This window comes from Sphaerospermopsis torques-reginae ITEP-024, from assembly GCF_019598945.1.
GTDB lineage: Bacteria > Cyanobacteriota > Cyanobacteriia > Cyanobacteriales > Nostocaceae > Sphaerospermopsis.
This window is the reverse complement of sequence record NZ_CP080598.1, coordinates 4,553,505-5,014,877: the sequence shown is the minus strand read 5'-3', so window position 1 is coordinate 5,014,877 and position 461,373 is coordinate 4,553,505. Positions and strand designations below refer to the sequence as shown.

410 protein-coding genes, 2 tRNA genes, 1 other RNA gene, 10 pseudogenes and 1 riboswitch (1 of these 424 cut by a window edge) are annotated in these 461,373 nt (G+C 37.2%); of the genes and pseudogenes, 207 read left to right on the top strand and 216 right to left on the bottom strand.

Translation table 11 applies throughout. The annotated features are described in order from the left end of the window. The 3 genes from K2F26_RS23285 to lepA form a co-directional block, all read right to left on the bottom strand. Window positions 1–88: the start of a cyanophycinase gene (locus K2F26_RS23285; RefSeq protein ID WP_220612004.1), read on the bottom strand. 971 nt of this gene lie to the left of the window's left edge; 88 of the gene's 1,059 nt are visible here — the first part of the coding sequence; the start codon lies at window positions 86–88; its stop codon lies beyond the left edge, outside the window. A gap of 164 nt (window positions 89–252) precedes the next feature. Then, window positions 253–1,440 carry a glycosyltransferase family 4 protein gene (locus tag K2F26_RS23280; protein ID WP_220609681.1) on the bottom strand — a complete coding sequence of 396 codons (1,188 nt, stop codon included), beginning with the start codon at window positions 1,438–1,440 and terminating at the stop codon, window positions 253–255. Between the two features lie 430 nt (window positions 1,441–1,870). Beyond that, a complete protein-coding gene (gene lepA / locus K2F26_RS23275; protein WP_220609680.1) occupies window positions 1,871–3,682 on the bottom strand; it encodes a translation elongation factor 4 in 1,812 nt (603 codons plus the stop codon). A 292-nt stretch (window positions 3,683–3,974) separates the two neighbouring features. On the opposite strand from lepA, the gene K2F26_RS23270 reads away from it, so the two are divergent. From K2F26_RS23270 to K2F26_RS23260, 3 genes are all read left to right on the top strand, one after another. Further along, the gene (locus tag K2F26_RS23270; RefSeq protein ID WP_220609679.1) at window positions 3,975–4,211 is read left to right on the top strand and encodes a hypothetical protein; all 237 of its coding nucleotides are present in this window, start codon (window positions 3,975–3,977) and stop codon (window positions 4,209–4,211) included. Window positions 4,212–4,420: 209 nt separating this feature from the next. After that, window positions 4,421–4,651 carry a NifU family protein gene (locus tag K2F26_RS23265; RefSeq protein ID WP_220609678.1) on the top strand — a complete coding sequence of 77 codons (231 nt, stop codon included), beginning with the start codon at window positions 4,421–4,423 and terminating at the stop codon, window positions 4,649–4,651. 171 nt (window positions 4,652–4,822) lie between these two features. Next, window positions 4,823–7,036, top strand: coding sequence for a glycoside hydrolase family 57 protein (locus K2F26_RS23260; RefSeq protein ID WP_220609677.1), 2,214 nt, complete (start codon window positions 4,823–4,825; stop codon window positions 7,034–7,036). Between the two features lie 154 nt (window positions 7,037–7,190). On the opposite strand, the gene K2F26_RS23255 is transcribed toward K2F26_RS23260, so the two are convergent. After that, complete coding sequence (locus K2F26_RS23255) at window positions 7,191–7,766, bottom strand: Uma2 family endonuclease (protein ID WP_220609676.1); 576 nt, start codon at window positions 7,764–7,766, stop codon at window positions 7,191–7,193. Window positions 7,767–7,949: 183 nt separating this feature from the next. Here K2F26_RS23255 and K2F26_RS23250 point away from each other — a divergent pair, with 183 nt between their 5' ends. Then, on the top strand, window positions 7,950–8,090 hold the full coding sequence (locus K2F26_RS23250) for a hypothetical protein (protein ID WP_220609675.1): 141 nt from the start codon (window positions 7,950–7,952) through the stop codon (window positions 8,088–8,090). A 53-nt stretch (window positions 8,091–8,143) separates the two neighbouring features. Here K2F26_RS23250 and K2F26_RS23245 read toward each other — a convergent pair whose 3' ends face one another. The 5 genes from K2F26_RS23245 to K2F26_RS23225 form a co-directional block, all read right to left on the bottom strand. Beyond that, on the bottom strand, window positions 8,144–9,664 hold the full coding sequence (locus K2F26_RS23245) for a dihydrolipoyl dehydrogenase family protein (protein ID WP_220609674.1): 1,521 nt from the start codon (window positions 9,662–9,664) through the stop codon (window positions 8,144–8,146). 97 nt (window positions 9,665–9,761) lie between these two features. Further along, on the bottom strand, window positions 9,762–10,838 hold the full coding sequence (cobD, locus tag K2F26_RS23240) for a threonine-phosphate decarboxylase CobD (RefSeq protein WP_194053832.1): 1,077 nt from the start codon (window positions 10,836–10,838) through the stop codon (window positions 9,762–9,764). A 26-nt stretch (window positions 10,839–10,864) separates the two neighbouring features. Then, the gene (locus tag K2F26_RS23235; protein ID WP_096572272.1) at window positions 10,865–11,149 is read right to left on the bottom strand and encodes an HU family DNA-binding protein; all 285 of its coding nucleotides are present in this window, start codon (window positions 11,147–11,149) and stop codon (window positions 10,865–10,867) included. A gap of 592 nt (window positions 11,150–11,741) precedes the next feature. Then, a complete protein-coding gene (locus K2F26_RS23230; RefSeq protein ID WP_246605467.1) occupies window positions 11,742–12,242 on the bottom strand; it encodes a GNAT family N-acetyltransferase in 501 nt (166 codons plus the stop codon). 2 nt (window positions 12,243–12,244) lie between these two features. Further along, on the bottom strand, window positions 12,245–12,535 hold the full coding sequence (locus K2F26_RS23225; protein WP_220609672.1) for a type II toxin-antitoxin system TacA family antitoxin: 291 nt from the start codon (window positions 12,533–12,535) through the stop codon (window positions 12,245–12,247). Window positions 12,536–12,675: 140 nt separating this feature from the next. Between K2F26_RS23225 and K2F26_RS23220 the strand changes: the two genes are divergently transcribed. Further along, a complete protein-coding gene (locus tag K2F26_RS23220) occupies window positions 12,676–13,083 on the top strand; it encodes a XisH family protein (RefSeq protein WP_220609671.1) in 408 nt (135 codons plus the stop codon). Beyond that, entirely contained in the window at window positions 13,074–13,406 is a 333-nt protein-coding gene (locus tag K2F26_RS23215; protein WP_220609670.1) for a XisI protein, read from the top strand. The genes K2F26_RS23220 and K2F26_RS23215 overlap by 10 nt, the downstream gene beginning before the upstream one ends. Before the next feature lie 111 nt (window positions 13,407–13,517). Here the strand turns inward: K2F26_RS23215 and K2F26_RS23210 are convergent, their stop codons facing one another. The 4 genes from K2F26_RS23210 to pilM form a co-directional block, all read right to left on the bottom strand. Continuing rightward, the gene (locus K2F26_RS23210) at window positions 13,518–15,848 is read right to left on the bottom strand and encodes a type IV pilus secretin family protein (protein ID WP_220609669.1); all 2,331 of its coding nucleotides are present in this window, start codon (window positions 15,846–15,848) and stop codon (window positions 13,518–13,520) included. A gap of 126 nt (window positions 15,849–15,974) precedes the next feature. After that, window positions 15,975–16,748 carry a pilus assembly protein PilO gene (locus tag K2F26_RS23205; protein WP_220609668.1) on the bottom strand — a complete coding sequence of 258 codons (774 nt, stop codon included), beginning with the start codon at window positions 16,746–16,748 and terminating at the stop codon, window positions 15,975–15,977. Beyond that, window positions 16,745–17,524 (bottom strand): PilN domain-containing protein, encoded by a 780-nt coding sequence (locus tag K2F26_RS23200; RefSeq protein WP_220609667.1) that lies wholly within the window; start codon window positions 17,522–17,524, stop codon window positions 16,745–16,747. Before K2F26_RS23200 ends, K2F26_RS23205 begins: the two co-directional genes overlap by 4 nt. Window positions 17,525–17,528: 4 nt before the next feature. Further along, window positions 17,529–18,635, bottom strand: coding sequence for a type IV pilus assembly protein PilM (pilM, locus tag K2F26_RS23195; RefSeq protein WP_220612003.1), 1,107 nt, complete (start codon window positions 18,633–18,635; stop codon window positions 17,529–17,531). A gap of 241 nt (window positions 18,636–18,876) precedes the next feature. Between pilM and K2F26_RS23190 the strand changes: the two genes are divergently transcribed. Next, window positions 18,877–20,175, top strand: coding sequence for an ABC transporter substrate-binding protein (locus K2F26_RS23190; protein ID WP_220609666.1), 1,299 nt, complete (start codon window positions 18,877–18,879; stop codon window positions 20,173–20,175). Between the two features lie 21 nt (window positions 20,176–20,196). Here the strand turns inward: K2F26_RS23190 and K2F26_RS23185 are convergent, their stop codons facing one another. From K2F26_RS23185 to K2F26_RS23175, 3 genes are all read right to left on the bottom strand, one after another. Further along, entirely contained in the window at window positions 20,197–21,555 is a 1,359-nt protein-coding gene (locus tag K2F26_RS23185) for a bifunctional folylpolyglutamate synthase/dihydrofolate synthase (protein ID WP_220609665.1), read from the bottom strand. A 97-nt stretch (window positions 21,556–21,652) separates the two neighbouring features. Then, on the bottom strand, window positions 21,653–21,778 hold the full coding sequence (locus K2F26_RS23180) for a photosystem II protein Y (protein WP_096572282.1): 126 nt from the start codon (window positions 21,776–21,778) through the stop codon (window positions 21,653–21,655). Between the two features lie 204 nt (window positions 21,779–21,982). Continuing rightward, window positions 21,983–22,504, bottom strand: coding sequence for a gamma carbonic anhydrase family protein (locus K2F26_RS23175; protein WP_220609664.1), 522 nt, complete (start codon window positions 22,502–22,504; stop codon window positions 21,983–21,985). A gap of 214 nt (window positions 22,505–22,718) precedes the next feature. On the opposite strand from K2F26_RS23175, the gene K2F26_RS23170 reads away from it, so the two are divergent. The 7 genes from K2F26_RS23170 to K2F26_RS23140 all read left to right on the top strand — a co-directional run bounded on the left by K2F26_RS23170 (window position 22,719) and on the right by K2F26_RS23140 (window position 31,099). Beyond that, the gene (locus K2F26_RS23170) at window positions 22,719–23,231 is read left to right on the top strand and encodes a TIGR02652 family protein (RefSeq protein ID WP_194053810.1); all 513 of its coding nucleotides are present in this window, start codon (window positions 22,719–22,721) and stop codon (window positions 23,229–23,231) included. Between the two features lie 176 nt (window positions 23,232–23,407). Then, window positions 23,408–23,827, top strand: a complete 420-nt coding sequence (locus tag K2F26_RS23165; protein WP_220609663.1) for a VOC family protein — start codon at window positions 23,408–23,410, stop codon at window positions 23,825–23,827. A gap of 204 nt (window positions 23,828–24,031) precedes the next feature. Then, window positions 24,032–26,842, top strand: a complete 2,811-nt coding sequence (locus K2F26_RS23160; protein WP_220609662.1) for a M16 family metallopeptidase — start codon at window positions 24,032–24,034, stop codon at window positions 26,840–26,842. A 226-nt stretch (window positions 26,843–27,068) separates the two neighbouring features. Further along, window positions 27,069–27,569, top strand: coding sequence for a cupredoxin domain-containing protein (locus tag K2F26_RS23155; RefSeq protein ID WP_220609661.1), 501 nt, complete (start codon window positions 27,069–27,071; stop codon window positions 27,567–27,569). 512 nt (window positions 27,570–28,081) lie between these two features. Beyond that, window positions 28,082–28,912, top strand: a complete 831-nt coding sequence (gene map, locus K2F26_RS23150) for a type I methionyl aminopeptidase (RefSeq protein ID WP_220612002.1) — start codon at window positions 28,082–28,084, stop codon at window positions 28,910–28,912. Window positions 28,913–29,017: 105 nt separating this feature from the next. Next, a complete protein-coding gene (locus tag K2F26_RS23145; protein WP_220609660.1) occupies window positions 29,018–30,265 on the top strand; it encodes a RuBisCO small subunit-like domain-containing protein in 1,248 nt (415 codons plus the stop codon). Between the two features lie 153 nt (window positions 30,266–30,418). Beyond that, the gene (locus K2F26_RS23140; RefSeq protein ID WP_220609659.1) at window positions 30,419–31,099 is read left to right on the top strand and encodes a Uma2 family endonuclease; all 681 of its coding nucleotides are present in this window, start codon (window positions 30,419–30,421) and stop codon (window positions 31,097–31,099) included. Window positions 31,100–31,292: 193 nt separating this feature from the next. On the opposite strand, the gene K2F26_RS23135 is transcribed toward K2F26_RS23140, so the two are convergent. From K2F26_RS23135 to K2F26_RS23115, 5 genes are all read right to left on the bottom strand, one after another. Next, the gene (locus K2F26_RS23135) at window positions 31,293–32,441 is read right to left on the bottom strand and encodes a glycosyltransferase family 4 protein (protein WP_220609658.1); all 1,149 of its coding nucleotides are present in this window, start codon (window positions 32,439–32,441) and stop codon (window positions 31,293–31,295) included. Between the two features lie 341 nt (window positions 32,442–32,782). Further along, window positions 32,783–34,444, bottom strand: coding sequence for an MFS transporter (locus tag K2F26_RS23130; RefSeq protein WP_220609657.1), 1,662 nt, complete (start codon window positions 34,442–34,444; stop codon window positions 32,783–32,785). After that, window positions 34,428–35,366, bottom strand: coding sequence for a DNA repair protein RecO (gene recO, locus K2F26_RS23125; RefSeq protein WP_220609656.1), 939 nt, complete (start codon window positions 35,364–35,366; stop codon window positions 34,428–34,430). Before recO ends, K2F26_RS23130 begins: the two co-directional genes overlap by 17 nt. Before the next feature lie 95 nt (window positions 35,367–35,461). Further along, complete coding sequence (deoC, locus tag K2F26_RS23120) at window positions 35,462–36,151, bottom strand: deoxyribose-phosphate aldolase (RefSeq protein WP_220609655.1); 690 nt, start codon at window positions 36,149–36,151, stop codon at window positions 35,462–35,464. 302 nt (window positions 36,152–36,453) lie between these two features. After that, window positions 36,454–37,575 (bottom strand): DNA cytosine methyltransferase, encoded by a 1,122-nt coding sequence (locus K2F26_RS23115; RefSeq protein ID WP_220609654.1) that lies wholly within the window; start codon window positions 37,573–37,575, stop codon window positions 36,454–36,456. A 298-nt stretch (window positions 37,576–37,873) separates the two neighbouring features. Here K2F26_RS23115 and K2F26_RS23110 point away from each other — a divergent pair, with 298 nt between their 5' ends. Further along, window positions 37,874–38,128, top strand: a complete 255-nt coding sequence (locus tag K2F26_RS23110; RefSeq protein ID WP_220609653.1) for a hypothetical protein — start codon at window positions 37,874–37,876, stop codon at window positions 38,126–38,128. Between the two features lie 158 nt (window positions 38,129–38,286). On the opposite strand, the gene K2F26_RS23105 is transcribed toward K2F26_RS23110, so the two are convergent. Further along, entirely contained in the window at window positions 38,287–38,472 is a 186-nt protein-coding gene (locus tag K2F26_RS23105) for a type IV toxin-antitoxin system AbiEi family antitoxin (RefSeq protein WP_220609652.1), read from the bottom strand. Continuing rightward, window positions 38,456–38,665 carry a hypothetical protein gene (locus tag K2F26_RS23100; protein ID WP_220609651.1) on the bottom strand — a complete coding sequence of 70 codons (210 nt, stop codon included), beginning with the start codon at window positions 38,663–38,665 and terminating at the stop codon, window positions 38,456–38,458. The genes K2F26_RS23105 and K2F26_RS23100 overlap by 17 nt, the downstream gene beginning before the upstream one ends. A 92-nt stretch (window positions 38,666–38,757) precedes the next feature. Here K2F26_RS23100 and K2F26_RS23095 point away from each other — a divergent pair, with 92 nt between their 5' ends. Beyond that, window positions 38,758–39,237 carry a hypothetical protein gene (locus K2F26_RS23095; RefSeq protein WP_246605466.1) on the top strand — a complete coding sequence of 160 codons (480 nt, stop codon included), beginning with the start codon at window positions 38,758–38,760 and terminating at the stop codon, window positions 39,235–39,237. A 106-nt stretch (window positions 39,238–39,343) separates the two neighbouring features. On the opposite strand, the gene K2F26_RS23090 is transcribed toward K2F26_RS23095, so the two are convergent. Continuing rightward, window positions 39,344–39,550, bottom strand: a complete 207-nt coding sequence (locus K2F26_RS23090) for a hypothetical protein (protein ID WP_096572883.1) — start codon at window positions 39,548–39,550, stop codon at window positions 39,344–39,346. A gap of 211 nt (window positions 39,551–39,761) precedes the next feature. Then, a complete protein-coding gene (locus K2F26_RS23085; protein WP_246605465.1) occupies window positions 39,762–41,228 on the bottom strand; it encodes a YcjF family protein in 1,467 nt (488 codons plus the stop codon). Window positions 41,229–41,348: 120 nt separating this feature from the next. Between K2F26_RS23085 and K2F26_RS23080 the strand changes: the two genes are divergently transcribed. Further along, the gene (locus tag K2F26_RS23080) at window positions 41,349–41,861 is read left to right on the top strand and encodes a DUF29 family protein (protein ID WP_220609649.1); all 513 of its coding nucleotides are present in this window, start codon (window positions 41,349–41,351) and stop codon (window positions 41,859–41,861) included. Between the two features lie 64 nt (window positions 41,862–41,925). Here K2F26_RS23080 and lpxD read toward each other — a convergent pair whose 3' ends face one another. The 4 genes from lpxD to K2F26_RS23060 all read right to left on the bottom strand — a co-directional run bounded on the left by lpxD (window position 41,926) and on the right by K2F26_RS23060 (window position 44,809). Continuing rightward, window positions 41,926–42,978, bottom strand: a complete 1,053-nt coding sequence (lpxD, locus tag K2F26_RS23075) for a UDP-3-O-(3-hydroxymyristoyl)glucosamine N-acyltransferase (protein ID WP_220609648.1) — start codon at window positions 42,976–42,978, stop codon at window positions 41,926–41,928. Between the two features lie 69 nt (window positions 42,979–43,047). Further along, window positions 43,048–44,310: a BaiN/RdsA family NAD(P)/FAD-dependent oxidoreductase gene (locus K2F26_RS23070; RefSeq protein WP_220609647.1), complete on the bottom strand. Its 1,263-nt coding sequence runs from the start codon at window positions 44,308–44,310 to the stop codon at window positions 43,048–43,050. A 27-nt stretch (window positions 44,311–44,337) separates the two neighbouring features. After that, entirely contained in the window at window positions 44,338–44,502 is a 165-nt protein-coding gene (rd, locus tag K2F26_RS23065; RefSeq protein ID WP_194053785.1) for a rubredoxin, read from the bottom strand. Window positions 44,503–44,614: 112 nt separating this feature from the next. Next, entirely contained in the window at window positions 44,615–44,809 is a 195-nt protein-coding gene (locus tag K2F26_RS23060; RefSeq protein ID WP_096572303.1) for a hypothetical protein, read from the bottom strand. 365 nt (window positions 44,810–45,174) lie between these two features. On the opposite strand from K2F26_RS23060, the gene K2F26_RS23055 reads away from it, so the two are divergent. Next, complete coding sequence (locus K2F26_RS23055; RefSeq protein WP_220609646.1) at window positions 45,175–45,738, top strand: SRPBCC family protein; 564 nt, start codon at window positions 45,175–45,177, stop codon at window positions 45,736–45,738. Window positions 45,739–46,163: 425 nt separating this feature from the next. On the opposite strand, the gene K2F26_RS23050 is transcribed toward K2F26_RS23055, so the two are convergent. Beyond that, on the bottom strand, window positions 46,164–46,382 hold the full coding sequence (locus tag K2F26_RS23050) for a hypothetical protein (RefSeq protein WP_194053783.1): 219 nt from the start codon (window positions 46,380–46,382) through the stop codon (window positions 46,164–46,166). A gap of 298 nt (window positions 46,383–46,680) precedes the next feature. Continuing rightward, window positions 46,681–49,299 (bottom strand): ATP-dependent chaperone ClpB, encoded by a 2,619-nt coding sequence (clpB, locus tag K2F26_RS23045; protein ID WP_220609645.1) that lies wholly within the window; start codon window positions 49,297–49,299, stop codon window positions 46,681–46,683. A 600-nt stretch (window positions 49,300–49,899) separates the two neighbouring features. Here clpB and K2F26_RS23040 point away from each other — a divergent pair. From K2F26_RS23040 to K2F26_RS23005, 8 genes are all read left to right on the top strand, one after another. After that, entirely contained in the window at window positions 49,900–50,160 is a 261-nt protein-coding gene (locus tag K2F26_RS23040; protein ID WP_220609644.1) for a TIGR02450 family Trp-rich protein, read from the top strand. A 587-nt stretch (window positions 50,161–50,747) separates the two neighbouring features. Next, complete coding sequence (gene bchL, locus K2F26_RS23035) at window positions 50,748–51,614, top strand: ferredoxin:protochlorophyllide reductase (ATP-dependent) iron-sulfur ATP-binding protein (protein ID WP_220609643.1); 867 nt, start codon at window positions 50,748–50,750, stop codon at window positions 51,612–51,614. A gap of 31 nt (window positions 51,615–51,645) precedes the next feature. After that, the gene (locus K2F26_RS23030; RefSeq protein WP_220609642.1) at window positions 51,646–52,428 is read left to right on the top strand and encodes a DUF5331 domain-containing protein; all 783 of its coding nucleotides are present in this window, start codon (window positions 51,646–51,648) and stop codon (window positions 52,426–52,428) included. A 182-nt stretch (window positions 52,429–52,610) separates the two neighbouring features. Beyond that, window positions 52,611–54,014: a ferredoxin:protochlorophyllide reductase (ATP-dependent) subunit N gene (locus tag K2F26_RS23025; protein ID WP_220609641.1), complete on the top strand. Its 1,404-nt coding sequence runs from the start codon at window positions 52,611–52,613 to the stop codon at window positions 54,012–54,014. Between the two features lie 150 nt (window positions 54,015–54,164). Further along, window positions 54,165–54,425 (top strand): DUF4160 domain-containing protein, encoded by a 261-nt coding sequence (locus K2F26_RS23020; protein ID WP_220609640.1) that lies wholly within the window; start codon window positions 54,165–54,167, stop codon window positions 54,423–54,425. 3 nt (window positions 54,426–54,428) lie between these two features. Beyond that, window positions 54,429–54,719, top strand: a complete 291-nt coding sequence (locus K2F26_RS23015; RefSeq protein WP_220609639.1) for a DUF2442 domain-containing protein — start codon at window positions 54,429–54,431, stop codon at window positions 54,717–54,719. Between the two features lie 143 nt (window positions 54,720–54,862). Then, window positions 54,863–55,336 carry a DUF29 domain-containing protein gene (locus tag K2F26_RS23010; RefSeq protein ID WP_220609638.1) on the top strand — a complete coding sequence of 158 codons (474 nt, stop codon included), beginning with the start codon at window positions 54,863–54,865 and terminating at the stop codon, window positions 55,334–55,336. A gap of 44 nt (window positions 55,337–55,380) precedes the next feature. After that, window positions 55,381–57,051, top strand: coding sequence for a DNA methyltransferase (locus tag K2F26_RS23005; RefSeq protein ID WP_220609637.1), 1,671 nt, complete (start codon window positions 55,381–55,383; stop codon window positions 57,049–57,051). Between the two features lie 82 nt (window positions 57,052–57,133). Here the strand turns inward: K2F26_RS23005 and K2F26_RS23000 are convergent, their stop codons facing one another. Beyond that, complete coding sequence (locus K2F26_RS23000; protein ID WP_220609636.1) at window positions 57,134–57,277, bottom strand: hypothetical protein; 144 nt, start codon at window positions 57,275–57,277, stop codon at window positions 57,134–57,136. A gap of 122 nt (window positions 57,278–57,399) precedes the next feature. Between K2F26_RS23000 and K2F26_RS22995 the strand changes: the two genes are divergently transcribed. From K2F26_RS22995 to K2F26_RS22980, 4 genes are all read left to right on the top strand, one after another. Beyond that, complete coding sequence (locus tag K2F26_RS22995) at window positions 57,400–59,043, top strand: serine/threonine protein kinase (protein ID WP_220609635.1); 1,644 nt, start codon at window positions 57,400–57,402, stop codon at window positions 59,041–59,043. A 228-nt stretch (window positions 59,044–59,271) separates the two neighbouring features. Continuing rightward, the gene (locus tag K2F26_RS22990; RefSeq protein ID WP_194053765.1) at window positions 59,272–59,715 is read left to right on the top strand and encodes a DUF2267 domain-containing protein; all 444 of its coding nucleotides are present in this window, start codon (window positions 59,272–59,274) and stop codon (window positions 59,713–59,715) included. A 262-nt stretch (window positions 59,716–59,977) separates the two neighbouring features. Then, window positions 59,978–60,859: an ATP adenylyltransferase family protein gene (locus K2F26_RS22985; protein WP_220609634.1), complete on the top strand. Its 882-nt coding sequence runs from the start codon at window positions 59,978–59,980 to the stop codon at window positions 60,857–60,859. Between the two features lie 151 nt (window positions 60,860–61,010). Continuing rightward, entirely contained in the window at window positions 61,011–62,363 is a 1,353-nt protein-coding gene (locus K2F26_RS22980) for a cysteine desulfurase-like protein (protein WP_194053762.1), read from the top strand. A 40-nt stretch (window positions 62,364–62,403) separates the two neighbouring features. Here K2F26_RS22980 and recN read toward each other — a convergent pair whose 3' ends face one another. From recN to K2F26_RS22945, 7 genes are all read right to left on the bottom strand, one after another. Then, a complete protein-coding gene (gene recN / locus K2F26_RS22975) occupies window positions 62,404–64,134 on the bottom strand; it encodes a DNA repair protein RecN (RefSeq protein WP_220609633.1) in 1,731 nt (576 codons plus the stop codon). Window positions 64,135–64,297: 163 nt separating this feature from the next. Next, entirely contained in the window at window positions 64,298–64,498 is a 201-nt protein-coding gene (locus K2F26_RS22970; RefSeq protein WP_190647462.1) for a DUF2283 domain-containing protein, read from the bottom strand. Beyond that, entirely contained in the window at window positions 64,495–64,755 is a 261-nt protein-coding gene (locus K2F26_RS22965) for a DUF4258 domain-containing protein (RefSeq protein WP_220609632.1), read from the bottom strand. The genes K2F26_RS22970 and K2F26_RS22965 overlap by 4 nt, the downstream gene beginning before the upstream one ends. Window positions 64,756–64,906: 151 nt before the next feature. Continuing rightward, window positions 64,907–66,763: an alkaline phosphatase family protein gene (locus K2F26_RS22960; RefSeq protein WP_246605463.1), complete on the bottom strand. Its 1,857-nt coding sequence runs from the start codon at window positions 66,761–66,763 to the stop codon at window positions 64,907–64,909. Between the two features lie 303 nt (window positions 66,764–67,066). Then, window positions 67,067–68,143, bottom strand: a complete 1,077-nt coding sequence (gene acsF / locus K2F26_RS22955) for a magnesium-protoporphyrin IX monomethyl ester (oxidative) cyclase (RefSeq protein WP_220609631.1) — start codon at window positions 68,141–68,143, stop codon at window positions 67,067–67,069. Window positions 68,144–68,294: 151 nt separating this feature from the next. Then, a complete protein-coding gene (locus K2F26_RS22950; RefSeq protein WP_220609630.1) occupies window positions 68,295–68,735 on the bottom strand; it encodes an HNH endonuclease in 441 nt (146 codons plus the stop codon). Between the two features lies 1 nt (window position 68,736). Beyond that, window positions 68,737–68,997: a hypothetical protein gene (locus tag K2F26_RS22945; RefSeq protein ID WP_220609629.1), complete on the bottom strand. Its 261-nt coding sequence runs from the start codon at window positions 68,995–68,997 to the stop codon at window positions 68,737–68,739. A gap of 389 nt (window positions 68,998–69,386) precedes the next feature. Here K2F26_RS22945 and K2F26_RS22940 point away from each other — a divergent pair, with 389 nt between their 5' ends. The 4 genes from K2F26_RS22940 (at window position 69,387) to K2F26_RS22925 (ending at window position 73,153) form a co-directional block, all read left to right on the top strand. After that, window positions 69,387–70,061, top strand: coding sequence for a biliverdin-producing heme oxygenase (locus K2F26_RS22940; protein WP_194053756.1), 675 nt, complete (start codon window positions 69,387–69,389; stop codon window positions 70,059–70,061). Window positions 70,062–70,425: 364 nt separating this feature from the next. Next, window positions 70,426–71,808 carry an oxygen-independent coproporphyrinogen III oxidase gene (gene hemN, locus K2F26_RS22935; RefSeq protein WP_220609628.1) on the top strand — a complete coding sequence of 461 codons (1,383 nt, stop codon included), beginning with the start codon at window positions 70,426–70,428 and terminating at the stop codon, window positions 71,806–71,808. A gap of 269 nt (window positions 71,809–72,077) precedes the next feature. Beyond that, window positions 72,078–72,350, top strand: coding sequence for a GlsB/YeaQ/YmgE family stress response membrane protein (locus tag K2F26_RS22930; protein ID WP_220611999.1), 273 nt, complete (start codon window positions 72,078–72,080; stop codon window positions 72,348–72,350). 110 nt (window positions 72,351–72,460) lie between these two features. Beyond that, window positions 72,461–73,153 (top strand): manganese catalase family protein, encoded by a 693-nt coding sequence (locus K2F26_RS22925; RefSeq protein ID WP_220609627.1) that lies wholly within the window; start codon window positions 72,461–72,463, stop codon window positions 73,151–73,153. A 149-nt stretch (window positions 73,154–73,302) separates the two neighbouring features. On the opposite strand, the gene K2F26_RS22920 is transcribed toward K2F26_RS22925, so the two are convergent. Together K2F26_RS22920 and psaK are read right to left on the bottom strand one after the other, a co-directional pair. Further along, the gene (locus tag K2F26_RS22920) at window positions 73,303–74,520 is read right to left on the bottom strand and encodes a site-2 protease family protein (protein WP_220609626.1); all 1,218 of its coding nucleotides are present in this window, start codon (window positions 74,518–74,520) and stop codon (window positions 73,303–73,305) included. A gap of 336 nt (window positions 74,521–74,856) precedes the next feature. After that, on the bottom strand, window positions 74,857–75,108 hold the full coding sequence (gene psaK / locus K2F26_RS22915; protein WP_096572347.1) for a photosystem I reaction center subunit PsaK: 252 nt from the start codon (window positions 75,106–75,108) through the stop codon (window positions 74,857–74,859). Between the two features lie 149 nt (window positions 75,109–75,257). On the opposite strand from psaK, the gene K2F26_RS22910 reads away from it, so the two are divergent. The 3 genes from K2F26_RS22910 to K2F26_RS22900 all read left to right on the top strand — a co-directional run bounded on the left by K2F26_RS22910 (window position 75,258) and on the right by K2F26_RS22900 (window position 76,782). Continuing rightward, a complete protein-coding gene (locus K2F26_RS22910) occupies window positions 75,258–75,887 on the top strand; it encodes a phosphoribosylanthranilate isomerase (RefSeq protein WP_220609625.1) in 630 nt (209 codons plus the stop codon). A 254-nt stretch (window positions 75,888–76,141) separates the two neighbouring features. After that, window positions 76,142–76,369: a hypothetical protein gene (locus tag K2F26_RS22905; RefSeq protein WP_220609624.1), complete on the top strand. Its 228-nt coding sequence runs from the start codon at window positions 76,142–76,144 to the stop codon at window positions 76,367–76,369. Beyond that, entirely contained in the window at window positions 76,369–76,782 is a 414-nt protein-coding gene (locus tag K2F26_RS22900; RefSeq protein ID WP_220609623.1) for a putative toxin-antitoxin system toxin component, PIN family, read from the top strand. Before K2F26_RS22905 ends, K2F26_RS22900 begins: the two co-directional genes overlap by 1 nt. A gap of 265 nt (window positions 76,783–77,047) precedes the next feature. On the opposite strand, the gene K2F26_RS22895 is transcribed toward K2F26_RS22900, so the two are convergent. The 10 genes from K2F26_RS22895 to K2F26_RS22845 all read right to left on the bottom strand — a co-directional run bounded on the left by K2F26_RS22895 (window position 77,048) and on the right by K2F26_RS22845 (window position 88,325). Further along, entirely contained in the window at window positions 77,048–78,028 is a 981-nt protein-coding gene (locus K2F26_RS22895) for a restriction endonuclease subunit S (RefSeq protein WP_220609622.1), read from the bottom strand. Continuing rightward, the gene (locus tag K2F26_RS22890) at window positions 78,021–79,475 is read right to left on the bottom strand and encodes an HsdM family class I SAM-dependent methyltransferase (RefSeq protein ID WP_220609621.1); all 1,455 of its coding nucleotides are present in this window, start codon (window positions 79,473–79,475) and stop codon (window positions 78,021–78,023) included. The genes K2F26_RS22895 and K2F26_RS22890 overlap by 8 nt, the downstream gene beginning before the upstream one ends. A gap of 55 nt (window positions 79,476–79,530) precedes the next feature. Beyond that, complete coding sequence (locus K2F26_RS22885) at window positions 79,531–79,923, bottom strand: type II toxin-antitoxin system VapC family toxin (RefSeq protein ID WP_220609620.1); 393 nt, start codon at window positions 79,921–79,923, stop codon at window positions 79,531–79,533. Further along, on the bottom strand, window positions 79,923–80,183 hold the full coding sequence (locus K2F26_RS22880; protein ID WP_220609619.1) for a hypothetical protein: 261 nt from the start codon (window positions 80,181–80,183) through the stop codon (window positions 79,923–79,925). The genes K2F26_RS22885 and K2F26_RS22880 overlap by 1 nt, the downstream gene beginning before the upstream one ends. Before the next feature lie 300 nt (window positions 80,184–80,483). After that, entirely contained in the window at window positions 80,484–82,895 is a 2,412-nt protein-coding gene (gene hsdR / locus K2F26_RS22875) for an EcoAI/FtnUII family type I restriction enzme subunit R (protein WP_220611998.1), read from the bottom strand. A 341-nt stretch (window positions 82,896–83,236) separates the two neighbouring features. Beyond that, complete coding sequence (gene folE / locus K2F26_RS22870) at window positions 83,237–83,944, bottom strand: GTP cyclohydrolase I FolE (RefSeq protein ID WP_220611997.1); 708 nt, start codon at window positions 83,942–83,944, stop codon at window positions 83,237–83,239. A gap of 193 nt (window positions 83,945–84,137) precedes the next feature. Further along, complete coding sequence (locus K2F26_RS22860; protein WP_220611996.1) at window positions 84,138–84,863, bottom strand: SDR family oxidoreductase; 726 nt, start codon at window positions 84,861–84,863, stop codon at window positions 84,138–84,140. Between the two features lie 301 nt (window positions 84,864–85,164). Continuing rightward, the gene (locus K2F26_RS22855) at window positions 85,165–86,145 is read right to left on the bottom strand and encodes an acetyl-CoA carboxylase carboxyltransferase subunit alpha (protein WP_220609618.1); all 981 of its coding nucleotides are present in this window, start codon (window positions 86,143–86,145) and stop codon (window positions 85,165–85,167) included. Between the two features lie 123 nt (window positions 86,146–86,268). Continuing rightward, window positions 86,269–87,288, bottom strand: a complete 1,020-nt coding sequence (locus K2F26_RS22850; protein WP_220609617.1) for a long-chain acyl-[acyl-carrier-protein] reductase — start codon at window positions 87,286–87,288, stop codon at window positions 86,269–86,271. Between the two features lie 338 nt (window positions 87,289–87,626). Next, window positions 87,627–88,325 carry an aldehyde oxygenase (deformylating) gene (locus tag K2F26_RS22845; RefSeq protein WP_220609616.1) on the bottom strand — a complete coding sequence of 233 codons (699 nt, stop codon included), beginning with the start codon at window positions 88,323–88,325 and terminating at the stop codon, window positions 87,627–87,629. A gap of 226 nt (window positions 88,326–88,551) precedes the next feature. Here K2F26_RS22845 and K2F26_RS22840 point away from each other — a divergent pair, with 226 nt between their 5' ends. The 3 genes from K2F26_RS22840 (at window position 88,552) to K2F26_RS22830 (ending at window position 90,405) form a co-directional block, all read left to right on the top strand. After that, window positions 88,552–89,379: a carbohydrate ABC transporter permease gene (locus tag K2F26_RS22840; RefSeq protein ID WP_220609615.1), complete on the top strand. Its 828-nt coding sequence runs from the start codon at window positions 88,552–88,554 to the stop codon at window positions 89,377–89,379. Window positions 89,380–89,531: 152 nt separating this feature from the next. Continuing rightward, window positions 89,532–89,792, top strand: coding sequence for a transporter suffix domain-containing protein (locus tag K2F26_RS22835; RefSeq protein ID WP_220609614.1), 261 nt, complete (start codon window positions 89,532–89,534; stop codon window positions 89,790–89,792). A gap of 322 nt (window positions 89,793–90,114) precedes the next feature. Continuing rightward, window positions 90,115–90,405 (top strand): 4a-hydroxytetrahydrobiopterin dehydratase, encoded by a 291-nt coding sequence (locus K2F26_RS22830; RefSeq protein ID WP_220609613.1) that lies wholly within the window; start codon window positions 90,115–90,117, stop codon window positions 90,403–90,405. 113 nt (window positions 90,406–90,518) lie between these two features. On the opposite strand, the gene K2F26_RS22825 is transcribed toward K2F26_RS22830, so the two are convergent. Further along, window positions 90,519–91,532, bottom strand: a complete 1,014-nt coding sequence (locus K2F26_RS22825) for a hypothetical protein (RefSeq protein WP_437441063.1) — start codon at window positions 91,530–91,532, stop codon at window positions 90,519–90,521. 502 nt (window positions 91,533–92,034) lie between these two features. Between K2F26_RS22825 and moaA the strand changes: the two genes are divergently transcribed. Beyond that, the gene (gene moaA / locus K2F26_RS22820) at window positions 92,035–93,021 is read left to right on the top strand and encodes a GTP 3',8-cyclase MoaA (protein ID WP_220609611.1); all 987 of its coding nucleotides are present in this window, start codon (window positions 92,035–92,037) and stop codon (window positions 93,019–93,021) included. An 87-nt stretch (window positions 93,022–93,108) separates the two neighbouring features. On the opposite strand, the gene rpsD is transcribed toward moaA, so the two are convergent. After that, entirely contained in the window at window positions 93,109–93,717 is a 609-nt protein-coding gene (gene rpsD, locus K2F26_RS22815) for a 30S ribosomal protein S4 (protein WP_194056297.1), read from the bottom strand. A 370-nt stretch (window positions 93,718–94,087) separates the two neighbouring features. Here rpsD and K2F26_RS22810 point away from each other — a divergent pair, with 370 nt between their 5' ends. Further along, the gene (locus K2F26_RS22810) at window positions 94,088–94,699 is read left to right on the top strand and encodes a hypothetical protein (RefSeq protein WP_220609610.1); all 612 of its coding nucleotides are present in this window, start codon (window positions 94,088–94,090) and stop codon (window positions 94,697–94,699) included. Between the two features lie 201 nt (window positions 94,700–94,900). Here the strand turns inward: K2F26_RS22810 and hetR are convergent, their stop codons facing one another. From hetR to K2F26_RS22755, 11 genes are all read right to left on the bottom strand, one after another. Then, the gene (gene hetR, locus K2F26_RS22805) at window positions 94,901–95,800 is read right to left on the bottom strand and encodes a heterocyst differentiation master regulator HetR (protein WP_220609609.1); all 900 of its coding nucleotides are present in this window, start codon (window positions 95,798–95,800) and stop codon (window positions 94,901–94,903) included. A gap of 511 nt (window positions 95,801–96,311) precedes the next feature. Beyond that, entirely contained in the window at window positions 96,312–98,615 is a 2,304-nt protein-coding gene (locus K2F26_RS22800) for an EamA family transporter (RefSeq protein ID WP_220609608.1), read from the bottom strand. Between the two features lie 456 nt (window positions 98,616–99,071). Next, on the bottom strand, window positions 99,072–100,319 hold the full coding sequence (locus tag K2F26_RS22795; RefSeq protein ID WP_220609607.1) for an inorganic phosphate transporter: 1,248 nt from the start codon (window positions 100,317–100,319) through the stop codon (window positions 99,072–99,074). A 348-nt stretch (window positions 100,320–100,667) separates the two neighbouring features. Then, window positions 100,668–100,877 (bottom strand): hypothetical protein, encoded by a 210-nt coding sequence (locus K2F26_RS22790; protein WP_220609606.1) that lies wholly within the window; start codon window positions 100,875–100,877, stop codon window positions 100,668–100,670. A gap of 339 nt (window positions 100,878–101,216) precedes the next feature. Then, window positions 101,217–101,438 carry a hypothetical protein gene (locus K2F26_RS22785; protein ID WP_220609605.1) on the bottom strand — a complete coding sequence of 74 codons (222 nt, stop codon included), beginning with the start codon at window positions 101,436–101,438 and terminating at the stop codon, window positions 101,217–101,219. Further along, window positions 101,419–101,706: a BrnT family toxin gene (locus K2F26_RS22780; RefSeq protein WP_220609604.1), complete on the bottom strand. Its 288-nt coding sequence runs from the start codon at window positions 101,704–101,706 to the stop codon at window positions 101,419–101,421. The genes K2F26_RS22785 and K2F26_RS22780 overlap by 20 nt, the downstream gene beginning before the upstream one ends. A gap of 210 nt (window positions 101,707–101,916) precedes the next feature. Then, entirely contained in the window at window positions 101,917–102,297 is a 381-nt protein-coding gene (locus tag K2F26_RS25260) for a tetratricopeptide repeat protein (RefSeq protein WP_367890353.1), read from the bottom strand. 74 nt (window positions 102,298–102,371) lie between these two features. Further along, a complete protein-coding gene (locus K2F26_RS22770; RefSeq protein ID WP_220609603.1) occupies window positions 102,372–103,199 on the bottom strand; it encodes a DUF2887 domain-containing protein in 828 nt (275 codons plus the stop codon). A gap of 19 nt (window positions 103,200–103,218) precedes the next feature. After that, on the bottom strand, window positions 103,219–103,752 hold the full coding sequence (locus K2F26_RS22765; protein WP_220609602.1) for a COP23 domain-containing protein: 534 nt from the start codon (window positions 103,750–103,752) through the stop codon (window positions 103,219–103,221). A 287-nt stretch (window positions 103,753–104,039) separates the two neighbouring features. Continuing rightward, window positions 104,040–104,183 carry a hypothetical protein gene (locus K2F26_RS22760; RefSeq protein ID WP_220609601.1) on the bottom strand — a complete coding sequence of 48 codons (144 nt, stop codon included), beginning with the start codon at window positions 104,181–104,183 and terminating at the stop codon, window positions 104,040–104,042. A 127-nt stretch (window positions 104,184–104,310) separates the two neighbouring features. Further along, window positions 104,311–105,558: a serine/threonine-protein kinase gene (locus K2F26_RS22755; protein WP_220609600.1), complete on the bottom strand. Its 1,248-nt coding sequence runs from the start codon at window positions 105,556–105,558 to the stop codon at window positions 104,311–104,313. A gap of 169 nt (window positions 105,559–105,727) precedes the next feature. Between K2F26_RS22755 and K2F26_RS22750 the strand changes: the two genes are divergently transcribed. Together K2F26_RS22750 and patX are read left to right on the top strand one after the other, a co-directional pair. After that, window positions 105,728–107,476: an FAD-dependent oxidoreductase gene (locus tag K2F26_RS22750; RefSeq protein WP_246605461.1), complete on the top strand. Its 1,749-nt coding sequence runs from the start codon at window positions 105,728–105,730 to the stop codon at window positions 107,474–107,476. Window positions 107,477–107,577: 101 nt separating this feature from the next. Then, entirely contained in the window at window positions 107,578–107,814 is a 237-nt protein-coding gene (patX, locus tag K2F26_RS22745) for a heterocyst-inhibiting protein PatX (RefSeq protein WP_194056276.1), read from the top strand. 696 nt (window positions 107,815–108,510) lie between these two features. On the opposite strand, the pseudogene K2F26_RS22740 reads toward patX, so the two are convergent. Further along, a pseudogene (locus K2F26_RS22740) lies at window positions 108,511–108,933 on the bottom strand (class I SAM-dependent methyltransferase); the annotation flags it as partial. Window positions 108,934–109,136: 203 nt separating this feature from the next. Here K2F26_RS22740 and K2F26_RS22735 point away from each other — a divergent pair. Next, a complete protein-coding gene (locus tag K2F26_RS22735) occupies window positions 109,137–110,744 on the top strand; it encodes an IS1634 family transposase (protein ID WP_220608157.1) in 1,608 nt (535 codons plus the stop codon). 177 nt (window positions 110,745–110,921) lie between these two features. On the opposite strand, the gene K2F26_RS22730 is transcribed toward K2F26_RS22735, so the two are convergent. After that, complete coding sequence (locus K2F26_RS22730) at window positions 110,922–111,206, bottom strand: hypothetical protein (RefSeq protein WP_220609599.1); 285 nt, start codon at window positions 111,204–111,206, stop codon at window positions 110,922–110,924. Between the two features lie 424 nt (window positions 111,207–111,630). On the opposite strand from K2F26_RS22730, the gene gifA reads away from it, so the two are divergent. Beyond that, a complete protein-coding gene (gene gifA / locus K2F26_RS22725; protein WP_194056272.1) occupies window positions 111,631–111,831 on the top strand; it encodes a glutamine synthetase inactivation factor IF7A in 201 nt (66 codons plus the stop codon). 318 nt (window positions 111,832–112,149) lie between these two features. Here gifA and glnA read toward each other — a convergent pair whose 3' ends face one another. Further along, entirely contained in the window at window positions 112,150–113,568 is a 1,419-nt protein-coding gene (gene glnA / locus K2F26_RS22720) for a type I glutamate--ammonia ligase (RefSeq protein WP_220609598.1), read from the bottom strand. 629 nt (window positions 113,569–114,197) lie between these two features. Here glnA and apcB point away from each other — a divergent pair. The 9 genes from apcB (at window position 114,198) to K2F26_RS25380 (ending at window position 121,768) form a co-directional block, all read left to right on the top strand. Then, complete coding sequence (apcB, locus tag K2F26_RS22715; protein WP_220609597.1) at window positions 114,198–114,707, top strand: allophycocyanin subunit beta; 510 nt, start codon at window positions 114,198–114,200, stop codon at window positions 114,705–114,707. 458 nt (window positions 114,708–115,165) lie between these two features. Further along, window positions 115,166–116,011: an Rpn family recombination-promoting nuclease/putative transposase gene (locus K2F26_RS22710; RefSeq protein WP_220609596.1), complete on the top strand. Its 846-nt coding sequence runs from the start codon at window positions 115,166–115,168 to the stop codon at window positions 116,009–116,011. 3 nt (window positions 116,012–116,014) lie between these two features. Further along, window positions 116,015–116,143, top strand: coding sequence for a hypothetical protein (locus K2F26_RS25255; RefSeq protein WP_302850033.1), 129 nt, complete (start codon window positions 116,015–116,017; stop codon window positions 116,141–116,143). Window positions 116,144–116,294: 151 nt separating this feature from the next. After that, window positions 116,295–116,447: a hypothetical protein gene (locus tag K2F26_RS22705; protein WP_367890316.1), complete on the top strand. Its 153-nt coding sequence runs from the start codon at window positions 116,295–116,297 to the stop codon at window positions 116,445–116,447. A 95-nt stretch (window positions 116,448–116,542) separates the two neighbouring features. Beyond that, window positions 116,543–117,004, top strand: coding sequence for an RNA-guided endonuclease InsQ/TnpB family protein (locus K2F26_RS22700; RefSeq protein ID WP_246605460.1), 462 nt, complete (start codon window positions 116,543–116,545; stop codon window positions 117,002–117,004). A gap of 167 nt (window positions 117,005–117,171) precedes the next feature. Beyond that, window positions 117,172–117,930: a TIGR00297 family protein gene (locus K2F26_RS22695; RefSeq protein WP_220609595.1), complete on the top strand. Its 759-nt coding sequence runs from the start codon at window positions 117,172–117,174 to the stop codon at window positions 117,928–117,930. 270 nt (window positions 117,931–118,200) lie between these two features. After that, the gene (locus tag K2F26_RS22690) at window positions 118,201–118,959 is read left to right on the top strand and encodes a foldase protein PrsA (protein ID WP_220609594.1); all 759 of its coding nucleotides are present in this window, start codon (window positions 118,201–118,203) and stop codon (window positions 118,957–118,959) included. Then, window positions 118,908–121,595: a type I secretion system permease/ATPase gene (locus K2F26_RS22685; protein WP_220609593.1), complete on the top strand. Its 2,688-nt coding sequence runs from the start codon at window positions 118,908–118,910 to the stop codon at window positions 121,593–121,595. The genes K2F26_RS22690 and K2F26_RS22685 overlap by 52 nt, the downstream gene beginning before the upstream one ends. An 80-nt stretch (window positions 121,596–121,675) precedes the next feature. Then, window positions 121,676–121,768, top strand: coding sequence for a hypothetical protein (locus tag K2F26_RS25380; protein ID WP_367890352.1), 93 nt, complete (start codon window positions 121,676–121,678; stop codon window positions 121,766–121,768). A 437-nt stretch (window positions 121,769–122,205) separates the two neighbouring features. Here K2F26_RS25380 and K2F26_RS22680 read toward each other — a convergent pair whose 3' ends face one another. Beyond that, entirely contained in the window at window positions 122,206–122,637 is a 432-nt protein-coding gene (locus K2F26_RS22680) for a Tery_1686 family protein (RefSeq protein WP_220609592.1), read from the bottom strand. 443 nt (window positions 122,638–123,080) lie between these two features. Here K2F26_RS22680 and psbQ point away from each other — a divergent pair, with 443 nt between their 5' ends. Together psbQ and K2F26_RS22670 are read left to right on the top strand one after the other, a co-directional pair. Further along, on the top strand, window positions 123,081–123,524 hold the full coding sequence (gene psbQ, locus K2F26_RS22675; RefSeq protein ID WP_220609591.1) for a photosystem II protein PsbQ: 444 nt from the start codon (window positions 123,081–123,083) through the stop codon (window positions 123,522–123,524). 296 nt (window positions 123,525–123,820) lie between these two features. After that, complete coding sequence (locus K2F26_RS22670) at window positions 123,821–124,969, top strand: NAD(P)/FAD-dependent oxidoreductase (protein WP_220609590.1); 1,149 nt, start codon at window positions 123,821–123,823, stop codon at window positions 124,967–124,969. Window positions 124,970–125,111: 142 nt separating this feature from the next. On the opposite strand, the gene K2F26_RS22665 is transcribed toward K2F26_RS22670, so the two are convergent. Both K2F26_RS22665 and K2F26_RS22660 read right to left on the bottom strand, forming a co-directional pair. Further along, window positions 125,112–125,972, bottom strand: coding sequence for a Uma2 family endonuclease (locus K2F26_RS22665; RefSeq protein WP_220609589.1), 861 nt, complete (start codon window positions 125,970–125,972; stop codon window positions 125,112–125,114). Between the two features lie 631 nt (window positions 125,973–126,603). Further along, on the bottom strand, window positions 126,604–126,858 hold the full coding sequence (locus K2F26_RS22660) for a TRADD-N-associated membrane domain-containing protein (protein WP_220609588.1): 255 nt from the start codon (window positions 126,856–126,858) through the stop codon (window positions 126,604–126,606). A gap of 136 nt (window positions 126,859–126,994) precedes the next feature. On the opposite strand from K2F26_RS22660, the gene K2F26_RS22655 reads away from it, so the two are divergent. The 6 genes from K2F26_RS22655 (at window position 126,995) to K2F26_RS22630 (ending at window position 134,370) form a co-directional block, all read left to right on the top strand. Further along, the gene (locus K2F26_RS22655; protein WP_220609587.1) at window positions 126,995–128,185 is read left to right on the top strand and encodes a hypothetical protein; all 1,191 of its coding nucleotides are present in this window, start codon (window positions 126,995–126,997) and stop codon (window positions 128,183–128,185) included. After that, window positions 128,176–129,162: an AAA family ATPase gene (locus K2F26_RS22650; protein WP_220609586.1), complete on the top strand. Its 987-nt coding sequence runs from the start codon at window positions 128,176–128,178 to the stop codon at window positions 129,160–129,162. Before K2F26_RS22655 ends, K2F26_RS22650 begins: the two co-directional genes overlap by 10 nt. Window positions 129,163–129,422: 260 nt before the next feature. Further along, on the top strand, window positions 129,423–132,158 hold the full coding sequence (locus K2F26_RS25015) for an SUMF1/EgtB/PvdO family nonheme iron enzyme (RefSeq protein WP_246605459.1): 2,736 nt from the start codon (window positions 129,423–129,425) through the stop codon (window positions 132,156–132,158). 610 nt (window positions 132,159–132,768) lie between these two features. Continuing rightward, entirely contained in the window at window positions 132,769–133,116 is a 348-nt protein-coding gene (gene avd, locus K2F26_RS22640; RefSeq protein WP_220609585.1) for a diversity-generating retroelement protein Avd, read from the top strand. Continuing rightward, window positions 133,117–134,175: an RNA-directed DNA polymerase gene (locus tag K2F26_RS22635; protein ID WP_220609584.1), complete on the top strand. Its 1,059-nt coding sequence runs from the start codon at window positions 133,117–133,119 to the stop codon at window positions 134,173–134,175. 21 nt (window positions 134,176–134,196) lie between these two features. After that, entirely contained in the window at window positions 134,197–134,370 is a 174-nt protein-coding gene (locus K2F26_RS22630; RefSeq protein ID WP_220609583.1) for an SUMF1/EgtB/PvdO family nonheme iron enzyme, read from the top strand. 439 nt (window positions 134,371–134,809) lie between these two features. Here the strand turns inward: K2F26_RS22630 and K2F26_RS22625 are convergent, their stop codons facing one another. From K2F26_RS22625 to fraI, 3 genes are all read right to left on the bottom strand, one after another. Beyond that, window positions 134,810–135,628: a Uma2 family endonuclease gene (locus K2F26_RS22625; RefSeq protein ID WP_220609582.1), complete on the bottom strand. Its 819-nt coding sequence runs from the start codon at window positions 135,626–135,628 to the stop codon at window positions 134,810–134,812. 152 nt (window positions 135,629–135,780) lie between these two features. After that, window positions 135,781–137,532, bottom strand: coding sequence for an ABC transporter ATP-binding protein (locus K2F26_RS22620; RefSeq protein WP_220609581.1), 1,752 nt, complete (start codon window positions 137,530–137,532; stop codon window positions 135,781–135,783). A 105-nt stretch (window positions 137,533–137,637) separates the two neighbouring features. After that, window positions 137,638–138,279 carry a septal nanopore formation protein FraI gene (gene fraI, locus K2F26_RS22615; RefSeq protein ID WP_220609580.1) on the bottom strand — a complete coding sequence of 214 codons (642 nt, stop codon included), beginning with the start codon at window positions 138,277–138,279 and terminating at the stop codon, window positions 137,638–137,640. A gap of 253 nt (window positions 138,280–138,532) precedes the next feature. Between fraI and galE the strand changes: the two genes are divergently transcribed. Continuing rightward, complete coding sequence (gene galE / locus K2F26_RS22610) at window positions 138,533–139,531, top strand: UDP-glucose 4-epimerase GalE (protein WP_220609579.1); 999 nt, start codon at window positions 138,533–138,535, stop codon at window positions 139,529–139,531. A gap of 153 nt (window positions 139,532–139,684) precedes the next feature. Here galE and K2F26_RS22605 read toward each other — a convergent pair whose 3' ends face one another. The 3 genes from K2F26_RS22605 to K2F26_RS22595 all read right to left on the bottom strand — a co-directional run bounded on the left by K2F26_RS22605 (window position 139,685) and on the right by K2F26_RS22595 (window position 142,296). Next, the gene (locus K2F26_RS22605; protein WP_220609578.1) at window positions 139,685–140,296 is read right to left on the bottom strand and encodes a FixH family protein; all 612 of its coding nucleotides are present in this window, start codon (window positions 140,294–140,296) and stop codon (window positions 139,685–139,687) included. Between the two features lie 32 nt (window positions 140,297–140,328). Further along, window positions 140,329–141,570 (bottom strand): urease accessory protein UreH domain-containing protein, encoded by a 1,242-nt coding sequence (locus tag K2F26_RS22600; protein ID WP_220611992.1) that lies wholly within the window; start codon window positions 141,568–141,570, stop codon window positions 140,329–140,331. A gap of 294 nt (window positions 141,571–141,864) precedes the next feature. Then, entirely contained in the window at window positions 141,865–142,296 is a 432-nt protein-coding gene (locus K2F26_RS22595) for a hypothetical protein (RefSeq protein ID WP_220609577.1), read from the bottom strand. A gap of 258 nt (window positions 142,297–142,554) precedes the next feature. On the opposite strand from K2F26_RS22595, the gene K2F26_RS22590 reads away from it, so the two are divergent. Beyond that, window positions 142,555–144,186 (top strand): alpha/beta hydrolase, encoded by a 1,632-nt coding sequence (locus tag K2F26_RS22590; RefSeq protein WP_220611991.1) that lies wholly within the window; start codon window positions 142,555–142,557, stop codon window positions 144,184–144,186. Between the two features lie 297 nt (window positions 144,187–144,483). Here the strand turns inward: K2F26_RS22590 and K2F26_RS22585 are convergent, their stop codons facing one another. The 3 genes from K2F26_RS22585 to der form a co-directional block, all read right to left on the bottom strand. After that, on the bottom strand, window positions 144,484–145,269 hold the full coding sequence (locus tag K2F26_RS22585) for a DUF4058 family protein (RefSeq protein ID WP_220609576.1): 786 nt from the start codon (window positions 145,267–145,269) through the stop codon (window positions 144,484–144,486). A 120-nt stretch (window positions 145,270–145,389) separates the two neighbouring features. Next, a complete protein-coding gene (locus tag K2F26_RS22580; protein WP_220609575.1) occupies window positions 145,390–146,319 on the bottom strand; it encodes an energy-coupling factor transporter transmembrane component T family protein in 930 nt (309 codons plus the stop codon). Between the two features lie 284 nt (window positions 146,320–146,603). Next, window positions 146,604–147,965, bottom strand: a complete 1,362-nt coding sequence (der, locus tag K2F26_RS22575) for a ribosome biogenesis GTPase Der (protein WP_194056237.1) — start codon at window positions 147,963–147,965, stop codon at window positions 146,604–146,606. A 282-nt stretch (window positions 147,966–148,247) separates the two neighbouring features. Here der and K2F26_RS25010 point away from each other — a divergent pair, with 282 nt between their 5' ends. Together K2F26_RS25010 and K2F26_RS25000 are read left to right on the top strand one after the other, a co-directional pair. After that, entirely contained in the window at window positions 148,248–149,177 is a 930-nt protein-coding gene (locus tag K2F26_RS25010) for a hypothetical protein (RefSeq protein ID WP_246605458.1), read from the top strand. A gap of 36 nt (window positions 149,178–149,213) precedes the next feature. Further along, a complete protein-coding gene (locus tag K2F26_RS25000; protein ID WP_367890351.1) occupies window positions 149,214–150,179 on the top strand; it encodes a WD40 repeat domain-containing protein in 966 nt (321 codons plus the stop codon). A 219-nt stretch (window positions 150,180–150,398) separates the two neighbouring features. On the opposite strand, the gene K2F26_RS22565 is transcribed toward K2F26_RS25000, so the two are convergent. From K2F26_RS22565 to groL, 7 genes are all read right to left on the bottom strand, one after another. After that, complete coding sequence (locus K2F26_RS22565; RefSeq protein ID WP_220609574.1) at window positions 150,399–151,178, bottom strand: D-Ala-D-Ala carboxypeptidase family metallohydrolase; 780 nt, start codon at window positions 151,176–151,178, stop codon at window positions 150,399–150,401. 251 nt (window positions 151,179–151,429) lie between these two features. After that, window positions 151,430–152,155 carry a ribonuclease III gene (rnc, locus tag K2F26_RS22560; RefSeq protein ID WP_220609573.1) on the bottom strand — a complete coding sequence of 242 codons (726 nt, stop codon included), beginning with the start codon at window positions 152,153–152,155 and terminating at the stop codon, window positions 151,430–151,432. Window positions 152,156–152,346: 191 nt separating this feature from the next. Then, window positions 152,347–152,773: RNase P RNA component class A (rnpB, locus tag K2F26_RS22555), an RNA gene on the bottom strand. Window positions 152,774–153,079: 306 nt separating this feature from the next. Further along, the gene (locus K2F26_RS22550; RefSeq protein ID WP_220609572.1) at window positions 153,080–153,796 is read right to left on the bottom strand and encodes a hypothetical protein; all 717 of its coding nucleotides are present in this window, start codon (window positions 153,794–153,796) and stop codon (window positions 153,080–153,082) included. 36 nt (window positions 153,797–153,832) lie between these two features. Continuing rightward, a complete protein-coding gene (gene corA / locus K2F26_RS22545; protein ID WP_220609571.1) occupies window positions 153,833–155,002 on the bottom strand; it encodes a magnesium/cobalt transporter CorA in 1,170 nt (389 codons plus the stop codon). A 43-nt stretch (window positions 155,003–155,045) separates the two neighbouring features. After that, window positions 155,046–155,300 (bottom strand): hypothetical protein, encoded by a 255-nt coding sequence (locus K2F26_RS22540; RefSeq protein ID WP_220609570.1) that lies wholly within the window; start codon window positions 155,298–155,300, stop codon window positions 155,046–155,048. A 104-nt stretch (window positions 155,301–155,404) separates the two neighbouring features. Beyond that, entirely contained in the window at window positions 155,405–157,075 is a 1,671-nt protein-coding gene (groL, locus tag K2F26_RS22535; RefSeq protein ID WP_220609569.1) for a chaperonin GroEL, read from the bottom strand. A gap of 158 nt (window positions 157,076–157,233) precedes the next feature. On the opposite strand from groL, the gene K2F26_RS22530 reads away from it, so the two are divergent. Then, window positions 157,234–158,316: an MraY family glycosyltransferase gene (locus K2F26_RS22530; protein WP_220609568.1), complete on the top strand. Its 1,083-nt coding sequence runs from the start codon at window positions 157,234–157,236 to the stop codon at window positions 158,314–158,316. A 157-nt stretch (window positions 158,317–158,473) separates the two neighbouring features. Here K2F26_RS22530 and fabG read toward each other — a convergent pair whose 3' ends face one another. The 6 genes from fabG to K2F26_RS22500 all read right to left on the bottom strand — a co-directional run bounded on the left by fabG (window position 158,474) and on the right by K2F26_RS22500 (window position 168,932). Next, the gene (gene fabG / locus K2F26_RS22525; protein WP_194056221.1) at window positions 158,474–159,214 is read right to left on the bottom strand and encodes a 3-oxoacyl-[acyl-carrier-protein] reductase; all 741 of its coding nucleotides are present in this window, start codon (window positions 159,212–159,214) and stop codon (window positions 158,474–158,476) included. 230 nt (window positions 159,215–159,444) lie between these two features. Continuing rightward, window positions 159,445–161,628: a hypothetical protein gene (locus tag K2F26_RS22520; RefSeq protein ID WP_220609567.1), complete on the bottom strand. Its 2,184-nt coding sequence runs from the start codon at window positions 161,626–161,628 to the stop codon at window positions 159,445–159,447. Then, on the bottom strand, window positions 161,625–165,158 hold the full coding sequence (locus tag K2F26_RS22515; RefSeq protein WP_220609566.1) for a preprotein translocase subunit SecA: 3,534 nt from the start codon (window positions 165,156–165,158) through the stop codon (window positions 161,625–161,627). The genes K2F26_RS22520 and K2F26_RS22515 overlap by 4 nt, the downstream gene beginning before the upstream one ends. Window positions 165,159–166,254: 1,096 nt before the next feature. Next, entirely contained in the window at window positions 166,255–167,127 is an 873-nt protein-coding gene (locus tag K2F26_RS22510) for a DUF6671 family protein (protein ID WP_194056216.1), read from the bottom strand. A 174-nt stretch (window positions 167,128–167,301) separates the two neighbouring features. After that, window positions 167,302–167,904, bottom strand: a complete 603-nt coding sequence (gene hemJ, locus K2F26_RS22505; protein ID WP_194056214.1) for a protoporphyrinogen oxidase HemJ — start codon at window positions 167,902–167,904, stop codon at window positions 167,302–167,304. Between the two features lie 179 nt (window positions 167,905–168,083). Further along, the gene (locus K2F26_RS22500) at window positions 168,084–168,932 is read right to left on the bottom strand and encodes an alpha/beta fold hydrolase (protein ID WP_220609565.1); all 849 of its coding nucleotides are present in this window, start codon (window positions 168,930–168,932) and stop codon (window positions 168,084–168,086) included. 745 nt (window positions 168,933–169,677) lie between these two features. Here K2F26_RS22500 and trpB point away from each other — a divergent pair. From trpB to K2F26_RS22480, 4 genes are all read left to right on the top strand, one after another. Continuing rightward, complete coding sequence (trpB, locus tag K2F26_RS22495) at window positions 169,678–170,919, top strand: tryptophan synthase subunit beta (protein WP_220611990.1); 1,242 nt, start codon at window positions 169,678–169,680, stop codon at window positions 170,917–170,919. 9 nt (window positions 170,920–170,928) lie between these two features. Then, the gene (locus K2F26_RS22490; RefSeq protein ID WP_220609564.1) at window positions 170,929–171,444 is read left to right on the top strand and encodes a CAP domain-containing protein; all 516 of its coding nucleotides are present in this window, start codon (window positions 170,929–170,931) and stop codon (window positions 171,442–171,444) included. A 341-nt stretch (window positions 171,445–171,785) separates the two neighbouring features. After that, on the top strand, window positions 171,786–172,331 hold the full coding sequence (locus K2F26_RS22485) for a CAP domain-containing protein (RefSeq protein WP_220609563.1): 546 nt from the start codon (window positions 171,786–171,788) through the stop codon (window positions 172,329–172,331). Window positions 172,332–172,430: 99 nt separating this feature from the next. Further along, entirely contained in the window at window positions 172,431–173,060 is a 630-nt protein-coding gene (locus K2F26_RS22480) for a ribonuclease H-like domain-containing protein (protein ID WP_220609562.1), read from the top strand. 80 nt (window positions 173,061–173,140) lie between these two features. Here K2F26_RS22480 and K2F26_RS22475 read toward each other — a convergent pair whose 3' ends face one another. Further along, window positions 173,141–173,590: a rhodanese-like domain-containing protein gene (locus tag K2F26_RS22475; RefSeq protein ID WP_194056204.1), complete on the bottom strand. Its 450-nt coding sequence runs from the start codon at window positions 173,588–173,590 to the stop codon at window positions 173,141–173,143. A 474-nt stretch (window positions 173,591–174,064) separates the two neighbouring features. Here K2F26_RS22475 and K2F26_RS22470 point away from each other — a divergent pair, with 474 nt between their 5' ends. Further along, window positions 174,065–174,781, top strand: a complete 717-nt coding sequence (locus tag K2F26_RS22470) for a response regulator transcription factor (RefSeq protein ID WP_220609561.1) — start codon at window positions 174,065–174,067, stop codon at window positions 174,779–174,781. A 499-nt stretch (window positions 174,782–175,280) separates the two neighbouring features. Here K2F26_RS22470 and K2F26_RS22465 read toward each other — a convergent pair whose 3' ends face one another. Beyond that, a complete protein-coding gene (locus K2F26_RS22465) occupies window positions 175,281–175,955 on the bottom strand; it encodes an ATP-dependent Zn protease (RefSeq protein WP_220609560.1) in 675 nt (224 codons plus the stop codon). Window positions 175,956–176,335: 380 nt separating this feature from the next. Here K2F26_RS22465 and K2F26_RS22460 point away from each other — a divergent pair, with 380 nt between their 5' ends. Beyond that, complete coding sequence (locus K2F26_RS22460) at window positions 176,336–177,991, top strand: lipoxygenase family protein (protein WP_220609559.1); 1,656 nt, start codon at window positions 176,336–176,338, stop codon at window positions 177,989–177,991. Between the two features lie 147 nt (window positions 177,992–178,138). Here K2F26_RS22460 and cbiE read toward each other — a convergent pair whose 3' ends face one another. Next, on the bottom strand, window positions 178,139–179,353 hold the full coding sequence (cbiE, locus tag K2F26_RS22455; protein WP_220609558.1) for a precorrin-6y C5,15-methyltransferase (decarboxylating) subunit CbiE: 1,215 nt from the start codon (window positions 179,351–179,353) through the stop codon (window positions 178,139–178,141). Window positions 179,354–179,658: 305 nt separating this feature from the next. On the opposite strand from cbiE, the gene cynS reads away from it, so the two are divergent. Continuing rightward, a complete protein-coding gene (cynS, locus tag K2F26_RS22450) occupies window positions 179,659–180,099 on the top strand; it encodes a cyanase (RefSeq protein WP_220609557.1) in 441 nt (146 codons plus the stop codon). Between the two features lie 761 nt (window positions 180,100–180,860). On the opposite strand, the gene K2F26_RS22445 is transcribed toward cynS, so the two are convergent. Together K2F26_RS22445 and K2F26_RS22440 are read right to left on the bottom strand one after the other, a co-directional pair. Next, on the bottom strand, window positions 180,861–183,731 hold the full coding sequence (locus K2F26_RS22445; protein WP_220609556.1) for a glycerol-3-phosphate acyltransferase: 2,871 nt from the start codon (window positions 183,729–183,731) through the stop codon (window positions 180,861–180,863). A 183-nt stretch (window positions 183,732–183,914) separates the two neighbouring features. Continuing rightward, complete coding sequence (locus K2F26_RS22440) at window positions 183,915–184,139, bottom strand: hypothetical protein (RefSeq protein WP_096568137.1); 225 nt, start codon at window positions 184,137–184,139, stop codon at window positions 183,915–183,917. Between the two features lie 164 nt (window positions 184,140–184,303). Between K2F26_RS22440 and K2F26_RS22435 the strand changes: the two are divergent. Both K2F26_RS22435 and K2F26_RS22430 read left to right on the top strand, forming a co-directional pair. Further along, window positions 184,304–185,284, top strand: a pseudogene (locus K2F26_RS22435) (SGNH/GDSL hydrolase family protein). A gap of 492 nt (window positions 185,285–185,776) precedes the next feature. Then, window positions 185,777–186,325 carry a pentapeptide repeat-containing protein gene (locus tag K2F26_RS22430; protein ID WP_220609555.1) on the top strand — a complete coding sequence of 183 codons (549 nt, stop codon included), beginning with the start codon at window positions 185,777–185,779 and terminating at the stop codon, window positions 186,323–186,325. A 133-nt stretch (window positions 186,326–186,458) separates the two neighbouring features. On the opposite strand, the gene K2F26_RS22425 is transcribed toward K2F26_RS22430, so the two are convergent. From K2F26_RS22425 to K2F26_RS22395, 7 genes are all read right to left on the bottom strand, one after another. Next, window positions 186,459–186,839 carry a hypothetical protein gene (locus K2F26_RS22425; protein ID WP_220611989.1) on the bottom strand — a complete coding sequence of 127 codons (381 nt, stop codon included), beginning with the start codon at window positions 186,837–186,839 and terminating at the stop codon, window positions 186,459–186,461. A gap of 1,070 nt (window positions 186,840–187,909) precedes the next feature. Continuing rightward, window positions 187,910–189,658 (bottom strand): precorrin-3B C(17)-methyltransferase, encoded by a 1,749-nt coding sequence (gene cobJ, locus K2F26_RS22420; protein ID WP_220609554.1) that lies wholly within the window; start codon window positions 189,656–189,658, stop codon window positions 187,910–187,912. A 332-nt stretch (window positions 189,659–189,990) separates the two neighbouring features. Continuing rightward, entirely contained in the window at window positions 189,991–190,695 is a 705-nt protein-coding gene (locus K2F26_RS22415; RefSeq protein ID WP_220609553.1) for a precorrin-2 C(20)-methyltransferase, read from the bottom strand. Continuing rightward, window positions 190,692–191,321: a precorrin-8X methylmutase gene (locus K2F26_RS22410; RefSeq protein WP_194052286.1), complete on the bottom strand. Its 630-nt coding sequence runs from the start codon at window positions 191,319–191,321 to the stop codon at window positions 190,692–190,694. Before K2F26_RS22410 ends, K2F26_RS22415 begins: the two co-directional genes overlap by 4 nt. A gap of 25 nt (window positions 191,322–191,346) precedes the next feature. Continuing rightward, window positions 191,347–192,900: a precorrin-3B synthase gene (cobG, locus tag K2F26_RS22405; protein WP_220609552.1), complete on the bottom strand. Its 1,554-nt coding sequence runs from the start codon at window positions 192,898–192,900 to the stop codon at window positions 191,347–191,349. A gap of 38 nt (window positions 192,901–192,938) precedes the next feature. Beyond that, window positions 192,939–193,172, bottom strand: a riboswitch (cobalamin riboswitch). A gap of 82 nt (window positions 193,173–193,254) precedes the next feature. Further along, window positions 193,255–194,094 (bottom strand): metallophosphoesterase, encoded by an 840-nt coding sequence (locus tag K2F26_RS22400; protein ID WP_220609551.1) that lies wholly within the window; start codon window positions 194,092–194,094, stop codon window positions 193,255–193,257. A 152-nt stretch (window positions 194,095–194,246) separates the two neighbouring features. Next, window positions 194,247–195,455, bottom strand: coding sequence for a phospholipase D-like domain-containing protein (locus tag K2F26_RS22395; protein WP_220609550.1), 1,209 nt, complete (start codon window positions 195,453–195,455; stop codon window positions 194,247–194,249). Between the two features lie 453 nt (window positions 195,456–195,908). On the opposite strand from K2F26_RS22395, the gene K2F26_RS22390 reads away from it, so the two are divergent. After that, window positions 195,909–196,532 carry an HPF/RaiA family ribosome-associated protein gene (locus tag K2F26_RS22390; RefSeq protein ID WP_194052276.1) on the top strand — a complete coding sequence of 208 codons (624 nt, stop codon included), beginning with the start codon at window positions 195,909–195,911 and terminating at the stop codon, window positions 196,530–196,532. A gap of 189 nt (window positions 196,533–196,721) precedes the next feature. After that, entirely contained in the window at window positions 196,722–196,916 is a 195-nt protein-coding gene (locus K2F26_RS22385) for a hypothetical protein (RefSeq protein ID WP_187040056.1), read from the top strand. Between the two features lie 95 nt (window positions 196,917–197,011). Here K2F26_RS22385 and K2F26_RS22380 read toward each other — a convergent pair whose 3' ends face one another. After that, window positions 197,012–197,473 (bottom strand): pyridoxamine 5'-phosphate oxidase family protein, encoded by a 462-nt coding sequence (locus tag K2F26_RS22380; RefSeq protein WP_220609549.1) that lies wholly within the window; start codon window positions 197,471–197,473, stop codon window positions 197,012–197,014. Window positions 197,474–197,767: 294 nt separating this feature from the next. On the opposite strand from K2F26_RS22380, the gene K2F26_RS22375 reads away from it, so the two are divergent. From K2F26_RS22375 to K2F26_RS22355, 5 genes are all read left to right on the top strand, one after another. After that, window positions 197,768–198,376: a DUF5132 domain-containing protein gene (locus K2F26_RS22375; protein ID WP_220609548.1), complete on the top strand. Its 609-nt coding sequence runs from the start codon at window positions 197,768–197,770 to the stop codon at window positions 198,374–198,376. Then, complete coding sequence (locus K2F26_RS22370; RefSeq protein ID WP_220609547.1) at window positions 198,336–201,320, top strand: cation-translocating P-type ATPase; 2,985 nt, start codon at window positions 198,336–198,338, stop codon at window positions 201,318–201,320. The genes K2F26_RS22375 and K2F26_RS22370 overlap by 41 nt, the downstream gene beginning before the upstream one ends. A gap of 115 nt (window positions 201,321–201,435) precedes the next feature. Continuing rightward, window positions 201,436–202,620: a methionine adenosyltransferase gene (metK, locus tag K2F26_RS22365; RefSeq protein ID WP_220609546.1), complete on the top strand. Its 1,185-nt coding sequence runs from the start codon at window positions 201,436–201,438 to the stop codon at window positions 202,618–202,620. Between the two features lie 162 nt (window positions 202,621–202,782). Beyond that, window positions 202,783–203,049, top strand: coding sequence for a hypothetical protein (locus K2F26_RS22360; RefSeq protein ID WP_220609545.1), 267 nt, complete (start codon window positions 202,783–202,785; stop codon window positions 203,047–203,049). Then, complete coding sequence (locus K2F26_RS22355; protein ID WP_220609544.1) at window positions 203,036–203,737, top strand: DUF6334 family protein; 702 nt, start codon at window positions 203,036–203,038, stop codon at window positions 203,735–203,737. Before K2F26_RS22360 ends, K2F26_RS22355 begins: the two co-directional genes overlap by 14 nt. 300 nt (window positions 203,738–204,037) lie before the next feature. Here the strand turns inward: K2F26_RS22355 and K2F26_RS22350 are convergent, their stop codons facing one another. Continuing rightward, window positions 204,038–204,643: a hypothetical protein gene (locus tag K2F26_RS22350; protein ID WP_246605626.1), complete on the bottom strand. Its 606-nt coding sequence runs from the start codon at window positions 204,641–204,643 to the stop codon at window positions 204,038–204,040. 1,061 nt (window positions 204,644–205,704) lie between these two features. Here K2F26_RS22350 and K2F26_RS22345 point away from each other — a divergent pair. From K2F26_RS22345 to K2F26_RS22310, 8 genes are all read left to right on the top strand, one after another. Next, entirely contained in the window at window positions 205,705–206,862 is a 1,158-nt protein-coding gene (locus tag K2F26_RS22345; RefSeq protein WP_220609542.1) for a serine/threonine-protein kinase, read from the top strand. A gap of 223 nt (window positions 206,863–207,085) precedes the next feature. Beyond that, window positions 207,086–208,777 (top strand): RluA family pseudouridine synthase, encoded by a 1,692-nt coding sequence (locus tag K2F26_RS22340; RefSeq protein ID WP_220609541.1) that lies wholly within the window; start codon window positions 207,086–207,088, stop codon window positions 208,775–208,777. A 342-nt stretch (window positions 208,778–209,119) separates the two neighbouring features. Beyond that, window positions 209,120–209,758: a beta-carboxysome protein CcmP gene (gene ccmP / locus K2F26_RS22335; protein ID WP_096570820.1), complete on the top strand. Its 639-nt coding sequence runs from the start codon at window positions 209,120–209,122 to the stop codon at window positions 209,756–209,758. 14 nt (window positions 209,759–209,772) lie between these two features. Continuing rightward, the gene (locus tag K2F26_RS22330; RefSeq protein ID WP_220609540.1) at window positions 209,773–210,579 is read left to right on the top strand and encodes a pentapeptide repeat-containing protein; all 807 of its coding nucleotides are present in this window, start codon (window positions 209,773–209,775) and stop codon (window positions 210,577–210,579) included. 393 nt (window positions 210,580–210,972) lie between these two features. Beyond that, window positions 210,973–211,572, top strand: coding sequence for a DUF305 domain-containing protein (locus tag K2F26_RS22325; RefSeq protein WP_220609539.1), 600 nt, complete (start codon window positions 210,973–210,975; stop codon window positions 211,570–211,572). A gap of 188 nt (window positions 211,573–211,760) precedes the next feature. After that, window positions 211,761–211,955: a heavy-metal-associated domain-containing protein gene (locus K2F26_RS22320; RefSeq protein ID WP_096570826.1), complete on the top strand. Its 195-nt coding sequence runs from the start codon at window positions 211,761–211,763 to the stop codon at window positions 211,953–211,955. Between the two features lie 121 nt (window positions 211,956–212,076). Beyond that, the gene (locus K2F26_RS22315; RefSeq protein WP_220609538.1) at window positions 212,077–214,341 is read left to right on the top strand and encodes a heavy metal translocating P-type ATPase; all 2,265 of its coding nucleotides are present in this window, start codon (window positions 212,077–212,079) and stop codon (window positions 214,339–214,341) included. Next, window positions 214,342–214,608, top strand: a complete 267-nt coding sequence (locus K2F26_RS22310; RefSeq protein ID WP_246605455.1) for a hypothetical protein — start codon at window positions 214,342–214,344, stop codon at window positions 214,606–214,608. A gap of 55 nt (window positions 214,609–214,663) precedes the next feature. Here the strand turns inward: K2F26_RS22310 and K2F26_RS22305 are convergent. Beyond that, window positions 214,664–215,111 (bottom strand): annotated as a pseudogene (locus K2F26_RS22305) (heavy metal-responsive transcriptional regulator). Between the two features lie 179 nt (window positions 215,112–215,290). Between K2F26_RS22305 and K2F26_RS22300 the strand changes: the two are divergent. After that, a complete protein-coding gene (locus tag K2F26_RS22300) occupies window positions 215,291–216,394 on the top strand; it encodes an aromatic ring-hydroxylating dioxygenase subunit alpha (protein ID WP_220609537.1) in 1,104 nt (367 codons plus the stop codon). Window positions 216,395–216,577: 183 nt separating this feature from the next. Here the strand turns inward: K2F26_RS22300 and K2F26_RS22295 are convergent, their stop codons facing one another. Both K2F26_RS22295 and K2F26_RS22290 read right to left on the bottom strand, forming a co-directional pair. Beyond that, window positions 216,578–217,765: a CBS domain-containing protein gene (locus K2F26_RS22295; RefSeq protein WP_220609536.1), complete on the bottom strand. Its 1,188-nt coding sequence runs from the start codon at window positions 217,763–217,765 to the stop codon at window positions 216,578–216,580. Between the two features lie 276 nt (window positions 217,766–218,041). Beyond that, the gene (locus K2F26_RS22290) at window positions 218,042–218,383 is read right to left on the bottom strand and encodes a recombinase family protein (RefSeq protein WP_220609535.1); all 342 of its coding nucleotides are present in this window, start codon (window positions 218,381–218,383) and stop codon (window positions 218,042–218,044) included. Between the two features lie 105 nt (window positions 218,384–218,488). On the opposite strand from K2F26_RS22290, the gene K2F26_RS22285 reads away from it, so the two are divergent. The 4 genes from K2F26_RS22285 to K2F26_RS22270 all read left to right on the top strand — a co-directional run bounded on the left by K2F26_RS22285 (window position 218,489) and on the right by K2F26_RS22270 (window position 221,054). Then, window positions 218,489–219,118 (top strand): adenylate kinase, encoded by a 630-nt coding sequence (locus K2F26_RS22285; protein WP_220609534.1) that lies wholly within the window; start codon window positions 218,489–218,491, stop codon window positions 219,116–219,118. 211 nt (window positions 219,119–219,329) lie between these two features. Continuing rightward, a complete protein-coding gene (gene trxA / locus K2F26_RS22280; RefSeq protein WP_220609533.1) occupies window positions 219,330–219,677 on the top strand; it encodes a thioredoxin in 348 nt (115 codons plus the stop codon). Between the two features lie 183 nt (window positions 219,678–219,860). After that, a complete protein-coding gene (locus K2F26_RS22275; RefSeq protein ID WP_220609532.1) occupies window positions 219,861–220,316 on the top strand; it encodes a CBS domain-containing protein in 456 nt (151 codons plus the stop codon). A gap of 180 nt (window positions 220,317–220,496) precedes the next feature. Further along, window positions 220,497–221,054, top strand: a complete 558-nt coding sequence (locus K2F26_RS22270; protein ID WP_220609531.1) for a CBS domain-containing protein — start codon at window positions 220,497–220,499, stop codon at window positions 221,052–221,054. 189 nt (window positions 221,055–221,243) lie between these two features. On the opposite strand, the gene K2F26_RS22265 is transcribed toward K2F26_RS22270, so the two are convergent. After that, window positions 221,244–222,392: an alanine--glyoxylate aminotransferase family protein gene (locus K2F26_RS22265; RefSeq protein ID WP_220609530.1), complete on the bottom strand. Its 1,149-nt coding sequence runs from the start codon at window positions 222,390–222,392 to the stop codon at window positions 221,244–221,246. 206 nt (window positions 222,393–222,598) lie between these two features. Further along, window positions 222,599–223,672: a glycosyltransferase family 4 protein gene (locus K2F26_RS22260; protein ID WP_220609529.1), complete on the bottom strand. Its 1,074-nt coding sequence runs from the start codon at window positions 223,670–223,672 to the stop codon at window positions 222,599–222,601. A gap of 505 nt (window positions 223,673–224,177) precedes the next feature. On the opposite strand from K2F26_RS22260, the gene K2F26_RS22255 reads away from it, so the two are divergent. Beyond that, window positions 224,178–224,912, top strand: coding sequence for an ABC transporter permease (locus K2F26_RS22255; protein ID WP_246605454.1), 735 nt, complete (start codon window positions 224,178–224,180; stop codon window positions 224,910–224,912). Window positions 224,913–225,022: 110 nt separating this feature from the next. Here K2F26_RS22255 and lnt read toward each other — a convergent pair whose 3' ends face one another. Together lnt and gyrA are read right to left on the bottom strand one after the other, a co-directional pair. Then, on the bottom strand, window positions 225,023–226,624 hold the full coding sequence (lnt, locus tag K2F26_RS22250) for an apolipoprotein N-acyltransferase (RefSeq protein WP_246605453.1): 1,602 nt from the start codon (window positions 226,622–226,624) through the stop codon (window positions 225,023–225,025). 4 nt (window positions 226,625–226,628) lie between these two features. Continuing rightward, complete coding sequence (gene gyrA, locus K2F26_RS22245) at window positions 226,629–229,217, bottom strand: DNA topoisomerase (ATP-hydrolyzing) subunit A (RefSeq protein WP_220609527.1); 2,589 nt, start codon at window positions 229,215–229,217, stop codon at window positions 226,629–226,631. A gap of 726 nt (window positions 229,218–229,943) precedes the next feature. On the opposite strand from gyrA, the gene K2F26_RS22240 reads away from it, so the two are divergent. From K2F26_RS22240 to K2F26_RS22230, 3 genes are all read left to right on the top strand, one after another. Continuing rightward, the gene (locus K2F26_RS22240) at window positions 229,944–230,102 is read left to right on the top strand and encodes a hypothetical protein (RefSeq protein WP_220609526.1); all 159 of its coding nucleotides are present in this window, start codon (window positions 229,944–229,946) and stop codon (window positions 230,100–230,102) included. A gap of 79 nt (window positions 230,103–230,181) precedes the next feature. After that, entirely contained in the window at window positions 230,182–231,093 is a 912-nt protein-coding gene (locus K2F26_RS22235) for a histone deacetylase family protein (protein WP_220609525.1), read from the top strand. 286 nt (window positions 231,094–231,379) lie between these two features. Then, window positions 231,380–231,517, top strand: a complete 138-nt coding sequence (locus K2F26_RS22230; RefSeq protein ID WP_187039622.1) for a hypothetical protein — start codon at window positions 231,380–231,382, stop codon at window positions 231,515–231,517. Between the two features lie 519 nt (window positions 231,518–232,036). On the opposite strand, the gene K2F26_RS22225 is transcribed toward K2F26_RS22230, so the two are convergent. Further along, complete coding sequence (locus K2F26_RS22225) at window positions 232,037–233,707, bottom strand: tetratricopeptide repeat protein (RefSeq protein ID WP_220609524.1); 1,671 nt, start codon at window positions 233,705–233,707, stop codon at window positions 232,037–232,039. 293 nt (window positions 233,708–234,000) lie between these two features. After that, window positions 234,001–235,335: an ATP-binding protein gene (locus tag K2F26_RS22220; RefSeq protein ID WP_220611986.1), complete on the bottom strand. Its 1,335-nt coding sequence runs from the start codon at window positions 235,333–235,335 to the stop codon at window positions 234,001–234,003. A 410-nt stretch (window positions 235,336–235,745) separates the two neighbouring features. On the opposite strand from K2F26_RS22220, the gene K2F26_RS22215 reads away from it, so the two are divergent. The 3 genes from K2F26_RS22215 (at window position 235,746) to K2F26_RS22205 (ending at window position 240,807) form a co-directional block, all read left to right on the top strand. Continuing rightward, window positions 235,746–237,101: a UDP-N-acetylmuramoyl-tripeptide--D-alanyl-D-alanine ligase gene (locus K2F26_RS22215; RefSeq protein ID WP_220609523.1), complete on the top strand. Its 1,356-nt coding sequence runs from the start codon at window positions 235,746–235,748 to the stop codon at window positions 237,099–237,101. Between the two features lie 361 nt (window positions 237,102–237,462). Continuing rightward, window positions 237,463–239,505, top strand: coding sequence for an S-layer homology domain-containing protein (locus K2F26_RS22210; RefSeq protein ID WP_220609522.1), 2,043 nt, complete (start codon window positions 237,463–237,465; stop codon window positions 239,503–239,505). Window positions 239,506–239,610: 105 nt separating this feature from the next. Beyond that, window positions 239,611–240,807, top strand: coding sequence for an ATP-binding protein (locus tag K2F26_RS22205; RefSeq protein WP_220609521.1), 1,197 nt, complete (start codon window positions 239,611–239,613; stop codon window positions 240,805–240,807). On the opposite strand, the gene K2F26_RS22200 is transcribed toward K2F26_RS22205, so the two are convergent. From K2F26_RS22200 to K2F26_RS22180, 5 genes and pseudogenes are all read right to left on the bottom strand, one after another. Then, complete coding sequence (locus K2F26_RS22200) at window positions 240,797–241,150, bottom strand: hypothetical protein (protein WP_220609520.1); 354 nt, start codon at window positions 241,148–241,150, stop codon at window positions 240,797–240,799. The two genes, K2F26_RS22205 and K2F26_RS22200, sit on opposite strands and share 11 nt — an antisense overlap. Window positions 241,151–241,292: 142 nt before the next feature. Then, a complete protein-coding gene (locus K2F26_RS22195; RefSeq protein WP_220609519.1) occupies window positions 241,293–243,038 on the bottom strand; it encodes a VWA domain-containing protein in 1,746 nt (581 codons plus the stop codon). Window positions 243,039–243,086: 48 nt separating this feature from the next. After that, window positions 243,087–243,728, bottom strand: coding sequence for a hypothetical protein (locus K2F26_RS22190; RefSeq protein WP_220609518.1), 642 nt, complete (start codon window positions 243,726–243,728; stop codon window positions 243,087–243,089). A gap of 92 nt (window positions 243,729–243,820) precedes the next feature. Continuing rightward, window positions 243,821–243,976, bottom strand: a pseudogene (locus K2F26_RS22185) (cation:dicarboxylate symporter family transporter); the annotation flags it as partial. Window positions 243,977–244,116: 140 nt separating this feature from the next. Beyond that, window positions 244,117–244,569 carry a tetratricopeptide repeat protein gene (locus K2F26_RS22180; protein WP_137666480.1) on the bottom strand — a complete coding sequence of 151 codons (453 nt, stop codon included), beginning with the start codon at window positions 244,567–244,569 and terminating at the stop codon, window positions 244,117–244,119. 256 nt (window positions 244,570–244,825) lie between these two features. Between K2F26_RS22180 and K2F26_RS22175 the strand changes: the two genes are divergently transcribed. Then, complete coding sequence (locus K2F26_RS22175) at window positions 244,826–247,201, top strand: bifunctional serine/threonine-protein kinase/ABC transporter substrate-binding protein (protein ID WP_220609517.1); 2,376 nt, start codon at window positions 244,826–244,828, stop codon at window positions 247,199–247,201. Here K2F26_RS22175 and K2F26_RS22170 read toward each other — a convergent pair. Together K2F26_RS22170 and K2F26_RS22165 are read right to left on the bottom strand one after the other, a co-directional pair. Further along, the gene (locus K2F26_RS22170) at window positions 247,185–247,637 is read right to left on the bottom strand and encodes an IS200/IS605 family accessory protein TnpB-related protein (protein ID WP_302850031.1); all 453 of its coding nucleotides are present in this window, start codon (window positions 247,635–247,637) and stop codon (window positions 247,185–247,187) included. The genes K2F26_RS22175 and K2F26_RS22170 overlap by 17 nt on opposite strands. A gap of 15 nt (window positions 247,638–247,652) precedes the next feature. Further along, window positions 247,653–248,837 carry an RNA-guided endonuclease InsQ/TnpB family protein gene (locus K2F26_RS22165; RefSeq protein WP_220609516.1) on the bottom strand — a complete coding sequence of 395 codons (1,185 nt, stop codon included), beginning with the start codon at window positions 248,835–248,837 and terminating at the stop codon, window positions 247,653–247,655. 326 nt (window positions 248,838–249,163) lie between these two features. Here K2F26_RS22165 and K2F26_RS22160 point away from each other — a divergent pair, with 326 nt between their 5' ends. Further along, a complete protein-coding gene (locus K2F26_RS22160) occupies window positions 249,164–249,853 on the top strand; it encodes a hypothetical protein (RefSeq protein WP_220609515.1) in 690 nt (229 codons plus the stop codon). An 84-nt stretch (window positions 249,854–249,937) separates the two neighbouring features. On the opposite strand, the gene K2F26_RS22155 is transcribed toward K2F26_RS22160, so the two are convergent. Next, entirely contained in the window at window positions 249,938–251,620 is a 1,683-nt protein-coding gene (locus K2F26_RS22155) for a DUF1565 domain-containing protein (RefSeq protein WP_220609514.1), read from the bottom strand. A 200-nt stretch (window positions 251,621–251,820) separates the two neighbouring features. On the opposite strand from K2F26_RS22155, the gene K2F26_RS22150 reads away from it, so the two are divergent. After that, complete coding sequence (locus K2F26_RS22150) at window positions 251,821–252,864, top strand: thiamine phosphate synthase (RefSeq protein ID WP_220609513.1); 1,044 nt, start codon at window positions 251,821–251,823, stop codon at window positions 252,862–252,864. A gap of 179 nt (window positions 252,865–253,043) precedes the next feature. Beyond that, window positions 253,044–253,256 carry a sulfur carrier protein ThiS gene (gene thiS, locus K2F26_RS22145; RefSeq protein ID WP_220611985.1) on the top strand — a complete coding sequence of 71 codons (213 nt, stop codon included), beginning with the start codon at window positions 253,044–253,046 and terminating at the stop codon, window positions 253,254–253,256. A gap of 128 nt (window positions 253,257–253,384) precedes the next feature. On the opposite strand, the gene K2F26_RS22140 is transcribed toward thiS, so the two are convergent. Continuing rightward, the gene (locus K2F26_RS22140; protein WP_220609512.1) at window positions 253,385–254,650 is read right to left on the bottom strand and encodes a glycosyltransferase family 4 protein; all 1,266 of its coding nucleotides are present in this window, start codon (window positions 254,648–254,650) and stop codon (window positions 253,385–253,387) included. Window positions 254,651–256,014: 1,364 nt separating this feature from the next. Here K2F26_RS22140 and K2F26_RS22135 point away from each other — a divergent pair. After that, the gene (locus tag K2F26_RS22135) at window positions 256,015–256,974 is read left to right on the top strand and encodes a DUF1517 domain-containing protein (RefSeq protein WP_220609511.1); all 960 of its coding nucleotides are present in this window, start codon (window positions 256,015–256,017) and stop codon (window positions 256,972–256,974) included. Between the two features lie 447 nt (window positions 256,975–257,421). Here K2F26_RS22135 and K2F26_RS22130 read toward each other — a convergent pair whose 3' ends face one another. The 4 genes from K2F26_RS22130 to K2F26_RS22115 form a co-directional block, all read right to left on the bottom strand. Further along, window positions 257,422–259,317 carry a bifunctional serine/threonine-protein kinase/formylglycine-generating enzyme family protein gene (locus K2F26_RS22130; RefSeq protein WP_220609510.1) on the bottom strand — a complete coding sequence of 632 codons (1,896 nt, stop codon included), beginning with the start codon at window positions 259,315–259,317 and terminating at the stop codon, window positions 257,422–257,424. 395 nt (window positions 259,318–259,712) lie between these two features. Next, entirely contained in the window at window positions 259,713–260,444 is a 732-nt protein-coding gene (locus K2F26_RS22125) for a DUF1995 family protein (RefSeq protein WP_220609509.1), read from the bottom strand. Between the two features lie 300 nt (window positions 260,445–260,744). Next, window positions 260,745–260,897 carry a hypothetical protein gene (locus K2F26_RS22120; protein WP_220609508.1) on the bottom strand — a complete coding sequence of 51 codons (153 nt, stop codon included), beginning with the start codon at window positions 260,895–260,897 and terminating at the stop codon, window positions 260,745–260,747. Between the two features lie 146 nt (window positions 260,898–261,043). Further along, entirely contained in the window at window positions 261,044–261,415 is a 372-nt protein-coding gene (locus tag K2F26_RS22115) for a DUF2237 family protein (protein ID WP_220609507.1), read from the bottom strand. 303 nt (window positions 261,416–261,718) lie between these two features. Here K2F26_RS22115 and K2F26_RS22110 point away from each other — a divergent pair, with 303 nt between their 5' ends. From K2F26_RS22110 to K2F26_RS22100, 3 genes are all read left to right on the top strand, one after another. Then, a complete protein-coding gene (locus K2F26_RS22110) occupies window positions 261,719–261,931 on the top strand; it encodes a hypothetical protein (RefSeq protein WP_220609506.1) in 213 nt (70 codons plus the stop codon). Further along, on the top strand, window positions 261,921–262,415 hold the full coding sequence (locus K2F26_RS22105; RefSeq protein WP_220609505.1) for an ASCH domain-containing protein: 495 nt from the start codon (window positions 261,921–261,923) through the stop codon (window positions 262,413–262,415). The genes K2F26_RS22110 and K2F26_RS22105 overlap by 11 nt, the downstream gene beginning before the upstream one ends. Window positions 262,416–262,509: 94 nt before the next feature. Continuing rightward, the gene (locus K2F26_RS22100; RefSeq protein WP_220609504.1) at window positions 262,510–263,061 is read left to right on the top strand and encodes an ATP-binding protein; all 552 of its coding nucleotides are present in this window, start codon (window positions 262,510–262,512) and stop codon (window positions 263,059–263,061) included. 155 nt (window positions 263,062–263,216) lie between these two features. Here the strand turns inward: K2F26_RS22100 and hpnH are convergent, their stop codons facing one another. From hpnH to K2F26_RS22075, 5 genes are all read right to left on the bottom strand, one after another. Beyond that, window positions 263,217–264,233: an adenosyl-hopene transferase HpnH gene (hpnH, locus tag K2F26_RS22095; RefSeq protein ID WP_220609503.1), complete on the bottom strand. Its 1,017-nt coding sequence runs from the start codon at window positions 264,231–264,233 to the stop codon at window positions 263,217–263,219. A 67-nt stretch (window positions 264,234–264,300) separates the two neighbouring features. Then, window positions 264,301–265,284, bottom strand: coding sequence for a hopanoid-associated sugar epimerase (gene hpnA, locus K2F26_RS22090; protein ID WP_220609502.1), 984 nt, complete (start codon window positions 265,282–265,284; stop codon window positions 264,301–264,303). Between the two features lie 717 nt (window positions 265,285–266,001). Beyond that, window positions 266,002–269,448 carry a class I SAM-dependent DNA methyltransferase gene (locus K2F26_RS24995; protein WP_246605450.1) on the bottom strand — a complete coding sequence of 1,149 codons (3,447 nt, stop codon included), beginning with the start codon at window positions 269,446–269,448 and terminating at the stop codon, window positions 266,002–266,004. Window positions 269,449–270,035: 587 nt separating this feature from the next. Then, window positions 270,036–272,834, bottom strand: coding sequence for an efflux RND transporter permease subunit (locus K2F26_RS22080; protein WP_220609501.1), 2,799 nt, complete (start codon window positions 272,832–272,834; stop codon window positions 270,036–270,038). 500 nt (window positions 272,835–273,334) lie between these two features. Beyond that, window positions 273,335–273,529, bottom strand: coding sequence for a hypothetical protein (locus tag K2F26_RS22075; protein WP_220609500.1), 195 nt, complete (start codon window positions 273,527–273,529; stop codon window positions 273,335–273,337). A gap of 877 nt (window positions 273,530–274,406) precedes the next feature. Between K2F26_RS22075 and K2F26_RS22070 the strand changes: the two genes are divergently transcribed. The 10 genes and pseudogenes from K2F26_RS22070 to K2F26_RS22025 all read left to right on the top strand — a co-directional run. Continuing rightward, entirely contained in the window at window positions 274,407–276,761 is a 2,355-nt protein-coding gene (locus K2F26_RS22070) for a ribonuclease R family protein (RefSeq protein ID WP_220609499.1), read from the top strand. A gap of 207 nt (window positions 276,762–276,968) precedes the next feature. Next, on the top strand, window positions 276,969–277,589 hold the full coding sequence (locus K2F26_RS22065; RefSeq protein ID WP_194056665.1) for a flavin prenyltransferase UbiX: 621 nt from the start codon (window positions 276,969–276,971) through the stop codon (window positions 277,587–277,589). 115 nt (window positions 277,590–277,704) lie between these two features. Further along, window positions 277,705–278,364 (top strand): LapA family protein, encoded by a 660-nt coding sequence (locus tag K2F26_RS22060; RefSeq protein WP_220609498.1) that lies wholly within the window; start codon window positions 277,705–277,707, stop codon window positions 278,362–278,364. 437 nt (window positions 278,365–278,801) lie between these two features. Further along, window positions 278,802–279,356 (top strand): shikimate kinase, encoded by a 555-nt coding sequence (locus tag K2F26_RS22055; protein WP_194056669.1) that lies wholly within the window; start codon window positions 278,802–278,804, stop codon window positions 279,354–279,356. A 92-nt stretch (window positions 279,357–279,448) separates the two neighbouring features. After that, the gene (argB, locus tag K2F26_RS22050) at window positions 279,449–280,339 is read left to right on the top strand and encodes an acetylglutamate kinase (protein WP_220609497.1); all 891 of its coding nucleotides are present in this window, start codon (window positions 279,449–279,451) and stop codon (window positions 280,337–280,339) included. Window positions 280,340–280,513: 174 nt separating this feature from the next. Beyond that, the gene (locus K2F26_RS22045) at window positions 280,514–281,032 is read left to right on the top strand and encodes a tetratricopeptide repeat protein (protein WP_220609496.1); all 519 of its coding nucleotides are present in this window, start codon (window positions 280,514–280,516) and stop codon (window positions 281,030–281,032) included. Window positions 281,033–281,147: 115 nt separating this feature from the next. Beyond that, a complete protein-coding gene (locus tag K2F26_RS22040; RefSeq protein ID WP_246605625.1) occupies window positions 281,148–281,978 on the top strand; it encodes a DUF3153 domain-containing protein in 831 nt (276 codons plus the stop codon). An 838-nt stretch (window positions 281,979–282,816) separates the two neighbouring features. Next, window positions 282,817–284,085, top strand: coding sequence for a serine/threonine-protein kinase (locus tag K2F26_RS22035; RefSeq protein WP_220609494.1), 1,269 nt, complete (start codon window positions 282,817–282,819; stop codon window positions 284,083–284,085). Window positions 284,086–284,549: 464 nt separating this feature from the next. Next, entirely contained in the window at window positions 284,550–285,113 is a 564-nt protein-coding gene (locus tag K2F26_RS22030) for a Uma2 family endonuclease (protein WP_220609493.1), read from the top strand. Between the two features lie 76 nt (window positions 285,114–285,189). Further along, window positions 285,190–285,501: pseudogene (locus tag K2F26_RS22025) on the top strand (hypothetical protein); the annotation flags it as partial. Between the two features lie 126 nt (window positions 285,502–285,627). Here K2F26_RS22025 and pdxH read toward each other — a convergent pair. Next, window positions 285,628–286,272 (bottom strand): pyridoxamine 5'-phosphate oxidase, encoded by a 645-nt coding sequence (gene pdxH, locus K2F26_RS22020; protein WP_220609491.1) that lies wholly within the window; start codon window positions 286,270–286,272, stop codon window positions 285,628–285,630. A gap of 154 nt (window positions 286,273–286,426) precedes the next feature. Here pdxH and K2F26_RS22015 point away from each other — a divergent pair, with 154 nt between their 5' ends. From K2F26_RS22015 to K2F26_RS22005, 3 genes are all read left to right on the top strand, one after another. Next, window positions 286,427–287,503, top strand: a complete 1,077-nt coding sequence (locus K2F26_RS22015) for an AI-2E family transporter (RefSeq protein ID WP_220609490.1) — start codon at window positions 286,427–286,429, stop codon at window positions 287,501–287,503. 139 nt (window positions 287,504–287,642) lie between these two features. Next, the gene (locus K2F26_RS22010) at window positions 287,643–288,467 is read left to right on the top strand and encodes a segregation/condensation protein A (RefSeq protein WP_220609489.1); all 825 of its coding nucleotides are present in this window, start codon (window positions 287,643–287,645) and stop codon (window positions 288,465–288,467) included. A gap of 171 nt (window positions 288,468–288,638) precedes the next feature. Next, window positions 288,639–289,808: a nucleotidyltransferase family protein gene (locus tag K2F26_RS22005; protein ID WP_220609488.1), complete on the top strand. Its 1,170-nt coding sequence runs from the start codon at window positions 288,639–288,641 to the stop codon at window positions 289,806–289,808. An 85-nt stretch (window positions 289,809–289,893) separates the two neighbouring features. Here K2F26_RS22005 and speA read toward each other — a convergent pair whose 3' ends face one another. Beyond that, entirely contained in the window at window positions 289,894–291,936 is a 2,043-nt protein-coding gene (speA, locus tag K2F26_RS22000; RefSeq protein WP_220609487.1) for a biosynthetic arginine decarboxylase, read from the bottom strand. 392 nt (window positions 291,937–292,328) lie between these two features. Here speA and ndk point away from each other — a divergent pair, with 392 nt between their 5' ends. Further along, window positions 292,329–292,778: a nucleoside-diphosphate kinase gene (gene ndk, locus K2F26_RS21995; RefSeq protein ID WP_220611983.1), complete on the top strand. Its 450-nt coding sequence runs from the start codon at window positions 292,329–292,331 to the stop codon at window positions 292,776–292,778. 122 nt (window positions 292,779–292,900) lie between these two features. On the opposite strand, the gene K2F26_RS21990 is transcribed toward ndk, so the two are convergent. The 9 genes from K2F26_RS21990 to K2F26_RS21950 form a co-directional block, all read right to left on the bottom strand. Next, complete coding sequence (locus tag K2F26_RS21990; protein ID WP_220609486.1) at window positions 292,901–293,620, bottom strand: TerC family protein; 720 nt, start codon at window positions 293,618–293,620, stop codon at window positions 292,901–292,903. Between the two features lie 263 nt (window positions 293,621–293,883). Continuing rightward, complete coding sequence (locus K2F26_RS21985; protein ID WP_220609485.1) at window positions 293,884–294,309, bottom strand: HNH endonuclease; 426 nt, start codon at window positions 294,307–294,309, stop codon at window positions 293,884–293,886. Then, on the bottom strand, window positions 294,306–294,647 hold the full coding sequence (locus K2F26_RS21980; RefSeq protein ID WP_194056689.1) for a hypothetical protein: 342 nt from the start codon (window positions 294,645–294,647) through the stop codon (window positions 294,306–294,308). Before K2F26_RS21980 ends, K2F26_RS21985 begins: the two co-directional genes overlap by 4 nt. Before the next feature lie 111 nt (window positions 294,648–294,758). Then, entirely contained in the window at window positions 294,759–295,019 is a 261-nt protein-coding gene (locus K2F26_RS21975) for a type II toxin-antitoxin system RelE family toxin (protein WP_220609484.1), read from the bottom strand. Beyond that, window positions 295,016–295,264, bottom strand: coding sequence for a hypothetical protein (locus tag K2F26_RS21970; protein ID WP_194056693.1), 249 nt, complete (start codon window positions 295,262–295,264; stop codon window positions 295,016–295,018). Before K2F26_RS21970 ends, K2F26_RS21975 begins: the two co-directional genes overlap by 4 nt. 232 nt (window positions 295,265–295,496) lie before the next feature. After that, window positions 295,497–298,595, bottom strand: a complete 3,099-nt coding sequence (locus tag K2F26_RS21965) for a type ISP restriction/modification enzyme (RefSeq protein WP_220609483.1) — start codon at window positions 298,593–298,595, stop codon at window positions 295,497–295,499. 168 nt (window positions 298,596–298,763) lie between these two features. Next, a complete protein-coding gene (locus K2F26_RS21960) occupies window positions 298,764–299,354 on the bottom strand; it encodes a Uma2 family endonuclease (RefSeq protein WP_220609482.1) in 591 nt (196 codons plus the stop codon). A gap of 246 nt (window positions 299,355–299,600) precedes the next feature. After that, the gene (locus K2F26_RS21955) at window positions 299,601–300,023 is read right to left on the bottom strand and encodes a hypothetical protein (protein WP_220609481.1); all 423 of its coding nucleotides are present in this window, start codon (window positions 300,021–300,023) and stop codon (window positions 299,601–299,603) included. 76 nt (window positions 300,024–300,099) lie between these two features. Further along, entirely contained in the window at window positions 300,100–300,792 is a 693-nt protein-coding gene (locus K2F26_RS21950; protein ID WP_220609480.1) for a hypothetical protein, read from the bottom strand. A 761-nt stretch (window positions 300,793–301,553) separates the two neighbouring features. Here K2F26_RS21950 and acs point away from each other — a divergent pair. The 4 genes from acs (at window position 301,554) to K2F26_RS21930 (ending at window position 304,957) form a co-directional block, all read left to right on the top strand. Beyond that, window positions 301,554–303,524 (top strand): acetate--CoA ligase, encoded by a 1,971-nt coding sequence (gene acs, locus K2F26_RS21945; protein WP_220609479.1) that lies wholly within the window; start codon window positions 301,554–301,556, stop codon window positions 303,522–303,524. 122 nt (window positions 303,525–303,646) lie between these two features. Then, window positions 303,647–304,132, top strand: a complete 486-nt coding sequence (locus K2F26_RS21940; protein ID WP_194056705.1) for a DUF4365 domain-containing protein — start codon at window positions 303,647–303,649, stop codon at window positions 304,130–304,132. A 4-nt stretch (window positions 304,133–304,136) separates the two neighbouring features. Then, window positions 304,137–304,628, top strand: a complete 492-nt coding sequence (locus K2F26_RS21935) for a DUF4365 domain-containing protein (protein WP_194056707.1) — start codon at window positions 304,137–304,139, stop codon at window positions 304,626–304,628. Window positions 304,629–304,633: 5 nt separating this feature from the next. Further along, a complete protein-coding gene (locus K2F26_RS21930) occupies window positions 304,634–304,957 on the top strand; it encodes a helix-turn-helix domain-containing transcriptional regulator (protein WP_220609478.1) in 324 nt (107 codons plus the stop codon). A 407-nt stretch (window positions 304,958–305,364) separates the two neighbouring features. On the opposite strand, the gene K2F26_RS21925 is transcribed toward K2F26_RS21930, so the two are convergent. The 3 genes from K2F26_RS21925 to K2F26_RS21915 form a co-directional block, all read right to left on the bottom strand. Then, entirely contained in the window at window positions 305,365–305,598 is a 234-nt protein-coding gene (locus K2F26_RS21925) for a hypothetical protein (protein ID WP_220609477.1), read from the bottom strand. 4 nt (window positions 305,599–305,602) lie between these two features. Next, window positions 305,603–305,839, bottom strand: coding sequence for an RNA-binding protein (locus K2F26_RS21920; protein ID WP_194056712.1), 237 nt, complete (start codon window positions 305,837–305,839; stop codon window positions 305,603–305,605). Between the two features lie 392 nt (window positions 305,840–306,231). Continuing rightward, on the bottom strand, window positions 306,232–307,839 hold the full coding sequence (locus tag K2F26_RS21915; RefSeq protein ID WP_220608157.1) for an IS1634 family transposase: 1,608 nt from the start codon (window positions 307,837–307,839) through the stop codon (window positions 306,232–306,234). Between the two features lie 259 nt (window positions 307,840–308,098). Between K2F26_RS21915 and K2F26_RS21910 the strand changes: the two genes are divergently transcribed. Continuing rightward, a complete protein-coding gene (locus K2F26_RS21910; protein ID WP_220611982.1) occupies window positions 308,099–308,857 on the top strand; it encodes a Uma2 family endonuclease in 759 nt (252 codons plus the stop codon). A 67-nt stretch (window positions 308,858–308,924) separates the two neighbouring features. Here the strand turns inward: K2F26_RS21910 and K2F26_RS21905 are convergent, their stop codons facing one another. The 3 genes from K2F26_RS21905 to K2F26_RS21895 form a co-directional block, all read right to left on the bottom strand. Further along, a complete protein-coding gene (locus K2F26_RS21905) occupies window positions 308,925–309,122 on the bottom strand; it encodes a hypothetical protein (protein WP_220609476.1) in 198 nt (65 codons plus the stop codon). Between the two features lie 315 nt (window positions 309,123–309,437). Then, entirely contained in the window at window positions 309,438–309,677 is a 240-nt protein-coding gene (locus K2F26_RS21900; protein ID WP_220609475.1) for a type II toxin-antitoxin system HicA family toxin, read from the bottom strand. Beyond that, on the bottom strand, window positions 309,677–309,901 hold the full coding sequence (locus tag K2F26_RS21895) for a type II toxin-antitoxin system HicB family antitoxin (protein WP_194056720.1): 225 nt from the start codon (window positions 309,899–309,901) through the stop codon (window positions 309,677–309,679). The genes K2F26_RS21900 and K2F26_RS21895 overlap by 1 nt, the downstream gene beginning before the upstream one ends. A 519-nt stretch (window positions 309,902–310,420) precedes the next feature. Here K2F26_RS21895 and K2F26_RS21890 point away from each other — a divergent pair. Next, a complete protein-coding gene (locus K2F26_RS21890; RefSeq protein WP_220609474.1) occupies window positions 310,421–313,228 on the top strand; it encodes a cation-translocating P-type ATPase in 2,808 nt (935 codons plus the stop codon). Between the two features lie 27 nt (window positions 313,229–313,255). On the opposite strand, the gene hrmK is transcribed toward K2F26_RS21890, so the two are convergent. Continuing rightward, the gene (gene hrmK, locus K2F26_RS21885) at window positions 313,256–315,091 is read right to left on the bottom strand and encodes a hybrid histidine kinase/response regulator HrmK (protein WP_220609473.1); all 1,836 of its coding nucleotides are present in this window, start codon (window positions 315,089–315,091) and stop codon (window positions 313,256–313,258) included. 313 nt (window positions 315,092–315,404) lie between these two features. Between hrmK and K2F26_RS21880 the strand changes: the two genes are divergently transcribed. Beyond that, window positions 315,405–316,271, top strand: a complete 867-nt coding sequence (locus tag K2F26_RS21880; RefSeq protein ID WP_220609472.1) for a branched-chain amino acid ABC transporter permease — start codon at window positions 315,405–315,407, stop codon at window positions 316,269–316,271. A gap of 199 nt (window positions 316,272–316,470) precedes the next feature. Here K2F26_RS21880 and K2F26_RS21875 read toward each other — a convergent pair whose 3' ends face one another. Further along, window positions 316,471–316,587: a photosystem I protein PsaX gene (locus K2F26_RS21875; protein WP_220609471.1), complete on the bottom strand. Its 117-nt coding sequence runs from the start codon at window positions 316,585–316,587 to the stop codon at window positions 316,471–316,473. Between the two features lie 139 nt (window positions 316,588–316,726). Continuing rightward, complete coding sequence (lipA, locus tag K2F26_RS21870) at window positions 316,727–317,632, bottom strand: lipoyl synthase (RefSeq protein WP_220609470.1); 906 nt, start codon at window positions 317,630–317,632, stop codon at window positions 316,727–316,729. Between the two features lie 218 nt (window positions 317,633–317,850). Here lipA and K2F26_RS21865 point away from each other — a divergent pair, with 218 nt between their 5' ends. The 3 genes from K2F26_RS21865 to K2F26_RS21855 all read left to right on the top strand — a co-directional run bounded on the left by K2F26_RS21865 (window position 317,851) and on the right by K2F26_RS21855 (window position 319,521). Next, window positions 317,851–318,423 (top strand): response regulator, encoded by a 573-nt coding sequence (locus K2F26_RS21865; RefSeq protein ID WP_220609469.1) that lies wholly within the window; start codon window positions 317,851–317,853, stop codon window positions 318,421–318,423. Between the two features lie 427 nt (window positions 318,424–318,850). After that, entirely contained in the window at window positions 318,851–319,105 is a 255-nt protein-coding gene (locus K2F26_RS21860; protein WP_220609468.1) for a hypothetical protein, read from the top strand. Then, window positions 319,099–319,521, top strand: a complete 423-nt coding sequence (locus K2F26_RS21855; RefSeq protein WP_220609467.1) for a type II toxin-antitoxin system VapC family toxin — start codon at window positions 319,099–319,101, stop codon at window positions 319,519–319,521. Before K2F26_RS21860 ends, K2F26_RS21855 begins: the two co-directional genes overlap by 7 nt. A gap of 165 nt (window positions 319,522–319,686) precedes the next feature. Here the strand turns inward: K2F26_RS21855 and K2F26_RS21850 are convergent, their stop codons facing one another. Next, entirely contained in the window at window positions 319,687–321,249 is a 1,563-nt protein-coding gene (locus K2F26_RS21850) for an NAD(P)H-quinone oxidoreductase subunit N (RefSeq protein ID WP_220609466.1), read from the bottom strand. Window positions 321,250–321,839: 590 nt separating this feature from the next. Continuing rightward, window positions 321,840–322,097: an RNA-binding regulator gene (rbp, locus tag K2F26_RS21845; protein ID WP_220609465.1), complete on the bottom strand. Its 258-nt coding sequence runs from the start codon at window positions 322,095–322,097 to the stop codon at window positions 321,840–321,842. A gap of 505 nt (window positions 322,098–322,602) precedes the next feature. Here rbp and topA point away from each other — a divergent pair. From topA to K2F26_RS21810, 7 genes are all read left to right on the top strand, one after another. Continuing rightward, entirely contained in the window at window positions 322,603–325,290 is a 2,688-nt protein-coding gene (topA, locus tag K2F26_RS21840) for a type I DNA topoisomerase (protein WP_220609464.1), read from the top strand. A 225-nt stretch (window positions 325,291–325,515) separates the two neighbouring features. Then, complete coding sequence (locus tag K2F26_RS21835; RefSeq protein WP_187040763.1) at window positions 325,516–325,653, top strand: hypothetical protein; 138 nt, start codon at window positions 325,516–325,518, stop codon at window positions 325,651–325,653. Beyond that, the gene (gene aroQ, locus K2F26_RS21830) at window positions 325,631–326,128 is read left to right on the top strand and encodes a type II 3-dehydroquinate dehydratase (protein WP_220609463.1); all 498 of its coding nucleotides are present in this window, start codon (window positions 325,631–325,633) and stop codon (window positions 326,126–326,128) included. The genes K2F26_RS21835 and aroQ overlap by 23 nt, the downstream gene beginning before the upstream one ends. Window positions 326,129–326,196: 68 nt before the next feature. Next, entirely contained in the window at window positions 326,197–327,135 is a 939-nt protein-coding gene (locus K2F26_RS21825; protein WP_220609462.1) for an ADP-ribosylglycohydrolase family protein, read from the top strand. 41 nt (window positions 327,136–327,176) lie between these two features. Further along, window positions 327,177–329,828: an HD family phosphohydrolase gene (locus K2F26_RS21820; protein WP_220609461.1), complete on the top strand. Its 2,652-nt coding sequence runs from the start codon at window positions 327,177–327,179 to the stop codon at window positions 329,826–329,828. 434 nt (window positions 329,829–330,262) lie between these two features. After that, the gene (locus K2F26_RS21815) at window positions 330,263–331,429 is read left to right on the top strand and encodes a baeRF7 domain-containing protein (RefSeq protein WP_194054953.1); all 1,167 of its coding nucleotides are present in this window, start codon (window positions 330,263–330,265) and stop codon (window positions 331,427–331,429) included. A 321-nt stretch (window positions 331,430–331,750) separates the two neighbouring features. Continuing rightward, window positions 331,751–333,133: an aldehyde dehydrogenase gene (locus tag K2F26_RS21810; protein WP_220609460.1), complete on the top strand. Its 1,383-nt coding sequence runs from the start codon at window positions 331,751–331,753 to the stop codon at window positions 333,131–333,133. 111 nt (window positions 333,134–333,244) lie between these two features. Here the strand turns inward: K2F26_RS21810 and K2F26_RS21805 are convergent, their stop codons facing one another. From K2F26_RS21805 to K2F26_RS21795, 3 genes are all read right to left on the bottom strand, one after another. After that, on the bottom strand, window positions 333,245–333,832 hold the full coding sequence (locus K2F26_RS21805; RefSeq protein ID WP_096570096.1) for a sulfite oxidase-like oxidoreductase: 588 nt from the start codon (window positions 333,830–333,832) through the stop codon (window positions 333,245–333,247). A gap of 240 nt (window positions 333,833–334,072) precedes the next feature. Next, a complete protein-coding gene (gene rpmF, locus K2F26_RS21800) occupies window positions 334,073–334,243 on the bottom strand; it encodes a 50S ribosomal protein L32 (RefSeq protein WP_194054905.1) in 171 nt (56 codons plus the stop codon). A 229-nt stretch (window positions 334,244–334,472) separates the two neighbouring features. After that, entirely contained in the window at window positions 334,473–334,952 is a 480-nt protein-coding gene (locus tag K2F26_RS21795; RefSeq protein WP_220609459.1) for a hypothetical protein, read from the bottom strand. 123 nt (window positions 334,953–335,075) lie between these two features. On the opposite strand from K2F26_RS21795, the gene K2F26_RS21790 reads away from it, so the two are divergent. After that, on the top strand, window positions 335,076–336,956 hold the full coding sequence (locus K2F26_RS21790) for a caspase family protein (RefSeq protein WP_220609458.1): 1,881 nt from the start codon (window positions 335,076–335,078) through the stop codon (window positions 336,954–336,956). Between the two features lie 177 nt (window positions 336,957–337,133). Here the strand turns inward: K2F26_RS21790 and K2F26_RS21785 are convergent, their stop codons facing one another. Continuing rightward, window positions 337,134–337,514, bottom strand: coding sequence for a Mo-dependent nitrogenase C-terminal domain-containing protein (locus K2F26_RS21785; RefSeq protein ID WP_220609457.1), 381 nt, complete (start codon window positions 337,512–337,514; stop codon window positions 337,134–337,136). A 326-nt stretch (window positions 337,515–337,840) separates the two neighbouring features. Between K2F26_RS21785 and K2F26_RS21780 the strand changes: the two genes are divergently transcribed. The 3 genes from K2F26_RS21780 to K2F26_RS21770 are packed head-to-tail and all read left to right on the top strand — an operon-like array spanning window position 337,841 to window position 338,648. Next, the gene (locus K2F26_RS21780) at window positions 337,841–338,158 is read left to right on the top strand and encodes a DnaB-like helicase C-terminal domain-containing protein (protein ID WP_246605449.1); all 318 of its coding nucleotides are present in this window, start codon (window positions 337,841–337,843) and stop codon (window positions 338,156–338,158) included. Window positions 338,159–338,191: 33 nt separating this feature from the next. Continuing rightward, a complete protein-coding gene (locus K2F26_RS21775; RefSeq protein WP_220609456.1) occupies window positions 338,192–338,413 on the top strand; it encodes a hypothetical protein in 222 nt (73 codons plus the stop codon). Further along, entirely contained in the window at window positions 338,391–338,648 is a 258-nt protein-coding gene (locus K2F26_RS21770) for a type II toxin-antitoxin system RelE family toxin (protein ID WP_220609455.1), read from the top strand. The genes K2F26_RS21775 and K2F26_RS21770 overlap by 23 nt, the downstream gene beginning before the upstream one ends. 64 nt (window positions 338,649–338,712) lie before the next feature. Here the strand turns inward: K2F26_RS21770 and K2F26_RS21765 are convergent, their stop codons facing one another. The 3 genes from K2F26_RS21765 to K2F26_RS21755 form a co-directional block, all read right to left on the bottom strand. Next, entirely contained in the window at window positions 338,713–340,485 is a 1,773-nt protein-coding gene (locus tag K2F26_RS21765) for a ribonuclease J (protein ID WP_220609454.1), read from the bottom strand. 304 nt (window positions 340,486–340,789) lie between these two features. Beyond that, window positions 340,790–341,674 (bottom strand): 4-hydroxy-tetrahydrodipicolinate synthase, encoded by an 885-nt coding sequence (gene dapA / locus K2F26_RS21760; RefSeq protein ID WP_220609453.1) that lies wholly within the window; start codon window positions 341,672–341,674, stop codon window positions 340,790–340,792. A 232-nt stretch (window positions 341,675–341,906) separates the two neighbouring features. Further along, window positions 341,907–342,932: an aspartate-semialdehyde dehydrogenase gene (locus K2F26_RS21755; protein ID WP_220609452.1), complete on the bottom strand. Its 1,026-nt coding sequence runs from the start codon at window positions 342,930–342,932 to the stop codon at window positions 341,907–341,909. A gap of 958 nt (window positions 342,933–343,890) precedes the next feature. Here K2F26_RS21755 and tig point away from each other — a divergent pair. The 12 genes and pseudogenes from tig to K2F26_RS21695 all read left to right on the top strand — a co-directional run bounded on the left by tig (window position 343,891) and on the right by K2F26_RS21695 (window position 352,650). Continuing rightward, window positions 343,891–345,291: a trigger factor gene (tig, locus tag K2F26_RS21750; protein WP_220609451.1), complete on the top strand. Its 1,401-nt coding sequence runs from the start codon at window positions 343,891–343,893 to the stop codon at window positions 345,289–345,291. 277 nt (window positions 345,292–345,568) lie between these two features. After that, window positions 345,569–346,267, top strand: coding sequence for an ATP-dependent Clp endopeptidase proteolytic subunit ClpP (gene clpP / locus K2F26_RS21745; protein ID WP_137668143.1), 699 nt, complete (start codon window positions 345,569–345,571; stop codon window positions 346,265–346,267). A 10-nt stretch (window positions 346,268–346,277) separates the two neighbouring features. Further along, window positions 346,278–347,618 carry an ATP-dependent protease ATP-binding subunit ClpX gene (clpX, locus tag K2F26_RS21740; RefSeq protein WP_220609450.1) on the top strand — a complete coding sequence of 447 codons (1,341 nt, stop codon included), beginning with the start codon at window positions 346,278–346,280 and terminating at the stop codon, window positions 347,616–347,618. 197 nt (window positions 347,619–347,815) lie between these two features. Beyond that, window positions 347,816–348,655 (top strand): alpha/beta fold hydrolase, encoded by an 840-nt coding sequence (locus K2F26_RS21735; protein ID WP_220611981.1) that lies wholly within the window; start codon window positions 347,816–347,818, stop codon window positions 348,653–348,655. A 57-nt stretch (window positions 348,656–348,712) separates the two neighbouring features. Beyond that, window positions 348,713–349,174: a DUF29 domain-containing protein gene (locus K2F26_RS21730; RefSeq protein ID WP_220609449.1), complete on the top strand. Its 462-nt coding sequence runs from the start codon at window positions 348,713–348,715 to the stop codon at window positions 349,172–349,174. A 48-nt stretch (window positions 349,175–349,222) separates the two neighbouring features. Continuing rightward, window positions 349,223–349,678, top strand: coding sequence for a DUF29 domain-containing protein (locus tag K2F26_RS21725; protein WP_220609448.1), 456 nt, complete (start codon window positions 349,223–349,225; stop codon window positions 349,676–349,678). A gap of 57 nt (window positions 349,679–349,735) precedes the next feature. Further along, a pseudogene (locus K2F26_RS21720) lies at window positions 349,736–349,948 on the top strand (DUF29 family protein); the annotation flags it as partial. Between the two features lie 70 nt (window positions 349,949–350,018). Beyond that, a pseudogene (locus K2F26_RS21715) lies at window positions 350,019–350,866 on the top strand (IS630 family transposase). A 19-nt stretch (window positions 350,867–350,885) separates the two neighbouring features. After that, a complete protein-coding gene (locus K2F26_RS21710) occupies window positions 350,886–351,143 on the top strand; it encodes a DUF29 domain-containing protein (protein WP_220609446.1) in 258 nt (85 codons plus the stop codon). A 34-nt stretch (window positions 351,144–351,177) separates the two neighbouring features. Next, window positions 351,178–351,642: a DUF29 domain-containing protein gene (locus tag K2F26_RS21705; protein ID WP_220609445.1), complete on the top strand. Its 465-nt coding sequence runs from the start codon at window positions 351,178–351,180 to the stop codon at window positions 351,640–351,642. A 237-nt stretch (window positions 351,643–351,879) separates the two neighbouring features. Next, complete coding sequence (locus K2F26_RS21700; RefSeq protein ID WP_220609444.1) at window positions 351,880–352,230, top strand: Eco57I restriction-modification methylase domain-containing protein; 351 nt, start codon at window positions 351,880–351,882, stop codon at window positions 352,228–352,230. Between the two features lie 51 nt (window positions 352,231–352,281). Then, the gene (locus tag K2F26_RS21695; protein WP_220611980.1) at window positions 352,282–352,650 is read left to right on the top strand and encodes an Eco57I restriction-modification methylase domain-containing protein; all 369 of its coding nucleotides are present in this window, start codon (window positions 352,282–352,284) and stop codon (window positions 352,648–352,650) included. A gap of 227 nt (window positions 352,651–352,877) precedes the next feature. On the opposite strand, the gene K2F26_RS21690 is transcribed toward K2F26_RS21695, so the two are convergent. Next, window positions 352,878–353,642, bottom strand: coding sequence for a Uma2 family endonuclease (locus K2F26_RS21690; protein ID WP_220609443.1), 765 nt, complete (start codon window positions 353,640–353,642; stop codon window positions 352,878–352,880). A gap of 114 nt (window positions 353,643–353,756) precedes the next feature. Here K2F26_RS21690 and K2F26_RS21685 point away from each other — a divergent pair, with 114 nt between their 5' ends. The 3 genes from K2F26_RS21685 (at window position 353,757) to K2F26_RS21675 (ending at window position 355,595) form a co-directional block, all read left to right on the top strand. After that, a complete protein-coding gene (locus K2F26_RS21685; RefSeq protein ID WP_220609442.1) occupies window positions 353,757–354,773 on the top strand; it encodes an Rpn family recombination-promoting nuclease/putative transposase in 1,017 nt (338 codons plus the stop codon). A 14-nt stretch (window positions 354,774–354,787) separates the two neighbouring features. Beyond that, window positions 354,788–355,285 carry a C-terminal helicase domain-containing protein gene (locus tag K2F26_RS21680; protein WP_220609441.1) on the top strand — a complete coding sequence of 166 codons (498 nt, stop codon included), beginning with the start codon at window positions 354,788–354,790 and terminating at the stop codon, window positions 355,283–355,285. A 133-nt stretch (window positions 355,286–355,418) separates the two neighbouring features. Further along, entirely contained in the window at window positions 355,419–355,595 is a 177-nt protein-coding gene (locus K2F26_RS21675; protein WP_220609440.1) for a hypothetical protein, read from the top strand. A 108-nt stretch (window positions 355,596–355,703) separates the two neighbouring features. Here K2F26_RS21675 and K2F26_RS21670 read toward each other — a convergent pair whose 3' ends face one another. Then, window positions 355,704–356,690 (bottom strand): GntR family transcriptional regulator, encoded by a 987-nt coding sequence (locus K2F26_RS21670; protein ID WP_220609439.1) that lies wholly within the window; start codon window positions 356,688–356,690, stop codon window positions 355,704–355,706. Between the two features lie 231 nt (window positions 356,691–356,921). On the opposite strand from K2F26_RS21670, the gene K2F26_RS21665 reads away from it, so the two are divergent. Together K2F26_RS21665 and K2F26_RS21660 are read left to right on the top strand one after the other, a co-directional pair. Further along, window positions 356,922–357,668 (top strand): dienelactone hydrolase family protein, encoded by a 747-nt coding sequence (locus tag K2F26_RS21665; RefSeq protein WP_220609438.1) that lies wholly within the window; start codon window positions 356,922–356,924, stop codon window positions 357,666–357,668. A 116-nt stretch (window positions 357,669–357,784) separates the two neighbouring features. Beyond that, window positions 357,785–358,684 (top strand): S1 RNA-binding domain-containing protein, encoded by a 900-nt coding sequence (locus K2F26_RS21660; RefSeq protein WP_220609437.1) that lies wholly within the window; start codon window positions 357,785–357,787, stop codon window positions 358,682–358,684. Window positions 358,685–358,816: 132 nt separating this feature from the next. On the opposite strand, the gene K2F26_RS21655 is transcribed toward K2F26_RS21660, so the two are convergent. After that, window positions 358,817–359,293, bottom strand: coding sequence for a hypothetical protein (locus K2F26_RS21655; RefSeq protein WP_220609436.1), 477 nt, complete (start codon window positions 359,291–359,293; stop codon window positions 358,817–358,819). A gap of 165 nt (window positions 359,294–359,458) precedes the next feature. Between K2F26_RS21655 and K2F26_RS21650 the strand changes: the two genes are divergently transcribed. The 5 genes from K2F26_RS21650 (at window position 359,459) to K2F26_RS21630 (ending at window position 363,886) form a co-directional block, all read left to right on the top strand. Next, window positions 359,459–359,671, top strand: coding sequence for a helix-turn-helix domain-containing protein (locus K2F26_RS21650; protein ID WP_220609435.1), 213 nt, complete (start codon window positions 359,459–359,461; stop codon window positions 359,669–359,671). A 221-nt stretch (window positions 359,672–359,892) separates the two neighbouring features. After that, complete coding sequence (locus K2F26_RS21645; RefSeq protein ID WP_220609434.1) at window positions 359,893–362,136, top strand: FdhF/YdeP family oxidoreductase; 2,244 nt, start codon at window positions 359,893–359,895, stop codon at window positions 362,134–362,136. A 175-nt stretch (window positions 362,137–362,311) separates the two neighbouring features. Beyond that, window positions 362,312–362,536 carry a FitA-like ribbon-helix-helix domain-containing protein gene (locus tag K2F26_RS21640; protein WP_193942297.1) on the top strand — a complete coding sequence of 75 codons (225 nt, stop codon included), beginning with the start codon at window positions 362,312–362,314 and terminating at the stop codon, window positions 362,534–362,536. Then, a complete protein-coding gene (locus K2F26_RS21635) occupies window positions 362,536–362,928 on the top strand; it encodes a type II toxin-antitoxin system VapC family toxin (protein ID WP_220609433.1) in 393 nt (130 codons plus the stop codon). The genes K2F26_RS21640 and K2F26_RS21635 overlap by 1 nt, the downstream gene beginning before the upstream one ends. A gap of 379 nt (window positions 362,929–363,307) precedes the next feature. After that, complete coding sequence (locus K2F26_RS21630) at window positions 363,308–363,886, top strand: Uma2 family endonuclease (RefSeq protein ID WP_220609432.1); 579 nt, start codon at window positions 363,308–363,310, stop codon at window positions 363,884–363,886. A 296-nt stretch (window positions 363,887–364,182) separates the two neighbouring features. Here the strand turns inward: K2F26_RS21630 and K2F26_RS21625 are convergent, their stop codons facing one another. Further along, window positions 364,183–366,357: a DEAD/DEAH box helicase gene (locus tag K2F26_RS21625; protein WP_220609431.1), complete on the bottom strand. Its 2,175-nt coding sequence runs from the start codon at window positions 366,355–366,357 to the stop codon at window positions 364,183–364,185. A gap of 221 nt (window positions 366,358–366,578) precedes the next feature. Then, complete coding sequence (locus K2F26_RS21620; RefSeq protein WP_220609430.1) at window positions 366,579–366,845, bottom strand: hypothetical protein; 267 nt, start codon at window positions 366,843–366,845, stop codon at window positions 366,579–366,581. 157 nt (window positions 366,846–367,002) lie between these two features. Between K2F26_RS21620 and K2F26_RS21615 the strand changes: the two genes are divergently transcribed. Continuing rightward, complete coding sequence (locus tag K2F26_RS21615) at window positions 367,003–367,710, top strand: Uma2 family endonuclease (RefSeq protein WP_220609429.1); 708 nt, start codon at window positions 367,003–367,005, stop codon at window positions 367,708–367,710. A 61-nt stretch (window positions 367,711–367,771) separates the two neighbouring features. Here K2F26_RS21615 and K2F26_RS21610 read toward each other — a convergent pair whose 3' ends face one another. After that, window positions 367,772–368,776 (bottom strand): serine/threonine-protein kinase, encoded by a 1,005-nt coding sequence (locus K2F26_RS21610; protein WP_220609428.1) that lies wholly within the window; start codon window positions 368,774–368,776, stop codon window positions 367,772–367,774. A 348-nt stretch (window positions 368,777–369,124) separates the two neighbouring features. On the opposite strand from K2F26_RS21610, the gene K2F26_RS21605 reads away from it, so the two are divergent. Continuing rightward, complete coding sequence (locus K2F26_RS21605) at window positions 369,125–370,573, top strand: hypothetical protein (protein WP_220609427.1); 1,449 nt, start codon at window positions 369,125–369,127, stop codon at window positions 370,571–370,573. A 94-nt stretch (window positions 370,574–370,667) separates the two neighbouring features. After that, entirely contained in the window at window positions 370,668–371,399 is a 732-nt protein-coding gene (locus tag K2F26_RS21600; protein WP_220609426.1) for a flagellar motor protein, read from the top strand. Between the two features lie 52 nt (window positions 371,400–371,451). On the opposite strand, the gene K2F26_RS21595 is transcribed toward K2F26_RS21600, so the two are convergent. Continuing rightward, complete coding sequence (locus tag K2F26_RS21595) at window positions 371,452–371,952, bottom strand: DUF29 family protein (protein WP_220609425.1); 501 nt, start codon at window positions 371,950–371,952, stop codon at window positions 371,452–371,454. 314 nt (window positions 371,953–372,266) lie between these two features. On the opposite strand from K2F26_RS21595, the gene leuB reads away from it, so the two are divergent. The 4 genes from leuB (at window position 372,267) to accD (ending at window position 375,921) form a co-directional block, all read left to right on the top strand. After that, complete coding sequence (leuB, locus tag K2F26_RS21590) at window positions 372,267–373,364, top strand: 3-isopropylmalate dehydrogenase (RefSeq protein WP_220609424.1); 1,098 nt, start codon at window positions 372,267–372,269, stop codon at window positions 373,362–373,364. Window positions 373,365–373,454: 90 nt separating this feature from the next. Beyond that, window positions 373,455–373,715 carry a hypothetical protein gene (locus K2F26_RS21585; RefSeq protein ID WP_220609423.1) on the top strand — a complete coding sequence of 87 codons (261 nt, stop codon included), beginning with the start codon at window positions 373,455–373,457 and terminating at the stop codon, window positions 373,713–373,715. A gap of 116 nt (window positions 373,716–373,831) precedes the next feature. Then, entirely contained in the window at window positions 373,832–374,653 is an 822-nt protein-coding gene (locus tag K2F26_RS21580; RefSeq protein WP_220609422.1) for a prepilin peptidase, read from the top strand. 317 nt (window positions 374,654–374,970) lie between these two features. After that, entirely contained in the window at window positions 374,971–375,921 is a 951-nt protein-coding gene (gene accD, locus K2F26_RS21575; protein WP_220609421.1) for an acetyl-CoA carboxylase, carboxyltransferase subunit beta, read from the top strand. Between the two features lie 98 nt (window positions 375,922–376,019). On the opposite strand, the gene K2F26_RS21570 is transcribed toward accD, so the two are convergent. Continuing rightward, window positions 376,020–377,420 (bottom strand): MFS transporter, encoded by a 1,401-nt coding sequence (locus K2F26_RS21570; RefSeq protein WP_220609420.1) that lies wholly within the window; start codon window positions 377,418–377,420, stop codon window positions 376,020–376,022. A 328-nt stretch (window positions 377,421–377,748) separates the two neighbouring features. Here K2F26_RS21570 and K2F26_RS21565 point away from each other — a divergent pair, with 328 nt between their 5' ends. The 6 genes from K2F26_RS21565 (at window position 377,749) to petJ (ending at window position 383,178) form a co-directional block, all read left to right on the top strand. Next, window positions 377,749–379,131 carry an ABC transporter substrate-binding protein gene (locus K2F26_RS21565; RefSeq protein WP_220609419.1) on the top strand — a complete coding sequence of 461 codons (1,383 nt, stop codon included), beginning with the start codon at window positions 377,749–377,751 and terminating at the stop codon, window positions 379,129–379,131. Window positions 379,132–379,237: 106 nt separating this feature from the next. Further along, window positions 379,238–380,074, top strand: coding sequence for a carbohydrate ABC transporter permease (locus K2F26_RS21560; RefSeq protein WP_220609418.1), 837 nt, complete (start codon window positions 379,238–379,240; stop codon window positions 380,072–380,074). Then, the gene (locus tag K2F26_RS21555) at window positions 380,071–380,907 is read left to right on the top strand and encodes a carbohydrate ABC transporter permease (protein WP_220609417.1); all 837 of its coding nucleotides are present in this window, start codon (window positions 380,071–380,073) and stop codon (window positions 380,905–380,907) included. The genes K2F26_RS21560 and K2F26_RS21555 overlap by 4 nt, the downstream gene beginning before the upstream one ends. Before the next feature lie 413 nt (window positions 380,908–381,320). Continuing rightward, a complete protein-coding gene (gene psbV / locus K2F26_RS21550; protein ID WP_220609416.1) occupies window positions 381,321–381,812 on the top strand; it encodes a photosystem II cytochrome c-550 in 492 nt (163 codons plus the stop codon). Between the two features lie 316 nt (window positions 381,813–382,128). Further along, entirely contained in the window at window positions 382,129–382,548 is a 420-nt protein-coding gene (gene petE / locus K2F26_RS21545) for a plastocyanin (RefSeq protein WP_194052053.1), read from the top strand. Between the two features lie 282 nt (window positions 382,549–382,830). Further along, window positions 382,831–383,178, top strand: coding sequence for a cytochrome c6 PetJ (petJ, locus tag K2F26_RS21540; RefSeq protein WP_096568360.1), 348 nt, complete (start codon window positions 382,831–382,833; stop codon window positions 383,176–383,178). A gap of 152 nt (window positions 383,179–383,330) precedes the next feature. Here the strand turns inward: petJ and K2F26_RS21535 are convergent, their stop codons facing one another. Together K2F26_RS21535 and K2F26_RS21530 are read right to left on the bottom strand one after the other, a co-directional pair. Beyond that, window positions 383,331–384,749 (bottom strand): energy transducer TonB, encoded by a 1,419-nt coding sequence (locus K2F26_RS21535; protein ID WP_220609415.1) that lies wholly within the window; start codon window positions 384,747–384,749, stop codon window positions 383,331–383,333. 779 nt (window positions 384,750–385,528) lie between these two features. Then, window positions 385,529–387,457: a cation:proton antiporter gene (locus K2F26_RS21530; protein WP_220609414.1), complete on the bottom strand. Its 1,929-nt coding sequence runs from the start codon at window positions 387,455–387,457 to the stop codon at window positions 385,529–385,531. A gap of 380 nt (window positions 387,458–387,837) precedes the next feature. Here K2F26_RS21530 and K2F26_RS21525 point away from each other — a divergent pair. Further along, window positions 387,838–387,910: transfer RNA gene (locus K2F26_RS21525), tRNA-Glu, on the top strand. A gap of 357 nt (window positions 387,911–388,267) precedes the next feature. Here the strand turns inward: K2F26_RS21525 and K2F26_RS21520 are convergent. The 4 genes and pseudogenes from K2F26_RS21520 to K2F26_RS21505 form a co-directional block, all read right to left on the bottom strand. Beyond that, entirely contained in the window at window positions 388,268–388,855 is a 588-nt protein-coding gene (locus K2F26_RS21520) for an SRPBCC family protein (RefSeq protein WP_220609413.1), read from the bottom strand. A 174-nt stretch (window positions 388,856–389,029) separates the two neighbouring features. Further along, window positions 389,030–390,109 carry an RNA-guided endonuclease InsQ/TnpB family protein gene (locus K2F26_RS21515; protein WP_220611979.1) on the bottom strand — a complete coding sequence of 360 codons (1,080 nt, stop codon included), beginning with the start codon at window positions 390,107–390,109 and terminating at the stop codon, window positions 389,030–389,032. 170 nt (window positions 390,110–390,279) lie between these two features. Then, window positions 390,280–390,516, bottom strand: a pseudogene (locus K2F26_RS21510) (sensor histidine kinase); the annotation flags it as partial. Between the two features lie 452 nt (window positions 390,517–390,968). After that, window positions 390,969–391,304 carry a hypothetical protein gene (locus K2F26_RS21505; protein WP_220609412.1) on the bottom strand — a complete coding sequence of 112 codons (336 nt, stop codon included), beginning with the start codon at window positions 391,302–391,304 and terminating at the stop codon, window positions 390,969–390,971. Between the two features lie 101 nt (window positions 391,305–391,405). On the opposite strand from K2F26_RS21505, the gene K2F26_RS21500 reads away from it, so the two are divergent. Next, window positions 391,406–391,615, top strand: a complete 210-nt coding sequence (locus K2F26_RS21500; RefSeq protein ID WP_246605447.1) for a hypothetical protein — start codon at window positions 391,406–391,408, stop codon at window positions 391,613–391,615. Window positions 391,616–392,077: 462 nt separating this feature from the next. Beyond that, window positions 392,078–392,467, top strand: a complete 390-nt coding sequence (locus K2F26_RS21495) for an alr0857 family protein (RefSeq protein ID WP_220609410.1) — start codon at window positions 392,078–392,080, stop codon at window positions 392,465–392,467. A 121-nt stretch (window positions 392,468–392,588) separates the two neighbouring features. Here K2F26_RS21495 and K2F26_RS21490 read toward each other — a convergent pair whose 3' ends face one another. Continuing rightward, window positions 392,589–393,440, bottom strand: a complete 852-nt coding sequence (locus K2F26_RS21490; protein ID WP_220609409.1) for a polysaccharide deacetylase family protein — start codon at window positions 393,438–393,440, stop codon at window positions 392,589–392,591. Between the two features lie 304 nt (window positions 393,441–393,744). Here K2F26_RS21490 and K2F26_RS21485 point away from each other — a divergent pair, with 304 nt between their 5' ends. From K2F26_RS21485 to K2F26_RS21475, 3 genes are all read left to right on the top strand, one after another. Further along, window positions 393,745–394,113, top strand: coding sequence for a hypothetical protein (locus tag K2F26_RS21485; protein ID WP_220609408.1), 369 nt, complete (start codon window positions 393,745–393,747; stop codon window positions 394,111–394,113). 321 nt (window positions 394,114–394,434) lie between these two features. Then, the gene (locus K2F26_RS21480; RefSeq protein WP_194052237.1) at window positions 394,435–394,974 is read left to right on the top strand and encodes a Dps family protein; all 540 of its coding nucleotides are present in this window, start codon (window positions 394,435–394,437) and stop codon (window positions 394,972–394,974) included. A gap of 60 nt (window positions 394,975–395,034) precedes the next feature. After that, entirely contained in the window at window positions 395,035–395,802 is a 768-nt protein-coding gene (locus K2F26_RS21475; RefSeq protein WP_220609407.1) for a ChaB family protein, read from the top strand. Window positions 395,803–395,932: 130 nt separating this feature from the next. On the opposite strand, the gene K2F26_RS21470 is transcribed toward K2F26_RS21475, so the two are convergent. From K2F26_RS21470 to K2F26_RS21460, 3 genes are all read right to left on the bottom strand, one after another. Further along, window positions 395,933–396,205, bottom strand: coding sequence for a GlsB/YeaQ/YmgE family stress response membrane protein (locus K2F26_RS21470; RefSeq protein ID WP_220609406.1), 273 nt, complete (start codon window positions 396,203–396,205; stop codon window positions 395,933–395,935). Between the two features lie 314 nt (window positions 396,206–396,519). Next, on the bottom strand, window positions 396,520–397,830 hold the full coding sequence (locus K2F26_RS21465) for an amino acid permease (protein ID WP_220609405.1): 1,311 nt from the start codon (window positions 397,828–397,830) through the stop codon (window positions 396,520–396,522). A gap of 309 nt (window positions 397,831–398,139) precedes the next feature. Beyond that, on the bottom strand, window positions 398,140–399,342 hold the full coding sequence (locus tag K2F26_RS21460) for an AAA family ATPase (protein ID WP_220609404.1): 1,203 nt from the start codon (window positions 399,340–399,342) through the stop codon (window positions 398,140–398,142). Between the two features lie 699 nt (window positions 399,343–400,041). On the opposite strand from K2F26_RS21460, the gene K2F26_RS21455 reads away from it, so the two are divergent. After that, window positions 400,042–400,494, top strand: a complete 453-nt coding sequence (locus tag K2F26_RS21455; RefSeq protein WP_096568395.1) for a response regulator — start codon at window positions 400,042–400,044, stop codon at window positions 400,492–400,494. A 103-nt stretch (window positions 400,495–400,597) separates the two neighbouring features. Here the strand turns inward: K2F26_RS21455 and K2F26_RS21450 are convergent, their stop codons facing one another. After that, a complete protein-coding gene (locus tag K2F26_RS21450; RefSeq protein WP_096568399.1) occupies window positions 400,598–401,722 on the bottom strand; it encodes a hybrid sensor histidine kinase/response regulator in 1,125 nt (374 codons plus the stop codon). 152 nt (window positions 401,723–401,874) lie between these two features. Next, window positions 401,875–402,909, bottom strand: a pseudogene (locus K2F26_RS21445) (ATP-binding response regulator); the annotation flags it as partial. Between the two features lie 2,032 nt (window positions 402,910–404,941). On the opposite strand from K2F26_RS21445, the gene K2F26_RS21440 reads away from it, so the two are divergent. Then, the gene (locus K2F26_RS21440; RefSeq protein WP_096568407.1) at window positions 404,942–405,664 is read left to right on the top strand and encodes a response regulator transcription factor; all 723 of its coding nucleotides are present in this window, start codon (window positions 404,942–404,944) and stop codon (window positions 405,662–405,664) included. A 237-nt stretch (window positions 405,665–405,901) separates the two neighbouring features. Here K2F26_RS21440 and K2F26_RS21435 read toward each other — a convergent pair whose 3' ends face one another. Next, window positions 405,902–407,242 (bottom strand): lipid-A-disaccharide synthase-related protein, encoded by a 1,341-nt coding sequence (locus K2F26_RS21435; RefSeq protein WP_220609403.1) that lies wholly within the window; start codon window positions 407,240–407,242, stop codon window positions 405,902–405,904. A 456-nt stretch (window positions 407,243–407,698) separates the two neighbouring features. Here K2F26_RS21435 and K2F26_RS21430 point away from each other — a divergent pair, with 456 nt between their 5' ends. From K2F26_RS21430 to K2F26_RS21410, 5 genes are all read left to right on the top strand, one after another. Further along, the gene (locus K2F26_RS21430; RefSeq protein ID WP_220609402.1) at window positions 407,699–409,726 is read left to right on the top strand and encodes a BamA/TamA family outer membrane protein; all 2,028 of its coding nucleotides are present in this window, start codon (window positions 407,699–407,701) and stop codon (window positions 409,724–409,726) included. Between the two features lie 322 nt (window positions 409,727–410,048). Continuing rightward, window positions 410,049–411,452, top strand: coding sequence for a serine/threonine-protein kinase (locus tag K2F26_RS21425; RefSeq protein ID WP_220609401.1), 1,404 nt, complete (start codon window positions 410,049–410,051; stop codon window positions 411,450–411,452). Between the two features lie 348 nt (window positions 411,453–411,800). After that, window positions 411,801–412,133, top strand: coding sequence for a type II toxin-antitoxin system PrlF family antitoxin (locus tag K2F26_RS21420; protein ID WP_220609400.1), 333 nt, complete (start codon window positions 411,801–411,803; stop codon window positions 412,131–412,133). Window positions 412,134–412,135: 2 nt separating this feature from the next. After that, complete coding sequence (locus K2F26_RS21415) at window positions 412,136–412,615, top strand: type II toxin-antitoxin system YhaV family toxin (protein WP_246605446.1); 480 nt, start codon at window positions 412,136–412,138, stop codon at window positions 412,613–412,615. Window positions 412,616–413,190: 575 nt separating this feature from the next. After that, a tRNA-Gln gene (locus K2F26_RS21410) sits at window positions 413,191–413,262 on the top strand. A gap of 277 nt (window positions 413,263–413,539) precedes the next feature. Here K2F26_RS21410 and K2F26_RS21405 read toward each other — a convergent pair. Next, window positions 413,540–414,019, bottom strand: a complete 480-nt coding sequence (locus K2F26_RS21405) for a hypothetical protein (RefSeq protein WP_194052006.1) — start codon at window positions 414,017–414,019, stop codon at window positions 413,540–413,542. A 204-nt stretch (window positions 414,020–414,223) separates the two neighbouring features. Here K2F26_RS21405 and K2F26_RS21400 point away from each other — a divergent pair, with 204 nt between their 5' ends. Both K2F26_RS21400 and K2F26_RS21395 read left to right on the top strand, forming a co-directional pair. Continuing rightward, window positions 414,224–415,492: a hypothetical protein gene (locus tag K2F26_RS21400; RefSeq protein ID WP_220609399.1), complete on the top strand. Its 1,269-nt coding sequence runs from the start codon at window positions 414,224–414,226 to the stop codon at window positions 415,490–415,492. Window positions 415,493–415,509: 17 nt separating this feature from the next. Next, window positions 415,510–415,671: a hypothetical protein gene (locus tag K2F26_RS21395; protein WP_220609398.1), complete on the top strand. Its 162-nt coding sequence runs from the start codon at window positions 415,510–415,512 to the stop codon at window positions 415,669–415,671. Window positions 415,672–415,699: 28 nt separating this feature from the next. On the opposite strand, the gene K2F26_RS21390 is transcribed toward K2F26_RS21395, so the two are convergent. From K2F26_RS21390 to K2F26_RS21380, 3 genes are all read right to left on the bottom strand, one after another. After that, on the bottom strand, window positions 415,700–416,845 hold the full coding sequence (locus K2F26_RS21390; protein ID WP_220609397.1) for a SpoIID/LytB domain-containing protein: 1,146 nt from the start codon (window positions 416,843–416,845) through the stop codon (window positions 415,700–415,702). A 163-nt stretch (window positions 416,846–417,008) separates the two neighbouring features. Continuing rightward, window positions 417,009–419,240, bottom strand: coding sequence for a GumC family protein (locus K2F26_RS21385; RefSeq protein WP_220609396.1), 2,232 nt, complete (start codon window positions 419,238–419,240; stop codon window positions 417,009–417,011). A 1,231-nt stretch (window positions 419,241–420,471) separates the two neighbouring features. Next, window positions 420,472–421,485, bottom strand: coding sequence for an NB-ARC domain-containing protein (locus tag K2F26_RS21380; RefSeq protein WP_220609395.1), 1,014 nt, complete (start codon window positions 421,483–421,485; stop codon window positions 420,472–420,474). A gap of 131 nt (window positions 421,486–421,616) precedes the next feature. On the opposite strand from K2F26_RS21380, the pseudogene K2F26_RS24985 reads away from it, so the two are divergent. The 5 genes and pseudogenes from K2F26_RS24985 to K2F26_RS21345 form a co-directional block, all read left to right on the top strand. After that, a pseudogene (locus tag K2F26_RS24985) lies at window positions 421,617–425,234 on the top strand (beta strand repeat-containing protein); the annotation flags it as partial. Window positions 425,235–425,869: 635 nt separating this feature from the next. Next, window positions 425,870–427,651 carry a 4Fe-4S binding protein gene (locus K2F26_RS21360; RefSeq protein ID WP_220609394.1) on the top strand — a complete coding sequence of 594 codons (1,782 nt, stop codon included), beginning with the start codon at window positions 425,870–425,872 and terminating at the stop codon, window positions 427,649–427,651. Between the two features lie 133 nt (window positions 427,652–427,784). Then, window positions 427,785–428,489, top strand: coding sequence for an SDR family oxidoreductase (locus K2F26_RS21355; RefSeq protein ID WP_220609393.1), 705 nt, complete (start codon window positions 427,785–427,787; stop codon window positions 428,487–428,489). A 327-nt stretch (window positions 428,490–428,816) separates the two neighbouring features. Continuing rightward, window positions 428,817–429,878, top strand: a complete 1,062-nt coding sequence (gene hppD / locus K2F26_RS21350) for a 4-hydroxyphenylpyruvate dioxygenase (RefSeq protein WP_220609392.1) — start codon at window positions 428,817–428,819, stop codon at window positions 429,876–429,878. A gap of 175 nt (window positions 429,879–430,053) precedes the next feature. Beyond that, the gene (locus K2F26_RS21345) at window positions 430,054–430,749 is read left to right on the top strand and encodes an HAD family hydrolase (RefSeq protein WP_220609391.1); all 696 of its coding nucleotides are present in this window, start codon (window positions 430,054–430,056) and stop codon (window positions 430,747–430,749) included. Window positions 430,750–430,835: 86 nt separating this feature from the next. Here K2F26_RS21345 and K2F26_RS21340 read toward each other — a convergent pair whose 3' ends face one another. The 3 genes from K2F26_RS21340 to K2F26_RS21330 form a co-directional block, all read right to left on the bottom strand. Further along, window positions 430,836–431,288: a DUF29 domain-containing protein gene (locus K2F26_RS21340; protein ID WP_220609390.1), complete on the bottom strand. Its 453-nt coding sequence runs from the start codon at window positions 431,286–431,288 to the stop codon at window positions 430,836–430,838. Window positions 431,289–431,471: 183 nt separating this feature from the next. After that, a complete protein-coding gene (locus K2F26_RS21335) occupies window positions 431,472–431,813 on the bottom strand; it encodes a hypothetical protein (protein WP_194051990.1) in 342 nt (113 codons plus the stop codon). A 326-nt stretch (window positions 431,814–432,139) separates the two neighbouring features. Next, window positions 432,140–432,541: a fasciclin domain-containing protein gene (locus tag K2F26_RS21330; protein WP_194051988.1), complete on the bottom strand. Its 402-nt coding sequence runs from the start codon at window positions 432,539–432,541 to the stop codon at window positions 432,140–432,142. A 121-nt stretch (window positions 432,542–432,662) separates the two neighbouring features. Here K2F26_RS21330 and K2F26_RS21325 point away from each other — a divergent pair, with 121 nt between their 5' ends. Further along, on the top strand, window positions 432,663–433,607 hold the full coding sequence (locus tag K2F26_RS21325; RefSeq protein WP_220609389.1) for a putative 2-dehydropantoate 2-reductase: 945 nt from the start codon (window positions 432,663–432,665) through the stop codon (window positions 433,605–433,607). A gap of 131 nt (window positions 433,608–433,738) precedes the next feature. Here K2F26_RS21325 and K2F26_RS21320 read toward each other — a convergent pair whose 3' ends face one another. After that, window positions 433,739–435,280 carry an NAD(P)/FAD-dependent oxidoreductase gene (locus K2F26_RS21320; RefSeq protein WP_220609388.1) on the bottom strand — a complete coding sequence of 514 codons (1,542 nt, stop codon included), beginning with the start codon at window positions 435,278–435,280 and terminating at the stop codon, window positions 433,739–433,741. Window positions 435,281–435,615: 335 nt separating this feature from the next. Next, on the bottom strand, window positions 435,616–436,785 hold the full coding sequence (gene nagA, locus K2F26_RS21315; protein ID WP_220609387.1) for an N-acetylglucosamine-6-phosphate deacetylase: 1,170 nt from the start codon (window positions 436,783–436,785) through the stop codon (window positions 435,616–435,618). Between the two features lie 105 nt (window positions 436,786–436,890). On the opposite strand from nagA, the gene purE reads away from it, so the two are divergent. Further along, window positions 436,891–437,409, top strand: coding sequence for a 5-(carboxyamino)imidazole ribonucleotide mutase (gene purE, locus K2F26_RS21310; protein WP_220609386.1), 519 nt, complete (start codon window positions 436,891–436,893; stop codon window positions 437,407–437,409). Between the two features lie 205 nt (window positions 437,410–437,614). On the opposite strand, the gene K2F26_RS21305 is transcribed toward purE, so the two are convergent. From K2F26_RS21305 to K2F26_RS21295, 3 genes are read right to left on the bottom strand one after another with little or no spacing between them, the layout of a single operon-like run. Continuing rightward, complete coding sequence (locus tag K2F26_RS21305) at window positions 437,615–438,307, bottom strand: zinc-dependent metalloprotease family protein (protein ID WP_220609385.1); 693 nt, start codon at window positions 438,305–438,307, stop codon at window positions 437,615–437,617. A 12-nt stretch (window positions 438,308–438,319) separates the two neighbouring features. Continuing rightward, window positions 438,320–438,922: a TerD family protein gene (locus K2F26_RS21300; protein WP_220609384.1), complete on the bottom strand. Its 603-nt coding sequence runs from the start codon at window positions 438,920–438,922 to the stop codon at window positions 438,320–438,322. 24 nt (window positions 438,923–438,946) lie between these two features. Further along, window positions 438,947–439,522 carry a TerD family protein gene (locus K2F26_RS21295; RefSeq protein WP_220609383.1) on the bottom strand — a complete coding sequence of 192 codons (576 nt, stop codon included), beginning with the start codon at window positions 439,520–439,522 and terminating at the stop codon, window positions 438,947–438,949. 1,388 nt (window positions 439,523–440,910) lie between these two features. Here K2F26_RS21295 and K2F26_RS21290 point away from each other — a divergent pair. Beyond that, a complete protein-coding gene (locus K2F26_RS21290; RefSeq protein WP_220609382.1) occupies window positions 440,911–442,374 on the top strand; it encodes an ammonium transporter in 1,464 nt (487 codons plus the stop codon). Between the two features lie 300 nt (window positions 442,375–442,674). On the opposite strand, the gene K2F26_RS21285 is transcribed toward K2F26_RS21290, so the two are convergent. The 3 genes from K2F26_RS21285 to K2F26_RS21275 form a co-directional block, all read right to left on the bottom strand. Further along, complete coding sequence (locus K2F26_RS21285; protein ID WP_220609381.1) at window positions 442,675–443,409, bottom strand: MAE_28990/MAE_18760 family HEPN-like nuclease; 735 nt, start codon at window positions 443,407–443,409, stop codon at window positions 442,675–442,677. 65 nt (window positions 443,410–443,474) lie between these two features. Then, window positions 443,475–444,011 (bottom strand): DUF262 domain-containing protein, encoded by a 537-nt coding sequence (locus K2F26_RS21280; RefSeq protein ID WP_220609380.1) that lies wholly within the window; start codon window positions 444,009–444,011, stop codon window positions 443,475–443,477. Between the two features lie 159 nt (window positions 444,012–444,170). After that, window positions 444,171–444,539: an SET domain-containing protein gene (locus tag K2F26_RS21275; RefSeq protein WP_220609379.1), complete on the bottom strand. Its 369-nt coding sequence runs from the start codon at window positions 444,537–444,539 to the stop codon at window positions 444,171–444,173. A 224-nt stretch (window positions 444,540–444,763) separates the two neighbouring features. Between K2F26_RS21275 and K2F26_RS21270 the strand changes: the two genes are divergently transcribed. Then, window positions 444,764–445,237 (top strand): hydrogenase maturation protease, encoded by a 474-nt coding sequence (locus K2F26_RS21270; RefSeq protein ID WP_220609378.1) that lies wholly within the window; start codon window positions 444,764–444,766, stop codon window positions 445,235–445,237. A gap of 182 nt (window positions 445,238–445,419) precedes the next feature. Here K2F26_RS21270 and K2F26_RS21265 read toward each other — a convergent pair whose 3' ends face one another. From K2F26_RS21265 to K2F26_RS21250, 4 genes are all read right to left on the bottom strand, one after another. Further along, on the bottom strand, window positions 445,420–445,794 hold the full coding sequence (locus K2F26_RS21265) for a hypothetical protein (protein WP_220609377.1): 375 nt from the start codon (window positions 445,792–445,794) through the stop codon (window positions 445,420–445,422). A gap of 19 nt (window positions 445,795–445,813) precedes the next feature. Next, the gene (locus K2F26_RS21260; RefSeq protein ID WP_220609376.1) at window positions 445,814–447,100 is read right to left on the bottom strand and encodes a SagB/ThcOx family dehydrogenase; all 1,287 of its coding nucleotides are present in this window, start codon (window positions 447,098–447,100) and stop codon (window positions 445,814–445,816) included. Beyond that, window positions 447,087–447,551: an ankyrin repeat domain-containing protein gene (locus tag K2F26_RS21255; protein ID WP_220609375.1), complete on the bottom strand. Its 465-nt coding sequence runs from the start codon at window positions 447,549–447,551 to the stop codon at window positions 447,087–447,089. Before K2F26_RS21255 ends, K2F26_RS21260 begins: the two co-directional genes overlap by 14 nt. Before the next feature lie 525 nt (window positions 447,552–448,076). Continuing rightward, window positions 448,077–448,673: a CBS domain-containing protein gene (locus K2F26_RS21250; RefSeq protein WP_194051937.1), complete on the bottom strand. Its 597-nt coding sequence runs from the start codon at window positions 448,671–448,673 to the stop codon at window positions 448,077–448,079. 801 nt (window positions 448,674–449,474) lie between these two features. Between K2F26_RS21250 and K2F26_RS21245 the strand changes: the two genes are divergently transcribed. Beyond that, a complete protein-coding gene (locus tag K2F26_RS21245; RefSeq protein WP_220609374.1) occupies window positions 449,475–449,939 on the top strand; it encodes a DUF29 domain-containing protein in 465 nt (154 codons plus the stop codon). Between the two features lie 150 nt (window positions 449,940–450,089). Here the strand turns inward: K2F26_RS21245 and K2F26_RS21240 are convergent, their stop codons facing one another. From K2F26_RS21240 to nifK, 14 genes are all read right to left on the bottom strand, one after another. Next, window positions 450,090–451,118, bottom strand: coding sequence for a DNA methyltransferase (locus tag K2F26_RS21240; RefSeq protein ID WP_220609373.1), 1,029 nt, complete (start codon window positions 451,116–451,118; stop codon window positions 450,090–450,092). Continuing rightward, the gene (locus K2F26_RS21235; RefSeq protein ID WP_220609372.1) at window positions 451,115–452,149 is read right to left on the bottom strand and encodes a DNA-methyltransferase; all 1,035 of its coding nucleotides are present in this window, start codon (window positions 452,147–452,149) and stop codon (window positions 451,115–451,117) included. Before K2F26_RS21235 ends, K2F26_RS21240 begins: the two co-directional genes overlap by 4 nt. A 113-nt stretch (window positions 452,150–452,262) precedes the next feature. Next, a complete protein-coding gene (locus K2F26_RS21230; RefSeq protein ID WP_194051927.1) occupies window positions 452,263–452,514 on the bottom strand; it encodes a FeoA family protein in 252 nt (83 codons plus the stop codon). Window positions 452,515–452,636: 122 nt separating this feature from the next. Next, complete coding sequence (locus tag K2F26_RS21225; RefSeq protein WP_220609371.1) at window positions 452,637–452,936, bottom strand: 2Fe-2S iron-sulfur cluster-binding protein; 300 nt, start codon at window positions 452,934–452,936, stop codon at window positions 452,637–452,639. 194 nt (window positions 452,937–453,130) lie between these two features. Beyond that, complete coding sequence (locus tag K2F26_RS21220; RefSeq protein WP_194051923.1) at window positions 453,131–453,502, bottom strand: HesB/IscA family protein; 372 nt, start codon at window positions 453,500–453,502, stop codon at window positions 453,131–453,133. A gap of 66 nt (window positions 453,503–453,568) precedes the next feature. Continuing rightward, window positions 453,569–454,351 (bottom strand): HesA/MoeB/ThiF family protein, encoded by a 783-nt coding sequence (locus tag K2F26_RS21215; RefSeq protein WP_220609370.1) that lies wholly within the window; start codon window positions 454,349–454,351, stop codon window positions 453,569–453,571. A gap of 10 nt (window positions 454,352–454,361) precedes the next feature. Beyond that, entirely contained in the window at window positions 454,362–454,679 is a 318-nt protein-coding gene (gene nifW, locus K2F26_RS21210; RefSeq protein ID WP_220609369.1) for a nitrogenase-stabilizing/protective protein NifW, read from the bottom strand. Next, on the bottom strand, window positions 454,676–454,876 hold the full coding sequence (locus tag K2F26_RS21205; RefSeq protein WP_194051919.1) for a CCE_0567 family metalloprotein: 201 nt from the start codon (window positions 454,874–454,876) through the stop codon (window positions 454,676–454,678). Before K2F26_RS21205 ends, nifW begins: the two co-directional genes overlap by 4 nt. Before the next feature lie 117 nt (window positions 454,877–454,993). Further along, window positions 454,994–455,470, bottom strand: coding sequence for a NifX-associated nitrogen fixation protein (locus K2F26_RS21200; RefSeq protein WP_220609368.1), 477 nt, complete (start codon window positions 455,468–455,470; stop codon window positions 454,994–454,996). After that, window positions 455,467–455,886 (bottom strand): nitrogen fixation protein NifX, encoded by a 420-nt coding sequence (gene nifX, locus K2F26_RS21195; protein ID WP_194051915.1) that lies wholly within the window; start codon window positions 455,884–455,886, stop codon window positions 455,467–455,469. The genes K2F26_RS21200 and nifX overlap by 4 nt, the downstream gene beginning before the upstream one ends. A gap of 153 nt (window positions 455,887–456,039) precedes the next feature. Beyond that, window positions 456,040–457,368 carry a nitrogenase iron-molybdenum cofactor biosynthesis protein NifN gene (gene nifN, locus K2F26_RS21190; protein WP_220609367.1) on the bottom strand — a complete coding sequence of 443 codons (1,329 nt, stop codon included), beginning with the start codon at window positions 457,366–457,368 and terminating at the stop codon, window positions 456,040–456,042. 88 nt (window positions 457,369–457,456) lie between these two features. After that, window positions 457,457–458,824: a nitrogenase iron-molybdenum cofactor biosynthesis protein NifE gene (gene nifE, locus K2F26_RS21185; protein WP_220609366.1), complete on the bottom strand. Its 1,368-nt coding sequence runs from the start codon at window positions 458,822–458,824 to the stop codon at window positions 457,457–457,459. Between the two features lie 251 nt (window positions 458,825–459,075). After that, a complete protein-coding gene (locus tag K2F26_RS21180) occupies window positions 459,076–459,402 on the bottom strand; it encodes a Mo-dependent nitrogenase C-terminal domain-containing protein (RefSeq protein ID WP_194051909.1) in 327 nt (108 codons plus the stop codon). A 344-nt stretch (window positions 459,403–459,746) separates the two neighbouring features. Continuing rightward, window positions 459,747–461,282: a nitrogenase molybdenum-iron protein subunit beta gene (nifK, locus tag K2F26_RS21175; RefSeq protein ID WP_220609365.1), complete on the bottom strand. Its 1,536-nt coding sequence runs from the start codon at window positions 461,280–461,282 to the stop codon at window positions 459,747–459,749. Window positions 461,283–461,373 lie beyond the last annotated feature (91 nt).

Here is a 461,373-nt window from a genome sequence, read left to right as displayed (position 1 = left end):
AGTGGGATATGAGGAAGGTTCCCATCTTCAACAACATAGTTTTTGCTTTTCTCAAGCACTTGGCTATATTTGGGAATGCCTTGGTCATATTCAGAAATGTGAAGCAAACAGCCATCATTTCTAACTCTCGCACTCCCAAGGGGTAAATTCCCAGCGTACAACCTTTGTACTGTTTTTTCACGCCAAAAAACGCAGAGTAATTAATATTATCTCCACTACCCTGCGAAAACCTCAGTTTTACTTTGTGTTTAATTACCAATCAACTTGCGATCGCTCTTTCACCACTTTCTCATATACAGCTTCCGTTTCTTTTGCTAATTGTGGCCAGCGAAATCTTCGTTCTAAATCTTCATAAGCGTTATCTATCAACCATTGTCGATAACCTGGATTTTTCAAAACTTCTAAAATTCCCCATGCTAAAGAATCTGGATTATTTACTTTAGTTACAATTCCAGTTTTCGTATGTTGTACTACTTCCGGAAAACCACCCGTATCTGAAACCACAACCGGAACTCTAGAAGCAAAACTTTCTAAAGCTACAATACCAAAAGGTTCATAAAGACTAGGAAAAACTGCACAGTCAGCTAAGGTTTGAAATTTATCCAAGTAGTCATCAGAAAGAAAACCAGTAAAATAACATTTATCCCAAATTCCTAAATCCCAAGCTTGCCTTTTTAAATGGTCAGTATTACCACCACCAACTATCACAAATTTAACGTAACCGCCCATTTCCCAAAGTACCTTGGGAGCAGCATTCAGCAATACAGGTATACCTTTTTCATAAGTCATCCTGCCCAAGTAATAAACAATTTTTTCATGATCTGCGGCAAATTGACGACGAAAATCTTGAGCATGAAAATCTCGGTGATGCTGCTTTTTTTCAGGACGAATCCCATTAAAAATCACGTCGATTTTATCACCATGACTATTTAATGCTCTGACTACTTCTCCTCGCATATATTCAGTACAAACAATGATGCGCCAAGCGTTATAAGCCAACGAATTTTCTTTATTACAAATGTAGCTTTGGATATCATTATGAATCCCGTTACATCGTCCATATTCTGTGGCGTGAATGGTAGCAATGAGAGGAACTTTAAAGGTATGCTTGAGAGCGATCGCTGCATCTCCAACTAACCAATCATGGGCATGAATAATATCAAATGGTCCTTCCTCTAACATCAATTTACCACCGTGATGTCCCATACTCTCATTTAAATTTACTACCCAGTGAAAAAAATCATGACTATGGGCTACTGGTACTCGATGTACATAAATACCCTCAACTACTTCATACAGTGATGCTTGTTTTACTTCTGGCGTAATCAGGTGAATCTCATGCCCTAACTTGACCAATTCCGGGTATAATTCTGCTACATGACGGGCAATTCCTCCCACTAACCTTGGTGGAAATTCCCAACTTAGTACCAGTATCTTCATTGATTCTACTCCCCGAACATTTACAAAAATTTAAAAAACTAAAAAAAACTACATTTATGTCAAAATACAAAGTGTGACAATAGCTGCGACTATTACCAGTGCAAGGAAGCAGAAAGTTTTACCAGCTTTTTAAACTTTTTTTGACTAGATACTGATTTTCGCCATCCTAGACCAGTAAAATTTTTCGTTTTTTTTTAATAAATAGTTTTTTGATAAAGCTTATCACATAAATTTGCGATTTATAAATACAAAAAAAACCCGATTTCATCAGAAAACCAGGTTGATAAAGCTTTTAAATTTGCAAATATCTGGGTGAGAGGGAACAGGGAACAGGGAACAGGGAACAGGGAACAGGGAGTAGGTAAAGAAATTTCTCCCCATCTCTGCTGTCACCTGTCACCTGTCACCTGTCACCTGTCACCTCATAACATTAACTTTGGTCTAACTTCAACACCGCCATAAACGCTTCCTGGGGTACATCCACCGTACCCACAGCTTTCATCCGTTTTTTACCCTTGGCTTGTTTCTGCAAAAGTTTCTTCTTCCGGCTGATGTCACCACCGTAGCACTTAGCTAAAACGTCTTTCCGCATAGCCGGGATATGTTCACTGGCAATAACTTTACTACCAATAGCTGCCTGAATGGGAACTTTAAATTGATGACGTGGGATCAGTTCTTTGAGCTTTTCAGCCATTGCTCTGCCAACATTGTAGGCTTTATCTCTATGCACAATCATCGCTAAAGAATCTACCGGATCACCATTAATCATGATATCCAACTTCACCAAATGATTCTCACGGTAGCCAATCATATGATATTCCATACTGGCATAACCACGCGATCGCGATTTCATTTGGTCAAAAAAGTCTGTCACAACTTCTGCCAAAGGTAACTCATAAGTCAGTGTAGTCCGTCCTTGGGTCAGATATTTCATATCTTTGAAAATACCCCGACGGTTTTGTGATAACTCCATTAAAGTACCAACATAAGTTTCAGGAGTAATCATTTCTACCTGTACATAAGGTTCTTCAATTCTTTCCCGGTCATTAGGTGCAGGTAAATGGCTAGGATTATCAATATACAGTTCCTCACCCTTGATCGTTATCACCTTATAAACCACAGATGGGGCTGTAATAATTAAATCCAGGTTATACTCTCGCTCTAACCGTTCTTGGACAATTTCCATGTGTAGCAAACCCAAGAACCCACAACGGAAACCAAACCCCATTGCGCTAGAAGTTTCCGGTTCATATTGCAAAGCTGCATCATTCAATCTCAGTTTTTCCAAAGCTTCCCGCAAATCTTCAAATTGATCTGCATCTATGGGAAACATCCCACAAAATACCATTGGGTTAGCTTCAGTGTAACCGGGTAAAGGTTCTGTGGCTTTAGCCTTAGACAAGGTGATAGTGTCACCTACCCGTGCATCAGCCACAGCTTTAATAGAGGCGGCTAAATAACCTACTTCTCCTGCATGGAGTTCTTCAACTTGTTTTTGGGTGGGAGAAAGGACACCTAACTCATCAATTTCATATTCCTTACCCGATGCCATCAAATAGATGCGATCGCCCTTTTTCACCGTCCCATCCATCACCCGGAAATAAACAATTACACCCCGGTAGCTATCGTAGTAACTATCAAAAATCAGCGCCCTTAAAGGCTCATCAACCGTATTAGCTGCTGGGGGTACACGCTCCACAATCGCCTCTAAAATCTCAGGAATACCGATTCCCTCCTTAGCAGAAGCTAAAATTGCCCCACTACAATCTAAACCGATAATTTCTTCAATTTCGCTGATTACCCGATCTGGTTCTGCTCCTGGTAAATCAATTTTATTTAAAACCGGGATAATTTCTAAATTATGCTCCAGTGCTAAATACACATTTGCTAAAGTTTGCGCTTCTACCCCTTGGGAGGCATCCACAACCAATAAAGCACCCTCACAAGCAGCCAGAGAACGGGAAACCTCATAGGAAAAGTCAACGTGACCAGGAGTATCAATTAAGTTTAAAACGTACTGCTGACCATCCTTAGCTGTGTAATTCATCCGGGCAGCTTGCAGCTTAATTGTAATGCCGCGCTCCCGTTCCAGATCCATGTTATCGAGGAACTGCTCCTTCATTTGTCGGTCTTCTACAGTGCCAGTTGCTTGGAGTAAGCGATCGGCTAAAGTAGATTTACCGTGATCAATATGAGCAATAATACAGAAATTGCGAATGCGAACTGCGGGAACGTCAGTCATATACCATCTTTGCTTTAGCAGCAATCAAAAGTTAAATCTATTTACTTCATGTATTTTAATGCTTTATTGGGTAATGGGTAATGGGTAATGGGTAATTGGGGAAGAAGGGAACAGGGAACAGGTAACAGGTAACAGGTAACAGGTAAAGAATTTTATCCCCAGTCCCCAGTCCCCAGTCCCCAGTCCCCAGACAGGTGAATTATTTTTCAGGATATGATGACACTGTATATTAAAACTGCCACTGACAAACTGGCCATCTGAGTTTGGTAATTTTTTTGGAAAGTATAAACCTATGAATATGCAAGATAAACCTAACGATGCGGAAAATATACACGCTGATAAGGTAGAAATAGCGGTACGCCTAGACTCTGAATTAATAGCTCAAATTCAGCATCTTACCAATGATCCCAGTAAGGTGATAGAAGTCGCCATCCGCCAATGGTTACGCGGCGACATACCTAGAGATGATGAACTAACTCGCACACCAATACGCACACCTATTCCCCCTAGAGGAGAATGGAATGATTGAAATTTGGGGACTGGGGATAAAATTTTGGATTTTGGATTTTGGATTGTATTTCATGAATCCAATCTAAAATCTAAAATCTAAAATCTAAAATTCTCCTGACTCCTGACTCCTGACTCCTGACTCCTGACTCCTGTTATATTTTGGGAAATGGGTGGATAATCTTCAAATCCCATTTTCAAAGCCGTCCTTAACTGAACAGGTCTAAAACTATGGAATTGACACTTGAAAACGTTGAAACTGTATTAGATGAAATGCGCCCTTATCTGATGTCTGATGGGGGTAATGTGGAACTGGTAGAACTCGATGGACCAGTGGTGAGACTACGGTTACAAGGTGCTTGCGGTTCTTGTCCTAGTTCACAAATGACTTTGAGAATGGGTATTGAACGCCGTCTCAAAGAAATGATTCCCGAAATTGCAGAAATTGAACAAGTTATCTAGGGATAGGTGATTGGTGACTGGTGATTGGTGATTGGTGATTGGTGACTGGGTAATCAATTTTATGTTTCCCTATCAACTATCAACTATCAACTATCAACTATCACCAATTACCCATTACCATTATTGATAATTGAAAATTATTAGTAAATCCTGAAAAGCATATTATTGATCATGTCTCATCCCCTTTACGTCGCGTTTATTTGGCACCAACATCAACCGCTGTACAAGTCTCCTGTGAGTCAGCAGTATCGCTTACCTTGGGTGAGGTTGCATGGTACTAAGGATTATCTAGATTTAATATTATTGCTGGAAAAATATCCGAAATTACACCAAACGGTAAATTTAGTACCGTCTTTAATTTTACAACTGGAAGATTATATTGCGGGAAATGCTTTTGACCCTTATTTAACTGCCAGTTTAACACCTGTGGAACAGTTAACCACAGAACAAAAAGAGTTTATAGTTCAACATTTTTTTGATGCTAACCATCATACTTTAATCGATCCCCATCCCCGTTATGCCGAGTTGTATTATCAAAGACAGGAAAAGGGTCAATCTTGGTGTTTAGCAAATTGGCAAGCTGTAGATTATAGTGATTTATTAGCTTGGCATAATTTAGCGTGGATTGATCCTTTATTTTGGGATGATCCAGAAATTGCAGCTTGGTTAAAACAAGGACGTAATTTTACTTTAGGCGATCGCCAACGTATCTATTCTAAACAAAAACAAATCCTCAGTCGCATTATTCCCCAACACCGGAAAATGCAGGAAACTGGACAGCTAGAAGTTACCACCACCCCCTACACTCACCCCATTTTACCCCTGTTAGCTGATACCAACTCTGGACGGGTGGCAGTGCCACAAATGACATTGCCTAACCAGCGTTTCCACTGGGCGGAAGATATTCCCCGCCATTTACAAAAAGCCTGGGATTTATATAAAGATAGGTTTGGACAAGTTCCCAGGGGTTTATGGCCTTCGGAACAATCTGTCAGTCCAGAAATTTTACCGTATATTATCAAACAAGGGTTTAAATGGATTTGCTCAGATGAAGCGGTTTTAGGTTGGACATTGCAACATTTCTTTCATCGGGATGGGGCGGGAAATGTACAACAATCAGAATTATTATACCGTCCCTATCGTTTGCAAACTCCCGCAGGTGAGGTTTCCATTGTATTCCGGGATCATAGATTATCAGATTTAGTTGGTTTTACTTATGGTGCAATGCAGCCAAAACAAGCGGTCGCAGACTTAGTAGGACATTTACAGGCGATCGCCAGAAAACAAAGAGAAAACCCAACTTCACAACCTTGGTTAGTTACCATTGCTTTAGACGGGGAAAATTGCTGGGAATTTTATCCCCAAGACGGTAAAATTTTCCTAGAAACATTGTATGAAAACCTGAGTAATCAAGAAAATATCAAACTGGTTACTGTTTCCGAATTTCTAGAAAAATACCCCGCTACAGCAACTATAAATGGTGAAAAATTACATAGCGGTTCATGGGTAGATGGCAGTTTTACAACTTGGATCGGTGATCCTGTAAAAAACCGCGCTTGGGACTATTTAACCCATGCTAGAGAAACCTTAGCAAAACATCCCGAAGCAACCGAAGAAAATAACCCTGCTGCGTGGGAAGCATTATATGCTGCTGAAGGTTCTGATTGGTTTTGGTGGTTTGGAGAAGGACATTCATCAAATCAAGATGCCATATTTGATCAACTATTTAGAGAACATTTATATGGCATTTATAAAGCATTAAATGAACCCATACCAGCCTATTTAACCCAACCTTTAGAAGTGCATGAAGCAAAATTAGATCATCGTCCAGAAAGTTTTATTCATCCCATACTTGACGGTAAAGGAGATGAACAAGACTGGGATAAAGCCGGCAGAATAGAAGTAGGTGGTTCACGGGGAACAATGCACCAAAGTAGTTTAGTCCAGCGTATTTTTTACGGAGTAGATCACCTAAATTTCTATGTGCGAGTAGACTTTAAAAGCGGTGTCACACCAGGAAAAGAACTACCCAAAGAATTAAATTTATTGTGGTATTATCCCGATAGACCAATGATCAATAGTCCTGCACCTTTAGCAGAAGTTCCTGATCTTGCACCCGTTAATTATTTCTTTCACCATCACTTAGAAATTAACCTACTTTCCCAAACAATTAATTTTCGAGAAGCAGGAGAACATTATCAATGGCATCCCCGCGCAACTCGCGCCCAAGTGGCGTTAAATAATTGTTTAGAAATAGCAGTACCTTGGGCAGATTTGCAAGTTCCTCCTGACTATCCTGTAAGGTTGGTTTTGGTTTTAGCTGATGATGGTTGTTATCACAGTTATTTACCGGAAAATTCTTTGATTCCCATTGAAGTACCATAGAAAGGAGATCAAGGAGTAGGTTGGGTTGACAAAAGGAAACCCAACATCTTTTTTATCTCACGCAAAGACGCAAAGACGCAAAGGTAGATGAAGTTCCGTAGTGAGGACTTCAGTCCTTAAGTAAGGAATAAATTCCTGACTACGAACCTTGCGTTTAAAAAATAGGTGTTAAATCTAAAATAAAACCTGGTAAAACATCTTCTCCTGATAAACTTTGCGGATTTTCTAATATTTCTACTTCTTGATTTTGACGATATATTTCTACTTGTTGATCTTTGGGATTTAATAACCAACCTAAACGCAAACCATTATCAATATATTCGCGCATTTTGGCTTGGGTATCTGCTAAATCATCACTTTCGGAAACTAATTCTATTACAAAATCAGGAGATAAAGGTAAAAACTTTTTTCTTTGTTCTGGTGTCAGTTCATTCCATCTTTCTATTTTTATCCAAGAGACATCTGGGGAACGAGTACCACCAAGAGGTAATTTAAACCCAGTGGAAGAATCAAAAGCTTTTCCTAATTTATTTTTTCTGTTCCAAAACCAAACTTGTCCGCTTAATTCTAAGTTTCTTTCTCCTGTTTCTCCTCCGGTTGGTGACATAACAATTAATTCCCCTTGATGAGATAATTCTAAGCGTATATCTTTGTTAGCTGCAACTATTTCTACAAATTCATCATCTGTGAATTTTAATGATTTTGGGATTTGTAAGGTTACAGAAGTCATGATTCTTACCTGTTGAATATTAGATATTATATCTCAGTAGGTTGGCTTGACGAAAGGAAACCCAACAATCAGATCATCTGCATTTACAGCAGTTTCGAGGTAAATGAGGTACAAGGTTAACAGGCAGGATGCCTGTTCCACAAGGATTTTATGATTTGAGTTTATACCTCACTGGTATGAAATATGCTGTATCTGTTTGCTTCTGGGTTTAATTTTTGTATAAAACAATTATCAATTATCAATTATCAATTATCAATTGATAAAATCATCCGCGTTTATTTGCGTTTATCTGCGTTTGCAAAATGGGTATTAAATCTCAAATAAAACCTTTTGAAAGGGAATTTTGAATTTTCTATTGTTGAATATTTTGTTGAATATTATAAATTCCAATCTCTGCGAAAATGCAAGAAACTTTGCAAAAACTCTTGCAAAATATGGTTCTTATTTAACTTTTGTTTATTCCATTCTCTTGCGGTTTGTTGTAATATTTCTGAAAAGCTAGGATCAACAACAGCTAAATTTTCTAAGTTCTCAATTTTCAGATTTTTTGACATTGCTAAAGCTACTAAGTTTATTAATTCTTCCGCTTCTGCACCAAATATAGAACATCCTAATATTTGACCATTTTCTAAAACAATTAGTTTACAAATACCTGTAATTTCATTTTTAATTTGTGCTGCTGTTAAGGTTTTGAAATAGTTTTTAAAAACTAAAACTTGATTTTTACCATATCTTCTTTTGGCTTGTAATTCTGTTAACCCTATTTGCGCTACCATTGGTTGAGAAGATATTATCCAAGGAATACAACGATAATTAACTTCAAGTCTGGGAAAAAATAGAGCATTTTTCACAGCAATTTTAGCTTCATAATTGGCAATGTTGGCAATATCATAACCACCCAGAATATCACCACAAGCGTAAATGCGATGATTTGTAGTTTGGAGTTTTTTGTTCACAACTAAACGCCTTGGATGCCATTTGACTCCTGCTGCTGCTAAATTTAAATTTTCTATGTTTGGTTGTTGTCCGGTTGCAATTAAAATTTCATCAGTTTCAATGGCTTGATCTCCAGCTTGCACCCATTTTTTATCTTCAATTTTTCGTATTTGGGTGACTCTTGTTTGGTTAAAAATACGCACACCATCAGCTTCTAATTGTGCTATCAATAATTGTCTTATTTCTGGTTCAAGATAGGAAAAAACACTGGAGTGATTTAATATTAAATTGATGTTGCAACCCCAATTAGCTAAAGTTTGGGCAATTTCAATACTTTGGGGTAAACCACCAATAATTACCCAATTTTTTGGAGGGTTTGGTGTTTCTAAATATTGCCAAATATTCGCTAAGGTGAGATAATCTGTAGTGTTTAAACCTTCAATATCGGGAATTTTTGGATGTGAACCGCAAGCGAGTAAATAGGTACGGGCGCTTAAAATTCTGTCATTCACTGCAAAACTCAGCTTGGGAGAAGTTTGAAATTTCCCATTACCAATAATTACATCAACACCTTGGGCAGACAAATTAGCAAGAGAATTAATTTGGTTTATATGTGCTGCAATACTTTGATGATACAACATCGCTTGCTGGTAAGAATAGCTGCAAGTCGGTTGCAAGATGGAAATTTGCGATTTTTCTGATACTCCAGTATTGCTAATTGGTTTGTTCAGGTGAAAATCTGATTTGATGTTTTTACTCTCGGTAATAATGCCAAGAGTTGCCATATCAACGCACTGCTGAGAGATTTTACTTAGTTCGCTGAGTGGGTAATGATAATTTAATTCATAGTGGACTTGAGGCTGTACCAAGGCAACTTTCGCTTGTAGTTGGGTTGCAGTTAAGGCAGCTTGGTATCCGGTAATACTACCACCAATAATTACAATATCGTAGTCAATTTTCATTAGTCATAGGGAACAGGGAACAGGGAACGGGGAACAGGGAACAGGGAACGGGGAACAGGGGCAATAAATAACCGAGTCTCCAGTCTCCAGTCCCCAGTCACCTGATAACTGATTTAAGGGCTGTTAATAAGCGTTGGTTATCAGATTGGAAACGGACAGCGACACGGAAAAAGCGATCGCCCAACTCTTTAAAACTCCGACAGTCACGAATTAAAATTTGGTGCTGTCGCAGTAATTTTTCTTGTAACTCAGAGGTGGAATATTGAGACTCTACCAAGAGGTAGTTAACAGTGCCTTCTAGGGGTGTTAATCCGTTAATTGCCGATAAACCCTGAAAAAGTTGATTTCGTGCCTGTGGCAGCCATTTCCAGGTCTGTTGTTGAAAGTCTGTATCTTGGAGTGCAGCGATCGCAGCAGCAGCAGCTAGGGTATTCACAGGCCAGGGATCTCGCCATGATTGCCATTTTTTCAGCAAGTCCGGGTGAGCGATCGCATATCCTAACCTTAACCCAGGTAGACTGTAAAACTTGGTGAGCGATCGCAATATTACCAAATTCTCATATTCCTGTACCCATCCAATCAAACTTTGTTCCTGATCAGGAGGCAGAAAATCCATAAACGCCTCATCCACCACCACCAAAGCAAAATCTTTCAAGTAGGGCAAAATCTCATCCCGTAAAAATAGCTTACCCGTTGGGTTGTGGGGATTATTTAGCAATAAACCACAATTTTTAGACGGGGTATCTGAGGAAAATGCGGAATAAATCTTTCCCAGTCCCCAATCCCCAGTCCCCAAAATAGGAAACTCTAGCACTTTAGCATTATCAGCCGCTAGGGTGCGGTAATAATCGCCAAAGGCTGGAGTTATTAATATTGTAGCCGCTAATTGTCCTAATTCCCTACCTAACAAAGTCAGTAATTCTGCCGAACCATTGCCTGGCAAAATCCACTCCGGTGGTAGTTGATGGAAATGACCCAGAGCGTGTTTGAGTTCGCTGTAATCTGGGTCTGGGTAGTGTCTTAGATTACCAAATTGGGAGGCGATCGCAGCAATAACGCTGTCTGGTGGTCCCAACGGGCTGATGCTGGCAGAAAAATCGACAATAGCATCCGGGGAACAGCCGGCTAACGCCGCTGCCCAAGCTAAATTTCCCCCGTGTGCCTGTTGTCGCATCAAAAATAGACTTCCTAGAACAGAACCTACTCTTTTGGGGGTGCTACTCTTTCTCTAAAGAGCTTCCCAGCAGAGAAAGCAGGAACTTTGGTAGCTGGGATTTCCATTTTTTCATTGGTTTTGGGGTTGCGGCCTTCGCGGGCTTTGCGTTCCCGTGATTCAAAAGAACCAAATCCTACCAGGGTGACTTTATCGCCAGAAGCCACAGCCTCAATAATTGTCTCAATAGCAGCAGTTAACACCGCATCCGCTTGTTTCTTTGTCACACTGGCTTTTTCTGCCACTGCATCAACTAATTCGCCTTTGTTCATATCAAACTCCTTGAGGTTTACTTGAGATTTAGTCAAGATGTACTTTGTCGGATCTTTACGGAAATCTCTGTTGGCCGCATTACAAAAATCGTCCTTTGAGAGTATTTACACTCAAAACCCCTGTAAATCAGATTGGCTCGACTTTTCAATGAATCATTCTAAGGTGTTGTAGCCAGAAGTGCATAGGTGAAAGCATTAATTTATATAGATTTCAGAATTTATTGTGTTTTTTGCTGCATAGTTGCCCTGGAAACAGGTTATTTTTAGGAATAAATGCTTACTGGGGATTGGGGACTGGGGATTGGGGACTGGGGAAGAGGTGATTGGTGATTGGTGATTGGGTACAGCAATTTTCGGGAGCATCCAAATTTTGAAAAAATCAACTCAGCAATACCAAAAACCCTCTTAAACCCTCTTAACTTTGTGTCCTTTGCGTTCTTTGCGGTTCATTCATATTAGGACTTTGTAGCAATTCAAAGATTCCCAAAAAATCAAATTACACATTTGGGATGCTCCCCAATTGTCAGGTAAATGAACCACAAAACAAAGTTTAAAAGCCTTTTAGAGACGTTGAATGAAACGTTTATACTTTTTAAAGGTTCGCCACAATATCTTTTAAAGGCAACATTAATGTTAAAGGTTCTATCGGTGAGGGCTTAAACTTATGTTTTAGATAAAATTGTTTAGCTTCTTCATCTTTAGCATGAACTAAAATACATCGTATTCCGACAATTTTTGATGCTTGTAAAACCCGAAAAATTGCATCTCTTAATAAACCAGATCCGATACCTTGCCCTTCCCATTGTTCATCAACAGCTAACCTACCAATGATCATACAAGGCACTGGATCTGGTGCATTTTGCTTGACTTTTCTAATAGCCACTGAGTGATATACACCAGAACTGGCCAAACAGTAATAACCGATTACTTTGTTTTCACAAATTACTACATAAGTTCTAGCAGTATCACCCTCATTTTTAAATGCTTTTTCCCTCAACCAATTATTTAAAGTTTCTGACCTTGAATTGAATTGTGATATATCATGGCTAGAATTAATTGGTTGAGGAGCTTCTATGATTTTCCTTTGCACCATTCTTAATCCCAAGGTGATTTAGCAGCTAAAAACTTACGTAGTTCCTCATCTGCTTTAGGTGGTGCATCTAAAATATCAATAAATTCTTGATATTTTTTTTCATCTAAAGCAAAAAAAGTTTGATCACAAATTACTTTTTCTGCTTCTCTACAAGCGACATCTAGCATGAAATCAGAACGAGTTTTACCCAGAATTGATGCAGCATAATCAATTAAATTACGCTGTTTTTCTTGAACTCTAATATTAATAACCTGATTGCGTCCAGGATTATCCATTTCAAAGGAAGCTACCATTTTAGTTTCCTGAATTCTAATTACTCCATTACTCCTACTATAAATACTCGTGTACACAATGTCAATACATTGTTGTGTGGGTACTAAGTTACATTAAAATGGTACTAATGTTTTGAGGTTACAAATCAGGATAATGTTACATGGCAAAGGATCGTTTTCACTATGCAGTGAGAAATGCTTTAGAGAAGGATGGATGGATAATAACTGCTGATCCTTATGAGGTAAGCGTGGGAGATGTGGACTTTGAAATTGACCTAGCTGCACAGATGTTAGCAGCTGAACGAGCAGAAGAAAAGATTGCCGTTGAAATCAAAAGCTTTATAAGCGGATCAAACGTTTCTGAATTTCATACCGCCCTTGGGCAGTTTCTTAACTACCAGTTTGCTCTTGAAGAATTTGATCCACAAAGAAAACTATATCTGGCAATACCCGATTCAATTTACAAATCATTTTTTCAGCGACGTTTTACCCGTTCTGTAATTGCTAGAAACCAAATCAACTTACTCATTTATGAGCCAAAACAGGAGATAATTGTCAAATGGCAGTAGAAGAGTATCGTGAAATAGTTAAGAATCTAATTTTAGAAAAAGCTCAAAGAAGATTTACACCGGAAGAAATCGAAGCACAAGCGGTTATAGATACCCAGAACGACCACTATCTTCTCTTACACACTGGTTGGCGTGGGAATAATCGCACTCATGGTTGTAGTATCCATATTGACATTAAAAACGGCAAAATTTGGATACAACATGATGGAACTGAAGTCGGAATTGCTACACTTCTACTCGAAAAAGGCGTACCAAAAGACGATATAGTATTAGCTTTTCATTCTCCTGAAATGCGCGAATTTACAGAATTTGCTACCCATTAGACATCGCCGAAAATTACATAAGCGTAACCTGAAACTTTTGGTAGGGACAATTCATGAATTGTCCCTACATCTTTTTCACCAGAGGTCTAATGATTCGGGTATTTGCTCAGTCTACCGACTACCAGGAACTCTCAACCCCCGACGCTCAAGCATCTCCCGCACCTGTGGACTAGGATTGTAGTTATAACCATAACTAGAACGTTCAGAGTCATCCATTACCTGTGGCGTGAGTAATACAACTACTTCTCTGCGTTCATTCTCTCTATTTGTTCTTCTAAACAGTGAACCCAGCAGGGGAATATCACCCAAAATAGGAACTTTGGTGACAGTTGCACGATCTTGGTCCTGAATAATACCCGATAAAATCAGGGTTTGACCATCTCGCAAACGAATTGTTCCAGAATTTAGGGAGCGTTCAGAAACCAAAAAGATTCTTTGAGAACCTGTGCCAAAGTTAATGTCTGCGGGTGATTGAGGCGCTTTAACTATAGGGGCAACAGACAGGGAAACAAAGCCATTATCATCAATGCGATCTACTTTCACAGCCAGAGTCAAACCCACATCGGTTTTTTCTGCTGTTATAGTTTGTGTAGTAGAACCTTCACCACGAGTGATTACGTTTTTGATGTTTCCTATTACTTCTTGAGTTAGTTTAACATTAGCTGTTTGACCTTCCTGCACAATTAAAGTGGGGTCAGTCAAAATTTTAGCATTGCCACTTGTAACTTGTGCTTGCAAGCTTGCTAGAAGTCGTCTGGGAAATTGGAAAAATGTAGGTAAACTAAATCCGCCAGAGTCCGTTAACCCTGTTGCTAGTGGGTTAGAACTTACACCAGGAATTGGATTACCTGTAGCTGGATCTATTTGATCTATGAACACATTTGCCGAAGACAGTGGATTGGTAGTGGTAGGTGTACTCAGTACACTATTTCTAGCTTCAGCACTAGTAGGAGGTCTAGATCCGCCAAAGTTTAGGCTGGCAGCACCACCATCGACTGAAAAGTAATTATTACCAATTCCAAAGGCAAAGCTAGTATTATAAAGCTGATCTCCTGTGAGGTTAACATCAATAATTTTGACATTAACTACCACTTGACGACGAAGGATATCAAGCTGAGTCAGTTGAGATATTGCCATATCAACTGTTTTGGGAGAACCAATCAAAGTCACAGAATTTGTGCGCTCGTCTCCCAAAGCCTGTAAACCTCTGAGCATAGGAGTTGAGTCTTTATAATCAACTCTTTGCGTCTCAATTTGTGTTTCAGTAGTTGTTTGAGTTTGGGTAATGGGAGCAACTCCCTCTCCCACAGGTACAGCATTGACACTTGTAACTTGTCTTTCACGACTCACTGCACTTTCCGCACCTAAACCTACCAAAAAGTTTAAAGCCACACCCACCGTTACCTGATTGAGTCGTAAACTCCGCATCACTGTATCACGGGTAGAATTAGGCAGTTTAGCCCCAACAAAAATTGTCCTACCACTGCGGTTAGCTTCTAAACCACTCAAGCGCAAAACGTAGTTAAATACATCCTGCACCGGTTCATTTTCAATATCTAAAGAAATTTTTTGACTAATGGTTTGTCCTTCGGTGGGTGCTGCTCCTTCTGCTCCCACATAAGCCAGGTTAAGTCCAGCAGCACGAGCCAATAGTGATAAAACTTCCCTCACAGGTGCATCTCGCAACACCAAACGCGGTACTCGTTCCTGAGTTCCTAAATCAATCACAGTAGGAGATGTATCAATATTAGATACTGTAATATCTCCTACTGGTGGGGCAACTGCTCTAGGTAAAAAAGGAGGCTCTAGGTTATAAGGTTGATTTGGTCCTGCTGGTTGTGCCTTTTTACCATCTATTGTTATTTCTGGGTTGGGTACTAACACATCTGGTTGTTTACCAGGTTCGGACGGAGTTCCAGAGGGAGTTGGGGGTGTTGATGCTATGGTATCTGTATTCGGTGTGGTTGGGGTTGTGTTTGTTGTGTTTGTTGTTTTTGGTGTGTTTGTTGTCGTGGGTGCTGCTGCTGTTGTTTCTCCTGTCGTAGTAAAACCAAGAGTCAGATTGTTATTTTCACGGATTACAGGTTTACCAGCAGGAGCGTTATCAATACCCATCACGGTAACACGCACACTGTTAGCTTCTAACTGATTAACTTCTACAAATGCTATACCCGGTGCGGGTTTTTCTTGACGGAAACTCTTACCTTGGGGTAAACGCAATTGAGTATTAATAATATCTGCAACTAAGGCTTTATCTCTTTTTGTCGTGAAAATCTGGGGTTTATTTCCAGAAGATGTCTTTAAAATTACACTAATTCCCCCATCAACGGGATTTAGTTTCACTTCTGTAATTTGAGTTGTCTGTGCCAAAACGGGCTGTGCTGCTAAAAGTACACAAGCTGCCGCACTAGAAACTAAAACATTACTATGAACTTGTTTCACAGTTCATTCCTCACATTCAATAGAAACCAGTCTGTATATCTACTTATTAAGCCAAAATCTAATAGTCATCCATTGTACATGGAATTGCCATGGAAGTGACAAATCAGCACTCAGGATTTTTGCAGGTTATTTCGGCGGTGGTGCAGCTTTTGCTGCTGCTTCTGCCTGTTCTTCAGCAGTTAATGGCATTAATGCTACTAAGTCAAAGGAAGTAGAAATTTTGCCCACTCCTGTACGCGCTCCTTTTTGCTTATCATCTGTATCTTCTTTTTCTGGTGGCATTAATTTTGAATCATAATTTTGCACAAGTAATAAAGGCTGCAATCGCTCAATATTACGCATAATTGCCTGAGTTTGTTCAAAATTGCCTTCTATTTCTACTTTGATAACTTGGCGTTTGAGTTTGTTGTTAACTTTTTCTCCCAAACTGTTATCAATAATTATTTCTGGTTTTTCTCCTGCTGGTGCAAACTTTTTGAGTTTGGCTCTAATGGCATTACTGCCCATAGCTGTAGCATTACTGTATGATACCAAACGACTGGTATCAATCAGTAATGTTTCCAAACTCTTTTCATTAGCAAGTAAAGCTAAAACTTGGCTTTGTTGTTGCTGAGATTGAGCTAATTCTGCTAGTAATTTATCTGCTTGTTTAGCTTGGAGATTTGTTTGCTCAATTTTTCCTTGTAAATCCTTACTTTTGGTTTGCAAGTCCTGGAACTTAGTAAACTCTGGCATGACAATGTTTAGTATCATATAAACAGCACCCAGAACACCTAAACCACCAACCACCAAACCAATTACTTTAGGTGTAAAAGTTATACCAAAGGCTACAGGATAGGAAGATGTACCCTCATCAAAATTGGTGTTTTGAGAAAAATTTAAATCATCACTGACTGTCATTTGGCAATAGCTCCTGTTTCTTGCAAGTTACGGATTCTTGCTACTAATCCAACTGTACCTTTTTGTTCTAAATCACGGATTAATTGTGATGCAGGTACAGCACTTAAACTAGCTTTAATAGTATATTTAACCACTTGAGGAGGTTTAAATTTCATTTCTGTTTTGGTCTCAGGTGGAACTGCACCAGTGATGGGAGGTGCATCAACTAATTCTGCTGTAATAATTCTGCTTTCTGCGGGGTTAAATAACTTGGATTTGCCCATGCTCAACACAAAGTCATTGACATCAGCAAAAGAACGGGCATAACCAGTAATTTCTAATTGTCCGGCATTGGTAGGTTTTTTGTCTGTGTTGGCGGTCTGGATGACAGGAGGCATTTGTTTAATGGTTTCCACCTGTACATTTACGGGAATGCGATCGCGCAAATCCTGTAACATTGCTGACCAAGGACGAATTTGATCAAACACTGTGACTAAAGCTTGTGTTTGCTCTTTAATGCCGGTGGTTTCATCCTTAATTTTCTTAATATCGGCTAATTTGACATCTAGGTTTTTGTTTTCCTCCTCTAGTTTGGCAATTTGTTGTCCTAATCCTGCATTTTGGGCTTGTAAAAACAACAAAACACCAAACACCAAAGCTGGAATAGACAAACCCACACCGACTCCCAATAAAGCTGGTGTATATTCGGTGATATCAGCTTTTGGTCTAACAGGTTTATTCTCATTCAACTCAGCAGGTGATCGATCTTTGAGAAAATTAATATCTAGACTGTACATTTTGTTATGCCTCCCGCATTCCTAAACCAAGAACTATCCCCAAACCAGGGCGTTGCACTGGGGGATATTTATCTTCTTCTACTTGCAAAGACAAATCTCTGATCGGATCTATTTGAGTAGTAGGAAAACCTAATCTTTGAGTAAAAAACTCATCCAACTGTTGCAATCCTCCTCCCATACCAGCTAGTAAAATCTGTGCAACTTCTAAACCCTCACTCTGATTGATATAAAAATCTATAGAACGCCGCAGTTCATCCGACAATTCTTCTAATACTTTCAACATTGGACCCATACCAGGATTAGCACCAGTCAGCCCGGTTCTAGCTGCATACAAAGTATTTGCTGGAATAGTCATATCCATCAACATATCCATCTCTCGTGAGATGGGCAAATTCATGGCCTTAGATAAAGCTGCTTGCAGTTGATATGTACCTATAGGCACAGTACGAGAAAATTGTGGCACTCCATTGATAATGATGGCAATTTCCGTACTATCAAATTCAATATCAACCAAAACTGCTGCTTCTTGTGGTCCGAATAGTCGCAACTGATCACGAATAGTTCTAATCAGAGCAAAACTGTTGATTTCTAAAATATCAACTGCTAATCCAGCTTCAGCAAAAGTATTAATATAGGTATCTGTCACTTCCTTACGAGTGGCAACTAAAAGCAATTGTACTTTTTCAATGCCATCCTCATCTACAAAATACCCCAATTTTTGATAATCTACATCAGCTTCTTCTCGTGCATAGGGTAAATACAATGCGGCTTCATGGTTTAGCACCATGTCCCGCAATTCTCTATCATCCAACTCGGCTGGTACAGGAATCACACGGACAATAGCATCTCTTCCGGGAATACAAGTGGCAACACGGGAAGCTTTAATCTTGCTTTCAGCTATTGCCTGTTGGATAATTTCTGCCATCCGGGGAGAATCGTTAATCTTACCATCTATAATTATTCCCTCTGGCACTGGGAATGTTGTCAAAGATTCTATTTTTAAACCTTGGCGCTGCTTACGCAGTTGAACTATGTTCATTCGATTTGGTGCTAGTTCAATACCAACACCTTTGTTGGATTTACCAAGGAGATTACCAAGATTACTCAAGATGCTAACCACAGTTTTACCTGCTAGATTGCTAGATGGAAAATTTATAAGAAGGAGTTCAAGGAGTCAGGATTTCAAGGAGTCAGGAGTCAGGAGTTATTTATTTTGGATTTTGGATTTTGGATTTTGGATTGTTTTTGTCAACTCCAATCTACAATCTAAAATCTAAAATCTAAAATTTTCTTCCCCAATCCCCAATCCCCAATCACCAATCACCCCCGTTAATCGTAAAAATATTACCACGATGATCAGATTGCAAAAATTACAAAAACTAACTGTTTGGGTTTTGTTTGGCTTATTGGCCAGTTGGGTGGTCAGTTGCAGCACGGGTAATGTGAGTACAAATACACAACCTACTGCTTCAGGAGTCACCACCATTGAGTTTTGGACTATGCAACTCCAACCCCTATTTACCAACTACTTCCAAAGTCTGATTTCGACTTTTGAATCTCAAAACCCCAGTATCAAAGTCAAATGGGTGGATGTGCCTTGGGCAGCTATGGAGAATAAGATTTTAACATCTGTCTCCGCAAAAACGCCCCCAGATGTTGTTAACCTTAACCCAGATTTTGCTTCCCAACTAGCAGGAAGAAATGCCTGGTTAGATTTGGATGCAAAGGTCCCTAGTGAAGTCCGTTCTTCCTATTTGCCCAATATTTGGCAAGCTAGTACCCTCAATGGTAAGAGTTTTGGGATTCCCTGGTATCTTACTACGAGGCTAACTATTTATAACACTGATTTGCTCAAACAAGCAGGTATCACAAAACCACCTGCAACTTATACAGAATTAGCACAAGCGGCGCAACAAATTAAAGATAAAACTGGTAAATACGCCTTTTTTGCTACTTTTGTACCTCAAGATTCTGGTGAGGTTCTGGAATCTTTTGTGCAAATGGGTGTTACTTTGGTAAATGCTGAGGGTAAGGCGGCTTTTAACACTCCACAAGGAAAAGCAGCTTTTCAGTATTGGGTAGATTTATATCAGAAAGGATTACTACCTAAAGAATCCTTGACTCAAGGCCATCGTCATGCTATTGATTTATACCAATCTGGAGAAACAGCGTTTTTGGCTTCTGGTCCTGAGTTTTTGAAGACTATTTCTAATAATGCCCCAGAAATTGCTAAAGTTTCAGCGATCGCACCCCAAATAACCGGTGATACGGGTAAGAAAAATGTGGCTGTAATGAATATTGTCATCCCCCGTGCTACTAAAAATCCTGATGCTGCTGTTAAGTTTGCTTTATTTGTCACCAATGACGAAAATCAATTAGCTTTTGCTAAAGCTGCAAATGTTTTACCATCAACAGTGAAAGCTTTATCAGATAGTTATTTTAAAGAAGTTCCTGCTAATGCTTCTACTGTGGAAAAAGGCAGAATTATCAGTGCTGAACAAATGCAAAAAGCAGAAGTTTTAACTCCCAAAATGAAGGATTTTAAATTGTTGCAAAGGGCAATTTATGAAAATCTGCAAGCGGCAATGTTAAAACAAAAAACAGTAGATCAAGCTGTAAATGATGCAGCACAACAATGGGATAACAGGTAATTGACAATTGACAATTGACAATTATGAATTACCTAGAAAATAGCCGATGAGATAAAGAGAACCGCATAAAACTACTAGGTTATCTTTATTTTCTGCATTTTCAGAAATAGTGAAAGCAGCATCTAAAGCAGGAAATACATCTTCATAGATGCTGCAAAAACCTAAATCTGGACAAATTTCAAAAGCCAATTTTTTTAAATCTGCCAAATTTGCATAATTACTATCAGGCACAGGTACTAAATATAATTTATCTCCTGTTTTTAACAGTTCTTGAAAAATATCACCGTGATCTTTAGTGGCTAACATTCCCATTACCCAAGTTATAGAATTATACTCCCCTCCCTGCTTTCGGGGAGGGGTAAGACTATCTATATAATTTCTCAAAACTGCTGCTGATGCTGGGTTATGTGCGCCATCTATTAATAATTGATAATCGTGATTATTTTGTTTATTCTTCCAGTTAAACCATTGCATTCTTCCCGGCCATTTGGTTTTTTCTATTCCTTTAATAATCGCTTGTTCAGAAATCTCCCATCCTTGTTGTTGTAAGATTTCTAAAGTGGCTAATGCTAAGGCAGAATTTGTTAATTGAATTTGCCCTTTTAATGGTAATGGATATTTTATTGTTTCTGAATTAATTTTTGGTGAATTTTGAATATCATTTTTAATTTCTAATTTTTCATTTTTAATTGTTTGATATTCCGCCCATTCAGGACTAATTTCTTTCGCAGGTTGGGGGGTAAAAAGCGGACTTTGTAATTCTAAACTTTTGAATATTATTACTTTTTCGGCATCTTCTGGTAATGGTCCCATAATTACAGGACATCCAGCTTTAATTATACCCGCTTTCTCTTTGGCAATATCGCTGATTGTGGGTCCTAATTGTTGCCAATGTTCTCTACTAATAGAAGTTATTACTGTTACTAAAGGCTTTTCGCAAACATTAGTCGCATCTAAACGACCACCTAAACCCACCTCAACCACGGCTATATCAACTTTTTGCTGTGCAAAATATAACCAAGCAGATGCGGTAATTACTTCAAATTGGGTCGGTGATTCTTCGTTTTCGTCTATTGCTGCTTTAACTTTATGTATTAATTGAGACAGGTTTTCTGAATTTATCGGCTGTTCATTCACACAAATGCGCTCATGCCAATCTATTAAATGAGGTGATGTATATCTTCCTGTACGATAACCAGCTTCAGTGAGAACAGATGATAGGTAAGCGCATACAGAACCTTTACCATTAGTTCCAGCAACATGAATCACTGGTACTTTTTGATGGGGATTGTCAAGATTTGCCAATAATTTGACAATGCGGGAGAGTTCCAGGTTAACGCCAAAGTGTTGAAAGGGTTGCAGTAAGGAGTCGATGTTCATGGGTATTGGTAATTGGTGATTGGTAATTGGTAATTGGTGATTGGTAATTGGATAAAAATATTACCCATTACCTATTACCCATTACCCATTACCTAAATTATGCTTCTTTATTTAAAAAGTTTTGCACTTGTCTGATTGCAGCAGCACCGATATTAAAAGCAGCCCAACCTGCTGCAATGGCTAATGGTGCTAAAACGATGACTACACGGGTATCAATGTCCATATTTAGAAACCTCTGTTATCTAGAAATTAAAGTTTTGTCAACAGATATCAATTTTTATTTTTATCTGAAGTCGGGTATTTTTCCAAGGGGTAGTGTAAAGAATAATGAAGTTGGTGATTGGTGATTGGTGATTGGTGATTGGGAAAAATAACTAATTACCCATTACCCATCACCCATTACCCATTACCCATTACCCATTACCCATTACCTAAAACCAATATCTGTCCCCTTGCCGGCGTGGACGAGGGCTAATTTGTGGTATTTTTGAGCGTGTTCAATAAGTTCGGTGGCTTCGGTTTCTGCGAGTTGACGGACAACTTTGGCGGGGATGCCAACTACTAGGGAAAATGGGGGTATGTCTTTGGTAACAACTGCACCTGCGCCAATGATGCTACTATGACCTATTCGGACTCCATTTAAAATTATTGCGCCGATGCCTATTAAACTCCCCCGTTCAATATGAGCAGAATGTACCACGGCACGATGTCCTATAGTAACATGATCTTCTAAGATGGTGGGCAGACCAGGATCACCATGTAAAATGGCTCCATCCTGTATGTTTGTGCATTCGCCGATTTCAATGCGTTCTACATCCCCCCTCACTACTGCACTATACCAGATGCTTGCCCCTGCTGCGATCTTGACTGATCCGACAACAACGGCGTTGGTTGCGATAAAGGCAGCTTGAGAAAAATCGGGAGATGTCCAATAGGAAACAGTAGACACGATAGAATATTGATATGGTACCCAGGAACACTGGAAAAACTCCAACCTTTGAGGCTGGTTGCACAACCAGGATACCACAGCCGTTTGGTCTGTACGCTAAGGAAAAAACTGCTGAGATTTGCTTTTGCGGCAACTCACTCAAAGTAGTAGAGCCGAAGTGTTAAATCCAACCTATTGGTGCTGGTAAAAAGAAAACTATGCTTGTACACACTTCATGATGAATCCAGGCTTACAGTACCCAATATTTGGACCTGAAATACAGTGTCCACACTGTCGCCAGACTATTCCGGCGCTTACGTTGACTGATACTTATTTATGTACGCGACATGGCGCTTTTGAAGCGAACCCGAAAACGGAAGAGTTGGTACATCTCCAGTCGGGTCGTCATTGGCGGAGGTGGAATAATGAATGGTATCGTCAACATACTCATCCTGATGGCATTCGCTTTGAAATTCACGAAGCTCTGGATAAGTTGTATACTCAAGGTTATCGGGCTACAAGGGTAATTATTGCCCGTCGCTATCAAGAGTTAATGAGCGGTTATTTAGAACGCAGTAGTCCTTGGCGTTCTGGACAACCGGAAGCTGGTGCTGCTCGTTTATATGGTTTACCAGTGGAGTTTGGACCTGATCCCGCTGAAGATCCATCTTGGGATGTGATTAATTTTGATCTGGATAAAGAACCTGGTGTACCTGTGCGCTATCCTTATTTCCGGTTGTTTGAGTAGATATTAGTGGTAATTGGTAATTGGTAATTGGTAATTGGTAATTGGTAAGCATATTTATCTTCTTATTATCTCTTGCCTTTTGCCTTTTGCCCTTTGCTTTGCTACTAAGCTGTTACCAGCAGATTTATTTATTTTTATATAAAATCTAAAATCTAAAATCTAAAATCTAAAATTCTATGCACCATGCTTCTATTAGAACTGCGAATATTCACCGGGCGATCGCATTTTATGAAAAGTTAGGATTTACGGTTGTCGATCGCTTTACTACCGGTTATACTTTAGCTTGCTGGATGGAAGGATTAGATAGCCGCATCGAACTAATCCAGATCCCTCAGCCGAAACCCGCACCTGATGCTTTTGCAGATGAGCATTATGTGGGTTATTATCATCTTTCTTTTGATTTAACCCAAACCGTACCAGATTTATATATTTGGTTGTCAGACTTAAAAGCGAAAATCTCTGGTGTATCTGAGTTGTCACCTCTCCAAGTTCTTTTAGAACCAACTCAGCAGCAAATAGGCGATCGCATTTTAGAAGTCACTTTCATCGCAGACGCTGACGGTTTACCCTTGGAGTTTATTCGTTTTTTAGTGTAGGGAATAGGGAATAGGGAATAGGGAATAGGCAAGAAATTTATTCTTATTATCCTGACTCCTGAACTCCTGTAACTCCTGAACTCCTGTAACTCCTGAACTCCTGACTCCTGACTCCTGACTCCTTCCCAAAATTTTCCAGAAAAGTAAAACTACAGATGTATAGGTAAAAAGATGTAGTCTTATTTACTTATATTCAAGAAATTTATGTTTGTAATTTCTAGCTTCCATCGTTATCGTGTACCTCTACTATTATTCCTTTTATCGTTGATATCAGCCTTTTTCCTAAGATACTTATTTTCTGGACATCTCAATTTTCTTCAACTCAACTGGGAACATGATCAGCAAATATCCGTAGACGCAAACAAAAATAATCTTACAGTGACAAACAATGTTCAAAAGACTGTTCTGGATAATGGTTTAACTGTCTTAACTAAAGAAGTTCATAATGCACCAGTTATAACGGTGCAAATGTGGTATAATATTGGTTCGGCTCAGGAAACTCCAGGCATTAATGGTATTGCTCACCAGTTAGAACATATAATGTTTAAAGGCACAAAAAACCGTCCGGTGCAGTTTGCACAGTTGTTTGGTGCTTTGGGTAGTGACTCTAATGCTTTTACCAGTTTTGAGCAAACCGCATATTACCATACTGCGGAACGAGATAAGCTCAAAGCACTGCTGGAACTGGAAGCAGACAGAATGCAAAATTTACTCATTGATAACCAACACCTGGAAAGTGAAAAGCGGGTTGTTATTTCTGAGTTACAAGGTTATGGAAATAGTCCAAAGTACCGCCTCAAGCGTGCTGTGATGCAGTCGGTGTTTCCTGAACATGGTTATGGTTTACCTCCTGCGGGTACTGTGGCTGATGTGGAAAAGTTGACAGTTGAGCAGGTTAGGGATTATTATAATAAATACTATCATCCAAATAATGCTATCTTGGTGATTGTGGGTGATTTCCCAACTGCGACGGTTTTGGAAACAGTCAAGGAAGTATTTGGAAAAATTCCCAAAAGTCAACAACTTCCCAAAGTTCCCAACTCCCCAACCACCCAAATACCAACTTCACCTATAGTTTTACAAGAACCTGGTGCGGGAAAGTTTTTACAGTTAATTTATCCACTTCCCAGTTTAAATCATCCCGATATTCCAGTTTTGGGAGTGACGGATTATATTTTGACAGGGGGAAAAAATTCCTATTTGTATCAGGCTTTGGTAAAATCTGGTTTAGCAACTAATGTTTCTGCTCATGTTGCCAGTTTGCGAGCAATTGGCTGGTATGATTTATCTGTTACTGCTGCACCTAATCAAGATTTACAGAGAATAGATGTAGTTGCTAAGAACGCAATAACGAAACTTGTCAAAACTGGTGTTACATTAAAGGAAGTTGAACGCTCTAAAAATCAACTCATAGCTAATGTAATTTTAAACAGGCGTGATATTACCAGTCAAGGAATGCAACTGGCTAATGATCAGCTAGTTGCTAATGATGATAGATATACAGAACGATATTTAGAAAATGTCCGCAAAGTCAAACCAGCGGATGTGATAGCTGTAATTAATAAGTATCTCAAACCAGAAGCAGCAGCGGTTGGTTTTTTTGCACCTGTGCAAAATGCCCAAGATGAAAATTATCAAACTTCTGAATTTTCCACCGCAGAAAATTTAACTGCTGGTGTGAAAATGACTGCATCTGAGGTGATGAAGTATTTACCAGCTACAGATGACAAGATTGATGATTTTAATTATTCAACTCCACAAATACCACAACGCTTAACTTTTGTCAATGGGTTGCGGGTGTTGTTATTACCAGACAAGAGTAGTCCGACGGTGACGTTAGGTGGATATATTAAAGCAGGGAAGGAATTTGACAAAGCTGATCAAGCTGGTTTAGCGTCTTTGGTAGCGGATAATTTGTTAAATGGGACGAAAACCAAAGATACATTAACTATTGCAGATACTTTAGATCGTAGGGGAGCGAGTTTAGATTTTACCGCATTGCGGGAAGGTGTGCGGATTCAGGGTAAAAGTTTACAGGAAGACTTACCAGTTTTGCTGGAAACTTTAGCTGATGTCGTTAAAAATAGCACTTTTCCTGAGAAAGAGTTAGAAATTAGTCGTCAACAAGCTGTAAATGACTTAAAGTTAGAACTGGATGATGCTGATGAAGTAGCAAACCGGAAATTTATGCAAGCGTTATATCCGCAAAATCATCCATTACACATTTTTCCAACTTTAGGAAGTATACAGAAAATTTCCCGGAAAGATGTGATTGCGTTTCGACAAAAACATTATCGCCCAGATACGATGATTTTAGTATTGGTGGGTGATTTTGAAATTGAAAAAGTGCGATCGCTCTTAGAAACTCAATTTGGTAATTGGCGAGTTCAGGGAAAACCAGCGATGGTAGAATATCCCCAGGTGGTAAAAACGGAACGTGGTTTACAGATTAATTCGGTGTTACCCGGAAAGTCGCAAACTATCACCTATATGGGTGATCTGGGTGTCAAACGTCAAGATCCGAGATTTTATTCAGCTTTGGTTTTGAATGAAATTTTGGCAGGAGACAGCGTATCTGGTAGACTTGGTTCAGAAGTGCGCGATCGCTTAGGTTTGACTTATGGAATTTATAGCAACTTCCAAGGTGGAAAGAATGCTGGCACATTTTTAATTGAAATGCAAACCAGTCCTGAAGATGCAAATAAGGCGATCGCAACTACCCGCAAAATCTTACAACAAATACATCAACAAGGTGTCACCCCAGAGGAAGTAGAAACCGCAAAACGCACTTTAATTAGTAACTATAATATTTCTTTGTCTAAACCAGAGGAATTAACAGCTAGAATTTTAATGAACGAAGTTTTTGGAGTTTATGAACTAGAATTGCAAGGTTTTGCTGAAAAAATCGAGAAAGTCACGAAAAACGAAGTTAATCAACTTGCACGTCAGCAACTCGATCCTGATAAATTGGTAGTAGTTACCGCTGGACCTGCTATCATGGCAGAATCTAGGTGATTGGGGAAAAGGTGATCAAAAATAGACTCAGATCATAGATAATGGTTTGAGGACTCAGATAAAAATGGAACATCCCAATGAACAAAAGCAACATAGCCACTCCAAAAACTCTCTGAAACTCTCTTCCCTTTGTGTCCTTTGCGTCCTTTGCGGTTCAATCATATCAATCCCTGGGATAATTTTCTGATAAAAATAAACTTACACATTTGGGATGCTCCCGATAAAAATGTACAGTCATCTAATCAACATTTCCCAATATCTATATAAATGTCATAAATGTCTGTTTCTGCTGATATTTCTGGTTTGTCTTGGTTTCATAGATGGAACTTGTGCGATCGCAGAAAACTTAAACAATTCCTCTGGTGATATAATCAAACAACCACCAACAGAAATTACCGTCATTTTGGGAACTGCTGCGGGTGAATTGAAATTTGAACCTAATTTTTTAGAATTTCAATCAGGGAAACGGTACAAGCTAGTTTTAACTAATCCCAGTCCTGTAAAGCATTATTTTACCAGTAAAGATTTCGCTGATGCTATTTGGACCCAAAAGGTAGAAGCGGGAAATGTGGAAATTAAAGGAATGATTCACGAATTAGAACTCAAACCCGGTGCAGAAGCAGAATGGGTGTTTGTTCCTCTCAAAACAGGAAAATATAATTTACGTTGTACCATCCCCGGACATTCTGAAGCAGGTATGAAAGGAGAAATAGTAATTCAATCCTAATCTATCTTTGTCAAAATCAGGATTTAAGGATGTACAGGATTTTTGGTTGTGAATTTTTACCAGAAAAATTTGCCAAATAGAGGGGTTAGACTGTTGACAACGACGATAGAACCTGATATAATAGATTTTGATGAGGAAGAACTATTTTGTAATAATTATAGAATTATCTATTAATACCCTGTATTTTACTATATAGTACCAGAAAAAAGTGAGTAAGTAAATATCAATCGCTGAAAAAACCAAAACTCGTAAAATTATTGATAATATTCGCAATAATCTTGAGAATAGAGGGTAGTTATTGCGAAAAAAAGTAAGTTGAACAAATTTGGCAAAATTGAGATTGAAAAAACTTATGAAACATAGACGCAAAATTACCCATTACCAATTACCCGTTACCAATTTTCTAAATAACGCAAAATAAGTTAACGTAAGTAAGGATAGATATTTTTTGCAATAAATCTCAACAACCTCAAATCTAAGCCGTAAAATCGCGGAAATTACTAAATTACATGATGAACATTCTCAGCCACCTAATTTCTGAACCAGTTAAAACCAAACCCGCAGCACCCAGACAACGCAGGGGTATAGAAATTAAATCTCCCCGCGAAATCGAAATCATGCGACAATCGGCTAAGATTGTAGCCACGGTTCTCAAAGAAATTTCTGAGTTAGTAGAACCAGGAATGACAACTGCTGACTTAGATGCACACGCAGAAAAACGTATCCGGGAAATGGGTGCAACTCCCAGTTTTAAAGGATATCACGGTTTTCCGGCTTCGATTTGTTCTAGTATAAATAATGAAGTTGTACATGGTATTCCTAGTCCGAAAAAGGTTATTCGCTCCGGTGATGTATTAAAAGTTGATACAGGTGCTTATTATCAGGGATTTCATGGTGATTCTTGTATAACAATTGCTGTAGGAAATGTCACCCCAGAAGCAGCTAGATTAATAAAAATAGCGGAAGAAGCTTTATATAAAGGAATTGAACAAGTTAAAGCCGGCGCTCACCTTGCGGATATCGCTGGTGCGATTGAAGACCATGTAAAAACGAATAAATTTAGTGTAGTGGAACAATTTACAGGTCATGGAGTTGGTAGAAATTTACACGAAGAACCTGCGGTTTTTAACTATAGAACTCGTGAGATTCCCAATGTGAAATTACGTGCTGGTATGACTTTAGCCATTGAACCGATTTTAAATGCAGGTTCAAAAAATACCAGAATTTTAGCTGATAGATGGACTGCGGTTACAGTTGATAATGCTTTATCTGCTCAGTTTGAACATACTGTGTTAGTGACAGAAGATGGTTATGAGATTTTAACTGATAGATCATTGGTTTAATAAGTTAAAATTACTGGGGGAAAAATCCCCCAAATAGTTTGTAGATTTTAATTTTGGTTTTCAGTCAAAAGTCAAAACTTTGATAATAACTTTTATAACAAAATTATGGGTTACTACATCTCCTCTCGGTTTCTGGATAAAATTGCTGTTCACATCACCAAAAACTTTTTAAATATTCCCGGTGTACGAGTTCCCTTAATTTTAGGTATTCATGGGAAAAAAGGTGAAGGTAAATCTTTTCAATGTGAATTAGCATTTGAAAAAATGGGCATAGAAGTCACCCTCATTTCTGGAGGAGAATTAGAAAGTCCAGATGCAGGAGATCCAGCACGGTTAATTCGTTTGCGTTATCGAGAAACCGCAGAATTAGTTAAAGTTCGCGGTAAAATGTGCGTTTTGATGATTAATGATTTAGATGCTGGTGCAGGAAGATTTGACGAAGGAACGCAATACACAGTTAATACTCAGTTGGTAAATGCAACATTAATGAATATTGCAGATAATCCCACTGATGTACAATTACCAGGAAGTTATGATGCTAACCCTATTCGTCGTGTTCCCATTATTGTCACAGGAAATGATTTTTCAACCCTCTATGCACCATTAATTAGAGATGGAAGAATGGAGAAGTTTTACTGGGAACCCAACCGTGATGATAAGGTAGGAATTGTGGGGGGAATTTTTGGGGAAGATGGACTTTCACAAAGAGAAATTGAACAGTTAGTAGATACTTTCTCTCATCAGTCTATTGACTTTTTTAGTGCGTTGCGTTCTCGCATTTATGATGAACAAATTCGTGATTTTATTCATCAGATAGGTTATGAAAAAATCTCGATGCGAGTGGTTAATAGTGTAGAACCACCACCAGAATTTAAGAAACCTGATTTTAGTTTATCCCATTTAATTGAATCTGGTAATTTAATGGTAGGTGAACAAAAATGGGTGGAAACTTCCCATTTGGTTGATGAATATAATAGACTAAATCGGGGTAGACTTTATAAATCTCAAGTTGGTGTGAAAGAAACACCTATTAGTCAACCTGTAACTAATGGAAATGGAAATAATAGCAGTAAAAATCAAAGTCATTTAAGTTTAGAAACACAGGAACAAGTCCGACAAATTTTATCCCAAGGTTATAAAATTGGTGTTGAACACATTGATGAAAGACGTTTTCGCACAGGTTCATGGCAAAGTTGTGGTACTTTACAGATAGATGGTGAATCTGATGCAATTTCAACTTTAGAATCTTGTTTAGCTGAATATAGTGGTGAATATGTGCGGTTGGTAGGTGTTGATCCGAAAGTAAAACGTCGGGTGATGGAAACAATTATTCAACGTCCAAACGGGAGATAGAAAGTAGGTTGGGTTAAGCGACAGCACAACCCAACAATTTTTTTATTGTCAGAATCAGGATATCCAGGATTTAAGGATTTACAGGATATTTTTTAGCATTTAATTGTTAAATGTTATAATTATAGAATTACAACTTGATGCTATATCAAATTTATGATCATTGCACAAGAATTAGAAGTACAAGAAAACATCTCCCAAGATGTAATTTTTCCCCCTGGTGATTTATATAGTGATGAACCTTCTTTAGAATCTGAATTACATCTAAGACAAATAATTTTATTGATTAGTTCTCTCCAATGGTTATGGAGAGTAAGAAATGATTTTTATGCTACTGGAAACCTTAGTATTTATTATAAATATCCTCCCACAAAATCAGAATATTTCCGGGGTCCAGATTTCTTTGTGGTATTGGGAACTGAACGTAAAACTCGTAAAAGTTGGGTAGTGTGGGATGAAGATGGTAAATATCCCAATTTCATTTTAGAAATTCTTTCACCAACTACAGCTAATACAGATAGAGAATTTAAAAAAGAACTTTATCAAAATACATTCCGCACACCGGATTATTTTTGGTTTGATCCTTATACCTTAGAATTTACAGGTTTTCATTTAGTAGATGGAGAATATCAACCTTTAATAGCAAATGAGAAAGGACATTTGTGGAGTCAACAGTTAGGTTTATATTTGGGTATTCATGAGGGTTTATTGCGGTATTTTACACCCGCAGGAATTTTAGTTCCTACACCTGAAGAAAGCGCGGAAGCAGAAGCTAAAAGAGCAGCGCGTTTAGCGGCCAAGTTGCGAGAATTAAATATTGATCCTGAGACTATTTAAGACTATTTAAAGTTTATTAATAATAGACAATTAACAATTACCTCTCCCTTAAAATCAGAGGATTGAAAAAGCAGAATTTTCTGCTTTTTTCCCCTTGAAGGGGGAGGTTTTAAACCCTGAATGAAACAATTATCAAGTGTCAATTATCAATTGTCAATTGTCAATTGTCAATTATCAATTATCAATTGATAACTTAAACTCCCCAACCTGATGTTACAGGACGCTTTGCTAAAACTTGTTTATAAAGTTCTGCTAAGGAACTGATATTATCACTCAGGGTATAGCGTTCTAAAACTCGCTTCCTTGCTTTTTGCCCCAACATGGTTGTTAACTCTGGATGATCTTGGAATAGTGGTAAAAGGGTTTTGAGTTGCGATCGCACAGTTTTGGAATTAATTACTACCCCAGCACCTTTTTCCAATACCTCCCCATCTGCACCGACATCAGTAGCTAAACAAGCTAAACCACAAGACATTGCTTCTAATAAAGACAGGGATAAACCCTCTACCAAAGAAGGTAAAATAAATACATCTGATCCCCGTAAAATTTCTATACGGCGTTCTTCATTAGCGACAAAACCTAACCAGATAATGCCATATTCTGAGCCATAAAATGGTTCTAAAGATGATTTCAATGGACCATCACCCACTATTAAAAGCTTGCTACCAGCAGCCATATCTGACTGTTTCCAAGCTCGTAATAAGGATTCTACATTTTTTTCCGGTGCAAGACGGCCTTGATAAACAAACAAACGTTCAGCATTAAATTCTTGTTTGATATGGGAAACCCCAGGAGAATATTTAACAGTATCAACACCGTTAGGAATAACAGCAATTTTTTCTTCCCTGACTCCCATTTTCGCTAATAATTCTCTTTGAATTTGGGAAAATACAATTACCCGATCATAATTATCTAAAAAAGGTGCGTATAGCTGATAAGCTAAAAGTTGCGTACCAGAAATTAATTTTGCTCCTTTACCAGCAAAGGGAGTGTGAAAAGTAGCAATCAGGGGTAAATTTAATTCTTTGCAAATTTCTGGTAAAACAAAGTCCAGAGTGGATAAAGTTAAGGAAGCATGAACTATTTCTGGTTTTATTTCCCGCAATGCGTCTTTTAAGACCTTAGTGGCATTAAAAGCGGGAAGGGTGTAAACCTGGGATCTATAAATAAAAGGTAGGGGAACTTCTTTAAAATTTGGCCAGTTATCTGGTTCAGAGTCTTCTTGAGCAAAGTGAAGAAAACTTACTTCATGTCCCCTATCTAATAATCCATTTGTAATTTCCCGACTGTAGGTGACATTACCGCAAAAGGGTGATTTTTTTCCAATCCAGGCTATACGCATTCTTTAATTAGCTGTTGATAAAATCGGTTTGAAATAATTGGGGTTTTATACTTAGCTGTTTTTATCCCGTGATACTTGCTGCTTTTTGTGCATCAATACATTAATGCCATATATTTATTAAATATCCCAGCTATCAGCCAAGTCAAATAGCAAATTTATGGCTTTATTTGTATGGCTTTATTTGTGGTGTTTTTAAGGTGGGAATTAATCAAATTGATCACCAATTAATTAGGATCAGGTTTCATTAATCCTCAGCAAGTATGTCCTGAATTTTCGCTGGATTAAGTTTAGCACGAAAACCAGTGATTTTATTAACTTTTTGATGATTGACTAACTGATAACTAGGTACGGGAATTATACCAGGTGAAGATACCTCCGAAAAAGACGATCACAGCCAAGGACAAAAAGACTGCTTTTAAGCCAATGAAAGTTTCCGCTACACCTGCTAAGGCTAAAGGTAGAGTCAGGGCAATATTAACCACATTATTTTGCAGTCCAAACACTTTACCGCGCATTTCTGGGGGTGTTTCGGTTTGGATAGCGGTTTGCATGGGAATACCGACCAAAGCGCCAAACACACCTAATAAAGTTATGAAAAGCAGCACTAGCCATAGCTGGGTTGTGAAGAGTGAAAGACCAACTAAAGATACAGCCATACCCAGACAACCCCAGAGGCTAAGTTGTCGATAGGAAAAACGTTGACCAAATTGGCCGAGAATTGTCGCGCCTCCTGCAATACCAACACCACCCGCTGCAAGTAAAAAACCGAATTGGGAAGCTTTTAAATTAGGGATAATTTCTGCCATGCGAACAGCGAGAACGGTTAAAGCTGCAAACACAGAAAATAGGATAGTTAATTGCAAAAGAGCATTGCGGACACGGTGATTTTCTTTGAGGTAACGTAAACCGTCGCGCAGGTCTTCAAAAACGTGAGGAAATTCTGTTTCTGGGGGGTGAGGTTTTTCGTGAGTTTTCAGGAGTAATAAAATCATGCCAGCGATCGCATAACTACCACCAACTAAAATTTCTTTACCTAGTCCCCCACTACCGCCAAATTTTGCCCAAATACTATCAGCTAAAACTAACACTGGTTCGCCCACAGCAAAACCAACAATTACCGATGCCATCATCGTTGTTGTGTACAGGGAATTAGCAGAAAGTAAATGTTGTTCTTCCACCACTAAAGGAATAGCTGCTTGTTCTGCTGGTGCGAAAAACTGTGTTAATGTGGAAACCAAAAAAGTCACCAGTAAGATCATTAAAAAACCCACTGGCAAAACTCCCACTGGTTGCCAATCATGGGTTAACCACAGTAAAAAAGGAATTACTAAAACAAGGATACCGCGCCAAATATTTGATGCTACCAATACAGCTTTTTTTGACCAGCGATCCACAAACACACCAGCTACTGAACCAAACAAAACTGCGGGAATGGTAAAGATCATCATTAACGCTGACACCCAAGCACTGATACTTTGACCACCTTGTTGAAACTCACTGTTAATCAAAGCAATCATCAATACTAGATATACTTTATCAGCCAGTTGACAAAAAACTTGTCCTCCCCACAGTGCTAGGAAATTCGGGTTTTTTAATACAGGAAAAAATCCCTTTTCTTCCACATCACTTGATGCTGAATTTCCACCTGAACCAGAACCGTTTAATGGTAATGTTTCTGTTTCTAGGGGTGATGTTACTTGTAAACTTTTTTCCGTAGTATTAATCTTAGTATTAACCTTACCATTTTCACCATTACTTGTTACTGAAATTGGTGAATCTATATCTGATGGTTGAGGTATATTCACATTAAGTTCTGATGTCAAATTTTTCTCATCAGCAACTTCTTTGAGAGACATTTCTGGGCTATGAATTTTGCCAGAATTTAGGGGTGAAACAGAACTTAAATGATTAGGTCTTGAAGATTCTGATACCCTATTCTTGTTGTTAGCTTGGCTAGGTGATAAAGGCTGAATTTTTCGATCCAAATCAGACGATTGCATCATGGTTGGCGGCAAAATAAGAATCTATCAATGTGGCAGAGCGAATAGGGCGACCAAGGTGATACTGGGTGTATTGGCGCAAAATCTGCTCAACAGATAACCAGCCATCATCTGCGGCTGCATCTATTTGCATTATCCCTGGTTCGGACAAATATTGGAGCATACCCAATTCTTTTGCACCCAGACGACGGGAAATTTTTGGTAGGTCTTGGTGATGGAAAACTGTTTGATAACCAGGTTTGGGGGCATTATTGGCCGATGGAGAAATTTCTTGTTCCTGTTTTTTTTCTTCCTGTTTTTGCCATTCCCTTTGTTTTCTTAACTGTTCCCACGCTTGTAAGCAAACTGTTCCCCCCGCAGCAATGCTAAAACCTGCTTGCCAGTTGGGGTTGGTCAGGTCTGGAATTAGGGGACGCTGTGTTAAACAACAAAATTGCACTTGTGGGGTTAATCCTGCTAAAGCCAAGAGGTGAAATACTCCTTGTGCCAAATGTGCTACTACATCTAGTCCTTGACTTTTGGGTAAAGCTTCTAAACGCTGGAGATGTTCGTTAAGTACCTCATAAAGTTCTTCTTGGGGATGTTCGCTTAAAGCTTGACACAGAACTATTTCCGCTAAATATTGACTAGCAGCTAATTTTCCCAAGTCTTTGGTTAGACCTGGATAAGTTTTGATAGTTTCGGCTTGAGTAATTCTATTGAGGGTTGATGTAGCTGGTTGTGATGATTGCCCTTGGGAAATGAGCAGTTGATTAACTACAAACATTCCACTTCTCCCACCCAGACTGGAATTATGTTTTCGGGAACCAGGAGCGATCGCCCGAATCAAACCAAATTCCTTGGTTAAAATTGTCACTATTTTATCTGACTCTCCTAATGCCTGGGTTTTCAGATTAATACCAGTTGCTTGATATGTTTTAGTCATTGGTAATTGGTAATTGGTAATTGGTAATTGGTAATTGGGTTATTAACCTACCCATCACCACCTCACCACCCTTGCTTTCTGTCACCTGTCACCTGTCACCTCTCATCTGTCACCTCTTCTTGGCGATCGCGTTGACGCAGTAACTCTATACCGCGAGATGTACCTAATCTGGTAGCACCAGCCATAATTAAATCTAAAGCGTCGTTATGGGTGCGAATCCCTCCTGATGCTTTAATTCCCACCCTGTCCCGTGCTATTTCTTTTAATAGGCGTACATCGGCTACAGTTGCTCCTCCATTCCAACCTGTACTGGTTTTTAAGAATGCTGCACCCGCATCCATCGCTATATCGGCTGCAAGTTTTTTTTCTGCATCCGTGAGTAAACTGGTTTCTAAAATTACCTTTACAGGTTTTCCAGTTTCTTCACAAATTGTAGCAATTTCCCGGTGTACTTCCTCGCTTTTACCAGCTTTCAACCAACCTAAGTTAATCACCAAATCTAACTCTGTTGCACCATTTTCCACTGCTTCTTGCGCTTCATATAACTTCACGGCTGAAGTCGTGCTACCAGTAGGAAAACCAATCACAGTACAAACTTGGGGGTTTTTGTTGTGCAGCAGTTGGGCAGCTTGTTTGACATAACAGGGATGGATACAAACCGCTGCAAAATTAAATCTATATGCTTCTTCACACCATTTTTCAACCTGCTCTGGGGTAGTAGTTGGTAATAGCAGGGAGTGATCGATAAATGGCGCAATATCAATGTTGGGGTAGTCTGCTGCCATTGTTAAGTCTGCCAGTTAGGGATTATTAATCTTTATGAAAATTTAAGATGTTTCTTCTCTATTAAATCATATTTGGAGAATTCAGGAGTCAGGAGAGTAAGAATTTTTGTGTTTCACGCAAAGGCGCAAAGATGCAAAGGAAGCAAAGGAAGAAAAGAATAATTTTCAGGGAATAGTTTTCTCAGATTATTTATCTTCAAAAAGATAGTCGGTTTTAACCGACTTTTGCTATTAGACAGGGAATTTATTCCCTGGCTATTTTTTTGCTATCAGACAGGGAATTTATTCCCTGAATATTTGTTTTAATACTTTTTAATACAAAAAAAATCAAGTATACTTTGAGCTAATGCTTTTGCTGCTAAATAAGGAACACCATTACCCACGGTTTTAAACATATTCGTAAGTGACATATTTTCTGGAAGTGAAAAATTAGCGGGTAAAGATTGAATAGCTAAAGCTTCAGCTACAGAAATACGTCGCACTTTGTAAGGATGTAAATGTACTTCATTATTTCCATAACAAGCTGTAGGAGAATAACGCCATCGGTGCAAACGTTTAAATGACTTTTTTGAATCATCCCCTTCAGCAATAGTTAAAAATTTAGTGATACCTGCTCGTGGTTGAAAATAATGTTTTGAATTAGGATGATTAAGCACATTATTTTTTAAAAACCAATATTCAACAGTTAATTCTTGAGGAATATTATCAGGACAATAGGTGATAGAATTTTCTTTAAAGGGTTCATTGTTAATCCAAGGATATGCAAACACTTGATTTTGAGGATATAAAATATATTCTTCCCAAGGAAAGGTAAAATTATCAATTTCCATATAATTGAGCAGATTATTTTTAAAACCTATTAAAATAATTCTGTCTCTATCTTGAGGTACACCATATTCAATCGCATTAATTAACCGTTCTGTTAAAATATAACCTGCTTCTTGTAATTTAATTTTCAAAGATTCATAAAATAAACGATGTTTTTTAGTTCTCCATAAACCCTTAACATTTTCAAATAAAAAGAAATCAGGTAAGTTTTGACAAATCAACTCAATATAAGATTCCGATAATTTCCCATTATCTCCCAAATGTCCTTTATTTTTACCACCGACAGAAAAATCAGGACAAGGTGGACCACCAATAAAGCCTATTATATGATTTGATTTACGGGAATCTTTGACTAATTCATTTAATTTTTGTGCTTGTGTTCCTTCTGTTAATTTACTTACGTCTGCTGTTTCACCTTCATGATATCCATATTCAGGAGATGGGAGTTTAAGCATTTCCCTTGAATAGCGATAAGCAGACATGAAAGGGGGGAAGATTTCGTTAACATAGGCGATTTTATAACCTGTATTTTCAAATCCTAAATCGAGGAAACCTGAACCGGAGAAGAAGGAGAAGATAGTGGGAATTTTACTCATGAAAACAACCCTAAGTTTTTTTGATAAGCGTAAATAAAAACATAAATAGTTTTTTATTCACATCTTCTAATTATCCCACAATCTGCCAGGGAATGAATTAAGAGTCTCATAGATCAAGTCTACTAAAGTAGACTACAGATTGCTTTTCAGTCCACTTTAGTGGATTTTGGCTATTAGCCTACGATTTCAATCGTAGGCGGGTTAGTTGGAAAATGCAAAATTTAACTCTTTGCGTCTTTGCGCCTTTGCGTGAGATGATTCAACTATACTAAAATTGGTGGATTACTAAAATATAATCATGTACGAAGAATTTATAGATTTTGAAGGTATTTTCAATCTCGCACTGCAACATACCGAAGAATTAGTAAATCTGGGGATTGATATTAGTGATCCTTCTGGTGTGACAGAACTTGAATGGATAGCAAATAAATATCCAGAAATTGCGGAACGTTGTAATGAAGCTTTGCTAGAACTCATTAAAAAGCAAGCTAATACTACTCCTCCTGCTTTAGTTAGTGCTGGATATTCAGATCAGGATTTACCTAGTTTTTGATTAATTAGCGCCTTAAAAAAGTTTTACTCACAACAATAAATCATTCAGAAAAATTAGTGAACCCATATTGCAATGCTGCAAAACGTTTCACTATTTTATCAAAAGTTTCATCCCATTCTTGATCATCTAAAGTTTTAGGTATACATTCAGAAATATATTTATCTTGAAATTTCTGCAATTTCTTGTCTGACAATAATATATTTTTCGTACAAACGTTTAGCTGTTTCTTTGAGTCTTGTATCTGGATTTAAAGACAATTCTGCATGAATAAGTAACGGATCTGCTACAGGTTCAGATGAGTTATATTTAGGTTGATTTTTATTACCATTAATTAATATTTGCATCAACTGTATCTAAAGTGATGGATGCTTTAATTTCAACTAAATATTTAACTTGGTTATGAGGCGTATATATTGTTAACAACCCATCCGCTAAAGTGTTTTCTAAGAAAGGTTCTATAGTTGTTGTTGTCTCTATTTGAGGTAATTCTTCCAACTTTTGTATACATTTTTGTAACCAAGGATGTTTAGGTTGCATAGGATATTACAAGTATTCTTGAATTAAAATGTTTTATAATCTCAATTATAACAACCAGGGGTAAAAAAATGCTGAAAATCCAAAGAATATTCATGACTTTGATATTAATCGCACTACAACTAATATACCCAATCACTAAATTATTCACCGAAGTCAAATATTTTTTCCAAAAACGTAAAACATTAAAAAAACATCAAGAAATTATCACTTGGGTAAAGACTCAAAACCTCCCCTTAGATACCAGCGCAGATTTTAAATTACCTACTCGTTTACTTGGTATTACTCATAATGACTTAGTTCAAGTGCTGCATTCTGCTGATGATAAATACTATGTAGCAATCATAATTAATCATAGCTTAAATATCATAGGTACAACATACACAGCTAGAGGTTTATTTGTTTGTGATTCACCTTTAAACAACAAATATTTAACCAAAATTCCTGGTGTTTGTCACAAGATAAATATTTTAGGAGAATATCAAAACCCTTATCCAGTCGCTTGGGCGTTTGCCAATCTTGAGGTTGAACACAAATATAATGATTATTTATTTGCTGTTTATCGTCAGCTTTAAGGAATTTGTGAATTGATAAATCAGGTATTTAGGAGAGTTTAACCAAAAAATATAATTACTTGATAGGTACAAAAAAATCATACCTATTAAGTATTATTTTCAATCATTAATTTGCTTTTTCAGCTAATGCTTCTAAATGAAAAGCAAGGTTATTGAGTGCAAATTGAATTTCCATACTGTAAGCTAAACTTTTCCATCTGGGGGTGGTTGCATGATCTAATGCTGTTGTGTCTAGGTATCTTGCAAAAACAACGAGTTTTTCTGAGTCTGTTTTTGCTGTAGCTAAATTATCCAAAAATTCTTGAGGTGTCATAAATTTACTAATAGTGTCAACATCTGAGAAAATCACAGATATTATCATAAACCGTAAAAAAAAATAAATATGTTCAAAATCGCATGAAATTTGAGTGCTTTAAAAAATATTTTGACTTCTGACTTCTGACTGCTAAATTCTGACAATAAAACCCGCTTTTTATTTGGGAATAACTCCACTGCAAGCGGGTTTGTAATTTCTGTGTACAAAATTATCCCAATACTTCAACTGGTTTTGTTTCTGGTAATAACCGTTTCACACCTTGTTTCACAAATGCTTCCAAAACAGCAATTTTTTGATTTTGCTGGAATACATTTTGCAAAACTTGGCGTAATTTTTCCAGGTTTAAACCAGTTCCTGTTTCTAATGCTATTTCTTGCTGTTCAAAATATTCAACCAAACTTAAACCAGCAACTTTGGTTAAATAAGCAGCACTCACACCTTCAACTACTCCCCCTGCAACGAAGGTGACAGCATTAGTTTTAAGAATACCTGTTACTGCTCTAGTAGATAATTCTACTAATCCTAATTTCAACATTAAGCTTCCCATAGTGACAGCTACTTGTTGCGCCTGTTCTAAGGAAATTTTTTGTTGATAAATATTACCTAAGTCCATTACCATTTGCGCGTTAATGGCCGCAGTTGCTAATATGTCTAATGCGGGAACTGGGTTAGCAAAAGCAGCAGCAGCAGCTATCCACTGATTTTGTTCTATGATGGGTGTTGAGCGATCGCGTCTGATGCTATTTAAACAATTTTTCGCTTCCGCTTTGAGTAACAGCACTTTCCGCATTGTTGTTGTACAAACTAACTGCTGTTTTTGTTGTGTTAAAACTTCAACTAATTTTTCTGTTAATTCTTGAATGTTTGGTGTTGGTTGTTCCATCCATTCTTGCACAGAACCATCAGTTTCATGTTTTCTCACTTTTACAGGTAAGGGTGAAGCGGAAGTTGCAACTACATTACCAGAAACTCTTTGTTTCAAGGATTGCAAAATTGTCGGGCGTTCATCTACTATATACTGGTCTTGTTTATTAAAAACCAGCAATACTGATTGTTTTACAGCTTTTAATTGTTGCAAAACTTGAAATTCTGAATCTGTTAAATCTCCATTGGTAAGAAATAAAACAAAATCAGATTTTTGCAGTTCTGATAATGTAACTGCATCAGAAGTTTCATTCATTCCTGTAAATAAAGGTGCTGTTTCTACAAAATGTAGAGAGTTTGTAGATAAAGTTTCTACATTTTTGAGAGTTTGAATAATTGTACTTTTACCTACAGACTTACCACCTGTCACAGCAATTTGAATTTCTCGTCTATCCAACTCTAAAAGTAATTGTTCCAGTTGTTCACGTAAAGTTGTTAAGCTGGGATGGTTGACTGCTTCTTGTGCGAGTTGGTTGATGATAGCTTGGGTTTTATTGACTGCATTTTCTACAGATGACCTATCTATAACCATATTATCTAGCTGTTCACCAATCTGAGGGCGGTTTTTCTGCAACAACCACAAACCCCCACCAACTGCTAAAGCACTCAACAGGCCAAACTCTCCTACCTGTACTATTGAATCATGCCAGGTGTCTAACATCCACAGGGAAAAGGACAAACCTAGTCCTCCCACTAATATTGGTTTATGTAACTTCACAATTCTGGTTCTCCGCGCTTTTGATGGTGTCATCTCCAGAATATATCAAAACCTGCTGATTCAAGTTAGACAAATGAACAAATTTAACTATAAAATACAATTAAGGATTGTCTGAATCAATATTCTCTTATTTATAGTTTGAGGTGAATACAGATGACACAGGAATTAATTGACCTCAGAAATAGCATTTTAGCAGGACGTTACACAGATGCTCTGGCAATTGTTGATGAATTAGAGGGAATGAGTAAACAAGCAATTATACGTAATATCCAGGCTTTTTTAAAAATTCTGTTGATTCATTTAATTAAAAATCAAATTGAGCAGAGATTAACAAATTCTTGGGCTGCTTCTATTCGTAATTCATTGATAGAAATCAAAAAAATCAATCTAAAAGATAATAAAAAATCTCATTATATCAATGAAGATGAATGGCAAAGTTACCTCGAAGATGAACTGACACCAGCAATAGCGGATGCTAGTTTAGAGGTTTTGAACGGTACTTTAAAACGAAAACAAATTTCCCAAATGTTAAATAAACCACAGTTGATATTAAATGCAACTGAGTTATTAGGAATGACATATAGGTATACCAATAGGGAATTACCTGATGTTGTGGATGATTATTTTGCTCAGTTACCAGGGGGCGAAGATTGGTTCAATAGCTAAAATTATCAAAAATAGTAAAATATTATCAATTCAAAACAGGCAAGATGCCTGTTCCACAAAAAAATTAATCTGACTTTTTCCCTATTTGACGTTGCAATTGTTTGAAAGTTTGATATATCTCTGGAAGACGGTTATAAATAGCAGATACTTTCAGGTATAATTTGTGTGGTACGGCAGGAGTACCAGAGACGATTTCTCCTGGTGCAACATTGTTATGAATACCTGTTTGAGCAGAGGCGATCGCCCCATCTCCAATTGTTACTTGGTTTGCTATTCCGCTTTGTCCGGCTAAAATGACTCGGTTTCCTACTTTTACACCTCCGGCCATCCCCGCTTGTCCAGCTATAGCACAACCTGAGCCGATTTGGCAACCGTGACCGATTTGTACTAAGTTGTCAATTTTAGTATTTTTGCCAATGCGGGTTTCACCGACTGCGGGACGATCAACTGCACTGTTACAACCTATTTCTACCCCATCTTCTAAAACTGTATAACCAGATTGTTCCATTTTTAACCAACCTGTGCGAGTGGGAACAAAACCAAAACCTTCTGCACCGATGACAGCACCGCTATGAATTACGCATTCTGCACCGATTTGGGTACGTTCATGGATGGTACAGTTAGCGTGTAAGGTGGTGCGATCGCCAATTTTGGCATCAGGATAAATCACGACGTTGGGGTGAATAATTACACCATTGCCAATTTCTGCACCTGGAGAAATGACAACATGAGCGCCAATATAAACATCATTACCGATTTTGGCGGTAGGGTCAATAACGGCACTGGGATGAATTTCTGGGGTAGGTTGATAAGGTTGATAAAAAAGAGCGATCGCTTGAGCAAACAATAACCGGGGTTCGGGAGTTGCTAACCAAGCAATACCCCTTTCTGTAGCTTGAGTGTGTAATTTTTCATCCAGGGGTAAAATTAAGGCACTAGCATCAGTAGAATTAACTAAAGAGGCAAATTTAGCCCCTTCCACATAAGTAATAGTACCGTTTGTCGCTTCATCTATAGCTGCAACTCCGGTAATTTCTGGGTTTACTTCCGGGTTAGGGGTGAGACTGTGAGCTTGAATAGTGTCGTTTAATTTACTAACAATTTCGCTGAATAACATGATTTAATTTTGAGTATCTGAGGTTTCTGATCATCATCATGCCTTAATTCTGATCTTGTTTGGTGACAGTTAGGAATTACTCGTTTGAGTCATTGACTGTCCAGCTAAATATGCAGTTGTCCAAGCACTTTGGAAGTTAAAACCGCCAGTTATACCATCAATATCCAATATTTCCCCAGCAAAGTATAAACCCGGAACTAGCTTACTTTCCATTGTTTTAAAGTTAACCTCCTTGATGTTGACACCCCCACAGGTGACAAATTCTTCTTTGAAAACTCCTTTACCACTAATTAAGTATTCTCCCTGAGATATTTCTTGAACTAACTGATTTAAGGTTTTGTTAGATATTTCTGCCCAGCGGTCTTCAGTAGTAATACTTATACGGCTAATTAGATATTGCCACAGTCGATGGGGTAAGTCAACACCACGATGGAGAGCGATCGCTTTTTTGCCCCATTCCTGTTTTACCGCTAAAAGCCTTTGTCTCACTTCCTCTTGTGGCAAGTTGGGCAACCAATTAATGTATAATTTGCATTGATAGCGGTTTTCATGGAGTATTCTTGCACCCCAAGCGGAAAGTTTCAGTACCGCAGGTCCACTGACACCCCAATGAGTGATTAATAAAGGTCCTGTTTGTTGTAAAGGTTTTTGATCTGCAATTGATAAACGCAAACTTACAGGATTAACGCTAATTCCTGCCAATGCTCGTAATTTTGGATCAGCAATGTTAAAAGTAAATAAAGAGGGAACAGGGGTTTCGATGTGATGACCTAACTCTCTAGCGATTTTATAACCTATTAAACTGCTACCTGTAGCTAAAATTAGGCGATCTGCTTGCAGCAGCGCTTCGCTATCGCAATATTTCGTTTCTCCCGACTTGAAAATAACTTCAAAACCCTCATTTTGGCGTTTTACAGAAATTACAGGCTTACCAATACTCAGTTTTAGCCCAGCATTAAAAGCAGCTTTAATCAAACATTCTACAATGGTTTCCGAACGATCTGTAATGGGAAACATCCGTCCATCAGCTTCAGTTTTCAAATTTACACCATGAGCCGCAAACCAAGCTACGGTGTCAAGAGGTTGGAAACGAGTAAAAGCACCCCGCAAAGCTTTACCACCTCTAGGGTAATTTTGCACCAACTCTTCAGGAGAAAAACAAGCGTGAGTGACGTTGCACCTTCCCCCACCAGAAATGAGAACTTTAGCCAGGGGTTTACGACTGGCTTCAATTAAAGTAACTTGGGCTTGGGGGTTAGCTTCAGCACAGGCGATCGCACCAAAAAAACCCGCCGCCCCACCACCAATAACTACAATTTGCAAGGGTAACAACTTTAAAAATCTTTCAATAATCTTACTTTACTCTTCAAAAAGTGTAAAATCCTCTTTTGCAGCACCGCAAACAGGACAAAACCAGTCTTCTGGGATATCTTCAAAAACTGTTCCTGGTTCTATCCCACCATCAGGATCACCAACTTCAGGATCATAGATATAGCCACAGACAGTACATATATATTTTTGCATGGATTTTGCGCCCTAAAACTAATTAGTTCAGCTTTCCACTATTCCATAGTATTCCATATATTTATATTTTGATATCAATCTATATGTACTTGCTTATTGCCGAGGACGGATCTTAAAAACGCCATAATCTGCGTTGAAAATAACTGAAAATGCCTAACCCCAACGCCCCAAACAACAATAACCAAATCACACCACCAGGAATAAAAGTGAGAATACCCAAACCTCTGAGTATCCATAAGGCTATTCCCATACCAAGAAGGATACCTAAAATTTGAGTTAATTTGCGATTTAATGAAGATTGATTCACTGGATTTTCCTTGCAATTTCAGCAAAACTTACAGTTTAACTTAAAATTATATCATGTCCACTTGTTGCAGGTTCATATCTATTTGGGCAGGAAATAGAAAATGGGAAAGACGGAAAAAATGATACTGTCAGTCATTTCTGCCAAACAGGTAGATTTAAATACAGGGTGTAAGAGTTTGTAGATAGAATCAACTTCCATAAAATTATATCCAGAAAATCAACAAAATGAACTGTAATTAAAATTGAGTGGGTTTAAATCCTGAAATTTCTTGGTTGAAACTTTCAAACTCTGGTTTTTTAGAAGATTTAAATTTTTGATTCAGTTTTTGGTTAATAAATATTGTTTGAGGGGTAGAGAAAAACACTATGTCTGTATCTGATATCTCATCAACTATTCAAAGTTCTAAAGGGTTAGATATGTTGTGGAGTCAAGACAAACAAAAGTCACTGATCCAAGGTGAAATTTTGCTACAAACAAGATCGCATACTCTCTGGGGTGGTGCTGTCACAGCTTGGATGTACTTACCCTTAGTTCGCTCCGACGTTTGGCAGCAGATTACAGATTATCCCCGTTGGGTGCAATATTTCCCTGATGTCACAAAAAGCGAGATCATAACCAAAGGTGATGTCAAGCGCCTATATCAAACAGCACAAAAAGCATTTTTATTTTTCAATGCCCAAGTAGAAATTTATCTCAGCGTTGTTGAAGTCTTAGGACAGCAAATACAATTTCGCATGGAAAAAGGGACATTTGAAGATTTCCATGCCAACTTAGAACTTAAAGACATGGGAAATGGAACTTTGTTAGCCTATACAGTGCAAGCAACGCCGAATATTCCCATCCCCTCAATTTTTATTCAACAAGCAATGAACTTGGAATTACCAGAAAATATGCGGAAAATGCGACAAGTGCTGATGTTAAGTCAATAACAGTAATGTCACAGGCAAAAGCTATTTTGGAATTTTGGTTGTTGGGGACTGGTGACTAGGGACTGGGGAAGAAACTGGGGAGCAGAGGAAATTATTTGTATTTTCCCAATCACCAATCACCAATCACCTATTTACGACTTACTCTGCAATATAAAACCTAGACAAAGCTAGACTTTACTTTCTACTTCAACGGGAGCATGGGAGCGGTTATCCCTCTGTAGACTTTCACGCTGTAGCCCAACGCGATTGTGTTCCAATTAAGTTTCTGAAAAAGACTACCACCATCATTGCTTGGTTTTCGCGTCGGCAATAGTCTCAATTCAATACTTGATATCACCGTATTATATATCAAGTAGTTGATTTTTTCCGGAAAATATATTGATTTTTGTCAATATAAGTAGGGTTTTGTCTATGAAATTGTCAACTTAGGACAAGCTCACAGGTTCAGTTGCAAACCAAAAGTCCTCTAATTCTTCTTCGGTAAAAATATAGCCAAAAGTAGCAGCGAAATTAACTATTTTTTTTGTTTCCCAGTGAGAATTATCAAAAACTCCGGGTTGACGGCAATTTTTATAATATAATTCATATACACCAGGTTCTAAATTCAACATTTCATAAAAACTTTCAACCTGTTCTAAAGACATAGATTACACTCCTAGTATATGGTTTATTTTGATGATTTATAACTCAAAACCCCAACTTTTTGAAAAGTCGGGGAACTAATTTCTAGCCTTTAAAAGTTTTTAAAAACTAGGTTTTTCAATTTTTCTCCACAGTTTAATTATCAGTATTTAGTATTCAGAAGTCAGTAGGTTTTTAGCAGTGCTAAACCCGTACAAGAGTCAGAATATTTGATAACTTCGTATCTTATCAATTGGTGATTTTCGCATAACCTGTAAATCACGGACTGCTGAATACTGATAGCTAAATACTAACATTAAACTAACTGCTAAACACTTCCACTGGTAAACGACTAAAAGCTAGACGTTCATTTTGCACATCAACAAAAATTGTATCACCGTCATTAAATTCACCCCGCAAAATAGCTTTAGCAATTTGGGTTTCTAACTCTCTTTGAATGGCACGTTTTAATGGTCTCGCACCAAATACAGGATCATAACCAACTTCTGCTAAAAAGTCTAGTGCAGATCCAGCAAGTCGCAGGGACATTTTTTTATCAGTTAATCTTTGTCTGAGTCTATCTACTTGCAGTTGCACAATTTCCCGCAGTTCTGATTTTTGTAAACCGTGGAAGATGATAATTTCATCAATGCGGTTCAAGAACTCAGGACGGAAACTATTCCGCATTGTTTCCATAACTCGATGACGCATTTCATCATACCGTGAATCATCCCCAGCAACATCCAGAATATATTGAGAACCGATGTTACTAGTCATGATGATAATGGTATTTTTGAAGTCTACCGTTCTTCCTTGGGAGTCGGTAACGCGACCATCATCTAAAATTTGCAGGAAAATGTTAAATACATCGGGGTGCGCTTTTTCAATTTCGTCGAATAAAATTACTGCGTAAGGACGACGACGAATAGCTTCTGTTAATTGTCCACCTTCTTCATAACCAACATAACCTGGAGGCGCACCAATTAACCGAGAAACGGCGTGTTTCTCCATGTATTCTGACATATCAATTCTGACTAAAGCTTCTTCTGTATCAAACATATAAGCAGCTAAAGCTTTAGCTAATTCTGTTTTACCAACTCCCGTTGGTCCAAGGAAAATAAAACTAGCAATGGGGCGGTTAGGATCAGCAAGTCCAGCGCGAGAACGTTGAATAGCGTCAGCTACAGCAGTGACAGCTTCACTTTGTCCAATTACTCGCTGATGTAATTCATCTTCTAAATGCAGTAATTTTTCTTTTTCTGATTCCACTAATTTACTAATAGGAATACCTGTCCATTTAGAAATAATTTCGGCAATGTCCGCTTCGGTGACTTCTTCTCTTAATAATGATTTTCCTGTTCCTTGGGCGTTAGCTAGTTCCCTTTCTACGGTTTCTAATTGTCGGTGTAATTCTGTGAGTTTACCATATTTCAATTCAGCAGCACGGTTAAGATCATAGTTTCTTTCTGCTTGTTGAATTTCTAAGTTAACTCGATCAATTTCTTCTTTGATAGATTGAATTTTGGTGATAATATCTTTTTCTGATTGCCATTGGGCGCTGAGTGCGCGTTGTTCTTCTTTAAAGTCGGCAAGTTCTTTTTCTAGTCTTTCCAAACGTTCACGGGAAGCTAAATCACTTTCTTTTTGTAAGGACAATTTCTCCATTTCTAATTGGAGAATTTTCCGATCAATTTCGTCTAGTTCTTCTGGTTTGGATGTAATTTCCATCTTCAACCTAGCAGCAGCTTCATCTACCAAGTCAATAGCTTTATCTGGCAGGAAGCGATCGCTAATATATCTACTCGATAAAGTCGCAGCAGCAACTAAGGAACTATCGGAAATTTTTACCCCGTGATGCACTTCATACCGTTCTTTTAAACCCCGTAAAATTGAAATCGTATCTGCCACATCTGGCTGATCTACATAAACTTGTTGGAAGCGTCTTTCTAAAGCAGCATCTTTTTCTATATATTTACGATATTCATCTAAAGTTGTCGCCCCAATACAACGCAGTTCACCCCGTGCTAACATGGGTTTTAATAAGTTACCTGCATCCATCGCCCCTTGGGTTGCACCTGCACCGACAACGGTATGAATTTCATCTATAAATAATACAATATTTCCACCAGATTCGGTAACCTCTTTTAATACTGCTTTCAGTCTTTCTTCAAATTCACCTCTAAATTTTGCCCCGGCAATTAACGCCCCCATATCTAAAGCAATTAGTTTTCTATCTTTCAAAGATTGGGGAACGTCACCCGCAACTATTCGCTGTGCTAAACCTTCCGCAATGGCGGTTTTTCCAACTCCAGGTTCACCAATTAATACAGGATTATTTTTTGTTCTCCGAGAAAGAATTTGAATGGTTCTTCTAATTTCATCATCCCGACCAATTACCGGATCTAATTTTCCTTGACGTGCTGCTTCTGTTAAGTCACGTCCGTATTTTTCTAAAGATTGATATTTTCCTTCTGGACTTTGATCTGTCACTTTCTGACTCCCACGAATTTGTTTAATAGTATTCTTTAATTTGCCTTCGTCTAAACCAATTTCTTGCAGTAGACTTTTACCAAGTCTGTCATCTTTAGCATATCCTAATAATATATGTTCTACGGAAATATATTCATCTTTAAATTCTTGGCGATATTTTTCCGATCTGTCTAATAATGTATCTAAACTTTTACCCAAATATACAGATGTGCTACTTCCTGATACTTTGGGTTGACGGGAAATAAATTGTTCTGTGTAATCTCTGATTTTGGGGATGTTTGCACCGGCTTTAGTAAAAATAGCGTTAGCAAGTCCATCCTGCTCCAGCAGTGCTTTCATTAAATGTTCGCTTTCTAGTTGCTGCTGCTGGTATTGTTTAGCAATCTCTGGTGTTTGCGCGATCGCTTCCCAGGCTTTTTCTGTAAATTTGTTCGGATCAGTCGGTTGCATAGTTTTTTTGAAAATTCACTCTCATATCGTCATTGTAAAAATACCCTAGCCTTTTTCTGGATCGGTCTTCTCATCCTCATTATGTAGTATTATCCCAAGTCATCAGTTATTTAGTTTAAGCTGGTCATGAGTAATTGATAATTAATTAATTATTTACTGTCACCTGTCACCTATCACCTGTCACCTCAATAATATATAAGTTTTTTAAATCTCTGATCTGGAAAAAAAGTGTGCGATGTGGTTTATTGACAATAATCCCCCTTTATTCTCAATAATCTTGAGAATATATGTCAATTACTAACGAGTTTCCGTCGTTTCAGGATTGATATTGACACACAAGATTTTTGTGGTATGATATGTGTAAAATCCAAGGGTAAATTATAAGTTAAAAAATAAGTAAAACCTTGGTGAAAGTTTTTCTTTTTTGTCTAATTTTGCTTAATGCTTTTTGTTTCACGCAGAGGCGCAGAGTAGCAGAGAAGAGCGTCTATAAATACAAGTATGTGTTTACCATATTATTGGTATGATGTTTGGGTGTTCAATAAATTATATTAATTTTTTAATTTTTACCAATCACCAGTCCCCAATCACCAATTACCAATGCCCAAAAAACAAAAGTTTCCTCATTTACTGGGTTCTAAGTGGACAGCACAGCAAAAAGTTGATGGTTGGCGACATTTTCAGGTTGTTAACCGTAAAAATCAGGGTAAATGGGTCTATGCGGAAATGGTAGCTGCTTGTGATCCTAATGTGCGTTTTTGGATCAATGCCAAGTTATTACAGGATAACTCTCAATGGCACGCAGGCTGGCAATCTTTACAGGAAATTAATGATCTGGAAAAAATTAATAATTACACATGATTATACATAAAATTTAACTATGTCATGATTTGATTAACTTTTCTCAGATATTTGAATATTTAATATTAATTAACAACAATAATCGCAGATACTCAGAGATCAAAGATAGATGCAGATTACTTTTGTTTTCTTCCCGCCCCAAAAACCCTAAATTTATATCCTTTTATCTCCTCTCTCAAATCTCAAGTCTATTCTCCTGGTATGCACTGACGATAGTTATGCTCATCAGCAATAACATCTTATTTGCTGCTTAATAAACTTGAGCCATGATTGAATAATTCTATGGAAACCATTAATAAAATAGTATTTTATCTAATTTGTCTTTTGTAACTTTTTTTATATAAAAAGTTTAAAAATATGAATAAATGAGGTTTTTAAGATTTTTTCGAGATTTTAAAGTTTATTTAAGCTTTATATATAAAAATATCGTTGTAAGAAATCAATTATCTTTGATTTTCTGATTTTTAGACCCTTTGCTTTTCTAGGAATTTGCACAATAATGGCACTCACAGACCTCACACATCTAACTGGTTGAGTGCTGGGTAAAGGTACGAGCTAAGAAAAGAAACTATAAGAGGTAAGGAAAAATGAAATTAGCAGTGTATGGAAAAGGCGGTATCGGTAAATCTACAACCAGCTGTAATATATCCGTAGCCCTAGCTAAACGGGGTAAAAAAGTGCTGCAAATTGGTTGTGACCCCAAACACGACAGCACCTTTACCCTAACCGGGTTTTTGATTCCTACCATCATCGACACCCTGCAAGAGAAAGACTATCACTACGAAGATGTTTGGCCAGAGGATGTGATTTATAAAGGCTATGGTGGAGTTGACTGCGTGGAAGCCGGTGGACCGCCAGCAGGTGCGGGATGTGGCGGTTATGTGGTAGGTGAAACAGTCAAACTCTTAAAAGAACTTAACGCTTTTGATGAATATGACGTAATTTTATTTGACGTTCTCGGTGATGTGGTTTGTGGTGGTTTTGCAGCACCTTTGAACTATGCCGACTACTGTATGATCGTTACAGACAACGGTTTTGATGCCTTATTTGCTGCTAACCGCATCGCTGCTTCCGTCCGTGAAAAAGCCAGAACTCACCCCCTGAGACTAGCGGGGTTAATCGGTAATCGTACTGCTAAACGTGACTTAATTGATAAGTACGTAGAAGCCGTACCAATGCCAGTTTTAGAAGTATTACCTTTAATAGAAGATATTCGTGTTTCCCGTGTTAAAGGAAAAACACTTTTTGAAATGGCAGAATCAGATCCTTCCCTGAGATACGTTTGTGACTATTACCTTAGTGTAGCTGATCAGATATTAGCGCTTCCTGAAGGTGTTGTTCCTAACGATGCCCCTGATCGTGAACTTTTTTCACTTTTGTCAGATTTTTATTTAAATCCGGGTAAACCACAGGTAACAAATCCGGAAGAGGAATTAGACTTGATGATTGTATAAAACAATTTACCTCTTCAGGATGGGGGAGACTATGGCCTTCTTTGATAGTTTGACGGATTCAATCAAACAAAAGTGGTTACAGTTCTTTCAGGTCAACCGTGACTGGATTATTCTCCAAATGGCAGTGGAATCGGTTTATACACCCGATGGTGGGAAGCGCCCTTCCTCTTACCTGATTCTGGGGGTAGTCAATGCCCTGGAACCTAGATTAGCCCAGTTGATGTTTCCTTTTGCCAAATTAAATCCCGATGCTGATACTTTGATTGACCTGCTTGGGTTACATTTTGACCCAGATATTGTTCTTGGTAATCGTTTGAGTCCTACAAAAGAACCAGAAATGTACTCTCGTGCTTCCGAAACAGCTACAGAATACATTTCTGAACCCCAACCATCAGCAATTGCTGATTTTAGTGTTATTGATTTACATAATCATCAGTGGGAAGAAAAAGATTCACTAAAAACTGAGGATGGGTTTAATGCAGGTTATGTATCTGCTCAAAGTTTATCAGCGGAGTTTGAACCAGCATCGATTGTAGAAGGAGTGAGTGAATTTACTGAAATGTCCTTTGATTCAATCAGTTTGACAGAGGATAAAGAAGATCAGGATTTAGATAATTTCAATCTATCTAATGACAATGGATTTGATAATTTAAATCAAGAAAATGAAAGTGCATTTAGTGATGTGATTTCTGATGTCTGGGGAGATGATTCATCTCTAGAAAAGGGTGAAGAAAATAATAACCTTTTAGGTGAAGAATTACCATCTGAGGTTTTTGATGAGTCAGAAATGGCTCGTCTCTTCCCCAACAATTAAATCAGTGAATAGGTGACTGGGGACTGGGGACTGGGGACTGGGGAAGAAAATTTTAGATTTTAGATTTTAGATTGGAGATAACAAAAACAATCCAAAATCCAAAATCCAAAATCCAAAATAAAAAACTCCTGTCACCTGACTCCTGACTTGTAAGCATTAAAAATTAAGGGGAGAAGATTACAATGACTATCGTTACAGAAAATACCGCTTTAAATTTTGAATGTGAAACTGGTAATTATCATACTTTTTGCCCGATTAGTTGTGTGGCTTGGTTATATCAAAAAATTGAAGATAGTTTCTTTTTAGTAATTGGTACAAAAACTTGCGGTTATTTTCTGCAAAATGCGATGGGGGTGATGATTTTTGCTGAACCCCGTTATGCGATGGCTGAGTTAGAAGAAGGTGATATTTCGGCTCAGTTAAATGATTATCAAGAATTGAAAAGATTGTGTGAGCAAATTAAACGCGATCGCAATCCTAGTGTTATCGTTTGGATTGGTACTTGTACCACGGAAATTATTAAAATGGACTTGGAAGGTTTAGCCCCCAAGTTAGAAGCGGAAATTGGTATTCCTATTGTTGTTGCTCGCGCTAATGGTTTGGATTATGCTTTTACTCAGGGAGAAGATACGGTTTTAGCTGCAATGGCTAATCGTTGTCCTGATCAAGCACCGATTACAGAAACAGAAAAAAATGAACGGAATGCAATTCAAAAGTTATTACATTTTGGCAAGAAAAAGGAAGATGTTGTACAGGAAGAATCAGAATATGTAGATCATCCACCTTTGGTTTTATTCGGTTCTTTACCTGATCCAGTTGTTACTCAATTAACTTTAGAATTGAAGAAACAAGGAATTAAAGTTTCTGGTTGGCTACCTGCAAAAAGATTTACAGAATTACCTGTTTTAGAAGAAGGTTATTATGTTGCTGGTGTGAATCCTTTTTTAAGTCGTACTGCAACAACTTTAATGAGACGCAGAAAATGTAAATTAATAGGCGCACCATTTCCCATTGGTCCAGATGGAACTCGTGCATGGGTAGAAAAAATCTGTTCTGTTTTTGGCATTACACCCAAAGGTTTAGATGAAAGAGAAGCGCAGATTTGGGAAAATTTAGAAGATTACGTGAAATTAATTCGCGGTAAATCTGTGTTTTTCATGGGTGATAATTTGTTGGAAATTTCTTTAGCTCGGTTTTTGGTTCGTTGTGGAATGACTGTTCCAGAAATCGGTATTCCTTACATGGATAAACGCTATCAAGCTGCGGAGTTAGCTTTGTTAGAAAAGACTTGTCAGGAAATGAATGTTCCTTTACCAAGGATTGTGGAAAAACCGGATAATTATAATCAGGTGCAAAGAATTTATGAGTTAAAACCTGATTTGGTAATTACTGGTATGTCTCATGCAAATCCTTTAGAAGCGCGGGGTATTAATACTAAGTGGTCTGTGGAGTTTACGTTTGCACAGATTCATGGTTTTGGTAATGCGCGGGATATTTTGGAGTTGGTAACTCGTCCTTTAAGAAGGAATAATAATTTGAAGGATTTGGGTTGGGATAAGTTGGTAAGGGAGGAAGCTAAGGTTTAAAGTTTTGCGTGTTCTTTGGCAATTTTGGGGCGAATCTTTTGGGGTTTGTCCTTTTTTTTATTGAACCACGAAGGGACGAAGGGACGAAAGAAGAGAATATGCTATAATGTGATAATTCAAATTACAAGAAATACATGATCAGGTGATGTCATGCCGGAAATCTGCCGTTTTTTAGGAATTATTATTACTATGTATTATAATGATCATCCTCTACCACATTTTCATGTTCGTTATAATCAACAAAAGGCAATTATTGATATAGAAACATTATCAATTTTAGAAGGTAAACTGAGTCCTAGAGTTTTAGGTTTAGTAATTGAATGGGCAGCAATGCACAAATCAGAACTTTTAAAAAACTGGAACTTGGCTAGACAAAATAATTCTTTAGAAAAAATAGAACCATTGGAATAAATTATGCTGCAAGATATTATAGAAGTCATTCCTCAAGATAACTATCAACTCTATCTGAAATTTGAAGATGGAAAAGAAGGTATTATTGATGTTAGTCAATTAATTGAATTTACTGGTGTTTTTCAACCTTTACGGGATATAGAATATTTTAAAACTGTGAAAGTTAACCCTGAATGGGGAACAATTTATTGGGATAATGGCGCAGATTTAGATCCTGATGTTCTTTATTCCGTAATTACTGGTGAAGCTATTTCTAGCTATCATGGAAATAAATTTGATTCAGTCAAAGTTTAAATTTTTGGATTTTATTCGGCATTTTGGGGCGGATCTTTTGGGGTTCGTCCTTTTTTTGTTTTCTCACGCAGAGGCGCAGAGGACGCAGAGGAAGAGAGGTGTTATAATTGGTGTTATGGTTTTAATTTAGTGGATAGAGGTATATGAATCATCAACTCTATGAACAAGATTTTAATTTGTGGCGAGAAACTCTCGTTACACAAATCAAAGAAAAGCATTTTCATGATATTGATTGGGAGCATTTGCTGTTAGAATTAGAAGATATGGGTAAATCAGAAAAACGGTCTTTCTTGAGTAATTTAACAATTTTAATTGCTCATTTACTCAAGTTAATTGTTCAATCTGATGCACCGGAAATGATGAAAGGTAGTTGGTACAGTTCTATTACTGAACATCGTTTTAGAATTAAAAAAGATTTACAAGAAAATCCTTCATTTAAAAATTATCTCGATGAGGTAATTTCTGTAGCTTATACTGATGCTCGAAAACTGGCAATTAAAGAAGGTAAAAATGCTAAGTTTGGCGTGAGAAAACCAGATGAATCTGATTATCCTCTTGATTTACCTTTTACTTTAGAACAGTTATTAGATGATGATTTTTATGGAGATATGTTATAATATTCCATGTTTAAAATATTTATCAATTAGCTATTTCAAGATCCATGAAACGTCTTTACTACGGTGATAATCTCCAAGTTCTCAGAGAAAATATCCCCAATGAATCTATTGATTTAATTTATCTTGATCCGCCTTTTAATTCTAAAGCTAATTATAATATTCTCTTTAGAAATGCTACGGGTGAAAAATCAGAAGCGCAAATTACAGCATTTGAAGATACCTGGACATGGGGCATAGAGTCAGAAAGATTTTTAGATGAAATTAAAGATAAAAAAGGTGAATTATATCAATTTTTGGATTTATTAGTAAGAACATTAGGTAAAAATTCATTATCAGCTTATTTGGTAATGATGGCAATTAGATTAATAGAATTACATCGAGTTCTGAAATCTACAGGTAGTTTATATTTACATTGTGATACTACTGCCAGTCATTATTTAAAAATGATTCTAGATTTAATATTTGATGCCAGAAATTATCGTAATCAAATTACTTGGAGACGTACTAGCAGTCATAGCGATGCTAAAAAATATGCGAGAATTACAGATATTATTTTCTACTATGTCAAATCTAACAAATTTACTTGGAATCCTCAACGGTTGAGTTATTCTGAAGAATATATCAAACAATATTATTGTAATATTGATAGCGACGGTAGAAGATTTCAATTCGATAATTTAACCAACCCAAAAACAAGCAAAGGTTATTTCTATAAACTATTAGATTGTGATCCTCCTGAGAATGGTTGGAGAATGCCAGAATCTCGCGCCCAAGAGTGGTTAAGTCAAGGTAAAATTGCTATACCGCCAACAGGGAAAACACCACGTTATAAACGTTATTTAGATGAGGTGCAAGGTAAAGTCATTCCTGATATTTGGGATGATATACCACCTATTAATTCTCAAGCTAAGGAAGCTTTAGGATATCCTACCCAAAAACCTTTAACATTATTAGAAAGAATCATTCAAGCTAGTAGTAATCAAGATGATATCATTCTTGATCCATTTTGTGGATGTGGAACAGCAATACACGCAGCCGAAAATTTAGGCAGAAATTGGATCGGTATTGATATTACTCATTTAGCCATTTCTTTAATAGAAAAAAGATTAAGAGATGCTTTTCCTAGCAAATTTATTGAAGATGAAAATAAAAATCAAAAATTAGTACCAGGGATAGAATTTGAAGTTGAAGGTACACCAAAAGATTTAGCCGCAGCTATAGATTTATTTAACAGAGACGCTTATCAATTTCAATGGTGGGCGTGTTCTTTGGTAAATGCACAACCTTATAAAGATAAAAAGAAAGGTGCAGATGGGGGAATAGATGGTTTAATCTTTTTTGAAGATGTCATAGATATCAAAAAATCAAATAAAACCGCAGTCAAAAAAATCATTGTGAGTGTGAAAGGTGGAAAGAATATTAACGCTTCTATGATTAGAGATTTACGGGGTACAATGGAAACCAATAAAGCAGAAATTGGCTTATTTGTTACTCTCACACCTCCCACTCAACCCATGATTAAAGAAGCTGCATCTTCCGGTTTTTATAAAGCAGGAAATAGCAGGAATTACGCGAAAATTCAGATTTTAACTATTGAAGAACTATTAACAGGACAGAAGCGCCCAGAATTTTTTGATATGAAGCAGGGAGAGTTGACATTTAAAAAAGCACAAAGGGAAAATCAAGATATAGGAGAACAGGGGGAATTGTTTTAGATGATTTTTATGGAGATATTAACTAACAACAAAATCTGTATATCTATGCAGGTATATTTATCTAGATACAGCATATTTCAGATCAATCAGTTACAGAATCTAATTTGAAACCTATACAGAAAGAGAGTTTTACTTCTGACTCCTGACTCCTGCTGTATTTAGATGAAGCACGAGGTACATCTTGAGCTTCCTTGTCAGTTCCTAAAATTCCAGTTATCCTGTTCACACACTCCCCCTTTAGTATCCAGAAACAACTTCTCAACTCTAACCCCACAAAAAGTTTTAGACTGATAAAGACAAAACCGTTGATGGGAGTGTCAGCTGCTCAATTAGGAATCAAGAATCCCTATGTTAACAGGTACAATTTTGCAGAGTGGAAAATATACCATTATCCAAGAAATAGGGAGAGGTGGATTTGGTATTACTTTCAAAGCTACGCATCATTACTTAGGTCAAGAAGTAGTGATGAAAACTATTAACGAACGGCTCAGGCAACATCCTGATTTTCCTAAATTCGAGCGTCAATTTCAAGATGAAGCTAGAAGATTAGCCGCTTGCGTTCATCCCAATATAGTCCGAGTTAGTGACTTTTTTGAGGAAAATGGTTTACCTTACATGGTGATGGAATATATTCCGGGGGAAAATTTAGGACAAGCTTTTGTGTCACCAGGAATACCTTTATCAGAAGAAACCGCAATTCATTATATTCGCCAAATTGGGGCAGCATTACAGGTGGTACATAATAACGGTTTGCTGCACCGAGATATTAAACCTGATAATATTATTCTCCGCCAAGGCACTCAGGAAGTTATACTGATTGATTTTGGCATAGCCAGAGAATTTAATAGCGGTATTAAACAAACTCATACTGGTTTAGTGAGTGAAGGTTATGCACCTATTGAACAGTATTTAACCCAAGCACCACGCACCCCAGCTACCGATGTTTATGGTTTAGCAGCAACTTTGTATGCACTGTTAACCGGACAAGTTCCCACACCAGCATTATTACGAGATAGACAACCAATGCCTTCTCCTCGTGAACTGCAACCCCATCTGAGTGCAGCTATGAATCAAGCAGTTATGCGCGGTATGGCTGTGGAGTCTCGGTTTCGTCCGGCGACAGTAGCAGAATGGTTACAATTATTACCGATAAGCCGTTTGGAGATGACACCGCAATTACTCACTCAACCCGCACCAACAATTGATTTATCAGCCCTAAAAGCAGAAAATCGGCAAAAACAACCAGCACCTATTCCTGCTCCTACACCATCACCTGTACAAAAAGTTACAGCAATATCAAAGAAAAGCGGCTCATCTAAGGCATATATTGGCGTGGGTGTAGCTTTGGTAGCTATGACAGCAGGGTTTACCCTGACAAGAATGCCACCGAAATCTCAATCACAAGCCCCCAAGCCACTTTTTGAACAACCTCTTCAAGAACCTACTACACCACAACCTGTAGTTGAAACTACACCTTCACCGGAAAATCAAGATCATCAAACTAATTCTCCTGGTGAGTCGGCATCATTTTCTACTTCAGAACGACGCAAGCGCAGACGTAATTTTTCCCCAGAACTAATTCCCACTAACGAGAGTGTTTCTCCAGAAACTGCGCCTGAACAAGAAAACTCTTCAGAACTTACACCCGGCACAAATCCACAAACTACATCTGCACCTGTGGTTACTCCCACACCTTCATTAGTGGAGAAGCTACGGGAAGCTAAATCATCTCCTCAACCTACCTCATCTCCAGAAAAAGAAAAAGAAAATATCTCACCCCCTGCTATTGAAAATAACGACTCTGCTCAACCGGAAAAACCAGAAGAACCTGTAGTTATACCAACAGCACCACCACAACCGAAAAATTCTGTGGTTGTACCCACAACACCACCTAAGCAATCTGAGAGTACAGATTCTTCTGCTGTGGTTGTACCAACACAAGAAACAAATTCAAAAGAAAAAAATGCAAATGCACCTGCTAATAATAATTAGGGAATGCTATTGAAAGTCTTCTCGTGGAGGCAGGTAAGAGTTTGGTTGATCTGTTGGTAACAAAATTTTTTCATCTTTCCTAATCTCCTAGCAGATAGAGGAGTATATAAAAAATTATGCTCCATTAGCTAGAAGTTAGAAAATATTCAGGTTTTTATAATTTGAAGTCATTACGTAGTCTGCTTAAAAAACGTCATACACTCATCCTCTTAAATAGGAGAAATAATTATGACAATGACAGGATTAGATACTTTTGATGCTACTGTACAGAAAACAATTCCTTGGATTAATGAGTTAGGAAAAGAGTTAGGTTGGGAAAATAAACACCAAGTTTTTCAAGGTTTGCGAGCTACATTACACGCATTGCGCGATCGCTTGACTGTGGAAGAAGCTGCCCATTTAGGAGCGCAATTACCCATTCTTTTAGGTGGATTTTATTACGAAAATTGGCGACCAGGTGCAAAACAAACTAAAGATAGAACAAAGGAAGAATTTTTACAGCATATTCGGGATTATTTCCGCAATGTTAATGCTGATATTGATCCAGAAACTTTGGTGCGTGCAGTTTTTAAGGTTATGGCTCAAAGAGTTTCCCAAGGAGAAATTGAAGATGTTATTCACATGATGCCCCCTGCTTTGCGAGAACTTTGGCCGGAAGCTGTGCGTACTTAATTCTTTAATTAAAATGGGGCATTTTCATCTTTGTTGAGTTGCCCCAAAATACATTTCAATTGTGACAAATAAATAATTCTATACTGAGCTAGTTTCTACTTTTCTTATGAATTAACCGCAAAGTACGCAAAGGAAGATCAGGAAGATAATTAGTAATATTTTGGGGGAAAGGGAGTAAAATAAATATTTTCAGGGTATTTTGTTATTTACGAGTGACTGAGAATTAATATATAATATTTTCGCACCTTTATCATAAAAACAGATGACACAGGGGAAAATATTACTCGAACCAGGGACTTTATGGAAGAGGGTAAAACAAACTACAGCACACGCTTTAGAATGTGAAGCTTTAAAATCTATTCCCACAGAATTTGAATTTGTGGAACAAGATGGGGTTAAATTCTTAGTGAGAATTTTAGCAAATCTCAACCGTAAAAAAGCCGCTAAGGAACAACAAGAAAAACAAACTGCTAAGACAGGTAAAGAATTTAATCCCTTTTTACCTTATGAACAAGATTTATTTGTAACTGACATTTCAGAAACTCATGTTTGTATTTTAAATAAGTTCAATGTTGTTGATTATCACCTATTAATTATTACCCGTGCTTTTGAGGAACAGGAAAGTTTATTAACTCTCGAAGATTTTACGGCAATGTCGGCTTGTTTGGCTGATTTTGATGGGTTAGTATTTTATAATGGTGGTAAAATTGCTGGTGCAAGTCAGCGACATAGACATTTACAAATAGTACCAATTTCTGGAAAAGAAATACCCATTGCACCATTAATAGAAACAGTTAAATTTACAGAAGGTATCATAACTATACCCGGACTGCCTTTTTTACACGCTTTTACAACTTTTGCACCTAATGAAACAGCAGGGGTGACGTTAGCGAAATATTATGCTTTACTAGATATGGTAGGTATTCAGGCAGTTAATAATAATCAACAATCGGGAGCATATAATTTTTTGGCAACGAGAGAATGGATGTTAATTATACCACGTTTGCAGGAGGAATTTGAGTCAATTTCTATTAATTCTTTGGGCTTTGCTGGTGCTTTATTGGTGAGAAATACTGAACAAATGCAGCTAGTTAAAGATATTGGTCCAATGAATATTTTGAAAAACGTTGCTTTGAGAATTTAGATCCCCGACTTCTGAGAGCAATTGATAATTTTATACAGAAGACAAAAAAGAAGTCGGGGATCTGGTATTACAAATCAATAAAAATTATCTGCATTTATCTGCGTTTATCTGCGTTAAAAAATCTGTTTTCTTTCCATGAGGAAATTAATTTATGGAATCTCTAGATATAAAATGGATTAGATCGCAATTTCCCGCATTAAACCAAACCATTAACGGAAAACCGGCGATATTTTTTGATGGACCTGGGGGAACTCAAGTTCCCGGTGCAGTTTTGGATAATATCAGTGATTATTTAGTCAGGTCTAATGCTAACGCTCATGGTTATTTTACCACCAGTGCGCGAACAGATGCGGTAATTAATTCTGCCAGAGCAGCGATCGCTGATTTTTTAGGATGCGATCATGATGAAGTTGTATTTGGTGCAAATATGACTTCTCTCGCTTTTAGTGTCAGTCGTGCGATCGCTAGAGAATTACAACCAGGTGATGAAATTCTTGTCACTAAATTAGATCATGCAGCTAATATTTCTCCTTGGTTTGCTTTAGAAGAAAAAGGTGTAAATGTTCAATTTGTTGATATCAACATCTCAGATTGTACCCTAGATTTAAATGATTTAGAAACCAAAATTAATGAAAAAACAAAATTAGTTGCTGTCACCTATGCTTCTAATGCTGTGGGAACAATTAATGATATTGCAAAAATAGTCAAATTAGCCCATAGTTTTGGGGCTTTAGTTTTCGTTGATGCTGTGCATTATGCGCCCCATGCACCTATTAATGTCCATCATTTAGATTGTGATTTTCTCGCTTGTTCAGCTTATAAATTCTTTGCTCCCCATCTTGGTATTTTATACGCAAAAAGAGAACATTTAACCAGATTTTCTCCTTATAAAGTTAGACCTGCATCTAATGAAGTTCCATCAAGATGGGAAACAGGAACATTAAATCATGAAGGTTTAGCGGGATTAGTAGCAACAATTAATTATTTAGCAAAATTAGGTTGTCACGTTTCTCCAACTTTAGATAATGAATTACTGGAATCTTTAATAGCAGCAGATAGAGAAGGTTTAACTAGTTTTCATTGTCCCCGGTTTTTAACTTCGGAAACACAAGAAAACCATGAATTAACATCTGCTTATCATAGTCGTCGTGCAGCTTTATTAGCAGCAATGACAGCGATTCAACAATATGAAAGAGAGTTAAGTAAAAAATTGATTTCTGGGTTGTTAAAAATTCCTGGAATTAAGGTTTATGGAATTACAGAACCGGAAAAATTTAATTGGAGAACTCCCACAGTTTCAATCACAATTGAGGGGAAAACATCAGCAGAAATAGCGAAGTTTTTAGGAGAACAGGGAATATTTACTTGGCATGGAAATTTCTATGCTATTGAACTTACAGAAAAGTTAGGTGTAGAAACATCAGGAGGGTTATTAAGAATTGGATTAGCACATTATAATACTGTAGATGAAATTGGGGAATTTTTGCAGATTTTAAAACTGTAATTGGTAATGGGTGAGGGATACTATTTTACGGAAAAGTTTCTTATCCTTCCCCATTATTTTGACGGTGGTTTGCAGCTTGCAATAACAAAGATTCAGCAAAAGCGATCGCCTGATTTGCAGATTTTCCCCCTGCTAATTGTGCTAATTCATCTCGACGGGTTTTTAAATTATCTAAACTGGTAACTCTCACGACGGTTCTTTGTTCAGTGTTACCATTTTTATTAATTACTTGTTTATCAACTCGAAAATGTCTATCTGCCATTGCAGCAACTAAAGGTTGATGAGTCACACATAAAACTTGTTGATTTTGACTTAATTGATGTAATTTTTCGGCAATAGCTTGGGCAACTCTACCAGATACACCCACATCAATTTCATCAAATATCATTGTTTCCGCCCCATCTTGTTGATTAAAACAAGCTTTTAAAGCTAATAAAAATCGGCTCATTTCCCCACCAGAAGCAATTTCTGTTAACGGTTGAATAGGTTCACCAGGGTTAGGACTAAACATAAAAGTAATTTTATCTGCACCCGTTGATGTGGGAGAAGTTGGTGTAATTTCTACTTGAAATTTTACCTTTTCCATTGCTAAAGGTTTCAGTTCAGCTAATAAATGAGATGCTAAATTGGCCGCAGTTTGCTGACGTAGTTGGGTTAATTGTTGACTCATTTGTACAAGATATTGTAAACAAACTTGTTCTTGTTGTTCTAAAGATTCTATAGATTGTTCTTGGTTATTAAGTTCAGCTAATTCTATCTGAATCCGTTGATAATATTCAATAGCTTCTGTGAGAGTTGGTCCATATTTTCGACAAATTTGTTTTAATTCCCGGATGCGTTCTTCTACTTCTTCTAATCTTTGCGGATCAGCTTCTAAACTTTCCCCATAAATGCTAATTTGTCTCCCCACTTCCATCACTGTAGCGACTGCATCCCGCACTAATTCTAAAATCGGTTGCAGTTGAGAATCAAACTCAACAATATGATTTAATATAGTTTCACTATCACCTAATAAATCAGCAGCAGTAGGACTTTCTGCATCATTTTGATATAAAGATTGATAAATTTTATAACTCATTTGTTGCAAGTCAACAACATGATTTAGCCTTTCCCTTTCCTGGTTTAATAGTTCCATTTCTTGCGGATCATCGAGATTTGCTGCACTCAATTCCTGAACTTGATAGGTGAGTAAATCGAGTTGTTGTAAACGTTCTCTTTCCGAAGTGCGGCGTTTTTCTAAAGTTTGGTATGCTTGTTGATAAGCACTATAAGCAACAGCTACTTGTTGACGTTTTTGAATTAAATTATCACCACCATATAAATCTAACCAATCTCGCACCTGTGCAGATTGTCCCACTTGTACAGTTTGACCTTGGGCAGTAATTTCTACTAGGCGATCGCGCAAATTTACCATCATTTGCCGATTTACTAACACCCCATTTACCCGTGATCTACTGCGGATATTATTGTTATTTGCGGTAATTTCTCGACTAATAATTATTGAATTATCATCAATTAAATCAATTTCTTGTTCACTTAACCAAGCCGATAAAATTGCATTAATACTAAAAGTTCCTTCTACTAAAGCGCGACTTGTTCCAGTGCGAATCACACGACTAGAAATTTTACCACCTAAAATCGCATCAATCGCATCTAAAATGATTGACTTTCCCGCGCCGGTTTCACCGGTTAAAACATTCAAACCAGCACCAAATTCTAATTCTAACTGGTCAATGAGGGCAAAATTTTCAATTCTGAGGCACAGCAACATCAGGCCACAATCTCCGTGAAGTAAATGCCGGATTTTTAGAATACTTCTTAATTTTATCCCGATCCAGTCGGTAATGTATAGATGTTTATTCTTTGAATTGCAGGGTAAGTAACTAATGTTACTAAGTTGGGCTGAATAGGATTTACAGGATTAAAGAATCAACCTAAGAATTACTCACAGAATACTCCACTGAACAAGGGTTATCAATACGTTTGGAAGCATCTAATATTTCAATGCCAATAATATTTCCAGATTCGTCATAATCTAAAATAACTCCTGGTTTTTCTTCATCACTTTCTTCAACTTGTACATCACTGAATATAATTCTTAAAACATCAACTTCTGCGTTGTATGTGATTTTCATAATTCTCTCCAGTATTTCTCAATTTTGCTAGTGCGATAAACAGTAATTACAACTTTAGGATCAACATCATCTGCCACAATAACACGCAGTAAGAAAAGTTTACCAGTACCAAAATCAATTTTGGATTGATATACTTTACGTCCTTCTCTTTCAAGGAGAATTTGTTGAGGATGGTCTAAAACCGATTCAACTAAAGAAACAGAAATTTGTCGACGTTCCATTTCTGTTTGTGCGTGACGAGAAATCTGGTATCTCATTTCATATCTATATTAATCTTATCAACCAACTTTTTCCTGATTCAAGAATAAACATAATTGAATATATAGGTTAGATTTTAGTAATGTTCCTAAAATCAATTATAGCCTCATCCTGTTCATCCTTAAATCCTGAAAATCCTAATTCTGACAACTACAAACCCAAAGTACTACCCATAAAACCCGCAACATCAAAGTAACGAGTATCACCCACAGTCTGATATTTTAACACCGTCTTCAAGCCATTTTCTGCTGGTGCAGATTCTAAAACATGAGATTTAAAATTTACCTCATTTACACCACCACGTAAAGCTTCATTTAACACCCTTCCCACCAGTTTACCCTGTGCCGGAACTTGTAAATTTAGCACTTTTGCCAGAGTTACAGCCACATCTGCATTACTCACAGGTGCTTTATCTACATATTGCTTTTTAAAGTCAGGTCCGATGGCAGTCATGATATTAAAAGTATCCGCACGGCTAAAACTTCCGTGCATTCCTTGACCTTGTTGTAAAGTAGTATCAGCTACAACCACACCGCAAGCTGTGGGTACACCACAACCCGTATCAAAAGAACGGAAATTAACAACAATGGATGGTGTAGGAGTGCGTGATTTTCCTTGTAATTTGATTGCACTTAAAGGTAATGTACCAGGAATTTCACCTAAAGCATCATTAACAAACAAACCACTTACATAATCTTGTTGGAGGAGAGAATTAACAATTTTTTGGGCGTAATCTTTTTGATTTTCATTATTTGGTAAATTAGGTAAATAAATTAAATCAGAACCACCATTCCCAGCAATAATTATCTCTGGATTTTGCGGATTTTTGCCTAAAATACTATTAGTAGAAAATTGTCCTTTTGTTGGTTCAACTATTGCATTTTCCTGATCTGGATTAAATAAATCAAGTTCTAAATCATGGGCTAAATCAATTCCTAAAAAACCAGGAGGTAAAAAACCAGCAGGGACATTTTCATAAGTGAGACTTGCTGCATAACTGGTTTTACTTTCTTTACTAATGGTAGAAAAACCATGATCCGCAGTCACAAATATATTTGTGGTTTTTGCCAAATCTAATTTTTTTAGAGTAGCGATAATCTGCGCTAAATTATTATCAACATTGCGCTTTGCCGCTTGCACAGTAGGACCATTGATACCAGGAACAAGTTGATTTAAACTATCACCATGATTGTGTTGTGTTCCATCTGGATCACGGGACCAATAAACCAAAACAAAAGGTTTTTTTCGTTGTTTAAAAAGCGGTAAAATCACCTTAGTTGTCGCATCTACAAAATATTGCTGTTGTTTAATATTGGCAACTTTTGCACCGGGATTTTTACTATCACCAGCTTTACCATTTTCACCCCGTGATGGTGTAATTAAAGGTAGGGAATTTTGGGTTAATAATTTGCTAATTTCCTCACTCAAAGGTATTCCTGTTGATGTACCAGTAGCGTCATCAATAATAATTGTTGGTTTACCCGTTTCTTGAGTGACATCTTGAATTAAAACTGGTCCTAATTTCCCCACAGCAGCAGTGCTAAAACCTGATTTTTTTGCTATCGCTAAAAGACTAACTTCGTTAAGAAAATTATTACCAAATTGTTGGTTAACTTCTCTGAGAACTGCGTCATTTTCTAAAAATGGAACTATGGTATTTTTTGCACTTTTAAGTGGTTTATTAACTTTAATATTATTGCTAAAATCTCCTGTATCACCTAAATAATGACCTGTCGCAATCACAGAAGCATTAGCTGTGGTAAAAGTAGGAAATAGAGAATGGGAGTTAACAAAATTTACACCCTGTTCTTTAATTGACTGTAAAGTGGGTGTGTCAGTAGCATTTACAGTCATAGGACGTAAACCATCAGTCACAAAAATAACTGCATTATGTGGTTTATTTTCTCCAGCAAAAACCTGAAAACAGGCTAAAATAGCTATTAAAGAAAATAATAAGCTAACTGATAAAATAACCCAGCGATAACCTTGTGTGAAAATCGTCATCATCTTCGTGATTTTTAGGACATGAAGATTTTACAATTTATAGCATCAAATAATACTTAAATTTCTGTAAAGAATCATCAGATTAAGATCCCCCTTAGTCCCCCTGAAAAAGGGGGAAACAATAGGCATTTTTAGCCCCCGCTTTTCAAGGGGGGTTGGGGGGATTGCCTACGGCACGCTACGCGAACAAAACCTTAAAATAAAAGTATTGATCCTCGACTTCTCAACAAAAGTCGGGGATCTGAGGAATTACGCAAGATTAAAAATTAATAATAAGAAAAAACCGCAAATCACAAGTTTAAAAAATTAACAAACAGTTTGGCGAGTCTTTTCCGCATTGATGGGTTTAACGAGGTAAAGCTTCAACATATACCATACGATATTTATAATCAATGGTATCTTGTGGAAGAACTTCTCAATCACAGATTTGTTACTGTTTTTGAGATCAATTAATTTCTGATTATTGATTGCACATTGTTCCAAATTCCAGAAGAAATAGGGATGATTTGTATCCAGAATCACAGGAAAAGCCCTAGCTGCGGTTTTGTTGGTTTCTGTGATGACTTGAGTATTGTATTTACGGGGATGAATTCCTAAAATTTCATAAAAATTCGCCCGTTCAAAAACTGTCATTGTATGGGTGACAAACACAGTTAATAGGAAAAAACGCACCCATAAGCGTGCTTTCCAATTATTCCATAACTGGGGTTGAGAACGTAACAACGCCTTGAAAAAGTCACCATGTCTATTCTCATCTTGACACCAACTTTCAAACTTCCTAAATAAAGGATAAAATTGAAATTCTGGATTTTGTGCGATATGGCGATATACCAAAATATAACGCCAATAACCGATTTTTTCCGATAGGTAAACTGTATAAATTACCCATTCTGGAGGAAAGAAAGTATAAGTCCGGTTTTTAGTAAGATAACTCAAGTCAAGGGATAAATTAAAATCCGCCATTGACTTGTTTAAAAAACCTGCATGACGGGCTTCATCCCGTGCTAAATATTCAAATGCTTCAGAGAGTAAAGGATTACTGTTTTTGAGACGACGAGATAATTCTTTAAACAGTAAAAACCCGGAAAATTCAGAAGTACAAGACCTTTCTAAAAAGTCAATAAAGGCAAGTCTTTTTTCTCCCTGAATGTGATCCCAAGACTGTTTAAATTCATCATCTCTGATAAAATGATGGCGGTTATAATCTGCCTTGAGTTCATCAACTATAGCTCTGATTTCTTCTTCATGACCAGAGATATCCATTTTCGCCACAGCATCAAAATCTGTGGTATAAAATCGGGGTGTTAATAATGTTTCTTGAACAGGTGCTTTGACACCTGGTTTCAACAACTCAACTGGGGGAGTTTCTAAAGACTTAACCATGATACTCCTTTTGCTATTTTATCCTTGTAGAATTATCTAAGCATAAATAGTAATGAGTAGTCATCAGTTAAATTATTGAAAGTATTTTGTACAAAATCATCTGAGATAATTTAGCAATTACAGAAAAATTTTTAGGGCATTTTTCCTAGATTTACTTACTCATTTTTGCTTTTGCTGCTAGTGATGGATACTTACCAACTTCTATTAAAAATATTCTTTCTTGAATCCGATCATCATTGTTAAAATCAAGAATACGCGCTGTTACTTCACCGATATCTGTTAATGGTTGAATCACAGCTTCATCAAGTCGAAAATGATCACCCCAGAAGTCTCGACGGGGATTAAAAAATCTCACCAGTTCACCATTTCGCCAATTTATTGAACCTAAATCTGTGCCTTTTTGCAAATTACAAAAAACACACGCATAACAAAGATTATCCTCTGTGCTTGTTCCACCGTGTTTAACGCTAATTATATGGTCAACTTGACAAGATAAGGTATCTTCTTCTGAAATTAGACAATATTCACAGATATTTCCAGCACGTTCCACAACTAACCGCCTTGTTTCTAAATTAATGTAAGTACGAGACATTTTATTTACTCTCAGTGTTGATATACTTATGAGCCTTAGCTTTAGCTAATCTGATAATATGTTCTAGATTCAGAAAAATATCTAACTCCCGTTTTTCTTCTTTAGTGATTTCATTATTTTTAGCTTTATCAATTAAATCTTCTAAACGGTTTTGTGCTGTTTCCGAAAGGTGGAAATTAATTAAACTTTCGGGAGTAGTACCAGCAGCAATAAAATCTATAAATTCATCGTAGACTGTAATGGTTTTTACAGATGTATTCATAGCAGTATCCTTTTTTATTATTTTAACTGTTATTTACAAGTATATACATAAAATTCAGTAATTATTTTCAATCCAAGTAAATTTATTTATCAATACAAAAAATAGAGTAATTTTACTCAATAAAATATCATCAAATCCTGAATATCTTTATATTTAAAAGTCTAAAGAAATATGAATATCTTTATATTAATAAGAAGATTGATAGTTAAATATTTTGTAAGAGATAAAAATTGCCTTGTTCTTTATCAGCGGTGGTATTTGCTGGATAGATCGGCGCAAAACCCATATCTCTAAAATAACAATTTTTTCATGTTGACATCGACTGTGAACTGGTAAACGAGTCGGTGACTATTGAGCAAATTAGGCGCTTGAAAATGAAGGAAGCAACAATGAGTAATAATTTCGCCCTCAAACTGCGTTCTGGTACTCAACAAGCTCATACAGATGCAGAAAATGTCGGTTTTATGAAATGTTTTGTCCAAGGAGTTGTAGACCGAGAATGTTTTAGTAAATTTCTGAGTAATCTGTATTTTGTTTACAGTGAACTAGAAGCAGCAATTGAGAAGCATAAACAACATCCTGTAATTAGTGTAATGTATTTTCCTGAACTAAATCGCCAAGCATCTCTAGAACAAGATATGTTATTTTATCATGGTAATCTCTGGCGAAATTTCATTACACCATCCACAGCAACTCAAAAATACCTGGCGCGTATTCACCAACTTTCTACCCATGAACCTGCTTTATTATTAGGTCATGCTTATACTCGTTATATGGGTGATCTTTCCGGTGGACAAATGCTACAAAAAATCGCTCAGTCAGCTTTGAAATTGTCTGGTTATGAAGGAACTGAGTTTTATAACTTTGCCCAAATTCCCGATAAACAGGCATTCAAAAACAAGTATCGTCAAGCATTGGATAATGTGCCTGTTGATGATGTGATGGCTGATAAAATTGTAGCAGAAGCTAACCATGCTTTCTACTTAAATATGGAGATAATTAAAGAGTTAGAACCAATTTTAATGCAAGCATTAGGTCGAGCTACATACAACGACCTAGTTTGATATTTTCACTCTGTAAATTACCTGCAAACTAAAAAAAACCGCTCCTACTCTTCTTCCTTCGCGTACTTTGCGTACTTTGCGGTTTATTTCCAACAATAGTATTCACCACCCAACAAATTTGTGTAGTCGTGAATTCTATACCCCACAAAAGCAGATAGTATTTTAAATCAAAACCGGGTTTCTTGCAGTAATTCCTAGCTATTTAGTTTCATTATTTGAAGCTAAAAATACAAATGTTTTGGCAATTGGTAACAAAAGATAAATATCAACCTATTGCCAATCTACAAATTCAAACCCAACTCAAACCCAATTCCAAATTAGTACAACTACTAGGCATTCAATTAACAGTAACTCGGAGGTTTTGATGGTCTTTCTATTACCTGGTGTCAAATTCGATTTGGATCTGATCAAAAAGTATGACACCCGCGCACCCAGATATACTAGCTACCCACCAGCTACAGAATTAACTGAAACATTTACCGCGCCAGACTTTGAAAGAGCCATCATTAATTCTAATCAACGTCAAACGCCCCTATCTTTATATTTCCACATTCCTTTTTGTCAGAGTGCTTGTTATTTTTGTGGCTGTAATACAGTTATTTCTAATAACAAGAATATCGCTAAACCTTATCTCCAAAATTTAGCGCGGGAAATCCAAAATACCAGCGAATTAATAGATACAAGTCGCAAAGTTTTGCAAATTCACTGGGGTGGTGGAACACCAAATTATTTGGAACTAAGTCAAGTTGAATTTTTGTGGAATAAGATTAATCGTTATTTCACTATTGATGAAAATGCAGAAGTTTCTATTGAAATTAACCCTCGCTATGTCAATAGAGAATATATCCGATTTCTTAGAGATATTGGCTTTAATCGCATTAGTTTTGGTATCCAAGACTTTAACCCAGAAGTACAACAAGCAGTCAACCGTATCCAACCAGAAAAAATGCTGTTTGAAGCAATGGGTTGGATTAGAGAGGCTAATTTTGCTAGTGTAAATGTAGATTTAATTTATGGTTTACCCTACCAAAATCTACATACTTTTAGAGAAACTGTCAAAAAGACAATTGCTCTAGATCCTGATCGAGTTGTGGTGTTTAATTTTGCCTATGTTCCTTGGATGAAACCTGTACAAAAAAGAATTGATCCGGCTACATTACCGGGCGCTCAGGAAAAGTTAGATATCCTGAAAATGACCATTGAGGAATTAACAAATAATGAGTATTTGTTTATCGGTATGGATCATTTTGCCAAAACTAATAATGAATTGGCGATCGCTCAACAAAATGGTACTCTTAAACGCAACTTCCAAGGTTATACAACTCACGCAGAAACCGAACTTTTTGGTTTTGGTTCTACATCTATTAGTATGTTAGAAGATGCTTATGCTCAAAACCATAAAGGGTTAAAGGACTATTATCAAGCTGTAACAGCAGGTATTCTTCCCACCAGTAAAGGCATTAAATTAACCCAAGATGATATCATCAGACGGGATGTAATTATGTCTATTATGTCTCACTTCCAGTTACATAAATCAGACATTGAAAAGAAATATCACATCAATTTTGATGGATATTTTGCCCAGGAACTAGAAGAATTAAAACCCCTGGAAGATGATGGACTTGTAAATTTATTAGCCGACGAAATCCAAATTACTGATACTGGTAGATTATTGGTGAGAAATATCGCCGTTAACTTCGATACTCATAGCAGAATTAAAGAAACTAAATTCTCTCGTGCTATTTGAGTATGGTAATTGGTAATTGGTAATTGGTAATTGGTAATTGGTAATTGGTAATTGGTGATTGGTAATTGGTGATTGGTTAAATACCCTAATTATCTAATAATTGGGGTATATTTTTATGTTGATGGAATTAACAGGAATTAACAATTATGATAGCCTGAATCCTTTATCTACAACTTTTGATTTAAATAAATATATCATCAGGTAGAAAAATTTATCTTTCAATACTAATAAATTTGATACAGTATAAATTATAGAGGTAATCGGCAATGATTAATATTATTGCTTGGATAATTTTAGGACTATTAGCTGGTGCGCTTGCCAAAGCTGTTTATCCTGGTCATCAAGGCGGTGGCATTGTCTCAACAATAATTTTAGGTATTGTAGGTGCTTTTATCGGTGGAACTTTATTTACACTTCTCCGCACAGGAACTCTACAACTTTCGGCTGCTACTTTAAGTATTCCCGGTCTTTTGGTGGCAATAATTGGTGCGATACTTGCGATTTATTTATGGACGCTATTCCAAAGAAGTAGCCGAGCATAAGTTCAATTTTAGATTTTAGATTTTAGATTTTAGATTTTGGATTTTGGATTTTAGATTCGGGATTTTAGATTTTGGGTTTTGAAGTTGGAAATTTGAATTAATTGTATTGTATGTTTTTTCACAAAAAAGAACCGATTCATTTTGTCAAAGTTGATGAACCTAACCCCCGCTTTGCTCAATTACTTCTAGAGCAATTTGGCGGTGCAACTGGAGAACTCACAGCCGCTTTGCAATATTGGGTGCAATCTTTTCATGTTGAAAATCCTGGTATTCGGGATATGCTCCAAGATATTGCTATTGAAGAATTTGGTCATTTAGAAATGGTTGGTAAACTCATAGAATCTCATACAAAAAATACCGACCAAACCGAAGCTTACAGAAGCACTCTTTTTGCTCTTCGCGGAATCGGACCTCATTTTCTTGATAGTCAAGGTCATGCTTGGACTGCAAATTATTTGAATGAAGGTGGTGATGTAGTTCGAGATTTACGGGCGAATATTGGCGCAGAAGCTGGCGCAAGGCAAACTTATGAGGAGTTAATTAAACTATCCACAGATCAAGGAACTAAAAATACTTTAGTTCATTTATTAACAAGAGAAATTTCTCATACCCAAATGTTTATGAAAGCTTTGGATTCTTTGGGTAAGTTGACTGATCCTATTTTTGGCAATGTTCAACCAGATGAAACTGTCTCTCTTTATTACAACTTATCAAAAAACGGAACTGAGCCAGATCAACGAGGTCCTTGGAATTCTGAACCAACATTTAATTACATTGCCAATCCTTTAGAATCTCGAACTTAATAATTAGTAATAATTAGGGGTTGCTGAGAAAGTCTTTCTGTCAGGGGATAGGAGTCAGGAGTTTTTTATTTTGGATTTTGGATTTTGGATTTTGGATTGTTTTTGTTATCTCCAATCTAAAATCTAAAATCTAAAATTTTCTTCCCCTGTCACCTCTCACCTACTGACTTTGCTATTAACCCTAACTGCAAACCAGGGGGAAAAGTCCCTTCTTCTTTAATCCGCTTTATTTCCCCTTCGCTGATTTGCAAATTTAACTTTTGTGCTAAACACTTGACAGTATCTCCCCGATCAATCACACCAGCTACCGCACCTGCGGGAGAAAGTACGGTGATTTGGGGTAGCTGTTCGTTTTCTAGTTTGTTGATAACGTCTGCTAAAGAAGTTGATTCGCTGACAGTGGGTATTGTGTTCAGGGGATGAACAATAGTTTGCAAAGTTTCAGTTTCCCACTGACTTCTTTCGGTTGTCCGCAAATCATCAATTTTCACCAAACCCCGATAACGTCCATCGGATGCAGCAAAATAAGTATGTGCAATGTGTGATGTATGGGGAAAAGATGTATCTAAAAGATATAAGTCCGCAAACTCCCGTAATGTTTTATTTGCATCAACTACGCGAAAATCACGAGTCATTGCGTCAGATGCTTGGAGTTTAATCAGAGTTTCTTGCAGGGTGGTAACATTGTCATAGGTATTGGCGTTACGAATTGCAAACCAACCTAATAATACAATCCACAAACCTGTTACCAATTCCTGGGTAAAGAAATCTAGAGCAAATCCGAAAGCGATCGCACAATAACCTAAAATTTGTCCAGACTTAGCCGCCCAATGTACCGCTTGAAAGCGATCGCCTGTAATTTTCCACAGTGCTGCTTTTAATACCTGTCCCCCATCCAAAGGTAAACCGGGAATCAAGTTAAATAAAGCCACAACCAAGTTAATTCTTGCTAAATCCCTGACCATAACATTTAATAATGTAGTATCAGGAATCACTTGATAACCTAGAGTTAACAACAAAAACAGGATAATACTTACCACAGGACCAGCGATCGCCACTTGAAAAGCTTTACCTGGAGTTTTTGACTCTTCCTCTATCGCCGCAATACCACCAAAGAAAAACAGCGTAATGGAATTAACTTTAATTCCTTGGGACTGCGCCACTAAACTATGCCCCAACTCATGCAACAGCACAGAAGTAAATAACAGCAGTGCCATTACCAGTCCCGCACTCCAAGCTGTGACAGTTCCCCATCCTTGGTAAGCAACCCCAAAATTTAAAGTTGCCAACCCAACAATTACAAACCATAGGGAGTCCAAAAACAGAGGAATGCCAAATAAAGATCCAATTTGCCAATTTTTTTGCATTACATCAATTTATTTATATATTTCTTATATTTCTCACCATAGCAGAAGGCAGGGGAAGTAGGAGAGGTAGGGGAGGTAGAAGTTATTAATTACAGCAGCTATCAGCTTGAAAATCCTTTTGGTGTAAGGTTTTGTGATCTAAATTTGTACCTCATTCACGTCGAAACTGCTGTATCAATTATCAATTATCAATTATCAATTATCAATTTTCAATTTTCAATTTTCAATTTTCCATTAGTTCCCAGTCCCCAGACATAAAAAAGCGGTAAGTAAGTTAATGTTTACCTACCGCCGAATTTTTAAGTTACTCTCTAGTAAAAGAGCATTAAATTAAACTTATAAACGACCGATGTTAGTCAGTCCTAAAACAATACCAATACCAATTACATGACCGAAAGCCATTGCACCGATAAAACCTGCTACACTTACGGGAAGTAAAGGCATTTGGGGTCCTACTTTGGGTGCTTTACTTGCCAAACTGAGTAAAAGTACCACCAAACAACTGGCACTGATAATAATACCAACTGTAGGACTCCACTCAGGTGTAGCGGGTACGGATGCTGCTGCTAATAAAATAGATGATAACAAGATGTATTCTCCTATGATGAAAAATGAATCCAAACCTACAAAATTATAGAATTAGCTAGGACAAAGCAAAAGTTTTTCCTTTAAATTAATGTACTTTTGTAATTATTTTTAATTTCCCCCGTCATTTATTACACTTATCTTACACTTAAATGCGAGTTAAAATTTGCGGAATTACTCAACCACAGCAGTCTTTAGCTATAGCTAATTTAGGTGCAACCGCACTAGGTTTTATCTGTGTACAAACTTCACCACGCTACGTTACTATAGAGCAAATACGAGCAGCAGTATCACCATTGCCAGATAATATTGATAAAATTGGTGTTTTTGCCAATAGCAGCATTTTACAAATTAGTGAAGTTGTACAAGCATCTAATTTAACGGGTGTACAGTTGCACGGAGATGAAACACCAGAATTTTGTTATCAATTACGTCAGATTTTACCAAACATAGAAATTATTAAAGCTTTGCGAGTGAGAAATTTACAACAACTAGAAACCACAGCTAATTATATTGATTATGTAGATAGTTTACTATTAGATGCTTACCATCCCCAACAATTAGGAGGAACAGGAAAAACATTAGATTGGGAAATGTTACAAGCTTATAAACCTAGTCGTCCTTGGTTTTTAGCAGGAGGACTAACACCAGATAATATTTTAACAGCTTTAAATCAAATTCATCCCAATGGAATTGATTTATCTAGTGGTGTAGAACGTTCACCAGGAGATAAAGATTTAGATAAGGTGGCGTTGTTGTTTGCTAAGTTAAAATCTTTGTGAGTATTCAGCTATCAGTAATCAGTAATCAGTTTACTGAAAGCTGATAAATGAATGATTTTGTCTGAATCAGGATATCCAGGATTTAAGGATAGATTACATCAGGTTTTATGCTAGTTGTTTTTTGTGTTTGATTTGTCGTATATTGAGAATAAGCGATCGCTCAAATCTTTAGGTAGTGATAAAATAGAAAAATCAGGACAAAAAATAAGGATGAAAATAAAGACAACGGTGTTTAATTTTTAGCTTAGGAGTTAATGATGGAAACAATTACTATTAATGTTGAGCATGAAGTAGCGAAAGCTTATCGAGAAGCAGAAGTTAACAAACAACAAAAACTCAGTCTCATAGTTAAGTTATTCTTTCAACCTGATTTTGCTAATAAAACTTTAAGTCAAGTGATGGAAGAAATTGCTGATAAAGCCGAAAAGAGAGGTTTAACACCAGAGATATTACAAGAAATTCTAGATGATGAAGATGAATAATGATGAATAAGCGTTTTGTCTTGGATAATAATATTTTAGTTAGTGCATTGCTAATTAAAAATTCTCCTCCTTTTCAGATCATAAAACTAATAGAATCACAGGGATTAATTTTATATTCTGAAGCAACATTATTAGAACTTAATCGAGTTTTAAGTCGCAAGAAATTTGAGAGATATTTTACCCTAGAGGAAAAGCAAGAATTTATTCTTAAACTAATCGAGATGTCTGAATTGGTAGAAATAAAAGAACTTATTACTATTTGTCGTGATCCTAAAGATGATAAATTCTTGGAATTAGCAATTAGCGGTAAAGCTGATTTTATTATTACTGGTGATCAAGATTTATTAATTTTAAATCCTTTTAGAGATATTGAAATTATTACTGCAAATGAATTTTTGACTAGGTTTAATTAATTTTATTTGTCTGAATCAGGATAACCAGGATTTGAGGATGTACGGGATGTTATTTACTAATTATCTATTGTTGAATGATATTATGTTTATTATTTTATTTGTCTGAATCAGGATAACCAGGATTTGAGGATGTACGGGATGTTATTTACTAATTATCCATTGTTGAATGATATTATGTTTATCATCTTCTGAATTGAGATGATCAAAATCATTTTACATTCTATCCTGTAAATCCTTTAATCCTGGACATCCTGATTCTGACATTTTAATTAAACGCAGATGAACGCAGATAAACGCGGATATCAGGTAAAGAAAAGGGAACTTCATCACTAGAAATAGGAGGTAAAGGTTTTTCTTTTTTGAGTTTACCCTCAGTAATTAATTGTTCTTTTTCCGCTTTGATTTTAGCCAGAAGTGCAACAGCATCCGTATCAGGATCACCTTTTTGAATCGGGTTTCGTTTACGCCATTCTGCTGTTAATTTACCAGATATCGCTTCTTGTAAAATCGCTTGTTTTAACAGAAGTAATGTTTTTTGTTGAAAAATACTTTTATGTTTTAGATTGTCAATATAATGTATAGAATCTAGAAAAATTTTTGCTTTCTGAAAGAAATCTTTATAAAAGGGGTCTAAGGAATATAAACACAATTCAATATCTTTTTTCTCTATTAGAAATTTATCAATTTTCTCAAGTATTTCAACAATTTTGAATTGATATTCATACTTTAAAACAACTACATCAAATCTAGCTAAGTCATTTTTATTAAATCCGCCTTGTGCGCTACGACTAATACTTCTTAACTGGTTTTGAAACTTGGAATTATGCAGCCAATAAAATAAAAATTTGTTGTTAATTTTGATTAGTGGTTCTATTTTTGCACAGGCAACATTATATGCACCACTTTTACCAGTTAATATTTTTCCAACTGACGCACCATAACGGCCAAGTATTATATCATCTTCTGAACAGATTTTATTATTTTTAGAAATTGGAATGAATGTTGGGGTTGACTCGGAGGAAAAATCCCTTATTTGCAAAAATCTGACATAACCTTCTTCCGGGTGATCAATGAAATGTTTTTTAGGAGGTTGTGTTCCACCTAATGTATTAAAAAAGTCAGTAAACTTACCTGAAATAAAATAATCAGGATATTGATTAACTAAATCAAGCAAAGCATTAACACTTGATTGAATACTAATATCTCTTAATGGTTGCTTTTGATAAATTGAAGTTAGATCAGACATTTTTAATCTCTTTAGTTAATAAATCCAAAATTCTATCACTTTCCTTTAAAGAATCATGCAACATCCCCAACAACTCCACAGAACTATAACCCCTTTCCACTTCCTGAACATGAGGATTTTTCACATCCAAATTAAAACCATTCTTCTCTAACTCCTCAAAACTTACCCGCCATGCTTGCTCATTTTCCTCTCTTTTATGCCACCATTTCTTTAAATCCTGAAACTCATTTTTATTAATCGGTTTTGTCTTAGAATACGCCTTCACACCTTCCGGTAATTGATGTTCCCAATACCAAATTTCCTTAGTCGGTTCACCCTTAGTAAAAAATAACAAATTAGTCGCCACCGAAGCATAAGGTTGAAACACAGAATTAGGTAAACGGATAATAGTATGCAAATTACAAGACTCTAATAAATGCTGACGAATACGCGCTTTTACCCCATCCCCTGTTAACGAACCATCAGGTAAAATAATACCAGCCCGTCCCCCATCATGTAAATACCTAACTATTAATAATAAAAACAAATCTGCACTTTCTGTAGTGCGATAATTCATGGGAAAATTATCTTCTACTCCATCTGTTACCGAAGCACCAAAAGGAGGGTTAGCTAAAATCACATCAACCCGATCTTTACTATTAATAGAAGTATATTCTCGATTTAAACTATCTGTATATTCAATATTGGGAACTTCAATTTCATGTAAAAATAAATTTGTTACCGCTAACATAAAGGGTAAAGGTTTAAATTCCATACCCTTAATCGTTTTTTCTAAAGTTTGCAAATCTCGGACATTATCAACACCTTGCAAACGTAAATGATTAATTGCACAAGTTAAAAAACCACCCGTACCACAAGCAGGATCGAGAACAATTTCCCCCAACATCGGGTTAACCATTTCCGTCATAAATTCAGTTAAAGCGCGGGGTGTGTAAAATTCCCCATAAGCGCCCGCAGTTTGTAATTCTCGCAAAATCGTTTCATAAATATCACCGAACAAATGACGATCTTCCGAACTTTCAAAATCAATTTCATTGAGACTATTTAACACCTGACGGATAATAGTCCCATTTTTCATATAATTATTAGTACCTTGAAAAATCTCTTTAATAATTACTGCGCGTTGATTCCCGGTGCTAGTATCTAAATTTCGCAAAGCGGGGAATAATTCTTTATCAATAAAATCCCGTAACTCATCACCAGTTAATGATTTTTTCCCATTAGTCATTCCCTGTTGAGAAACCGCCCAGTTACACCAGCGTAAATGTTCAGGAATAGGAGAAATAAAATCATCTTTGATTAATTCTAACTCATGATCACTTGCATCTAAAATTTTCAGAAACAATAACCAACCTAACTGTTCAATTCTTTGTCCATCACCAGAAACACCTGGATCTTTCCGCATGAAATTACGTAAACTTTTAATACTACCGCCGAGATTTTTCATTTATTTCTAACCAGTAATTTGAGTAAATTAATATCTAATAATTAATATTTGATAATTAATATTTCACCTGTTCAACATCAGTGTGAATAAAATCATTTCCTTTAAATAATAAAGGTTGGTTTGTGAATTTTGCTAAAGCATAAGAAAAACAATCTCCCATATTTAATTTTGCTGGATGACGACCTTTTCCAAATTTCAAAAATCCTTCGCTGGCTAATTGTGCTTGTTCTATAGTAAAAGGTACAATAGTTATAGACAGTGTTTCAATTAGTAATTTCAAATTCTCTACACCTTTTTCACCATGTTTAGTACCTAAAACTATGGATGCTTCCACAGAGCTTGGAGAAGATAATAGACATTCTTCACTTTCGTTAATCAATTCAATAAATATCAATTCTTCAGGTTCACCATAAATAATTGCTAGGATAGCAGAAGTATCAATCACCATTATTCTAATAATCCCAATTCATTATAACCAATAATTTCATCAGCACTTCTATCATCAAGAACAGGTAAATTTTTAATTTGATTGCAGATATTACGAACAGCAGCAATATCTACTTTACGCTTTTTTGTAGATGGTAAAGTATGAGCATAAACTTGATATAAAAGTTTTCCCTTTATTTCCATTCCCGCAAAATCATCTGGCATTTTCAGACATAACAAACCATTTTCGTCTACACGAGCTTCAATGTTAATTTGTGGCATTTTTCTGTCCTTTAGCGAAATACATAATCTGTGAATTAGTCAGTTACATCTATTCTTAGTTTAACATATTTTGGTAATTTTTCTGAATTAGGATATCTAGAACACCCTTTGGAAAGTCAAAAATTAAAAATCCGCGTTTATCCGCGTTCATCTGCGTTTAAATTTTGTCTGAATTAGGATATCCAGGATTTAAGGATTTACAGGATGTATAATTGAAATACACCCAAAAGCTAATAAATTATCTCTAATTATCCGCGTTTATCTACATTTAGCTGCGTTCAACTTTGATTCAATTACTAATCATGCTGCTATTTTATACAACTCAGAAGTTAACTCTCGTAAAGCAGAAATATATTGAGACTTACCACCAAAAATTTTCACAATTTCTGGAGGAGAACCAAATTGTTTTAAAGGTTCTAATTTCAGTACAGATAAATCTTCAATATTTTCAATTCCCTCATTCGCGTATTTTTCCAAAAGTGCATTTAAAACGTCCCTTGCTTTTTCACCATATTTAGTAAAATAATCTCGTTTTTTTACATTTTCCGCTCTTTGTTTACGAGTTAAAGGTGGACGATTCCAAGCAACATAACATATTAAATCAAACAAATCTAAATCTTTTTTAATTTCCTGTTCTAACTCCTCAGCAATAATATCATGGTTTCGTAATTCTGCAATCAAAGCAGCTTTTTTATCAGCTTCATTCCAGCGGGTTAAAAAATCATCCAAACTGCTAAACTCTTGCAATAAATTTTGTTTGGTATAATCGCGTAAACTGGTAGTAACTAATTCTCCTGCTTCATTCAAATATTGAACTCTTTCATTAAGAATCGCAATCGAAACACCTGTAATATAAATCTTATCACGTTTTTCCGAAACAATATTACCACCTTGAATAATTTTCGGTTTAGTATCAATAAAATTCTCAGGACTTTGACTAAAATCAATCATTTCCCCAGTATCTTGATCAATAATAGATTCGCTTAAATTGCCATTAATATCTTCTATAGTTAACGGTTGATTTTTACCGAGTTCTTTAATCATAATTGGATGATGATTAAAATTCGGAGCAGCAAATTGATCTGTAACATTTCTAAAATCCATGATTGTGAAAAACTGCTTATCAAATTGTTCATTAATTCTCGTACCTCTACCAATAATTTGTTTAAATTCCGTGGGGGATTCAATATTAGTATCAAGAACAATTAATTTACAAGTTTGTGCATCAACTCCCGTCGTCATTAATTTAGAAGTTGTCGCAATCACGGGATAACGTTCTTCGGGATTAATAAAATTATCAAGTTCCCGTTTTCCTTCCTTATCTTCTCCAGTAATACGCATCACATATTTATGATTTTTTAAAGCTAAATTACCCGCTTCATTGATAATCGCTTGACGCATTCTTTCCGCGTGTTCTGTATCTGTACAGAAAATAATTGTCTTTGCATAAACATCGGTTTTTCTTAAATATTCCATTACCCTTTTAGCGACTGTTTTGGTTCTTTCATCAATTACTAAATGTCTATCAAAATCTTTAAGATTGTAGATTTTATCTTCCACAAAATAACCTGATTTATCTCGTTTTCCCCTTTCAGGACGATAACCTTCTAAATCTACATTTAAACCTATCCGAATCACTTTATAAGGTGCAAGAAAACCATCATCAATTCCCTGTTTCAGAGAATAAATATAAATCGGTTCACCGAAATATTCAGTATTAGAAATTTCCTTTGTTTCCTTGGGAGTTGCAGTTAAACCGATTTGGGTAGCACAACTAAAATATTCTAAAATTTCTCGCCATTTACTGTCATCCGCAGCACTACCCCGATGACATTCATCAACTATAATTAAATCAAAATAATCAGGGTCAAATTCTTTATAGGCATCCAAAATATCATCATCATAATTAACCAACCCTTGATATAATGCTAAATATATTTCAAAAGCAGTATCAATGACTTTGTTTTTAATAACTGTCATTTTGTCTTTAAAATGCCTAAAATCACCACGTTTTGTTTGACTAATTAAAGCAGTTCTATCAGCTAAAAATAATACCTTTTTCTTAATACCATTTTTCCACAAACGATAAATAATTTGAAAAGCGGTGTAAGTTTTACCCGCACCAGTGGCCATGACTAAAAGTAACCGATTTTGACCTTTAGCAATTGCTTCTACTGTACGATTAATAGCAATTTGTTGATAATATCGTGGTTGACGACCTTGAGTATCAAAAAAGTAATCAAAACTAGCTATTTTTTCCGCTTCTGGTGTTTCTATTCCTTTATATTTTTTATATTTCTGCCAAAGTTGCTCAGGAGTGGGGAAATTATCAAGACTTAATTCTTGTTCAATTAAATTAGAAAAACCCGATCTATCATGTTCTAAAAAACCATCACCATTGGAACTGAAAGCTACAGGTAAATCTAATATTTCTGCATAATTTAAAGCTTGTTGCATTCCTGCACCAAGAGGGTAAATATTTTTTTTAGCTTCAATTACAGCAATGGGAATATTCGGTTTATAGTAAAGAATATAATCAGCTTTTTTAGCTTTTCCACGTTTAGCTTGATTACCTTTAACATAAATTCGACCATCGGTAAAATATACCTGTTCTCGTACTTGTTTGGTAATATCCCAACCGGCACGAACCAAGGCAGGTAAAATATACTTTGTACAAATATCCTGTTCTGACAGTTCCCGTTTATCAGTCATATGTACAATCACTTATATGATTAAGGGTTTATTAGATAATTATATAATAGGTGACAGGTGCTACGCCACGGTGACAGGTGAAAGTAGAGATTGGGAGAAAATTTTTAGATTTGAGACTTGATATTTTAGACTGGAAGTGAAACAAACAATCCAAAATCCAAAATCCAAAATCCAAAATTGAATCACCAATTACCAAAAAAATATCACTCACCCCCTAACACATTTTGAGAATGAGCGATATTGCTAATAATTGAAAAGAGACGGAGTTAATAAAAGGAATTTACAGCCTATTTATTGATGGTTTTCAGATTTTTTCTGATAGCTGACGACTGAATACTTACCTAAAAGAAAGCAGCTTGATGACGAATCAAATTCAAAAATTCTTCACGGGTTTTTTGCTCATCTTGGAAAACACCAACCATAGAACTGGTAACAGTCCAAGAACCAGGTTTTTGTACACCACGCATCACCATACACATATGGGTAGCTTCCATCACCACAGCTACACCTTTAGGTTCAAGAATGGTTTGCACTGCTTCGGCAATTTGGCGAGTTAGTCTTTCTTGAACTTGTAAACGACGAGCATACATTTCCACAATTCTCGCCAATTTACTTAAACCGACAACTTTTTGATTAGGGATATAAGCAACGTGCGCTCTACCCATAAATGGCAACATATGATGTTCACAAAGACTGAAGAAATTAATATCTCGCACTAACACCATTTCTTCATGGCCTTCATCAAAAATTGCCCCATTCACCAGTTCTTCTAAAGATTGGTTATAGCCACTGGTGAGAAATTTCATCGCCTCAGCTACGCGCTTGGGTGTTTTCAATAATCCTTCTCGTTCTGGATCTTCTCCAACACCGACGAGCATTGTCCGCACGGCTTCCATCATTTGCTCCATGCTTTCCTCTGAGGGTGGGTGCAAATCTGCCTGTTTACCATTATGGGTGTTGCGGTCAGGTCTGGTGCTGATAGCTTGCGCCAAGTCAGAAATCAAAGGAGATTGTGAGCGATTAGAACCGTTAGAACTAGCAATAGTCATGGTATTAGTCTTGGTAATTGGTAATTGATAATTGACAATTGGTAATTGGTAATTGGTAATTGGTAATTGGTAATTGGTAATTGGTGATTGGTAATTGGGAAGAATAAACTCTTGCATGAATGCCTTTTGCCTCTTGCCTTTTTACTGTCACCTGTCACCTGTCACCTGTCACCTGTCACCTGTCACCTAACAATTAAAGAACACCAGCATTAGACATTAGGGTTAATTCTTCAATCACTGCTTCTTGTGGTAATAAGGCAGTGTGCAGAATTGTCTGAGCTACTATTTCTGGAGTTAACATTTTGGTACGGTCAAAGTTAACATTAACTGTTTCCGTATCCCAAATTTCAGTATTGACAGCACCTGGACAAATTGCTGTTACACGAATGCCGTGGACTCGTTCTTCTTGTGCCAATGTTTGAGAAAGGGCTAATAACCCAGCTTTGCTGACGCAGTAAGCTCCCCAACCAGGAAAGGTTTGTTTGGCAGCGATGGAGGCAATGTTAATAATTGTCCCTTTACCTCGTTGTCTCATTCCCGGCACAATTGCCATCATGCACTGAAAGACGCTGGTAATATTTAAATCAATTACCCGCTGCCAGTCTTCTAAGGGAGTATCGCTTAAATTGGCAGTGTATCCTATACCGGCATTATTTACCAAAATGTCTATGTCGCCAAATTCATCGGCGATCGCCTGAATTTTGGTTTTTACTTGGGCAACACTACCCAGATCAACGGTGAAAGCTTTTGCTTCTACTCCTATTTCTTTGGCTGCTACTGCTACCCCTTCTAATTTCTCCTGAGAACGGCTGACTAAAGCAACGTCTATTCCCGCCTTGGCAAAGGCTAAAGCTGTTGCTTTGCCTATTCCACTACTTGCACCAGTAATTAAAGCGCGTCTTTTATGCTCAAAACTCATGGTATCTCCAATTTTTTTGGCAGTTTTGCTATTCACTACCTACCCAATCAGTTAAATAATTCTTAAAATCAGTTGATTTTATGCTCAATATTGCTAGAACCGTTTATCAATATGGGTATATTGCCTGTTATCAGCCTTACCTGTCAGATCCGAAAGTCTTGACGTGAATAATTAGGCTTTTATATCAAGCTGTTTCATGAATACACAACAAAATGCCTATAGCTGTTCAGATTGTTAAGAATCTTTAAGCTATAGGCAATTATAGCATTGTTGATGTAAGAATCAGATATGGTTATTATTTTTAGTGGGCAATTTCGGTAAACACACCAATTTTTCTAAATTTCTCATAGCGTAGTTGACGGCGCTCGGCTGGTGTTAAACGGTTGAGTTCGTCCAAGTTATCTAACAAAGCTTGTTTGAGGGTGGTAGCTGTGGTTAAGGGGTCAGAATGAGCGCCACCGATAGGTTCTGGTAAAATCTGATCAATAATGCCTAAGTTTTTCAAGTCGTGGGAAACGATTTTTAATGCTACTGCGGCTTGGGGTGCTTTAGCTGCATCTTTCCACAAAATAGCAGCGCAAGCTTCTGGGGTAGCAACGGTATAAACAGAGTGTTCAAACATCAGGAGGCGATCGCCCACACCAATACCCAAAGCACCACCAGAACCACCTTCACCAATGACGGTACAGAGAATTGGCACATCAAAACAAAACATTTGCCTTAAATTATAGGCGATCGCTTCACCTTGTCCTTGATGTTCTGCTTCTATACCTGCCCAAGCACCGGGGGTATCAATAAAGGTAATAATGGGCATCCCAAATTTATTGGCGTGTTCCATTAACCGTAGTGCTTTACGGTAGCCTCCAGGTGCAGCCATGCCAAAATTCCGGGCGACATTATCTTTAGTATCCCGGCCTTTTTGATGACCCAACATGACCACAGGTTGTCCACCTAAACGACCCACACCGCCGACTAAAGCTGGATCATCACCACCACAGCGATCGCCATGTAACTCCATCCATTCATCACTAATCGCCTGGATGTAATCTAATGTACTAGGGCGGCGCGGATGTCTTGCCACTTGCAGTCTTTGAGATGGTGTCAAACTGCTAAAAATTTCCTCCCGCAGTTGCATCGCTCTAGTTTCCAGTTGGCGAATTTGCCCGGAAACATCCACACCATTTTCATCTGCCAGTTGCCGAATTTGATCAATGCGGGTAGCCAGTTCTGCTAAAGGCTTTTCAAAATCCAATAGTAGGGGTTTGCGTTCAGTAGTTGCCATAGTTAAAAATTAGGTGACAGGTGACAGGTGACAGGTGACAGAGAAGAAGCAGGGGAGCAGAGAGCAGGGTGAAATTATTTGTATTTTCCCAGTCCCCAATCCCCAGTCCCCAATCACCAGCCCCTAAACTAATAATGGTCTAAAACCATGTTTAAGCGATAGTTGACCAATATATTCCATTTTGTCTACGGTAATCTGATTGCGCCCCCAAGAAAAGTTAGTGTATAACTTCTCAAATTCCAATAACATTGATTCCGCAAAACAAGCAAACAATTGCCGTTCTGGAACTTCCATATTGACGATTTTCATAATTTTCCAGTCAATATCCAGGGAATGCTCCACAATTCCACCATTTAACACATATACACCTGGATGCTGAATTTTTGTTCCTAAGTTTTTAGGATAGCCCCCATCAATCAATAAGCATGGTTGCTTTAACACTGTGGGATCTATTTCTACACCTTTGGGCATACTCGCCACCCAAACTACAATATCTGCTTGGGGTAGTGCCTCTTCTAAACCCATAATCTTACCACGTCCCAATTCTGCTTGTAGTGCTTGTAGACGTTCTTGGTTACGGGCGATCAATAGTAGTTCTTGGACATCTGTTTTTTTATCCAGCCAGCGAGTAACTGCACTGCCAATATCACCAGTCGCCCCACACACTGCTACAGTTGATTTTGAAAGTTCTATTCCTAATTGCTGGGAAGCTGCTTCTACCTGACGGCAGATAATATAAGCTGTATGGGTATTGCCTGTAGTGAAACGTTCAAACTCTAATGTGACATTACGGACTTGTTGAAACTGCTCTAAATTAAAGTTCTCAAAAATAATTGAAGAAAACCCACCCAAAGCCGTGATATTGATATCATGCTTTTGAGCATGAGCCATAGCGTTAAGTATTTTGCGGGTTGCCGCCTTAATCCGCCGATTTGCCAACATTTCTGGCAAAAAGCACGACTCTACATATTTTCCTTCAATTTTTTGACCTGTTACGCTGGTAACGGTGATGTGATCAACAATTTGCGGTGGGGCGCTACACCAAAAGTCTAGCCCTTGATCGGCATATTCTGGGTATCCCAATTCTTGAGCTACAGATTGAGCGTGTTCTAAACTTGTCAGATGTCCAATTAGACCAAACATTAGTGATATTTTAGGCGTGTGCTATGAAAAGCGTGGGAATAATAATCTCTATTTCTTAAAAATACTACATTAAGTGTCAATATTGGTGACTGGGGACTGAGTACCTCACAGGGGTAGGTTTTTAATATTAACTGTGAAGGCAGGACCTGGAAGACAAGGAGGTATTGTAGACAAAGAAGATTTGATACGCACAGCAGTATTTTTACGGAGTTTTTTGGTTACCAAGAGCATCTGATTTTGTACGGTTTTCCTCCCTTGTCCACTGTCCTTCCAAGTCATCCAAGTCTTGCCCTCACGACAATGTAAAAAACCTACCCTTGTGAGGCCTCCCCTGCTCTCTAGACGGTTGCCAGTCCGTAAGCAGAAAGACGCATGATGTCACGGGTGGTAAAGCCAATGTTACTTAATGCTTCTCCGTATTGAATCATGAAGTCTTCTACCAAGGCATCTTTTTCCATGCCCAAGATTTTAGCGTCATCAGCTACTTTGTTGAGCATTTGCCAGACAATAGGCAGGTTTTGACGGTTGGCTTCTTCTAATTCGGCTTTGGAACTTTCAAAGTTTGCTTCCAGCCAAACTTCACCAAAGTTTAGATGACTGTATTCATCTTTAACCACCCCTTCAGTAATTTTGCGGGCAAAATCATCAGCTACAGGAATGTAGATGTTATAAGCTGCGATCGCAAAACATTCAATAATCAAAGATTGAATTAACAGACAAGTCACAACTTTACCTTCTGCTGCTGCTTTTTGAAAGTTTTCATGCAGTCCTGAGAAAAACTTCTTAGCAAACTGTATATCAGGAGTAACTGATAAATTGCGTCCACAAGCTTCAAAGCCTTTCTTGTGTCTGTTTTCCATCTTTGAAAGCTTGATCAGTTCATCTTTACTATTTGGCAACAGTTCAGCTAATCTGATGTAATTATCATGGGCTTCTTCTTCCCCTTCAATTACAATCGCATTAATTCGGCTATAAGCATCTTTGTATTTTTCGCTCTGAAAATCAATTTCTTGAGTTTGTTCAACAAGTTGCTGCATAGTAGGTTGACTCCGTACCCCTAAATTATTTTGCTACTGAAATTTAATTCACCCTCTCAATTGTGGGCAATCATCACTATTGTTTAATTTAACTTAACAAGAAGTTATGGTAATTAGATTAATTTTTACCAATTAGCACCCCACCAACAGTCAAGTATTTCCATCCTTTATTCCCCGTTTTCTATAGTCTGACTAGGAAAAACCAATGATTTTGGAGTTATAAACCATGTCTAAACTCAACTGGAATTGGCAAAACACGAACTTATGGAGCTTTTTACTGTTACTGCTAGGAGCATTTATAGTTTTACTACCATTATTCGTGGTTTTTCTCACTTCCTTTGCTCCTGCGGGTGCAACACCGGGAGTTGGGGGACAGAATAACTGGACTTTAGCCAATTACCAGGAAGCGTGGGAACGAGGCAAGTTTTTACTGGCTTTTGCTAATTCTACCTTAGTAGCGATCGCAGTTACAGCTTTTCAGATTATCACATCCGCGCTGGCGGGTTACGCCCTGGCTAGGCTGAAATTTTGGGGTAAACAAGCAATATTACTAGTTATACTGGCCACTTTAGTCATTCCCTTTCAGTTATTGGTGATTCCCATTTTCCTGGTTTTGAAGTGGGGAAATTTGATTAACACCTACTGGGCTTTAATTTTACCCACTGCGGTTAATGGTTTTGGGATTTTTTTGTTACGTCAATATTTCCAGACAATTCCCGTAGAATTGGAAGAAGCAGCAGCTATTGATGGAGCGAACCGACTCCAAATTTTATGGCAGGTAATGTTACCTTTAGCACGTCCCGCTTTAGTAACTCTATTTTTGTTCACTTTTATCGGTGAGTGGAATGATTTATTTAAACCTTTGGTATTTACAACCAGACCAGAATTAAGAACTGTACAACTGGCTTTAGCAGAATTTCAAGAACAGTTTACTAATAATTGGCCGTTGATGATGGCGGCGGTGACAATTGCTACTGTTCCTGTCATGGTGTTATTTTTGATTGGACAAAAGCAGTTTATTCGCGGTATTGCAGCAACGGGGATAAAGAATTAATTTGTTATTCAGAATTAGGATGTTTAGGATTTTAGGATTTACAGGATTAACAATTTGGTGATGATGAAAATTAATGTAAGTTAATGTAAATTCAGCCACTCCAACCAACCACATAAAAACACTAAACTCAAATTCTGTCATTCACAGAAAAGATGCAAAAGCTGGGTTTAGTTTTAATCATTGTCTCGTTTTTACCCTGGTTGGCGATCGCCCTCATTCTACCATTTCTCCCGCTTGCAGTTGCCCAAAAAGCCCTATTAGTACCAGCTTTATTGGTTTTGGCTGAAGTTATATTTTGGTTAGGTGCGCTACTTGTTGGCAAGGAAGTAATACAGCGATATCGGCGTTATTTGAATTTTCGTTATCTGCGAATTTTGCTAAAAAGATGGAAACGGAAAAACACAAAAAGATAGTACAGCAGGAGTCAGGAGTCAGGAGTCAGAATAAAAATCAAGTATCCTTTATTTATCTCCCAAACAAATCATCCCTATACCATTTCTCTGTAACATTGCACTAAATCTTTAACGTCTTAATTTACTGTCTTCCTTTGTGTACTTTGCGTACTTTGCGGTTAGTAAAAAAAAATTAACTGCAACTTCATAGAGAATTGGTATTAATCTAACATCCTGTAAATCCTTAAATCCTGGATATCCTGATTCAGACAATCAAAATTATCATACCCCATTTGTTAAAATAGGTCTTTAGAAATCTCTGTATAAAGTATAAATTCATAACATGGCAGCACAAAAACTTAACGAAACCGAACTACAACAAGCCCTAAATAGTTTACCAGGATGGCAAATTAAAGATGGCAAATTATGCAAAGAATACAAATTTAAAGACTTTGCTACCGCTTTAGGTTGGATGGTGACAGCAGGTGTTTACGCAGAAACAATGGGACATCACCCCGAATGGTCTAATGTTTACAGCACTGTAAAGGTGAATCTTATCACCCACGACATCGGTAATGCTATCAGTAATTTAGATGTCGAATTGGCGAAAAAAATGGAAGAAATATATAAATAGGGAATAGGGAATAGGGAATAGGGAATAGGGAATAGGGAATAGGGAATAGGGAATAGGGAATAGGGAATAGTTTTTTACCAATTACCAATTACCAATTACCAATTACCCATTACCTAATTTGTCTCTTGAATTTGTAACCTAATAGTATGATCGGTTGCACCACTGAGTTTAATTTCCATAACTTCCCCTCCCAGTGGTTCAACGCAACCAAGGAGCGATCGCAAATTTGGTGTACTCGCTCCTGTATCAACATACAATCTATCAGCTAAGTTACTGATTTTCTTCCAAGTCATGTATAACTTGGCTATACCTTGTTCCATCTGGGATGCTTGGTTTACTAAGTCGGCTGCTACACTCAAACACCCAATACGTTGCGCTTCTTCTAATGCTGTTTCAATATCCACATTTTCCTCTGTTAGTGCTTGCACCTGGACAGCAGATTTGAGATATTTTGCTAATTGTCTAGCTTCTGTAGTGGCTTGTTTTAAAGTATCTACATCAGGATTTTCCGCTATTTCTCTCTGTAACGCTTTCTGGTGTGATTCTGGCAGTTTTTCCATTTCCTTCACCAGAGGGGCAATGTAGCGAGCAGGAAGGCTATTATCTGCGGCTTTTTCCTTGACTGGTTCAGGTAACAATTCTGAGGACATGGCTGTCCATTCATCCGTGAGTTGACGGACTTCTCTGCGGGTGATGCGATCGCCTTTTTGCGCTGCTTCACTCACCATCTGTTGTACTTCTGGTGCAGCTTTGGCAGTTTCTACAAATGCCCGTTTACTAAAATTATTAACTGTACTGGGGTCTAATTTACCATCTTCAATTAAGGTATCAGCACTGTTAGCTAATTGAATCCAAGAATAAGCTTGAGTTTTACTAATTTCCCGTTCCTTCAACCATTTGAGGAAACCAGTACCACGCCCATCTCCGCCTTTTTTCTCTCTGTCACGGATAGCGCGTAAAATGCGACCCCGCCAAATTTCCGTTTGCAAATCAAAGCGATCGCATACTTGCCAAGCTACATCTAACTGCTGTAAAAAGTCAGACTCAGCAATTTCTTCATCTTCTGGATCTGGTAATTCAAAATCCAAGTCTACAGGCTGTTGCAGTGCAGCCGCAAGGTCATTCATAGAGTCGGTATCTTGCACGGTAGATAGCTGGTTGGTGGATGCGATCAACTCACTGTTACAAATTCTGAGTAATTACACAGGATCAGCAACAATAAGCAGGTAAATATTATAGAGGAAAAATTTAAACTTGGATAAATTTGGATAAATTTTAAATGCCTTCAAGCTACTAAAGGCATAAATTCAAAATATTTGAGGACTTACTTATAGTACCAAAAATTTCCTGTAGGTTGCGTAAGATATCAAAAAATGGTTACATTTGTATATACAAAATTTATTTTTCCAAATACTCATTAGACCAATCAGATACTTAGGAGAGGTTTTCAACAACTCTCCTTTTTAATATCGAAAAACACCTTATTATTCCGTAGGGGTAATTCATGAATTACCCCTACTTTCGTTACCTTTTGCGTAAGTCCTGCTTGTATCTAACTTACGCGATGGTTAGGCAGTTTCCAAATGTTTTCGATAGTCTAGAAAGAAATTAGACTTCAGCTAAACAACAATGAACCAGGTAGACTATCTTCGTATTAGTTTAATTGATCGCTGTAATTTCCGTTGTCTGTATTGTATGCCGGAAGGTGCAGAATTAGACTATATCCTGAAACAACAATTATTAACTGATGAGGAACTACTCACTCTTATTCAAGAAGTATTTATCCCTGTTGGTTTTACTCGCTTCCGCTTGACTGGTGGTGAACCTCTACTCCGTCCTGGTGTGGTGGAGTTGGTAAAAAAAGTTGCCCATCTTCCCCAAACTCAAGATTTGGCAATGACTACTAATGGGTTTTTATTAGCTCCTATAGCTCAAAAACTTTATGATGCAGGTTTAAGAAGAATTAATATTAGTTTAGATTCTCTCGATCCAGATACTTTTGAGCAAATTATTGGTAATCAAGGCCGTAAACGTTGGCAGCAAGTCTGGGACGGGATTCAAGCTGCTTATAATGTGGGTTTTGATCCGTTAAAGTTAAATGTGGTGGTAATACCAGGTGTCAATGACCATGAAGTTTTGGATTTAGCTGCTTTAACGATTGATAAAAATTGGCACGTCCGATTTATTGAGTTTATGCCTATTGGTAATGGTGATTTGTTTGGCGATCGCGGTTGGGTATCTTCTGCTGAGTTACGCGATCGCATTCGTCAACGTTGGGGCTTGACAGAATCTCAAGTTCGTGGTAACGGTCCAGCAGATGTATTTCAAATTCCCGGAGCAAAGGGAACGCTGGGTTTTATTAGTCAAATGTCAGAGTGTTTTTGCGATCGCTGTAACCGAGTGCGTCTTTCTGCTGATGGTTGGTTACGTCCCTGCTTACTCAATGAAACTGGGCAAATTGATTTAAAATCTTCTTTACGTGCTGGTTGTAGCACTACTCAATTACAATCACAAGTCAGAGAACTATTAGCAATCAAATCAGAAATTAACTTTAAACAACGCGACTCCGGTACAGTCGGCGCGTACACCCGTACCATGTCGCAAATTGGAGGTTAACCTAATTTTAGATTTTAGATTTTGGATTGTGGATTCAAAGAACAACTATTCCAATCCAAAATCGTAAATCCAAAATCCAAAATTGAATTACGCTTGACGTGAGTAGTATTCCACAACCAGCAGTTCATTAACTTGGAGTGCTACCCATTCTCTTTCAATCACACTATTGACTTTACCAGTCAATTTGTTTTTATCAAATTCCAAGTGATTGGGAAGGTTAGCTAAACCGGGATACTGTAAGTTAGCTTCTACCAATTTTTTGGATGCTTCTTTATTTCTCACACCAATTTCTTCACCAGGACGGCACTGATAGCTGGCTATATTCACTACACGACCATTAACGGTAACGTGACCGTGGTTTACCAGTTGACGTGCTGCGGGAATAGTGGGAGCCATACCCATGCGAAAAACTGTATTATCTAAACGCATTTCCAGCAATTGCAGCAATACTTGTCCGGTAGAACCAGTCACTCTTCTGGCTTTACGAACATAGCGGAGCATTTGCTTTTCTGTTAAACCGTAGTTTAAGCGAAGTTTTTGCTTTTCTTCTAGACGGATAGCATACTCAGACCGTTTTTTGCGGTTTTGACCATGTTGGCCTGGTGCATAGGCACGTCTAGCACTTTTGCGAGTTAATCCTGGTAATTCGCCCAAGCGGCGGACAATTCTGAGGCGCGGACCTCTGTATCGGGACATGAGTTTCCTTATCTAATCCTGTTTAAACTTTACCCAAATATTTTATTATCACATAACTCTTAGCAATTAGCTAGAGGATTCTTGCTTTAATGATAAATACAGCCAATTGCAGATCAATGAGGTACAGAATCAAAATTGAAACCTAGACACAAAGAGATTTTTACTCCTGACTCCTGTACGGGCGAAGCATTCGGAAAATAGCTTTGAACAAAAATTGATCATTGGTCGCCCGAATGCTTCGCCCCTACTCCTGACTCCTGCTGTATCAGACTTTTGGAAGTATTTGGGTACTGACAATGAAATTCCTTGATGATAGAGGAGTTTCAGCAAATTCTAAGTTAGCATAACTTTGGGTGTTTGGAGAATAGCAATGTTAAAACGCAAAAAAGAAATTAGCAGTTTTCATAACTACAAAAGTAGTCATGTCTGGAAAATGTTTACAATTCCAGTGATGGCGATCGCCGGACTATGGACAAATATCTTGCCAAGTCAAGCTGTGATAAGTTCCTATAGAAATGATTACCGTGCTTGTGCGGCTCAATTATTAAGTGCGGGAGTTACAGCACAAGCAGCATCTCAAAGTTGTGCTACAGCCATGCGACCAAGAGAATTATCTAGTTGTGTAGCTCAAATTACTAAACAAACAAAAATTACACCAGCGGATGCCCTTTATTCCTGTAGTCTATCCCGTCGTAGTGAAGATTTTGCTACCTGTGTAGTTGGCATTAGCAAGAGTACCCAACAAGCAATTAACCAAGCTGTTTTAAGCTACTGTGGACGCAGTTTATTACCTGTTACCTTTGCTGAGTGTGTGGTTGGTTTACGCAAAGAAATTAATTTAACCCCGATTGAGTCTTTAGATCGGTGTATTGATGCCAGTTACCGTTCTATTAGTATTGGGGCTGGATCTACAACACGGCCGGGATTAATACCACCTTTTCAGACACTGCCTATCCCATCAACTCCTGAAGGTAGCATTTAGGTAGCATTTAAAATTATCTACAATTAGCTACAATTAGTTACATTTGCTGAAAATTTTCTGTCATCTGCTCTCGGTGACAGAATTACCGTAAAATCGTTGTCTTCTATGACGATTCAAAACCCAAATCAAAGTCAACAGGTAAATAGTTGGCTCAAGGTAATATCAGCAAAAATTAGAAGATAACTTCTAACTTTTGTTGATTTAGTCGTCTTGATTACCAAAAGCCATTTGTAAAATCATGGGTGTACCGCCAACGCAGTGATATTTATCTGCCCAAGCGCGAATAATTTCATCCAATTCTTCCATTGCTTCCTGCATTTTTTCCAGAGGAATATCCAGTTCTTCTACAGCACGCATAGAATTGGCTTTTCTTTCTGCCCAGTCTTTCATCATCCGAAAATAACGCGCAGTATCTTCGACCATTGTATAAGTACGTTCTTGGTCGTCTGCTGGGGCGTAAAATGGACGAGTTAATGCGTAAAAAGGCATTCCCCAAGGTGAATCAATGCGTGTTACTGTACCTGAGTAGAGTAGACGGCGCTTGATATGTTCTGCCAAAGCTTCGCTCAAAGGCATTTGGTGATGCTGGGGTAACTCTTCTTGCGATCGCTTGTGTAGAAATTCAATTAGCTCTAAAAATTCAAAGGAAGTAACTAACTGAGCGTCAGGCAGATTTTTAGGCAGCTTGCGCTCGATTTGTTTTTTCTCTTCACTGGTGAGGCTTGTACCAGGAACACGGGACCTTCCTGGTTGCCAAGGATATTTTTCCATCCACACATAAGGCAATTGAATCAAATAGCGAGGTTCTTGGGAACCCAGCATTTTTAGCAATTTACCCTCAGTCAGAGCTTGTCTTACTTCCTCGACAATAATTTTGACTCGCTTCGGCTCCAGGTGGTGCAAATGCCCTGTCATTCGCAGGTTTTGTCCCTGTTCTAGATAGGTCATATAAATTGCACACTTAGCTGCTGTTGCGGCTGCATCTAAAAATGCTCCATGCCTATGGCCACTTGTACGCATGGCACTAAAAGCTAGATAAAGCATGATCTGATCCATCGCACTTGGACCAAGACGTTTGATCAGATCTATGTCGTTAGTCATATTCACAGACAGATGAATGGCACGTTTACGAAAAAATAGTAGTCAAATTTAAACTACCTATTGTACACCAAATTGTAATTTTTGTCTTCACTCTCAATGAAGATTTGTTATGGTTTCACCATAACATGGCTCTGGTGCTAAATTACCTTGGGTGTAATCATTAATTTTGAGCAGCAAAACAAAGGCTCACCACTGATGAGATCATGAGATCAGGTTAACAAAATTGATGCAGCTATTGAGGTTTAAGCTGTCGCCCATTGAATTTGCTTTTTTGTCAACTGCAATCTTTGCGGCTAGGCTGTTGACTTAATCAAACCAACCCTTAGTCTAGCATCAACTTGATCTAAATTGAAGAATATGCACATTACTGGAGGTTTAACTCATACCAATTATTAATTTTATATTAAGAAGGTCAGATTTGATTGGGTATTCCCTGGTTAAATCTGTTGACATATAAAATTATGGTAGAACTTTTCAAGCATTTGTACATAGTTTAATTGTTTTTAATCATTTAATTTTTGGCAATGGAAGATTTAACGTTTTGCATTTTTTCCCAAGTGATACCAACTGCGCCACCAGTTACCAATAAAACTCCCAGAATTTGCAGAATATCTAATTTTTCCTGAATCATTAATCCAGCGAAAATTACAGTCAAAACTGGGACAACAGCACCAATGAGAGCGGAGCGTTGTCCTCCTAATTTGCGAATGCCAAAATTGTTGAATAAATAGCCGCAAAGAGTGAGGACACCTAACATAAAAGCACTTAAAATCACTTCCAGTAAATTGGCTGATCTCAGGGCTAAACTCCAATCACTTGGTAAAGGTACTAATAAGCAAACAAAGCTGAATAACAACATGGTTGCGAAATTAATTAAAGCAAAAGAAACTGGATGCAGTTTCGGAGCGGATAACCTAGTAAGAATTACGTATGCAGAAAAAGCTATTCCGGACATAATTCCAGAAATAATTCCTAAAGAGGTATTATTAATACCAGTTGAATAACTACCCAAGATTAATAATTGACCACAAAAAATGCTAGAAATTGCACTAAAACTTAATAAACCAGGACGCTCACGAAAGAGAAACCAAGCTAAGAGTGAAGTGATCATGGGATAAATAAAAAACAGGGCGATCGCTACTCCAGTTGTTACTTGACCAATAGCAATGTAAATCAAAACTTGGGACAAAAACAACAAGCCACCACTCACAACCGACAACAGTAATACCTGTTTTGTGTTTGTTTTCTTGGCAGCAGCATTTCTGCTAACTGAATCAAATAGACTTTGTAAGTCTTGCCAAACTGGAGGGTGCAAAATAGGAGCCAAAAGCAACATCAAAGGTACAACTACCAATAATCTCAGCATCAAGATTAAGAAAATATTTCCCAATGTTGGTGAGATTAACTGTTGTGTCTGGAAGTTTCCTAACAGATCCGAACCTTGATAGAAAAGCGCCTTGACAACAACGTTGTAAAGGGATGACATCACTGTTGACAACACAACCAACAGGAAACCTATCTGCACTGAAGACTTGTTTGGGGAACTGGGAGGTTTTTGTTGTCGGGGTGTTACTTCCTGCTGTATTTGTTGGGGAGAGTATGGGTTTAATTTTGCTGGGGAAGACTCAGGAACAATGACAGAAACTGGTTCTGGTGGATGTTCTGGAGTTGGATTTTCTGGAGTTAAAGTTTCTGATGTTTCGGAAGTGAAAGACTCAGGAACAAGCACAGAAATTGGTTCTGCTGGATGTTCTGGAGTTGGATTTTTTGAAGTTAAAGTTTCTGATGTTTCGGAAGTGAAAGACTCAGGAACAAGCACAGAAATTGGTTCTGCTGGATGTTCTGGAGTTGGATTTTTTGAAGTTAAAGTTTCTGATGTTTCGGAAGTGAAAGACTCAGGAACAAGCACAGAAATTGGTTCTGCTGGATGTTCTGGAGTTGGATTTTCTGGAGTTAAAGTTTCTGATGTTTCGGAAGTGAAAGACTCAGGAACAAGCACAGAAATTGGTTCTGGTGGATGTTCTGGAGGTAGTGGTAATACAACCACAGCATCTGAGGATAAATTTCCACTTTTTGGCAACTCCTGAGTCAGTAAAGAAACTGGTTCAGCAACTATTCTCTGTGAAGAATTTTCCGAGAAACCGTTTTTGTGGGTTTCGCCCAGTTGTAATACTGTTGGCGCACCTCCTGTTAACATTTTCAGAGAATTTGTATCTTTGGTTTTCTCCAGTTCTGATCGTAAACGCTTGACAAATTCTGCTAAAATTTCTTCCCCTTGCTGCTGTTGATCGTACATTCGTAACAACTGCTGGGAAAGATGACTTTGATAATTTGTTAATTCTTGTTGGATAGAGCTAAAGGCAATTGTGACTGTATCATCCAGATTGTTCAACATCTGGCTGACATTTTCACTAATTTCACTAGCTACTGTAGAATTGACTTCAGCCGATCTGAGGGTGGACTGATCGGAAGATTCTCCGGTTATTGATTGTTCAGCTAAACTTTTGAGTGAAGATTGCAGTTGGGAAGATATATGTTTTGCTAAAACTTCCGCCAACTGACGAATCAAAACTTGCTGTTCAGTAATTTGTCGAGCTTGCTGTAATTTTTCTTTTTCTTCTATTAATCGTTGAATGTCATTGGCTAAACGGTTTTTTTCAGTTTCGAGCCGCTTTACATCGTCTTGTAAAGTTCTAATAACATTCTGTTGGAGTTGTTCTAAATCTTCAACTACATCCCAAAGGGCATTTTCTGCGGCTCTGGATAAGTCGCTTCTGTTTCGTGAGTTTTCTGGTCGCTTTTCAAATCGCCCCATTAGTTTCTAACCTCTAACACCTTGACGATAAATCAGTTATCAGTTATCAGTTATCAGTTGTCAGTCTCTTCACGGTTTACTGTTCACTGATAACTGTTTCACAGCCTTGCAGATTGGTAGGTTGTTAAAAACCAAAATTTATGCGAAGTGTAAATTGCGTGACAGTTTCCGTTACTTTGAGAATTTAAAATATTGTTTTGAGAAAAGTAGAAGATTTTTATCTCCTATTCAATATTTTAATAAATTGCCCACAATTATGCAAAAATATACTATTTATAGATAATTGCATAAGATGGCAGTTTTCAATTGTCCATGATTTGCATTTGCTGTGGGAGTACATCACCGAAAGTTTTTTGCAAAAAAAACAGTAATCTTACTTAATTTTTTTAGTCGAGAATGTATTGCATTCAAATAATAAGCATTAAGCAAGAATCTTCACAGATTTCATTTGCATTTTCAGATGATCCGGATAATACTGAAGATTATGGCGCTGATTACAGCACTGATGGGGACTGTAATTACCCAGGCTGCGGCTATCCCTTGGAGGGTTTGAAATTTAATTGATTTGAGGTTTTGTACCATTGCAATACCCACTACACCACCCACAAGGGCGTGGGAAGTAGATACAGGTAAACCTAACCGAGAAGCTAGTAAGATGGTGGCGGCGGTGGCGAGTTCGGCACAAAATCCGCTACTGGGTTGTAGGGAAATGATATTTTCGCCAATGGTAGCGATGACTTTTTTACCCCAGATGGCTAAACCTGCAACAATACCTGTACCTCCAAGGATCATAATCCAGATAGGGATAATTATCCCATTGTTGGGGACGGTATTTGTCTGGTTGATGTAGGAAATTACTGCTAAAGGTGCGATCGCATTTCCGACATCGTTTGCACCATGTGCGAAAGCGACGAAGCAAGCACTTAATAGCTGGAAGCGTGCAAATAGTTGCTCTATGGGATTTTGGATTTTAGATTTTGGATTTTGGATTGTGGTTAAATCTAATTTTCTCCAGTTATAGATTGTAAGTCCTATTGCGGCTATTGCACCAGTAAATATGGGGATGTCGTGGGAGGGGATGTTTAAACCGATTTTCTCACTTAAAAACTTTGTCAGTGGTTGGGTTAAGGTGGGCAGAACTATTACACCAAATATACTTAGTAAAATTGCACTTAACCAGGGAATCCATTCTTGTAGTTGTAAGCGGGGATGAGGTTGGGATAATATCCATTTTTGAATAAGGCTGTAAAAAAAAGCGGCGATGGTGGCGCTGATGACTGGTGTTAATATCCAACCAATGGTAATTAAACCTATTGATGACCAATCTATGGCGTTTTTTCCTAATGCTACCCAGGTAAAACCAGCGATCGCACCGACGACTGCATGAGATGAGGAAACGGGTAAACCGAGTGAGGTGGCTATTTGTAGCCATACCCCTGCTGATATGAGGACTGTTATCATCCCTAATGCTAGGGTTTGGGGTGTGGTGATGAATAAGTCGGGGTTAGCTATTTTTGTTCCTAGTGTTTCTGTTACACCATGTCCGAATAATACTGCACCTGTAAATTCTAAGATGCCGGCGATGATGATGGCTTGTGTCAGGGTGACAGCTTTTGATCCTACGGATGTTCCCATTGCGTTTGCTACGTCGTTTGCACCCAGGTTAAAGGCGACGTATAAGGATAAAAAAGCGATTATAATCATTAAACTCTTGATTATGGTACTTTATGTATTTTATGCTCATGTACCATAAAATCTATACTGATAGTATTATTAAATAATGCGATCGCTCTTTTTTATTATTTCGATAAATCAATATTTTTACTATCTTCATTCAACCCTAAATGTAGGGTTTTAGGCTGAACTTGCCAACTAATTGAATATTGATTTGGTAAAAAAATCTCTGTTTTTATCCTGTAAATCCTTTAATCCTGGACATCCTGATTCAGACAGTTTACCTAACTAGCAACTTACATTAATATTTTTATTATAATTTATTTGTGTTTGCAATTTTAGGAGTTTAGTATTTCTAAACCCCTAATATTCATATAATTAATCTTGCCAATTTTGTTTTGCTCTAGCGAAAATTTCATCAATACTTTGATCTTGATATATTGTTTTTGATATTTCTACATAATCAGTAGGGGTTTTATGTAGCAATGTCAAAAAACGCATAGCTGCTGCTGAACCAAGAGATTCATATAGTGCTTTGATACCTTTGATTTTTATTTCTGTATCATCCATGATATTATTTATTTCCATAGGTTTCGTTATTCCTAATATAGTCAATTGGGTTCATGATGGCGATCGCTAATTCTAATTTCTGAGCTTGTTTTCTGAGACTATCATCACAAGTTAAGAAAAAATCGGCTTGAATAGAAACCGCACAAGCTAAGTGTGGAGCATCTTTGATCGATAGATTAGCTAACTGCTGAAATAAAAGAGCTTGTTCTGCTATTTCAGTTTTTGGAGGTACTTTTAATGAATTATCAATAAACCCGATAACCCGCCTGGGAATGAATTCCCAGTCTCATAGCAAAAGTCATCTAAAGATGACTAAATAAACGCAAAATTTAGTAGGGGTTTAGCATTGCTAAACCTTTATTTTTCAGGAATGGCAGATAATAAACAACGTAAAGCACGATTCACCGCTTCTGATGTTTGAAAAACTTGAGCGACATCAGGATCAAGAATTACGGTAATTCTCTTTTCTGAGGGAGTGGCAAAACGATTAGGACGAGCTTTTGTATAATCAAAATTATACTCTGGTAATAAATCATCTGATTCAAAATCATCTTGTTGATTAATTGGTGTTTTGTTCATAGTCTTGTCTCTCTTTTTTAGTAGCGAAACGACAGCTAAAAATACGGATTAAATTACTTTCTCTTTCGGTAAAACAAACTAAAAGTAAGTGATTTTGATTTGAATAACCAATAATAATCTCTCTTTTTTCTCCGAAAGAATGAGCTAAATCATCAAATATCAAGGCAAATGGATCATCAAATACTGTTTTTGCTTCCTCAAAACTAACGCCATGTTTGTTGATGTTTATTTGCGCTTTATTTTCATCCCATTCAAATTCTACCCTCATATAAATCTATCATTCAAATTTTTATCATTAAAATTATACTTGATGTTGAGGTGTTATTTGTTAGCTGCTATAGAGATTTATACATGATTAACAATTCTTGATTCTCGGTTAGCAGAAGCAGCTAGTGGTTGTGGTGTTAGTTTGGTTGTTTTTGATTAGTTTAACGCATTGATGGAGAATAGAAGGTAAATTCAGGGATGAGAATATAAGTTATAATTTATTCAAAAATTCCTGTACTATTTGATATCCTTTAGTGTCATTTTGTTGTTGAAAAAGTTGTTTAGCAGTTTCTAAATCTTTAATTGCTTCCAATTTATTACCGTTTTTCATATTAGCTAATGCTCTAGCCAAGTATGCTTTTCCATATTTATTATTAATCTTAATGGCTTGATTATAATCAGTAATAGCTTGAACTATTTTATTCCTATCATCATATCTATTTCCACGATGAAGATAAGCATCTGCATATAGAGGATTGATTTTAATTGCTTGAGAAAAATCAGCAATAGCTAAATCTGTTTTTCCTTGCTGACCATAAGCAACACCACGATAAAAATAAGATTTTGGTTCATTTTTAGCAACATTTAATATAGATTCAGATAAGTGCCATACACCTTCCTGGTGATTAGATAAAAAAGTTGGAATAGATAAACCTAAACTACATCCTAAAACTTCCGTTTCTCCAAATCTGACACAACAGAAAAATCTAACAAATCTTCAGCTAAGGTTTCTATTTGCTCTCTAGTTAACCCTTGAACTTTAGTTAATAACTCCTGAGAAACTGTACCAAAACGACGGTTTAATAGTCGCATCACAATATTTCTCTCTCCAGTTTCTAATCCTATTTCCTTCCATTCTCTAACTGCTCTAGGTTCTTCGGTTGGTATTAACATAGCTTCTATTTCCTCTCGACTGAATTTGAATTTGTAAGCAATGATTTTCGTTACTAAATCTATTATCGCTTCTTGCTCAAAAATGTCCACCTCTGTATTTTTTGTCTTTCTCAGTAAAAATTGAGCCGCTTCTATTGCTTTATCTTCAGGAGTAGTAGTTAACAACATTAACCCTATTCCTAAAGGTTGGTTTTCTAAATCTCCTAACTCATCCAAATAGATTCTTTTGACTTTGTAACTATCTACCAATACATCATGAATTAGGTAATTAGATGGTTCTAAACTCCGGGATGGAAAAATTATCACACCATACCAGTTATCATACCTCACTTGATGACGATAGAGAAATGTAAAAATTTCCGTAAAGAACCGATGATATAAGTCATCATCTTTCTGAAATTGAATTTCACTAAAAAATGCTATTTTCGGATTAGCATGATCTGGAGGTAAAAATACTCCATCAATTCTAAATGCTGTTTCTTTGACTTCGATAGAGTCAAATTGATATTCTGCTGCTGTGGGTGGTTTTTCGTCTACCAGTTCAAATATTAAACTGGGAAATTGTTTGAATAATTGATAAAAAATTGTATCCCGTCTCATGGTAGATGCTATTTCCTCTCTATTTATTAAACACCTTGAAAATATCAACAGTACAAGTTAAATTAGCACCTGTTTGTTGTGGTGGTTTACAGTCGGAAGAATTTTGATATGCGCTGGAAGCATCACCATTTAACACCGCAGTAAATTTTTTCAATTCATTATCAGCATCATCTGATTCTAATAATGTCAAAATCAAAGTATGACATTCTTTTTCTGTAGTCGTGCATAAAGACTTAAATCTTTTATTAACATTATTTTGAGCTTCCGTATAACCCCAAGTTAAAGTTGGCAAAGTTCCATTATCATAAGCATCTTGTAATTTTGGTGTGACTTCTTCACATCTCCGTTGTGGAGGAAACCCAGCTTTTACAAAGTCGGTGCGTTTCCACACTATTAAATCTCTTGTTTGGTTTTGATATTTAACTTTGGTTGTGTGTTCTCCGTTGTTGTCTGTTTCACAGGAGAAAACCACTTTTTCCGGTTCTTTACATCCTGTTAATATAAGATTGACAATAAACAAACTGATAAATAACAACCACTGAGAACTTTTCATAATAGCAATTTTGGGTATATTGAATTATTACTTGTATTATAGTATATTTTAATGATGTTATTGTATAAATTTTTTGTAAATAATTGTTTAATTGAGTTCTCCCATTTCTTTCGTTCCCATACTCTCTATGGGAATGAATACAGGAAGTCTCTGACTTCCGTTTGTATCGAGTCAGAGACTCTATCAAAGCATTCCCAGTCTGGAGACTGGGAACGAGATAAAAAAAGGTAGGGGCAAACCCCCCGTGGTTGCCCCAAAAAATAGGGGTAGGCACGGGGGCGCTACCCCTACATATCTGTCACCCAAGCTTTAATTACATAATCTCCTAAACTGTCATTTTTTGGTTTAATTTTCAATTCATAATCACCCTTTTCTACCATAATAGAAGCGGTGAAATTATTATCTTTATTCTCCACATATTCCACTTTCATCAAAGTATCATTATCTAATTTCCCCCGGATTTCTCACCAAGATCCTCAAACCCTTATAACATCTGGATTCTGGGTTTTCACACTGTGTCAAAAATTAGCCCTATGAAAAATGCCCGAAACCGCTTCTCTATAAGGATTCTATAGATTGCGATCGCATTGTTTGTGAGAAATGCGGGTTCCGCATTGTAAAAATAGGACGGAAATTATTACTAACTACTTCCACTGTTAAATACTGTCTTTTCTCACTTTTAAAAGTATAAACATCAATATTTTTACCACTTCCTAATTCCTTATTATCTGTTGTTGTTAATTGTCCTGATTTTCCTTTACCATCTGCTATTAATTGACTATCAGATTTCGGTAAAATAGCAATTACACCGATAACTACACCAATTATTAACATAATTCCTGAAATTCCCATCATCATTAATTTAATCAATTTCCAGGGAATAGAAGGTGTTGGTGGTGGTGTTGGTTGAGGAGTGGGTATAGGTGGTTTATTTGTTTTCAATGCTGTTAACGCTTCCTGTGCATTTTGAAACCGATCTTTGTAATCTTCACAAATCATTTTATTTAAAAAATCAGTAAATTCAGCACTAACATTTACTTTTGTTTGCCAATTTTTAGCTAAGTTAGGTGTAAAAGAAGGATCTTCTCCCGTGATTGCAAAAACTCCAATCATTCCTATAGAATAAATATCACTTGCAAAAGATATTAATCCTAATGCAATTTCCGGTGCAATATATCCCCGTGTTCCTCCCAAAATTGAGCCGATTTTTGTTCCTGGAACTGTTACTTCTTTAACTAAAACAAAATCAATGATCACTAATTTATGATCTGCTTTTCTGCGAATAATATTTTCTGGTTTTATATCTCGATGAATGACTGTATAACTTTTGTTATTAGTTATGTCTTGGATATATTCAACAACTTCTAAAATCTCAATCAACAAAGATTTAACTTGTTCTTCTGATAATTTCTGACCCTGTTTAATTTCTGCCGATAAAGCATTTCCTTCTATATATTCCTGGACATAAAATTCTTCTCCTAATTCTGTAAACCGTTCATGAATGGTAGGAGTTTGATTATATGTTTCCCCCAGGTTTGCTAATGCTTGGGTTTCTTTTCTAAAAAGTCGTAAATAATTAGCCCAAACTTGATCAATTTTCTCTTGTTGTTCTGCTTTTGGTAAATGTTTAATCTTTAAACTTTCAGGTGTCGGTTTTTTAAGTTGTTTGATAACTAAAATTCTTTGATAGGGATGATTTCGATCTCTAACTTTATAGGTAATACCAAATCCGGTTTTAGTAGATAAAATTTCTAGGATTTGATAACGATCTCGGAGAATAGCACCAATGGGTAAAATGTTATTCATATTGATGTGTAATTTTGTAAATTTTTATGCCAATCCAGAATTTTTAAAACAAGAGCAATTTTGCTGTAAAATAAACCTGTCAAATAAATGTTACATCACAAATACTCAGATCCCCGACTTCTTAAAGAAGTCGGGGATCTATAACTAACTGGTAAAAACTAAAATCATAATGAATGAAATTTATACAACTGATGTCTTAGTCGTCGGTGGGGGAACCGGTGGAACTGCGGCCGCTATTCAAGCAGCACGCAGAGGTGCTAAAACTATTCTTGTCAGTGAGTTTTCTTGGTTGGGTGGAATGTTAACTTCTGCTGGCGTATCTGCTCCTGATGGCAACGAATTAAAATCTTTTAAAATTGGTTTATGGGGTTCATTTCTTAATGAATTACGCAAAAAACAACCCGGAGGTTTAGATAATAGTTGGGTGAGTTTTTTTAGTTATCAACCCCATATAGGTGCAGAAATTTTTGCAGACTGGGTGAGAGAATTACTGAATCTGCAATGGATTTCCGGGAAAGTACCATTAGAAGTTTTACGCAACGCAGATTGTATTGCAGGTGTCCGCTTTGCAGATTTCACAGTTTACGCCAAAGTGATTCTTGATGGTACAGAATTAGGCGATGTATTAGCTTTAGGAGATGTTCCTTACCGTTGGGGATGGGAACTCCAGTCAGAGTATGGAGAACCCAGCGCCCCAGAAAGTTTTAATGATCTGACGGAAAAATACTCTGTACAATCACCGACTCATGTAGTAGTCATGCAGGATTTTGGGGAATGTAGCGCACCAGAAATTCCCAGAGCGCCTAATTATGATCCATCTTTGTTTGCAGGGGCTTGGGATAATTATGGACCAGAAAAATTTTTAAACTATGGACGATTGCCCGCCAATTGGTTTATGATCAATTGGCCGATTTGTGGCAATGACTACGGCCAAAAAGCCAACCGTTTGCTAGAGTCAAAGATAGCAAGACGTGAGTTTTATCAAGAATGTTTCTGGCATAGTCAAAACTTTGCCCATTATATTCAAACTCACCTTGGTAGACGCTACGGTTTAGCCGAAGGAGTTTTTCCTAGTCTCTCTCCAGCTTTTGCACTTCATCCCTATTTTCGGGAAAGTCGCCGCTTAGAGGGACTTGTTACTGTCTCTGAGCAAGATATTCTGCCCATTGCAGACGGTCGAGTTGCAGCTAAGTTTGATGATGCGGTTGCTATTGGAAACTACGCCAATGATCACCATTATCCGGGTGTTAAGTTCTCACTACAACCTAAATCTATTCGCTGGGGTGGACGTTGGACAGGAACGCCCTTTACTATTCCTTATCGTTGTTTGATTCCCAAATCTACGGATGGTTTGCTGGTGTGTGAGAAGAATATTTCTGTCTCTCACATTGCTAATGGAGCAACTAGACTGCAACCTGTAGTTATGGGTATTGGTCAAGCCGCAGGGATGGCCGCTGCTCTTTGTTGTGAGTTAAATTGTCAGCCCAGAAATTTACCAGTCAGGATGCTGCAAACAGCTTTATTGACAGATGAGCGATCTCCCACAGCTATTGTTCCCTTGTTCAATTTATCAATCTATCATCCGGAATGGTTAAACTGGCAAATTCATTATTTGAATCAACCAGAAACTTATCCTATAGATGGTAATTGTCCTGCTTTATCGGTTGATCAGTGTGATTTCTTAAATCTTGATTGTTTCATAGGAATTTTTAATTGCTTAGGGCAACAAGATTACAGATTTACTATCACAAACCCAACAGAATTATTACCTAAGACTTGGCAGATTGTAACTTTGGAATCATCTGTAGATGAGCAATTGCAAGTCTTGAGCCAAAATCAAAAGCTCAAAGTTTGGGGTCGTGCAAATTCATCTGGAAACTGGCTACTTGTCGAATATATCGACGAAGTATCAAATTGATTTTTTTGCAGTTAAATACAATACTTTTTTTCAAATTGTCCGGATCTTTAGATCAAAGCTAAGTATCAGTGAAGTAGAGAGTTCTAAAATAGACATCTACTATGCGTGCTGCCATTTCACTTTTAGTATCGAGTCTGGTATTCGGCTCCTTAGCTTTTAACCACGAAGCAGATTTCACTAGCCTTTCTCATATGCTGATTGCTAATTTTGGTTCAGGAAAGCTACTTGCGGACAATTCTAAACCCGGTCCCAACCAACCAGAACAGCCAGCACCTCATCGCGGTAGTGGACGCAAAGAGTCAATGGAATTTTTTAGCAATATCCATTCCTTTGTTTAACCCTCATAGCTTCAGACTGCTTTTAGGAGAATTCGTTATCAGCAAAGCAATCAAGTTAGGGAATGACTGGGTGTTTATCGTTCTTGACACAAGTGAGAGAACAAAGACATAGACAGTTAAAGCACTACATCGCTCATCCAAAGTTCCAGATTTTATTTTCTTTGACAGAGATATACACAGTTACAGCACTACATAACTCGGTCATAGTTCCAGATTTGATCTTCTCTGGCAGAGACTTAAACAGTTACAGCACTACACAAATGCACAAATAATCAACAGTTGAGTATTTCCTAAAAACATCCGGTAATTGTGGTAAACCTGGCGTAGATTCGGACTTAGTGCATCATATAGGTACTAATCCGCCTTTCTTCAACCGCTTTTGTGTTCCTTATAGTATCTACAAGTTGAAGAAGTAAGGGAGAAAACCACGGTGAAAATAGGATTGTTCTTGCTGTGATGAACCCGTCAAATTTGGTGTGATACAAAGCCAGTTGGAATATTGAGTATTGTTGGAAATTCATGGAACAGCCGATTAGTTTAGAGGCAGGTTCACACATCTATTAAGAGTAGTGAATAGGATTTGTGACTCTGCTTCTACTATTAATTCAAAATCTCAAATCCCAAATTGGTGTGATGGACTGTTAGCAGTTATTTTCCTGATATTATCCTGAACACAATGAGTATTTCGGCTTTGGTTTAAGCTGGTTTATAAGCAATAAAATATTTGCTCAAAAAGTGAATTTGTGTATCTATATTCTCAAAACCGGCTTTCTCTAACCGTTCTACTAAATCATCAGTAGTGTAATGTTTGTAGTATGGTTCATGGAACATTTTGGGGAAACCATTCATCATATTAGCTAATTCTGGTGAATCACTCATTTGAATTGAATCACAGATAATAAAAACTCCTCCTGGTTTGGTGACTCGAAAGCATTGCTCAATAACTGTTTGACGCACTGCTGCTGGTAACTCATGGAAGAAGAAAACAGAAGTTACAGCATGGAAATAATTATCTAGATAAGGTAATTCTTCGGCATTTGCTTGCAAAAGTTGAGGTAATTCACCGGGATTTTGAGATAATATTTGATTAGCTTTCCGCAAATAAGCTGGTGATAAATCCCACATTCCGCACTTCAAAATGTAGTACATATACAAGTATCATAAGCAGCATAGAGTGTTAAACATAAATACGCAATCAAGAAAGTAAAAATATAGACTTTAATTCCCATTTGACTACTAAAGAGAAACTCATAAGGCATTGAGAATAAATTCAGGAAAAAATGAGAGAATGAGACTGAAGTACCTAAAAATGCCTTCATAATATGAATTACCAAACAGAAGAAATTGAGAGTAAAAACATAGATCACTTAGGAATAATCGCAGGAATAATAGATGAAATAGGAATAGTAGAAAAAATCAACGAGATATTTTCAATAGATATCAGAGAGAAAGTAAACACAGGAGAAGTAGTCAAAGCAATCATTCTCAATGGACTAGGCTTTGTATCAAGACCACTATATTTGTTCCCAGATTTCTTTAAAGACAAAGCCGTAGAACATCTAATAGGAACAGGAATAAAAGCAGAAGATTTAAACGACGATAAAATAGGTAGAGTCATGGATAAACTCTATAAATATGGATTAACTAAACTATTCTTAATCATTGCCTTAGAAGTAGTAAAGAAATATGGAATAGACACAAAATATTCCCATTTAGACTCAAGCTCATTACATTTACACGGGGAATATAAGAATTGCGTAAATAATCTAGAGAAAGAACTAGGAATAAATCGAGAACATCCAATAATGATTACACAAGGATATTCTCGTGACCATCGCCCAGACCTAAAACAATGTATATTAGATTTAATAGTAAGTAGTGATGGGGATATACCATTATTTTTTAGAGGGGCATCAGGAAACGAATCAGATAAAGCAGTATTTGCTCATATCTTAGTAGAATATTCTAAACAAATAGATTTTGAAAGTATCATGGTGGCTGACAGTGCATTATATAGCGAAAGTAATTTAAAATTAATGTCAAACATGAAATGGATAAGTCGAGTACCATTATCCATTAAAAAAGCAAAAAATTTAGTGAAAGCCTCCATAAATAATGAAATGAAAGCCTGTAAAATCAAAGGTTATAGCTATATCGAAGAGAAAGTATCTTATGGAGGAATAGAGCAAAGATGGTTATTAGTAGAAAGCGTAGAGAGAAAAAAAGCAGACTTAAATAAACTAGACAAAAAAATCCAAGAAGAGTTATTAAAAGCTAACAAACAAGTAGATAAATTAGAACAGGAAGAATTTGCTGATAAATCTTTAGCCGAGTTGAAAATCAAAGAAATAACAGCTAAATTAAAATATCATCAAATATCAGACTATCGAATTACCGAGACATTAAATCAAGGGAAAACAGCAGTTTATAGAGTGAAATGTAAATTAAGAGAAAATCAGGAGTTAATTACACAACAGCAAAACTCTTGTGGCAGATTTATTTTAGCCACCAATATTTTGGATGCTCAGGAGTTAGAGTCAGAAGAAATCCTCAAAATATATAAAGAACAACAATCTACAGAAAGAGGATTTAGATTTATCAAAGACCCGTTATTTTTCGCGGATAGTCTGTTTGTGAAAAATCCCCAAAGAGTAGAGACAATGATGATGTTAATGGCATTATGTCTTTTGGTTTATAATTTAGGACAAAGACAATTAAGAATGTCATTGAAGGCACAAAAAGCCACAGTTAAAAACCAACTGAATAAACCTACAGAATCTCCCACATTAAGATGGATATTTCAGTGCTTTCAAGGTATTCATCTTTTGATGGCACAAGGATTTCAACGAATTCTTAATTTAACGGAGTCGCATTGTCATATCTTGCAATTCCTACCTACTACTTGTCAAAAATATTATTTATTATCTTAGTTTTCTCTCTATTTTTACTATTTCATCGGTTATCTTTTTGATAACTGATTCCACACCTTGAATTAAATATTGTTATTGCAATAGCTTTTAAACACCTTCTAAAGCTCAACTTTGTGTGTCCATAATTTTGTTTTACATTGATACGTAATTGTTCAAACCATAAGTTTTAATTTACCGTCAATGTAGTTTGTTTATGCTACTTTTTGAAGTGCGGAATGTGGGATCAAATAAGACACTTTCAGGGTATATCCCTTTTTGGCTATCTTGCCAATCTGCTTCTAGTAGCTGGTTTAACCTGTTTTGTAATTTGGCGATCGCCTCTGGAGATGCTGGTTTCATCTGGCCTACTGTGGGGTAAAGCAGGTTTTTCAACTGTGTACTCAGGAGTTTGTGACCGACACTAAAGTAGCTTTTGCTTTGTTGAAAGCTTTGATAAGTTAACTTTGTTAAGTTATTAAACATAAATAATCCATTAATTTTTGTGGACTTTAATTATTTTATGTAACGAAATGTCAAAAATAAAGTCTTTTTTCTCATGGAGGTAGGTTGATGGCAACAAGTAGACAGAATTGAAACAGAACCTAAATTGTCTGTTCTCAATTGCCAGTTTTCCACCTGAACCCAGCATAAATACTCATTTTCTGCTGATCAAAATGTTCAGAGACATCTATCAAGTTAAAGGCTTAAACATCTTGCTAGGGAATGATTACAGCCTTTGGTTTTATTAATTTTTCGCAACAGCGATCGCCTCATTTGTAAATTTTTGTAACAAAAACTTGATTCAGTATTGTAAGTTACAGAATTTTTGGTACTATAAATATGTGAGGCGAAAAAAAAAGTTAATCATCTAAAACATCTATTACTAAAAACTAGAGAGGACAAAAATATGTCTATTCAAGAAAAATCCCGCGCGTTAATGGTACGTCAACATCAGCAAGTTAAGAACCGTCAACAATCCATGCTGATGCGTGCTACACAAGAACTCGGTCTTCCCCAAGAACTATGTCATTATTGGAATCCCATTCAAGGGAAGGTAGATCCCACTACACAAACACTTTATAGCCGGAGTAATGCAGCGATGAGCTAACAGTCTTGATTTGAGTAGATAGGTGTTAAAAATTGTCGTGATGGCAAGGTTAGAGGCAAAAAGCAAGAGTTTTGAGGCAATGTTATTTTTATCTAAATACTTCTGTTTTTTGTTTATTTCCACCCATATCTACCCATAGACTGCCGGGGAATCTCTAAAAATAGTAAATATCCTGACTTGTTCTAATTCTATTTTTTGAGTCAAATTGAAGAATAAAAAAGCCACCCTCTGAGGTGGCTAAAAATTGATAAGGGGTACAAGTAGGTTGTACTCCTTTTGCGTTTGATATCACAACGAAAACCGCTATACAGCTTGCAATTAGCAATCGTAATATAAGAAGAATTCGTAAGGATGAGGACGCAACTGCATTTGCTTAACTTCGTTAGCAAGCTTGTAGTCAATCCAGTTTTGGATGAAGTCTTCTGAGAATACACCAGTTTCAGTTAAGAAAGCGTGGTCATTTTCCAATGCTTCCAAAGCTAATTCCAAAGAACCAGGAGTAGAAGGAATCTTAGCTAGTTCTTCAGGAGACAGTTCATAGATATTTCTGTCTAAAGGTTCACCGGGATGGATTTTGTTCTTAATACCATCAATACCAGCGCAAAGCATAGCCGCAAAAGCTAAGTAGGGGTTAGAAGTAGCATCAGGACAGCGGAACTCTAAGCGTTTAGCTTTGGGGTTGTCACCAGTTAAAGGAATACGTACAGAAGCAGAACGGTTACCTTGAGAGTAAGCCAAGTTAACAGGTGCTTCGTAACCAGGTACAAGACGTTTGTAAGAGTTTGTAGTGGGGTTGGTGATAGCCAATAAAGCTGGAGCGTGTTTGAGGATACCACCGATGTAGTAAAGACCCATTTCGCTCATGCCAGCATATTTGTCACCTGCAAACAAAGGTTGACCATTGTTCCAAATGGACTGGTGACAGTGCATACCAGAACCATTATCACCAAAAATAGGTTTAGGCATGAAAGTAACGGTTTTACCGTATTTTCTAGCCACGTTTTTGATGACGTATTTGTAAGTCATTAACCAGTCAGCAGCTTCGATCAGCTTACCGAAGCGGAAACCAAGTTCACACTGACCACCGGTAGCTACTTCATGGTGTTGTTTTTCAATGGGTACGCCACATTTCGCCATTGTCAACAACATTTCGGTTCTGATGTCTTGGAAGGTGTCTGTGGGGGGAACTGGGAAATAACCTTCTTTGAAGCGTGTTTTATAACCCAGGTTGCCTTTTTCTTCCTTTCTACCTGTGTTCCAACGACCTTCGATGGAATCTACATGATAGTAACCTTCGTTGGCAGTTTGGTCATAGCGAACATCATCAAACATGAAAAATTCCGCTTCAGGACCAAAGAAAGCTGTATCACCAAGACCAGTAGAGGCTAAATAGTCTACTGCTTTTTGGGCAATCACACGGGGACAACGGTTATACCATTCGCCTGTGCGTGGTTCTTTAATGCTACAAATAATACTTAGAGTTGGTTCTGCCATGAAAGGGTCGATCCAAGCTGTGTTGGGATCTAACACCATTGTCATGTCAGATTCTTCGATACCCTTCCAACCCCGGATACTAGAACCGTCGAAAGGTACACCGTCGGTAAATGAACTTTCGTCAATTTGGTTATGGTAAACCGTGAGATGCTGCCAAGTTCCTGGTGTATCAATAAACTTCAGATCGATCATCTGAATGTTTTGGTCCCGAATCATTTTCAAGACTTCTTGTGGCGTTGTCATTGTTACTCCTTCTGTAGCCAATTCCTAAAATAAACCCAATTTCTGCCAAAGCATCTTAACTGATATAAAAAAGCTAACTATTGCTAACAAAAGCCAGCTTTTTCTTCCTGTTTCATCCTAAAAGTATAGGTACTATTTAGTCCACAGGCGAACACGGTCAATCTAACCGCTTTTTCCTGAAATTAGTTGTAGCCAGACCATGACAGTCATAATTTTTGCTTACTACAACTAGATGTAGAGACGTTATGTATAACGTCTCTACTGGGATAAAATATATCCATAGTCACCAATTTACTACCATAATTGGCTAGTAGACCGGGTGAATTAACCCAAGTTTTGACACACCACCTTAAATATCGTAAAGAGTAGAGATAAGATAATTTTGTATTGTTTGTTACAGATTGTCTGGTTTATAGGTTATGTTAACCTTTCTTGCTAAATCTGCACAAAACAAGAAACTTCATCTTATCGGGGTCAACTTTGGCTTAGAATCCTTATGTAATGGATGAATACTTTTGTGCCGCAACTATTTTATGGCTATGGCACAAAATTTTACAGGTGCAAGAGCATTGTCCTGTGCAACCAAATTAATATCAAACCATAGATAGTAACAATTGGGAGAAACAAGAATGCGCGATGCAGTTACAACTTTAATTAAGAATTATGACGTAGCTGGCAAATATTTTGACCGGAATGCGATTGATAGTCTTGCGTCTTATTTTGCAACTGGTACAGCTAGAGTGCAAGCTGCGGCGGCTATTAATGCTAATGCGGCTGCTATTGTTAAGCAAGCTGGTTCTAAGTTGTTTGAGGAATTACCTGAATTAATTCGTCCTGGTGGTAATGCTTATACAACTCGCCGTTATGCTGCTTGCTTGCGTGATATGGATTACTACTTACGCTATGCTACTTATGCGCTGGTTGCAGCTAATATGAATGTATTGGATGAGCGTGTGTTGCAAGGGTTACGGGAAACTTACAATTCTTTGGGTGTTCCCATTAGTTCTACTGTGCGTGGTATCCAAATTATGAAGGATATTGCTAAGGAACAAGCTGCTGCTGCGGGTGTCGCTAATACTGCTTTTGTGGATGAGCCTTTTGATTATATGACTCGTGAGTTGAGTGAGCAGGATGTTTAATAAAGGAATGTAGGGGTTTAGCTATTGGTGTGGACTTAACGTGAAAGCGATAACCTAACGTAAAACCAATAACCCGACTGGGAATGAATTCCCAGTCTAATAGCAAAAGTCATCTCAAGATGATTAGAAATACATAAGAGTTTATAGTTTACTTTAGTAAACTTTGACTATTAGCCATAATTCATTTCATGGCGGGTGTGGAAGCTAAACAAATCAGCCCTCTGCAACCTAAGTTGATGCCATTAAGCATCGCTAAACCCTGATTATTCATGGATAAAATTTGCGATCGCACTTTGGCTATTTTGGCAAGGTGCGTTTATTTTTGTTAATGATTGTCAGCATCACGAAGTACAGGATTTAAGGATGTACAGGATGTTTATTCAGGATAGTAATCTGGTAATGATAAAATAAAAAAAAGGACAGTAAAAATACCGCCCAGTAAGATTAATATAAAATTAATGAAAACAGACACTATATTCTATCGTTTATTTCAAGAAATACCAAGTATTTTTTTTGAACTTATAGGTCAATCTCCCGAATTAGCCGAAAATTATGAGTTTTCATCCATTGAAGTTAAACAAACAGCTTTTAGAATAGATGGGGTTTTCTTACCTCACGAAACCACAGACAACCCCATCTACTTCCTAGAAGTGCAATTTCAGCCTGATGAAGACCTGTACAATAGATTTTTTGCAGAATTATTTATTTATATCCGTCAAAATAAACCTAGCAGTAATTGGAAAGGAGTAATTATATACCCGACTCGTAGTACAGACACAAGTGATATCAAGCACTATGAGGAATTTTTCCTCAGTCAAAGAGTCAGAGTGATTTATTTAGATGAGATTGAAGAGACGACATCATTACCCATTGGGATTGCTACAATTAAACTAATCATTACCAATCAAGAAAAAGCTATTACTCAAGCTAGGGGATTAATTAATCGTACCAAACAAGAGGTAAAGTCTCAAGCAAAACAACAACAAATATTAGACATCATCGAGACAATTCTAATTTACAAACTACCAAGAATGAATAGGGAGGAAATAGAATCAATGTTTGGACTAAGTGATTTAAAACAAACCAGATTTTATCAAGAAGCACGTGAGGAAGGTTTAGAAGAAGGTTTAGAACAAGGTTTAGAACAAGGTTTAGAACAAGGTTTAGAACAAGGAAAACTCGAAGCTAAATTAGAAGCTGTTCCTGGGTTGGTAGGATTGGGTTTAAGTCAGGAACAAATTGCTCAGGTTTTGAATTTAAGTATTGATGAAGTGAGGAAGATTGTGGAGAAAATGTCAATGTAATAGATGATAGTTGATCGATGGAATTTGTCAGAATCAGGATATCCAGGATTTGAGGATTTTCAGGATTTTGATTTTTCTGGTAATGGCGATCGCACTTTGGCTATTTTGGCAAGGTGCGTTTACTTTTTTTGATAATTGTCAGAATCATAATTGTCAGAATCAGGATGTCCAGGATTTGAGGATTTTCAGGATGTTGATAAACTATTACAATTACAATTACAAGCTTGTTGCTAATATTCTTTAAAATAAAACTATAATTATTTACTGATGTATAAGTTAAGTTATGTTTGCTCTGATATCACCAGAAAAAACCCAAATTCCTCCCGGTGCTGTGGTGCGGATACCTGGAACATGGGAAGAGTATCAAACTTTATGTCAACAACGGGGCGATCGCACAATTCCAAGACTAAAATATCGAAATGGGGTTAGTAGCTAGTTACTGTTTTATTAACTAATACTAACAAATACTAACATTTGCTTAAAATTTCCACTCATCTGCTCTTGATGACAGAATTACAGTAAAATACTTGTATGTTACTAGGATTCAAGACCCAACTCAAGGTTAACAAGCAACAACGACTACTACTAGCACAACACGCAGGAGTAGCTAGACACGCTTGGAATCAAGGATTAGCACTTGGTCAGCAGGTATTATTACATAACAAACTTAATCCTCAAGAAAAGATTAAATTTCCCACAGCCATAGATTTACATAAATGGTTAGTAGCAGCCATTAAATCTACCCATCCTTGGTATTATGACGTATCCAAATGCGCCCCTCAATACGCATTAAGATATCTCTCAGATGCCTTGAAAGCCTTCTTGAAAAAAAGTCAAGGATTTCCTAAGTTTAAGAAAAAAGGGAGACATGATTCTTTTACCTTAGATGGGTCAATAAAAATTGACTACAGAAAGGTAAAAGTTCCTGTCATTGGTTGGCTGAAAACTTATGAAATTCTCCCGACAGGATATAAACCTAAATCTGAGCTATAAGAGAATTGAGAAAATTTCTGAACTCTGGTGAGATGTAAAAAAAAATCGTTTGTTGACAGACAAATGTAGTTAGTAGAATCAACCCACATTCTGCACCCCTAACTGTCACATATCAAAAAAGTAGTTCCATATCATAAAAAACTGAAAATACTCATCATTAATTACCAATGTTATCATTACTTAATGACATCAATCCCTGGTTATTTGGAATGGGATTAAACGCTATTTTATTAGGGATAGTGGCAATTATTCCTAAAAAATTACTCACCCCGGCGGGAATATTCCATGCTTGGTTATTGGGTGTAATAGTTTGGGGAACACTGGGTTGGCCAGGATATTTAGTGGTAGGGTTTTATTTTATCGTCGGTTCGGGAGTTACCCGCATCGGTATGAAAGAAAAAGAAGCCCAAGGAATTGCAGAAAAACGCTCTGGTGCAAGGGGTCCTGAAAATGTTTGGGGTTCGGCGTTAATTGCGGCTTTATGCGCCCTGGGAGTGTGGCTTATACCTGATTGGAAGTTTTTGCTATGTTTGGGCTATGTAGCGAGTTTTAGCACCAAATTATCAGATACAACTGCCAGCGAAGTGGGTAAAGCCTACGGTAAACGTACCTTTTTAATTACCACATTGCAACCTGTAGCGAGAGGTACAGAAGGGGCGGTGAGTTTAGAAGGGACTTTAGCGGGTATTATCGCATCCGTGGCGATCGCCCTTATAGGTTGGGGTGTAAATTTAATTGATATCATAGGAATTGTTTGGTGTGTAATTGCAGCATTTATCGCTACAAATATAGAAAGTGTCATTGGTGCAACATTGCAATCTAAATATACTTGGCTTACCAACGAAGTTGTCAATATCTTAAATACCCTAATTGGGGCAGTTGCAGCAATTATCCTGGCTGTTATTTGGCAAATGATATTTGTTTGAAAATTTACTAATAACTCAACTTTTTAAACAGCAAATTTGCTGTTTTTTTTTCATTACTATTACTGCACCACAACCATAATAAATGTGTAAAAAGTTGCACTTACTATTTATAGATTGTAGGTAAATTTTATAATTATTTATTAATTATTTATTTTTTCACTAACTAATTCATAAAATCTTTATCATTTTGAACCTTATTTTCCTACGGTTTTATCTATTATTTAATGGAAAAGTTATATAGATTTTTAGGATTTTCCTCATATTTATTTCATGGAATCTTCATCATTTTTTACAATTAACGACGAGCAAATCGACCTCTATCAAGTAGTCAAGTATTTACAGGTTTCTGGTAAACTAAATCAGTTTATCAGCGATGTTCTGCGTCAATATGTCTTAGAAAAAGAACTAAAAAACAGAGATGATATAGATATCAGTACAGCATTAATTGAACAGGCAATTATTGATTTTCGGTTAAAAAATCAACTTACAGATCCTGAACAATTCCAAGCATGGTTACAAAATAATGGTAGTGATTACGCTACATTTTATGAATCTGTCACCTTTAGTTTTAAATTAGAAAAACTGAAAGCGGTAATTACAGATCCAAAATTACCAGAATACTTTATTGAAAGGAAGATTTATTTAGATCGAGTGGTACTTTCTCGGATTATGGTTGATAACCGAGAACTAGCAGAAGAATTACACACTCAAATTGAAGAAGGAAGTAGTTTTGAGCAACTAGCAAAAGAGTATTCCTTAGCAGATGAAAAAACCTTTAACGGTATGATGGGTCCCATTAGTAGGGGTAGTTTACCAGATATTTTGCGTGCGTCTGTAGATGCAGCTAACCTTGGACAATTGATAGGACCGATAGAAATCGAAGGCAATTTCAACTTGTTTAGATTAGAGAACATTCTACCAGCAACTTTAGAAAATACTCAACTAAAACAATCACTACAACATGAGTTATTTGAGAAATGGCTAGGGGAAAAAATTCAAAACCTGACAGTAAAATTACAAGTGAGTTAAATATTCTGAACTATCAAACTTTACCAATAAATTCGCTAGATACTTTACCTTGGAAAAAACCGCCATTGTGCTGGTTGACTCCTGAACAACAAACAGAAGTAACCAATGAATTAGAAATTCGTCAATATCAACTTGGCGAAAAAATTTGGTTACAGGAAACAGGAGGATATCAGTTTTTTATTGTCACTGGTAAAGTCCGTTTACGGGATGAAGAAAGTAAACCTGTAGCCACCTTAAATGATGGAGATTGGTTTGGTGATTTGCAACAGTTATTTACTAATTGTAAAGCTGTAGCTGCTAGTAAAGAAGTTGTAGTTGTGTGTTGGAACTCATCACTGTGGGAAAAATTTTCTCATCCTCAAATTGATGAATTTTGGCATGGGAAAGGTGAAAGGGAACAGGTGACAGGTGACAGTGAAAACAGGGAAAAAGAAGAAATATCTACTTCACTGACGACATCTTATTTATCTTTACCTTCATCATCAAAAACTGCAATTTCTAATTATCATTCTAACTATCCTTCTAACTATCCTTTTGTCACAAATGGAAATACTGCGGCTGCTTGTTTAACAATGGTGGCACAATATTTAAATAATAGTGTGCAACTAGAATGGGTACAACGTCAACTGCGGGGACAACGCCCCAAAAATGTCATAGAAACCGCAGAAAAATTAGGGTTAGTTTTGCGGAAATTGCAGGTAAATTGGGGTGAATTACGACATTTATCTTTTCCGGCTTTACTATTATGGAAATCGGAAAAAGTTAGCAGTTGGGTTGTAACTTATGGGATGAAAGGTAATTGTTTAATTATTGCCAATCCTCTCAATTATCAATGTGAATATTTCACCCAATCAGTAGTAGAATCTTGTTGGGATGGGAAATTATGGCAAGTAGAATTAATTTCCAAACAAGAGAAATTTAATCTTTCTTGGTTTACTCCCGCAGTTTGGAAATACCGCAAATTATTAGGTGAGGTATTATTAGCTTCCTTCACTTTGCAACTATTGGGTTTAGCTTCACCATTAATTACCCAAGTTATCATTGATAAAGTGATGGTGCAGGAGAGTTTAGCTACTCTCGATGTCATGGCGATCGCCCTGTTATTAGTCGCCATATTTGAAGCTCTCCTGGGTACTCTTCGACTCTTCATTTTTACCCACACCGCACGGCGTTTAGATTTGAGTTTATCAGCCCAACTTTTTCGCCATTTAATGCGTTTACCTTTGGCTTATTTTGAATCTCGCCGAGTAGGTGATACAGTCGCTAGAGTTCAAGAATTAGAACAAATTCGCCAATTTTTAACAAGTACAGCTTTAACAGTAATTCTCGATAGTATCTTTGCTGTCGTGTATTTGGGATTGATGTTTTATTACAACATTCCCCTCACTTTTGTCGCTTTAGCTGTTCTGCCATTATTTGCCACTTTAACAATTATCGCCACCCCAATTTTAAGAAATTGGCTAAACGAAACTTTTAACCGCAGTGCAGACAGTCAATCATTTTTAGTAGAGACGGTTACAGGTATTCATTCTGTTAAAGCCCATGCAGCAGAACCAGTAGCTAGAGAACGCTGGGAAGGTTTATTTGCTAAGTTTATTAGAACTGGTTTTAAAGCTTCCACAACTTCCAATATTAGCAGTAACATTGGTGATTTTCTCACTAATTTTTCTACATTGTTAATACTGTGGTTTGGGGCAAGATTAGTCATTGATCAGCAACTTACAGTAGGTCAATTAATCGCTTTTCAAATGTTATCAGGAAGAGTGACAGGACCATTATTGCGGTTAGTACAATTATGGCAAAATCTCCAACAAGTGCTATTATCAGTAGATAGAATTGGCGATATTCTTAACGCTGCACCAGAAGCAGAAGCAGGAACAGGTTTAGTATTACCAACCCTCAAAGGTGAAATTAATTTTGAGCAGGTTTTCTTCCGTTATAGTCCTAACACCGAACCTGTATTAAAAGGAATTTCCTTTGATATCAAACCAGGACAATTTGTGGGTATTGTCGGGCGCAGTGGTTCTGGTAAAAGTACCCTTTCCAAACTTTTGCAAAGACTTTATCAAATAGAATCAGGACGGATTTTAATTGATGGTTTTGATCTGAAAAGTTGTGATTTAGCTTCTTTAAGACAACAAATTGCTGTAGTTCTCCAAGAAGACTTTTTATTTAACGGTTCTATCTTGGAAAACATCAGTTTAGGAAATCCAGATATTACCGCCGAACAAGTTGTAGAAGCTGCCAGATTAGCAGTAGCACACGATTTTATCAGTCAATTACCTTACGGTTATGAAACTAATGTAGGTGAAAGAGGCACAGCTTTATCAGGTGGACAAAGACAACGTATTGCATTAGCAAGAATGTTTCTTTCTACCGCCCCAATTTTGATTTTAGATGAAGCTACAAGTGCATTAGATAGTGAAACAGAACAGCAAGTATTACAAAATTTGCAAAAGGTTTCTGCTAACCGCACCGTGTTTTTAATTGCCCATCGTTTTGCACCTTTAAAACGTGCAGATTTAATATTAGTCATGGAAAAAGGTATCATTGCAGAACGGGGAACACACACAGGTTTATTACAACAAAAGGGTTTGTACTGGTCACTTTATCAACGACAACAGATGAATATTTAAGGGTAAGGTGACTGGTGACTGGTGACTGGTGACTGGTGACTGGTGACTGGTGACTGGTGACTGGTGACAGTAAATAATTAATTACCAATTACCAATTACCAATTACCAATTACCAATTACCCATTACCAATTACCCATTACCAATTACCAATTACCAATTACCAATTTATTAATCATTAATACCAGATATTGAGGTAGGGTGAATAGTGTTTGAGTTGGACATAACATAGGAGATCATGGAAGAACCGATATAAAAACCACAAAATATTAAAGTTCCAAAAAAAAACGTAAAGCTAACACATTTAACAGCAAACGGAAAAGAAAATCTACCTGATTTACCAAATGTGGAAAAGCGCATATATTTCCTCGGTGTGGTGTTAATGGTAGATAACACCTCGGGAATGTTGACACGCTGATTAATTCAACTTGCGGAATTATAGAATCATAGAATTATATTTATGACAGAAAATCAGAGATATTTCTGTTGAATATTTATCATATTTGTTAAAGTAGGGAATAGGGAATAAATCAAGTCAAAAGTCAAAAGTCAAAATTAAAAACAGGGAAGATTTATCTTTCTGCTACCTCCTGACTCCTGACTCCTGACTCCTTATAAATCAGAATTTATGTTAAAGACTTCTAATATTTGTCGGCAAATTTGTTTGAGTTTGTCACCAATAACAGGAGAAGGTAAAGACTCACCAACAAAACTCCATTGATCTACCGTTGACAGTCGCCATGCTTGCCCACGATGATCAAATCCTGATACTTCAATACCAATAGCTCGCCGAGATTTATTGATAGGATCTTGATAAAAACGGATTTGAAATAAAACGCTACGACAGCGCCAAGATTTGCTGATTCCCGGAAAGTGAAAACCGATGTCGATGGAATCAGGATCTACGAGTTCCCTGGTTTCTTGGTCATTATGCCAAGGTTTAAGATCGCTTTTGGCATCAGGAAACTCTAATTTAAACAAGTTTACTACTGTAGCAATCTTGCTGGCTAGTTCAAGGTTTGTTGCCTGTTCAGCTGCATTCACGTTAAAACTCTCCTAATATCGCATCGGTCTGTGGGGGATGTGAAAACAGAAAAACCGCCAGAAGGTTTGTCTTATTAGTGTTTCAGCTTATCAAGAAGATTGGAAGTTTTGCAACTGTGAATGAAGATTTCCTCACATTTAGAATAGGTGACAGGTGACAGGTGACAGGTGACAGGTGACAGTGCTAAATGCCTTTCAGTATCTAAGTTTTAGTTTTAGTTCATGTCCTAACTGCCTTGTCTACGGCTGTACTGGAGTAATTATACTTAAAAAATGACCCTAATTACCAGAAACTAAGCCTTTTGACTGGGTGGGCAAGAATTTCCTCCCGATGAAGTGAGAGAATTTTTGACAAAACTTTCACTGGTAAGAACGAAAAATTACAGTAGCGATCTAAAATGACACTGTAAATTGGTAAACAAATAGCAAATTAATTTCCGTTTATGGTGCGTCAACGCTCTATTTTGTCACTGATTCTTGTACTCTTGACTACATTCCTGATCAGCTGTGGCAGTCCTAGTGTTGCTACTGCACCTCCAACTTACACACCGACTCAACTGGTGAAAATTCAGGAATATGTGCCTGATATTCAGGTGGTGCGCGATCGCTCACAAGAACTGCAAACCCTGATTCAAAGCGGTGAATGGATCAAGGTGGGTAATTTTATTCATGGACCAATGACGGAAGCTAGGTTAAATATGACCTATGTTATCCCGAACCTATTACCCCAAGACCAACCCAAAGGCAGACAGATAACAAAGGATTTATTAAGTCACTTGGTAAAAATTGACCAAGCTGCTAGTGGGGGTAATACCAGTCAAGCTTTAAGTGCTTACAAAGATGCCTTTGCAGATGTTGACAAGTTCCTACAACTGATTCCAGAGTAAGGTGACTGGGGACTGGGGACTGGTGACTGGGAACTGGGACAAGATTTTAGATTTTAGATTTTAGATTGGAGTTCATGAAATATAATCCAAAATCCAAAATCCAAAATCCAAAATCCAAAATCCAAAATTGTATTACCAATTACCTATTACCAATTACCTATTACCAGCTTTAACCAGATAACTGATCACTGACAACTAAATAACTCTGAGTCTTGAGTCACAAAACGCTAGGTTAATGAAGTGATAGGGTGAAGAGGATAGTCTTAACTCTTCACCCCTCACTGTTTACAAAGATTATGAATATAGTAATTATCGGTTGTGGTGTAGTTGGGGCGGCGATCGCCTATCAACTGAGCCAAGTTAAAGGTTTAAATATCACTGTTTTTGAGAAAAACCAACCAGCACAAGGTTCTACTGCTGCGGCTTTGGGTGTTTTAATGGGCATTATTAGCCATAAAACCAAGGGTAAAGCTTGGCAGATCCGGGAGGAAAGTATTAAACGTTATCAAACTTTAATTCCTGAACTGGAAGCTATCACAGGGCGGAAAATTCCTTGTAACCGTCAAGGTCTTGTCATGTTACTCTCAGAAGACCCAGAACACCCTTTAGAAAGTGGTGTGGAAGTGATGACAGAATGGGAACAATTACGGGAAATTCGTAAATCTCAAGGATGGCAGTTAGCTGTGTGGGACAAGGAAAAACTAGAAAAATTCTGTCCACAAGTTAATAATCCTACTGTGATTGGTGCTGTTTATTCTCCCCAAGACCTGCAACTCAACCCCACGGCTTTAACCTTAGCTTTGGTAGATGCAGCGCAACGCAATGGGGTAAAATTTAAATTTGGTGTGGCTGTACGCAATCATCAAGCACCTTCTACTGACATAGTTCAGATCACACCCCATGTTACTGAAAAACTTAAATTTATGGAAACTTCAGAAGGTAAAGTTGAGGCAGATTGGTTTATTGTGACTGCTGGCTTAGGTTCAACTTTACTGACTAGACAATTAAATCATAAGGTAAATATTCGCCCAGTTTTAGGACAAGCTTTATATTTAAGTTTAGGACGGGTGTTAGGCAATCCTGACTTTCAACCAGTGATTACTGGCAATGATGTTCATCTTGTACCTATGGGTAATGGTGACTATTGGGTGGGTGCTACGGTAGAATTTCCCAATGATGAAGATGAGATTTTAGCTAAAAAAGAATTGTTAGAATCTGTCAAACAACAAGCGATCGCCTTTTGTCCAGATTTATCCGAGGCGAAAATTCTCCGCACTTGGTCCGGTTTGCGTCCCCGTCCTGAAGGTAGACCAGCACCCGTGATTGAGAAATTAGCTAATTATAGTAATGTGATTTTAGCCACTGGTCATTATCGCAACGGTGTTTTACTCGCACCTGCTACAGCTTCAATTGTGCAGAATATGATTATGGATCAAGGTTCTTAATATTAGGTGACAGGTGACAGGTGACAGGTGACAGGTGACAGATTAATTAATCAATTTTTCCATCCTGATTTAATCCTGTAAATCCTAAAATCCTGGACATCCTGATTCTGACAAATAATATTTAATTAATTATTTACTGACGTTAATCATCAAGTTCATCAGGATTAACGCCTAATTGACGCAACCTTTGGGCTAGTATTTCCGCTTTTCTTTTTGCTTGAGTTGCTTCTTGTTCAGCAACAATAGCTCTTTCTTTTGCAGCAGCAGCTTCTTCTTTAGCATTAGCAGCTTCTTCCGCAGCAACAGTAGCTTCTTCTGTAGGTTCAGGAATTAATTCTCCATCAAGAGTAAACCACCTTAACCACAACTTAGAAATACCACGAAATGAACCTGACCATAATCCTAAACTTAAACCTAACTCTGGCATTGGTAAAAGTCCATCAATTAAATTCATTGGTTCATAATGACCACCCACTAAATGAAATGCGTGGAGTTCATTGGTATAACGACTAAAAACAATATAATAAGGAATCCGCAAAATACGTTCATAAACTTCCCATTTTGTAGGAGGTTTATTTGTAGACGGTTTATCTTTTTGACTTTGCTTGTTACCTAAATCTTCATCTTCTGTTCCAGGAGATAATAATTCCACTACCACAAAAGGATTTGCTGTTTCTTGCCAAGTCACATAACTTAAACGTAAATCTTCACCTTTATATAACCTAGAAACACCAACTACACCAAACCAATCTGGCCGTTTATACCATAAAGGATGCTCTAAATCATAATAAAGATTCAGGTCAGCAGCACTATAAACAAGTTCTGGAAGCCAGTTTATAGGTTGAAAAGTTAGATATAAAAGTAACGGTTGTAAAAAATGAAAATCGTCTGGCAAACCGGGTTCCTCTGGGTTCTCACTAGGTAAATCATACATCGTGGGTAGACTCTCCCAAGGGGGAAGGGGTGGATCTGATTGAGAAGTTAGGGGAGGGGATAAAGTCATAAATAGATTAATAGATAGCTTAAAAACACAACTTCTTTATTTAATCCTGTAAATCCTCAAATCCTGGACATCCTGATTCTGACAAATAATATTTAATTATCTTGTTTAAATATTTTGTGATGGTTCTTCCTTATCAAAATCCAGCATATCAGGTTTTCGGATGGAAGTCAATAGATAAATCTCCTCAATTGCGAGCTTGTCCTAAGTTGACAATTTCATAGACAAAACTATACTTATATTGACAAAAATCAATATATTTTCCGGAAAAAATCAACTACTTGATATATAATACGGTGATATCAAGTATTGAATTGAGACTATTGCCGACGCGAAAACCAAGCAATGATGGTGGTAGTCTTTTTCAGAAACTTAATTGGAACACAATCGCGTTGGGCTACAGCGTGAAAGTCTACAGAGGGATAACCGCTCCCATGCTCCCGTTGAAGTAGAAAGTAAAGTCTAGCTTTGTCTAGGTTTTATATAGCAGATTTTGTGTTTGATGTCAGAAGTATTTAAGATTCCCGATTGTCAGCTTGTCAATAAATGATCAATTAATGTCAGAAGTCGGGGATCTAGGTGTTGGTTGGTAGGGGTTCAGCAGTGCTAAACCCCTAATTTTATGTATTTTAAGCTACATCAAGCCCTTAATTTGCTTTTCCAACCGAGATAAATTGTACTTAGCAAAACCACCAACAGACATCTGAGACAGAACACCAGCGACAGTTGTTAAGGACCCGTCGTGAATTTTTCCTTGAAATAACAATGCTATACCAAAGCAGATCATAACAACATGAATCACTACAGCACCAGACCAGATATAGAAAACAATCTGTTGCTGGCTGTATAATCCATTACGCAGTTTATTTTTGAAGTTGTCGTCATTCATGAGGGTATCCTCCCAATCAACAACTTCATTAAAGAAGTTGCGCCAAGATATGTAAAAATCTGATCATGATCAGAACATGATCAGATCATGATGGAATTTAAATGAGAGATGGAAAAAAAGTTAAAGGTTTTGAGAGATGGAGAAAAAGTTACAGGCTTCTAAGGGAGGGAAAGTTAAAATTGAGACAAAAATTGGGAGGGGAACAGATTTTTCTACAACAGAGGATAGTAAAGCTATATCTGAAGCTAATAAAATTGCATTTAAATGGTATGCACAAAAAATTTTAAAGAAGAATGATATCACCGAAGAAACTACTCTGACTCTTGAAGAATTAAATAGTTTAAAAAAAGAAATTTATCCTCAATCCTCAACAGGTAACAGTTCATATACCCAAATTAACAATTTTATTAATACTCTCAAAAGAAAACAAATTAAAGAATGTACAGTTCAAGAAGTTTATGCTCAAGAGATTAATGTTAAAGGCATTAATTATGCAAATTGGCAAAAGTTTTATAACGGCAACCCCATACCAGAAGTTGCATTTAAAGCTTTTTGTCAAGTATTACATTTAGATCCAAATGATATTGCTGATAAGTCTGAATCTGGTGTTAGTAAATCTGACTCTGCTACTGAGTTAGAAGAACAGCTAAAATTATTTAATCATGAACCACAAATTGATACACTAGCTAACAATGTTAGTGAGGGTCGAGTGTTTTTAATTTCCAATGATTGTTTATATGGTCGCAGTTGGATGTTGCACCGATTAGAGAAAGCAATTAAAACTTGTTTTGATGAAACCAAAATTAATAAATGTTCTGTGATAACGTTAAATGAATTTAGTCAAAATACTCATACACCAGTAGAAAAAACAATCAACGATTGGAAAAGTAATTTTCACAAGCATAAAATTTACGATAAACTTAAAAAAGAACATATTATTATTGTTGTTAATGTTGATTATTATTGCTATGACTTGAGTAGTTTTCAAAAAATATGTAACTTTTATAAAACAATGTATGAGGCAAGATCACCTGACAATCCTGGGCATTTGTTAATGTTCTTATTAGCTACAGATAAAAATTTGCAAAACCAATTACAAAATGGCAGTTATATTCATGAAAATATCATTGAATTACCAAAAGCTGATTATCATTCATCTCATTTAATGAATCTGAAGCTACCAGATATGCAAGAATCTATTGCAAAGGAAATAATTAATAAATGTCAAAATAATGCTCAACAATTGCTTTGTGAACTATATCAAAGATTGAACATTCCCAGAGATCCCACAACTTTAAAAATATGGAGTAATTACCCGTGGACTTAGAATACACCGGACAAAAACAACCTGCCTCTGGAGGTGAATGGAACGAACAAGTAAACCGCAAACTGTATCCCTACTATCCTGACGAGGGACTAAAAGAAGCGGTAAATTTAGCCATTCAATTAAACAGACCATTGCTATTAGAGGGTGAACCAGGATGTGGAAAAAGTGAACTTGCAAGGGCGGTTTTTTATGAATTTAGTCAGAGAAGCGAGGAAAATTGGCATTTTCGACTGTGGAATATTCAATCAACCAGCAAAGCACAAGATGGCTTTTACACCTATGATTATATTGGCAGATTACAAGCTGCACAATTAGCACAAATCAACGTTAAAGATAACCAATCAGAACCTTCTCATCCTGATGATTATTTAGAGTATGGTTCATTAGGTCATGCTTTTTTAGAACATGGAGAAAATGATAATATCAAAGCTAGAAATATTGTCTTAATTGATGAAATTGATAAAGCAGATACCGATTTTCCGAATGATTTGTTATTAGCGATAGAAGACCAATGTTATGAAATTAAAGATGTACGTCCTCGACGTTGGTTAAAAGCGAATAAAGATCAGCCACCAATTATTTTTATCACATCCAACCAAGAAAAAGAATTACCTAACGCTTTTCTCCGACGTTGTTTATATCATTATGTGGAATTTCCCAAACCAGAGGATTTAATCAATATTATTAATGGCAGATTTCCACAACCTCCTGAAGAATTGGTAAATGCTGCAATTAAGAGATTTTCAAATTTGCGGGATGATATGAACAATAATAAAGAAGAAAGCGAGAAAAAAGTGAGTACGAGTGAATTAATTGATTGGTTTCAAGTCTTAAATCTTCATGTGAGAAATGAAAATAAAGAGATTGATGAAAAGAACTTAAAAACATTGCTCACAGAACTTAATAAAAATGCACTTCCCTACAGTAGCACGTTGTTAAAAACCCAAAAGGACAAGCAAGAATATGGAGATGTCTGAATCAGGATTTCCAGGATTTAAGGATTTACAGGATGATATTTTGGGTTAAATCTCGTTATTCTCATTACTCTCGTTCCCAGTTTGCAGTTTGTAGGGTGTGTTGTCGCGTAGCGCAACGCACCATTATCAATAGTCGGTGTATGAGGATGAAATTCATAACACACTATGATTAAGTTTTTGGTGCGTTACGCTGTCGCTAACGCACCCTACTTTTTACTTTCTACTTTTTATTTTCCAGAATATGGTAAAATAGAGATACTATGAAGAACCCATCCCTGCTAAATCTATTTCTGCAACTGCGAGAAGCTGGTTTACCCCTGACTATAGACCAGTATGATTTGGCATTGACCGCTTTATCTAAAAATGTTGACATAGTATTAAATGAGGATAACCCAGCAATTAAACGGGTTTTACAAACAGTTTGGGTAAAATCTCGCAAACAACAAAGTTTATTTAATCAATGTTGGCAAGAATGGATATGGGAAATTAAACAAGAAGATATTGAAAAAGACAAACCTAAACCAGTCATAGAAACAATCCCCCAACCTGCTAAATTTACAGATGAAATTCAACCACCAGAAACACCTCAACCTGATGGGAAGCCAGAATTAAAACCACCGATAGAAGCAGATATAGAACAAATTAATCCTGATGCAATTAGCAGTAATGAAGAAGTTGCTACTGCTGTAAAAACTAAACTCAAGCAACAAAATTATTTTCCTGTTATTAGACAACAATTAAAAAGAAGTCAGCAACAGTTAACCAGAAAATTATCCAGTAATATTCAAAAAATTGATGTTCTTGGTACAGTGATAGATGTTAGCAAACGGGGATTTTTTGTTAAACCGATTTTTAACTATCCAAAAAATAAATATCGGGAAGTTGTGCTATTAATTGATCAAGGTGGTTCAATGACTCCATTTCACCCACTTTGTCGTCAATTAGAGCAAGTTTACAAGACCGCTAAAGTCTATTATTTTCATAATAGTCCTACGGATGAACTTTACCATGATCGGCAATGTTGGCAAGGTGAATTTTTAACATCTGTATTATCTAAATTTTCCCGACATCATACATTAGTAATTATTGTTAGTGATGCTGGTGCTGCGCGTGGACGCACTGTTGCAGAAAGATGGGAAGAAACTTATGATTTTCTAGAAAACCTCATTTCTAAGGTAAAGAGAATAGCATGGTTGAATCCTCTACCGCGTCAACGTTGGTTAAATACCACTGCGGAAGAAATAGGGAAAATAAATTCTTTAGTTCCCATGTTTGCTTTCGATGCTAACGAGTTTCCAGAGATGGTGAAATGGTTATTGGGTAATAAACTAACTTCTCTCAGATCAAATGTAGAGACGTTTCATGAAACTTCTCTACAACAAGATAATGAAGACAATCATGAAGATTTATGGGATTATGGTTTTGATGCAAAAGGTAGAGTAGCAGTATTTGAGAAATTACTAGGAAACTCACATTTAAAATTTGCTGCTTATGCTGCTTTTCCTTTGCTGTTAACGCCAGATTTATTGTATAGTTTATGGTATAAGTTCTTTTCTCAATCATCAAATCCAAAATCTGATCTTCCTTGGTATGCTGTTGCTGATTTATTATTATCAGATTTATGTCAACAGGTAGATTTTGAGTTATATGAAATGGAACGGGAAGTGAGAAATGAATTATTGAAAAAGCTTCCTATAAGAAATCGTCAAGCGGTATTAAAAGAACTTTCAGAGTTTCTCATTGCATATATTAACCGTCAAGTTACTAATCAAAATCAGAATGATGAATTATATCAAGTTCAAGAATGGGCAGCTTTGAGTTATGTTGATAAAGGTAGTCAAGCAGCGAAAGCATTAGCGCAGAAATTACAACAGGCTTATTTTAATAATAATAAAGCTGAGTTGGTGCGGTTGTCTTCGGTGATTGAAACTTTAGCTGAACCGTTAAAAGCAGAGTATGAACCTTTACTGAAAATAGCACAAGGTTATCGTGCTGCTGTACGGGGTGATGAAGCGGGAATAATAGCAAGTCAGAAAGCATTAAATTTAGCATTAAATTTAAATACTGGGGAAAATATTGATGTTGCAGGAGTTAAATTAAAACGTCCAGAAATTAATTTTGGGAAAGTGCGGTTACAAAGTTTTGATTTTCCTGTCATCACTGTTAACCGTCGCGGTGAGGAAACCAAACGAGAAACCAAACAAAATTATTACTTCACCGAAAAACTATCCAACAATGTCACCCTAGACATGGTGTATATCCCTGGTGGTACATTCCTGATGGGTTCACCAAAAGACGAACTAGGACGCTATAATAGTGAAAGTCCCCAGCATCAGGTAACTGTACAACCTTTTTGGATGGGTATATATCCTGTGACTCAAGCGCAGTGGAAAGCAGTTGTAACACAATGTCCAAAAGCAAAACGGGACCTCAACCCCGATCCTTCAAGATTTAAAGGAAATAATTTGCCAGTTGAGTCAATATCGTGGTATGATGCAGTAGAGTTCTGTGAAAGGCTCTCTAGACTCACTCGTAAAAAATATCGTTTACCGAGTGAAGCTGAATGGGAATACGCTTGCAGGGCTGGCACGACGACACCGTTTCACTTTGGGGGAACAATCACGGGTGAGTTAGCAAATTATCATTCTACCACTGTCTATGCTGAAGAACCTAAAAGTGAATGGAGGCAAAAAAAAACTCCGGTAGGTAGCTTTACAGCTAACGCCTTTGGGTTGTATGATATGCACGGTAATGTTTGGGAATGGTGTTATGATGATTGGCACGAAGATTATAGCGACTCTCCCAATAATGGCAGTGCTTGGCTAAAAAGAAATAATGATGAGGATGATACTAGTAATTATCGCGTGCTGCGCGGTGGTTCTTGGCTCAGCCTCCCCAGACATTGCCGTTCTGCGTATCGTACCTACTACTACCCAGACTACAGGGACGACTACGGCGGGTTTCGGTTGGTAGTTTCCGGCGCAAGGAATCTTTAGTTCTTTACCCTCTTGCGCTTTTGCACTTTACCCTTTTTCTTTTTCCCTTCCCCGATGTCGCCTTTGGCGACTCGAATTATTTTTTATAAATCTGGCACGATAATTATATTATGGATGAGGTATGGGATTTTGTCAAGTGTCAAAACTGGGATTTAAGAATTTTGGGGATTTTGTCAGAATCAGGATTTCCAGGATTTGAGGATTTTCAGGATTTTCTTAGTTTACAAGTTGGTGTAAAATACATATATTTTGTATATTTTGTAGGGGTTGAGCAGTGCTAAAACCCTACGGTTAGGGTATTCAATAATGGACAATTAAGAATGAACAATTGACAATGACTGAAATAATTAGGGCTTGCTGAATAAATGTAAAACCTAGATAAATCAAAGGGTTGAGAGTGATAAAGAGGAAAAAAAGTGCAAGAATTTTGAAGGGTATACCTGAAAAACCGTGCATTTTGGGGATCGCAAACCCAAAAATTTGGGGATGACAGATAGCTGAAACTGTTCCCTGTTCCCTGTTAAGAGTTCCCTGTCTTCACGGAAAGACTTTCTCAGCAACCCCTAATTATCAATTGTCAATTATCAATTAATAACATCATTTACAGAAAATGTCAGATTTACCAATTATCCAAAAAACCTACGATTTAATCAAGTGGTATGTGCCAATTTTAGACCGTTTACCCAAAAAGCATAAATTTGGTTTGGGTAATAGAATTGTCTCTGGACTTTATGATTTGCTGGAAGGTTTAATTTTAGCACGTTACGCTAAACAAAAACTAGCTCAGTTAGAATTGTTGAATGCTAAATTAGATATTATCCGTCATCAAACCCGCTTGTTATTTGATTTTCAGTTATTTGATGAACGCCGCTATCAATATGTGGGACAATTGCTGAATGGAATTGGTAATGAATTGGGTGGTTGGATCAAACAACAACGACAAGCTAGGTATTCATAAATGAAACGTTATGGTAATCTTTATCCCGAAATTACAGACTTTGCTAATTTAATCTTAGCATCACGTAAGGCGCAAAAAGGTAAGCGGTTCAGAGAAAATGTTTTAGAATTTAATTACAACCTAGAATTAGAATTAGAAAAAATCCAAACGGAGTTAACATCAAAAACCTATCAACCAGGTGCTTATAAAACTTTCAGCATTCTTGAACCTAAACCTCGGATCATTTCCGCTGCACCCTATCGAGATAGAGTAGTTCATCATGCCTTGTGTAATGTAATTGTACCAATTATTGAGAAAACATTTATCAATGATTCCTATGCTAACCGGGTAGGGTTTGGAACTCATCGCGCTTTACGTCGCTTTACTAAATTTGCTCGCTCTAGTAGCTATATTTTGCAGTGTGATATTAAAAAATATTTTCCTAGTATTGATCACAATATTCTGAAAATATTAATCCGGCGGAAAATTAAATGTCAAGATACTCTTTGGTTAATAGACACTATTATTAATAGTAGTAATCCCCAAATATCTGCCATTGAATATTTCCCTGGTGATGATTTACTTGCACCTTTACAATATCATATAGGTTTACCCATTGGTAATCTCACCAGTCAGTTTTTTTCTAATGTTTATCTTAACGGTTTAGACCATTTTATTCAAGAGGAATTACACATTAATAAATATGTGCGTTATGTAGATGATTTTGCGTTATTTGCCGATGATAAAAATGTTTTAACTGAAGCCAAATTAGCAATAGAATCATATTTAGCTAATCTACGCTTAAAATTGCATCCTGTAAAAACCCAAATCTTTGAAACTCGACACGGTGCAAATTTTCTCGGCTTTCGCATTTTACCAGATAGAATTAGGCTCAGATCAGAAAACCTAATTCGCGGAAAACGCAGACTAAAAAAATTGCAAAAACATTATCAAAATGGTATAATTTCTGCTCAAGACGTTAATCGCTCTGTGCAAAGTTGGAACGCCCATCTAGAACACGGAGACACCTGGCGGTTACGTCAAAAGATATTCGCATCTCTTGTAGCTACAAGACTGTGAAGATGGAACAGGCACATCCGGATGCTGCGCGGTGGTTCTTGGAACAACAACCCCAGAAATTGCCGTTCTGCGTATCGTAACAACAACAACCCAGACAACAGGAACAACAACAACGGGTTTCGGTTGGTAGTTTCCGGCGCAAGCACTCTTCAACTGTCAGAACTGGTAAATGGGAATTTATCGGGCGTACAATAGAAGAGTCCAGACCTGTCCCAGTGATGTTGGTGACAATATCCAAACATAAACCAGGGTTGGGTAGGTTGGTAGGTGTAATAGCCGAAAGTTTACCCAATTCTACCACCAATATAACACCAATAGACCTCTCCGAAAATGAATGTAGAGACGTTGCATGCAACGTCTCTACAAGGGTTATGGAAACCGCATATTTAATTTCTGGAGATGTCTAAGAGGGTGTTTGAAAAGTTTTGGATCGTGATTTTAGGCACCCCCCTGATCCCCCCTAACTCCCCTTAAAAAGGGGGGAACTAGAGTCAAAGTCCCCCTTTTCAATGGGGATTTAGAAGGATCTATAAATATTTGATAAACCATCAGCGACTTTTAAAACATCCTCTAATATACTAATTTAATCCTGTAAATCCTAAAATCCTGGACATCCTGATTCTGACAAAAAGATTTAATCATCAAGTTCATCAGGATTAACACCTAACTGACGCAATTTTTCTGCTAGTATTTCCGCTGTTCTTTTTGCTTGAGTTGCTTCTTGTTCAGCAACAATAGCTCTTTCTTGAGCAACAGCAGCTTCTTCTGTAGGTTCAGGAATTAATTCTCCATCAAGAGTAAACCACCTTAACCACAACTTAGAAATACCACGAAATGAACCTGACCATAATCCTAAACTTAAACCTAACTCTGGCATTGGTAAAAGTCCATCAATTAAATTCATTGGTTCATAATGACCACCCACTAAATGAAATGCGTGGAATTCATTGGTATAACGACTAAAAACAATATAATAAGGAATCCGCAAAATGCGTTCATAAACTTCCCATTTTGTAGGAGGTTTATTTGTAGACGGTTTATCTTTTTGACTTTGCTTGTTACCTAAATCTTCATCTTCTGTTCCAGGAGATAATAATTCCACTACCACAAAAGGATTTGCTGTTTCTTGCCAAGTCACATAACTTAAACGTAAATCTTCACCTTTATATAACCTAGAAACACCAACTACACCAAACCAATCTGGACGTTTATACCATAAAGGATGCTCTAAATCATAATAAAGATTTAGATCAGCAGCACTATACACCAATTCTGGAAGCCAGTTTATAGGTTGAAAAGTCAGGTATAAAAGTAATGGTTGTAAAAAATGAAATTCGTCTGGCAAACCTTTTTCCTCTGGGTTCTCACTAGGTAAATCATACATTGTGGGTAGGTTTTCCCCAGGGGGAAGAGGAGGATCTGATTGAGAAGTAAGGTAAGGGGATAAAGTCATAAATAAATTAAATAACCCAAGTTGCTAGTTAGGAATAGGAGTCAGGAGTCGTAGGGGCGAAGCACTGGGAAAATAACCTGTTCATAAAATTGATAATTGGTCGCCCGAATGCTTCGCCCTTACAGGAAAATTTGCTACTTTAATGTAGTCACTCAATGTAGTAACTCCTCTACTTGATGCTGACTCCACAATTTTTGATATAATCCTGACTGTTCCACAAGTTCTGAATGTTTACCAATTTGCACAATTTTACCATGATCCATGACCATAATTCTATCAGCAGTCGCCGCTGCTGAAAGTTGATGAGTAATGAAAATCACGGTTTTTCGTTGTGTACCGCTAGAGAGATTTTTTAAAATTTGGGTAGCAGTTTGATTATCTACACTAGAAAGGGCATCATCTAAAATTAAAACCGGAGCATCAATTAACATGGCTCTAGCTAAAGATGTACGTTGTCGCTGACCACCGGAAAGGGTAATTCCTCTTTCACCGACAATTGTTTCATATTCCTGGGGAAAATTCTTAATTTCGGCAGCTATTTGAGCGAGATTAGCAACAGCTTCTACCCTTTCTTGTTCACTAATGGGGTCGCCATAACGGATATTATTTTTAATGGTGGTACTAAACAAAAAACTATCTTGAGGAACGTAGGCGATCGCACCTCGTAAATCATTTAATGCTATTTTTGTAATATCCAAACCATCTAAAAATAACTGTCCTTCCTGAATATCCAACAACCGGGGTAAAGCATTAGCCAAAGTAGATTTTCCGCAACCGATAGCCCCGACAATTGCCACCACTTCCCCTGGTTTAATAGTAAAGTTAATATCATCTAAAGCCGGGATATTAGCACCAGGGTAGGTGTAACTAAAATTTTTGGCTGTAACTTCACCTTTAACTGTATTTGTGGGTAGAGAAATAGCATCAGGTGGATCTTGAATTTTGGGAGTGATGCTAAAAATTGATTCTAAGCGATCAATACTCACCTCACCTCTTTGGTAAGCAGTAATGGTAAAACCTAATAAAGCCGTGGGGAAAACTAAACGCTCTACATAAATCAATAAAGCCAAAAAATCACCCACAGCCAGATTACCAGAAGATATCCGCATAGTTCCCAACCAAATAATAATTAAGGAACTAATATTAGCTAAACCACCAACGAGGGGAAATAGAGTATTTCGAGTTTTAGCTAATGTCAAATTAGCTGTTAATAAAGCCTGATTTTTCTTTTGAAAAGCTCGACGCTCATTTTCTTCTTGAGCGTAAATTTTAATCAAAGAAATACCACTGATATCTTCTTGGATCAGTTCGCTAATATCCGAAAGTTGTTCTTGGACAGCAGCTTGTTGTGTGCGTAGGCGATCGCTAAAAAAATGCACCAACAAAAACATAAACGGATAAACTGCCAGAGAAGCTAAAGTCAGATCCACACTAATTGATAGCATTACTGGCAGCGTCAGAGTATAAGCAAAAAAAGTATTTGCTAAACTCAATACCGCAAAACCCAACAACCGCCTGATATTGTCCACATCGCTAGTAGCCCGACTAATAAGATCACCAGGAGTATTACTGGCAAAATAAGCCGGTTCTAGTTTCAGTAAATGTTCAAAAATGCGCTGTTTCAGTTCAAATTCTACCTGACGACCCACACCAAAAATCCAGATGCGGGAAGCCATCCGCATCATCCACATTGCGGAACTGAGGGCGATAATGATCACTACATAACGTAGTACCTGATCCAAGCTAAAAGTTGTGGAAAGCGTATCCACCCCAGAGCGAATCAGCAAAGGAATATAAACGCCTAACCCATTGACAGACAATAAAGCAATAATGCCTAAAGCAGTCTCTCGCCAATGGGGACGTAAGTAACTACCGAGTTTAGCAAGCCGTCGAGATTGTGCCATTTAAGCAATTGTACACTTTGTCATCCTAACTGGCAAAAGTCAAGAGGCAAGAAGCAAGAGGTTAATTTCTTCTGACTCCTGACTCCTGACTCCTTGCTCTCCTGATTACGAGCGCCCACGTAAGAAAACGTAAATTTGATTAAGATAACTTTCCCAAACTTGGGTTGTGAGTTGCAGAGTTTCCGCATTAGGTACAAAGTCTTCTACACGCAACCCCCTTGTACTGATAGCTTGAGGATTTTGTAGTAGATAAGATGGGATTTTCACATCACCCACAGGTAAAATGCCAGCAGTCATCACATCGGAGATGGTATTGGCACTGTTAATAGCTGGTTTAATAGCTGGTACTGTTGCTACGAATGTAGGAGGAGGCAATATAGCTGCAACCGGTGTTCTAACTAAAAAGTAAGCAATAGCGGGTGTACTCGACAATAACAAAATTGTCAGCGCCCAAGCCAACAAGTATCCCCCTGGTTTTTCTATGCCACCGCCTTTAATTTTTTGGGCAGCAAGCATCAACATTAAAGCGGCTGCGCCCAGAGGTTTGAGAGGAAAAGAGATAAACCGCCACAGGGAAGCCACCGCAGGTTCACCAGGATTAAAAAATGCCAAAGCTAAAACAACCAGTACAATCCCTAACACAAATCGGCCAACAAAGCTTACTGTTGGGTAGAATCTTTGGAACAAAGAATAGGCAACAACGCCAATTAATAGCCACAGTAAGACCCGGCTGAGTAATTGAAACATAGATTAACTCTCTAATTTTCTTGTGCGGCTAGTCTATGAGAATAAGATAAGTGGGTTTATTTTATCGTCAAACTGCAATTTATCACTGACTTAAAAATAACTCTCACCTCACGCACACAGACTACCGTCGTAGTGATTTTAGAGCAAATTTTTGACACTGAGTGTATTATTTGGAATTTTTCAAAAGACTAACCTAACACCAGTGGCATAAATTAATTGAGTAGTCGTCGTCAACTCGTTAAAAGGAAAAATTATGTCAACGCAAAACCCCACCATCCTAGTCACAGGGGGAGCAGGATACATCGGTTCTCATGCTGTGAAAGCCTTACTGCAAGCGGGTTATCAGGTCGTAATCCTGGATAATCTGGTCTATGGCCATCGAGATTTGGTAGAACAGGTTTTGCAGGTAAAACTCATTGTCGGAGATATAGAAGATCGTTCCCTGTTGGATCATCTGTTTCAAACTCACAACATTGAAGCAGTTATGCACTTTTCTGCTTATGCCTATGTAGGTGAATCCGTAACTGACCCGGACAAATACTACCGTAATAATGTTGTGGCAACTTTGACGTTATTGGAAGCGATGCTGGCAGCGTCTATTAAAAAATTTGTCTTTTCTTCTACCTGTGCTACTTACGGAGTCCCAAAATTTATCCCTATTACTGAAAATCATCCCCAAAATCCCATTAACCCCTATGGTGCTACTAAGTTAATGGTAGAAAGGATACTCTCGGATTTTGATGTCGCTTATGGTTTAAAATCTGTATGTTTCCGTTATTTTAATGCTGCTGGTGCTGATCCTAGTGGTTTATTAGGAGAGGATCATAATCCCGAAACTCATTTAATTCCTTTGGTATTACAGACAGCTTTAGGTAAACGCCAATCAATTTCTATTTTTGGTACTGATTATTCCACTCCTGATGGTACTTGTATTCGTGATTATATTCACGTTTCTGATTTAGCTGATGCCCATATTTTAGGTTTGGAATATTTGCTGAAAGGTGGTGAAAGTAATGTTTTCAATTTAGGTAATGGTAATGGTTTTTCTGTGAAAGAAGTTATTGCTGCTGCCCAGGAAGTAACAGGAATAAATATATCAGTTCAAGAATGCGATCGTCGTCCTGGTGATCCTCCTTCTCTCATTGGTAGCAGTGAAAAAGCCAGAAAAATCTTAGGTTGGCAACCTATATATCCTGATATCAAAGATATTGTCACTCACGCCTGGAACTGGCATCAAAAAAGGCATAAGTAGGTGATTGGTGATTGGTGATTGGTGATTGGTGACAGAAAAAGGCAAAAGGCAAAAGGCAAGAGTTTATTCTTACCAATTATCAATTATCAATTATCAATTATCAATTATCAATTATCAATTATCAATTATCAATTATCAATTATCAATTACCCATTACCCTCTTTTCAGTGTTTTTACTACAAAAACTACAATCCCTATAGATAAAAGTAAAATTGCTACGATAATTATAGGTTGTACAAAACCTATAACCGCATTTTGTTGTTGATTATTTTGTTGATTATTCTGTTGATTATCTTCAATTACATTTTCTACTACTTGTGGTGTTGCTATTGCTTTACCTGCGGCCACAGTAACTTGAAAATTTAACTCAAAAGGTCGAAAACTCTCTGCTGTTGCTGGTTTTCCACTCAGTTGCAGTTCATAAACTCCTGGTTTGGGAAAAGTTATTTCTGCTCCTGGTATGCCTTGATAACGTTCAGCATCAACGGGTTTTAAAGGAGGTTCAAGCAGCGCCGGTTCTCCTGGTGTATGTGGTTCTGCATAAATAGTCAACTGACAATCACACTCTTTTAAAGGTAGAACTTGACCACCTTTACGAGTCAAAGCAAACCAAGTTGCCGCAGGTTCACCAGCACGGGGATTATCATTAGGTTCAATGTGGATAGTACCACCAATATCACCGGATATTTTTACAGTATGAGCAGAAGCAACAGGAAGAGATGTAAATGTTATAAATAACAAAAGTAGGAATAATTTGTAATTCATAATTGAAGGCAGGAGTTTTCAATTTTCAATTTTCAATTTTCAATTGATTTATCACCTTTCTTTGGAGGAACATAGAATTTTTCTAGTTTTAAAATTGACCAAAAAAAGTGCGATCGCACTAACAAAACACCCAAAGTAATTATTACCAATAACAACGCTGCTAATCTATTACCCCAAGTTAATTTTAAAGCCCCCAAATAATGAGAACCAATTAATACTACATGAATAGTAGCCAACAGCAAAGCCGGAACACTCAAAAGATGGATTTGTCGCCAACGCTTACCTAATGACTTTTGCAGAAAATCAAAACTTGTGCAAGCTGCTGGACTCATCAATACTAAAGCTACAGCACCCGTACCCATCGCCCATTGAAATTCTAGCGGTAAGAACCAAACAGCAGCAAAATTCCATTCTAAAGAGTGTTCTATATTATGAATGGTATGTACCACCGATAGCACAAACGCCCCTACTCCTAAAGCACGACGGTAGCGCATGGGTGATGGACACAAACTACTGAGAGGACGAGCAACTAACGCCAAAATTAAGCAAATTAGGGCAGCGTGTCCACTGTAGTCTACCATTGTATCACCCGTTCGCAATAGGGTAATGATGCCAATGATTAATGTCACCCAACCACCCAAGCGAAATAACTGACTGCGCCGATCTTTACTCATTAAGGAAGTGGAAACACCTACTCCTAACATCGTCGGCAAAGTTCCCAAACCAAAAGCTAACATGGTAATTGCACCTTGCCATAAATTACCCGTAGCAGCAGCTTTGATTTGAGCAGCATATAAAAAGCCACAAGGCATTAAACCCCAGGTCATACCCAAAAGTGCTGGTGTCCACCATTTTGTATGTAAAGATAGTTTCACCATTCCCGCACTTAAACGGTTATGTAAATTACCTTTTAACAAAGGGTGTAATAAGGGAATATGCGGTATTAAGTCTGGTCTAACTTGTCCTAAACCAAACCAAATTAACATAATACCAGTAATTATAGCTATCCAGCGGCGTAAATCACTACCCACACCTGCTAATTGTCCACTTTCAACCAATGCCGAACCAAGAGCGCCAATACCTGCACCTACTAGGGTATAGCTTAACAGTCTTCCTAAATTTAACAGAGTATGAAATTTTACTTGCTGTTGCCAATTTTGGGTTTCTTGTTGATGGGAAAGGGAAAAAGCAACTGCTAAAGGTCCACACATCCCAAAGCAATGTCCAAAACTTCCCAAAAAACCCAGGAGCGATATAAGTAGTAAATCTAACATCATCTAATGATATATTATACGTTTTCAAAAATCAAATATGAGTCCTATATATTAATTAAGAGTTATTAATTCATAATTCATAATTGTAAAGGTTTGATTCCCCTACCTTGGTAGACAGATCGGTTTCATCTGGGTTTGAAATCCTCATTTGAAACCTAATTATCAATTATCAATTATCAATTATCATTGATGTTGTTTACTGGAAAAACTTAATGTATATTGACAAATTTGTCAAAAGACAAGCTGTCAAACTTGCCTTTATTGGCTATTGGCTGATTACCGATAACTGAATAATTACTTTTTAGGAAAAGTTAAAGTCCAGTTTTGGGGATTATTTAGTTGAAAATATAAACCTTGAAAGATCATTTTCACAGCAATGCGAGTTCTGATATATCTTCTAATTAAATGTGTTCCTGGTTCGGCAAAAACATCATCATAATTTTGGCGGTGTCCAAAAGGACGAGAACAGTATTTGCGATCGACTGGAATTGATAACATAAAAAATTGGCTTTCTTTGTATTCATCAGGAACTTGAAATATACCATATACATGATGTTCACCCAGCCAAGGTTTAACCATCACCTGTTTAGCTTGCACTTGGAAATTTTGTTTTTTTAATCTGAGTAAAGTTACAGGACTGCAATTAGAATCATTAACAGGCCACCAAATAATAATCATGATCAATGAAAACAAAAAAAGTAAACTATAGATCAAGGGAGGACGCATAAATTAACTACATCATTCAAGAAAAACAAAAGCCACCTATTTACCAGAAATTTGGTTATAATTACTATTAATCTATTCAACTTAAATTATTATTCACCCGGCTATTTTAAGTAACAACAGTAATTTGACTCCTGTACAGCTATTCCGCCCTCACGTCTCTACTGACTCCTCAATGCTTACGTTTGTTTACCTAATTTTAGTAGTCAAACACACCAATACCAGCTACAATCAATTGAGTTAATGTGCAGTATAAAGATGATGTTAACAAAGAAAAGCTGGAAAAATTTCAAGATAGTTGCAGGTGTATTTAGTGCCATCGCATTTACTCAATTTTTGGGAGTCAATACTTCTGCACAAGCAGCAGATAAATTAGTTGTGCGCTATGGACCATTAGAAGAGTCAGCTTCTCTTGCAGATTTAAAAAAAACTGCGGAAACTGGAGAATTACCAGATAGTTTAGGGACATATACCAAAAGATTAAACGAAAAACAACGCAGTTTTCTAGTGCAGGGATTAAAAGCTAGAATACCCGTGAATGTTGTCACTCTCAATCGGTTACTAAATACTCAACTTGGGCAAACCATTCTCCATGATATCTCCACAGCTTTGGATCGCAAAGATGAAGCAGGAGTACAAGCAGTCAGATCAGGTTTAATTTTAGGTGCTAATTCACCACAAGGTTTATCTATACTCAGTTTTATGGCTGCCTATCCCAGTCAAGAGCTAAAAATAAATGTACCACAAGCTTTGACAGTGGCGCAAACTTTGAATATGGCTTTTTGGCGGACTCAGCAATTTATGCTGGCTATGACTGGGCGAATTAATCCTAACACAATACAGGCTGTTCGTGCTTTTGATCCTACACAACCAGGAAGCGCCCAATTACAAATACTAAACTTGAATTTAAATGATGAAAAGCGTCAACGCAATATTCCTGTTGATGTTTATTGGTCAAATTCTGCTAACACTGAAAAACCTGTAATTGTCTTTTCTCATGGTTACAAGTCAGTTCGCACAGACTTACGCTATTTAGCGGAACATCTTGCTTCTCATGGTTATGTAGTTGCAGCTTTAGAACATCCTGGTAGTAATTTTACAGCTAACAAAGATGGAGATTCTTTAAAACCCCAAGAATTTTTAGCACGTCCTCAAGATGTGAGTTTTGTGCTTGATGAATTAGAAAAACTCAACCAAACTACTGATAACCCATTACAAGGTAAACTAGCAACTAATAAGGTGATGGTTGTCGGTTATTCTTTTGGTGGTACTACAGCTTTAGCATTAGCTGGTGGTGAATTTCAAATTGCTAGTCTAAAACAAAGCTGTGAGAAAAATTCCCCTGAATTAACTCCGGTACAAGAGTTTATTTGTGTAGCTAAAGAATTACCAGAAAATAGCTATCAATTGCGAGATGAAAGAATTAAACAAATAGTAGCTTTGAAACCTGCTACATCTCTATTATTTGGGGAAACTGGTTTATCAAAAGTACAAGTACCGACTCTTATATTAACAGGTTCTGCTGATAATATTACCCCAACTTTAAGCGAACAAATTACCAGTTTTGCAACAATTCCCTCTCCTAAATGGTTAGCTGCTGCGGTTGGTGCTACCCATCTGAGTGTGATAGATCCTAACTTAATTAGTGAACAACAAAGAACAAAAAACCTATCTATTTCTAGTCGGGAAGTGGTGGGTGAAAAAGCAGCGGATGTTCACAAATATGTTAAAGCTATCACTTTAGCAATGGCAGCACAATTAACTCCAGAAGCTAGTAAATATAGTGTTTTTCTGACTCCAGAATATGCTCAAGTTGCTTCAACTCCACTTTTCCCATTTCGTCTAATGACTGAAATTCCTCCCGCTGCTATGGGTTTAATACCAAGAAATTAAGGAACAGGGAATAGGGAATAGGGAATAGGGAATAGAAGGCAAAAGGCACTCATGCAAAAGATAAATATTCTCCCCCTGCTTACCCTACCTCCTGACTCCTGACTCCTGACTCCTGACTAATAACTAATAACTAATAACTAATGACTAAATAAATACAAAAAAGGCTTGGAAGGGAACCCAAGCCCAGACTTCACTCAGGGTAAAATATGTAATTAATATATAGACTTTCAGTAATTTAAACATCCATCTAAAGGAATAAAATTGAGCGCAGCCAGTATTTTTACATTTGAAAACAAGTTACCTCAAACCCTGATCCCGCAATAACTTATCTGCCCAAGCTGCATCTGCTTTTGCAAGTGCTGGTAGTGGTTCTTGACTATAGTCTATGACTAAATCATAATCATAAATCTCATATACCTGATTTAACAAGGCTTTCAAATCTATTACTGGTTCACTATCATCTGCACGCAAAGGTAAAGAAAAAGCTGGAATTATATCTTGTATATTAAAAGCATATAAATCTGCTTGAGGACGGCGATTTCCACGACACACTAAAATTCGATAATCACTTTCAATATGATCACCAAACATGGGCATGGGTTCGCCTTTGCGTAGTAAATCAATTTCTACTAAATTACTACGACTACCTAATACTTGTTGCCGTTTTTCTTGATATCCTTCTCTTCCTTTACCTGAACGTTTATTAGTAGGAGAAAGAATTTCAATTGTGGTAATTAATTTCTCTGTTCCAACTTCTTTAACTTCTAAATATCCTTCTTTAATATTAATTGGCATTGGTACGGTAACTGTTACAGATTTTGGTGCAGGTGCAGCAACAGCAACCTTTGTATTTTTGGTTTCACTGACATTTTGTCGACTTTTCACGATCACATCAGGAATACCTACTAATAATGAACTATCATCTATGGTTTCATAGGTTCTCACTTCTACAGCAAATCGATATTTAGGACGCAGTTGAGGTGATAAAAATCTGGCAATTTCGCTAATTAATAAGTGATGTAGTCCAGGAAATAAGTCTGGGTGTTCTAAATATGGGTTCATTCCGGGAAAGATAGAAGTCATTTCTTGAACTCCTTTGACAATTTTAGATTTTGGATTTTAGATTTTGGATTTTAGATTTTAGATTGGGAAATTATTTCTCTATCAGCTTGTGCTTTTCATCTACATTAAGAACCTTCTGTATTAAGAACCTTCTGTTCCAAAGGCTATCCTCAATCCCCAAAATACAATTAAAATTCCTATAGCTACCCAATCACCTGTTTTTAATTTTAATTCTTGCCATTTGACTCGATGTTCGTTAGGACTGGTAAAACCTCTTACCATCATAGCATTTGCCATTTGTTCGGCTCTTAATAACAAATTTTCTAATAGTCTTTCTATCACTATTAACCAAACTTTTGCACCTCCTTTTAATCCTAGCTTTTTCCAGTTAATTGCTCTTGTCATTACAGAACGTACTAGGTTTTGAATCTCTTCTAAAACTAAGGGAATAAACCGCAAAGATAAAGTTAAAGTGAGGGTTATTTCTGTAACTGGAATTTTGAATTTTATCAGCGGTTGCATTAAGCTTTCCATCCCAGATGTAATTTCTTCTGGTGCGGTTGTCAGTAAATATAAATTAGTGCTGTAAATTAAACTAAATACTATTGTACTCAAGCTAATTGCTAAATCCAAAGAACGACGATTTACTTTTATTGGTCCTTGATGAAATAGCACATAACTATATTCTTTGTTACTATCTACTATTTCTGAACTCGCTTTGTTTTCTTTAGCAGTTGGTGGTTGAGTGAAAATTTGTTCATTTGCTGGTAGGCGTGGTTGATAATTTATACTGTATCTGTCAGGGCTGATCGAACCGATCGCCAATATCATAAATGATAGCACTAGCAACCAGCCCATTTGTTGCCGCCATACTCTTAGGGGAATTTTGGCAAATAGGGTAAAAATAATTAACATTATTACCAGTAGTACCCGCCAATAGTTGTTAGCAACTACATAGCTGGTGAGAAAGCTTAACAACCAAACTAACTTGACTCGTGGGTCTAATTTATGTAGCCAAGTTTGCGGTTCTTCTAAATATAATCCGAGTGGGAGCGATCGCAATAAGTCCATATTTCAATTTTAGATTTTAGATTTTAGATTTTAGATTTTAGATTTTAGAGGATGTTTGAAAAGTCTAAATTGGGCGATTAGAAATCACACCTACACAGACAAAACTTGCCTACGCAGGTTTGAAAGCTTTGATTTTTCGTTAGTCCACTGGTGGACTTTGCTTGTGTAGTAGCGAATTATATTCGCCGAGGACTTTTAAGACTTTTGTAACTATGAAAATTTTGGATTGTTAGCTAATTTATCCTAATTCAAAATCTAAAATCCAAAATCCAAAATCCCAAATTTTAAACGCGAGTTGCGCGGTTGACACTACCAACTTCCATTTCCCGGACTTTTTTACTCCGCCATAATACGCGAATTGGTGTACCTTCAAAACCCAATTGTTTGCGAAACTGTCTTTCTATGTACCGTCGATAATTGTCATTGAAGCGTTTTGCATCGTTGACAAATAAGGCAAATGTGGGCGGTTGGGTACTCACTTGCGTACCATAATAGATTTTACCTTGTTTACCGCTGCGTGATGCTGGTGGGGAATGCCAACTCACTGCATCTGTAAGCACTTCATTCACTACTGAGGTGCTAACACGGCGTTTGTGTGACTCAGCAGCTTTATTCACCAATTCTAAAATCTTTTCTACCCTTTGACCTGTCATGGCACTAACAAAAATTGTATCTGCCCATTCAGTAAAGTGTAAACGTGCTTCTAAACTCTTTTCATAATCATAGATAGTGTAAGAGTCTTTTTCTACCGCATCCCACTTGTTAACGACGATGATGCAAGCGCGTCCATCTTCAATAATGCGCCCAGCTAGTTTTTGATCTTGTTCTGTTACTCCATCTAAAGCATCTAAAACCAATAAAACCACATCGGAGCGACGAATGGCTTTAAAAGCGCGGTTAATACTGAAAAATTCAGTACCGTAATCTATGTGTTTCTTTTTACGGATTCCCGCAGTATCAATTAAGCGGTAAGTTTGTCCATCCCGTTCGACTAAAGTATCAATTGTGTCGCGGGTAGTTCCTGAAATGGGGCTAACTATTGCCCGTTCTTCACCAACGAAAGCATTTAATAAACTCGATTTTCCAACGTTGGGACGGCCAATAATGGCAACTTTAATTTCTGTATTTTCCTCTAGGTCTTGAACTTGGGGAATGTATTTGATTAACTCATCAAGAATATCACCAGTACCACTACCATGAATGGCAGAAATCGGGTAAGGTTCTCCTAATCCTAATTCCCAAAATTCACTGGCTTGAATCATACCTTGTTCTGGTGATTCACATTTATTCACTGCCAGTAATACGGGTACTTTTTGTTGCCGTAACCATAGCGCAATTTCCTCATCTGCTGGTGTTAAACCTGTTTGCCCATCAACTACAAATATTGCTGCACAAGCTTCTGAAAGCGCCGTCATTGCTTGTTGTCGAATCAAAGGCAGAAATTCGGTATCATCGTTAAATACTAAACCGCCTGTATCAACTACGACAAATTCCCGATCTTGCCAAAATGCTGGTCGATAAGTGCGATCGCGTGTTACACCAGGTTCATCATGAACTATTGCCGTTTGATCTCCGGCTAAACGATTTACAAAAGTGGATTTGCCCACATTGGGGCGACCGATAATTGCTACAATTGGCAATGCCATAAACTAAACTTTGTTGTGCTGAGTGTGTAGATGTGCTGAGTTTTCTATCTACGTTCTTCACCCAGCACGGTTTTCGAGAACTACTTATCGTATCATATTTATTAGATTATAGCAAATTTGGGACTGGGGACTGGGGACTGGGAAGAGAGCAAAAAATGATTTATGAAAACTGCGAATATTCTTTTTTTTTCAATTTGTCTTAAATTAATTTAACCAATTTAACTCTTGACAATAACCTTTTTGCATAAATATACTGAATGAATAGTATTATTATTCAGAATAATGAGCAAACGTCAATGGCTAGAAATTAGCGCGTATGTTTATTTGGGTTTAGTAGTGTTGGGAACTATCGCTGCAACTTTCACTCAACAAGTGGTTTATGCAGTTATTCCCTTGATTTTAAGTATAGCAAATATAGCAACTCGTTCCCAGTTTAATTATTCTCAATCGCAACAACAAATTGCAGAATTACAAACAAGTCTGGAAAATATCACAGATAAAACAGATCAATTTTACAAACTAAATGAAACTATGAATACATCCATAAACTCATCCAATGACCGGTTACAAAAAATTGAAGCTTGGAAACAACAGTTAAACCAACTTATTGACCAAAAAATTGAAGCATCAATCCAAAAATTACTCACAGAAATTAACAATTTTCCTCAACAAATTCAAAATCTTAATCATCGTTTAAATGAATTAGATAATTCTCTGCAAAATTTACATGAACAGATTCAGCAACAAGGTGTAAAATTAGAGATTGTCCAAGAAATCCAATCGGAAGTTTTGCAGATTCATGAAAAAATGCAAAACATTGAGGTTGTTAATTCTCAATTAACCCAGATTGAACAAATTGAGACATCTTTGAAAAATTGGAGTGAAATTAATCAACAAGAATTAGCAGAATTAAGAGAAAATCAAAAACATCAAAGTTTAGAATTTACCCAACTTAGTCACCAACTTACTGATATTAATTCTCGCTGTGAAAATATGGCTAATTCCATTCAGCAATTAAATCAAGCTTTTGCTACACAAGTTGAAGATTTTGATCAAGTTAAACAAAATCAAAACAGTGAAAATTCTAGATTCAATGATATTTTTGATTCTGTACATGAATCCTTAAAAGTATTAGATACTTCATTTGATGCTTTAATCACATTTGATTCTTTAATCAGACCGCAGGAGAAACCAAATCAATCAAATGTTTAATCAGATGTTCAAACAGGACAAAATTCTCCCGTCAACATCGAATTTAATCAAGCAATTACTACTACATCTGCATCATCAGAAAACACCGACAAATTATTATTTGTAGGAACTTTAAAAGGTCATGAATATAAAGTTTCTTCAGTTGCTTTTAGTCCTGATGGTAAGAGTTTAGCTAGTGGAAGTGATGACAAAACTATCAAAATTTGGGATTTAACAACTCAACAACATCGTACTTTTGCAGGACATAAAGATTCTGCTTGGACTGGAGGTATTAACTCAGTTGCTTTTAGTCCCGATGGTAAAATATTAGCAAGTGGAAGTAATGATAAAACTATTAAATTGTGGGATGTAAATACAGGAATAGAACTTTTCACTTTTACAGGACATGAAGAGAAGGTTAACTCAGTTGTATTTAGTCCCTTGGGCAAAATTTTAGCTAGTGGTAGTAGAGATAAAACAGTCAAACTTTGGTCTTTAGAACAAGGAAAAGAAATTTACTCTTTTAAAGGTCATACAGATGATGTTTTGTGTGTAGCTTTTAGTCCAGATGGAAAAATTTTAGCGAGTGGTGGAAGTAATAATGATAGAACAATTAGGATTGTACAATTAGCTGAAAACAAAGTGAAAACTTTAACGGTAAGTTCTGATTGGTTTACTGGTGCGATTAATGCTTTAGCTTTTAGTTGTGATGGTAAGATTTTAGCAAGTGCTGGTAATGATAAAACTGTGAAGTTGTGGAATGTAGAAACTGGTGAGGAACTTAAAACTTTAACAGGACATTCTGAAGCTGTTTATTCTGTTGCTTTTAGTCCCAATGGTCAGATTTTAGCTAGTTCCAGTCAAGATAAAACTGTGAAGTTATGGGTTGTAGATAGTGGGGTGGAAATTTCCAGTGTCAAATGTGCTGATGATGCGGTTTATGCTGTTGCTTTTAGCCCCGATGGTAAACTTTTAGCTGCTGGAAGTGGAGATAAAACCATTACTCTGTTTCCTTGTAAGTAGATCAACATAATTAAATGTAAAATAGAAAGTGGGCAGAATATTAGGAGATAAGTAGGGGTGTAGCAATGCTTATTAGTGTCAACTTAACGTAAAACCCATAGCCCGACTGGGAACGTAAGTTTCGGGCGGGTTGGGAAGCTAAACAAAGAAGCTATTTGTAGCCTAAGTTGACACCAATGAGGAATGCTAAACCCCTACAGGATTCAACTGAAAACGATATTAATAAGGAAAAATAACTCTGCCACCTGGTCTGATGTCAGCATGGAAAAATCCCTTATTTCTACCCATAAAAACAGCATCTCCCAAACCGGAAAATTGAGAAGCTTTTAGCACATCCCAAAGTTTTCTAAAATCTCCGTTCATTGGGATCATATCTATGGCTCGGAAATAGAGATGCTGACTATTACGAGCGCCTCCAACTGCTCTATTGACAGCGGGTGGACGATAACCAGATGTAATACTAATTGGTGAGCCAAATTTTTCTCTCACTGGTCCCCAAGTTCTTGCGACTTTAATTGCATTTGCTACATATTCAGAACTGGTAGGAACACGAGTACAATTTTTGGTAACTTCACCCCAGGTTAAAGGAACACCCTCAACAATATATTGGTTGGCATAGACTATTTCACCTCCAGGAAGTTTCATAGTTGCGCCTGTACGTGATCCGGCATTGGTATTAACTTTGATTTCTGAGGTATTAGTTTCTTCTTTGTCTCCTGCTGTTTCTTCTTTATCTTTTAGTTCCAGTAATTCTTTGGCGGTGCTGACTCCTAAACCCAAGGGATATTCTAATTGTTGTAGTGCTTTAAATTCAGAAAATGCTTGTTTGGTGATTGGTCCGACTTTTCCATCTGCTTCTATTTTCAGGAGTTGCTGTATTTCTTTCACCAAGTCTGGATGAGCATCAGTGATAAATATAGCTGGAGAGTTGAGTTTTACAAACTCAGTGAGAGATGTGATATTTGCGGAGGCGTTTGGGTTTGGGGAGTTGGATGTCATAAGTTTTTGTTAATAAATTCAGGTAGTTTTCCACATTATTCCTAACCAACTTTAATCTACACATAAAACCAGCGTGATTACTGTGGTCAATTGTTAATTTTGAATTAAAATTTACTAAATTTTACTAAATTTTACAGATTGCTGATAGCTTCACTGATTTTGATAGATTTACCACCTTGGTTAAGGAATGTAGTTAACGCACTCAGAATTTCTACTAACTCTCTTTACTGTCACCAGTCACCAGTCACCTGTCACCTGTCACCTGTCACCTCTTCAGTAATTGCTAAATAAGCTACTTTAGCCGCAGCTTGTTCAGCAGCTTTAATAGAGCGTCCCTTACCTTGTCCTAACATTTTCTCATGTAACCAAACTTCAGCTACAAAACGTTCATGATTACGGTGGGGTTGATTAACTTCTACAACTCGGTACTCTGGTAAAACTTTAAATTGTGCCTGTGTCCATTCTTGTAGAGCCGCTTTATAGTTTAATCTAGCCGGATCAAGGCGAATTTCTCTTGCTAGGTCTTGAAAGTGAGGATCTAACCAAGGACGAATGAGGTCTAAATTATGAGTGCTGAGGTAAAGCGCCCCCAGAACAGCTTCAAAAGCATCTGCTAGACGTGACTCTTGACCAACAAGATCAGCAGTAGCACTACCAGCAACTAATAAGTATAATTCTAAACCATATTCTCTGGCTAATTTGGCGAGAATGCGATCGCTCACCAAGACGGAACGAATAGCCGCAAAATCTCCCACAGCACAGTCGGGATAATTTTCCCATAACACCACAGCGGCCACCAGGCGCACAACTGCATCACCGACAAATTCCAACTGTTCATAATTTGCCGACTCGGAAACAGTGGCGTGAGTTAGCGCCAAGTCCAGTAACGGCCACTTGATGGGGCTATCTGGTGATAAACCTAACTTTTGGACTAAACTTTCAAGTTGCCGTTGACGGCGAGGATAAACGCGGGACATTAAAAAAAAGATAGTAAATATGTGTAACTAAGTAGATCGGCGTTAAAAATTGTCGTTATGACAGGCAAGAGGCAAGAGGCAAGAGGGTTTGGGCGAATTTACTTTTTTGTACTTGGGTTGGTTTTTTCTCACCCATGTACTTAAATCATTAATAACTAATGACTAATAACCAATACTTAATGACTAAAAAAAGAGAGAGTAGGACATAAGCCGGATTCTGTTCTCTTGCGAGGGTGGTTATCTATCTGGGATGTTTGTTACCAAACACCTCTAGCGGCGCTCATTTCCCGGAACTGGTAAAAGACCAACCGTAGTTCCTCCGGCCTTGCTCCCAACCGGGGTTTACCGAGCCAACGCCTCTCGACGTTGCTGGTGCGCTCTTACCGCACCTTTGCACCCTTACCAACTAATTTTGGATTTTGGACTTTGGATTTTAGATTTTCAATTCAATCCAAAATCTAAAATCTACAATCTAAAATTGGTTGGCGGTATCTTTCTGTGGCACTATCCTCACGATCGCTCGCACTGGACGTTATCCAGCAAGTTTGGTCTTTCGGGAGTCCGGACTTTCCTCAAACCAATCTTAATGACTGATCCGCAACCACCTGCGCCTACTCTCTCCCATATCTAGTTTAAGCTTTAATCGCCCGTTCTGTGTTATTCAGTTATCAAGGAATAGGGAACAGGGAACAGGGAACAGGGAGTAGGTAAAGAAGTAAGTATTCGGCTATCAGTAATCAGTAATCACTAATCAGCTTTCAGATGTAAGTAGACTAGCTGCTAATAAAATCAGAATTTTACTAGATTACATAGGCTTTAAGCAGAGAAATTTACAGGCTGAGATTTGTGTTTTTTGTGAGTTTTGCCGATAGCTGACGGCTGAATGCCTACGTAAAGAATTTTTTCCCCATTTCCTCATCTTCATCACCGTGTCTTGTTCCAAGGTAGAGCATAGGTCCAAGGAAGTTTCTCGATAGTGAAAGGACAATTGATAATGGAGATAGGAGGAACATTCACACCCGGAGCTAACCCCACACGCAACTCAGATATTCTTAATACCAGTTGAAAAGAAAATTCTACTTTCTTTTTACCATCCATAAAATCTTTATACAAACCCTTAAAAGGCTTTTGATCTTTCATGGCAACTATATCAATTAAAGGTTCTCCAGGTTGATATGTTCCTGTTTCTTTGTCCCTTTTTAAAATATCTTCTGCTGTTACACTTTCAGAAATTGTTTTCTTAGGAGCAATAATCGTAGGAACTTGTGGTATTGCTAAGTCGCGGCTGAGGTCTGGAGATTTGCGAATCACACGGCGAGATTTTTTACTATGTTCAATTACCCAAGAACTATTATCCCAGTCAACATATACAGCTAAACCTTCTGATTTATTATCAATGTTAATTGATAATTCTTTCAAATTATCTTTTAATTTCTCCAAAGAATATGTTCCTGAACCAAAAGAAATCCCAATTTTATCATCCAGATTTTGTTCTTTCAATTGTTCTTCAACAGCACTCTTTTGGAAATTTAACACCACCATATCGTCGATAGATTCAATCATGCGATTGAATGTGTAATATATCCCCAGGATATAAACCATCAAAACAAGAAGATTTTGATCGCCACTTTGTACTGCCATAAACCTAAGAATAACTCCTTGAAAAATTATGAAACTTTATTTTCGGTTGATTTTAAATGAATTGTCAAGCCAACCCCGTCTCCAAAAAAAGAAAATTAACCCACCAGCAATTACTGCCATTAATCCCAAGCATAGCGGATAACCCCAATACCAATTTAATTCCGGCATATTATATGGTGATTTTTCGGTATTGAAATTCATTCCATATATTCCCGCCACAAAAGTTAAAGGGATAAAAATTGATGAAACAACAGTGAGTAATTTCATGATTTCATTCATTTTATTACTAACCGCTGACAGATAGACATCCATTAATCCCGATGCCAATTCTCGGTAAGTTTCCACCATATCCATAACTTGTACCGCATGATCATAACAATCTCTCAAATAAATTCTCACCTCCTCACTAATTAATTTACTACTATCACGAATCAAAGAATTAATCGCATCTCTTTGTGGCCAAATAGCTCTTCGTAGTTGTAATAATTCTCGCCTAATTTGATATATTTGTTTTAGTGTTTGGGGATTTGGACTAACTATTACCTCTTCTTCTAATTCGGCAATGCGTTCTCCATACAATTCTAAAACAGGAAAAAATCCATCAATAATTGCATCTAACAAAGAATAGGCTAAATAATCACTTCCTTGTCGGCGAATAATTCCTTTACCTCTGTCAATTCTCATCCTCACACTATCAAAACAATCATGCTCAGGTTCTTCTTGAATTGTCAATAAATAATGTCTACCTAAAACTAAGCTGACTTGTTCACTATAAAAACTACCATGATTGGGATTAGGCACAACCATACGAGCAATAATCACTAATTGGTCTTCATAATCCTCGATTTTTGGGCGTTCCCCCATATTGAAAACATCTTCTAAAATCAGAGGATGTAAATCAAAAGTTTGCCCCAAACGGTGAATAATCTCTTTGTTGCCTAAACCTTGTACATCTACCCAAGAAACAGATTCTGTATCCAAGTAATTGCTGCATTCTTCTGGATATTTTATTTGTTTTTGAGTGAGGCTAGTTTGGTTATAGTCAACTAAGAAAATATTTGGTTGTTCAGCATTTTCATCAATGATGATTGTACCTGGAACAGTTCCTGGTTCATGATAGTATGTTTGGTCAAATGGCTTGTTTACTTTTTCTTGGTTGATGACTTTATTTATGAGTTTGGGTAGCCGAAGATGTTTTTTAGGCATTAAATCTCACCTTAATATTTATCTTGCTGAAAAAGTTTTTTTGTCAAGGGCTAGGAGTCAGGAGTCGTAGGTGCGAAGTAGGGGCGAAGTAGGGGCGAAGTAGGGGCGAAGCATTCGGAAAATAACCTGTGATAAAAATTGATAATTTATCGCCCGAATGCTTCGCCCTTACAGGAAAATAACCTGCTCTTGCTGATGGAAACCGATGGAAACCGACGGCTGAATGCTGACGATAATTTACATAATTTACTAATTTATAGCAGATTGCTGGTAAATAAGACATAGGATCTAAATTCACAGCCAAATTCCTAAATTTTGACAAAAAAAGTTTGTCTTTTGGTAAAGACAAACTGTAAAAAAAATTAAAATTTACTGATGGCGATTGATTTGAGAAAGTGGTAATTAGAACATACCCATACCACCCATACCACCCATACCACCCATACCGCCCATGCCGCCCATGCCGCCCATGCCAGCATCAGGAGCGGCAGCTTTCTTTTCAGGCTTTTCTACTACTATCGCTTCGGTAGTTAAAACCATACCCGCAATAGAAGCGGCATTTTGCAATGCAGAACGAACAACTTTAGCAGGATCAATAATACCTGCGGCGATTAAATCTTCAAATTCTCCGGTAGCAGCGTTGTAACCGATGTTAAAGTCGGTTTCTCTGACTTTAGAAACAATTACAGAACCTTCTGCACCAGCGTTATCTGCGATTTGGCGTAAAGGTGCTTCTAGGGACCTTTGTACAATGTCAGCCCCAATTTTTTCTTCAGCATCAAGGCTGTTTTTAATAGCATCTACTTTTGTAGACAGGTGAATTAAGGTTGTACCACCACCAGGAACGATACCTTCTTCTACTGCGGCTTTGGTAGCATTTAAAGCGTCTTCAATTCGCAGTTTACGGTCTTTGAGTTCGGTTTCTGTGGCTGCTCCCACTTTAATTACTGCCACGCCACCAGCAAGTTTGGCAATACGTTCTTGCAGTTTTTCGGAATCGTAGTCAGAATCAGTTTCTTCTAACTGTTTGCGAATTTGGGCAATGCGCTTTTGTACTTCTGGTTTGTTGTCAGTACCAGAGACAATGGTGGTATTTTCCTTGTCAATGGTGATTTTCCGGGCTGTACCCAGCATTTCTAAGGTAGCTGTATCCAAGCTCAAACCAATTTCTTCAGAAATCATCTGTCCATCGGTGAGAATGGCAATATCTTGTAATAAGGCTTTGCGACGTTCGCCAAAACCAGGGGATTTAATGGCAGCAACGGCTAAAACTCCCCGTGCTTTGTTGACTACCAAGGTTGCTAAAGCGTCACCTTCGATATCTTCAGCAATGATTAATAAAGGTTGACCTAAACGGGCTACTTTTTCCAGTACAGGTACTAAATCTTGAATGGCGTTGATTTTTTTGTCGGCGATGAGGATGCGGGCGTTTTCAAATTCTACTGTCATCCGGTCGTTGTTGGTGATGAAGTAGGGAGAAATATAACCACGATCAATTTGCATCCCTTCTACTACTTCTAGTTCGGTAGTTAAGGATTTGGATTCTTCAACGGTGATCACACCATCTTTGGTGACTTTTTCCATTGCTTCGGCCAGCATATTGCCGACTTCTTCATCGTTACCTGCGGAAACTGTGGCAACTTGAGCGATCGCACTTCCTTCTACTGGTTTGGCTATTTTGGCAATTTCTGCTACCAATGCTTCTACGGTTTTATCAATACCCCGTTTTAAGGCAATGGGGTTTGTACCAGCAGCGACGTTCTTGAGTCCTTCTTTAACTAATGCCTGTGCTAAAACTGTGGCTGTGGTAGTTCCATCACCTGCTGTATCTTTGGTTTTGGATGCCACTTCTTGGATCAGTCTTGCGCCAGTGTTTTCTAAAGGATCTTCTAGTTCAATTTCTTTGGCAACGGTGATACCATCGTTGACAATTTGGGGAATACCAAATTTTTTTTCTAACAGGACGTTGCGGCCTTTGGGTCCCAAGGTGATTTTAACTGCATCCGCTAAGGCGTTAATGCCTTTTTCTAGCGATCGCCGTGATTCCTCATCAAATGAAATAATCTTAGCCATGTTTGTTTTCTCTATCTCTTCCATTAGACAATTTAGCACTCACAAGACAGGAGTGCTAACTATTCCAACTATTGAATTTAACAAATAACAATAAAAAATTGATTAAGATTACAGGTGATACTTATTTTGGACATTAGCACTAATGATTGTATCGGGAGATGAATTTAGACAACTCCCTTAAATCCCTTGGCATTGCTAACCCTAGCGGCTCCGGCTGGTTGGCGGTAGTATTTACTTTTATTTTGGCTTGGCTGGTTACATGGCGTTTAATTCCGACTATCCGTCAATTTGCTTTGCGGGTAGGTTGGGCTGATCAACCAAACGCCCGACGACTTAACCGAGAACCTTTACCTAATGCGGGAGGTTTGGCTATCTATGCTGGCGTTATTGCGGCTGTGGTCGTTGCTAGTCTGCTACGACCCATTGAACTTCAAGGCGTATTGGCTCAGGTACTCACAATTTTGTTAGGAGGTTCTATTCTCGTCTTGGTTGGCTTTATTGATGATCAATTTTGCTTACCTCCTTCTGTGCGTTTGTGGGCGCAAATGATCACAGCCCTTTTGTTAGTGGCTAATGGTATCAGTGTGAAAGTTACTTTTGGTACTCCTATTGACTCTTTGCTATCAATGGCTTTAACAGTTTTATGGGTAGTGGGTATTACCAATGCTATTAACTTGATGGATGGGATGGATGGTTTAGCCGGTGGCATCAGTTTTATTACAGCAATGAGTTTGTTGGGAGTTTCTGCTCAGTTTGATAATCGAGCAGCAGCAACCCTGGTATTAGCTGCTTTGGGTGGTGCTGCACTGGGCTTTTTACGCCACAATTTTCATCCTTCACGGATCATTATGGGTGATGCGGGGGCGTATTTTTTCGGTTATGTTTTAGCTGCCACTAGCATTTTAGGCAAGTTGCAACAAAGTACAGTTTTTGCCCTGATACCAACGGTTTTATTTTTGATGTTGCCAGTTTTAGATACTACTCAGGTTTTTATTAGGCGACTTTTAGCCGGCAAAAACCCTTTGAGTACACCCGGTAAGGATCACCTACATCACCGCTTGCTGGCCTGGGGTTTTTCCCAACGTCGGGCGGCTTTTACTTTGTGGTCTGTCACCTTGTTTTTTAATGTACTGGCTATGACGGTACAAGGTATGACTTTACCCGTGATCCTGGCTTCTGCTGCTAGTATTGTTCTGCTGTTGGGTGCTACGGTTTTACAAAGAATACATGGTAATTCGTAATTACAACAGGAGTCAGGAGTCATGAGTCAGGATATCAAGGAGTCAGGATATCAAGGAGTCAGGAGTCAGGAGTCAGGAGTCAGGAGTCAGAATGAAGATTTTTCTATTTCCTATTCCCTATTCCCTCTTAACTGTCACCTGTCACCTGTCACCTTCTTTACATAACCATCCCACCATCGACGTTAAAGACTTGACCTGTAATGTAAGCTGCGGCGGGATCAGCTGCTAAAAACCTCACCATACCAGCAATTTCTTCTGGTTCACCAAACCGCCCCAAGGGAATAAATTGTAATATGTTATCAGCTTTGATATCGCTGGTCATGTCAGTTTTGATAAAGCCTGGTGCTACGGCGTTAACGGTGATACCACGGGTAGCTAGTTCTTTGGCGACGGTTTTGGTAAAACCAATCACACCTGCTTTGGCGGCGCTGTAGTTTGCCTGTCCTGGATTGCCCATTTGTCCGGATACAGACGCAATGTTGATAATTCTGCCAGAACGTTGTTTGAGCATGATTTTACTGACGGTTTTTGTACATAAAAATACACCTGTTAAGTTGAGGTCTATAACAGCTTGCCAGTCTTCTAGTTTCATTCTTAATAACAATGTATCGCGGGTAATACCTGCATTGTTGACTAAGATATCAATGCGGTTAAATTTTTCTATGGTTGTGTTGATCAGTGTATCTACTTGATCTGCTTGGGAAACATCTGCTTGGAGGGCGATCGCTTCTCCTCCTGCTGCTGTAATTTCTGCTACTACTTGTTCTGCTGCGGTGCTGGAACTGGCGTAGTTGACTACAACTTTTGCGCCTTGGGATGCTAGTTGGAGAGCGATCGCACGTCCAATACCTCTGGATGCTCCTGTAACAATGGCGACTTGGTTTTGTAATAATGTCATTGAATTTTTCTCTGGAAAATACCGCGTTAATTATTTTATGGTGATTTGGGGATGATTTAAGTATTTAGTTTCCGATTCTCAGCCGTTGAGGTTAATAGGTCAAAAAGTAATTTAATGCAGATAAACGCAGATAAAGTTGTCTGAATCAGGATGTCCAGGATTATAGGATTTTCAGGATAGCATTAGATATTTAATCTTCTATCAACTAACCATTATCCTAGTTATTTACCTTACCTAAGATTGAGATCTTCCCGAATATACTTAAATGGGAAAGGAATAACTGTACTTTGTCCAGTACGAACAAAGTCAACATCCATAGTTGGTAGTAGTTCTTTGAATATTAACTTTGATCCATTTACTGCTACTATTTGGCGCAGATGACAAGCATCTTTAAAGGAAAATTGTAACTGTTCTTTTCTGCTACCAACACAATAATAAGCCAGGTTTTCAGTTTGTTCAAAATATTTAATATTAAAATAAGGATCAAATAAATCATCTTTAGTTTGATTATCTTGGGGAAACTTTAACCTAATTTGATGCTTTTCTAAAAGGTAATCCCTAAAACTAATAGCTTCTTTGGTGATACTAACATTAATTTCTTTATCTTTCTGTTTCCTTTTTGTTCCTAAATATTGGCCAATTAAAGAATATAAATATGCTTTTGATATAGTTTCACTTCCTCTTTCCCTGAGTTCTTCTGAAAATAGATTAAACTTTTCCTGATCAAGTTCAGATGATACTTGTAAAAACTCCTCCACTATATCAGCTAAATCATTTGCAGTACGTTGATTTTCAAGAAGTTCACTTTCCAATTCATCCAGAATTTGTGCAATTTCAGGAAGATTAGGAAGAGAAATTTCATCAGTTCTAAATATCTGATTGATTTCACCAGTATCAGAGATAACTAATCCTTCCAAATTCCTAATTTTCTTGTTCTCTGCAGAATTGCTATCTATCATAAATTGTTTATATTTTTCAAATTCCTGCCAGTTCCATAGACTAATCTTTTCTTTTGTATGAAATGTAAACTCTCCATTTGGTTTAATTTTCATAAACACAACATGACTTTGTGCCTCATTTTCTTCTTGATCCCAAGCCGCAAAAGTCCAATCTCCTGTGGTGTTGAGTTTACACCAATCAAACAAAGTTATTTTTTCAGCACGAAGATCACGTTTGATAAGTAATTCTTTAATACTTGTTTTGACAATATTTTTCCATCCTTTTTCATCTGATTGTCTATAGGATTCTAGGGTAATATTTTGACGTTGTATTTGATGATCAGATTTTTTATATTGATCTGTGAGTTTATTTTCTTGGTAATAAGACTCATCATGAATAATTCTCAAATTTAAAGCGGGTTTTTTCTCTATTTTCCGAGAATCTGTAATCAACTTTTCATCAGTGATATAACAAGGATATAAAAACTGTTTTAACTGAGCTACTAATTCATGAGATTCTTCACTATCAACTTTATCTATTATATGTATTCTCTCCCCATCAAGTAATTCCTTAATTTTTTCAGAATCATTCATTAATCTTGTATCGAGTGGGATATCAATATCTATTTCACGACTACAAAATTCAACAGTCATGTATTTCGATAGGTTCTTTTCAATGTTATTCATTACATTGTGTAAAATACCCGCAGGGCTACCGTCAAAATCTCTACGACTACGAAAACTCAGAAAATCAACATGACGTTTCGTGCCTTTTTCACGACATTGGATATAAGATTTGTTCGGATCTGATTTTTCTTTAGGAGAAGAAGGAAGCCACCTTTTTAGAGACGGTGGGTTTGTACCATCATAAATAATATATTCTGGTCTTTTCAAAATTTTTGCTAGTTCCTCACCTTTATATTCGTTTAAAATTACTCCTTTTTTTCTATAGTTAGCAAAACTAACATTTAATAAAAACTCATCTTGTTCCGCAGGAATACGATCAATACTAATTTCAGCTACTGCAATTGATTTCAAAAGTCTCTCTGTAAATAAGGGAACTCTAAGTAATGATCCAGTAAGATTAGAGAAATGAAGATGCTTATGTTTTGAACGTGATGAACCTAAAGAATTAATTAATAAGCGTGCCAGACTCACTTCACATATACATTCATTATTTCCGCTATAAATTGCTTCTGGTTGTACCTCAATTGCTACTACTTTGGTAAATTTAGAATTATTATTTAGTCTATTTTCCAACTGATAAATATTGTTTGATTTTCTTTCAAACATAGCATAAGCAAATGTAGCATAGCCAACGGACATGGCTTGATAATCATCACCAATAATACGATCTATTTCTTCTGCACCCCACCACTTTCCATCGTAGTCTCGTTTGAATCTAATAAATGCAAAATCTTGTTTGATAGCATCAATATGAAAAGTGATTTTTACACGATTTGTAAGAATATTCATTTTGAAAGCTCCTTGAAACTGTTGGATATAAATTCAATTGCTTGATTATCAACTTGATTATTTTTGCACAGATACGGTACTTCAATTATTTTTCCGTGATCTGAAATAATTGGTTTAAACTCTCTATCTGAACTACCAAGTATATTAATTATATAAACTCTTGCTGCTTTCACCTCCTGCATTTTTTTACGAATCTTATCAATTTGGGGATCAGATTCTACTATAACTGTATCTTTCCATAGTTTAAAGTCTATATAAATATTTGGCTTTATTTTAAAATCAAAACGTTCAAACTCCTTAGCATCCAATTCTGATAAAGAAATATTTAACCAGGTTTTCAAAATATGTTCACCACATACTTCCCCTAATGCACCTTTATAAATATTATTAAAAATTGGAGGTGTGATAATGAGTTCAGATTCAGGAAATTGCATTGCATAACCACAATTAATAAATAATTCCCTAAGAATATCTATTCTCATTAATTCTGTAAGACGAGCATCGTTTTTACCTACTGTTCTAACTTTTTTCTTGCCGTATTCATTATTAAAGAAAACCTCTATTTTTTTATAATCATTTTCCTGTGAAAAATAATAGGAATTACCAGGTTGAGGTAATTTAACATAAATATTATGCCATTTGTGATCACATTCAAATTCTTGAATAAGAGTAGGATGGTAAAGAACTTGCTGTCTTAACTCTTTCCATTCTTTTACACTTTGAGCATTCCATGTTTTCTCAAGTGTACTGATAATGTAAGCAGCACTGACTTCACTTCTATTGACAGCATCAATTTCTGCTGCTTTAATCTCTTGAGATTTTTCACTTGATGTAGCAGCTTTTTTCAAAAGAGCAGTATATTCACGCACTGGAATTACACCTTGAGGTAAAGAAAATTCTGCTAAATGTTTACGAATACCATCATCAGCCAAAATATGAATCGTGGGAAATTTCATATTAGTTCTACATATTCTCCCTATTGCTTGCATAATTACTTTATTCAGAAAATATGAATATCCTCGTGTATCATATAAGCTGATATCGCCCGGTTTTTTCTCATACTTACCTATTCCCACATATCTTTTAAAAGCCTCATTTAACTTAATATTGAATGTCATTCCTGAAAAGTCTCTATTTGCTCTTAGAAACTCTAATTGAAAAATGTATTTGATAAAATCAGAATCATTATTCTTGAATTGTTCGTTGTAAATATTAATAAGTAAATTCGTAGGGTTATCTAAATAAATACCATTAATATCTATATTTTCACTTTTTTCTCTGTTATTATTAATAGGTATTATTTTTGAAGCTAAATTAGCAGGAATAGGAAATTGTAAATTTTGCCCTACTCCTATAGTTTGGTATGCAGAGATAATAAAACGGCGTTTGTTATCTTTTAAATCCTTAGCAATTTTTTCTTTAGTCTCCTCAAAATTGTTGCTAGTTAGAGGAACTATAGTTTTTTCTATATAACTATCTTTTTGTTTTTCATCAAGTTCAGGATCTAGTATATATTTCGCGTACTTTTTCAGTGTCTTAATATTAAAAGTTGGATCATTATCCTTGGGAAGTTTATTGAAAAAGCAAAGAAAACTATGACATTCAGGATGTTCTATAAAATATTTCCATACAGTCAACGCTTTTACATAACGACAAAATGCAAATTCAATTTGCTTATTATTATCCTCTGTATCATTACCATTATTAGTGTTATCTTGAATCTCACGCAATAAGCCATTAACTACAGAATTAGCTAAGTCTTCATCGTCCAAAATTTCTTGAAGCTGTTTTATTGCATCCTTATGTGACTCTGTACGAATAAAGTGAGGTATTATCTCAACTTGATCATATCCCTGAGTTGTTTGATAATACTTGTTTCTTAGCTCCTCCATTTCATATGGTTCTAGTTGTTTAAATGAATCAGATAAGCGAGATTTTAAATACTTAATATCATAATTGCCAATATTAGTATCAAGTCCAGCAGTGGCAGAAATTCCTACTACCATCGCTTTAGAACAAACTTCCGCTAATAATGATTCTGGTGTATGATTAAAATTGAACATATATATCTTCGATAAGGTATCATGTTCATCACTATCAACTATGTCATAATAACGAAATCCCCGATCATAAAAACATTGAAGTTTGCTAATAGGTTTTTCTGATGCAAATTTGTATGGTAATTCGTCATTTAAAATATTATTGGTTAATAAATCTACGTCTTTCTCATCTTGGCAAAAATGATTAAGCACACTTTTTATAGCAAATTCAAAATCAAACTCAATACCTTTATTTTCCTTCTTTAACCACCGATAATTATCAGCTAAATTACTAACTCCTTTCTGAAAATATGTCAAGAAACCAGCTATTTCAGCCAGTAATGAATAAATATTGTAAATATTATCAGATTGTACTTCTGATGAATTTTCTTTAAAATCAACTGCTTTAATCCAATTCGTTCTTTTTCTTGAATCTTGATGAATTTCAATCCTTTTATTAAGGTCTATAACATTATGGAATTTGTAATCATAAAACAGAAAATTCCTTTTTCTAGTAAAAGATTTTGGATCAGATTTACAGATGTATTGTAATTTATATTTTTTGAATATTTCCTGAGCTTTTGTCTTTAAATCTTTTATTTGTTCTTTTGGTGATAACCAATTTTTACCTTGTGCTTGTTTTTTCTCCCAATGTTTTGAAGGTTTAGTTAAATCTTCAGAATCTGTGAGTTTTGCCAAATGATTATGAATACTTAAAAATAAATCAATAAAATCTATTTTTCTCTGTAACCCTGATTCAATAATCTTATCGAGAATACGTTCTTTAGTAGAATCAAATTCATCAATAAAAATAAGTGAATTTTTGAATTGACCTTGACTCAATCTTTCATAAAAGTAATAAGAAGGCTCAATTAATGTGGAATTTTTGACTATAAACTTATCCATACTCAAAAATAAAACAGTTTTCTCATCTGTAAACACTGCTGGATAAAGTTTACCAATCCATTGATAGTCTGTATTATTTTTGATAGCTTGTAATTTTGCTTCCTTGCTGGGGAATTTTTCTTTTAGTATTTTTTGTATATCTCCTCTAAATGCTCGTTCAATGTCTTTGCGAATTTTATCTTTAAAATTATCTTGAGCTTTTTTAGGAAGTTTGGGAATATTATATAATTCTATATAGTTCTTTAAATTTTTGTAGCTGTCTTTATTTTTAAACTCATCAGGAATTTCATCATCAATCTCAACTAAGTTCTTAATTACAGTCTCAGAATTAGAGTCTATAAACAGAACATATTGATCATAATCATCTTCATTACCATTTTTGATAAACATTTCCTTCAGCGTCTTAACTTCCAGATTTTTCTTGAGGTTGGTAAGAAAGATAATTTTTCTGTTGTTCTCAGCAAATTCTTGATAATTCTCATATATGAAATTAAACACATTGTAAGTTTTACCAAACCCTGTTGGCATACTTAACAGCAATAGTCCGTGATGGTTTTGACAGTATTTTTTTAAAATTTCTTGCATATCCCTGAGCAATGTGAGTATATTTTTAAACTTTATTTTGCTTTTAGGGATATTATCATAACTTTAGCTAAAATACAAACAGCATACATAATTTGTTACAAAGTTTGTTTACCCATTATCACTAAAATTTTATTTAGTATTATTAATGGGAAAGGAAAAACGTTCACAACAACGTTTAAAAAATTCCCAAGTGCAAATAATAAATGGCTTGTTAGGTACAATGTACACATTAGCTATACTCAATTTTATCCTGGGTAGCCTCTACATCATACAGAAAGAATTGAAAATAAATTCTTTTGCATACAGCAGTTTTCCGTATTCTGAGGTACAGATGTTAATGATAAAACCCTTGTGGAACAGGCATCCTGCCTGTTAACCTTGTACCTCATTTACCTCGAAACTGCTGTATCACCAAATTGAAAAAGTTAGAGAGTCTTTAAAATAGAATTGTCAAATTTAAAATACAGCAAATTGGCAGGAAATAGCTTCCAGACTTCTCAAAAAAGTTGCATATCTGGATATGACATTGTTGAGAGTCTGAGCAAGACTCCTGTACTAATAAAGCTTACCAAAAGTAACATTTAGTATTTTAATAGACGAATTTAAACAGATATTGCAAAATTTCTCTATCTAATGGAGGAATAAAGATACAGACAATAAATACTAAATAATTAAATATTCCGATCACCTGACGAACTTTAATACAATATTCCCCCGTTGATATCTGACAGCGGGGGCTTTTTTTATCAATTTTTTATCTAATGATACCAACAGATAATTTTCTCTAAAAATTTATCTGTCTAAAGGAGGACTTGATAAATAGCTAATAATTATTAAATATTAAATAGCCCGATTACCCTACCGGACTTTAGCTCCAAACCCCTTCTTGTTATTAACCGTTCAAGAGGGGGCTTTATTCAGATATCAATTGATAATTGATAATTGATAATTGATAATTGATAATTGTTTGATTGCAGTTTAAAACCTATCCTTTCCAAGATAAGCAAGAAAAAACATATTTATAATTCTTTTCCTCCCAGGAAAAGGTAATTGTTGATTTTCCATTTTTTAACAGTTATAATTTATTAGTTGTAATTCAAGGATTACAATATTCACATAATCCCGGATCTGCAAACTTGTTCCCATCAGGATATAATTTTTTCTCGATGAAATTACATTTTCGACATTGATAAATTACAGCCTTAGTTAATAAAGTTGGTTGATGGCAACTTTCACAAGGTAAACCTTTGATTTTTTCTGTTATACTAAATCCAGGTGTAGAACATTGTGGACAACAACTATTAATTTTATTCAGCAAATCTTGGGTAGCTTTTTCGATATTTTTCATCCGCATTGGATTATAAAGCGCCCGCATATCAGTTTCTATATGTAAATTACCATCGGGGGAATTATTTAACGCGAAATTCACCGCTTTATGTAATTTTTCTCTTGTGGTTATACCTTTAATAATTTCAGGATTTTCAGGATTTGATTTTTCAAACCAAACCACTAAACCATGTTCAGGGAAACCGACTTTTTCAGCAAATTCTTCTGCTTGGGCTAAATTCTTAATAACTCGATGATTAAAGTTAGTTTCAGTAGAAAAAACCTCGCCAACAATTTCTAATTCTTTTTCTTGATCTAAAAAAACAATGATTTCTCTGTTAGCATAAATATAAGGAAAACTGGGATGAGGTGCAAAACTTCCTTCACTAGCAATAGCTATAGTTTCCCCTGTCATCTCAAGAGCTTTTTGGGCTTTTAATTTCGCGGTGGCAATTTGTGTATCTGGGCGTTTTATTTCTCTGGTAAATGTGCCAAAAACATCGGTGTTAAAATCCTGTGGTACAATAACTTTAATTCCTAATTCTTGTTGTAATAATGGGGCAATTACTTTTTCTTTATGGTGCATTGTTGCGATCACAGCCACACGGTTATTAAAGAGATTTTTCAATAATTGCGTTGTCATTACTGTTGAGACTCCCTGATACATAATATTACAGAAGATTGCAGATTAATCAGTTACAGAATCAAAGGTGAAACATAGACATAAAGAGAGAGGGCAACCACAGGGGGTTTGCCCCTACTGACTCCTGACTCTTGAATCTTACATTTTTATGGTGGGCATTGCCCACCTCAAAACTTAACTTTGCGCTTGGGGAACTTGATTATTTTGATTAACTTGATTCATTTCTGCCAACATTTTTTCTTTATTGCGTCTGCGAATTTTGGCATACATCTGAATACTAGCAGCCATGAAAATCACTAAACCAAAAATCAGCCAAGCAGTAATATCTGTGGGTAGATTATTCTTGAAAATAGCCAACATGACAATGACAACTAATAACAAAGTCGGTGCTTCATTTAAAGCCCTTAATTGTTGTCCACTCCACTTACATTCATCGGCGGCTAACTGTTTCATTAATCTACCACAATAATGATGATAGATTAATAAAATACCCACAAAGCCTAATTTAAAATGTAACCAAGTTTCTTTTAACAAGTCTGGGTTAGTGGAAAGAATACCAATGGCCATCGCTACGGTGACGATCATTCCGGGGATGGTGATAATATGGTAAAGACGTTTTTCCATCAGTTGATACTGATTTTTCAGTATCGTTTTTGCGGGTTCTGGTTCTTGGTTTGCTTCTACATGATAAATAAACAAACGCACCAGGTAAAATAACCCTGCAAACCAAACGACAAAACCAATAATGTGAAAGGCTTTAAACCACGAATAAGCCATGAATTGTCACCTACCTTAGTCAATTTACAGATGATTGTATTTACTCTTATTATCAGGTTACGGCAATAGTTGACAAGGTTGCAAATTATCGAAGTAATTAGTAATTGATAATTGGTAATCAATTATTTCTGTCACCTATCACTGTCACCTATCACCTGTCACCTGTCACCTGTCACCTGTCACCTGTTGTTACAACGCACAAAGGGTAATAGGTCTTGTAAAATCACTTCATGATAATGTTCTTGGGGATAATGTCCCACATTATTTAACTTAATTATGTCCCCATCAGGAACATTTTTCACAAAACTTTCGGCTATATCTACAGATAACCAAGGGTCCATCATTCCCCATTGTACTAAAATTGGTTTTTGCCATTCTTTAAAACCTGGTTCTATTTCTTTCATTGCTGTTTCTAGTTGCAAATTTCTGATTGTTGATAGTAAAGCGCGACCAGATGCAGAAGTTTTCAAGAACGGTTTTCTATAAACATCTAAATCTTGATCTTCGATGCGGTAACGACATCCACCTTCTAAGGTTCTATCCACTAATAATGGATCTTGTGTCATCATTTCCCCTGCCAATGGTAAACCCATTTGTTGAATTTTCCAAGGTAATTTAGCAGATGTAGAAATGGGAGCATTTAAAATGACAATGTTGGCGATTTTTTCAGGATTTCTCAAAGCGTATTGTAAACCAACTGAGCCTAAAAATCCTTGCACAACTAAGGAAAATTTTTCTAATTCTATAGCTTGAATAAAGTCATCTAAAGCTTTGATAAATGCATCGGGAGTGTAAGCAAAATCGCGTTTTTCTGGTTTTCCAGAAAATCCGTATCCTATCCAATCTGGTGCGATCGCTCTTGTTCCCTGTGCTGCCAAAGCTGGTAAAATATTGCGAAAGCTATAACTTTGGGAAACTATGCCGTGTAGTAATACTACTGGCAATAAATCACTTCTTCCAATGGGTTGGGCTTCCCGATAATACCATTCTAAGGAATTTACTGTTATTTTATGTTCTTGAATTGACACTTTATTTTCCGATCCTGAAAATGCAATGATATAGATCCCCGACTTCTAACATCAATTTATCATTTATTGTCAAGACTAAAAAAGAAGTAGGGGATGATTGACTTTTATTTGACAACCTGATAAAATAAGCAATCGAAAAATATCATAAAACAGTTAAATATTTTTTGTCTGAATCAGGATATCCAGGATTATAGGATTTTCAGGATGGGGTATTTTGTCTGAATCAGGATGTCCAGGATTATAGGATTTTCAGGATGAAAATAGATAATAATAATTTAAAATCAAGTACCAGAGAATAGCTAATTTTTATTAATTGAACGCAGATAAACGCAGATAAACGCAGATGAAATACAGATGATTTGGTTAATTTTATGATTATGTGCAGTTTAATATAAAATAGGTTGATTTTGCGAAAATATCCTATTTTTAATTTCTTCTATCCTGAAAATCCTTAAATCCTGGATATCCTGATTCAGACAATCTGCGTTTATCCGCGTTTATCTGCGTTCTTATCCTGAAAATCCTTAAATCCTGGATATTATCTCAACTTACTTCGACTTCGCTCAGTACAAGTCGCTCGATAACCACCTGATTCTGACATGGGAACGAGAAAAGCTAGTTTTACTCCTTGAACTCCTGACTCAAGAGGGCAACCACAGGGGGTTGCCCCTACGACTGACTCCTGCTGTAAAAGAAGATTGTTCTAGAATTACAATTAACTGTGTTCTCTAATTTAACCGAATCTGTGACTACTACTCCCCTTTCCCCCAACTTCTCTCAAACCGCTGCTGTTCCCGATAGCTTAGGACGTTTTGGCCGCTTTGGTGGTAAATATGTTCCTGAAACTTTAATGCCGGCTTTAGCTGAACTAGAAACAGCTTATTACCAATACCGTAATGATCCTGATTTTCAAACCGAATTACAAGGTTTACTGCGAGATTACGTAGGACGCGCTACCCCTTTATACTTTGCTGAAAGACTCACCGCCCATTATGCCCGTCCCGATGGCACTGGAGCGCAAATTTACTTAAAACGTGAAGACTTAAATCATACAGGCGCTCATAAAATTAACAATGCCCTTGGTCAAGTTTTATTAGCCAAGCGCATGGGTAAACAGCGCATTATTGCTGAAACCGGTGCAGGACAACATGGAGTAGCTACAGCTACCGTTTGCGCTCGTTTTGGTTTGCAATGTATTATTTACATGGGTGTTCACGACATGGAACGCCAATCCTTAAATGTGTTTAGAATGCGCTTGATGGGGGCGGAAGTTCGTGGTGTGGCTGCCGGTACGGGAACTCTCAAAGATGCCACTTCTGAAGCCATCCGCGACTGGGTAACGAATGTAGAAACTACTCATTATATCCTGGGTTCTGTGGCTGGTCCCCATCCTTACCCGATGATAGTCCGGGATTTTCACGCGGTTATCGGCCAGGAAACTCGCGCTCAAACAATGGAAAAATGGGGTGGTTTACCTGATATTCTCATGGCTTGTGTGGGTGGTGGTTCTAATGCAATGGGACTTTTTCACGAGTTTGTTAAAGAACCATCGGTGCGGTTAATAGGTGTAGAAGCTGCTGGTGAAGGTGTGAACACTGGCAAACACGCCGCGACCTTGACAAAAGGACAAGTTGGTGTATTGCATGGGGCAATGAGTTATCTGTTACAAGATAATGATGGACAGGTGATTGAACCCCATTCTATTAGTGCTGGTTTGGATTATCCTGGTGTTGGTCCAGAACACAGCTATATGAAGGATATTGGTAGGGCTGAATATTATAGTGTTACCGATGCTGAAGCTTTAGAGGCATTTCAACGCCTATCGAGATTAGAAGGAATTATACCTGCTTTAGAAACTTCTCATGCGATCGCCTATTTAGAAACTTTATGTCCACAACTTACAGGCAGTCCCCGGATTGTGATTAACTGCTCTGGTAGAGGTGATAAGGATGTGCAAACAGCAGCCAAGTTCTTAATTCAGGGTTGATAATTAATCATGTTGAGAAATACTATTTCAGCTATTGGTGCAGGTTTCTTAGTTTTAGTCAATGGAGGGATGGCTAGTTCTACTCCCAGTCAATCTTTTGTATTCAATGACAACTACAAAGTAGCACAAACTAATGTTAATAATGCTGCCATAGAAGCTGCGGTTTTCCAACAAATAAACCAGTACCGATCCTCCCAAAATTTACCCCTATTGACTCGTGATTCTCGTATTGATGAGCAAGCAAAAATTCACAGTCAAAACATGGCTAGTGGTAAAGTTCTCTTTAGTCATGATGGATTTCAAGCACGAGTCAGAGCGATTGGTATTCCTTTCAGTCGAGTTGCGGAAAATGTAGCTTACAATCAAGGTTCTAGAGATGCTGCAACTACCGCTGTACAAGGCTGGTTAAAGAGTTCAGGACATCTAGCTAACATTAGAGGTAATTATAACCTCACAGGAATTGGTGTGGCGAGTAATAGCAAAGGACAAATTTTTTTCACCCAAATTTTCCTCACATCAAGATAAATTTTAGTGACTGATTGGTGATTGGTGATTGGTGATTGGTGATTGGTGATTATTTGGTTTCGTAATACCAATAATTTCAATTATCAATTATCAATTATCAATTATTTTTGCATCTGTCAATGGATACTACTTTTTATATATTTTTTTTACTAAAAATGTAGTGACAATAACACTTTATGAGGTGAACCATCTACCATAGGCATATACTGGATACTGGATTTTTTAAAGTTATCAAACTGTAATTCTTCAGTTCACGAATACTTGACAGTATCCTGGTACTTATTCTGTACATCAGAAGATAGAGTATATGTCTGATAAATCCATACACTACCTAATTCTCTATGTTCCGACAAACTGCTTTTGGCATGGCTTTAAGTACGCTTGTCCTTGCTAGTGGATTGATGACTGATTCTGTTACCGATAAAAATGCTGCTCAAAAAATCGTTCACACTCAGTCATTTAATACTTCTAGTCAGGCCGCTATTTTGAATCTTGGTTCTGAAAATGCTACTTTAGAAAAATTAGTTTTTGAGCAAATTAATCAATATCGTGTTTCTCAAGGATTATCAAAGCTCACCTTAAATGCAAGTATCACTCAGCAAGCAAGAATTCACAGTCAGAACATGGCTAATGGTATAGTGAAATTTAGTCATCATGGATTGGAACAACGAGTTAAAGCTATCCCTCTTAAATATGACAATGCAGCCGAAAATGTGGCTTTCAACGTGGGATATAGTGATCCAGCACAGCAAGCTGTGATTGGTTGGCTCAACAGTCCTGGACATTTGAAGAATATTCAAGGAAATTTTAAATTGACAGGGGTGGGAGTGGCTACTAATGCCAAAGGTGAAGTTTATCTCACACAAATATTTATCAATACCAAATAGATTCTCTTACTGATTTTTTGCACAATTTGCATAATAATAAATTAGTGTCTGATCCAGTAATTTAACTGATAGACACTATCATTCATTTGGGAACGATTGATGAGATTAGATGATTTTCGGGTTAGTGACGGTGATATAGATGCTGCTACCCTCTCGGAGTATTTAAAATCTGAAGCTCTGGCTGTGGACACGGAAACAATGGGATTATTACCACAACGCGATCGCTTGTGTCTCGTTCAGTTGTGCAACCCAGAAGGAAAAGTCACCGCTATCCGCATTGCTAAAGCACAAACAGAAGCTCCCAACTTAAAACAACTGTTGGAAGCAACTCATATCCTCAAAGTATTTCACTTTGCGCGGTTTGACATTGCTACTTTACGTTACAATCTCAACATTCAGGTTCAGCCTGTTTTTTGTACTAAAATTGCTAGTAAGTTAGCCCGCACCTACACTAACCGTCATGGTTTAAAAGATGTAGTACAGGAATTAGAACAAGTAGAACTAGACAAAAGCTCTCAAAGTTCTGATTGGGGGAATGCTGCTAATTTATCTGAGGATCAATTAAGTTACGCTGCTAATGATGTCCGCTACTTATTGAGCATTCAACAAAAACTAACGCAAATGCTACAACGAGAAGAACGTTGGCAACTAGCACAAGAATGTTTCCAAGTTCTACCAACATTGGTTTCTTTGGATTTATTACAATTCAAAGATTTATTTGAACATTAAGAGTAATTCGTAATTCGTAATTCGTAATTACCAATTACTACCCAATCACCAATCACCAATCACCAGTCACCAGTCACCAATCACTTCTGTTGATTTTTCAAATGATTTTGAATGCGAGAGACAATATTGTAATCATCTGCACCTGCGGGAGTTCTTGATTCAATGATACCTTCTGTTGGTCCACCAATTGCTTTCCATGCTCCCAAACCACCTTTTAATTCTGATACCTGTAAAAATCCCGCAGCACGCAATTTTTGGGCAGCTTGAGCAGTTTGTCCCTCATCAGTGCCGTAAACGTAAATATCACGGCTTTTTTGCAAAGAAATTTCTGCACGATCTGTTAGTTCATCTATAGGCATAGGCATTGCCCCCATAATATGACCTTGGTTATAGGTTGAGCGATCGCGGACATCCAAAATTGTAAATGCTGGTTCGCCCCATTCTAAACGAGACTTAACTACATGAACATCCGATTCTACTTCTATGGGTGGCTGTTGAGGAATAATCCCACCCATCAAATTATTAGTCATAAGTTTTATCCGTTTTAACCTATTCAATTTCAATCAACTTAGTCAACAATAAATTAACAAACAAAGTCTAGTTAATTTGTCTGGCTTGAGTGTGAAAATATAAAAATTTTCCTGAATAAATCCTGAATAAATCTTGTAAAAATCTATCTTTAGATATATTCAATTCCTCATATTGTCATCAGTAATATTTCAGTACAGATACTTCGGTATAACACCACAATTGATTTATATTTTATACAATTTTTTTTTCAAAAAATACCAAAATCATACATTACCGATACATTTTATAAGGATTATTATAAAGTTTGCATAAACTTCAGGAAAAATTCAGTGTATACAAGGACTAAAGCATTTTTCCTACTTATTTCCTACTTATTTATTTAGCCAGGAGCTAAGATATTCCTTAAACACAACATCTGAAAGCATCTGTCGCCACAGAAAATCGCCAAATCAATCAATAAACTGCATTGGACTATGGATAAGCTTGACACGAATATTCCCAAGATTATGATTGTAGATGACGATTTCAGTGTGAGAAATCTCGTCTACCGTTTTTTGAGTCGAAAATACCAAATAGAATCGGCCTCAGATGGTAAAAGTGCTATGGCATTATTTGATCAATTCAATCCAGCCTTGGTAATTCTGGATTGGAATTTGCCAGATGCCAATGGCTATAAACTTTGTCAAGAAATGCAAAGCCGCACCAATGTTTTAGTTTTGATACTCACTAGCCGGAATGATGAAGCTGATAAAATTAAAATTCTGGCCGCAGGTGCAGATGATTTCATGACTAAGCCATTTAGCCTAGCAGAAGTGGAAGTCAGAGTTGAAGCACTTTTAAGACGCATCCGTTATATTCAACCGCATCAATCACAGCGTCTTGTTTTTCAACAATTAGCAATTAACCCAGAAGGTAGAGAGGTAAAATTGAATGATAAACCTTTAGCTTTAACGGCTTTAGAGTTTAATATTTTACATTTTTTAGCCAGCCATCCAGGACAAGCTTGGAGTCGTCCCCAACTGATTCAAAAAATTTGGGGTTGTGACTATGTAGGAGATGGACGAGTTGTAGATGTGCATATTGGTCAATTACGTAAAAAAATGGAAGTTGATTCAAGTACACCAGAGTTTATCAAAACGGTACGCGGCTATGGTTATAAGTTTGAACCACCAGAAGGTAGCAAAGCTTAAACTCTCCGTAAGTATTCAGCTATCAGTAATCAGTAATCAGCCAATAGCCAGGATTCAGACGTTTTAATTTTAGGAATGTTATTTGCATCTGCTTTTTTTTCATTCTTTGTATTTCAATCTTTCAGGTACTGACGGAAACCGATGACTTAATGGTGAATGCTTACACTCCAGAGCAAAAACAAATCATTAAAATATTGGTGCGTTTATCAATTAACAATCTGGTTGTATATCTGAATTTACTAAGGATTTTTATTGGGGCTTGATCATCCAACTATTTCACTAATTAGGGCTTGCTGAATAAACATGAAAAAATTACAGGTAAAGGGTCTTAGCCTGCTGGAAGTTAAAAAAGTGCAAGCTTTTACGGGGTGGAAACTGAAAAACCTTGCACTTAATTCCTACTTAAAGAAAAAATCGTTCCTATCCAACTCTTGAAACTGTCACCGTGGCGTAGCACCGTCGCGTAGCACCTGTCACTGGTCCTTCACAGATAAATTTTTCAGCAAACCCTAATTACCTTTTTACATTCTTCAACATCAACCCCTTTTCTCATCGCATCCACTAAACTTTGATAACTCTCCCAATTTTCCTGAATCAAATTTTTCGCTTGCAGTAAATGAAATCTTTGTTTCTGCTCAAAAATCCTCTCCTCAAAACCCAAAACTGTTAAAAATTGATTTAACTTAGCTTTATCATCACCACCACCCTCAGCAGATTTAAAAACTAACATTTCTGCTGCTATTCCTGCCATCCAAATATTACAATATCTTTCTACCATTGAAACGCCAATTTTTCCCCGTTCTAACTGTTGAGCAATTTCACTATCTTCTAATATTACTCCACCTTGTCCTGGTTGTCCTTTTCTCCATGCTTCCCACGCACTCAGGGTATAACCAGTAACGCTAATTCCTAATAAATGAGCTACTAAAAAATGTCCCGCTTCATGATGAATAATTCTCTCTTTATAAGTGGGAGAAAGTCGCGCTAACCAATCTAAAACTATTGTACCTCCCTTTCCTTGAAAACTGAAATTATCTAAAGTCGCAATTCCTAAAAATCCAATTATAGTTAAAGCTGGGATAGTTGGGGAAAGGTTGATTAATGGTCCCAACAAAGTAGAAATGGTCATCAGGAAAACAGAGATAGCAATAAGATTGATAGCGGTTTGACTCATGGTAGGTTTTTCAATAAGTTGTTTAAAATTTCAGATTTAAACAGATATTTATAAAGTAATTATACCCTAAATTCTAAATAATATTATCAAAATTATGCAATGTCTATGAAGTAATTTCAAGACATCTTCTTCATTATGAATTGATAAGCTGTTGGACATTTAATCTGTATATTACCTATAACTAGAACTATTGTGGATCTGGCAGGATGCCCACCCTAATTATGCAAATTAAAGGTTTATTAGCTGATCACAGGTGATAGGTAAAGAAGTTTAAACTCTTTGTTAAGTATTTATTAAAATATGCAGTATAACAAACCATAATAGCAGATAATTTGCTAGAGTCTACTGCATTGTAAATTACATCATAGGTATAAAAAGTTATGAAGCCATTTCTACCTCAAAATGATCCCAACCCTGAAAAACGCCAAGCTTCCCTACAAAAAGGACGCAAAGAATATGAATTTATGTATGATTTTTTGCCTCCTCTAGCGATGTTAAAAAGCGTACCTCCCACAGAAAATTTTTCTACCAAATATATTGCAGAACGCGCATTACAAGCAGCAGAACTGCCGATAAATATGATGGCTGTCAAAGCCCATACTGCTTGGGACCCATTAGATGAATTGCAAGACTATGAAGACTTTTTTCCAGTTTTGCCTAAACCTAATGTAATGAAAACTTATGAAACTGATGATTCATTTGCTGAACAAAGGCTTTGTGGAGTAAATCCTTTAGTTTTGCGTCAGCTAAAAGAAATGCCAGCTAACTTTGCATTTACTATCGAAGAATTTCAAGCAACTCTAAAACCTAAATTTGGCGACTCTATCAACTTCATCAACAGTCTGAATACTGGCAATTTATATGTAGCTGATTATAGACCATTAGCCTTTGTTCAAGGAGGCACTTTCGCCAAAGGTAAAAAGTATCTACCAGCGCCAGTAGCCTTTTTCTGTTGGCGTAGTTTAGGCTTTAAAGATCGTGGTCAACTCGTACCTGTAGCGATCCAAATTAATCCAAAAGAAGGTAAAGCAAGCCCATTAATCACATCTTTTGATGACCCTTCTATCTGGTCTTATGCTAAGTGCTGCGTTCAAATTGCTGATGCTAATCATCATGAAATGAACAGCCATTTATGCCGGACTCATTTTGTCATGGAACCCTTTGCAGTTGTCACCCCCCGTCAACTAGCAGAAAACCATCCTTTAAGAATACTTTTAAAACCGCATTTTCGGTTTATGTTAGCTAACAATGATTTGGGTCGCCAACGTTTAGTTAATAGAGGCGGTCCTGTGGATGAATTGTTAGGAGGAACTCTGCAAGAGTCACTACAAATTGTTGTTGATGCTTATAAAGATTGGAGTTTGGATCAGTTTGCTCTACCTACAGAACTGAAAAATCGAGGTGTGGATGATGTAGAAAACTTGCCACACTATCCTTATCGGGATGATGGGCTGTTATTGTGGGAAGTAATTAACAAATTTGTGTTTAACTATTTGGAGCTTTATTACAAGACTTCCGAAGACTTGCAAGGTGATGCAGAACTGCAAGCTTGGGCGCGGGAATTAGTTGCTCAAGATGGTGGTCGGGTCAAAGGTATGAGCGATCGCATTGATACTTTGGAACAATTAGTTAAGATTGTTACGACTATCATCTACATTTGTGGACCCCTACATTCTGCTATTAATTTCCCGCAATATGAATATATGGCTTTCATTCCCAATATGCCCCTAGCCGCCTATCAACCAATTAAAAAAGAAGGCATTTCCAGCCGCCAAGAACTGATAGATTTTTTACCACCAGCGAAACCAACAAGTACCCAATTATCAACTTTATTCATCCTCTCAGACTATCGTTATGACAGATTGGGATATTATGAAGACGAAGAATTTACAGACCCAAATGCTGACGATGTAATCAAGCAATTCCAGCAAGATTTGAATGTAGTGCAGAGAAAAATTGAGTTGCACAACAAGGGACGCTTAGTAAATTATGAATATCTCCAACCCCGCCTTGTTATCAACAGCATCAGCATATAAAAAACGTAACTTCCATATTTAGATCCCCTTGATCTCGTTCCTAGCCTCTGGCTAGGAATGCTATCCTTGAGGCTCCGCCTCACATAAGAAACACAACAATTTTTGTTCCCCGTCAGTGATAAATCTCTCACTTTTCATAAGTTCTTTTCATGATTTATATGCTACCCACTGCGTTACTTGAGACATTCCTTTCCAACCTAAAAATTTACCAATTGGTTCTGCACGCTGAATAGAAATTCTGGTAAAATTTCCCCCGACTTTTTCATACCATTCAAATAATGTTTTTTCCCCTTCTAAGGTGACAACATTAGCTACCATTCTTCCCCCTATTTTTAAAGCATTCCAACAAATATCAAATAATCCTGGTGCGGTGACTCCTCCACCGATAAAAATAGCGTCAGGTGTGGGTAAATTTTGGATAACTTCTGGTGATTTGCCGGCAATAATTTGTAAATTAGGTGTACCTAAAGCTGCTGCATTATCAGCGATATAATTTAATCTATTGGTATTTTGTTCAATGGCGATCGCCCCACATCTCATATTACTTCGCATCCATTCTATAGAAATAGAACCACAACCTGCCCCAATATCCCAAAGTAATTCGCCCGGTAAAGGTGCTAATGTTGATAATGTCACCGCCCTGACTTCTCGTTTTGTTAACTGTCCATCATGGTGAAAAGCACTATCAGGTAAACCAGGAAATCTTGATAAACCAGTTATTCCTAAATCTGCAATACATTCTACTGCAATTGTATTTAAAGATGCAATATCTCTTTCTTTCCAACTATTAGCAACACCTGTGAAAACTCGTTCATTCATACCGCCCATTCTTTCTAAAACGGTAATTTTACTATTACCATAACCGCGTTTTGTTAATATTTCAGCAACATTTTTCGGTGTGTTTTTACCTGCACTTAAAATTAATAATTTCGCACCAGAATAAATATAAGATTGCAGTAAAGAAACAGGACGACCGCATAAACTTAAAGTTTCTGTTTCTGTAAAGTTCCAACCTAACCGAGAACAAGCTAAACTAAAAGCCGAAGGTGAGGGAATAATAGTAATTTCATCAATAGGAATATGTTTAATAATAGTAGCACCCACACCATAACACATTGGATCGCCACTAGCTAAAATACATATTGATTTCCCTTCACCACGACGGTTTATAATTTCTGTAATGGAACTATGAAAAGGAGATTTCCACTTAATTTTTTCCCTATAATCTTCAGGGGGTAACATAGCTAGATGACGTTCCCCACCGATGATAATTTTAGCTTGGTTAAGAATAGAAAGAGCGATCGCACTTAATCCCTGAATTCCATCTTCACCGATGCCGATAATTGATAACCACTTTTGCATAATTCGTCATTATTATTTGAATTTCATTTAATCAATACTCCAGAGACTTTTTTTATGCTTCGAGTATGCCTTCACCTTAAGAGCCTTAATCGACAACACCACTGGCATCATGCCATACCAGTGAGTATGAATCAGGGGTATGGCAACGATTCAAGAAAAATTCCGCCATATTGCTTGAAACACTTATCCAGAGGTAATTGCAGTGATTCCAGAAGTCCTCTTATTTAACATCTAAAACTTTGCCTAGTTTACGTTATCATGGTAAGATTTATTAGTGCAAAATTATTTACTTTTAAATTTACCAGATGTCTATTCCTGAAATTACGCAAACTTTATTAGAGGCAAAGAAAGAGAAAGGTTTAAGCTTTGCTGATTTAGAAAAAATTCTGAGACTGGATGAAGTATACATTGCGGCTATATTCTACCGTCAAGCTAGTGCATCACCTGAAGAAGCTAAGTTATTAGTAGAAGCATTGGATTTAGCCCCCATCTATATCCAAGAATTGACCAAATATCCAGTCAAGGGATTGGGGCCTGTTGTGCCAACAGACCCACTGATTTACCGCTTATATGAAATTATGCAGGTCTATGGCTTCCCGATCAAGGAAGTAATTCAAGAAAAGTTTGGTGATGGGATTATGAGTGCAATTGACTTTACCTTAGATGTAGAAAAAGAGGTAGACCCCAAAGGCGATCGCGTGAAAATTACCATGTCTGGTAAATTCCTACCGTACAAAAAGTGGTAGAGCTTGTCCTAAGTTGACAATTTCATAGACAAAACTATACTTATATTGACAAAAATCAATATATTTTCAGGAAAAAATCAACTACTTGATATATAATACGGTAATATCAAGTATTGAATTGAGACTATTGCCGACGCGAAAACCAAGCAATGATGGTGGTAGTCTTTTTCAGAAACTTAATTGGAACACAATCGCGTTGGGCTACAGCGTGAAAGTCTACAGAGGGATAACCGCTCCCATGCTCCCGTTGAAGTAGAAAGTAAAGTCTAGCTTTGTCTAGGTTTTATATAGCAGATTTACATAAATGGTTAGTAGCAGCCATCAAATCTACTCATCCTTGGTATTATCAAGTATCGAGGGCTTGCTGAATAAACATGAAAAGATTACAGGTAAAGGGTCTTAGCCTGCTGGAAGTTAAAAAAGTGCAAGCTTTTACGGGGTGGAAACTTAAAAACCTTGCATTTAATTCCTACTTAAAGAAAAAATCGTTCCTATCCAACTCTTGAAACTGTCACCGTGGCGTAGCACCTGTCACCTGTCACTGGTCCTTCACAGATAACTTTTTCAGCAAACCCTATCGAAATGCGCTCCCCAACACGCATTAAGATACCTACTCCTTGGAAACACATTTTTTAACCATTACCTGGTGACGATTTGAGGTTAAGGCAGAGCCTTCTTATTTCATTCCCATGCAGAGCATGGGAACGAGTCAGTAACTCTTCTCCCCTGCCCCCCCTGCTTCTTCTGTCACCTGTCACCTGTCACGCTAAAAATTCCTCCAGTTCAACAATACCTTTAGAACCATCAATGCGTACTTGTTGACCATCCTGAAGAAGATAGGTAGCACCGCGTACATCCATAACTGCGGGAATCCCGTATTCACGAGCAACAATCGCCCCATGAGAAAGTTTACCACCAGCTTCGGCTATGACTCCCCCGGCTCTAACTAAAATAGTCGCCCAACCAGAATCGGTATAAGGTACAACCAGAATTGTCTGTTTATTAATTTCCCCTGCTTCCTGTAAATTTCTCACTACCTTAACTTGTCCTGCGGCCTGTCCTTGACTGGCGGGAATACCTAGTAAAATATGGTCAGAGGTATCAATGGGTGCAGCGATAGGATGGGGGGGATTGTTGCCGTAAACGAGAGGCGGAATTTGAGTAATTTGGCTATCTTCGAGAAATTGCGATCGCCGCTTTTGCAATAACTCAGCAACTTTATCTCTCAGTTCTGGATCAGCGTTTGCTGCTAAACGTCGCACTTCTCCCAATTTCAAAAAGAAGATATCCCCTGTTTGCTTTAATAAACCATCTTTGAGCCAAAGCTTTTCTAAAGCTAAAAACGTCCAGCGTAATTCCGCCAATAAGCGAGAATAAACTTCTGTGACTCTTCCTTTAAGATCCACACGGCTTTGTACAAAACCTTGTTGACGTTGTTTGGACTCATCCGCATTTGCAGTTTCATGTGCTTGGATGAACTGGACAAAGATTTGTCTGACTAGGTGAGGGTGTTCTTTCCATCTGGGGACGGAAATATCAGTTCCCACTTCACTCAAATAACCATAATCTTCCAATATTTCGGCAAAATCGTCTAAAATTCGCTGCCCTTCGGGAATTTGTTCCAATTGCTCAAAAAATCTTTCTGGCTCAATCTCCGGTAAGATTTCTTGGGCATCTGCGGCTAAAAGTTTCAGCGATCGCAATGATGCTACTTCAGGAGTAATACTGTGATCAATTTGCTCCTCTTTCACCCCAGACACCGCTTGCCGGATAGCAGCACTCAAGGGAGATAAAATACTGTAGTAAGTACCCTGGTTGAGCAGATCAAGAATCATGTCAACTCTGGTTAACAACTGCGGTGCTGATAATTCCTCAATTATTTCATGTGATAATTTTGTCAACCCCGGAATAAACCTTTGACGATAATCTCGCTTAAATTCCTTTTCTAAGCTGATTTCCCGCTGTAACAACTTTGTCAATCCTGGTAAGTTCTCCAAGGTGGAAGCTAGAGGCGGTTTACTCATTTTCGCGCCTCTGGTTAAAAAATCCAAACTTTCTGGCGGTAAACCCATCTCCAGAAACACTTCACCTAAAAAGGAAGCATTAAAGTAAGCTCTAGAATAATGCAGCGTTGCCATTTTGGTGAAATCTAACTCGCGGGTTTTGTCACCTAAGACTATCGTGAACAGTTCTCCCCACATCCCACAAGTCAAGGGTAAATTAATTGACCACGTTAAGGGATGAATCACACCGGGAATGACTTCAGCGGCGATTTTCCTTGTCCAGATTGGTAGTAAGGTGGTAATTGGTCGTGCTTGCAATACCCAGAGAGTTTGTCCGTCATAACTCCACTCTACATCTTGGGGAACGCCATGATAACGTTTTTCTAATCTTCGGGCTAAATATGCTACTTGTTTAATTAATGGTTGGGGAATTTTTCCTTCTCCCTCAAATTTCACTGTAGATAATTTATCTTCACCTGCAACAAACACCCGATATTGTTCTGGTGTAATTTTCCCAGAAACAACTTGAGTAGGACTACCTGATACTGCTTCAATGATGACTGCATCACCTTGTTGGGCTATGGGATCACGACTAAAGGCCACACCAGAATATACACTTTGGACTTGGGGCTGAATCAATACGGCCATGGCCGCATCCTTAGCACCAAGATTGCGGCGATACTCTACAGCCGTAGGATGATTATAGGAGGCTTGAACTTGGGCGATCGCAAGTTCTAACTCTTGTTTATTAGTAACATTCAATACTGTTTCGTATTGTCCAGCCGCAGACGCTTGTTGAGAATCTTCCCCAATCGCAGAAGAACGCACTACTAAGGGTGACAGGGATGATGGTTGCAGAAAATCAATCAACAGGGCAGGATCATCAAAGGGCGCTAAAATCCAGCCTTTTGGCACGGGATAACCCCAGCGTTTGATTTGTGATAATGTAGCTGCCTTAGCTCCAAATACCTCTGGTTCTAGGTCATCATCTAAAGTGATAATCGTTTGCTCACCACCGCTTAAATATTGCATCATCGGTTGTGATTCTGTGTCTGCTGCTGCCACTGGCAGATCCATGTCATCAGGCATTTGTTGATAAATCCAACCGACTAATCCCGCTAATGCAAAGGCAGCAAGAATTTTTGGCAAATCATTAAAATGTAAGACTGCTACAAATACGGGAAATAAAATCAAAACCCCATATTTGATCGCTTGTTTAGAGCGCAAAATGATAAAACCAATAGCTGCTACTAAACTCACAAATCCGGCGATCAGGGGGTCGTGCATCAAAAATCCCCAAACTACGTTTGTTGTTCCTGCTCCTCTCCCTAAAGAATATCTACCTATTACTAAGGCGATCAAAGCTATCAATTCCCAAAATGAACCTTCAGGAAAAAAAATACGGGCAATTGATACTGCTGCAATTCCTTTAAAAGCTTCCGACAGCACTGCTAAAATACCCACCAGTTTACCACCGTGGTAGAAAGCAGCGGAGACGCTAATATTTCCTGTACCCATTTGTGCTAATCGCTGACGCTTAATAGCGTAAGTAATCCAAGCAATTAGCGGCATTGCCCCTAAGAGTGGGCAAGTAATTAAAATAACTAATAAACCCCAAAGCTGAAACATTTATTGTTGTTTTTGTATTTTAGATTTATCTTCCATCTAAAATTGCAAATCGCAAATCTAAATTTGAATTATTTCTAATTATTTTTTTTGACTGTTTGTTTGACTGTTTGATTTATGTGTTTGTGGACACTGAGCAGCTAGGTTAACCTTCGTTGTCAGTGTCCTTTAAGCCTATCAATGATCCTAGTTTAACGCATAGGCAGATTGCAACGCCCACAGGATGAGTGCTGCTATAGATCCCAAAACTAGCACAGTAGAGATTGTGACTACTTTTGGTGAATCTGCACCTTCAAATTTCATAATTCCGCGATTTAAGTCGGACATACTTTTGTAAGCCTCCTTTGTTACATTCCCAGTCTGTCCGATTTGATTGTAGTCCTTCTGTTCACCTAATGATGTTAAATTCACATTATTATTTTGGGAATAGGGAATAGAGAATAGGGAATAGGGAATAGGGAATGGGGAATAGGGAATAGGTGATAGGTGATAGGGAATAGGGAACAGGGAACAGGGAACAGGTGATAGGGGAATTTATAGTATAATTAAATACTATTCAATGAAAGGTATTGCAGGTGAAAACAGTGTTGATGGTTATTTTGGCGGTAGTTGTGGGGTTGTTGGCGGTGATCGAGTTGGGTTTGCGTTAGCGAAGCTTACCGAAGGTATCGCTGTTTGGTTTTGGTAATCCTCTCATTTACATTGGTGATGAACAAATTGGTTATTTATTATCACCTAATCAAAGCACCCTTCGTATGGGCAACCGCATTGAAATTAATGAATATTCTATGCGAAGTGCGCCAATACAAGAAACACCTCAACCATTGACACTGCGAATTTTGCTTTTAGGTGATTCTATTGCTAATGGCGGTTGATGGACAGATCAACAAAATACTATTTCTAGTTTAATTGAAACTTCTTTAAAATCTCAAAAATATCAGAATAATTACCAACAAGTGGAAGTTTTAAATGCTTCTGCTAACTCCTGGGGACTAAGAAACGAATTAGCTTATTTACAGCGTTTCGGCAATTTTCAAGCTCAGGTGATAGTGTTATTAATTAACACTGATGATTTATTTGCTCCTGCTCCCACTTCCTTACCTGTAGGACGCGATCGCAACTACCCAGATCATAAACCGCCTTTAGCAATTATAGAATTTTTGCAGCGTTATTTAATCAAACAAAAACCCATACCCGAACTAGAAGCAGTGCAAAAAGAACCAGGCGATCGCGTGGGAATTAATTTAGAAACTATTGCTAAAATTCAAAATTTCGCTCAAGAAAATAACAGTAAATTTATCTTAGCCATGACTCCCTTATTCAGAGAAATTGGTGAACCAGGACCCCGTGATTATGAAATTGTTGGTCGTAAACGTTTATCTGATTTTACCAAAGAACAGCCAATTAATTATATAGATTTTTTACCACAATTCAACTCAATTGATAACCCCGAAAGCTTATATCACGATAGTATTCATCTTAACCTTAAAGGTAATCACTTTGTGAGTGAAGTGATAGAATTATCAGTTTCCAAACTTTTAGAAATTATGAAATAATTCAATTAACAGTGAACCGTTAATACTGACAATCTGTGATGGTTGATTTCAACATAATTTAAAATCAAATAGAAAGAAAATAGGGGTTTAGCAATGCTAAAACCCTACATGATTTAGGAGTAAAAGCTGATTTGAGCGGGAGTCTAATTATCAATAGATGTCCTATATACTTTGTTTACAGCTATAATATTTAATTGTTTGAATTGTCTCGAATCCAAATAGCCAAACCCCCACCTCTACCGCGAGCAGCAATAAAATCTTCCGTGACCACAATAAGGGCGAAGCATTCGGACGACCAATTATCAATTTTTGTCCCAGGTTATTTTCCGAATGCTTCGCCCCTACGACTCCTGACTCCTGACTTCTGCTATCTTTCTACTCAGGAAAGATTCCAAATCTAAAAATCTTTAGCACAATAGAATAGAATAACCTAATCGTATTTTCTGTGGTTTGAGGAGTTGAACTTATCTAAAGACACAGAGAGGTAAAATTATGGACGCTAATAGCTTCCTGAGTCAATATACATCAGGAAAACGGAATTTTCAGGGAGCAATTCTGCATCAGGCACAGCTAACTCAAGCTGAATTAACTGGTGTTAATTTATCTGAAGCTGACTTGAGTGGTGCTGATTTAAGTGAAGCAAACTTGAGTAAATCTAATCTATCTAGAGCAAATTTGACCAATGCCGATCTCAATGGTGCAAATTTGCAAGGTGCAAACTTGAGTGAAGTAAATTTGATTGGTGCTGACTTAACAAGAGTTAATTTCCAGGAAACTAACCTCAGTCGTGCAGACTTGCGAGCCGCAAATTTAACGTCAGCTAATCTACTGGGTGCAAACCTCAGTGAAGCAGATATCAGTGGTGCTGATTTCAGCAGTGCTAATCTTCAAAAAGCCAATTTGATTGGTAGCAATATTGAAGAATCAGAACTCTATGATGCAGATTTAACTGGTGCAATCATTTCTGAACCAGAGATGACTGAGGAAGTTCTGCATATAGGTTTATCCCATACATGGATCACATGGGCTGGAAGTTATTGATTTTTCAAGGGGAAAGGGGAAATGGGAAATGGGGAATAGGAGTCATGGATTTTGGATTGTTTTTGTCATCTCCAATCTAAAATCTAAAATCTAAAATCTAAAATTTTCTTCCCCACTCACCAGTCACCACTCCTTAATAAACTAAAGGTGTTACACCACGCATTGCTCGTAAAGAATTTATACAAGCTGGGCAGTCACAGCCAAATAAATCAACGGCCATATTGCTTTCTTCAACATTGAACTCTAGCATCTTAATATCATCAGGAGTATCAAAATCTTCTGCTTGGGCTTGATAAGCTGGAATTTGAGCTAATACAGAAGCTCTAGCACATACTAAACCAACTTTATGTTTATTGCGAATACAGGATAAATTATCTCTATTTTGGGCTGTTTTTTGGGATGTAGTGCTAGGTGTTGGTTCTATGGCTTGAGCTTGCTTTAGCATCACTCCCATAGTTAAAAAAGAGCTAATCAATACAGGAGAAGAAAACAAGCTTAGTATAAATTTGTTCATCATTTTTCTTGATAAATGTTCTTGACTGCTAAGGATACACGATTAAATCTTTCAATTCAAGAGAACAGCTATCAGGAATAATAATAGTTGATTCCGGTGCTATATAGCTTCAGTATTAGTCACTGACCAGTTATTTAATTTTTTGGACATAATTTTGGACATAATTGTAGTAGTTATGTCTTTTTACTTTGACAATCTCACCTCACCAGGAAACTGCGTAATTATTTTGCATCATCAAAAATAATATAGTAAATATAGTAATTCGGTTTGATTTGTGTATCCCTGACGGAAGTCATAGCCCTATTTATTTGTGTAGGCAGGAAACAGCAAGGATAAGGAAACAGGAAAGACGGGTTTTAGTTATTCAATCAATTTAGATATTGACTGAAAATTAACTATTAAAAAATGAATAATAAAATGTCCGCAAGAGCGGACATATATCAGGGCTTCTGTCACTTTTATTGGCTACAATCATGTATGAAACATGATGCTTTTATTGTTGATGATAAAAACCAAAAAATCAAGAGGTTACAAGCATTAGACTAGACATAACTACTTGAATTTTATCTTTTTATATAAGCCTTGATTAGTGATTAAAGACCTTTACCGGAATGTTTGTACGGAATTTTTGTCAAATTTGTAATTACAGAGAAACAATTTTGTAGATAAATTATCAAGTCTGACTTTAACACCGATGATGATTTTGACTTTTGTTAGCACAACTTGGGTTAAGGATATTCTATCTTCTGAATCTTGACGATTTTCTAGGAAATATCAACAGAAAAATCACCTGATAAATATTTTGGTTGTTTATATAAAACAATTTGTCTAATAGCATAGCAAAAATTACTAAAATCAGTCACTTATTTTTAGGACATAATTCCGATATTTATGTCTTTAATTTCTTAATATTTATGCTCTTTATAAATTAAATTAAATTAAAAAGGTAAAGGTGGTCAGGTATGACAAGCCCTGAGAATAATCTGTTATTCTTGGGGCTTTATTTAGGATCACGAATTTGCAATAATGGACAATTAACAATGAACCTGGAATGAAACAATTGTCAATTATCAATTGTCAATTATCAATTGATAACGACGTGGTGTATAAACCCGTATATCTTTATCACTATCACTGTTTTCAATTTTCCGAGTTTGGGAAGAACCAACAATAATCAAGGTTCGCATATCAGCATCTGTTGGTTCTAATTGTTCCAAAGTAATGACTTTTACCGTTTGTCCTGGTCTGCCAATATTCCACCCTAATATTACTGGAGTATCTGGTTTTCTATATTTGAGCAAGATATTTTTCGCTTCTTCTAATTGCCAAGTTCTTTCTTTGGAAATAGGATTATAAAATGCAATTACAAAATCACCTTGGGCTGCGTTTGTAATACGTTGGGCGATAATTTCCCAAGGTTTTAAAATGTCAGAAAGAGAAATTACACAAAAGTCATGTCCTAAAGGTGCGCCAATAGCTGCTGCGGTGGCTTGCATGGCGGAAATACCAGGGGATACTTGAATATCAATTGTTTGCCATTCTGGTTGTTGATATTTATCTATGACTTCAAAAACTGCGGTGGCCATTGCATAAATACCGGGATCTCCTGAAGAAACTACTGCTACATATTTACCTGTTGCTGCTAAGTCTAAGGCCATTTTTGCCCGTGCTTCTTCTTCTCTATTATCAGATTCATGAATTTTTTTACCGTCAGCTAATGTACCAATTAAATTGATATAAGTTTTATAACCTACTAAGTCAGTAGCATGATTGAGAATTTCTTTAACTTCGGGTGACATCCATTTTGATGCACCAGGTCCAGTACCAATAATGGCTAATTTTCCCTGTGGTTGTCCGATGGTTTCGGGGTTGATAATTTCTGGAGAAATACTCAGAGTAATCTGGGAAAATGCAGAACACAAAAATTTGTTATTTGGTTCTGTACCTGCACAAACAACTGCTTCATGAAAACAGTATCCTTGGGTGGTAAATTTTGTCAGTTGACTGACTGCAAAAAACCGAATAGGTACTTGAAAAATGTGGGCGATGTTTTCAACTATGGGATCAGCAGCGAGGTAAAGAGGTGCAAGAATAACTGCGACTGCTTTGGGTGAAACCTGCGCTTCTTCTAGTAGTTCGTAAATGTGGCTAAGTGTTCCTGAGTTGGGGGAAGTAATGGCGATCGCTACTTTTTGGGGATGATAAACTAAACAGTCAGGTTGAGGAATTATGTTTTTTTCTGTCACCTCAATAGTTAACTCCCCATTTTCATCTATCGGTAAGTTACTTTCACTTAACCAAGGTGCTGTTCCTGCTAATTTAACTTTTGCGCCTGCTAATAAGTCAGATATAAATTTTTTGGCATTTTCTGGGTTAGCTAAATGATATCCAAAAGGAGGAGATAACAACGCTGTCCGAAAACGCAAATCTCCTGTAGTGGTAATGGCAGGTTGTACTTTTAAAGCTACTGCTATTTGTCGTGCTAAGTCGTTTACTCCACTTAGTCCACCCAAAAGCGGCACAACTGCACTCCCATCTTCAGCTACAGCTAATACTGGTGGTTCTTGACTTTTATCTGTAATCAGTGGTGCTAAAGTTCTAATTATAATCCCAGCCGCACATATACCAATTATCGGTGTGCCAGCGGCGAACAACTCGCGCAGTGTATCGCCAAAGTTTGTAAAACTTACATCCACATCACAGGTACGACTTGCTAAACCGTATAATTTCGATCCTGGTAAAATACTTATAATTTGCCTTGCTACTGTGATACTATTTTGACACAGTATGACAACGGCAGGTGTCAACCTTGTTTTCATTTAATATTTAAACTTATTTACTTATTTTTTACTTATTTTAAGATAGTTCTTCCTTATCAAGATATACAATATCAGGTTTTCAGGCTGAAGTCAAGACTCTTAACTTACTATTGCGCGGTGACTGGTGACTGCTTAAAGATTTTTGTAGGTTGGGTTGAGGAACGAAACCCAACATTTACAAGGGTTTGTTGGGTTTCTCTTCGTTCAACCCAACCTACGTTATTTCGTTGTTTTGGGCTTAACCAAAAAGTATTGACTGGTGACTGGGTTAACCTCCCTTTCTTCCCCAGCCTCCTGACTCCTGACTCCTGACTCCTGACTCATTGAACTCATTAAAGTCTTTGCTTCGTCGGTATAACTATCATAGAAAAATAGGGGACTTTTGCGGGATCTACTTCATGTAAAGGTACAATTCTTTGCTGTGTGGTTGTTGCCCGTTCAATATATTTGGCGCGTGTATGCAATCCTAATTGATGGAGGATATCACGCACTTTGACAAAATGACGGCCAAGTTTCATTATTGCCGCTGCATCTGTGGCCAGCAGTTGGGCAGTTAGCATTTCTGTGGGCAGCGTGGCAGGTAGAACTGTGAGAATATCGTTGTAGTAGGTGAAGGGTACACCCAAGGATACTGGACAGGCCATTAAGGAAGAAATGCCAGGGACAACTTCCGTCTGATATTTCTCAGATAAACGAGTGAAGATATACATGAAAGAACCGTAAAAAAACGGATCGCCTTCACACAATACAACGACATCCCGACCGGCTGCTAGATGTGCGGCAATGGGTTCAACTTCTGTTTCATAAATATCTTTGGCTTTTTCTGGTTCTAGGGCGCGGGGAAGATGATATAAAACTTCTATTTGATTACCGGGTAAGTATGGCGACACGATTTTTCTGGCGATACTTTCCCGGTCTATTGCTGATTGATAGGCAATAACAGAGGCCGAACGTATTAAGCGTAATGCTTTTAATGTCAATAGTTCTGGATCTCCAGGACCAACACCAACTCCATACAGACGACCTTTTGAGTTCATATTTCTTCCTCGGTTGCTATGGCGTTAATGGCAGCAGAGGCGATCGCACTGCCACCCCGTCGCCCATGTAAAGTCATAAATGGCACACCACGACTATCTTCTGCTAAAGCGACTTTTGATTCGGCCGCACCGACAAACCCCACGGGAAAACCTAAAATTAATGCCGGACGTGGTACTCCCTCATCTAGCATTTCCAATAATCTAAATAAGGCTGTGGGTGCATTACCAATAGCCACAACTGCCCCATCTAAATGAAACCGCCACAGTTCTAAAGCTGCTGCTGATCGGGTATTTCCCAAGCGTTTGGCTATTGTTGGTACTTCTGGATCATTCAAAGAACAAATAATTGCATTATTGGTGGGTAATCTTTTTCTGGTAATGCCTTGTGCAACCATGTGACAGTCGCATAAAATTGGTGCGCCAGATGCTAAGGCTTTTCTACCTGCATCCACGGCATTAAGTGAATATGCTAACTCTGGAACTATATCCGGCATTCCACAGGCATGAATTAAACGAACAGCAATTTGCGCTACATCATCCGGTAAGGTATCTAATTTAGCTTCTGAGCGAATAATGGCAAAAGATTTTCTGTATATTTCTTCGGCATCGCGTATATAATTATACATAGCTTCGATATTTGGAATTTGAGACTTAAATGGATTGAACAGTGAACAATTGTTTGAGTTCAGATATATCATAACGATTGGCAAATTCTCTAAATGATTCTTGAGAACTAACCCGTTTCATTTGATACACTTTTAACATTCGTTCCATGAGTTGAGGTAATTCGGCAAAAGTCACATTTTCATAAATTGGACGACCAAATTGTTGTAAGGTATCGTCACCAAGATACACTTGATATCCTTCCCTGGATTCATTTTCTGCCTCAATTTTCACTCCTAGCAATGTAATATCACTTTGATGATGTTGAGCGCAAGATTTAACACACCCACTAAAATGAATATTAATAGCAGAATCTAAGGTGATGTGAGTTTCTAAATATTCTCCTAATGTTAAAGCGTGAGTTTTGGTGTCTGTCGCAGCAGCAGCACAACCCCGCTTTCCTGAACAGGAAACTAACCCGCTTTTAATGTTGGTAGCTGAATAACTCAGTTCTAGATGGGCAATTTCTCTTTGCACTTGTGCAATGTGTTCTTGGGCAATATTTGTGATTAGTAAATTCTGCCAAGGTGTGAGTCTGAGATTACTATTACCATATTTGGCGGCTAAATCAGCTAAACCCCGCATTTGCCAAGTTTGCAACCGTCCCAAGGGTAAAACAACACCGATATAATATAATCCTGATTGTTTTTGTTCATGTATGCCAATATGGTAGATTTTATGATTATTATGTTTAGCTTCATCATGTAAATTTGCGAGTTTGCTTATTTGTGTGAGATTTTGAGATGCTATTTCTTTGGCTACCTGGAAACTATTTGCAGTTAAATACTCTGTAGCTTGTTGTAAATAATTTTCCCAGCCCAAATTATCAATAACCTCCCGCAAGCGTGGTTTACGTCGGCTACTAGGATCTGTATGCTGTAAGTAAACCTCTGCTAAAGCACCTAAAAATGGTATACATTGTGCGGGTGTTAATAAAATTTCTGTATTTATAAAAAATTTTTCTTTTTCACCACCACAAAAATGCAAAATGAGATATACTAATTCATGTCCCCATTTCCCCGTAGGAAAGAACTTCGGTTCTTTCCTACCCCCCTGATAAACCTGAACAGCAGTAAAAGTGATATCATTGGGGAAATGTTGCAGAGAAAGTTTACCACCACCATCAAAGCCAACGCTAAATTTTGCCGAAAGTCCACCTAAATGGGAATTTTTTGTGATGTATTCATCCCAAGCTTTCACTAGAGGATGAGTATCTATTAATTCTTGAGAGTCTATACCCGCAATGGGACTCGTCATAATATTGCGAATATGGTCTACAGCAGGATTAATAGAACCTAATCCCATTTTTTGTAATTGCTGGAGAATATCAATATTTATTTCTTGTTTAATTTCTCTGATTTGTAAATTAGCGCGATTGGTAACATCAACATAGCTGCCTCCATAATTATCCGCTATATTGGCGATCGCGTGTAGCTGTTCACTATTCAAAATGCCACCAGGTATTCTTAGGCGAGATAAGATCCCATCTTGGGCTGGTGTGGTGTAAAATAAACCTGGACAAGCTGTAAATGGACTTAACAAAATGGTCACTCCTTCCCCGTGCGACGCGGAGACAGAACAGGGATAAATTTCCTAGAGTTGGCATTCTGACTTGTTCAATTTGGGATTTTAGATTTTGGATTTTGGATTTTCTGATTACCCTTATTTTGTTACAAGGTTTTTCTCAGTATCAATCATCTAAAATCAGCAATCTAAAATCTGACATTGCTTTACAGCTGCGGCACAGTCCCGGAATTTAACCGGAGTTTCCCAAATCTAAGATTTTGAACTATACCATAAGAAAGAATTTTTGGAAAGGTAATTGGGAATTGGGAATAGGGAATTGGGAACAGAAAATTATTTGTTCATCCTCCTGACTCCTGACTCCTGACTCCTTTAAACCAGTGTAATAGCTGTTACTTCGGGTGGACAATACCAACGTCCGGGGGGGAAAGTTCCTAAACCACGATTGACATACAATTGATTTGTACCTAGATTTGTCGTTATTTGATGTAGTCCTTGACTCCATTGCCAATTTTCTACGACTTTTGGCCATTTACCCTCCATAAAAGGTATCCAAGGCCAAAACAATTCAGGTATTTTGTGACGGGAAGAAGAAATCCAATTTGGTAAAGAACCTACACCGGGAATCACAATTTGACCACCGTGAGTATGTCCTGATAATTGTAAATCTACGCGCCAATTTTGCAAAACTACTGCACTATCAGGATTATGTGATAAAACAATACGGGGAATATGAATATCTAAGGAATTCATTACAGGTGCTGGATGAAATTCTGGAGACCAGAAATCAGCGAGTCCTACTAATGCTAAATGTGAACCTAAAGGATAGGCGATTTGATTCCAAAGTACCTCAATTTCTACACCTGTTAAAGCTTTAGTAATTTCTGTTTGGGAGTGAGTATAATAAAGGTCATGATTGCCCAAAATAGCATAAACACCAGCGCGACTTTGCAGATGTTTTAACTGTTTGGCTAGTTGATAAATTGGTTGGGGATTATGAGTAACAAAATCGCCTGTTAATACTATTAAATCTGGTTTGAGTTGATTGGTGAAATCTATTGCTTGTGCGAGTAAATCTTCTGCTAGTAATAAACCATCATAATGAAAATCTGAAAGTTGTACAATTTTAGTGTTTTGTAGATATTTAGGTAATCCGTTGATTTTTACATTTAAGGATTCTATGCTTAATGGTTCTGAAAGTATTTTGATCATATTTATGTACTCAAATTTTATTTTCTAAATATCGGCGAGAGAATGTCTTGATGGTAAAAGCCAACGGATTTGGATTTAACCGTAGCACCAATCCAAAATCTAAAATCTAAAATCTAAAATCCAAAATTGAATGACTCCTGAATTATTACCTTTTATAATTGCCAACGCAAAAATAACATTAATCTACCTAACAACTTTTGTTTAATACTTCTTTTTCTCCATTCTGATATATTAATCTGATGACTGCGAGAGAAACCATTCATAAAAAACTGTTCCACAAATTGAGCTAATTTAGACTCAGATAAAGAAATATTCAATTCATCATTATGAAACATACTGCGGGGATCTAAGTTGGTGCTACCTGTACTGACAAAATTATCATCAATAAGTAAAACTTTGGCGTGCATCATGCTGGGTTGATATTCATAGATTTCTATTCCTGCTTTTAATAAATCTCCATAACCTTGACGTACTGCATAATAGACTAAGGGTTTATCATTTCTTGATCCCATTGTGAGAATACGAAGATCAACGCCTCTTTTTTTTGCTTGTAATAAAGCTCGCCAAGAGTTACTATCAGGTAAAAAGTAGGGACTAGCTATCCAAATGCGTTTTTTTGCGGCTAGGAAAGCTGTATAAAAAAGGGCGCAGATAGAAGAACTTGGAGATGGTGAACTACTAGGGGTTACTAGCATAGTTAAACTATTATTTAAACTATTATTTAAACTATTATTTAAACCACCGACATCTGGAGTTTTAAATAGTTCTGCTCTGAGACTGGCTACACCACCTTCATACAACCAATGTTGCATGAAAATTCCTTCTAGGATAACAACAATTTGCCCGGTAAAACAAATTTCCAAATCTAACCAAGGGGGGATAATTTTTTTAGGCATGATGCCATCCCAATGATCAGAAACTCCCATACCACCAACAAAGGCAATTTCTCCATCAATTAATAATAATTTGCGGTGGGTGCGGATGTTATAAGTAAAGGGTGCTTGCCAATTAAATTGATGAAAAAATCTGACTGCAACACCTCCAGCTTTTAAACGTTGCCAATATTGCGGAGAAATTGAGTTTACCCCCATACAATCTGCTATAAATAGCACTTCTATTCCAGCTTGCGATCGCTCAATTAATGCTGTAGCAAATTCATCAGTCCGCTGGCCAGGAGTCATGAAAAATGTTTCAAAATGAATTGTTTTTTGAGCGCGTTTTACTGCCTCTAGTCTAGCTTTATAAATAGCATCTATATCAAACCAAAATTGTTGTAAATAACCAGATGTAAGGAGTGAATTTGACACACTCATCATTGCTGGCAGAAAATGAGGTTCATCCAAACTGGGAACATCTACCATTCTGTACTTAACTTTTTTATGCCAAGCAATTCTTAAATACAGGATGAATAAAACCAGTACCAATAAAACCAGGATAAATCCGCCAATGAGCCAGATTATGTACCAAATTAAGTTGGAATTAAAATGCAATGTTTGACCTATTTTAACAACAAATTTTAGTATAAAGTATAATTTTATTATAAATAAAATTCTTGCCTATTGACCAGTCAAATCATACTTTTGGTATATACTTAGTTGAAAAATATCTAGCCTTGGGTTGAAGAAAAATAATTATTTTTTTGTTTAGAATTGATTAATGTACAATAAATATAAAAAGATAAGTAACTCAAGCTTAAAGAACTTAATATCCAGATCCCCGACTTCTTAAATAAATAAGTCGAGGATCTATCCAGTAAGTTGCGACATTTTTGTATTTTGTTTGTATTTGGATGAGAGTATTTGGATTAGAAAGGTATGAAAATTCAACCAGAAATTACCTATCGTAATTTAGATAAATCAGAGGCAATTGATAATTTAGTTCATGAAAAAATTGCCAAACTAGAGAATATTTGTAATTACATCAATAGCTGTCATATTGCTATTGAAAAAATCCATGATCGTCCCCGTAGTGGTTCTCCTTATCGAGTGAGAATTGATTTGACTGTTCCGCCTGGCCATGAACTAGCAGCGGAAAAAAATCCTGGTGAGGGTGTTCAATATCAACCGTTAGATGCAGTAGTGAGAGAAACTTTTGATGCTATGCGTCAGCAGTTAGTTAAACTGACTCAACTGCAACGTGCAAGTGAACAATCTGGCAGATATGAGGAAGCTCAAGAAAGTACAGGTTTGGTAACAAAATTATTTCGAGAAGATGGCTATGGTTTTCTGAAAACTTTAGATGGACGGGAAATATATTTTCACCAAAATAGTGTTTTACATCACGAATTTGACCGTTTAGAAATTGGTACTGGTGTGCATTTTTCCTTAGAAGATGGGGAAGAAGGACCGCAAGCAAGCACTGTAAAAATAGTTGATAAACCTGGTGTGCGTGCTGGTAAATCTTCAGAAAAATTGGTGGAAACTCCTTTAGATTGGTAGGATTTAATAATGGACAATTGACAATGAACAATTGATAATTAATTATTGCCTCTCCCTGTAAAAGAATAAAAACAGCAGATTTTTTGATTTTTTCACCTTCAAAGGAGAGGTTTTCAAGTTTGAATACAATAGTAAATTATCAACTGTTAATATCAATTATCAATTGATCACTTATTGGCTGGAAAGGATATGAATACACAAATTGATGAATTGAAAAAAACAGCATCTCAATTACTGGCAGCAATGCTATCTAATCCTCACATTTACCCCCAAGTTAGTGATGAGGGAGGTTATGGAAATTTGGAACAAAAATTAATTATTGCATCTGTAGAAATGGCAGAAAAATTAATTGAGCAGATTGACAAAAATAGTTCAAAAAAATGATCAATATCAATTTTTTTCCAAGGGCGAAGCATTCGGGCGAACAATGATCAATTTTTCTCCCAGGCTATTTTTTGAATGCTTCGCTAGATTCTACCTTAACGGTGTGATAGTTCTAAAAAACTAATTGTTTGTGGTCTAAAACTTGATGGACTTTCCCAATAATCTGCTTTGTTAATATTGACTTTTAGCAAAGCAATATTCGGTTCATCTATTCCTTTGTGAAACCAAGTTTGTAATTCGGGTTTCCATTTTTCTTGTAATTTATTTCTATCTCTCACCAGTTCTGCTGTACCGGAAATAGAAATATATCGCTGTTGATCAGGTGAAGAAAAACTCACATTTACTTGTTGACGACGTTGAATTTCTAAGACTTTATGAGAATCAGCAAAGGTAAAAAACCAAAGTTTACCATCTGCATCAATGTCGCTAAAAATTGACATAGGACGACTATGCAAACTACCATCATCATCGACTGTAGTTAACATGGCATTGTCAATGTCTTTAATCAGTGTACGCAACTGATGAGTTTTTTGATTGTGTTCTTGTGAATTTGCCATTTAGGTATTTTTTTATTTAGTAATGGTTAGCTCATATCTTTTTTAGTATTAATGTTTTTAGGTTGCTATTACATTAGTCTATAGGTGTAATTCTCACCTTAGTAATTAAGTTGCTTAGTGTATAACTAAAGGAATATTTTTAGAAAAAAATTAGAGAAAAATGATAATTTTGTTTAGGAATTACAAATAATTATGTAACTTGAGGATGATGGCAATAGCTAGTAATTTTTATACTATTTTTTTATACTATTTTAGTGATTGACTGGATAAATTAATAATAGGAGAGATGTAAAAATGGCATCTACATTAGACACAATTATTGAAGGTTTGACAGCAATTGTCTTTTCACCTGTGATTTTACCGATTGCATCAGCAATGAAACAACCTGTAGTCCAAAATACTATTAAAGATAGTATTTTGTTTTCTGAAAAAGTTAAGGATGCAGTTGCCGAAATGGGTGAAACGGTGGAAAAAGTAACCGCAGATGCAAGAAAGGAGAAACCAGAAAGTTTTCCATCTAGAACTCAATCTAGAAGTCAATCTAGAACTTATGGAAATTATTTCACAAATGGTAAATCAGAAGCAGCAAAAGATTTTATAAATGTCATCTCTGATATTAATGCAGATGTGGCAAGAATGACTAATGGTGTTGCTGATTTACGAGTAATATTACCTTTAGGAATTGGTTTACTTTCGCTGCAACAATTGTTAAGAAAAGGATTTCAATTAGAAGAAATACCTTGGTATATATTGGCTTGGTATGCTTTTGATATTTTTACCAGACTAAATTTTGAGGATGAAACTCAATTAACAAATTTATCAATTAATACTGTTTCAATGGAATTTCAGGAGCAACAAAGTAGTGATTCAAATAATACACAGCAGTGTCACAGGGAGAGCTAGATATAAAATTGATGAACTTTATCGTTCGCAGTCATTAAAGATATATTTGGAGCGATCGCTTGCTAATTACCCAGAAATTATTTCTGTTGCTGCTAATGTGTTAACTAGCAATATTTTGGTTATTTTTCAACCAGATGTTAGCTATAGAAAAATTGCATATTTTATTGATAAAGCTTTATCGGCATATAAAGATAAGGCTGGAGTTACTGATGTTAATATATTAGCAAAACCTACCAAAAAAGATAAGTTAACTGTATCCAAGCAAGAGCAAAAAACCGAAAATTGGCATTTAATGACAGCGGATAATGTTCTGCAATCATTAAATACTTCCCATTGCTCAGGATTATCTAATGAAACTGCCAATAAACACCTGAATAAATATGGTAAAAATCTGTTATCAGCAACAGTAACACGCTCAGAAATCAGGATGTTAATTGAGCAGTTTAAATCATTACCAGTTGCTTTATTAGGTGTGGCTGCGGGAATTTCTATTTTCACTGGGGGAATTATTGATGCTGTAGTAATTTTGGGTGTAGTGGGTTTAAATGCTGCTATTGGTTATGTTACAGAAAGTCAGTCAGAACGCATTATTAATTCTCTAAAAAATCGCTCAGAAAAATCAACTTGGGTAATTAGAGATAATAAACTACAAGAAATACCTACAGAAAATGTAGTTTTAGGAGATATTTTAGTTCTTCAACCTGGTAGTTATATTGCCGCAGATGCGAGAATTATTGAAGTTGATAATTTAACTATTGATGAATCTGCTTTAACAGGGGAAAGTGTTCCCGTTACTAAAAATACCACATTATTACATGGTGAAGATGTACCTTTAGCTGATCGTTTGAATATGATTTATAAAGGTACATTAGTTATTAATGGACAGGGTTTAGCAGCGGTAGTTGCTACAGGCAGATTTACCGAAATGGGTAAAATTCAGCAATTAGTTACTGAAGCAAAAACAACCCAAACTCCCCTTGCTAAACAATTAGATCAAGTGGGTAGTCAACTGGTTTTTATTAGTATAGGATTATGTGGTTTAGTGTTTGGAATGGGAGTTTTACGGGGATATAATTTATTAGCAATTTTGCAATCTTCTATATCTTTAGCAGTTGCAGCAGTACCCGAAGGTTTACCAACAATTGCTACCACAACCCTTGCTTTAGGCATTCGTGATATGCGAAAAAATAAAGTTATTGTTCGCAGTTTAAATGCAGTAGAAGCTTTGGGTTCTGTGCAAACTATTTGTTTAGATAAAACCGGAACTCTCACAGAAAATAAAATGTCAGTGGTAGAAATAGTCACCGAAAGTAAACATATTCAAGTCAGGGATGGTGAATTTATTACTGGGGAAAAAATTATTAATCCCTACAACTATAATGAATTATTAAAATTAATTCATGTGGCAATTCTTTGTAATGAAAGTGAAGTTATTCAAAATCATGATGGTGAATATCTGGTTACAGGTTCAGCTACAGAAAATGCTTTGATTTACACAGCCATTAGTGCGGGTGTAGATGTAATGGCATTGAAAGAAAAATATCCTTTGCTGCAAACTAATTTGCGTTCAGAAAATCGCAACCTCATGAGTACAATTCATGCCACTCATAATTGTCAGCAAATGGTGGCAGTTAAAGGAAATCCTGCGGAAGTTTTACAACTTTGTCATCGGTGGATGAAAAATGGTGAAGTTGTACCTTTGACAGTAGAAGAACGTCAGAAAATAGAAATAGAAAATGATCGTTTAGCAGGAAAAGCTTTAAGAGTTTTGGGTGTAGCTTATGGTTATATTGAGGAAGTAGATAATAATAATAATCAAAATAATCATGAATCAGATTTAATTTGGTTGGGTTTGGTGGGGATGGCTGATCCAATTAGAAAAGGTGCAAAAGAATTAATTGCAGACTTCCATCAAGCGGGAATTAATACGGTAATGATTACTGGTGATCAAAGTCCTACAGCTTATGCGATCGCCAAAGAATTAGAATTAAATCGACATCCTCAATTAGAAATTCTTGACTCTAACAACCTCAATAATCTCACTCCCGAAGCATTAGCAGCACTCAGCGACAAAGTAGACGTTTTTGCCCGCATTAGTCCTAGTAATAAACTGCAAATTGTTCAAGCATTGCAGACATCGGGCAAAGTTGTTTCTATGACCGGTGATGGTATTAACGACGCACCCGCATTAAAAGCTGCTCAAGTCGGTGTAGCAATGGGTAAAGAAGGTACAGATGTTGCCCGTGAAGTTGCTGATATTGTCTTAGAAGATGACAGATTAGAAACAATGATGATTGCGGTTAGTAGAGGCAGAACAATTTACAACAACATTAGAAAATCTGTACATTTTCTCTTAGCTACAAATCTCAGCGAAATTATGGTCATGACAACCGCTACCGCAGTGGGTATTGGTGAACCTTTAAACGCAATTCAACTGCTATGGTTGAACTTAGTAACTGATATTTTCCCTGGACTTTCTTTAGCTATGGAAGCACCAGAACCAGATGTATTAAATCAACCTCCTCGTAACCCGAATGAACCTATTATTAAAAATACCGATTTTGGGAGAATTGCGTTTGAATCTGCTGTCATTTCTATTAGTACCTTAGCTGCTTATGGTTACGGTATTTTTAAATATGGAATTAGTCCTCAAGCTAGTACCTTGGCTTTTATGACTTTGACTTCTGGGCAGTTATTACATACTATTAGCAGTCGTTCTGAAAAACACAGTATTTTTAGTCAGGAAAAATTACCGCCTAATCCTTATTTAACGACTGCTGTTGTTGGTTCTTTTGGTATTCAAATTTTGGCTTTAGCTGTGCCACAGTTACGGAGTTTGTTGAAGATTTCGCCTTTGAATATGGTTGATACTGCTGTAATTTCTGGTGGTGCTTTGTTGCCGCTATTAGTGAATGAAGGGACTAAAAATATTCCCATGCGATAATATCCCTGACTTCTTTATTTATCTTGTCAATAAATTATAAGTTTATTTCAGAATTCGGGGATCTGTTTTGGTGCTATCTACAAACATTTATCAAAATATTTCTCAGGTAAAAATTATGAAAAAGGATTTTATGTTTACGTCGGAATCTGTAACAGAAGGGCATCCTGATAAACTTTGCGATCAAATTAGTGATGCTATTGTAGATAGGTTTTTACAACAAGATCCTTATGGGAGAATTATTACAGAATGTGCTGTGTCAACGGGTATTGTTTTTATTGCTGCCAGATTTGAACCTAGTGCCAATGTGGATTTTACTAATATTGCTAGGCAGGTAATTGAACAAGTTGGTTATCAACAAACGGAATTTAATGGTAAGAATTGCAGTATTTTAACCAGCTTAACAGAATTGCCTCCTGAAGAACATCATTTATTTGATGAGAAAATTTTATCTGATACGGAAATAGAGAAAATTACTGTCAAGAATCAAGCTACAGTTTTTGGTTTTGCTTGCAATCAAACTTATAATTTTATGCCTTTACCGATTTGGTTAGCACATAAATTAGCTAGACAAATTAGTGAAGTGAGAAAGCAAAAAATCCTCCCTTATCTTACCCCAGATGGTAAAACTCAGGTAGGTGTTGAATATAAAAATCGTCAACCTTATAGGATTCACAGTATTACAGTTATCGCTAGTCAAAATCAATCTGCCAAACCAAATTTACAACAATTACAAGATGATATTAGAGAAACTGTAATTGCTCCTGTGTTTGCAAATGAAGCAATTAAACCTGATGCTAAAACTAGAATATTTATTAATCCTGATGGACCATTTATTATTGGTGGTCCTACTACTCATGCAGGTTTAACAGGTAGAAAAAACGCCATTGATACCTATGGGGAATATTCTAAACATAGCGGTTCGGCGTTAAGTGGTAAAGACCCCATTAGAATAGATAGAATTGGGGCTTATGTTGCTAGATATGCAGCTAAAAATGTTGTTGCTGCTAAATTAGCTGATGAGTGCGAAGTACAATTAAGTTATTCTATCGGACTTTCTCGACCTGTGAGTGTACAGGTAGAAACTTTTGGCACTGGGAAGATTTATGATGAGGAAATAACGGCAATTTTAGAGAAGCATTTTGATTTTCGGTTAGCAGGAATTATTAAACAATTTAATTTAAGGTTTTTACCTTCTTTAACTAAAGGTGGTTTTTATCGCAAGCTTGCTGCTTATGGTCATGTGGGTAGAAGTGATATAGAATTACCTTGGGAAAAGTTGGATAAGGTGGGTGTATTTTGAATTTGGGGTTAATAATTATCAGAGAAATCTTTTATCAATTCCCTGTTCATTAAATAATATTAAGTAAGTGAGATAACTTAGTAGTATAAATGCTATGTTTTAGTTGTATAAAATCTACTCAAATCATATAACTCAATTAGTAACTCAATTAGCATTTACGCAATGGATGAACAGGAGGGTATTAAACTCACACCTGGTAGCATGAAGAAACTTGGCAATCTTGTTAATATTAAAGATGACATCATTGCTGATGCTATTCGTGAACGTGGTGGAGGACAAGGACAGGTTAATCAGTTACGCAGCAATTACCAAAATCTCAGGGTGGGAGAGTTAGCTAATTTAGCTGCTACGGGAGATCCAGACGCGGAAACTGCTATCAAAATTCTGAAGCAAGCAAGGAAAAAGCGTGATAAATATGGCAATCAATGAATTTCCTATTGGGCAAACTTTACTAGGAGTATCAACCATTGCAGATCAAGAATTTGGTGGTGATGAACTTTGTCTTGATGAAGTAAAACTTTATTTTGAAGATCCAGAACATAAAATTACCCTGGTCACTTTATCACCTATTGTTGATACTGATGAAATTGAAGTAACAATAGAAAAAACTACAAATCTTCATGCTGCTGATAGTGTTGGTAATAATCAATTAGTATGTTCACTTCCTCTAGGTACAAAATTGATGAATGTCTGGGTATGTGAGAATGCTCAAGGTTATCAAGATCAGGTAATTTTGGCTTTTGATTCTCTACATCCTCTTATTACATTTATGGCAGAAGGTTCAGTTATTAAAGTATTTTTGAATGAGAAAATATTGAAAGATAAAAAACTTAAAAGCTTCAATCAAAGGCTGATTGAATCACAAATAGAAATGATTGTCAAACTGCCTATTATCAAGGATGATCCTGAAATGTTAAAAATTTTTACAGATATGATTAAAGATGAAAATAGTGTTGAAGGGGAAAAAGTTGATACATTTATGAAACATCAGCAATCACATCAAATTATGGATAACCCTGATAGTAATGTTGTTATGTCAGCCCAGAGTTACCAAAAATTAATTGATCGTATTAAAGAATTAGAGGATATGGTCAGTATTCAAACGGATATGAGATGACATCATTATTGTAGATGCAATGCTAGAACCAGTAATTAAAGATATAGCAGAAAATCCATTAAATACACAATTTGGATAATGTAAAATTTGGATAATGTAAGCATTCCAATATAAACTTATAAACTGAATGCTTACCTATCCCAAATAAGTTGCTGAAGCGACTGGAAGTCACTGCTATACATACAAAACCCACCTGCGTGGGTTTGAAACCCTTGAGTTTCTGTGAGTCCGCGTAGGCGAACTTAGCTTGTATAGCCGTGATTTATAATCACCAGGAATTGGTGCAAGATATGAATCAACTTATTTTTTCTTAGCATAAACCAAAAGACTCTTGTATTTTTCAACTAGGTAAATTTTACCTTGGGCTGTAAATGATTCAATAATTTCTTCAGCTTTACCATAACCTACAGACTGTGTATAGAACAGAATTTTGCCATCAGGATTCAATTTACTGAGAAATAAATCAACCAGTGATTCATCATTATGATGGACAAAAGGAGCTTCTTCAGCCATATAAAATTCACCAATATGAAAGAGTGCAACCACATCTAACATCGGTAAAGAACGAGCCGTAAGAGTGTAAATGTCTGTACAAAGTACCTTATAAAATTTAGCCAAATGACGATTTTTACGGCACATTTGCACATAAGCTTCATGTTCAGGAATAGAAGCAGTAATACCAATAATTTCATTAGGTTTTGCTAACTTCTGATTTTCTAATCCTAAAATATGATGAGCGCCTGTACCAAAATGAAATACTGTCCGATCTTGAATATTATATTTTTGCAAATATTCTATTAATTCAATATCACATGGACACAGGTGCGGTTGTAATTCCCATGAGGATTTTGTGCGATAGTAATCATTACCAACCCAGTGTGGTAACACGGGTTGAGTCAAGCTCACTGAATAGTACAATTTTGCTAATTGGCGATTGCTGAATACAAGATCACGTATTGTTTTTCTAACAGTAAGAACCATCTTTTAATCCTCAATAGTTTGGAAAAAGTGAATTAGTTTTTGATATTTCGGCTACTAAATCAGTCCAGATATAATGCTAAATTTATTTTGTCTATGATTATTATTGATAATTAGCTATCTGGACTGCTCACCAACTAATAAAATGCCCCTGTATGAGTACCAAAAACCTGGATTAGATGCGTTTTGATTGTTAATTCAGCAGGGACAATTATCTTTTATTTCAAGTTATCTACCCTTTGCATGAATTAACGTTTATACCTTGAAGATATCACTTTAAAAAGTTTTGGTACTTTATTTACCGTAATGGTGGTTAGCTTAACATATAAAATTTTGAAGAAAATAAAGATTCTATCAATTTAATATAAAAAATTGTGCAAATTAAACTTTAAACTTTTAAGAAATTCTGATTTTTACACAATATAATTACTAGGGTAAGATATATAATCATGTATTAATCTTACCCTGAGATATGATTCTATTTAATTATCCAATTTTTACTGTATTTTCATACAGTTGCACTCCAGGTATACCTCTTGTGGGAACGCTACTGAAAAAACTATGTCTCAAATGATATAATAAATCAAAATACCAAATAACTAAAAACAGCAATAATTGTTGATATTACTGCCAATTGTACAAGTAATTTTACCAGCAAGCTAATGATAATTAACATACTGGTGCTTCAAACATAAACCAGTCGCTTGCATTAATATCCAGTTCTGTTTCGGGAATGGTAGCTGGTTGTTTGGATGTGCAATCTGTAAATGCTGTTAAACTATGATCAGTCCAGACCCAAAGTAAATTTTGTGCTACTTGGGTGGGACTAATAGGATATCATTGTTGAGTCTAAGAAAATTGATTTTCCATGATGATCAAAGTCCAATTTGTTTATCTTTTTTGTTAAACTATGCTTTTCTTGAATAATCTTAACAATTAACATTTAACAAAGCACAAGGCACAATATAGACAAGTGAGCGATCGCCTTTATGAGTTACTGTCTTAACCCCCATTGTCCGAAACCAGAAAACCCTGATCATGTCAAGTTTTGCCTAACTTGCGGTACTAAGTTACTTTTAAAAGAACGTTACCGCCCTATCAAACCCATCGGACAAGGTGGTTTTGGTAGGACTTTTTTAGCGGTGGATGAGGATAAACCCTCAAAACCTCCCTGTGTAATTAAACAATTTTTTCCCCAAGCTCAAGGTACAAATACCGTACAAAAAGCAATAGAGTTATTTAATCAGGAAGCTATTCAGTTAGATGAATTGGGAACACATCCCCAAATTCCCGCACTGCTGGCTTATTGTACTCAAGATGACAGACAGTATTTAGTCCAAGAATTTATTGATGGGCAAAATTTAGCTCATGAATTAATAAACAAAGGTGCTTTTAATGAAAATCAAATTCGCCAATTGTTGAATGATTTATTAAATGTATTGCAATTTTGTCATAGTAAACAAGTCATTCACCGCGATATTAAACCAGAAAATATTATTCGTCGTATTAGTGATAATAAGTTAGTAATTGTTGATTTTGGGGCTGCAAAATCTTTTACAAGTACAGCTTTAAATCATACAGGAACAAGTATAGGTAGTCCTGAATATGTCGCACCAGAACAAATGCGGGGAAGGGCAATTTTTGCCAGTGATATTTATAGTTTGGGAGTAACTTGTATTAATTTATTAACAGGGCGATCGCCTTTTGATAGCTATAATACTCATAACGCTGCTTGGGTGTGGAGACAAAATTTACCAACTGCTGTTAGTGATGAATTAGGGAGAATAATTGATAAAATGGTAGAAACTATTCCTAGTCGGCGTTATCAAACAACTCAGGAAGTTCTGCAAGATGTAAATAACATCAATAACAATTTAAATATTCAAACTTCCGCAGTTATCCCACCGACAATAATTACTCAACCAGTTAAACAAAAACCTTCAACTTCTCAACCTACAGTTTCTTCTCAAACTCCTAGTCAAATTGAGCAAGAATTATTAGAAATCAAAACACAGTTTACAGGTGGTAAAGTGCAACCTCAGAATGTGACACCACAACCATCTGTTACTACTAATAATTCTACTAATAACGATGCTATAGATAAAGACTTGGAAGAAATGAAAGCTAAATTTTTAGGAAATGGATGATTTAAGCATTTAGTAAACAATTAAGGAAACTTTGGTAATTGTTTTGTAAAATCATGTCCGTTTGCTTATGATTGAACCGCAAAGGGCGCAAAGTACACAAAGGTAAGAGAGTTTGAAAGAGACAGTATTGCATCAATAATAAGCTAAGTTAAATCTTCAATAAATGTTCAATAGTCATTAAAATTACTATAAAAAACACTAGAAAATAGATGGTAATTTTCAGATGGTAATTTTACATCATTTATCAGATTTTATTAACCCAGATATGGAGATTGAACTTGCACCACCTAACTATTACTATGAGGGAAAATGTCCCCAAACAGGGGAACTTCTGAAATTACCACGCACAGCGTTAAGTGAAGCTATTGCTAAAGGTTTAATGCAGCAACTTCGGGAAAATAAAATTTATCAAAATGAAGGAAAAATGTATGGTATTCTATTAGTTGAATTACCCAATGGTGAACAAAGAGTTATTAAAGCTTTTTCTGGTCTTTTAAATGGTTTAAGTGTAGTTGCAGGTTGGGTTTCACCTATTCCCGGAAGACAAGAAATAGCTTTAGCAGAAAAGCAAACTTTAACAGAATTGGAAAAAATTAAACAGGAAATTATTCAACTTCAACAAATTCCAGAACGACAACAATATGAAACCTTAGCTGCTGAATTTAAACAGCAGTTAGAAATCATGAATTTACAATATAATTATAGTAAAAAACAACGACAAGAAAAACGCCAACAATATCAACAAAACCTCACAGGAGAAAAGTTAGAACTTGCTTTAGCAGAACTAGAAGCAGAAAGCCGTCAGCAGAGAATTGAAAGAAAATACCTTAAACGTCGTCAAAATGAAATTTTGCACCCCTTAAAGGAAATAATAACAGCGGCAGATAGCAGAATTAGAGAACTTAAACAACAGAGAAAAGAGCTATCCAGGGAATTACAAAAGCAAATGCACGCAGCTTATAAATTAACTCATTTTTCGGGAAAATCTTTATCTATCCAACAATTACTACCAACAGGAACACCGACGGGAACAGGTGAATGTTGCGCTCCCAAGTTGTTACATTATGCTGCAACTCATCAATTAAAACCCCTAGCAATGGCGGAATTTTGGTGTGGTGAATCTTCAGAATATGATAAAATTCAGGATACAATTCATGATACAAGTCAGGATACAATTCAAGATAAGATTCCAGGAGAATTTTATGGTGCTTGTGTTGAAAGATGTCAACCGTTGATGGGGTTTTTGCTATCTGGTTTAAAAATTGCAACTTCTGATTTTTACAACTTAGAAATTATTTATCAAGATGAATGGTTAATTGCAGTAAATAAACCACCGGGATTATTATCAGTACCGGGGCGGTATGTAGAAAACCAAGATAGTGTTCTCAGTCGTTTACGAAATTTGTATGATTGGGAGTTAATGTCAGTGCATCGTTTAGATCAAGAAACATCTGGGATTTTAATCTTAGCACGGAATAAAAACACTTATGCACAGCTAAATCAGCAATTTGCCAACCGACAAATACATAAAATATATGAAGCGATTATTGCAGGTTCACTGACCACAGAACAAGGAGAAAAAGGTATTATTAATTTACCATTGTGGGGAAATCCTGAAAACCGACCTTATCAAAAAGTAGATTGGGAAAAAGGTAAACCCAGCGTTACGGAATATCGAGTTATTGAAAAAAAAGGAAATTACACCCGTGTAGAATTTAAACCCCTAACAGGAAGAACTCATCAGTTACGGGTTCATGCTGCGGATGTGGCAGGATTGGGAGTTAATATATTAGGCGATCGCCTATATGGTTGCAATGCTAACGCTACTCGATTACATCTACACGCCAGAGAAATCACATTTAAACATCCCCACACAGGGGAAAATCTGCATTTACAAACAGTAACACCGTTTTAAGGGAATAGGGAATAGGGAACAGGGAACAGGGAACAGGGAACAGGGAACAGGGAGCAGGGAGCAGGGGGAAGTGATCTCGTTGATCTCGTTCCCAGTCTCAGACTGGGAATGCCACCAAGAGGCTATGCCTCGACTTTTACCTCCTGACTCCTGCCTCTGGTTGGTGAGCGACTTGTACTGAGCGCAGTCGAAGTAAGTCGAACCACTGACTCCTGACTCCTGAACTCCTGACTCCTGAACTCCTGACTCCTAGAACTCCTGACTCCTTGATCTCCTTCTTCTCAGATGTAGCCTTTATCGGTAAACTCATATATTGCATACTCATAACTGGAGAAAAACACTTTGGGCATAGAATTACGCAGTTTCGTATTTCTAGACAACCTGCAACCGCAACACGCAGCATATATGGGAACAGTAGCCCAAGGTTTTTTACCATTACCAGGGGATACATCCCTGTGGATTGAAATCTCACCCGGTATTGAAATCAATAAAGTTACAGACGTAGCCTTAAAATCTGCTTCTGTCCGTCCGGGAGTGCAGATAGTAGAACGACTCTATGGACTTTTAGAAATACATTCCGGTTCTCAAGGAGAAACACGAGCCGCAGGACAAGCGATTTTAGACTTGTTAGGAGTCAGAAAAGAAGACTGTCTCAAACCCCGTGTGGTTTCTAGCCAGATCATCCGCAACATTGACGCTTACCAAACCCAACTCATCAACCGTACCCGTCGCGGACAACTGTTATTAGCAGGACAAACCCTCTACGTTTTAGAAGTTGAACCCGCTGCTTACGCTGCACTGGCAGCTAATGAAGCGGAAAAAGCAGCCGCAATTAATATTCTGGAAGTCCAAGCTGTCGGCAGTTTTGGGCGACTTTATTTAGGAGGAACGGAACGAGATATTTTAGCCGGTGCAGCAGGAGCTTTAACCGCAATTGAAAATGTACCAGGCCGCACTCCTCAAAGTCAGCGTCAAGAATAAAAGGATTAATAAAAATGGCACATCAACAACATCTAACTTTATTAAAATCAGGTGCAGTCACTTGGACAGGATGGAGAAAAGAAAACCCGGAAATTGAAATTGATTTGAGTACCGCTAACTTAGTAGGAGAAAACCTCCGGGGTGCAAATCTCCAAGGTGTGAATTTAAATAAGGTAAATTTAAGTCATGCTCTGCTGGTGCGAACAAATTTTCAAGGTGCAAATTTAAGTAATGCTAATCTCTCTCACGCTAAGTTAATTGAAGCTAACTTTTATCAAGCTAACTTGAGTATCGCTAATTTCCAAGATGCCATTTTGACCCAGGCAAATTTATCTCAGGTAACTTTAATTGGTGCTGATTTAAAAGCTGCTAATCTCATCTGTGCAATTATCACAGACGCTAATTTAATTGGTACTGATTTTCATAACGCTAATTTAAAAGATGCTGATTTGGCTGCTAGTAAACTCATCCGCAGTAATCTGAGTTTTGCTAATTTGATGGGTGCTAATTTAATTAATGCTGACTTTTCAGAAGCTAATTTATATGAAGCAGAACTTATGCAAAGTTATCTTTATCAAGCTAATTTTTATAAGGCTAATTTAACTAGAGTACATTTAGGTAGTTCTTATCTATTTCGAGCTAATTTGAGTGAAGCTAATTTAACGAATGCTGATTTAACTGGGGCTAATTTGAAATATGCCAATTTAGCAGGTGCAAATCTTCAAGGTGCTAATCTCAGAGGTGCAATTTTAACAGGTGCTAACTTCAAAGGTGCAAATTTACAAGATGCAATTATACCAGTTACTTTTAGCTATGATTAGAATCGGCAAACTAATCAGCGTAAATATATAAATTATTTAAATAGCATTTTGCCAAAAAAGTTACACAAGTCATTTTTCCCGCTAAATGTCTGAGAATTACTGTCAATAAGTTTTTTTCAGATAACGATTTTCCAAGGGTCTTGACTTCTTGAGTGGTTATGGTAATATGTGTATTTGAATAATCCAAGGGATATTAATGTCTTAGTTAAGATTTACCAAAATTTAAAGATTTGTAAAATAAATCTAGACTCTCTAGTGGACTAGAGGGTTTAGGATAAATTTAACAACACAACAGGACTCTCAGCCAAAAATTGGTAACATAAGCAAAACAAATTGCTGATTTTTGGCAGAAATGCCCTAAACCTTCCTTGAGAAGCGAAAGGAGCAAAAGCTATGCTTAACAAATCAGTCAATTTTGGTCTTTTAGGTTTACTTGTTGCTATATCCCTAACTCCTAGCGTACAAGCACAACAACAGCAAAACTCGCCTTCTACCCCTGCGGGTGAGACAAACACCATGCCCCAACAACAGGGAGATCAGCGTTTTCTAAACATGATGGTTCACCATGACCAAAAAACCTTGCAAATGGCAGATTTAGCCATACAAAAAGCAAAAAATCCGCAAATAAGAGCATTAGCTACTGAGATAAAAACCGAGCAAACTAAAGAAATTGCCCAGTTAAAAGCTTTGCACAAACAGTTATATAGCGCAGAACTTCCTGCCGGTACAATGAATTGTATGGGTATGAGTATGGGTATGGGTGGTATGGGCGGAATGATGAGTTTAGAATCTTTAGAAAATGCCCCCAACTTTGACCAGGAATTTTTGCGGCGGATGATAGATCATCAACAAATGTCAGTGAAGATGGCAAAGAAAGCTGCTGAAAATGCTAATGAGCCACAAATTCGCAATTTAGCTCAAGCTATCATCAAAACGCAAACTGCCCAACTGGAGAAATTGCAGCAGTTAGAAAAGGTGACAGGTGACAGGTGACAGGTGACAGTTATCAGTTATCAGTTACAGCATATTTCATACCAGTGAGGTACAAATTCAAATCATAAAACCCTTGTGGAACAGGCATCCTGCTTGTTAACCTTGTACCTCATTTACCTCGAAACTGCTGTATCAGTTGAATCTTAATTTTTTGTTCACTTGATTTTTTCACTTTCTTGTTTAAAGTTATGACAATCAAACTTACAGTACCGGGAATGGCTTGTTCTGCTTGTGCCAACAATATTACCAATGCAGTTAAAGCCGTAGATGCTAACGCTAACGTGGAAGCTGATCCCAAAACCAAACTTGTCAATGTCGATACTCAAGCTTCAGAAACTGCTATTAAAGAAGCTTTAACTGCTGCTGGTTATCCTCCTGCTTAATAGTTAGGGAGATGGGGAAGCAGGGGAAGCAGGGGGAGAATATTTATCTTTTGCCTTTTGCCTTTTGCCTTTTGCCTTTTCCTGTTCCCTATTCCCTATTCCCTATTCCCTACTCTAAATTATGAATAATATTACTCTCAAACTCAAAGGAATGAGTTGTGCTTCCTGTGCTAATAATGTGGAACAAGCTATACTTGCAGTTCCTGGTGTGATTGATTGCAATGTTAATTTTGGTGCAGAACAAGCAACTATTAATTATGAACCACAACAGACTAATTTAACAGAAATTCAAGCTGCTATTGAAGATGCTGGTTATTCATCTTTTGCTATGGCAGAAGCACAGGGTGAAGATAATATGGAACAAGTCCAGAAAATAGCAGAAGAACAAGAATTAAAGCTTAAATTATGGACAGGGGGGATAATTAGCATTTTTCTGTTTGTCGGTTCTTTACCGATGATGACGGGATTAAAATTACCTTTTATTCCTGATTTTTTACATCATCCTTGGTTGCAGTTAATATTAACAACTCCGGTGCAGTTTTGGTGTGGAGGTGCGTTTTTTAGAAATGGTTGGAAGTCTTTAAAACACCACACCGCCACGATGGATACTTTAATTGCTTTGGGTACTGGTGCTGCTTATTTTTATTCTTTATTTGTGACGCTGTTTCCAGGTTTTTTTATTGCCCAAGGTTTAGAAACTCATGTTTATTATGAAGTTGCAGCAATGGTTGTAACTTTAATTTTGTTGGGGCGGTTTTTGGAACATCGTGCTAGGGGACAAACTTCAGAAGCTATTAGACAATTGATAGGTTTGCAAGCAAAAACAGCTAGAGTTGTGCGGGATGGAAAAGAAATTGATGTTCCTATTCAAAATGTAATTATTAATGATATAATTTTGGTGCGTCCTGGGGAAAAAATTCCCGTTGATGGGGAAGTAATTGATGGTAATTCAATGGTTGATGAAGCGATGGTAACGGGTGAAAGTTTACCTGTGAAAAAGCAAGCTGGTGATGAAGTTATTGGGGCGACAATTAATAAAACTGGTAGTTTTAAATTTAGAGCAACTAGGGTAGGTAAGGATACTTTTTTAGCACAAATTGTTAAATTAGTCCAAGAAGCTCAAGGTTCTAAAGCTCCTATTCAAAGATTAGCAGATCAGGTAACAGGGTGGTTTGTTCCTGCTGTTATTGCTATTGCGATCGCTACTTTTTTGATTTGGTTTAATTTTACAGGTAATTTTACCCTTTCTCTGATTACAATGGTGGGTGTTTTAATTATCGCTTGTCCTTGTGCTTTGGGTTTAGCTACTCCTACTTCTATAATGGTAGGAACTGGTAAAGGTGCGGAAAATGGTATTTTAATTAAAGATGCCCAAAGTTTAGAATTAGCACATAAAATTAAAACTATTGTACTTGATAAAACCGGGACTTTAACTCAAGGTAAACCCACAGTTACAGATTTTGTGACTGCTAAAGGTACAGCAAATCAAAATGAATTGAATTTATTAAAATTAGCTGCATCTGTAGAAAGAAATTCTGAACATCCTCTAGCGGAAGCTGTGGTAAAATATGCCGAATCTCAACAGGTTAATTTAACAGAGGTTACGGATTTTTTAGCTGTTGCTGGTTGTGGTGTACAAGGTATTGTTAATCATCATTCAGTGCAAATTGGGACAGAATACTGGTTAAATCAATTAGCAATTAATACCGATGCTTTGCAAGAATATAAAATTGCTTGGGAAACCGGAGGAAAAACTGTCATTTTAATGGCTGTTGATGGAGAATTAGCAGGAATAATGGGTATTGCGGATGCTTTAAAACCTTCCTCAACAGCAGCGGTAAAAACATTGCAAAAGATGGGTTTAGAAGTGGTAATGTTAACAGGAGATAATCAACCTACTGCGGAAGCGATCGCTCATCAAGTTGGTATTTCTCAAGTTTTTGCTCAAGTCAGACCTGATCAAAAAGCTGCTATTGTAAAATCATTACAATCCAAAATCCAAAATCCAAAATCTAAAATTGTCGCCATGGTGGGGGATGGTATTAATGATGCACCAGCGTTAGCGCAAGCAGATGTAGGAATAGCTATTGGAACAGGTACAGATGTGGCGATCGCTGCAAGTGATATTACTTTAATTTCTGGAGATTTGCAAGCAATTGTCACCGCTATTCAACTTAGTCGCGCTACCATTAATAATATTCAGCAAAATCTCTTCTTTGCTTTTATTTATAACATCATTGGTATCCCTGTTGCGGCTGGTATTCTTTACCCTATTTTCGGTTGGTTACTTAACCCCATTCTTGCAGGTGCAGCAATGGCACTTTCTTCCGTTTCTGTAGTTAGCAATGCTTTAAGATTACGTAAGTTTCAAGCAGGAGTCAATTAAGTGTTAAATAAAACATTAACTCAAAAATTCAATCAAAAATTCAATCAAAAAATCCTGTGGGTAAGTCTTGCTTGTTTAATGTTATTAACATCAAGTCCAGCAAAAGCAGAAAATTCCTATTCACATTCACAACATAATCAAAATAAACATTTTCAAATAATTCAGCAACCTTTAGAATTAAAATTTGCAGTAACTATTGCTGGTTTAGGTTTAATAGGTTTAGAATTATGGTGGTTTATTTTCGGGAAATCAGAGGTAGGAAGGTAGGAAGATAGGGAGTTTAATAACCCAATTACCAATTACCAATTACCAATCACCAAATTTATTTCTGAATAATTGGACAAATACTATCTTCAGGTTTGATTTCTGTATTTTGCCAACCGGAAAGTAATTGATTAATTTCTGAGCGTAAAGTTAATAATTGCTCAATTTGATGATCAATCTGTGATAACTTTGCTTGCAGTTTTTCTTGAATTTCACAACAAGGGGGTTTACCGTGATCATAAACTTCCAAAATATCTTTAATTTCTTCTAAACTTAAACCCAAATGTTGCGCTCTTTTAATAAAAGATAATCGAGTTAATACATCAGACGAAAATTGCCGATAACCTCCTTCAGTACGTGCTGATGCTTGAATCAAACCTAAACTTTCATAATGCTGATGCTTGAATCAAACCTAAACTTTCATAATAACGAATTGTTCTAATAGGAACACCACTTTTTTCTGTTACCTGACCTATTAAAAGTAGTTGTTTATCTTCAATTAACACAGCAGATTTTCCCAACTCTTGTTTTGATGATAACATACGAATGGGAAATAGGGAATAGGTTAACAATCTTACCCAATCACCAATTACCAATTACCAATGAAGTACCGAAAATAACCGTTTTTATTTGCTGGGTGTGATATTTCTAGATTACCCCCTTGACTATAAGTATAAATCTAAAAATGAACGTCAATTCAGCAAATTTGAACTATACTAGAAAACCTAAAATTTTCAATCAACCAGAACGTTTTATTGAAGGTTGGTATTGGGTAATACCTTCTAAAAAGTTACGAGTTGGTGAAGTTAAACCCGTGACAATTTTGGGTAGAGAATTAGTAATTTATCGTGGTGAAGATAAACAAGCTGTGATTTTAGATGCTTACTGTCCTCATTTTGGCGCTCATCTGGGAGAAGGAACAGTAGAAGGTAATGAAATACGCTGTTTTTTTCATCACTGGAAATTTGATTCTGAAGGTTTTTGTGTAGAAATTCCTTGTTTAGAAGAACCTGTTAAAGTTAAAGCTAAAAGTTGGCCTACTGCTGAAAAATATGGTTTAATTTGGGTTTGGACAGGAGAAACACCTCAACAACCTTTACCGTTTATTCCTGAGTTGGAAATGGAAGAATCTGAAAGTGCTTTGAGTGCAAGATTTATCACCAACTGTCACCCTAATGTTTTTATGATTAATGCTATTGATGCTCAACATTTTAACACAGTTCATAAATTACTATCAGAATTTAATTTTGAAAAACAAGAAATCAATGAAAATGCCATTACTTTTACTAATACTACTCACTCAACTCCTGATTACTGGTTAATGAAATTGATTCGTTCCTTTTATAAAAAACCTGTTCATTATCATCTTTGTTATTGGTATGGCACGACAGGAATGATTACAATTAGTGTAGATTTTTTACAATTTAATCTTATATTTGCTTCCCGTTTAATAGAAGCGGGTAGAGCAGAAATAATGACAATATTAATGACTAAAAAACGTTTGGGTATTTTCGGTAGATTACACAATCGCTTGGTTTTATGGCTGAGTAAATTTGTGGCTGAAGACTTTATCAAAGACGACAACAAAATTTTTCAAACTATTCAGTTTAATTTAAAATCTCCTATTGACCTAGATCAACCCATAATTCAATTTATTGACCATTTAGAAAGACAAAAAGCTTTAAAATGGGGAACTTGGTATATAGATAGAATGAATGACAGTGAAGTGAGAGAAATAGAGAAACGCCCAAAACGGGAAAAATGGCACGATGAATTAGTTAATGATTGAAAATTCACCATTTTCACAATAAAAATGAAGTGGTTTGTTTTGCCACTTCATCAATTCCCAGGTAGAACCTTAGTATTGAGTATAACGACTACAAAATTTTAAAATAGTATAAGATCAAACAGAATTGAAAATTCTATTCATGCCAGTGAACAGAGTATTGAGGATGAACAGGGTATTGAGGAGTTATGTCGATGAACGATGGCAATGGCGCATTTTGTCAATGTCCGTTATTGCTAAATTTAAATACATTTGCTGTAATTCTGTGGATAGATTCGGGTTTTTGATCAAATGTTCTATCCTGCTTTCCAACAGAGAAATCAGGGTATTTAAGTTTTCCTTGGGAACAGGATGTTGTGGTTGTATTTGCCAATCTGGTTGTTGAGGTGATTCTGGGGAATTAGTTTGGTTACTGAGATATTCTGCTTTCTCAGCTTGTAATTGCGCTACATTTCGCTGTAAAGTTTCTATGACTCCATACATTTCTAAGGGATCAAATATCCGCAACAAGCTGGTTTGAGTCACTATTCCTAACTTTGATCCCCAATCCCAGGATACAACTAATCGTTGTACTCGCCGCTGCTGCATTTCTTGATGGGCTGACCATAGGGAATCTTCTGGAGTTAGCAAAAACAAGGGTGTACTCATCACTGTTCTTGCCTCAATTTGACCTAAATTTAACCCCAATGCTTGAAATTGTACAATGTCTCTTTCGGTAACAATGCCTACAGGCTTAACAGCGTGCAGAATATTATTCCAGGAGTCTGTTTTGGTTATGACTATACAACTCACTTTATGAGTTGCCATCATCTGCGCTAAGGTGAGTACAGAAGTTGTTGGTGGTGCATGGATTACCTGGGTTGTCATTACCTCTGACACGCGCCTCATTTTTAGTAGGTTTGTGGGGCGTAAAATTTGTCTAATACTTTCTGGGGAAATAATTCCTAATACCTCTTTCTGTTCATTGACGATTACCAAATGGCGAATACGATACCGACGAAATAAAAACAGTGCGGCAAAGATGTCCTTGAATGCAGTTTCTGACAGGGTAATTACTGGATGCGCCATGACATCAGCTATTTTTACCCTAGCAAAATCCGTACCCGCAGCCGTAAATCTCACAATATCTCGTTCTGTGAAAATACCTAATAACTCCCTCCTTTCCATGACGAGTACACAGCTAGATCGTGTACCTTGCATGGAATTAAAGGTAATTCCTGCATCAAAATCCGATAATAAGCAACTATTACCTCGTGTCTGATTCATTAAATTTACAACTTCTATCAGGGAAGTATGGGGTGCAACCACCAGTGGTTGCTTATCTATTGCATCTTCCAAGCAGGGAACGCCAATGAGTGGATCATCAATTTGCATAGATTATTAGATATAGATTATGGATGATAAAACTAATTATGAAGTTTTGTAAATTTATTAGCAATAAATATATTAAATTCTGCAAAATATAGATATAATACGAGAGATGTAAAAGATAAATGGGAGAAAAGCTCGCTATATAAAGGTTATAAGCTTTAAAAGGTAAATTACCGTTAAAGATTTAAACTTGCATATCCAAGGGCAGATGGTCAGGTAACTGGAGAGGAAAAGGAAGATATATGAGGTATATGGCTCTATTGAGAGGCAATATCTACATCAGTCCTCACCCATGCCAGAAATTCGTTGCATTTTGCCATAAAGCCTGTCTAAAACCCTTTTCACGGATACAGGTTGCCACTGATGTCCTCGCTTGGTGGTATATCCTTGCTGATTGAGCCAGGCAGAAATTTGTGGTAGTGATTTTCCTGACTTGTGATGACGGCGAATTAATTCAATAATCTGTTGTTCAGCGGGATTGTCTACTAATTCACCATTAACTGATTGCTGACCAAAAGCGGGTGAACCATAGCCAGCATAGCCGCCACTGGCAGCTTTTGCTTTCCGGGCTTGGTTGAGTTTTTCCCAGAGGGAGTGGTCTTTCGATTCTTCAGCAGCCATTGTTTTCAGAATTTAATTACCTCTGTCAACATGGTACATCAATTACTGGTGATTGCTGGTAAATGAGTCAGATTTTTCAGGCTTTTCAAGATAGGGGGTGTTGGAATGCGATTGATTTTGCTAGGAGTGCCGGGTAGTGGCAAAGGTACACAAGGGGCAATACTGTCCAGCCAATGGCAAATTCCGCATATTTCCACTGGTGAAATATTACGTCAGGCGATCGCTAATCAAACTGCTTTAGGCTTGAAAGCAAAAGCGTATGTAGAAAAAAGTGAATTAGTTCCAGACTATTTAATTTTTGATCTCATCCGCCAACGCTTAACTGATTCATCTACTCAACGGGGTTGGATATTAGATGGATTTCCCGGTAATTTATCCCAGGCTCAGTTTCTTGATCAACTATTAGCAAGTTTAGGACAGTCTTATGACCGAGTTTTCAGCTTGTATGTGCCAACAGATGTTTTGGTACAAAGGTTGCGGCAAAGGGGGCGTTCAGATGATCAACCTGAACTTATTTGTAAGCGAATAGAAGTTTATCAAGAGCATACTGCACCCGTAATTCAGCATTATCGCCAACAAGGATGTTTAACAGTGATTAATGGCGATCGCCCTGTGGAAATAGTGACTCATTTTTTACAAACTTCTTTTTCTGATTTGAGTTTAACAATTCACCAAAAAACCTTGAATACTAGCAAAAGACTAATCAACCAAGAACCACAAATTTTATCGGCGTAACATCAAAACAAAGCAGAAAAAACGAGTATTTTATGCGTAAGCAAAGAAAAATTAAAAGACTGAAACTTTTATTTCATCAAGGTTACAGCAATTCTGATCTCAGTTTTTTCTCAATAGAGAAATTAACTCATTGCCATCCCACCTTATCTTTTACTGTTTTCCCTTTCACAACCACCAATCAAAATTGAAAAAGATTAAACAAGGAGTTGATATGACAACAGTTGAATATATCCAGGAAACAGAGTTCAAATCACTATTAAGTGATAACGAAATAGTTGTACTAGACTGCACAGCAACTTGGTGCGGACCTTGTAAAATGGTTAGTCCTTTGATGGATAAACTCGCTGATGAATACAAAGGTCTTGCCAAAGTAGTCAAATTAGACGTGGGTGAAAATCCAAATGTTGCCAAACAATTAGGTATCCGCAGTATTCCCGCAGTTATGTTTTTCAAGAACGGTGACTTATTGGAAACAATTGTTGGTATAGCTCCTTATGAAAAATTCAGCGCAGCTTTAACCAATATACTCAAAAACTACCCACAAGCGACTCAAAAATGAACCAAGTTCTGGTTTCTCCTGACATTACCAACCAGTTTTAGAACTTCTACCACATCTAAAACGGTTTTAGAGATTTCTGAGGAGTCAATGCTGGTGTTCAGATAGTCTACTCAGCCTCATTTTTAAACATTTACCAAATCAAAATCCCACAGATTCATACTCATTGCTTTAAGGATTTCAACCATGATGAAGGCTGAAGATATAATGACCACAAAAGTGGTAACAATTCGTGGTTCAGCAACAGTAGCAGAAGCAGTAAAACTGATGAAAGATAAGAAACTGCGCTCTATCGTTGTCGAACCACGCACAGAAAACGACCCCTATGGCATAGTCACAGAAACTGATATCGTTTATAAAGTTGGTGCCTATGGCAAAGACCCTAAACAAGTGCGAGTTTATGAAATTATGACCAAGCCTTGTGTTGTAGTCAATCCTGAGCTTGGTGTAGAGTATGTAGCGCGTTTGTTTGCCAATACAGGTATTCGTCGCGCTCCTGTAATTAAAGGTAAATTGTTAGGAATTATATCAATTACTGATATCCTCAGAAAAAGTGACTTTGTGGAAAATCCCAAAAGCACTTTTGAAATGTATTGTGAAGAATTTCCTGACGCTCCAGAGGCAAGAATTTACGAAGATTAAACGTCAAAATTCATTTTTTTGTACTTTTTGCACAGGTAACTACACTCATTTACCAAAGATCAAAATCTGAAAACATCTAAGGAATGAGTGAAAAAAATCATCAACATCCGCAAATTAACCCGAACAATTTTTCCAACCAATTTTCCAACCAACCAACTATTGACAGGAAATTATAAAAATATGATGAAAGCAGAAGACATAATGACCACAGAAGTGATTACAATTCGTGGTTCAGCAACAGTAGCAGAAGCAGTGGATTTGATGAAATATAAAGGATTACGTTCTTTAGTTGTGGAACCACGCACAGAAAACGATCCCTATGGCATGGTAACAGAAACTGATATTGTTTATAAAGTAGCCGCTTACGGTAAAGACCCTAAACAAGTGCGAGTTTACGAGATTATGACCAAGCCTTGTATTGTAGTCAATCCTGAGCTTGGTGTAGAGTATGTAGCGCGATTGTTTGCCAATACACGTATTCGTCGCGCTCCTGTAATTAAAGGTAAGTTGTTAGGAATTATATCAATTACTGATATCCTCAGAAAAAGTGATTTGTTTGATAATCCAAAACCCATATTTATTGAGGATGAAATAGAAGCTGCACGGGAAGAAGCTAGAAGAATTTGTGCAGTGAAAGGAGATACTTCTCGTGAATGTGCAGCAGCTTGGGATATTGTAGAAGAACTACTGGCAGTGGCATCTGATCAGCGGTTAGTCAAGGAAAAGATGGAGTCTTAACTATTGAATCAGATGTGATATCAATCCAGGCGATCGCATCTGCTCAATTATTTGACTTATTTGATATCCTCCCTACTCTATCAGGGTAGGGATTCTGGGATCAAAAAGTTTTTCCTCTTTGCATCCTTCCTTGGATCTTGGTGTGAAAAAATCATGATCTTGGCGGGCAAAATGCCCACCCTAAACACCCTACTTACCCAAAACCTGCTGCAAAGTCTCAACCAACCGATCCACATTTTCAGGACGACTATTAAAACCCATCAAACCCACACGCCAAACCTTACCCGCTAACTCTCCCAAGCCGCCACCAACTTCAATATTATGTTCTAGTAATAACTGCTTTGCTACGGCTTTTCCATCTACCCCATCAGGAATACAAACAGTAGTTAAAGTTGGTAAACGATATTCCTTAGCAACGTGCATTTTTAAACCAATTTCTTCTAATCTTTGCCAAAGATATTCAACATTTTTTTGATGACGTTGCCAACAATTTGTTAAACCTTCTTCCGCCACTAAACGCAAAGCTTCCCGCAAACCATAATATAAATTAATCGGTGCAGTATGATGATATATGCGTTCATTACCCCAATATTTTCCTAACAACAACATATCTAAATACCAGTTTGCAACTTTAGTCTCCCGTTTCTGCAACTTTTCCATTGCACGGGGACTCATGGTAAAAGGAGAAGCACCAGGAGAACAACCTAAACCTTTTTGACTGCAACTATAAGCTAAGTCCACACCCCACTCATCTAAGAAAATGGGAACACCACCCAAGCTGGTGACAGTATCCACTAATAACAAAGTTCCATGTTTGCGGCACAACTCACCCACATCTTCTAAAGGTTGACGTGCGCCGGTGGAGGTTTCTGCATGAACTAATGCTAAAATTGCCGGTTTGTGAGTTTCTAACGCTGTTTTAATTTCATCTACAGAAAATACCTGTCCCCAAGGTTTAGTAATAGTGCGTACATCTGCGCCATATCTTCCCGCCATATCTACCAAACGATTACCGAAGTAACCAGCAACACCAATTAAAACTACGTCTCCCGGTTCTACAGTGTTAGCTAGAGTTGCTTCCATCGCTGCTGTACCCGTACCACTGACGGCGATCGTGTGGGGGTTTTCCGTTTGCCAAACGTAGCGTAGCAAAGATTGAATCTCATCCATCAATGCTAAAAATGCCGGATCTAAATGCCCTAAAGGAGTGGTATTCATAGCCTGTAATACCGCAGGATGGGCGTTAGAAGGACCAGGACCTAGTAATAAACGGTTGGGAACTTCTAAAGGTGAAAGTTGTAACTTTTGACTGTCGTTGATAGAAATTGTCGATGTCATAATTTTTGTGAGGCTAGACGGTAATTAATAGCTATCAAGCCAATTTTACTCTTCAGTTCTGGCTCTTCGATAGCGTATCACTAAAGCCAAAGTTCCACTAATGCCTGGCCTTAGCCATTCTCCTGCCTCCTGACTCCTGACTCCAGAGGGCAACCACAGGGGGTTTGCCCCTACTGACTCCTGACTCCTTAATTCTGACAATGAACTTAATAAACTAAACTATTACGAAAATATCCATTCTCTTCAGCCAATTTCTCTGTGATAATTTGTTTATAAACCGCTTCATAACCATCAGTCATTTGTTTGACACTAAAATGGTTTTCTACATATCGCCTACAAGCATAACGGTTTAATCTTTCTATTTGCTCAATAGCCTCAATACACTCCTGAATATTATTACAAAGAAAACCTGTTTGTTTATCAGCAATTACTTCGGGAGTTGAACCCATTCGCATCGCAATTACAGGTGTACCCGATGCCATTGATTCTACCATTACCAAACCAAATGGTTCTCTCCAAGTAATAGGAAATAAAGTGGCATAAGCAGAACCCATGATAGTATTTTTTTCTGCGTGGTTAGCTTCACCTAAATATTGAATTTGCTTACCATCAATCTGGGGTTTAATTTCCTGCTCAAAATATTCTATATCCACTCTATCTATCTTACCTGCTATTTTCAACTGCCAACCAGTTTTTTTGGCAATTTGAATTGCTAAATGTGTGCCTTTTTCTGGCGATATTCTGCCCACGAATGCTAAATATGGTGGATCTAAAGGTTGAGGATAAAACTCATAACTACTAACATCAATTCCATTGTACACTGTTGATATATAATTTAACCCTAACCTGGGTTCTCTTTGGGCATCAGAAATACTCACATAAGGCTGTTTTTTGGCATATTTAAAGATTTTTTCGTTGTCAGAAGTAAAAATACCATGCAATGTGTGAACTGTGGGAGTTTTTACCAACTTTGTGTATGCTAAAGGTGTGTGTCCTGCATGAGAGTGAATAAGATCAAATTTTTCCGCTTGTTCATAAACTGAGGCTAGATTTAGCAATTCATAAATACTGTAATCTTTGACAGTATTATCCAATCTTAAAGCCCGCGGATGAACTGATACTAACTTAGCCAGAGTCAGAGAATCTCCTGATGCAAATAATGTTACTTCATGTCCTCTTTTGACTAATTCATCTGTTAACAAACCCACGACTAATTCTATTCCACCATAAGCTGGAGGTGGTACTCTCTCCCACAGTGGAGCAACCTGGGCAATTCTCATTATTAACCCCCTAACCATTAAGAAGTTGCTGGAAAAATACAGAGAAAAAACTCGTAAATATTAACCTAATACTTTTACTAGCTTCACAATCTTATGCTGGAGCTTTGATATCTTTTGTCTATCTTAGGTAGGGATATTTTCCTCTACTTTAGAGGTAAATTAGTAATTTGAAGGAGTCAGGATTTCCAGGAGTCAGGAGATCAAGGAGTCAGGAGTCAGGAGTCAGGAGTCAGGAGTCAGAATATTTGTTTGTAGCAGTGATCTACAGAAGTACGTTTTTTAATCAATTGATAATTGATAATTGATAATTGATAATTGATAATTGATAATTGATAATTGATAATTGATAATTCATCATTTATAATTAAAAACCTCCTGACTCCTGACGATGATATAATCTAATACAATAAATTAAGAACTAAATATAAACATGAATATCCCTCACTCAAGCAAAAAAAAGTCTATGACATGGCAGGCAGTTTTTTCAATACTGGTATTTTTGTTTATGTACCTGCCTATCCTGGTACTAGGATTTTATAGCTTTAACCAGTCACCTTACAGCGCAAGTTGGCAAGGATTCACTCTAGAATGGTATCAAAAACTATTCACAGATGCTCGCATTTTATCAGCTTTAAAAAACAGTTTGCTAGTAGCCTGTAGTGCAGTTGCTGTTTCCGCAGTCTTGGGAACTATGATGGCTGTAGGTTTGGCACGTTATAATTTTCCAGGAAAAACATTGTATCGTGGTATATCGTATTTACCATTATTAATTCCTGATATTGCGATCGCAGTTTCTACCCTTGTTTGTTTAGCTGCTTTTGCCATACCTCTAAGCATCTGGACAATTGTAGCTGCACATATAGTTTTTTGCCTAGCCTACATCGGTTTAGTAGTATCATCCCGACTTAATAACCTCGATCCCCACCTAGAAGAAGCCGCACTAGACTTAGGTGCAACCCCTATTCAAGCCTTTATTAAAGTAGTTTTACCCCAATTAATGCCAGGTATTATATCTGGTTGTTTACTAGCTTTCGTCCTCAGTTTAGACGACTTTCTCATCTCCAGTTTTACAGCAGGTAGCGGTTCTAATACCCTACCAATGGAAATATTTAGCCGCATCAGAACTGGAGTCAAACCAGATATTAACGCCCTCAGCGTCATGTTAATTTCTATTACCGCTACCGTGGCGGTTGTAGCTGAATTAATTCGGGCTTCTGGAGAGAAACAAAATAATTCATAATTCGTAGTCACTACCCAATTACCAATAATATCAAATCCGTCTAAAAAACACACTCAAAATCAGCTACAAACCTTTTTGTTAAGAGATTGAAACATTGAAACTATGTGCGTTTAACCGGATTTGATATTACCTACAAACCACCGCAAAAATCCCAAAACCAACAACAAAGGCATCAACCAATCACCCCAACGCACATATAAAGTCTGACTTTGCCGAGGATAAATAATTTCCGCATGAGTTTCATAACTATTATACCCTGACTTCCACAAAGTTCTCCCATGAGGATCGACAAAAGCCGAATAACCGGTATTTGTTGCCCTCACAGCCCATCGATCAGTTTCAATTGCTCGCATGATATCCTGGGCATGATGTTGATCTGCCATTGCTGCCGTATAATGGGCATCATTAGAAGAACTTAAAATAAATTTACCCCCATTAAAAGCCTGATATCTAAAGATTTCCGAAAAAGCAGACTCATAACAAATACCCACAATAACCCGCCCCAAAGGAGTATCAAAAACTTGATTTTTTGCCCCATGTACTTGATGTTCATCCAAAGGAGATAACCGTTGAACTAACGCCCCAATAACTTCTTCAAAAGGAACAAATTCCCCCAAAGGTACAAGCTTTGACTTATCATATCTGCTAGTAACTTCCCCTTTACCATTTACCCCAAATAAACTATTAGTATAACTTCTCCCCCTTTCACCAAAACCACCGATCCAAACTACAACCCCTTTATCCTTCACCGCATTTAACAAAGGAGTATTTTGAAAATTACGTTCATATAAAGGTAAAGCACCTTCAGGAGTTAACACCCCATCAACACCTTGATTTGCTAATGTTAAATATCCATTAGTATAGTTTGTAATTGCTCGTCTAAATCCTTGAGGAAGCAACTTAATTTCATTAGGAATATTACCTTGAATGATGCCTATTTTTAATGCTGTATTTTCATGATTATTCAAAGGTTGAGAATAAAGAACAAACCCCAAAAAATGGGAGATAATTAACAGTATTGTAGCTGAAATTAAATATTTATTAACGAACCACAGAGACACAGATAACACAGAGTTTTTTCTTTCTTCCTTTGCTTCCTTTTCTTTCTTTTCTTCCTTTGCGCCTTTGCGTCTTTGCGTGAGATTATATATCCAAGACTCCGCAACCAAACCATTAACCGCCACAATAACCGCCGTTACCGTATTCGGTCCAGAAAATTGCCCCAAATGCAAAATTACCAAATTATGCGGTGATTGGGTGTAAGAAAGAGAACTCCACCATAAAGATCCAGAACTCCACAAACTTTCCAAACCACACCATAAACCAGTACCAATTAACACCCTTAACCAAGGCTTTTGTTTATCTAACCGCACCATCAAAAACGCCCAAAGAGAGACTAACAAACCTCCCCACAGGCTAATAAATGACCAGCAAAATAAGGTAATAAATAAACTCGGCCACCAAGGTACACCTAACCATTTCATGGGGTGAATACCTGTGATCCATGATAGGGCTATTCCATGATAGGCGATCGCCCATAAAAAGGCAGAGGGCAGGGATTTATTAGTATATTTAACAACTATTACCCACAGGGGTGCAAGGGCAACCCAAGCAAAAAACCAAGCACCAACGGGGGCGACTGTCACCCCCATCAATGCCCCGCTAGTTAAAGCTACTATGTAAGGGAGTAAGTATTTTAACTTCTCCCTCATAAATTTACTCGGCGGAATCTTCAGCATCTCCAGCATCGGGGGGAACTACTGCTACTCCGGTAATTGCGTCATCTTCATCGAGTTTCTGTACTCTCACTCCGGTTGCTGTACGTGATTGTACGGAAATTGCATTTACAGATTGGCGGATAATAATACCGCGATTCGTGGCCATCATGATCTCTTCGTCGGGGTTAACTATTCGCAGGGTTGCTAGTTGATCCTTGGTTTTACGGTTTTTGAATTTGGTGGCGGTGATACCTTGTCCGGCGCGGTTTTGTAGTCTAAATTGTCCTACGGGTACGCGCTTTCCATAGCCTCCCATTGTGATGATCAATACCCAGGGACCTGTACCGCTGTTGTTGGCGGTTTCTTCGCTGTTTTCTGCGGTTTCTTCTATGTCAACGGTTTCTTCTTCTATTTCCGTTTCTGCATCTGTGTTTAAGGTTGCAAGAATGGCAGCAGGTAATATATCCATTCCTACCAGTTCATCACCCGCTTTGAGTTTCATTGATTTAACTCCACGAGTTGCTCTACCTAATGGACGCATTTGATCGTTGTCACAACGGAAGTGAATAGCCATTCCTTGTCTTGAACCAATGATGACGCTATCTTCTGCTTTGGCACGTCTCACCCAACGCAAATGATCGCCTTCTTCTAAGGAGATGGCTATTAACCCGTTAGCGCGAATGTTGCTAAATGCTTCCAGGGCGGTTTTCTTGATGTTACCACCTTTCGTGAGCATGACTAAATATTCTTCGCTGCTAAATTCGTCTACGGGTACTATGGAAGTGATTTTTTCTTCTTTGGGTATGGGTAACATCTGGACGATGGGTGTACCCCGACTGGTGCGTGAACCTTCTGGTATTTGATATGCTTTGAGGCTGTAAACTACGCCGCGATCGCTAAAAAATAACACGCTATCATGATCACAGCAGGTTAAAAAATGCTCGATGGTATCATCATCTTTGACTTTAGCACCGGCTTTACCTCTGGTGGCTCGGTTTTGGGCTTCAAAGGTATTCACGGGCATCCGTTTGATGTAACCTTGTTGTGTCACCAAAATCAAAACTTTCTCATTTGCGATCAAGTCAATATCATCTATTTCCCCTTCTGCATGGGTGATCGCTGTGCGTCGCGGTGTGGCAAACTGGGTTTTAATTTGGGTAATTTCGGTTTCAATAATTTCCAGTACCCGTTCCCTTCTATCCAATATATCCCGCAAATCTGCAATTTGTACTTGCAATTCTTCGTGTTCTAAGCGAATTTTATCAGCTTCTAAGGCTGTTAACCGCCGCAACTGCATCTGTAAAATTGCATCCGCTTGAACTTCGGAAAGTCCATAGCTACTAATTAATTCACCTTTTGCTGTGGGTGCATCTGGGGCGCTCCTAATTAGGTTTATAATTGCATCTAAATGAGATAAGGCAATTAATAAACCTTGTAATAGATGATCTCTTTCCTCTGCCTTTCTCAGTTGGTAACGGGTACGTCTGTTAATAGTTTCAATGCGAAAATCTAAAAAGACGTTGAGGAAGTTTTTCAGGGTGAGTATTTGTGGTTCTCCATTTACCAACGCCAACATATTCGCGCCAAAGTTAGATTGTAATGGAGTTTGTTTATAAAGGTTATTTAAAACCACACGGGGATAAGCATCGCGTTTCAATTCAATTACGATCCGCATTCCATCCCGATCGCTCTCATCTCGGATATCTGCAATACCATCAATTTTCTTATCATTCACCAACTCGGCAATTTTTTCAATTAATGCCGCTTTGTTGGTTTGGTAGGGTAACTCAGTAACAATTATTGCTTCCCTGTCTGGGCGGTTGCGATTTGAAATAGTTTCAATGGTCGCTACACCCCGCATAGTAATCGAACCCCGTCCGGTGGTGTATGCTTCTTTAATGGCTGATGTTCCCAGAATTTGCGCCCCTGTGGGAAAATCAGGACCGTGAACATACTGCATCAATTGAGTATCATTTATTTCTGGGTTATGAATTAATGCCACTAACCCATCAATCAATTCTCCCAAATTATGCGAAGGAATATTTGTAGCCATCCCTACCGCAATTCCCGAAGAACCATTCAGTAATAGTTGGGGAATACGGGAAGGTAAAACCGTGGGTTCTTGTTGAGAACCATCAAAGTTATCAATAAAATCTACAGTTTCAGCTTCAATATCTTGCAATAATGAATGACTGGTTAATGCTTGTAGACGACACTCTGTATAACGCATTGCCGCCGGTGGGTCATTGTCAATAGAACCAAAATTACCATGACCGTTGATTAAAGGCGATCGCATGGAAAAGTCCTGCGCCATCCGTACCAAAGCATCATATACCGCCGTGTCACCGTGGGGGTGATATTTACCCAAAACTTCCCCCACCACACGGGCGCACTTTCTAAACGGGCGATCGTGCAGCAAACCCAACTCGTGCATAGCGTAGAGGATGCGACGATGTACAGGTTTAAGGCCATCCCTAGCATCTGGTAACGCCCGACCGACAATTACGCTCATAGCGTATTCTAGATAAGATTGCGACATTTCTTGTCGTAAATCCGTCGGGATAATCCTCTCCTGTGAGGTTGTCATAAACCGCAAAACTCCAAAAAACGTAGATTTTAGCCTTTGTACTTGACAAAATACAAAATTATGTCAAATTAATCTTGAAAAATTGTCATATTTTGCTATAATTCTAACATATATTGACCCCGTTTGTGGTAAAGACAGTCAAACAAAAAGATCATATCAGAGAAAAGTAAGAATTTAGGAGTCAGGAGTCAGGAGTCAGGAGTCAGGAGTCAGAATAATTATCAAATCATAAATTCACAAATTCAAGATTTTATTAAAAAAATGAAGCTAATAATTGAGGATTCAGAATTAAAAATTCAAGATTGAGGATTGAGGAATAAAATCAGTTTGATGTTTGATAGCCTACGCCACGGTGCTACGCCACGGTGACAGTTTCAAGAGTTGGATAGGAACGATTTTTTCTTTATGTAGGAATTACAGCTATTTTCAGGTAAATAAACCACATTTTGATTTAGGTTTCGCGTCAACAATGTAGGGGAGAAGCATTCGGACAATTAATTATCGGTTTTTACCTAAGACTATCATCCGAATGCTTCGCCCTTACTGTAGTCTAAAGACATGAAAACTGCTGTAAGTGCAGGGTTTTTCACTTGCCACCTCATAAAAGCTGGTACTTTTTGAAAGTAAAAATAGCTAAAACCCTTTACCTGTAAATTTTTCGGATTTATATGGCTAAAGCCACGCTACGCTATCAGCAAACCCGACTTATTTTAAAAGTTTCCAAGAATGAACAAGGAGGAAATTGAAGCTATGTTTGGATTAAGTGATTTAAAACAAACACGATTTGATCAAGAAGCGTTAGAAGAAGGTAGAGAAGAAGGCAGAGAAAAAGGAAAACTTAAAGCTAAATTAGAAACAATTCCTCGCTTGTTAGCATTAGATTGAAGTACAGAAAAAATCATAACTGGTTACAGCAACGAACAGTCAGGCTAGAATTACATTCAGTATTTTCCTGTTCCCACCCATGCTACCAATTATCTATTCCGATGAATTTCTAGACCACCAAACTGGACGTTATCATCCAGAAAGACCAGAACGTTTAAGTGCGGTTGTCAAGGCTTTAAAAACTGCTGACTTTGCCCAAAAAATCCACTGGTTAACCCCCACACCAGTCAAACAGGAGTTAATGTCTTGGATAAAAACCGCCCACACTGCAACATACATTCAAAAACTTAAAGATATTGCTGCTACTGGTGGTGGTTATTTAGATGGAGATACCCCAGTTTCCCCCCGCAGTTATGATGTAGCTTTATTAGCTGTAAGTGCTTGGTTAGATGGGGTGAATGAGGTTTTAAGTAGAGAAAATCCCGCCTTTGTGTTAGCACGTCCACCGGGACACCATGCAGAAAGTAATACAGGAATGGGGTTTTGCTTATTTTCTAATGCAGCGATCGCCGCTTTATATGCCTTACAACAACCAGGTATCAACCGTGTCGCCATCTTAGACTGGGATGTACATCACGGCAATGGTACTCAAGCCATAGTAGAAAATCACCCAGAAATTGTTTATTGTTCTTTACATCAATATCCTGCTTATCCTGGCACTGGGAGAAGTTCTGAAAAAGGTTTTCATAATAATGTGTTAAATTTTCCTGTACCTCCCGGTAGTGATATCAGCATTTATCAACTTTTGTGGCAATACAAAATACTACCGTTTTTAAACAACTTTCATGCAGATTTATTGATTGTTAGTGCTGGTTATGATGCTGTAGCAGATGACCCTTTAGCAAGTGTTAATTTGCAACCCGAAGATTTTGGTTTATTTACTCAATATTGTTTAGGCGTAACTAGAAAAATCTTATTTGGGTTAGAAGGTGGTTATGATTTACCATCATTATCAAAATCAGTAACTGCTACAATTCAAGCTTGTTTGTAACTAGGTGAACAGAAAAAACCGAAATATGTAACGAAAAGTAAAATATCCAAAAACCTGTTCCCTGTTCCCTGTTCCCTGTTCCCTTGTCATATAGGTTTTAACTAAATCTGGGTTAATTTCCTCAAATCTTTAGCTAGAAAATTTTGTCATGGGGTTTTGAAATAGCTAAAGTTTTGTTAAGATACTATTGCTAGGAATTAATCACCGAGATTGACCTATCAGGGTGTGAAGAAAAAAATTACACTAAATAACACTAGTAGCCGCTTAAAGTTCAGAAGGTGAACAGATGACCACCTACATTTTTTTTGACGAAGCCCTCCGAATGCTGACCAGTGCCTATCTGATCTCAGCAGTCTTGTTAATTGCAGCTTCTGGTATAGGTTTAGCAGTTATTGAAACAATTGAAAAAACAGGAGAACACTAAATTCACACCTTTGGGTGTCTTTCACCAAAGCAAAAGTTTTAATTTTTCATGTGTCTGTTCACCCTCAATGTGGGAACAGCAAACTCTTCAAGTATCATAGCGTTGCTTTCTTGACCTGGAAGTAGCACAAATTACACGCAGATCCCCAACTTCTTCCATAAGTCGGGGATCTCATGACATAATTTTAGATGAAGTTTTGTAAACTTATAGTTTTGTAAAGGTTAAACAATTCCGTTCCTGCTTATTTTTGACACTCACGACCTAAAGGTGCGGGGGTTCTTGGTTCAACGAGTCCACAAATGATTGCTCATTGGAGACGGTAAGAGGATGTTTTAAAAGTCGCTGATGGTGTATCAAATATTTATAGATCCCCCTAAATCCCCCTTGAAAAGGGGGACGTTGACTCTAGTTCCCTCCTTTTTAAGGCAGGTTAGGGGGAAATGGCTACGCCACGCTTCGCTATCATGAAGTGCCTAAAATCACGATCCAAAACTTTTCAAACACCCTCTAAGGATCATTTTAAAATAAAGCTTGAAAGCGTTCATCTTCCCGAATAGCATCAAAATCTGAGTTAGTTTTTGCCCATTCTCTAACTGTATCAGGATTCAAAATAATTGCTGTTTGTAGATTTTCAATTGCTTTTTCAATATTACCTTGTAGGGCATAAACACGAGCTTTATTGTACCAAGCTTGGTGATAATCAGGTTTAATTTCCAGTGCTTTATCGTAGGAAGATATCGCCTCTTCATACCTTCCTAAATTATAGAGGGAATTGCCCCGGTTGTACCAAGCTTCATGATCATCAGGTTTAATTTCCAGTGCTTTATCGTAGGAAGATATCGCCTCTTCATACCTTCCTAAATTATAGAGGGAATTGCCCCGGTTGTACCAAGCTTGGTGATAATCAGGTTGAAATTCCAGTGCTTTATCGTAGGAAGATATCGCCTCTTCATACCTACCTAAATTATCTAGGGAAATGCCCCGGTTGTTCCAAGCTTCATGATCATCAGGTTGAAATTCCAGTGCTTTATCGTAGGAAGATATCGCCTCTTCATACCTACCTAAATTATCTAGGGAAATGCCCCGGTTGTTCCAAGCTTCATGTTTATCAGGTTTAATTTCCAGTGCTTTATCGTAGGAAGATATCGCCTCTTCATACCTTCCTAAATTATCTAGGGAAATGCCCCGGTTGTACCAAGCTTGGTGATAATCAGGTTTAATTTCCAGTGCTTTATCGTAGGAAGATATCGCCTCTTCATACCTTCCTAAATTATCTAGGGAATTGCCCCGGTTGTACCAAGCTTGGTGATAATCAGGTTTAATTTCCAGTGCTTTATCGTAGGAAGATATCGCCTCTTCATACCTACCTAAATTACGTAGGGAAATACCCCGGTTGTACCAAGCTTGGTGATAATCAGGTTTAAATTCCAGTGCTTTGTCGAAAGAAGAAATTGCAGATTGATAATCTTGTTTAATATTTTGTAAATAACCTAATTCAAAAAACAATTCAGCTTTTTGAACATTCTCTATTTGATCATGTTCAATAATTTCTATGATTTCTAGAATTTTCTGATTTGTTGCTTCTGGAGTTAAATTTATATACTGTTCATAACTTCCTTCCTGAATAATCCGATTTAATTCTTGATCTAGCTTATCTTTATCAAGAGGAAATTCAAATAAACCAGAACGCCAATCAAAAAAATCGGGGGCGCGGTGAATAAAATATTTAATTGCAAACTGTGGTAATAAGAATACAAAACAAATTTTAAATTGATCTCTAAATCTTTCTCGCTGCTGGTTAATGTTAATTAAAATTGGTGGTACACCTTCCCAGCTATAATGATGGGTTTCTCGACTACTCCAACCTGCTAAAGTTTTGGCTTCTTCATATTTATACAATGCAGATTCTAAACCTGTAATGAATAAAATATTGATATGATTTTTGTTAGGTAATTGATCAACTTCTACATATAAATTAGTAACATTTTTATTTAATTTGAGAATTTCTATCTTTTGATCATGAATATCTGCTTTAACTTTATTAACTAATTGTTCACCACTAGCAGGAGAACAGCGAACAAATAATAAAGCAAAACCTTCTGTAAACCGCAGTGTCCGCAGAAAGGCTTGATATTCTTCGTCTTGTTCTATGGGTAAATCATTATCCCATTCACTTAGTTTTAGAGGCATTGTTTGAGAGAATTTTTTAAGAATTTTGTTCTTACAGTAGATTGTAGATCAATGAGATACAATTCAATATTGAATAATAAAACTGGGGAATCAAATTTTGCCCTGTTCCCTTTCCTTTTAGGAGAGGGTTAGAGGTTGTTTGAAAACTTTTTCGTGTGGGATCTGACACCCGCAGATCCCCCTAAATCCCCCTTGAAAAGGAGGACTTTGAGGAATTTAGCCCCCCTTTGTAAGGGGGGTTGGGGGGATCTCGATTAATTCTGATACTTTTCAAACATCCTCTTAGGGAGAGGTTAAGCATTTGGGTAAAGCTGGTTATAAGCATCCTGAAATTCTTTGATACCCTTAATCAGAGGATGAATATCATACCAAAATTTAGTTTCTCCATCAGGTTCTTGATAACGATATTCTAAAATACAGCGATTAAATAATAAACCCCGATAAAGTTGATCATTAACTATCTCCTTAGTATGATGAACCTTTGCCAGTGCTTCCCATTCATTAAAGTAAATGGTATTTTTATAGGTATTTCTTAACTCGCTAATTGACCGTTGTAAAGCCTTTTTAGAAATCGGTAAAGTATTGGTGTATTTGAGAGCTTCCTTCATTAATAATAATAAATTTCGCACATGACCACCACTCATTAAACATAAATTTTCTAAAGATTCCCTGTTGTCAAATAAATCCACAATAGATTTACTAGGGTCTATGGTAGTGAGTCGTTTTTGGAGAACTTCAATAACTTTATTAATTCCTGGTGGATAGGGTTCATTTTCAGGAGTTTGTACCATAATCATTGGTAATACTTGGGGAGTACCATATATATCTACTAATGAAGATGATCTGTCAGAATAAATTAAAGAAATTGGTACTGTATAAACTAAATGACAATCTAAAGCTTTCAGTTGTTCATTGCGATCTATAAAAATTTGATCATGGTTGCTGCGGTCTTCTCCTTGGATAACAGGAACAATTCTATCTAAATTATCAGCAATTAAAACTAATTTGTCATATCCTGAAGGTAGATTTTTTTTGACATCTTGAATAAATTCATTTAATGCCTGAGTTAAAGTAGTCGTATGGGGATTAATTAAATCGCGAATTTTGCGGCGTTCATTGGGTTCACTGCGGATTTTTGTAGTGATTTTGGCAAGTTGTGAAACCTGTGCTTCAATTGATAATTCATCTAGGTAAATTTCTGTTTGTAAGAAATCTTTTAAATCCTCAAATCGTCCTTTTAACCAATTTAATATAGCTGGTGAATTAGTTTTATCTTTAAATGCTGCTAAAATATTGCGAGTGCAAGCTAAAAGAATATCTGTATATTGAACATCCTCTGGATCAATATCTTTTTCATCTGCCGGAAAGTAGACGACAAAAAACCCTTTTTCATCTAAAAATTGTTGTAGTCTTAATAATTCTGTAGATTTTCCCGCACCACGATGACCTGCATACAGTTGACAGGTATTTCTATCAGAATATAAAATCTCTCTCCCTACTGCTTCCAAAATATCACCATCTCCCCGCACTTCCTGACAGTCAACATAAGCAGGATCTCCCGCAGGTAAAGGTTGAAAGGGATCAAAAGCGTTATATAGCCGTTTAAGAAAGTGAAAATCTGATGTCATTTTAATCATTTTAGTAGAAAATCTCACCACTTGGCGGTATTTTAACACGAAAATACTGAGATTCATATTTTGAATTACAGCTATTTTCAGGTAAATAAACCACATTTTGATTTAGGGTTTGCTGAATAAACCTAAAACCTTGATATATCAAAGGTTAGAGGCTGATAAACAGGAAAAAAGTGCAAGGGTTTTGAAGGGTATACCGGAAAAAGTGTGCATTTTTGGGGATTTCAAGAGATGGCAAAGAAATTTTCAAATCTCCTCCTGACTCCTGACTCCTGACTCCTATGCCCTCACGGAAAGACTTTCTCAGCAACCCCTATTTAGGTTTCGCGTCAACAATGTAGGGAGTGTCAATTCTGTCCTCAAAGATTGTAGGATTTGGTAATTAACTTTTATTGATGATCAGTATGTCTGTTTCGGCTACTTTATCCCAATTGGTTGAAGTTCTATCAGCCCGTCCTGTAAATTTATCTGCATCTGCATTAGCTCAAGTAAGCAAGGGTATCCAAACAGACACCAGGATTTTACAACCGGGTGAAGTGTTTTTAGCCTTACGCGGCGAAAAGTTCGATGGACACAAGTTTGTAAAAATGGCGATCGCCAAGGGTGCAATTGCCGCCATTGTAGAGTATACTAATGAAAACCCTGACATACCTATATTAGAAGTTTCCGACACCCTCAAGGCATATCAGCAAATTGCTAGATGGTGGCGGGATTCCTTTACTATTCCTGTAATTGGGGTAACAGGTTCAGTAGGTAAAACCACAACCAAGGAACTGATCGCCGCAGTTTTAGGAACTAGAGGACAAGTTCACAAAACCTATGGAAATTTCAACAATGAAATAGGTGTTCCTAAAACGTTGTTAGAACTGGGTGCAGAAGATGATTTTGCAGTCATAGAAATGGCCATGCGAGGGAGGGGACAAATTGCAGAATTAACACAAATAGCTAGGCCAAATATCGGTGTGATTACTAATGTGGGAACAGCACATATTGAGTTACTAGGTTCAGAACAAGCGATCGCAGAAGCTAAATGTGAGTTATTAGCAGAAATGCCTAGTGATAGTGTGGCAATTCTCAATTATGATAGTCCTTTATTAATGGAGACAGCAAAGAAATTTTGGCAGGGGAAAGTAATTAGTTATGGTTTTTCTGGTGGGGATATTCGCGGGAAATTACTGGATAATGAAACTATAGAAGTGGCAGGAATACGTTTACCTTTACCCTTACCTGGCCGTCATAATGCGACTAATTTTTTAGCAGCTTTAGCAGTGGCTCAGGTATTAGAAATTGATTGGCAAACCCTAAAAAATGGGGTAATTGTGAATATGCCAGGAGGGCGATCGCAACGTTTTACATTACCTAATGATATTGTGATTTTAGATGAAACTTATAACGCCGCCCCAGAAGCGATGTTAGCAGCTTTACAGTTATTAGCAGATACACCAGGAAAGCGGAAAATTGCCGTATTAGGAGCAATGAAGGAGTTAGGAGACAGATCCCCACAATTACATCAACAAGTTGGGGAACTGGTACAAAAATTGCATTTAGATGGTTTGTTGGTTTTGGTTAATAGCACAGATGCAGAAATTATTGCTGATAGTGCAAAAGGAATTCCTTGTGAATGTTTTACTACTCATAGTGATTTAGTAACCAGATTAAAGACTTATGTGCAAGCAGGCGATCGCCTATTATTTAAAGCTGCCCATTCCGTAGGATTAGATCAGGTTGTTAATCAGTTGCGATTGTCAATTGATAATTGATAATTGATAATTGATAATTTGCAAGGAGTCAGGAGTCAGGAGTCAGAATATTTGTTTGTAGTAGGAATTAACAGGAGAAAGTTTGTTCATCAATTATCAATAATGACTCAAACACTCTCATTCATTCTCAATCCTGTATTCTGTATCCTGAATCCTGACGACAATTGTTTAATTAATTGTTTAATTCCAGGTTTAAAACCTCTCCTTGATAGGAGAAAAAAAGCCAAAATTTCCTATTTCCCAATCTTCTCACTTTCACCCCAGTAAAGGTAATTATCAGATGCTTGTAGTTCTTCCTCCTGACTCCTGACTCCTGACTCCTGACTGCTTAAACTATTGAAATTATTATAAAGTATAAATTATGGTTGTTGCGACACTCCATGTAAATCCCGTCATAGGTAACGATGCTAATACTGGTTCTCGGTTGAGTCCATTAAAAAGTATTACCCGTGCCTTAAAAGCCACTACAACACCAGGAATTATTCAGTTAGCACCAGGAACTTATAACACTTCTACAGGTGAAGTTTTTCCGCTGATTATTCCTGGGGAAATTCTCATAGTAGGTAACGAATCTAACAAAGGTCAGGGAATCATCATTTCTGGCGGTGGTCAGTATCAAAGTCCTACCTTTGGTTGGCAAGATATCACATTGCTGTTGTTAGGTAATGCCAGTTTGTTAGGGGTAACAGTGATCAATCCTGTTTCTAAGGGTACTGGGATTTGGATTGAATCAACAGCACCGACTTTAGCTAATAATACATTCAGTAAATGTGGACGGGAAGGAATATTTACAACTGGTAAGGCTAAACCCGCCATTTTAGATAATGTATTTATCCAAAATGCTGCCAGTGGGTTAATGATGGCACGTTATAGCAAAGGGGAAGTGCTGCGGAATGTATTTGAAAATAACCCTGTAGGAATAGCTATTAGCGATTTTGCAGCCCCTCTAGTGGCTAATAACAAACTTGCCAATAACCGCATAGGTATAGCCCTTTCTCGTGATGCTAGTCCGGTATTACGACGAAATTTGATTTGCCAAAATACCCAAGGTGGTTTATTGGTAAATGGTAATGCTATTCCTGAGTTGGGTAAACCCGAAGATCCGGCTGATAATATTTTTCGTGATCACAAAGATTTTGATATTCAAAATTTATCATCCCAAAAAGTGATTTCTGTAGGCAATCAGTTAAATCCTGCCCAAGTTCAGGGAGTAGTAAAATTTCTCGCCGCTACAGCCGATACTCCTAGCCAAGTTATTAGTAGCAGTTTTGCAGATTTAGATGGACATTGGGCAGCGGCTTTTGTAGAAGCATTGGTGAATAAAGGTTTTATTAGTGGTTTCCCTGATGGCACATTTCGACCTGCTACACCTATTACCCGCGCTCAATATGCGGCTTTAATTACGAAAACTTTTCAACTACCTGCTAGTAATAACCTGAAGAGATTTAAAGATGTGCGAACTGATTTTTGGGCAGTTTCAGCTATTGCGAGTGCGGCTGATGCTGGTTTTTTGAGTGGCTTTCCCGATGGTACTTTTAGACCAGGGCAAAATTTAACCAAAGTACAGGCGATAGTATCAATTGTTAATGGTTTAAAATTTACAGGCAGTAATCCCAATGGGTTAAATGTGTATAGCGATCGCGCCCAAATTCCCAGTTATGCTACTAATGCAGTCACAATTGCTACTCAAAAATTGCTAATTCTTAACTACCCCCAAATAGAACTATTAGAACCATTAAGAGAAATTACCCGTGCAGAGGTAGCAGCATTAATTTATCAAGCTTTAGTTTCCAGAGGTGAGGCACAAGTTATTTCTTCTCCCTACATTGTCAAACCAGATACAGAAATTCCCTCATTTTCTGATTTGGTAGGACATTGGGCAGAAGCATATATTCGAGCTTTAGTGAGTATGAATTTAACTCAAGGTTTTGCTGATGGTAGCTACCAACCAGATAAACCCATGACTCGCGCCCAATATACGGCTTTAATCGCCGCTGCTTTTAACCCCACACCCAAACGTCCAGCAACTGAATTTACAGATGTTCCCGCCGATTTTTGGGCAGCTAAAGCCATTCAAGTGGCAGCTAGAGGTGGTTTTGTAGGCGGGTTTAGCGATCGCACTTTTCGCCCAGATCAAAATGTGCAAAGGTTACAAGTGATTGTTTCCCTAGTCAACGGACTGGGACTACCACCAGCTAATAACGATTTACTAATTTCCTACACAGATAGAAACTCTATACCTGAATATGCCAAAACAGCGATCGCAACTGCCATCCAACAAAATATTATTATTAATTATCCAGACCCCAAACTACTTACACCTACCAGAGAAGCTACACGGGCTGAAGTTGCAGCTATGCTTTATCAAGCATTAGTGGCAATTAAACGGGTTAAAGCTATTTAGTTGTTAGGAACAGGGAATAGGAACAGGGTAAAATTCATCAACTCTTGCCCTCTTGCTTGTTGCCTTGTCATAACGACACTTTTTAACACTCACCAACTTAGTGTAATGCCTAGCTTAAAACTTTCTCAGACTGGATTGCAAATTACTAAACAAGCTCGTAAAGAAAAAGGTTGGACAATTGATAATCCGCTTTGGTTAGAACAAGCCAGTCAAATTATTGAACCTAACTGTAACTGGGAAAATGCCGAAGTATTTGCAGCAGGGGTATCTTTAGCGACATGGAAACGCTTCCTTAAAGGTGATGCCATTGATGCCTCAGCATTTAAAGCATTTTGTCAGGTTTTGGGTTTAAATTGGCAAGACTTAGTGGAACGTCCTCTCAATTCTTCCATAGCTAATACAACCCAAATCCCCTATATTACCTTATTCTTTGGCAGACGTTACGAACTAGCGACACTTAGCCAAGCAATAGAACAAAGAACACCCCTGATTGTCATTACAGGAATAGGAGGTATTGGGAAAACAGCTTTAGCTGTAAAATTAGCAGAAAATAGGCGATCGCATTTTCAACAAACTCTGTGGTTTTCCTTTCACCACAACCCACCAGCAACAGATAAACCACCAGATTTAGCACCGCAAACCCTACTAATTTTTGATGGTTGGGATGCAATTTTAGGCGGTAACCGTGGGGGACAATATCGTGCAGGATATGAAATATATGCAGACTTTCTCCGCACAGTTGTCCAAACGTCTCATGATAGTTGTGTGATGATCACTAGCCGCGAAGAACCAGAGGGACTAAATCTTTTAAGTGCTGCGGGTGCGGTGATTTTTCCCCTGGGTGGACTTATGGAAGGTGCAATTGAACTTTTGCAGCATCATCAACTTACCTTTGATGCTCAACAGTGGATTACTCTAGTTAATCAATATGGTGGTAATCCCTTATTTCTGAATATGGCCGCCAATTTCATCCATGAATTATTTGCTGGAGATGTGGGAGAGTTTCTTGCTTCTGGAACATTAGTCTCTGGTGAATTTGCTCCCCTGGTAACACGATGGCTAGAACAAATTTCTCCTTTAGAAAAAATGATTATGGAGTTTTTAGCCACTAAATTACAAGGATTCACTCGTCAAGAAATACTCTTAAACCTCAAAAATAATGCTGCCAATGGCGATATTTTAGCAGCACTCTTATCTTTAAAACGACGAGCGTTGATAGAAAGAATCAAAGATGAAGAAATGGAAAGATTTTATCTACAACCCGTGATTCTTAAATGCGTACAGCGATTATTTAATTGTTAATCAAACGACAACTCAATAATTGAGCTTTTGGATAAGTTTTCTGTAGCTGAGATTGTCGTTTTAAATTTGGGCGACCGTAGGTGGATAACTGGCTAATTACTGATGGTTGTGGTGGAAGTGAGAATTTTTCTTGGCTCAAATCATCAAATAAAATTACTGTATGTAATTGGGAAGTTTGATATTTTTGAGCGTAGGTTTGTGCTACTTTCTGCCATTGTTCAGGAGGACAGTAACTTTTATCAATGAGTAAAATTGCACGTGGAGAAATTTGTGCGATCGCCACTCCCGCAATCAAAAATAATCCCCAACCCCATCCTAAAATTTTGAACAAAGAACGATTCATACATTTACAAATTATTCACAAGTTGGTGTAAGTATTCTCTGAAGAAATCAGATCCCCGACTTCTGTCCATTAGTCATAATTTATTGGACTTATCAAAAGAAGAAGTCGGGGATCGACCTTATTGATTAAACCACCTGAATCCTTACAAGTTGGTTTGCAACAGTTCGGTGAATAGTGTTTGTAGTTTTTGCGGATCGCTGGATTTCACAGTAGTTTCTCGCAACTTCGCAATTTCCTGTAATTCATTTTGATTAACTTCTCCATAACCAATGGGATAGAAGCGCACACCGCTATATTTGAGAACGTTTGTGATTTCGTTAAACCGCAATCCTGTATTCACTTCACCATCACTCAGCAGTAGCAAATAAAATCGTCCATGAGGATCAGTTTTTTGACGTTCCATTAGTTCTGATAAACCAACAATCATCCCGTCGTACATAGCGGTTCCACCATCGGCGATAAGAGAATCAGCCGCCGCCAACAAACGTTTGTGTTGTTGCGTATCAAAAGGAGCAAGGGGAAGTATTTGTTGAGGGCGATCGCTAAATGCAACTAGTCCCACATAGTTACCAGGATTAATTGACTGTGCAGCAATTCGCAGACTGTTTTTGACCGCTTGTAGGCGATCGCCTTCCATTGAACCACTGGTATCAATAACCATCATCAAGTTAACTGTCCGTCCGCCGTCTTTACGCTGTTTCCAATAAGACTGCGCCGCTTGCAGAACTGCACCATTAGGAATGGGTGGTAAAACCCGACTTTTGAACTGTTCATCCGCATTAAAGCCTTGTGCTTTGGCTAACTGCTGCATTTCTGGAGATAAAGCAAATTCACTAAATCGCCGTAAACCTTCATTTTGGGACGCAGTATTCCAACTAAACCCCACCAAAGGATTATCATTAGCTACTCCAAAGGGGATAAACACCACATCTTCAAATCCTGGCAGTTTCTTCAAAGTTTGGTAACTTTGATACTGTAGAGGAAACGCTTGTAGTTTTTGGTTGTCGCGGATAAAAATATCTTTCAATTCAAGAGTTGTCAGCGTTGTAATTAACACCTGATTTTGAAATTTATCAAATACCGAATTTACCTGTGGTGATTGTAATTCAGAGGTAGTGAGAGGTTTACCATCTTGATCATGTCCTGCACTCCGCCAAAATAAAGTGTACAGTAAATTTAAAGATGTACTGCTACTGTAAGGATTGGGATAGCCAACGGTGATTTTACCCGATAAAATGGCATCTAGTAGTTTTTCAAAGGTGACATCACCGTTTTTTGCTAGTTCTTGATGAGCTTTCCCATCCACCACAAAACCAACAAAGTCAGATACTAATTTGGGAGTAATAATTGCAGTTGTGACTCCTTGAGATGCCAAAAGTTTTAACACTAGCTGATTAGAAGGGGAAAACCCAGCCGGACGTGCTTTTTTAGCAGCTAAAATTCTTGTGGCAGTACCAGAGGGAATATTGCGAATTCCTACCTGAAGAATTTGCCCAGAACTATTAGTAATTTTTTTGGCATTAAAGGCTTCTGCAACATCCACCAGCCAACGTTCATCTTGCTTTTGAGCATTAGATTTTTCCGCCGAACCAAAAATTTCAATGTAAGCAATATTGCTATCAGTTGATGGCTTGGCACCATAGAGAGGAAAATCTTCCAGATTTGGTAAAGGTTCTGCTAATTTTTTAATACTGTAACCTTGGGCAACTGCATCAGAAATTGTAGCTTTTTCGATGCTAATTTGAGGTAATAAAGATTCTTGTACAACCCGGTAAGCACTTTCAAAAGAATCTACTTCAGGGGTGGTACAGGAGAATATTGATGTGCTAATTAAACCGCACAAAAACCAGACAAAGATGTGTTTTCGGAGTTTTCTAAAAATTTTCATGGCTATTTTTAGATGATGGAATTTTAACACGCAAAGATGAGAATATGTTTAGTGGAGGGCGGTTTTATTTGCTGTAATTATCAATTGCAAAGTTTTGGGGAGATTGATATTAGGATGAGTCTGATTGAGGTGGGAGAGTAGGATTTGATCCTGTAATTGTTGTAATTCGTCGTGTGTTTGTTGGAGGCGATCGCAACTAATTTGTAACTGTTGCTGGGCTAAGGGACGATAGGTGGAAGATTGCACTTGATTAACTGTTACTAAAGCGAAAACTACCTGCTGCGTCAGAGAGATTACGGTATACAAAGCCTCTAATAATTCGGGAATTAAACTAGGTTCTAGCTGTGCAATTTGAGTAGCGAATTGTTGAGTTGCTTCTGCCCATTGATAAGCTTGTCGCCAAGTTGTTTGAGAACTTTTATCTATCTGGGTTTCAAGTTTTTTCAAATGCGCCAGAAAAGTGTCGCGTTCTAATAGATTGTGTGTTGATTTTGGCAAAGCTTGGTTCACATTCCAAAACCAAACCGCTATCATTCCTAATGCGATCGCACCACCAACAGCAATCACTAACCGAGTCGTTCCCAATATCAACACAAAGCCAACATATCCGATAATTGCCCCAGCTACAAGCCAGTAAGTTTGTTGGTAGCGCGTCACATTCAATAAATATCCAGAAATAATGCGATTCATTTTACCCCTGCATTTAAAAACTCTCATTCTCTCTGCGTCTTTGCGCCTCTGCGTGAGATAAATCATCTCCCAAATACGGAACATATTCAGAATTATTTACCAATTTTAATTTGCTGTTTTTGACCATCCAACAAACAACTAATAGTCATATCACCCATCAGATTAATTGCAGTGCGACAACGATCAAGAAACCAATCAACCGTAATCAATAAAGCAATATATTGAGTTGGCAAACCTACCGAAGTAAAATTCCCAGGAAGGTGGCTAGAATGAGAGCGATCGCAATTTGCAATGATAAAGGAAATTGCTTCAAGAAAATAAAACCTTTGGATTTACTCATGATTTTCATCACTATTAATATTTGACAAATGATTGATTGTCTTAATCTCTAACTGATGACAGCATCAGTTGATTTATTGTTAATTTCTTTAATTATGTTCATTACCTCTTGGTACTCGGCTATTTTCCCTTTGTGTTGAAAGATATCAGCCGCTTTCTGTAAATCCTCAGTAGCACCTTTCACGTCTCCTAATTGCAAACGGGCAATACCTCTGATGCCGTAAGCTTCAGCAACGTTAGGATTAATACGTATAGCTTGGTCGAAATTCTCAATTGCCCCTTGCCAGTTTCCGAATAGCAAGCAGAAAACACCTAGATTGAGGTATGTTTCCTCATCTTGCTCAGAGTTCAACTCCATGATGATGGATGATTGTCTGTCTAAAGCCGTACTAGGAGAAGCTTTAATCTGATCGTGGGCTTTTCCCACAGCAGATATCGCTTGTGTAGACAACGAAAGGACTAACGTAACCGTAGCAGCAGCAGTTGAGATAAAACGCTTCATGGATTTCTTCTTAATGCTGAGGTATATTAGTAATTTCGCTGAATTAGTTGGTGTGCGCTAGTCCAGTTTTGGCTCACTCAGTCACTAATATAAAAGTGAGCTTGACAAATTATTGATTAGCCATTATTGAGCGCCAAGGATGACATGATTTCGTTACGGTACGTAAGCTTTTTGGTACTTTTGCGTAATTCCATTTAAAATATCTGTATTATTTGCTTAATTATTTGCTTAATTATTTGGTTATCGTCCTGAGTTTATGGCTTATTGCATCAATCCCGATTGTTCACGGCGCAAAAATCCTGATAATTGTGCCGTATGTCAAAACTGTCAAACGCCGCTGATACTACAAAATCGCTATTTAATTAAACATCCCTTGCAAGCTGAACAAGATAACTATACAAGGTATACAGAAGTATTTGAAATTCAAGATTTACTTAACCCAGATCAGCTTAAAGTTCTCAAGTCTCTCAAGGAAGTCTCACCAGAACTAGAGCGACTCTTTGAGCAAGAAGCATCAATTCTGATCAGTTTACGACATCCTGGGTTACCTGTTGGTGAAGTGATATTTCCGCTTGTTTTAAATACAAATCGCCAATTACGCTGTTTTGTCATGGAGAAAATACCAGGACAAGATTTACAAACTTGGCTATCTAAAAATAAATATTTAACATCTTATAAAATAGCATTAAATTGGCTGATCCAAATAACGGAGATTTTGCAATTCGTTCATGAGCAGAAGTTGTTCCATCGGGATATTAAACCTGCAAATATTATGCTTCGTCCTGATGGCAAATTAGTGTTAATTGATTTTGGGACTGCACGGAAATTAACCCAAACTATTGTTAACGGTAAGCAGGTGACAGTTATTCATTCCATTGGTTACACTGCTCCAGAACAACGTGACGGTTACGCTGTTTTACAATCAGATTTTTATGCACTGGGTCGGACTTTGATTTATTTACTGACTGGTATTGATCCAGCCAGCGATAACTATCAAGATTTACGTAATTGGTCTAAATATATCACAGACCCAAAAACTCCGAGAAAATTAATTACCCTAATTCAAACAATGACCGTTGCTGACTATAAGCAACGCCCAAAAAACGCGCAAGTTATTCTTGAGCAAATCACGCAGCTTGAAAAACATCCCCACCTGCAATGGCAAAAATTATTATTAACAACAACTTGTGGTGTTTTGCTGCTAATTGGTGGTAAACAAATATATCAAGAAATTACTATGCCTCGCACTTGTGACCAAATACTATACGATCATCTCAGTTGCGGCGAAGAAAGTCTGATTCCTAGTAGTTTTTGGGGAAATGGTCAGCCTCCACCAGCCAAACAATTAGCTATTGAAAAATATCGCCAGCAAAATTTTGCGAAGGCTGTGATTTTATTTCAAGACGCTTTCAATCAAGAAGCAGATGCAGAAACTTTAATCTACCTCAATAATACCAAAATTCAAATCCAATTCCCAGCCAATAAGATTTATACAATTGCCGTTGCAGTTTCCCTAGAACGTTCTACTGCTATGGGTCTACAAATACTCAGGGGTGTGGCTCAAGCTCAAACTGAGGCACTAGAAAAAGGTCAGCCTCTGCGAATTATCATTGCTGATGATAGTAATCGTCAAAATAGTAAAAGTAAAATCGTCAATACTGCCCGCAAAGTTGCCCAGCGTTTGGTAAAGTATCGTGATTTACTAGCTGTTGTTGGTCACTATACCAGCGACACCACTAAACAAACCTTGCCTATTTATAGCAAAGCAAAATTAGTGTTAGTTTCTCCTACTGCAACCTCCCATAATCTCAAAGGTCCCTTTTTTTTCCGGACCGTCTCTAGTACTGCCGTTGCCGGATCAAGAATGGCAACTTATGTATTTTCCGAACTAAAACAACGCAAAGCAGCGGTTTTTTATAGTGAAGGTAGTGAGTATGCTGAATCTCTAGCAAGTCAGTTCCGAGCATCAGCAAAGTCGTTATCTGGTCATGTGATTGACCACCAACCAGCTTTTAATCTCGCCAGCAATAAATTTGATGCCAAAATAGCATTAAATCAAGCCCAAAGGCAAAAAGCAACGGCAATTGTCCTGATTCCTGATGCTGGGGTGGGATTGCGTGATAGCATTCAAAAAGCCTTAGAAGTCATTCAATCAAACGTCAACCAATCTTGGATAATTGCAGGTAATAGTCTCTACAATCCTGATTTATTAACATCATATCAGATTACATCTTCACCAGGAATTAAACGCACAGTTTGGGCAATACCTTGGCATCCCATGAACGAAATTAACTCCCCGTTTGCACAGCAAGCTCAAACTCTGTGGAAAATCACTAATTTCCCCACCAACACAGAGATTACTTGGCGCAGTGTCAATAGCTATGATGCTGTGTTGGTATTAAGTAAAGCTTTAGAGCAAAACCCTACGCGGAAGGGTATTCAGCAAGTGTTGACTAGCTCCAACTTTTCCGTTGCAGGTGCGACTGGAGTGGTGCGTTTTGTTGGCAGCGAACCCAACAATGGGAAAATCACAATGGTGAAACTACAACCTAATTGTCATTCCAGTCGTTTTGTATTTATAGTTCCAAAAAACATAGACAAATATCTCATGCCTTTCATTTGCCGGGAATAACTCCGACGGGGCGAACTACAACGCCCTCTATCCCTAGACTAAAAGCTGTCGGGACTACTTTACGTAAAATATTCAAACTACCATTGACATCAGCATGAATCAATAAATCATGACCTGCTCTGTAGAGTTTAGTTCTAATTCTGCGACCACTAAATTTCACTTCTTTCGAGTCAGCTTTGCCATAAGTAGGAATAGGATCTTGGTCTAAAAAAGAAGCTATAGAAGTGTAGGACTCCTCCGCAACTAACACCTTTATCCCTACTAATTTCGCTTTATAACTCAATTGCTGTACAAATCGAGTATGGGGAATACAAACAAAGTTTTGATTATTTCTGCTGCCCAAATTTGCATTCTGTTTCCACAATGGATTTTGACCTATTACTAAAGTCCCAATCCCACACTTTACTAAATAAAGAGACTCTTGCTTCCGATACAAAAAAGCTAACTAATGCTAACAAACGTTTGCTTTTTCTTCCTGTTTCACCCTAGCAGTGTCGGCACTATCTAGTCCACAGGCTAACCCGCCACGGCGGACAGGCACGGTCAATCTGACCGCTTCTTGTTTTAAATTCATCGCAGCGTTTAAATCTCTGTCAATCTCAAAGCCACAACTATCACATTTAAACACTCTTTGAGATAATGACAGTGATGATTTTTTCTCTCCACAATTTGAGCAAGTCTTACTACTGGGATAAAATCTATCCACAATTACTAACTTACTGCCATACAGTTGTGTTTTGTATTCTAGCTGCCTTCTAAATTCATAAAAGCCCATATCCGCAATAGCTTTTGATAATTTCCCATTTGCTAACATTCCTGATACATTCAAGTCTTCTATGCCTATAATTGCGTGGTTTTTGCTAATATAGGTGGTGATTTTGTGTAATGTATCTTTTCTGATGTTGGCTATTTTTTGGTGTAATCTCGCTATTTTGATTTGTGCTTTTCTATAGTTATTTGAACATACTTGTTTATGACGGTTCAAATATTGCATTCTTGCTAGTTTATCTTGATACTTTTTATAGCTTTTTACACCATTGAATATTTCTCCTGTTGATAATATTGCTAGATGATTTATGCCTAAATCTACTCCTACAAACTCTTGATTTTTCTCGGTTTGAGTCGTTCTCACCTCCAGTTTCCAAGAGATAAACCATTTATCAGCCTGTTTACTTATGGTGACAGATTTAGGTTTATATCCTGTCGGGAGAATTTCATAAGTTTTCAGCCAACCAATGACAGGAACTTTTACCTTTCTGTAGTCAATTTTTATTGACCCATCTAAGGTAAAAGAATCATGTCTCCCTTTTTTCTTAAACTTAGGAAATCCTTTACTTTTTTTAAAGAAAGCTTTAAAGGCATCTGAGAGATATCTTAATGCGTATTGAGGGGCGCATTTAGACACTTCATAATACCAAGGATGGGTAGATTTAATGGCTGCTACTAACCATTTATGTAAATCTATGGCTGTAGGAAATTTGATTTTGTCTTGAGAATTAAGTTTGTTATGTAATAATACCTGTTGACAAAGTGCTAAACCTTGATTCCAAGCGTGTCTAGCTACTCCTGCGTGTTGTGCCAGTAGTAGTCGTTGTTGCTTGTTAACCTTGAGTTGGGTTTTGAATCCTAGTAGCATACAGTGATTTTACTGTAATTCTGTCACAAAGCGAAAAGATGACAGGAAGTTTTCAGCAAATGTGAGTATTTGTGAGTATTAGTTAAGAAAACAGTAGACTGCTACTAACCTTTAATTATTTTTCCCTATTCCCAGCATTTAATGGTAATTTTGTCCAGAGGTTAAGTTCTACTATATCATTTTGCATAATAGCGATTGACAAGTAGAATGAAAAACACTAACTAACAAATTGGCGGCTTGTGGAAAAAAAATCATGTAGCTAAAAAGACGTTAGGCTAGATGCGATGGGTGAAACATTTATACCTATTGCCTGGAAATAACAGCCCATGCTAACAACACCACCAAACACCAGCGCCGAATTGGCCACCAACTTATTAGTCCATTATAGTTTTGACCTCAATGGGTATAGTGCCAGTGAGTTAATTAACCATTGGCGAAAAGACTACCCGCTTGATTGGCTACATTTAGCAGTTATAGAAGCTCTGTATCAAGGACGCTATAAAGCGATATCAGTACAACAAATATTAACCTTTTGGCAAAGGCGTGGCCAGGTGTCTTATCATTTCAACATGGAATTTGAACGGATGATTTGTAGCAAATTTCCAGAAAGCCTAACCAAAACATCTGCACCAGTTTTACCAGCAATACCACAAGCAAAACCAATGCAGCCTGCCAACAAGACCTCAAAATTACCTGCTCCATCTAGTAATTATTACATGGAGAGTCACACTGCATCAGAATATCTAGCAGATCAAGAACAACAAGTTCGAGCGTTAACAACCCCCTCGTTTAAAGTTGCTGCGGATACCAGCAAGAGACAGTTAGCCGCATCTGTGAGTCAAAAGCTCATGACTCAGGGGAGTTTATCAATACCGAAGGAACTACCCCAATTAATGCCAGCAAATGCCAATAATCCCCCAATCGGACAGTTTACTCCCCAAAGGAGCGATCGCTCTGATTCCTTTACATCTAAACTCAAAGCCATGACTAGCGAACAACCTGAGTTTGCTATTTAGGGAACAGGGAACAGGGAACAGGGAACAGGGGAAGCAGTGGGAGATTAATAACCCAATGCCCAATGCCTAATGCCCCATGCCCAATTAATTAAAAGGCTGAATAATGCCTCTCAAACCCATGCTACTCAAACTTTGAAGCATTTGATTAGCACTATCTTGACTGCTAAAAACGCCCACTTGCATGACTCTGCGACCTTGTAAGACTCTAGAAAAAGCATCAGGAACTATTGAACGCACTAATTCCTGTTGTGAGTCACTGATAATCGGCACTAAAACCCGATAACGTACACCCGGACGAGTATTTGTATAGCTTCTGGGTGCTGTAGCTATTCTAGAATTACTAAAATTACTAATAATTGTTGGGTTATAGGGTGATTCATTCCTACTGAGTTGAGGTGCAACAAATTCAATGACCCCCGGTTCAACCTGTACATAATTTAATTGGGCTGTGTTCTGGGAATTATTGGTCCCTAAAGAACCTTGCACAGTAGTAGCTGGCATTTTTGGTACTTGATTACCTGGGGATGTACTTCTGCTACTGGAGAGTATCATTGGTGAAGGGTTAAAAGTTTTGGGAATGTTGGGAGCAGCAAAAACTATTTCTGGTGCTGTAGCTATTTCCTCTACAGGTACAGAAGTAGGTGGAGAATTTATGACTATTGGTGCTGTTCTGCCGCTAGTATCTACATTACCGCTGATACGATTTTTATTGAGGTTATTGCCAGCAGCATAAATTACTTGTTTGGCTGCTTTAGCGTTAATATCATAACGACGATTATTTCTAAATTCATTACCACCTGGTTCTCTGCTATTACCTAAATCTGGTATAGCTTGGGCAATTACTACTAAACCATCTTCTTGACTGCCTTGAATGAGATTATTCCGCAAAACTGGGCTAGTATTGGCTTGAACTACAATCCCTGATCTATTATCTAAAATTTGATTTCCAACCACTACAGGAGCCGCATTTTGGGCAATGTTAATCCCAAAACCTGTTCTTTGAAAGAGATTTTCCCGAATTTCAGGACGGGCATCACCAGAAATTGTAATTCCATTAGCACCATTACCCTGAAAATAATTTTTGCGAATGCTGGGAGTAGCATTACCAGTGATGGAAATTCCATCTTGGGTATTGCTGGTAAAGGTGTTTTCCTCAACTACTGTATTAGCAGATTCAATCCATAAACCATAACCACGGCTGTTAGAGTTGGTAACAGTCACACCGCTTAAACTGGCTTGATTTGCACCTACAATGCCCACATTTTGACGGCCAAAGCTGCGACTGAGATAGTCACCACCACCGACAATATTTACTCCTTTGCCTTTGTTACCAATATTTCCTTGAATAGTTACACCTGGTTTGATGATTAAGGGAAATACTTCTCCTGTGTTGGCGCTGTATGTACCAGTAGCCAGCATAATCACAGTATTTGATTGTGCTAGTTGCAAAGCTTGAGTAATTGTCTGAAAAGGAGCATTTTGACTACCATTCCCATTTTGATCATTGCCGATGCTTGGGTTGACGAACAGCAGGTTAACTTGAGAAATTGTTTTCTCATTATTGGGTTTCTGTTCTGATCTGATGGTAATCTGAGCAATGGCACTGCTAAAATTTGTGTCTAAAAGTGCTATACTTCCTATTCCTAAAGCAATGCTCACACTTAATATTGAGGTGGGCAGAACTGAAGGTTTAAGTAGGTAGGAACAAGTCCGCTTTTGTAAAAGGATATTTAGTAGACGCTTATGAAACTGTTGAAGGGGAGGCATAAACTTTATATAACTCCTGAAAAACACACAAATGATTTTTATCCGCTCAACCAGTCGTGTCCATAATATTCTCATATTTTCACCCAGTGCCTGTTTTTGATCCGGGTAAATTTAGTCAATTTTTCACAAAAAACCGCAAAGATGCAGATATTATTTAAGAGGCTGGATGTTTCTGTGAGACTACAAGCAGGGTTATTTTAATGGTCGAAGCCCACAGCCAAACACAACAAATACAACAAGTGGTTTATCGCATTTTAGACGCAAATTTGGATCGCGCCCGCGAAGGGTTGCGAATTATTGAGGAATGGTGTCGTTTTGGTTTAAATGATGCCCAGTTAGCTGAAAGCTGTAAGCACCTCCGTCAAGAGGTCTCTAAGTGGCATACTGCACAAATCAGGGCAGCACGAGATACACCAGGTGATACTGGTACTGATTTAACCCATCCCCAAGAGGAACAAAGAAGTTCTATTACATCTTTGTTACAGGCTAATTTTTGCCGTATCCAAGAAGCTTTGCGGGTGTTGGAGGAATATGGCAAGCTTCATGATGCCGAAATGGGGAAGACTTTTAAGCAAATGCGCTATCAGGTTTACACCCTGGAAAGCACTTTGATGGGTTATCAACGTCATCAGTTACTTTGGCGATCGCGTTTGTATCTGGTAACATCCCCGGTAGATAATTTGTTGGAAACTGTGGAAGCTTGTCTCAAAGGCGGGTTAACTTTGCTACAGTATCGAGAAAAATCTGCTGATGATGTGATTCGTTTAGATAGAGCTAGAAAACTACGGCAGCTATGTCACGATTATGGCGCTTTATTTATCATTAATGACCGTATAGATTTGGCTTTGGCTGTAGATGCGGATGGCGTACATTTGGGACAACAAGATTTACCTATTGCTGTAGCTCGTCAGTTGTTGGGTCCCCAGCGGTTGATCGGTCGCTCTACCACAAATCAAAAAGAAATGCAAGGGGCAATTGCTGAAGGTGCAGATTATATCGGTGTAGGTCCTGTATATGAAACGCCGACTAAAGCAGGTAAAGCCGCAGCAGGTTTAGATTATGTGAGGTATGCGGCTAAAAATTGTCAAATTCCTTGGTTTGCCATTGGGGGAATAGATGCCAGTAATATTAATGATGTCATGGATGCGGGAGCGCAACGGGTAGCTGTGGTGCGATCGCTCATGCAAGCTGAACAACCAACTTTAGTCACACAATATTTTATTTCTCAGCTTTATAGGAAGTAGGGGACTGTGGACTGGGGACTGGGGACTGGGGACTGGGACAAGATTTTAGATTTTAGATTTTAGATTTTAGATTGGAGTTCATGAAATACAATCCAAAATCCAAAATCCAAAATCCAAAATTGTATCACCAATTACCAATTACCAATTACCCATTACCTATTACCTATTACCTATTACCTATTATGAATCAAATTACATTACAAGTGAACGGAGAAACACGCAGTTGTTTATCCCAAACGCCTTTACCAGAATTACTTCAGCAGTTGGGTTTTAATCCTCGTTTGGTGGCGGTGGAATATAATGGTGAAATTTTACACCGTCAGTTTTGGACAGAGACTCAAATTAAAGATGGCGATCGCCTAGAAGTTGTTACCATCGTCGGTGGAGGATAGAAGAGGTTACAGGTGACAGGTGACAGGTGACAGCAAAGAGGCAGGGGAGATGGGGAGATGGAGAGGAAAAGATTTTTCCCAGTCACCAATTACCAATTACCAATTACCAATTACCAATTACCAATTACCTAATTTAATAGACAAGAATAACGAGATTCAGGATTATATAACCAGCGGTGATAGGTTTTGCGTTTAGCTAATTCTTGTCCTTGACGACCGAGTTGTTCCCGCAGTTGTTGGTCTTGACATAATCGTTTAAAAGCTTGTAAAACTTCATAACCAGATTCGGGATTTACCAACAGGCCATTTTCTTCATGGTGGACTGCATCCAAAATACTCCCTAAGCGAGAGGCAATGATAGGTTTACCAAAGTATTCTGCTTCTAAATGGACTATTTCAAAATTATCAAAATTATCTATGGCTTGAGCTTTGTCTTCTTCTAAAGTCAGCATGGCGAAAATGTCACTGGCTGCATAATAACCAACTAATTCCCGTTCTGGTACATCACCAGCAAAATGCACTCTTTTATCCACCCGCAAACGCTGACATTGGGATTTTAGTTGTTGTTCACAAGGTCCTATTCCGCAAATTATGTAATGAACATCTACACCAATCGTTAATAGTAAAGGAATGTTATCTATTACTTTGTCAAAGTTTTTATTTTTAATTAATTTACCGACAGAAAGAATGACAATTGCTGTTTCAGAAATGTTGTAAGTTTGACGTAAGCGGATGCGTAAATCTTCCAGATGACTAAGACTGCTGGGATTTCCAAACTTTTCTGGTCTTACTATTGGGTTAATGACATGAGTAGGAGTATCTAGGCGAAAAGTATTTCTTAATGTATCTCTAATATGGGAACTATTACAAACAATTCCTTCGGCTCTTTTCAGGGTAATTTTTAATAAAAATCGCCATAAAGGATGACGATAAATATCAACCAAATCATTACCGTGGAGGTAGATGAAAAACCGAATTGGTAAGATATAACTGAGTAATAACAAAGCTGGAAAATCGTAGCCGTGACACCATTCTATGTAACGGTAATGATAGCGAAAATATAATCTTATGGCTAGGAAAAATGAGCAAATAACGTTAAAAAAATTGAATAATGCCTTGATTATAATGCTCAAAAAATTACCACCAAATAAACTCAGCCAAAGACTCAAGTTAGTCCAACGATAAACAGGAAACTGTTGTGATTTATCAAATATTTTATCTCCACAGCAACCAGCAGCCAGTACAATTACTCTCTCTGGATCTTGTAAACAACGATTATAAACATATTCTCCAATGACAGCTTCTTGGGGATGAAATATGCGGGAGATAACTAAAATATCTGGACAAGCGGTTTTCTCCCTAATTTGTGTTCCTAGTTGTGAAATATGTTCCATAATTCAGGTTGATAAATAAACTGCAAATTTTTACACTACAGCAGGGAACTTTTAACAGGGAACAAGGTTAAAAGCATCTAATTAAATAATGTATTTAAACTTTAAGAAGTAGGAAAATAGCCTCATCAATCTGTAAAGTAAACTTGATCGTGTTTAGAGATTGATTGGCAGCATCCCAAATGTGTAAATTTATTTTTATCTAGGGAAATAAAATGCTCCAAGACTTGATATGATTGAACCGCAAAGGACGCAAAGGACACAAAGGTAAGAGATTGTGAGAGATTTTTTAGTGTTGCTACGTTCATTTTGTCAAAATTGGGATGCTCTTGATTGATTTTACAAATTGTAGCTACACAACTTGGTTCAATATATTCATGCCAGAATTTTTAACCAATATTGATGATCCCCATTTGCTCAAAAAATTGGTATCAAATTTGTATCAAACATTTGTTTCTTATGTGCCAATTCCTTACCAAAGGAGGATTTTTAATATGATTATTTTGACATGATTAAATAAAGCTAGAGTTGATCGTTGATATGCTCCAGTAATTGTATAGCGACTGCTGGAAAAATTAAATCTAGCTGATACGTAGTAGATTAGCATGAATTTTGCCAAAATTCATGCCAAAATGCCAAAAAGTCCTGAATAAATGATACTTTGAATCATGCTTTTTCTATCAAAAGGATGATTTACATCCCATCATATTTTATAATTTCTCATAGTTAATACTATTATTTATTGTGTTGGATAGATTACAATTATTAAAACGAAAAACTATCATTCAATAATGGACAATTAACAATTAAAAATTGACAATGACCTCTCCCTTAAAAGGGGAGGTTATAAACCTTGAATGAAACAATTGTCAATTATCAATTGTCAATTATCAATTGATAAATAGGTTGTCATTTGCTTGGATTAACACTGGTGTAATTTTACCAAGCTTTCTCAAGGTAATAGCTGATTACTGATAGCTAATTACTGATAACTGATTACTTAAACCTCCTTGCCAATATGTGCTGAACATAGGTTCTTGATCCGGAAAAAATTTATTCACTATCAGAAATAATTTAACCCAGAGGTTGTCATACCTAAGTCAAAATTATTGCTGTTAAGTATGTCATGCTCCAGAAAAGGTAATAATTAATTTATTCCAAAGTTTTGCACTGGTACAGATATTTTGCGGTACGGTTATCAACCAAGGAATCTTCGCTGTCTTCCCTGCCAAGTAGTGTGCATTCGCGGTAGATTAAAGATATGGCTGACAATCCCTGCGGCAGATTGTGGTGATTATGTTCTACCTTGTTTGAATCCTAGCAATAGGAGAAAAATCTTAAAAATATTGTTTTTTGGTAGCTTGTTTATGCAAAAAAAATTACAACGAATCCTCAAACCCCTGTTAAAAATTTCTTTTGTCCTGGGTCTGGTTTTGGCTTTAGCATTAAGTAATGCTGATGGTGCTTTAGCTGCACGCAGTGGTGGACGTATTGGCGGCGGTTCGTTTAGAATGCCATCAAGCAGGACTTATACACCTCGTACCTACGCACCTCCTGGTGGTGGGGGATACTATCCTGGTGGTGGTTTTGGTTTTCCGTTCCTGATTCCTTTTTGGGGTATTGGCGGTGGTTTTGGTGGACTGTTCACAATTTTGATTTTCTTTGCGATCGCTAACTTTTTAGTCCAAACTTTCCGCCGTGTCACCAGTGGAGATACTCAAGAGGTGACTTATGGCAGTAACCCGAATGTTTCTATCACTCGGTTACAAGTTGGTTTATTAGCACAAGCTAGAGGTTTACAAAGCGAACTTAACCAAATAGCTGAAAAAGCTGATACCAACACTCCACAAGGAAGAGCAGAAATTTTACAAGAAGCAAGTTTAGCTTTACTGCGTCATCCTGAATATTGGGTTTATGCTGGTGGTGGTACACAACAAGCTAAGTTAAACGCGGCTGAATCTCAATTTAACCGTTTATCTTTGGCTGAACGTAGCAAATTTAGCGAAGAAACTCTTTCTAATGTCAACAATCAGTTAAAATCTGTTTTGGCCAAAGAATTACCAGGTGATATAGATAACCCTACCCGTTTCATTAGTGAAGGTCCAGGAGAATATATCATTGTCACCTTATTAGCTGCAACCCTTGGTAAATGGGACTTTCCCCAAATTAATAGCACTAACGACTTACGTCAAGCTTTGCGACAAGTTGGTAGTCTTCCCGGTGAGCAAGTTTTAGCTATTGAAGTGTTGTGGACTCCCCAAGCAGAAGGTGATACTTTGACTTCTGATGATTTGTTAGCAGAATATCCTGATTTGAGGTTGGTTTAGTCAACTTATCTCATTATTATCAATTGATAATTGACAATTGATAATTGACAATTGTTTCATTTAAGGTTTAAAACCTCTCCTTTGAAGGGGCAAAATTAAAAAATTCTGCGCTTTCAATCCTCTCCCTTTAAGAGAGAGATACAGCAGATTTAATTGCTATGAGGTACAAATCATAATAATAAAACTCTTGTGGGGTGGGCATCTTGCCCGCCCATAGTGTACCTCATTACACCGGAAAGTGCTGTAATTGTCAATTGTTAATTGTTAATTGTCTGTTATTGAACTGCGTTTATCTGTTTTCAGACTCAAGACGCTATAACGAAAGCACCTACAGTCTTTTTTATCAGCCTCAAACCTTTGATTTATGAAGCTTTTTGGTTTATTCAGCATCCCCTATTTAATCAAATCCTGTAAGTTCTGAAATCTTGTAAATACTGATTCAGACATTTACACCTCAGCGGAAAACACCACCCGCAAACCTGACATTCTTAAACCACTTTCCGCTTCGTTCCAACTGCGACTAGCACTGCGACAAAGTTCCGCGCTGAAATTCCAAGCACCACCACGCAAAACCCGACGATGGATATCACCACCAACATCCCACACACTACCATCAACAGGTGCGCCATGATAATTATTATGCCAAGGATCTGCACACCATTCCCAAACTAACCCGTGCATATCATACAACCCAAAGGCATTTGCTATATCCAAACTGCCGACATCTGTTATTTTGTTGTAGAAATTAATTTTGGGTTCAATTGCATAAATTTCACTACCATTACAATTAATTAAATCAGAAGTTACTGTTTCCCCAAAATGAAAAGCAGTCTTAGTTCCTGCACGACAAGCATACTCCCATTCTGCTTCACTCGGTAAACGATAATTTCTTCCTGTTTTCAGCGACAACCGCAAACAAAATTCTATTGCTTCATACCAAGAAACGTTTTCTATCGGTAAATTTGCACCTTTAAATTTTGCTGGGTTGGGATTTAAATCTTGTGTAACTTTGGGTAATGCTGCTACCGCTTTCCATTGTGCTTGAGTAATGGGATATTTCCCCATATAAAAAGGTTCTATTTTCACTGGATGTTGGGGATGTTCATCAGCATTACCTTCAAATTCTGGTGAACCCATTAAAAAATTGCCACCAGGAATTGATACCATTTCTAAAGTGACGTTTCTATTCAATTCTTCTGCAAAAAATTGGGCGCTTCCTCTGTCTCGATAAACTTCTCTCCCTCCTGTATCTACAGTAATAATCTCAAAATCAAATGTTTCTAAATCTGGAACAGTAACAATAATTTTTTGTTGTTTTGTAGGTGTTTCGATAATAGGGGCAAATTTTAACTCTATCGGTGTTGATGATTCGATGTTTAAATAATTTGGGAAATTATTTGGGAAATTATTTGGGAAATGATTTGGGAAATCATGTTTTAAATCATGTAACACTTCTATTGCTGACTGATATCTATCACTAGGAAAATGTTGTAGTAAATGATCTAAAATGTATGTTAATTCTTCACTAATATTAATGCCTTTTTCTTGTAAACGTTCTTTCCATAACCATTTTGCATTCATCGGATCATACAGAGGATCTTTCAATCCATAGGTATGTTGCATGGGTAAATCTTGAGTTAATAACCGCACACAAGTTACACCCAAAGCATATAAGTCACTTCCATGACAAGCAAAACCTGCCATTTGTTCTGTGGGTGCATAACCTAATGTATAAATAGCTGTTGCTTGTCTAGCTATACTTGTTTGGGTAACTTGTTTTGCACCACCAAAGTCAATTAATACAGGTTTTTGGTCTGCATTTCTACGAATAATATTCTCTGGTTTAATATCCCGATGAATGACGTTTTTTTTGTGAATAAAATCAAGAACTGGTAATAAGTCTATTAGCAGTTGACGCACTTCTGTTTCAGTATACGCCTTTTCTTGTACTTCTTCTAGGAGTGTTTTCCCAATAATAAATTCCTGCACTAAATACAAACTTGAACCTTGTTCAAAGTAAGCTAATAAACGAGGAATTTGCGGATGGTTTTCTCCTAGTTCATACAACCGAAAAGCCTCCTCTTTGAAAAATTCTGCGGCTTTTGCACGTTGTCCTGTTCCCTGCACTTGGGGGAAAAATTGCTTAATAACGCAAGGTGCGTCTAGTCTGTCTACATCTTCTGCTGCGTAAGTTTTGCTAAACCCACCTTCACCTAATAACCGCAAAACACGGTAACGGTTTCTGAGGATTTCACCAAATTTATCATGTCCACAAACAATGCAGAATTTACTGTAGTTAGGGTTGAAGGGATTTGAACAATTGGGATTTTGGCAAATTTGCATGGCTGAGGGGAAGATAGCATTTTGTCCAAATTCAGCCCCAATATTTAATTAGTTATTAGTTATCAGTTATCAGTTATCAGTAGGAATAAAAAAAAGGGTTATATATGGGCGCACAGATTTCCATTATTAAGATAAATATTAGAATATTTTTGATAATTTGTCAATGGTTTTTTAATTGTTTTTTGGTAGCTTCATATCATATTTTTGCAGTGTAAATAGTTATATAATTGATAATTGACAATTGATAATTGACAATTGTTTCATTCAAGGTTTAAAACCTCCCCTTTCAAGGGGCAAAAAAGCCAAAAATTCCGCTTTTTCAATCCTCTCCCTTCCAGGGAGAGGTAATTGTCAATTGTCCATTATTGAAGGGTAAGTTGTAAATTGGCGCAAACCTAACTACTCAACGCCTTGATAAACCGCTGCAAACTCTTAAACACACTGGGTTTTTTGGCCGGTGTTCCGTCGGTGGTTTGTGGTTGTCCTTTCATCAGGATCATGTCTATTTCATCACCTGATGGTTTTTTGGGTAATTCAGCTATTTTTTGATATTCGCCTGCGGTTTCTAACCACACTTCCCAATCTCCAGGATAGCAGCGCATGAGGGCGCTTTCATCATCGACAGGACGCAAATAATAGCAAGATTCAATGGTACTAATGAAACGTTTGCGGGTTTCTCGCGCTGCATAACCTATACCCACTGTACCGGAGTCTTCCAGACGGGGGTTTAACATGACAAAGGGGCGTTCACCAATTAATTCACAAAGTTTTTCTAGTTGGGGTACTTCTACGGAAGTAGGGGCGATAAACAGGAAAATTTCATCTTCTGGTTGAATTTTTGCTTGTAGGGAAGCAGTTCTTCCTGTACCGATATCTAAAATTTTAAATGGTACATCTGCCCAATCTCGACGGGCTAAAGCGGCTGCACCAGCATCTGCAAAGAAGACTTTGAGACGGGATTCATATTCAGCGAATACGGGGATAAATTGTTCTGCAACTGGCATAAATTTGAGTTCTGGGAACAGTAACTCAACTTGAATGCGAGTGATACCATCAGCTAAAGCCGATTTTACCGCTTCACGAGATTGAGCGATCGCATCTTCTAGGGTTTTGGGGAGTTCAGCCATAATTTTGTAATTTGAGAATCGAGTTTTGATCAACTGTCTGCATCAATATTCAATTCTCGCAGTTTGGCCGCTAAACGTTCAGCTTTTTGTGTTGTTTGTTCTACTACTGGTGCTGGGTAAGTGTTAACTGTGTTTTAAGGGAGCATCCGGAATGTGTAAATTTATTTTTATCTAACGAAATAAAATGATCCAAGGAACTGGATATGATTGAACCGCAAAGGGCGCAAAGGACACAAAGGTAAGAGAGTTGTAGGGAGTTTTTAGTGTAGCTGCATTGATTTTTTTAACATTGGAGAGAACTCATTTATGACGAAAAATTAGAGCAAATGCAAAAAAATAAACAATTGACAGTAAAAAAGCCATTGCTGATGCAGCTTGGTGGTTATTTAACGCCGCTTTCGTCTCCCTAGTTGCATCAGTAGTAGCTGGAGTTTTAGCAGTAATTACACTCAATTTATTTGTTTAAATTCAAATTGATTTCTCTCTGTGCCTCTGCGCTTCTGCGTGAGAAAAAATCTTATTCATTTACCTGAAAATCGCTGTAATAATTATTAATTAAGCCTCTTAATCAGAGGCTTTTTAATTGAATGGAAAAAAAGCTAATTCCGAATTACCCGATGTTTTTGTAAATCGTCTAAATTACAAACTTCCAAAGCTCTAGAGTGGGTAGCTTCCAAAACTACTGGAGGAGCAACACCCGCTTCTAAAGCTTCTTGCCATCTCGCTGCACATAAACACCAACAATCTCCAGGTTTTAAACCAGGAAAATTAAAATAAGGTACAGGTGTGCTTAAATCATTGCCTTGGGATTTTGTATATTCTAAAAATTCTGCTGTTACTTGAGCGCAAACAACGTGCATCCCAAAATCTTGCCCTCCTGTGTTACAAAAACCATCGCGGTAATACCCAGTCATGGGAGATGTGCAGCAAAGTTCTAGTTTTGTACCGAGTACGTTTTTAGCTTCTGTCATGTTTTTAGATTGTTTTGCTTCTCAGATATATATATGTACATAAAATTAATGGAATTATTTTATGATACCATGTATTATTACTATAGTCTAGGTTGTAAATTTGAATTTCCTAAATATCCAATCACATTGAAAAAATGAACCCGTCAAATATTACCATCAGAAAAGCAACAATAGATGATCATCAAGGCGTGACAAAGTACGCTATCAAAAAGGAAGGGTGAAACGGTTAGAGATTCTATGATATCATTTATTAGCTGTATAATTAGTAATATTTTTTTGGGTCTAAGCTATGGAAAATTAGGTATGAAGGGTATTCTCACCTTGGAAGAAATTGGTACTGAAAAACAAGAACGACACGCAATTGAGTTCGATTTCTTAATGCCACTTCGTCAAGCAGTTAATCTCAATGACTTACGCATTAATGATATTCTGAAAGGACCACCACAAACAATGCACCGCCTTTCTTTAGAAAATTACAAAAAAGCTGTTGAAATAGGAGGTATTTATGCAGGCTAAATATATCAAAGCATTAAGTATTAAGCGAATTTATGCTGAACTTATTATTGACGGCAGTAAAAAAATCGAGTTACGAAAACGTTCAATTGGTCTTGAATTAGGTGATTTAATTCTTTTGTACGAAACTACACCATATTCTATGATAAAGGGAGGCTTTATTGCGGATAAAACTTTATGTTTACCTGTTGCTCAAATGTGGAGTAAATATCACCACATTCTAGGAGTAGACAAAGATTTTTATGATATATATTTTGACAAATGTGAATTGGCTTATGGTACTTTTATATATCAGAGTTTTTCTTTCCCCTCAATTTCTCTGAAAGAAATAAACGAACTTTGCCCTAATTTTATTCCACCACAAGCCACCATCAATTGGCGTAATAATTGGTATGTTCATTCAGAATGGATTGATGCACTTAATAAGGGAAGGCATCAGTTAATGGAGCAAGGCAGACTAGGTGAACAATTGAGTTTATTTGCTTAGTAGATAGATTTGATTAATATTATTAAATTCTTGGTGGTAAATAAAATAAACTCAATGAAAAACAACCTTAGTTGTAAAAAATGAGATAAACAATATGGAAAACCGTAAAATCATTTTTGTCGGTGGAATTCATGGTGTTGGTAAAACAACTCTTTGTAAAAAGATAGAATCAAGATATAATATCGAACATTTTTCGGCAAGCAATCTAATTGCTAAAGAAAAGGTTGAGGAACATCTTTGTAATAAACAAGTTGAAAATGTTGCTGAAAACCAGGATTATCTAGTCACAGCAATCAACAAATATTTTCAGAGTGAAAAATGGTATTTGCTTGATGGACATTTTGGTTTATTAAATACGAAAAATGAAATAACTAAAATTCCCTACTCAACATATCAAGGTATTTGCCCAAGTGCTATTCTTCTGTTGATTGACGAACCCAAAAATATTTATAATCGTTTAAATTTAAGAGATAGTATTAAACATGATTTAGCTTTGCTGCGCTCTTTTCAGGAACAGGAAATTTATTACTCCCAGTACATCAGAGATAAATTAAACATTCCCTATCTAATGTGCAACGTTAGTGAAAGTGAAGAAAACATATACAGTTTTGTTGAAGGTTTAGTTACTCAAGATGTATGTGAATAAATTTGTTTTTCTTCTTAGCTATTATTTATAGATAGCAGATGAATCAAAATCAGGATTTCCTAGATTTAAAGATTTACAAGATTCAGTAATAAATTCATCCTTAATTCTGTAAATCCTATAATCCTGGTAATCCTGATTCTGACATTCTCAACTTATCATCTACCAAAAACAGTAGTCAAAGAACGAGCTATATTTTGCGGTTGCATAGCATCCATCGCTGCGGTTGGTTCATAACCACAATGCACCATACAATCAGCACATTTAGGATTACCACTAGCGCGTCCGTATTTACTCCAGTCAGTTTCATCTAACAATTCTTGGAAAGTTTGATAATAACCTTCATTCAACAAATAACAAGGTTTTTGCCAACCTAAAACACTATAACTAGGACTACCCCAAGGAGTACATTCATAGTCTTTCTCACCAATGAGAAAATCTAAAAATAAGGGGTTGTGATTAAAGTTCCAGTTCTTTTTCCCAGAAGTGTAAGGTGCAAGAATTTCTCTAAATAAAGCGCGGGTTTGTTCTCTTTGCAGAAAATGATCTTGATCTGGTGCCCATTCATAACTGTAACCAGGAGAAATCATCATCCCATCAACTTTTAAAGTATCGAGAAAATCAAAAAACTCCTGCATTTCTTTGACATCACAACCTTCAAAAATAGTCGAGTTAGTAGTGACACGAAAACCTTTGGCTTTAGCAGCACGAATCGCTTGGACAGCAACATCAAAAACTCCTTTTCTGTCTACACATTTATCATGCCATTCCCGCATTCCATCAAGATGAACACTGAAGGTTAGATAAGGAGAAGGTTGAAATTTATGGAGACTCTTTTCTAATAACAAACCATTGGTACACAAGTAAACATATTTCTTGCGTTCTACTAAACCTTTAACAATTTCATCAATTTGTGGATGTAATAATGGTTCTCCTCCAGGAATAGAAACCACAGGTGCGCCACATTCTTCTACTGCTGCAAAACACTGTTCTGGAGTCAAATTTTGTTTGAGAACTTCTGTAGGATGTTGGATTTTTCCACAACCAGAACAAGCTAAGTTACAACGAAAAAGAGGTTCTAACATTAAAACCAGAGGGAAGCGTTTACGTCCTAACAGACGTTGTGTAACTAAATATTTACCGATGTCTATAGCTTGTTGTACATTAATCGCCATTTAATTATTCTCCTCTCTTAATAACACCACATCGTTTGTAGTCAGCACTTAAGTGCTGACTACGAACTTATTTGACATAACCATTAGAAACAAACCAATCAACAGCGTCTTTGAGTGCTACCTTCAAAGAAGACTGAGGTAGACTAAGTTCGCGGATGGCCTTGGAAGCATCATAATACATTGGTTGCTGTGCCATGCGAACACCATCTATAGGAACTGTGGGTGTTTTCCCTATCAGTGCAAGAATTTTCTCTTCTATCCAAGCAACACTCAATGGTAAAAAAGCGGGAACTGATATTTGCGGTGCTTTTAATCCTGTGATGTCGGATAGTATTTCTAGCAGTTGTTTGAGACTGAGATTTTGATTTCCTAAGATATAGCGATCGCCCCTTTTTCCTTTTTCCAAAGCTAGTAAATGTCCTCTCGCTACATCTCGCACATCAATAAAGTTTAAACCTGTATCCACATAAGCCGGCATTTGTCGCCGCAAAAACCGCAGAATAATATCACCGGTGGGTGTGGGTTTGATATCCAATGGTCCAATAGGACTGCTAGGATTAACTATCACTATATCTTGACCTTGTTTTGCAGCTTCCTTTGCTTCTTGTTCAGCCAAAAATTTAGACTTTTTATAGTCTCCCACTAATTTCTCTACAGGACTCTGATGAGTTTCATCCACAACTTGACCAGATTTTCCTACTCCTATAGCTGCTACAGAACTGGTATAAACTGTACGTTCAATTCCGGCTTTTTGCGCTGCTGTTAAAATATTCCGTGTACCTTCCACATTATGACGATACAGTAAATCCCGATCTTTTTGCCATAGGGAATAATGGGCAGCTACATGAAAAAGATAATTACAACCTTGCATCTGTTTCCAGATATGCGGGTCATTTAAATCACCTTTGACTATATCTATTTCTAATCCTCGCAGATTTCCCAGGTTGCTACTTCCACGTACTAATGCTGTAACTTTATATCCTTCTTGTAACAGCGATCGCACCACATGAGAACCTACAAATCCTGTACCACCAGTCACAAAAGCCCGCATTAAATAACCTCTCACTCCTCAATATGCTATTTTAATATTGTCAGAATCAGGATTTTCAGGGGAGCATCCCAAATGTGTAAATTTGTTTTTATCTGGGGAAATAAAATGATCCAAGGATTGATATGATTGAACCGCAAAGGCGAGCCAGTGCGTTGGGCGGCTCTGCCGACTTGTAGCAACTGGCGTGCAAAGGACACAAAGGTAAGAGGGTTTCAGAAAGTTTTTGGTGTGGCTGCGTTTCTTTATGCAAAATTGGAATCTCCCAAATTTACAGGATTTATCCTCAAAAAATACAGGCACTTTCTATATTTAATAAGTTTAGTTTATTGATTCTTGATTTTTGATAAGAAAAATTGAAAAAAATTTTGTTTTTTCAGGGTTCGGGGCGGGGCAGATGTGGTAAGATAGTCTTATTAATATAATGGAATGTAAGCAAAATTTTTTTGAAGGCACGCATTCCCATTATCAGAATATCAGGTCTAGAAAAAAAAGTCAACGGGTTTAGATCCCAAAAAACGAATTTTTTTTAATTTTTTAATTTTTTTTTAATCTTTAGATGTCCTGAGAAATTGCAGCGACTAAAATCCTGTAAATCCTTAAATCCTGGACATCCTGATTCTGACAATAAAATCATACCACAAACCAACCAGCCTGTAAATCCTTAAATCCTGGAAATCCTGATATGGCTAACGCCACGCTACGCTATCAGACATTTTCCTATATTTCCACATATTGCCAGCGTTTGGTTGCTCCGGTTTCTCTACAGATTAAAATCCCAAACCATTCTAATCTTTCCACATTTTCAGCAATGGCATTTTTGTATTTTCCACCATTTTTAAATTGAGCAGCAATTTGTTCCACTGTCCACTCGCTGGTATTGGTGCGGAGTAAGTCGCGGATAGTTGCAAGTTGGTCTTTTGGTTGTTTGGGAAATGTTTTTTGTTCGCTGGGAATAATCACAGTTTCTTCTGTTTCCATAACTTCCGTTAGTACCTGTTGAGTAACTTCCTTTGGTGCTTGATATTCAGGACGCAACCAGCGAATTATACCATGACGTTCTTCTTCTGCACGTTCAGCATTGAGCGCAACTAACCTTTCTAAAATTATTTCTTCAATTTCGGCTTTTGTTTTTTGATTATCTTTTAAATCTTGCCATCCATAAGCATCAAAAACCGCGTTATCTAATTCATCATGAATTTGTTTGAGGGTGGAAACTAAGGCTTTATTGTTATATGCTTTATCTGCTGCGGTAAATGTTTCACCTTTGCGGAGTTTTTCTAGCAGGTTATACATTCCGGTAATTGTGATTTCGGGATGTTGTGTTTGTACTCGTTTACGGTGGGAGTCTAATCTTTCTCCTAATTCTCGGATTTTCTGTTTCTGTTCTGGTGTAGGATTTGGGAAAGGGAATTTATCAAAGCAAATAGATTTTGGATAAACAGGAGTTACTCCACGCTGAGAACCAGACGCTAAAGCCCAAATTACATGAATATAGCTAGATAAAACACCCAAATAATAAGCATCACTTAATCCAATGACAACTAACTTATGTTCTGCTAAAACCTGACTATCTACAAAAATAAAAACACGATGTTTTGAAGTTTCTACAGTTACAATATAACGGTCTAAACCTGCTATAGCTTGACGAGTTTTAGGCATATTTTCCCCAAACAACCACCAATTATCTTTTCTTGTTTTACGATTATTCGTATCTCGTTCTGGTTTGACTTTTAACAATATTTGTTGAAAAGCTTTAGGAGCTTGCTTTTGTGCTTCAGCTATACTGAGATTAAAAAAGTCTATGACTTGTAAATTTCGAGGAATTTTGAGTACATCATTGCCATTAATTATAGAGCGTAAGCATGGGTGATTATTTTCTAATTCAGAACTATCATCAACTAAAAACCCCCGATTTCCTAACATGACACCCATCCCCGCAAGGCCATAGTTAGACTTTAATGAAAAAGCTCCAACAATATCTATACCAATTCTTATATCTGATTGAATTAAACCATGACTGGTAATAGTTTCAATTTCAGCTATACCATCCATCGGGTTAATTTTCTCTAATGTTACTAAAGATAATTTGCCAATTCCATTTCCTGAAGCTGCTGATGTCATTGCAATTCTTACAGATGCAGAATCTTGAGTATCAACCCAAGGATGATCTGGAATTGCAAATATTAAATGAATTGGTTGTGTTGAGGTAAGAGCATCACTAATTACTCTCCGATTGAATGTTTGTGTAATACTATTAGTGGTAACAAAACCAAATCTGTTAATTTTTTGGGTAGCGGTTAATTTTGCAGCCTTATACCACCAATACATAACATAATCACAGCTATCTGGAACTTCATTTTTATAAGTATTACGCATAGTTTTTACATAACCTTCTCCTAAATTTTCAATCATATATAATTTACCAATAAAAGGAGGATTAGAAACAATATAATCTGCATCTGGCCATATAGCAGGACGAGGATTAAGATAACGATAAATAGGAATTTGATCACTCGCATCTGGAACATCTTCACCCGTCACAGGATGCTTGATCATTTTTCCACCCCAACGAGTTTTCACCTTACCCGTTTTAGTATCAATATCTAACTCCTTCCCATCATAATCTAACACCGCATCCCGAAATTCAATATTATGAAAATCCTGTAAAATCGGTTCTGGTGGTGGTGTACTTCCATAGCGTTTAAAATGCCATTGTAAATAACCAATCCAAATTACTAACTCTGCAATAGCGGCCGCTCTAGGATTAATTTCAATCCCTAAAAATTGTGAGGGGTTTACCTGTTTTCTTCCTGCTAAACGCGGATCAAATTCCTCTAATAAATTCGTTGTCACCTTTCCCAAAACATCCAGCAACCGCATCTGTACTTCTTGTTCCAATGTTTTCAGCAAGTCTAACGTCACATACAAAAAGTTACCCGAACCACAAGCAGGATCAAGAATGCGAATTTGTTGTAATTTCTCTAAAAATGACCTAATCTCTTTTTCAGCTTTTTCTATTTGTGCTTTTGTCGGTTTTTGCTGTTTTTCCTTGAGCGTTAAAAACCGATCAACCTCAGATTCAACTAATAACCATTCTTCTCTTAAAGGTTCTATTACCACCGGACGCACCAACCGTTCAACATAGGATCGGGGTGTGTAATGCGCTCCTAAACTTTTACGTTCTTTACTATCTAAAGCTCTTTCTAATAATGTCCCAAAAATCGCCGGTTCTACCTCTGTCCAATCTTTATTTGCAGCTTCATATAAAACCTCTAATTGCTCTTTTGGTAAATCAAAAGCTGTCGCATCAGCAAAAAAGCTACCATTAAATTGGGGGATTTCATCAAAGTTAAATTCTCCCCCAGTATTCATGACTTTCCACAGTCTTTCAATCTGGGTTTTAAATGTCTTGGGTTCAACCAACCAACGTTCTTTTAAAGCTTTAGTAAAAACATCCCCTTTCAATAATTTCACATCTTCTGCAAACATGGTAAAAATGCAGCGCATCAGGAAATTTGCGACTTCTTGCGGTTGGTGTCCTTGTTGTTCTAACCATTTCGCTAATTTAGCTAAGGTATCCGCAACTTCTCTTGTTACCCGCGCTCGATATTTTTCCGGGTTTAAACTTTGCGGATCATTAAATATAGCAACAAAACGATTAAATACTTTCTCATCTAAAAGCTGATCAAGATTAATTTTTTCCCGCGCACCATAACCACCATAATTACCACTAAAACTCATCCAAATTTCAAAATGTGAACCAATATCACAGGTAATTAAAAAGGGTGGTTTACTTGGTAGAAAAGGTGTATAACTTTGAGCTTGATAAAACGCTTTTTCCATCGCTATATCATAGGTTTTTGTTCCGCGTTTAGCAGTACCCCGTTTATTTGCATTTCCCCCTTGTTTAGCTTCTATTAAAAAATGTCCTTCTTTGTAGAAGTCTGCAAAGTTGGTAGTTTCTCCATCTTTGTTAAATATCTTGATGTCTTTGTCAAAACAATAGCGATCGCCTGGTATACTTCCTTTAGGTGCTGGACGTTCTACCGTCAGAGCATCACAAAGTTCTAAAAAGAAACTCTGATAATTTGCTCTTTCGTTACCCTGCGAACCTTTCCACTTTCTGAGGAATATTTCTACTCGTTGACGATCTTCATTTTTCATGGCAAAATGGTATATTAATTGTTATGAAAATCAATATTTTACAAGATTTTTGTCTGCATCAGGATGTCCAGGATTTTAAGATTTACAGGATTTTAAGATTTACAGGATGTAGCAAAAAACTTAGGTTTTACACAAATCATAAGTTTAAGTTATTTAGATTTTGAAAATCTATAAGTTTTTTTGAAAAAAATTTCTTTTTTTTAGGGTTCGGGGCGGGGCAGATGTGGTAAGATAGTCATATTAATATAATGGAGTGTAAGCAAAATTTTTTTGAATGCAGGCATTCCCATTATCAGAATATCAAGTCTAGGCGAAAAAGTCAACGGGGTGAACCCCAAAAAATCGAATTTTTTTTTCTAATTTTGAATTTTTTTTAATCTTTAGATGTCCTGAGAAATTGCAACGACTAAAATCCTGTAAATCTTGTAAATCCTAAAATCCTGGACATCCTGATATGGCTAACGCCACGCTACGCTATCAGACAATAAAAATCATAACACATATTAGATCCCCGACTTCTTGAAAAAATCGAGGATCTAACACTGTAACCTGTAACCTGTCACCTGTCACCTGTCACCTGTAACCTGTCACCTATTTACTGCAAACTTCTTTCTGGGAAACCAATCATCTAAAATAGCATAGACAACAGGAACAACAATTAAACTGAGAATAGTAGAAGTTATCAAACCACCAGCAATAGCAACGGCCATAGGCGATCGCAACTCAGAACCCGCACCAAAACCTAAAGCGATAGGTAACATCCCCAACAGAGTAGAAACAGTAGTAATCATAATCGGTCTGAGTCTCACAGGACCAGCTTTAAGAATAGCTTCCGTGCGTTCCAAACCTGAGAGACGTAATTGATTAATGTAATCTACCAACAAAATGGCATTTTTATTAGCAAGTCCTAACAAAAATACAAAACCAATCAAAGAAATCATGCCAAAATCACTCTTAGTCAAGAGTAAAGCTAACATTGCTCCCACCACAGCTAAAGGTAAAGAAGCACCAATCACCAAAGGATCTACCCAACTTTTGAACAGTAACATCAACACGACGATAATACACAACGCCGATAAAATCAAAGTCGAAATAAAACTATTTAAAACTTCATTTTGTCGAGCAGAATCTCCACCTAAATCTATAGTCACACCAGCAGGTAAAATATCTTGAGCTTCCGCCACAATTTTATCTGTAGCATTACCCAAAGTTAAATCCTGACCCAAGTTAGCACTGATATAAGCTACCCGTTCTTGGTTCAGTCGTTCAATTTGCAAAACCTGACCTGGAGTATTATTTTCACCTGTCACCGTCACATCTGCAAAACCAGGAATTTTAGTAATGCGGTCCTTAATTTTTTCAGCCGCTTCATGGAGAGTTTTCAGATCATTACCGCGAAGTGCTATTTGTAAAGGTTTTTCTCCACCAGTATCCACAAATTGAATATCTTCCACACTGGTAGACACACCAGGAAGTTTAGGCAAACTTTGCCGCAACTGATCTTGTAATTCTGCGGTTTTAATTGTGCGGTCTTTTTTCAGTTTCACATAGAGAGTACCCTTATTTGGTTCACCTCCACGAGAACCAACCGTAGTAAACACAGTTTCCACATCTGGGTATTTTCTCACCTCCGCTTCCAGTTTTTTCGCCACCTCCAAAGAATCATTGAGAGGGTTAGGAATAGGTATTGGGGACTGGGGACTGGGGACTGGAGACTGGGGACTGGGGACTGGGAAATTATTTCCCCCTTGCTGTCCTGCTCCCCTGCTTCTTAACTGCTGTAACGCTTCTAAATCATGGATTTTCGGCAAAGGTGCAGTATAAGTAATATTAAATTCACCCCGATCTAACTTAGGAATAAAACCCTTGGGAATAAATGGAGTCAGCGCAATACCAGCAACAAAACTGAGAACAGCTAAAGCAATAACTATTTTTCGGTGATTCAAAGACCAAGCTAATAAATTGCGATAAGCTTGAGTAAAATAAACCCCAATATTTGCTAAACCCACCCAAGAACCCTCTGAAACCTTCTTTTCTTCGTGTTCTTTGCGCCCTTCGTGGTTCAATTCTTTGTTATGGGAATTTTTCTTAACTGGTTTGAGCCAATAAATAGATAAAACTGGTGATAAAGTTCGCGCCACCAATGTAGAAGCAATATAAGAAGCCGAAACAGTAATCCCAAAAGGCTTGAAAAACTGCCCAACGACTCCACCCATCAAACCAATAGGTAAGAAAACCGCCACAGCAGTAGCAGTAGTAGCAACTACTGTTAAACCAATTTCATCGGTAGCTGAGTGTGCAGCTTCACGGGGACTTTGCCCGTCTTCAATGTGCCGTAAAATGTTTTCCACATCAATAATGGCATCATCAATCACACTACCAATAACCAAAGCCAAAGCTAACAACGTAATAGTTTCCAGGTTAAAGCCAAAAAAGGCCATGACAATAAACGTTGCTAACAAAGATGTGGGAATAGCCAAAGCAGAAATTAAAGTCGCTCGCCAACTCCATAAAAATGGGAAAATGACGACAATTGCCAAAATGATCGCTTCTATCAACGCATCTATAGTTGACTTGGTAGCTTGGCGGATATATTCTGCTTGGGTAGCAGCTAGGGTGAGTTTGACATCTTTTAAAGTAGAGCGCAGGTTTTGTATTTCCTGTTCTACACGACTGACAACTTCTAAAGTGTTAGCATCACCACGTTTAACGACTTGAAAAGCTAGTACATCTTGACCATTAAATCTAACTAAATTTCCTGCTCCTTGAGGTAAAGCCGCAGTGGCATTGGTAGCATTGAGAGGAGGTGATTTTGGTGGAGCGCCGAGCAGTGAGACTTTGAGAACTCCTGGTAATTTGGCGATCGCAGGTACAATTTTCTCATCTGCCAATTTCTGCAAATCATCCAAACTTCTGGACTCGCTTTCAATAGCATAACTAATGACTGATGACTCATTCAGGTTTAAAGGAATAATCTTATAATTAGCTCCTGCCGGCAATTTTAAACCCTTGAGTGCAGTTGTAGTATTTTCCGTAGAAGTTTCTAAATTTGTACCCACTGTAAACAGCAAGCTTACAGCAGTTTGCCCCGGATAGCTGGAAGAACGGATATTTTCCAGACCTGCCAAGGATTTGAGGCTTTCTTCTATTGGTTTAGTTAACTTTTCTTCTGTATCTAAAGCCGAAGTTAGTGGTGCTTGAGCATTTATCACCACCACGGGAAAAGTTATATCAGGGAATAGGGCGTATTTGAGGGAACTGAAAGCTAAAATACCCGCTACTGTCACCCCGATCCAAAAACACACCGTCAACCACGAAAATTTAATTGCCCATCTGGAGATATTCAAAATTTCGCGTGCGGATTTTGAGTTATTAACACTATGCACTTTCTATAATCCTTACACTGTCTAACTTTCGTGATATTCACTCAACCTAGTTAGTGTCATATTCTCTCGGTTTTCTCTCAAGTATCACTGTAACATTATTATTTTGAGAGAACAATTAGTACGTATCTACTATATAAATTCTGTATCACTTACCAAGTTGACTGCTATCAGCACTGCTATTTTTTTCTCTCATTTTTCTCTCAACTTACCATCGAAGTGACTGTGAGAGAACCGAGAATAACGCTAGAATAAGGGTTTTAACTTATAGTGTTACTTCAGAAATAATACTTCCATGAGGATACAATCTCGATAACTGAGCCAAAATCATATTTACACCCATCTCAATCTGTTAGGACTTACGCAAGATGTAACTGAAAACCTTATTCTTGCGTAGGGGTAATTCATGAATTACCCCTACTTTCGTTCCCTTTTGCGTAAGTCCTGTCTGTTTTACTTTATTTATACTTTGTAGATTTGTTTGATTTTATATAGATATTTAACTACTTGGTAATTCCTGATAGCCAAGCGTGGCGAAGCCATACTCCTGACTCTTGAATCTTGACTCCTGTACGGGCGAAGCATTCGGGCGATAAATTATCAATTTTTGTCCAAGGTTGTTTTCCCAATGCTTCGCCCCTACGACTTTTTGCGCTATGATCATCAGTCACGATTGTAGCAGCAACTAATTTGTGCATAATTTGCAGAAAATTTGAGCTACTGCTGACTGAATCAGGTGTCTTCCTTTCAATGCTATACTAATCACCCAACTAGATATCTAAAAGTATTTTCTGGAAGTGCGCTCTAAATCTACAATAATAAAGTAAAGATAAGGTTCGCCCTCATTGCTTGTTCAGCTGTTTACCTGATTGTTACCGATTCTACAGAAGGGAAAATTAGGTTAATCGGCTGTGTCTCCTAGTTAAAACTCAGATTCTCATGGTAGTACCTGTTGAAATCTAGACAATCAAACATCTGTTACTTGCCTTTTGTATCAGCTAGTGGAAATTGAAGAGTTCTGTAAACCAAATCTCTCAAAATTCCCTTGCGTAATTATCAGGTGGAAATCGAGTATCAGGAGTGCTGTGTAAGATTGGTTAGGTGAAGAAGGTTGAACCCAAGTGAATTCTGGTCGTGCAGTGAGAATTCCGAGCAGAGCCTCGCTCTGAAAGGAACTTGTGCTGCCTTGTCTTATCTACGAGAGACCACTCTAGGGTAATTCGTTGGCAACAAGTGTCTGTTGGCTGTGAGGAGATACAGAGCTAACAACTGAACTCAAAATTTTACCTAAGTATACTTGAATTTACTCAAATTTAAGTAAAAAAGGTTTTGAAAAAGGTAAATTAGTTCATCTAAAATACCTTTTAGGCGATAACCAAGCCGGAAAATCCTAAAATTCTAAGGTAGGGCAAGCTTTGTCCAAACCGAAAGCCTGTGGATTAAGTAAGTGCCGTCACTCTTCAAGTGAAGCAGGAAGCTAACTGCAAATCTTTAGGTAGATTTGAGTAAGTTTAGTAAAGCGGAAGAACCAGATTACACGAAAAATGATGTTTTGACCAAAGGTCGGTTCACTGCATGGAATTTTCAATCGCTACACTTCTTGCCAATTTTACTGATGATAAATTGGTAGCTCGGAAGGTTTTGGAAAAAAAACTAGGTTGTGAAAATGAAGATAGTTTGGAAAAACTTCACATTGCCTTGGAGGTGCTGGAAAAAATTGGATTGTTAGTCAAAGAACGGGGTAAGTATCGTCGTGTATCAGAAGAGGGGCTAATTGAAGCGAAACTCCGCTGTTCTAGTAAGGGGTTTTGTTTTGCAATTCAGGATGTGGAAGCCTCAGAGGATATTTATATCCGGGAAAGCCATCTCAGTAATGCCTGGAATGGCGATCGCGTTTTGGTGAGAGTCCTAAAAGAAGGTAGTCGTCGCCGTTCTCCTGAAGGTGAGGTAAAGTTGATTCTGGAGCGTTCTAATCACACTTTACTAGCACGGATTAAGCAAGTAGAAGGGGGTTTCCGTGCTGTACCTTTGGATGATCGTTTGCTGTTTGAATTGAAACTGCTCACCAATGGCATTAACTTAGAAGCAGCTATCGACCACCTAGCTCATGTGGAAGTCCTGCGTTATCCCTTAGCTCAGTATCCACCCTTGGGGCGGGTGGTACAAATTCTGGGGAGCGATGCTGAAGCCGCTGCTGATATAGACTTGGTAACGTGCAAACACGATTTGTCTCGGACTTTTACAGAAAATGTCTTGGATGCAGCCGCTAAATTACCTAAAAAGCTGTTGAAAGCAGATTTAAAAGATCGCGTAGATTTACGGGATTTGTTTACTCTGACGATAGAAGGGGTAAACGGTGACGATAGAGTAGTAGAAAATGCTTTTAGCTTGGAGAAAAACCCTGGTGAAGCCTGGCGGTTAATTGTTCATATCACTGATTTATCTGACTTTATTCAGGCTGACGAGATATTAGACCGAGAAGCACTCAAGCGGGGCAGGTCAGTGTATCTCGGAGATTTAATTTTGCCGATGTTACCTGATGCGGTACGGGAATGTTGTTCATTAATACCGGACAGCGATCGCCTAGCTCTCTCCTTTGTCATCACCATTGATCCCCAGTTGGGAGAAGTGATCGAGTGGGAAATTCAACCGAGTGTGATCAATGTCGATACGGCTGTAAGCAAAGAGCAAGCGGAAGCAATACTCAATGGTGAATCAACAAAAGCATCTGTTGAAAGTAGAGAGATATTACGTGATTTGGCAATTTTAGCCAGAGCAGTCAAACAAGCTCGGTTATCTCGCGGTAGCTTGCAGTTGAATCTACCACCTAGTCAAAATCCTTATCATGATGAAGGTAATATGGGGGCGGTAGTACCTCATGACTCATCAGTGCGATCGCTCTTAACAGAGTTTGTACTGATGGTAAATGAACTAATGGCAGATCACCTCAGCGCCTTGGGAGTTCCCGCTATTTGGCGAGTTCAAGGTACACCGGATTCAGAAGATGTCCAAGAAATGCTGAAACTGGCAATTAATTTAGGTGTGGAATTAACTCTTGATCCAGAGTTAGAAATTCAACCCCTAGATTATCAGCAATTAACCGGTATTTTCGCTGAATCACCATCTGAGCAAGTTCTCACCTACCTGCTGCAAGATACTCTCAAACCTGCTATGTACAGCACCACCAAAGGATCTCACTTTGGTTTAGCACTACCACAGTATATTCACATAAGCTCACCCTTGCGGCGTTACCCAGACTTACTCATGCAAAGGGTATATCATGCCTTATTGGAATATGGGCGCGATCGCCGCAACACCCGTGTTAAAGAGCGTGTTAACCTGCGTCACTCTTCTTCTCATTTGGAAATTAACTGGAACGTTCTCCCACCAGAACTACAACAAGAACTACAAAGCGATTTAAATAGAGTCCTTGTCCAGATTAATGACCGAGAAAAAGAAGTTCAAGAAGCTGAAGCCGATTTAGCTGGACTACAAAAAGCCCAACTGATGAAACAGCGCATCGGTCAAGTTTTTCCCGGTGTGATTACAGGCGTTCAATCCTACGGTTTCTTTGTAGAAATCGAAGTTCCAGCTACAGAGTCAGAAATAGGCTCTCAACTGAGTACACCTTTGCGGGTAGAAGGATTAGTTCACGTCAGTTCACTGAAAGATGATTGGTATGAATATCGAGCTAGACAACAAGCACTATTTGGGCGAAAAAATCGCGCTTCCTATAGATTAGGCGATCGCGTCTCCGTACAAGTCAAAAGTGTAGACTACTACCGTCAACAAATTGATTTAGTCACAGTTGGCGCTGATGGTATGGTCAAAGGATCAGGAATAAGTGTGGCTAATGAAGATGGCACAGATATTTACTTACCAAATCACATCAAATCTTTTGATTTAGATCCCTACAGTGAAGATGAATGAAGAGAAGTCAGAATACCCCATGCCTGTTCGTCGTAGATGTGCCGTAGGCATAGTCAGGGGTAACAACCGCGCGACAATTTTTTCTTTTCTTCACGGATAAATCCGGGGGCTTTAAACCCCGATTCATCCACCAGTTACACAGAATTCATTCTGACTCCTGACTCCTGACTCCTGAATTCTTCTTTGGTAAATTTTCTGGGTATTTTCGTGTCCAATAACAGTAAACCACTTATTTTAGGCGTATCAGGTGCATCCGGACTGATTTACGCCATTCGCGCTCTTAAATTTCTTTTAGAAGCTGAGTATAAAATTGAACTTGTTGCATCCAAATCAACTTACATGGTTTGGCAAGCAGAGCAAAATATCCGAATGCCAGCAGATCCCGAAGCACAAGAGCAATTTTGGCGAAATCAAGCCGGAGTAACCCTATCTGGTCAACTACGCTGTCATCCTTGGAGTGATGTTGGCGCTGGTATTGCTAGTGGTTCGTTCAAAACTTTGGGGATGATCATTATCCCCTGTAGCATGAGTACAGTAGCTAAACTAGCAGTGGGTTTAAGTTCAGACTTACTAGAACGGGCAGCAGATGTACAGATCAAAGAAGGGCGTAAACTGGTGATTGTTCCCAGAGAAACGCCTTTTAGCCTGATTCACCTGCGGAACTTAACAACCTTGGCAGAAACAGGAGTGAGAGTTGTTCCCGCCATTCCCGCCTGGTATCACAACCCCCAAACAGTTGAAGATTTAGTTGATTTTGTCGTAGCCCGTGCTTTAGATCAACTAGATATTGATTGTATTCCCATTCAACGCTGGGAAGGTCATCTTTAAGGGGACTGGGGATTGGGGACTGGTGACTGGGGACTAGTGATTGGATAAAAATGACTAATAACTAATAACTAATGACTAATGACTAATAACTAATAACTAATAACTAATAACAAAAATGGCTGGAACTCGTGTAATTTTATTGGTAGTGGTGCTGGGGGGACTAACACTATTGTTAGTTCAAAATTTTTCTCCTGCCCTCCCCTTAGTATTTTTGGGGATGCGGACTCAACCATTACCACTGGCTTTATGGATTTTATTTAGCATTGCTGCTGGTGGTGTAACATCTTTCTTAATTACCACCTTGTTTAAATTTACTAATTATTTTACTCCACAGGCATCGGCATCCAAATCAACGACAACAGCACCCCGTGTTAAAACCAGTGCCAGGGAAGAAACTATACCACAACCTAGCAGTCCACGCAGGTCAGTTGATGAAACAGATTACACTACCAGTAACGAATTTGATGATTGGGAAACAGATCCCAATCAAGGTGATGATTGGGATTTTGCAGAACCAGCACAGACACCAAGGCCGAAAACCTACCCAAATCAGCAAGCTCGGAAAAATGTATCTCAGTCTGATTCTGTTTACTCCTACAGTTCTCAATCACCGAAAAATACTGGTGTAGGAAAAACCGAATCAATTTATGATGCTGATTACCGAGTAATTATCCCTCCTTATCAACCCCCAACTACTGATCAAAGTGATGATGATTGGGGTTTTTTTGAAGATGAAGAGGAAGATTTTGATGATAACAATGAACGCCCTCGCTAGTAAGTTTATGACACAGAAATTTGTGATTCGGTCTGCTTTAAGCCAGATTCCGTATTTCAAAAAGTAGCATAATTAAATGACATAAACGGTCAATTAAAACTTATGCTTTTAACGACCACGTAACAGTCGAAAACAAAATTATGAACGCAAAAAGTTAAGCTTTTATTGTGTTTTAAAAGCTATTTCAACAACCATATTTAAGTAGTAGTGCAAAATACATTTTATATTTGGGAGAGGGAACAGGGAACAGGGAACAGGGAACAGGTAAGAAGAGTTTCGGTATGTACTGGGTTTTGTTCAATCATCAAATAGGAGTCTTATATATCCAAGAAAATGAAAGGGGTAGAGGAGGTAGGGTTTAGTCTGTAGGGGTTTCCGCCTCTTTCCTATAAAATGTAAAAGTTATTAATTGGAGTCAAGAGACTGGTGAGTAAGTTATGAGTAATTTATTAAGAGGAGTCAACCTGTATTTAATTGGGATGATGGGTGTTGGTAAAACCACAGTTGGGCGGTTACTGGCTCAGGAATTGGGTTATGGTTTTATAGATACTGATGATGTCATAGTTAAAGCTGCTGGTAAGTCCATTAATGATATATTTACTGATGAAGGTGAAGCGGCGTTTCGGCAGTTGGAAAGTGATGTGTTAGCTCAGGTTTGTGCTTATACTAAATTAACTATAGCTACTGGTGGGGGTATTGTCCTGCGACAAGAAAACTGGAGTTATCTACATCATGGGTTGATAGTTTGGTTAGATTGCAGCGTGGAAACAATTTTTCACAGGTTGTTAGAAGACACTACAAGACCACTTTTACAAGATTCTAATCCTGAAAGTAAATTGCGATCGCTCCTTGAACAACGTCAACCGCTTTACTCCCAAGCTGACTTACATATTACCATCACCCAGGAGCAAACCCCAGAACAAATTGTGGCAAGCATACTAGCAGCAATACCTAGTGTTCTCAAAACTCAAGATGTTCAACATCAAAATTGATCTGAGGATATTTTGTGATGCTAGGGTATTTTCATGTTTTGATCATGTAAAAATCCTGCATCCCAAAAATTGAAAATTAGCAAATTCTCAAAATGATTAACGATACCGAGTATATCAGGCAAGCGGAAGCTAATCGCGTAGAAGTTCTCAGCGAAGCACTACCCTACATTCAAAAATTCTCAGGTCGTACCGTGGTTGTGAAATACGGAGGTGCGGCCATGAAAGATAGCACCCTCAAAGATAAAGTTATCCGTGACATTGTATTTTTATCCTGTGTAGGCTTGCGACCAATTTTAGTACATGGTGGTGGACCAGAAATTAACAGTTGGTTGGGTAAACTAGGAATTGAAGCTCAGTTTAAAAATGGGTTGCGTGTCACCGATGCACCAACAATGGATGTGGTAGAAATGGTGTTAGTCGGCCGAGTCAATAAAGAAATTGTCGCTTTGATTAACCAAGCTGGGGGTATGGCCGTGGGACTGTGCGGTAAAGATGGTAATTTAATTACTGCTCGTCCTCAAGGTGATGAAGGTATTGGTTTTGTGGGGGAAGTCAGTAATGTTAACATCAAGATTTTAGAAACTCTCGCCAGTAATGGTTATATTCCAGTAGTTTCTAGCGTTGCTGCTGATGATAACGGACAAGCTTATAATATTAATGCTGATACCGTAGCGGGAGAAATAGCAGCTGCTTTAGGAGCAGAAAAGTTAATTTTACTCACAGATACACGGGGTATTTTAACAGATTACAAGGACCAATCTACCTTGATTCCTAAAGTAGATATTCCAGAAGCGCGTCAATTGATTAACGATGGTATAGTTAGTGGAGGGATGATTCCTAAAGTAACTTGTTGTGTGCGATCGCTCGCTCAAGGAGTCAAAGCTGCACATATCATTGATGGTCGCATTCCTCACGCATTATTGTTAGAAATTTTTACAGATGTGGGAATTGGTACAATGATTTTAGGTTCTCAAGTTAAATGATAAATTGGTGATTGGTGATTGGTGATTGATGATTGGTGATTGGTGATTGGTGATTGGTGATTGGTGATTGGTGATTGGTGATTGGTGATTGGGAGAATTAACTAATAACTAATTACTGATAACTAATGACCAATAACTAATGACAAATAACAAATGACAGATGACAAATGAAAAATGACTACAGAAAGTTTAGAAATTGCGAAAAATCGTTACATTGCTGGAAAAGTAGCTTTTGAAAATGGACAATATCGGGAGTCTGTAGAAAACTTAGAAAAAGCTAGTTCCTTATTAGCAAAGAATACACGCTTTGGAGGTGAAGTAGACATTTGGTTGGTGAATGCTTATGAAGCTGCGGGACGTTCAGAAGATGCGATCGCACTTTGTCAACAACTCACCCGTCATCCCCATTATGAAACCAGATCACAAGCAAAAAGATTAGTATATATTTTAAAAGCACCCAAACTCAAACGCCCAAAAGAATGGATGACAGAAATTCCCGATTTTGGTAATATTGGGGAAAACGAAGCTAAAACAGTCATCACCGCAAAACCCAAAAAAACCACAAAACAAAAAACCCCAGAACCAGAATACATTGATCTCAGTCAAGTCAATACAAAAGATAATCGTTTTATTTGGGTAGCTTTAATTGCAGTCGCTTTAACAATTTCCTATTTAGTTTGGTTAAGTGTATGAGTTGGGGACTGGGGACAGGTGAGTGAATAGGTGACAGGTGACAGGTGACAGGTGACAGTAAAAAGGTAAATTTAGAAAAAACAAGTTTATGAATATTTTGCATCTTCTGAATATTATGAATATAGATAATTTGCCAAAAACCGGATTTCATTTAATATTAATAAAAACAGCGAAATTAGTTTTTAAAAACATCATCAACTTAAAAACCTCAAAAAAACTAATTTCAGGTTTCCTAATTTTGGCATCTTTAACATTATCTGGATGTGTACAATATGATTTAGTAATTAACTTTAATCATACCAACAACGGCGAATTAGTACAACATATTAAATTACCAGAAACAGTCATCAGTTTTAGCGGTGATTATGTTTCCGAATGGTTGCAAAGCTTAGAACGTCGTGCTAGAAAACTATCAGGTTCAGTAAAACGCATTTCCCCAGAAGAAATTATTGTCAAAATACCCTTTACCAATGGAAAGGAACTACAAGAAAAATTTAGCGTTTTTTTCAACTATCCCACTACTCAAAAACTTGATAAAGTTGAAACAGATGAATTACCAAATATAGCATCTAACTTAATTGTACAGGATAATAACTTCTTACTTGTATCAAGAAACCACTTAATCTATGATTTAGATTTGCGTTCTCTTGCTGCACTTACCAGTAAAGGAAACAGCTTCAAAGTTACAGATTCAATTATTGATTTAGATTTTAGCTTACAGACACCTTGGGGAGTTAAGAATATTCAACAAACTGAAAATATTCTCCAACCAGAAAAGAAAGGTAAACAAATGGTATGGAAACTCAAACCAGGTGAGTTAAATCATATAGAAGTCGTGTTTTGGACTCCTAACTTCCTGGGTATTGGTACATTAATAATAATCCTGTTTGTTTGGGGTGGTTATTATGTGCGATATACATTATTAGAATCAGGATTTTCAGAATAAAAAACGCAGATGAACACAGATGAACGCGGATTTTTTCTTTGCTTCTTTGCTTTGCGCCTTTGCGTCTTTGCTTTGCGCCTTTGCGTCTTTGCGTGAGGAAATAGATAAATTTTGTCTGAATCAGGATATCCAGGATTTTAGGATGTATAGGATGTAGGCAATGGCATATTTTTTTAGTTTTCGACTTGACAAGCTGCGAAGTTGGTTGTAAACTTATGTTATGAGTGGAAATCTGTGGGCGCAATATATATAGGGTTTTTAATAGCCTGGGTTGAGATTTTCGGAACGCGGATGAACGCAGATAGACGCAGATGGTGAGAATCAGGACAACTAACATTTATGGATGTAGAGGATGAAAACAGAAAATCTCTCTGAAACCTCTTACCTTCGTGTCCTTTGCGTTCTTTGCGGTTCGTTCTTTAGTGACTTGTGCGTAACCAACAATCATCAAATAACATCCTGTAAATCCTGTAATCTTGGATATCCTGATTCAGACAAAAAAATCCTTCAAGAATAACTAACCATCATTAAATAACATCCTGAAAATCCTCAAATCCCGGATATTGTGATTTAGAAAATACAACTCCTTTGGATTATTCTCAAGACTATCATAACACAACCCTCTCAGAAGTCAAGACCCTTGAAAATACGTTAGTCATTCGCAACCATTGTCAATAATTTTGGGCTAAAAAACGGTGTTGAAACTTTTTTGGGATTTTTAAGTTAAGAATTGTTAAGGTGCTGACGTTAAGACGCTAAGAAATAAAACATCAGTGTTATGAAATTAGCGAGTATATTATTGTATATATTATAAATATCAAAGTATCTACCCCAAACAATGAATCAGATATGTTGTCTGAACCCAGACTGTCATAATCCACCCGTACCAGATACGACAAAGTTTTGTCCTAATTGTGGTGTTCCTTTGGTTGTCCTGAGAAACCGTTATCGTCCTGTTAAACCTTTGGGTGGTGGTGGTTTTGGGAAGACTTATTTAGCTGAAGATGTTGATAAATTAAATGAGAAGTGTGTTATTAAACAATTTGCACCTCAAACTCAAAATACCTACGCTTTAAAAAAAGCCAAGGAGTTATTTGAGCAAGAAGCAATACAACTAAAAGACCTGAAACATCCTCAAATTCCCCAATTACAAGCTTATTTTGATGAGGATGATTGTTTATATTTAATTCAAGATTTTATTGAAGGTGAAAATTTATTGATTGAGTTAGCAAATCAAGGAACTTTTGACGAACAAAAAATCCGGGATTTGTTACTTGATTTATTACCAGTTTTGCAAATAGTCCATAGTAATAATATCATTCACCGCGACATCAAACCAGAAAATATTATGCGTCGTCGCAGTGATGGGAAATTATTTTTAATTGATTTTGGTGCTTCTAAACAACTCCAGGGAACAATGAAACCAGGTACACAAATCGGTACTTACGGTTACGCAGCTTTGGAGCAAATGGAAGATAGAGAGGTTTATCCTGCTAGTGATTTATTTAGTTTAGGTGCAACTTGTTTTTATTTAATGACAGGGGTTTATCCTGGTGATTTGTGGAGTAGACAAGGTTACAGTTGGGTGAAAGAATGGCGTAAGCATTTACAGCAATCTGTGAGTGTAGAATTGGGAAATATTTTAGATAAATTATTAGAGGTAGAATATCAAAACCGTTATCAGTCAGCAGGGGAAGTTTTAGAATTTGTAAAACCTCCAGTTAAACCACAAACACAACCAAAATATGGAATAAATAGAATTGTGGTTTTGATAATAATTTGCTTATCAATACTGGTAGGATTTATATTGCAACCAGATATAGTTAGTCCAGTTACACCCCCAGTCACCCCCAAAACTTCAGCAATTTTAATTAATACCCTGACTACACATGATGATGTAAATTCTGTAGCTATTAGCTCCGATGGTAACACTTTAGTTGGAAGCGATGACAACACTATTAAAATTTGGAATTTGGCCACAGGAGAATTAAAATCTACATTGACTGGTCACTCTGACTCAGTTCGTTCCCTAGCCATCAGCCCCGATGGTAGAACTTTAGTGAGTGGGAGTGATGACAACACTATCAAAATCTGGCGGTTGGAATAGTCTGAATCAGGATAACCAGGATTTTAGGATGTACAGGATGGTTTTTGAAGATTGATCTAAATTTTCAGAAATTGTATTTTGTCAGAATCAGGATAACCAGGATTTAAGGATGTACAGGATAAGAACGCAGATAAACGCAGATAGACGCAGATAGTGAGAATCAGGACAACTAACATTTATAGATGTAGAGGATGAAAACAGAAAATCTCTCTGAAACCTCTTACCTTCGTGTCCTTTGCGTTCTTTGCGGTTCGTTCTTTAGTGACTTGTGCGTAACCAACCATCATTAAATAACATCCTGAAAATCCTGTAATCCTGGATATCCTGATTCAGACAAAAAAATCCTTTCAGAATAACCAACCATCATCAAATAACATCCTGAAAATCCTGTAATCCTGGATATCCTGATTCAGACAAAAAAAGTTAAACTATAATCATATCCTAATTTACAGGATTGAGAAATCATGACCACAATAATTAATCAATCCCTCACTTTAACAGAATTTCTCAAACTCCCAGAAACCAAACCGGTGAGAGAATATATCAACGGGGAAATTATCACTAAACCCATGCCCAAAGGAAAACATAGCCGCTTACAATTAAGACTATGCAATACTATTAACGATATCACCGAAGCTGAAAAAATCGCCTATGCTTTTCCTGAGTTGCGTTGTAGTTTTGGAGTGCGTTCCGTAGTTCCTGATATCGCGGTTTTGAAATGGTCAAATATTCCCTTTACTGCTGAAGGTGAAGTCCCTAATGATTTTTTCATTCCTCCAGATTGGACTATTGAAATTCTCTCACCTGAACAAAATTCAAATCGGGTGATAGATAATATTTTATATTGTTTAAATCATGGTTGTTTGTTAGGTTGGTTAATAGATCCTGAAGATCGTTCTATTTTGGTTTTTCGTCCCCAACAACAACTAGAATTATTCAGAGGTGATCAACAATTACCAATTTTAGAAGAAATCAATTTACAATTAACAGTTAATCAAATATTTGGCTGGTTAAAAATGGAAAGTTAAAGAATATCCAAATTGTTTCTGATTTCAACATTGAAAATCTGGTAAATCCTAATTCACATCACCTATAAATAAATCTATGATTCTACAAACTCACCCAACTCAAAAAACACCAACTGTCACCTGGGAAGCACTTCCCGCTGATTTTATTTTACCTGACGACCCAGTGGAAAATATTCAACAACCGCCTTTAGCTGCTGCACTCACCGACGCTTTAGGTGCAGCAGGACGCATCCTCCCACAAATGCTGATTGGCTCTAATTTTGGGCTGGTAGCCACTTTAAACAAAAAAATCATCGTCAAAGCCCCCGACTGGTTTTATGTGCCACAGGTGCATCCTGTAGCTGCTGATGTGGTACGTCGCAGTTATACCCCCAACCTCGAAGGAGAAGCTGAACAGGAACGTCAACGTGCAGATTTATTAGCAGCTAAGTTACGAGAACTAGGTATTGATCCGAACACAATTGTATAATTACTATTGCCTGTCACCTGTCACCTGTCACCTGTCACCTATTCTTTAAGGTGACAAACGTTCTATTTTCCAACTTCCATCATCCCACCGAGAATAAAGCAACCGATCATGTAAACGGCTAGAACGTCCTTGCCAAAACTCTATTTCCTGGGGAATTACGCGAAAACCGCCCCAGTGAGGAGGTCTAGGAACTTCCTGATTTTCATATTTACGCTGGAAATCCTGTAATTGTGCTTCTAAAACTTCCCTGCTAGAAATTACTTCACTTTGATTAGAAGCCCAAGCACCCAAACGACTATTATGAGGGCGTACCTCAAAATATCCATCAGATTCTTCAGAAGAAATCTTTTCTACACATCCTACAATTCTCACTTGACGTTCTAATTCTGCCCACCAAAATACTAATGCAGCTTGAGGATTTGCTGCTAGTTCCTGTCCTTTGTGGCTATTGTAATTGGTAAATAAAACAAAGCCCCTTTCATCAAAGTCTTTTAATAATACCATTCTGGCTGAAGGTTTACCATCTGGGGTAGATGTAGCCAGAGTCATGGCGTTAGGTTCGGGTAATTTTGCTTCTAGAGCCTGATCAAACCATAATTTAAATTGTATAAAAGGATTAGGGTTAACTTCCTTTTCATTCAAATCTTGCAAAGTGTAGTCTTTGCGAAGGTCAGCAATATTTTTATCCATTGGTAATGGGTAATTGGTAATTGGTAATTGGTAATTATCATATTAATTATCATATATTTATCACCTATTACCTGCCTTCTGCCTCCTGCCTTCTGCCTCCTGCCTCCTGCCTCCTGCCTCCTGCCTCCTGCCTCCTGCCTAAAGATTAAATCAAATGCGCCGTTCAGCCTCTTTACAAACTCTGCTAATTTATGGTCTGAGTGGTCCGATTATCGCTCTCAATGTCTGGCTACTGTCTCTGCTGTTTCGTTATTTCCAGCATCCAATTACTATCTTGAGTATTGCGGCAATTTTAGCGTTTTTGCTGAATTACCCGGTGAAATTATTAGAAAAAGTTAGGATTACTCGGACTCAAGCAGTGATCATAGTTTTAATCATCACTTTAGCTTTATTGATTATTTTGGGTTTTACCCTTGTACCGATGGTAATTGACCAAACAATCCAACTTTTAAATAAAATTCCTGATTGGTTAGCCTCTAGTCAAGACAACCTGGAAAATTTGCAAATGTTAGCGCGGCAAAAACGTATAAAACTTGACTTGAGTTTAGTAACTGAGCAAATTAATGCTGGTGTGCAGAATATTCTACAACAGATAGCTTCTGGTGCGGTGGGATTTGCGGGAACTTTGTTATCAGCATTGCTGAATATAGTGTTAGTAATTGTACTGGCTTTTTATATGCTGCTATATGGCGATCGCCTGTGGTATGGTTTAATTAATCTCCTCCCATCTTATATTGGTATCCCCTTCAGCAAGTCCTTACAATTAAATTTCCAGAACTTTTTCCTTAGCCAATTATTACTGGCACTGTTTATGGTGGTAGCCCTGACACCGATTTTCTTATTTTTAAGAGTACCTTTTGCCCTATTATTTGCCATTATCATTGGTATTTCTGAGCTTATTCCCTTTATCGGCGCTACATTAGGGATAGGGTTGGTAACATTATTAGTGTTTTTACAGACTTGGTGGTTAGCATTTCCAGTAGCAATGGTAGCAATTATTATGCAGCAAATCAAAGATAATATCCTATCTCCCAAGTTACTGGGTAACTTTATCGGACTCAATCCCCTATGGATTTTTATAGCGATTTTGATGGGATTTGAAATTGCTGGTTTGTTGGGAACACTGGTTGCTGTACCCATTGCTGGTACTATTAAAGGCACTTTCGACGCTATTAAAAACAACAAAAATGGAAATTCTGTATATAGTTATGCTGTTGTTGATGATGAGTGATTGGTAATTGGTAATTGGTAATTGGTGATTGGTAATTGGTGATTGGGTTATTAACTTCCCCCTACTTCCCCTGCCTCCCCTGCCTCCTGACTCCTGTTCCCTGTTCCCTGTTCCCTGTTCCCTGTTCCCTAACAAATTAATGGATGCCCAAAAACTATTAGAAACAATTACACACCTGATTGAACAAGCCGAAAAGGGAGAAATAGATCCTTGGGATGTGCAGGTGATTGAGGTAATAGACCGTTACTTAGAACTAATGTCACCACAAACCACCCCTAGAGGTTATGAAACTGATTTATCTCAATCGGGACAGGCTTTTTTGTCAGCATCCATGCTTGTACTATTTAAAGCTAATACTTTGATGCAATTGTCAACCGTAGATAATATTATAGATAATGTGTCTGATGATGCAATGCTGGATATCGCGGATGGAGAATTATACAATGTTCAACGTTTGCAATTAGAGCGACAGTTGCGTCGTCGTCCAGCAGCTATGCCACCACCAAAGCGTCGTGTGACTTTGCAAGAGCTAATTGAGCAATTGCAGATTATGGCTAACCAGCTAAAACGGGTAGAGAAAACCAGCAAACCTATCCGTCCTAAGCGTCAGCCGAGTATGAAAACGATGCGGGAGGCGTTAGAATTAGCTCACCAAGAAAATTTAACAGAAGTAGCTTCAGAACTAGAACAGGTGCTGCATCTTTCTGCAAGGGAGTTAAATGTACAGGAACAATGTTGGAATCTAGAGCAACTGTTAAATTTGTGGACTCAGACAAAGCAAGCAGATAAAAAACCAGCAAATGCAAATGATTCTGACCATGAATCAGAAAATGGCGACATGGTGAGCGTTTTTTGGGCTTTACTGCTGCTGTCTGCACAATCTAAAGTAGAGCTATATCAGGAAGAATTTTACCAGGAGATCACAATCCGTTTACCTAGTTCAGCCAACCGTGCAACCCCATAAACGACCATAAACGACCATAAACTACCATAAACTAAATTATTCATGAGCAAAACCCAGAATCCTAGTACATTGATAAATATAACTTAGTGATGATTAAGTATCACGGGATAAAAACAGTAAACTGGCTTGTGGTTGAGGAATAGTTGAGGAATAGTTGAGGAAAAAAAAATTATGAAAGCGATGATTCTCGCAGCGGGTAAAGGTACTCGTGTACGTCCTATTACATATACCATTCCCAAACCAATGATTCCCATCTTGCAAAAGCCAGTGATGGAATTTTTGTTAGAGCTATTGCGTCAACATGGTTTTAACGAGATTATGGTGAATGTTAGCCATTTAGCGGAGGAAATTGAAAATTATTTCCGTGATGGTCAGCGGTTTGGTGTGCAGATTGCCTATTCTTTTGAAGGGAAAATTGATGATGATGGTAAACTGGTAGGGGAAGCCATAGGTTCGGCTGGGGGTATGCGCCGTATCCAAGACTTTTCACCTTTTTTTGATGATACGTTTGTGGTCTTGTGTGGTGATGCTTTAATTGATTTAGATTTAACTGCGGCGGTAAAGTGGCATAAATCTAAAGGTTCAATTGCTACCATTATTACTAAGTCTGTTCCCAAGGAAGAAGTTTCTAGCTATGGTGTGGTTGTCACCGATGAAGATAACCGCGTTAAAGCCTTCCAAGAAAAACCTTCTACAGAAGAAGCACTCAGTACAAATATCAACACAGGTATTTATATTTTTGAACCAGAGGTGTTTAAATATATTCCTTCTGGGGTTGAGTATGATATTGGTAGTCAATTATTCCCGGAACTTGTAAAAATCAATGCGCCTTTTTATGCCATTCCGATGGATTTTGAATGGGTAGATATTGGTAAAGTACCTGATTATTGGCGGGCTATTCGCGGTGTGCTATTGGGTGAAATTAAAAATGTGCAGATTCCTGGTTATGAAGTCGCTCCTGGTATTTATACTGGTTTGAATGTAGCCGTAAATTGGGATAAGGTGGATATTACTGGACCTGTTTACATTGGTGGGATGACAAGAATTGAAGACGGTGCGAAAATTGTTGGACCGGCGATGATTGGACCTAATTGCTGGATTTGTAGTGGTGCAACAGTAGATAATAGTGTGATATTTGAATGGTCGCGCTTGAGTCCGGGAGTCCGTTTGGTTGATAAGCTGGTATTTGGTCGTTATTGTGTGGATAAGACCGGTGCAGCTATTGATGTGCAAGCAGCCGCTTTAGACTGGTTAATTACAGATGCACGTCAAACCCCACCTTCACAAATTCCTTTAGAACACCAAGCGATCGCAGAATTGTTAGGGACAAGTATAATTTAGGGAACAGGTGACAGGTGACAGGTGACAGGTGACAGGTGACAGTGAAGAAGTATTTTTCTTCCCCTGCTTCCCCTGCCTCCCCGTCCTAACTATTATTCAAGTAAGTATATCTCATGAGACTTTGCTCGTAAGTTTGTAGCAGTCTTTGAGATTCGGCTAGGGTAATGCGGTTTTCTTCTAAGGCTTGTTCACAACGCTGGCGGATGTTTTCTACCATGTCTTCTGAGTCGTATTGTACGTAACTTACGACTTCTCTCATGGTATCACCCTTGACAACGTGTTCTATTTGGTAGCCTTTGGGTGTGAGTTGGATATGAACGGCGTTTGTGTCACCAAAGAGGTTATGTAAGTTACCCATGATTTCTTGGTAAGCGCCGTTGAGGAACATTCCCAGATAATAGGGTTCGTTAGGTTGGAATTTATGCAGTTCTAAAACTGATTTGACATCTCGTAAATCAATAAATCGGTCAATTTTACCATCACTGTCACAGGTGAGGTCTGCTAAAATTCCCCTTTGGGTGGGTTCTTGATCTAGCTTATGTATGGGCATAATGGGAAATAGTTGATCAATTGCCCAACAATCAGGCGCTGATTGAAATACGGAAAGATTGATATAATAGATGGAAGCCATGATTTTTTCCAGGTCTTCCAGTTCATCGGGAACGTATTCTTGTTGTCTGGTAATTTCTAGAATTTTGTGGCAACAAGCCCAGTATAAACGCTCGGCTTTAGCCCGTTCTTTGAGTCTTAAAATACCCAGGTTAAAACGGCTGATGGCTTCTTCTTTGAATTGGGCTGCGTCGTGGTAAAATTCTTGATAGTTCTCTTTGTTGATGGATTGATAAGTTTCCCACAAATACCTAATAATTGGTGATTCTCCTTCTTGTGGTTCTTGTGGGGTATCGCGGGGTACGTCACTGGTACTAAGAACGTCAAAAATGAGAACTGACTGATGAGAAGCGATCGCCCTCCCACTTTCACTAATCAGTGTAGGTACGGAAATTTGCCGTTCTGAACAGGTATCTTTTAACTCGGCTACAATATCGTTAGCATAGTTTTGCATATTGTAGTTTTTGGAGGCGTAGAAGTTGGTTTGTGAACCGTCGTAATCTACACCTAAGCCACCACCCACATCCAGATATTTCATGTCTGCGCCTAACATGGCTAATTCTACATAAATGCGACTGGCTTCTTGGATGGCATCTTTAATCACATTGATGGCGGAAATTTGCGAACCGATATGGAAGTGTAACAACTGCAAAGAATCAAGTAAATTGGCTTCTTTGAGTTTTTCCACTGCTTCCATAATTTCGGGGATGGTTAAACCAAACTTAGCGCGATCGCCTGTGGATGTTCCCCAACGTCCCATGCCTTGGGTGCTTAATTTTGCCCGTACACCTAAAATCGGTTTAATACCTAACTGATGACTAGCTGCAATGGCTATATCTACTTCTTCAATTTGTTCTAAAACGATAATCGGTGTTTGTCCGAGTTTTTGGGCTAACATTGCCGTTTCAATGTATTCTCGGTCTTTGTAGCCATTGCAAACTAACAATGCTCCTGGTGTATCCAATATAGCTAGAGCAATCATTAATTCTGGTTTAGAACCGGCTTCTAGCCCAAATTGATGAGGTTTACCAAATCGCACCAAATCTTCAATTAAGTGGCGTTCCTGGTTACATTTGACGGGGAAAACACCACGATAAACACCGGGATAATTGTAACGAGCGATCGCTTTTGCAAAACAAGCGTTTAATCGCTCTATCCGGTCTTCCAAAATATCGGAAAAGCGAATTAACAACGGAAGTCCCAAATTTCGCTGCTTTAAAGCATTGACTAATTCAAATAAATCTAGAGAACCCCCGCGATCGCCTTTGGGAGAAACTGTCACATGACCAGCAGCATTGATGGAAAAATAAGGCTTACCCCAACCTTCAATGCGGTATAAGTCCTCACTATCCTCAATTTTCCAAGTCCGAGATAAATCTCCTGACGTGGTGCTAGGTGGTAACAGTTTCTTGTGCTTTTGGTTTTTCACTTCTGACTTATCTGATTTATCTGACTTATCTGATTTATGACCATTGGTAGGCACTTTCACCATCTCATCGGTAGTTGACTCAACACCCATTTCTTCCTGACCTCTGTATATCACCCACGAACTAACAATTTAACAAATTAGTTCATTAACAGATATGCACTGATAAAGATTTTTTTATGGTTAAGAATGAGTTAAGAGTGATTGGGGACTGGGGACTGGGGAAAAAAATTTTAGATTTTAGATTTTAGATAACAAAAACAATCCAAAATCCAAAATCCAAAATAAATAACTCCTGACTCCTGAACTGCTGTACGGGCGAAGCATTCGAGCGATAAATTATTAATTTTTGTCCAAGGTTGTTTTCCGAATGCTTCGCCCCTACGACTCCTGCCTCCTTCTTTCTTCCTGTAGCTACTAGACAAAAGACGTACATACAATTGACAATTAACCCAGATAACTTTTTTATGCTTTTGGAGACAGCTTTGGAACGCACTTTTTTAGCAATCAAACCTGATGGAGTTCAACGCGGGTTGGTGGGTGAAATCATCCGTCGTTTTGAAACTAAAGGCTTTACCCTGGTAGGCTTAAAGTTTATGAATGTCAGTAAAGAGTTGGCTGAACAACATTATGATGTTCACAGAGAAAGACCTTTCTTTGCTAGTTTGGTAGAATTTATTACCTCTGGTCCCGTTGTGGCTATGGTTTGGCAAGGTGAAGGTGTGGTTGCTTCTGCAAGAAAAATTATTGGTGCTACCAATCCTTTAACCTCTGAACCTGGTACTATTCGCGGTGATTTTGGGATTAATATTGGTCGGAACTTGATCCACGGTTCTGATGCGATCGAAACTGCACAACGGGAAATTAAACTCTGGTTTAAGGATGAGGAGTTGGTTAGCTGGACTCCTCATTTAGCTCCTTGGTTGAAAGAGTAAATTAGGTGACAGGTGACAGGTGACAGGTGACAGTTAATAAGCAGGGTAGCAGGGAGCAGGGGGAAATTATTTGTATTTTCCCAGTCCCCAGTCCCCAGTCCCCAGTCCCCAATCACCAGTCCCTATTTTACTTCTGTTTTTTCAGGTTCTTGGGTTTTGATTTCTACTTCTGTGCGTTTGGAAAATCCCCAGGTTAAAACTATGGCGATCGCACTTACCATGATCCATTGCGGTGGTACTAAAGCTTCGTTGATGACTTTGATTAATAGACGTAAACCCACAAACGCTACAGTGATATAACCTGCGTCTGCTAAATTTTCATATTCATCTAACCAGCGAATAAATAACCCGGCCATAAATCGCAGGGTGACGATACCGATGGTTGTACCGGTGAGAACTAACCAGGTTTCTTGGGAAACGGCGATCGCTGTCGTCACACTATCCAAGGAAAAAGCTAAGTCTGTAAAGGCAATTACTGGTATAACTTGCCATAGAGAACTGTATTTGGGTCCGTGATGGTGATGGTCTTCTTCTTCCTGGGATGTAAAATGCTGAAATACCAACCACAGCAGGTAAGCAGCACCCAATAATTCAAATTGCCAAAATTTTTGTACCCAGGTAGCTGTTAGCAGTAGAGTAATTCTTAATACATAGGCAAATACTAAACCAATGTTTAATGCTTGACGTTCTAGTTTTTGGTTTTCTAGTCCTTGGGCGATCGCAGCGAGGGCGATCGCGTTATCTGCGGATAGCACCGCTTCTAGAAAAACCAATATCAGCAGAACTATAGATGCTTCAAAGCTGAAATTAAAGTGTAGGTAATCAAATATTTGGTCTAGCATTCCAATTTCTCAAACAACGGAAAATTTTAAATTAACAGCAATATATATTTTTACGATAGCTACTGTAATAAATTGCTACTTTTTCTAGTTTACCATGATTCTGACCAAATTAGGTGACAGTTGACAGTTGACAGTAAATAAAAATATCCCCGACTTCTTTTTTTATCTCATCAATAAAATTACTAAATTATCTCAGAATTTAGGGATCTAAATATCGTGTAAATCCTTTAATCTTGGTTATCCTGATTCGGACAAATTAAAAATTACAAATTGGGTGGATGTTCACCCATCTTTACCCACATTTTCCGCACACGAGTTAATTGTGGACGATTCATTTTTAAAGCATTAATTGTACTTCTCCCTACAGCAGTTAATCCTATAATTTCTGTATGATCTTCATTCCAAGTAAAATGATCTATCCATCTCTGTTGTTGTGGATGAAATAATTTAACTTCTTCCTGGGTATTCGGATCAATTGCTGTTTGACGAGTTGCTTTATAACGATTACAAGATGGACAAGATAGACAGAGATTTTCAAATACAGTTTCACCCCCAGCAGATCGAGGAATGATATGTTCAAATTCAAAGGTACTAACTGTTAAATATTCAGCAGTACGACAGTAAGCACAACAATCACCAAAACAACGACGGATTTTCGTCTGTAATTCAACAGAAATGTAAATACTCACGCTACTTTAGATTTATTTTCCAGTTGGTTTAAAGTATATCTTGCTCTAGTTTTGAGGATATTCAATTGATCAATCTGCGCTATTAATTTATCTAACGTTTCTCTTTCTTCATCAGATAATTGATGATCAGCATTTTTCATCAATAAATTATCTAATTCAGTTTGACTTTTAACAGATAAAGAAGTTTCTGCTAAAGCTTGCAATTCATCCTCAGTTAAACCAATTAATAATTCTGAATTTGCCGATAAATTGGTTAACTGTTGGTAAGTTTCCATATTTAACAACACACCAATTCTTTCTCCTTGGGTGTTAGTTATGTACTGCACTGATTCAGGCATAATTTTAGATTGATTCAAAAATTAATGTGATTCAGATTTTATTATACTTTATATTATAAGATACAACAATATCCCCGACTTTTTTTTAATCATTTCCATAAATATCAAAGTTTATTTTCTGTACACATCTTTCCTGTGTGAACAGTGCAGAACTATGACTGTTAAGTTTACATCATCAATTTCATAGCGTACCCTATAATCTCCTACTCTAATTCTATATTCATTTTCAAAACCTTTGAGTTTTTTCACTCCCGATGGAAGAGGATCTTCAACTAAAGCTAAAATTCTTTCTAAGATTCTCTCGTTAATGTTTGGTGGTAAATTTTCCAGTTGTTTCTGAACTGGTTTAGGAATAATAACTTGGTAAGTCATGAAATTTGACGCTTGTGATTTTTTATATATTCTTGAATTGTTTGATAATCACCATTTTGATAAGCTTTTCTCGCTTCTGCAATTTCTTTCATTATTTGCGGATTTTCTTCTATTAAATTATCTTCATCATCATTTATTAAATCTTCTTCTAGGAATTGTAGGATTTTTTGTTTTTCCGCTAAACTCAAAGATGCGATCGCCTCTATTAATGATTCTAAGGGAATTTGTAATTTAATTGTTGTCATTTTCTCAATCCTCTAATTTATCACTTTTTAATTATATCAAATTTTATCACTTTTTTCTATTTTTATTAAAACAAGATCCCCGACTTCTTTTTTTAATCATCTCCATAAATTAGTAATTTTTCTCAGAAGTCGGGGATCTACAAATTATTCCATCCTGTAAATCCTGTAATCCTGGTTATCCTGATTCAGACAAAATTAGGTGACAGGTGACAGGTGACAGTAATTTCTTCATTCATACACTCATTTCCTTAATAATATTCATCGTCTCTACACTCACTGTACACACTCTCATCAACAGTTTTATTACCTGTTCTTTATAATCTGCAAACCGATAAGTATTAAACTTTTCCGCAATGGTGGGATCTTTGGGTTTCTTTTCTTTATATTGATCTAATATCCATTCTAATGCAGTACGATTTCCTAACATATATTCCCAAGCTATTTCAGGAACTCCTGTTAATGTGGTAATATCATCTAAGATAATGACACCTTGATTTTTATCTGCTTTCAATTTGACTTTAATGGTTTTTTGGGTGTCTTTTAAGGGAATGTCAACACGGGTTAAATTATAAGGTGTGACTGTTTCATAATTTATATGTAATTCCATAAGTTGTTTTCCCCAGTTCACCCATTTTTGGAAGTTTTCATAATAGGGTAAACGGGGAAATTCTCGTTTTAAATTTAGTTCGTATTTTTTGCGGTATTCTGGGTTATGTAATACTGCATAAGTATAATGGAAGATGTCTATTTTGGTGATTGTTTCATCTTGATAATGGGTTTGAATTTGTTTTAATCCCCAGTCTGTTATATTATCAATGCGGTTTCCTTCTTTGTCGTAACGGTAGAGTGGGAGACATTGATTAGCACCCGTAAAATGAACTTCTGGAAGTAAATCACTAGCTAAAGTATTGAAAGGACGGTTACTACCAAAACTCTGAAAGGTAATCACAATATTAAAACTATTCAAATTATTTGAAAACATATCATAGTGATTTTGAGTTAATCTATGACTAAAGATTTTTTCTGTATATAAATAAAGTTTACAAAATGGTCTATATGCAGAGAATATAATTAAATTTTCATGACGGGAATTATAAAGAAATATAATCCCAGCTATACAGTTTATTTCACCAAAAAGTAGCCAAATTATAGGTATAGTATTAAGTTTAAAGTCAGTAAGTTTACTTTTAACTTTAGAAATCATAAATTGTTCTAAAGAAGAATTCCATTTAATACATAAGTCTTTTTCTTGATTATCTACAGAATAATTATATTTGACACTCAAAAAAAGTATTTTATTTTTTAAACTAGCTCTGTTAAAATCATAAACCCATTCATCTCGATTTGTTTCTATACCTCTAGAAAATAACTTAAATACTGCTGCTTCTGCTTTACCTGCTTTTACATCTTTATCAACCAAAGGTAAAAGATCATCAAAATCATTATCCGCTTGATTTATCCAATTACCATTAGCATCTGGTTTAATATGAGTAAAACCTAAATCCCTAAATTTCTGAGAACTAAAATATTTTTTCTTCTCCTCTGCATCTATATAATCATCAATTGCATTATAATAAACCTTGAAACCATCTGCTTTTTCATTCCTGACTAAAAAATAAACAGCTACACCTACTCTAATTTCATTACTAAAAACATTACCTCCTTCTTTTCTTCTTCGTTCTCCGCTAGTTCTCGCATTACCTTTAGTGTCAATAATATAAATTTCACTAAATTCTTTAGCTACAACTTTTCTGAAACCATCATAAGTCAAAGAATCTATAAATGAACTATTGGAAACAAATGCAATAATCCCATTTTTACCTAGTCTATCAGAAGCCCATCTAATAAATCTAGTGTACATATCATAAAGTACAATATTATTTTGCGCCTTACTATATTTTACATAACTTTCCTTAATCAACTTATCAATATTCTGATAACTCCGATTTGCATTATTATCATTAAAATTTTCCTGCTTTGCATTATAAGGAGGATTCCCAATAATAACCGAAATAGTCCGATCATTCTGTCTTTTAATCCTCTCCGTATTCTCCAAAGTCATCGCAAACAAATCCATTTGCTTACCTGCAAACAATGTATTATCTAAAGTATCGACAAAACAAATATTTTCAAACTCCTCATACACCCCCATCTTCTGTTTATAAGTATATTCAATATTCAAATTCGCTATATAATAAGGTAAAATTGCCACCTCATTACAATGAATCTCCTGTTTATATTTATGCTGTAAACAATGGGGAGGTAAATAATCAATCAACTCAGTAATAAACGTACCCGTACCCGTCGCAGGATCTAAAATTTCTACATCTTTATCCGCTAACAACTTACCAAAATGCTTATGTACTAAAAAATCCACACTTTCAATCATAAACCTAACAATTTCATTAGGGGTATACACAATACCCAACCTATCCGCAGCTTTAGGATTATATGCTTTATAAAAATTCTCGTATAATGCTTTGAGAAACTTCTGTTTTTCTTGATGATTAACAATATTAGCAGCAGTTCTTTTAATTACCGCATAATATCTTTCAATACTTCCCAAAGTATTCCGCTTTAAACTTCCCGTAAAAAACGTCGAAATTACCCCTTGTAACTCCCTCGCAACATTATTTTCTTGATGAAACTGCGACTCACTAAAAATATTAATAAAAATATCCTCAGTTAAAATATGTTGAATCATCATTTCCCGAATATCTAATAATGTAATTTCCGGGTTAATAGACTTTTTACAAAGTTCCCAAAACTTATTTCTTGCACTTTTAAAAGATTGATTATTTCCCTCTTGACAATCAATCAACTTTCTGAGAGAATCTAATATAATGGGAATATCTTGTTTAAATATTTCTATCGCTTCTCGAAAGTCCTGTACTTCAGGACGAACAAAATTTATAAAGTTATTAATAATACCATCTAGCGCGTCTGCATCTTGCATAGATACGCGCATAGTTTCTGTACCACTTTGAATTAAAACCGCAGTTTGGGAATCTTCAAATAAAATATTACTATCAGGATAACCCTTATTTAACTTCTTCTCAATTTCCTGATCTAAATTATCATATTCGTCCTTACTTTCCCAGTAACCCCAATCTAACCGCAAAGCATCTTTCACCGTACCATCGGGATAAACCAATTTACCATTTGGTAATTTAAAATCTAATTCGGGAATAAGTAAAAAATCACGACGTTTGCAATATTCATTTAACAGATTTTGAAAAGCGAAACGGATAAAAGTTTCCTTTCTTGAACCACCAAACTGGATGATTTTTTGGACTTCCGCTTGATATTGGGTGACTAATAATCTAGACATAAATTACTAAATGCTGACTAATTAACCTGTTTTTCTATCTGCGTTAATCGGCGTTCATCTGCGTTTAATTATAATAATTGTATGTGATTTTTGATGCAAAGACAAGAGAAAATAAGTAAAGAATTATTGCAAAAAATAACTAAAAGCTGATTACTGATAGCTGAATACTTAATATTTCTCCTTAATAAACTCAATAAATTGCGATACCGCATCATATTGATCAGGAATAGCTAAAAACTGCAATAATAACTCCTGATCCAAATCTGTAAAAAACCGACTACGGTTAACTTCCTCATATTCCAAAACAGCATTTAAACTAAAAATTTGGATTTTATTATTTCTCCAAAACCAAACTTCAGGAACTCGCTTAGGTTTATATAATTCAGTTCTATTAATTGAACCACTACTAACGATAATTTCAATCACAATATCAGGTACTTCTTTATTAGTACCAATACAATAAGATTCATCCGGTGTTCCCGAAGCATAACCCGCTGCTTCTAAAGTAAAACCACCCCTACCATAAAACCGAATCCCCTTGTATCTCATGTATGCTTCTAATAAATAAGAAAGGGTTTTTTTCACATATTCATGTTTATCACCAATAGGAGACATTATTTCTAGAACCCCTGCTAAATATGCCAATTTTACAGCATGATTTTCTGCTAACTGCACTTCAATAGTTTTAAACTGTTGCCAAGAAACACCAGGTACAGTTATCAGTTTTTCTGTTTCCTGTTCTACAAGTGGAACTGTCATAGAAAAAACCGCTATTATTTTTAATCCATTATACTCTATAGCAATACAGCAGATTGCAGATCAATTAAGTAGATCAATCTAGTACAGAATTTAACTTGAAACCTAGACATAAATAGGGTTTTACTCCTGACTCCTGACTCCTGCTGCATTTCACAATAACAGGGGTGAAATTTTTTCATTATCTACTTACTGCTGTGAGGGTTTAGCATTGCTAAACCCCTACTGTTAAAATATGCTCTGGGAAAATTACAGCAACTTATCCAGCAAATTATTTGCTAAATCCAGTAAATCAAGATCACAAATATGAAGATAACGCGCTAGAATATCGCTAATAGCTAATATTTTTTGATCTTCCCTAGAAATCCCCAAACATTCCTCTAAATCTACAGCTAAATCAAACAGTGGCCTATCTCGTAAACGATACCTAATTTTTACTGCTATATCATCATTACTTACTAAAAATTCTTTAATAGTATCTAATAAAGAATGATTCAATATTTCATCATCATCCCATTTTTCTAACCAATCTCCATCGGCATCTTCAACATAAAGATGTACATAATTTACTCCATATTCTAACCAGTCTTGTTGCATTCTGCGGGCTGCTGCTAAAATTTCAGCAAATTCATCTACTTGAGTAATGCTGTTCATTTCTTTTTGGTTAAGCATAAATGCTGATAAATGCTGTCGTAAGCAGGTAACTATTCAGGATAGGACTCAGGTGTTCAATATCAACAATTTGATATCAGGAAAAGTTGACATACTTTCCTTGGGACAGATGATCACTGTTGTACAGCGCCACATTTACTAACTGGTGGATAAAATCATTTTCGGCAGGATTGTAACTTAAAAACAATCCTCGCTCTATTTCCCACATTTGCAGGGCATTTTGCCACTTTTCATATTTTTGACCATGAAATTCTTTACTAACACTGGTAATTTGAATACAAAGTGGTTTGTGTTGATGATTACTAACGATTAAATCTGTAGCCATAGAAAGGTCGGCAATATAACGCTGCCAAACACTCCCTTCACGACGTACAATATCTTGAGCTATTGATTTAATAATATCATCATCCAACTGATTAAACTCCCCTGCCATCACTTTTTTCTTCCAAATATAAAATTTGGCATCTGTTGAGTTGATCCACTTAGGAAATAAACAACCATACCAATACCTTTCATTGGCTGTCATTTGCTCAAATTTTGCTTGTCTGGCTGCTTCGGAAGGTAATGATTTAATTAGTAGCCAAATTGTAGAGTCTGTAATTACCTCTAGGAGAAACGCAAGCACATAAGGTTTAGCAGTCAGGGACCCTGGGCGAGTATATTTAACCCAACGATTGATCTCATTTAATCTTTTGGCTAACTGAGGATCTATTGTTGCGGCTTTCTCGCTTAATAACTTTAGTTTATCCTTTATCTCTTTTGCTTGCAAACTACGCCCTACTTTTTAGTCACTAAACTAAATAAACATTTTGTTTTCAATTTATACCTAGGAACAGATGTATATGATTCATAGTTTGTTGTGTTTGGTGTTAAAATTTGGTTTTTGGTAAAATTTTGGTAAAATTTGCTTAATTAAAGAAAGATTATATTGACATTTTTGGACAAATGTTGTATTCGCCAAAATTTGAGGATTTTACAACTCTGGTTTTACCCAGTTAGCTGATGCAAAATACCTACAGCCACAGTAGTTAGTATACTATCTTTTGGTGTCAGTCTCTATCACTCTGGTTGTTTATTTTCTGCATCTGGGGATGCACTTTTTTATTTTTTGATACTTTTCTATCTTATCCTGTTTTCAGGTACAAAATGTACTGTTTTTCTTTTCCTCACTCATACTTAATATTTTCTTTAGTTTTTATCTCCTCAGTGGCTTATTTTTGCTTATTTATGACTTTTGTCAACTGGGTTACTGGGATAAGTAAATCGGTAAGACAAAACCGAGGTATGTAAAAAAATGTAAAATTTCTCAAAACCTCTTCCCTTCTGCCTCCTGCCTCCTGCCTCCTGCCTTCTTTAACGAACCGCAAAGGACGCAAAGGACACAAAGAAGGAATAAAATAGGATATCACACAATTTGATAATTCTGTGATAGACGGTTGGATTCATATAGCTTAATGAAAATCTAAACAATATTTGCCAAAACTTTGCTAACAATAGTTTTCAGTCACAATATTGTTTACATAAGTCATCATGTCGCAACCGACTATAGAATCCATCCTACAGGAAAAGCGTCTGTTTCATCCAGCTAGTGATTTTTCCCAAAAAGCTCAAATTAAAAGTCTGGAAGATTATCAGCGTCTTTATGATGCAGCCAAGGCTGATCCTGAGAAGTTTTGGGCAGATTTAGCGGAAAATGAGTTACATTGGTTTGAAAAATGGGATAAAGTGCTAGATTGGCAACCTCCCTTTGCGAAGTGGTTTGTCAATGGCAAGATTAATATTTCTTATAACTGTCTTGATAGACATTTAACGACTTGGCGTAAAAACAAAGCGGCTTTAATTTGGGAAGGTGAACCAGGAGATTCACGCACGCTAACTTATGCTCAGTTACATCGTGAAGTTTGTCAGTTTGCTAATGTTCTCAAACAGTTGGGTGTGAACAAGGGCGATCGCGTGGGGATCTATATGCCTATGATTCCCGAAGCTGCTATTGCTATGTTAGCCTGTGCGAGAATAGGCGCACCCCATAGCGTTGTGTTTGGGGGTTTTAGTGCGGAAGCTTTGCGCGATCGCCTTAACGATGCTCAAGCTAAAGTAGTAGTTACTGCTGATGGTGGTTGGCGTAAGGATGCTATTGTACCGCTGAAAGAACAGGTAGATAAAGCTTTAGCAGATAACGCCGCACCCAGTGTTACAGATGTCTTAGTGGTTAAACGCACCGGTCAAAAAACCCATATTGAACCAGGAAGAGATCACTGGTGGCATGATTTACAACAAGGTGTATCTGCTGACTGTCCGGCTGAACCAATGGACAGCGAGGATATGCTATTTGTTCTTTATACCTCTGGTAGTACGGGTAAACCCAAAGGCGTAGTACACACTACAGGCGGTTATAACCTATACAGCCATATTACCACAAAATGGATTTTTGATTTACAGGAAACAGATGTATATTGGTGTACTGCTGATGTAGGTTGGATTACGGGACATAGCTATATTGTTTATGGTCCCCTTTCCAACGGTGCAACTACTGTAATGTATGAAGGTGCGCCCCGTGCTTCTAATCTTGGTTGTTTCTGGGATGTGATTGAAAAATACGGGGTGACGATTTTTTATACTGCTCCTACCGCTATCCGCGCCTTTATTAAAATGGGTGAACATCATCCTAAATCCCGGAATCTTTCATCCTTGCGGTTGTTGGGTACTGTCGGTGAACCTATCAACCCCGAAGCTTGGATCTGGTATCATAAAGTTATCGGTGGTGAACGTTGCCCGATTGTGGATACTTGGTGGCAAACGGAAACAGGTGGCATTATGATTACACCTTTACCCGGTGCAATTGCTACTAAACCCGGTTCTGCTACTCGTCCTTTTCCTGGTATTATTGCGGATATTGTGGATTTAGAAGGTAACACAGTTCCCGATAATGAAGGTGGTTATTTAGCGGTACGTCATCCTTGGCCGGGAATGATGCGGACTGTATACGGTGATCCTGAGCGTTTCCGCCGCACATATTGGGAACATATTCCGCCCAAAGATGGTAAATATACGTACTTTGCGGGTGATGGTGCAAGAAAGGATGAAGACGGCTATTTCTGGGTCATGGGTCGTGTGGATGACGTGCTGAATGTCTCTGGACACCGCTTGGGGACTATGGAAGTAGAATCTGCGTTAGTGTCTCATCCGGCGGTTGCTGAGGCTGCGGTGGTCGGTAAACCTGATGAGTTGAAGGGTGAAGAGGTTGTAGCCTTTGTGACTTTAGAGGGAACTTATCAACCCAGTGAGGAGTTGAGTAAGGAACTGAAAAAGCACGTTGTTCAGGAAATTGGTGCGATCGCTCGTCCTGGTGAGATTAGGTTTACTGATGCTTTGCCTAAGACAAGATCAGGAAAGATTATGCGGCGGTTGTTACGGAATTTAGCCGCTGGTCAGGAGGTGTCAGGGGATACTTCGACTCTTGAGGATCGCAGTGTGTTGGATAAGTTGCGGGAAGGTGCATAGTTTAGGTTAAGCTCACGCAAAGGCGCAGAGGCGCTAAGTAATATGGGGTGGGCAATTTTGCCTACCCTGTATTTTGGCAAGAAGATGATAATTTGAATTAAGATAGGGGTATACAGAACACAATGAGGGATGCACTGGGAGAGAGGGGAGAAGCAATATTTAAACTCTTAATAACAGAATTTCACTCTGCTGCTGGTCCTATTTTTAAGCCACAGTTTTTAGGAGATAAATGGCAGTATGTTGATTTTATTGTTGAGTTAGTAGGTGCGGGTTCTTATATTCCTTATTTTTTTGTCCAAGTCAAAACTACCAGACAAGGTTATACTAAAAAAGACAACCGTTTAAAGGTACAAGTAAAAAAGGAATCTGTAATTGGTATAGCATCTTATCCAGCACCAACTTATATAGTGGGAATTGATGAAGTTCAAGAAGTCGGTTATTTAGTTTCTGCTAATGGTGAAAATTTAACATCTCTCTCAAGTCTAGCTACTAACTTTCCTATTAATAAGCACAATAGAGAAATCCTTTGGGATGAAGTAAATAACTTTTGGAGTCAATATAACAATAATAATTTAGCTTCACAATTTTCTGATCAACAATGGAGATAAAACAATGCAAACAGAATCAAATTGGTACGTTGGTTTACGTGCAGAAGCTTTAGCAAAAGTTTATTTAACTCGTCGTGACGATTTGATTATTTCTGAGCAACAACAAGGTGCAGGAACTTTAGATTTTTTATTGAAAATCACTCAAGATGGTAAATATAGCGGTAGAATGTTTGGTATAGAAGTAAAAGCAACAGCTTCTAGTTCTGACTTAATTCAGGAACAGGATTTTTTTAAAGTTAAAAATAAAAAATATAATTTCAATATCAGTTTTTTCAAAGATTTACCATTTCCAATGTGCTTGTTTTTCTTTACAGTAGATAACGATAAAGGTTACTATAAATGGATTTTAGAACCTATCATCAAAGATCATAATAATGTGGCTTTGAAAATTAATGAAAATGAGGAATTAACGCTCCTGAATGATGAGGAAATAGATAATATTATTACGATTGTTAATAGCTGGTATGACCATAAAAGTAATTTAATAAAATTGTAAAAATCATGAAAGAAGTAATAATACCGACAAGTAAAAGTTATAAGGAATATTTAATTTCATCTCTCCAAGATGTTGAAGAAGCTGCTGCATATTTAGAAACTTTTTTACAATTGGATGAAGAAGGACGTGAACCTGAAGTTTTACGTTCTGCATTAAAGAATATTATTGATGCACGGTTAGCAGGAAATAATCTTTCGCAAGCAGCTAAACAGAAATATCAACAACTTGATCAGATGCTATCTGACAATTCTGGAGATGAGATTTATAGTTTGATTGAGTTTTTAGACGCTTTGGGGTATCGAATTAAGTTAGAGGTTAAAGATAGTTAGTTTTAGGGTGATGGTAGGGTAGGGGTTTGGATAGATTGTTTGTGAGGATGTTGGGTATTTTATTTGTCTGAATCAAGATGTCCAGGATTTTAGGATTTACAGGATGTTTTTTGATGATTGTCCTTAAATGATTAAGTACCTGTGCAAAATTAATTTCTTATTTGGAAACTCTGTATCCTTTACCATACAAGGAAGACGGGTAAATGAAATGTGCAATTTATTTTGCATGACTACTTATAAACAATCTAAAAATTACCATCCTGTTCATCCTTTAATCCTGGTTATCCTGATTCAGACAAAATTTAGATCCTCGACTTCTTTAATGAATCTTCTCATTTAACACATTAATTATTTTAGAAGTCGGGGATGTTTGACTACCAAATAACATCCTGTAAATCCTGAGATTATTAACTAAATAAAGCTAATAATTCTCGATTTTCTGTAGGTAATTCCAGTAAAATAAAATAGGACTTGGGATAAAGATAATCTTCTCCTGATTCATCTATAATCCGAATTTGATGATGTTGACTCGCTTTTTCATCTGGTAAAACTTCATAGATTTTTCTCGTTTCTAAGGAAGCTGGGTAATTATCATTTTTGATACATATAGCGAATTGTTTAGAGATGTTTTTATTTGACATATTTTTACTCATCTAAAAGGTACTTAATTTTAATTTCTTTTTTACCAATACCATGAGCTTCATACCAGTGCAGTTCAGCCTGACAGATGCTTTCATCTTCTAATTTAATTGTAGCAATTCCTTTTAATTTCCGCCATCTCCCTTGTCCATAGATTTTCCTTAATCTTTCTAGATCACGAATTGATTTATCAATAGCAATAATTTCTATTTTTTCAATGTCTCCAAGTATCTCAAAATTCAATATTTTTCTCCTTGTAAAAACTATGATGATGTTAATAATACAAAATTTTACTATATATGCGCCCACAGATTCCCACTCATAACATAAGTGTATTGCGAGTTTTGTGTCTTGTCAAGTCTTGAAATGCAAAATTGCTCAAGATCATCGTTTTTCTGAATCAGGATTTATACCCCACATTCCGCACTTCAAAAAGTAGCATAAACAAACTACATTGACGGTAAATTAAAACTTATGGTTTGAACAATTACGTATCAATGTAAAACAAAATTATGGACACACAAAGTTGAGCTTTAGAAGGTGTTTAAAAGCTATTGCAATAACAATATTTAATTCAAGGTGTGGAATCAGTTATCAAAAAGATAACCGATGAAATAGTAAAAATAGAGAGAAAACTAAGATAATAAATAATATTTTTGACAAGTAGTAGGTAGGAATTGCAAGATATGACAATGCGACTCCGTTAAATTAAGAATTCGTTGAAATCCTTGTGCCATCAAAAGATGAATACCTTGAAAGCACTGAAATATCCATCTTAATGTGGGAGATTCTGTAGGTTTATTCAGTTGGTTTTTAACTGTGGCTTTTTGTGCCTTCAATGACATTCTTAATTGTCTTTGTCCTAAATTATAAACCAAAAGACATAATGCCATTAACATCATCATTGTCTCTACTCTTTGGGGATTTTTCACAAACAGACTATCCGCGAAAAATAACGGGTCTTTGATAAATCTAAATCCTCTTTCTGTAGATTGTTGTTCTTTATATATTTTGAGGATTTCTTCTGACTCTAACTCCTGAGCATCCAAAATATTGGTGGCTAAAATAAATCTGCCACAAGAGTTTTGCTGTTGTGTAATTAACTCCTGATTTTCTCTTAATTTACATTTCACTCTATAAACTGCTGTTTTCCCTTGATTTAATGTCTCGGTAATTCGATAGTCTGATATTTGATGATATTTTAATTTAGCTGTTATTTCTTTGATTTTCAACTCGGCTAAAGATTTATCAGCAAATTCTTCCTGTTCTAATTTATCTACTTGTTTGTTAGCTTTTAATAACTCTTCTTGGATTTTTTTGTCTAGTTTATTTAAGTCTGCTTTTTTTCTCTCTACGCTTTCTACTAATAACCATCTTTGCTCTATTCCTCCATAAGATACTTTCTCTTCGATATAGCTATAACCTTTGATTTTACAGGCTTTCATTTCATTATTTATGGAGGCTTTCACTAAATTTTTTGCTTTTTTAATGGATAATGGTACTCGACTTATCCATTTCATGTTTGACATTAATTTTAAATTACTTTCGCTATATAATGCACTGTCAGCCACCATGATACTTTCAAAATCTATTTGTTTAGAATATTCTACTAAGATATGAGCAAATACTGCTTTATCTGATTCGTTTCCTGATGCCCCTCTAAAAAATAATGGTATATCCCCATCACTACTTACTATTAAATCTAATATACATTGTTTTAGGTCTGGGCGATGGTCACGAGAATATCCTTGTGTAATCATTATTGGATGTTCTCGATTTATTCCTAGTTCTTTCTCTAGATTATTTACGCAATTCTTATATTCCCCGTGTAAATGTAATGAGCTTGAGTCTAAATGGGAATATTTTGTGTCTATTCCATATTTCTTTACTACTTCTAAGGCAATGATTAAGAATAGTTTAGTTAATCCATATTTATAGAGTTTATCCATGACTCTACCTATTTTATCGTCGTTTAAATCTTCTGCTTTTATTCCTGTTCCTATTAGATGTTCTACGGCTTTGTCTTTAAAGAAATCTGGGAACAAATATAGTGGTCTTGATACAAAGCCTAGTCCATTGAGAATGATTGCTTTGACTACTTCTCCTGTGTTTACTTTCTCTCTGATATCTATTGAAAATATCTCGTTGATTTTTTCTACTATTCCTATTTCATCTATTATTCCTGCGATTATTCCTAAGTGATCTATGTTTTTACTCTCAATTTCTTCTGTTTGGTAATTCATATTATGAAGGCATTTTTAGGTACTTCAGTCTCATTCTCTCATTTTTTCCTGAATTTATTCTCAATGCCTTATGAGTTTCTCTTTAGTAGTCAAATGGGAATTAAAGTCTATATTTTTACTTTCTTGATTGCGTATTTATATTTAACACTCTATGCTGCTTATGATACTTGTATATGTACTACATTTTGAAGTGCGGAATGTGGGTTATACAGGATCGAAGTTTAAACATAAAATAAAAATACAAATCTTGGTTATGCCTATGACTTCCCTCACAGTATTGACATTACCAGACCACACCCAGTTACCAGAATCCGATGGTACATTTGTGAAAAATCTTCAGGAACATCCCCAAAGTATATTAATTACAGACTCAATTAAACCAGTTTTAGATAAACTACATCCTGATGGCCAATATTGTATTGGTCAAGATTCTGGGATATATTGGCGTTTAACAGATCCACCAGAAAAAGGTGCAGAAGCACCAGATTGGTTTTATGTGGGTAATGTACCACCAACTTTAAACGGTAAAATGCGCCGTTCTTATGTGCTATGGAAAGAATATATTGCACCTTTAATAGTGATTGAATTTGTCTCCGGTGATGGTACAGAAGAACGAGATAAAACACCACCATCTCAAGGAAATGATGGCAAAGTTGGTAAATTTTGGGTTTATGAACAAGCTATCCGTGTTCCTTATTATGCAATTTATGAAGTAGCAAAAGCCCAAGTTGAAGTTTATCATTTGGTGGATACCAATTACCAATTAATGACACCCAATGAACGGGGACATTATCCCATTAAACCTTTAGGGGTAGAGTTAGGAATTTGGCAAGGTTTATATCAAAATGCTGATTTACCTTGGTTGCGTTGGTGGGATAAAGAAGGTAATTTATTGTTAACAGGTGAAGAACGCGCAGAAGTTGAAAAACAAAAACGAGAACAACTTATTGAAAAATTACGTTCTCTTTCTACTGAACAACTTAACGCTTTAGGAATTGATCGGGAAATGTTAGAATAAATACTAATGTTTTAAAAAATTCCTAAAAAATGTCAGAATTAGGATATCCTGATTCTGACCATCATTATTAAAATGTCCCTTTAAATGCTGCATAACTCAGGGTAATAATAATTGGTAAAATAATAGGAATAATAATGATTAATCCCATGTTACTAATCCTAATTTCTTGACCATCAGATTTAAACAGTGCAATTACAGCAGCAGTGGCTATGAAAATCCAAATAAATCCAAAGACAATAAAGATGGTAAATGCTGAGTTATTCATACATTATATATTTCATTTGTGGTGTACTAATATTTTAATTTGTCTGAATCAGGATGTCCAGGATTTTAGGATTTACAGGATGTTTTTTGAAAGTGTCATGTTTTGATTTTTGATTGTCCATCTTTATCTGTGTTTATCTGCGTTCATCTGCGTTCAATTATTCTTGATATTTTTTTAAAACGAACCACAGAGACGCAGAGGACACAGAGAAACAATATCAGTTATCTTTGTGTGGGAAGGGAGTAATTTTCTCGTTCATCTAATTAATTATGTCAGAATTGGGGAAACTTTCATCAGAAAATTTTTCTGATAAGATTATGCTTGTTCGTATGCTGCTAAAAAATCTTCCCGTGATATTCCAGCCTGAGTACAGATCGATCTTAATGTTGAACTTTTAATCTGTGAATGATTAGGTATAGTTAATGGTGTTTTTGTTCCATCTTTATTGTCTTTTACCATAACAATATGTTCTCGTTCTCGAATAATACTAAATCCGAGTAATTCCAATGTTCTAATAACTTTTGCTTTTGGTGCATCTACAGGAAATTTAGGCATTAGATAATCACCTCAGCTTCAGCTACAAAAGCTTCTAAAATTGGTGATTCATCTTCTAAAACTTCCTTACCAAATACTTCTATATGACATCGGATTGCTGATTTTACATCCGCTAAAGCTTCTTCATAACTGTCACCTTCACCAACTATAACTCCTTGAATACCAAGGGGATAAGCAATATAACCATCAAAGTGTTTTTCTACAATAATTTTAATTTGTTTCATATAGTTTATTTGGGATGATCTAATCATTAAGATATCACATCTATATTGTCTGAATCCAGATTAACAGGATTTAAGGATTAACAGGATTTAGATCCTCAATTTCTATAATAATTGATTTTGATAGAGGATGATTGGATCAAAGAAGTCGGGGATCTTTGAGATATGGGTAAAAATAATGATGTTAATAATACAAAATCTTACTATATATGCGCGGACAGATTTCCACTCATAACATAAGTGTAATATAACATTTGCGTCTTGTCAAGTCTTAAATTTTTGTCTGAATCAGGATGTCCAGGATGATAGGATTAACAGGATGTTGCTGAATGATTGTTTGTGAGGATGTTGGGATTTTGAGGATGTTGTTTGATGATTGCCTTTAAATGTTATAAACAATCTAAAAATTACCATCCTGTAAATCCTTCAATCCTGGATATCCTGATTCTGACAATACCTCAGACAGATGAAAAGCTATAAAATCAGCATCTAAAATATGAACGCCCGATTGATACCAAAAGTATGAATTCTAACTTTCATATTTGGACGCTGACACCTCCAGAAGTCTACAAAACACTAACAACAACTCCCCAAGGTATCAGCGAGGCAGAAGCAAATTTAAGATTAAAAAAATCCGGTTATAATGAACTTCCCGAACCCCAAACACGCCCTTTAATTCTCCGTTTCACTGACCAATTAACCCATTTTATGGCGTTGCTATTATGGGTAGCGGGAATATTAGCTTTTATTTCCCAAACCCCGGAATTAGGTTGGGCAATTTGGGCAGTAATTTGGATTAATGCTATTTTTAGTTTTTGGCAAGAATATCAAGCAGAAAAAGCCTTATCAGCACTGAAAAAAATCCTACCTTCTCAAGCTAAAGTTTTTCGTGATGGCAAATTATCTGTAATTCCTGCCCGTGAATTAGTTAGCGGCGATGTCATGCAGTTAGAAGAAGGTGATAAAATCTCTGCTGATGCCAGACTTATTGAAAGTCAGTCTTTATATGTAGATGCTTCCGTACTCACAGGAGAATCTTTGCCCGTTCCCCGCATTAGCGAACCCGTCACCGCCGCCAATATCCACGCTTCTGAAGCTAGTAATTTAGTCTTTGCAGGTTCTACTGTGGCTTCTGGTCGGGGACTGGCTGTAGTCTATGCCACAGGTACACATACAGAATTTGGTCAAGTAGCCCATCTTACAGCCCATGTGAAACGAGAACCCAGCACTTTAGAAGTGCAGATTTCTAGGGTAGTTCACATCATTACTATCATTGCTTTGAGTATGGGGGTGGTGATATTTTTATTAACGAAGTTACTGGTAGGAATGCAACTACGAGAAAGTTTCATTTTTGCTATTGGCATTATTGTGGCTTTTGTGCCGGAAGGTTTACTACCTACTGTGAGTTTAGCATTGGCTATTGGTGTTAGGCGCATGGCCAGAAAGAATGCTTTGGTGCGGCGCTTGTCTGCGGTGGAAACTCTCAGTGCAACTACTGTTATTTGTACTGATAAAACCGGGACTTTGACAAAAAATGAAATGACTGTCCGCCAATTATGGATTCCTAATACTAATATTAACGTGACTGGGGTCGGTTATGAACCCAAGGGAGAAGTGGAAATTTCATCTCCTGAATATCAGTCTCAGGTGCGGTTAATTTTGGCTGGTGCGGCACTTTGTTCTAATGCGCGGTTAAATCATCCCCCTAATTCCAATCAATGGCAAGCTGTGGGTGATCCTACGGAGGCGGCTTTGTTGGTGGCTGCAATTAAGGCGGGTTTGCAGTTGGAGGAGTTACAACAGCGATCGCCCAGAGTTCGAGAAATTCCTTTTGACTCTCACCGGCGACTGATGACGGTGTTGTTAAAAGGTAATTTAGGGTTAGATGATGTGGAAAATTACGAGTATGTGATTTTTACTAAGGGCGCACCTTTAGATGTATTAGAACATTCGCGGTATTTATGGCATTCAGGGGAAAAGCTGGAATTGACGGAAATTCAGCATGAGGAAATTATTACCGCTAATGATCAATTAGCAAGTCAAGGTTATCGTGTGTTAGGGGTGGCGATAAGGCAAGGTGGGACGGAATTAAACCAGCAAGATAATAATTTATTAGAACAGGATTTGACCTTTTTGGGATTGGTGGCGATGATTGATCCACCACGTCCAGAAGTTGCGGATGCGATCGCCCTTTGTCATCGTGCCGGAATTCAAGTTACTATGATTACAGGCGATTATGGTTTGACAGCAGCAGCGATCGCCCAACGCATCGGTTTAGCAAACGGTAAACCCAGAATTATCACTGGTGAACAATTAGGACATCTTTCTGATACTCAATTACGGCAAATCATCCACAAACACAAAACCGGGTTAGTCTTTGCCAGAGTCATACCAGAACAAAAACTCAGGTTAGTTACAGCATATAAAACCCTTGGTCATATTGTCGCTGTCACTGGTGATGGTGTCAATGATGCCCCCGCTTTACGCGCTGCAAATATCGGCATTGCAATGGGAATTAGCGGTACAGATGTTGCCCGTGAAGCTGCGGATATAGTTCTCATAGATGATAATTTTGCCACTATTGTCTCTGCCATTGAACAGGGGCGGGCGGTGTATCAAAACATCCGTAAGTTCATGACTTATATTCTCGCCTCCAACATGGCGGAGTTTTTACCTTTCCTCGCAATGGTATTTCTGAAAATCCCCCCAGCACTGGTAATTTTGCAAATCTTAGCCATTGACTTAGGTACAGATATGCTGCCGGCACTAGCATTAGGGGCAGAAAAACCGGAAACTGGTTCAATGGAGTTACCACCCCGGAAAAAAAACCAATCTTTGTTAGATTTACCTTTATTACTGCGTGCTTACTGCTTTTTAGGACTGCTGGAAGGTATAGCAGGGATGGCAGGATTTTTCTTTGTTTGGTGGACAAATGGTTATCATCTTCCCCAATTACAAGCACTCAGTCCCAGTATTTTATCTCACTCAGCCAATGCTGCCACAATGGCGATTTATCATCAAGCCACAACCATGACTTTAGCCGTAATTGTCGCCTGTCAAGATGGTAACGTTTTTGCTTGTCGTTCGGAACGGTTTTCAATTTTGCGATTGGGCTTTTTTACTAATCGTTTGATTTGGGCAGGAATTGCCATAGAATGGATATTAATTCTCTCTATTATTTATTCTCCTACCCTGCAAAAAATCTTCTCAACAGCACCTTTAAAACCATCTTATTTATTAATGTTGTTATTTTGTCCACCGTTAATTTTAATAGCTGATGAATTGCGAAAAAGAATTATTAACAGAGTCAACCATCAAGCTGAAATCTAAAGATTTTCCACCCAATTAACCTCATTATCAATGATCAATTATCAATTGTCCATTGTTAAATCCTTGACAATATTTTGCCACCATACTACCTAAAATTTGTAAATCTATGGGTTTAGAAATATAATCATCAAAACCAGCAGCTAAACAAGTTTCTCTATCTCCTTTCATCGCCATTGCTGTTTGGGCAATTATCGGAATATGCTGATATTGGGGATGTTTTCGCAGTTGTTCTACTACATTCAAACCATTGCTATCTGGTAAATTCACATCCATTAAAATTACTGCTGGTTGTATCTGTGGGAGAGTCATCCACATTTCCTGTGTATTCTTAACACAAGTTAATTGATAACTTAATCTACTTAAATAAATTCGCATTAATTCAGAATTGGCAAAATCATCTTCTACTAACAAAATTTCTCTTGATATACTGATGGGAATATGAACAGAAGAATTACTCGTTACTTTACTTAATTCTAAATCTTTTTCTGCCTTGTCTTCTATTGCGTCCAAAACTTTTCCTGTGGGTTGAAGTGGTAAGATAATAGTAAAAGCAGAACCTTTATTTACTTCCGATTCTAACTCTAAATAACCACCATGAATTTGAGCCAGTTGTTGTGTCACCACCAACCCTAAACCAGTACCTTCATTGTTTCTTGAACCAGAATTAATAATTTGACTATAAGGACGAAATAGTAAAGATTGATCTTCTTTGTAAATACCAATCCCAGTATCCCAAACTGTAAACCGTAAATATAAATCTTGTGTAGCTACTCTTAAACCAACACTACCTGAATTGGTAAATTTGATCGCATTAAATAATAAATTCAATAGCATTTGCTTCAGTCGCAAAGGATCAGCTAATAAAGTTGTGACATCATCGTTAATTTGTAAACGTAATTTCAAACCTTTATTGGCAGCTTTTTCTTTCACCAAAGCTAAAACATTGCCACATAATAATGGTACATCAATTATTTCCCATTGCACTTCTAGCTGGTTGGCTTCAATTTTGGAAAGATCCAAAATATCGTTAATCAAGTTTAATAAATACTTACCACTCGATTGGATGATGTGTAAATATTCTTGATGGCGTTGTCTCTCTGGTTCGTAACCTTGTGCTAAAAGTAGATGAGTAAATCCAACTATACAACTTAAAGGTGTGCGGATTTCGTGACTGGTATTGGCGAGAAATTGATTTTTAAGTTGATTGGTGCGTTCTAATTCTTGATTATAATTAGCTAATTGTTGACATCTTTCTTGCCAAAATTGTATTTGCTTTAGTTGTGTTAAGGCTGTATGACAATACTGAATTGTTCTTTTAATGAATTGTGATCGCAGGGGAGTTAAGGATGGTTTAATTGAAACACCATTCACGTTAGACTTTGATGTGTCAATAATTAGCCATGCCATCATACCATTAGCATCTTCAAATAAACGCCAAGCACTGCCAGGTTTTTGTTTCTCCATTTGCTGCAAATCTTCCAGTCTGATGGTAGCGTTTAACCTCAAGTCCAGCTTTGTCCCAGGTTGGGATATTATTTCTGACGTTTGTTTTCTCAAGGAGGGATAACTAGAAACATAACAAATCTTACCCACAATGTCATCTGGTTGAAATTGCGCGATCGCCACCCAACGCGCATTTAAAGCTTTTTCCAGTTCGTTGACTACCGTTTGATAAATTTCTGCTTTTGTATCTGCGGACTGCATCATATTAGCAGCCAGCAGACAATCATTTAAACGATTCTGCAAATGATTTAAGCTGTTTTGCAACCAAAAATTATCCCGCAGTTGCTGGATTCTGTGCAAAAGTTTTGGTGTTCCATCGATCTGGGAGTTTTGTTCTGGTAAGCTTGGAGATTGCTGCATGGTTCACTAAACAGCCAAAGAAACTAACCTTGGCAGGAAATTATGAACTGGATTTTATGTAAGTAGGTAGACGTTGAAATTTATCGTTATGGCAAGGCAAGAGGCAAAAGGCAAAAGGCAAGAGTGAATAAGTTTTCAGTGTGATTTACATTTTGTTACATACTTTTTTTTTTCACGTCGTTTTACTTATATTAACGGAGAAATATCTTTTAATCTTACATTAAAAATGTTAGTCTCTATTGTAACGCATAATGCAACTGTTAGTGAATCACATTACACATTTATTTTATTTTCTTCATATAAACGTCAAACAATGGATACACAACTGGCTCAATTAATCATTAATGGGATTGCTGTGGGCAGTATTATTGCTCTAGGAGCGGTAGGACTAACACTGACCTATGGAATTTTACGATTATCTAACTTTGCTCACGGTGATTTTCTCACCTTGGGAGCTTATTTGACTTTAGTAACAAATACCCTAAGTGTAAATATTTGGCTATCAATGATTTTAGCCGCAGTAGGAACAGTAGCGGTAATGTTACTGATAGAAAAATTGCTGTGGTCAAGGATGCGCTCGGTTCGTGCTACTTCCACAACACTGATAATTATCTCTATCGGACTGGCCTTATTTCTCCGTAACGGCATTATTTTTATTTGGGGTGGTAAAAACCAAAACTATAATCTCCCTGTGATCCCGGCTTTAGAATTTGGGGAATTACGGATACCGCAAAATCAATTATTGGTACTAGGGTTAGCTGTACTGGCGATTTTGTTTCTTCACTACATATTACAAAACACTAAAATCGGTAAAGCCATGCGAGCAGTGGCAGATGATTTAGACTTAGCTAGAGTATCTGGTATTAACGTTGATAGAGTAATTCTCTGGACTTGGATCATAGCTGGTATTTTTACTTCTTTAGGCGGTAGTATGTACGGTTTAATTACCGCTGTACGTCCGAATATGGGCTGGTTTTTGATTTTACCTTTGTTTGCCTCTGTGATTTTGGGTGGTATTGGCAACCCCTACGGTGCGATCGCTGCTGCTTTTATCATTGGTATTGTTCAGGAAGTCAGCACTCCTTGGCTGGGTTCTCAGTATAAACAAGGTGTAGCTCTGTTAATCATGATTTTGGTCTTGTTAATCCGTCCTAAAGGTTTATTTAAAGGCACAATCTAATACCATTTTGGATTTTGGATTTTGGATTTTGGATTTTGGATTGTGAAAGTCCTGATATATCAAAGTTTCATCTTTTAATTGTTCACATTCATCTTTTAAATTGGTATAAAGAATCAGCCGTCAGCCGTCAGTATTTAGCATCAACCTCATAGCCAGAAAGTTGATCGCTAAATGCTGATAGCTGATAGCTGATAGCTAATTACTCAATGATATGGAAATAATAAGCTGCTACCAAAAAGTTGATCGCCAACAGCAGTAACGCCCAACTGGCACGGAAAACATAAGAAGGTTTAGCAGCTTTTCCTTTGGAAGTCATAAATTTGGTTCTCCTGATTTAATCACTTTTCCACAAATAGCAAACATAAGCGCCAATTTTCCACAATCTTTAAAAATATTTGTGTGAAGGGAACAGGGAACAGGGAATAGGTAAATTTTTTGCTGTTACCTGTCACCTGTCACCTGTCACCTTCCTGCCCAGCATGATAAGAACTTCGCACCAGAGGACCTGAACGAACATGAATGAAGCCCATGTCCTCTGCTATTTTCCCCAGTTCATCAAATTCTGCTGGTGTCCAGTATTTTTGTACTGGGAGATGTTCCAAAGAAGGGCGCATATATTGACCCAGTGTGATGCGATCGCAACCCACAGCCCTTAAATCCCCCATTGTCTCTATTATTTCTTCCTGAGTTTCTCCGTGTCCCAACATTAAACCGGACTTAGTGGGTATACTGGCATCAATTTCTTTCACTGTTGCTAACACTGCCAAAGAGCGATCGTATTTTGCACCTCGTCGCACCGGACCTGTTAACCTGCGGACTGTCTCCACATTATGGTTATAACAAGCAGGTTGAGCATTTACAATCATAGCTATCCTTTGCTTTTGACCAGTTTCACCCACACCCGCACCACCCCAAAAATCTGGTGTGAGAACCTCAATTTGCGTTTCTGGGTTCATTTGGCGAATTGTTGCCATAGTCTTGACAAAATGACCCGCACCCCCATCAGTTAAATCATCACGGGCAACAGCAGTCAGTACCACATAGCTCAATCCTAACAAATGTACAGATTCTGCTACCTTTTGCGGTTCTTCCTCGTCTACAGGCATTGGTGCGTGACCTTTATCTACTTGACAAAAAGCACAAGACCTGGTACAAGTCGGACCCATAAGTAAAAAAGTTGCCGTTTTTTGGGCGTAGCATTCCCCCCGGTTGGGACAGCGGCCTTCTTCACAAATAGTATGAATTTGACGCTGCTTAATAATACGTTGTACCGTCGAAATTTCACTGGCTTTACCAATAGAACGGCGTAACCAGCTAGGCATGGCAGCAATTTCTGATTTTAGTTCTTGTGCAGAAGTCATATAATCCGTTGATGAACTTGAGAATATAAAAAATCACTGGGAAATACTGTAATATGATACCTATAAACGTAAAGCTACCAATAGCTTACAGTTTTGGCAATTATACGGAAATATACTCTCCCCCAATTTACACAAATCTTATATATAGTGGGAGAATTCTTAATGTCAGTCGGCGCATCAGCCATATAAACTTATAGTCTTTGGTAGAGTAATCAGTCGTGGCCAACAAAATTCTAGTTATCGATGACACTACAGTTATCAGAGTAAAAGTTCGTGAAATGTTGCCTCCAGGCAATTTTGAGGTATTAGAAGCAAAAGACGGTTTAGAAGGATATAATCTCATCCTTAAAGAAAAAGTCAGCTTGATCATGTTGGATTTTATTTTACCGAAAATGAGTGGCTGGGAAGTTTTTCAAAAAATTCAAGCCAACCCAGAATTAAAGAAAATTCCTTTAGTGATCATGTCTGGCCGTAAGGAAGAGGTGACAGAAAAAATTCCCGAACCATTTGAATATTTTGAATTTCTCAACAAGCCTTTTGACAATAGACAGGTGATTAATGCTATTAAATCAGCTATGGCAAAAGCAGCTAAACAAGGCCGTACAGATGCTGTTACTCCAGCAGCTACTACAACAGCAGCAGTAGGAGCTACTAAAGCTGGTACAGAAGGAGCTTCTGCCGCTGAAATTCAAGCTCTTAATGCTAAAATTGCCAAGATGCAAGCGGAAATTGATAATTTAAAGAAACATCTAACTCTGGTGGTAAGATTTATTAAGCAGAAAATTAAATAAGTTTTCTTGGCTATTTCTATTTCTTTTGACGCTCCCCGTTCTCAAGAGACGGGGATTTTAGATTCTACGGATGTAATGTTTTAACTTCTGGTTTGAATTTGTATCCCACATTCCGCACCCCCCAGTGTCACAATCGGTAATTTTGGATTTTTTAACCAAGTTGAGGATAATTTTGATACAAAATGGTCGAAATCTTAGATGGCGATAGCGAAGCGCTGCTGCAAGCAGTTCGCCAATCTCAAATCCCCAAACGACCAATTTTCGTTGTGTGACAGTTTAGGGTGCGGAAGGTGGGTTGTATCTTTTTGTCTGAATCAGGATAACCAGGATTAAAGAATGTACAGGATGGTATTTTTAGGATGTAATATTTAGACTTCTGGTTTGATAATGATATAATAAAAAAATATTTAATTCAGGAGTTAAAACAATGACATTGAAAGAAGAACTCTTATCAGAAATAGAAACAATGACAGAAACCCAAATAGCAGAATTTATAATGATGATTAAAAACATGAAAAATGAAAAGCCAAATTTTCATGAAAATCAAGTTGAAAAATTAACTCTTGGTGAATGTATAGCAAAATTTCGAGAAAAATTGATAGAAGAAAGTATAGAAATTAATCCTGATGAAATTTGGGGAAATATTCGTGAGTATCATCCAGGAAGAGAGGTAATTTGGTGATTCGCTTTTTATTAGATACTAATATTATTTCTGAACCTTTAAGGATAGAACCGAATCAAACAGTTTTACAAAACATGGTAAAATATGAATTAGAAATTGCTATGGCATCAGTAACATGGCATGAACTATTATTTGGTTGCTATCGTTTACCACCTTCTAAAAAGAAAAATAAAATTACTAATTATTTGCACCAGGTAATTAAACCAAAAATACCCATTTTACATTATGATGATGTAGCTGCGGAATGGTTTGCTAACGAAAGAGCGCGACTTGTAGGAATAGGAAAAACTCCTGCATATCCAGATGGACAAATTGCAGCAATAGCAAAAACAAATGATTTGATTTTAGTAACAAATAATGTTGCAGATTTTAGTGAGTTCCAAAATCTCAAAATAGAAAATTGGTTTCTTGATTGAAAGAACTAAAAAAACATCTGCGTTTATCTGCGTCCATCTGCGTTCAATATTATATTATCTCGACTTACCTCAATGACAAACTGAATCAGACAAATAAAAAAATGGGCAATGAGTTAATCACCCATCACCCATTAATCAAACTAGAATAATCAATCTAGTATCAATCTACAATTTTTCTGCTTGCTCAGTAACAATTACACTTGCTTGTGTACTCGCCATTTTTGCTGCTTGCAAAATCGGAGTATTCGCAACAGAATTATTAGCCAAAGTAAACAGCGGATTTGACAAAATACCGGAGATAGTTGTAGCAATTAAAGTTGCTATCAAACCAACTTGTAAAGGTCTAAAACCTGGTAAGTTCCAACGTACTTGAGGATAATTCTTCACTACGTCGGACATTTCTTGTGGTTCTTTGACTACCATCATTTTCACTACACGAATGTAGTAATAAATGGAAACAACGCTAGTCACTAAACCCAGTAATACTAACCAATAAAGGCCAGCTTGCCAACCTGCCCAAAATAGGTAAATCTTCCCGAAAAATCCTGCTAATGGGGGAATACCACCCAAGGATAAGAGAGAAATACTTAAACCTAATGTGAGCAGTGGGTCTTTTTGATACAAACCTGAATATTCGGTAATTTGATCTGTACCTGTCCGCAGGGAGAAGAGAATGATACAGGTAAAACCGCACAGGTTCATGAACAGGTAAACGAGCAAGTAAAAAATCATGCTAGAGTAACCTGCATCTGTACCAGCGATTAAGCCAATCATCACAAAGCCAGCTTGGGCAATGGATGAATAAGCTAACATCCGTTTCATGCTGGTTTGAGCGAGGGCAACCACGTTACCCAAAATCATACTGAGGACTGCTAGAGCAGTGAAAACAAATCTCCACTCGTCTGCAACGACGGGGAAAACTACTGTTAATAAGCGGATAGCTAAAGCAAAACCTGCGGCTTTAGAACCGACGGATAGAAAAGCGATTACAGGGGTAGGAGCGCCTTCATAAACGTCCGGTGTCCATTGGTGGAAAGGTGCAGCGGAGATTTTGAAACCAATACCAGCAATAACGAAAACAAGAGCAATGACTAAACCCAGGGATTGACCTACATTTGCTGTAGCGATACCATTAGCGATCGCACTTAGTTCCGTTTGTCCACCAGATAAACCATATAACAATGATACACCGTATAAAAATACGGCTGTGCTGGAAGCTCCAATTAACAGGTATTTCAGCGCCGCTTCATTAGAACGGGGGTCACGTTTAGTATAACCTGTTAACAAATAAGAGGAAATACTCAGGGTTTCTAGGGAGATGAAAATCATCACCAACTCACTAGCACCAGAGACAAACATTCCTCCCAAGGTAGCTGTTAATAAAATAGCGATAAATTCCGCTAAAGCCGTACCACTTTGCTCTACATAGCGAATAGACATCAAGACGGTGACAGCGGCAGATAGAGCAATGATACCGCGAAAGATAATACTGAGGTCATCACTATTAAAACCACCAGTAAAACCGATAGGATTGGTAGAATCCCATTGAAAGTATAGGGCGACAATCGCCGCGAATAAACCAGCGATCGCCAGATATCCGATCCAGCGAGAAGATGTGCGCCCCAAAATCAAATCCACAATCAAAACCCCCAAGAGGGTAATAATGACAATTCCCTCTGGTAGAATAGTTCCCGCATTCAACTGGGATGCAATATTAGCAAAATCCATGAGACGTATAGGTTTTGGTGATTAGAGATTAAGGCTAACTGAGTTCATTCTATCTATACTTCTTGACCAAAATTGCATTTATCAATTGATAATTGACAATTGACAATTAACAATTGTTTCATTCCAGGTTTAAAACCTCTCCCCTTCCCGGGTAAAAAAAGAAAAAAAATGTCAGTCCTAACCCATAAAAACAAACAGTCCAGTAATCTACTGAACTGCCAAAATTGTGATAGATATAGAACTGTTAACTGTTAACTGTTAATAGCCTTGTGAGTCTTTTTTCCCCAGCCTCCTCCAGAACGATTACCTTTCTCCTGCTATATAAAACCTAGACAAAGCTAGACTTTACTTTCTACTTCAACGGGAGCATGGGAGCGGTTATCCCTCAGTAGACTTGCACGCTGTAGCCCAACGCGACTTTCTCAGGTTAAGATTTGGAAACAGACTATCACTATCAATGCTTGGTTTTCGCGTCGGTAATAGTCTGATTCAATACTTGATATCTGAGGATTATATATCAAGTTGGCATTTTTCTGAGCTAACTTATGTCCATTTTTGTCAACATAAGTATATTATTGTCTATAAAATGGTCAACTTAGGACAAGCTCTTTTGGTCGAGCCTTATTAACTTTCATTACACGCCCCATCCATTCAGCACCGTCTAAAGCTTGAATAGCTGCTTCTTCCTGAGCAGCGGTTTCCATTTCCACAAAACCAAAACCTCGAACACGGCCAGTTTTCCGATCTGTAGGTAACTGAACTCGTGTAACAGCACCGTATTCAGCAAATACTTTAGTCAGGTCTTCTTCTTTGACGCTGTAGGATAAGTTCCCTACGTAGATTGACATGAAAATCTCCAGAATCCATTGATGCAGAGATGTTGATCCGTCGAGCCGCTTGAAATTATTACTAACAACAAGCACCGTATCGTCGAACTTACTTCTCTAATTCTTCCCTATGCTAACATATTTGCCAGATAGGCAAGGCAAAATCTGGCTATTGTCGTTATTTATGATGAAATATGGTAAATATCACAAGCACTTATGATAATCAATAAAGTTTGTAACAGACTGGGGCTTTTAAAACTTCAACGGTGAATTGATGGTACTGATTCGCCAATTATGCCTCAGATAAGTTAAAGATGGAAATACCAGGTAATTGATTTTTGGCAGTTGCTTGTTTAAATCTCCAAAGCAGCACTGCACCTGAAGTTGAGAGCAATTTCCCCCTTTTGGGGCAATTTGTGTCAGGATAAAATCACTGCTTAGGCGTGATATTTGATCTTGACATTTCGCCAAAATTATCTCAACTTGACTGTTTAGCTTCACAGCTATTCTTTTTTTTGAAATTTCCATGTCAACTCTCGTCATTGTCGAATCTCCAACCAAAGCTCGCACCATTCGCAACTACCTGCCAAAAGACTATCAGGTAGAAGCTTCAATGGGTCATGTGCGCGACCTACCCCAGTCAGCTAGTGAAATTCCTGCTGCTGTCAAAGGGGAAAAATGGGCGCAGCTTGGGGTAAATATAGAAGCCGACTTTGAACCGGTGTATGTTGTCCCCAAAGATAAAAAGAAAGTTGTCACCCAGTTAAAAGATGCCCTAAAAAATGCCGATGAATTAATATTGGCAACTGACGAAGACCGGGAAGGCGAAAGCATCAGTTGGCACTTATACCAATTGCTGAAACCCAAAGTGCCGACAAAGCGCATGGTGTTTCACGAAATTACCCAGGACGCGATTAAAAAAGCTTTAAAAAACTGCCGCGAAATTGATGAACAAGTAGTTCGCGCCCAAGAAACCAGACGCATTTTAGATCGACTGGTCGGATATACCCTATCACCTTTGCTGTGGAAAAAAATCGCTTGGGGACTTTCTGCAGGTCGAGTGCAGTCTGTGGCGGTGCGGTTGTTGGTAAATAAGGAACGTCAACGCCGAGCTTTCCATGAAGGTACATATTGGGATTTAAAAGCCAGTCTCTTACATGAAAAAACATCATTTAGCGCCCAATTAAACAGCTTGGGAGGCACGAAAATAGCTACAGGCAGCGATTTTGACCCCGCGACCGGACAAATAGCCGCCCTGCGGAATGTGGTGTTGTTAAATGAGGAGCAAGCTTTAGCACTTCAGGAACGTTTGCAGGGCAAAACCTGGACTGTTGCTGATATGGAAGAACGTCCAGTAACTCGCAAACCAGCACCACCCTTTACTACTTCGACGCTGCAACAAGAGTCTAACCGCAAACTGCGTCTTTCCGCACGGGATACAATGCGAATTGCTCAAAACTTGTACGAGCAAGGGTATATTACCTATATGCGGACCGATTCGGTGCATTTGTCAGATCAGGCGATCGCCGCTGCTCGCAGTTGTGTAGAACAAAAGTACGGTAAAGAATATCTCAGTCCCCAACCCCGACAATACACTACCAAATCTAAAGGCGCACAAGAAGCACACGAAGCCATCCGCCCTGCTGGTAGCACTTTCCGCACTCCCCAAGAAACTGGTTTAAGCGGACGAGAATTTGCAGTTTATGATTTAATTTGGAAGCGTACAGTAGCTTCACAAATGGCTGACTCTCGCCAAACCCAAATTACTGTACAATTGCAAGTTGAAGATGCGGGTTTTCGTTCCTCTGGTAAGCGGATAGATTTTCCTGGATATCTCCGCGCCTACGTGGAAGGGTCCGATGATCCAGAAGCCGCATTAGAAGACCAAGAAGTAATTTTACCAGCCCTGAAAGTTGGTGATCATCCTACCTGTGCAGAACTAGAAGCAATAGGACATGAAACCCAACCCCCCGCTAGATATACTGAAGCAAGTTTGGTAAAAACCTTAGAAAGTGAAGGTATTGGTCGTCCTAGTACCTACGCCAGCATTATTGGTACAATCATCGACAAAGGTTATGCTCAGTTGGTGAACAATGCTTTAATTCCTACTTTTACCGCCTTTGCTGTCACCGACTTACTAGAAAAACATTTCCCTGATATTGTTGATCCAGGCTTTACCTCAAAAATGGAGCAAACCCTGGATGATATTGCTACAGGTGAAGCTCAATGGCTACCCTATCTCCAGAAATTTTATCTCGGAGAACAAGGTTTAGAAACCTTGGTGAGAGAACAGGAAAATCAAATTGATCCCACTAAAGCCAAAACAGTAGAATTAGAAAACTTAGATGCTAAAGTTCGCATTGGTAAATTTGGACCTTACATAGAAGTAGAAAATGGTGATGGAGTGGTGACAGCTTCCATTCCTAAAGACCTCACACCCGCTGATTTAGATCCCAAACAGGTAGAAGTCCTGCTCAGACAAAAAACAGTAGGACCTGATCAAGTGGGACGACATCCCGAAACAGGTGAACCAATTTATGTGAAGATTGGCACTTATGGACCTTATGTACAGTTGGGAGACAAAACCGAGGAAAACCCCAAACCTAAACAAGCTTCCCTCCCCAAAGGTGTCACACCAGAAAATCTGACTTTAGAGATGGCGGTGGGTTTGTTGGCACTTCCCCGACTCTTGGGAGAACATCCACAAACAGGGGCAAAAATTAAAGCTAGTTTAGGAAGATTTGGACCTTATGTAGTTCATGATCAGGGTAAAGAAGGTAAAGATTACCGTTCTTTAAAAGCAAGTGATGATGTATTGACAATTTCCCTGGAACGTGCATTAGAGTTATTCGCAGAACCAAAAAAGGGGCGCAGTTCTAGCAGCAGTAAATCTAAAGCCGCTTTAAGAGAATTGGGTACACATCCCGATGATGATGCACCTGTAAATATTTACGAAGGTCCTTATGGTCATTATATTAAGCACGGCAAAACTAATGTGGGTCTACCGGAAGGCAAGACAGTAGAAAATATTACCCTGTCAGAAGCATTAGAATTGCTGCAAGCTAAAGCATCTACTAAATCTACACGCAAAACCACAAGTAAAACCACCAGTAAAACCACTAGCAAAACCAGTAAAACAACTACTTCTAAAACTAAGTCAACTACTACGAAATCATCTACCAGTAGCAGCAAGAAAAAAGAAGCATCAAATTAGGGATGAGGGAGATGGGAAATTACGAAATTTTACCTCTTACCCATTCCCTGATCATTGTGATAATCTAATAAGTAAGGAAGGACACAAAACCAAATTTTCACTTGGTTTAAGTCTGGAAACACAGGAATCTATCAACTTGATAAGAAACAAAAAAAGCTACAAATAGCCAGTTTCTATGATCCTGTTAGTTAAATTTGCGGTAGTATCTCAGGAGCGTTCAGTTAAATGGACTATATAGATAAGGTACTGGAAAAGCTGAAAGAATTAGCGCGGAAGCTAGTTGAAGCGTTACTAGGTCCCGAAGCTGAACCCGAACCGGAACTAATTCCGATTCCTGTGAATGAACGCTCCCGTCGTCGCTAATAGCCTGAAGATATTGGAGTTAACTTTGCTGCCTTTAAGTATTTTAGTGCTGCACGGTCCAAACCTCAATTTGTTAGGACAACGAGAACCGGGTATTTACGGTTCTCTCACCCTAGAGGAAATTAACCGCCTATTAGCAGCAGAAGCCCAGAAATTAGAGGCGAAAGTTACGCCTTTGCAGTCAAATCATGAAGGTGTTTTGATAGATACGATTCATCGGGCATTAGGACAACACGAGGGAATTATAATTAATGCCGGGGCATATACCCATACCAGTGTAGCTTTACGAGATGCGATCGCTGCTGTAAACTTACCAACAGTAGAGGTACATCTAAGCAACATTTACCGCCGAGAGGATTTTCGTCATCATTCTTATATTGCCCCAGTGGTAATTGGCCAAATTAGTGGCTTTGGTGTCCAAAGTTATTTGTTAGGTTTACAGGCATTGGTGAATCATTTAAGACTCAACAATTAACAGGAGTTAGAAGCGGAATTTCTTTTTTCTCTTCCCAATCACCAATCACCAGTCACCAATCACCAATTATGCGTTATTCTCTCGTAAATAGGGTTAGAGGTATATTTTTAGGAGCATTGCTAGGAGAAATTTTAGCTACTCAGAATGTTAGTGATTTAGGGGAAATTGCGATTCTGGGTAGTAAAAGTTTAATTGCTTTGGGTAGATTAGATACAGAGGATTGGTTAAAGCGTTACCAAAGTTACCAAAAAGCATCCGGGGATTTAGAAACAGAAACTACTGGTACTGCTGGGGGAAAGTGGGGAAAAATGATTTTAGCCACCTTGCCAGTGGCGATTTTTTTCCACGAAGATCCTGTTAAACTCAAATATAATCTGCGGCAATTATTACAAATTTGGGATGCTAACCCAGTAGTGATAGATGCAGCTTTAGTTTTAGGATATGCGATCGCCAAATCTCTCACAGAAACACTTGATCCTTTCACCCTCATTCCCGAAACGATTGATTTTTTGGGAGAAAGTAAAACATCAATACCACAAAAATTAGTAAAAGTAAATAATTTATTAGAGCAAGGATCAGGATTAGCACAAGCGCAAACTGAATTCAGTAAGCAAGACAAATTCAGTAACAATATTGCCTTAGCCTTTTACTGCTTTTTGAGTACCTTAGAAGATTTCCGATTGACAGTTTTGCGAGCCAAGAGCAATTTAAGAGAGCAAAACTCTTGGTGTTGTGCTTTGACAGGAGCTTTATCAGGGGTATATAACAGCATAGAAGGGATTCCTGTTAATTGGCAAGTTGTATTATCAGCCTTTAATCAGCCAGTATGGGGAATGAGTAGCGGTTCTGTGATGCTAGAATTAGCTGATGAACTTGTAGCAGTCTGGTCAGGTGCGTATAATATTAGTCCAAATATCAAGGAATTGACAAAAGAAGGATGTAAGATCAATTGGGAATTAGTTCCACTTTCCGTTTTTGCAGCACCTCGTGTAATTCGCCCGCGTTGAAAAATCAAAAGTAAAAGGTATTTGTCAAAAAATCACTCACAATGAAAACGCAGCGATTTTTGCAGTCCTTGGCCAAGCAATTAACACAATGGCGGCGACAGTACAAAGTGTTATGCCGTAAAGGAAAGTGGCTAGGTGCGGTGAGCAGTTCCCAAAATCAAAGCCGGCATCAAAAACTTTTCAGGACCATTATCAAAAATACACTGCTGTATTTATTACCTACCAGTGAGGAAGGTGGACATCTACAAGGTAGAAAAGCTCCTCAATCAACACCAAAATCCTGGAAACGTAATCATGGTATTTATGCCGTTGTTTTCAACTGGGTACATCAACAGCGTTATACGGTGATTTTAGTCATTGCTGTAGTATCTTTAACAGGTGTGATAGGTCATGAATTATACAACCAGCCCCAGATGAAAATCGGGACTTTTGCACCACAAACATTTATTGCTCCCTATTCTGCCAGTATTGAAGACCGAGAACAAACAGAAACTGAACGCAAAGCAGCACAGGAAAAATCTCACCCTGTATTGATGATCAATACCCAGAAAAATGAGCAAATTAAAGAAAATTTGCGCCAACTGCTGGAAGATGGCGATGAAATTCGTGATATTACTGAACCTTTTCCTTTTTTCGATGTTTCTATCTTGCCTATTCCTACCCAGCAATATCTTCGTTCTTGTGTAGAATCGGAATGGGAACAGCTAAAACAAGCTTTAGAAAAGCATCAAAAAGAAAATAAGTCAATGTCTAAGTTGAGGACAGCAGACAGACATCAATTTTCTCGGTCTGTGCCTAGTCCTGGATCAACATTATCAACAAATGCAACTACTAAGGAAAGCAAGACTAGCAAAAATAATTTTGACCAGACATTAGCAGAACTAAAAGCTTACAGTGTCACTAACTCAGAAAAAAATCTGTCTTTACTGGTTGCCCAAATATCTCAAGTGAGAGAAAAATATAGTCAAGCTAGTGGCAAACTGTTACAGATGGAGGCGGAACGCAAAAAACCAGTATATGGGGAAACTGGGTTTTTGGATCTGTCAGATGACGACTGGAAAATAACAAAAACGGGAATCGAACAAAGTGCAGAAAGGATACTTGCTCAAGGCATAGCTCCAGGATTACCCCCCAGTATTTTACAGGATGCAGTGAGTCTACAAGTACAAATTTCTGTACCAGGTGAAGCTGAATCCTTAGCCACTAAAGTATTATTGGCTGTATTAGGATCAAATCTGCAAACAGATGCAGAAAAAACCCAACAACAGGCACAACTGGCAGCAGAGCAAGTTCCATCTGTGATCAAAAAGGTGCGACGAGGAGAAGTGATTGTCAAGAAAGGTGAAAAGATTACACAATGGACATTTGATGTCCTGGATTATTATCACCTGAATCGCCGCGAAGTGAATTGGCTGGGTTTGATGGGTTTAGCCGGTTTGGTGAGTGCGGCTATAGGTGTTTTTGTTTGGGTAGAAAGGCGGGTTGGCAGTCATTTGCGAGCCAGCGATCGCCTGTTAATATTACTGCTGACTCTGAGTATTCCTAGTGTCTTGGCAATTGATGTGCCTTATACTACCTGGATAGCCATAGGTTTATTGCTAGGAAGCTTTTACGGTGGTGCTTTGGGAGTGACAGTTGTAGGTTTGTTGTCGCTAATACTACCAATCAGCATAGAAATTAGTAAGATTGGTCTGGTAGCTGGTGCTTCAGGGGGAATTTTAAGCAGTTATTTAGCTCAAAGGTTCAAATCCCGCGAAGAATTGGCATTATTAGGTATAGTTATTGCTTTAACTCAAGGTAGTATTTATTTAATCCTGAATTTACTGGCTGGTGCTGCATTCGTTTCTGCTTGGTATACGGTTCTGCAAGATGCGCTGTTATTTGGTTTATCTGGTTTGGCTTGGAGTATTATCGCCTTGGGTTTAAGTCCGTATTTGGAGAAATTGTTTGATTTAATTACACCTATCCGCTTGGCAGAACTGGCTAACCCTAACCGTCCTTTGTTAAAGCGTCTAGCTACGGAAACTCCGGGAACGTTTCAACATACTTTATTTGTGGCCACTTTGGCGGAAACTGCGGCAAAAAAACTACGCTGTAATGTTGAATTGGTAAGGGCTGGTACATTATACCATGATATTGGCAAAATGCACGACCCTTTAGGATTTATTGAAAATCAAATGGGTGGACCCAATAAACATGAGACAGAAATTAAAGATCCTTGGAAAAGTGCAGCAATTATTAAAAAGCACGTAACTGAGGGTTTAATGATGGCGAAAAAGCATAGTTTACCGACAGCGATTCAAGCTTTTATTCCTGAACATCAAGGAACAATGGCGATCGCCTATTTTTATCACCAAGCTCAACAAATGGCTAAAGATGACCCTAATATTATAGTAGATAAAGCCGATTTTTGCTATGATGGACCAATTCCTCAATCTAGAGAAACAGGAATTGTCATGTTAGCAGATTCTTGTGAAGCTGCATTAAGAAGTCTCAAAGATGCGACACCAGAACAAGCATTAAATATGTTGAATAATATTATTCGTGGTAAATGGCAAGAAGGGCAATTAGTAGATTCTGGTTTAACTAGAGAGGAAATGTCAAAAATTGCCTTAATCTTTGTGGAAGTTTGGCAACAATTTCATCATAAACGGATTGCATATCCTAAGTCAAAAGCGAGTAATGATAATTGATAATTGATAATTGATAATTGATAATGGGTAATTGGTAATTGGTAATGGGTAATTGATAATTGGTAATTGAGAATTGGTAATTGGTATTAAAAATCTATCAAAAGAAAGACATAAAAAATAAAAAAAATAGATAATTCCTTATCAAAAGAAAGATGCAGACATACCGAGTTAGAGGTTGAAATAAAGATATAGCCGTTGACAGGATGGTTAGGACATCAATTGATAATGAAACTCCCACTACAAGAGAGTTTTACTCCTGACTCCTGTACGGGCGAAGCATTCGGGCGATCAATTATCAATTTTTGTCCAAGGTTGTTTTCCGAATGCTTCGCCCCTACGACTCCTGACTCCTGACTCCTGACTCCTGACTCCTATCCCCTAATGAAAAGACTTTCTCAGCAAACCCTAAGTATTGACGTGGAATGAATAATCATATGGCATTTTTATCTATTGATGAACTCAAAATATTAGTAGAAAATCCCCAATCTCCATCTGTATCTATATATATGCCTACGCAAAAAGCAGGGGCAGAAATTCGCCAAAATCCCATTCGTTTCAAAAATTTAATGCGGGAAGCGGAAGAAAGGTTAGAAGCAATGGGGATAAGACATACTGAAGTTCTTGATTTTCTGCAACCTGCTAGAGAATTAGACAGAGGTGATTTTTGGGAACACCAAAATCAAGGATTAGTAATTTTTATTTCCCAAAACTTATTTCGCTACTATTGTTTACCAATGGAATTTCCAGAATTAGTTGTAGTTGATGAACAATTGCACCTCAAACCTTTACTGCATTTTATTAACAATGATGGAAAATTTTATGTTTTGGCTTTGAGTCAAAAAGATGTAAAATTGTTTGCAGGTACAGGGCATAGTTTGAAAGAAGTGGAAGTAGAAAATATGCCACATCGTCTAGAAGAAACTCTTCTAGAAGACGAGTTACAAAAAGGTGTTCAGCACAGAATTGGTACACCCAGAGGAAGAACTTCTGCTGCTCAACATCCAGGTTCATTTCATGGACAAGGTAGCCCTGATAGAGAGAAACATGAAGATGATATTTTACAATTTTTTTACGCTGTTGATGAAGCATTACATGAAAAATTAAAAGATGAAAAAGCGCCATTAGTGTTAGCAGGAGTAGAATATTTATTCCCGATTTACCAAGCTGCAAATACCTATCCCTATTTGTTAGACGAAAGCATTAATGGCAATCCAGAACTTCTCAATTTACAACAATTACATGATGAAGCTTGGCGAATTGTTGCACCTTCATTTCAACAAGATAAAAAAGCAGCCATAGAACTTTATGAACAATTAGCCGGTGAAGAAACGGGAAAAGCTGTGAGTGATATTAAAGAAATTATTCCGGCGGCTTTTTATCACCGAGTTGATTCTTTATTAGTATCTATAGATGAGCAGAAATGGGGAAAATTTGATCCTGAAAATACGACTGTGGATTTGCACACAGAACCAGAACCAGATGATCAAGATATGTTAGATTTTGCGGCTGTGCATACACTTGTAAATGGTGGTCGAGTTTACACTTTAAAATCTGAAGAAATGCCAAATGGGGCAAAAGTGGCGGCAATTTTGAGATATTAAAGTAGGCATACTAAGTAATTCAACCTTAAAAAAGGTAATACTCAGATCCCCGACTTCTTTAAGAAGTTGGGGATCTATATTGTTTATCGGTACAAATACAGGTAATCTAAGAAAGGTTAAATTTACCCTGATAGCTATCCTATGACAGCAAAATCTCCGCGCACAGGCAAAATAACCGCAGCCACACCAAAAACTCTCTGAAACTCTCTTTCCTTTGTGTACTTTGCGTTCTTTGCGGTTCAATAATATGAAGCTATGGTATAATTTTCTATTATTATATAAAAACCAACTTACACATTTCAGATAATCCCGATAATTACCATGATAAACGAATATTCAATTAGAGAAATCATCAAACAACAACGTGAATATTTTGCTACCAATCAAACTAAAGAAATTGATTTTCGGAGGCAACAACTTGTCATCCTCAAGCAATTGATAATTGATTATGAAACAGCAATTATTCAAGCATTACAAGCGGACTTACATAAACCAGAATTAGAAGCTGTTACTGCCGAAATTATTTTAGCAATTAAAGAAATTGAATTTGCGATCAAGAACCTGAAAAAATGGACTAAACCCAAAAAAGTAGGAGTTCCTTGGCAACTATTACCAGCTTCAGCCAAAATTCAACCAGAACCCTTGGGAATAGTGTTAATTATTGGGGCGTGGAATTATCCTTTTCAATTAGTAATTGTACCTTTGATTGGTGCGATCGCTGCGGGAAATTGTGCCATTCTCAAACCTTCAGAAATTGCCACCCATACCTCTAAACTCATAGCTGAACTGATTCCTAAATATTTTCCTGAAGAATATATTGCTGTAGTTGAAGGAGGTATAGAAACCAGTCAAAAACTACTCACAGAAAAATTCGATCATATCTTTTTTACAGGTAGCACTCATGTAGGGAAAATAATCATGGCTGCTGCTGCCAAAAATCTCACACCTGTAACATTAGAATTAGGTGGAAAAAATCCCTGCATTGTCGATGTTGATATTCATTTAGAACATACAGCTAGACGAATTATTTGGGGTAAATTTATCAATGCTGGACAAACTTGTATTGCTCCCAATTATATCTTAGTGAATCAAAAAATCAAAGATAAATTATTAGTGAATTTAGAAAAATGCCTCAAAGAATTTTATGGTGATCATCCAGAAACCAGCCCAGATTATGCTAGAATAATTAATCAAACTAACTTTGAAAGATTGGTTAATTTATTGCAAGATGGTGAAATTCTCATTGGTGGAGAAACCAAAGCAAGTGAATTATATATTGCTCCCACAATTATTAATAATGTTTCCTTTACAGATCCGATCATGCAGGAAGAAATTTTTGGACCTATCCTGCCAATAATTGAATATACAGGCATTGAAGAAGCTATCACTTGGATTAATTCTCAAGCAAAACCTTTAACTTTATACTTATTTTCTCAAAACAAAAACCTACAACAGAAAATTTTACAAACAACTTCATCTGGTGCAGTTTGTCTGAATGAAACAGTCATTCATTTTAGTGTACCATCCTTACCATTTGGGGGTGTGGGTAATAGTGGGATTGGTAGTTATCATGGTAAAGCTAGTTTTGATACTTTTTCCCATTACAAAAGTGTTCTTAAAAATCCCTTTTGGTTAGATATAAAATTAAGATACGCTCCCTACAAAGGCAAGTTGTCAATATTAAAGCAACTTTTAAAATTTTAAACTATAGCAGGAGGCAGGAGTCAGGAGATCAAGGAGTCAGGAGATCAAGGAGTCAGGAGTCAGGAGGTAAATATTTTTTCCCAGTCACCAGTCACCAGTCACCAGTCACCCCTAATTACTATACCTTTCTTGCGCCCAAGGTTCACCGCGACGGTGATAACCGTTTTGTTCCCAAAAACCTAATTCTTCCTGTTCTAAAAACTCTAAACCATTGATCCACTTTGCACTTTTCCAAGCATAAAGATGGGGAACAACTAGCCGCATCGGTCCACCATGTTCTGCGGGTAATGGTTCATCAAATAATTTAATAGCAAAGAAATTTTCTTCTCTGACAAAATCTTGAATACTAATATTTGTGGTATAACCACCATAACAATGTTCCATAATATGAGCAGCTTTGGGATCTACTTCCAGCAAACTCATAAAATCTGTCACCTTAATCCCAGTCCATTTAACATCAAGTTTTGTCCAATGGGTGACACAATGGAAATCGGCTGTAAATTCATATTGGGGTAATGCTAGAAAATCTGACCATTTAAACACAGTCGGTTTTACCAAACCCCAAACGCGAAACTCCCATTCCTCAATACTGACTTGGGGAGTTGCACCATAAGTTAAAACCGGAAAACCTTTAGCTAAATGTTGGCCAGGAGGAACTTTTGCACTTTCTTCTGGACTTGGTTTCTGAAAAAATTTCATTAGTTTATATCACTGACAAAAAATGAAGATGATAGATGGAAAGCTCAAAAGCTTACATAGCAAGGCTTTTACAATCTAAAATCCAAAATCTAAAATCCAAAATCCAAAATGGTATTCCCTCCTGGAAACATCCGCTATTAACGCGCAGCGTCTAGCGGGTAGTAGTTGATGCTATCAGCAAAGCAAAGAAAAAGCACTCCCATAACTGCGCGGTTAGTGCTTTTCCTGAGCAAGAGATGATTACTCTTCTTCTTCTTCTTCAGCAGTGGGATAGACGAAATTAGAACGTCCAGACAAAATAGATTTGCCCAAAGAAAGAGCTTTTTGAGCTTCAACAGCAGCCTTATGTCTCCAAGTAGCGCGGCGCTTGTCTCGTTTAGATTTGGATGTTTTCTTCTTAGGAACAGCCATGATAGTGGATATCGTGATTCTTGACAACCTTTTTATTCTAAGCGATCAATTGACAATTTTCGCCTTTCTCAAAAACAAAGGGGATTGGTAACAGGTGACAGGTGACAGGTGACAGGTGACAGGTGACAGGTGACAGGTGACAGGTGACAGGTGACAGGTGACAGTGAAGAAGTATTTTTCTTCCCCTGCTTCCCCTGCCTCCCCTGCCTCCCCATCACCCCACACACTATTATTGTTTTGGTTGAGGAGCATCATCTGTGGTTGGTTGATCAAAAAATAGCAGCGATCGCGCTGTTTTGAAGTAAGTCGCCCAGCGTTGGGGATCAGGCCGTTGTCTCCATTGGATACGACTGACATCTAACGCCAAAACTGGGGCGATCATTCCCTGATTTTGTGCCGTGACAATGATAGAAACTTCTGTAACTAAAATATCCTGGTCAAAACTGCGTTGAGCCGCAGCCCTAGCTACCATTTCTGCCCTTCGTAAAACCGTTTCGTAGGTTTCCTCTGGTAAACGATCAATAGCTAAGTCAACTCTAGCGGTGTAAGCTTGCACAATTTGGGGGGCGATCGCCTCCGTAGCTAACCAGAGAGGAAATGCCAGCAAAAGCCAATATCCAGCTTGAATGATCCGGATTTTCCTGCCAAATTGGCCAATAAATGAAAAGGGGATGATTGATGATGGTGAAAAGCTGTAAATCCTGTTCATAAACTTGAGCTACTTCTGAAGTATGACAGAGCATTTTAATCTAATGCTTTGCTGGTATTTTCCGATATCTTAACGTCATAAGAACTACTTTCAACAAGTAAACAAAAACCGACAATGAGCGGGATGGCAAATTACTGGGCGATCGCTATTGGCATCAATCAATATGAGTTATTTCAACCTTTAAGTTGCGCTCAAAACGATGCGGAGGCACTAAAGGATTTTTTGGTGACAGAAGTAGGTTTTTTACCCCAAAATTGCCTACTGATGACAAATACTTCACCACCGATAGAGGAAAGATCCTCTTACCCAATCCAAGACAATATTGTAGTTTTATTGGAGGAATTAGCAGCAAAATATTGGCAACCAGAGGACTATCTATGGTTTTTCTTCAGTGGTTATGGTGTCAACTATAACGACAAAGATTATTTAATGCCCGCTGATGGAAATCCCGAACAAGTGTTAGAAACTGGCATAGCTGTGAAACAACTGATGCAAAGTTTCCATGCTGCCAAGTTGAATGTATTACTAATATTTGATATTAACCGCGCCTTTGGTACACAAGCTGATGCTCCCGTAGGTCAAGAAATTATTGACACCGCCAAAGAACTGCAAATTTCTGTCATGCTTTCTTGTCAACCAGAGCAATTTTCCCACGAAATTAGCGAAATAGGTCACGGCTTATTTACAGCAGCATTATTAGAAGCTTTATTTTCTGGTAAAGGTAGCAGTTTAACAGATTTAGACACCTATCTGAGTTATCTCACCCCAGAACTATGTCAACATCATTGGCGGCCTATTCAAAATCCTGTCACTTTCATCCCTGACAGTCCGCCAGTCATGATTCCCATCTTGACATTAGATGATGATTCCCAAACCGAGCCACTGATTTTTCCTGAAGAAAACTTTGCCGTTGCTACCTCCTCAGTGACACAGAAAGAGTCTAAAAATTCCACTACAGAAAAAGCTTGGTTGACGGAAAATAAAACCGTAGAAACTACCCTCAACAAAACTTCTTCACAGTTAGATCAGTCTACAAATTCAGAGGAATCTGTTACTAATTCAACTGTAGATACTAATCAAATCTTGGCAACTTCCCCAGAATTAAACACCGGATCTAGATTTATTCCCGCTGCTGCTAAAGACTACGCTAAACCTGCTATTCAGTCAGAAACCCCCATTTGGAAACAATTTATTTTGTGGGGGGGCAGTAGCATGACTATGGTCGCTTTAATTACAACTTTTGTTCTTCGCAATCAGGCGAGTTTTCGCTTCCATAAATTATCAGCATCCCTAAATAATACTACTAATAACCAGGAATTTTCCCAGAATTTACCTCCTATTCCTGCTACGGTGGAAACAATTCAATCACCCACAAATTCTGTAGTTTCCAATTTTGATTCCCAACAGCGAAATCAAGCAATTTTAGAACTAGAGAAAATGTCTCTGAGTCCAAATAAATCTGGTGATTTGAGTCAAGCGATCGCCTCTGCTCAAAAAATTCCACCCGGTGAATCGCTTGATCAACAAGCACAAAAAAATATTCAGGTTTGGAGTCAAATGATTTTAGATTTAGCCCAGGAAAAGGCTAACCAGAGAGAATATATTGATGCTATAGCTACTGCGGAATTAATTAATAAAAATACAGCCTTTTATCCCCAAGCAAAAACATTAATTGCAAAATGGCAATTAGAAGCCAAGCAGTATTTAAGTAATCAAACTTTGTTGGATGCTGCTAAGGCTTTAATTCTACCAGGACAAGCTTCTACTTATAACCGAGCGATTGAAGTAGCAAAAAAAGTACCACCAGGACAACCAGGGTTTGAAATTGCCCAAACATCTATTAATCAATGGAGTGAACAAATTTTAGAATTAGCTAAAAACCGCGCTGCACAAGGAGATTTTAACACTGCCATTGCAACTGCTACTTTAGTTCCTAAGCAAACCATCGCTTATGAAGACGCTCAGGATGCCATTGAAAAATGGCGCAATCAGTATACTAGGTGATTGGTGATTCTATTTTGGATTTTGGATTTTGGATTTTGGATTGTATTTCATGAATCAAATCTAAAATCTAAAATCTAAAATCTAAAATCTAAAATTCTCCTGACTCCTGACTCCTTGTTCGCGAAGCGTGGCGAAGCCATTCTCCTGACTCCTGACTCCTGACTCCTGTTGTATGACTTAACAATATTGTGAAATATCTTCGCCACATTCATCAGCTAGATAGCACAGGGCGCGAAATCTTAAACCTACAACTTCCTCATATAAAGGATTTAGTTTACACATTGGGGGAATGTGAAATAAGACTTTCCCAAATAATTTAACATCACGTTCAAAAGGACATTGAGGCGGAATTAATCTACACACCCGATGAGCAAATTGGCGATCGCCTACTTTTAAATTATCCAACCAATTTCGCAAAGGACGCAGGAAATCCCAACCTGAATGACTATGAAGAGGTTGTAACTGACTTACTTGAGTCTGGTGAACAGTATGTGTTTGATGGAGTGATATCCAACTTACGAAAAAAATATTTTTTGTTGTACCTTCAGATGCCTTCATGGTTACTCCTCTCTTTTTATGAGGGTATTCACCTTACTGATGAATCTATATTTAGCGTAATTCATGGACAAGATTATTAGTTAGGGCTTGCTGAACAAATATAAAACCTAGATAAATCAAAGGTTTGAGGCTGAACAAAAGGAAATAAAGTGCAAGATTTTTCAAGGGTATACCTGAAAAACCGTGCATTTTGGGGATCGCAAACCCAAAAATTTGGGGATGACAGATAGCTGAAACTGTTCCCTGTTCCCTGTTAGGAGTTCCCTGTCTTCACGACAAGACTTTTTCAGCAACCCCTAGTTATATAAAGCACAAAAACTAATACCGTGTTTTCTCACATTTCAATTAGGATTGCTATAGATGTTCCTGTAATTGCATTATCTCAACTTAATCGTAGTCTAGAATCTAGAATTAATAAACGACCTATGTTGTCAGATTTGAAGGAATCAGGTTCTATAGAGGAAGATGCTGATTTAGTGATGATGCTTTACCGCGATGAATATTATAGCCCTGATACTCCCGGTAGAGGTCTTGCTGAGGTTATTTTAGCTAAACATCGTCATGGACCAACAGGAACAGTACAACTGTTGTTTGATACACAGTTCACAAAATTTAAGAACCTTGCCCGACCGAAGAACCACTAATAAACCCAGTAAATTTGAGCGCGAGATAATCTTATGAAATCTCTTACAGAAATAGAAGCAGCAATCACCCAACTTTCTGAAGTTGAGATGCGTCAGCTTGCAGATTGGCTACAAAGATATTTAGAGGATGCTTGGGATAAACAAATCGAAGCTGATGCTAAATCTGGGCGCTTAGATAAATTAATTCAGCTTGCTGAAGCTGATATCGCCGCTAACCGAGTTAAATCACTTAATGAAATCCTTGACAACTGCTGAATTTTGGCGTTTATATGCTGCACTACCGCCTGAAATTAAAAAACAGGCAAAAAAAGCCTATCGTTTGTGGATGAACAATCAATATCATCCATCCCTACATTTTAAGAAAGTTGGCAATAACTTATGGTCTGCTCGTATTACCGGTGGATATCGAGCATTAGCCTTGAAAAAGGGTGATGATTTCTACTGGTTTTGGATCGGAACACATAATGAATACGATGCGTTAATTGGCTAAAACAAAAAACGCAAAGATGCTCAATAACACCTTTGCGCCTTTGCGTCTTTGCGTGAGCTAACTCTTAAGAAGCCACAGCAGTAGAACGAGTCCGTCTTCTTCTACCATCAGAAACCTTCACAGCAGGTTCAGACGGTTGTTCAGGAACTTGCAGCAACAAAGTTACAGAAGCCTGACATTGTAACTCACGACGCAGAGAACGGGCTAACTCCTTTTCTAAAGTGCCTTGTAAACCGCCCCAGTCTATATCATTTTGTCCTGTTCCCGTCACAAACTCAGACCAACGAACCCGCAAAATTTCCTCAATGCGTTGCTGTACCCATTTCAATAACAGCGATCGCTCAATACTTGTCACCACACCCCGCAGGTGAATTTCTGGTCTAGCCAACAGTTTACCATTCCAATCAATAGCAGCGGCAATAGTCGCCAGTCCTTCAGAAGCCATCGTTTGCCGTTCTTGCAACACTTTGGCACTTACCATTCCAGAACTCGTTGTATCCACCAGTTCAATACCCGAAGGTACTTTACCCGCAATACGGATAGATTCTTCTGTGAGTTCTATCACATCCCCATTCTGAATAATCACCATATTTTCTTTGGGAATGCCCATACTTTGAGCAGTTTCCGAGTGCTTCACCAACATCCGATGTTCACCATGAACAGGTACAAAGAACTTGGGACGAGTTAAAGCCAGCATGAGTTTTTGTTCTTCTTGACAACCGTGGCCAGAAACGTGAACGCCCTTATCCCGTCCATAGACCACATGAGCGCCTTGGATCATCAATTTATCAATGGTGTTTACCACCGCAATGGTATTACCAGGAATGGGGTTAGCGGAGAAAACAACTGTATCTCCTTCCCTAATTTTAATATGGGGGTGTTCTTTGTTCGCAATGCGAGTCATGGCCGCCATTGTCTCACCCTGAGAACCTGTTGTTAAAATCAGTACGTTCTCATCCGGTAAACCCCGGACAGTATGCAAAGGTTGAAATAGGCTATCTTCACATTTGATATAACCTAAATTCCGGGCATGGGCAATCAAATTTAGCATTGAACGTCCCACAACTGTCACTACTCGGTTGTGTTTCTTAGCCAGTTGCAAAACGATATTGATCCGATGCACACTGGAAGCAAAGGTAGTAACAAATAAACGCCCTCTAGCTTGGGAGAATACCCGATCAAGGTTGGGATAAACTGCACGTTCAGAAGGTGTAAAACCTGGTACTTCTGAGTTAGTGGAATCACTTAACAAGCAAAGTACGCCTTTTTCACCATGTTCCGCTAGGCGCTGTAAATCAAACTTTTCGCCATCCACAGGGGTATGGTCAATTTTAAAGTCCCCAGTATGGATAACTACACCTAATGGAGTATGAATAGCAACAGTAAAACTATCAGCGATAGAGTGGGTGTTGCGGATGTATTCGACAAAAAAGGCTTTGCCAATTCTGACTACATCACGGGGAAGAACAGTTCTTAATTCTGTGCGATCGCGTACTCCTGCTTCTTCCAATTTCCCCTCTAACATGGCCATTGCTAATCTTGGTCCATAAATTACGGGGATGTCAAATTGTTTCAGGTGAAAAGCAATACCACCAATATGGTCTTCATGACCGTGAGTAACGATCATGCCTTTGATTTTATGGCGATTTTCCCGTAAATACGTTGTATCAGGTAAAACAATATTTACTCCGTGCATAGCCTCGGTGGGAAAAGCCAAACCTGCATCCAAGAGGACGATTTCATCCTCGTATTCAAAAACACAGGTATTTTTTCCTATTTCATGTAAACCGCCCAATGGAATAATTTTCAGGGCTGAGTTAGCTTCGTTTCTAGCCATTTTCTCCTGTATCTTGTGTGAGTTGTTAATCAGTTGATAGTTAGCGTTCTTGTATGAAAGACAACATCAAATGTCTATATAATTCAATGTCAAAACAGCCAATTTCGACTTCTGATATTCAATCAATTTGGTATTGAATAAATAAAAGCAATTGACCCTGTTCCTGTAGCTTCTTATCAAAAAAGATTCTTATATCGTTCAGTTGTAGCACAGATGTTTAAATTGCAACCTAGAAGCAATTATTACTTTTTATTTATAAGTATCTGGGAAACCAGTATCTGGCTAGTATCCAACATATTGGCGCTCAGATTAAACCGAGTTGATGCAACACGTCCTCTAACTTCTGACAGATTTCTGAGTCAGCTTCGCACAGCGGTGGACGAACTGAACCAACTTCCCAACCTTGAAGTTTTAATGCTTGTTTAACAGGAATGGGATTTGTTGTTAAAAATAAACTTTTAAACAACGGAAATAGTTGTAGATGAATCTCAGTAGCAATTTGAATTTTGCCCACATTAAAGGACTCTATCATCTGTTTTAGTTGATTACCTACCAGATGAGAAGCCACACTTACCACACCTTTAGCCCCAACCGCTAACAAAGGCAAGGTTAAAGAATCATCTCCAGCGTAAATCTGAAATTCCTGTGGTGTCAAGCGGCGAATTTCACTAGCTTGGTCCAAGTTACCACTGGCTTCTTTAATTCCCACAATGTTGTCGATTTGTGCTAATTGCACAACTGTTTCTGGACTCAGGTTTTGACCAGTTCTACCAGGGATATTATATAACAACATCGGTAAATCGGGACAGGCTTGGGCTATAGCCTGAAAGTGTTTGTATAGTCCCGCTTGGGGTGGTTTGTTGTAATAAGGTACAACTTGTAAAGAACCATGTACTCCTATTCTAGCTGCTTTTTCGGTTGCGGCGATCGCTTCTTTGGTAGAATTTGAACCACACCCAGCAATTACTTTTGCTTTCCCTGCTACAGCTTGCAGCACTTCCACAAACAACTGATACTCTTCATCCCAGCTTAACGTGGGAGATTCACCTGTTGTTCCACATATCACTAATGTATCTGTACCATTGTCAACTAAATTTGCTGCTAATTTTCCAGCTACTTCATAGTTAACACTACCATCTGCTTTAAACGGCGTGATCATTGCCGTTATCACTGTACCAAAATCTACCACCCGTTTTTTACTCCTGATTTGTCTTTAGTTATTAGTTATTAAGTAGGTGAACAGAAAAAAACCGAAATATGTAACAAAAAGTAAAATATTCAAAAACCTCTTCTCTGTTCCCTGTTCCCTGTTCCCTGTTCCCTTGTCATAACGACAATTTTTAACGCCCACTTACTTAGTTATTAGTCATTAGTCATTAGTCATTAGTCATTTTACCCAATCACCAATCACCAATCACCAATCACCCATTCTGAAGTAGATTTTTTTCTACTAATAATTCGGCGATTTGTACCGCATTTAAAGCCGCACCTTTACGGATTTGATCGCCACACAACCATAATTCTAAGCCACAAGGATGAGAAATGTCTTGTCTAATTCTGCCCACTAAAACCTCATCTTTACCACTAGCTTCTATAGGCATGGGAAAATAATTTTTCTGCCAATCTTCCACCAATTTAACACCAGGCGCATTGCTTAAAATTGCTCTTGCTTCATCTGGACTAAAAGGCGTTTCAAACTCTAGGTTAATTGCTTCGGAATGGGCGCGGAGTACGGGAACCCGTACACAAGTGGCAGTGATTCTGATGTCTTGATCACCAAATATTTTCCGCGTTTCGTTGACCATTTTTAGTTCTTCCTCACAATATCCTATATCAGTCATTGGGGAATTATGGGGAAATAAATTAAACGCCAACGGATAAGGTAACACTTCTGCTACTGGTTGTTGTCCTTGTAATATAGCACTGGATTGAATTTTTACTTCTTCCATTGCTTTTGCACCAGCGCCACTAGCTGATTGATAAGTGGCCGCTACAATTCTTTTTACTGGTTTTACTTGATGCAGTGGCCAAACTGCCAACGTCATTAAAATTGTCGTGCAGTTAGGATTGGCGATAATGCCTTTATGTTGGGCTGCGGCTTGAGGATTCACCTCTGGAACTATCAAAGGTACATCCGGTTTCATACGGAAGGCGCTAGAGTTATCTATTACCACTGCTCCTTTTTCTACAGCTACCCCAGCCCAGGTTTTAGATGTTCCACCCCCAGCACTAGCTAAGACGATATCAACATTTTCAAAAGAGCGATCGCTGACTGCCTCAATGACAAGATTTTCGCCTTTAAATTTGAGGGTCTTTCCCGCACTGCGTTCTGATGCTAACAATTTTAAATCAGCCAGGGGGAAATTTCGACTTTCTAGTAATTCCAGCAACTCCGTACCTACAGCACCAGTTGCACCCAAAATAGCTACACGATAGGATTTAGACAAATTCGACTCCTCCTTTAAGAGGTTACTAAGGTTACTCACTTTTTTTCTAAAACTCAAAATATCTATAAATGGCAATATTTAGCAATCAACGAAATTTGAATATGTGATGAACTTCTTTCTAAGGTAGATATCTATAATATCTAAAGAATTTGGATTTTAGGATATTTTATTTATATTTTGATTTTATTTGACAATAATTACTATTTAACCTGAATTACTTTGAATTATACACTACCATACAACAAACTCCAAACTAAGGATAAAATGAATAGGTTAACCATTAATCAGGTTGATAGAATCAATGGTACAACCTTGGCAACACCAGACTGCTTAGTTAACCATCTCAAAATAGTGAGTAGGTTTGGGAAGCGGTTACTGGGTTTGAGTTTGGGGGTTTGTTCTTACCTTATCTCTTTAGATGAGACAAGTATGGGTAGGCAACAGTGCTACCATGAGAATCTACCATGTTGACAGGATATCACAACCTGAACAATCTGAGTACCATTTTGCGTTTAACCTATCATGACCGCAGCAACAGCCCTCAATTAAAGATAATTAAGCAGTTTTTTTAGGAATACACAACGTTTAAATGAAAAATTCGGAAAAAGCGACTGAGATATCGTATCAGTAAAGATATAGCAGAAAAACTGGAAGTATCTGTGAATTTCTGTGCCATTGGCAGTAAACTAGATATCTGCTGAAGAGCGCAGCCCCCAAACTCGGATTTGAGGATGCTTAAAAGACGATTACTGGATAGCTAATTATCTAAATTATTTTGTCTTATTGCGTCAAAAAATCCATCAACTGCACAAAACTGATATATAACCTAAAAATCCTCTATTAATCTAGATATGAGCGATTGGCATAAGTTTTGTGTTGCACATCAAGTTAATAAGCGAGATAAACGCTGCTTGTGTGTACTATCAAAAATGACAACACCAAAAAACAGAGACAAAGCATGAAAGTAACCCAGGAAAAACTTGAAAAAAGCCAAATTGGACTAGAAATAGAAATTACAGCGGAAGTTACCCAACAAAAATACGAACAGGTAATCAAAAATTTAAGTGCTACTGTAAATCTTCCTGGGTTTCGCAAAGGCAAAGCACCCCGGCAGGTATTATTACAGCGCCTGGGAAGCAGTCGCATCAAAGCATCGGTACTAGAAGAACTAATTCCCGAAGTTGTAGAGCAAGCAGTCAAACAGGAAGACATTAAGGCTATTGGCCAACCGAGATTAGTGTCATCCTTTGATGATTTGATTAATAATTATAAACCTGGAGAACCCTTGACCTTTGCTGCGGCGGTGGATGTAGAACCAGAAATCAAGATCCAGCAGTATACAGGATTCCAAGTCAAAGCTGAAGAAATCAAACACGATCCAACACGGGTGGATACAGTGTTAGATCAGGAAAGGCAGAAAATGTCCACATTAATTCCCGTAGAAGGAAGAGCAGCCCAAATAGGAGATGTGGCAGTAGTAGATTTTAAAGGTGTGTTGGCTAAAGCCGAAGGTGAAGAGGAGGCAGCAGAACCTACACCCATTCCCGGAGGAGAAGCAGCAGATTTTCAAGTCGAGTTGCAGGAAGATAAATTTATCCCTGGTTTTGTAGTCGGTATGGTAGGAATGAACCCTGGAGAAACCAGAGAAATTTCCGCCCAGTTTCCCGATCCTTATGCTAGTGAAGAATTAGCCGGTAAACCTGCACTGTTTACGGTGACACTCAAAGAAATTAAGGAAAAAGAATTACCGCCATTAGATGACGACTTCGCTCAAGAAGTCAGTGATTTTGAGACTTTAGCAGAATTACGGACATCCTTAGAAGAACGTTATCAAAAAGAAGCCCAAGACCAAACTAAAGCTAATCAGCAAGAAGCTTTATTAGCGGAACTGCTCAAGCACGTAGAAATTGATTTGCCAAAAACTTTGATAGATAACGAAGTTGATGCCATGATCAAACAGACAATCATGAAATTGTCAGAGCAGGGAATGGATGTGAGAAAGTTTCTCACCCAAGAAATCCTGAATCAATTGCGCGATCGTTCAGAACCAGACGCAATAGAACGCCTTAAACGTTCTTTAGCTGTAGAAGAAATCGGTAAACGGGAATCACTCACAGTCGCAGTTGAGGAAGTCAACGCTAAAGTTAAAGAACTCTTAGAAGAGTACGCTGATGAAGATATAGATGCAGTCAGACTGCAATCTTTGGTAGAAGCACAGCTAGTAAATGAGAAAATCATGGATTGGTTGCTGGCTAACTCATCCATAGAACTTGTTCCCGAAGGTTCTTTAAGCAAAAAAGAGGAAACTGATTCAGAAGCTGAACCGGCTACAGAAGCAGAAACCACCAGTCCTGAGTAAAGGTGACTGGGGACCGGTGACTGGGGACTGGGGACTGGTGACTGGTGACTGGGGACTGGGTTATTAACCTCCTTTTCTTCCCCTGCTTCCCCTGCTTCCCCTGCTTCCCCTACTTCCCCTACTTTCTGCCTCCTGCCTCCTGCCTCCTGCTTTCTGCGAGAACAACTGAATATAAGGCATAATGGTTAACACATAGTTCAAATACAAATTCAAATTCTCAAAAAATCAGCCTTTATGGCTGTAAACCTCTGTCCCACTTATTGTTAAATATTTTTGTATGCTTGTATCGCAGTCGGGAAATTACCCAATCAGTAGCTTGAGTCCCATCAGCATTAGCTGTAACTACAACAGCCCTAACAACATTGTACCGATGGTGGTAGAACAGTCCGGTATGGGAGAAAGGGCTTTTGACATCTACTCCCGTCTGTTGCGAGAGCGGATTATTTTTTTAGGAACGCCAATAGATGACACTGTAGCTAATTCCATAGTTGCTCAATTGCTGTTTTTGGATGCTGAAGACCCAGAAAAAGATATTCAACTTTACATAAATTCACCAGGGGGATCTGTTTACGCAGGAATGGCAATTTATGATACAATTCAACAAATACGTCCTGATGTTGTTACCATTTGTTTTGGTCTAGCTGCCAGCATGGGGGCGTTTTTGTTAACTGCGGGAACAGCAGGGAAGCGTATGTCTTTACCTGACTCCCGGATTATGATTCACCAGCCCCTTGGTGGCGCTCAAGGACAAGCGATTGATATTGAAATTCAAGCGCGAGAAATTCTTTACATTAAGGGCAAGTTGAATCAATTAATGTCCACGCACACTGGTCAACCTTTAGAAAGGATCGAAGCTGATACGGAACGCGACTTTTTTATGTCAGCAGAAGAGGCAAAAAACTACGGTTTAATCGATCAGGTTATTTCTAGACAAAATCTCCCCACAGCAGGGGAAAACGTCACCATTCTGAAATAAGAGGCTTGGTATGTCTAAATACGACTCCCATTTAAAATGTTCATTTTGTGGCAAGTCTCAGGAGCAGGTGCGTAAATTAATCGCAGGTCCGGGAGTCTACATCTGCGATGAATGCGTTGACTTGTGTAATGAAATCCTAGATGAAGAACTGCTGGATACCAGTACTGCTGCCTCCCAACCAGCACCACGTTCAGAACAACCTCAAAAACGCCGTACCAGTTCTGCCAATCTCTCTTTTAACCAAATCCCTAAACCGAGAGAAATTAAAAAATATTTAGATGAACACGTAATTGGTCAAGACGAAGCTAAAAAAGTCTTGTCTGTTGCTGTTTACAATCACTACAAGCGGTTAGCCATTGCTCAGTCTAAAGGTAATGGCAAAGGTGGACATGATGATGCTGTAGAACTACAAAAGTCGAATATTTTATTAATGGGACCGACAGGTTGCGGTAAAACCCTGTTAGCGCAAACTCTGGCCAAAATTCTCGATGTACCCTTTGCTGTCGCAGATGCCACAACTTTGACAGAAGCGGGGTATGTAGGGGAAGATGTGGAAAATATCTTACTGCGACTTTTGCAAGTGGCAGATTTGGATGTGGAGGAAGCACAGCGGGGAATTATCTATATTGATGAAATTGATAAAATTGCCCGCAAGAGTGAAAACACATCCATTACTAGAGATGTTTCCGGGGAAGGGGTACAGCAAGCTTTACTGAAAATGTTAGAGGGTACGATTGCTAATGTACCACCCCAAGGCGGACGCAAACATCCCTATCAAGATTGTATTCAGATTGACACTAGCAACATCTTGTTTATTTGTGGTGGGGCTTTTGTTGGTTTAGAAAAAGTCGTAGATCAGAGAGTGGGTAAAAAGTCAATTGGCTTTGTGCAGTCTGGAGAAGGGATATCTAAAGAAAAACGGGCTGCGGATACACTACGTCATTTAGAACCAGATGATTTGGTGAAATTTGGCATGATTCCCGAATTTATTGGGCGGATGCCAATGGTGGCTGTGGTTGATCCTTTGGATGAGGAAGCATTGATGGCAATTTTGACTCAACCGCGCAGTGCTTTAGTTAAGCAGTATCAAAAACTGCTGAAGATGGATAACGTCCAGTTAGATTTTAAACCAGATGCTTTGAAGGCGATCGCTCAAGAAGCATACCGCCGGAAAACTGGGGCGCGGGCATTACGGGGTATTGTGGAAGAATTAATGTTAGATGTCATGTATGAGTTGCCATCTCGTAAAGATGTAACTCGTTGCACAGTAACGCGGGAAATGGTAGAGAAACGCTCTACAGCGGAACTGTTGGTACATCCTTCTTCATTACCGAAACCGGAGTCAGCATAGGAAGGAGGCAGGAGGCAGGAGGTTTTAATGAACCACGAAGACACGAAGGACACGAAGAAGAAGAAAGAGAAGAGAAGGAAGGCACATGGGGAGAGAAGTATAAAATCTTTCCCAGTCCCCAGTCACCTGTTCCCTATTCCCTTCTTACTGTCACCTGTCACCTATCACCTGTCACCTGTCACCTATCTCTAAAAATTATGACTTATATAAAAGTTCGCGGGGTTGAGCATTATTACGAGTGGATCAAGAAACCATCAGATGTGGTAAAACCTGTGATGGTTTTTTTGCATGGGTGGGCGGGTTCGTGTAGATATTGGCGCAGTACGGCTGAGGCTTTAGCAGATAATTTTGATTGTTTATTATATGATATGCGCGGTTTTGGGCGTTCTCAATGTCAAGCCCAAGATGGCAGTAAATTGAGTTATGAATTAACAGAATATGCGGAAGATTTAGCAGTATTATTAAATGAATTAAATCTGGAGCGTGTTTATATTAATGCCCATTCTATGGGTGCTTCGATTGCGACTTTATTTTTTAATCGTTATCCCCAAAAAGTTATCAAGGGAATTTTAACTTGTAGTGGGATTTTTGAATATGATGAAAAAGCCTTTGCAGCTTTCTATAAATTTGGTGGTTTAGTAGTTAAATTTCGTCCTCAATGGTTGGGGAAAATACCTTTTGCGGATAGGATGTTTATGGCGAGGTTTTTACATCGTCCGATTCCCAAAGCTGAGAGACAAGCTTTTTTACAAGATTTTATTGACGCTGATTATGATTCTGCTTTAGGGACAATTTTTACTTCTGTGAGTAAAGAACAAGCGGAAACAATGCCTTTAGAATTTGCTAAGTTAACAGTACCCACTTTGTTAATAGCGGGAGAATATGATTTAATTATTCCTGCTGATTTAGGTAGAAAAGCGGCTGTTTTGAGTGATAAGGTGCAGCTAGAAATTATTGCTAATACCGCACATTTTCCGATGTTGGAAGATGCAGAAACTTATTTACAGAAGGTGCGGGATTTTTTGGGTAATTGGTAATATTCAATTGTAGGGGTAATTCATGAATTACCCCTACCAAAATTAAGAGGTGAGGTTATGAGTGTGATTAGTAATTTAGAGTATTTACAACAACTCTATGAAATTGATGATCATGAATGGTTGTTAGCTAACATTGAATTATTAAAACAACGTAAATTTAATGATGTGGATTTAGAGAATTTAATTGAGGAGTTGGAGTCATTGGCCAAGCGAGATAAACACCAGGTTAAAAGTCTGTTAGAACAAATTATTAGACATCTGTTACTATTAAATTTTTGGAAAAGTGAATATGAAAGAAATAAAAATCATTGGCGGGCGGAAATTAGAAGTTTTAGGATACAATTAAAAGATAGATTAACTACTAATTTATCTAATTATCTAAGTTCTATTTTGGCTGATATTTATCATGATGCTTTGGGTTATGTACAGGAAAAAACGGGGTTTACTGTGAGTTTTCCCCAAGAATGTCCTTATAATTTGGAACAGTTGTTAGATGTGGATTTTTTGGGTAATGGGTAATTGGTAATTGGTAATGGGTAATTGGTGAAATAAATTAGAGGTGATTTTATGAGTGTGATTAGTAATTTGGAGTATTTACAACAACTCTATGAAATTGATGATTATGAATGGTTATTGACTAACATTGAATTATTACAACAACGTAAATTTAATGATGTGGATTTAGAGAATTTGATTGAGGAGTTGGCAGATTTGGGTAATGAAAAGAAAAATGCGGTTAAAAGTTTATTAGAACAAGTTATTAGACATCTTTTATTACTGCAATATTGGACGGAAGAAATAGAAAATAATGGTCATCATTGGCAATCAGAAATTTTAGGTTTTCGTTATCAACTGGAGGATAGATTAACTACTAATTTACGTAATTTCCTAGCTGATGAACTTGATCATATTTATCAGAGAGCGTTAAAATATGTGCAGGTAAAAACTAAGTTTAAAGTAGATTTTCCTCAAAAATGTCCTTACAGTTTGGAACAGTTGTTAGATGGGGATTTTTTGGGTTAATATTCAATTGTAGGGGTAATTCATGAATTACCCATACCAAAATTAAGAGGTGAGGTTATGAGTGTAATTAGTAATTTAGAGTATTTACAACAACTCTATGAAATTGATGATCATGAATGGTTGTTAGCTAATATTGAATTATTGAAACAACGTAAATTGAATGATGTGGATTTAGAGAATTTAATTGAGGAGTTGGAGTCATTGGCCAAGCGAGATAAACACCAGGTTAAAAGTCTGTTAGAACAAATTATTAGACATCTGTTACTATTATAGTAGTTTAACTTAAGAATGAGACAAAAAGAGTGTAAAATTGAAGAGAGAAGGTATGGGAGTAGAAATCATGGCTTATAGTTTAGATTTAAGACAAAAAGTAATAGATTATATAGAAAATGGTGGTAGAGTCAGCAAAGCGGCGCAAGTGTTTGGAATAGGAAGAGCGTCAATATACAGATGGCTGGAGAGAAAGGAACTGGCAGCAACAAAGGTAAAATATCGTCAGCGATCGCTAGATATAAGAGAATTGTCAAAAGATATACAAGAAAATCCAGAAGCTAGATTAAAACAGAGAGCCGAAAAATTCGGCGTAAGTACAACTGCAATTTTTAAGGCACTAAAAAAAATGAAAATAACCAGAAAAAAAAAGAACTACGTTATAGAGAAAGAAGTAGAAAAGAAAGGATAAAATATTATCAGGATTTACGAAAATTAATCAAAATATATGGGAGTAAAAGTTTAGTATTCGTTGATGAGTCAGGATTTTAAGAATTTCCAGATTGTAGTTATGCTTGGTCAAAAAGAGGAAAAAAGATTTATGGAGATAGGCAAGGAAAGAGGGGAAAAAGAGAAAACTTAGTCGCAGGTAGAAGAAAAGGAAAAAAAGATTTAATCGCACCAATGATATTCACGGGAAGTTTGAATGCAGAAGGTTTTGAAGGCTGGTTATCAATATATTTATTACCATCATTAACCATTACATCAGTTTTGATTATGGATAATGCACCAATTCATCGAAAAACAGTGATTAAACAAATAGTTGAAGATGCAGGTCATCAGGTCATATTCCTCCCTAAGTATTCTCCTGATTTGAACGATATTGAGCATGATTTTAGTGCCTTAAAGAGAGCCAGAATGTATGCTCCCTCAAATACACCCTTAGATAAAATCATCCGTGATTATTGTGTATCTTAATGTCTCATTCTTAAGTTAAATGACTATAAATTTTTGGAAAAGTGAATATGAAAGAAATAAAAATCATTGGCGTGCGGAAATTAGAAGTTTTAGGATACAATTAAAAGATAGATTAACTACTAATTTATCTAATTATCTAAGTTCTATTTTGGCTGATATTTATCATGATGCTTTGGGTTATGTACAGGAAAAAACGGGGTTTACTGTGAGTTTTGCTTCAGAATGTCCTTATACTTTGGAACAGTTGTTAGATGTGGATTTTTTGGGTAATGGGTAATTGGTAATTGGTGAAATAAATTAGAGGTGATTTTATGAGTGTGATTAGTAATTTGGAATATTTACAAAAACTCTATGAAAGTGATGATTATGAATGGTTGTTAACTAACATTGAATTATTAAAACAAGGTAGATTTAATGATGTGGACTTAAATAATTTAATTGAGGAGTTGGAAGACTTGGGTAATGAAAAGAAAAATGCAGTTGCTAGTCTTTTAGAACAAATTATTAGACATTTATTATTATATCAGTATTGGACAGAAGAAACTGAAAGAAATGGCCATCATTGGCAAGCGGAAATTGTCAGTTTTAGAAACCAATTAAAACGACGTTTAACGGGTAATTTACGCAATTATTTATCTGAGGAAATGTTAGATATTTATGCTGATGCTTTAAAATTTGTGCGGGTAAAAACTAAGTTTAAAGTAGATTTTCCCCAAGAATGTCCTTATACTTTAGAACAGTTGTTAGATGTGGATTTTTTGGGTAATGAGATGTAGGTTGGGTTGAACAAAGTGAAACCCAACTAAGAGGGTGTTTGAAAAGTATTAGATGAAACCGATAATCTCTAGAAACCTAACCCCCCTTCCCCCCTTCCCTACAAGGGAATGGGGGTTTCAAAGCCTCTCCCCGCGTCAGGGAGAGGTTTGGAGAGGGGTTTATTTATACATTAAAAACTTTTCAAACATCCTCTAACACCTGTAAATGTTGGGTTTCGTCCCTCAACCCAACCTACCTTGACTTTAGATTATGAAGAAGTTCAGTTAAAGGGTAAACCTGTTAAACGACTTTTGAATCTTGCGGATATGGAAGGGTTAAAACCTTTTCATTGGGGTTATCATTTTGATCAAATTATTGCTAAAGGTGGTTTTGATATTATTTTGGGTAATCCTCCTTGGGAAGTTTTTCAAACTGATGAAAAAGAGTTTTTCCAACAATTTGATAATTTAATTCAGAAGAAAAAATTAGATATAAAAACATGGACACAACAATTTAATAAGTTTATGGAAGATGAGGAAATGCGTCAAGCATGGTTAAATTATTGTAGTAGTTATCCTCATGTTAGTGCTTATTTTAAAAATGCTTAACAATATCGCAATCAAAAATCTTTAGTTGATGGTAAAAGTGTTGCTAGAAAAATTAATTTATATGCTTTGTTTGTAGAACAATGTGTTAATTTACTTTCTGTAAATGGTGAATGTGGTTTAGTTATTCCTAGCGGTATTTATACAGATTTGGGTACTAAGCAATTACGAGAAATGTTATTTTCTCAAACTAATATTACTGGTTTATTCTGTTTTGAAAATAAAAAGGGTATTTTTGAAGGTGTACACAAAAGTTTTAAGTTTGTAATTTTGACTTTTGAAAATGGTAAGCAAACTTTATCTTTTCCTGCGCGGTTTATGCGTCATGATGTGGAGGAGTTAAATAGTTTTCCCGGTGATGAGGAAGTCATAAAAACGGAGTTACAGAAGAGAGAGAAAGGGGAAAAATTCGCGCAGAATTAGATGGAATAATTGCCCAAGTTATGAAATTGAATAGACTTTGATTATTAAAAAACTGCTATTTTCATCCTGAAAATCCTAAAATCCTGGACATCCTGATTCAGACAATTAATCAGAGATTTTCAAACCTTTACAACAGGTATTACAAACTCAATCCAAATTACAAGTTTTAGCATGATAAATTAAGGATAGAAGTTGGGGATCTGAATCAATCTCATATTAAACTGATATTAAAAGTTGATTCCTTGCGATCGCAAAATTTCCTCTAAATATTCTACCCTTTTTCGTTCTTGATCTGCACGTTGTTTTTCTTCGTTAGCACGTTGTTTTTCAATTGCTACTTTTTCATCTCCTATTAATAGAAGTTGTCCTTTTTCATCACACCCTCTTAACCATTGATAATTTTTTCCTTCAAATTCTCCTTCCCAAACAGTTAAACCTAAACCTACTCCTTCTAACCAATTTGTGGATAATAATTGATAATTAACACCTATTAATTGATAGATGTAAAGATTTTGTTTTCCTAAATAATAGAAAGGATCAAAAACCACATAATAACCTACTCTCGCTTGAGAATAATCTTTTAATTTAGTTCCTAATTCATTTCCCACCTTATTAGAAACTATTTCAATAACTATTTCTGGAGATTTACCAAAATTCCAAGTAAAATAAGATTGATCTTTTTTCTCTGACCAATCTTCTGGTAAAGTAACTTCTAAACTTAACATGATATCAGGAACAAGGGGAGGTTTATTAGCTGCATAAAATAAACCTACATTAGCAGTAGCTAAAAATGGTTGATCAGCATTAAAAGAACTATAAAGAGAAGAAACTAATAAACGTTGTTGTTTTTCAGAAATTAAATTATCCACTGGTTCACCATCATCAATAATCACATTTGTTAAATCGGGAATAGCAGGTTTTTCAAAATCATCAGGACTAGGTTTACGATTAGTAATTTCTGGGGTAATTTGTGGAGTTAAAGATTGAGTCATAATAGAATACTCCAAAAGAGTAAGAAAGACGATATCTTATATTAATTATTATATTATTTGACTTGAAATAATGGTAAAATAAGTTATAATTATTTACGTTTATATAACCACATTATGCGTCGAGATACAATCTTTTATAAACTATTCCAACAATATCCATCTTTATTATTTGAACTGTTGGAAAATCCCCCAGAAAATGCCGATAGTTATAGATTTGATTCCGTAGCAGTTAAAGAACCCAAATTTGAAATTGATGGAGTATTTTTACCTCCAGAAAATAAACCTCCAAGGGTAATATATTTCTGCGAGGTGCAATTTCAAAAAGATGAAACATTGTATGACAGAATAGTAGCGGAATCTTCCTTATATTTTTACCGTAACCGCAGTAAATTTAGAGATTGGGAAACAGTAATCATTTACCCATCTCGTGACATTGAACAAAGTAATACTTATGCAATGCGAACATTTTTAAACAGTGATCAAGTGCATAGAATATACTTAAATGAACTGGGAGACATTCATCAATTACCTACATGGGTAGCAATGATGATGTTAACTAGCATACCAGAAGATCAAGCACCAGAAGCAGCGAGATATTTATTAACAAAAACCCAATCAAAAACCCCATCATCATCAAATAATGTCATAATAGAAATGATCACAACTATTATGATGTACAAATTTGAAAATCTCAAACGTCATGAGGTAGAATCTATGTTAGGAATTACGCTCAAACAAACAAGAGTTTATCAAGAAATTAAAGAAGAAGGAAGAGAAGAAGGAATTGAAGAAGGACTATTAACCACCCTCAAAGAAAGTTTAAAAAATGCACATAAAGCGGATTTTTGTGTAGGTTATTTCAACCTGCGGGGATGGAAATTAATAGAAGAAGAAATAGAACAATTTACCGGAGGTGAAAATAATTGTTGTCGTTTATTAATTGGAATGCAAAAATTACCTAAAGATGAACTTACCCAAGTTTTAGGTTTAGGAATATCCCGCAAACCCATATCCCAAAGTGATACAATTAACCTGAAAAACCGCATATTACAGGAATTTAGTCAACAATTAACTTTAGGTAAACCCAGCAATTATCGGTTGTTTAAGTCTGAGTTAAAAAACATCTTCTAGAAGATGCTAAAGCATTGTTGAAATTATTAAATAACTGTGGAGAATGGAATTTTCAACAAGATCAAAAATTTCAAACTTTGCAAAAGTTACTCACAGAAATTCATCCTGATGAGAAAATATTGATTTTTACTCAGTTTGCAGATACAGCGCGTTATTTACAGGAATGTTTAGGAAAAGCGCGTATTTCCCAAACTGCTTTAGTTACGGGTAAGGTAAATGATCCCACATCTTTAGTATATCGTTTTAGTCCCCAAAGTAATCAACAAAATATCACCCCTGAACAGGAAATTAGAATTTTAATTGCTACGGATGTATTAAGTGAAGGTCAAAATTTACAAGATTGTCGGATTATTATTAATTATGACTTACCTTGGGCAATTATTCGCTTAATTCAAAGAGCAGGAAGGGTTGATAGAATAGGCCAAAAAGCATCAGAAATTCTCTGTTATTCTTTTTTACCTGCGGAGGGTGTGGAAAAATTAATTAATTTACGGACAATTAGGAAGCTCTAAGAGTGCTAGATATCGAACTTATTACCGTTTAGATAATTATATTAAAAAAACGGAAGCAAAAACACCGTTATTTACTTTAGGAGAAGATTGGCAGACTTTAAAAAAAGCGGTGCAGGAGATATATCATTATCCTTTGAAAGAAACGACGGTTGTTAAATTAAATCTGCAGTTAAAAAGTGGGATTAATGATGAACAATTAGCGACAATGATTGTATCTTTAAGAGATAATAATTCTTTGTGTATTATCCATCCTGAAGATGGACAACAGGAAGCGCAAATAATTTGCTCGTTGGGGTTATTTGGTGATTAGTCATTGGGCGGAAAATTTTAGATTTTAGATTTTAGATTGGGGTTGATAAAAACAATCCAAAATCCAAAATCCAAAATCCAAAATCCAAAATCAAAAACTCCTGCCCCATCACATTAAACCGAGTTCTCTTTGCAGTAAATTAATTGATTGAGAACCGATGTAGTTTTCACAGCGAATGAGTTTAGGTGGACGAATGAGATCATCTGAGACTGTTTGCATTGCTGCTTGTGTTGTTGAGTGACTGACTGGATCTGTACAAAATATGATTTCGCAGCGTTTAACTATGGCGTTTAGTTTATAAGCATCCTTGGGTTGAGCAGTCATAACTAATAGTTCTTCACCCCGTAAACCATGCAGGATGACTTCGGTGGCTCTGAGAATACCAGGACTGAGACTAACTATACCTATACAACTAGATTTAGGCAGACCTTTGACTACATTGAGTTCTTTACTATAGTCATGAATATCTAGGGGAATAACGCGGACGGCTTTGGGTGCGGCGATCGCTTCTACTTCGCCGATAAAATAACGACTGGTGACTAATGTGGCCGATGTGGTTTGTTCTAAGACTGCGCCTAATTCTTCTGTTGTTACCAACTGGACGGGAATTTCTAGGGATTCTTCTAATTCATCTACCATTAATTCCCCAGCACCAAGATCCTGTAATGGTACTACTATCAAAACTCTGGCACTACAACGCAAACGCCAGTCAACTTCCGCTAAAAATAGCTCCCGTGCTTGATTGAGGGAACAACCTTGATTAAGTAATTCATCCAGTGTTTTTTGGACTGTTTTGTATGCTTCGGGGTATTGTTTCAGAATGGGAGATTGTAACCTACCACCACCCTCATGGCCTTGAGCGCGGACATAAATTCCTGAACCTGCTAGACTTTCGACAAATCCTTCGTCTTCCAACTGGCGGTAAACTTTACTAATAGTGTTACGATGTAATCCAGTTTGCATGGCTAACGCCCTGGTGCTGGGTAATTTATAACCGGGTGGATACTGACCAGAGGCGATCGCAAAGCGAATTTGATTAAATAGTTGACTGGATGCGGGGATTTCGCTGTCTGGCTGAATACGGAATTGAATCATTAACAATTCTCCTGATGATTGGTAGCTGCACTTAACTGTTTGTGTCTACTACCTGTTAAATATATGATTTATTTTGAATTGATCGGATCAGATATAGGACTCCTATTTGATTTTTGAACAGAACTCAGTACATACTGAAAGCCTTATTTCCTGTTCCCTGTTCCCTGTTCCCTGCCTCCACGAACAATTCATGAATCAAATCGGATCACTATAATTTTGATGAAAATTATTATGACAGAGCAAACAATAGACTCTACAAAAGTTAAACTTTCTCAAAATGATTGTCAAATTGATGCTTATTTAGCAAAACCAACATCACCAGGTATTTACGCCGGAATTGTGGTTTTACAGGAAATTTTTGGAATTAATGAGCATATTCGGGACGTGACAGAACGTATTGCTAAACTGGGGTATGTGGCGATCGCACCTGCTCTTTTTCAACGCCAAGCACCGGGTTTTGAAACGGGTTATACTCCTGAAGACATAGAAATCGGTAGAAAATACGCCTGGGAACAAACCACAACTTCACAACTGTTGAGCGATATTCAAGCCGCTATTAATTATCTCAAAACTCAGCCCAATGTCAAAAAAGAGGGTTTTGGTTGTATTGGCTTTTGTTTTGGTGGTCATGTCGCCTATCTCGCTGCTACCCTCCCTGATATTCAAGCTACTGCTTCTTTTTATGGTGCTGGGATTACTACCCGTACCCCTGGAGGTGGCAACCCTACTATTACCCGCACTCCAGAAATTTCCGGGACTATTTACGCCTTCTTTGGTATGGATGATGCCAGTATACCCAAAGAACAGGTAAACGAAATTGCAGGAGCGTTACAAAAACACAACATTTCTCATGGCGTGTTTCGCTACGATGGATCTGATCACGGATTTTTCTGCGATCGCCGTGGTAGTTATAATCCTATAGCTGCGGCTGATGCTTGGCAACAAGTTCAACAACTTTTTGCCAATGTTCTAGGATGACAGGTGACAGGTGACAGGTGACAGTAAGAAGGCAAGAGGCAAGAGGCAAAAGTTTATTCTTCCCAATTACCCATTACCAATTACCAATTTTTCATAACAATTAATCTTCAAAAAACATGAATTCCGAATCAAAACTTTCTCAAACAGCCAACTCGTCTTTTTCAATGGACGATTTTGCCAAAGCACTGGAAAAACACGATTACCAATTTCAAAAAGGACAGGTTGTACATGGTAAGGTGTTTCAACTTGACCATGATGGTGCTTATGTTGATGTTGGTGGTAAGTCGTCTGCTTTTCTACCCCGCGATGAGGCTTCGTTGAGAGCAGTAACTGATTTATCGGAAGTGTTACCGATGAATGAGGAACTAGAGTTTTTGATTATCCGGGAACAAGATGCGGAAGGTCAAGTTACTCTTTCTCGCAAGCAGTTGGAAATTCAGCACATTTGGGAAAAATTAGCCCAAATGCAGGAAAGTTCCCAAACAGTACCCGCACGAGTTATAGGTGTGAATAAAGGTGGTGTTAATGTAGAAGTCCTATCTTTACGGGGTTTTATTCCGCGATCGCACCTAGCCGAACGTGATAACTTAGAAGCACTTAAAGGTCAAACTCTCACCGTTGGCTTTTTAGAAGTAGACCGCAATAACAAAAAACTCATCCTTTCCCAACGTTTAGCCGCTCGTTCTAGCAACTTTAGTTTATTAGAAATTGGTCAATTAGTAGAAGGCAAAGTTACAGGTATCAAGCCTTTTGGTGTATTTGTAGATTTAGATGGCGTTAGCGCCTTACTACATATTAAACAAGTCAGCCAAAAATTTATTGACTCTTTAGAAAAAGTCTTTCAAATAGGTCAGCAAGTTAAAGCTGTAATTATTGACTTAGATGAAGGTAAAGGTCGAGTCGCTATTTCTACCAGAGTTTTGGAAAACTATCCTGGTGAAGTGCTGGAAAATATGGCAGAAGTCATGACTTCTGCCGAAGCGCGTGCTAATCGGGCAGCAAATAAAGCAGAGTAGGGAATAGGGAATAGGGAATAGGGAGGAAAATTTTAGATTTTAGATTTTAGATTTTAGATTGGAGTTAACAAAAACAATCCAAAATCCAAAATCCAAAATCCAAAATCAATAACTCCTGCCCCCTGCCTCCTCTTAAAACTTCACCTGCTTATAGGCGTTTGTCAGTTGTTGTAATGTGTGGTGGGAAAAGGCAAAATTGATTGATGCTAATAATTGCCACCAACTTTGCAACTCTGACTCGGAAGTAGTTTCCCGAAATTGTAAGGTAAAAAATTCTGCCCACCACTGAGGCGCGTGGTTTTTGTGAGGATAATCATGGGACTTGCGCCAACGTTTACGCCATTTGATCCGGTCTTGGCTGGTGGGTGAACCTACGTTAATGATGGGCGGAAAGTCAGCATAACTGACAAATTTACTCACCTCTTTACCGTGGACGTACACTATATAACGCCAGCATTCTACGGTATAAATATCTTCAAAACTGATGCTGAACATCAGACAAACTGCTTCTTCTGTGACAAATCTGGCCTGGGGATGGATGACAGAAGATTTATGAACAATTTTTGATGAACGAATAGGTGTTGTTTTTGGGATGAAAGATGATACCATAAAAATACCTGTAACTAGAGTAGATTTTTGCTTTGTTATTAAATACGGGTAAAAATAAATTCTGGTTATGTAAAGAGTTTTATGCGATCGCTTTTCTCATTCAAGGGCGATCGCTTTCTCTGATACAATATTAAACGATAAAATTCTATCTTTTGTCAATAGTCAATGGGACTAATTAGGCTGAAAATTCGAGAATTTGCCAATGAGAAGGGTTGGACATTGAAGGATGTGTCTGACCGTTCTGGTGTTGCTTATAGTTCTGTCAGAGCTTATGCAAGAGCGCCAGGACTGGCAATGGTAGATTTTACATCTATATTAAAGATGGCTCGCGCTTTAGATGTGATGATTGAAGATTTGGTGGAAGTGGTGGAGGAGTAAGAGAAAAGGTGACAGGTGACAGGTGACAGGTGACAGTGTGACAAATTTTTTCAACTATAGAAAAAATTATTTTTATTGATCATAATAGTTAGTTAGATCGGGTGCTGACTGGGTAAGAACAGACAGTGATATTAAAACACAGACACTAGAGGACTTTTAAACCTGTCACCAGTCCCCAGTCCCCAGTCACCTGCTTTAAGCGAGTTGAAATTTAGCTAACTATGGATAAATTACCTGAAAGCGAGTCTAACTTATCTTCTGGTGGTGGTTTACCAGTAATAGAATATTGGGTAGAAAAAACCCTGACACCCCAGGGGTTAAAATTGTGGCAAACCCTGAATCATAAAAGTGCGTGTTTATCCTGTGCGTGGGGTACGGGTGGCCAAAAAGGGGGTTTTGTGAATGAAGCGGGAGAATATTTACAGCGTTGTGCTAAAAGTGTAGAGGCGATCGCTGCGGAATTGCAACCAGGAATAAAACCAGAATTTTTCCAACAATATAATATTAGTGAATTACAAAAACTCACATCTCAAGAATGTGATAAATTAGGCAGATTAACCTATCCTTTGATTCTCAGATCCGGATCATCCCATTATCAACGCATTAGCTGGGAAGAAGTTTATCAAATTGCAGCACAGGCTTTTAGTATAACACCAGAAAGAATCGCTAGTTATAGTTCGGGGCGTTCATCAAATGAAGCTGCTTATTTATTACAATTGTTAATGCGATCGCTAGGTAGTAATAATTTAGCAGACTGTTCCGATTTATGTCACGCCCCCTCAACCGTCGGCTTAAAAAAAGTATTCGGTGCAGGTACATCAATGGTAAGTTTAGAAAACCTCAAACACAGTGATTGTGTAGTTTTAATAGGTTCTAACGCACCTGCAAACCACCCCAGATTAATGAACGAATTAATCAAATTGCGAGAACGAGGTGGTAAAGTAATTATCATTAACCCACAGATAGAAATAGGTTTAGTAAAATTCGCCTCTCCTGCATTTCCCATTAAATCATTATTAACAGGTGGTTCAGATATATCAACCTTATATTTACAACCCATTCCTGGTAGTGATGTGGCATTATTTGTAGGATTGCAAAAATCATTAATTGAACAGAATTTAATTAACCGAGAATATTTGAAATACTATACAAACAACTGGGCAGAAATTCTAGAATATGCAAATAATACAACCTGGGTAAATATCACACAAACTTGCGGTTTATCTCATGAAGAAATCACCGCAACAGCTTCATTAATTGGTAAATCTGAGCGTGTAGTTTTTGCTTGGGCGATGGGTGTAACCCAACAAGCAAACGGAGTTGATAACATATTAAGTATAGCAAATACCGCCTTAATTACAGGAAACGCGGGTAAAATTGGATCAGGAACAATGCCCATTAGAGGACATTCAAACGTTCAAGGATTTGGATCAATGGGTGTAACTGTAAATTTACGAGAAGAAATTAAACAAGCATTATCCAAACTATTAGGAAAACCTCTCAGCGAAACACCAGGTTATCATACCCGTGATTTAATAACAGCAGCAGAAAAAGGGAAAGTAGATACTCTCTTTTGTTTAGGTGGTAATTTGTATGCAGCTAACCCAGATTTACAGCAAGCAAAACAAGCATTATCCCAAATAGAAACCATATTTTATGTATCTACAAAACCGAACTTAGGACATTTTCACGGATTAGGAAAAACTCAAACATTAATATTACCAGTTTTCAATCGTTTTGAAAATCCCCATAAAACGACAACGGAATCAGGTAATAATTTTGTGAGGTTAAATGATGAAGGTACAAGTCATTTACAACCCCATAATTCTGATTTAATTTCGGAAATAGAATTAATTACAGAAATTGCCCATCGTGTACATCATGAAAGTCCTGTAAATTGGCGAAAATTGCAATATCCGGTATATATCAGAGAATTAATTGCAAAAACCATTCCTGGTTATGAGAAAATAGGAGAAATTGATCAAACCAAGGAAGAATTTACCATTGCAGGGCGGATTTTTGAAGAACCGAAATTTAAAACACCGGATGGTAAAGCGCAGATGTTTGTAACACCTTTACCACAGTTATCAATACCTGATAAATCAACTTTTGGGTTTGCAGAAAATCAGGCAGGAATTGTTTTGATATTGGGAACAGGGCGCAGTTATGGACAACATAATACAGTAGTTTATCGCAGTGAAGATAAATATAGAAATATGCCCCATCGTCATTGTATTTTGATGAATATTTCAGATATTAAAAAAGCAGGTTTTGAGGAACATCAACGAGTGAAGGTTAAAGGGGATGGGGGAGAATTAGAGAATATTGAAATTATTTGTGGTGCGATTCGTGAAGGGGTGGCTTTTATGTTTTATCCTGAAGCTAATGTGTTATTTAAGGGGAAAATTGATCCAAAAAGTGGTACTCCTGCATATAAGAGAGTTCCGGTTTTTGTTTATCAATAAGATGTAAGTATTCAGCCCACAATGAAATGAATTATGGCTTACGCCACGCTACGCTATCATGGCTAATAGTCAAAGTTTACTAAAGTAAACTATATTTAAATTAATCGAATGCCAGCAAAGTGCTATCATAAAAATCATGATCGGGTAGTAGACTAGCACGACAAAAGGAGTATCTATGGCAACAATTACTATTCGCAATATATCTGATGAGTTAGTGGAGCGGATTAAACTTTTAGCAGCACAAAAGGGGGTTTCTATGGAGCAAGAAGTCCGCGATTTGTTGCAAAAACGCTATGGGCAAAGAGATGAAGTGCTTACTCGTATTCGTCAACGGGCGGAAGTGTTACCAATGGAAGCGGAAAGTCGGGTACAGTCTTGGAAGTCAGAAGGAAGACTCTGATGGTGATTGATACGATGGTATTTGCTTATGCCCTTTTGCGTGTAGAGGGAAAGTATGAACAGGCGATCGCTACTTTAGAATCTGTAGATCAAATTATCGTACCTGATTCGTTGTTTGCTGAGTTGGGTAATGTGATTTGGCAATGGATACAATTTCGACAATTACCATTGCAAATAGGTTTAGATTCCATGCTGGATGCTGAGGCATTAGTTGATGTGATAATTTCTAATTCTCAAATTCGGGATATTGCTTTAAAACTAGCAGTGGAATCAAGTCATTCCTTCTATGATACGTTATTTGTAGCAGCAGCAATTCAATCTGATACTCAGGTATTAACCTATGATCAAAAACTAGCAAATAAATTTGGCGATCGCGTTGTCTTGCTGCAATAGGTTTCTCTCGTTCCTAGTCTCCAGTTTTTCTTCCTGGAGGGGATTTTATTACTTTATTCACCCACTGCCTTCACAAAGTACAGCCTTAGCGATCGCTCTTCCCCATAACTAGCAACTTGGGTTACTATACAGTAATAATGATTCCAGTATGTGCAATCGCAAATCGTATTATTGCTTTTTTGACTGTCAGTGGAACTATCCGAGTTTGCACAAATTTTTACTCACTACAACCTTATTATTACCTGTGTAAAGTAATGTAACCCAAAAAAGTCTAAAAATATCATAGTTAATTCTGCGATCACGGTAAAATTTCTATAGTACATAAAGGATAAAACTCTCATTAACAACCATAAACCGCAAAATATTGAGGATATAAAATATGATTGCTTCTCCTGATTTTTACATCACACCAGCAGAATATTTAGCAATGGAAGAAAACAGCGCAGTTAAACATGAATATATTGATGGATATATTTATGCAATGGCGGGCGCATCTGATCCTCATGTTACTATAGCGGGGAATATATTCTCCTTACTGCGTAATCATGTTCGGGGTTCTGGTTGTCGGGTATATATTGCGGATATGAAAGCGAGAATAGAATCTTTAAACAGATTTTACTATCCTGATGTCATGGTAACTTGTGATGCACGAGATCAAGAAACTCCAGGTTATAAAAGATTTCCTTGTTTAATAATTGAAGTTTTATCTAATTCTACGGAAGGATGTGATAGAGGTGATAAATTTGCAGATTATCAAATATTGGAAACTTTACAAGAATACGTTTTAATTAATACGAAAAAACCTAGAATAGAATGTTTTAGACGCAATGAAGAAGGACTTTGGATTTTACAATCTTATGTAGGAGAAGAAACATCATTTCAATTACAAACTATCAATTTTACAGGAAAAATGACAGCAATTTATGAAGATGTAAATTTTACTCCTCTACAACAATAAAGGACAGTTTAACTATTTAGTAGTTCATGAAAATATTAACTTGAATTACCTCGTTCCTAGTCTCCAGACTGGGAATGCTATCAGGGGTCTCTGACTCCCCCTAAACAAAAGGTAGAAACTTTTAAATTTCATTCCCATACAGAGTATGAAAGCAAGAAAAACAAACCGCAGAGGCGCAGAGAACACAGAGAAATAAAATAAAAATAGTCGGTTTTAACCGACTTTAGCTTTTAGACAGGGAATTAATTCCCTGTCAAAATGTATTCCCTGTCCTCTATCCCCTGACTAATAAAATATTAATCTCCATCCCCAATATCCCGCTTAGGCGGACGCTTGTAAGCAAAGGTAAAACTCTCACCACTAGCAATTACTTTCCGCATCTCATCATACATGGGATAATTACCAACACCACTTAAATTTGCCCAACCCCGCGCCCTCGTTAACGCAACAAACAACTGGTTACGAAAACTGACATCACTTTCATTCCGTGCAACGTGATCAAAACCCACCACATAAACCATATCTGCTTCATGGCCTTTTGCGCGAGTAATACGAGAAACCGTCACCCCACCATCACACCAAAATTTATCAGGATCATTATTGGGATATTGGGGAACTAAATCATTTAATTTTAAAGCAGTGGGAATATAAACATCAATGTCCTGTTCCATTAAGAAACTTGCAACCGATGTTTCTAACTCTATCGCTTCATAAGTTGAACCTAAAACTAAAACCAAAATATCCCGACTGGGGTTAAGTCCATCATGGACAATATTGTGCATGATTTTTTCTGATAAAGCTGTCATTTCCGCTTCACGGGAAGCAAAAGTTTCAAATTCTAACACCGGTTCTCCCCACAGTTCGGGAATAGGGTTAGGTGAAAATTCGGGTTTTCTAGTAATAGTAATTGGTTTACCAACTCGGCGAAAATCTCCTTTTACTTCATAACCAATTCTATGCCAATCTTCTTTATTTGTAATTCCCGTTAACATTCCTTCAGGACGTAATAAACCCATACCCATTGCATGAGCAGCAGTAAGAATTTGTCCGGGTGTGCGATAACAACGACGCATTACTTCTGAACGTTTAATACCTCCAGAATATAGAGGTTGTTTATTCAATAAATTACTTAATTTTTCCCCAAAAACTTCTTTAGCTTTAGGAACTACTAAACTATCCAAACTTTGCGCTTCATCATAAGCCCAAATTAATCTTTTTTCCTCTGGTTTATCTTCACTGACTGGTTTTAATGCTTGATAAGCTAACCAATAAATTGCCTGTTTATCTTCATACTTTAAATCATCATCTGCTACTAAATCTTGACCTTCATCTATCAAAATTGCATCAAACATGGGTTCAATTTTAATTTCTTCCAAAAGCCGTTTACTTAAATCTATTAAACCCCGGTTTGGTTGTCTTTCCTTAGTATTCTGGACTGTTCCTGGTCTTTTTCCGTGATATTCGCAAATGGTACTATATAAACCTGGTTGTTCTTTTGCACCCCAAGCATGAAGTACCTGTAATTTTAAATTTGTTTTGGGATCATAGTGCATTTCTCCACAACTAAAACGCCGTATCCATTGATCCAATAAACCAATCATTAAATCATATAAGGAACGGGTAAAAAATACTAAGGCAATATTCCAATCTGGATGTTTTAGGTGCATACTTGCGGCTTTTTGACAGAGTAAAACTGTTTTTCCTGAACCTGCAATACCGCGAATACGTTGGGAACCGGGTGGAATTTCTTTACCGATATGTTCCTGTTGTAAATCTATTTCATAGAGTTTTTCTCGTAAACTGTCAATAACAGCAGAACGGGTTTTTCCTGTAGTTGCAACTCGCTCACGGGGAGGTTTACGCAATACGGGAGTACCCCCAACTACTGAAAGTAATAATTCCCAATCTTTATCTTCGATATTTTCACCGGGAATGATAATATTAGCTTGGTTAATGCGTTCTATTAAACCAGCTTTACCTAATTGATCTTGAAAAATAATTGGCGGAATATCGGGTAATTCATGAAAACCTTTTTCTTGCCATTGTTGTGATGTAATATGAGGTAAGGCAATGATCGCTCTACCGTTAATTTTTCTCCAAAGTGCAGCTTCTCTATCACTATAGGATATGATTGCTCGCAGTTGATGTTCTACAATTTGATAGGGATTGATTTCTGTGAAATCACTCTTTTGCAATTGCCAAGTTTGCCTGTTAATATTAGTAATCTGGTCAATATTTAGAGATTGAACAGTAATTACTAATACTCCAAATTCTCGATCAACTATTAATATATCCGGTTCTTTTCTGGTTTCTCCTACTTTGAAAAAAATAGGATACCGCCAATATCCAATGCAGTTTCTATCTGCAAATGCACCCCGTACAGCATCCCATACTTTCTGCTCTCCGTCTTGATTTTTTATAGCTTCGGTGGTGATAAATTTGCTACCCTGTTCTTCTATGCCTACAGTCATTTGTTTTGCCTGTATAAGATAGTTAATACTGTTACGCTAACACTATCTATAGCTTGTGAACAGTGAGATTATACGGATATGGGTTTTTCAGTATTTTTAACTATAAATTTACGGTTTTTATCAAAAAAATGTGAATTTGTGTAAGTTACTGTCAGTACAATATTGATCAGAACATAGGTTGATGCACACACTGATATCTAGTACAGATTTGAAAGTATTCGTCATCTATCTCTATCTTCTCTAATCATTTCTGTACTATCTCGCAACTTAAAATCTGCTGGATTTGAACGACGAATATTTTGGGTTTCTTCTAATAGTTTCAAAATTTTAGTACGTCTTCCTGATTCTATTTGCTGTTGTTCTATTTCTAATGCTGTTTGTAAAAGTAGTACAATTTGAGATTCTATAGAGTTATGTTCAGCCTTAGCTAGTTTTACTATTTGTTGATATAATTCATCGGGTAAATTGATATTGTCAAGAGAAGTCATTATTAAAATCTCACTGTTATTAATTGTTATTGTTGATGATTATAACATAAATACTCTACATTTACATAAATTTGTTTTGTTATCTTTTTATTTTTATTTTTTCTTTTTATTTGATCTATGTTAAAATCAACATAGTTTAGTTATAGTGAAGACGATTATGTTAAATTACGATTTGCGTCAATGTCTTCCATCTTCTGCGGAACTTCCTGACTCTGATGATACTCCAGTGGATAACGAATTACAAAACCTCATCCCTAATTTATTAGAAGCTATTTTAGCTTTAGTTTGGCCAAATAGAAATGATTGGTTTTTTGGTGTAGATATGGGAATTTATTATGCACCAAGTAAACCACCTTTAGTTCCTGATGGTTTTTTGAGTTTGGGTGTAGAACGTTTTATTGGTGAGGAAGGAAGGTTAAGTTATGTACTGTGGGAAGAAGATAATATTCCCCCTATTTTTGCTTTAGAAGTTGTGTCTAAAACCTACGGGGGCGAATATGAAAGAAAGAAAATTGACTATGCAAAGTTAGGAATTTTATATTATGCAATTTATGTTCCTAATCGTCAATACCGACGTAAACGTCAACCTTTGGAGATTTATAAATTAGAAAATCATCAATATATTTTACAACCTGATGGGCGGTTATGGATGCCAGAAATTGGTTTAGCTTTAGGAAGGGAAAGAGGTACTTATTTAGGGAGAAATCGAGAATGGTTATATTGGTATAATCAACAAAGTGAAAGGTTGCTAACTCCTGAAGAATTTGCACAACTAGAAAAACAACGTGCAGATCAGGAAAGATTAAAAGCTGAAAAATTAGCGCAGAAATTACGAGAATTAGGAGTTAACCCAGATGATATTTAATTAGTAGTTATATATCCCCAGATCCCCGAGTTCTTTAAGAAGTCAGGGATCTATGAAATTTCTATTCTAATTTGATAATTTTTACCGTAGTTTCAGGAATTTGCTCATTTTGTTTTTTCATACCTGGTAACATTGCAGTATGAAAAATCAGGATAGAAATTAATGTGAACATCACCCCAAATAAAATCATATCTGTTCCTGAACGACTAGAAATACTCACGGATGAATTATTTATTTTTCCATTTGTTGTTCCATTTGTGTTTAGATTTGATAAAGGTATTGTTTTCTGTACAGATGGGGGTTTTTGTAAGTCTTGAATTATTTCCTGCGCTGATTGATATCTGGTATCTTGATATTCATCAATCATTTTACATAAAATATCTTGGAAATCATCGGTAATATGAATATCCCTATACCAAGTATCAGTTAATTTTTCAGGTTTTAATCCGGTAATTAATTCAATTATTGTCATTCCCAGTGCATAAATATCACTATTTTTTTCTGGATAACCTCTCATTTGTTCTATGGGTGCATATCCACGGGAAAATATATTAGTACCTGGTGTTTGTAATTTTGTACCATTGGGATTTTCTGCTTTGACTGCACCAAAATCTATTAAAAATAACTTGTCATTATGATCTATCATAATATTATCAGGTTTAATATCACGATGGATAATACCTTGTTTGTGAATATAATCGAGTATTTTTAAGATATCTATGAGAATTTTTTGAGATTTTTCAATACTAAAAGTTTGAGATTTATTGAGTTTTTCCCTTAATGTTTCACCATGAATATATTGTTGTACTAAGTAATATTGTTGGTTTTCTGCGATATAATCTACAAAATCAGGAATTTGTTGATGAGCTTGCAACTTTTGTAAAATTTCTTTCTCGTCATTAAACTTGCGTTGAGCGATCGCTATTTTATCTGGATCATTACTAGAAAATGTCAATTGTTTAACCGCGTAGTTTTTTCCATACTGATCCACTGCTAAATAAGTTGTACCAAAATTACCACTTCCTAAAATTTTGAGCAGTTGATATTTTCCACCGATGTTATTCATATAGCACCACCATCACAGAGATGATCCCCTTCTTCATCTTCAGCATGAGCAAAGATTAATAAATTTTACTTGATCTATACTATACCAATTATGGTATGATTGGTGAAATTTACCTTCGTTGATTTATTAAGTATTTTTACGGGGTAAGATCCCCGACTTCTTCCTTCACGATGTCAATAAACCATAGACTGATATCAGAAGTCGGGGATTTGGTTTTTCCATATAACATTCAGATCCCCGACTGCTGTTAATAAACCATAATTTCTTGTCACGATTAAATAAAAAATTTGGGGATCTGACGGGGAATTTTTCAAAAAGTCAAAATCAAATTAATCAAACCGGAAAATTATGAACAATAAAATTCGCAATGCTATATTAAGTTTAGGCGTGGTATTTATTCTCATTTATGCTTTCATCCCATCCAGTAGACAATATTTTTCATATTTCGTTGTTTTGGGATTTGCAGTATTAACTATTTATTTGACATGGGATGGTTATGACATCAGAAAAAAATTACAAAATCAATTTCAACCATCTTTAAAACAAGAGATTGCAAATGCAATTATAGATGTTTATAATCGTCATCCAACAAAATATGAACAAATTAATAAAGCAGCTTTAATAGACAGTGTGACAAATGCTCACTTAAAAGACTGGGAAAAAAATAAACGTTATTATCAATCTTTGCCAAATTTCCTCTTATCAATTGGATTATTTGGTACTTTTTTGGGAATTACTTTAAATTTGTTATTAATTAGCGGTAATCTGGGAGGTGAAGTAGACATACAAACAATTTTACCAAATATTGTTAACTCAATGGGTGTAGCTTTTGGTAGTAGTTTATTTGCATTAGCTTGTAGTATTTTTTTAGTTAAATTTTACCCCGTATCAGAATTAGAAATAGAAAAAGAAAATTTAATCATCTCCCTAGAACATTACATTGATAATGAATTTTTGCTAAATAGTCAAAATACCAGTAAAATAGAGCAGTTAATTACATCTATTGATAACTACTCTAATAGCTTAAAAAGTTTCCTTTCAGGTTTAGATCAAAACACCAAAAAATTTGCAACTGCTATCACAGAAGCTACAGATAAAATTAATACCTCAGCAAACAACTTTCAAACTATTGTTAATCAATCTTCCCAAACCATGCAAACGGGAGCAAATGTTTTAAGTAATGCGACTAACAAAATAGCCACATTAAGCACAAAATTTTCCGATATTTCCTCATCCTTACTCACATCATCAAAATCATTTGAAAAATCTATATCTTCCCTAGAAAAATATGGAGATAGTTTAGAAAATCTCAGTGATAGCTTAATCAATAACTCCCAAGAAATCCAAAAATTATCTCAAACTAATAAAGATAATATGAAAAGTCTCAGTAACACATTAATTAGTAATTCTAACGATGTCAAAAACCTCATACAAAATAATCAACAAAATCTCACTACCGTTACAGATCGTCTCTTGCAAAATGTTAACAGTATTTCTACCTCTACCGAAACATTTAATAATCATGTTAACCAAATTGTCACATCTTTCAACCAACATAGTTTACAAGTAAGAGAATATAATACAAACCTCCAACAATTAGCAGGATTAATCAACAATGCAACCCAATCATCTAATAATAATATACCCCAATTAGCAGCCATGTTAGGAAATCAAGTTAATCAATTACAAACTACTGCAAACCAACTCAATCAAAATTCCCAAATGTTGCAACAAATCAATAGTAACCTATCTGTATTATTAACCAACTTCCAACAATTTCAACAATCACAAAATTAAAATATGATCATGTATGATGTGTAGGAGTTTAGCATTGCTAAACCCCTACATTTAAACCTCTACAAAATAATCATCATTTAACATCAATATAGATATGCAAAGAAGAAATCGCAATCATTCTAATAATAGCGAAACCTTTACAATTTGGACATCCTTTACAGATTTAATGTCTAACGCATTTATGATTATTACCTTATTATTAGTATTTGTGGTATCTCAAAAAAAACCACCAAAACCACCAGGGATAGTTTGTGAACCGAAAATTATTAACCTTCCTTCTGAACAATATAGTTTTGACTCAGGGAGTGCAGTTTTACCAAATAACTTAAAAAGTGATATCTTGGAAAATAACCAACCTGGAAAAATATTAAAATTAATTGAAGAAACCCTTTCTCAACAAGAACAATGTAATAATGAAACTGAGGTACTAGAAATTATAGGTCATACAGATGATCAACCAGTAAATTTTCTCAACTGTAATAAACCCAATAATCAAACATCAAAACCTTTAGATAATCACCTAGAAAATGTTGCCACAGGTAATCAAAATATTAACACTTTATGTCCTCGTTCTAATGCTGATTTAGGTTTAATGCGAGCATTATCAGTAGTCAAAGAATTGCAAAAAGCGCAAAATCAAACCAAATTATCAAGGTTTAAAAAAGTCCAATTTAGAGCATATTCAGCAGCACAATTATTTTTACCAGAAAATCAAGGATTTGCTAAAAACAATACGAGAAAAGATCCAGCAACCAGAAGTAAACGCAGAAGAATAGAAATCAGATTTGCACAACTGGGAGAGTACGTCACACCAGATGAAAATTGATAAAAATTGAAAATAAAAGCAGTTCTCATCTATGTGCAAATTTAAATATATTTTAAATATCTGCTGTTAACTGACTTAAATAATCATCCATGATAGCTGGTAATTCTTTGGGTGAATAGGTATAAGTGAGATATAAAAATGTAATTGCTGAGTTGATAACTTGCTTTCTATTTATTATAGTTGATAGTTGAGAACGAGTATATTTACCGTTCATTATTTCTAAACTAGCATCTGCGATCGCATCTTCTATAACTGATTCTTCTATTAAATTTTCCCATTCATCTTCATTGATGTAATAGGATTTTTTGTTTTCTTTGAGATTGATTTCTTGAATTTCTCTAATTGAATTACGAATAGAAGCCATCCAAGAATTTGTTAATCTTTTTTCTATTTGATTTTTAATTATATGAATGAGTAGAATTTTTAAAAATGATTTAATTTGTCTGATTGTTGCTTTTTTACTCATTCCTTCTAATTCATCTACAATTGCTAAAGCTTCTGTATAATTTCCTTGTAAAATACTGTTTCTGAGGTCTATTAATTCTTGGGTCATTTTTAGTAGCCTCCGGTTTATTTTCTACATTGAGAATAACATAAATTCATACTATTACCGCTATTTTGAAATTTTATCTGTGTTTATCTGCGTTTATCTGCGTTAAATTATAGTGATAAAATTTCGCACAACTGGGAGAGTACGTCACACCAGATGGAAATTGATAGAAATTGAAAATAAAAGAAGTTCTCATATATTTTACCATGCCTTTTGCGTTCTTCCTTTGCGTCTTTGCGTCTTTGCGTGAGATATCAAAAACTGACTACTCACTGGTATGATAATGAATCTGCAAACAAACACCCATTAACTCAACCATGACAAAAAACTACCGTATTACCCTACTTCCCGGAGATGGTATTGGACCCGAAATCATGGCCGTTGCAGTGGACGTGCTAAAAGTCGTCGCTAAACGCTTTGATTTGAACTTTGACTTTCAAACCGCCCTCATCGGTGGTGCAGCGATAGATGAAACCGGTGAACCCCTACCATCTGCAACATTAGAAACTTGTCGCAGCAGTGATTCAGTATTGCTCGCTGCTATCGGTGGTTATAAATGGGACACTTTACCCTCTGATAAACGTCCTGAAGCTGGTTTATTAGGATTAAGAGCAGGTTTAGAACTCTTTGCAAATTTACGACCTGCAAAAATCATCCCCCAACTGATAGACGCTTCCACCTTAAAAAAAGAAGTCGTCGAAGGTGTGGATATTATGGTAGTGCGGGAACTCACTGGAGGGATTTATTTCGGTAAACCTAAAGGTATTTTTGTTACTGAAACTGGAGAAAGACGTGGTGTAAATACGATGGTTTACAGCGAATCAGAAATTGAGAGAATTGGTAAAGTTGCCTTTGAAACAGCCCAAAAACGCGGCGGAAAACTTTGTTCTGTGGATAAAGCCAATGTATTAGATGTATCTCAACTTTGGCGGGAGAAAATGACTAAGCTGGCTTCAGAATATCCTGACGTAGAATTATCACATTTATATGTAGATAATGCCGCCATGCAATTAGTCCGCGCCCCCAAACAATTTGATACAATCGTTACTGGTAACTTGTTCGGTGATATTCTTTCCGATGCTGCGGCCATGTTAACTGGTAGTATAGGAATGTTACCTTCTGCTAGTTTGGGAGCTTCTGGACCAGGTGTATATGAACCTGTTCACGGTTCAGCCCCGGATATAGCCGGACAAGATAAAGCCAACCCCTTAGCACAGGTATTAAGTGCAGCCATGATGTTACGTTATGATTTAGACCAACCAGCAGCAGCGGATATGATAGAAAATGCAGTGTTACAGGTTTTACAACAAGGCGATCGCACAGGAGATATTATGTCCCCAGGAATGAATCTTTTAGGTTGTCGCGCAATGGGTGAAGCTTTAATGAAAATTCTGGAAACAAAGGAAACAAAATAGTTTGATTGTACTAGAAGAAAATTTTAGCGTTTTTTGCTAAAAGTTTCAGATACACTAGAAGCAAATCTATCAATAACATAACAACTAATAGTGTACGCTTCACGACAAGGACAGGGAAATTTCACCACCCCACCAAACCAAACCCCTTTGGTAGATCCCACCGTGATCAAAGCCGCTGGGCAAATTTACTATACCTACTGTGAGGTACATCCTGAAATTGTGGGGCAAGCTTCAGGAGTAGCAATTAGTCGCGTCACTCATCGAGGTAAAGTAATTTTTACTCAGCAACCGATTCTCTTACCACAGGAATGTTTTATACCTTTACAACAAATAGAATCGTATATGTATTAGGGAATAGGGAATAGGGAATAGGGAATAGGTAGGGGTAGAGGAGGTAGGAAGAAAAAATTTTTACCAATGCCCAATGCCCAATGACTAAAAACTACTGACTCATAACTAATGACAATATGGACACATTGATTTTCGTCCCTGCTAGTATCATTGTCTTCGCTTTGGGGGCTGCTATTGGTAGCTTTATCAATGTTGTAGTTTATCGCCTACCTGCGGGATTATCCTTACTTTGGCCACCTTCTCGCTGTCCTAAATGCTTAAACCAATTAAAAGCTTATGATAACGTACCTGTGTTTGGTTGGTTGTGGTTAAAAGGAAGATGTCGTTATTGTCACACCAAAATTTCTCCCCGTTATCCTGTAGTAGAGGCGATAACGGGAATTATATTTTTAATAGTATTTTGGGTATTTCAATTTTCAGCCTTAACAGTTGGTTATTGGGCTTTTTGTAGTTGGTTATTAGCTCTATCTCTTATAGACTGGGATACAATGATTTTACCTGGTCAACTTACCAAGTCGGGATTGGTATTGGGCTTAGTTTTTCAAATGGGTTTAGGTTTTTTAACAGAAAATAGCTGGGTGGGTGGGATCAATCAGCTAATGTTCGGTATAGGTGGTACAGTCTTGGGCTTATGGCTGTTTGATAGCATCTCAATTTTAGGTTATCTAGCCTATGGAAAACCCGTCATGGGTGCAGGTGATGGGAAACTAGCAGCGATGATGGGCGCTTGGTTAGGTTGGAAACATCTACTAATAGCTAGTTTTATGGCCTGTTTTTTGGGAGTATTAATAGGTGGAGGTGCAATTATGCTCTCACGTCATCAAATGGGACAAAGAATGCCTTTTGGTCCTTTCTTAGCTTTGGGGGCGGTAATTGCTGTTTTTAGCGGTGAAATGATTTTGTCTTACTACCTGCGCCTAGTGCTACCAGTATCTTGACAGAGACAACTTAAACAACAATTAAACAATTGAAAATTCTCATCAAAATTTACAAAACTTACAAAACAAACTTATTCACCTATTACCTCATCAATAATAATCAACCTCCTCCATAACTGTAACCTCAATTACTGCATTTATTCTTTATATTTTGGTAATATTAGCTTATAAATTGATATTACCCCTAAAAAAATATAAAGCTATTTTCATAGCGTCAATCTGAAATCTAAAATCTAAAGTCTAAAGTCTAAAGTCTAAAATCCCAAATTGATTGACCTATTTTTTGACATCTCATACCTACTTAAATAACAATAAAAATGGCAAACAACGAAGAATCACGCGGTTTAAAGTCTTTATTTGATTGGTTTGCAAATCGTCGTAAATCAGGATCTCCCAATTTAGAAAAACAAGAACGGGAAATAGCCGATGGTTTGTGGCACAAATGCCCGAAATGTGGTGTTTTGGCTTATGCTAAAGACCTAAAAGCTAATCAAATGGTTTGTGCAGAATGCGGTCATCATAACCGAGTCGATAGTGATGAACGTATCCGTCAGTTAATTGATGCAAATACTTGGAAACCCATAGATGAAAATTTGCGTCCCACTGATCCTTTAGGATTCCGCGATCGCAAACCCTACAGCGATCGCATCCGGGAAACTCAGGAAAAAGTCGGTTTAATAGACGCAGTAAAAACCGGTTTAGGGCAAATTAACGGTTTACCCATCGCTTTAGGAGTCATGGACTTCCGTTTTATGGGTGGTAGTATGGGTTCTGTTGTCGGTGAAAAACTCACTCGTTTAATAGAACAAGCTACACAACGCCGCTATCCTGTCGTTATCGTTTGTACCTCTGGTGGTGCGAGAATGCAGGAAGGAATGTTGTCCTTAATGCAAATGGCGAAAATTTCCGGTGCTTTACAACGCCATCAAGATGCTCGTTTATTATACATTCCCGTCTTAACAAATCCCACCACCGGAGGCGTTACCGCTAGTTTTGCCATGTTGGGTGATATCATCATCGCCGAACCCAAAGCCACCATCGGTTTTGCCGGCAGACGAGTTATTGAACAAACCCTGCGGGAAAAACTACCCGAAGATTTCCAAACCGCCGAAGACTTACTCAAGCATGGTTTTGTAGATGAAATTGTTCCCCGCACTCAGTTAAAGAATACATTGGCACAGTTAATATCTTTACACCAACCCATGCCCACCGCACCTAACATGGTTTTGTGGGAAACAATGACATTAACTTCTACTGGTGTAGAGTAGGTGATTGGTGATTGGTGATTGGTGATTGGGTTCTTAATCTTCCCCTGCTTCCCCTGCTTACCCTGCTTACCCTGCTTCCCCATCTCTACTGTCACCTGTCACCTGTCACCTGTCACCTGTTCCCTAATGAATACAAGCGGGATCAATGCTGCTAGTCTGCAAATGCTAGAAAGGGCAAATAAACCTAATAAACCGCCAAAATGGGGAGATTGGGCGATAAAACCGCCGATAGTTGTCCCTAAAGCACCAGTTACACCGGCAATAGCAGCAGCGATCGCAAAATAAATAGATTGATTTCTGACTGGTGTAACACCAATCTGCAAATTGTTATTACATAAATCCACCGCAGCACCAGTACCACCGATAAAAATATGTAATAGTGGTAGCCACAACCAAATATCTAAATTTCTGTTACCAATTCCAAACCAAAATAAAGGCGTAACTGCAACAATAATCCCCACAAATATCAAAATCGGACGATTTCCTAATTTATCTGCTAACTTACCCCAAAAAACCACCATTAACAAATTTGCTCCTGCTTGCAGACTGCTGTAAACAGTCACCCAACCCACATCTATATTTAAAGTTTCCAGCAGATAAAGATTTACAAAAGGGGCGCAAAGATTAAAAGCCAACATCCATAAACTGAAATACAGTAAAAATATCCAAAAATGGGAATTTTGATCATTTTCCTTATTCTTGGGTAGGGGTAATTCATGAATTACCCCTACATTGTCTTTATTTCGCGTAACTTCTATATAAGTATTTTGTAATTGGGGATTAACATCAATTTTAAAATACTGACAACCTAAACTAACTAACCCAAATAAAATCCCCACAAACAAAACCAACCCATAACCTTGGAGAGTTCCCCCAAACCAATGAGAAACAGCAAAACCCGCCAAAGGAACACATAACAAATTAGTTAAACTGGCCGCACTATTACGTATTCCAAAATATCTACCCCGTAACCTTTTAGGAACAATAATTGCTAACCAACTCATCCAAGATGCACATCCCAAACCCCCAACAAGATGACTAAAAAAGACAATTACCAGCGTTAATATCACCAACTGCTGAGAATTGATCAATCCCCAACTCTTACAGATAATTCCTATTACTAAAAACAGCCAAAATAGGCGAGAAATTCCATAAACCAGCGCCGAATATTGAAACCTGCTAGTAGTGCGTTCTGAGATATAAGCACCTAAAGGCTGAATGAGATTTACTAGCATGGGAATTGAAGAAAGCATCCCAAAAATTACCGGACTAGCATCTAATTCTACCAAAAAATTACTCAGTAAAATTCCCCCAGCAGTAATAGAAAAAATTGTGGCAAAAATAGCATCTAAAGTAGAAGCTTGTAAACTGGTACGAATCGCATTTTTAGGAAAACGAGAGCTAGATTTAGATTCAGAACGTAGAACATTGTTTAATGAATCAATCTGAGGAATTTCCAGATTTAAAGAAGTAGATATTTCAACTTTAACCGAGTCCATAAACTATCGTCTAGCGGTGACGAAATGAGTAAAATTTCAGTTAATAATAGTTGTTTGTTCTTCTATATACCATTTCTCAATAAAAATTCATACTGCTTAAAGATGAGTCTTGAGTTACGGGATCATCCCAAATGTGTAAATTCATTTTTGTCTATGGAAATAATATGCCCCAAAGCTTAATATGATTGAACCGCAAAGGGCGCAAAGGACACAAAGGTAAGAGAGTTTAAGAGATTTTTTAGTGTTGCTGCGGTCATTTTTTATTTCATTGGGATGCTCCCGGAGTTACAGCATCTATAAATGAGAAAATAAAAACTTTTATCTGTCCATGAACAAATACAAATGGTTAAAATTCTGTATATTAATTATCACAGTGGCTATCATTGTGATCAGTTGTCACCAATTACAACCCAGCAAATCAGCAGTTACTATTAAACTTAGTGGTTGGGGTGGTTCACCTGTAGAACAAAAACTTTTAAAACAAGTATTGCAAGATTTTGAAATCAAACATCCCCAAATTAAAGTTAAATATGAATTAATTTCTGATCAATATATGGATGTAATTAAAACTCGCTTAATTGGTGAAGCTGCACCAGATGTATTTTATTTAGATGCTGTAGAAGCTCCTTTTTTGATAAGTAAAAATGTTTTAGAACCTCTCAATAATTACATCACAGATAAATTTGATTTACAAGATTTTGATAAAAATTTATTAGAAATTTTTAAAGAGCATAACCATATTTATGGAATACCTAAAGATTATTCTACATTAGCTTTATTTTATAACAAAAAAGCTTTTAAAAAATCAGGTTTCAATAAACCGCCAACTACTTGGGATGAATTATTAAGTTACTCTCAAAAATTAACAGGTAAACTTAATAGATACGGGTTTGGAGAAAGTCCAGCAATATCACGCCATGTTTACAAAATTCAAGCTTTTGGCGGAAAGTTAATTGATGAAAATGGTAATGCTACCTTTGCTAGTGAAAAAGCTTTAAAAGGTTTACAATTAGTGATAGATCAATATCGAAAATATCAAACATCAGCCTTACCATCAGATGTTGGTGCGAGTTCAGGTACAGATATGTTTGGACAAGGTAAAGTGGCAATGGTAATTGAGGGAAATTGGGCTATTCCTTATCTGCAAGAAACCTTTCCCCAGTTAGATTTTGCTACCGCAGAAGTCCCCAAAATTAATAATCAAAAAGGCACAATGGTTTATACTGTTGCCTATGTCATGAATAAACAAACAAAACATAAAAAAGCAGCTTGGGAATTAATTTCTTATTTGACAGGTAAAGAAGGAATGGAAAAGTGGACAGTAACAGGTTTTGCTTTACCAACTCGCAAATCTGTAGCCAATAAATTAGGTTATGATCAAGATTATTTAAGGTCTGCATTAGTAGCAGGTCTTGATGATGCTACTCCTTGGCAACTTGGTAAATATCCAGCAGTAATTGTTAATAATTTTGAGAATCAATTTTTAAGTGCTTTATTGGGGGAACAATCTTTAAAACAGGCGATGTTGAGAGCGCAAAATAATGCTAATCAGCAGATGAAAATGATGGATTCCTTCTTTCCTTCTTTCCTTCTTCTCTTCTTCTCTTCTTCGTGTCCTTCGTGTCTTCGTGGTTCATTAATAAAAAAATCCCTCGTTCCCAAGTTCTACCTGGGAATGCAGTTGAAAAGGCTCTGCCTTCTGCTATTGTGAAAATACACTGAACAAAATATTGAATAGGAGGTAGAACCTGCGAATCAACAGACAAACCCGCAACCAACCCGAAAAGGTTAACGAAAACTTAGCAGGTTATCTTTTCATGCTCCCTGCTATTTTGATATTACTTACTTTCGTTATCCTTCCCATCCTCTACGCTGTCTTTCTTTCCCTCCACAAAGTACAACTTTTAGGTAGTATTGAATATAAACTTATTGGCTTGAGAAATTTCACCCATTTGGTAGAAGACGAACAATTAAAAATTGCTCTCAAAAATACAATCGAATATGCAGCAATTGTTGTCCCCAGTCAAACAATTTTCGCTTTAATTCTCGCAGTTACTTTAAATTCTGGTATTCGGGGTAAAAACTGGTGGCGAATCCTCTATTTTTTGCCCACAGTTACATCATCTGCGGTGTTAACACTCATCTTTATGTGGATTTATAATACCGATGGTTTACTAAATGATTTTCTGGCATTTTTGGGATTACCTACTTATAATTGGTTAGGAGATCCAAAAGTGGCATTAAAAGGCATTATGATCATGAATATTTGGTCAACTGCGCCTTTTTATATGGTGATTTATTTAGCAGCTTTACAAGATATTCCCCAAACACTTTATGAAGCAGCCAATTTAGATGGTGCAAATGCTTGGGATCAGTTTATTAATATTACTCTTCCTTTATTACAACCAGTGACTTTGTTTGTGGTAGCAGTAGGCATAATTGGCACTTTTCAATTATTTGATCAATCTTATATTTTTTCCGGTGGCACTGGTGGACCAAATAATGCTACTTTGACGGTGGTATTATTAATTTATCAAGCTGTATTTAGAAATTTACAATTAGGATATGCTGCTGCTGTGGCTTTTTTACTTGCAGCTTTAATCATTTCTATCACTGTCATTCAAAGGCGAATATTTGGAGGTGAAAAAATGTGAATCAAGTTTCTCGTTTTCCTTGGTTGAAAATCCTGTTATATCTGTTGTTAATAACTTATGGTTTTATCACCATTATTCCCTTCCTCTGGGCGCTTTCTGCATCCTTTAAACCTCTTTCCGAAATTATTAGCGGTGAACTAAATTTTATTCCTCACAATTTTACTTTTAAGAACTATCAGCAAATTTTTCTCCAAGAACCGCTATTTTGGCGCTGGTTATTTAACAGTGTAATAATTGCTGTTAGCGTTACGTTTTTCAATTTAATTTTAAATTCAATGGCTGGTTATGCTTTATCTAGATTGCGATTTGTTGGTAAACGCTTTTGGTTATTCTTAATCATCGCAGTTATAGCAGTACCCACACAAATTACTCTCATTCCTACATTTTTGATTTTAAAAACATTGGGTTGGCTTAATTCTTATCAAGGTATGATTGTACCGACTATGGTAAATGCTACCTTCATTTTTATGATGCGGCAGTTTTTTGTTAATTTTCCTCAAGAATTAGAAGAAGCTGCACAACTTGATGGTTTAAGCACTTGGGAGATTTTCCGAGATATTGTTTTACCCCTAGCAAAACCAGCACTAGCAGCACAGGCGGTTTTTGTATTTATGGGTAGTTGGAATAATTTTATACTACCTCTGGTAATTTTATTTGACCCGGAAATGTTTACCTTACCTCTAGGTTTGAATAGCTTTAAAGGTCAATATATCAGCTATTGGAATTATATTATGGCTGCTTCTATGGTGTTTACTTTACCAGCTTTAGGAATTTATGCTTTTTTCAATCGCTATTTTATTCAAGGTGTGACTTTTACGGGTGGAAAAGGTTAACTTTACAAATTGTAAATTTATTTATAAAGATTTGTATCAATTGTCAGCATCTTTCCTATTTCTAATTCCCTGTGATTGACAAACTCAGGATCAGCACCTAATGGTAAACTGATTCATGCTGATGTTAATGATAGCGAGAATATTTTACCAAAGTCATCCTGATAGCTTTTAGCTACAGGATCAGGGGTGTTGTAGTTCTCCCCGTCGGTTTTCTACCCGGCAAACTTTTAGCATCAGATAAATATAGCAACTGACAAGGCAGTTAGGACATCAGCAGATGCTACAACTTAAACACTAAAAGGCTTTTAGCACTGTCACCTGTCACCTGTTCGCTGTCACCTGCTATATCTATGCTTGTGGGAACTATCTTTGTGTCTTAGCTGTGTTGAGCATTACAAACTTGAAGGGGAAATATGTTTAGAAGACTGATAAGCGTTGTTGTTGCTGCTGTTGTATTGAGTTTTCAATTATTCATCGGTAGTGCAACAGCTTTGGAACTAGATCAAGCTACCAGAACTGTCAAATTGAACGAACAGGGTGATACTGTTGTCATTAGCATACCGCAACTGGCAATAGGTAAAAAATTATTTAATGACACCTGCGCTCAATGTCATGCTGGTGGTGTAACCAAGACTAATCAAAACGTAGGATTAGAACCAGAAGCTTTAGCTTTAGCTACACCCAGACGTGACAATATTGAAGGGTTGGTTGACTACATGAAGAATCCTACCACCTACGATGGTGAAACCGAGATTTCTGAAATTCATCCTAGTATCAAGAGCGCCGATATCTTTACAGAAATGAGAAACTTGACAGACGATGACCTGAAGGCGATCGCTGCTCATATTCTCATCCAGCCAAAAATCGTTGGTATTAGATGGGGTGGTGGTAAGATCCATTACTAAACATCTGCTCATTGGCCTTCTTACTTTCTAAAAGTATGGGCAATTTTGCCCTTACTGTAGAAAAATCTCAGTTCCTATTCCTGATACCTGAGTGCATTCAAGCATTTCTGTCATTTTGGTTTACTTATACCTACTGCTTATACTTGACTTTGCTCTCTGGAAGCAGGATTGGGAACTTTGTATTTTAATCTGCACTTTCCTATTAATAACCGCTAATTCTTAAAAAAAATTTTTATCTATGACAGGGTGTCATATTTGGTGTTAAATGTAGTTAACATAAGAAAAGAAAAATAAAACTATATCTCAGGAGAGAGCCATGAAATTAATAGCAGCAAGTTGGAGACGCTTGACTTTAGCTGTTTTAACTGTACTGTTAGTTGTTAGCAGCTTTGCTGTTTTCACTCCCACCGCATCTGCTGAAACCTACACCGTCAAATTGGGTAGTGACAAAGGATTGTTGCAATTTGAGCCTAAGCAGTTAACTGTTAAACCTGGTGACACAATTGTGTGGTTTAACAACAAAGTTCCTCCCCACAACGTTGTCTTTGATCCTATAAAAAATCCTGCTAAGGATAAAGCTTTAGCTGCATCTTTGTCTCACAAAAAATTAGCACTCAATCCTGGGCAAAAAATGGAAACAGTTATCCCCGCAGATGCACCAGCTGGTGATTACACCTTCTACTGCGAACCTCACCGTGGTGCGGGTATGGTTGGTAAACTAACTGTTGCCAGCTAACAATCTCGCTCATTTAACACCAGATGATTTTTTTGCTCATCAGGTGGTACAAACTAATGAATAGGAGCGGTAACGAGTTTGATCCCTGGGAAAGAATAAAGGGATGAGCTAGTTACCGCTAATTTTAGTTTGTAAGATAAATTTTATTGGATAAATGCCGTATTATAATATACAAATTATTCGGTAACTGAAAATGCTACAAGCTCCCGGATTTATTCTAAAATCCAAAATCCAAAATCCAAAATCTAAAATCAGAGATGTGCTTGTTGCGAGGAAAATCTCTTGAGAATACCTTTATTAATTTTACTGTTGGCGATCGCCCTGTTGTTTAACTTCCAATTCATTGATCCCGCCTTAGCCGCAGAAGCATCTACAGGCAGCGCCATTTTTAGTAATCACTGTGCTTCTTGCCATATAGGAGGCGCTAATATCCTAGTTGAACATAAAACTTTACAAAAATCAGCACTATCAAAATATTTAGAAAATTATGATACTGAACCTATTCAAACCATTATCCATCAAATTCAGAACGGTAAAAGTGCCATGCCCGCCTTCAAGAGCAAATTAAGCGAGCAGGAAATTCTGGAAGTGGCCGCTTATGTTTTCCAGAAAGCGGAAACAGGCTGGTAGTATCATCTTTTTTTGAACACTTGTTATGAAGAAAGCAGGGAGCAGGGAGCAAGGGTAAAAATTAATTCTTTCTCCTGACTCCTGACTCCTGACTCCTGACTCCTGACTCCTGACTCCTGACTCCTGACTCCTGACTCCTGACTCCTGAATTCTTAATTTTCTTGATTTGAGTTTTGTCTTGTTTCCTTGATTTGACGTAACTGTTGAATCAACTTTTGAGCAGATTCAGTAGATAAAGCAGGTTTATCATCACTAACTACAGATGTTGGTGATGGATTAGGAATAACAACAGCTTGATTATTAGACTGATTTTTGTCTATTTGTGGATCAGATACTGTTTGAGTCTCTGGACTTGGTGAGGGCTTTAACTGTTGAATCTTCTGGGGAATTTTCCTATCGCCATTATTTGTAAATCTGAGTTGGAAAGGATAAGAGCTAATGCGTTTCTCACCTTTAGGTGGATTAGCGTTGAAAAATTCCCTAGTTTTGGATTGTAGTTCAGGAGCTACTGATCCATCTTGGAACTTGATATCTAGGACCTTACCATTAGGATCTACAACTAATCGACCCAAAACAGTACCTTCCATCCCTTGTTTATTTGTAGAGATAGTTTCACGGATAACTGCTTGTTCCTTAACATTGGGGTATGCTTCCCGAATCGTTTTTCTCAGGGTGTTATAAGAGTCGAGCTTGGCCAATAACTGTTCCCGTTTCTGACCTTGAGAATCAAACTCGCTTCCAGTTGTTACTTGGGTTTGTTGCTGAGTGGAAGTTGCTGAAGATGGGATCACGATTGCTGCTGCTGCCCGTAATTGACCTTTACCTTGTAGAGATGGTTCAGCAGCAATATCAGAAGGAGAATTAGCAGCAATTTGAACTGGGTTATCTCCTAACTGAATTTTTTGTGGTTCAGTAACACCCTGTGGTGTTGCCGTAGAGCCAATATCAATAGCATCAGGAGATGGGTTAATTAGCGGTTCACTAGGTAATTTATTATCTGCCTGAACTTGTGGCAAACGGTTGATATTCAGTGCTTGGGTTTCTTTAATTTTGGCATCTATATCATCCACAAAAGGAGAGGATGAAGGAGAAAATGTATTTCTGCTGATGCGGAAATTAGAAACTTGAGTTCTAAAATCGTTTCTAGCAAATCTTTGGATAGGCTGCCTTTTGGGCAAGTAAGAAAGATTATAGTTGGCCGATGATGTAGGGATCGGTGGCAGTACAGTCTGGCTAGGTAAAGGAGCTTGGATAGCTGATTCTACAGGTGGGATAATAACTTTTTCCTCACCAAAATTAATCAAAGGAATTTCCGGTTGTTGTGGCAGTTGTGGTTGTAAAGCCACCTGGGATGGTGCTGTTTGAGGCAATCGGTTTTGATCAGCCGGACTCAACTCCATTAACCCGACTGCTTTTGTGGTATTAGGTTCTGTGGATTGACCAGAATCAACAGGCATTAATGGCACAATCAAAGCAATAGCACCGTGGATACCAAGAGAGGCTATAGCTGCTATTCCAGTGGGTTGGCTGAATATTTCTGGTATGTTTTTCAGGATGGAAGCGTAAGACATAGCTGTTATCGTTCACTCGGCTCGGTTGCAATTTACTAGTCGAATCAGGCAGAAGGCTGTAACAGTTATAACACCGGAGAGAATCAGCTTTTTTTCATTGCTAGATACAGCCATTTCTGCCATGCTTTACTAGGGATTTTATCTTTTAAATTATATTGCCATTTTTAGAGATTGGGTTCTCTGCTATATAAAACCTAGACAAAACTAGACTTTACTTTCTACTTCAACGGGAGCATGGGAGCGGTTATCCCTCCGTAGACTTGCACGCTGTAGCCCAACGCGATCTTTCTGGTGTGAAAGGAGGCAGGAGTTGAAAGGCAGTTTTGCTGGAGGCCGATTATAGGGGATTTTCAACCCACCTCCAATCATAGACCGCCAAATCACCAGATTATGGCGGGGGACTTAAACCCAAATGGGCGAGTCAAAAAGGCTTTATTCTTAATTCAAAATTCTCCATCCTCCTGCCCCCTGCCTTTTGCCTCGCCCGAAGGGCAGTTAAGATTTTCAAAAAGACTACCACTGTCATTGCTTGGTTTTCGCGTCGGCAATAGTCTTAATTCAATACTGGATATCCCAGGATTATATATCAAGATAGTTGATTTTTTAACTCAAGAGAAATTGATTTTTGTCTACATAAGTATAGCTTTGTCTAGAAAATCGCCAGCTTAGGACTAGCTCACTAACAAATAATAACTTCCTATTTTGGCATTGAAAACAGGAACATTCAAACCAAAGCAGGTAACAGGTTTTTGCTACTCGTGAGTCGGTTCTATTAAAGTTCAATTACCAGATGCTTCCGTAGCAGACAGTTGAGAGAATTTAGCCGTGGGTACTTCTTCCACTTCTGGTAACTTTTCTAAAGCCAAAGCTGTAGATTGACTAGCACCAGATAAACGTTTTAACAGATTTGGTCGGGAATCGTACAACAGGTAAATAATGCGATCGCCTATTTCCCAACTTTGATTAACTGACATTACCTGTAGGCGCTCTTCCCTTTCCATCAATAGCGGTACTAACACCCCAGTCCGAATCTTTTCTTGTATATGCTCCTGCTGACTGGAAAATTCAGCCTCATTCAAAGTAGTTGTTCCCAATTTCACCCGCCCATTATTTAAATATTCATTCCAGGTTTTCACCGGTAAGTCAGAGACAAAAGCTTGATTAACTCTACTATTGCTGCTGTTCAGTGAGCTAGAAGCTTGGGGATCACGGGGAAATACTGCTAAAACACGAGGTGGATTAAATTCTTCTGCTGCCCGTTGTGCTAACACAAAATTCACTTCCCCGTTATTAGTCATTGCCAAAAAAGTACCCCTTGAAGCAATGCCAGCTTCTTCCAATACTTCTGCATCTAGCGCACTACTAGCAATCACGCGCAGATTTTGAGCTTCAGCTTGAGCAAAATATTGGGAGTCAGTGTCAATAATGATTACACTTTCTCCTCGTTCCTGGAAGAACCTGGCAATCAATAAACTCAAAGGATTACAACCCACTATCACCGCCCCAGTGGCATCTTTAGAAGTAATGCGTAACCACTTCACCAGCCAACCGGCTGTTAAGCCCTGACAAAAAACAGTCATGATAATTGTCAAGAACACCAAAGCTTTTATCGCATCACCACCATTAACACCGCGTTGTGTCAGGGAAATGGCAAATAATGAAGCCACAGAAGCAGAAACTATGCCTCTGGGCGCAACCCAACCTAAAAACAATTTCTGTCGCCAATTGAGATTACTGTTCCAAGTACACAATAAAATGTTGATCGGGCGAACCACAAACATCAATACCAAAACAGTGAATAAACTACCCCAACCTAACGCTAATACACTGGCGATAGATAAATCAGCGGCTAGGAGGATAAACAGTACAGAAACACTGAGAATAGTCAATTGATTTTTAAAGCTGCGTAACAGGCGTTCTTCAGGAACTGATGAGTTAGCAAATACCGCACCAGCTACAACTGTAGTCATAATTCCTGACTCACTGCGAATAGTTTGCGCTAAGGTAAACAAACCCCACAGTCCTGCCAACACAATTAGGTTTTTCAGTTCAAAAGAGAGAAAATTGGCGCGTTTGAAAATCCAACTCATCAAAAAACCACCAACACCGCCAATCATTGCGCCTACACTTAAACGCAAGATTAAACCCATAATGGCTTTGATGGGGTCAGGATCACCATTCAAAATAGTATCTAGAACAACGTAGGCTAAAATAGCTCCCACCGGGTCAATTAAAACTCCTTCCCCTTCCAGCAGCGTTGCCACTTGTCGGTCTACGTTGATTTGTTTAATCAGCGGACCAATGACTGTCGGACCTGTGACAACGACTATGGAAGCATAGAGAAAAGCTATATTCCAGGGAAATTCTCCTAGCCAGTGCGCCGCCATACTCCCACCAAGCAGTGTGATCAACGTTCCCAAGGTGACAAGCAATTGCAAACTGACGGAAACTCTGCCCATTTCCCGCAGATCCAATTTCAGACCGCCTTCAAACAAAATAATTGCCGTCGCTAGGGAAACAATTACTTCTAGTCCAGTGCCTAGCAGATGGGGATGCAATAGTCCAATGCCATCAGCACCCAAGAGAATGCCTAACAAAAGTAATAAGACGATGCTGGGCAGCTTGAAATATGCAGCCATCACTTGGGCGCTGATACCTGCAAGAACTGTGAACACCATCTGTAGGGTGATTTGAAAAGATGCTTCCATGTTGTAGATTTTGAGGGATTAATTTCAAAATCCGTTAATTAACCTTTGTGCAGAATCATAAATATTAACTTTACAGGTACAACTGCACACCCATCTTTAAAAAAATAGGAGATTTTTTCATGCTTAGTTGTCCATAGTACGTCTTTTTTCAGGATTTGGCGACCGTGTATGGTGTAGATTTGCAATCGCGTCCAGACCCCTACCCCAAAAACCATGAAAGATTTTTTGATCTGTAATTTTTCGTCTTCTCACCTCCCCATCTCCCAAAGCCTTGTCATTTCATGAATTTTGCGGTTTTCGATGCCGGAAAAAATTTTTTGGAAAAAGGTGTTGACATCCTCTGGGAAATAGAGTAACTTATTAAAAGTGAAGAACGCGATGCCCCCATCGTCTAGAGGCCTAGGACACCTCCCTTTCACGGAGGTAACAGGGATTCGAATTCCCTTGGGGGTATTAAAAAAAAGATAAAATATAAAAAAGTAGAAAGGAAATTTTATCAGTTTCCTTTCTATTTTTCAATTTAAGCTAAGTCATCTTATTATTTTACATAGGGCTTGCTGAATAAATGTAAAACTCAGATAGAACAAAGGTTACAGGTGGTCAGTGAGCTTGCGGTAACAGAGCTTGTCGAAGTGTCGAACTGCTGATAAAGAGGAGAAAAGTGCAAGGGTTTTCAAGGGTATACCTGAAAAAGTGTGTATTTTTTGGGATTTCGAGAGATAGCAAAGAAATTTTCCCACCTCCTCCTGACTCCTGACTCCTATTCCCTCATGAAAAGACTTTCAAAAGCATTCCCTACATAGGTTTGGATTAAGCATTACTTAATTCGTTAGCTCTTTGGCGAATTGCTAGAAGGTTTAGTTGTAGGTCTTTGCTGAGACGTTTTTCAATAATTGCTATTGGCATTGTTAGTTTTGTCCAAACTTGAATTGTGTAGCAGAGGTTAGTACATTGACTTGTACCAAAGGTATAAGGTTCTAAGCTCCAGCAACCGGAAAAACCTTTGAAGTCTCCTTCTACCATTTGGAAGTTGATGAGTTTGGGAAAGATTTCTTCTAGATCCAAAACCACACGCGCACAAAACTTGAAATTGAGCAAACGCTGCGATCCTATCTGTTCTAAGCGTATACCTCCATTGGGATGGTCTAACAAACAACTTTTGGCGAGATTAGGGATAAATTGAGGTAAGGCTTCATAGTCTGTGAGAATTTTCCAGACTTTTTCCACAGGGTGAGGAATTTGGACTTTGGCGGTAATTTGCCTCTGTCGCTCTGCTAATTTCTCCACTTGGATAATGACTGAATCAACATCCAATTTGGTTTCTAGAGCAATATCTAGACTATTGTCATCAATGAGGTTGGGGGAATCAAGTCCCGCTGTGTTGTTTTCTGTAGTCACTGTTGATAATGTGAATGAGTTGCTGAGGAAAACTGAGGTAGTGTGAGGGTAAAACAAATTTCGCTCAACTGAGAGTTGTCAATAGGGTTACTCTGCTATATAAAACCTAGACAAAGCTAGACTTTACTTTCTACTTCAACAGGAGCATGGGAGCAGTTATCCCTCGGTAGACTTTCACGCTTTAGCCAAACGCGATAACATGATTGCCGCATTCAGATCCCTATCCATCTCAAAACTACAGTTCTCGCAGTGATAAATTCTTTCAGATAAAGAAAGACTATCTTTTCTATGTCCACAGCGAGAACAGGTTTTGCTTGATGGATAAAATCTATCAGCAATTATAATTTCACAGCCAAATTTTTTAGATTTATATTCTAGCTGACGCTTAAACTCATAAAATCCACAATCGGCTACTGCTTGAGCTAATTTATGGTTTGATAGCATCCCTGAGACGTTTAAATCTTCTACTACTATCTTGGCGTGGTTTTTGCATAAGTAAGTAGTGATTTGGTGAAGAGTATCTTTTCTCAGGTTTGCTATTCTCGCATGATGTCTAGCTAGTTTAATTTTAGCTTTATGCTTATTGTTTGAACCTTTAGCTTTTCTACAATAGACTTTGGATAATCTTTGTAGTTTAGCTAGATTCTGTTTATAGTGTTTAGGATTAGGAAATATAACACCAGTGCTTAGTGTAGCTAGTTCCTTGACTCCTAAATCAACACCAACAACAGCATGGTTTTTGATAGTTGGTTGACATTCTTGTTCATAAGAAAAGGCTATATACCAACTATCAGCAGTCCTGGAAATAATAATACTTTTACAGGTGCTGTGAGGTAATCCTTCATAAGTTTTTACCCATCCAATTGTCGGTAGTTTTATTGATGTACCACCTACAGGAATTGGTTGACCACCATTATCAATTGTAAAACTATCATTTTTCCCTTTCTTTTTAAAGTTGGGATATTTTGACTGTCCTTTAAAGAATCTCTGGAAAGATTCACCTAAACTATCAAAGGCGTATTGAGTGATTTTCTGACAAATACCTTTTTCTTTAATCCATGCCAATTCAGGTTTTACATGGTTATTAAAGAATTTTTTGAGGATATATTTGTTTGGCTTTAATCCATCTTTATACAAATCCTGCCAAGTAGCTAAACCCCAATTATAGGTAAACCTTGCTATACCAGCGTGTTTAGCCATTAATATTTCCTGGGTTTTGTTTAACTTGAGTTTTGTTTTGATGGATAAAAGCATTTGCTGATAGCTTGCGTGGCGATAGCCATTTTCAACACTATACTTTATCATTTAATTCTGACACATTTTGCTTAATTTTTTAGTCAACTTATTCCATGTATACTTCAAATACTTGTAGTTTTGTATGTACTTGTATAGGTTTGTTTAGTAAATTGTCAACTTAGGACAAGCTCAACAGCGATCGCTCCCTGTAAATGCTGTACTAGAGATTTGACTAATGCCAATCCCAAACCGGTACCAGGAGTCCAACGTCCTTTGCCACGACGAAACTTATCAAAGATATAGGCGGCTTCCTCTTGGGAGATGCCACGTCCTATATTAGTCACTTTGATAATAACTTGATCAACTTCTTGTTCGACTCTGTGAGTTACTTGTAGATGGGCATTGGTATCACGCTCCGAGTATTTACTAACCCACATTCCGCACTTCGTTTTGTAACATACAAAGACTACAACAATTGGGGTTAATGGTCGTTGAATAGCGAACTGCTTGCAGCAGCGCTTCGCTATCGCCAAAGGTCTGTAGTTTATACGTTTAAATATTGAATTATGTCAACATTTTTTGTAAAAATAGTTGAAGTATTACTCTAGTACATATTGAAGTGCGGAAAGCCGGTACTAACGTTGTTTAACAGTTCTTGCAAAATGCGGTCAAAACTCTCGATTTCCATTTGCAGTTTTAACGGCTCTTTGGGTAAACTTTGATTGTTCGTACCCTGTAAAGCACGAGAAAGTATCTTCGCCTAGTTCCGATACTTTCTCCTGGTGGTTGTGGCTTGCTTAATGTTTGATAATTAACCAATACAAACTTTGTTCCAGCACTATGATCATCACTGGTAAGCAACCTGGACTATAATTTGCTATAGAGCCAAACTCTCAGCACTTAGAGGAACCATGTCGCCATTCTTTGTGAGTCCTAATAACATTGGCTGTTGAGCTTCAATTAACTTACCTGTGAGGACACAACGTTCATCTTGTTGGGCTGTAGCGGGTATACTCGCTCGAATGTCAGCACGGGAAAATCGGGGTTTCCACTCACCTGATTTTTGCTGCACATAATTCCAGAGAACATTTCTAATCAAAGCTTGATATCCTTGATTGCCTGCTATCTCTTTCAGTTTATCTTTCAGTTCGCGTTCTAAACGGATGCTGGTAACTTCCATGTCGGTGGTTGATGTGCGTGCGATGGTATGCATTTGATTTTTTCTCCTTTTAGATATGGACAGGATAGTAATACAAGTGTAGTATGTTTAAAGGAATGTTCAATAGATAAAATTTTTTTGAGGTGAATTTTTTTGTGAAATTCATTTACCCTATTTCCAGTCCCTTCCATCCCAGCAACTGTCAGGCCAGTTGGGAAATTGCTGCTGTGGGAGTGGAGTATTTATTTATAGCCGATGGTAGTCAGCATCCAAGGCAAAACACAGAGGGTAATTATGATTTTAGATATATCAACTTTGATCTGCTAAATATTAAACCACTATTAGAGATAACAAGCGGGAGGTAGAGGGAAAATGTTGTACCGGAATAAGACCAGAAAAGTATCAGGTCAATTTTAGCCCCCGCTGCCGATATAGGTAAAGCGGGGGTTTTTAATTGGTGATTGGTGATTGGTGATTGGTGATTGGTGATTGGTGACTAATGACTAAGAGGGTGTTTGAAAAGTATTAGATGAAACCGATAATCTCTAGAAACCTAACCCCCCTTCCCCCCTTCCCTACAAGGGAATGGGGGTTTCAAAGCCTCTCCCCGCGTCGGGGAGAGGTTTGGAGAGGGGTTTATTTATACATTAAAAACTTTTCAAACATCCTCTAAGAGTGTTCCAAACAATAAATGATCCAAAAGCTGTCATTACCCTGTGGAAAGGGTAAACCTAAGCAATGATAATTGGGCATTTTTTTAGTTGGAATACTCTAATGACTAATGACGGATTTGCAAGCAAACCTGGAATAACAGGAGAGCATAAGGAATGCTGAAATTAAATTATACCGAAAGAAGCTTTTATTTAGAGTGTATCACGCTGTCACTGGAAGAATGGGTGGCGCAAAGAGTGATTTGGGCGCTGCGAATCGGTCAACCGCTACATTTTGAACCTAGCACGGCTTCCTTTTTGCTACCTGTAGATTTACCAGGAGTAGAAAGGCTCAAGGCTGAAGCACAACGAAATGACGGTGAAATTATAGCTCTGTCTACCTGTGATGCTGAGCATTTGGAAGTCACCTTGCGGGGTTCTTGGTTATCTTATGGTGCTGAGGATGTCGAGGGTGTGTTTGTAACGACAATGAGCGATCGCACCGAGTTTTTTTTACATCAACTTTGGCAAGAAGCTCAAGTTTGTGCATCTGTTTTCAGTGATTAAATCAGGCAGGGAATAGGGAGTAAAATTTTAGATTTTAGATTTTAGATTTTAGATTTTAGATTGAAGTTAACAAAAACAATCCAAAATCCAAAATCCAAAATCAATAACTCCTGACTCCTGCTTATTTTTGCATTTCTAATAATTCGGGAACTGTGACAAATCTATAACCTTGTTGTTTCAATCCTGTGATAATTTCTGGTAAAGCTTTTACAGTTCTTTCTCGATTTCCTCCCCCATCGTGCATTAAAACAATAGCTCCTGGTTTTGCACCTTTGACCACATTTTTCACAAATATTTGATATTTGGCACGGGTATCGGTATCAGCAGAAGTTAAAGACCACATGACAACGGCTTTATTTTGACTTTTAGCATAAGCAGCTAAACCATTATTTAAATAACCTCCAGGGGGACGAAATATAGATGTTTTTACCCCTGTGGTTTGATAGATTAAATCATTGGTTTTTTCAATTTCACTTTTAGCTGTGGCTGGATTCATTCTTTTATATAAATGATTCCAGGTATGATTACCAATGGCGTGACCTTCAGCTACCACTCGTTTAGCGATTTCTGGATGATTTTTTAAAGAACTTCCTACCCAAAAAAATGTGGCTTTGACATCATGTTCTTTAAAAATATCTAACATTGCTTCTGTGGTTTTTGGCCAAGGACCATCATCAATAGTTAACGCAATAACTTTTTCGTTATTTTTGGGTTCGACTTGATAAACTGTCTTACCTTGAAATTTAGCAGGTACAGTAAAATTCAGGTTTTTGGTTTGTGCTGGTGGTTGTGATTTTGTATTTACTTTATTTTCAGCAATGGAAACTCCCAAAGCTTCGTTGTTGGTTTTTAATTGTCGTGTATTTGGGTTACTGGTACAAGCAGTTAGAAATAATGCTATTGTGGAAACAAAAATAATGTTTCTTGTTTTGTTGTGGTTGTTTGTGGAAGTAGAATTAACAAGGTTTAGCATAGATTTCTGTGATATATTTCACAGTATGGGAATTTGAACTTTTACAGTTTTAACAGAAAATCTCAATTTGGGGTAGAGGTTTCCTTGGTATACAATTCATACCCTTAATTCTAAAATATAAGTAATGGAATATATAAATACAGGGTTTGATAGTTTAGCGGAAGTGATATTTTCTATCTCCAGATAGATTTTGATGAGCTTTTTAGTTCAAAATTCAACCTAATTCTCTCGGAAGATTGATGAAAATGCTCTGACAACCAATTAATCTGAAAGCAGAAAGAAAATAGAGTGGAATAATATCAAAATGAAGATTCTTGATTTTGCTAAATCTAGATGGCAATTAGCATTGAGATTGATAGTAGTGGCTTTTGCTTGTACCTTCATATTTTTATTTAATGCTTTTCCTGCTTTAGCTATCAGTAGTTATCAAAGTGAACCAACAGAAGGAACGACACAATTATTAGAAACTCAACGCAAAACTGATGAAGCTGCTAAAAAACCACCGATAGGAATGAAAGAATCTCAAGAAAAAACTAGGAGAGGACTTAACGAGGTTCAAGGAGCAGCAGATATTGAAAAAATGAAGCGTCCTGAAAATACCGAAAGTGCGACTACTTCAGTAGAACAGGAAGTAGAAGGTTTTTTGGAAAAAATTACAGGCACAAACAAATAATTCATAATTCATAATTCATAATTATGAGTTTTCGTTTTTGAATTGGTTTGGTGGGCGAATTTTAAATAAAATACATAAGATCCCCGTATCCCAGATTCTGATTGACTAGATAAACAAGAATTAGGGGATCTGATTATTATTTATGAATATTCCACCTATTCCTCAAAAAATAAATATATAATATTATATAAAAAATATATAATATTAATTAAATCCTCAGTTTACTTGATAATCTTACTTTTGGTTGATGTGGTTAATGTCGATATTTTGAGAACTTATAAATTAAGTAATTAGTGAATAGTCCACAGGTAAATAATGAGCATGAATACAATTAATATTGGATTAACAGAAGAACAACGTTGCGGTGTGATGAATTTATTAAATCAAGATTTAGCAGATTCGTATGTTCTGGTGGTAAAAACTAAAAAGTATCACTGGGATGTTGTGGGTCCTCAGTTCCGCACATTGCATGAACTTTGGGAAGAACAGTATGAAGAAATTACAGAAAATATTGATGAAATAGCAGAGAGAATTAGAACCTTGGGTGGTTATCCCAGTGGTACAATGGCAGGTTTTTTAAAAATTGCTACTCTCAAAGAACATAGCGGAGAAATTCCTACAGCAACAGGAATGGTAAATCAATTAGTGGAAGATCATGAGCAGATTATTCGTAATTTAAGAAATCATGTAGATCGTTGTAGTGAAGAATTTCATGATCAAGTTTCGGCTGACTTTTTAACTGATTTGATGGAAAAACATGAAGAAATGGCTTGGATGTTACGTTCATTTATTGAAGGACAAGCATTAGAACCAAATGTCAAACAACAAACCGAAAAAACTAAAGTTCCGGTGGGTGTTTAGTGGAGAATTTGCCACACAATTGTCAACATAAAGAGAAAATAAATTAAAAGGAGTAAACAAGTGCCAGAAGGATATCAAGCAGAGCGTACCATCTCGGCTGTATTTAAAGAACAAAAGCAAATTGATGATGTAATTCGTCGTTTACTAAATAGAGGTGTACCGAAAGATCATATTTCAGTGATGGGGAGAAATTTCCAGTCAGAAACGCGAATTTCTGGTTTTATTACCAAGCGTGATGTGATTTTAGGAGGTTTGAGAACAGGGGCAATTTTTGGATCTTTGTTTGGTTCTTTCCTCAGCTTACTTACTGGTGTAGGAGTATTGTTTATTCCTTTTGTCGGACCAATTGTAGCAGCAGGACCTATTAGTGCGGTGTTGCTGGGTGCTGCGAGTGGTGCGATCGCTGGTAGTGCTGGTGCGGGCTTGGTATCGGTTTTTACGGCTATGGGAATGCCAGAAGACAAAGCTGCGGTTTATCAAACTCGTTTACAAGCGGGAGAGTTTTTATTAATGGTAGAAATTCCGAGCGATCGCAGCGGTGAATTTCAATTAATATTAGAAAGTTCTGGTGGTGAAGAAATGCACACCATTGGTAAAGCACTCACCCATCCTTGTCCTGGTCCTTGTAACAGTCCAGAAGATTTATCTCCTGAAGTTCGCGCTCACTTATCAGCAGAAGCACAACAATTGTTCATTCAGCACTATAACGTCGTACTTGATGAAACCAACGATGAATTTACCGCTGAACAATCTGCTTGGGATGCAGTTCATCAACAATTTGATGAAGATGAAAATGGTGTGTGGTCAAAACAGAAAGTTGTTGTTTAAGTTCTTATATTTCCATAACAAGTAATAGGTAATGGGGTAAAACTCATTACCTTTTTATAGTTGACTAAAGTTTATTTACTTTTATCTGGTAATATCTTGGCTCTAGGTATTAAACATCTTAATTAATCCATTAATGACTGGTACGTCCAGTCAACAAGCCCCAAATAAAAATGGCTATCATTGCCCCAATAATAGCCACAATTATACCAGGTATGCTCAAAGTTGCGGCTGTAAATTGTAATCTTCCTGTTTCTAACAAAGTGACTAAAGTTCCACCAATTAAAGCACCAACAATTCCTAATACCATTGTGACTAAAATTCCGCCACCTTGACTACCAGGATAAATAGCTTTAGCGATAGCTCCGGCGATCAGACCCAGAATTATCCAAGCAATAATATTCATAGTTTATTCCATGAAAATTTCCATCTATAGATTAGTAATTTTATCTACTCATTAAGTCTATCAAAAGAGAGATTTAATTAATTGATAATTGATAATTGACAATTGATAATTTGCGTGTAATGTGTTTTTTTGTGAATACATTAAATCAAATAAATAAAATCAAATAAATCAAATAAATCAAATAAATAAAAACAATATTGTGGGGTGGGCATACTTCGACATAGTTCGACTGCGCTCACTAACCGCTCAGTACAAGTCTTGCCCGCCAATGGTGTACCTCATTACAAAGTAAAGTGCTGTATTGAAATTGATATTTAATTGGCATAAATTGAGAAAATTCGTTTGCATATCAGGGCTAATGCAACTGTAATCATCATAATTAATGTAATTTTGCCACCTGGTATCAATGATTGATAAATACCGTTTGTTAATTTTTGTTTTTCTCGTTGTTGCCAACTCATAATTGCCGGAATAATTCCCCCTAAAATCGAAACACTAAATATTCCCGTATAATCTAGAGCAGTAAAAAAGATACTGGGGTTTATTGTTCCTAAACTCATGGGTGGAAATAGAACAAGTGAGAAAATAGGAAACCGAGAAATTTGATTTTTTGTGATCCGAGAAATGTCTTGAAAGAAATCGACTAAACCGTAAACAAAACCGATAAAAGAGGTAATAATTGCCAACTCTGAAAAAACAGTTAAAACTAATCCTAAAACTTCTCCTGCTCCACCTGATCGCAAAATTTGTAAAGGGTCAAAAACACTGCAACTTTGTGAATTATTCTGGAGAATATCAGGACTAATACTGCCTAAAATCACAGCATTCCAAGCCAAAAACATAATCAAAGGAATGCCAGAACCGATAATAATTGATTTTCTGATTTTGGCGATATCGCCTTCTAGTTGTGTCACCACTACAGGCACAACGTTATGATAAAAAAGAGCTACACAAATAACAGAAACTGCACCACCGACAGCTTGCCAATTTTGAAAGAGAAATTGTGAGCTTTTTACTTGTCCTGAACCTAACAGTAATAATCCTAGAAAAGAAGTAATAAGAATTGCCACAAAGGCGCTGTTTAATTTCTGAATAAATCTTTCTTTTCCTAAATAGAGAATGCCACCAAATAACAATGTAAAAGTTGTTGTTCCTATCCAGGTAGGTAAGGTATTTTCTAAACCAACTATTTTAGTTAATGTCGATAATAAAATATCTCCACCTTTGCTGATATACGCCACTAAAAGAGCGTAATGCTTAAACAAATATGCACCACCAGCAATTCTCGCTCCTGTTTTTCCCAATGTCTTTTCTACAGTTGCCAAAAAACCTATGCTATTCATGCCTTCTGCACCCATAACATTTAAGGTTACTTCAGCAATTAATAAACCAGAAAATAAGGTGTATAACCAAACTACAATAATGACAATTGTAGATGGTAAAATACCCGATGGTAAAGTTACCGCAGGTAGGGCAAGAATACCAGCACCAACAGTAGTTCCAGCTATCAAAGCAGTGCTTCCTAAAACGCTACCTGGTTGATGATTTAATTTATTACCATCAAATTCCAAGTGAGAAAATAATCTGGTTACTTGCTTTTGTTCTGATTTGATAACTTGATTCATGGGTTTTTGCTTAGATATCTGCCCAAAGCGGCAAGAAAATATTACTTGATATTACTTGATATCAGTAATTTTAGCAAAAATCTCTGATTTCCGCTAATTCCTCGTTTTTCTCGTTCCCATACTCTGTATGGGAATGAATTATTAAAGGATCTGCCTTTATTAATAGCAGAGTCAGAGACTCTGTGATGGCATTCCCAGTTAGAAACTGGGAACGAAATAACGAAATAACGAGATAAAGGCGAGGTTTTAAACTTTGAATGAAAAAATTGTCAATTGTCAATTGTCAATTATCAATTGATAACTGATTTTTCACACAAACCGCTTTGTAAACTCACACATTAAATCTACTCTGCCTTTACGTAACATAGCAGGATCTAATCTTTCTGTAGTATTGCAAGTCATCAAAACCACTAAATGCTGCTTTATCTGTACACCAGATTCATCAATTACACTTTGGTACAAAGTCCCATCTAACAAAGCTAAAATATGTTCAGTTTTGTTGTTATATTGGGCTACTTCTGAAGCTCTATCTTGAGCTAAGTTATCAGCTTCGTTGATGATGATACAAATTTTCTCTAAATAGTTGGGTGGCACAAAGTTAGTAATGGCATCATGATCCAAAATAAAGATGACATAACCTAAAGGTACTAAAATTTCCTTGGCTACTGATTGTGTCCATGCTGTTTTTCCTGTCCCTGGTTCTCCATGTACGACAACGGCTAATTGATTTTGATTGAGAATTGCTTGCTGAACTGAATCAGTAAAATCTTGAATTTCTTGGGGAAATGTGCGAATGGGAAATTGATTATGAACTTTACCGACACGGCTTTGATATCCACTTAACATAACTGCTAAATCATAAGTGGCTTTATTTATTGATGGGGCTAAATTTTTGGACATTAATGTATATTGTCTGCGTCCCCGATCATAGGGATCAATTTGTAACCAAATATCGTGTTTAGACCAATAAGCATAAACAGTATTGATCACATCTAACCGTTCCCAACTAACAAATTTTTCGACGGGAAAATAGAAATCTCGCTCTGCATAATATTGGGTGATAATATCAGGACGTTCCAATAAACGTAGAACGCGCAAAACGGTAATTTCTTGCAATAAATTCAGTACATAATCAATAGGAATGCTGTTACGGCTGACAAATTGCAAAATGGGAGTTTCTGTACTTAAAACGTCTTTATAACGATAATCTGGTGTGAGTGCGTCGGGTGTGACGAAGTTCCAAAATTTTTGAAATTCACTGCGAGTATAGTCAGAAGCTAAATTTAATATATTTGCCCACCAAGCAAAATCTTTTCTGGCTAAAGCGTCTGCATAAAAACTGACTAGATTAATACTTCTTTGTGTTAACTCTTGAGTATCATTTAATATTAGTTGTTGGAAATAGTCCCAATCAAAATCACGCTGAAATGGTCGCCAACCACTAGCTAGTAGGTTGTGACGATTGTTGTTCGCGGAACTACTATCATTATTTCGGAAATAGTCAAAATCCATAGGAGTCAGTAGTCAGTAGTGAGGATTAGAGGCGTTCCGGTGGAACGTCTGTACAGGAGTCAAACCTAGTTGATATTTGATTCTTGTTACATAATTAGTCTGGTATATCTTACAATGTAACTTTATACTACATAAATATAGCCACGTCAAGCATTATGCTTAAAATTGTTCAGTTTGAGCAAGTATCATATCACTTCTTTACAAACCTACAAAATACCATCGCAATTCAAGTAATATTTCTAGCAATGTTTATCGTCTGCTGTATTTAGGAAATTTCTCAATTGATGGGGGTATATAGCAATTTCGCATATATTGACAGCAAAATAAATCACTGAAGTCATAAATTTAACAGTTTATTTTCATACTGGATAGGATGTTTAATGCAACTAGTGTAATTTAATTTTTTGCTTATAGATATGTCAATAGTGATACTAAAGTAAATAACTATGCCTTTTTTCTCTACAAAGTTATTGTGAACTTATGAGGAAAATATTCTGTAATTTTGCATATAATCAAGGGGTGTCTACTAAAGCTATTCAGATTGAGTTGTTCTTTCCTGTTGAATGTGGGTAAGGATAATCAACTGAGTGGCAGCAAAACACTAGCTAATCTTGAATCAGCACGTCTTATGGTTTGTGGGATTATCGCCTAGTTTGACTATCAAGACGATAAAGCCCAATTTAATCTTCTGGAGACTAGATGTATCTGACACATTCATTCATGAGTGATGAAAAGAAGCAAAACTCTCAGCCGCCTTTGATTTTGGTAGTAGAAGATCATGATGATAGTCTATTACTACTTAGTTATACTTTGGAGTTACTAGGGTGTAGATTTATTTGTCAAAATGACAGTTACACTACACTCTTAGTAGCAAAAGAATATCAGCCAGACTTGATTTTGTTGGATATTCTGTTACCTGGGTTGAATGGTCTAGATGTTGTGCGATATTTAAAGCAAGATCCATTAACTCGCCACATTCCTGTTGTTGCTGTTACGGCTTTAGCTGGCAGGGAACAGCAAGAACGTATCCTGGGAGCAGGTTTTGACGACTATCTCAGTAAACCCTATATGCTGGAGGATTTAGAGGCAATTATTCGTCGTTTTCTTGATCACAAATTTGAGCCTTTTTCTCCGTTTGAACAATGCAGGTAAATAGAATCAAAATTTTTATGACTTCAAAATTTTTATGACTAATCTTTGCTGTCACAGGGTTTTATTTCTGACTCCTGACTCCTGACTCCTGACTCCTAAAAAATTAAGTTTCCTTTGGCAGTTTGATTTTGAATATACTACCTTTACTTAATTCTGATAAAAGTTCGATTTCTCCACCATGCGCTTCTATGATTCTTTGTGATAAATGCAGTCCTAAACCACTACCTGATCTTTTATTTCTCCCTTGACGAAATCGCTCAAAAATTGTTGCTTGATCTTCTGGTGCAATGCCATAACCAGTATCTTCAATTTCAATTACTACTTCACCTTGATGTGTTTTGGTGGGGCAAGTTTTCAAAATGCGAATTTCTACACCGCCTGTATCTGTAAACTTGATTGCGTTACCAATTAAGTTATTCAACACTCGGCGTAGTTCTAATCTATCACCTAAGACAATTCCTCCATGATTTTCTACCTGGTTTAACTCATGGGTATCTAATTTGAGAGTTAAGTTTTTCTCAACAGCAAGGGGAGTTAGTTCACTGATGACTTCTTCAGATATTTCTGTTAAGTCGCATTTTTCCAAATTTAAGGTCTTTTTACCTGCCTCGAAGCGATAAACTTCTAGTAAGGTATTGACCATCTCCATTAAATTTTGGTTACTGCGAATCATCACAGCGATCGCTTGTTTCATTTCTGGAGAAATTTTACAAAAAGTCTCCTGTTGAAACAAAGCTAACATTCGATCAGCTGCTACTAAAGGTGTGCGTAAATCATGAGTCAGACGCGAAACAAAATCTTCTCGCTGATGGGTCATTTTTTGTTGTTCATCAATACTATGCTTCAGTCGCAATAGCGATCGCACTCTGGCTAATAATTCATCAGTATCAAATGGTTTGCGAATAAAATCATCAGCACCCGCATCTAACCCTTCAACTACACTAGATTCATGAAAAGCTGTGATTAACAAAATTGGAATATAACCCAGATCAGGATTATCGCGAATTCTCCGTGTTACTTCATAACCATCCATCCCTGGCATCATCACATCTAGTAAAATCAGATCCGGTGGAGATTGTGCCACTTTTTGTAAAGCAGTTGCTCCATCTGATACTAAATCAATTTCATAACCCTCACTCTCTAAGAGTGTTTGTACTAAAATTAAATTATCTCTTGTATCATCAACGGCGAGGATACGATCAACCTTATCACTTTTGACAAAAGACATAGTTTATGTTTACAACTTTTTGGTCATTAATCTAAATTAATCTACTCTGGAATCTACACTTGGGAATTTACATGGAAGTTGACAGTAATTTAAAGTTTCAGATCAGGATATCCTAGCGAAACTTTATTGAATTGAAATGGTAGGTGAGGTAGATCAAAAATATGTTGATAATCTTGAGGGGAAATACCAATTCCTGTGTCTTTAATACTAATTGATAATTGATTTCTGGGAATTTCTTTCACTTCTACTTTAATGCTTCCATACTCTGTAAATTTAACCGCATTGGAGAGCAGGTTAATTAAAATCTGATGTACGCGCACCGGATCATTAAATACCAAAGTATTTTCTAATTCTATTTCCACTAACAAAGATAACTTTTTTGCTTCCGCTAAAGAACGAATTTCACCTACAGTATTATTAACTATCTTTGATAAGTCACATATTTCCGGTTTTAGTTCTAATTTACCAGCCTCCAATTTAGAAAAGTCCAAAACTTCATTCAATAACATCAGTAAATGCTTACCATTATTGAGGATACGCTCTACCATATCAGCTTGCTGATTGGTAAGTTGACCAAATTTAGGACGTAACAGTATTTGCGAAAAACCAATGATGGCATTCATTGGTGTTCGTAACTCATGAGATATGGTAGCTAAAAATTGTGATTTAAGTCGTGATGCTTCCAAAAATCTCAAATTTTGTAATTGAATTTGTTGCCTTTGTCTCTCCAATTCTTGGTTCTTCCGAATCAGTTGTTCATTACTTTCTTTAAGTTGTTGATATGCCAAATCTGCTTTCATTTCTGCCCGATATAACCGCATCGTGTTTCGCAAAACCAATACCAAATGTTCTGAATTTAGTTGAGATCTAATCAGATAATCTGTAGCACCAGCTTGCAATAAATCAACAGCAATTTTTTCCTCTCCTTGAGCGGTGAGAATAACTAAAGGAACTTTGATTTCACAAGAGCGCAGCTTGTGAATTAAAGTGAAGCTATCTTGGTTTGGTAAGCAATAATCGAGAAAAACGCAGTCAAAATTAGTATTTTGGAGAGCAGAAAGGGCATTATTACCGTCGCTGACTTCACACAGTTCCATATAAACATCAGCTTTTGTCAGGGCTAGACGGACTGCCATGCGATCTACTTCATCATCATCTACAACCAAAATTTTCAGCGTCTCTTCCATTAGTTTTTATTTTCGCTGTCCAAAAGAGATTGAAGTACAGCATTTCTATTTTCAGATAGTAAGCATTCAGCTAAAACTGCTTTTTCAACTGATTTTCCAGGATGTTTAGGGGAGACTGATACTAAAATCAATTTCCTAATTCCTTGCTACAAATGCTCATAAATCCCAGATAATAGGTGATTACTGATTACTGACTGCTGAATACTGACTTCCAATACAGCAGCAGTCAGAACTAAAATGCTGTTAGTTCCAGGCTTTGTCAATCTCATTGTTTACTTTATTTACCTACAAGAAGCTGTATATAACTACAGAATTGACAATTTTTGTGTATCTCACAAAACGCTATTGAGTAACTCAGGTATTTTACACAATATCTAATTAATATTCTTTACATTCAATTTATCTTCCTCCACTTTTAGTAGTTTTAATTTGTTATGTTTTTAGCTGGTTGCAGAATCAAGTATTTGATTTTTTCTGCCATTTTTTTTTGATTGTGTTGAATCTCCTGGTTATAACTCTAACAAACGGAAAATTGCTCTCGTTTAATAAAAAATAATTTAAAAACAATTGGCAATTATCCAGATGAAAGTGATTCTCTATGAAATCTGGCAGAGTCGAGAGAAAGTAAAATCAAATACTTTATCCATCTCAACACAATTGTAAATGAGTCAATGATTTACCGTCCTCACCCATTAGTGAGAGTTGCATACAAACATTGTGTACCATCAGCTTGAGCAGTTTTACTCACTTGAACAGTAGTTAGTCTTGATTCGTGAGTGATTAATCATTCAATATTAAAAAGCTGTAAGTGCATATCTTGCTATTGCCACATAAGCGCGAATCATTAGTTTTAAGCTCTTGCCCTCGTTCATAGATAGAAAATTTTAAATTATCTGATGTTGTATGTGATGTTGGCGGAGCCTGTGGTCGGTACTATGATAGATGATGAAGTTACCAGTTGGTCATTCTGTTGATCATCTCTTGATACAGCACTTCCCAGTCTAATACTGTACCTCAAAACAAAGGAATCTGCTGTAAGTTTATGTCGCAAGAATCTTGTGCTAGGATAAAAATGTGAACCTCCTGCATTCAGCAGGCTATATACAAGGCTTTAAACTTGAATTTGACAGAATAACTAGAGTCAGATGTAATACATTTTCTGATCAGAGTCAGTAAAAATCACCCCCGATTAATGTCTCATTAGTTACTACTTAAAAAAACTGATCTGGTGTCAAAAAAGTAAGATCTCAAGTTTAGCACAAGCATTGTTGACAGAGTTGATGAGAAGAAAAAGACAAATTTATAACATTTAACCAACTCGTCAAGGTGAGGTAAAAGTATTCAAGGAGATTGGTAGAACTTAAAATTCAAGAAAAAATGAGAATAAGGAAGGTACAGTCATAACAAATAGGTTGGTTGTCTGATTTTCCATTCGTTTCAATATTTCATATTTTCCAAAAAAATAGCCATATACCCGTAGCTAGATTTTTACTTCTATCCCAGATAAAATAAGTGAAATTTATTATTTCTGTCGATGGATGCAACCAGGTCAAAATATCATCTATCTTTAGTTTGGGAAAATTAGATCCAAATTAGATCCAAATTATCCAAAACTTGCATTCATTGTAAGAATTCAGGAGTCAGGAGTCGTAGATGCGAAGCATTCGGGCGACCAATTATCAATTTTATGCAAAGGCTATTTTCCTGTAAGGGCGAAGCATTCGGGCGATAAATTATCAATTTTGATCACAGGTTATTTTCCGAATGCTTCGCCCCTACTTCGCCCGTACAGGAGTCAGGAGTCAGGGGTTAGAATATTTGTGTGCAGCAGGAATCCAGATGAGCAAGTTTGTTTATCAGTTTGTTCATCAATTATCAAGCATGACTCGAAAACTCTCATTCATTCTGAATCCTGTATTCTGTCTCCTCAATCCTTACCAGTCAAATTAAGTTCAAATTAAGTTCAAGTTAAGTTCAAATTAAGTTCAAATTAAGTTCAAAGCAGCAGTCAGATATATAGTTGGGTGTAACAATGAATGAGATTAGCATTCTTTTAATTGAAGATCATGATTTAACCCGGATGGGGTTAAGGGCTGCATTGCAGTCACACGGAGGGTTAAGGGTGATAGGTGAAGCGGCAAATGCCAGCCAAGGATTAAAACTTTTGGAAACTGCCAAGCCAGATGTAGCAGTAGTGGATATTGGTTTACCAGATATGGATGGAATTGAACTCACCCGCAAGTTTAAACGCCATCAAGCAGAAACTGGGCAAAATAATACAAAAATTTTAATTTTGACAATGGATCATACAGAAGATGCCGTCTTAGCTGCTTTTGCGGCGGGTGCAGATTCTTATTACATGAAAGAGACAAGTATTAACAAATTAACTGAAGCCATACAAGCTACTTATGCTGGTAACTCTTGGATTGATCCAGCGATCGCCAATGTGGTACTCAAAAAAATGCGCTCAAGTTTACCAGGAGAAAGTCTCACATCTGATAAACCAAAGACTGTAAAAATTGAGGCTTTAGCTACAGAATATGAACAAGTTCTGGAAACCTATCCTTTAACTCAGCGGGAACTGGAAATTTTAGAATTAATTGTTGCTGGTTGCAGTAACGGTCAAATTGCAGAAAAACTGTATATTACTGTGGGAACAGTAAAAACTCATGTTCGCAATATTTTGAATAAACTTTGCGCTGATGACAGAACCCAAGCCGCAGTTCGCGCTTTACGTTCTGGGTTAGTAGGTTAATAGGTGACAGGTGACCAGAAATTTTAGATTTTAGATTTTAGATTTTAGATTACAGAACTTGGTATAGAGCCTGGTTCTTCAGGACGGAAAAATACTCGCTGCGCTGCGTACGCTTCGCTAACGTAAATTCCAAATCCAAAATTTCGAGCTTTCACACTTGAGGTTGGAGTCAATCCAAAATCCAAAATCGTAAATCCAAAATTGAGTGACTGGTGACTGGGGAAGAAGTGATAGAGGTTAAGTTAAACGTTCTTGCAAACATTCGGCAATACGTTTGGCAGCACCAGGTAAACCCATTCTTTTAACTCCATTTTCAGAAATTTCGTGTAAAAGATCGGGATTTTGTAGCAGGGACTGTGTTACTTGGGCAACTTTTGTTGGTTGGTCTACTAAAATTAGAGATGATCCTAGAAGACGACTTTGGGCTTCTGCAAAAGCAGGATTATATTGAGGACCTTTACCGGGAATAGCGATCGCTGGTTTGCCTAAACCAATAAATTGTTCTGTTGCTGTACCTGCCATTGCGATCGCTAAATCCCCCAAATGTAAACAATCATTATAAGCTTGTTGAGTGAGAATAAGATAAGCATTTTTTTGTTTAAAAAACAAAGCATTAGCATCAGCGAGTTTAACTGGAGATTGATCGCATTTTTGCCAACCTGGAATTTTTAAAGTTTGAGTAAAAATATTGCCATCTAAACCGGGAGCGATCGCACCTAAAAACACCATCTCTCGCTCCCGGAAACTCTCAATCAAAGCTGATACAGCGATCATCATCACTTCCCAATTATCATAAGCCTCACCTGCACGAGAACCGGGAAGCAAAGTCACAACCAAAGGACGAACAATCTCTTGTTGTTCAAAACTATCATGATCAAATCTAGAAGTGCCAAAAGAAGGTTCTAAACCATCCATCATAGGATTTCCCACATCAAAAGCTGTAATAGGCCACTTTCTTAAAATTTCCGTTGTCAGCGCATCTCTAGGAAACACCGCCCGACAAAGACGACGACTCATCAACCACCTTTCCCAAGGATGATAAATAGAACCTGAAAAATTTTCCCAACGTGCCGATTTTGACTTTCTGGGTAATAAACCCAACTCATCCCGCACATAATATTCAGATTTTGCCGTTCCCACAAAAGCATAATTAGCACCGCTGATAGCTGCAAACAAAAGTGGTACAATATCCCCCACAGCTAAAATCGCCTTTTGATTATCTAACTTTGTTTGCGAACTTACCCAACCACGCACCGCTTGAATCTGCTTCCAAGTCAGTTGTACCAAACCACCCTGGACATCCCGCATCAGTTGACGACTATCCATATAAATAAAACCACCAGAAGGCATAGTCTTAACTTCACCAATACAAGGCACATTTAAATTTTGGTAAGCACGACCTTCACCCACTATGGGTAAAGCAAAAATATCAGGAGGAGAAGATAACTGTTGCAGTTCCTTAATGATCCGTGCAGCAATGATATCTTCACCATGACCATTACTTAAAACCAGTAACTGTAAACGAGAACTTTTATCTGGAGACTGCTTCAATAAAGGTAATTGAGATAGATCACGCATAGAATTTTGGATTTTAGATTTTGGACTTTAGATTGGGTCTTGCAATTTGTCATCATCAAGCCTGATAATGAATAGTACCAATTACCAAAACAACCAAAACACCTGTACCCAGATCCTCGACTTCTCAAAGAAGCCGGGGATCTTTTTAGATTTTGGATTTTAGATTTTAGATTTTAGATTTTAGATTTTGGATTTTAGATTGGGTCTTGCAATTTGTCATCATCAAGCCTGATAATAAGTAATACCAATTACCAAAACAACCAAAACACCTGTACCCAGATCCTCGACTTCTCAAAGAAGCCGGGGATCTTTATTCTCAGCGATCGCCTAACACCGTCAGCTTTTTGTAGTAGCACCGTAGTAGCAAAGTAGTAACAAAAATTTAACCAGAAACAAAAAATTTCAATTATCGGTCTCTTAATCCATAGGTATCTACAGCAAAGATTATCATTAATTATGCGAGTTTCTTCTGCGGCAATTTTTACCTTAGCTACTTTAGCTGCTAGTAATGCCACTCAGCAAGCCAACGCTGCACCGACTCAAAACACAAGTCAAGAGCATAAAACAGCAACAACAGATGTGGTAATAGTGCCTGATGTAGAAACTCAAACAGCACAGGTAGAAACCTTTACCGCACCAGAAACTACTTATGCCATAGAATTTAGCCCTCAACCGATATCGCAACCAGTAGTTGTACGGACAAATATCAATAATTATATTAATAATAACAATAACAACTTAATTACAGATGCTAATTTAGTAGTTACCGCCACCAATGTCCAGATCATAGGCGCTAATGCAGAATTAGAGCAAATCATTCGTAAAGTTATTAAAACCCAAACTGGAGGAGGAACTAGTCAAACTCAACTTCAACAGGATGTAGCCGCAATTTTAGACACTGGTTTATTTGCTAATGCTACAGTTAACAGTAGCAATACATCCGCTGGTGTAAACGTAGTTTATCAAGTGCAACCAATAGTTGTACAAGCATTACAGCTATCTGGTGCAAAAGTTCTCACTTATCAAGCAGCCTTAGGAAATTTCCAAAATCAGATTGGTAAAGATATCAGTCCAGCAGCACTTCAGAACATAGTACAGCAAATTAACCAATGGTATAAAGATAACGGTTATACCCTAGCCAGAGTCTTATCAATTCAACCAAACCGCCAAGGTATCCTCACAGTCAATGTAGCAGAAGGATTAGTCGGTGATATCAAATTTCGGTTTTTGAGCGAAGAAGGAGAACAATTTGATAACAATGGTAATCCCATTAAAGGACGTACTAAAGCAGATTTTATCAGACAGCAACTCAAATTACAACCCGGAAAAGTCTTTGCAGAAGATTTAGCGCGGCAAGATATCCAAACTTTATATAAATTAGGTTTATTTCAAAGAGTCAATGTTGCCTTTGAAGGAGACGCAAAACAACTTGATTTGGTTTATGAACTGCAAGAAATAGGAGCGCGTTCTATTAACCTGGGAGGTGGATATAATGCTGATGATGGGATATCAGTAATTGTTAGTTATAGAGATCAAAACGTTGGTGGTGTGAATGATACCTTGTCTGCAAATGTGGAACTAAACAGACAGGATGTACTGTTTAATACTAACTTTAACAGTCCTTATCGAGAAACCAACCCTGAACGTTTGGGTTATAACATCAAAACCTTCCGTAGAAGACAAATTTCCGATACCTTTGACGATAAAATCAAACTGCCGAATGGTGATAAAGTGCGGGAAGGGAAAATAGGCGCTAGTGTGAGTTTGCAACAAGAAATAGATGGTTGGGATGCTGCTGTAGGTCTGAATTATACTCGTGTTACCATCCGCGATCGCTCTGGAAATATTACCCCCAGAGATGCAAACAATAACCAATTATCATTGAGTGATACTGGTGTAGATGACCTAGCTACCGTATCATTTACAGCCACCAAAGACCAACGGGATAACCCAGTTAAACCAACTCAAGGTTCTGTTCTTAGTTTCAGTACCGAACAATCTATACCTGTAGGTAATGGACAGATTACCATGAATCGGCTGCGGGGCAATTATAGTCAATTTATGCCCGTAAATTTATTTAACAGCACACAACCCCAAGTATTTGCTTTAAACCTGCAAGCTGGTACTGTAGTGGGTGACTTACCACCTTATGAAACTTTTAACTTAGGTGGTTCTAACTCAGTACGCGGTTATGATGCTGGTAAAGTAGGAAGTGGTCGTAGTTATGTGTTAGCTTCGGCTGAATATCGTTTTCCGATCTTCCCTATTGCTGGGGGTGTGATATTTGCTGATTTTGCCACTGATTTAGGTTCTGGTGATACCGTGATTGGAGAACCAGCTAATGTAAGAAATAAACCTGGTAGTGGTTTTGGGTATGGTGCAGGTGTGCGCGTTGATTCGCCTTTAGGTTTAATTCGTGCTGACTTGGGAATTAATGATCAAGGTGAAAGTCGGGTGCATATTGGTATTGGTCAGAAGTTTTAATTTGGTTGTGGAGTGTTAAGTTTTGAAGTAACGAACCACGTTCTGCGAAGCAGTTCCCGAAGGGTAGAAGCGAAGGACACGAAGGGAGGAGGTTTAGAGATATTTTCCGTAGGTTTTGATTAATTAGGGTAGAATATTCAATAATGGACAATTAACAATTAAAAATTTGACAATGACCTCTACCTTAAAGGGAGAGGATTGAAAAAGCGGATTTTTTTGGTTTTTTTCCCCTTGAAAGGGGAGGTTTTAAGCCTTGAATGAAACAATTATCAATTGTCAATTGTCAATTATCAATTGATAACAAAGCCTTGGTTTTGAGTCTATGCGTCAATGTGTTAATCCTGACTGTCTTTTTCTTAATCCTGATAGTTTTCAATTTTGTCAGAAGTGCGGTAATAAGTTACTTTTGCGTGAAAGATATGCACCACAATCAATTTTAGGTCAGGGTGGTTTTGGCAGGACTTTTTTAGCTATTGATGAGGATAAACCATCAAAACCTTATTGTGTCATTAAACAATTTTTACCCCAAGCACAGGGAACGGATAGTATTGAAAAAGCATCCCAGTTATTTGCACAGGAAGCACAACGTTTAGAGGAGTTGGGTAAGCATCCGCAAATACCTGAATTAATGGCTTATTTTACATCCGATAATCGTCAATATTTAGTACAGGAATTTGTTAAAGGTGCAACTCTACAAACTGAGTTAGATAAAAATGGTGTTTTTTCTGAACAGCAAATTAAAAAGTTATTAATAGAAGTTTTGCAAATATTGGAGTTTGTTCATAGTCAACAAGTAATTCACCGAGATATTAAACCAGAAAATATTATTTTAAGTAGTGATAATAAGTTATTTTTAGTCGATTTTGGGGCAGCGAAAATAGTTAAATCACAGCAACGCACAGCTACAGGAACAATTATTGGAACTGCTGAATATTGCGCCCCTGAACAGTCAATGGGTAAACCATTATTTATTAGTGATTTATATAGTTTAGGGGTAACTTGTTTCCATTTATTAACAGGAGTTAGTCCATTTGATTTATATAGTCCGATGGAAGGGGAATGGGTATGGAGAGATTTTTTAAATGGAAATGTGGTAAGTGATGAGTTAGGGAAGATTTTGGAAAAATTAGCAAGTCCTATTGCTAAACATCGTTATCAATCTGTTAAAGAAGTGATTCAGGATATCAATCCTATAAATCAACAAAATACTTCACAAATACCTATTAACCAAACATCTGTTAATATTTCTTCTCCATCTGTACCTAGTCGATATCAAAAACTAGAACAATTATTAGCAGATAGTAGATGGAAAGAAGCTGACGCGGAAACAGCCCTGGTAATGTTAGCTGTGGCACAGCGAGAAAAAGCAGGTTGGTTAGATATTAAAAGTATTGATAACTTTCCGGGTGAAGACCTCCAAACCATTGATCAGTTATGGGTAAAATATAGCAATGGTAGATTTGGTTTTTCAGTTCAGAAGCGGATTTATCAAAGTTTGGGCGGAACGAGAGAGTATAATAGGAGAATCTTGGAAGCATTTGGCGACAGAGTAGGATGGAGAAAGGCAGGAAAATGGTTATACTACTCAGATGTTAAATTTAAACTGACAGCAGTGCCGATGCATAACCTTTATGAGAGATGGTGGTTTATAGGAATGGAGAGTGGATTGTTGTTTTGGAGAGTTAGAGAGCAGGAGTGGTTGTGTTCTCTTTTTTCGCGTGTGTGAGTTGGGAAGCTCTGGTTATTATCTTCTCTCGCGTTGAGACTTGTGGACTGTAATATTTAAAGATTACAGAAAAATATTAAGTCTGAATCAGGATGTCCAGGATTAAAGGATGTACAGGATATTATTATTAACTTATTCAAAAATAACAGAAAATCCTCTCTGCGTTCTTTCTTCGTGTCCTTCGTATCTACCCTTCGGGAACTGCTTCGCAGAACGTGGTTCGTTCCTTCATAAACTTGTGAAGAAAACCGAAAATATTACTTATCAATCAAAACCCAAAAACCTAAACATTGACAACACAATGCAATTGCATTACCTTAAAAATAGAGAATAACCCTCAAAATTGTTATGGTTGTCAAACCCACACCATCCTCAGAGTCTACCCTAACAGACAGATATCAAACCACAATACCCGAACCCGTGCGTAAAGCTCTAGGCTTGGGTAAACGTGATAAAATTCGCTATGTGATTCAACCCGACGGTAAAGTAATTATTTCTCGCGCTGATCAAAAAGAAGAAGATCCGATACTGGGAGAATTTTTAAACTTTATCGCAAAAGACATAGAAAAAAATCCTCAACATCTACAACCAATTAAACCAGAATTAGTAAACCGTATTCAATCCTTAGTTGCTGATGTAGAAATTGATCTGGATGCACCACTATCAGACGAGGATGAGTAAATGTGTCTGAATATCAACCCTTAATAAAACCCTTAATAATTAATGGATGGACTATATTTGCTCATTCCTTGTTTCTAGAACAGTTAGAAGAACTGATAATACAGGTAGAAAATTTACGTCAGAAATATCCTCAAGAATACAAACAGAAAAACGCCACAAAACGTCTAGCTGCTATTTTCAAACTTGCATTTAATGTTATTCCTCAAGATCCAACATTAAACGATTATCGTCAAGGTATAACCTTGGGGGATGAATACAAACACTGGTTTAGAGCTAAATTTTTTCAGCAATACCGATTATTTTTTAGATATCATCAACATGGTAAAATCATTGTTTATGCTTGGGTGAATGAGGAAAAATCTAAGCGAGCATTTCAGAAAATGCTAGAAAGTGGTAATCCTCCAGATGAGTGGAATGATTTACTCAAAGAAGCAGAAAGTGAAACTAATCGTTTAGAACAGGTTTTCAAAACAGAGATTTAGCAAAATATGCAGTAAGAATCAGGTGGTTATCGAGTTTCGACTACGCTCAACTACCGCGACTTGTACTGAGCGACTTGTACTGAGCGCAGTCGAAGTAAGTCGAGATAATAACCAGGATTAAAGGATGTACAGGATAGTAGTCAGGGAGCTTGATCCTACTTGCCAAAAGATCAATCCTTGTAGTACAATAGGACAAACAACAAACCATCATATTAAAACTATGCGCTTAAAAAGATGGGAATCCCCCCGTAAACAGGGAAGAAACGATAAAGGCCGGGGCGGTTCAGCCAGAAAAAGACAAATCAAGAAACAACAGCAGATGCTGAGAAACAAACTCAAAGAACAGCAAAAGCCAGAAAATAACCAAAAAAACCAGAAAAACAACAAACCAAGGGAAGGGATCACAACCTTCCCTCTTTTTTTGCCCCAAATCCCTCAGATCCACGATTTCTCCAAGAAGTCCGGTATCTTCTATAGCCCCCTGCTAACAAATCGGAAATTTTTTGGAAATTTTTTGGAAAAAACCCTTGACAAAACCTATGGGGTTACTGCTATATTATTTAAAGACAAGGCGATGGGGCGTAGCCAAGCGGTAAGGCAGCGGGTTTTGGTCCCGCCATCCCTAGGTTCGAATCCTAGCGCCCCAGCATTATCAAATAATTATTAAGGGTAGATTCAAAAGTCTACCCTTTTTGGTATATTAGATTTTGGATTTGGGAGCATCCCAAATGTGTAAATCTATTTTATCTAACGAAATAAAATGATCCAAGGGACTGATATGATTGAACCGCAAAGGGCGCAAAGGACACAAAGGTAAGAGAATTTAAGAGATTTTTTAGTGTTGCTGCGGACATTTTTTTTAAGTTGGGATGCTCCCTTGGATTTTAGATTTGGGATTTTAGATTTACCAATTACTCAATATTGTTATTTTTCGGGTGATTTTAAAGCTTGATCTAAAATTTCTCTAGCTTGTTCAGCTTTCGCTTTTGCTTCTTGATAACGAATATTAGCTTGGGCGAAATTTTTGAGAACCTTGAAACCTTCCTTGAGACGGGTAATTTCTTCCTCAGTGACAGTATTATCAGAAAATAGAACATCAACAGCTTTACGAATTTCTAAAGCTTCAGTGCGGGTTTCCTGGACTTTTAACTTGAGTGTAGCCAAATTGCTGAGAACTTGTACAGCTTGGGTAATGGCATCCTCACCGCTAGTATTATCAACAGTTGGTTCTTTGACTTCTATTAACTGTTGGGGACCAAATCCTTCTTCTAATTCTGTGGGTAGTTTATCAGCTTCCATCAGTTCCATCAACTGATCCATTGCTTTATCACGAGCTTTAGCCGAATCTTTACCAGGAACAGTCAGGATAATTTCTGGGCTTTGAGCAAGAGTATATTGAACCATAGTAGGCGGAAAATTTGCTGGTTTACCAAGATTGTATTTAATTGTAACATTTAAATTAATTGGTAATTGGTAATTGGTAATAATTTATTCCCACTGTCACCTGTCACCTGTCACCTGTTCCCTGTTCCCTGTTCCCTGTTCCCTCTTGATAAATTATTTATACTAAATAAAAGCACTATAAAATCAAACAGGACAGGAGAGACAATGACTCCCAATCCCGCTATTATGCGATCTGTGGAACAATTAGGCTACCGTGTGACTGTGGGTGATGTAGCTAGTCAAGCGGGTTTAAATGTGGCTGAAGCGAACCAAGGTTTATTAGCTTTAGCGTCTGATGCTGGTGGACATTTACAGGTAGCAGAAACAGGTGATATTGTTTATCAATTTCCCCAAAATTTTAGAACAATTTTAAGAAATAAATATTTGCAGTTGCGTTTGCAAGAATGGTGGAAAAAAATTTGGGGAGTGCTGTTTTATTTAATTAGAATTTCCTTTGGAATTTTGTTAATTGCTTCGATTGCGCTGATTACTCTCACTATCATTATCATTATTACTGCTGCTAATTCAGATCGAGATGAAGATAATAGAGGTAGCGGTGGTGGGTTTAATTTCTTCTTTTTGCCGGATTTATTTTGGTATTTTAGTCCTGATTATTATGCCGAAGAAAGACGCAGAGAAAGAAGAGAAAAGAGTGATTTCAATTTCTTAGAAGCTGTATTTTCATTTTTATTTGGTGATGGAAATCCGAATGCGAAATTAGAAGAAAGACGTTGGCGAGAAATTGGCACTGTAATTAGAAATAATCAAGGGGCGGTGGTTGCGGAACAAATTGCACCTTATTTAGATAATTTGGGTGAAAAATATCAACAAGAATATGAAGATTATATGTTACCTGTGTTGGTGCGATTTAATGGTAAACCCCAGGTAAGTCCTGAAGGACAAATTGTGTATTATTTCCCCGAGTTGCAAGTACAAGCTAGTAAAAAACTCCGTCAACCAGTAGATCCATATTTAGATGAAAATCTATGGCGGTTTAGTGCTGCGAGTTCAGGACAAATTATGCTCAGTGCTGGTTTGGGTGTGGTGAATATTGTGGGAGCTTTGATATTAGGAAGTTTATTAAAAGGTGGAGAAGTTGCAGCCCAAATAGGGGGATTAGTTGGTTTTGTCCAAGGAATTTATTGGTTGTTGTTAGCTTATGGAATTGGTTTTTTAGGAATACCGTTAGCGCGTTATTTTTGGATTAAATGGCGTAATGGTAAAATTGCAACTCGTAACCGTGAACGTTTAGAAAGGGCGAGAATTTTAGCGAATGCGGATGATACTTTACAGCAGAAGATTGATTTTGCTCGTCAGTTTGCTGGTGAGAAAGTAATTGGTAAAGAAGATTTAATTTATTCTAGTGATAGAGATTTATTAGAGCAGGAATTTGAGCAGGTGAAAAAGCAGAATTTGTTAGATGAAGAGAGGTGACAGGTGACAGGTGACAGGTGACAGTGAAGAGAGCAGGGGAAGCAGGGGAAGCAGGGGAAGCAGGGGAAGCAGGGGAAGCAGGGGAAGCAGGGGGAGAAAAATTAGTTCTTTATTCTTCAATTCTTCTTTCTCCTGAACTCCTGCCTCCTGCCTCCTGCCTCCTGACTCCTGACTCCTGACTCCTGACTCCTGACTCCTGACTCCTGACTACTTAGCTTGAATAGGAGTTAAAGCCACACCTTTGTAATAATGTCCTAAAATTTGCAGGTGGTTTGCTCCTTGTTTAGCTAGGTTGTATGCTCCCCATTGACTCATACCTAAACCATGTCCAAAACCTAATCCTTGGAGGGTAAAGTTACCATTTGCGTCTTTGTTGAGGGTGAAACGGGTACTTCTCAGTTTTAGTGCGGTGCGGACTGCTTCACCTTTGAGGACTTTTGTACCTTGATCTCCCACAATTCTTAAAGTTTTAACACTGCGGAACGGGGAGAGAGATTCAATGATCATATCTCTGACGTTACCGACTCCAGAAATGCGAGAGCTAATTTCTCCTGGGGTGAAGGTTCTGCTCCAGTTGCATTCTTTGATGTTTTGATCGAAGTCTTGAACAGCGCGTAAATAAGGAAGAGGGTTTCCCCAAACGTCTTCTACGTTTTCGGTGTGTCCACCAGAACAGGCATGAAATACTGAGAGAATTATTCGGTTGTCGTAGGTGAGGACTTGACCGGCTGTGCTATCTACTGCGGCGTAGGTGTTGCGAGATTCGCTGCTGACACCTTTGTAAATTTGCCAGCGATCAGGGGTATCTCCTAAGTCAAAAATGGGGTTGTTGCGTTGTTGTTCTCGTTTGTAGAGGGCATAGGTGCGGGCGGCGATCGCTTGGGCTTTTAAAGCTTCTTGCGGCCAGCTAGAGTTCATTTCTCCACCGATGACGCTGTAAAGATATTCTTCTAAGTCTACCCAGTTAACAGCGGTTAAGCCGTTTTCGGTAGGGATAACCAAAGTTCTACCGCGAAACCAGCGATCGCCTATATAAACAAATCCTTTAGCTGTAGGTTCAATCCAAAATAAACCAGATTGCCATTTATCTAACGCTACTCCTCCGGGAACTGCTTGCGCTGCATAAGCACTCATTCCTGGTAGTTGTCCCAGGGTACGGCCAGAACTATCTTTAACTATTGCTGTCGTGGAAGCACCAACTTTAACTTGATTGACTCCCTTTTCAATGGCCACACGCAGGATCACAGATGCTTGAGCAGGAGCAACTACAATAAACCATAACAGGATACCTATCCACCAATGTTTTCCTTGAATTTGGGAAAATAAAGCGCCTAAATAAAGTTGGATTTTCATGCTGACCGTTGAATCACAAGCCTCTACCAGTTTAAAAGATATTTTTCCTTGTGAGAAAGTTGCGACTTCAACTTTAGGAGATCAAGGAGTCAGGAGTTCAAGGAGTCAGAAGTCAGAAATCATAGAAAGTTCTTCTTCACTGTCACCTGTCACCTGTCACCTGTCACCTGTCACCTGAATTATTGACTTCATTGGCAACAATACCAATTAAATTTAACTGACTCAAAATTTCTGTTGTTTGCATTAGTTGATGTGGTGTTAATTGCCCGATGCGTCCGACGATGACAATACCATTAGAAACAGAGGCAATAATTCTAGCATCAACACTATCTAAAATAGAAGAAGTATCTATTAAAACTAGATCATAGATTTTTTCAAAGGATTCAATTAATTCTTTGAGTCTTCCTGAACTGAGGAGATTGGTAACATCATCTGGTTTTGGTCCAGCAGTCAAAACATCAATTGATGGGTGAATAGGTTGGATATAATTTTGAAATTGTGTCTTGATGTCATCCAGCAATAATAAAGATAAACCCCAATCATTAGAGATTCCCAAAATTTTGTGTAAGCTGGGCGATCGCAAGTTAGCATCAATGACTAATACCCGTTGGTGCATATTCGCTGCACTCGCTCCCAACCCTAAAGTTAAGGTTGTTTTCCCTTCTCCCGGTAGTGCAGAAGTCAACATCAAGGATTTAAAAGGTAAGGAATTTTTAAAGATTTGCAGATTTTGGTAAATCATATCCAGGGTTTCATGACTGGATAATTTACTTTGGTTTTCTGTAATTATGTTTTCTGTAACCGCCGATGCTGTTTTTTCTTGCTTCTGTCTCAATATTTCTTTCAATCTGCTTTTCCAACTAGGTTTACCCAATTTTGGCACAGAACCAAGTAATCTGATATTTGTTAGTTTTTGTAAATGTAAAGGTGAAAAAATTGCCTTGTTAAACATTTCCCAAATTAAGGCTACAATCACACCTAAAATTGGTCCAGTTACTATTCCACCAATAATCAATAACCATTTTTTTGTACCAATATAAATACCTACTGCTGGTTCTTCCAAAATTTTCCATTCAAATCCGCTTTGAGCAATTTTCAATCCTAATGATTGTTGGAATTGCACCAGTTGTTCAAGTGTTTGACGTTGGATTTTTACATCTGATAGCAAACGATTATATTCTGATATGAGGCTGGGGTATGTATTTAACTGTGTGCGAATTTCTTGTTCAGATTTAACTAAGTTATTTTCCTTATTCATGAGTAAATTGCGTTGTTTACTCAACCCGGCTAACTCCTCAGATAATTTGTTATCAACAGTTAATAAATTCTCTGTATTTTTATCAGTATTAGTAGCTGTATTTTGCAATTGTTCTTGTAATAATGCCATCTGAAGTTGGCGTTTTTCCTTCAGTCTGATCACCACTGGAGAATTATCGGTGTAGCGCAAACGCTCCTGAGCTAAATTAGTTTCTGTTTTTCTAAGTTCATTGACTAAAGCTTCATAGTTACTGGAACGATTTAAACTAGCATTTAACTGTGCATTCTTTTGGGAAGATGCTAATTTTTGTTCTAGACTTTTGTAGCGATTTTCTACAGTTTCGAGTTGTAAACGGTTAGTTTGTCGTTGTTTATGAATATCAGCCAGAGATTCTAACAATATTTTACTTTGTATTTGTGGATCAATTACATTATGTTTCCTGCGAAAAAATGCTAATCTTTTTTCAGCCGCTAATGTCTCGTTCTGTAACCTTGGTAATCGGTTGTTAACAAACGCTAAACCTTGATTAACACGCTGATTTTTTTGTTCAATATTATAGTCTTGATAAACTTTTTGCAGAGCTTGTAATACTCTTTGGGTTTTGACAGGATCGGGGTCTTTAAATGAGACGACAAATACTTGATTATTAACCTCATTAGATGATAATTTTTCTTCTGCGGGTTTGATTTGCAAATATCCAGTTTTACCAGTATCACTGTTACCTTTGATATCTTCTAAGGTAATATTGGGATAATCAGCACGTAGTAAATCAACTGCTTTTTGTACTAGTTTAGAACTCAGCATTAATTTCATCTGCTGAGTATATTCTCTAGATGAATTATCAGAATTATTTAACTCACTGGTTACATCTATTTGGCTCTGTGTTTGGTTCTGTATTTGGCTCTGAGTTGATCGTAATTCTTGATCCAAATCATCAGTTACCATGATTTGCATAGAACTCTGGTACATCGGTTTTGTAATGACAGCCAAAAGACTTGTAACTGATATTACTGCACAGGAAACCCCCAAAATTAAAAAGCGTCTGTAAAACAAAATTGTAGCTATTTGTCTAAGATCAAATACGCTTTGTTTAGAGGTAGTAATTACTTGTTTACGATTGAGATGACTTGTAGCCACTATAAAAGTCCTCTACTATAAAAACAATATATCTGGAAGATAATGATGAGGGCAAATTTTGAGATCAAACTTTGAGATATTTTTCCTTGGAGATAATTGATACTCAAAGTTATTTCTTACATCAATAAGAGTTATTCTTTCCATGTTGATGAAGTGGAGCATCCCAAATGTGTAAATTTATTTTGATCTAGGGAAATAAAATGCTCCAAGTCTTGATATAATTGAACCGCAAAGGACGCAAAGGACACAAAGGTAAGAGATTGTGAGAGATTTTTTAGTGTTGTTGCGTTTATTTTGTCAAAATTGGGATGCTCCCGATGAACTACTTGACAGAACATATCCTACATAGCTCTTAGATGATTAATTCATCCCGATATATGTCCAGTCAGCACTATGATAGTAAATTTATTCATAAGAATTTTAAATATTTAATGAAGGATAAATAGGAAATATATTAAGCTTGATCAGAGGTACGCATTCAGCTATCAGTAATCAGTAATCAGCCGATAACTACAAAAGCAAAGATTCAGAGGTGTTTATTTCAGGAAAGTTACAGCAGATTCCATTGCTATGAGGTACAAATTTTCATAATAAAACTCTTGTGGGGTGGGCATCTTGCCCGCCCCTCCTGTACCGCATAACACCGGAAAGTGCTGTATCTGTTTCTTTTCATTCTGAGGATTTCAATATTCCAGGTTCATAACTGATGGCTGATGACTGACGGCTGAATGCTTAGACAGATAGTAGGGGTTTAGCAATGCTAAACCCCTACCCTACCTATCAGCAAAAATGACTCTCACATACCATACATCACAGTATCTGTCAATAGTACATTTTTTCTAATATTCAAGGTACATCAATATATTAGATATTTTTCTCTAAATGTCTCTCGAAAATTGCTGCTAATTTATAAAGTTTTGTATTGTTTTTGGCTGTTGATTTCTGAAACGACTATAAATAAAGGATTGTAGCAGCATGATTTCTGATGAATGCAAAATTGGCAATAAAAAACAAATTATGAAATTTGCTCAAATTATAGCAAATGGCTGAAAGTATTGCAAGTTCGTTGATAAATAAAAATAATTATCAATTATTTTGTAATAAATCTTAACTTAAATCCTAGTGACTTATGAATATCAAAACTATTAATAGACATTGATAATTTTTATTTATAATTTACTCAAAAATGATATTCTTGTCTGCATATTTGAATTATGATATGAATTATGAATTATTTTGGCCTCTGTCTCAGCAAGCTGTTAATATAATTACTAACTAATAAAGTATTTTGTTGTAGGAATTTCTCAATATCACCATTAAATAAGTCAATAATCATATTGGCAACAATTTTAATTTGTAGCGGATTATTACTATATAGCTGGCATAATTTATACTTAATCTCATCTGTTCCCAATAGTTGTTTTGATTGGAGCAGGGAAAAGGCTACTTCTGATGAACCCAACAAAGTCAAGGAACGTACCGATAATATCCACTGCTCCAAAAAAGCGACTTCGATAGGTTTCTCTAGGCTGGTGAAAATTACACAACTTTTATGGTTTGTTTCGGCAATTATGCTTAGGAAATTATTGTATTCATTATTCTCTGTCTCTAAAGCTATATCTAGGTTATCCAAGATAATTAGACAGCGATGGGTACGCAGATAATGGATGAGGCGATTGATGTCTGGTTTGCTTTGCTTGTGATGGGAAATTAGGCAAAGCATATCAGTAATCATATCATCAAAGGATGTGATAGTAGGTACTGAACGCCAAAAAACATAATCAAAGTGATTTTGAATTTGTTGTGCTAGATGGGTGACAAAGGTAGTTTTACCAACTCCACCCATACCTACTACTGCAACTAAGCGACAGCTATCTTGTATAATCCATGACTCTAGTTGTGTCAGTTCTTCCCTGCGTCCGTAAAATGCTGAAATATCAACCGCCGTTCCCCAATTTTGACTTGATATATTTGTTGTTTTCTTAACTATTTCCACAGACAGGGCTTGTGTTGAATGTACATCCTCATTAGTGATAGCAATTTCTCGCCAGTCGAGGTTTAACCTGCGACATAGTTCTTCAAAGGTTGTATAGTCAACAGCTTTACCAGTAATGAAACTGTTCACAGTAGTTGGAGAAAATCCTGTTTCATGAGCTAATGATCTTTGGTTGGGGTATCCATTGCGTGTAATTGCTATTTTAACTTGATCAATATAGTCGTGATGAACCTTGAGTGACCTTGGCATAAATAATCTTAATCTGAAAATTTACCCTTTGATGGAAATAATCGAGTTTTGAGTGGGAATTTTGTTAAACTTCGGACTTTTATAGATAATATCCTTTCATGATTTATTCTTGATCACAATCTATCTGTAGAGACACCCTTGTCGAAGGAGCAGAAACTGCCATCCTCACCGTTACATCAGGAACAGGCTACACCGTCGGCACATCAGCTAGTGCCACAGTCAATATTGCTGATAATGATCTACCCAGTATTAACCTGAGTGCTAACCAAACGGTAGTCGAAGGCAACACCAGTCCCCAAAATGTCACTTACACTGTGACTCTTTCCAGCGCCAGCACTGAAACGGTTACTGTTCAATATGCCACTGTTGGTAATACGGCTATAGCAGGGTCAGACTATACTACCACTAGCGGAACTTTAACTTTTGCTCCTGGTGTTACCAGTCAAGTCATCAATATTCCCATTTTCAATGATGACCTTAACGAAGCAGATGAAACCTTTACTCTCACCCTGTCTTCTCCCACCAATGCCAACTTGGGTACAACCACAACTGTAACTACAACCATCACCGATACCCTCACGGCTGATGTTACTACCACCCTACCAGCGGGGGTAGAAAACCTCACCCTGACAGGAACAGCAGCGATTAACGGTACTGGTAATGCTGGTAATAACGTCCTCACGGGTAACAGTGCTAATAATAGTCTTACTGGTGGAGCAGGTAACGACACTCTTAATGGTGGTGCTGGTATTGATGCCTTAATTGGTGGTTTAGGTGATGACGCTTACATTGTTGATAGCAATACTGACATCATTACCGAAAACGCTAACGAAGGTACAGATACCATTCAATCCAGTGTCACCTTTAGTATTAGTGCCATAACCAACATCGAAAATCTGACACTAACAGGAACAGCAGCGATTAACGGTACTGGTAATGCTGGTAATAACGTCCTCACTGGTAACAGTGCTAATAATACTCTTAATGCTGGGGCAGGTAACGACACCCTTGATGGTGGTGCGGGTATTGATGCCTTAATTGGTGGTTTAGGTAATGACGTTTACATTGTTGATAGTGCAACTGACATCATCACCGAAAATGCAGGGGGTGGTACAGATACTATTCAATCTAGTGTCACTTTTAATATTGTCACCAGAACCAACATCGAAAACCTGACACTAACAGGAGCAGCAGCAATTAACGGTACTGGTAATGCTGGTAATAACGTCCTCATCGGTAACAGTGCTAATAACATCCTCAATGGTGGAGCAGGTAACGACACTCTTGATGGTGGTGCTGGGATTGATACCTTAATTGGTAGTTTAGGTAATGACGTTTACAGTGTTGATAGCACCACTGACATCATCACCGAAAATGCAGGGGGTGGCACGGATACCATTCAATCTAGTGTCACATTCAGTATAGCCACCCTAACCAACATCGAAAACCTGACACTAACAGGAACAGATGCAATTAACGGTACTGGTAACGCTGGTAATAACGTCATCACAGGTAACAGTGCTAATAATAGCCTTGATGGTGCGGCTGGTATTGATACCTTAATTGGTGGTGATGGTAATGATACTTACTATGTTGACAATACTGGTGACACCATTACCGAAAATGCCAACCAAGGCACGGATACTGTTTACAGCACTACTAACTATACTCTGTCTGCAAATATCGAAGACCTCACCCTGACAGGAAGCGACGCGATTAACGGTACTGGTAACGCTGGTAATAACGTCATTACGGGTAGTAGTGCTGATAATATCCTTGACGGTGCATCAGGTAATGACACTCTCAATGGTGGTGCTGGTATTGATACCTTAATTGGTGGGTTGGGTGATGACGCTTACATTGTAGATACGACAACTGATACCATTACCGAAAATGCCAACGAAGGAACAGATACTATTTCTACCAGTGTCACCTATAGTCTTGCGGCTCTTGCTAACGTCGAAAATTTGACACTAGGAGGAACAGAAGCAATTAACGGCACAGGTAATGCCGCTAATAACGTCCTCACAGGTAACGCTGCTGATAATACCCTTGACGGTGCATCAGGTAATGACACCTTGGATGGGGGTGGGGGTATTGATATCTTAATTGGTGGAGATGGTAATGATACTTACTATGTTGACACTACTGATGACACCATTACCGAAAATGCCAACGAAGGCACGGATACTGTTTACACCACCACTGACTATGCTCTGTTGGAAAATTTGGAAAACCTCACCCTGACAGGAACAGCAGCCAATGGTACTGGGAATGATGGTAATAACGTCATCACAGGTAACGAACTCGATAATATCCTTGATGGTGGGGCTGGGATTGATACCTTAATTGGTGGTGATGGTAATGATACTTACTACGTTGATGATAGCAGTGATATCATTACAGAAAATGCCAACGAAGGCACGGATACGGTTTACAGCACTACTAACTATACTCTATCTGCAAATATCGAAAATCTGACACTGACAGGAACAGCAGCAATTAACGGTACTGGTAATGCTGGTAATAACGTCATCACAGGTAACGAACTCGATAATATCCTTGATGGTGGGGCTGGGATTGATACCTTAATTGGTGGTGATGGTAATGATACTTACTACGTTGATAATAGCAGTGATATCATTACAGAAAATGCCAACGAAGGCACGGATACGGTTTACAGCACCACTAACTATACTCTATCTGCAAATATCGAAAACCTGACACTAACAGGAACAGCAGCCAACGGTACTGGTAATGCTGGTAATAATACTCTTACTGGCAACACAGGTAATAATATCCTGACTGGTAACACTGGTAATAATATCCTCAATGGTGCTGCGGGTACTGATACCCTCATCGGCGGTACAGGTAACGATATCTATGTTGTTGATACCACCAATGACACCATTACCGAAAATGCCAATGAAGGTACAGATACCATTGAATCGAGTGTCACCTTTACTATTGCCACTCTCGCCAACATTGAAAACCTGACCCTAACAGGAACAGCCGCCATTAACGGTACTGGTAATTCTGGTAATAATACTCTTACTGGTAACACTGGTAATAACACCCTCAATGGTGGTGCGGGCGTTGATACCCTCATCGGCGGTACAGGTAACGATATCTATGTTGTTGATACCACCACTGACACCATTACCGAAAATGCCAATGAAGGAACAGATACCATTCAATCTAGTGTCACCTTTACTATTGCCACTCTCACCAACATCGAAAACCTGACTCTGACAGGTTCAGGCGCAATTAACGGTACTGGTAATGCTGGTAATAATACTCTTACTGGTAACACTGGTAATAACATCCTCGTTGGTGGTGATGGTAATGACTTGCTGACTGGGGGAACTGGAAAAGATACTCTCACCGGAGGAGTGGGAGTTGATCGTTTTGACTACCGCACTTTAGCTCATTCTGTCTTCAATACCTTTGATGTGATTACTGACTTTAATGCTACTGTTGGTAATGATTTATTTGTTGTTGCCACTGCACGTAGCGCATTCAATAATGTGGGATCTGTTGCAACTCTTGATGCTGCTGGGATTGCCGCTAAGTTAACTACCGCTGCTTTTACAGCTAACTCTGCTGCTCAATTCTCCTTTGGTAGTCGTACCTTTGTGGCTATTAATGATGCTACAGCCGGGTTTAGTGCTACTGCTGATGCCATTGTTGAGGTGACAGGTTTAACAGGTACTTTGGGACTGAGTAACTTTACCACTACCTTAGCCTAGTTCTTGGTAGCTTTTAGGTAAATCAAATTGTAGAGATGTTTGATGAAACGCCTCTACATCAGTTCTGTAATTGATGGAATATGTACGGGTTTAGCAATGCTAAACCCCTACTAGCAAAAATCACCTTGATTTTTCATTAGTCTACTAGTGGACTTCGTTTGTATAGTAGCGAATTATATTCGCCATAAACTTTTAAAACATCTTCTTAAAAAAAATATTAAATAAACCTCAGATGATGTCTGAAAAGTTTTTCATGTATAAATGAACCCCTCTCCAAACTTATCCCCTGCAAGCGGAGAGGCTTTAAAACCCCCTTCCCTTGTAGGGAAGGGGGCTAGGGGGTTAGGTTGTTGGAAATTACGGGTTTCATATAATACTTTTCAAACAATCTCTAACCAACCCCTCCCCGACTTTTCTGACTTTAGAGATCCGACTTTTCCCATTGACAGAGGTAATAATAAATAGCTATAATCAGGATATAAGCAGTACGTCATACAACAAAACTCTACTCATAGCTGTAGCAATAATTATTATTACTATTAAAAAAATAGAAAATTAAAGATTTTTTCTCTATTCCCCGTTCCTTGTTCTCTCTTACCCAATTAGTAATTTAGCATAACAAGTACCGAAGAATCATGTTTGATAGTATATCTGAAAGTCTAATACACAAAATACGCTGGGTATTAACTATCCTATGGCTAGGATTAATTGCATCTTTTTTATATGATCCTTTATCTTCAATATTGACTAAACCTGAAAATACTTGGAGTCCTTTCAGATTGTCCAATACTTGTATTCAAGTACAAGATAAATGCCTCTCAGAACAGCCTTATCCTTTGGGAACAACCTTATTTTGGGGAGCAATTATTCCTATTTCTATTTTCATTTTACTAGTGTTTGGACATGAAATGTGGCGAAGAATTTGCCCCCTATCTTTTTTATCACAAATTCCCCGCTCTTTAGGTTGGCAGCGTCAAATCAAACGAGAAGATCCTCAAACTGGAAAAATACGTTATGAGTTAGTCAAAATTAAGCCTGATTCATGGTTAGGCAAAAATTATTCCTATGTACAATTTGCATGGCTGTTTGTAGGTTTATGTGGTCGTATTTTATTTTTTAATGCAGATCGTTTAGTGTTAATATTATGGCTATTATTTACCATTGTATTTGCTCTTACTGTGGGTTATTTATATAGTGGCAAGTCTTGGTGTAACTACTTTTGTCCGATGGCTACAGTGCAAAGGATTTATGGTGAACCGGGTGGATTATTTAGCAGTCAGGCTCATACAAGTGAGCAATTAATTACTCAATCAATGTGCCGTACTACATTACCAGATGGTAAAGAAAAAAGTGCTTGTGTAGCTTGTCAAAATCCTTGTATTGATATTGATTCTGAAAGAACTTATTGGGCTGATTTAAAACGTCCAGAATCATCGTTTTTACGTTACAGCTATGTTGGTTTGGTTATTGGTTATTTTGTTTATTACTATCTGTATGCTGGTAATTGGGATTATTACTTTTCTGGTGTTTGGGCAAGAGAAACCGATCAACTTGCATCACTGTTTGCACCAGGATTTTATGTGTTAGGAAAAACAGTTAATATACCTAAAATAGTTGCAGTGCCGATGACTCTTGGAGGATTTACAGCCCTGGGATATGGGTGGGGAAAAGTAATAGAAAAGAAAGCAAAAGCTTATAGTCTGCGTCATCATCTTCATCTTTCTATTGATACTATCAGACATCGAATTTTTACCATTTGCACCTTTGGCATTTTCAACTTCTTTTTTATTTTTGCTGGTCGTCCTCTGATTATATTATTGCCATTATGGATACAATATTTATACGATATATTATTAGTCATCTTGAGTACAATGTGGCTATACAAAACTTGGAAACGTAGCCTGGATATTTACTCAAGAGAAAGTGTTGCGAATCGTTTACGCAAGCAACTAGAAAAACTAGATATCAATTTGCCAAAATATTTAGATGGACGTTCTATTAAGGAATTAAATACTCATGAAATATATGTATTAGCTAAGGTATTACCAAGTTTCACAAAAAACAAACTCTATCATGCATATAAAGGTGTGGCACGGGAATTTTTAGTGGAAGGAAAGATGAAATACTCTGAAGGTTTAGAAGTATTAGACAAAATGCGTCAAGAATTGGAAATTACAGAGGATGAGCATTGGGAAATGCTCAATCAGTTGGGTGTTGAAAACGTAGAAATTATCAATTCTCCTATGGAAATAACAAATGTAGAAAATGATCAGCTATTGCCAAAACTGCAAGATTTGACTCAGGAATTGCAAACACATTTCGAGAAAATTCTTGATGTACCAACCAAGTATACTGGTTTTGTACTAGTAAAAGATAATGTGAAGAAATTAAAGAGATCCCAGGAAAAAGAAAAATGATATATATGAAATATAAAGTTTTTATTTAGATCCAGGACTTTTTAAAGAAGTCGGGATCTATGCAATAACCCCGACTGACTCATGACTAGTGCTATAGTATATAAAGAAATGTAAAGAGATTATCAATACTGTCATGCAGGATAAAGTTATTGTCGTCGTTGGTGCTACTGGTGGTATTGGTTCAGCTTTAGTTCGTAAACTGGCACTCAATGGGGCTAAGTTGGTACTAGCTGCTAGAAATGGCTTGAATTTAACAACATTGGCTGGTGAGTTATCAGGAGAAGTGCTGACAGTGCCGACGGATATTACAAAACCAGAACAGGTAGAAGCGTTAATACAAACAACTTTGGCGCATTTTGGGAAAGTTGATGTTTTAGTAAATGCTGCTGGTATTGGTATTCTCAAAGGTTATAACAATATAGAAGCGGCGGAATTAGATAAAATTCTGGATTTGAATTTAAAAGGGTGTTTTTATACTTCTCAAGCTGCTGCTAAGGAAATGCAAAAACGCAAATCTGGCCATATTTGTAATATTGTCGGGATTTTGGGTAAACATTCAATGCCGATGGCTGCGGCCTATTCTGCTTCTAAGTTTGGGGTTGTGGGTTTTAGTAAGTGTATGGCGGAAGAACTTAAACGTTTTGGTGTGAAGTTTACTTTGTTTTATTTTGGTGGTGTAGATTCTCCTTTTTGGGATCATGTAAACTTGAAGGTTGATAGAACAAAAATGCTTAGTTGTGAAACTGCGGCTAATGCTATTTTCTATGCTTTATCGGCTGAACCTCAAGCTGTGCCAATGGAAATTAATATTCAGCCTGATAGTCATTTATTTTTCTAGTGAAAAATCACTTAGTTTAAATATAGTTTAAATATTTGGTTTGGGCGGGCAGGGATGCCCACCTCACAAGATTTAAACTTATTTAGGTTATACAGTTTAAATGAGGAACAGCTTAGAGGATGTTTTAAAAGTCTCTCATGATGTATCAAACATTTTCAGATCCCCCTATATCCCCCTTAAAAAGGGGGACTTTGACTCTAGTTACCCCCTTATTAAGGGGGGTTAGGGGGGATCAGGGGGGTATCTAAAGTCACCATCTAAAACTTTTCAAACAACCTCTTAAATTCTGTCACTCCTTAACTCCTGTAAATCCTGATTTAGACAATTATGATCCAAATTGATCACGTTCACTTCTATGTAGAAGATGCCCACATTTGGCGGGATTGGTTTGTCAAATATCTGGGTTTTCAAAGAGTAGTTAATTCATTGTTTCCCAGTTATGAAAATCAGGGAAATTCGTTACACACTCACACTGAAGTTGTGAAAAATGGTGATGTCTATTTTTTACTTTCTTCACCTCTTTTACCATGTAGCCCTGTAGCGGAATATTTACGTTTTCATCCTCCTGGTGTGGTTGATGTGGCTTTTGTTGTGGACGATTTAAAGACGGTTACAGCAAAGGCTACTGTTAATGGTGCTACACTTTTACAACCTATTGAAAATTGTAAATTTTACAAATATGCAAAAATTTCTGGTTGGGGTAAATTGAGTCATTCACTAATAGAAAGAAATATTGAAAAAACAATTATTGAACAGGATGGTTTTATAGGTATAGATCATGTGGTTTTAAATGTGGAAGCTGGGGATTTACCAACTGCTGTTAAATGGTATCAAAATATTCTTGATTTTCAACCCCAACAAAGTTTTAATATTCAAACTGATTTTTCTGGTTTGCATAGTCAGGTGATGATTTCTGCTAATGGTAGGGTACAATTACCAATTAATGAACCTGCTTCTGCTAATTCCCAAATCCAGGAATTTTTAGAATTTAATCGTGGTTCAGGTGTGCAACATATTGCTTTACATACTCGAAATTTAATTGATGCGATCGCTCGTTTTCGGGCTGCTGGTTTATGTTTTCTCTCTGTTCCCAAAAGCTATTATTCACAATTACAACAACGTTTAAATTTGCCTTTATCACCTGAAGAATTACAAGCGATCGCCCAACAAGAAATTTTGGTAGACTCTCAAAAAGATGCACCTTTAGAAGCTTTATTATTGCAGATTTTCACCCAACCAATTTTTAATGAACCGACTTTTTTCTTAGAATTTATTGAACGTCGTTCTCACGCTTCTGGTTTTGGTGAAGGTAACTTTCACGCTTTATTTACAGCTATGGAAAGTGAACAAATTAAACGGGGGTTTGTCAGTCGAAGAGGTGACAGGTGACAGGTGACAGGTGACAGTAAGAAGGCAAAAGGCAAGAGAAAGAAGAATTGAACAATAAAGAACTAATTTTTCTTCCCCTGCTTCCCTTTCCTCCCCATCTCTTTCTGTTCCCTGTTCCCTGTTCCCTGTTCCCTCTTTCCTGAGATAATGATAAAAAAATTAACATGAATAACTGATGCTGAGACTAATTACAGATTTTGATGGTCCAATTATGGACGTTTCCGAGAGGTACTATCAAGTTTATCAACTTTGTCTGGAAAAAACTAAATATCCTGATCAAGAGGTAAGGGAACTTTCTAAAGCGGAATTTTGGCAACTCAAGCGATCGCACATTCCTGAAAAAGAAGTTGCTTTAAAATCGGGTTTAAATGCAGAACAAGCAGAAGAATTTGCGAAAATTCGCAAACAAACTGTACACACTCAACCCTATTTTCAATATGATGTTCTTGTTCCTGGTGCGTTAGATGCTTTAACCAAAGTGCAACAAGCAGGAGTTGATTTAGTTGTCATGACTATGCGTCGAGTGCGAGAATTAGATTATGCTTTTGATAAGTATGATTTGGGGCAATTCTTCCCAGAAAATAGACGTTATTGTTTAAGTAACGATTATGTAAAAACCCGTGATATTGAAGATAAACCACTGTTGATGGCCAAAGCTATTAAAGAACTTCCTCCCGTTGCTGAAACTTGGATGGTGGGAGACACAGAAGCGGATATCACAGCAGCTAAAAAACACGGTGTGAAGATGATTGGTGTAGAAAGTGGAATCCGCGATCGCACTCAATTACAATCTTATCAACCTGATTTAATTGTTGCCAATTTACAAGCTGCTGTAGATTTTATTTTCTCAGAAATGAAGCTGGGAAATTAGTTTTTAATTAGTTTGTAATTCACAAAGCGATAGCTACCCAAAAGGTGGCGATCGCAATCAATTTAAGACTCAACTTAAAACTCAATTTAAGGTAGAAAATCTGCATCTAGAACTTCCAATAAAGAGAAAGGTGAATCTTCAGGAAATAATTCCGAAGGTAGTTGATATTTTCTCAAAGTATCATTTCTCGCATCTTGATAACATTCTAAAAATACATCATTTAATATAGATTTCAAACTAGGACTATCTGCCAAACTATAAGCTATTTGTCTTCTTTGTTCCACAACAGTATTCCGCCAACCTCTAGCATTAGAATCTTTTTCTTTTGTCCAATATTGCAGTTTTAATAAATGTTCTATTAAGACTATTAAACGAGTTTTTAGTTCTTTTTTCTCTCTCCTTCCCATACTATCAATTTCTTCAATCAAATTCTCAATATCTAATTCTTCTAGCTTGCCTTCACTTAACAGTTTAACTGTAGTTTGTATCCACAAGTAAAAATCTTGTTCATATAATTTTTTCGTAGTATCAGTCAGCATATAAATTTCTCCTGACTCTATCTAATATTGATTACATTATACAATAAATCTATCAATAAAAACAAATCAATTGTTCAATAATTTATCGCTCTCCCACATCTTCCAAATCAGGAATAGGAAAGAGCGAAATTATCTAAGTCAGCAATTTATTCAAAAATCCCAGATCATGAATAAATCAATCAATTAAATTTTTATAGACTTCCATAAATAACCTAATTGTAGAGAATTGCTGCGCCAGATAATAGCAATTAAATTAGCCAACAAACAAGTAATTGCTAAACCTAATAAAATAAAAGTTGGTAACATCACAACACCAATCATAAACCAAGTATAAACGTGGAATATCATTACAAAAGCAAACATACTTGCAAAACCAGCAGATTGCCATATTTGCAATTTAGGACGGTTTAAGAATGTGAGGATAATTGTTAACAAAGTAGCCAGAATATTTGCAGGTACAAGAAATGCACATATACCAGCACAGTTGGCACGGGAAAATTCAGCTAAAGTGTTGAAATCGAGCATTAATTTGAACTTGTGATGATAGGGTTAGATGATGATGAAAAGTTTGATTACCAGTTAAATTACCAATTAAACATTTATTTATTAATTTATTGATTTATTGGTCTTCATCTACCATAGCGTAATAGTGAGTAATCACCGGAATTATTTTACATAAATTAAAGAATTAACCCAAAAAACAACTTAGCCATAGATAATTATAAATGGTGGACAATGCCCACCATTATTGATATAACGCAAGTAGTGAGTAATCAGTAATCAGCTTTTTAATGATTAATCAAGTATTCTGACTCCTGACTCCTGACTCCTGACTCCTGACTCCTGAAAATTTAACCCATCAAAATTACAGTATCTAAAACGTGAATGATACCATTATCAGCATCAATATCTGCTGCTAAAACCGTGGCATTTTTCACCTCAAAACCATCTTCACAATTAATTTTAATCAGTGAACCTTCCACAGAAGTCACAGTACCCAGTTTAGCTAAATCCGCTTTAGTCAACTTTCCCGGAACGACATGATAAGTTAAAATTCTGGTTAACTGGGGAATATTTTGTAATAAAGTGGTAATTGTACCCGGTGGTAACTTAGCAAAAGCATCATCATTAGGTGCAAACACAGTAAAAGGACCAGGACTTTTTAGAGTTTCCACCAAACTCGCAGCTTTTACCGCAGCTACCAAAGTTTGAAAACCATCATTACTAACTGCAATATCAACAATATCAGCCATTCATGTCACCTCATATCTGTTGAAGGTTATACAAAATAGTAAATCATGTTTAAGTTTTATTACGTTAAAATCCTGGTAAAATAACAACTTATGATTGTTGTAAGATTCCTTTATAGCTAAAATGGGTAATTTAAGTTACGCAATTCTAGGAACAGGTGCATTAGGCGGTTTTTACGGGGCTAAACTGCAAAAAGCTGGTAATGAAGTCCACTTTTTAGTTAATAGTGGTTATCAACAAGTTAAGCAAAATGGTTTATTGATCCAGTCTAAAGACGGTGACTTTCGTTTACCCCAAGTGCAAGTTTACGATCAAGTCAAAAAAATGCCTAGCTGCGATGTGGTAGTTGTGTCACTAAAAACCACCCAAAACCATATACTAACACAATTATTACCACCAGTAGTTAAAGATAATGGCATAGTTTTAGTATTACAAAATGGGTTAGGCATAGAAACAGAAATTGCCCAAATTGTCAGCAACGTTAATATTATGGGTGGTTTATGTTTTCTGTGTTCTAATAAAATTGCCCCAGGACACATACATCATTTAGACTATGGACAAATTACCTTGGGGGAATATGCTACTAATTATCATGCTGGAGGAATTACAGAGAGAATGAAAGCAATTTCTCAAGACTTTGAAAATGCAGGAATTGAAATAGAACTAACAGAAGATTTATTATTAGGACGTTGGAAAAAATTGATGTGGAATATTCCCTATAATGGGTTATCCGTCATTCTTGATGCTAAAACAGATGAATTAATGGCGGATATGTACACTCGGACATTAGTAGAACAATTGATGAAGGAAGTACAATTAGGGGCAAAAAGTACAGGGCGAATTATTCCTGATAGTTTTATTCAAACAATGTTGGATTATACAGTAAAAATGAAACCATATCGCACCAGCATGAAAATTGATTTTGATGAAAATCGTCCTTTAGAAGTAGAAGCAATAATTGGCAACCCATTAAGAATAGCAGCAGAAAATAATGTAAATTTACCGCTGATTCGTTCCATATATCAACAATTGAAATTTTTGGATAAAAGAAATATAGGTGACAGGTGACAGGTGACAAGTGACAGTAAGAAGGAAATATCTCATTATCTTGTTTATCTCGTTCCCAGTTTCTAACTGGGAATGTGATCAAAGAGGATCTGCCTCTGTTATAACTTAGTTTCTCTCCTAAAAATAATAACTTATTCCAAATAATCACCACCAGAACCAAACTTCCAAGCATCTAACCAACGATGATAATAATATTGTTGTTCGATGGGCAGATTCTTAACTAACGGTTCTAACATAGAACTCACAGAAAACAAAAGAGTAAATATCAATAAATTCACATAGTGTAATATCCAATCAATTAAACTTAATAAACCCACTTGAGGAATAATCTTAGAAACCAAGACAGGATGAGAGAAACCTGTTTTTAACAAAGTTTTGGTTAAAGCAGAAAACTGTACCACATCTTGTAAAAAAGGTTTTAAAACCGGATTTCCTAACTTTTGCATTTCTGCAAACACAGATGATAGAAGTTGATTAATTTGATCTGGGGGAATTTGTTGATTTACTCCCACACTCATAGCTTTTTGAAATAACCAAGTTACACTCAAACTCGGTTGATATGGTTGCAGCAGTTTTAAAGATTGGGATGATAATTGATTGGTTTGCAATGCTTCCTCAATACCCAAAGTCAACCTTTGTAAATGGCGAATCATTGCACCAAAACCACCAAAACTCAAAGGTGATTGATTTCCGCTACTATCACCCACAGGTAAAATACGATCCCAAAGAGTTTGTAAAGGACTTTCGCGGTAACTAGGAAAGAAACCAAACAACGCTCTTTTAAAATTTAATTGATTAATTTCCACACCTTGATACTCTGGTAAAAGGCGAAAATATTCCTCAAATAAATCTTCTAAACTCAAGCGTTGGGGTGCTGCATCCATATAGGTAAATAAATAAGTTGTTCTTCCATCCTTTGCGGGAAAAGCTTCCCAAAAATATTGACATTGATTTTGTAAAGGGGTGAAAGATAACAACAAATCTCCTGATTCATTTTTCGGAAAACCTTCTGCACAACTTCCCACCACTAAACAAAGTGCATCTGGTTTTTTTCCTTGACGTGCTTGTTTACTAATAGGTGAAAGATGTCCCATTGCATCAAGTAATAATCTGGCTTTAAATTGGTTATTGACTATTACCCCATCGGGATGAACTACCACTTCATTAAAAGGAGTATTTTCAAATAAAATTCCTCCTACCGATAGAAAACGATTTTTTAAAGTTGCGAGAAGATAAACCGGATCTACACCAATATTTAAAACATCTTCTACCCAAACTTCTGTACCACCTTGAAAACTCACTCGTGCGGGATTATATTCTGTGACAATAGTTGTTTCTAACTCTGTTTCTGTTAATAAGTCTAATTCTCTAAATATTGACAACTCTTTACGGGAAATATTCCATTCTTGTTCTCTTCCTTGTAAAATTCCTCTTTCTAATAATGCTACCCGCACACCGCGCACTGCTAAAGCGCAACCTATTAAAATTCCTAAAGTTCCACCGCAAATAATTACATCCCAGTCTACATAATTTAACAGTGCGGGATTTTGTTTGACTACTTCTGTGAAGGTTTGGTTATCGCTTCGCAAAGATGTTAAAATTTGGTCGGTGCGCCGTAAACCATTTAAGACATTTCCGGGAAGTTGAGAAAGAATTTCTTCTGTTAAAGTCATGATGATTAATTTTGTTTGAATTAGGATTTTCAGGATTTCAGGATTTTCAGAATGTTATTGAAAATAATATTATATATCTATTTTTTGGATAAATGAACCCCAGAGGACACAGAGAAAAACAGAAAATTTCTTCTTTGCGTCTTTGCGTCTTGGCGTGAGATAAAATCTTTATTTGTCTGAATCAGGATGTCCAGGATTTCAGGATTTACAGGATGTTATTGAAAGTTTTATTGTCAGCATTCAGCTTTTTCCAATGTACCCCCAAATTCACTATTTAATAATCTACTAATTTATCAAATATTCCAACCTATTACTTACTGACTCCTGAATTCTTACTAATTATTTATTCTTTTCCAAGTCAGTTCTTTTGTCTTTTCTTCCCAATGCCAGCGTATTAAATTAGCCGGTTGCTTGGGCGTAAGTGTGGGTAAATTGATCGCTTTTCTGGGTGCATCTGTGGCTAAGAAAATGGCTGTTTCTACATCACAAATTTCCCATTTGACTAAGTTCTGCACTCCCGTTAATAGAGGAAAAGTTGTACCTGATAATGTCCCATCTGCTAATCTGGCTGTGCCGTTTTTAACGGTAATTTTGCGATCATCCCAAGGATACACACCATCTGGTAATCCTAACGGTGCTAAGGCATCACTGACAAGAAATAATCCTTTACTTGCACGTAGCAAAATTTCTAACATGATGGGGACTACGTGCTGTCCATCAGCGATAAAACTACTCATCACGTCGGGATTGTTCATTGCTGCACCTAATAATCCCGGTTCGCGGTGATGTAATGGTGGCATGGCATTAAACGCATGAGTTACCATTGTTGCACCGGCTTTAAATGCTTGTTGTGCTTGTGCTGCTGTAGCTTGGGAATGTCCTAAACTAACGGTGATACCCAAGGAGTGCAAATAGGGGATTACTTCCCCTGTAGGATCTAATTCTGGCGCTAAGGTGATAACTTTGACAATTGAGGCATAATCACCTAATACCCGTTTGACTTCATTCATTGTCAGGGGTAATAAATATTCTGCTGGATGTGCGCCTCGTTTACCGTAGTTTAAAAATGGTCCTTCGAGATGGACTCCCAGAATTTTTGCACCGGATTTTTGGGTATAGTTGGAAATGAGGGTGAGCGATCGCTGGATATTTTCTACAGAAGTTGTTACCAGTGTTGGTAAATATCCATCAACTCCTGCATCCCACAAATATTGTGATATTTCTTCTAACCGATGGATGTTTTTTCGCGTCAACTCAGGAAACGCTAAACCTAGTCCCCCATTAATTTGTAGATCAATTCCACCTAAAGAAATCCAATCACCGGATACATCTAAAATGTGTAAATTTTCCGGTGTCTCTCGTTGACACACTTTGCCCATTGGTAAAATCTCTTCAATTTTACCCTCTTTATTCACCCAAATCATCTGTAAACCTTGATAACCGGGTACTCTTGCATTGATAATATCTACGTTTGACAGGATGGGATTTGGTTTTGCTTTGGTCATTACCCTAGCCAGAAACAGCTAAATCTCCAACGATTGTAGATGGAAACATCAGCAATTTACCTAAAATCTCAAATCCAAAATCCAAAATCTAAAATCTAAAATTCTATGAGTCTTGAAGTTGGTATTATTATGGGCAGTGATTCGGATCTGCCTACTATGAAGGATGCGATCGCTGTTTGTGAGGAATTTGGCATTGAATCCGAAGTAGCTATTGTATCTGCCCATCGTACCCCAGAACGCATGGTAGAGTATGCCCAAACCGCCCATCAACGCGGTATTAAGGTCATTATCGCTGGTGCTGGTGGTGCTGCTCATCTCCCTGGTATGGTAGCATCTTTAACCCCCCTTCCTGTAATCGGTGTTCCTGTTGCAACTCGTAATTTACAAGGTGTTGATTCTTTATATTCTATTGTGCAGATGCCAGCAGGTATTCCTGTTGCTACTGTAGCTATTGGTAATTCTAAAAATGCCGGACTCTTAGCAGTGCAGATCCTCGCTACTCATCAACCAGAATTGTTAGCAAAAGTCCAAGCATATCGTCAAAGTTTATGTGATATGGTGATGGATAAACAAAGTAAATTAGCAGAATTGGGTTATCAGCAGTATTTAGAACAGAGGCTTTAAAAAAGAAAAGTTTTAAAAAAGAAAAGGCGATTGTAAATCGCAGCTATAAAAACAAAGTCCACCTACACGGACTAGAACATACAGCAGTGTTCGGTATTCTGAGTTACAGATGTTAATGATAAAACCCTTCTGGAACAGGCAGGATGCCTGTTAACCTTGTACCTCATTTACCTCGAAACTGCTGTATAATATTGAAGGATATCAACTAAGATTTATGCTGACTAATAGCATAATTCATTAAGATAATTTGCTCTGCATGAAATGATGGTGGCATCAAACTATGAATTCTGTGATCCAGTCCATCGTGCATCACATCAGTTGGTAAATTAGAATGGTCTAAACCTAAAGTGTGTCCAATTTCGTGGGTGATAGTATTAGCAATTAAATTAGATAATTGCTCTAAATTCAAATCAGCACAATAGGAAGCATGAAGTATTTGATCTATCCGCACAGCAGCAATATTTGTCACTTTACCAGGACTAAAACTAGCAATTCCTAAATAGTCAACTGGTTGATGATGAAATAGCACCTGAACATGAATAAAGTTTTGCCCCCACTCTTTTTGATCAGGTGGATCAGATGTCAAAAACACATTCACACTTCTAAAAGCACTGAACACTTTAGATAAAGCATCTTCCATTAATCTGATCAAGGTGCTTTTTTCTTCAATACCGAACAGAATAGCGGAAATATCAACCCAGATGCAATGACGAGTTTGGTGGGTATTTTCAACAAGTAACCTGCCACAAAATGGACATATTTGCCAATTTGTTTGGATGCGAGAACGGCAACCTTGACAGCGGGGTTTTGCTGGTCTTTCCAGGTTGATCCGTTCCCAAATCGGAACTCGCAACTTACGATTGGGTTTTTTTAGATTCAGGCGATCGTAAAGCGACATTATTCCTTAAATTTAACAGTATGATTTAACCAATTCTCCCAAACCATTGACACTGACACCATTGCCAATAGCTGCCATTTTCCATTCATTATTGTGCCGATAAACTTCAGCTAAAATCATCCCTGTCATCCCTTTGTATTCTTTACCAGAAAGGTTATATCTAGCCAGTTCTTTGTTGTTAGCTACATTAACCAAACGCACAAAGGCATTTTTAACTTGGCTAAAGTCTTGTTTCCGGTTAATACATTCGTAAATATTGATGACGAATACCAACTTAGCAATATGGTCTGGTATCCGGGGTAAATCGACAATAATCACCTCATCATCACCATCACCTGCACCAGTTAAATTATCTCCTGTGTGAGTAATTCCTCCTGAATAATTTTGGAGATTACCAAAGTAAATAATATTCTCTTTTTCTGTTAATTTGCCATTAGTATCTAGGCAGATAACAGAGGCATCTAGATCATATTCATGACCACCACCAAAATTACTAAAAAATCCACCTCCAGAACGTTTTGCAACATCCCAACCTAGTCCACACATCATTTGCGTCAGGCCGGGAGCTTCTTTAGAAAGTGATATTCTTTGTCCTTTCTGTAGATTAATTGCCATAATAATTTGCTCCTATATTTTCTCCTAGCTAAAACGATCTAGTAAGGCTTTTAATCCACCTTGATAGCCAGAACCAACAGCATTTAAACGCCATTCTCCATCCTTGCGATAGAGTTCAGCCATAATCAATGCAGTTTCAATTGAATAGTCTTCAACTAAGTCGTAACGAATTACCTCTTGTTTATTTTGAGCATTTACAACTCGGACAAAGGCATTATTAACTTGACCAAAATTTTGACCTCTTTCTGCTGCTTCATGTATAGTGACAGTGATAACTATTTTCTGAACATCAGCAGGAACTTTTGGCAAATTAATCTTGATGACTTCATCATCTCCTTCACCAATACCTGTTAAGTTATCTCCTGTGTGTTGAACTGATTTAGCTGGATCCGGACTGATCAGGTTGTTATAAAAAATAAAGTGATTATCAGAGATGAGTTTTTCATTACTTCCAAGTAGGAAAACTGAAGCATCTAAATCAAAATCAAAGCCAGTATCCATGACTTTGACATCCCAACCTAAACCAACAAATACTTCCGTGAGTCCTGGTGCAACTTTTTCCAGTGATACTCGTTGTCCTTTGGTCAGTGATATTGCCATGATTTGGGTTACTCCTAAATTCTCTTTATCGGTTGATTTTCTAGCCAATTATTTCTATCTGAAATGGTCTTTCAGAATCTTTAATATCGACAAGAAAAAGTCAAATCAATCTGCAATTTACTAGCACAAAATCAGACTTTCAGCATGATACAAGATGTCAAATGCTTTGAAAAAATATCAGTACATAAATTTTGCAGCCAGTATTTTACAGAATTGTTGTCAGTACGGACAATGCACAATCTAAAACAATATAACAAACTAAAGTTTACTCTTTGTTGACCTAAAAGCCTAAATTTGGTGCTTAGGTAATGTTACAACTAGAAATGATGTAACATTTTTACCTTATTTGTTTATCGTTTTGTTTAATCACTATTAAATAACCTATCTTTTGCTCTGTAATCAGTATTTTTGCGTAATTATTACTTTGGGACTAAATTGTATACTTGATTAAATTTGAATTTACATCTCAGGAAATTTACTTAAATAATCCGACATTAATTTAAGATTAATTTAAGATTTTTTATGCACAATTGTGGTGTAGACGCACAAACTACTAGATTTAGAGTTCGTATACTATACAAGTATATTAAGTAACTGGTTAACAGTTTTGTTAATCTAGCGATCGCCTTTCCAATAAATACACACTAGCCAAAAATGTAACTTCGTACATAGATCCCCGACTTCTTTAAGAAACCGGGGATCTGGAATACATAATTTTTACATATAAAAAATTAATAAATTATTAAGAATTTATATAAATAAATATATTTTACCTTGAGGGTACAGTGCTAATAGAAGAAAATGCTGATATTGCAAAGGATCTATCGACATTTCCCTATCCTGTGCAGAAGCATCATTTATATCAAAACCTCAAAAACTGTAATTGAATATACAGAAACCTTAACAAAGTTAACATTATTAAATACAAAATCAATCAAATTTATTTGCTTGTGGTTTTATTTGCTTGTGGTTTCACAAACTTATTCGGAGTTAATCTAATTAACTCCTGGTTATTCTCTTTCTCAATCATTAACTATTGAATTAATTGGGTTGTGCCAGATTCAAAACTGCACATTGACGATTGATCATCGTTCATGAGAAATAGGGAATTGTTAATAACAACAAACTCCCAAATCGGTTTTGCATAGGAGGTAATGTATCTTATGCTATTCAAAAAAATATGTTTTAGCAAAGAAGAGAAACATTTCAAAACTAAAACATCAAAACCACGATTTTTCAGATTTATTAGCGAAATCTTGTGCAATTACCCTAGTTAATTTAACTTAAATTATTTGGGTAAGCCAAAGAAAATCATTCAATAATGGACAATTATCAATTGTCAATTATCAATTATCAATTGGTCAAGCTTTTCTAGTAAAAAACCAGCAATGAATAAAAGAATTAGTCCCTTACACCGCCTACTAGCACTAGCTATAGGCTCAATGGTCTTTGCAATTTTCGCTCCTACAATTGTACAAGCTGCTGATCCGCCAACAGTGGAATCTTTAGCCCAAACAACCACAAAATTACAAATTTCCATTGATACCACCTGGGTACTGCTGACAGGGTTTTTAGTCTTCTTCATGCAAACAGGTTTCTCCATGTTAGAAGCAGGTTTACTGAGACAAAGAGGAGTAGTTAACGCTTTACTAGAAAACTTCGTTGATGCAGCAGTAACAATTTTAGTTTGGTGGGGTGTCGGTTTTGGGATCGCCTTCGGTACAAGTGCGGGCGGTTTCATTGGCACAGATACCTTTTTCCTAAGTCATTTACCCGGTGCTGATGGTAGCTACCCGATGGGCGCACCTGGTTCTACTGCTGCAATTAATACCTATACCTTATTCTTCTTTCAATTTGCCTTTGCTGCTACCGCCAGTACCATCACTACTGGTTCAATGGCGGGAAGAACAGACTTTATTGGTGACTTAATTTACAGTGCTATCATGGGTGGTTTTAGTTACCCACTCATTGTTCACTGGGTCTGGAACTCCAACGGTTGGTTATTTAAAATGGGTTTCCTAGACTTTGCTGGTAGTACAGTAGTTCACACCGTTGGCGGTTGGACAGCCATAGTTGGCGCTTATTTACTTGGTCCTCGTCCTGGGCGCACACCTTGGGGAACACTCCCACCAGCCCACAACCTGGGTTTAGCCGCCTTGGGAACGATGATTTTATGGTTTGGTTGGTACGGTTTCAACCCTGGTTCTACCCTCAGCACTGGTAATACTGGTTTAATTGGCTTAGTCATCCTCAATACTACTTTAGGTGCTGGTGGTGGCGCTTTATCAGCCATGTTTTACCAGTTTTTCCGTTCTGGTAAATGGGACTTAGTTTATTGTTTGAATGGTTCTTTAGCTGGTTTAGTAGGAGTTACCGCCGGTTGTGCGTTTATTTTACCTTGGGCAGCCGTATTGATTGGCTTAACCGGGGGAATATTAGTAGTTTTGGGAATTGATTTAATTGAAGCAATGCACATTGATGATCCTGTAAGTGCCTTTGCGGTTCATGGTATCAATGGCATGATGGGTACTTTAGCCATTGGGTTTTTAGGTCAAAAAGAACTGACTGGAGGTAAAGCAGGTTTACTTTTAGGTGGTGGTTTTGACTTACTGGGTGTGCAAATTTTGGGTCTAGTAGCTGTTAGTGCATTTACTATAGCTTTTGCCTTTGCAATGTTCTTGGGATTAAAAGCTATTGGTAAATTCCGTGTTGATCCTGAAGCTGATAAAATCGGGATCGATGCTTACGAACATGGGGCGACTGTTTGGCCTGATGTCTACGCAGTGGAAGAGTTTGTTGAAGAACAACAAAATCATTCTAAAAAGCCTCGCATTGGTGCTTTTGAGAGTTAATAAATCTGATTTTGATTTAGTCATCATTTAATAAATAATTAGATCCCCGATTTTCTTAGATGAAGTCGGGGATTTTTATATTTCACGCCAAGACGCAATCTCCGTCAGGAGATCCCGCAGGGTAGGCGCAAAGGAAGAGTTAGGTTACAATGAGAATAAGGAAACACGCAACCTAGATTTATTCTTATGAATTTACGAGATAAAATTATTGATCAAATTCGGCAAATGCCAGATTCTTTAGTTCATTTATAAGCAATAATCTCTATAACTTGTTGATCAAACTTTTTCACATACAACGCATTAGGCTGATAAGAATTTTTTTTCATCTATATATTTATCAATGTTTTGTAAAATTTTAGTTAAATGTTCCACTATTTTATTTTTTTCATCAACAATCTGATGCCAAGGAATTAGATTAGAAACCTCAGAAAATGAATAGTTTCCATGAGCTAAATCACATCTCAACTTAACGACTTTATCAAGTATATGATCTATCTCTTTTTTGGGAAGTTGATCTCCATAAAAACCATACATATTTTTCAGCCCTTCAATAGTTTTAGAATCTAGGTTTCCGGAAATTGGAATATTCTCTATTGATAATGAAATTTCTGTATTATCTATCACTGATTCTAATAGTTCTTTGAGTTTATTTGCTAAATTATCCTTAACTACCTGCTTTTCATTTTGCAGTGATGAATCCAATAAAGAATCTATAAAAATTTTGCTTTTGTCATTTGCTAACCAAATCATTTTTATTTTTGGACTTAAATCTTTATAAGTTATCCCTTCCAAAGATATGGCATCATGAATGGCAACTATGCCATTTCTAATAGAAGATTCTATTAAATTATACAAAAGTAAGTAGCAATGAGATTTTAAGATTTTTTGTAAATCACTATCAACAATGTATTCACCTGATGGAAAAGTAATAGAATTGGTAGACAATACCCCTAAGTTCTCAATTTTGTCTACCAAATCAAAATACTTCTCAAGTTCAGCTACTCGCTTTTGAAAATCTCTGATAAATGGCTTCATATACTATGTTTGCTTGAGTAGTAGCACCTTGATATATTGAGTAAATTTTTATAGATTTCAATGTTTTATTTGTCTGTTAAATTCCAGCCGATTGTGTTGAAACGATTAAATATTTCATGTCTGATTTTTTCATCAGATTTTTCTAAAATTACCATTCTTAATGGAGTATTTTTAAATCTTCTTTGACGTGATGGAGAAAGATCGTTAAAATAAAATCCATTTAATGAGTCTAAAGTTTTTAGGTTTTGTAATTGCAACTTATTGGTTAAAAAATCTACTAATGTGCTGATGATTGGTGAACCATCAACAATTTCTAGTTTTCCTGTTTCTTGAATTTCAGCAACAAAAATTAAAGGAATGGGTAAGCCAAGAATTACCGACTCAATTAGTCTAGATTGGCGCGTAAAATCCCATACAAATTCTCTTTGGTACTCTGGCACATAAATCTCACCAGTATCATCATCATCATCCCTAGAGATATATTTATTGACTATGATCTCTATAGTAAACTCTCTAGTATCATAATCAATTTCCTGTCTCTTTTCTTCAATTTGATCTTCTGCAATCCTAATCTTCTCTGAACGAGTAATAATTTCTGGCATATCTTTTTTAAGTAAAATATAATAGTATTATTTTTTACCAAGTGATTAGCTGAGAAATGAAAATACCTCAATACTTAGTATAACACAGTTGTTCTACCATGTATCAACATCTCAAATATATTATATTATATTTTCTCTCTCTACTTCTCTGCGTGAGACTCACTCAACCACATCAAACCAAATAGGCCTTAAATCATCAACATTCCCATTATAGTTAATAGTAATTTCCTGACCTTCCCGAATATATTTATAAGCAATAATTTCTATAACTTGTTGATCAAACTTTTTCACATACAGCGCATTAGGCTGATAAGAATGATTAAAAAGAGAAGCATAACCAAGAGCGATCGCCCCACTTTCTCCATGCCAACCAAAATAATAATTACATAATACCGTATGGGTAATTAACTTAACTTGTTGTTTAGGAATAACAATCACATTGGCGATATCAATTATTTCCCCAGGCTCAAAATCCCTCTGAGCAAAAACACCTCTTCCTTTGATTTCTGTATCACGAACTACTAACATAAATCTATTTTGTCTGATCTGTGAGAATGATGTTTAACTAATCACTACAGATAGACGCAGAGACAATAAAGACAAATTTTTGTCACTTACTTACGGCTGCTATAGTCACTATAAAGTTAATTTTTATAAACATCATCAAAATTTCCGTAAATTTTAATTTTTATTGATGTTTCTGTGAAGGAATTGTGCAAAATTGAGAATATTCATGTTATTATAAATATCCCATGCTCACGATTATTGGTTGCGGAAATCTCAATCGTAATGACGACGCTGTAGGGGTAATTATTGCCCAACGTTTACAGCAATATCTCGCCGAAAATCCCCACCCCAAAGTCCGCGTTTTTGATTGTGGTACTGCGGGAATGGAAGTGATGTTTCAAGCGAGAGGAAGTGAAAAATTAATTATTCTGGATGCTAGTTGCACAGATTCCGAACCAGGTGCTATATTTAAAGTCCCAGGGAAAGAATTAGAAGCTCTACCCGAACCGAGTTTTAATTTGCATGATTTTCGTTGGGATCATGCTTTAGCTGCTGGGAGAAAAATCTTTTTAGATGATTTTCCCCAGGATGTGACTGTCTATTTAATTGAAGCTGCAAATCTTGATTTTGGACTAGATTTAAGTCCTGCTGTTCAACATTCTGCTGAGTTAGTTTTGGCAGAACTAATCACAATTATAAGTCAGAATGTGATGGCTTGATTTCCAGAATTCAGGAGTCAGGAGTCAGGAGTCAGGAGTCAAAATATTTGCTCAACTAGCAAATTATCATCTGATGATTTTTGATGTCATTGCTACAAAGCTGACTGCTGAAAGCTGATAGCTGAATGCAGAGAATTGATAATCTAAAATCCAAAATCCAAAATCCAAAATCCAAAATCCAACTAAGCCCAATCACGGTAAACGGAGAGTTCATCTACCCTCATTTCAAATGGTACAGCATTAGGGTCAGGAGGACAAACGCGAATTTTGGCACTGCTAACAATACCATAAAGAATACTAGCCATTGGGACGATTTTTTGCAAAATTTTCCAATTGCTAACTTGATCTGGACATTCAATTACTAAAGTTAAAGCACTAGCATCAGTTGTCATATACCAACGACAATGAGAGAGTAAATTTTGAATAATGCGATCGCATCCTTGATAAAAGTAACGACTAATAGAATATTCTAGCTGTTGTCGCAGGATAATATCTGCTGATGTTGCTTGGATAGGGTGCTTGTCATCAGCATTGAATTCTGATTCTCTTCTGCTCATTTCGGTTGCTTTTCCTATTTTATTTACCAATGGCCATTACATAAAGAACATCCTTATTGGTTCGTAGAAATCCTTGGGCTTCATCATCATAAAAAGCACCAATACCACTACAATCTATTCCCCAATAATTGCAGGATAGATATACTCGTTGTCCGATAAAACCAGCTAATTGCATAGCAGTTTGATAACTCAAATAATCGGACACAAAAAACAAAGTTACAGCGCAGTCTTTAGCCAGCGCCTGATTAATACACAAGTAACCTGTTTTTTCACTCAAATCACCCGACTGAATGAGATTCCTACCATGATATAAACCGGGTGTTATACCTTCAACACGATGCACCACCGAGTAAATTTCTATTTCCTCAAAATTTTCTGTGGGGATTGGTTGGTGAATATCTTGCCAAATTCGCCAATAGATTTCTTGAGTAATAGAATTTCTTTGAAAACGTCGAATAGAACGCCTGTTCCAAACGCTCTCAAAAAACCGTTCTCGGTGAAAATTAAATTGAGGATGTTCTAGCTTTTGCTGGTGACTAGGTTGCATTGATGTTGCTTGATAAGCATCTTCAATGAATTGATTCGCTTGAAAATAGTCAGTTCCACAGACAAAAGGAATGGATAACCTTAAACGTCTGACTGGCTTTTCTTGCGTCTCCCCCGATATCACACAACTACTAATAAACTCCTTATTCTCAAATCCTAAATCAGCATTGAGAGAGAGTTTATCAAAGTCAAAGATTAATTTGATGTTTTTTTCATGAAGATACGCTGAAGCTGCAATAGCGCCCAAATGATGTCCGCTATCCAATAAGCAATATCTAATGCTCCTGTCTTGATATTTCCAGCTAGACCTATAATAAACACAACTAACTAAAAAAATGCAGCCGTTGATACGTTTATTAGGTATAATATAACTCTCTAACCCATCATCAATTAATTCATAAATCAACGTCAGACAATTATTCTCAACTTCTAGATGGTAGATGCCGTTTATAAATCCTTCAACCTCACGAATTTGGATATAAACTTCTGTGGGATATAACGCCCCAGCAGAGGGATTTACCCGAAGTTGATAGGTTTCATTTTTGTAAATCTTCTCAAAAGTAATGGCGCTTGTTAACTTGATAAAAGCATGAAAGGGATTATCAGGAATTAATTTCAATCGCCGATAAAATTTAGGATAAACTTTAAAGGCGCGGGGTTGAGTTGATCCATCCACATAATTGGGATTCATCTGCACAGATAGGTAAGAATGCTTGGTAGCCTCATGAAAGGCTGTTCCAGAAAGCTTACTGTGTGGCATTTTTCAGTAACCTTAAAACTTCTATATTGCTGGCAAAGTCAATTGCTTTATAGTCATCCAAATTTTGTAAATTCATGTTAGGATTATGTTGTAATAGCAATCTCACTACTTCTGTCTTTCCAGCCGATGCACCATACATCAGGACAGTTGCACCATTATCATTTTGATTGTTAATATCTATGTTGGCTTCTAGTAGTAAATTCATTAAATCGTAGTGGTTGCCAAAACACGCAAACCACAAAGCATTATTGTGATCATCGTTGGTGGCATTGATATCCGCACCTGCATCTATTAATTCTTTCACCACTGGGTAAAGTCCATCTCTAGTGGCTTTCATTAAAGCTGTATCACTATTTTTACCCTGCTGATTTAAATCTTCGGGATTGTAATTATTTGCTAATAGCCATTGGCAGGTTTCTATACTTAATTTTGGTTGATCTTGTTGACTCATAATTATAGATAGGAAAATAACTCACGAAAGAATTTACAAGACAGAAAAAAGCTGATTACTGACAATACTTGTCGGTTAAGCTCAAAACAATGAAACTATGTAGGTTGGGTTGAGGAACGAAACCCAACATTTACAGGGGTTTGTTGGGTTGCGCTATCGCTTAACCCAACCTACGAAAACTCTTAACCGAACAGTATTGTGATTACTGATTACTGATAGCTGCAAATAAAAACGGAATGGTGAGCAATGCCCACCATATTGAAAACTTTATTTGAATCAGAAAAAAACACAGTCGCTGGAGAACAAGTGTAATACCAATTCTTTGTGATATTGCCAGAGATTTGATCCCCCCAACCCCCCTTAGTAAGGGGGGCTAAGAGATGAATTAATCATCCAGGAAGAGAAAAAGTATAGCAAGCACTCAGGTAATTAGGACATCAACTGATGACAAAACTAAGATACAAATTAACTTTCAAATCTGTCACCTATCACCTGTCACCTGTCACCTGTCACCTAGTAAAACTGTTAGCCAGCTGTCACTGGTTTTTTATCGTCAGCAAACAGTTCTCTAGCAGATTTGCATGGTTTTGGTACACCATAAAAACTAGCTTCTGCTTCGAGTTCATCTACTATATCCCAAGCTTCAATTGCTCGTTTAGAATCTGGACCATAGTTAGCAGAAATTAACCGAGCTTCAGACACAGCTTTCTGTATCTCTTTGCGTAGGAATTTTAATTTTGGTTTATCTACAAAGTTACCCTTGGTGAGAATATCAGTCACAGAAATAATGCCTAATAATTCACCTTGAATAACAGGCGCACGCCATGTATTAGTATTAGCAAATAACCGCGCTACATATTCAACATCTAAGTCAGGATTGACAACTACGCAGGGTTTAGTCATCACTTCGTACACATGAACTGCTTCGGGATCTCTACCAAAAGCTGCAACTTTGCCCACGATATCCATTTCGGTAATCATACCGTAAGCATCACCACTGTGACGAGGTTCAACAACTAAAGCCCGCAGTTCTTTGAGCCTCATTAGTTTGACTGCTTCTGCTACGGTTGCGGAACCGCGAATAGTAGCAACATCTTGAGTCATAATTTGTTTGGCTCTCATAATTCCTGCTCCTTTAATTCGGTTGAGCGAATCATTGAATTACTTCTAAACTGCTGCGATTCTCCTAAACTTTATCTGGGTAGTATTTGCACCTTTGCACCTTAATCATCAATAGATATTGAATTGTGAGGCGTGTTATTTACTACTGGCTAAAAAGCAATTACTTGATGTGAACATTCCTAAACCGAATTATTAATAATCTCAGAGATTTTCATGAATCCGGTAAATTTAGAAATAAGATTTACGCAGGTTCTATATATTTTTATCTACCGTTCTTACTCTTTACCTTGGTTTTGGTTTAACTGGGGATCAAAGTAAGAGATTTGGGATTTACTCTGTAATTGCTTCTTGTTGATGTTTAGGTTCACTGCCAACAATTTAGCTTACTTATATAGTATCACTCTGGTCAGCAGAAAATATGAATGATTTATAAAGATCCACCCATTTTTGACCATAAATTAGCTTAAAAAATTGTTAAGTGGATGACAAAATATAAAAATTATATTTGATGTTTTTGATATTGGATATTACGATTTATTATGTAATTTTCTAAGTTAGGATTTAGGAAAAATCCATTAAATAAATATAAATTTTATTGACGAAAATACTATCTGTTAATTATGGAAGCAAGGAAGAAATATGAGGTTTGACAAAATAGATTTTTAATTTGTAGTCAATAGATACATTTTTGGGTTATCATAGCTATAATCTAGGTATTAATAACCTGGTTAACTTATCAATATATTGAAGACTGACGAAGTACACCGGAAATCATAAATTTGAAATTGGACCTGTGAGTTTATGCTGTTACCAGTAGAATTAGCAAATCAAACTTTATATAAACAAGATTATTATTTGTGGTTGCGGACAACTATTAATCAACTTCGTGCTGGGCAATTTTCATCTGTGGATTTAGAGAATTTGATTGAAGAATTAGAAACTATGGGTAGAAGTCAGAAACGAGCTATGGAAAGTTTATTGATTAGACTTCTCGAACATTTGTTAAAACTTAAATATTGGGATAGTGAAAGAGAGCGTAATGAGGGACATTGGAAAGGGGAAATCAGGACTTTTCGCAGACAGATAAAAAAAGAATTAAAAGATAGTCCTAGTTTGAAACCTTACATTTTAGAAATCTTTGAGGAATGTTATGAAGAAGCAAGAAAAGAAGCAAGCGATCGCTCTCAACTTCCCCTGGATACATTTCCTATCAATCCCATTGGTTCTTTAGAACAGGTTTTAGATGATAATTGGTTTGTGGAATAGGAATTATTATCAAATTTAAATAATTCATCACTACAGAAATTGCTGTACAATCATTTGCCAAGCTTGAATATGAGCATCTTTAACTTCAGTGGAGTTTTTCGCATCTCTTATCAACTCCTCCGTATATGTATTGATAAATTCATTATAATCTTATACAAATCGCAAATAATATTTTACAGTGTTAATAATACCATTCGCAATAATTTCTAATCCATTTTCTTGTTTAATCTTCAGAACCAATTGCTTAATATATTCTTCCTCATCTTGATTAACAAAACAATCTTTGTATGTTGTCAGAATGTAATATCTTTTGATTGTTGTATCAGCAGATTTTTTAACTATATCTAAGATCATATTTCTATCTATAGGGATATTATGTTTTATCTCTAAGATTTCAAATGGATGATTATTCTCATCATTAATTTCTATATCACTATAACCATGTTTATCAGCAGAAGTATGAACATTTAAAGGTAGTAATATTTTATTTTCAAATCTGCGAATATTTTTAAACAGTTGTTTATAAATAGCATAAATTACAATCACTGGTAGTCGAGAACTTAGAGGTTCTGCAAAATGCCTTTCTAGCATTTTCATAACTATATCAATATTGAGAGTATTTGTAAAACCAGCAATTTCTAGAGTTGCAGTAAAAACAGCTTCTTGAGATTGTATAATAATATGCAATTGAGTAAATATATAAATTAAGCAATCTTCAATATTAATACTTTGATTTTCAATTTTATCGATAAATTTTATAAAAGGTTCAACCAAGGTTTTACTTCTCAATGGTAATTTAACTCCCTCCTCAAAATTCCAGATGATTTCTGCTCGTGTTGCTTTTGTTAAAAAAGCAGTTTCCTTATTAGCATATCTAGGAAATTTATTTTTGAAAAATGGTGTAGTTACCTTAGTATCAAGCACCCTTGCAGAATATCCATTGGGAAATTTAGCCATGTGTAACCTGATATCTTGCTCAGGTTGAATAATTTTCTTGAGTAAACTGGTAATAATTACTTGAATTAACGATTTATCAGTTTCTATTTTTTGAAGAAAAACATCTACACTATTTTTGATTTCTGCGTCTATTTCTGTCAATGATTGATTTTCGAGCAGTTCAATTGCTTGTTGATAGTATTTTTCTAAAATTTCTATTTCCTGATGATAATTATATTTCATATAAATAATTCCTGTTGTTGAAAATTAGATTCTGCCATACGACTATTAGCTAGATTAACATAATCAGGATTGATTTCAATTCCTAAATAATGACGATTTAAATTTCTAGCTGCTAAACAAGTTGTACCACTACCACAAAAAGGATCAAGGACAAAATCTCCTTCTTTACTTAATAACTTAATAAGTTCTTGAATGATATATAAAGGATAAACTGCTGGATGATGATTATTTTTAGTTACTTCTACCGGACTTTCTATAATATCCTTTTTCATGGCGTTTCCTAAAATCCTAATAATCGTAAATCCATTATTTTTAATTTGGTTATTTCTGCCACCATCTTGACCACCATAAGCCAACTTATGCACGCCATTTATTTTCATTCTAAATCCTTCAATTTCCCCATTATGCACTGCTAAAATTGCCTCATTTAATGCTTTAATGGCATTTGATTTTTGTTCTTCAGTCAAATCAGAATTTTTAATTAATTCCAGGTATTTTTTACCTAATTTATCTGATGGTTTAGTTTTTGCAGTTTTATTGAATGTATCTAAATGTTGTAAATAATTGTCTAGATTAAAATAGTAATCTTTAGATTTAGCGAATATAAAAAAAGGTTCTGTAGCTTGTATTAACTTTCTTTTATCCTGACGTGGTGTAGGGTTAAGTTTTGACCAAGTAATCTGATTAATCAAAAAAATATTATTATTTTCAGTGGCTTGAATAGCAAATTTATAAGGTATGAGAGATAAACTGCCACTAATATATTTATCTCCTAAATTAAAAACAATTGCTCCTGTGCTTTTCAAAACTCTTACACATTCTTGAAAAACAGTTAGTATATTGTTTAAATATTCTGCTTCTGTGGGTTCATTACCGATTTCTAAATCACCATTACCATAATTACGTTGCTGAAAATATGGAGGTGAGGTAATAATTAAATCAAAAGTATCATTTTCTATTTGTTTAAAAACAGATAAGTTATCACCAAGGATAATTTTATCTTTTAATTTTGATATTTCTTGTAATGGCATATTTATGAGCAACCGACGTTTATTGAATCTGTAATTTATACAGTATACAATATTCCGTCCTTTTGGATCACATAATACCAAAAATTATTTTTTGTTTTAATAATCTATTTAGTTCAACCCTCAATCACCCGCACATAAATAGCCCGTGCGGTTTGCCGATCTAAAGTCATGGATACATTACCAGCCTTAATTATGAAGGACGGAAAATGCTGCTCAACAGTGATATTAGTTCCTGTATGAATACCCATTGATATCAGTTTCTTCCTAATAGTTTCATCCTGAGTTTGACAGACAGTAACAATTCCTATTTCTCCAGGTTTGAGCAATTCCAAAGAGCAACCAGTGACACTAAAAGGAGTAAACATTGTCCGACAATAATTAACAGTAAAAAAATGAAACCTGAAATGATGAAAGATGATAAACATCCTCCATCATCGTCAAAATTCAATTATGGGTTTAATTAGCAAAGCTAAACCCTAGTTTTGTATTAAACCAAATAAGCTTCTTGGTGGGTTTTGATTGTGCAGTTGGAACGAGGATAAGTAACACACAATAAAGCAAAACCTTGCTTTAATTGATCATCATCCAAGAAGTTTTGATCATCTTGGTTGATTTCACCTTCTACAATTTTACCTACACAACTAGAACAAGAACCAGCGTGACAAGAAACTGGTAAATCAATACCTGCATCTGCTGCTGCATCAACAATTGTGACATCATCATCACAGTCAATTGTGGTGTCTAATTCTTCTTTTTTGTTGATCAATCTTACTTGATAAGTTGCCATGTTTTACTTCTCCTCAAATTTGAATAGAACTTGTAATTTGTTGGTGAATGCTTACCTTTTTTAGTAAGGTAAATCATCTCTTCCGTACACAAAAAAATGTAGAGTGTGTCTACGGAAAAGTTGTAAATTTGTAGGTGATGGAATGGAACTTAGAAAAGTTTCCATATCTATTTTTTCCTAAGTTCCAAATTTTTTTAGCTGCAAGGTACACCGTTAGGTGAACAATCTCCTGATTTAAAAGATTTGCCACAACCACAGGTGTCAGTTGCATTGGGGTTAGAGAATTTAAAACCGCTATCCATGACACCCTCAATAAAATCAATGACGACACCTTCTAATAAAGACGCACTTTTAGCGTCAACGTAAATCAATACATTACCTTGTTGGGTGACAATATCATCATTTTGGGGCTTATTGGTAATTTCAATACCATATTCATAGCCACTACAACCACCGTTTTTAACGGAGATGCGGACACCTTTTTTAGCTTGATTTTCTTCCGCAGCAGAACCTTTTAAAAAAGCTCGCAAACGAAATTCTGCTTTTTCTGTTAATGTAACAGTCATTTTTTTCCCTGTAGCGATAATTCTGATTTACAGATGTAGATTAATTATTAGTTTGGTGGTGGAATTTTACACCGACAAAGATTGAGATTGGGAATATCTCCAAGGTGCTGTATTACCGCAGACTGGACAATTGCGATCGCGTTGAGAACGACGTTTAGCAAATTCCATTCTACTGAAATCAATTGTTAGCAATTCCGATAATAATGGTTGACTAAAACCGGTAATTAACTTGACAGCTTCCAGAGCAGTTAAACAAGCTAAAGTCCCAGAAACAGCCCCTAAAACTGAAAAACCCCGGCGATCCCAATCTGGTTTTTCTGGAAACAAACAGGACAAACAAGGAGTTACACCAGGAATAATTGTTGTTAGGTAAGCCTCCATTCCATCCATTGCTGCTTCCACCATTGGTTTACGCCACTTTACACAAGCTTCATTTAATAAATTACGCTCGGTAAAATTGTGGGCGCAGTCCAAAGCCATATCCGCAGATTGCACCAACGAATCTACATTTTCGGGGGTAATATAATCATGAATTGCCTCAATTTGCACATCAGGATTAATAGCTTCCAGAGTTTCTTTAGCCTTAAAAACTCTTGGTTTTCCCACCCAATCATCAGTCATTAAAATCTGACGATTCATGTCATCGAGACGCAAATCACCACCCCGGACTAGGATGAGCCGCCCAACGCCCGCTACTGCTAGGTAAAGCGCCGCCGTTCCACCTAATCCCCCCACACCAGTCACCAGAACCGTCGCTGACTTCAGGCGCTTTTGAGCCACTTCGCCAAAATTCGGCAGCATCATTTGGCGACTATAGCGTTCTAATTCGGTAGGCGTTAGGTTGATCAATTTATACCTCCTAGTCAGACGTGATTTCTGTTAGCGTAACTACATTTTTTGGTTTGTCATTGAACACCTTGAACAATTTTTGTTCGTGGGGTGTTGATTCTATAAAAACTTGATAAGCCTGTTGCAAAGCTTGGCTATATTTTTCTAATTTTTCTGCTGCACTTAGATTAGGATATTGCTCATCAATTTGATACATAAATTGAGAGAATTTTTTTAAGATATGCAGCCGATTGACATTGACAAAATGTTGATCGTAAGGCAGATTAAAAAACTGTAAATAAGCTTCTGCATCTACGATTTTTTTAAATTCTTCAATAGTTCCAGTCATTTACCGTTCTCCATTTTTTTTAGTTGTTGCTTGAGTTGATCTAACTCTTGATAGATTTTGTAAGTCTCATTGGCAACATCCATCAATTTTTCGTAATCTGTAGGTAGTCCTTCAGCTAAATCATGCAGATCCATTTTCATTTGACCTGCTTTACTATTTAGCTTTTTAATTTTCGTTGTGAGTTCCTCAATGGTCATTGATAATTGGTGATTGGTAATGGGTAATTGGTAATTGGTAATAGGCAAGAGGCAAAAGGCAAAAGGCAAAAGTTTATTCTTATCTGTCACCTGTCACCTGTCACCTGTCACCTAAAATTACAAATTTCCTGCTTCGGGAAAACGTTTGGCTAGTTCAATTCCTTTCTCAACAAACTTTTCTCCCTCTTCATTTAGCTTTTCTAGGGATTCAAAACCAAAACGGTGAGCATCACGCAAAGTTTTTACAGTTAATAATAAACGACCAGAAAAAACTAAAGCCCAACCAAAACCTTCATGACCTAATTCAATTACCACATTAGAAAGTAATCCAGTTTCCTTTTCTATGCTTGAGGCGATCGCTCTAAAAAAAGCATTAATTCGGGAAATAGTAGCTGGATCAACTTCACCTTCTGTAGAAATTTCTTTTTTCTTTTGTTTAGTCACCACAAAAGGTTTAAGAATCAATTCATCAGACCAATTTTTGTAAAATCCATAGCTATCATTAGCGCGGATTTGTTGGACCAATGTTTTCAGAAAAGGTGAAGAAATTACTGTATTTGTCGCGTTTCCGTTCACACTATTATTTTCACTCATACCGCAGCTTCGTTTTCTAGTTCCTCTAAAAAGTTAGATTTCTTTTGACCTAAAGCTTTACGCAACCAAGGTGGAGGATTCCCTTTTAAAGTTTGCACTAATTTAGTCAAGATTTCTTCAATCTTTTCTTCTTCAGACTTCGCCTTAACAGGTGTCACACCATGTTTAATTAGACGAGCAGCCGCACTACCACCAATAGCTACTACATAAACTATTGTACAATCTTTTAAAGCATCAAGTTTAGGGGTAATTTTATCCTCATTACCATCTTCTTTCAAGTCGCCATCAAAGGTTAGAGTTTCTAGAAATTGATATCCTTCATCTGTAATTTCATAGACATCAATTTCCTTAGCCCATCCAAAGTGAGCATTAACATGAATTCTGTCAGTAGTCGTAAATGCAATTTTCACTTTCATTTGTCCTTTGTCATTAGTCATTAGTTATTAGTCATTAGTTATTAGTCATTAGTCATTAGTCATTAGTCATTAGTTATTAGTTATTGAGTTCTTTATACTCCCAATTACCAATTACCAATTACCAATTACCAATCACCAATCACCAATCACCCATTACCTATTCATTACCTCTTTCCACTGGTTCATCATTAAGGCTTCTTCGTGTTCTATGAATAGGTTTCCTATGCCAAATAAAACATCCATAGAACCGCGATAGCCTACTTTGGTAAATAAGCCATTTCCTAATCTGTCATAGATAGGAATACCCAAACGATAAAGAGGAATTGAAAGCCGTTTAGCAATATTATTAACATTAGAATTTCCAATTAATAAATCAGAACCTACTGCTAAATCTTCCAAATCTTCTAAATCGCCAATCGTGACATTTTTAATGGGTAGATGCTCTAATAAAGGTGATTTTGTAGTAGTTACAGCCGCATGAATTTGCGCCCCCATTGACTGGAGAAAATGCACCATAGACCACATTAAATCCGGTTCTAAGGCTAAAGAAATCCGTTTTGCACCAAAATAAAAATGAGTGTCTAACATCGCATCTTGTAGCTGACGACGTTGGCGACAATATTTTTCTGGTACGGGATTTCCACTTAACACAGATAACGCTTGCAGAAATTCATCCACAGGTTCTAAACCTGTTAAATCTCTAAAAACTTCGTAGTCTGTATTAAACCTTTGCTGGAGAATTTTCGCCGCTCCCCGCATACTTTCACCTAATGCAATAGTGAAAGCAGAACTACCTAAAGATTGCAATTGTTTGAGGGTTGTACCACTAGCAGTTATAGCACTATAATGATCCTCTAAATGTCCATCTAAAGAAGCTCCCAAATTAGGCACAAAAATCGGATCTAAACCGAAGGATTTGACCATTTCTTCGATTTCTTGAACATCTCCCGGAGTAAAAGAAGCACCAGCTAAAATTGTGATTTGTTCTGGTTTAACTCCTCCCGCTTTAGGAACTTCTTTAACAATACTTTCTACTGCAACTGCAAAACCATCTTGCAATGCACCTTTAAAGTCAGGAGTGGGAGCAAAAATAATGGCTAAATGATCTAATTCTGGATGACGTTTTCTAATTTCTTTTAAAAAACGTTCTATATCATCGCCTCTAGTTTCTGTTAACCCAGTAGTACATAAACCAATAATTTCTGGTTGCAGTTTTTCTACTACTGTTAAAATAGCTTGTTCAACATTTTCCTCACCACCTAAAATGGTAGTAACTTCTGTCATTGCTGTAGTAGCTAAAGGAATCGCTTCCCGAAAATGTCGCACTAAAACAACTTTTGCAAAAGCAGTACAACCTTGAGAACCATGAAATAAAGGGATAGTTCCTTTTAATCCTAAAAAAGCTAAAGAAGCTCCTAATGCTTGACTTTGTTTAAGGGGATTAACAGAAACAGGTTTTTCTGGAAGTGTAACAAGTGCCATAAATATAATCTCAATAATTGAAAATTGACAATTGATAATTGATAATTAATAATTTCCCATTATCAATTATCCATTATCAATTTTTAATTTATTCCCAAGGTGCTGGTTTACGAATTTGTTCCCAAATTGGACTATATAAAGCCTCGTATAATTCCCGTGCCATTTCTACCATTCCCATATAACCAGCATAGGGATGATGACGTTCTTGGTTAATATCTAAAAATGGGATTCTGGCTTTTAATGCTGTGTACTGGTTTCTTCCCCCAGCTATTAACATATCTGCTTTGGTATCTTCCACCAATTTGAGCAATTCTTTGGCATTTCCTTTTTCTAACATAATGCCATCATTGCCTAGTAATTTCTTGATTTTAGCTTTATCTTCTTCTGTACTTTTGCGGGTACTGGTGGCAACTACCTCTATTCCTAAATCTTTAGCAGCGGAAATAATTGACCAACTTTTTACACCACCAGTATAGAGTACAACTCGCTTACCTTTGAGTCTTTCTCTATAAGGAGCAAGAGCAATATCTAAAGCTGCTGTTTCTTCAGCAATTAATTTTTCTGTCCGTGCTTGTAAATCAGGATCTCCTAATTTTGCGGCGACATTTCGCAAACAACGGTTAATATCATCTATACCATAAAACGATTCTTCAATGTAAGGAATACCGTAACGTTCCTCCATTTTCCGCGCCATGTTTAATAATGCCCGTGAGCAAATCATCACATTTAATTTAGCGCGGTGAGCATAAGTAATTTCTTGATAGCGAGCATCGCCGGTAATTTTGGATAAGACGCGAATACCTAACTTTTCAAATAAAGGTAAAACCCCCCACATTTCCCCAGCAATATTGTACTCACCAATCAAATTAATATCATAAGGTGTAGTATATTCAGGTTCAGCAGTTCCTACTACATAATCTAATAAAGCTTCACCACCAAAGCGATTTCCCAGATTTTTACTACCTATAAAACCAGGAGAAATCACAGGAACAACAGGAACACCAATTTTTTCGGCTGCTGCTTTACAAACTGCCTCCATATCATCACCAATGAGAGCAGTTACGCAAGTAGCATAAACAAAAACTGCTGCTGGTTTGTAACGTTTGTGAATTGCGAGAATGCCTTGATATAGTTTTTTCTCACCACCAAAAATCACATCATTTTCTGTTAAGTCGGTGGTAAAACCTGTTTTATAAAGCATTGGTCCAGAAGACAAACTTCCGCGACTTCCCCAAGAATTTCCAGCACAAGCAATAGGACCATGTACCAAATGAGCAGCATCAGTAATAGGCACTAATGCTATCATTGCACCATCAAAAGCACAACCACCTTGAGCAGCACCAGGTTGAGCTTGTTGAGTACAAGATTTATTTTTCTTTTCTCCTTGTTTTTTTTGATTATGTTCGCATCCTGATTCATTCAGAAGTTCGTTAATTTTGCTTTGGGTCATTTTCATATTTATGTCTCGCCTGGGTTGATTTTTATTAATTAAAATGTCAGCAAAACTCTATAGACTTACCGCAAAATTCCTCTTTACATTAGATTTACACAGTTAAATTTTCAGAAAAGATATCTATTTATCTGTAACTGAATTTTAATAACATCAATCCTTGATAATTGCTCTTCTGTTTGGTTGAATACTAATAACTAATGACCAATGACTAATGACCAAGAAAAAAGTAATGGGTAATGAATAATAACTGATGTTTAGCAAATATATTGCGTCACATCTTCGCCACATTCGTCAGCAAGATATGACAAAGCCCGAAATCGTAAACCGACAAGTTCGTTATACAGAGGATTAATTTGACAAATTGCGGGAATATGGAAAGTGCGACCAAATAAATTAATATCGCGCTCGAAAGGACAACAACAGGGAATTACTCGACAAATTAGATGGGCTAGGCGATTATTTTTAACTGGGATACCATCTACAAACCTTCTGATTGGGCGGAAAATATCAAAGTTTCCAGGGTTTTGGTACCTTGGTGGATGATAGTTAGGATGAGGATGAGAATGGGGAATAGATGCCATAATGCAAACCTAAGATAACTACAATTAAGACAAGCTTTAGAGCTAGGTTTGAGCAGTCAGTAATTAGGATAAGAATAACGAACCGCAGAGGCGCAGAGGACGCAGAGGAAGAAGCTAAATTCAGTTATTCTGACTCCTCTGAGACAAATTTTAGATTTTAGGGTGGAGATGATAAAAATAATCCAAAATCCAAAATCCAAAATCCAAAATCAATTTCTCCTGACTCCTGACTCCTGTTATGATTTACTGGAATAGGGAATTGGGAAATAATACCCAATCCCCATTTATTCTTTGCTGTTTTGCTAGTAGTCAGATGTTTTTTTAGCACCTGACTGTTGATATTCTTAGCGTACTAAGTCGTAAGAAATATCGGTCTTACCAGCAACGTTGGTGTTGCGATCGATTTCTTCAAAGATTGTGTTAACAACCCAGTTCAACAAGTTGATTACACCTTTGTAACCGATGGTTGCATAGCGGTGGTAGTGGTGACGGTCCATGATGGGATAACCGATTCTTACTAAAGGTACACCACAATCACGCCACAGGTACTTACCGTAGGAGTTACCGATTAACAAGTCTACGGGTTCGGTGAACAACAAGGAACGTAAGTGCCACAAGTCTTTACCACCCCAGATTTTAGCGTCTTTACCAAATTCGCTAGAATCTAACAGTGCTTGCAGTTCTTTTTCAAATACTTCGTTGGTGTTGTGAACCAAAATGTGTACAGGTTCAGCACCCATTTCTAACATGAAGCTAACAACGCTGTAAACTAGGTCGGGATCACCGTAGATAGCGAAACGCTTACCGTGTACCCAAGCATGGGAGTCGGTCATTGCGTCAACTGCACGACCACGTTCTACTTCTAATTCAGCAGGAATGGGCTTACCAGTTAGTTCGCTGAGTTTCATCAAGAATTCGTCTGTACCCTTGATACCCCAAGGACGAGCAACACAAACATCTTGCTTCCATTCCTTAGCAATGTATTCACGGGTCTTGCTCAGGGAGTAAGCTTGAAGAGCAACAGTAGCTTTAGCGTTGATGGAATCTGCTGCGTCTTCTAACTTTGTACCACCGGGGTACATATTGAATTCACCATCGTTAGGTGCGTCAACATAATCACTGTTGTCAGACAACAAGGTGTAGTCAATGCCCATCAATTCAGCGATGCGCTTAACTTCACGGTTGTTTTCTACGTAGGTGTCAAAACCGGGGATGAAGTTGATTTTGCCATTGCTGGTAGCTTTCTTCTTACCTGCGGTCAGGTTAGAAAGAATGCCCTTCATCATGTTGTCGTAACCGGTGATGTGAGAACCTACGAAGCTAGGTGTATGTGCGAAGGGTACGGGGAAATCTTGGGGAACTGAACCAGCGTTTTTAGCGTTGGTGATGAATGCACCGAGGTCATCACCGATAACTTCTGCCATACAGGTGGTGCAAACTGCAATCATTTTGGGTTTGTACAATGCGTAAGCGTTAGCCAAACCATCAATCATGTTTTGCAGACCACCGAAAACCGCAGCGTCTTCAGTCATGGAAGAAGAAACGCCGGAGAATGGTTCTTTATAGTGACGGGTTAAGTGTGTACGGAAGTAAGCAACACAACCTTGAGAACCTTGAACGAAGGGAAGAGTGCCTTCAAAACCCACAGCAGCGAACATAGCACCTAAAGGCTGACAACCTTTAGCGGGGTTAACGGTTAAAGCTTCACGAGCGAAGTTCTTTTCACGATATTCCCAGGACTTTGTCCATTCTGCAACCCGTTGAACTTCTTCGGGGGTGTGAGCGTTTTCAAATTCTTTCTTGTTTTGGAACAGTTGTTGGTATTCTGGCTGGTGGAATAGCTCAACGTGGTCCTTAATATTTTCGGGATTCTGAGGCATTTCTAGTTCTCCAAGCTTGCTGTGTGTTGTGTTTCAGTGATTTTTGGTTCTGTAGAGGCGGGGTGTTCCCCGCCAGTTTTTGGTGGGGAGT

What these genes read in the sequence shown, in the direction of transcription:
- K2F26_RS21530 (WP_220609414.1), bottom strand. Translation starts at nt 387,457, where the DNA reads ATGGAAGCATCTTTTCAAATCACCCTACAGATGGTGTTCACAGTTCTT.
- K2F26_RS21735 (WP_220611981.1), top strand. Translation starts at nt 347,816, where the DNA reads ATGACTTATATAAAAGTTCGCGGGGTTGAGCATTATTACGAGTGGATC.
- K2F26_RS22180 (WP_137666480.1), bottom strand. Translation starts at nt 244,569, where the DNA reads ATGAAGCGTTTTATCTCAACTGCTGCTGCTACGGTTACGTTAGTCCTT.
- K2F26_RS21560 (WP_220609418.1), top strand. Translation starts at nt 379,238, where the DNA reads ATGCTCCCTGCTATTTTGATATTACTTACTTTCGTTATCCTTCCCATC.
- K2F26_RS21265 (WP_220609377.1), bottom strand. Translation starts at nt 445,794, where the DNA reads ATGAGCAGAAGAGAATCAGAATTCAATGCTGATGACAAGCACCCTATC.
- K2F26_RS22620 (WP_220609581.1), bottom strand. Translation starts at nt 137,532, where the DNA reads ATGGCACAATCTCGACGGCTTGCTAAACTCGGTAGTTACTTACGTCCC.
- K2F26_RS22925 (WP_220609627.1), top strand. Translation starts at nt 72,461, where the DNA reads ATGTTTTTTCACAAAAAAGAACCGATTCATTTTGTCAAAGTTGATGAA.
- K2F26_RS22860 (WP_220611996.1), bottom strand. Translation starts at nt 84,863, where the DNA reads ATGAGTTTTGAGCATAAAAGACGCGCTTTAATTACTGGTGCAAGTAGT.
- K2F26_RS22425 (WP_220611989.1), bottom strand. Translation starts at nt 186,839, where the DNA reads ATGAACAAATTTATACTAAGCTTGTTTTCTTCTCCTGTATTGATTAGC.
- K2F26_RS21970 (WP_194056693.1), bottom strand. Translation starts at nt 295,264, where the DNA reads ATGACAACAATTAAATTACAAATTCCCTTAGAATCATTAATAGAGGCG.
- K2F26_RS21630 (WP_220609432.1), top strand. Translation starts at nt 363,308, where the DNA reads ATGATTGCTTCTCCTGATTTTTACATCACACCAGCAGAATATTTAGCA.
- K2F26_RS22320 (WP_096570826.1), top strand. Translation starts at nt 211,761, where the DNA reads ATGACAATCAAACTTACAGTACCGGGAATGGCTTGTTCTGCTTGTGCC.
- K2F26_RS23025 (WP_220609641.1), top strand. Translation starts at nt 52,611, where the DNA reads ATGACTATCGTTACAGAAAATACCGCTTTAAATTTTGAATGTGAAACT.
- K2F26_RS21880 (WP_220609472.1), top strand. Translation starts at nt 315,405, where the DNA reads ATGGATACACAACTGGCTCAATTAATCATTAATGGGATTGCTGTGGGC.
- K2F26_RS21295 (WP_220609383.1), bottom strand. Translation starts at nt 439,522, where the DNA reads ATGGCAATATCACTGACCAAAGGACAACGAGTATCACTGGAAAAAGTT.
- K2F26_RS23080 (WP_220609649.1), top strand. Translation starts at nt 41,349, where the DNA reads ATGACACAGGAATTAATTGACCTCAGAAATAGCATTTTAGCAGGACGT.
- K2F26_RS22480 (WP_220609562.1), top strand. Translation starts at nt 172,431, where the DNA reads ATGAGATTAGATGATTTTCGGGTTAGTGACGGTGATATAGATGCTGCT.
- K2F26_RS22885 (WP_220609620.1), bottom strand. Translation starts at nt 79,923, where the DNA reads ATGGTGATTGATACTTCTGCTATCCTAGCAATTATTTATGGTGAACCT.
- K2F26_RS21230 (WP_194051927.1), bottom strand. Translation starts at nt 452,514, where the DNA reads ATGTTTACTCCTTTTAGTGTCACTGGTTGCTCTTTGGAATTGCTCAAA.
- K2F26_RS22550 (WP_220609572.1), bottom strand. Translation starts at nt 153,796, where the DNA reads ATGGCAGTACAAAGTGGCGATCAAAATCTTCTTGTTTTGATGGTTTAT.
- K2F26_RS23245 (WP_220609674.1), bottom strand. Translation starts at nt 9,664, where the DNA reads ATGAAAATTGACTACGATATTGTAATTATTGGTGGTAGTATTACCGGA.
- K2F26_RS22160 (WP_220609515.1), top strand. Translation starts at nt 249,164, where the DNA reads ATGCTAACAACACCACCAAACACCAGCGCCGAATTGGCCACCAACTTA.
- K2F26_RS21275 (WP_220609379.1), bottom strand. Translation starts at nt 444,539, where the DNA reads ATGTTAGTAGTTCGTGATACAGAAATCAAAGGAAGAGGTGTTTTTGCT.
- K2F26_RS21355 (WP_220609393.1), top strand. Translation starts at nt 427,785, where the DNA reads ATGCAGGATAAAGTTATTGTCGTCGTTGGTGCTACTGGTGGTATTGGT.
- K2F26_RS22630 (WP_220609583.1), top strand. Translation starts at nt 134,197, where the DNA reads ATGCTGCGCGGTGGTTCTTGGAACAACAACCCCAGAAATTGCCGTTCT.
- K2F26_RS22880 (WP_220609619.1), bottom strand. Translation starts at nt 80,183, where the DNA reads ATGCCACAAATTAACATTGAAGCTCGTGTAGACGAAAATGGTTTGTTA.
- K2F26_RS22900 (WP_220609623.1), top strand. Translation starts at nt 76,369, where the DNA reads ATGATGAATAAGCGTTTTGTCTTGGATAATAATATTTTAGTTAGTGCA.
- K2F26_RS21435 (WP_220609403.1), bottom strand. Translation starts at nt 407,242, where the DNA reads ATGCGTGATCTATCTCAATTACCTTTATTGAAGCAGTCTCCAGATAAA.
- K2F26_RS22980 (WP_194053762.1), top strand. Translation starts at nt 61,011, where the DNA reads ATGGAATCTCTAGATATAAAATGGATTAGATCGCAATTTCCCGCATTA.
- hemN (WP_220609628.1), top strand. Translation starts at nt 70,426, where the DNA reads ATGGTCTTTCTATTACCTGGTGTCAAATTCGATTTGGATCTGATCAAA.
- K2F26_RS21300 (WP_220609384.1), bottom strand. Translation starts at nt 438,922, where the DNA reads ATGGCAATTAATCTACAGAAAGGACAAAGAATATCACTTTCTAAAGAA.
- K2F26_RS22950 (WP_220609630.1), bottom strand. Translation starts at nt 68,735, where the DNA reads ATGTCTCGTACTTACATTAATTTAGAAACAAGGCGGTTAGTTGTGGAA.
- K2F26_RS22790 (WP_220609606.1), bottom strand. Translation starts at nt 100,877, where the DNA reads ATGGAAATAAATAATATCATGGATGATACAGAAATAAAAATCAAAGGT.
- K2F26_RS22175 (WP_220609517.1), top strand. Translation starts at nt 244,826, where the DNA reads ATGGCTTATTGCATCAATCCCGATTGTTCACGGCGCAAAAATCCTGAT.
- deoC (WP_220609655.1), bottom strand. Translation starts at nt 36,151, where the DNA reads ATGGCAGCAGACTACCCCAACATTGATATTGCGCCATTTATCGATCAC.
- K2F26_RS21935 (WP_194056707.1), top strand. Translation starts at nt 304,137, where the DNA reads ATGCAAACAGAATCAAATTGGTACGTTGGTTTACGTGCAGAAGCTTTA.
- purE (WP_220609386.1), top strand. Translation starts at nt 436,891, where the DNA reads ATGAGTCTTGAAGTTGGTATTATTATGGGCAGTGATTCGGATCTGCCT.
- K2F26_RS23230 (WP_246605467.1), bottom strand. Translation starts at nt 12,242, where the DNA reads ATGGTGCAAAGGAAAATCATAGAAGCTCCTCAACCAATTAATTCTAGC.
- K2F26_RS22105 (WP_220609505.1), top strand. Translation starts at nt 261,921, where the DNA reads ATGCAGGCTAAATATATCAAAGCATTAAGTATTAAGCGAATTTATGCT.
- K2F26_RS22835 (WP_220609614.1), top strand. Translation starts at nt 89,532, where the DNA reads ATGCAAAAGCTGGGTTTAGTTTTAATCATTGTCTCGTTTTTACCCTGG.
- rpmF (WP_194054905.1), bottom strand. Translation starts at nt 334,243, where the DNA reads ATGGCTGTTCCTAAGAAGAAAACATCCAAATCTAAACGAGACAAGCGC.
- K2F26_RS21650 (WP_220609435.1), top strand. Translation starts at nt 359,459, where the DNA reads ATGGGACTAATTAGGCTGAAAATTCGAGAATTTGCCAATGAGAAGGGT.
- K2F26_RS22295 (WP_220609536.1), bottom strand. Translation starts at nt 217,765, where the DNA reads ATGCAAATTGATGATCCACTCATTGGCGTTCCCTGCTTGGAAGATGCA.
- K2F26_RS21420 (WP_220609400.1), top strand. Translation starts at nt 411,801, where the DNA reads ATGGTTGTCAAACCCACACCATCCTCAGAGTCTACCCTAACAGACAGA.
- K2F26_RS22240 (WP_220609526.1), top strand. Translation starts at nt 229,944, where the DNA reads ATGAACAAGGAGGAAATTGAAGCTATGTTTGGATTAAGTGATTTAAAA.
- K2F26_RS21625 (WP_220609431.1), bottom strand. Translation starts at nt 366,357, where the DNA reads ATGACTGTAGGCATAGAAGAACAGGGTAGCAAATTTATCACCACCGAA.
- K2F26_RS22300 (WP_220609537.1), top strand. Translation starts at nt 215,291, where the DNA reads ATGAACGTCAATTCAGCAAATTTGAACTATACTAGAAAACCTAAAATT.
- K2F26_RS21325 (WP_220609389.1), top strand. Translation starts at nt 432,663, where the DNA reads ATGGGTAATTTAAGTTACGCAATTCTAGGAACAGGTGCATTAGGCGGT.
- K2F26_RS21705 (WP_220609445.1), top strand. Translation starts at nt 351,178, where the DNA reads ATGAGTGTGATTAGTAATTTGGAATATTTACAAAAACTCTATGAAAGT.
- K2F26_RS22960 (WP_246605463.1), bottom strand. Translation starts at nt 66,763, where the DNA reads ATGATGACGATTTTCACACAAGGTTATCGCTGGGTTATTTTATCAGTT.
- K2F26_RS21655 (WP_220609436.1), bottom strand. Translation starts at nt 359,293, where the DNA reads ATGGTATCATCTTTCATCCCAAAAACAACACCTATTCGTTCATCAAAA.
- clpP (WP_137668143.1), top strand. Translation starts at nt 345,569, where the DNA reads ATGCTTGTATCGCAGTCGGGAAATTACCCAATCAGTAGCTTGAGTCCC.
- lipA (WP_220609470.1), bottom strand. Translation starts at nt 317,632, where the DNA reads ATGACTTCTGCACAAGAACTAAAATCAGAAATTGCTGCCATGCCTAGC.
- K2F26_RS21425 (WP_220609401.1), top strand. Translation starts at nt 410,049, where the DNA reads ATGCGTCAATGTGTTAATCCTGACTGTCTTTTTCTTAATCCTGATAGT.
- K2F26_RS21450 (WP_096568399.1), bottom strand. Translation starts at nt 401,722, where the DNA reads ATGTCTTTTGTCAAAAGTGATAAGGTTGATCGTATCCTCGCCGTTGAT.
- cbiE (WP_220609558.1), bottom strand. Translation starts at nt 179,353, where the DNA reads ATGCAAAAGTGGTTATCAATTATCGGCATCGGTGAAGATGGAATTCAG.
- nifE (WP_220609366.1), bottom strand. Translation starts at nt 458,824, where the DNA reads ATGAAAATGACCCAAAGCAAAATTAACGAACTTCTGAATGAATCAGGA.
- K2F26_RS21900 (WP_220609475.1), bottom strand. Translation starts at nt 309,677, where the DNA reads ATGCCTAAATTTCCTGTAGATGCACCAAAAGCAAAAGTTATTAGAACA.
- K2F26_RS23030 (WP_220609642.1), top strand. Translation starts at nt 51,646, where the DNA reads ATGGCCTTCTTTGATAGTTTGACGGATTCAATCAAACAAAAGTGGTTA.
- K2F26_RS22340 (WP_220609541.1), top strand. Translation starts at nt 207,086, where the DNA reads ATGGTAATTTTACATCATTTATCAGATTTTATTAACCCAGATATGGAG.
- K2F26_RS23255 (WP_220609676.1), bottom strand. Translation starts at nt 7,766, where the DNA reads ATGACTTCTGTAACCTTACAAATCCCAAAATCATTAAAATTCACAGAT.
- K2F26_RS21785 (WP_220609457.1), bottom strand. Translation starts at nt 337,514, where the DNA reads ATGAAGGCATCTGAAGGTACAACAAAAAATATTTTTTTCGTAAGTTGG.
- K2F26_RS22470 (WP_220609561.1), top strand. Translation starts at nt 174,065, where the DNA reads ATGGATAAGCTTGACACGAATATTCCCAAGATTATGATTGTAGATGAC.
- K2F26_RS22940 (WP_194053756.1), top strand. Translation starts at nt 69,387, where the DNA reads ATGAGTAATAATTTCGCCCTCAAACTGCGTTCTGGTACTCAACAAGCT.
- K2F26_RS23050 (WP_194053783.1), bottom strand. Translation starts at nt 46,382, where the DNA reads ATGTCTTTAGAACAGGTTGAAAGTTTTTATGAAATGTTGAATTTAGAA.
- K2F26_RS23170 (WP_194053810.1), top strand. Translation starts at nt 22,719, where the DNA reads ATGATGAATCCAGGCTTACAGTACCCAATATTTGGACCTGAAATACAG.
- hrmK (WP_220609473.1), bottom strand. Translation starts at nt 315,091, where the DNA reads ATGCAGCAATCTCCAAGCTTACCAGAACAAAACTCCCAGATCGATGGA.
- K2F26_RS21890 (WP_220609474.1), top strand. Translation starts at nt 310,421, where the DNA reads ATGAATTCTAACTTTCATATTTGGACGCTGACACCTCCAGAAGTCTAC.
- lpxD (WP_220609648.1), bottom strand. Translation starts at nt 42,978, where the DNA reads ATGTTATTCAGCGAAATTGTTAGTAAATTAAACGACACTATTCAAGCT.
- K2F26_RS22840 (WP_220609615.1), top strand. Translation starts at nt 88,552, where the DNA reads ATGTCTAAACTCAACTGGAATTGGCAAAACACGAACTTATGGAGCTTT.
- K2F26_RS21960 (WP_220609482.1), bottom strand. Translation starts at nt 299,354, where the DNA reads ATGACAGTTCCACTTGTAGAACAGGAAACAGAAAAACTGATAACTGTA.
- K2F26_RS23095 (WP_246605466.1), top strand. Translation starts at nt 38,758, where the DNA reads ATGACTTTGATATTAATCGCACTACAACTAATATACCCAATCACTAAA.
- K2F26_RS22005 (WP_220609488.1), top strand. Translation starts at nt 288,639, where the DNA reads ATGAAAGCGATGATTCTCGCAGCGGGTAAAGGTACTCGTGTACGTCCT.
- K2F26_RS22125 (WP_220609509.1), bottom strand. Translation starts at nt 260,444, where the DNA reads ATGGCTGAACTCCCCAAAACCCTAGAAGATGCGATCGCTCAATCTCGT.
- K2F26_RS22795 (WP_220609607.1), bottom strand. Translation starts at nt 100,319, where the DNA reads ATGATTATAATCGCTTTTTTATCCTTATACGTCGCCTTTAACCTGGGT.
- K2F26_RS21805 (WP_096570096.1), bottom strand. Translation starts at nt 333,832, where the DNA reads ATGAAATTTTTTCAGAAACCAAGTCCAGAAGAAAGTGCAAAAGTTCCT.
- K2F26_RS22200 (WP_220609520.1), bottom strand. Translation starts at nt 241,150, where the DNA reads ATGAATCGTTCTTTGTTCAAAATTTTAGGATGGGGTTGGGGATTATTT.
- K2F26_RS22385 (WP_187040056.1), top strand. Translation starts at nt 196,722, where the DNA reads ATGAATACACAAATTGATGAATTGAAAAAAACAGCATCTCAATTACTG.
- K2F26_RS21570 (WP_220609420.1), bottom strand. Translation starts at nt 377,420, where the DNA reads ATGGACTCGGTTAAAGTTGAAATATCTACTTCTTTAAATCTGGAAATT.
- hemJ (WP_194056214.1), bottom strand. Translation starts at nt 167,904, where the DNA reads ATGGCTTATTCGTGGTTTAAAGCCTTTCACATTATTGGTTTTGTCGTT.
- moaA (WP_220609611.1), top strand. Translation starts at nt 92,035, where the DNA reads ATGAACCAGGTAGACTATCTTCGTATTAGTTTAATTGATCGCTGTAAT.
- K2F26_RS22345 (WP_220609542.1), top strand. Translation starts at nt 205,705, where the DNA reads ATGAGTTACTGTCTTAACCCCCATTGTCCGAAACCAGAAAACCCTGAT.
- K2F26_RS21820 (WP_220609461.1), top strand. Translation starts at nt 327,177, where the DNA reads ATGAAAACGCAGCGATTTTTGCAGTCCTTGGCCAAGCAATTAACACAA.
- K2F26_RS21620 (WP_220609430.1), bottom strand. Translation starts at nt 366,845, where the DNA reads ATGACTTCTCTTGACAATATCAATTTACCCGATGAATTATATCAACAA.
- K2F26_RS21850 (WP_220609466.1), bottom strand. Translation starts at nt 321,249, where the DNA reads ATGGATTTTGCTAATATTGCATCCCAGTTGAATGCGGGAACTATTCTA.
- K2F26_RS21260 (WP_220609376.1), bottom strand. Translation starts at nt 447,100, where the DNA reads ATGCCACACAGTAAGCTTTCTGGAACAGCCTTTCATGAGGCTACCAAG.
- K2F26_RS22520 (WP_220609567.1), bottom strand. Translation starts at nt 161,628, where the DNA reads ATGAATATTCTTACAAATCGTGTAAAAATCACTTTTCATATTGATGCT.
- K2F26_RS22360 (WP_220609545.1), top strand. Translation starts at nt 202,783, where the DNA reads ATGGATGAACAGGAGGGTATTAAACTCACACCTGGTAGCATGAAGAAA.
- hpnA (WP_220609502.1), bottom strand. Translation starts at nt 265,284, where the DNA reads ATGCGGGCTTTTGTGACTGGTGGTACAGGATTTGTAGGTTCTCATGTG.
- K2F26_RS22445 (WP_220609556.1), bottom strand. Translation starts at nt 183,731, where the DNA reads ATGTTTCAGCTTTGGGGTTTATTAGTTATTTTAATTACTTGCCCACTC.
- K2F26_RS22260 (WP_220609529.1), bottom strand. Translation starts at nt 223,672, where the DNA reads ATGAGAATTGCCCAGGTTGCTCCACTGTGGGAGAGAGTACCACCTCCA.
- lepA (WP_220609680.1), bottom strand. Translation starts at nt 3,682, where the DNA reads ATGACTGACGTTCCCGCAGTTCGCATTCGCAATTTCTGTATTATTGCT.
- K2F26_RS25255 (WP_302850033.1), top strand. Translation starts at nt 116,015, where the DNA reads ATGATAGTTGATCGATGGAATTTGTCAGAATCAGGATATCCAGGATTT.
- lnt (WP_246605453.1), bottom strand. Translation starts at nt 226,624, where the DNA reads ATGAGGGAGAAGTTAAAATACTTACTCCCTTACATAGTAGCTTTAACT.
- K2F26_RS23110 (WP_220609653.1), top strand. Translation starts at nt 37,874, where the DNA reads ATGTACGAAGAATTTATAGATTTTGAAGGTATTTTCAATCTCGCACTG.
- K2F26_RS23140 (WP_220609659.1), top strand. Translation starts at nt 30,419, where the DNA reads ATGATCATTGCACAAGAATTAGAAGTACAAGAAAACATCTCCCAAGAT.
- K2F26_RS21270 (WP_220609378.1), top strand. Translation starts at nt 444,764, where the DNA reads ATGCTCACGATTATTGGTTGCGGAAATCTCAATCGTAATGACGACGCT.
- leuB (WP_220609424.1), top strand. Translation starts at nt 372,267, where the DNA reads ATGACAAAAAACTACCGTATTACCCTACTTCCCGGAGATGGTATTGGA.
- K2F26_RS22390 (WP_194052276.1), top strand. Translation starts at nt 195,909, where the DNA reads ATGAAAATTCAACCAGAAATTACCTATCGTAATTTAGATAAATCAGAG.
- K2F26_RS21495 (WP_220609410.1), top strand. Translation starts at nt 392,078, where the DNA reads ATGCTGAAATTAAATTATACCGAAAGAAGCTTTTATTTAGAGTGTATC.
- K2F26_RS22225 (WP_220609524.1), bottom strand. Translation starts at nt 233,707, where the DNA reads ATGCCTCTAAAACTAAGTGAATGGGATAATGATTTACCCATAGAACAA.
- K2F26_RS21730 (WP_220609449.1), top strand. Translation starts at nt 348,713, where the DNA reads ATGAGTGTGATTAGTAATTTAGAGTATTTACAACAACTCTATGAAATT.
- tig (WP_220609451.1), top strand. Translation starts at nt 343,891, where the DNA reads ATGAAAGTAACCCAGGAAAAACTTGAAAAAAGCCAAATTGGACTAGAA.
- K2F26_RS23105 (WP_220609652.1), bottom strand. Translation starts at nt 38,472, where the DNA reads ATGCAAATATTAATTAATGGTAATAAAAATCAACCTAAATATAACTCA.
- K2F26_RS21480 (WP_194052237.1), top strand. Translation starts at nt 394,435, where the DNA reads ATGAATACAATTAATATTGGATTAACAGAAGAACAACGTTGCGGTGTG.
- K2F26_RS22695 (WP_220609595.1), top strand. Translation starts at nt 117,172, where the DNA reads ATGTTATCATTACTTAATGACATCAATCCCTGGTTATTTGGAATGGGA.
- K2F26_RS22325 (WP_220609539.1), top strand. Translation starts at nt 210,973, where the DNA reads ATGCTTAACAAATCAGTCAATTTTGGTCTTTTAGGTTTACTTGTTGCT.
- K2F26_RS22130 (WP_220609510.1), bottom strand. Translation starts at nt 259,317, where the DNA reads ATGCAAATTTGCCAAAATCCCAATTGTTCAAATCCCTTCAACCCTAAC.
- K2F26_RS22970 (WP_190647462.1), bottom strand. Translation starts at nt 64,498, where the DNA reads ATGAAAATCACATACAACGCAGAAGTTGATGTTTTAAGAATTATATTC.
- K2F26_RS22595 (WP_220609577.1), bottom strand. Translation starts at nt 142,296, where the DNA reads ATGCGTCCTCCCTTGATCTATAGTTTACTTTTTTTGTTTTCATTGATC.
- K2F26_RS23265 (WP_220609678.1), top strand. Translation starts at nt 4,421, where the DNA reads ATGGAATTGACACTTGAAAACGTTGAAACTGTATTAGATGAAATGCGC.
- apcB (WP_220609597.1), top strand. Translation starts at nt 114,198, where the DNA reads ATGCGCGATGCAGTTACAACTTTAATTAAGAATTATGACGTAGCTGGC.
- glnA (WP_220609598.1), bottom strand. Translation starts at nt 113,568, where the DNA reads ATGACAACGCCACAAGAAGTCTTGAAAATGATTCGGGACCAAAACATT.
- psbQ (WP_220609591.1), top strand. Translation starts at nt 123,081, where the DNA reads ATGGTGCGTCAACGCTCTATTTTGTCACTGATTCTTGTACTCTTGACT.
- K2F26_RS22275 (WP_220609532.1), top strand. Translation starts at nt 219,861, where the DNA reads ATGATGAAGGCTGAAGATATAATGACCACAAAAGTGGTAACAATTCGT.
- K2F26_RS21975 (WP_220609484.1), bottom strand. Translation starts at nt 295,019, where the DNA reads ATGACTTACCAAGTTATTATTCCTAAACCAGTTCAGAAACAACTGGAA.
- K2F26_RS23235 (WP_096572272.1), bottom strand. Translation starts at nt 11,149, where the DNA reads ATGAACAAAGGCGAATTAGTTGATGCAGTGGCAGAAAAAGCCAGTGTG.
- K2F26_RS22590 (WP_220611991.1), top strand. Translation starts at nt 142,555, where the DNA reads ATGTTAACAAAGAAAAGCTGGAAAAATTTCAAGATAGTTGCAGGTGTA.
- K2F26_RS21860 (WP_220609468.1), top strand. Translation starts at nt 318,851, where the DNA reads ATGACATTGAAAGAAGAACTCTTATCAGAAATAGAAACAATGACAGAA.
- K2F26_RS23015 (WP_220609639.1), top strand. Translation starts at nt 54,429, where the DNA reads ATGCTGCAAGATATTATAGAAGTCATTCCTCAAGATAACTATCAACTC.
- trxA (WP_220609533.1), top strand. Translation starts at nt 219,330, where the DNA reads ATGACAACAGTTGAATATATCCAGGAAACAGAGTTCAAATCACTATTA.
- gyrA (WP_220609527.1), bottom strand. Translation starts at nt 229,217, where the DNA reads ATGACAACCTCACAGGAGAGGATTATCCCGACGGATTTACGACAAGAA.
- K2F26_RS23160 (WP_220609662.1), top strand. Translation starts at nt 24,032, where the DNA reads ATGTTTGTAATTTCTAGCTTCCATCGTTATCGTGTACCTCTACTATTA.
- K2F26_RS22135 (WP_220609511.1), top strand. Translation starts at nt 256,015, where the DNA reads ATGCAAAAAAAATTACAACGAATCCTCAAACCCCTGTTAAAAATTTCT.
- K2F26_RS22705 (WP_367890316.1), top strand. Translation starts at nt 116,295, where the DNA reads ATGTTTGCTCTGATATCACCAGAAAAAACCCAAATTCCTCCCGGTGCT.
- K2F26_RS21660 (WP_220609437.1), top strand. Translation starts at nt 357,785, where the DNA reads ATGAATTCCGAATCAAAACTTTCTCAAACAGCCAACTCGTCTTTTTCA.
- bchL (WP_220609643.1), top strand. Translation starts at nt 50,748, where the DNA reads ATGAAATTAGCAGTGTATGGAAAAGGCGGTATCGGTAAATCTACAACC.
- K2F26_RS21640 (WP_193942297.1), top strand. Translation starts at nt 362,312, where the DNA reads ATGGCAACAATTACTATTCGCAATATATCTGATGAGTTAGTGGAGCGG.
- K2F26_RS22040 (WP_246605625.1), top strand. Translation starts at nt 281,148, where the DNA reads ATGAATATAGATAATTTGCCAAAAACCGGATTTCATTTAATATTAATA.
- K2F26_RS22430 (WP_220609555.1), top strand. Translation starts at nt 185,777, where the DNA reads ATGGACGCTAATAGCTTCCTGAGTCAATATACATCAGGAAAACGGAAT.
- K2F26_RS21940 (WP_194056705.1), top strand. Translation starts at nt 303,647, where the DNA reads ATGAGGGATGCACTGGGAGAGAGGGGAGAAGCAATATTTAAACTCTTA.
- patX (WP_194056276.1), top strand. Translation starts at nt 107,578, where the DNA reads ATGCGTGCTGCCATTTCACTTTTAGTATCGAGTCTGGTATTCGGCTCC.
- K2F26_RS23085 (WP_246605465.1), bottom strand. Translation starts at nt 41,228, where the DNA reads ATGACACCATCAAAAGCGCGGAGAACCAGAATTGTGAAGTTACATAAA.
- clpB (WP_220609645.1), bottom strand. Translation starts at nt 49,299, where the DNA reads ATGCAACCGACTGATCCGAACAAATTTACAGAAAAAGCCTGGGAAGCG.
- K2F26_RS21430 (WP_220609402.1), top strand. Translation starts at nt 407,699, where the DNA reads ATGCGAGTTTCTTCTGCGGCAATTTTTACCTTAGCTACTTTAGCTGCT.
- K2F26_RS22660 (WP_220609588.1), bottom strand. Translation starts at nt 126,858, where the DNA reads ATGAATGACGACAACTTCAAAAATAAACTGCGTAATGGATTATACAGC.
- K2F26_RS22995 (WP_220609635.1), top strand. Translation starts at nt 57,400, where the DNA reads ATGTTAACAGGTACAATTTTGCAGAGTGGAAAATATACCATTATCCAA.
- K2F26_RS21615 (WP_220609429.1), top strand. Translation starts at nt 367,003, where the DNA reads ATGTTAAATTACGATTTGCGTCAATGTCTTCCATCTTCTGCGGAACTT.
- K2F26_RS22030 (WP_220609493.1), top strand. Translation starts at nt 284,550, where the DNA reads ATGACCACAATAATTAATCAATCCCTCACTTTAACAGAATTTCTCAAA.
- K2F26_RS22055 (WP_194056669.1), top strand. Translation starts at nt 278,802, where the DNA reads ATGAGTAATTTATTAAGAGGAGTCAACCTGTATTTAATTGGGATGATG.
- K2F26_RS23280 (WP_220609681.1), bottom strand. Translation starts at nt 1,440, where the DNA reads ATGAAGATACTGGTACTAAGTTGGGAATTTCCACCAAGGTTAGTGGGA.
- K2F26_RS22755 (WP_220609600.1), bottom strand. Translation starts at nt 105,558, where the DNA reads ATGAATAACATTTTACCCATTGGTGCTATTCTCCGAGATCGTTATCAA.
- groL (WP_220609569.1), bottom strand. Translation starts at nt 157,075, where the DNA reads ATGGCTAAGATTATTTCATTTGATGAGGAATCACGGCGATCGCTAGAA.
- K2F26_RS21775 (WP_220609456.1), top strand. Translation starts at nt 338,192, where the DNA reads ATGAAATCTCTTACAGAAATAGAAGCAGCAATCACCCAACTTTCTGAA.
- K2F26_RS22605 (WP_220609578.1), bottom strand. Translation starts at nt 140,296, where the DNA reads ATGAATTACAAATTATTCCTACTTTTGTTATTTATAACATTTACATCT.
- K2F26_RS21205 (WP_194051919.1), bottom strand. Translation starts at nt 454,876, where the DNA reads ATGACCATTGAGGAACTCACAACGAAAATTAAAAAGCTAAATAGTAAA.
- K2F26_RS23040 (WP_220609644.1), top strand. Translation starts at nt 49,900, where the DNA reads ATGCCCAAAAAACAAAAGTTTCCTCATTTACTGGGTTCTAAGTGGACA.
- nifX (WP_194051915.1), bottom strand. Translation starts at nt 455,886, where the DNA reads ATGAAAGTGAAAATTGCATTTACGACTACTGACAGAATTCATGTTAAT.
- metK (WP_220609546.1), top strand. Translation starts at nt 201,436, where the DNA reads ATGAAAAAGGATTTTATGTTTACGTCGGAATCTGTAACAGAAGGGCAT.
- corA (WP_220609571.1), bottom strand. Translation starts at nt 155,002, where the DNA reads ATGCCTAAAAAACATCTTCGGCTACCCAAACTCATAAATAAAGTCATC.
- K2F26_RS22730 (WP_220609599.1), bottom strand. Translation starts at nt 111,206, where the DNA reads ATGTTTAATAACTTAACAAAGTTAACTTATCAAAGCTTTCAACAAAGC.
- K2F26_RS21610 (WP_220609428.1), bottom strand. Translation starts at nt 368,776, where the DNA reads ATGAATAACATCGGTGGAAAATATCAACTGCTCAAAATTTTAGGAAGT.
- petE (WP_194052053.1), top strand. Translation starts at nt 382,129, where the DNA reads ATGAAATTAATAGCAGCAAGTTGGAGACGCTTGACTTTAGCTGTTTTA.
- K2F26_RS22115 (WP_220609507.1), bottom strand. Translation starts at nt 261,415, where the DNA reads ATGACAGAAGCTAAAAACGTACTCGGTACAAAACTAGAACTTTGCTGC.
- topA (WP_220609464.1), top strand. Translation starts at nt 322,603, where the DNA reads ATGTCAACTCTCGTCATTGTCGAATCTCCAACCAAAGCTCGCACCATT.
- K2F26_RS23205 (WP_220609668.1), bottom strand. Translation starts at nt 16,748, where the DNA reads ATGACAGTCAGTGATGATTTAAATTTTTCTCAAAACACCAATTTTGAT.
- K2F26_RS21515 (WP_220611979.1), bottom strand. Translation starts at nt 390,109, where the DNA reads ATGCTTTTATCCATCAAAACAAAACTCAAGTTAAACAAAACCCAGGAA.
- K2F26_RS23190 (WP_220609666.1), top strand. Translation starts at nt 18,877, where the DNA reads ATGATCAGATTGCAAAAATTACAAAAACTAACTGTTTGGGTTTTGTTT.
- K2F26_RS21335 (WP_194051990.1), bottom strand. Translation starts at nt 431,813, where the DNA reads ATGCTCGATTTCAACACTTTAGCTGAATTTTCCCGTGCCAACTGTGCT.
- hsdR (WP_220611998.1), bottom strand. Translation starts at nt 82,895, where the DNA reads ATGACTGATAAACGGGAACTGTCAGAACAGGATATTTGTACAAAGTAT.
- K2F26_RS21670 (WP_220609439.1), bottom strand. Translation starts at nt 356,690, where the DNA reads ATGATTCAATTCCGTATTCAGCCAGACAGCGAAATCCCCGCATCCAGT.
- cynS (WP_220609557.1), top strand. Translation starts at nt 179,659, where the DNA reads ATGTCTATTCCTGAAATTACGCAAACTTTATTAGAGGCAAAGAAAGAG.
- galE (WP_220609579.1), top strand. Translation starts at nt 138,533, where the DNA reads ATGTCAACGCAAAACCCCACCATCCTAGTCACAGGGGGAGCAGGATAC.
- K2F26_RS23145 (WP_220609660.1), top strand. Translation starts at nt 29,018, where the DNA reads ATGGGTTACTACATCTCCTCTCGGTTTCTGGATAAAATTGCTGTTCAC.
- K2F26_RS22985 (WP_220609634.1), top strand. Translation starts at nt 59,978, where the DNA reads ATGACACAGGGGAAAATATTACTCGAACCAGGGACTTTATGGAAGAGG.
- K2F26_RS22460 (WP_220609559.1), top strand. Translation starts at nt 176,336, where the DNA reads ATGAAGCCATTTCTACCTCAAAATGATCCCAACCCTGAAAAACGCCAA.
- K2F26_RS21240 (WP_220609373.1), bottom strand. Translation starts at nt 451,118, where the DNA reads ATGAAATATAATTATCATCAGGAAATAGAAATTTTAGAAAAATACTAT.
- K2F26_RS22075 (WP_220609500.1), bottom strand. Translation starts at nt 273,529, where the DNA reads ATGCACAAATTAGTTGCTGCTACAATCGTGACTGATGATCATAGCGCA.
- K2F26_RS21455 (WP_096568395.1), top strand. Translation starts at nt 400,042, where the DNA reads ATGTATCTGACACATTCATTCATGAGTGATGAAAAGAAGCAAAACTCT.
- K2F26_RS21380 (WP_220609395.1), bottom strand. Translation starts at nt 421,485, where the DNA reads ATGCCAAGGTCACTCAAGGTTCATCACGACTATATTGATCAAGTTAAA.
- K2F26_RS22585 (WP_220609576.1), bottom strand. Translation starts at nt 145,269, where the DNA reads ATGACTTCTATCTTTCCCGGAATGAACCCATATTTAGAACACCCAGAC.
- K2F26_RS22510 (WP_194056216.1), bottom strand. Translation starts at nt 167,127, where the DNA reads ATGACAACGCAATTATTGAAAAATCTCTTTAATAACCGTGTGGCTGTG.
- K2F26_RS21330 (WP_194051988.1), bottom strand. Translation starts at nt 432,541, where the DNA reads ATGGCTGATATTGTTGATATTGCAGTTAGTAATGATGGTTTTCAAACT.
- K2F26_RS21490 (WP_220609409.1), bottom strand. Translation starts at nt 393,440, where the DNA reads ATGCTAAACCTTGTTAATTCTACTTCCACAAACAACCACAACAAAACA.
- K2F26_RS21980 (WP_194056689.1), bottom strand. Translation starts at nt 294,647, where the DNA reads ATGCCTGAATCAGTGCAGTACATAACTAACACCCAAGGAGAAAGAATT.
- K2F26_RS22830 (WP_220609613.1), top strand. Translation starts at nt 90,115, where the DNA reads ATGGCAGCACAAAAACTTAACGAAACCGAACTACAACAAGCCCTAAAT.
- K2F26_RS22285 (WP_220609534.1), top strand. Translation starts at nt 218,489, where the DNA reads ATGCGATTGATTTTGCTAGGAGTGCCGGGTAGTGGCAAAGGTACACAA.
- K2F26_RS21290 (WP_220609382.1), top strand. Translation starts at nt 440,911, where the DNA reads ATGAATAAAAGAATTAGTCCCTTACACCGCCTACTAGCACTAGCTATA.
- cobD (WP_194053832.1), bottom strand. Translation starts at nt 10,838, where the DNA reads ATGCGACAACAGGCACACGGGGGAAATTTAGCTTGGGCAGCGGCGTTA.
- K2F26_RS22490 (WP_220609564.1), top strand. Translation starts at nt 170,929, where the DNA reads ATGTTGAGAAATACTATTTCAGCTATTGGTGCAGGTTTCTTAGTTTTA.
- K2F26_RS22015 (WP_220609490.1), top strand. Translation starts at nt 286,427, where the DNA reads ATGCGCCGTTCAGCCTCTTTACAAACTCTGCTAATTTATGGTCTGAGT.
- K2F26_RS22785 (WP_220609605.1), bottom strand. Translation starts at nt 101,438, where the DNA reads ATGAACAAAACACCAATTAATCAACAAGATGATTTTGAATCAGATGAT.
- avd (WP_220609585.1), top strand. Translation starts at nt 132,769, where the DNA reads ATGTCAGATTTACCAATTATCCAAAAAACCTACGATTTAATCAAGTGG.
- rd (WP_194053785.1), bottom strand. Translation starts at nt 44,502, where the DNA reads ATGCAAAAATATATATGTACTGTCTGTGGCTATATCTATGATCCTGAA.
- K2F26_RS21180 (WP_194051909.1), bottom strand. Translation starts at nt 459,402, where the DNA reads ATGGCATCTATTCCCCATTCTCATCCTCATCCTAACTATCATCCACCA.
- K2F26_RS22465 (WP_220609560.1), bottom strand. Translation starts at nt 175,955, where the DNA reads ATGAGTCAAACCGCTATCAATCTTATTGCTATCTCTGTTTTCCTGATG.
- K2F26_RS21635 (WP_220609433.1), top strand. Translation starts at nt 362,536, where the DNA reads ATGGTGATTGATACGATGGTATTTGCTTATGCCCTTTTGCGTGTAGAG.
- K2F26_RS21285 (WP_220609381.1), bottom strand. Translation starts at nt 443,409, where the DNA reads ATGAAGCCATTTATCAGAGATTTTCAAAAGCGAGTAGCTGAACTTGAG.
- K2F26_RS22380 (WP_220609549.1), bottom strand. Translation starts at nt 197,473, where the DNA reads ATGGCAAATTCACAAGAACACAATCAAAAAACTCATCAGTTGCGTACA.
- K2F26_RS23155 (WP_220609661.1), top strand. Translation starts at nt 27,069, where the DNA reads ATGTACAGTCATCTAATCAACATTTCCCAATATCTATATAAATGTCAT.
- K2F26_RS22965 (WP_220609632.1), bottom strand. Translation starts at nt 64,755, where the DNA reads ATGAGATACCAGATTTCTCGTCACGCACAAACAGAAATGGAACGTCGA.
- K2F26_RS22155 (WP_220609514.1), bottom strand. Translation starts at nt 251,620, where the DNA reads ATGCCTCCCCTTCAACAGTTTCATAAGCGTCTACTAAATATCCTTTTA.
- K2F26_RS23010 (WP_220609638.1), top strand. Translation starts at nt 54,863, where the DNA reads ATGAATCATCAACTCTATGAACAAGATTTTAATTTGTGGCGAGAAACT.
- K2F26_RS22850 (WP_220609617.1), bottom strand. Translation starts at nt 87,288, where the DNA reads ATGTTTGGTCTAATTGGACATCTGACAAGTTTAGAACACGCTCAATCT.
- K2F26_RS23200 (WP_220609667.1), bottom strand. Translation starts at nt 17,524, where the DNA reads ATGTACAGTCTAGATATTAATTTTCTCAAAGATCGATCACCTGCTGAG.
- K2F26_RS21710 (WP_220609446.1), top strand. Translation starts at nt 350,886, where the DNA reads ATGACTATAAATTTTTGGAAAAGTGAATATGAAAGAAATAAAAATCAT.
- acs (WP_220609479.1), top strand. Translation starts at nt 301,554, where the DNA reads ATGTCGCAACCGACTATAGAATCCATCCTACAGGAAAAGCGTCTGTTT.
- K2F26_RS23005 (WP_220609637.1), top strand. Translation starts at nt 55,381, where the DNA reads ATGAAACGTCTTTACTACGGTGATAATCTCCAAGTTCTCAGAGAAAAT.
- aroQ (WP_220609463.1), top strand. Translation starts at nt 325,631, where the DNA reads ATGAACGCTCCCGTCGTCGCTAATAGCCTGAAGATATTGGAGTTAACT.
- K2F26_RS22685 (WP_220609593.1), top strand. Translation starts at nt 118,908, where the DNA reads ATGGCTAGGGGAAAAAATTCAAAACCTGACAGTAAAATTACAAGTGAG.
- K2F26_RS22100 (WP_220609504.1), top strand. Translation starts at nt 262,510, where the DNA reads ATGGAAAACCGTAAAATCATTTTTGTCGGTGGAATTCATGGTGTTGGT.
- K2F26_RS22060 (WP_220609498.1), top strand. Translation starts at nt 277,705, where the DNA reads ATGGCTGGAACTCGTGTAATTTTATTGGTAGTGGTGCTGGGGGGACTA.
- speA (WP_220609487.1), bottom strand. Translation starts at nt 291,936, where the DNA reads ATGGGTGTTGAGTCAACTACCGATGAGATGGTGAAAGTGCCTACCAAT.
- K2F26_RS22375 (WP_220609548.1), top strand. Translation starts at nt 197,768, where the DNA reads ATGGCATCTACATTAGACACAATTATTGAAGGTTTGACAGCAATTGTC.
- K2F26_RS23260 (WP_220609677.1), top strand. Translation starts at nt 4,823, where the DNA reads ATGTCTCATCCCCTTTACGTCGCGTTTATTTGGCACCAACATCAACCG.
- nifK (WP_220609365.1), bottom strand. Translation starts at nt 461,282, where the DNA reads ATGCCTCAGAATCCCGAAAATATTAAGGACCACGTTGAGCTATTCCAC.
- K2F26_RS22215 (WP_220609523.1), top strand. Translation starts at nt 235,746, where the DNA reads ATGTCTGTTTCGGCTACTTTATCCCAATTGGTTGAAGTTCTATCAGCC.
- K2F26_RS21895 (WP_194056720.1), bottom strand. Translation starts at nt 309,901, where the DNA reads ATGAAACAAATTAAAATTATTGTAGAAAAACACTTTGATGGTTATATT.
- K2F26_RS21340 (WP_220609390.1), bottom strand. Translation starts at nt 431,288, where the DNA reads ATGCTGACTGATACTACGAAAAAATTATATGAACAAGATTTTTACTTG.
- K2F26_RS23270 (WP_220609679.1), top strand. Translation starts at nt 3,975, where the DNA reads ATGAATATGCAAGATAAACCTAACGATGCGGAAAATATACACGCTGAT.
- K2F26_RS21440 (WP_096568407.1), top strand. Translation starts at nt 404,942, where the DNA reads ATGAATGAGATTAGCATTCTTTTAATTGAAGATCATGATTTAACCCGG.
- K2F26_RS21905 (WP_220609476.1), bottom strand. Translation starts at nt 309,122, where the DNA reads ATGAATAACTCAGCATTTACCATCTTTATTGTCTTTGGATTTATTTGG.
- K2F26_RS22810 (WP_220609610.1), top strand. Translation starts at nt 94,088, where the DNA reads ATGTTAAAACGCAAAAAAGAAATTAGCAGTTTTCATAACTACAAAAGT.
- K2F26_RS22255 (WP_246605454.1), top strand. Translation starts at nt 224,178, where the DNA reads ATGTACCTGCCTATCCTGGTACTAGGATTTTATAGCTTTAACCAGTCA.
- K2F26_RS21460 (WP_220609404.1), bottom strand. Translation starts at nt 399,342, where the DNA reads ATGGATTTTGACTATTTCCGAAATAATGATAGTAGTTCCGCGAACAAC.
- gifA (WP_194056272.1), top strand. Translation starts at nt 111,631, where the DNA reads ATGTCTATTCAAGAAAAATCCCGCGCGTTAATGGTACGTCAACATCAG.
- rbp (WP_220609465.1), bottom strand. Translation starts at nt 322,097, where the DNA reads ATGTCAATCTACGTAGGGAACTTATCCTACAGCGTCAAAGAAGAAGAC.
- K2F26_RS23225 (WP_220609672.1), bottom strand. Translation starts at nt 12,535, where the DNA reads ATGGTAGCTTCCTTTGAAATGGATAATCCTGGACGCAATCAGGTTATT.
- K2F26_RS23055 (WP_220609646.1), top strand. Translation starts at nt 45,175, where the DNA reads ATGTCTGTATCTGATATCTCATCAACTATTCAAAGTTCTAAAGGGTTA.
- psbV (WP_220609416.1), top strand. Translation starts at nt 381,321, where the DNA reads ATGTTTAGAAGACTGATAAGCGTTGTTGTTGCTGCTGTTGTATTGAGT.
- K2F26_RS23180 (WP_096572282.1), bottom strand. Translation starts at nt 21,778, where the DNA reads ATGGACATTGATACCCGTGTAGTCATCGTTTTAGCACCATTAGCCATT.
- K2F26_RS22945 (WP_220609629.1), bottom strand. Translation starts at nt 68,997, where the DNA reads ATGAATACATCTGTAAAAACCATTACAGTCTACGATGAATTTATAGAT.
- K2F26_RS22845 (WP_220609616.1), bottom strand. Translation starts at nt 88,325, where the DNA reads ATGCAGCAACTTGTTGAACAAACTCAAGAAATTGATTTTCAGAGCGAA.
- K2F26_RS22265 (WP_220609530.1), bottom strand. Translation starts at nt 222,392, where the DNA reads ATGACATCGACAATTTCTATCAACGACAGTCAAAAGTTACAACTTTCA.
- K2F26_RS22905 (WP_220609624.1), top strand. Translation starts at nt 76,142, where the DNA reads ATGATGGAAACAATTACTATTAATGTTGAGCATGAAGTAGCGAAAGCT.
- K2F26_RS21225 (WP_220609371.1), bottom strand. Translation starts at nt 452,936, where the DNA reads ATGGCAACTTATCAAGTAAGATTGATCAACAAAAAAGAAGAATTAGAC.
- der (WP_194056237.1), bottom strand. Translation starts at nt 147,965, where the DNA reads ATGGCATTGCCAATTGTAGCAATTATCGGTCGCCCCAATGTGGGCAAA.
- K2F26_RS22395 (WP_220609550.1), bottom strand. Translation starts at nt 195,455, where the DNA reads ATGGTAGATGTTCCCAGTTTGGATGAACCTCATTTTCTGCCAGCAATG.
- K2F26_RS22110 (WP_220609506.1), top strand. Translation starts at nt 261,719, where the DNA reads ATGAAGGGTATTCTCACCTTGGAAGAAATTGGTACTGAAAAACAAGAA.
- K2F26_RS22230 (WP_187039622.1), top strand. Translation starts at nt 231,380, where the DNA reads ATGACCACCTACATTTTTTTTGACGAAGCCCTCCGAATGCTGACCAGT.
- K2F26_RS22515 (WP_220609566.1), bottom strand. Translation starts at nt 165,158, where the DNA reads ATGCAAGAAATTTTAAAAAAATACTGTCAAAACCATCACGGACTATTG.
- K2F26_RS23100 (WP_220609651.1), bottom strand. Translation starts at nt 38,665, where the DNA reads ATGCAACCTAAACATCCTTGGTTACAAAAATGTATACAAAAGTTGGAA.
- K2F26_RS21645 (WP_220609434.1), top strand. Translation starts at nt 359,893, where the DNA reads ATGGATAAATTACCTGAAAGCGAGTCTAACTTATCTTCTGGTGGTGGT.
- fabG (WP_194056221.1), bottom strand. Translation starts at nt 159,214, where the DNA reads ATGACATTATTACAAAACCAAGTCGCCATTGTTACAGGAGCATCCAGA.
- K2F26_RS22165 (WP_220609516.1), bottom strand. Translation starts at nt 248,837, where the DNA reads ATGCTACTAGGATTCAAAACCCAACTCAAGGTTAACAAGCAACAACGA.
- K2F26_RS21250 (WP_194051937.1), bottom strand. Translation starts at nt 448,673, where the DNA reads ATGAGAGCCAAACAAATTATGACTCAAGATGTTGCTACTATTCGCGGT.
- K2F26_RS21965 (WP_220609483.1), bottom strand. Translation starts at nt 298,595, where the DNA reads ATGTCTAGATTATTAGTCACCCAATATCAAGCGGAAGTCCAAAAAATC.
- K2F26_RS21345 (WP_220609391.1), top strand. Translation starts at nt 430,054, where the DNA reads ATGCTGAGACTAATTACAGATTTTGATGGTCCAATTATGGACGTTTCC.
- K2F26_RS22035 (WP_220609494.1), top strand. Translation starts at nt 282,817, where the DNA reads ATGAATCAGATATGTTGTCTGAACCCAGACTGTCATAATCCACCCGTA.
- K2F26_RS22760 (WP_220609601.1), bottom strand. Translation starts at nt 104,183, where the DNA reads ATGAAAGTGGAATATGTGGAGAATAAAGATAATAATTTCACCGCTTCT.
- K2F26_RS22735 (WP_220608157.1), top strand. Translation starts at nt 109,137, where the DNA reads ATGAATTACCAAACAGAAGAAATTGAGAGTAAAAACATAGATCACTTA.
- K2F26_RS21600 (WP_220609426.1), top strand. Translation starts at nt 370,668, where the DNA reads ATGCAAAGAAGAAATCGCAATCATTCTAATAATAGCGAAACCTTTACA.
- K2F26_RS21725 (WP_220609448.1), top strand. Translation starts at nt 349,223, where the DNA reads ATGAGTGTGATTAGTAATTTGGAGTATTTACAACAACTCTATGAAATT.
- K2F26_RS22565 (WP_220609574.1), bottom strand. Translation starts at nt 151,178, where the DNA reads ATGACATCCAACTCCCCAAACCCAAACGCCTCCGCAAATATCACATCT.
- K2F26_RS23130 (WP_220609657.1), bottom strand. Translation starts at nt 34,444, where the DNA reads ATGATGCAATCGTCTGATTTGGATCGAAAAATTCAGCCTTTATCACCT.
- hppD (WP_220609392.1), top strand. Translation starts at nt 428,817, where the DNA reads ATGATCCAAATTGATCACGTTCACTTCTATGTAGAAGATGCCCACATT.
- K2F26_RS21990 (WP_220609486.1), bottom strand. Translation starts at nt 293,620, where the DNA reads ATGCTAGACCAAATATTTGATTACCTACACTTTAATTTCAGCTTTGAA.
- K2F26_RS21665 (WP_220609438.1), top strand. Translation starts at nt 356,922, where the DNA reads ATGACAGAGCAAACAATAGACTCTACAAAAGTTAAACTTTCTCAAAAT.
- folE (WP_220611997.1), bottom strand. Translation starts at nt 83,944, where the DNA reads ATGACTATTGCTAGTTCTAACGGTTCTAATCGCTCACAATCTCCTTTG.
- K2F26_RS21605 (WP_220609427.1), top strand. Translation starts at nt 369,125, where the DNA reads ATGAACAATAAAATTCGCAATGCTATATTAAGTTTAGGCGTGGTATTT.
- K2F26_RS23185 (WP_220609665.1), bottom strand. Translation starts at nt 21,555, where the DNA reads ATGAACATCGACTCCTTACTGCAACCCTTTCAACACTTTGGCGTTAAC.
- K2F26_RS21405 (WP_194052006.1), bottom strand. Translation starts at nt 414,019, where the DNA reads ATGGTTCAATATACTCTTGCTCAAAGCCCAGAAATTATCCTGACTGTT.
- K2F26_RS21765 (WP_220609454.1), bottom strand. Translation starts at nt 340,485, where the DNA reads ATGGCTAGAAACGAAGCTAACTCAGCCCTGAAAATTATTCCATTGGGC.
- rnc (WP_220609573.1), bottom strand. Translation starts at nt 152,155, where the DNA reads ATGTCCCGCGTTTATCCTCGCCGTCAACGGCAACTTGAAAGTTTAGTC.
- K2F26_RS22010 (WP_220609489.1), top strand. Translation starts at nt 287,643, where the DNA reads ATGGATGCCCAAAAACTATTAGAAACAATTACACACCTGATTGAACAA.
- K2F26_RS23115 (WP_220609654.1), bottom strand. Translation starts at nt 37,575, where the DNA reads ATGAGTAAAATTCCCACTATCTTCTCCTTCTTCTCCGGTTCAGGTTTC.
- rpsD (WP_194056297.1), bottom strand. Translation starts at nt 93,717, where the DNA reads ATGTCCCGATACAGAGGTCCGCGCCTCAGAATTGTCCGCCGCTTGGGC.
- K2F26_RS21320 (WP_220609388.1), bottom strand. Translation starts at nt 435,280, where the DNA reads ATGACTTTAACAGAAGAAATTCTTTCTCAACTTCCCGGAAATGTCTTA.
- K2F26_RS21535 (WP_220609415.1), bottom strand. Translation starts at nt 384,749, where the DNA reads ATGTCTTACGCTTCCATCCTGAAAAACATACCAGAAATATTCAGCCAA.
- fraI (WP_220609580.1), bottom strand. Translation starts at nt 138,279, where the DNA reads ATGTTTCAATTACTCAGCCGGGTCTTACTGTGGCTATTAATTGGCGTT.
- K2F26_RS23135 (WP_220609658.1), bottom strand. Translation starts at nt 32,441, where the DNA reads ATGCGTATAGCCTGGATTGGAAAAAAATCACCCTTTTGCGGTAATGTC.
- hetR (WP_220609609.1), bottom strand. Translation starts at nt 95,800, where the DNA reads ATGACTAACGACATAGATCTGATCAAACGTCTTGGTCCAAGTGCGATG.
- K2F26_RS21875 (WP_220609471.1), bottom strand. Translation starts at nt 316,587, where the DNA reads ATGACTTCCAAAGGAAAAGCTGCTAAACCTTCTTATGTTTTCCGTGCC.
- K2F26_RS22750 (WP_246605461.1), top strand. Translation starts at nt 105,728, where the DNA reads ATGAATGAAATTTATACAACTGATGTCTTAGTCGTCGGTGGGGGAACC.
- K2F26_RS25010 (WP_246605458.1), top strand. Translation starts at nt 148,248, where the DNA reads ATGAGCAAACGTCAATGGCTAGAAATTAGCGCGTATGTTTATTTGGGT.
- K2F26_RS22485 (WP_220609563.1), top strand. Translation starts at nt 171,786, where the DNA reads ATGTTCCGACAAACTGCTTTTGGCATGGCTTTAAGTACGCTTGTCCTT.
- K2F26_RS22800 (WP_220609608.1), bottom strand. Translation starts at nt 98,615, where the DNA reads ATGGGGCGATTTGAAAAGCGACCAGAAAACTCACGAAACAGAAGCGAC.
- K2F26_RS21280 (WP_220609380.1), bottom strand. Translation starts at nt 444,011, where the DNA reads ATGCCAGAAATTATTACTCGTTCAGAGAAGATTAGGATTGCAGAAGAT.
- K2F26_RS21465 (WP_220609405.1), bottom strand. Translation starts at nt 397,830, where the DNA reads ATGAATCAAGTTATCAAATCAGAACAAAAGCAAGTAACCAGATTATTT.
- K2F26_RS22780 (WP_220609604.1), bottom strand. Translation starts at nt 101,706, where the DNA reads ATGAGGGTAGAATTTGAATGGGATGAAAATAAAGCGCAAATAAACATC.
- K2F26_RS22580 (WP_220609575.1), bottom strand. Translation starts at nt 146,319, where the DNA reads ATGGACTTATTGCGATCGCTCCCACTCGGATTATATTTAGAAGAACCG.
- nifW (WP_220609369.1), bottom strand. Translation starts at nt 454,679, where the DNA reads ATGACTGGAACTATTGAAGAATTTAAAAAAATCGTAGATGCAGAAGCT.
- acsF (WP_220609631.1), bottom strand. Translation starts at nt 68,143, where the DNA reads ATGGTTAAGTCTTTAGAAACTCCCCCAGTTGAGTTGTTGAAACCAGGT.
- K2F26_RS22710 (WP_220609596.1), top strand. Translation starts at nt 115,166, where the DNA reads ATGAAAACAGACACTATATTCTATCGTTTATTTCAAGAAATACCAAGT.
- cobJ (WP_220609554.1), bottom strand. Translation starts at nt 189,658, where the DNA reads ATGAAAACAAGGTTGACACCTGCCGTTGTCATACTGTGTCAAAATAGT.
- K2F26_RS21770 (WP_220609455.1), top strand. Translation starts at nt 338,391, where the DNA reads ATGAAATCCTTGACAACTGCTGAATTTTGGCGTTTATATGCTGCACTA.
- K2F26_RS21305 (WP_220609385.1), bottom strand. Translation starts at nt 438,307, where the DNA reads ATGTCGCTTTACGATCGCCTGAATCTAAAAAAACCCAATCGTAAGTTG.
- K2F26_RS21580 (WP_220609422.1), top strand. Translation starts at nt 373,832, where the DNA reads ATGGACACATTGATTTTCGTCCCTGCTAGTATCATTGTCTTCGCTTTG.
- K2F26_RS21390 (WP_220609397.1), bottom strand. Translation starts at nt 416,845, where the DNA reads ATGAAAATCCAACTTTATTTAGGCGCTTTATTTTCCCAAATTCAAGGA.
- K2F26_RS21505 (WP_220609412.1), bottom strand. Translation starts at nt 391,304, where the DNA reads ATGCATACCATCGCACGCACATCAACCACCGACATGGAAGTTACCAGC.
- K2F26_RS21200 (WP_220609368.1), bottom strand. Translation starts at nt 455,470, where the DNA reads ATGAGTGAAAATAATAGTGTGAACGGAAACGCGACAAATACAGTAATT.
- K2F26_RS21220 (WP_194051923.1), bottom strand. Translation starts at nt 453,502, where the DNA reads ATGACTGTTACATTAACAGAAAAAGCAGAATTTCGTTTGCGAGCTTTT.
- nifN (WP_220609367.1), bottom strand. Translation starts at nt 457,368, where the DNA reads ATGGCACTTGTTACACTTCCAGAAAAACCTGTTTCTGTTAATCCCCTT.
- K2F26_RS23020 (WP_220609640.1), top strand. Translation starts at nt 54,165, where the DNA reads ATGCCGGAAATCTGCCGTTTTTTAGGAATTATTATTACTATGTATTAT.
- K2F26_RS21245 (WP_220609374.1), top strand. Translation starts at nt 449,475, where the DNA reads ATGCTGTTACCAGTAGAATTAGCAAATCAAACTTTATATAAACAAGAT.
- K2F26_RS22220 (WP_220611986.1), bottom strand. Translation starts at nt 235,335, where the DNA reads ATGACATCAGATTTTCACTTTCTTAAACGGCTATATAACGCTTTTGAT.
- K2F26_RS21955 (WP_220609481.1), bottom strand. Translation starts at nt 300,023, where the DNA reads ATGCTTAACCAAAAAGAAATGAACAGCATTACTCAAGTAGATGAATTT.
- K2F26_RS22895 (WP_220609622.1), bottom strand. Translation starts at nt 78,028, where the DNA reads ATGTCTGATCTAACTTCAATTTATCAAAAGCAACCATTAAGAGATATT.
- K2F26_RS21595 (WP_220609425.1), bottom strand. Translation starts at nt 371,952, where the DNA reads ATGACCCAAGAATTAATAGACCTCAGAAACAGTATTTTACAAGGAAAT.
- K2F26_RS23090 (WP_096572883.1), bottom strand. Translation starts at nt 39,550, where the DNA reads ATGACACCTCAAGAATTTTTGGATAATTTAGCTACAGCAAAAACAGAC.
- K2F26_RS22140 (WP_220609512.1), bottom strand. Translation starts at nt 254,650, where the DNA reads ATGGAACATATTTCACAACTAGGAACACAAATTAGGGAGAAAACCGCT.
- K2F26_RS22765 (WP_220609602.1), bottom strand. Translation starts at nt 103,752, where the DNA reads ATGAAAAGTTCTCAGTGGTTGTTATTTATCAGTTTGTTTATTGTCAAT.
- recN (WP_220609633.1), bottom strand. Translation starts at nt 64,134, where the DNA reads ATGTTGCTGTGCCTCAGAATTGAAAATTTTGCCCTCATTGACCAGTTA.
- pdxH (WP_220609491.1), bottom strand. Translation starts at nt 286,272, where the DNA reads ATGGATAAAAATATTGCTGACCTTCGCAAAGACTACACTTTGCAAGAT.
- accD (WP_220609421.1), top strand. Translation starts at nt 374,971, where the DNA reads ATGGCAAACAACGAAGAATCACGCGGTTTAAAGTCTTTATTTGATTGG.
- recO (WP_220609656.1), bottom strand. Translation starts at nt 35,366, where the DNA reads ATGACTAAAACATATCAAGCAACTGGTATTAATCTGAAAACCCAGGCA.
- nagA (WP_220609387.1), bottom strand. Translation starts at nt 436,785, where the DNA reads ATGACCAAAGCAAAACCAAATCCCATCCTGTCAAACGTAGATATTATC.
- K2F26_RS21235 (WP_220609372.1), bottom strand. Translation starts at nt 452,149, where the DNA reads ATGCCATTACAAGAAATATCAAAATTAAAAGATAAAATTATCCTTGGT.
- K2F26_RS22990 (WP_194053765.1), top strand. Translation starts at nt 59,272, where the DNA reads ATGACAATGACAGGATTAGATACTTTTGATGCTACTGTACAGAAAACA.
- K2F26_RS22150 (WP_220609513.1), top strand. Translation starts at nt 251,821, where the DNA reads ATGGTCGAAGCCCACAGCCAAACACAACAAATACAACAAGTGGTTTAT.
- K2F26_RS22655 (WP_220609587.1), top strand. Translation starts at nt 126,995, where the DNA reads ATGGAGAAAAAGTTACAGGCTTCTAAGGGAGGGAAAGTTAAAATTGAG.
- K2F26_RS22330 (WP_220609540.1), top strand. Translation starts at nt 209,773, where the DNA reads ATGGCACATCAACAACATCTAACTTTATTAAAATCAGGTGCAGTCACT.
- K2F26_RS21825 (WP_220609462.1), top strand. Translation starts at nt 326,197, where the DNA reads ATGCGTTATTCTCTCGTAAATAGGGTTAGAGGTATATTTTTAGGAGCA.
- K2F26_RS21690 (WP_220609443.1), bottom strand. Translation starts at nt 353,642, where the DNA reads ATGACTCAATCTTTAACTCCACAAATTACCCCAGAAATTACTAATCGT.
- K2F26_RS21255 (WP_220609375.1), bottom strand. Translation starts at nt 447,551, where the DNA reads ATGAGTCAACAAGATCAACCAAAATTAAGTATAGAAACCTGCCAATGG.
- K2F26_RS22195 (WP_220609519.1), bottom strand. Translation starts at nt 243,038, where the DNA reads ATGAAAATTTTTAGAAAACTCCGAAAACACATCTTTGTCTGGTTTTTG.
- K2F26_RS22920 (WP_220609626.1), bottom strand. Translation starts at nt 74,520, where the DNA reads ATGCAAAAAAATTGGCAAATTGGATCTTTATTTGGCATTCCTCTGTTT.
- K2F26_RS22235 (WP_220609525.1), top strand. Translation starts at nt 230,182, where the DNA reads ATGCTACCAATTATCTATTCCGATGAATTTCTAGACCACCAAACTGGA.
- K2F26_RS21930 (WP_220609478.1), top strand. Translation starts at nt 304,634, where the DNA reads ATGAAAGAAGTAATAATACCGACAAGTAAAAGTTATAAGGAATATTTA.
- K2F26_RS21360 (WP_220609394.1), top strand. Translation starts at nt 425,870, where the DNA reads ATGTTTGATAGTATATCTGAAAGTCTAATACACAAAATACGCTGGGTA.
- hpnH (WP_220609503.1), bottom strand. Translation starts at nt 264,233, where the DNA reads ATGGCGATTAATGTACAACAAGCTATAGACATCGGTAAATATTTAGTT.
- K2F26_RS21910 (WP_220611982.1), top strand. Translation starts at nt 308,099, where the DNA reads ATGACTTCCCTCACAGTATTGACATTACCAGACCACACCCAGTTACCA.
- K2F26_RS22205 (WP_220609521.1), top strand. Translation starts at nt 239,611, where the DNA reads ATGCCTAGCTTAAAACTTTCTCAGACTGGATTGCAAATTACTAAACAA.
- clpX (WP_220609450.1), top strand. Translation starts at nt 346,278, where the DNA reads ATGTCTAAATACGACTCCCATTTAAAATGTTCATTTTGTGGCAAGTCT.
- K2F26_RS22910 (WP_220609625.1), top strand. Translation starts at nt 75,258, where the DNA reads ATGCGAGTTAAAATTTGCGGAATTACTCAACCACAGCAGTCTTTAGCT.
- K2F26_RS22190 (WP_220609518.1), bottom strand. Translation starts at nt 243,728, where the DNA reads ATGAATCGCATTATTTCTGGATATTTATTGAATGTGACGCGCTACCAA.
- K2F26_RS21565 (WP_220609419.1), top strand. Translation starts at nt 377,749, where the DNA reads ATGAACAAATACAAATGGTTAAAATTCTGTATATTAATTATCACAGTG.
- K2F26_RS22355 (WP_220609544.1), top strand. Translation starts at nt 203,036, where the DNA reads ATGGCAATCAATGAATTTCCTATTGGGCAAACTTTACTAGGAGTATCA.
- K2F26_RS22625 (WP_220609582.1), bottom strand. Translation starts at nt 135,628, where the DNA reads ATGACTTTATCCCCTTACCTTACTTCTCAATCAGATCCTCCTCTTCCC.
- K2F26_RS21790 (WP_220609458.1), top strand. Translation starts at nt 335,076, where the DNA reads ATGGCAAATTACTGGGCGATCGCTATTGGCATCAATCAATATGAGTTA.
- K2F26_RS22770 (WP_220609603.1), bottom strand. Translation starts at nt 103,199, where the DNA reads ATGAGACGGGATACAATTTTTTATCAATTATTCAAACAATTTCCCAGT.
- K2F26_RS25015 (WP_246605459.1), top strand. Translation starts at nt 129,423, where the DNA reads ATGAAGAACCCATCCCTGCTAAATCTATTTCTGCAACTGCGAGAAGCT.
- K2F26_RS21685 (WP_220609442.1), top strand. Translation starts at nt 353,757, where the DNA reads ATGCGTCGAGATACAATCTTTTATAAACTATTCCAACAATATCCATCT.
- K2F26_RS21925 (WP_220609477.1), bottom strand. Translation starts at nt 305,598, where the DNA reads ATGTCAAATAAAAACATCTCTAAACAATTCGCTATATGTATCAAAAAT.
- K2F26_RS21835 (WP_187040763.1), top strand. Translation starts at nt 325,516, where the DNA reads ATGGACTATATAGATAAGGTACTGGAAAAGCTGAAAGAATTAGCGCGG.
- K2F26_RS24995 (WP_246605450.1), bottom strand. Translation starts at nt 269,448, where the DNA reads ATGAAAAATGAAGATCGTCAACGAGTAGAAATATTCCTCAGAAAGTGG.
- K2F26_RS21810 (WP_220609460.1), top strand. Translation starts at nt 331,751, where the DNA reads ATGATAAACGAATATTCAATTAGAGAAATCATCAAACAACAACGTGAA.
- argB (WP_220609497.1), top strand. Translation starts at nt 279,449, where the DNA reads ATGATTAACGATACCGAGTATATCAGGCAAGCGGAAGCTAATCGCGTA.
- map (WP_220612002.1), top strand. Translation starts at nt 28,082, where the DNA reads ATGAACATTCTCAGCCACCTAATTTCTGAACCAGTTAAAACCAAACCC.
- K2F26_RS23215 (WP_220609670.1), top strand. Translation starts at nt 13,074, where the DNA reads ATGGCAGTAGAAGAGTATCGTGAAATAGTTAAGAATCTAATTTTAGAA.
- K2F26_RS23250 (WP_220609675.1), top strand. Translation starts at nt 7,950, where the DNA reads ATGCTGTATCTGTTTGCTTCTGGGTTTAATTTTTGTATAAAACAATTA.
- K2F26_RS22210 (WP_220609522.1), top strand. Translation starts at nt 237,463, where the DNA reads ATGGTTGTTGCGACACTCCATGTAAATCCCGTCATAGGTAACGATGCT.
- K2F26_RS22670 (WP_220609590.1), top strand. Translation starts at nt 123,821, where the DNA reads ATGAATATAGTAATTATCGGTTGTGGTGTAGTTGGGGCGGCGATCGCC.
- K2F26_RS22855 (WP_220609618.1), bottom strand. Translation starts at nt 86,145, where the DNA reads ATGGCAACTACTGAACGCAAACCCCTACTATTGGATTTTGAAAAGCCT.
- K2F26_RS21485 (WP_220609408.1), top strand. Translation starts at nt 393,745, where the DNA reads ATGAAGATTCTTGATTTTGCTAAATCTAGATGGCAATTAGCATTGAGA.
- K2F26_RS22045 (WP_220609496.1), top strand. Translation starts at nt 280,514, where the DNA reads ATGACTACAGAAAGTTTAGAAATTGCGAAAAATCGTTACATTGCTGGA.
- K2F26_RS22475 (WP_194056204.1), bottom strand. Translation starts at nt 173,590, where the DNA reads ATGACTAATAATTTGATGGGTGGGATTATTCCTCAACAGCCACCCATA.
- K2F26_RS22415 (WP_220609553.1), bottom strand. Translation starts at nt 190,695, where the DNA reads ATGAACTCAAAAGGTCGTCTGTATGGAGTTGGTGTTGGTCCTGGAGAT.
- K2F26_RS22290 (WP_220609535.1), bottom strand. Translation starts at nt 218,383, where the DNA reads ATGGCTGCTGAAGAATCGAAAGACCACTCCCTCTGGGAAAAACTCAAC.
- K2F26_RS21915 (WP_220608157.1), bottom strand. Translation starts at nt 307,839, where the DNA reads ATGAATTACCAAACAGAAGAAATTGAGAGTAAAAACATAGATCACTTA.
- K2F26_RS22825 (WP_437441063.1), bottom strand. Translation starts at nt 91,532, where the DNA reads ATGAATGACCTTGCGGCTGCACTGCAACAGCCTGTAGACTTGGATTTT.
- K2F26_RS22315 (WP_220609538.1), top strand. Translation starts at nt 212,077, where the DNA reads ATGAATAATATTACTCTCAAACTCAAAGGAATGAGTTGTGCTTCCTGT.
- K2F26_RS22400 (WP_220609551.1), bottom strand. Translation starts at nt 194,094, where the DNA reads ATGATCAAAATACTTTCAGAACCATTAAGCATAGAATCCTTAAATGTA.
- K2F26_RS21815 (WP_194054953.1), top strand. Translation starts at nt 330,263, where the DNA reads ATGGCATTTTTATCTATTGATGAACTCAAAATATTAGTAGAAAATCCC.
- K2F26_RS22665 (WP_220609589.1), bottom strand. Translation starts at nt 125,972, where the DNA reads ATGACTTTATCCCCTCCCCTAACTTCTCAATCAGATCCACCCCTTCCC.
- K2F26_RS22690 (WP_220609594.1), top strand. Translation starts at nt 118,201, where the DNA reads ATGGAATCTTCATCATTTTTTACAATTAACGACGAGCAAATCGACCTC.
- K2F26_RS22600 (WP_220611992.1), bottom strand. Translation starts at nt 141,570, where the DNA reads ATGTTAGATTTACTACTTATATCGCTCCTGGGTTTTTTGGGAAGTTTT.
- K2F26_RS22270 (WP_220609531.1), top strand. Translation starts at nt 220,497, where the DNA reads ATGATGAAAGCAGAAGACATAATGACCACAGAAGTGATTACAATTCGT.
- K2F26_RS22635 (WP_220609584.1), top strand. Translation starts at nt 133,117, where the DNA reads ATGAAACGTTATGGTAATCTTTATCCCGAAATTACAGACTTTGCTAAT.
- K2F26_RS21795 (WP_220609459.1), bottom strand. Translation starts at nt 334,952, where the DNA reads ATGAACAGGATTTACAGCTTTTCACCATCATCAATCATCCCCTTTTCA.
- K2F26_RS21400 (WP_220609399.1), top strand. Translation starts at nt 414,224, where the DNA reads ATGACTCCCAATCCCGCTATTATGCGATCTGTGGAACAATTAGGCTAC.
- K2F26_RS22890 (WP_220609621.1), bottom strand. Translation starts at nt 79,475, where the DNA reads ATGAAAAATCTCGGCGGTAGTATTAAAAGTTTACGTAATTTCATGCGG.
- K2F26_RS22700 (WP_246605460.1), top strand. Translation starts at nt 116,543, where the DNA reads ATGTTACTAGGATTCAAGACCCAACTCAAGGTTAACAAGCAACAACGA.
- K2F26_RS21470 (WP_220609406.1), bottom strand. Translation starts at nt 396,205, where the DNA reads ATGAATATTATTGCTTGGATAATTCTGGGTCTGATCGCCGGAGCTATC.
- K2F26_RS22410 (WP_194052286.1), bottom strand. Translation starts at nt 191,321, where the DNA reads ATGTATAATTATATACGCGATGCCGAAGAAATATACAGAAAATCTTTT.
- K2F26_RS22530 (WP_220609568.1), top strand. Translation starts at nt 157,234, where the DNA reads ATGAATTTAGACAACTCCCTTAAATCCCTTGGCATTGCTAACCCTAGC.
- K2F26_RS23165 (WP_220609663.1), top strand. Translation starts at nt 23,408, where the DNA reads ATGCACCATGCTTCTATTAGAACTGCGAATATTCACCGGGCGATCGCA.
- K2F26_RS23220 (WP_220609671.1), top strand. Translation starts at nt 12,676, where the DNA reads ATGGCAAAGGATCGTTTTCACTATGCAGTGAGAAATGCTTTAGAGAAG.
- K2F26_RS22070 (WP_220609499.1), top strand. Translation starts at nt 274,407, where the DNA reads ATGGAATTTTCAATCGCTACACTTCTTGCCAATTTTACTGATGATAAA.